This window comes from Streptacidiphilus sp. MAP5-3, assembly GCF_041262505.1.
Classification (GTDB): Bacteria; Actinomycetota; Actinomycetes; order Streptomycetales; family Streptomycetaceae; genus Streptacidiphilus.
On record NZ_JBGCCL010000005.1, the window covers coordinates 1 to 344,872 of the forward strand.

At 71.3% G+C, this 344,872-nt stretch carries 302 protein-coding genes, 1 tRNA gene, 1 rRNA gene, 5 pseudogenes and 3 riboswitches; of the genes and pseudogenes, 135 read left to right on the forward strand and 174 right to left on the reverse strand.

Annotated features, from left to right (window positions below; translation table 11 throughout):
- The 4 genes and pseudogenes from ABH928_RS10115 to ABH928_RS10130 all read left to right on the forward strand — a co-directional run.
- Nucleotides 1–312, forward strand: a pseudogene (locus tag ABH928_RS10115) (urease subunit alpha); the annotation flags it as partial.
- 62 nt (nt 313–374) lie between these two features.
- Nucleotides 375–1,439 (forward strand): agmatine/peptidylarginine deiminase, encoded by a 1,065-nt coding sequence (locus tag ABH928_RS10120; protein ID WP_370064441.1) that lies wholly within the window; start codon nt 375–377, stop codon nt 1,437–1,439.
- 2 nt (nt 1,440–1,441) lie between these two features.
- Nucleotides 1,442–2,068 (forward strand): TetR family transcriptional regulator C-terminal domain-containing protein, encoded by a 627-nt coding sequence (locus ABH928_RS10125; protein ID WP_370064443.1) that lies wholly within the window; start codon nt 1,442–1,444, stop codon nt 2,066–2,068.
- A gap of 127 nt (nt 2,069–2,195) precedes the next feature.
- Nucleotides 2,196–3,389, forward strand: a complete 1,194-nt coding sequence (locus ABH928_RS10130) for a DUF4328 domain-containing protein (protein WP_370064445.1) — start codon at nt 2,196–2,198, stop codon at nt 3,387–3,389.
- Between the two features lie 23 nt (nt 3,390–3,412).
- On the opposite strand, the gene ABH928_RS10135 is transcribed toward ABH928_RS10130, so the two are convergent.
- A complete protein-coding gene (locus tag ABH928_RS10135; protein WP_370064447.1) occupies nt 3,413–5,023 on the reverse strand; it encodes a hypothetical protein in 1,611 nt (536 codons plus the stop codon).
- A gap of 261 nt (nt 5,024–5,284) precedes the next feature.
- On the opposite strand from ABH928_RS10135, the gene ABH928_RS10140 reads away from it, so the two are divergent.
- Both ABH928_RS10140 and ABH928_RS10145 read left to right on the forward strand, forming a co-directional pair.
- Nucleotides 5,285–6,277: a helix-turn-helix domain-containing protein gene (locus ABH928_RS10140; RefSeq protein ID WP_370064449.1), complete on the forward strand. Its 993-nt coding sequence runs from the start codon at nt 5,285–5,287 to the stop codon at nt 6,275–6,277.
- A gap of 63 nt (nt 6,278–6,340) precedes the next feature.
- On the forward strand, nt 6,341–6,820 hold the full coding sequence (locus tag ABH928_RS10145) for a MarR family winged helix-turn-helix transcriptional regulator (RefSeq protein ID WP_370064451.1): 480 nt from the start codon (nt 6,341–6,343) through the stop codon (nt 6,818–6,820).
- A 52-nt stretch (nt 6,821–6,872) separates the two neighbouring features.
- On the opposite strand, the gene ABH928_RS10150 is transcribed toward ABH928_RS10145, so the two are convergent.
- The gene (locus tag ABH928_RS10150; protein ID WP_370064453.1) at nt 6,873–7,349 is read right to left on the reverse strand and encodes a methylated-DNA--[protein]-cysteine S-methyltransferase; all 477 of its coding nucleotides are present in this window, start codon (nt 7,347–7,349) and stop codon (nt 6,873–6,875) included.
- The gene (locus tag ABH928_RS10155) at nt 7,349–8,902 is read right to left on the reverse strand and encodes an AlkA N-terminal domain-containing protein (protein WP_370064998.1); all 1,554 of its coding nucleotides are present in this window, start codon (nt 8,900–8,902) and stop codon (nt 7,349–7,351) included. Before ABH928_RS10155 ends, ABH928_RS10150 begins: the two co-directional genes overlap by 1 nt.
- Nucleotides 8,903–9,138: 236 nt before the next feature.
- Here ABH928_RS10155 and ABH928_RS10160 point away from each other — a divergent pair, with 236 nt between their 5' ends.
- Complete coding sequence (locus tag ABH928_RS10160) at nt 9,139–9,606, forward strand: rhodanese-like domain-containing protein (RefSeq protein ID WP_370064454.1); 468 nt, start codon at nt 9,139–9,141, stop codon at nt 9,604–9,606.
- On the opposite strand, the gene rsgA is transcribed toward ABH928_RS10160, so the two are convergent.
- Both rsgA and ABH928_RS10170 read right to left on the reverse strand, forming a co-directional pair.
- The gene (rsgA, locus tag ABH928_RS10165; protein WP_370064455.1) at nt 9,569–10,723 is read right to left on the reverse strand and encodes a ribosome small subunit-dependent GTPase A; all 1,155 of its coding nucleotides are present in this window, start codon (nt 10,721–10,723) and stop codon (nt 9,569–9,571) included. The two genes, ABH928_RS10160 and rsgA, sit on opposite strands and share 38 nt — an antisense overlap.
- Before the next feature lie 172 nt (nt 10,724–10,895).
- Nucleotides 10,896–12,086 carry a YihY/virulence factor BrkB family protein gene (locus tag ABH928_RS10170; RefSeq protein ID WP_370064456.1) on the reverse strand — a complete coding sequence of 397 codons (1,191 nt, stop codon included), beginning with the start codon at nt 12,084–12,086 and terminating at the stop codon, nt 10,896–10,898.
- A 258-nt stretch (nt 12,087–12,344) separates the two neighbouring features.
- Between ABH928_RS10170 and ABH928_RS10175 the strand changes: the two genes are divergently transcribed.
- The 12 genes from ABH928_RS10175 to ABH928_RS10230 all read left to right on the forward strand — a co-directional run bounded on the left by ABH928_RS10175 (nt 12,345) and on the right by ABH928_RS10230 (nt 22,536).
- The gene (locus tag ABH928_RS10175; protein WP_332262522.1) at nt 12,345–12,428 is read left to right on the forward strand and encodes a putative leader peptide; all 84 of its coding nucleotides are present in this window, start codon (nt 12,345–12,347) and stop codon (nt 12,426–12,428) included.
- Nucleotides 12,429–12,606: 178 nt separating this feature from the next.
- The gene (locus tag ABH928_RS10180; RefSeq protein WP_370064458.1) at nt 12,607–14,298 is read left to right on the forward strand and encodes a nitrite/sulfite reductase; all 1,692 of its coding nucleotides are present in this window, start codon (nt 12,607–12,609) and stop codon (nt 14,296–14,298) included.
- A complete protein-coding gene (locus tag ABH928_RS10185; RefSeq protein ID WP_370064460.1) occupies nt 14,295–14,480 on the forward strand; it encodes a hypothetical protein in 186 nt (61 codons plus the stop codon). Before ABH928_RS10180 ends, ABH928_RS10185 begins: the two co-directional genes overlap by 4 nt.
- A complete protein-coding gene (locus ABH928_RS10190; RefSeq protein WP_370064462.1) occupies nt 14,464–15,192 on the forward strand; it encodes a phosphoadenylyl-sulfate reductase in 729 nt (242 codons plus the stop codon). The genes ABH928_RS10185 and ABH928_RS10190 overlap by 17 nt, the downstream gene beginning before the upstream one ends.
- A gap of 46 nt (nt 15,193–15,238) precedes the next feature.
- Entirely contained in the window at nt 15,239–15,823 is a 585-nt protein-coding gene (gene cysC, locus ABH928_RS10195) for an adenylyl-sulfate kinase (protein ID WP_370064464.1), read from the forward strand.
- Nucleotides 15,820–16,761, forward strand: a complete 942-nt coding sequence (gene cysD / locus ABH928_RS10200) for a sulfate adenylyltransferase subunit CysD (protein ID WP_370064466.1) — start codon at nt 15,820–15,822, stop codon at nt 16,759–16,761. The genes cysC and cysD overlap by 4 nt, the downstream gene beginning before the upstream one ends.
- Nucleotide 16,762: 1 nt before the next feature.
- A complete protein-coding gene (locus ABH928_RS10205; RefSeq protein ID WP_370064468.1) occupies nt 16,763–18,055 on the forward strand; it encodes a sulfate adenylyltransferase subunit 1 in 1,293 nt (430 codons plus the stop codon).
- Between the two features lie 225 nt (nt 18,056–18,280).
- Nucleotides 18,281–19,423 carry an aliphatic sulfonate ABC transporter substrate-binding protein gene (locus ABH928_RS10210; protein WP_370064470.1) on the forward strand — a complete coding sequence of 381 codons (1,143 nt, stop codon included), beginning with the start codon at nt 18,281–18,283 and terminating at the stop codon, nt 19,421–19,423.
- Nucleotides 19,424–19,577: 154 nt separating this feature from the next.
- On the forward strand, nt 19,578–20,378 hold the full coding sequence (locus ABH928_RS10215; protein ID WP_370064472.1) for an ABC transporter ATP-binding protein: 801 nt from the start codon (nt 19,578–19,580) through the stop codon (nt 20,376–20,378).
- Nucleotides 20,365–21,291: an ABC transporter permease gene (locus ABH928_RS10220; RefSeq protein WP_370064474.1), complete on the forward strand. Its 927-nt coding sequence runs from the start codon at nt 20,365–20,367 to the stop codon at nt 21,289–21,291. Before ABH928_RS10215 ends, ABH928_RS10220 begins: the two co-directional genes overlap by 14 nt.
- 4 nt (nt 21,292–21,295) lie before the next feature.
- The gene (locus tag ABH928_RS10225) at nt 21,296–22,072 is read left to right on the forward strand and encodes a sirohydrochlorin chelatase (protein WP_370064476.1); all 777 of its coding nucleotides are present in this window, start codon (nt 21,296–21,298) and stop codon (nt 22,070–22,072) included.
- A gap of 41 nt (nt 22,073–22,113) precedes the next feature.
- Nucleotides 22,114–22,536 (forward strand): hypothetical protein, encoded by a 423-nt coding sequence (locus tag ABH928_RS10230; RefSeq protein ID WP_370064478.1) that lies wholly within the window; start codon nt 22,114–22,116, stop codon nt 22,534–22,536.
- A gap of 88 nt (nt 22,537–22,624) precedes the next feature.
- Here ABH928_RS10230 and ABH928_RS10235 read toward each other — a convergent pair whose 3' ends face one another.
- From ABH928_RS10235 to ABH928_RS10245, 3 genes are all read right to left on the reverse strand, one after another.
- Entirely contained in the window at nt 22,625–24,811 is a 2,187-nt protein-coding gene (locus ABH928_RS10235) for an MMPL family transporter (protein ID WP_370064480.1), read from the reverse strand.
- A 302-nt stretch (nt 24,812–25,113) separates the two neighbouring features.
- Complete coding sequence (locus ABH928_RS10240; protein ID WP_370064482.1) at nt 25,114–25,836, reverse strand: exonuclease domain-containing protein; 723 nt, start codon at nt 25,834–25,836, stop codon at nt 25,114–25,116.
- 135 nt (nt 25,837–25,971) lie between these two features.
- The gene (locus ABH928_RS10245) at nt 25,972–27,228 is read right to left on the reverse strand and encodes an SAV2148 family HEPN domain-containing protein (protein ID WP_370065000.1); all 1,257 of its coding nucleotides are present in this window, start codon (nt 27,226–27,228) and stop codon (nt 25,972–25,974) included.
- A 521-nt stretch (nt 27,229–27,749) separates the two neighbouring features.
- On the opposite strand from ABH928_RS10245, the gene glgX reads away from it, so the two are divergent.
- The 4 genes from glgX (at nt 27,750) to ABH928_RS10265 (ending at nt 35,056) form a co-directional block, all read left to right on the forward strand.
- Nucleotides 27,750–29,873, forward strand: a complete 2,124-nt coding sequence (glgX, locus tag ABH928_RS10250; protein WP_370064484.1) for a glycogen debranching protein GlgX — start codon at nt 27,750–27,752, stop codon at nt 29,871–29,873.
- Nucleotides 29,874–29,988: 115 nt separating this feature from the next.
- On the forward strand, nt 29,989–32,442 hold the full coding sequence (gene treY / locus ABH928_RS10255; protein ID WP_370064486.1) for a malto-oligosyltrehalose synthase: 2,454 nt from the start codon (nt 29,989–29,991) through the stop codon (nt 32,440–32,442).
- Between the two features lie 87 nt (nt 32,443–32,529).
- A complete protein-coding gene (gene treZ, locus ABH928_RS10260; RefSeq protein WP_370064488.1) occupies nt 32,530–34,335 on the forward strand; it encodes a malto-oligosyltrehalose trehalohydrolase in 1,806 nt (601 codons plus the stop codon).
- Nucleotides 34,336–34,339: 4 nt separating this feature from the next.
- On the forward strand, nt 34,340–35,056 hold the full coding sequence (locus ABH928_RS10265; RefSeq protein ID WP_370064490.1) for a GNAT family N-acetyltransferase: 717 nt from the start codon (nt 34,340–34,342) through the stop codon (nt 35,054–35,056).
- 12 nt (nt 35,057–35,068) lie between these two features.
- Here the strand turns inward: ABH928_RS10265 and coaE are convergent, their stop codons facing one another.
- From coaE to rpsA, 3 genes are all read right to left on the reverse strand, one after another.
- Nucleotides 35,069–35,668 (reverse strand): dephospho-CoA kinase, encoded by a 600-nt coding sequence (gene coaE, locus ABH928_RS10270; protein ID WP_370064491.1) that lies wholly within the window; start codon nt 35,666–35,668, stop codon nt 35,069–35,071.
- Between the two features lie 45 nt (nt 35,669–35,713).
- Nucleotides 35,714–37,915 carry an MMPL family transporter gene (locus ABH928_RS10275; protein WP_370064492.1) on the reverse strand — a complete coding sequence of 734 codons (2,202 nt, stop codon included), beginning with the start codon at nt 37,913–37,915 and terminating at the stop codon, nt 35,714–35,716.
- A 266-nt stretch (nt 37,916–38,181) separates the two neighbouring features.
- Nucleotides 38,182–39,681 carry a 30S ribosomal protein S1 gene (rpsA, locus tag ABH928_RS10280; RefSeq protein ID WP_370064494.1) on the reverse strand — a complete coding sequence of 500 codons (1,500 nt, stop codon included), beginning with the start codon at nt 39,679–39,681 and terminating at the stop codon, nt 38,182–38,184.
- A 340-nt stretch (nt 39,682–40,021) separates the two neighbouring features.
- Between rpsA and ABH928_RS10285 the strand changes: the two genes are divergently transcribed.
- The gene (locus ABH928_RS10285; RefSeq protein WP_370064496.1) at nt 40,022–40,867 is read left to right on the forward strand and encodes a class I SAM-dependent methyltransferase; all 846 of its coding nucleotides are present in this window, start codon (nt 40,022–40,024) and stop codon (nt 40,865–40,867) included.
- Here ABH928_RS10285 and ABH928_RS10290 read toward each other — a convergent pair.
- The 3 genes from ABH928_RS10290 to polA all read right to left on the reverse strand — a co-directional run bounded on the left by ABH928_RS10290 (nt 40,790) and on the right by polA (nt 45,004).
- Nucleotides 40,790–41,845, reverse strand: a complete 1,056-nt coding sequence (locus ABH928_RS10290; RefSeq protein ID WP_370064498.1) for a DUF3068 domain-containing protein — start codon at nt 41,843–41,845, stop codon at nt 40,790–40,792. The two genes, ABH928_RS10285 and ABH928_RS10290, sit on opposite strands and share 78 nt — an antisense overlap.
- Before the next feature lie 45 nt (nt 41,846–41,890).
- The gene (locus ABH928_RS10295) at nt 41,891–42,025 is read right to left on the reverse strand and encodes an SPW_0924 family protein (protein WP_370064500.1); all 135 of its coding nucleotides are present in this window, start codon (nt 42,023–42,025) and stop codon (nt 41,891–41,893) included.
- Nucleotides 42,026–42,256: 231 nt separating this feature from the next.
- Nucleotides 42,257–45,004 (reverse strand): DNA polymerase I, encoded by a 2,748-nt coding sequence (gene polA / locus ABH928_RS10300; RefSeq protein WP_370064502.1) that lies wholly within the window; start codon nt 45,002–45,004, stop codon nt 42,257–42,259.
- 242 nt (nt 45,005–45,246) lie between these two features.
- Between polA and ABH928_RS10305 the strand changes: the two genes are divergently transcribed.
- The 7 genes from ABH928_RS10305 to ABH928_RS10335 all read left to right on the forward strand — a co-directional run bounded on the left by ABH928_RS10305 (nt 45,247) and on the right by ABH928_RS10335 (nt 52,377).
- Nucleotides 45,247–45,720: a PaaI family thioesterase gene (locus ABH928_RS10305; protein WP_370064504.1), complete on the forward strand. Its 474-nt coding sequence runs from the start codon at nt 45,247–45,249 to the stop codon at nt 45,718–45,720.
- 331 nt (nt 45,721–46,051) lie between these two features.
- A complete protein-coding gene (locus ABH928_RS10310; RefSeq protein WP_370064506.1) occupies nt 46,052–47,290 on the forward strand; it encodes a branched-chain amino acid ABC transporter substrate-binding protein in 1,239 nt (412 codons plus the stop codon).
- 80 nt (nt 47,291–47,370) lie between these two features.
- Nucleotides 47,371–48,297, forward strand: a complete 927-nt coding sequence (locus ABH928_RS10315) for a branched-chain amino acid ABC transporter permease (RefSeq protein WP_370064508.1) — start codon at nt 47,371–47,373, stop codon at nt 48,295–48,297.
- Between the two features lie 7 nt (nt 48,298–48,304).
- A complete protein-coding gene (locus ABH928_RS10320; RefSeq protein WP_370064510.1) occupies nt 48,305–50,272 on the forward strand; it encodes a branched-chain amino acid ABC transporter permease in 1,968 nt (655 codons plus the stop codon).
- Between the two features lie 5 nt (nt 50,273–50,277).
- Nucleotides 50,278–51,192 carry an ABC transporter ATP-binding protein gene (locus ABH928_RS10325; protein ID WP_370064512.1) on the forward strand — a complete coding sequence of 305 codons (915 nt, stop codon included), beginning with the start codon at nt 50,278–50,280 and terminating at the stop codon, nt 51,190–51,192.
- Nucleotides 51,189–51,905, forward strand: coding sequence for an ABC transporter ATP-binding protein (locus ABH928_RS10330; RefSeq protein ID WP_370064514.1), 717 nt, complete (start codon nt 51,189–51,191; stop codon nt 51,903–51,905). The genes ABH928_RS10325 and ABH928_RS10330 overlap by 4 nt, the downstream gene beginning before the upstream one ends.
- An 88-nt stretch (nt 51,906–51,993) precedes the next feature.
- Complete coding sequence (locus tag ABH928_RS10335) at nt 51,994–52,377, forward strand: nuclear transport factor 2 family protein (RefSeq protein WP_370064516.1); 384 nt, start codon at nt 51,994–51,996, stop codon at nt 52,375–52,377.
- 5 nt (nt 52,378–52,382) lie between these two features.
- Here ABH928_RS10335 and ABH928_RS10340 read toward each other — a convergent pair whose 3' ends face one another.
- A complete protein-coding gene (locus tag ABH928_RS10340; protein ID WP_370064518.1) occupies nt 52,383–53,051 on the reverse strand; it encodes an ANTAR domain-containing response regulator in 669 nt (222 codons plus the stop codon).
- A 94-nt stretch (nt 53,052–53,145) separates the two neighbouring features.
- Here ABH928_RS10340 and ABH928_RS10345 point away from each other — a divergent pair.
- The 3 genes from ABH928_RS10345 to ABH928_RS10355 all read left to right on the forward strand — a co-directional run bounded on the left by ABH928_RS10345 (nt 53,146) and on the right by ABH928_RS10355 (nt 55,945).
- Nucleotides 53,146–53,220: transfer RNA gene (locus tag ABH928_RS10345), tRNA-Leu, on the forward strand.
- A gap of 110 nt (nt 53,221–53,330) precedes the next feature.
- Nucleotides 53,331–54,068: a transcriptional regulator gene (locus tag ABH928_RS10350; RefSeq protein WP_370064520.1), complete on the forward strand. Its 738-nt coding sequence runs from the start codon at nt 53,331–53,333 to the stop codon at nt 54,066–54,068.
- 242 nt (nt 54,069–54,310) lie between these two features.
- Nucleotides 54,311–55,945 carry an APC family permease gene (locus ABH928_RS10355; protein ID WP_370064522.1) on the forward strand — a complete coding sequence of 545 codons (1,635 nt, stop codon included), beginning with the start codon at nt 54,311–54,313 and terminating at the stop codon, nt 55,943–55,945.
- 151 nt (nt 55,946–56,096) lie between these two features.
- Here ABH928_RS10355 and pyk read toward each other — a convergent pair whose 3' ends face one another.
- Complete coding sequence (pyk, locus tag ABH928_RS10360) at nt 56,097–57,545, reverse strand: pyruvate kinase (RefSeq protein WP_370064524.1); 1,449 nt, start codon at nt 57,543–57,545, stop codon at nt 56,097–56,099.
- A 196-nt stretch (nt 57,546–57,741) separates the two neighbouring features.
- Between pyk and ABH928_RS10365 the strand changes: the two genes are divergently transcribed.
- From ABH928_RS10365 to ABH928_RS10380, 4 genes are all read left to right on the forward strand, one after another.
- A complete protein-coding gene (locus tag ABH928_RS10365) occupies nt 57,742–58,950 on the forward strand; it encodes an EfeM/EfeO family lipoprotein (RefSeq protein ID WP_370064526.1) in 1,209 nt (402 codons plus the stop codon).
- Nucleotides 58,947–60,167 carry an iron uptake transporter deferrochelatase/peroxidase subunit gene (gene efeB, locus ABH928_RS10370; protein ID WP_370064528.1) on the forward strand — a complete coding sequence of 407 codons (1,221 nt, stop codon included), beginning with the start codon at nt 58,947–58,949 and terminating at the stop codon, nt 60,165–60,167. The genes ABH928_RS10365 and efeB overlap by 4 nt, the downstream gene beginning before the upstream one ends.
- 144 nt (nt 60,168–60,311) lie before the next feature.
- Nucleotides 60,312–62,183, forward strand: a complete 1,872-nt coding sequence (locus tag ABH928_RS10375) for a phospholipase C (protein WP_370064530.1) — start codon at nt 60,312–60,314, stop codon at nt 62,181–62,183.
- Nucleotides 62,184–62,379: 196 nt separating this feature from the next.
- Entirely contained in the window at nt 62,380–63,201 is an 822-nt protein-coding gene (locus ABH928_RS10380; protein WP_370064532.1) for a hypothetical protein, read from the forward strand.
- Between the two features lie 187 nt (nt 63,202–63,388).
- Here the strand turns inward: ABH928_RS10380 and ABH928_RS10385 are convergent, their stop codons facing one another.
- The 5 genes from ABH928_RS10385 to ABH928_RS10405 form a co-directional block, all read right to left on the reverse strand.
- Nucleotides 63,389–64,852: a glutamate synthase subunit beta gene (locus tag ABH928_RS10385; protein WP_370064534.1), complete on the reverse strand. Its 1,464-nt coding sequence runs from the start codon at nt 64,850–64,852 to the stop codon at nt 63,389–63,391.
- Nucleotides 64,845–69,392, reverse strand: a complete 4,548-nt coding sequence (gltB, locus tag ABH928_RS10390) for a glutamate synthase large subunit (RefSeq protein WP_370065002.1) — start codon at nt 69,390–69,392, stop codon at nt 64,845–64,847. The genes ABH928_RS10385 and gltB overlap by 8 nt, the downstream gene beginning before the upstream one ends.
- 482 nt (nt 69,393–69,874) lie before the next feature.
- Nucleotides 69,875–70,597, reverse strand: coding sequence for a VIT1/CCC1 transporter family protein (locus ABH928_RS10395; RefSeq protein ID WP_370064536.1), 723 nt, complete (start codon nt 70,595–70,597; stop codon nt 69,875–69,877).
- 109 nt (nt 70,598–70,706) lie between these two features.
- A complete protein-coding gene (locus tag ABH928_RS10400) occupies nt 70,707–71,402 on the reverse strand; it encodes an ABC transporter ATP-binding protein (RefSeq protein ID WP_370064538.1) in 696 nt (231 codons plus the stop codon).
- Between the two features lie 8 nt (nt 71,403–71,410).
- Complete coding sequence (locus ABH928_RS10405) at nt 71,411–72,484, reverse strand: ABC transporter permease (protein ID WP_370064540.1); 1,074 nt, start codon at nt 72,482–72,484, stop codon at nt 71,411–71,413.
- 170 nt (nt 72,485–72,654) lie between these two features.
- Between ABH928_RS10405 and ABH928_RS10410 the strand changes: the two genes are divergently transcribed.
- Both ABH928_RS10410 and ABH928_RS10415 read left to right on the forward strand, forming a co-directional pair.
- Nucleotides 72,655–73,896 (forward strand): sensor histidine kinase, encoded by a 1,242-nt coding sequence (locus ABH928_RS10410; RefSeq protein WP_370064542.1) that lies wholly within the window; start codon nt 72,655–72,657, stop codon nt 73,894–73,896.
- Between the two features lie 55 nt (nt 73,897–73,951).
- On the forward strand, nt 73,952–74,596 hold the full coding sequence (locus tag ABH928_RS10415) for a response regulator (protein ID WP_370064544.1): 645 nt from the start codon (nt 73,952–73,954) through the stop codon (nt 74,594–74,596).
- A 47-nt stretch (nt 74,597–74,643) separates the two neighbouring features.
- Here ABH928_RS10415 and ABH928_RS10420 read toward each other — a convergent pair whose 3' ends face one another.
- The 12 genes from ABH928_RS10420 to hisI all read right to left on the reverse strand — a co-directional run bounded on the left by ABH928_RS10420 (nt 74,644) and on the right by hisI (nt 84,254).
- Nucleotides 74,644–75,513, reverse strand: a complete 870-nt coding sequence (locus ABH928_RS10420) for a DsbA family protein (RefSeq protein WP_370064547.1) — start codon at nt 75,511–75,513, stop codon at nt 74,644–74,646.
- 60 nt (nt 75,514–75,573) lie between these two features.
- On the reverse strand, nt 75,574–76,089 hold the full coding sequence (locus tag ABH928_RS10425; RefSeq protein ID WP_370064549.1) for a MauE/DoxX family redox-associated membrane protein: 516 nt from the start codon (nt 76,087–76,089) through the stop codon (nt 75,574–75,576).
- A 75-nt stretch (nt 76,090–76,164) separates the two neighbouring features.
- Nucleotides 76,165–77,034 (reverse strand): DsbA family protein, encoded by an 870-nt coding sequence (locus ABH928_RS10430; protein WP_370064551.1) that lies wholly within the window; start codon nt 77,032–77,034, stop codon nt 76,165–76,167.
- Between the two features lie 257 nt (nt 77,035–77,291).
- Nucleotides 77,292–78,101: a tryptophan synthase subunit alpha gene (gene trpA, locus ABH928_RS10435; RefSeq protein ID WP_370064553.1), complete on the reverse strand. Its 810-nt coding sequence runs from the start codon at nt 78,099–78,101 to the stop codon at nt 77,292–77,294.
- Nucleotides 78,098–79,360 carry a tryptophan synthase subunit beta gene (trpB, locus tag ABH928_RS10440; protein WP_370064555.1) on the reverse strand — a complete coding sequence of 421 codons (1,263 nt, stop codon included), beginning with the start codon at nt 79,358–79,360 and terminating at the stop codon, nt 78,098–78,100. The genes trpA and trpB overlap by 4 nt, the downstream gene beginning before the upstream one ends.
- A 43-nt stretch (nt 79,361–79,403) precedes the next feature.
- Nucleotides 79,404–79,631: a tryptophan biosynthesis modulator TrpM gene (gene trpM / locus ABH928_RS10445; protein ID WP_370064557.1), complete on the reverse strand. Its 228-nt coding sequence runs from the start codon at nt 79,629–79,631 to the stop codon at nt 79,404–79,406.
- 86 nt (nt 79,632–79,717) lie between these two features.
- On the reverse strand, nt 79,718–80,524 hold the full coding sequence (trpC, locus tag ABH928_RS10450; protein WP_370064559.1) for an indole-3-glycerol phosphate synthase TrpC: 807 nt from the start codon (nt 80,522–80,524) through the stop codon (nt 79,718–79,720).
- A gap of 186 nt (nt 80,525–80,710) precedes the next feature.
- Entirely contained in the window at nt 80,711–81,160 is a 450-nt protein-coding gene (locus ABH928_RS10455; protein ID WP_370064561.1) for a DUF2752 domain-containing protein, read from the reverse strand.
- Between the two features lie 99 nt (nt 81,161–81,259).
- Nucleotides 81,260–81,520: an HGxxPAAW family protein gene (locus tag ABH928_RS10460; protein ID WP_370064563.1), complete on the reverse strand. Its 261-nt coding sequence runs from the start codon at nt 81,518–81,520 to the stop codon at nt 81,260–81,262.
- Nucleotides 81,521–81,591: 71 nt separating this feature from the next.
- Complete coding sequence (locus tag ABH928_RS10465) at nt 81,592–82,386, reverse strand: TIGR02234 family membrane protein (RefSeq protein WP_370064565.1); 795 nt, start codon at nt 82,384–82,386, stop codon at nt 81,592–81,594.
- Nucleotides 82,290–83,858 (reverse strand): anthranilate synthase component I, encoded by a 1,569-nt coding sequence (locus ABH928_RS10470; RefSeq protein ID WP_370064567.1) that lies wholly within the window; start codon nt 83,856–83,858, stop codon nt 82,290–82,292. The genes ABH928_RS10465 and ABH928_RS10470 overlap by 97 nt, the downstream gene beginning before the upstream one ends.
- A gap of 18 nt (nt 83,859–83,876) precedes the next feature.
- Nucleotides 83,877–84,254: a phosphoribosyl-AMP cyclohydrolase gene (gene hisI / locus ABH928_RS10475; protein WP_370064569.1), complete on the reverse strand. Its 378-nt coding sequence runs from the start codon at nt 84,252–84,254 to the stop codon at nt 83,877–83,879.
- A gap of 114 nt (nt 84,255–84,368) precedes the next feature.
- Between hisI and ABH928_RS10480 the strand changes: the two genes are divergently transcribed.
- Together ABH928_RS10480 and ABH928_RS10485 are read left to right on the forward strand one after the other, a co-directional pair.
- Nucleotides 84,369–84,935 (forward strand): hypothetical protein, encoded by a 567-nt coding sequence (locus ABH928_RS10480; protein ID WP_370064571.1) that lies wholly within the window; start codon nt 84,369–84,371, stop codon nt 84,933–84,935.
- 28 nt (nt 84,936–84,963) lie between these two features.
- A complete protein-coding gene (locus tag ABH928_RS10485; RefSeq protein ID WP_370064573.1) occupies nt 84,964–85,596 on the forward strand; it encodes a TIGR03085 family metal-binding protein in 633 nt (210 codons plus the stop codon).
- Here the strand turns inward: ABH928_RS10485 and ABH928_RS10490 are convergent.
- Nucleotides 85,571–86,767, reverse strand: coding sequence for a helix-turn-helix domain-containing protein (locus ABH928_RS10490; protein ID WP_370064575.1), 1,197 nt, complete (start codon nt 86,765–86,767; stop codon nt 85,571–85,573). The genes ABH928_RS10485 and ABH928_RS10490 overlap by 26 nt on opposite strands.
- 267 nt (nt 86,768–87,034) lie before the next feature.
- Here ABH928_RS10490 and ABH928_RS10495 point away from each other — a divergent pair, with 267 nt between their 5' ends.
- Nucleotides 87,035–87,967 (forward strand): esterase/lipase family protein, encoded by a 933-nt coding sequence (locus tag ABH928_RS10495; RefSeq protein ID WP_370064577.1) that lies wholly within the window; start codon nt 87,035–87,037, stop codon nt 87,965–87,967.
- Between the two features lie 3 nt (nt 87,968–87,970).
- Here the strand turns inward: ABH928_RS10495 and ABH928_RS10500 are convergent, their stop codons facing one another.
- The 9 genes from ABH928_RS10500 to hisD all read right to left on the reverse strand — a co-directional run bounded on the left by ABH928_RS10500 (nt 87,971) and on the right by hisD (nt 96,116).
- The gene (locus ABH928_RS10500; protein ID WP_370064579.1) at nt 87,971–90,229 is read right to left on the reverse strand and encodes an MMPL family transporter; all 2,259 of its coding nucleotides are present in this window, start codon (nt 90,227–90,229) and stop codon (nt 87,971–87,973) included.
- A 64-nt stretch (nt 90,230–90,293) separates the two neighbouring features.
- The gene (gene hisF, locus ABH928_RS10505) at nt 90,294–91,076 is read right to left on the reverse strand and encodes an imidazole glycerol phosphate synthase subunit HisF (protein WP_370064581.1); all 783 of its coding nucleotides are present in this window, start codon (nt 91,074–91,076) and stop codon (nt 90,294–90,296) included.
- Entirely contained in the window at nt 91,073–91,480 is a 408-nt protein-coding gene (locus ABH928_RS10510) for a RidA family protein (protein WP_370064583.1), read from the reverse strand. The genes hisF and ABH928_RS10510 overlap by 4 nt, the downstream gene beginning before the upstream one ends.
- Before the next feature lie 19 nt (nt 91,481–91,499).
- Nucleotides 91,500–92,228, reverse strand: a complete 729-nt coding sequence (priA, locus tag ABH928_RS10515; RefSeq protein ID WP_370064585.1) for a bifunctional 1-(5-phosphoribosyl)-5-((5-phosphoribosylamino)methylideneamino)imidazole-4-carboxamide isomerase/phosphoribosylanthranilate isomerase PriA — start codon at nt 92,226–92,228, stop codon at nt 91,500–91,502.
- Nucleotides 92,225–92,860, reverse strand: coding sequence for an imidazole glycerol phosphate synthase subunit HisH (gene hisH / locus ABH928_RS10520; RefSeq protein ID WP_370064587.1), 636 nt, complete (start codon nt 92,858–92,860; stop codon nt 92,225–92,227). Before hisH ends, priA begins: the two co-directional genes overlap by 4 nt.
- 31 nt (nt 92,861–92,891) lie before the next feature.
- Nucleotides 92,892–93,044, reverse strand: a complete 153-nt coding sequence (locus tag ABH928_RS10525) for a hypothetical protein (protein ID WP_370064589.1) — start codon at nt 93,042–93,044, stop codon at nt 92,892–92,894.
- Nucleotides 93,041–93,649 carry an imidazoleglycerol-phosphate dehydratase HisB gene (hisB, locus tag ABH928_RS10530; RefSeq protein WP_370064591.1) on the reverse strand — a complete coding sequence of 203 codons (609 nt, stop codon included), beginning with the start codon at nt 93,647–93,649 and terminating at the stop codon, nt 93,041–93,043. The genes ABH928_RS10525 and hisB overlap by 4 nt, the downstream gene beginning before the upstream one ends.
- 2 nt (nt 93,650–93,651) lie before the next feature.
- Complete coding sequence (locus ABH928_RS10535) at nt 93,652–94,800, reverse strand: histidinol-phosphate transaminase (protein ID WP_370065004.1); 1,149 nt, start codon at nt 94,798–94,800, stop codon at nt 93,652–93,654.
- 5 nt (nt 94,801–94,805) lie between these two features.
- Nucleotides 94,806–96,116, reverse strand: a complete 1,311-nt coding sequence (hisD, locus tag ABH928_RS10540; protein WP_370064593.1) for a histidinol dehydrogenase — start codon at nt 96,114–96,116, stop codon at nt 94,806–94,808.
- Nucleotides 96,117–96,480: 364 nt separating this feature from the next.
- Between hisD and ABH928_RS10545 the strand changes: the two genes are divergently transcribed.
- Both ABH928_RS10545 and ybaK read left to right on the forward strand, forming a co-directional pair.
- Nucleotides 96,481–97,191: an LON peptidase substrate-binding domain-containing protein gene (locus tag ABH928_RS10545; protein ID WP_370064595.1), complete on the forward strand. Its 711-nt coding sequence runs from the start codon at nt 96,481–96,483 to the stop codon at nt 97,189–97,191.
- A 47-nt stretch (nt 97,192–97,238) separates the two neighbouring features.
- Nucleotides 97,239–97,733, forward strand: coding sequence for a Cys-tRNA(Pro) deacylase (gene ybaK / locus ABH928_RS10550; RefSeq protein WP_370064597.1), 495 nt, complete (start codon nt 97,239–97,241; stop codon nt 97,731–97,733).
- 10 nt (nt 97,734–97,743) lie between these two features.
- On the opposite strand, the gene ABH928_RS10555 is transcribed toward ybaK, so the two are convergent.
- Entirely contained in the window at nt 97,744–98,502 is a 759-nt protein-coding gene (locus ABH928_RS10555; RefSeq protein ID WP_370064599.1) for a hypothetical protein, read from the reverse strand.
- 232 nt (nt 98,503–98,734) lie between these two features.
- Between ABH928_RS10555 and ABH928_RS10560 the strand changes: the two genes are divergently transcribed.
- The 4 genes from ABH928_RS10560 to ABH928_RS10575 all read left to right on the forward strand — a co-directional run bounded on the left by ABH928_RS10560 (nt 98,735) and on the right by ABH928_RS10575 (nt 102,582).
- Nucleotides 98,735–99,733, forward strand: a complete 999-nt coding sequence (locus ABH928_RS10560; protein WP_370064601.1) for an ABC transporter ATP-binding protein — start codon at nt 98,735–98,737, stop codon at nt 99,731–99,733.
- Between the two features lie 8 nt (nt 99,734–99,741).
- Nucleotides 99,742–100,560 (forward strand): ABC transporter permease, encoded by an 819-nt coding sequence (locus ABH928_RS10565; protein ID WP_370065006.1) that lies wholly within the window; start codon nt 99,742–99,744, stop codon nt 100,558–100,560.
- A 109-nt stretch (nt 100,561–100,669) separates the two neighbouring features.
- Nucleotides 100,670–101,329, forward strand: coding sequence for a hypothetical protein (locus ABH928_RS10570; protein WP_370064603.1), 660 nt, complete (start codon nt 100,670–100,672; stop codon nt 101,327–101,329).
- A 53-nt stretch (nt 101,330–101,382) separates the two neighbouring features.
- On the forward strand, nt 101,383–102,582 hold the full coding sequence (locus tag ABH928_RS10575; protein WP_370065008.1) for a M14 family zinc carboxypeptidase: 1,200 nt from the start codon (nt 101,383–101,385) through the stop codon (nt 102,580–102,582).
- A 92-nt stretch (nt 102,583–102,674) separates the two neighbouring features.
- Here the strand turns inward: ABH928_RS10575 and dnaE are convergent, their stop codons facing one another.
- Entirely contained in the window at nt 102,675–106,232 is a 3,558-nt protein-coding gene (gene dnaE / locus ABH928_RS10580) for a DNA polymerase III subunit alpha (protein WP_370064605.1), read from the reverse strand.
- Between the two features lie 151 nt (nt 106,233–106,383).
- Between dnaE and ABH928_RS10585 the strand changes: the two genes are divergently transcribed.
- Nucleotides 106,384–107,409 (forward strand): mechanosensitive ion channel family protein, encoded by a 1,026-nt coding sequence (locus ABH928_RS10585; RefSeq protein WP_370064607.1) that lies wholly within the window; start codon nt 106,384–106,386, stop codon nt 107,407–107,409.
- 324 nt (nt 107,410–107,733) lie between these two features.
- Here the strand turns inward: ABH928_RS10585 and ABH928_RS10590 are convergent, their stop codons facing one another.
- Nucleotides 107,734–108,696 carry a DMT family transporter gene (locus ABH928_RS10590; protein WP_370064610.1) on the reverse strand — a complete coding sequence of 321 codons (963 nt, stop codon included), beginning with the start codon at nt 108,694–108,696 and terminating at the stop codon, nt 107,734–107,736.
- 149 nt (nt 108,697–108,845) lie between these two features.
- Between ABH928_RS10590 and ABH928_RS10595 the strand changes: the two genes are divergently transcribed.
- Nucleotides 108,846–109,328: an Lrp/AsnC family transcriptional regulator gene (locus tag ABH928_RS10595; protein ID WP_370064612.1), complete on the forward strand. Its 483-nt coding sequence runs from the start codon at nt 108,846–108,848 to the stop codon at nt 109,326–109,328.
- A gap of 90 nt (nt 109,329–109,418) precedes the next feature.
- Here the strand turns inward: ABH928_RS10595 and ABH928_RS10600 are convergent, their stop codons facing one another.
- From ABH928_RS10600 to ABH928_RS10625, 6 genes are all read right to left on the reverse strand, one after another.
- Complete coding sequence (locus ABH928_RS10600) at nt 109,419–110,843, reverse strand: amino acid permease (protein WP_370064614.1); 1,425 nt, start codon at nt 110,841–110,843, stop codon at nt 109,419–109,421.
- A gap of 161 nt (nt 110,844–111,004) precedes the next feature.
- Nucleotides 111,005–112,594 carry a Na+/H+ antiporter gene (locus ABH928_RS10605; RefSeq protein WP_370064616.1) on the reverse strand — a complete coding sequence of 530 codons (1,590 nt, stop codon included), beginning with the start codon at nt 112,592–112,594 and terminating at the stop codon, nt 111,005–111,007.
- 4 nt (nt 112,595–112,598) lie between these two features.
- Nucleotides 112,599–113,024, reverse strand: a complete 426-nt coding sequence (locus ABH928_RS10610; protein WP_370065010.1) for a GNAT family N-acetyltransferase — start codon at nt 113,022–113,024, stop codon at nt 112,599–112,601.
- 43 nt (nt 113,025–113,067) lie between these two features.
- On the reverse strand, nt 113,068–114,006 hold the full coding sequence (locus tag ABH928_RS10615; RefSeq protein WP_370064618.1) for an RluA family pseudouridine synthase: 939 nt from the start codon (nt 114,004–114,006) through the stop codon (nt 113,068–113,070).
- 120 nt (nt 114,007–114,126) lie between these two features.
- Nucleotides 114,127–114,765 carry a signal peptidase II gene (lspA, locus tag ABH928_RS10620; protein ID WP_370065012.1) on the reverse strand — a complete coding sequence of 213 codons (639 nt, stop codon included), beginning with the start codon at nt 114,763–114,765 and terminating at the stop codon, nt 114,127–114,129.
- Nucleotides 114,766–114,928: 163 nt separating this feature from the next.
- Nucleotides 114,929–115,390 (reverse strand): TraR/DksA family transcriptional regulator, encoded by a 462-nt coding sequence (locus ABH928_RS10625; protein WP_370064620.1) that lies wholly within the window; start codon nt 115,388–115,390, stop codon nt 114,929–114,931.
- A 695-nt stretch (nt 115,391–116,085) separates the two neighbouring features.
- On the opposite strand from ABH928_RS10625, the gene ileS reads away from it, so the two are divergent.
- A complete protein-coding gene (ileS, locus tag ABH928_RS10630; RefSeq protein ID WP_370064622.1) occupies nt 116,086–119,223 on the forward strand; it encodes an isoleucine--tRNA ligase in 3,138 nt (1,045 codons plus the stop codon).
- Nucleotides 119,224–119,228: 5 nt separating this feature from the next.
- Nucleotides 119,229–119,762 (forward strand): HutD family protein, encoded by a 534-nt coding sequence (locus tag ABH928_RS10635; protein WP_370064624.1) that lies wholly within the window; start codon nt 119,229–119,231, stop codon nt 119,760–119,762.
- A gap of 99 nt (nt 119,763–119,861) precedes the next feature.
- Here the strand turns inward: ABH928_RS10635 and ABH928_RS10640 are convergent, their stop codons facing one another.
- From ABH928_RS10640 to rsmH, 16 genes are all read right to left on the reverse strand, one after another.
- Nucleotides 119,862–121,076, reverse strand: coding sequence for a DivIVA domain-containing protein (locus ABH928_RS10640; protein ID WP_370064626.1), 1,215 nt, complete (start codon nt 121,074–121,076; stop codon nt 119,862–119,864).
- 46 nt (nt 121,077–121,122) lie between these two features.
- Nucleotides 121,123–121,407, reverse strand: a complete 285-nt coding sequence (locus ABH928_RS10645; protein WP_196196143.1) for a YggT family protein — start codon at nt 121,405–121,407, stop codon at nt 121,123–121,125.
- 27 nt (nt 121,408–121,434) lie between these two features.
- A complete protein-coding gene (locus ABH928_RS10650; RefSeq protein ID WP_370064629.1) occupies nt 121,435–122,031 on the reverse strand; it encodes a cell division protein SepF in 597 nt (198 codons plus the stop codon).
- Nucleotides 122,032–122,161: 130 nt separating this feature from the next.
- Complete coding sequence (locus ABH928_RS10655; RefSeq protein ID WP_370065014.1) at nt 122,162–122,890, reverse strand: YggS family pyridoxal phosphate-dependent enzyme; 729 nt, start codon at nt 122,888–122,890, stop codon at nt 122,162–122,164.
- Between the two features lie 5 nt (nt 122,891–122,895).
- On the reverse strand, nt 122,896–123,648 hold the full coding sequence (locus ABH928_RS10660; protein WP_370064631.1) for a polyphenol oxidase family protein: 753 nt from the start codon (nt 123,646–123,648) through the stop codon (nt 122,896–122,898).
- 251 nt (nt 123,649–123,899) lie between these two features.
- Nucleotides 123,900–125,138: a cell division protein FtsZ gene (gene ftsZ / locus ABH928_RS10665; protein WP_370064633.1), complete on the reverse strand. Its 1,239-nt coding sequence runs from the start codon at nt 125,136–125,138 to the stop codon at nt 123,900–123,902.
- 294 nt (nt 125,139–125,432) lie between these two features.
- Nucleotides 125,433–126,215: a cell division protein FtsQ/DivIB gene (locus tag ABH928_RS10670; RefSeq protein ID WP_370064635.1), complete on the reverse strand. Its 783-nt coding sequence runs from the start codon at nt 126,213–126,215 to the stop codon at nt 125,433–125,435.
- Complete coding sequence (gene murG / locus ABH928_RS10675; protein WP_370064637.1) at nt 126,208–127,317, reverse strand: undecaprenyldiphospho-muramoylpentapeptide beta-N-acetylglucosaminyltransferase; 1,110 nt, start codon at nt 127,315–127,317, stop codon at nt 126,208–126,210. The genes ABH928_RS10670 and murG overlap by 8 nt, the downstream gene beginning before the upstream one ends.
- Nucleotides 127,318–127,323: 6 nt before the next feature.
- The gene (ftsW, locus tag ABH928_RS10680; RefSeq protein ID WP_370064639.1) at nt 127,324–128,598 is read right to left on the reverse strand and encodes a putative lipid II flippase FtsW; all 1,275 of its coding nucleotides are present in this window, start codon (nt 128,596–128,598) and stop codon (nt 127,324–127,326) included.
- A gap of 251 nt (nt 128,599–128,849) precedes the next feature.
- Complete coding sequence (gene murD / locus ABH928_RS10685) at nt 128,850–130,265, reverse strand: UDP-N-acetylmuramoyl-L-alanine--D-glutamate ligase (protein WP_370064641.1); 1,416 nt, start codon at nt 130,263–130,265, stop codon at nt 128,850–128,852.
- 38 nt (nt 130,266–130,303) lie between these two features.
- Nucleotides 130,304–131,365 carry a phospho-N-acetylmuramoyl-pentapeptide-transferase gene (mraY, locus tag ABH928_RS10690; RefSeq protein ID WP_370064643.1) on the reverse strand — a complete coding sequence of 354 codons (1,062 nt, stop codon included), beginning with the start codon at nt 131,363–131,365 and terminating at the stop codon, nt 130,304–130,306.
- On the reverse strand, nt 131,365–132,798 hold the full coding sequence (gene murF / locus ABH928_RS10695; RefSeq protein WP_370064646.1) for a UDP-N-acetylmuramoyl-tripeptide--D-alanyl-D-alanine ligase: 1,434 nt from the start codon (nt 132,796–132,798) through the stop codon (nt 131,365–131,367). Before murF ends, mraY begins: the two co-directional genes overlap by 1 nt.
- A gap of 7 nt (nt 132,799–132,805) precedes the next feature.
- The gene (locus ABH928_RS10700) at nt 132,806–134,455 is read right to left on the reverse strand and encodes a UDP-N-acetylmuramoyl-L-alanyl-D-glutamate--2,6-diaminopimelate ligase (RefSeq protein WP_370065016.1); all 1,650 of its coding nucleotides are present in this window, start codon (nt 134,453–134,455) and stop codon (nt 132,806–132,808) included.
- A 141-nt stretch (nt 134,456–134,596) separates the two neighbouring features.
- A complete protein-coding gene (locus ABH928_RS10705) occupies nt 134,597–136,753 on the reverse strand; it encodes a peptidoglycan D,D-transpeptidase FtsI family protein (RefSeq protein WP_370064648.1) in 2,157 nt (718 codons plus the stop codon).
- A gap of 15 nt (nt 136,754–136,768) precedes the next feature.
- Nucleotides 136,769–137,332: a hypothetical protein gene (locus tag ABH928_RS10710; RefSeq protein WP_370064650.1), complete on the reverse strand. Its 564-nt coding sequence runs from the start codon at nt 137,330–137,332 to the stop codon at nt 136,769–136,771.
- A gap of 52 nt (nt 137,333–137,384) precedes the next feature.
- Nucleotides 137,385–138,356, reverse strand: coding sequence for a 16S rRNA (cytosine(1402)-N(4))-methyltransferase RsmH (rsmH, locus tag ABH928_RS10715; protein ID WP_370064652.1), 972 nt, complete (start codon nt 138,354–138,356; stop codon nt 137,385–137,387).
- Nucleotides 138,357–138,949: 593 nt separating this feature from the next.
- Between rsmH and ABH928_RS10720 the strand changes: the two genes are divergently transcribed.
- Genes ABH928_RS10720 through ABH928_RS10730 form a run of 3 tightly spaced genes read left to right on the forward strand, consistent with a single transcriptional unit; the run spans nt 138,950 to nt 143,943 of the window.
- Nucleotides 138,950–139,963 (forward strand): AAA family ATPase, encoded by a 1,014-nt coding sequence (locus ABH928_RS10720; protein WP_370064657.1) that lies wholly within the window; start codon nt 138,950–138,952, stop codon nt 139,961–139,963.
- A 23-nt stretch (nt 139,964–139,986) separates the two neighbouring features.
- Nucleotides 139,987–141,546 carry a DUF58 domain-containing protein gene (locus tag ABH928_RS10725; RefSeq protein ID WP_370064659.1) on the forward strand — a complete coding sequence of 520 codons (1,560 nt, stop codon included), beginning with the start codon at nt 139,987–139,989 and terminating at the stop codon, nt 141,544–141,546.
- A gap of 33 nt (nt 141,547–141,579) precedes the next feature.
- The gene (locus ABH928_RS10730) at nt 141,580–143,943 is read left to right on the forward strand and encodes a DUF3488 and transglutaminase-like domain-containing protein (protein ID WP_370064661.1); all 2,364 of its coding nucleotides are present in this window, start codon (nt 141,580–141,582) and stop codon (nt 143,941–143,943) included.
- A 15-nt stretch (nt 143,944–143,958) separates the two neighbouring features.
- On the opposite strand, the gene ABH928_RS10735 is transcribed toward ABH928_RS10730, so the two are convergent.
- The 9 genes from ABH928_RS10735 to ABH928_RS10775 form a co-directional block, all read right to left on the reverse strand.
- Nucleotides 143,959–145,620, reverse strand: a complete 1,662-nt coding sequence (locus ABH928_RS10735; RefSeq protein ID WP_370064663.1) for an RICIN domain-containing protein — start codon at nt 145,618–145,620, stop codon at nt 143,959–143,961.
- Nucleotides 145,621–145,842: 222 nt separating this feature from the next.
- Nucleotides 145,843–146,241, reverse strand: coding sequence for a DUF3040 domain-containing protein (locus ABH928_RS10740; protein ID WP_370064665.1), 399 nt, complete (start codon nt 146,239–146,241; stop codon nt 145,843–145,845).
- A 264-nt stretch (nt 146,242–146,505) separates the two neighbouring features.
- Nucleotides 146,506–147,726 (reverse strand): DNA polymerase IV, encoded by a 1,221-nt coding sequence (gene dinB / locus ABH928_RS10745; protein WP_370064667.1) that lies wholly within the window; start codon nt 147,724–147,726, stop codon nt 146,506–146,508.
- Nucleotides 147,727–147,960: 234 nt separating this feature from the next.
- A complete protein-coding gene (locus ABH928_RS10750) occupies nt 147,961–148,692 on the reverse strand; it encodes a methyltransferase domain-containing protein (RefSeq protein WP_370064669.1) in 732 nt (243 codons plus the stop codon).
- 106 nt (nt 148,693–148,798) lie between these two features.
- The gene (locus ABH928_RS10755) at nt 148,799–152,329 is read right to left on the reverse strand and encodes a DNA polymerase III subunit alpha (protein WP_370064671.1); all 3,531 of its coding nucleotides are present in this window, start codon (nt 152,327–152,329) and stop codon (nt 148,799–148,801) included.
- Nucleotides 152,330–152,433: 104 nt separating this feature from the next.
- Entirely contained in the window at nt 152,434–152,931 is a 498-nt protein-coding gene (locus tag ABH928_RS10760; RefSeq protein WP_370065018.1) for an SAV_6107 family HEPN domain-containing protein, read from the reverse strand.
- A gap of 128 nt (nt 152,932–153,059) precedes the next feature.
- Nucleotides 153,060–153,401 carry a DUF6504 family protein gene (locus ABH928_RS10765; RefSeq protein WP_370064673.1) on the reverse strand — a complete coding sequence of 114 codons (342 nt, stop codon included), beginning with the start codon at nt 153,399–153,401 and terminating at the stop codon, nt 153,060–153,062.
- 225 nt (nt 153,402–153,626) lie between these two features.
- Nucleotides 153,627–154,325 carry a class I SAM-dependent methyltransferase gene (locus ABH928_RS10770; RefSeq protein WP_370064675.1) on the reverse strand — a complete coding sequence of 233 codons (699 nt, stop codon included), beginning with the start codon at nt 154,323–154,325 and terminating at the stop codon, nt 153,627–153,629.
- Nucleotides 154,219–154,929, reverse strand: a complete 711-nt coding sequence (locus ABH928_RS10775) for a YitT family protein (protein ID WP_370064677.1) — start codon at nt 154,927–154,929, stop codon at nt 154,219–154,221. Before ABH928_RS10775 ends, ABH928_RS10770 begins: the two co-directional genes overlap by 107 nt.
- A 137-nt stretch (nt 154,930–155,066) precedes the next feature.
- On the opposite strand from ABH928_RS10775, the gene ABH928_RS10780 reads away from it, so the two are divergent.
- On the forward strand, nt 155,067–156,605 hold the full coding sequence (locus tag ABH928_RS10780; RefSeq protein WP_370064679.1) for a PLP-dependent aminotransferase family protein: 1,539 nt from the start codon (nt 155,067–155,069) through the stop codon (nt 156,603–156,605).
- Nucleotides 156,606–157,056: 451 nt separating this feature from the next.
- Nucleotides 157,057–157,674, forward strand: coding sequence for a DUF4126 domain-containing protein (locus ABH928_RS10785; protein ID WP_370064681.1), 618 nt, complete (start codon nt 157,057–157,059; stop codon nt 157,672–157,674).
- Between the two features lie 146 nt (nt 157,675–157,820).
- Here ABH928_RS10785 and ABH928_RS10790 read toward each other — a convergent pair whose 3' ends face one another.
- Entirely contained in the window at nt 157,821–158,573 is a 753-nt protein-coding gene (locus ABH928_RS10790; RefSeq protein ID WP_370064683.1) for an SDR family NAD(P)-dependent oxidoreductase, read from the reverse strand.
- Nucleotides 158,574–158,851: 278 nt separating this feature from the next.
- Between ABH928_RS10790 and ABH928_RS10795 the strand changes: the two genes are divergently transcribed.
- Nucleotides 158,852–159,016 carry a hypothetical protein gene (locus tag ABH928_RS10795; protein ID WP_370064685.1) on the forward strand — a complete coding sequence of 55 codons (165 nt, stop codon included), beginning with the start codon at nt 158,852–158,854 and terminating at the stop codon, nt 159,014–159,016.
- A gap of 1 nt (nt 159,017) precedes the next feature.
- A complete protein-coding gene (locus tag ABH928_RS10800; protein WP_370064687.1) occupies nt 159,018–159,806 on the forward strand; it encodes a thioesterase II family protein in 789 nt (262 codons plus the stop codon).
- Nucleotides 159,807–159,855: 49 nt separating this feature from the next.
- On the opposite strand, the gene ABH928_RS10805 is transcribed toward ABH928_RS10800, so the two are convergent.
- A complete protein-coding gene (locus ABH928_RS10805; protein WP_370064689.1) occupies nt 159,856–161,244 on the reverse strand; it encodes an MFS transporter in 1,389 nt (462 codons plus the stop codon).
- On the opposite strand from ABH928_RS10805, the gene ABH928_RS10810 reads away from it, so the two are divergent.
- Nucleotides 161,225–161,551, forward strand: coding sequence for a hypothetical protein (locus ABH928_RS10810; protein ID WP_370064691.1), 327 nt, complete (start codon nt 161,225–161,227; stop codon nt 161,549–161,551). The genes ABH928_RS10805 and ABH928_RS10810 overlap by 20 nt on opposite strands.
- 27 nt (nt 161,552–161,578) lie before the next feature.
- Entirely contained in the window at nt 161,579–162,205 is a 627-nt protein-coding gene (locus ABH928_RS10815) for a TetR/AcrR family transcriptional regulator (RefSeq protein ID WP_370064693.1), read from the forward strand.
- Between the two features lies 1 nt (nt 162,206).
- On the opposite strand, the gene ABH928_RS10820 is transcribed toward ABH928_RS10815, so the two are convergent.
- Complete coding sequence (locus ABH928_RS10820) at nt 162,207–162,386, reverse strand: hypothetical protein (RefSeq protein WP_370064695.1); 180 nt, start codon at nt 162,384–162,386, stop codon at nt 162,207–162,209.
- An 85-nt stretch (nt 162,387–162,471) separates the two neighbouring features.
- On the opposite strand from ABH928_RS10820, the gene ABH928_RS10825 reads away from it, so the two are divergent.
- Nucleotides 162,472–163,932: a phytoene desaturase family protein gene (locus ABH928_RS10825; RefSeq protein WP_370064697.1), complete on the forward strand. Its 1,461-nt coding sequence runs from the start codon at nt 162,472–162,474 to the stop codon at nt 163,930–163,932.
- Nucleotides 163,933–163,970: 38 nt separating this feature from the next.
- Here ABH928_RS10825 and ABH928_RS10830 read toward each other — a convergent pair whose 3' ends face one another.
- Nucleotides 163,971–164,924 carry a hypothetical protein gene (locus tag ABH928_RS10830; protein ID WP_370064699.1) on the reverse strand — a complete coding sequence of 318 codons (954 nt, stop codon included), beginning with the start codon at nt 164,922–164,924 and terminating at the stop codon, nt 163,971–163,973.
- Between the two features lie 71 nt (nt 164,925–164,995).
- Entirely contained in the window at nt 164,996–165,913 is a 918-nt protein-coding gene (gene metF, locus ABH928_RS10835) for a methylenetetrahydrofolate reductase [NAD(P)H] (protein ID WP_370064701.1), read from the reverse strand.
- A 168-nt stretch (nt 165,914–166,081) separates the two neighbouring features.
- Here metF and ABH928_RS10840 point away from each other — a divergent pair, with 168 nt between their 5' ends.
- On the forward strand, nt 166,082–167,203 hold the full coding sequence (locus ABH928_RS10840; RefSeq protein ID WP_370064703.1) for a polyprenyl synthetase family protein: 1,122 nt from the start codon (nt 166,082–166,084) through the stop codon (nt 167,201–167,203).
- A 214-nt stretch (nt 167,204–167,417) separates the two neighbouring features.
- Here ABH928_RS10840 and thiE read toward each other — a convergent pair whose 3' ends face one another.
- From thiE to ABH928_RS10865, 5 genes are all read right to left on the reverse strand, one after another.
- Nucleotides 167,418–168,080 (reverse strand): thiamine phosphate synthase, encoded by a 663-nt coding sequence (thiE, locus tag ABH928_RS10845; protein ID WP_370064705.1) that lies wholly within the window; start codon nt 168,078–168,080, stop codon nt 167,418–167,420.
- Nucleotides 168,077–168,442 carry an Rv2175c family DNA-binding protein gene (locus ABH928_RS10850; protein WP_370064707.1) on the reverse strand — a complete coding sequence of 122 codons (366 nt, stop codon included), beginning with the start codon at nt 168,440–168,442 and terminating at the stop codon, nt 168,077–168,079. The genes thiE and ABH928_RS10850 overlap by 4 nt, the downstream gene beginning before the upstream one ends.
- 113 nt (nt 168,443–168,555) lie before the next feature.
- A complete protein-coding gene (locus ABH928_RS10855; protein ID WP_370064709.1) occupies nt 168,556–168,954 on the reverse strand; it encodes a RidA family protein in 399 nt (132 codons plus the stop codon).
- Complete coding sequence (locus ABH928_RS10860) at nt 168,951–169,727, reverse strand: SDR family NAD(P)-dependent oxidoreductase (protein ID WP_370064711.1); 777 nt, start codon at nt 169,725–169,727, stop codon at nt 168,951–168,953. The genes ABH928_RS10855 and ABH928_RS10860 overlap by 4 nt, the downstream gene beginning before the upstream one ends.
- Nucleotides 169,724–170,959 carry an acyl-CoA dehydrogenase family protein gene (locus ABH928_RS10865; protein WP_370064713.1) on the reverse strand — a complete coding sequence of 412 codons (1,236 nt, stop codon included), beginning with the start codon at nt 170,957–170,959 and terminating at the stop codon, nt 169,724–169,726. The genes ABH928_RS10860 and ABH928_RS10865 overlap by 4 nt, the downstream gene beginning before the upstream one ends.
- A 163-nt stretch (nt 170,960–171,122) precedes the next feature.
- On the opposite strand from ABH928_RS10865, the gene ABH928_RS10870 reads away from it, so the two are divergent.
- Nucleotides 171,123–172,745, forward strand: coding sequence for an AMP-binding protein (locus tag ABH928_RS10870; protein WP_370064715.1), 1,623 nt, complete (start codon nt 171,123–171,125; stop codon nt 172,743–172,745).
- Nucleotides 172,746–172,762: 17 nt separating this feature from the next.
- Entirely contained in the window at nt 172,763–173,608 is an 846-nt protein-coding gene (locus ABH928_RS10875; protein ID WP_370064717.1) for a PaaX family transcriptional regulator C-terminal domain-containing protein, read from the forward strand.
- A 129-nt stretch (nt 173,609–173,737) separates the two neighbouring features.
- Here the strand turns inward: ABH928_RS10875 and ABH928_RS10880 are convergent, their stop codons facing one another.
- Together ABH928_RS10880 and ABH928_RS10885 are read right to left on the reverse strand one after the other, a co-directional pair.
- Nucleotides 173,738–175,990, reverse strand: coding sequence for a bifunctional salicylyl-CoA 5-hydroxylase/oxidoreductase (locus tag ABH928_RS10880; protein ID WP_370064719.1), 2,253 nt, complete (start codon nt 175,988–175,990; stop codon nt 173,738–173,740).
- 78 nt (nt 175,991–176,068) lie between these two features.
- Entirely contained in the window at nt 176,069–176,899 is an 831-nt protein-coding gene (locus tag ABH928_RS10885) for an enoyl-CoA hydratase family protein (protein ID WP_370064721.1), read from the reverse strand.
- Nucleotides 176,900–177,090: 191 nt separating this feature from the next.
- Between ABH928_RS10885 and ABH928_RS10890 the strand changes: the two genes are divergently transcribed.
- Nucleotides 177,091–177,276, forward strand: coding sequence for a hypothetical protein (locus tag ABH928_RS10890; protein ID WP_370064723.1), 186 nt, complete (start codon nt 177,091–177,093; stop codon nt 177,274–177,276).
- A gap of 64 nt (nt 177,277–177,340) precedes the next feature.
- Here ABH928_RS10890 and ABH928_RS10895 read toward each other — a convergent pair whose 3' ends face one another.
- Nucleotides 177,341–178,510, reverse strand: coding sequence for an NAD(P)/FAD-dependent oxidoreductase (locus ABH928_RS10895; RefSeq protein WP_370064725.1), 1,170 nt, complete (start codon nt 178,508–178,510; stop codon nt 177,341–177,343).
- A 24-nt stretch (nt 178,511–178,534) separates the two neighbouring features.
- Nucleotides 178,535–178,646, forward strand: a riboswitch (TPP riboswitch).
- On the opposite strand from ABH928_RS10895, the gene thiO reads away from it, so the two are divergent.
- The 5 genes from thiO (at nt 178,641) to ABH928_RS10920 (ending at nt 183,637) form a co-directional block, all read left to right on the forward strand.
- Nucleotides 178,641–179,846 (forward strand): glycine oxidase ThiO, encoded by a 1,206-nt coding sequence (gene thiO / locus ABH928_RS10900; protein WP_370064727.1) that lies wholly within the window; start codon nt 178,641–178,643, stop codon nt 179,844–179,846. Its footprint overlaps the riboswitch before it by 6 nt.
- Entirely contained in the window at nt 179,843–180,073 is a 231-nt protein-coding gene (gene thiS / locus ABH928_RS10905) for a sulfur carrier protein ThiS (protein ID WP_370064729.1), read from the forward strand. The genes thiO and thiS overlap by 4 nt, the downstream gene beginning before the upstream one ends.
- Nucleotides 180,074–180,080: 7 nt before the next feature.
- Nucleotides 180,081–180,875: a thiazole synthase gene (locus tag ABH928_RS10910; protein WP_370064731.1), complete on the forward strand. Its 795-nt coding sequence runs from the start codon at nt 180,081–180,083 to the stop codon at nt 180,873–180,875.
- 112 nt (nt 180,876–180,987) lie between these two features.
- Complete coding sequence (pknB, locus tag ABH928_RS10915) at nt 180,988–182,955, forward strand: Stk1 family PASTA domain-containing Ser/Thr kinase (RefSeq protein WP_370064733.1); 1,968 nt, start codon at nt 180,988–180,990, stop codon at nt 182,953–182,955.
- Between the two features lie 58 nt (nt 182,956–183,013).
- On the forward strand, nt 183,014–183,637 hold the full coding sequence (locus ABH928_RS10920) for a GNAT family N-acetyltransferase (protein ID WP_370064735.1): 624 nt from the start codon (nt 183,014–183,016) through the stop codon (nt 183,635–183,637).
- Here the strand turns inward: ABH928_RS10920 and ABH928_RS10925 are convergent.
- Both ABH928_RS10925 and ABH928_RS10930 read right to left on the reverse strand, forming a co-directional pair.
- A complete protein-coding gene (locus ABH928_RS10925; RefSeq protein WP_370064737.1) occupies nt 183,630–184,193 on the reverse strand; it encodes a GNAT family N-acetyltransferase in 564 nt (187 codons plus the stop codon). The genes ABH928_RS10920 and ABH928_RS10925 overlap by 8 nt on opposite strands.
- A gap of 60 nt (nt 184,194–184,253) precedes the next feature.
- A complete protein-coding gene (locus ABH928_RS10930) occupies nt 184,254–184,889 on the reverse strand; it encodes a sulfite oxidase-like oxidoreductase (RefSeq protein WP_370064739.1) in 636 nt (211 codons plus the stop codon).
- Nucleotides 184,890–185,068: 179 nt separating this feature from the next.
- On the opposite strand from ABH928_RS10930, the gene bfr reads away from it, so the two are divergent.
- Entirely contained in the window at nt 185,069–185,548 is a 480-nt protein-coding gene (gene bfr / locus ABH928_RS10935; protein WP_370064741.1) for a bacterioferritin, read from the forward strand.
- Here bfr and ABH928_RS10940 read toward each other — a convergent pair.
- The gene (locus tag ABH928_RS10940) at nt 185,545–185,793 is read right to left on the reverse strand and encodes a bacterioferritin-associated ferredoxin (protein ID WP_370064743.1); all 249 of its coding nucleotides are present in this window, start codon (nt 185,791–185,793) and stop codon (nt 185,545–185,547) included. The two genes, bfr and ABH928_RS10940, sit on opposite strands and share 4 nt — an antisense overlap.
- 138 nt (nt 185,794–185,931) lie before the next feature.
- Nucleotides 185,932–187,281 (reverse strand): class II 3-deoxy-7-phosphoheptulonate synthase, encoded by a 1,350-nt coding sequence (locus ABH928_RS10945; protein ID WP_370064745.1) that lies wholly within the window; start codon nt 187,279–187,281, stop codon nt 185,932–185,934.
- A gap of 323 nt (nt 187,282–187,604) precedes the next feature.
- Here ABH928_RS10945 and ABH928_RS10950 point away from each other — a divergent pair, with 323 nt between their 5' ends.
- Nucleotides 187,605–189,599: an anthranilate synthase family protein gene (locus ABH928_RS10950; RefSeq protein WP_370064747.1), complete on the forward strand. Its 1,995-nt coding sequence runs from the start codon at nt 187,605–187,607 to the stop codon at nt 189,597–189,599.
- A gap of 72 nt (nt 189,600–189,671) precedes the next feature.
- Here ABH928_RS10950 and ABH928_RS10955 read toward each other — a convergent pair whose 3' ends face one another.
- Nucleotides 189,672–190,169 (reverse strand): MarR family winged helix-turn-helix transcriptional regulator, encoded by a 498-nt coding sequence (locus ABH928_RS10955; protein WP_370064749.1) that lies wholly within the window; start codon nt 190,167–190,169, stop codon nt 189,672–189,674.
- 159 nt (nt 190,170–190,328) lie between these two features.
- Here ABH928_RS10955 and ABH928_RS10960 point away from each other — a divergent pair, with 159 nt between their 5' ends.
- Nucleotides 190,329–190,880: a YceI family protein gene (locus tag ABH928_RS10960; RefSeq protein WP_370064751.1), complete on the forward strand. Its 552-nt coding sequence runs from the start codon at nt 190,329–190,331 to the stop codon at nt 190,878–190,880.
- Between the two features lie 55 nt (nt 190,881–190,935).
- On the opposite strand, the gene ABH928_RS10965 is transcribed toward ABH928_RS10960, so the two are convergent.
- From ABH928_RS10965 to ABH928_RS10975, 3 genes are all read right to left on the reverse strand, one after another.
- Complete coding sequence (locus tag ABH928_RS10965; protein WP_370065020.1) at nt 190,936–191,583, reverse strand: response regulator; 648 nt, start codon at nt 191,581–191,583, stop codon at nt 190,936–190,938.
- Nucleotides 191,584–191,600: 17 nt separating this feature from the next.
- Complete coding sequence (gene macS, locus ABH928_RS10970) at nt 191,601–192,875, reverse strand: MacS family sensor histidine kinase (protein ID WP_370064753.1); 1,275 nt, start codon at nt 192,873–192,875, stop codon at nt 191,601–191,603.
- Nucleotides 192,876–193,015: 140 nt separating this feature from the next.
- Nucleotides 193,016–193,786: a lysophospholipid acyltransferase family protein gene (locus tag ABH928_RS10975; protein WP_370065022.1), complete on the reverse strand. Its 771-nt coding sequence runs from the start codon at nt 193,784–193,786 to the stop codon at nt 193,016–193,018.
- 197 nt (nt 193,787–193,983) lie between these two features.
- Here ABH928_RS10975 and ABH928_RS10980 point away from each other — a divergent pair, with 197 nt between their 5' ends.
- Both ABH928_RS10980 and ABH928_RS10985 read left to right on the forward strand, forming a co-directional pair.
- Nucleotides 193,984–194,745 carry an alpha/beta hydrolase gene (locus tag ABH928_RS10980; protein ID WP_370064755.1) on the forward strand — a complete coding sequence of 254 codons (762 nt, stop codon included), beginning with the start codon at nt 193,984–193,986 and terminating at the stop codon, nt 194,743–194,745.
- 6 nt (nt 194,746–194,751) lie between these two features.
- Complete coding sequence (locus ABH928_RS10985; RefSeq protein WP_370064757.1) at nt 194,752–195,282, forward strand: hypothetical protein; 531 nt, start codon at nt 194,752–194,754, stop codon at nt 195,280–195,282.
- A 103-nt stretch (nt 195,283–195,385) separates the two neighbouring features.
- On the opposite strand, the gene ABH928_RS10990 is transcribed toward ABH928_RS10985, so the two are convergent.
- The 6 genes from ABH928_RS10990 to ABH928_RS11015 all read right to left on the reverse strand — a co-directional run bounded on the left by ABH928_RS10990 (nt 195,386) and on the right by ABH928_RS11015 (nt 200,487).
- Nucleotides 195,386–196,189 carry an endonuclease/exonuclease/phosphatase family protein gene (locus ABH928_RS10990; protein WP_370064759.1) on the reverse strand — a complete coding sequence of 268 codons (804 nt, stop codon included), beginning with the start codon at nt 196,187–196,189 and terminating at the stop codon, nt 195,386–195,388.
- Nucleotides 196,190–196,206: 17 nt separating this feature from the next.
- Nucleotides 196,207–197,148 carry an ROK family glucokinase gene (locus ABH928_RS10995; protein WP_370064762.1) on the reverse strand — a complete coding sequence of 314 codons (942 nt, stop codon included), beginning with the start codon at nt 197,146–197,148 and terminating at the stop codon, nt 196,207–196,209.
- A gap of 196 nt (nt 197,149–197,344) precedes the next feature.
- Nucleotides 197,345–197,878 (reverse strand): DUF5304 family protein, encoded by a 534-nt coding sequence (locus ABH928_RS11000; RefSeq protein WP_370064764.1) that lies wholly within the window; start codon nt 197,876–197,878, stop codon nt 197,345–197,347.
- Nucleotides 197,879–197,922: 44 nt separating this feature from the next.
- A complete protein-coding gene (locus ABH928_RS11005) occupies nt 197,923–199,134 on the reverse strand; it encodes an ArsA family ATPase (RefSeq protein ID WP_370064766.1) in 1,212 nt (403 codons plus the stop codon).
- Nucleotides 199,134–199,565 carry an SRPBCC family protein gene (locus tag ABH928_RS11010; RefSeq protein WP_370064768.1) on the reverse strand — a complete coding sequence of 144 codons (432 nt, stop codon included), beginning with the start codon at nt 199,563–199,565 and terminating at the stop codon, nt 199,134–199,136. The genes ABH928_RS11005 and ABH928_RS11010 overlap by 1 nt, the downstream gene beginning before the upstream one ends.
- 154 nt (nt 199,566–199,719) lie before the next feature.
- Entirely contained in the window at nt 199,720–200,487 is a 768-nt protein-coding gene (locus tag ABH928_RS11015) for a metallophosphoesterase (protein WP_370064770.1), read from the reverse strand.
- Between the two features lie 175 nt (nt 200,488–200,662).
- Here ABH928_RS11015 and ABH928_RS11020 point away from each other — a divergent pair, with 175 nt between their 5' ends.
- Nucleotides 200,663–202,462, forward strand: coding sequence for a long-chain fatty acid--CoA ligase (locus ABH928_RS11020; protein ID WP_370064772.1), 1,800 nt, complete (start codon nt 200,663–200,665; stop codon nt 202,460–202,462).
- Nucleotides 202,463–202,540: 78 nt separating this feature from the next.
- On the opposite strand, the gene ABH928_RS11025 is transcribed toward ABH928_RS11020, so the two are convergent.
- The 4 genes from ABH928_RS11025 to ABH928_RS11040 all read right to left on the reverse strand — a co-directional run bounded on the left by ABH928_RS11025 (nt 202,541) and on the right by ABH928_RS11040 (nt 205,378).
- Complete coding sequence (locus ABH928_RS11025) at nt 202,541–202,756, reverse strand: hypothetical protein (RefSeq protein WP_370064774.1); 216 nt, start codon at nt 202,754–202,756, stop codon at nt 202,541–202,543.
- Nucleotides 202,757–202,872: 116 nt separating this feature from the next.
- Complete coding sequence (locus tag ABH928_RS11030; RefSeq protein ID WP_370064776.1) at nt 202,873–203,595, reverse strand: hypothetical protein; 723 nt, start codon at nt 203,593–203,595, stop codon at nt 202,873–202,875.
- Nucleotides 203,592–204,092, reverse strand: a complete 501-nt coding sequence (locus ABH928_RS11035; RefSeq protein ID WP_370064778.1) for a SigE family RNA polymerase sigma factor — start codon at nt 204,090–204,092, stop codon at nt 203,592–203,594. The genes ABH928_RS11030 and ABH928_RS11035 overlap by 4 nt, the downstream gene beginning before the upstream one ends.
- Nucleotides 204,093–204,247: 155 nt before the next feature.
- Nucleotides 204,248–205,378, reverse strand: a complete 1,131-nt coding sequence (locus tag ABH928_RS11040; RefSeq protein ID WP_370064780.1) for a glycosyltransferase family 4 protein — start codon at nt 205,376–205,378, stop codon at nt 204,248–204,250.
- 47 nt (nt 205,379–205,425) lie between these two features.
- Between ABH928_RS11040 and ABH928_RS11045 the strand changes: the two genes are divergently transcribed.
- Entirely contained in the window at nt 205,426–206,742 is a 1,317-nt protein-coding gene (locus tag ABH928_RS11045) for a glycosyltransferase 87 family protein (RefSeq protein ID WP_370064782.1), read from the forward strand.
- Here ABH928_RS11045 and ABH928_RS11050 read toward each other — a convergent pair.
- From ABH928_RS11050 to ABH928_RS11075, 6 genes are all read right to left on the reverse strand, one after another.
- Nucleotides 206,732–208,063: a hypothetical protein gene (locus ABH928_RS11050; RefSeq protein WP_370064784.1), complete on the reverse strand. Its 1,332-nt coding sequence runs from the start codon at nt 208,061–208,063 to the stop codon at nt 206,732–206,734. The genes ABH928_RS11045 and ABH928_RS11050 overlap by 11 nt on opposite strands.
- Entirely contained in the window at nt 208,063–209,085 is a 1,023-nt protein-coding gene (locus ABH928_RS11055) for an NlpC/P60 family protein (protein ID WP_370064786.1), read from the reverse strand. Before ABH928_RS11055 ends, ABH928_RS11050 begins: the two co-directional genes overlap by 1 nt.
- A gap of 384 nt (nt 209,086–209,469) precedes the next feature.
- Nucleotides 209,470–210,534, reverse strand: coding sequence for an NlpC/P60 family protein (locus ABH928_RS11060; RefSeq protein ID WP_370064788.1), 1,065 nt, complete (start codon nt 210,532–210,534; stop codon nt 209,470–209,472).
- An 11-nt stretch (nt 210,535–210,545) separates the two neighbouring features.
- A riboswitch (cyclic di-AMP (ydaO/yuaA leader) is annotated at nt 210,546–210,702 on the reverse strand.
- 357 nt (nt 210,703–211,059) lie between these two features.
- The gene (locus ABH928_RS11065; protein WP_370064790.1) at nt 211,060–212,106 is read right to left on the reverse strand and encodes an NlpC/P60 family protein; all 1,047 of its coding nucleotides are present in this window, start codon (nt 212,104–212,106) and stop codon (nt 211,060–211,062) included.
- A 310-nt stretch (nt 212,107–212,416) separates the two neighbouring features.
- Complete coding sequence (locus ABH928_RS11070) at nt 212,417–213,793, reverse strand: NYN domain-containing protein (protein WP_370064792.1); 1,377 nt, start codon at nt 213,791–213,793, stop codon at nt 212,417–212,419.
- 131 nt (nt 213,794–213,924) lie between these two features.
- Nucleotides 213,925–214,194, reverse strand: a complete 270-nt coding sequence (locus ABH928_RS11075; RefSeq protein WP_370064794.1) for a hypothetical protein — start codon at nt 214,192–214,194, stop codon at nt 213,925–213,927.
- A 139-nt stretch (nt 214,195–214,333) separates the two neighbouring features.
- On the opposite strand from ABH928_RS11075, the gene ABH928_RS11080 reads away from it, so the two are divergent.
- Both ABH928_RS11080 and ABH928_RS11085 read left to right on the forward strand, forming a co-directional pair.
- Nucleotides 214,334–215,185 carry a rhomboid family intramembrane serine protease gene (locus ABH928_RS11080; protein ID WP_370064796.1) on the forward strand — a complete coding sequence of 284 codons (852 nt, stop codon included), beginning with the start codon at nt 214,334–214,336 and terminating at the stop codon, nt 215,183–215,185.
- Between the two features lie 37 nt (nt 215,186–215,222).
- Entirely contained in the window at nt 215,223–215,504 is a 282-nt protein-coding gene (locus ABH928_RS11085; protein WP_370064798.1) for an Lrp/AsnC family transcriptional regulator, read from the forward strand.
- A gap of 24 nt (nt 215,505–215,528) precedes the next feature.
- On the opposite strand, the gene ABH928_RS11090 is transcribed toward ABH928_RS11085, so the two are convergent.
- From ABH928_RS11090 to ABH928_RS11100, 3 genes are all read right to left on the reverse strand, one after another.
- On the reverse strand, nt 215,529–216,917 hold the full coding sequence (locus ABH928_RS11090) for an aminotransferase class V-fold PLP-dependent enzyme (RefSeq protein WP_370064800.1): 1,389 nt from the start codon (nt 216,915–216,917) through the stop codon (nt 215,529–215,531).
- A gap of 126 nt (nt 216,918–217,043) precedes the next feature.
- A riboswitch (SAM riboswitch) is annotated at nt 217,044–217,176 on the reverse strand.
- 127 nt (nt 217,177–217,303) lie between these two features.
- Entirely contained in the window at nt 217,304–218,383 is a 1,080-nt protein-coding gene (trpD, locus tag ABH928_RS11095) for an anthranilate phosphoribosyltransferase (protein WP_370064802.1), read from the reverse strand.
- A 170-nt stretch (nt 218,384–218,553) separates the two neighbouring features.
- Nucleotides 218,554–218,970: a hypothetical protein gene (locus ABH928_RS11100; RefSeq protein ID WP_370064804.1), complete on the reverse strand. Its 417-nt coding sequence runs from the start codon at nt 218,968–218,970 to the stop codon at nt 218,554–218,556.
- A 380-nt stretch (nt 218,971–219,350) separates the two neighbouring features.
- Here ABH928_RS11100 and ABH928_RS11105 point away from each other — a divergent pair, with 380 nt between their 5' ends.
- The 4 genes from ABH928_RS11105 to ABH928_RS11120 all read left to right on the forward strand — a co-directional run bounded on the left by ABH928_RS11105 (nt 219,351) and on the right by ABH928_RS11120 (nt 223,569).
- Nucleotides 219,351–219,971, forward strand: coding sequence for a heme-copper oxidase subunit III (locus tag ABH928_RS11105; protein WP_370064806.1), 621 nt, complete (start codon nt 219,351–219,353; stop codon nt 219,969–219,971).
- A gap of 69 nt (nt 219,972–220,040) precedes the next feature.
- A complete protein-coding gene (locus tag ABH928_RS11110) occupies nt 220,041–220,844 on the forward strand; it encodes a c-type cytochrome (RefSeq protein ID WP_370064808.1) in 804 nt (267 codons plus the stop codon).
- The gene (locus ABH928_RS11115; RefSeq protein WP_370064810.1) at nt 220,841–221,908 is read left to right on the forward strand and encodes a Rieske 2Fe-2S domain-containing protein; all 1,068 of its coding nucleotides are present in this window, start codon (nt 220,841–220,843) and stop codon (nt 221,906–221,908) included. Before ABH928_RS11110 ends, ABH928_RS11115 begins: the two co-directional genes overlap by 4 nt.
- Nucleotides 221,905–223,569, forward strand: coding sequence for a cytochrome bc complex cytochrome b subunit (locus tag ABH928_RS11120; protein WP_370064812.1), 1,665 nt, complete (start codon nt 221,905–221,907; stop codon nt 223,567–223,569). The genes ABH928_RS11115 and ABH928_RS11120 overlap by 4 nt, the downstream gene beginning before the upstream one ends.
- A gap of 116 nt (nt 223,570–223,685) precedes the next feature.
- Here ABH928_RS11120 and ABH928_RS11125 read toward each other — a convergent pair whose 3' ends face one another.
- From ABH928_RS11125 to ABH928_RS11145, 5 genes are all read right to left on the reverse strand, one after another.
- On the reverse strand, nt 223,686–225,641 hold the full coding sequence (locus tag ABH928_RS11125; protein ID WP_370064814.1) for an MFS transporter: 1,956 nt from the start codon (nt 225,639–225,641) through the stop codon (nt 223,686–223,688).
- A 97-nt stretch (nt 225,642–225,738) separates the two neighbouring features.
- Nucleotides 225,739–227,172, reverse strand: a complete 1,434-nt coding sequence (locus ABH928_RS11130) for an Ig-like domain-containing protein (RefSeq protein ID WP_370064816.1) — start codon at nt 227,170–227,172, stop codon at nt 225,739–225,741.
- 192 nt (nt 227,173–227,364) lie between these two features.
- The gene (locus ABH928_RS11135) at nt 227,365–227,763 is read right to left on the reverse strand and encodes a cytochrome c oxidase subunit 4 (protein WP_370064818.1); all 399 of its coding nucleotides are present in this window, start codon (nt 227,761–227,763) and stop codon (nt 227,365–227,367) included.
- Nucleotides 227,760–229,502, reverse strand: a complete 1,743-nt coding sequence (gene ctaD, locus ABH928_RS11140; protein ID WP_370064820.1) for a cytochrome c oxidase subunit I — start codon at nt 229,500–229,502, stop codon at nt 227,760–227,762. Before ctaD ends, ABH928_RS11135 begins: the two co-directional genes overlap by 4 nt.
- Nucleotides 229,499–230,371, reverse strand: coding sequence for a cytochrome c oxidase subunit II (locus ABH928_RS11145; RefSeq protein ID WP_370064822.1), 873 nt, complete (start codon nt 230,369–230,371; stop codon nt 229,499–229,501). The genes ctaD and ABH928_RS11145 overlap by 4 nt, the downstream gene beginning before the upstream one ends.
- 467 nt (nt 230,372–230,838) lie before the next feature.
- Here ABH928_RS11145 and ABH928_RS11150 point away from each other — a divergent pair, with 467 nt between their 5' ends.
- Nucleotides 230,839–232,275, forward strand: a complete 1,437-nt coding sequence (locus ABH928_RS11150) for a cysteine desulfurase/sulfurtransferase TusA family protein (protein ID WP_370064824.1) — start codon at nt 230,839–230,841, stop codon at nt 232,273–232,275.
- A 60-nt stretch (nt 232,276–232,335) separates the two neighbouring features.
- Here ABH928_RS11150 and ABH928_RS11155 read toward each other — a convergent pair whose 3' ends face one another.
- On the reverse strand, nt 232,336–233,310 hold the full coding sequence (locus ABH928_RS11155; protein ID WP_370064826.1) for a carbohydrate kinase family protein: 975 nt from the start codon (nt 233,308–233,310) through the stop codon (nt 232,336–232,338).
- Nucleotides 233,311–233,528: 218 nt separating this feature from the next.
- On the opposite strand from ABH928_RS11155, the gene ABH928_RS11160 reads away from it, so the two are divergent.
- Nucleotides 233,529–233,747, forward strand: coding sequence for a hypothetical protein (locus ABH928_RS11160; RefSeq protein ID WP_370064828.1), 219 nt, complete (start codon nt 233,529–233,531; stop codon nt 233,745–233,747).
- 133 nt (nt 233,748–233,880) lie between these two features.
- Nucleotides 233,881–234,420 carry a hypothetical protein gene (locus ABH928_RS11165; protein ID WP_370064830.1) on the forward strand — a complete coding sequence of 180 codons (540 nt, stop codon included), beginning with the start codon at nt 233,881–233,883 and terminating at the stop codon, nt 234,418–234,420.
- A gap of 79 nt (nt 234,421–234,499) precedes the next feature.
- On the opposite strand, the gene erpA is transcribed toward ABH928_RS11165, so the two are convergent.
- Nucleotides 234,500–234,853: an iron-sulfur cluster insertion protein ErpA gene (gene erpA / locus ABH928_RS11170; RefSeq protein WP_370064832.1), complete on the reverse strand. Its 354-nt coding sequence runs from the start codon at nt 234,851–234,853 to the stop codon at nt 234,500–234,502.
- A gap of 123 nt (nt 234,854–234,976) precedes the next feature.
- Here erpA and ABH928_RS11175 point away from each other — a divergent pair, with 123 nt between their 5' ends.
- Nucleotides 234,977–235,840, forward strand: coding sequence for a GNAT family N-acetyltransferase (locus ABH928_RS11175; protein ID WP_370064834.1), 864 nt, complete (start codon nt 234,977–234,979; stop codon nt 235,838–235,840).
- Between the two features lie 113 nt (nt 235,841–235,953).
- Here ABH928_RS11175 and ABH928_RS11180 read toward each other — a convergent pair whose 3' ends face one another.
- The 3 genes from ABH928_RS11180 to ABH928_RS11190 form a co-directional block, all read right to left on the reverse strand.
- Nucleotides 235,954–237,309, reverse strand: coding sequence for an aspartate aminotransferase family protein (locus tag ABH928_RS11180; protein WP_370064836.1), 1,356 nt, complete (start codon nt 237,307–237,309; stop codon nt 235,954–235,956).
- A 200-nt stretch (nt 237,310–237,509) separates the two neighbouring features.
- Nucleotides 237,510–237,974, reverse strand: coding sequence for an Lrp/AsnC family transcriptional regulator (locus tag ABH928_RS11185; RefSeq protein WP_370064838.1), 465 nt, complete (start codon nt 237,972–237,974; stop codon nt 237,510–237,512).
- 28 nt (nt 237,975–238,002) lie between these two features.
- Nucleotides 238,003–239,265, reverse strand: coding sequence for a low temperature requirement protein A (locus tag ABH928_RS11190; RefSeq protein WP_370064840.1), 1,263 nt, complete (start codon nt 239,263–239,265; stop codon nt 238,003–238,005).
- Nucleotides 239,266–239,520: 255 nt separating this feature from the next.
- On the opposite strand from ABH928_RS11190, the gene nadA reads away from it, so the two are divergent.
- Nucleotides 239,521–240,714, forward strand: a complete 1,194-nt coding sequence (nadA, locus tag ABH928_RS11195) for a quinolinate synthase NadA (protein ID WP_370064842.1) — start codon at nt 239,521–239,523, stop codon at nt 240,712–240,714.
- Between the two features lie 68 nt (nt 240,715–240,782).
- On the opposite strand, the gene ABH928_RS11200 is transcribed toward nadA, so the two are convergent.
- Nucleotides 240,783–241,061, reverse strand: coding sequence for a hypothetical protein (locus ABH928_RS11200; protein ID WP_370064844.1), 279 nt, complete (start codon nt 241,059–241,061; stop codon nt 240,783–240,785).
- Between the two features lie 11 nt (nt 241,062–241,072).
- Nucleotides 241,073–241,855 (reverse strand): PspA/IM30 family protein, encoded by a 783-nt coding sequence (locus ABH928_RS11205; protein WP_370064846.1) that lies wholly within the window; start codon nt 241,853–241,855, stop codon nt 241,073–241,075.
- Between the two features lie 205 nt (nt 241,856–242,060).
- Here ABH928_RS11205 and ABH928_RS11210 point away from each other — a divergent pair, with 205 nt between their 5' ends.
- The 3 genes from ABH928_RS11210 (at nt 242,061) to ABH928_RS11220 (ending at nt 244,670) form a co-directional block, all read left to right on the forward strand.
- On the forward strand, nt 242,061–242,675 hold the full coding sequence (locus ABH928_RS11210; RefSeq protein ID WP_370064848.1) for a DUF3043 domain-containing protein: 615 nt from the start codon (nt 242,061–242,063) through the stop codon (nt 242,673–242,675).
- A 71-nt stretch (nt 242,676–242,746) separates the two neighbouring features.
- Nucleotides 242,747–243,571: a class I SAM-dependent methyltransferase gene (locus ABH928_RS11215; RefSeq protein WP_370064850.1), complete on the forward strand. Its 825-nt coding sequence runs from the start codon at nt 242,747–242,749 to the stop codon at nt 243,569–243,571.
- A 94-nt stretch (nt 243,572–243,665) separates the two neighbouring features.
- The gene (locus ABH928_RS11220) at nt 243,666–244,670 is read left to right on the forward strand and encodes an aldo/keto reductase family protein (protein ID WP_370064852.1); all 1,005 of its coding nucleotides are present in this window, start codon (nt 243,666–243,668) and stop codon (nt 244,668–244,670) included.
- Between the two features lie 68 nt (nt 244,671–244,738).
- Here ABH928_RS11220 and ABH928_RS11225 read toward each other — a convergent pair whose 3' ends face one another.
- The gene (locus tag ABH928_RS11225) at nt 244,739–244,948 is read right to left on the reverse strand and encodes a hypothetical protein (RefSeq protein WP_370064854.1); all 210 of its coding nucleotides are present in this window, start codon (nt 244,946–244,948) and stop codon (nt 244,739–244,741) included.
- 157 nt (nt 244,949–245,105) lie between these two features.
- Here ABH928_RS11225 and cobU point away from each other — a divergent pair.
- The 7 genes and pseudogenes from cobU to ABH928_RS11260 all read left to right on the forward strand — a co-directional run.
- A pseudogene (gene cobU / locus ABH928_RS11230) lies at nt 245,106–245,681 on the forward strand (bifunctional adenosylcobinamide kinase/adenosylcobinamide-phosphate guanylyltransferase); the annotation flags it as partial.
- A 103-nt stretch (nt 245,682–245,784) separates the two neighbouring features.
- Nucleotides 245,785–246,888: a nicotinate-nucleotide--dimethylbenzimidazole phosphoribosyltransferase gene (gene cobT / locus ABH928_RS11235; protein WP_370064856.1), complete on the forward strand. Its 1,104-nt coding sequence runs from the start codon at nt 245,785–245,787 to the stop codon at nt 246,886–246,888.
- Between the two features lie 17 nt (nt 246,889–246,905).
- Nucleotides 246,906–247,718: an adenosylcobinamide-GDP ribazoletransferase gene (locus ABH928_RS11240; RefSeq protein WP_370064858.1), complete on the forward strand. Its 813-nt coding sequence runs from the start codon at nt 246,906–246,908 to the stop codon at nt 247,716–247,718.
- A gap of 135 nt (nt 247,719–247,853) precedes the next feature.
- Complete coding sequence (locus tag ABH928_RS11245; RefSeq protein WP_370064860.1) at nt 247,854–249,347, forward strand: leucyl aminopeptidase; 1,494 nt, start codon at nt 247,854–247,856, stop codon at nt 249,345–249,347.
- A gap of 373 nt (nt 249,348–249,720) precedes the next feature.
- A complete protein-coding gene (gene lpdA / locus ABH928_RS11250) occupies nt 249,721–251,127 on the forward strand; it encodes a dihydrolipoyl dehydrogenase (protein ID WP_370064862.1) in 1,407 nt (468 codons plus the stop codon).
- Nucleotides 251,128–251,181: 54 nt separating this feature from the next.
- Complete coding sequence (gene sucB, locus ABH928_RS11255; RefSeq protein ID WP_370064864.1) at nt 251,182–252,921, forward strand: 2-oxoglutarate dehydrogenase, E2 component, dihydrolipoamide succinyltransferase; 1,740 nt, start codon at nt 251,182–251,184, stop codon at nt 252,919–252,921.
- A 139-nt stretch (nt 252,922–253,060) separates the two neighbouring features.
- Nucleotides 253,061–253,573: a DUF4240 domain-containing protein gene (locus tag ABH928_RS11260; RefSeq protein WP_370065024.1), complete on the forward strand. Its 513-nt coding sequence runs from the start codon at nt 253,061–253,063 to the stop codon at nt 253,571–253,573.
- On the opposite strand, the gene ABH928_RS11265 is transcribed toward ABH928_RS11260, so the two are convergent.
- Together ABH928_RS11265 and ABH928_RS11270 are read right to left on the reverse strand one after the other, a co-directional pair.
- Nucleotides 253,527–254,522, reverse strand: a complete 996-nt coding sequence (locus ABH928_RS11265; RefSeq protein ID WP_370064866.1) for a carbohydrate kinase — start codon at nt 254,520–254,522, stop codon at nt 253,527–253,529. The genes ABH928_RS11260 and ABH928_RS11265 overlap by 47 nt on opposite strands.
- The gene (locus ABH928_RS11270) at nt 254,519–255,160 is read right to left on the reverse strand and encodes an N-acetyltransferase family protein (RefSeq protein ID WP_370064868.1); all 642 of its coding nucleotides are present in this window, start codon (nt 255,158–255,160) and stop codon (nt 254,519–254,521) included. The genes ABH928_RS11265 and ABH928_RS11270 overlap by 4 nt, the downstream gene beginning before the upstream one ends.
- Nucleotides 255,161–255,208: 48 nt before the next feature.
- On the opposite strand from ABH928_RS11270, the gene ABH928_RS11275 reads away from it, so the two are divergent.
- The 4 genes from ABH928_RS11275 (at nt 255,209) to ABH928_RS11290 (ending at nt 259,810) form a co-directional block, all read left to right on the forward strand.
- Nucleotides 255,209–256,108 carry a TIGR01777 family oxidoreductase gene (locus tag ABH928_RS11275; protein WP_370064870.1) on the forward strand — a complete coding sequence of 300 codons (900 nt, stop codon included), beginning with the start codon at nt 255,209–255,211 and terminating at the stop codon, nt 256,106–256,108.
- An 80-nt stretch (nt 256,109–256,188) separates the two neighbouring features.
- On the forward strand, nt 256,189–256,422 hold the full coding sequence (locus ABH928_RS11280; protein ID WP_370065042.1) for a hypothetical protein: 234 nt from the start codon (nt 256,189–256,191) through the stop codon (nt 256,420–256,422).
- Nucleotides 256,423–256,674: 252 nt separating this feature from the next.
- A complete protein-coding gene (locus tag ABH928_RS11285) occupies nt 256,675–257,769 on the forward strand; it encodes a uroporphyrinogen-III synthase (RefSeq protein WP_370064872.1) in 1,095 nt (364 codons plus the stop codon).
- 583 nt (nt 257,770–258,352) lie between these two features.
- Complete coding sequence (locus ABH928_RS11290) at nt 258,353–259,810, forward strand: FAD-dependent oxidoreductase (RefSeq protein ID WP_370064874.1); 1,458 nt, start codon at nt 258,353–258,355, stop codon at nt 259,808–259,810.
- 87 nt (nt 259,811–259,897) lie between these two features.
- On the opposite strand, the gene ABH928_RS11295 is transcribed toward ABH928_RS11290, so the two are convergent.
- On the reverse strand, nt 259,898–261,640 hold the full coding sequence (locus ABH928_RS11295; protein ID WP_370064876.1) for a collagen-like protein: 1,743 nt from the start codon (nt 261,638–261,640) through the stop codon (nt 259,898–259,900).
- A gap of 370 nt (nt 261,641–262,010) precedes the next feature.
- On the opposite strand from ABH928_RS11295, the gene ABH928_RS11300 reads away from it, so the two are divergent.
- The 3 genes from ABH928_RS11300 to ABH928_RS11310 all read left to right on the forward strand — a co-directional run bounded on the left by ABH928_RS11300 (nt 262,011) and on the right by ABH928_RS11310 (nt 266,303).
- Nucleotides 262,011–262,772, forward strand: a complete 762-nt coding sequence (locus ABH928_RS11300) for a 3-hydroxybutyrate dehydrogenase (RefSeq protein ID WP_370064878.1) — start codon at nt 262,011–262,013, stop codon at nt 262,770–262,772.
- Nucleotides 262,773–262,887: 115 nt separating this feature from the next.
- The gene (locus ABH928_RS11305) at nt 262,888–264,267 is read left to right on the forward strand and encodes an MFS transporter (protein WP_370064880.1); all 1,380 of its coding nucleotides are present in this window, start codon (nt 262,888–262,890) and stop codon (nt 264,265–264,267) included.
- Nucleotides 264,268–264,308: 41 nt separating this feature from the next.
- Entirely contained in the window at nt 264,309–266,303 is a 1,995-nt protein-coding gene (locus tag ABH928_RS11310) for a helix-turn-helix domain-containing protein (RefSeq protein ID WP_370065026.1), read from the forward strand.
- Nucleotides 266,304–266,323: 20 nt separating this feature from the next.
- Here ABH928_RS11310 and ABH928_RS11315 read toward each other — a convergent pair whose 3' ends face one another.
- Both ABH928_RS11315 and ABH928_RS11320 read right to left on the reverse strand, forming a co-directional pair.
- Nucleotides 266,324–266,902 (reverse strand): TetR family transcriptional regulator, encoded by a 579-nt coding sequence (locus ABH928_RS11315; protein WP_370064882.1) that lies wholly within the window; start codon nt 266,900–266,902, stop codon nt 266,324–266,326.
- A gap of 10 nt (nt 266,903–266,912) precedes the next feature.
- Entirely contained in the window at nt 266,913–267,947 is a 1,035-nt protein-coding gene (locus ABH928_RS11320) for an aldo/keto reductase (RefSeq protein WP_370064884.1), read from the reverse strand.
- Between the two features lie 176 nt (nt 267,948–268,123).
- Between ABH928_RS11320 and lipB the strand changes: the two genes are divergently transcribed.
- The 4 genes from lipB (at nt 268,124) to ABH928_RS11340 (ending at nt 271,215) form a co-directional block, all read left to right on the forward strand.
- On the forward strand, nt 268,124–268,936 hold the full coding sequence (gene lipB / locus ABH928_RS11325) for a lipoyl(octanoyl) transferase LipB (RefSeq protein ID WP_370065028.1): 813 nt from the start codon (nt 268,124–268,126) through the stop codon (nt 268,934–268,936).
- A 110-nt stretch (nt 268,937–269,046) separates the two neighbouring features.
- A complete protein-coding gene (gene lipA, locus ABH928_RS11330) occupies nt 269,047–270,000 on the forward strand; it encodes a lipoyl synthase (protein WP_370064886.1) in 954 nt (317 codons plus the stop codon).
- A 167-nt stretch (nt 270,001–270,167) separates the two neighbouring features.
- Nucleotides 270,168–270,338 (forward strand): hypothetical protein, encoded by a 171-nt coding sequence (locus tag ABH928_RS11335; protein ID WP_370064888.1) that lies wholly within the window; start codon nt 270,168–270,170, stop codon nt 270,336–270,338.
- Between the two features lie 184 nt (nt 270,339–270,522).
- Nucleotides 270,523–271,215 (forward strand): DUF4191 domain-containing protein, encoded by a 693-nt coding sequence (locus ABH928_RS11340; RefSeq protein ID WP_370064890.1) that lies wholly within the window; start codon nt 270,523–270,525, stop codon nt 271,213–271,215.
- 150 nt (nt 271,216–271,365) lie between these two features.
- Here ABH928_RS11340 and ABH928_RS11345 read toward each other — a convergent pair whose 3' ends face one another.
- Nucleotides 271,366–271,773 carry an RDD family protein gene (locus ABH928_RS11345; RefSeq protein WP_370065030.1) on the reverse strand — a complete coding sequence of 136 codons (408 nt, stop codon included), beginning with the start codon at nt 271,771–271,773 and terminating at the stop codon, nt 271,366–271,368.
- A 410-nt stretch (nt 271,774–272,183) separates the two neighbouring features.
- Here ABH928_RS11345 and glnA point away from each other — a divergent pair, with 410 nt between their 5' ends.
- Together glnA and ABH928_RS11355 are read left to right on the forward strand one after the other, a co-directional pair.
- Nucleotides 272,184–273,599, forward strand: a complete 1,416-nt coding sequence (gene glnA, locus ABH928_RS11350; RefSeq protein ID WP_370064892.1) for a type I glutamate--ammonia ligase — start codon at nt 272,184–272,186, stop codon at nt 273,597–273,599.
- Between the two features lie 124 nt (nt 273,600–273,723).
- Nucleotides 273,724–274,614 (forward strand): Fpg/Nei family DNA glycosylase, encoded by an 891-nt coding sequence (locus ABH928_RS11355; RefSeq protein WP_370064894.1) that lies wholly within the window; start codon nt 273,724–273,726, stop codon nt 274,612–274,614.
- A gap of 9 nt (nt 274,615–274,623) precedes the next feature.
- Here the strand turns inward: ABH928_RS11355 and ABH928_RS11360 are convergent, their stop codons facing one another.
- A complete protein-coding gene (locus ABH928_RS11360) occupies nt 274,624–275,430 on the reverse strand; it encodes a hypothetical protein (RefSeq protein WP_370064896.1) in 807 nt (268 codons plus the stop codon).
- Nucleotides 275,431–275,770: 340 nt separating this feature from the next.
- Nucleotides 275,771–276,529: a GntR family transcriptional regulator gene (locus ABH928_RS11365; protein ID WP_370065032.1), complete on the reverse strand. Its 759-nt coding sequence runs from the start codon at nt 276,527–276,529 to the stop codon at nt 275,771–275,773.
- A gap of 226 nt (nt 276,530–276,755) precedes the next feature.
- On the opposite strand from ABH928_RS11365, the gene ABH928_RS11370 reads away from it, so the two are divergent.
- Nucleotides 276,756–278,048, forward strand: coding sequence for a PP2C family protein-serine/threonine phosphatase (locus ABH928_RS11370; protein ID WP_370064898.1), 1,293 nt, complete (start codon nt 276,756–276,758; stop codon nt 278,046–278,048).
- A 682-nt stretch (nt 278,049–278,730) separates the two neighbouring features.
- On the opposite strand, the gene ABH928_RS11375 is transcribed toward ABH928_RS11370, so the two are convergent.
- Nucleotides 278,731–279,462, reverse strand: coding sequence for an SDR family NAD(P)-dependent oxidoreductase (locus ABH928_RS11375; RefSeq protein WP_370064900.1), 732 nt, complete (start codon nt 279,460–279,462; stop codon nt 278,731–278,733).
- A gap of 95 nt (nt 279,463–279,557) precedes the next feature.
- Here ABH928_RS11375 and ABH928_RS11380 point away from each other — a divergent pair, with 95 nt between their 5' ends.
- Nucleotides 279,558–280,409 carry a LysR family transcriptional regulator gene (locus tag ABH928_RS11380; protein ID WP_370064902.1) on the forward strand — a complete coding sequence of 284 codons (852 nt, stop codon included), beginning with the start codon at nt 279,558–279,560 and terminating at the stop codon, nt 280,407–280,409.
- 197 nt (nt 280,410–280,606) lie between these two features.
- Nucleotides 280,607–281,281: an alpha-ketoglutarate-dependent dioxygenase AlkB gene (locus ABH928_RS11385; protein WP_370064904.1), complete on the forward strand. Its 675-nt coding sequence runs from the start codon at nt 280,607–280,609 to the stop codon at nt 281,279–281,281.
- Between the two features lie 73 nt (nt 281,282–281,354).
- On the opposite strand, the gene ABH928_RS11390 is transcribed toward ABH928_RS11385, so the two are convergent.
- On the reverse strand, nt 281,355–282,560 hold the full coding sequence (locus ABH928_RS11390) for a DUF222 domain-containing protein (RefSeq protein WP_370064906.1): 1,206 nt from the start codon (nt 282,558–282,560) through the stop codon (nt 281,355–281,357).
- 400 nt (nt 282,561–282,960) lie between these two features.
- Entirely contained in the window at nt 282,961–283,221 is a 261-nt protein-coding gene (locus ABH928_RS11395; RefSeq protein ID WP_370064908.1) for a hypothetical protein, read from the reverse strand.
- Between the two features lie 283 nt (nt 283,222–283,504).
- Between ABH928_RS11395 and paaK the strand changes: the two genes are divergently transcribed.
- The 4 genes from paaK to ABH928_RS11415 all read left to right on the forward strand — a co-directional run bounded on the left by paaK (nt 283,505) and on the right by ABH928_RS11415 (nt 289,917).
- Nucleotides 283,505–284,848, forward strand: coding sequence for a phenylacetate--CoA ligase PaaK (gene paaK / locus ABH928_RS11400; RefSeq protein WP_370064910.1), 1,344 nt, complete (start codon nt 283,505–283,507; stop codon nt 284,846–284,848).
- A gap of 141 nt (nt 284,849–284,989) precedes the next feature.
- Entirely contained in the window at nt 284,990–286,234 is a 1,245-nt protein-coding gene (locus tag ABH928_RS11405; protein ID WP_370064912.1) for a CaiB/BaiF CoA transferase family protein, read from the forward strand.
- A 121-nt stretch (nt 286,235–286,355) separates the two neighbouring features.
- Entirely contained in the window at nt 286,356–287,579 is a 1,224-nt protein-coding gene (locus ABH928_RS11410) for an acetyl-CoA C-acetyltransferase (RefSeq protein WP_370064914.1), read from the forward strand.
- 70 nt (nt 287,580–287,649) lie between these two features.
- A complete protein-coding gene (locus ABH928_RS11415) occupies nt 287,650–289,917 on the forward strand; it encodes a 3-hydroxyacyl-CoA dehydrogenase NAD-binding domain-containing protein (RefSeq protein WP_370064916.1) in 2,268 nt (755 codons plus the stop codon).
- Nucleotides 289,918–289,981: 64 nt separating this feature from the next.
- Here ABH928_RS11415 and ABH928_RS11420 read toward each other — a convergent pair whose 3' ends face one another.
- The 3 genes from ABH928_RS11420 to ABH928_RS11430 all read right to left on the reverse strand — a co-directional run bounded on the left by ABH928_RS11420 (nt 289,982) and on the right by ABH928_RS11430 (nt 292,861).
- A complete protein-coding gene (locus tag ABH928_RS11420) occupies nt 289,982–291,226 on the reverse strand; it encodes a glycosyltransferase family 39 protein (protein WP_370064918.1) in 1,245 nt (414 codons plus the stop codon).
- A gap of 92 nt (nt 291,227–291,318) precedes the next feature.
- Nucleotides 291,319–291,975 carry a hypothetical protein gene (locus ABH928_RS11425; RefSeq protein WP_370064920.1) on the reverse strand — a complete coding sequence of 219 codons (657 nt, stop codon included), beginning with the start codon at nt 291,973–291,975 and terminating at the stop codon, nt 291,319–291,321.
- 64 nt (nt 291,976–292,039) lie between these two features.
- Nucleotides 292,040–292,861 (reverse strand): aquaporin, encoded by an 822-nt coding sequence (locus tag ABH928_RS11430; protein ID WP_370064922.1) that lies wholly within the window; start codon nt 292,859–292,861, stop codon nt 292,040–292,042.
- A gap of 344 nt (nt 292,862–293,205) precedes the next feature.
- On the opposite strand from ABH928_RS11430, the gene ABH928_RS11435 reads away from it, so the two are divergent.
- The 3 genes from ABH928_RS11435 to ABH928_RS11445 all read left to right on the forward strand — a co-directional run bounded on the left by ABH928_RS11435 (nt 293,206) and on the right by ABH928_RS11445 (nt 297,725).
- A complete protein-coding gene (locus ABH928_RS11435) occupies nt 293,206–294,561 on the forward strand; it encodes a mannosyltransferase family protein (protein ID WP_370064924.1) in 1,356 nt (451 codons plus the stop codon).
- Nucleotides 294,562–294,731: 170 nt separating this feature from the next.
- Entirely contained in the window at nt 294,732–295,574 is an 843-nt protein-coding gene (locus ABH928_RS11440) for an alpha/beta fold hydrolase (RefSeq protein ID WP_370064926.1), read from the forward strand.
- Nucleotides 295,575–295,754: 180 nt separating this feature from the next.
- The gene (locus ABH928_RS11445; protein WP_370064928.1) at nt 295,755–297,725 is read left to right on the forward strand and encodes a hypothetical protein; all 1,971 of its coding nucleotides are present in this window, start codon (nt 295,755–295,757) and stop codon (nt 297,723–297,725) included.
- A 28-nt stretch (nt 297,726–297,753) separates the two neighbouring features.
- Here ABH928_RS11445 and ABH928_RS11450 read toward each other — a convergent pair whose 3' ends face one another.
- Together ABH928_RS11450 and ABH928_RS11455 are read right to left on the reverse strand one after the other, a co-directional pair.
- On the reverse strand, nt 297,754–299,091 hold the full coding sequence (locus ABH928_RS11450; protein ID WP_370064930.1) for an ABC transporter substrate-binding protein: 1,338 nt from the start codon (nt 299,089–299,091) through the stop codon (nt 297,754–297,756).
- A gap of 9 nt (nt 299,092–299,100) precedes the next feature.
- Nucleotides 299,101–299,703, reverse strand: coding sequence for a hypothetical protein (locus tag ABH928_RS11455; protein ID WP_370064932.1), 603 nt, complete (start codon nt 299,701–299,703; stop codon nt 299,101–299,103).
- Between the two features lie 229 nt (nt 299,704–299,932).
- Here ABH928_RS11455 and ABH928_RS11460 point away from each other — a divergent pair, with 229 nt between their 5' ends.
- Genes ABH928_RS11460 through ABH928_RS11470 form a run of 3 tightly spaced genes read left to right on the forward strand, consistent with a single transcriptional unit; the run spans nt 299,933 to nt 303,984 of the window.
- A complete protein-coding gene (locus ABH928_RS11460; RefSeq protein WP_370064934.1) occupies nt 299,933–300,511 on the forward strand; it encodes a hypothetical protein in 579 nt (192 codons plus the stop codon).
- A 1-nt stretch (nt 300,512) separates the two neighbouring features.
- On the forward strand, nt 300,513–303,335 hold the full coding sequence (locus tag ABH928_RS11465) for an ATP-binding cassette domain-containing protein (RefSeq protein ID WP_370064936.1): 2,823 nt from the start codon (nt 300,513–300,515) through the stop codon (nt 303,333–303,335).
- Nucleotides 303,325–303,984, forward strand: coding sequence for an ATP-binding cassette domain-containing protein (locus ABH928_RS11470; protein ID WP_370064938.1), 660 nt, complete (start codon nt 303,325–303,327; stop codon nt 303,982–303,984). Before ABH928_RS11465 ends, ABH928_RS11470 begins: the two co-directional genes overlap by 11 nt.
- A gap of 43 nt (nt 303,985–304,027) precedes the next feature.
- On the opposite strand, the gene ABH928_RS11475 is transcribed toward ABH928_RS11470, so the two are convergent.
- On the reverse strand, nt 304,028–304,663 hold the full coding sequence (locus ABH928_RS11475; RefSeq protein WP_370064940.1) for a transglycosylase family protein: 636 nt from the start codon (nt 304,661–304,663) through the stop codon (nt 304,028–304,030).
- A gap of 181 nt (nt 304,664–304,844) precedes the next feature.
- On the reverse strand, nt 304,845–305,474 hold the full coding sequence (locus ABH928_RS11480; protein ID WP_370064942.1) for a transglycosylase family protein: 630 nt from the start codon (nt 305,472–305,474) through the stop codon (nt 304,845–304,847).
- A gap of 583 nt (nt 305,475–306,057) precedes the next feature.
- On the opposite strand from ABH928_RS11480, the gene ABH928_RS11485 reads away from it, so the two are divergent.
- Complete coding sequence (locus ABH928_RS11485) at nt 306,058–306,888, forward strand: hypothetical protein (RefSeq protein WP_370064944.1); 831 nt, start codon at nt 306,058–306,060, stop codon at nt 306,886–306,888.
- A gap of 172 nt (nt 306,889–307,060) precedes the next feature.
- Nucleotides 307,061–307,399 carry a hypothetical protein gene (locus ABH928_RS11490; protein ID WP_370064946.1) on the forward strand — a complete coding sequence of 113 codons (339 nt, stop codon included), beginning with the start codon at nt 307,061–307,063 and terminating at the stop codon, nt 307,397–307,399.
- A 51-nt stretch (nt 307,400–307,450) separates the two neighbouring features.
- Here the strand turns inward: ABH928_RS11490 and der are convergent, their stop codons facing one another.
- The 4 genes from der to ABH928_RS11510 all read right to left on the reverse strand — a co-directional run bounded on the left by der (nt 307,451) and on the right by ABH928_RS11510 (nt 312,283).
- Nucleotides 307,451–308,917 (reverse strand): ribosome biogenesis GTPase Der, encoded by a 1,467-nt coding sequence (gene der, locus ABH928_RS11495; RefSeq protein ID WP_370064948.1) that lies wholly within the window; start codon nt 308,915–308,917, stop codon nt 307,451–307,453.
- Between the two features lie 93 nt (nt 308,918–309,010).
- Nucleotides 309,011–309,709 (reverse strand): (d)CMP kinase, encoded by a 699-nt coding sequence (gene cmk / locus ABH928_RS11500; protein WP_370064950.1) that lies wholly within the window; start codon nt 309,707–309,709, stop codon nt 309,011–309,013.
- Nucleotides 309,710–309,821: 112 nt separating this feature from the next.
- Nucleotides 309,822–310,904: a prephenate dehydrogenase gene (locus tag ABH928_RS11505; protein WP_370064952.1), complete on the reverse strand. Its 1,083-nt coding sequence runs from the start codon at nt 310,902–310,904 to the stop codon at nt 309,822–309,824.
- A gap of 218 nt (nt 310,905–311,122) precedes the next feature.
- The gene (locus ABH928_RS11510; RefSeq protein WP_370064954.1) at nt 311,123–312,283 is read right to left on the reverse strand and encodes a M24 family metallopeptidase; all 1,161 of its coding nucleotides are present in this window, start codon (nt 312,281–312,283) and stop codon (nt 311,123–311,125) included.
- Between the two features lie 99 nt (nt 312,284–312,382).
- Between ABH928_RS11510 and ABH928_RS11515 the strand changes: the two genes are divergently transcribed.
- On the forward strand, nt 312,383–312,721 hold the full coding sequence (locus ABH928_RS11515; protein WP_370064956.1) for a DUF952 domain-containing protein: 339 nt from the start codon (nt 312,383–312,385) through the stop codon (nt 312,719–312,721).
- Nucleotides 312,722–312,884: 163 nt separating this feature from the next.
- A complete protein-coding gene (locus tag ABH928_RS11520; protein WP_370064958.1) occupies nt 312,885–315,038 on the forward strand; it encodes a hypothetical protein in 2,154 nt (717 codons plus the stop codon).
- A 60-nt stretch (nt 315,039–315,098) separates the two neighbouring features.
- Here the strand turns inward: ABH928_RS11520 and ABH928_RS11525 are convergent, their stop codons facing one another.
- The 11 genes from ABH928_RS11525 to ABH928_RS11575 all read right to left on the reverse strand — a co-directional run bounded on the left by ABH928_RS11525 (nt 315,099) and on the right by ABH928_RS11575 (nt 328,597).
- Complete coding sequence (locus tag ABH928_RS11525) at nt 315,099–316,607, reverse strand: MFS transporter (RefSeq protein ID WP_370064960.1); 1,509 nt, start codon at nt 316,605–316,607, stop codon at nt 315,099–315,101.
- A 142-nt stretch (nt 316,608–316,749) separates the two neighbouring features.
- Nucleotides 316,750–317,334 (reverse strand): TetR/AcrR family transcriptional regulator, encoded by a 585-nt coding sequence (locus ABH928_RS11530; RefSeq protein ID WP_370064962.1) that lies wholly within the window; start codon nt 317,332–317,334, stop codon nt 316,750–316,752.
- Between the two features lie 14 nt (nt 317,335–317,348).
- On the reverse strand, nt 317,349–318,419 hold the full coding sequence (locus tag ABH928_RS11535; protein WP_370064964.1) for a pseudouridine synthase: 1,071 nt from the start codon (nt 318,417–318,419) through the stop codon (nt 317,349–317,351).
- 95 nt (nt 318,420–318,514) lie between these two features.
- Entirely contained in the window at nt 318,515–319,093 is a 579-nt protein-coding gene (scpB, locus tag ABH928_RS11540) for an SMC-Scp complex subunit ScpB (RefSeq protein WP_370065034.1), read from the reverse strand.
- A 286-nt stretch (nt 319,094–319,379) separates the two neighbouring features.
- The gene (locus tag ABH928_RS11545) at nt 319,380–320,294 is read right to left on the reverse strand and encodes a ScpA family protein (protein ID WP_370064966.1); all 915 of its coding nucleotides are present in this window, start codon (nt 320,292–320,294) and stop codon (nt 319,380–319,382) included.
- A gap of 50 nt (nt 320,295–320,344) precedes the next feature.
- Complete coding sequence (locus ABH928_RS11550; RefSeq protein WP_370064968.1) at nt 320,345–320,947, reverse strand: hypothetical protein; 603 nt, start codon at nt 320,945–320,947, stop codon at nt 320,345–320,347.
- Nucleotides 320,932–321,906, reverse strand: a complete 975-nt coding sequence (locus ABH928_RS11555) for a ParA family protein (RefSeq protein ID WP_370065036.1) — start codon at nt 321,904–321,906, stop codon at nt 320,932–320,934. Before ABH928_RS11555 ends, ABH928_RS11550 begins: the two co-directional genes overlap by 16 nt.
- Before the next feature lie 515 nt (nt 321,907–322,421).
- Nucleotides 322,422–323,537 (reverse strand): alanine dehydrogenase, encoded by a 1,116-nt coding sequence (ald, locus tag ABH928_RS11560; protein ID WP_370064970.1) that lies wholly within the window; start codon nt 323,535–323,537, stop codon nt 322,422–322,424.
- A 298-nt stretch (nt 323,538–323,835) separates the two neighbouring features.
- Nucleotides 323,836–326,055, reverse strand: coding sequence for a tetratricopeptide repeat protein (locus tag ABH928_RS11565; protein ID WP_370064972.1), 2,220 nt, complete (start codon nt 326,053–326,055; stop codon nt 323,836–323,838).
- A gap of 153 nt (nt 326,056–326,208) precedes the next feature.
- Nucleotides 326,209–326,856: an NUDIX domain-containing protein gene (locus ABH928_RS11570; RefSeq protein WP_370064974.1), complete on the reverse strand. Its 648-nt coding sequence runs from the start codon at nt 326,854–326,856 to the stop codon at nt 326,209–326,211.
- A gap of 31 nt (nt 326,857–326,887) precedes the next feature.
- Nucleotides 326,888–328,597, reverse strand: a complete 1,710-nt coding sequence (locus ABH928_RS11575; RefSeq protein WP_370064976.1) for a CTP synthase — start codon at nt 328,595–328,597, stop codon at nt 326,888–326,890.
- A 554-nt stretch (nt 328,598–329,151) separates the two neighbouring features.
- Between ABH928_RS11575 and ABH928_RS11580 the strand changes: the two are divergent.
- The 3 genes and pseudogenes from ABH928_RS11580 to ABH928_RS11590 all read left to right on the forward strand — a co-directional run.
- Nucleotides 329,152–329,358: pseudogene (locus ABH928_RS11580) on the forward strand (trehalase-like domain-containing protein); the annotation flags it as partial.
- A 144-nt stretch (nt 329,359–329,502) separates the two neighbouring features.
- A pseudogene (locus ABH928_RS11585) lies at nt 329,503–331,143 on the forward strand (glycoside hydrolase family 15 protein); the annotation flags it as partial.
- 92 nt (nt 331,144–331,235) lie between these two features.
- On the forward strand, nt 331,236–331,892 hold the full coding sequence (locus ABH928_RS11590) for an HAD-IA family hydrolase (protein ID WP_370064978.1): 657 nt from the start codon (nt 331,236–331,238) through the stop codon (nt 331,890–331,892).
- A 45-nt stretch (nt 331,893–331,937) separates the two neighbouring features.
- Here ABH928_RS11590 and ABH928_RS11595 read toward each other — a convergent pair whose 3' ends face one another.
- The 7 genes from ABH928_RS11595 to ABH928_RS11625 form a co-directional block, all read right to left on the reverse strand.
- Nucleotides 331,938–332,351: a VOC family protein gene (locus tag ABH928_RS11595; RefSeq protein WP_370064980.1), complete on the reverse strand. Its 414-nt coding sequence runs from the start codon at nt 332,349–332,351 to the stop codon at nt 331,938–331,940.
- Nucleotides 332,352–332,427: 76 nt separating this feature from the next.
- Complete coding sequence (locus ABH928_RS11600) at nt 332,428–333,603, reverse strand: glycosyltransferase family 4 protein (RefSeq protein WP_370064982.1); 1,176 nt, start codon at nt 333,601–333,603, stop codon at nt 332,428–332,430.
- A 173-nt stretch (nt 333,604–333,776) separates the two neighbouring features.
- A complete protein-coding gene (gene recN, locus ABH928_RS11605) occupies nt 333,777–335,483 on the reverse strand; it encodes a DNA repair protein RecN (RefSeq protein WP_370065038.1) in 1,707 nt (568 codons plus the stop codon).
- 139 nt (nt 335,484–335,622) lie between these two features.
- A complete protein-coding gene (locus ABH928_RS11610; RefSeq protein WP_370064984.1) occupies nt 335,623–336,585 on the reverse strand; it encodes an NAD kinase in 963 nt (320 codons plus the stop codon).
- Between the two features lie 215 nt (nt 336,586–336,800).
- Entirely contained in the window at nt 336,801–337,607 is an 807-nt protein-coding gene (locus tag ABH928_RS11615; protein WP_370065040.1) for a TlyA family RNA methyltransferase, read from the reverse strand.
- Between the two features lie 32 nt (nt 337,608–337,639).
- Nucleotides 337,640–337,894, reverse strand: a complete 255-nt coding sequence (locus ABH928_RS11620; protein WP_370064986.1) for a hypothetical protein — start codon at nt 337,892–337,894, stop codon at nt 337,640–337,642.
- Entirely contained in the window at nt 337,887–338,624 is a 738-nt protein-coding gene (locus ABH928_RS11625; protein WP_370064988.1) for a hypothetical protein, read from the reverse strand. Before ABH928_RS11625 ends, ABH928_RS11620 begins: the two co-directional genes overlap by 8 nt.
- Nucleotides 338,625–338,783: 159 nt before the next feature.
- On the opposite strand from ABH928_RS11625, the gene ABH928_RS11630 reads away from it, so the two are divergent.
- A complete protein-coding gene (locus ABH928_RS11630) occupies nt 338,784–339,131 on the forward strand; it encodes an SCP2 sterol-binding domain-containing protein (RefSeq protein WP_370064990.1) in 348 nt (115 codons plus the stop codon).
- Nucleotides 339,132–339,159: 28 nt separating this feature from the next.
- Here ABH928_RS11630 and ABH928_RS11635 read toward each other — a convergent pair whose 3' ends face one another.
- Together ABH928_RS11635 and ABH928_RS11640 are read right to left on the reverse strand one after the other, a co-directional pair.
- Nucleotides 339,160–340,197 carry an HAD-IIA family hydrolase gene (locus tag ABH928_RS11635; RefSeq protein WP_370064992.1) on the reverse strand — a complete coding sequence of 346 codons (1,038 nt, stop codon included), beginning with the start codon at nt 340,195–340,197 and terminating at the stop codon, nt 339,160–339,162.
- A 76-nt stretch (nt 340,198–340,273) separates the two neighbouring features.
- Nucleotides 340,274–340,744: a tetratricopeptide repeat protein gene (locus ABH928_RS11640; protein ID WP_370064994.1), complete on the reverse strand. Its 471-nt coding sequence runs from the start codon at nt 340,742–340,744 to the stop codon at nt 340,274–340,276.
- 86 nt (nt 340,745–340,830) lie between these two features.
- Here ABH928_RS11640 and ABH928_RS11645 point away from each other — a divergent pair, with 86 nt between their 5' ends.
- Nucleotides 340,831–342,210, forward strand: coding sequence for a DUF1015 family protein (locus ABH928_RS11645; protein WP_370064996.1), 1,380 nt, complete (start codon nt 340,831–340,833; stop codon nt 342,208–342,210).
- Between the two features lie 319 nt (nt 342,211–342,529).
- On the opposite strand, the pseudogene ABH928_RS11650 reads toward ABH928_RS11645, so the two are convergent.
- Together ABH928_RS11650 and rrf are read right to left on the reverse strand one after the other, a co-directional pair.
- A pseudogene (locus ABH928_RS11650) lies at nt 342,530–343,372 on the reverse strand (hypothetical protein); the annotation flags it as partial.
- Between the two features lie 1,413 nt (nt 343,373–344,785).
- A 5S ribosomal RNA gene (gene rrf / locus ABH928_RS11655) occupies nt 344,786–344,872 on the reverse strand; the annotation flags it as partial.

Here is a 344,872-nt window from a genome sequence, read left to right on the forward strand (position 1 = left end):
AACGCCTCCACCGACCGCTGCGAACCCCTCGTCCTGGGCCCCCAGTTCGGCGCCCACGGCGCCACCGCCGCCGACATCTCCGTCGCCTTCGTCGCCGCAGCCGCCGTCACCAACGGCGACCAGATGCCCACCCGCCGCCGCCGCGTCCCCGTCAAGCACACCCGCGGCATCGGCCCCGCCGACATGCTCCGCAACCACCGCCTCGGCACCGTCGACGTCAACCCCACCACCGGCACCGTCACCCTCGACGGCAACCCCCTCCACAGCCACCCCGCCGACACCGTCACCCTCAGCCGCCTCTACTTCCTCTGAAGCAGAACAGCCTCCAGATCAGCACAGCCTCTGATCTCCCAGCGCATCAGGAGCCCACCCCCATGACGTCCAACCCCGCAGCGGCTGCCGCCGCGCAGACTCCCGCCGCCGCCGGTTTCGCCATGCCCGCCGAGTGGGCGCCGCACGACCGCACCTGGATGGCCTTCCCCACCTCCAACGAGACCTTCGTCGGCGACGAGCTCCACCTGGCCCGCCAGGCCTGGGCGAGCGTGGCCAACACGATCGTCCGCTACGAGCCGGTCACCCTGGTCGTCAACACCGGTGAGGCCGAGGCCGCGCGCGGCTACGTCTCCCCCGAGGTCGAGATCGTCGAGCGCCCGCTGGACGACGCGTGGATGCGCGACATCGGCCCGACCTTCCTGACGGACGGCAAGGGCACCCTGGCCGCCGCCGACTGGATCTTCAACGGCTGGGGCGCGCAGGAGTGGGCCAGCTGGGAGAACGACCAGCACGTCGCCGAGCACGTCGTCGAGCTGACGGGTGTTCAGCGGTTCGCCTCGCGGCTGATCAACGAGGGCGGCGGCATCCATGTCGACGGTGAGGGCACCGTGCTGCTCACCGACACCGTGCAGCTGGGCGAGGGCCGCAACAGCGACTGGACGCGCGAGCAGGTCGAGGCGGAGATCCACGCGTTCCTCGGCACCACCAAGGCGATCTGGGTGCCGCGCGGCCTGACCCGCGACTACCAGCGCTTCGGCACCCGCGGCCACATCGACATCGTCGCCGCCTTCCTGCGTCCGGGCACCGTGGTCGTCCACAGCCAGCCGGACCCGGCGCACCCGGACCACGAGGTCACCAAGGAGATCGCGGCGCTGCTGCGCGCCTCGACCGACGCCAAGGGCCGTCAGCTGGAGGTCATCGAGCTGCAGGCGCCGACCGTCCTCTTCGAGGAGGACGGCGAGCCGGTCGACTACTCCTACATCAACCACTACCTGTGCAACGGCGCCGTGGTGCTGTGCGCCTTCGACGACCCGCGTGACCAGGCGGCGGCCGAGGTCTTCGCCCGGATCTTCCCCGAGCGCAAGGTCGAGCTCGTCGACGCACGCGAGATCTTCGCCAACGGCGGTGGCATCCACTGCATCACCCAGCAGCAGCCCAAGGTCTGACGATGGCCACACGCAGGCCGGCCAGGCCCCGGGAGGAGGTGTTCGCCGCAGCCATGACGTCGATCGCCGCCCAGGGCCTGGCCGGGTTGACCATGGCCGGGCTCGGCAAGGAGCTCGGGATGAGCGGCGGTCACCTGCTCTACTACTTCGGCAGCAAGGACCAGTTGCTGCTGGAGACGCTGCGCTGGAGCGAGGCGCAGCTCGGCGAACGACGCGTCGCCGTGCTCGCCGTGCTCGCCGTGCTCGCCGAAGACGGCAACGCCGCCGAGCGCCTGCGTGACTTCTGCGCGCTCTACCTGCCGACCGGCCCGGGCGATCCGCGCTGGACGCTGTGGATCGAGGTCTGGGGCCGGTCCCAGGCGAGTGAGGAGATCCGGTCCGGTCAGGCGGAGATCGAGGCGGCCTGGCGGGCGGACCTGGTCGCGCTGCTGCGGGCGGGCGTGGACGCCGGTGAGTTCCGCGCGGTCGAACCGGACCGGTTCGCCGTGCTGTTGAGTGCGCTGCTGGACGGCTTCGGCACCTCGGTCGTCGTCGGCCTGCCCGGCACCGGCCGCACGGAGGCCCTGGAGCACGTCGACGCTTTCCTGCGGGACTCGCTGCTGCTGCCCGGAACAGCCGTTTCCGGCTGACCCGCCATGGTTCGTCCACGCACGGGGGCTTGACCCACACGCATGGACGAGGGTTGCCCGTGTCCAATACCATCAGCAGCCGCCAGCCGCGCGCAGCCGAGCGCGGATCGATCCAGGGGGAACTCCCGTGCTCTGCCCGACCTGTTCCGCCGCTAGCCTCGACTTCGCCGGTCGCTGCCCCAACTGCGGCTACATCGCGGGCCACACGCCCCAGTCCTACGGCGGCTACTTCGCGCAGCCCGCGCTCATCGCGCCGACCGCTCCCGTCGGGATCGGCATCGCGGCGCAGGTGTTGATAGTGATCAACGGGCTGCTCGCGCTGCTCGGCTTCGGGTTCAACATCTGGTCGTTCACGGTGGCCAAGACGGCCCTGGACACCAGCGGGGCCAACCTGTCCGCCCTCAACGCCGCGAACACGGCCTCGGCCGTGCTGGTCTTCCTGAGCGCCCTGGCCAACCTCGCGGCAGGCGTCCTCTTCATCATCTGGTTCTTCAAGTCGGCCAGGCTGTCGGAGATCCTGGCCCCGGGTCGGCAGGCGCTCAGCGCCGGATGGGCGATCGGCGGCTGGTTCGTCCCGCTCGCCTTCCTGGTGCTGCCCCGTCTCGTGGCCGGTGGCATCTGGCGCGCGGCCGTCCCGCTGCAGCAGGTCCCGACCATGCGCCGCCCGAACACCTACCTGGTGACGTGGTGGTGGCTAACCTTCTGCGTGGCGCAGGTGTTCTGGGTGGAGCGGGTCGGCTCCGCCACCTCGTGGGAGAACCCTGGGGCCTCGGTCGGCACCCTGGTTGTCGAGTTCGGATTCGTCGGGCTGGTCGACCTGTGCGCGATCGCGGCGACCGTGCTGGCCGTGGTGATGATCCGCAAGGTCACCTCGATGCAGCAGGTCCGGATCCTCCAGGGCCCCGGCATCGGCCACCCCTACGCCGCCCCGATGCAGGCGCCGTACGCCGCCTACGCGGAGTCGGGCATGCCCCCCGCGTACATCGCTCCGAAGGACGCCGCACGGCAGTACACGCCGGTCGTCCCGGCCCAGGCCGTGGCTCCGGTGCAGGCGCAGGCGCAGGCGCAGGCGCAGGCTGAGCCGGCGGTGGAGCTGACAAAGGAGCCTGCGCAGCCGCAGTCGCAGCCGGTATCGGCGCCGGAGCCGGAGCCGCAGCCGGTCCGCGTGGACCGTCCGACGACGCCGCTCGTCGCCCTGTCCAAGGACGCCGCAGAGCCGGACGTCCAGCCTCAGGACGCGGTCCCGCAGGACGCCGTCCCCGCTGACGACGCGCCCAAGAAGGACACCGCGACCGTGATGTTCCGCAAGCCCGAGGCCTGACCGGCGGTCAGCCTCAGTCGGACTCAGTCCTCCCAGACCGCCACGGCCGTGCGGTCCGCCGTGTGGCCCTGCGCGCGGGCCTGGAGCTGGCGGAGGAAGTCGACGCCGCCCGGCGCGTGCGGCTGCGACCAGTGCTCGGCCAGCAGCCCGGCGACCGCCGCCTCCGCGCGCAGCGGAGCGGCCAGGCCCTCGGAGCAGAGCAGCAGCACGTCACCGGGCTCCGGCACCACCGCGCGGAACCGGAACCGGTCCGGCTGTTCCACCGGCGCGCCCTCGACCTCCGCGTCGCCCACCCCGAGTCGACGCCCCGCGTAGGCGTCGTACCAGGCGTCGTCGCCGAGCAGCAGCAGCGCGCCGGGGCCGGTGCCGAAACCGGCGCGGAGCCGGTTGGTCGGGTCGAGCGGTGCGATCAACGCGTGCACCGCGCCGTCCGGGCCGAGCTCGCGTGCGGCGCGTGCCGTCAGTCGCTGGAGGCCGTACCGCAGTTGCTCCTGGGCGCCCTCGCGCAGGTCCGCCAGCAGGCCCGCGCGGCTGCGCCCGACGGCCGCCGCCAGCACGTGAGCGGCCTGCTGTGCGCCGCCCGAGCCACTGGAGACCACGGCCACCAGCAGTCCCCCGACGCCCTGACCGAAGCGCGCCACCAACAGCCGGTCCGTGCGCGGCAGCCCCAGCCCGCGGGCCTGCTCGCCACGGGCACTGGCCGCACGCAGCGTCACACTGCCGTGCCGGGCCAGCTCCAGGGCCGTGTCCGGGACCACCGCGCCGATTGCGTCCGGGTCTGCCTCGGGCAGCGAGTCCGGCTCGGGCAGCGCGGTCGTGCCAGGTCGGCTCCTCCCCCAGCGCGCGGCGATGCCGTCGGGCACGGTCGGCGTCGGGACGGTGGCGCGCTCGGGCTTCTTGGCCAACCGGATCGGCGTGGACGCCGACTGCGATGACGATCGGGACGCCGGCCCGGACGCCGACCGGGACGCCGAACCTGGCGCGGGCGACGCGGGGTTGACGGTCGGGTCAGCCTCGGGGTCGGCCTCCGGGCCGGGAGCCGCCAGCCGGGACGGGTCCGGCTCGGAGCGCGGCAGGGGTGGTCGGGGCGGCATCGGGGGTGCGGCGGTGGGCGGGGTCTCAGGCGCGCTGTCCGCGCCGGCCGCGCTGTCCACCGTACTGTCGGGCTCGGCGCGCGGCGCGATCACCCGTGGATCGGGGACGCGCGGCGGGGACGGACGCCGGTCGTTGGGCTCCTCCGTGAGGTACGCGTCGCGCACGTCGTATACGTCGCGGACCTCGTATGCGTCGTATACCTGGTGTGCATCGTGTGCCTGGCGTGCGTCGGGTGAGACGTCCGGGAGATCGGGGCCCTCGGGCAGGTCCGGCTGTTCGGGCACGTCCGGGATGTCCGGGACGTCACCGACGTCGGGCAGGTCCGGCGGAGTCGGGACGTCCGGCACCGGCGCGTCCTCGCCCGCGTCGCCCTCCTCGGCCGCGCCCATCGCGCCGAGCGCGGAGGCGAACCAGTCGTCGACCGACCCGGCGCGGGCCGTTTCCGGCGCGTCGGCGTCGCGTGCGTAGACGGCGGCCCACCAGGCGTCCTCCGCCTGAGCCGTGGGGCTCGGCGCGCCCTGGTCGCGTCGCTCGGTCATCCTGCCGCTCCCTCCGGTGCCAGAAGTGCCTCCGGGATCGAGGCCATTGTCCATGCGGGGGCCCGGATCCATGCGGGGAACCGACGAATCAGCCCACGTCCGGAGCAACCGAACGGAATATCCGGACAATCACCCGACCCGACTGCCATTCCGTTCGACCGCCTCTTCGCCTACCCCTCGACTACCGCGCACACGCTCGGAACAGGCATGATGATCACGTTGTGGCAGGGGGAGGAGAGGAAGGGACGAGGCGACCCACGCATGCTGGAACTCTTCGGGCTGAACGAGCGCGCCGAGCACGTCTACCGAGCGCTGCTGGCACTCGGTGCGGCCACCCCGGGCACGCTCGCCGAGCGGCTCGCACTCCCGCTGCCACTCGTCGAGAACGCGCTGGCCGGGCTGGAGTCCAACGGCCTCGCCGCCGTCTCCGCCGCCCTCGGTGACCACTATGTCGCCGCGCCGCCCACCATCGCGCTGGCGCCCGCGCTGTCCCAGCGCCGTCACGAACTGCACGAGGCCGAGCGGGCGGTGGAGTCACTCGCGGACGAGTACCGGCGCACCGGCGGCGCGGCCAACGGCGTGGCCGACCTGGTCGAGGTGGTCTCCGGCGTCTCAGCGGTCCGGCACCGCTTCGAGCAGATCCAACTCGGCGCCGCGGAGGAGCTCATGGCCCTGGTCACCGACGCCCCCGTCGCGGTGCGGCCGGAGGAGAACATGGTCGAGTCGGTGGCGGTCGCCCGCGGGGTGACCCACCGGACCGTGCTCTCCCGGGCCACGTTGGCGGAGGGCCAGGTCATGGAGCAGATGGCCCTGGCGCTCGGCCGGGGCCAACAGGTGCGCATCGCGGAGACCGTGCCCACCAAGCTGATCGTCGCGGACCGCGGCCTGGCCATGGTGCCGCTGCGCACGCTGGGATCGCCCGGCGAACCGGCGGCGCTGCTGGTCCGCGCTCCGGGGCTGCTGGAAGCACTGATCGGACTGTTCGAACTCTGCTGGCAGCAGGCGGTTCCGGTGCGGTTCTCCTCGGACGGCGAACTGCCCGTCGACGACGAGGGCGACCAGCCGGACCAGACGGATCTGCAGATCCTCTCGCTGCTGCTGGCCGGGCTGACCGACGCCAGCGTGGCCAAGCAGCTGGACCTGGGCCTGCGCACGGTCCAGCGCCGGGTGCAGCGGCTGATGGTGCTGACCGGCGTGACCACACGGATGCAGCTGGGCTGGCAGGCCTACGAGAAGGGCTGGGTAGCCCGGTAGTACTGGGTGGCTCGGTAGTACTGGGTGGCTCGTTTCGTCGGAGCCGCCCGTTAGGATCTCGCCATGCCAGAACCCGCCGATCCGAACGTCCTCGATCCCGGCCAGGTCCAGCGCCTCACCGATGCGGTCACTCGGCTGCGTCGTGCCCTGCGCAGCAGCATCCGCACCGAGTACCCATGGGAATCCCTGCCGATGGCGCAGGTCGAACTCCTGCAGACGCTGGCCATGGGGCCGTTGCGCGTGGGCGAACTGGCCGCGCGGCAACGGCTGGCGCCGAACACGGTGAGCGGGCTGGTCGGCAAGATGCTGGAGGCCGGCTTCGTCGACCGGCAGGCCGACCCGGGCGACCGCCGCACCGCACGGATCGCGCTGACGGAGGCCGGACACCGCCAACTCTCCGACTGGCAGCGCGCCCACGAGCGGCGCCTGGCCACGGCACTCGCCGCGATCGCCCCGGAGGACAGCGCGGCGGTACTGAGCGCGTTGGACGGGCTGGAACGGCTGGCGACGGCGCTCGGCGAGGGCCCGGAGGGTCCCGCGTAGCGCCGTTTCCAGTTCCGAAGGGCGCGAAGGTGCGAAGGTGCGAAGGCGCTTGCTACTGCTCCAACGCGAGCAACGCCTGCTTGGCTTCGAGTCCGGCCGCGAAGCCGGTCAACGAGCCGTCGCTGCCCACCACCCGGTGGCACGGACGCAGGATCAGCAACGGGTTGGCGCCCACCGCGCCCGCAACTGCCCGCACCGACGTCGGCGGAAGCCCGGCCGCCGCCGTCAACTCCTTGTAGGTGACCGTCGCGCCATAGGGGATGTCGTCGAGCGCCTGCCAGACGCGCTGCCGGAACTCGGTGCCGACGGGCGCCAATCGCAGGTCGAACTCCTTGCGCTCACCGGCGAAGTACTCGGTCAGCTGCGCCACCGCTGACGCCAGGTTCTCGGGGTCGGGAGTCCACGCGGGGTCGGGGCGGACGTCCTTGCCCTTCTGCGTCGGGGCGTAGAGGGAGGTCAGCCGTCCTTCGTCGTCGGCGGTCAGCTGCAGCACGCCGAGCGGGGAGTCCATGGTCGTGTAGCGGGTCATCACTTCGGGGTCCCTGTCTTCGTGTTGGTGCGGTTCGTGGGAGAGCGCTTCGCCTTGTTCCGGGCCTCGTACTGCGCCTCACTCGCCGCCGCCCAGAGGTGGTGGACGGCGTAGGAGCGCCACGGACGCCAGGCGTCCGGGTCGGCGTCCGCGACGGCGTCTCCGGCTCCGGCACCGGCTGCGTCGCCGCCGGCCGCCGCGCGCAGGCCGTGACGCACGCCGATGTCGGTGGGCAGGTACGCGTCCGGGTCGGCGAGGGCGCGCATCCGGATGTAGCTGACCGTCCACGGGCCGATGCCCGGGAGGGCGAGCAGTGCCGCGCCCGCCTCGTCACGGTCCACGCCCGGGTCGAGCCGGACGCTGCCGTCGGCTAGGGCCGCGCACAGGCCGCGCAGCGCGCGTTGGCGCGCGGCGGGCATCGCCAGATCGGCCGGGTCGGCCTCGGCCAGCGCGGCAGCGGTCGGAAAGAGCCTGGTCAGGCCGCCGCTGGCGGTCGGCAGCGGCGCGCCGTACCGCTCGGCCAGACGACCCGCGAGCGTACGTGCCGCCGCGACGGTGACCTGCTGTCCGAGGACCGCGCGCACCGCCAGTTCGTGCGGGTCGATGTGCCCCGGCGAACGCAGGCCCGGACGCTTGGCGACCAGCGGCGCGAGGTGGCGGTCCGCCCCGAGCACCTCGGCGACGGCGACCGGGTCGGCGTCCAGGTCGAACAGCGCGCGCAGGCGCTGCACGCCCGTGGTCAGGTCGCGCAGGCTGGTCAGCTGCAGCCGGGCGTCGAGCCAACCCTGCGGCCGGTCGGGCTCGTCCACCTCGGCGACGGCGGGGCCGCCGGGAAGCGCGAGCGTGCGCCGGTAGCTGCGGCCGTGCGGTCCGTGGGTGATCTCCTCGACGCCCGGCACCGCACGCAGCGCGAGGAAGTCGAAGACCGCCTCCGCGTCGAAGGGCTGACGGTGTGCCAGCCGCAGCGGTATCACGCCGCGCTCCGTGGTCCGTCGGCCCTGCCGTGCGCGCAGCTCCGTGGGGGTCATCGCGTAGACCTCGCGGATGGTGTCGTTGAACTGCCGCACGCTGGCGAACCCGGCCGCGAAGGCGACCTCGGTGGCCCCGAGGTCGGTCGTCTGCAGCAGCAGACGCGCGGTCTGGGCACGCTGGGTGCGGGCCAACGCCAGTGGACCGGCGCCGAGTTCGGCGTGCAGCTCGCGGGAGAGGTGCCGCTCGCTGTAGCCGAGGCGCGCCGCGAGTCCGGCGACGCCGTCGCGGTCGACGACGCCGTCACCGATCAGCCGCATCGCCCGGCCGACCAGGTCGGCGCGGAGGTTCCACTCCGGCGAGCCGGGGGCGATGTCCGGGCGGCAGCGGCGGCAGGCGCGGTATCCGGCGCCCTGGGCGGCGGCAGCGGTCGGGTAGAAGGTGATGTTCTCGCGTTTCGGCGTCCGGGCCGGGCAACTGGGGCGACAGTAGATACCGGTGGTCCGCACGGCCGTGTAGAACACGCCGTCGTGGCGGGCGTCCCTGCTGCTCACCGCCCGGTAGCAGGCCTCTTCTTCCATCATCACGCCTTCCAGTCTGCGGCATCGGCGGGGCTCGGACTGGCGGGAATCGGACATGGCAGTGACGCACGGACCTGCGCGGCTCCACGTGGCCTCGTCTGGCAGGATCTTGATGCTCGGCGGCGTTCTTGCCACTCGCCCGGATCTCGCCGTCCCGAAAGGATGAGGTCGTCGCAGTAAGCACAGCAAGCGCAGCCAGCGCGGCGAGCAAGCCGCTGGACCAGGAGATTGAGACGACGATGACCGACAGTGCCGTCCTGCGTGTCCCCGCCGCCGAGCCGGATGTCGCCGCCGCTCACTACGCCGCCCGGCTCGCCTTCGAGGCGGACGTCTCCGACGTGCACGCCGACCTGGAGGCCGGCGTGCCGGGGCTCGTCGTGATCGACTCCCGCAGCGACGAGGCCTGGGCGCAGGGACACATCCCCGGCGCGGTCCACCTGCCGACCGCCCGCATCGCCGAGCTGGCGCCGACCCTGGTGGACCGCTCGCTGACGGTCGTCACCTACTGCTGGGGCCCGGGCTGCAACGGGGCAACCCGGGCCGCGCTGGCCTTCGCCCGGCTCGGCTATCCGGTCAAGGAGATGATCGGCGGCTACGAGTACTGGGTCCGTGAGGGCTTCGACACGGAGACGGGCGCAGGCGAGCTCGTCCGCAACCAGGTCGACCCGCTCACCGCTCCGCGCTCGGGAATTGCCTGCGCCTGCTGACCCTTTCGCGCCGGTCACGGGCCTCCCGCGCCTCCTTGGCGAGCTTGCCGCGCTCCCGCCAGATCCGGGACAGCTCGGCGCGTGCCCGGGCGTCGGTGCGGGAGGCCATCCACCGGTTCTCGCGCAGCAGCTTGCGGTAGCTCTCCAGGCGTCGGTGACTCAGCTCGCCGTCGTCCAGGGCCTGTTGGACCGCGCAGCCGGGCTCGCCGAGATGGCCGCAGTCGGCGAAGCGGCATCCTCCGGCCAACTCGTCGATGTCGGCGAAGACCTGCTGCAGCCCGGCGGCGGCGTCCATCACGCCGACGCCGCGCAGGCCGGGGGTGTCGATCAGCACGCCGCCGCCGGGCAGCGGCAGCAGTTCGCGGGTCGTGGTGGTGTGTCGGCCCTTGCCGTCGACGCCGATCGCGCGGACGTCCATCGCGTCGACACCGGTCAGCGCGTTGGCCAGGGTCGACTTGCCGACACCGGACTGGCCGAGCAGCACCGTGGTGCCGCCCAGGCGGGCGGCCAGCTCAGCCGTGCCCGCGCCGGTGAGGGCGCTGACGACCAGCACCTCGACGCCGGGGGCGACGCGTGCCACGTCGTCCCTGATCTGTTCGGCGTCCGGTGCGGTGTCCGCCTTGGTCAGCACGACGAGCGGCACGGCGCCGCTCTCCCAGGCGAGGGTGAGGAACCGCTCGATCCGGCCGAGGTCGGGCTCGACGGCGAGCGAGACGGCGATCACGGCGGTGTCGACGTTGGCGGCCAGCACCTGGCCCTCGGAGCGCTTGGACGCGCCCGAGCGGATCACCGTGCTGCGGCGCGGCAGCAGGCAGCGCACCAGGTCGCCGACCGCGCCTTGGCCGTGGGCGACGACCGCCCAGTCGCCGGTGCAGACGATCCGGACCGGATCGCGCGGGGTGACCAGCGCGGTGTCGGCGCGGAGCACGCCCCGGGCGGTGATCACGTCGCAGAGCCCGCGGTCGACACGGGCGACACGACCCGGTAGCAGGCCGGGTTCGCCAGGAACGACAGCGTCGAACTCCGCCTGCCAGACGTCGTCCCAGCCGTAGCGGGCGAGGGGGTGGGCCTCAGCGGCGTATGGACGGGGCCGCGAGGAGGACTGAGAAGAGGACAAGACGAGAAGCCCTTCGAAGGGTGGGTGCGGTGATGAACTGCGGAGAGTGCGCGATGGTCATCAACGTCCTCACCTCCTCGGCTTGTTGTGGTCCTGCGCTGGTTGTGGTCCTGCGCTTCTGGTGCCGACGCTAGCGACGGCGTGGGTGCGGCGCCACCGATTTAGCCGCCGATCACTCGTTCGAGTCTTGCTGGTCGTCAAAGGGCGACGGGTAGCGGCGGCGCGGCTCGCTCTTGCTCTGGAGGCGGCGCTTGAGCGCGCTCGGGGGCAGGAAGTCCGCCCAGCGCTCCGGGTACTCGGCCGGCGCCTCGGGTTCGCCGCCCTCCTCGGGCGGAGGCGGCGGGTAGGCGGCGCGGTTGCGGGTGGCCGTGCGTCGCGCCTCGGCGCGCCGTATCACTTCGAGGGCCGCGTCCTCGCGGGCCTGCTCGGCGGCGGCGCGGGCCTGCTCGGTCTCGCGGGTCGGCCACATCTGGTCGATGGCGGCGTTCATGGCCGCGCCGATCAGCACCGCGAGGGCGGTGACGCCGATCCAGAGCAGCACCGCGATCGGCGCGGCCAGCGAGCTGTAGACGGTCGGGCCCTCGACCGAGTGGACCAGGTAGAGCCGGAGGAAGATGCTGCAGACGAAGAAGACGATCAGCGCGACTATCGCCCCGGGCACGTCCTCCTTCCACGCCGTCCGCACCGGCACCGCCACGTGGTAGAGCGTGGTCATGAAGCAGACGGAGAGCAGGATCGCGCCGGGCCAGTAGAGCGCGTGCACCACACCCGTCGTGGCCGGGAACCAACGCACCAGCTGGTCCGGCCCGGCGATCACCACCGGTCCGATGACCGTCCCCGCGATCAGCGCCACCACGTACAGGCCGAGCGAGAGCAGGCGGGTGTGCACGATTCCGCGTTGGTCCTCCAGCCCGTACATGATCGTGACGGTGTCGACAAAGACATAGAGCGCACGCGAGCCGGACCACAGTGCCAGCAGGAAGCCGATCGAGATCAGGTCCGGCCGCCCACCGCTGAAGACGCTGTGGAGCAACGGGAGCACCGTCTGGTGCACGGAGCTCGGGGCCAGGAAGGTCCCGGCGATGCGGAGGATGTCCGCCTCCAGCTTGGCGATCACGCTCTGGCTCAGGTAGCCGAGCGTGCCCGCGATGGAGAGCAGCAGCGGCGGCACCGACATCAGCGTGAAGAAGGCGACCTCGGCGGCGAGTCCGGTGACCCGGTACTCGATGCAGATCGTGGTGGTGTCCTTGATCAGCTTCCAGGCGATGGCACGATAGGAGGGACCGGAGCGTCGCCGTCCGGCACGCCGGTTGTCACGGGCCCGATGCCGTGCCTTGGGTGAGGATTCGCCTGCCGGTTGCACATGTCCAACCTATCGGCCCGAACGCCCCTGATCGGAGCGGTGCGGGTGCGCCATCCGCCTGGTCCGCCGCGACAGGGCCGATGAAAAGTCCACATGCTGGAACGATCCGTCTCGCAGATCGTCGATTCGGCACCCTCGAGGACAGATCGGCACCCCGGGGCCACCGTGCCCGGAGTCAAATCTCAGCTTTCAGGACATCCAAGTCCACATAATGGATAGTGGTGGACGCCAGAAAGATCGGCATGCGACGCTCTTGCCATGTCTGGTGCTGGAACTGCCTTGGTAGGTCGACTTCACGTCGACCTCGGTCGCATGTCCAGCGCCATCTGTCCGGTGACCTGACCACCCGCCGCACCACCGACGACAGCCCCGCCCGACGATCCGCCCGCCGCAGTGCGGAAGGCGTCGGCCCCGGCCTGGTCACCGCCGCTCCTCCACGCGAACCCGCAGGTGGAAGCCGCAGTGCCCCGGACCGGGAGACGCCCCAACAGGCCCGAACACACTGCCGAAGGACGCTTCCATGGCCACCACCCCCACGTCTTCGACGCCGCCCAAGCGCAAGGTGACCCGTCACCGCGGTGAGGGTCAGTGGGCGGCCGGTCACTTCACCCCGCTCAACGCCAACGAGCAGTTCAAGAAGGACGACGACAGTCTCAACGTCCGGACGCGTATCGAGACGATCTACGCGCACCGGGGCTTCGACTCGATCGACCCGGCCGACCTGCGCGGCCGGATGCGCTGGTGGGGCCTCTACACCCAGCGCCGTCAGGGCATCGACGGCGGCAAGACCGCCGTGCTCGAGCCGCACGAGCTGGACGACGAGTACTTCATGATGCGCGTCCGCATCGACGGCGGCCGGCTGACCGTGGCGCAGCTGCGCGCGATCGGCGAGGTCTCGCAGACCTACGCGCGCGGCACCGCGGACCTGACCGACCGCCAGAACATCCAGTTCCACTGGATCCGGATCGAGGACGTGCCGGAGATCTGGCGGATCCTCGAGGGCGTCGGGCTGTCCACGACCGAGGCGTGCGGCGACTGCCCGCGTGTGATCCTGGGCTCCCCGGTCGCGGGCATCGCCGCGGACGAGATCATCGACGGCACGCCGGCGCTGGAGGAGATCCACCGCCGCGTCATCGGCAACCCCGACTTCTCCAACCTGCCGCGCAAGTTCAAGAGCGCGATCTCGGGCTCGCCGCTGCTGGACGTGGTCCACGAGATCAACGACGTGGCCTTCGTCGGCGTCGAGCACCCCGAGCACGGCCCCGGCTTCGACCTGTGGGTCGGCGGCGGCCTCTCCACCAACCCCCGCCTCGGCGAACGCCTGGGCGCCTGGGTGCCGCTGGAGGACGTCGCGGACGTCTTCGTCGGCGTCATCTCGATCTTCCGCGACTACGGCTACCGCCGCCTGCGCACCCGCGCCCGGCTCAAGTTCCTGATGGCCGACTGGGGCCCCGAGAAGTTCCGCCAGGTGCTGGAGGACGAGTACCTGCACCGCGCGCTGGTCGACGGCCCGGCCCCGGCCGAGCCGGTCGGGCGCTGGCGCGACCACGTCGGCGTGCACCGGCAGAAGGACGGCAACTACTACGTCGGTTTCGCTCCGGTCGTCGGCCGGGTGGACGGCTCGCTGCTGACCAAGGTCGCCGACGTGGCCGCCCAGCACGGCTCGGACCGGCTCCGCACCACGACCGAGCAGAAGATGATCGTGCTGGACGTGGCCGAGGACCAGGTCGACTCCCTGGTCGCCGGGTTGGAGGCGCTGGGCCTGCAGGTCAAGCCGTCCAGCTTCCGGCGCGGGACGATGGCCTGCACCGGCATCGAGTTCTGCAAGCTCGCGATCGTCGAGACCAAGGACCGCGGCCGGACCCTGATCGAGGAGCTGGAGGCCCGGCTGCCGGAGTTCGACGAGCCGCTGACCATCAACATCAACGGCTGCCCGAACGCCTGCGCCCGGATCCAGGTCGGCGACATCGGCCTCAAGGGCCAGCTGGTCGTGGACGAGAACGGCGAGCAGGTCGAGGGCTACCAGGTGCACCTGGGCGGCGCGTTGGGCCTGGACGCCGGCTTCGGCCGCAAGGTCCGCGGCCTGAAGGTCACCAAGGACGGTCTGCCCGACTACATCGAGCGCGTCCTGCGCCGTTACCTGGACGACCGCCACGACGGCGAGCGGTTCGCGCAGTGGACCACGCGTGCCGGCGAGGAGCAGCTCTCATGAGTGAGCGTGCCGCACCGTTCTACTGCCCCTACTGCGGCGACGAGGACCTGCGCCCGAGCGAGACCGGCGGGCACGGTGCCTGGGAGTGCGCGTCCTGCCGACGTGCGTTCGCGCTGAAGTTCCTCGGGCTGCTGACCGCCCCGACCGCGACTGGGGGACGTCCTGATGACCACCGAGACTGAGCACACGCACTCTCCGTACTCCCCCGAGCAGTTGGAGGCCCTGGCCACCACTGCCGCCCGGGAGCTGGAGGACGCCTCCGCGCAGGAGATCCTGCGCTGGGCGGCCGAGACCTTCGGCAGGCGCCTCGCGGTGACCTCGTCGATGGAGGACGCAGTCGTCGCCCACCTGGGCTCGACCGCGCTGCCGGGCATCGACGTGGTCTTCCTGGACACCGGCTACCACTTCGCGGAGACCATCGGCACCCGTGACGCGGTGGCGGCGACGATGCCGGTCAACGTGATCACGCTGACGCCGCGTCAGACCGTGGCCGAGCAGGACGCGGAGTACGGCCCCCGGCTGCACGACCGCGACCCGGACCTCTGCTGCAAGCTGCGCAAGGTCGAGCCCCTGGGCCGCGGCCTGGCCGGCTACGACGCCTGGGCCACCGGGCTGCGCCGGGACGAGTCGCCGACGCGGGCCGACACCCCGGTGGTGGCCTACGACCCGAAGCGGCAGAAGGTCAAGATCGCCCCGATCGCCCGCTGGACGCAGGACGACGTGGACGCCTACGTGGCCGAGCACGGCATCCTGCTCAACCCGCTGCTCTTCGACGGCTACGCGTCGATCGGCTGCGCGCCGGAGTCCTGCACCCGCCGCGTGCTGGAGGGCGAGGACGCGCGCTCCGGCCGCTGGTCCGGCGCCGGCAAGACCGAGTGCGGCATCCACCTCTGACCGCTCGTCCGTTCTCCGACTGACCACCACCCTGGAGCAGAGCTTCATGACCACCACTGTTGACGCACCGGCGGCCGGCACGGCAGCCGCCGTGCCGGCGTGCGGCGCCACCGTGTGGCTGACCGGCCTGCCCAGCGCCGGGAAGACCACCATCGCGGCCGCGCTGGCCGAGCGGCTGCGTGCCGAGGGCCACCGGGTCGAGATCCTGGACGGCGACGAGATCCGCGAGTTCCTCTCGCGTGGCCTCGGGTTCAACCGCGAGGACCGGGACACCAACATCCAGCGGATCGGCTTCGTCGCCGAACTGCTCGCCTCCAACGGCGTGAAGGTGCTCGCCCCGGTGATCGCCCCCTACGCGGACTCCCGCGCCGCGGTCGCCGCCCGGCACGCCGCGCAGGGCACCTCGTACCTGGAGGTCCACGTGGCGACGCCGGTCGAGGTCTGCTCCGAGCGGGACGTCAAGGGCCTGTACGCCAAGCAGGCCGCCGGTGAGATCTCCGGACTGACCGGCGTGGACGACCCCTACGAGGCGCCCGCCGCCCCCGATCTGCGGATCGAGGCGCACACCCAGACGGTGGCCGAGTCCGCCGCCGCCCTGCACGCTCTGCTGACCGAGAGGGGACTGGCGTGACCACCGCTGTTTCGCTTGCCGCCGCTTCCACCCACGACTCCCCCTACGCGCTGTCGCACCTGGACGCGCTGGAGGCCGAGGCCGTCCACATCTTCCGTGAGGTGGCGGGCGAGTTCGAGAACCCGGTGATCCTCTTCTCCGGCGGCAAGGACTCGATCGTCATGCTCCACCTGGCGCTGAAGGCGTTCGCGCCGGCTTCGGTGCCGTTCGCACTGCTGCACGTGGACACCGGGCACAACTTCCCCGAGGTGCTCGACTACCGCGCCCGCACGGTGGCCGAGCACGGGCTGCGCCTGCACGTGGCCTCGGTGCAGGAGTTCATCGACAACGGCCGCCTGCGCGAGCGCCCGGACGGCACCCGCAACCCGCTGCAGACCGTGCCGCTGCTGGACGCCATCGAGTCCAGCCGCTTCGACGCGGTCTTCGGCGGCGGCCGACGTGATGAGGAGAAGGCCCGCGCCAAGGAGCGTGTCTTCTCGCTGCGTGACGAGTTCGGCGCCTGGGACCCGCGCCGTCAGCGCCCGGAGCTGTGGTCGCTCTACAACGGCCGCCACGCTCCCGGCGAGCACGTGCGCGTCTTCCCGCTGTCCAACTGGACCGAGCTGGACGTGTGGCAGTACATCGAGCGGGAGAAGATCGAGCTCCCCGCGATCTACTACGCCCACGAGCGCGAGGTGTTCCAGCGCAACGGCATGTGGCTCTCGCCCGGTGAGTGGGGCGGCGCCAAGGAGGGCGAGACCGTCGAGCGCCGTCTGGTCCGCTACCGCACGGTCGGCGACATGTCCTGCACCGGGGCCGTCGACTCCGACGCCGCCGACGTCGCCGCGGTGATCGAGGAGATCGCCGTCAGCCGTCTGACCGAGCGTGGCGCGACCCGCGCGGACGACAAGATGTCCGAGGCCGCCATGGAAGACCGCAAGCGCGAGGGGTACTTCTAGCATGACCAGCACCACTGACACCCAGGCGCCCCACGAGGTGGCGGCCGCCTCCCTGCTGCGTTTCGCCACCGCCGGTTCCGTGGACGACGGCAAGTCGACCCTGGTCGGCCGCCTGCTCCACGACTCCAAGTCGGTGCTGGCCGACCAGTTGGAGGCCGTCGAGCACGCCTCGCGCAAGCGCGGCCAGGAGGCCCCGGACCTGGCGCTGCTGACGGACGGTCTGCGGGCCGAGCGCGAGCAGGGCATCACCATCGACGTGGCGTACCGCTACTTCGCCACCCCCAAGCGGCGGTTCATCCTCGCCGACACCCCGGGGCACGTGCAGTACACGCGGAACATGGTCACCGGCGCGTCCACGGCCGAGCTGGCCGTGGTGCTGGTCGACGCCCGCAACGGCGTGGTCGAGCAGACCCGCCGCCACGCCGCGGTCGCCGCGCTGCTGCGCGTCCCGCACCTGGTGCTGGCCGTCAACAAGATGGACCTGGTCGACTACGCCGAGCCCGTCTTCGCCGCCGTCGCCGCCGAGTTCGGCGCGTACGCGGCCTCGCTGGGGATCGAGGACGTGACCGCGATCCCGATCAGCGCGCTGGCCGGGGACAACGTCGTCGAGCCGTCCGCCACCATGGACTGGTACGGCGGCCCGACGCTGCTGGAGCACCTGGAGACCGTGCCGGTCGGCACCGACCCCGACGGTGAGCCGGCCCGGTTCCCGGTCCAGTACGTGATCCGGCCGCAGTCCGCCGAGCACCCCGACTACCGCGGCTACGCGGGCCAGCTCGCCTCCGGCGTGCTCCGCACCGGCGACCAGGTCACCGTGCTGCCCGCCGGGCTGACCGCGACCGTGGCCGGGATCGACGTGCTCGGTGTGGAGAGCGACGTCGCCTGGGCGCCGCAGTCGGTGACGGTGCGGTTGGCCGAGGACATCGACATCTCGCGCGGCGACGTGATCGCCGCCGGTCCGGCCCCGGAGCCGACCCAGGACGTCGTCGCGACCGTGGCGCATCTCAACGAGCGTCCGCTGCGCGTCGGGGACCGGGTGCTGCTCAAGCACACCACCCGGACCGTCCGCGCGATCGTCAAGGACATCCCCTACGCGATCGCGGTGGACACTCTCGACGAGATCCCGAACCCGGGCAGCCTGGAGGTCAACGACCTGGGCCGCGTGGTGCTCCGCACCGCCGAGCCCATCGCCCTGGACGACTACCGCAGCAACCGCCGCACCGGCTCGTTCCTGCTGATCGACCAGGCGGACGGCACGACCCTCACGGCAGGCATGGCCGGAGAGGCGTTCTGACCCGATGAAGGGATTCCCCACGATGGGCGGCGAGGCGTTCTCCCGCATGGCGAAGGAAGGTGGCCGCGTCGGCAGCGGCGTGCTCGGGGCCGGTTGCGGTGCCCTCGGGCCGTGTCGACCGGCGGGTCGCTGACACGGGGCCTCCGCCCCGTCGTCGTACCCCGCCGCACGTGCCCCCGCGTTCCTTCCAGCCGGACCACCATCACCCTCGTGAGGACCTCTTCCATGTCGCAGCTGCGCTCCCGCTCCCCCCGCACCACCCGCATCAGACGTGCCGTCATAGCCGGCGTCGCCGTTGTCGCCGCATCCGGACTGCTGAGCGCGTGCGGCTACGGCTCCCAGGCCGCCTCGACCTCCGGCGGCGGCTCGGTCGTTCCGTCGTCCGGCAGCTCCGGTCCGGCGCTGTCGGCGTCGACCGTGCGGATCGGCTACTTCGCCAACCTGACCCACGCCACCCCCCTGATCGGGATCCAGGACGGGCAGTTCGCCAAGGACCTGGGCGGGACGAAGATCTCCACGCAGATCTTCAACGCCGGGCCGAGCGAGATCGAGGCGCTCAACTCCGGTGCCATCGACATCGCCTGGGTCGGCCCCTCGCCCGCGATCAACGGCTACGTCAAGTCCCACGGCGCCGCGCTGAAGATCGTCTCCGGTGCCACCTCGGGCGGCGCGGAGCTGGTGGTCAACCCGAAGACCGTCACCAGCGTGGCCGACCTCAAGGGCAAGAAGATCGCCACCCCTCAGGCCGGCAACACCCAGGACGTGGCGCTGTTCAACTACCTGGACACCCACGGCTACAAGGAAGACCCGAAGACCGGCGCCGGTGACGTCTCCGTCATCCGCACCGACAACTCGATCACCCCCTCCGCCTACGCCTCCGGCCAGATCGACGGCGCGTGGGTGCCCGAGCCCACCGCCTCCAAGCTGGTCTCCGAGGGCGCCAAGATCCTGATCGACGAGCGGACGCTGTGGCCGCAGGGCCAGTTCGTCTCGACCAACGTGGTGGTCTCGCAGTCCTTCCTCAAGGCCCACCCCGACGTGGTCAAGGCTGTGCTGAAGGCCTCGGTCGACACCAACGCCTGGATCCTGGCCAACCCGGCCAAGGCCCAGCAGGAGGCCAACACCGCGCTGACCGCGCTGACCGGCAAGGGCCTGAGTTCCAAGGTCCTCAAGGCGGCCTGGAGCGAGATGACCGTCACCAACGACCCTCTGGCCTCATCCCTGACCACCGAGGCCCAGCACGCGGTGACCGCAGGCTTCATCACCCAGCCCAACCTCTCCGGCATCTACGACCTGACCCTGCTCAACCAGGTCCTCTCCGCCGAGGGCAAGCCCGCCGTCTCCGCCGCCGGGCTCGGCGCCCAGTAACGGCGCCCACCATGCTCCGGGAGTCGCCCCACACCGCGTCGATGCCCAGTCAAGGCGGCGCGGGGCGGCTCTCGGCACAGCGACCGGGCCCACGACCGGCCCCACCCAAGACATCAAGCTTCCCGCCCCGCCGCACGAACCAGGAGGTGACCGCATGACCGCACTGCTGACCTCGACCTCCACGGAGGGCCAGACCGCCCCCGTGGTCGACACCGCCGTCCGGCTCGATCACGTCACCAAGTCCTTCGGCCGCGCCGCCGCGGCCCATGTCGTCCTGGACGACATCAGCCTGAACGTCGCCCCCGGCGAGTTCGTCTGCCTCCTCGGCGCCTCCGGCTGCGGCAAGTCCACCCTCCTCAATCTCGTCGCCGACCTCGACCAGCCCACCAGCGGCACCATCGACGTCCCCGCCGGACGCACCGCCCTGATGTTCCAGGAGCACGCGCTCTTCCCATGGCTGACGGCTGGTCAGAACATCGAGCTCGCCCTGCGCCTGCGCGGCGTCCCGCGCTCCGAGCGGCGGCCCGAGGCTCAGCGACTGCTGGAGCTCGTCCGCCTCGGCGGGGCCCACGGCAAGCGCATCCACGAACTCTCCGGCGGCATGCGCCAGCGCGTCGCCATGGCCCGCGCCCTCGCCCAGGACGCCAAGGTCCTGCTGATGGACGAGCCCTTCGCCGCCCTCGACGCGATCACCCGCGACGTCCTGCACGAGGAACTCGTCCAGATCTGGGAGGCCACGGGGATCTCCGTCCTCTTCGTCACCCACAACGTCCGCGAAGCCGTCCGCCTCGCCCAGCGCGTCGTGCTCCTCTCCTCCCGCCCCGGACGCATCGCCCAGGAGTGGGCCATCGACCTGCCCCAGCCGCGCCGCATCGAGTCGGCCGGCGTGGCCGACCTCGCGGTGGAGATCACCGACAAGCTCCGAGGGGAGATCCGCCGCCATGTCCAGCACTGACCTGAAGCCCGACGCCGAGCCGCGCACGGTCGCCGCAGGCACCACGACGGCTGGTTCCGACGTCGCCGACCTCGGCGCCGGACTCGACGCCCTGGAGACCCAGACCGCACAGCGCACCAGCGTCCGCGAGGTGCTGCTGGGCAAGGTGCTGCCCCCGGTCATTGCCGTCGTCCTCGTCCTGCTCCTGTGGCAGGGCGCCTACGCGGCCCACCTCAAGCGCCCCGACCTGCTGCCCAGCCCGCTGGACGTGTGGAACAGCCTCCACCAGCTGTGGCTCCAGGGCACGATCCTCTCGACCATCTGGACCTCGCTCTCCCGCGGGATCTTGGGGTTCCTGGTCTCCGTCGTCATCGGCACCCCCATCGGACTGCTCGTCGCCCGGGTCAAGCCCGTTCGCGCCGCCATCGGCCCGATCCTCTCCGGCCTGCAGTCCATCCCGTCCGTCGCCTGGGTGCCCGCCGCCGTCATCTGGTTCGGCCTCAGCAACGCCACCATCTACGCCGTCGTGCTGCTCGGCGCCGTCCCCTCCATCGCCAACGGCCTCGTCGCCGGAATCGACCAGGTCCAGCCGCTCTACCTGCGCGCCGGACGCACCCTCGGCGCCAGCGGCCTGCGCGGCGTCTGGCACGTGCTCCTGCCCGCCGCCCTGCCCGGCTACGTCGCCGGCCTCAAGCAGGGCTGGGCCTTCTCCTGGCGCTCCCTCATGGCGGCCGAGCTGATCGCCAGCTCCCCCGCCCTCGGCCTGGGCCTGGGCGCCCAGCTCGAGTTCGCCCGCGAGAACCTCGACATGCCCGGCGTTCTCGCCACCATCATTCTGATCCTCGTCGTCGGTATCGGCATCGAAATGCTCGTCTTCAACCCGATCGAGCGACACGTCCTCCGCTCCCGCGGTCTGCTGACCGCCCGGAGGTGACCTGATGCACGCCCGCCACGCCCGCCTGCTCCTGCTCGCCCACGGCAGCCGCGACCCGCGGCACGCCGCGACGATGGCCGCCCTCGCCGACCGGGCGCGCGCACTGCGCCCGGACGTCACCGTGCGGGTCGGCTATCTCGACCACTGCGCGCCGCGGATCCCGCGCGCGCTGGAGCAGTTGGCGCAGGAGGGCGAGGCGCCCGTGGTCGCGGTGCCGCTGCTGCTGGCCCGTGCGTACCACGCCAAGACCGACATCCCCGGAGTGCTGCGCGAGGCAGCCTCCCGGCTGCCCCGGCTGACCGTCCATCAGGCCGACGTCCTCGGCCCCTCCCCGCTGCTGCTGCGCGCACTGGAGCGCCGCCTGGCCGAGGCGGGCGTGCGTCCCGCCGCCGACACCGGCGTCATCCTCGCCGCGGCGGGCTCCTCCGATCCCGTCGCCAACGCTGCCACCCGCGCCCTCGCCGCCGCGTGGCAGCGCACCGCGGGCTGGGGCGGCGTCGCCGTCGCGCACGCCTCCGCCGCTCCCCCGCACCTGACCGACGCGGCCGAGGCGCTCCGCGCCCAGGGCCTGCGTCATCTCGCCGTGGCGCCCTACCTGTTGGCCCCCGGCCTGCTCCCCGACCGGATCACCGCCCAGGCTGCGACGGCGGGCATCACTGCCGTCGCAGCCCCACTCGGCGCGTCCCCCGACCTCGCCGAGCTTGTGGTCCAACGCTACGACGAGGCACTGACAACGGCCGCCCTCGCCCCGGTCGACCAGGCCCTGCCCCTCGGAGCCTGACCGCCTCCAAAGGACGCGCCCGCCCCTCTACAGTGGGCGGCATGCCATGGGGGGAACGCCCGCGCTGGGCGCGGTGGGTGTCGATCGTCTACGTGATCGGATTTGTCGAGGGTGCGGGCTCGCACCTCCACGACGTGATCGGCGGCGGGCTGCACGCCTACCAGGGCTGGCCGATGGCCAGCCAGATCCTCTTCTTTTCCCTGCTGCTCCTCGACCCGCTCGCCGCCGTGCTCGTGGCATGGGGCCGCCCGGCTGGACCGCTGCTCGGCGCGGCCGTCATGGTCGCCGACCTGACGGCCAACTACCAGGGCAACTGGGAGGAACTCATGAGCGAGCCGCTCGACTACCTCGGCGTGACCGGCCTGCTCCCGATCACGCTCTTCGGCCTCTTCGTCCTCGCCACGGCCGTTCCGCTGCGTCGGGCGTTCCGCAGCCAGCTCCGCCGCACGCTCCGCCCGGTATGACGCAGGAGGGGCCGCAGCCCTGCCCGGCTGCGGCCCCTCCTGCTGCTCTGTGACTCGGCGTCAGCCTGTCAGCCCGTCGCGGGCGACATCAACGGCGGCTCGGGTCCAGCTCGGTGACGTTGTCGCTGTCACCGCTCGTGACGGTCGAGCCCGCCACGATCCGGCTCTCGCCCTTGGCCTCGCGGCGGTCGGCGTGGCCCGGCCACCAGGCCGCGTGGCCGATGAGCGCGGTCAGCGACGGCGTGAAGAACATCGCCATCACGAACGCCGCGATCACGATACCGATACTGATGGAGAATCCCATCTCCGCGAAGAGCGAGTTCCCGGCCAGCATCATCGAGGCGAAGGTACCGGCGAGGATCGCACCGGCCGCGGCGACGGTCGGACCGGCGTGGCGCAGCGCCCGAGCAGCCGCCTCACGCGGTTCGCGGCCCTCACGGGCCTCCTCACGGAGCCGGGAGATCATCAGGATGTTGTAGTCGGTACCGATGGCGACCACGAACAGATAGATGAAGACCGGCAGCATGAACATCAGGCCACCCTGGTTGTCCAGGTGCTGGAAGACCAGGACCGTCGACCCGAGGGTGGCGGCGAAGCCGAGGCCGACCGAGGCCATCAGGTACCACGGCGCCACGACACTGCGCAGCATCAGGCCCAGGATCAGCATGATCAGCACGGCCGCCGTCGGGAAGACCACCGAGTAGTCGCGGTCGATCGCCTTCTGGATGTCGGCGTAGATCGCGGTGGTGCCGCCGACCAGGACCTTGGTGCCCGGCGGGGTGTCCGCATGGGCCGTGTCGCGGAGCTGGCCCACCGTGGAGATGGCCGTGCTGCTCTGCGGGTCGCTGCTCAGCACGACGCTGATGTCCGCGGTGGTGCCGCTCGGGTTGTACTTGGCCGGGGCGACCTGGCCGACTCCGGAGACCGAGGTGAGCTTCTCACCCAGTCCGGCGACCGCGGCCTTGTCCAGCGCGCCGCCGTTGGTGCTGGTGACGAAGACGTCGGTGGGCGTGGCCGCACCGGCGCTGTACGCCGTGGTGATGGTGTTCTGGACGACCATCGACTCCTCGGTCTTCGGCATCGAGCCGGAGGAGAAGTCGAAGCTCGCCGAGTAGCCCGTGGAGATCACGGCCAGACCGAGCATGATCATGCCGGAGACGGCGGTGACCAGCGCCGGGCGGCGCTTGACGGTGTTGCCGATCGCCGCGAAGCGCGAGCTCGTCGGCTCGACGCTCCACTTCTTCGACGGGGCGAAGAGCACCCGCGGCGGGATCCAGGAGAAGATCGCCGGAATCAGGGTCAGACCGGCGAGCAGCGTGACCGCGACGGAGATGGCCAGCGCCGGACCCATCTGCTTGAGGAAGGAGATGGAGGAGAGGCAGAGCGCGAGGAAGGCGATGATGACGGTGCCGGCGGCGGAGGCGATCGCCTCGCCGACGCGGGCCACCGCTGTGATCATGGCTTCCTTGTGGTCGTCACCCGCTCGTAGCCGCTCTCGGTACCGGAACATCAGGAAGAGGATGTAGTCCGTACCGACACCGAAGAGCACGACGATGAGGATGCCTGTCACCGACGAGTTCGACGTGAGGTTCAGCATCTTGGTGATGTCGGCGATCAGACCGTTGGCCGCGGTCAGCACCACACCGATCAGCATGATCGGCATGATCGCCATCAGCGGCGACCGGAATATCAGCAGCATCGCGATGATGATGATCCCGAAGGTGCCGAAGCTGATGATCGCCTGACCGGTCTTCGACGAGTTCGACTGGTCGAGGATCTGCGCCGCCGAACCGCCGACCTTGGCGTTCAGGTCGGTACCCGCGGTCAGCTGCTTGACGTCCGCGCGCAGCGCCGTGGCCGCGTCGGACATCTTCGTCTGGTCGGAGGTGTTGGTGCCGAGGTTGACCATCGCCAGGCCGTACTTGCCGTCCTTGGAGAACGGCATGCCGATGACGCCCTGGTTGAGCGGGATGTCCGTCTTGGTGGACAGCTCCTTGTTGACCTCGACGACCTTGGCCTTGTCCGCCGGGGTCAGCTGCCCGCCGTCGGTCCGCTGGTAGAGGATCTCCGCGCCCGGCGTGAACTGGTGCGGGAAGGCCGACTGCTGCAGTTCCATCGCCTGGATGGACTCGTAGCTCTTCGGCAGGAAGCTGCTCTCGTCACTGTTGGACTGCAGCGCCGGCGCGGAGGCCGCGATCGCGATCGCGGCGACCACCCAGGCGATGAGCGTCCAGAATGGGTGTCGGACGACCGTGCGTCCGATCCGGTGAAACATGTCGATTGCCCCTCCACGGCATGGATCACCACCACCCCCGGGTGAGGACGCGGGCAGCGCGATCTGGCCACCCGTACTTGTCGGGCGGCAGGTAAGTATCTGGCGGCATCCTAGAAAGTTACTAGCCGGGCGGCAAGTCGGGAGAGAAATCCCCGACCGGTCCCTGACGGCTTCTTTAGGTCTGCCGACCTCATCTTGCCTGGCCGGACCAGACTTCTACCTCGTCCCCCGGGTGGATCCGCCTCCTGCTCAGGGTGGAGATGCGCCCGCGAACCGACCCTGAGTCACCCCGGGGTCGGACCTCATTCCGCCGACGCGTCGGGCTGCCGCAGCGGCCAGGTGCCGTCGACGACGGCCTGCGGATCCTTGGAGCGGCGCAGCCAGGACTGCAGGCCCTCCGCCCAGTCCGCGTGCCAGCGGATCTGGGCGAGGTGCAGCTCGGCCGGGTCGACCGCGCCGACCCGGTCCGGATACCACTCCCCCAGGGCCAGCGCCACGCGGACAGCCGCCAGCGCGTCGCTGCCCGCCTCGTGCGCCTCGGCCAGCTCGACGCCGTAGAGGGCGCAGGCGTTCTCCAGCGAGCGTGAGCCCTTGCGGTACTTGTCCACCGCCCGGTCGACGGTGAGCGGGTCGAGCACCGGCCCGACCGCGCCGCCGAGCTGGCGCTCCAGCGAGGGCAGGTCGTACCGGCCCAGCTCGGCGGCGAGCAGGCTCAGATCAAACGGCGCGTTGTAGACAACGACAGGGACACCCTGCCGCAGGTACGAGACGAGTGCGGCCGCCACCTCGGCGACCACGTCTATCGCGGGGCGGCCCTCGGCGACCGCGCGCTCGGTGGTGATGCCGTGCACGGCCGTGGCCTCGGCGGGGATCGCGACGCCCGGGTCGGCCAACCACGCGCGCCGCCTGACCGGTTCACCGGCTTTGGCCTCGATCAGCGCGGCGGAGACGATCCGCGACCGACTCGGCTCGGTGCCGGTGGTCTCCAGATCGAAGCCGACCAGGGTGTCGTGCATCCAACTCATCAGGCGCGTCCTCTCGTCCCTTTGCCGGACCATCATCGCGTGCGGCACTGACAAGCCCGCGTCCAGGTCGGACGGTCAGGCGGGCTCGGGGCCGAGGACGGGCCGACGGGCGGGCGAGGGAACGGTCCAGGAGGTTCAGGAGACGGGCCGCGAGTCAGCCCAGACTCCCTCGAACTCCTCCTGGTAGATCTGGAACAGGCCCGGCTCCGGCGTCCGACCCGGCGTCAGCGGCGCGGAGGTGCCGCCGCGCAGTACCAGCACCGGCGACTCCATTCCGCGCGAGCGCCGCAGGTACGGCTGCACCACGCCCAGCCCGTCCGGGCCGTCGCCGTCCACCAGATAGGCCGAGGCACGCGGCATCTCGTCGTAGACGCGGATCTCGAACGCGCCGGCGTCCCGCAGCCGGGCCCGCACCCGGCGCACGTGCATGATGTTCATCTCCACCGCCTTGCCCAACTCGCCTCGCCCGAGGCCGAGTTCGCGTTCCCGGCGGCGCAGCGAGCTGCTGGCCGGGTTGAGGAAGAGCAGCCGCACCCGGCAGCCGGAGTCGGCGAGGCCGACCAGCCGCCGCCCGGTGAAGTTCTGGCAGAGCATGCTCAGGCCGATGCCGATGGCGTCCAGTCGCCGCGCCCCCGCCAGCAGGTCCTCGACCGGCAGATCGCGCTGGAGCCGGACCCGGTCCGCGTGGACACCGATGACGTCGGCGTAGCGGTCGCCGACCAGTTCCTCGACGGCGTCCACCGGGGCGCGCAGCGCGAGCGAGGCGGAGCCCTCGTGGAGACTGCCGTCGAGCAGCAGCAGCAGCCGGGCGGCGGCCCGTTCGGCCTGGGCCAGCACGTTCTCGGAGAGCGTGCGGTTGCGGGAGACGACGTGCCGGGCCACCTCGAGCTCGTCCAGGGCGACCTCGATCTCCCGGCGGTCGTTCAGGAAGGGCTCGAAGCAGGGCCAGTGCTGGACCATCAGCTCACGAAGCTGCGGCAGGGTGAGGAAGATCACGAGCGCGTCGTCGTCCGGGTCGAGCAGGTAGCCCTTGCGGCGGCTGACCTCGCGAACGGCGCCGGCCCGCTGGACCCACTCCTCGCCGGCCGGTCCGGCCGCGGCGATGACCCAGTCGTCACCGTGCGCGGGTTCGTAGACCGGGCGCAGCACCTCGGCGACCACCGAACGCAGCCGCTGTTCGACCAGGTTGAGCCAGACATAGGCACGCCCGGCGCGGCGCACCCGGACCCTGGCCTCCTCCCAGGCCGTCCCGGGCCAGGCCAACGACGGCTCCAGCGAGCCCGGTTGGTGCGGAACGGTGCGGCCGAGGCCGGTACGGGCGACTCGTTCGACGCCGGTGGGGGCGTCGCCCCGCGCCGCGCTCCCCGGGGAACCCCCGTCGGGGACCACCATTCCGGAGCTCACCGTCCGTCCCTATTCCACGTCATCCCTCTTGACCCGCCCGGCCGTTGGGGCGTGCGGTGCGGTGGCGCGCCCTGTCGGCCGCCCACACCGTACCGCGCCGGGCGGCCGGATGCGGACCGTCCGCGCGGGTCCGGACGATCAGCTGACGATCAAGGGTACTTCGCATCAGCAGGCAGGTGCAGCAGTTCGACGCCGGGCAGTTGCGCGCGTCGGCGGAACGTTCCTCCGCCCGCACCGGCCCCCGTGTCGTCCCCGTGCGGTCGCCGCTGGTCCACCCGGACGTAAGGATCCGAACAACCGACGGACATCAGCTGGGCAACCGTGGGACGCAGACACTCGTTCGGGCGAAGAACCGGCAAGTCGGTCATGGGAACCCGTGTGCTACGCCACGATGCACTGGGACATGACGACGAGTCGGGGCGGGCATCACCCCGGGAGAGCCTCGATTCCGGGGCGCTCCGGGGTGTACGCCGAGCCCCGCTCCGAGCAGACAGGATTGGTTGAGGACCATGCAAGTCTGGCCGGGCCAGCCGTACCCCCTGGGCGCCACCTACGACGGCGCGGGGACCAACTTCGCCGTGTTCTCCGAGGCGGCGGAGCGGATCGAGTTGTGCCTGCTCGGCGACGACGACTCCGAGACCTCGGTCGAGCTGCGCGAGACGGACGCGTTCGTCCGCCACGCCTTCCTGCCCGGCGTGCAGCCGGGCCAGCGCTACGGCTTCCGCGTACACGGGCCGTACGACCCCTCGCGCGGGGTGCGCTGCAACAGCGCCAAGCTGCTGCTCGACCCCTACGCCAAGGCCATGAGCGGCCGGATCGACTGGGACGAGTCCGTCTACGGCTACCACTTCGGCTCCCCCGACCGCCGTAACGACCTCGACTCCGCCCCGCACACGATGACCTCGGTCGTCGTGAATCCGTACTTCGACTGGGGCAACGACCGTCCGCCGCGCACCGACTACCACCGCACGGTCATCTACGAGGCCCATGTGAAGGGCCTCACCGAGCTCCACCCCGGCATCCCCGACGACATCCGGGGCACGTACGCGGGCATCGCGCACCCCGCCGTGATCGAGCACCTGGTCAAGCTCGGCATCACCGCGATCGAGCTGATGCCGGTGCACCAGTTCGTCGACGACCACCGGCTCAGCGACATGGGCCTGTCCAACTACTGGGGCTACAACACCATCGGCTTCTTCGCCCCGCACGGCTCCTACTCCTCGCTCGGCGACCGCGGCCAGCAGGTCCAGGAGTTCAAGTCGATGGTCAAGTCGCTGCACGCGGCCGGCATCGAGGTCATCCTCGACGTGGTCTACAACCACACCGCCGAGGGCAACCACCTGGGCCCCACCCTCGCCCTCCGCGGGCTGGACAACCCCTCCTACTACCGCCTGGCCGAGGACCGCCGGTACTACGAGGACACCACCGGCACGGGCAACAGCCTGCTGATGCGCAGCCCGCACGTGCTGCAGCTGATCATGGACTCGCTGCGGTACTGGGTCACCGAGATGCACGTCGACGGCTTCCGTTTCGATCTGGCGGCCACCCTGGCCCGCCAGTTCCACGAGGTGGACCGGCTCTCCTCCTTCTTCGACCTGGTCCAGCAGGACCCGATCGTCTCCCAGGCCAAACTGATCGCCGAGCCGTGGGACCTCGGCGAGGGCGGCTACCAGGTCGGCGGCTTCCCGCCGTTGTGGACGGAGTGGAACGGCCGCTACCGGGACACCGTGCGCGACCTCTGGCGCGGCGAGAACGCCACACTGGCCGAGTTCGGCTCACGGCTGACCGGTTCCTCCGACCTCTACCAGGACGACGGTCGCCGTCCCATCGCCAGCATCAACTTCGTCACCTGCCACGACGGTTTCACCCTGCGCGACCTGGTCTCCTACAACCAGAAGCACAACGCGGCCAACGGCGAGGACAACCGCGACGGCGAGTCCTTCAACCGCTCCTGGAACGGCGGCGTCGAGGGCGAGACGGACGACCCGACGGTGCTCGGCCTGCGCTCCCGGCAACAACGCAACTTCATCGCCACCCTGCTGCTGAGCCAGGGCGTGCCGATGCTGCTCCACGGCGACGAGTTCGGCCGCACCCAGGGGGGCAACAACAACGCCTACTGCCAGGACAACGAGATCTCCTGGGTGCGCTGGCCCCGGCTGGACGAGGAGAGCCCGGCCGGTCAACTGCTGGAGTTCACACGCCACATGGTATGGCTCCGGCGCGACCATCCGGTCTTCCGCCGACGACGGTTCTTCCACGGCCGCCCGGTCTCCGGCACCCACGACGAGCTCACCGACATCGCCTGGTTCACCAACGAGGGCGAAGAGATGACCGCCAGGGACTGGCGCGCGTCCTTCGCCAAGTCGCTGACGGTCTTCCTCAACGGCAACGCCATCTCCGAGCCCGACCGGCGCGGCGGCCGGATCACCGACGACTCGTTCCTGCTGCTCTTCAACGCCAGCCCACAACCGTTGGAGTTCGTGGTCCCGCTCAATCACGGCCAGGAGTGGCAACTCGTGGTGGACACCTCGCTGCCGTGGACGATCGCCCCGGGCACGGGTGCCAAGGTGCGGGCGGGTGAGACGCTGCGGCTGACCGACCGGTCGATGATGGTGCTCCAGCGTCCCGCCTGAGCGGGGCCGCGCCAGGGCACGCAGGGTACGGCGTGCGGCCGGCGGGCGCACGCCGGTTCGACCGATTGCCTCATCCGGGTCGTGACGGGGCTCGGCGTGGGGTAGGCGTGTGGGTATGACTCCTGCCGCACGCCGGGTCCCGACGGCCAGCTACCGTCTGCAGCTCCAGCCCGGCTTCGGCTTCGCGCAGGCCGCCGCCGCGGTGCCGTACCTGGCGGACCTCGGCGTCTCGCACCTCCACCTGTCGCCGATCCTGCAGGCGGTGCCGGGATCGCGGCACGGCTACGACGTCGTCGACCACTCCGCCGTCAGCGCCGACCACGGCGGCGAGGCCGGGCTACGGGCGCTGGCCGCGGCGGCGCGCGACCACGGCCTCGGCCTGCTCGCCGACATCGTGCCCAACCACATGGCCGTGCCCTCCCCGCTCCACCTCAACCGGCCGCTCTGGCACACGCTGCGTGAGGGTCCGGAGTCACCGTGGGCGCGCTGGTTCGACATCGACTGGGACGCGCAGCAGGGCCGGGTGCTGCTGCCGATCCTGGGCCACCGGCTGGGGGCCGTCGTGGCGGCCGGCGACCTGAAGATCGAGACGTCGGACGGCACGGGGAGTGCCGACGGGGCGGGCAGCCCGGAGGGCGCAAGTGGCGAGCCGGTGCTCCGGTACGGCGATCAGGTGTTCCCCGTGCGTCCGGGCACGGAGCACCTGCCGCTGCCGGAGTTGCTGCGTCACCAGTGGTACCGCCCCGCGTGGTGGCGGCTGGGCCGGACGGAACTCAACTACCGGCGTTTCTTCACGGTCACTGAGCTGATAGCCGTCCGCGTCGAGCTGCCCGAGGTCTTCGACGCCACCCACGAGCTGCTGCTCCGGCTCCATCGCGAGGGCGTGCTGGACGGCTTCCGGGTGGACCACCCGGACGGGCTGGCCGACCCGCGCGAGTATCTGCGTCGCCTGCGGGACGCGTCCGGCGGGGCGCATGTCGTGGTCGAGAAGATCCTGACCGGTGACGAGACGCTCCCCAGCGACTGGCCGTGCGCCGGTACCACCGGTTACGACGCGCTGCGGCGAATCGACGGGGTGCTGACGGACGGCGCGGGAGTGGTCCGGGCGCTGCGGCCACCGGCCGAGGTCGCCGCCGGAGCGGCACTGCGCGGCAAGGCCGAACTGGTCGCGCCGCAGGGCGAACTGGACGCGGAGGTCGCGCGGTTGGTCCGCGAGGTCGCCGCCGCCTGCGCCGACAAGCCCGACCTGCCCGACCGGTCCGACCATCCGTCCTGGGCCGTCCGCGAGGCATTGGCCGGGCTGCTCACCGCCTTCCCGCGCTACCGGCCCTACCCGGTCCCAGGCGAGCCGCTGCCCGTGTCGGACGCGCAGGCGCTGCTCTCGCCGCCGGACGAGGTGCTGCTCCCCGCCCCCTACGCCGCGACCGCCCGACTGATACGCGAGCTGCTGCTGGACCCCGACTCCCCCGCCTCGCTGCGTGCCCGGTTCGGCCAGACCTCGTCGGCCGTCGCCGCCAAGGGCGTCGAGGACACCGCCTACTACCGGCACCACCCGCTGCTCTCGCTCAACGAGGTCGGCGGCGCCCCCGCCCGACCCGGCGTCACCCCGGAGCAGTTCCACGCCTTCTGCGCGCGGATCGCCCGGGACTGGCCGCACACCATGACGGCGCTCTCCACCCACGACACCAAGCGCAGCGCCGACGCCCGCGCCCGGCTCGCGGTCCTCGCCGAGCTTCCGGAGGAGTGGGCGACCGAGCGCGCGGCCTGGTCCGCGCTGGCTCCCGACGGCGGCCTGCCCCACGACCGCGACGCCGAGGACCTGCTCTGGCAGACCGCCTTCGCCGCCTGGCCCGTGGACGGCGAACGGCTCACCGAGGTGATGCTCAAGTCGGTCCGCGAGGCCAAACTCCACACCACTTGGACCGACCCCGACCCGGCCTACGAGCGCGCCGTCACCGCACTCGCCCGCTCCGTGCCGGAGACTCCCGCGCTCGCGGCGCGGATCGAGGCCTTCGTCGCGCGTACCGCGCCGTACGCCCGGGCCAACACCCTGGGCGCGGCCCTGCTCCACCTGACCATGCCCGGCGCACCCGATCTCTACCAGGGCAGCGAGTTCCCGCTCTACACCCTGGTCGACCCGGACAACCGGGACGTGGTCGGCTTTCCGAACGACCCACGTCCAGAGCCGGGCACGCAGCCGGGTTCGTCCCCGCACCGGCGCTCGCACGGCCTGGCCGCCGAGAAGGCCGACCTCACCCGCACCGCCCTGCACGCGCACAGGCACCTGGACCTGCACCCCGCGCGGGGGGCCTCGTACACGCCGTGGCAGACGCCGAGCCCGCACGCGCTCGCGTTCCTGCGGGGCGACGCGACGCTGACCGTGGTGACCCGCCTCCCGCACGGGCTGGAACGGTCCGGCGGCTGGGGCCGCCAGACCCTCCCCCTTCCGCCCGGGACCTGGACCGAGGCGCTCACCGCCCGGACCGGCTTCTGGGGCGCGGTGGCCCTGGCGGAGCTGCTGGCCGAACTCCCGGTGGCACTGCTGGTCCGGACGGACCCCGCGACCTGACGCCGCCTGCGAACTGACCTGGCCGTATGGCGGAAGGCTCGCGGGGCCAGGCATGCACGCATCCCCGGCGCGGGTAGGAGGTCCGGTATGCCGTCCGAACCTGAAGTTGTCGCGGTGCCCCAGCCCCTCGTCACCCGCCCGCACCGCTTCGCGGTCTGGGCACCCGAGGCGCAACGGGTCGAGGTCGTCGTGGACGGCGCGTCACACCGGATGCGGCCGGATCCGGGGCGGGGCGGGTGGTGGCGGGCCGACGTGCCCACCGATCCGGCGGCCGGACGCTACGGCTTCCGCCTCGACGGCGGGCCGGTCCTGCCCGATCCCCGCTCGCCGCGTCAGCCCGACGGGCCGGACGGGTCGTCACAACTCGTCGACCACGCGGCGTTCCGGTGGCAGCACCCGTGGACCGGGCGCGGACTTGCCGGAGCCGTCCTCTACGAACTGCACATCGGCACCTTCACCCCGGAGCGGACCTTCGACGCCGCCGCCGAGCGGCTCGGTCACCTGGCCGACCTCGGGGTGACCCACGTCGAGCTGATGCCGGTCTGTCCCTTTCCCGGGCAGCACGGCTGGGGCTACGACGGCGTCGCGCCCTGGGCCGTCCACGAGCCCTACGGCGGACCTGAGGGGATGAAGCGCTTTGTCGATACTGCTCATGCCCACGGACTGGGTGTGGTGCTGGACGTGGTGCACAACCACCTCGGCCCGTCCGGCAACCACCTGCCCGCCTACGGCCCCTACTTCACCGACCGTCACCAGACACCCTGGGGCTCGGCGGTGAACCTGGACGCGCCCGGCTCGGACGAGGTGCGGGCGTACCTCGTCGGCAGCGCGCTGACCTGGCTGCGCGAGTACCGGCTCGACGGCCTCCGGCTGGACGCCGTGCACGCCTTGGTCGACACCCGCGCGCTGCCGTTCCTGGAGGAGCTGGCCGCTGCCGTCGACGAGCTGTCGCAGCAGGTGAGCCGACCGCTCTTCCTGATCGGCGAGTCCGACCTCAACGATCCCGGGCTGATCACCGCGCGGGCCGCCGGTGGCACCGGACTCGACGCCCAGTGGAGCGACGACTTCCACCACGCCCTGCACGCCGCACTGACCGGCGAGAGCCAGGGCTACTACGCGGACTTCGCCGCACGGCCGCTGGCCGCCCTCGCCAAGACACTGACCGCCGGCTACTTCCACGACGGCAGCTGGTCGAGCTTCCGCGGCCGCTCCCACGGCCGCCCGATCGACCCCGCCCGGACGCCGCTGCACCGGTTGCTCGGCTACACCCAGACGCACGACCAGATCGGCAACCGCGCCCAGGGCGACCGGCTCTCCGCCACCCTCCCGCCCGAGCGGCTGGCGGCCGGTGCGGCGCTGGCGCTGCTGTCGCCGTTCACACCGATGCTCTTCATGGGCGAGGAGTGGGGCGCGCGCACCCCCTGGCAGTACTTCACCGACCATCAGGACCCCGCCCTGGCCCGGGCGGTGCGCGAGGGCCGCCGCCGTGAGTTCGCCGCGCACGGCTGGAAGCCGGAGGAGATCCCCGACCCGCAGGCCACCTCGACCGTGCGTGCCTCCACCCTCGACTGGGACGAGCCGCAGCGCGGGCACCATGCCGAGTTGCTGGACTGGTACCGGCTGCTGCTGCGACTGCGCCCGCTGGCCTCCGGCGAGGTGCCGCAGGTGCGGTTCGACGAGGAGGAGGGCTGGCTGACGATGTGCCGGGGACCGCTCTCCCTCGGCGTCAACCTGTCCGACGAGGCACGCGAGCTGCCGCTTACGGACGGCACGCCGCTGGCCGCCTTCCCGGCTGGAACACGGCCCTCACCTGCGGTTCCGGCGGCCGCGACGGTGGTTTTCCACAGGCGGGCGAAAGGTGCTGGACTCGCCTCTCGGCCTTCGCAAGGATGAGCGCATGAAGACCGACGGCCGCAGCACTCCCAGCACCCCAGAGGTGACGCATGGTCAGCAGGCTGACCTGGCACGTCCCGGGGCGGAGGACGACGCGCCGCGCACCGACCGCCCGGCGGAGGTGATCGCGCTCGGCAACGGCCTGGAGCTGCGCCGTCGACGCCCTGCGCACGCCGCCGCGCTGAACGCGGCCATCCTGGCCAACCTCGACCACCTGCGTCCGTGGGTGCCCTGGGCCCACCAGGCCCCCACCCTCGCGGAGACCACGGCCAACTGCGAGCACGCCGTCGCCCAGTGGGAGACGGACACGGGCTACTCCTACGTGATCCAGCCGAGCGGAGATCCGGACACGGTCGTCGGCGGCTGCGGACTCCACGCCCGGGTCGGTGCGGGGGCGCTGGAGATCGGCTACTGGGTCGCCCGGCAGCTCACCGGCCAGGGCGTGGCGACCACGCTGGCGCGGAGCCTCACCGAGGAGGCGCTGACGCTGCCCGGCATCTCCCGGGCCGAGATACACGTCGACGAGGCCAACGCCGCCAGCTCGGCCGTGCCGCGCAAGCTGGGCTACCGGCTGGAGCGCGTCCGCGAACGCACACCCGAGTCCCCGGCCCAGTCCGGCCGGGTCGAGGTGTGGGTCCTCGGCGCTCCGGCTCCGGCCGGGCCCACTGGCCGCGGCTTCCCGGCCGCGGCAGCGGAGTCGCTCGGGCTCTTCGGCGTCTGAACCGGGTGGCCCCTATGCCGCGCCGCGGCCCTGGAGCTTCTGCCAGACGTCCGCCACCTGGGCGTCCAGCTGTTCCATCGGGCCGTCGTTGTCGATGACCAGGTCGGCCACGGCGAGCCGGGCCTCGCGGGCGGCCTGGGCGGCCATCCGGGCGCGGGCGTCCGTCTCGGTCATGCCGCGCACCTCGACCAGGCGGTGCAGCCGGGTCTCGTCGGAGGCGTCCACGACCACGACCACGTCGTAGAACGGAGCCAGACCGTTCTCGGCGAGCAGCGGCACGTCGTGGACCACGACGGCGTCCGGACCGGCAGCGGCCTCCAACTCGGCCGAACGGCGGCCGACCAGGGGGTGGACGACGGCGTTGAGCGCGGCGAGCCGGTCGGCGTCGGCGAACACGATCGCGCCGAGCTTGGGCCGGTCCAGGGTGCCGTCGGCGGTCAGGATCTCCGGCCCGAACTCGGCGACGACGGCAGCCAGTCCGGGCGTGCCCGGCTCCACGACCTCGCGCGCGATCAGATCCGCGTCCACCACGACCGCGCCGAGCGCGGCCAGCCGCCTCGACACCTCGCTCTTGCCGGCACCGATACCGCCGGTCAGCCCAACCTTCACCATGGGCAGCAACCTATCGGCAACTGCTGATGCCGCACTATCCCGGGCTCAGGCCGCCCGGCGCTCCGGGCCAACTGCAACGGCCGGTACGGACTCCGTTTCGGCCACCGCACCCGCCGGGGCGCCGGCCCGCTGCACCGGCAGCGCGCCCGAGGCGACCGGCAGCGGCGGGAGCGTGGCGTGCTCCTTGAACCCGAACCGGGCGTGCAGCCGGCGCAGCAGCGGTGGGGCCCACCAGTTGCCCTTGCCGAAGAGCGACATGGTGGCGGGCACCAGCAGCATCCGGACCAGCGTCGCGTCCACCAGCACGGCCACTGCCAGGGCCAGTCCGATCTCCTTGATGTCGAGCATCCGCCCGCTGGAGAAGCCGAGGAAGACGATCACCATCAACGCCGCGGCCGAGGTGATGATCCGCCCGCTGCGCTGGACGCCCAGCTCCACCGATCTGGAGCAGTTCTGCCCCTCGTCGTGCAGCTCCTTGATCCGCGAGAGGAGGAAGACCTCGTAGTCCATCGACAGGCCGAAGGAGAAGACGAAGACAAGGACCGGGATCCACGCCTCCAGACCGCCGGTCGGCGTGAACCCGAGCAGTCCGCTGAACCAGCCGTCCTGGAAGACCAGCGTCATCACGCCCAGCGCCGCGCCGAGCGAGAGGAGGTTCATCACCAGCGCCTTGATCGGCACCACCACGGACCCGGTCATCAGGAAGAGCAGCAGGAAGGTGGCCACCACGATCAGGCCGAGCGCCCATGGGCCGCGGGTGTCGATCTCGTGGTGGAAGTCGACCACGTCGGCCGCGTTGCCGGTCACCCAGGTCTGCATCCCGCCCCGGTCGGCGCGCAGCTCCTCGACCACGTGTTGAGCGGTCGCGCCCTGCGACGAGCCGTCGACGTGGACGCCGACCGCCGCCCAGCCGGGGCCGGACTCGTCGACCTGCGCCGAGCGCACGTCGGGCAGGGTGGCGACCTTGGCCGCGTAGTCCTTGGCGAGGCCCGGGTCGGCCTTCATGAAGACCGTGACGTCCGGGTCGGCCAACTGGGGGTAGTCGGCGGCGACGGCGTCGGCGACGTCTCGGCTGGAGAAGCTGGTGGGTAGCACCTGAGTGCTGAGGCTCTGGGCGTGGGCGCTGAAGAACGGCGCGGCGCACGCGATCAGCACCGCCGAGGTGGCCAGGGCCACCAGCAGCGCCTTGCGCTGCACCAGGCGGACGATCCGGGCGAACCTGCCGTCGTCACTGACACCGCGCTTGGGCGGTTTGATCTTCTTGCCCGCGAAGCCGAGCAGTGCGGGGACCAGGGTCAGCCCGGACAGGACGGTGATCACGACCACGCTGACACCGGCCGCCGCCACGGCCCGGAAGATCGGGCTGGTCAGCACGAAGAGACCCGAGAGCGCGACGGTCACCGTCAGCGCGGAGAAGGCGATGGTGCGCCCGGCCGTGGCGCTGGTGCGCTCGACGGCCGCCTCGATGGTCGCGCCCTTGCTGCGCTCCTCCCGGAACCGGTTGACCATCAGCAGCGCGTAGTCGATGGAGAGGCCCAGACCCAGCACTGTGGTGATCGGCAGCACGCTGGTGTCCATCGGCATGATCTGGGTGAAGCCCAGCAGCGCCAACAACGCGCCGGCGACGGAACCGATCGCTCCCAGCATCGGAAGCCCGGCGGCGATGAATCCGCCGAAGATCAGCACCATCACCACCAGGGTGACCGGCAGCGCGATCATCTCGCCGCTCTCGGTGTCCGACTTGGTCTGTTGCTGCACCTGCTGGTTCAGCACCTGATTGCCGCCGAGCTTGACGGTGGTCCCCGACTCGGTCCCGATGGCCTGGAGCCGCTCCGAGGCCTTGGTGACCGCGGCAGGGTTGCTCAGCTGGACGCTCAGGATCTGCGAGGAGCCGTCCTGTGCCCGGACGTCGCTGACCTGGGCGACGCCGGGCAGCGCGCGCAGGTCGTGCTCGGCGGAGGCGACGGCTGCCTGCACACCCGCGTCGGCGGGCGACTTGCCGGAGATGAACGCCTGGAGCGCGTCGCTGCTGGTGCCTCCCGCCTGGGAGAGCAGCGCGGCCCCTGTGGCGGACTCGGAGCCCGCTGCCTTGGCGGACGGCGCGGCGGCGTTGAACACCTTCGTGCCGAAGACCAGGCCCAGAACCACCAGCACGGCCCAGGCCAGCGCCACCCAACGACGGTGACGGAAGCTGAACCGGCCCACCGCGGCGAATGGTCCGCCGCAGCGCTTGGGGGTCTGGTGCATAAGGAGGCCTTGCTTCCGGTCCGGGGCAACTCTGTCCACGGTGACCGAGTTGCCCCATGATCGGTAGGGGCTTCCGCTATGGGCTCCGCCATAGTCATCAGCTCCGGATAAGCCGAAGACTAAGAAGGACCGAGAAGGACCAAGAAAGGCCGAGAAAGGCCGAGAAAGGCCGAGAAGCCTCTGAGAAACATAGAAAGAACCCCCGCCCGAGTGATCGGACGGGGGTTCTTCAGGCCCTAGGGACCTACAACCTCAGCGGCAGAGCCTCAGCTCTGGCCACCCGCGAGCTTCTCGCGCAGGGCGGCGAGGGCCTCGTCGGTCGCCAGGGCGCCCGAGGTCTCGTCGCTGCTCGAGGAGTACGAGCCACCGGAGACGGCGCCGCCGCCGGTCTCGGCAGGGGCACCCTCGCCCGCGGCCGCAGCCTCGGCGTCGGCCTCGCGGCTCTTGATGACCTGCGCCTGGTGCTGCTCGAAGCGCTGCTGCGCCTCGGCGTACTGGCGCTCCCACTCCTCGCGCTGCTTCTCGTAGCCGGGCAGCCAGTCGTTGGCCTCCGGGTCGAAGCCCTCGGGGTAGATGTAGTTGCCCTGGTCGTCGTAGGACGCGGCCATGCCGTACAGGGTCGGGTCGAACTCGACCGACGCCGGGTCGGCACCGAAGGACTCGTTGGCCTGCTTCAGCGAGAGGCTGATGCGACGACGCTCGAGGTCGATGTCGATGACCTTGACGAAGATCTCGTCGCCGACCTGGACGACCTGCTCCGGGATCTCCACGTGGCGCTCGGCCAGCTCGGAGATGTGGACCAGACCCTCGATGCCCTCGTCCACGCGGACGAACGCACCGAACGGAACCAGCTTGGTGACCTTACCCGGGACGACCTGACCGATCTGGTGGGTCCGGGCGAACTGCTGCCACGGGTCCTCCTGGGTCGCCTTCAGCGACAGGGAGACGCGCTCGCGGTCCATGTCAACGTCGAGAACCTCGACGGTGACCTCCTGGCCGACCTCGACAACCTCGGACGGGTGGTCGATGTGCTTCCAGGACAGCTCGGAAACGTGCACCAGGCCGTCGACGCCACCCAGGTCCACGAAGGCACCGAAGTTGACGATCGAGGAGACGACGCCAGAGCGCACCTGGCCCTTCTGCAGGGTGGTGAGGAAGGTCTGGCGGACCTCGCTCTGGGTCTGCTCCAGCCAGGCACGGCGGGACAGGACCACGTTGTTGCGGTTCTTGTCCAGCTCGATGATCTTGGCCTCGAGCTCCTTGCCGACGTACGGCTGAAGGTCGCGGACACGACGCATCTCGACGAGCGAGGCCGGGAGGAAGCCACGGAGGCCGATGTCCAGGATGAGACCACCCTTGACGACCTCGATGACGGTACCGGTGACGATGCCGTCCTCGTCCTTGATCTTCTCGATCGTGCCCCAGGCGCGCTCGTACTGGGCGCGCTTCTTGGACAGGATCAGACGACCCTCCTTGTCCTCCTTCTGGAGGACCAGGGCCTCGATGCTGTCGCCGACGGCGACGACCTCGTGCGGGTCGACATCGTGCTTGATGGACAGCTCGCGGGACGGGATGACGCCCTCGGTCTTGTAACCGATGTCGAGGAGCACCTCGTCACGGTCAACCTTCACGATGGTGCCTTCGACGATGTCACCATCGTTGAAGTACTTGATGGTCTCGTCGATCGCGGCGAGGAAGGCCTCGGCGTCGCCGATGTCGTTGACCGCAACCTGCGGAGTGGTGGGGGCCTCGGTGCTGCTCGTCATTAGGAAAGGGGCTCCGGTACGGACATGAAGTCGTAGGTACTACCACGCCGGGACCCGTGTCGCTCCACCAAGGACACCCAAACTGAACTCTCGTCACGTACATACGTACGTCCCAAGACATGTGGGGTCTTCAACAGATGCGAGCGCGACCTGCTACGTCCGAGGCGCGCAGGCCCGCAGCGCAACTTGTAGCATACGGGGACAGTCGTGGACGGTCAATGCGGATACCGCACCGTGGGAAAGGGCCCGGACGGAGTGATGTCTATCGCTCGAACGGGACCATTCGCAAGACCCACGGCGGCCTCGCTTGCTACGCCCCACAGATTACGCTATCGCCGACATGATCGATGACACCTTTGCCGAAGACATCCCCGGTGACGACGACGCGGAGGCGGTTCGCCGCGACTCGGACGGCGTCGAGAGCAGCCGGGCCAACCGTGGCTGGTGGGACCGCAACGCCGACGAGTACCAGGTCGAACACGGCGGGTTCCTCGGCGACGCCCGGTTCACCTGGTGCCCCGAGGGACTGGACGAGGCCGACGCGCACCTGCTCGGCGACCCGGCGCAGCTGCGCGGACAGCGGGTGCTGGAGATCGGCGCCGGCGCCGCCCAGTGCTCCCGCTGGCTGGCGGCCCAGGGCGCGCTTCCGGTCGCACTGGACCTCTCGTTCCGGCAGTTGCAGCACTCGCTGCGGATCGACGAGCAGCTCGAGCTGCCGCCGGTGCCGCTGGTCCAGGCGGACGCGGGCGTGCTTCCCTTCGCGGACGCCTCCTTCGACCTGGCCTGTTCGGCATACGGGGCGGTGCCCTTCGCCGCCGACACCGCGCAGCTGATGCGCGAGGTGCACCGCGTGGTGCGGCCCGGCGGACGCTGGGTCTTCTCGGTGACCCACCCGATCCGCTGGGCGTTCCCCGACGAGCCCGGCCCGGAGGGGCTGACGGCGGTGTCCTCGTACTTCGACCGGACCCCCTACGTCGAGCAGGACGAGGACGGGAGCGCTGTCTACGTCGAGCACCACCGGACCCTCGGCGACAGGGTGCGCGAGCTGGCGGCGGCCGGTTTCCGGCTGGTCGACCTGGTCGAGCCGGAGTGGCCGGAGGGGCTGACCTCAGAGTGGGGCGGGTGGAGCCCCCTGCGCGGACGGCACATCCCGGGGACCGCGATCTTCGTCTGCCTCCGCGACTGAAGCCGGGCCCTGGGACCCGCTGTTCCCGTCCGCCCGGCGACGGCGGTCGCGGCCCTCGACCACGAAGGCCAGCGCCAGCAGCCCGACGCCGAGCAGCGGCAGGCCCCAGGGCAGGTAGGTGCTGAGCATGAGCACCAGCGTCTGCTCGTTCTTCACCAGGGCCAGCGTGGCGGCCTGGTAGTCGGGGCGGATCTTCACGTCGCCCTGGAAGACCGTCACCGGCGCGTGGTGGGCCGACGCGGGGAAGCGCAGCTGCTCGTTGTGGATCTCCTCGCCGTTCACGGGTGCGCCGGTGACCGGGTCGACCCAGAACTTGCGGACCGTGGTGTACCAGCGCTGGTAGCCGAGGGCGGCGATCTGCGCGGGTGTGATGGCCACATTCGCCGGCATGGTCTTCGGGAAGGGGACCTGCGTCCACGGAATCGTCTGTTCGAAGTAGTAGACGGTCAACCCGCCTACCTTTTCGGTCCCCTTGTAGTGGATCGGCGCGGAGGTCCGGGTCTGCTCGTCGAAGTACTGGTAGTCGTGCGGCTGGGTGTTGAACGGGAACTTGTACTCGACGCCGATCCGGCTGACCGCGTCGCCTTCGATGCTCTCGCCGCAGCAGTGCACCGGGTCCTGCGTGCGCGGGTCGAAGGTGTACACCTCGGGGATGGCCGAGAGCCGCTTGCCGTCGCCGCCGAGGATGTAGGACAGGGTGTCCCAGACCACCACGCTCCGGCCGGTGCGCTTCTTCTCGGCCTGGGCCGCGGCGGCGTCGCCCTTGAGGGTCTGCACGATGGTCACCGTCTGGTGCGGCACCGAGGTCAGCGTCGCGTAGTCGATCAGCGTCGCGTCCTTCGCCTGCAGCACCACGACCTGGTACTGGTTGTCGGGTACGGCGACGACGCGCGGATAGACCCAGACCCGCATCATGACGCCGAGGACCGAGACGAAGGCCGCCAGCGCGACGAGCAGCAGACCGATACGGTGCCGCATCCTGGAACCACTCCTTCGCTGTCAGGGCGTCAGGCTGATGGGCCGTCAGGGGTGCGCCGGAGCGCTGGTCATCAGCGGTTTGGCCGTGGTCGGGCCGTTCTGGTCGGCCAACGGCACGGCGAGGAAGGCCACCACCAACGCGAGCACGGCTCCCACCACCGCCGCGATCAGCGCACGCATGCCCTGCTCCCTCCGCCGCTGTCCCGGGTATCCCGGACAGGAGCGCACCGTAGCGCCGCGCGCAGGAAATGAGAACAGGTTCTACCGGACCGGTGCGCTCGCCCACCCGGCCCACCCCTCCTTGCGAACCATCAACTCCCCACATTCACAAGGGTTTTGAAACGGCGCAGCGCGGCGGCCCCGACCGTGGGTCGGACGCCGCCGCGCTGCGCGGAAAGCCGCAGGGGCCCGTCAGTGACCCGCGTCCTCCCAGTTCGCGCCGACGCCGACGGAGACGTCCAGCGGGGCGCGGAGCGGGTACGCGCCCGCCATCTCGCGGCGGACCAGCTCCTCGACGCGCTGCCGCTCGCCGGGGGCGACGTCCAGCACGATTTCGTCGTGGACTTGGAGCAGCATCCGGGAGGCGAGCTCCGCCTCGCGCAGCGCGGCGTCGACCTTGAGCATGGCGATCTTGACGATGTCCGCAGCGGAGCCCTGGATCGGGGCGTTGAGCGCCATCCGCTCGGCCATCTCGCGGCGCTGCCGGTTGTCGCTGGTGAGGTCGGGCAGGTAGCGGCGGCGGCCGAGCAGGGTCTCGGTGTAGCCGGTGCCCCGGGCCTCCTCGACGACGCGCTGCAGGTAGTCGCGGACGCCGCCGAAGCGCTCGAAGTAGGTGTCCATCAGACGGCGCGCCTCGGCGGTCTCGATGTCGAGCTGCTGGGAGAGCCCGAAGGCGGAGAGACCGTACGCCAGGCCGTAGGACATCGCCTTGACCTTGCGGCGCATCTCCGCGTCGACTGCGCCCGGCGCGACGTCGAAGACGTAGGAGCCGACCGTGGTGTGCAGGTCCTCGCCGGAGGCGAAAGCGGCCAACAGGCCCTCGTCCTCGGAGAGATGGGCCATCACCCGGAGCTCGATCTGACTGTAGTCGGCGGTCAGCAGCGTCTCGAAGCCCTCGCCGACCACGAAGGCGCGGCGGATCATCCGGCCCTCCTCGGTGCGGACCGGGATGTTCTGCAGGTTCGGGTCGGTGGAGGAGAGGCGGCCGGTGGCGGCGACCATCTGGTTGAAGGTGGTGTGGATCCGGCCGTCCGCCGCGACGGTCTTGATCAGGCCCTCGACCGTGCTGCGCAGCCGGGTCTGGTCGCGGTGACGCAGCAGGATGACGGGCAGCTCGTGCTCGGTCTGACCGGCCAGCCAGGTGAGCGCGTCCGCGTCGGTGGTGTAGCCCGTCTTGATCTTCTTGGTCTTGGGCAGGCCCAGCTCGTTGAAGAGGATCTCCTGGAGCTGCTTCGGCGAGCCGAGGTTGAACTCGTGGCCGACCGCGTGGTGGGCCTCCTTGACCGCCTGCTGGACGGCCGCGCCGAACTGGATCTCCAGCTGGCCCAGCCACTCGCGGTCGGCGGAGATGCCGGTGCGCTCCATCCGGGCCAGCAGCTCGGCGACGGGGAGTTCGAGGTCGCGCATCAGGGTCAGGGCGTTGTCCTTGGCCAGGCGGGTCTCGAAGAGCTCGGCGAGGTCGAGCACCGTGCGGGCCTGGACCATCAGCAACTCCGCCGCCGCGGCCGCCTGGTCGTCCTCGGAGGCCTCGTCGCCGAAGGCCAGCTGGCCGCTGTCGGCGGCCGCGCTGGAGCCGAGCGTGCGGCCCAGGTACTCCTCGGCGAGGACGTCGAGACCGAAGGTGCGGCGGCCGGGCTTCTCCAGGTAGGCGGCCAGGGCGCTGTCCGCCTCGATGCCCGCGATCTGCCAGCCGTGCTCGGCGAAAGCGCGCTGGACCTGCTTGGCGACGTGCAACGCCTTGGGCCGGGTGGCGTCGGCCAGCCAGGCGGCGAAGGCCTGCTCATCGGTCTCGGCGAGCGAGGTCGGGTCCAGCCAGGCGGCCGGACCGTCAGGGACGGCGAGGCCGACGGCGGTGACGTGGCCCTCGCCCAACGACCAGGTGTAGTCGGCGGCGAGGCCGACCCGGCCCTCGGCCGCGTGCTCGGCCAGCCAGGCCGCGACCGAGCCGGGCTCGGTGAGCAGCGTGCCGTGGATGTCGACGCCGGGACCGGACGCAGCAGCGGCCTCGGCTGCGCCTGCGCCCGCGCCCGGGTCGGCGGCGAAGAGGCGGTCGCGCAGCTGCTGGTTGCGGAACTCCAGGGTGTCCAGCAGCAGCGTGGTGGCCGGGACGTCGTAGGGCTGCCGGGCCAGTTCGCCCACGCCGAGCGGCAGCTCGACGTCGCGGATCAGCTCGGTCAGCTCGCGGTTGAGCTTGACGTCGTCGAGACCGGCGCGGAGCTTCTCGCCGATCTTGCCCTTGACCTCCTCGGCGTGGGCGACCAGCTCGCCGAAGGAGCCGTACTGGTTGATCCACTTGGCGGCGGTCTTCTCGCCGACGCCGGGGATGCCGGGGAGGTTGTCCGACGGGTCGCCGCGCAGCGCGGCGAGGTCCGGGTACTGGGCGGGGGTGACGCCGTACTTCTCGAGGACCTTCTCGGGGGTGTAGCGGGTGAACTCGGAGACGCCCTTGGTCGGGTAGAGGACGGTGACGTTCTCGGTGACCAGTTGGAGCGAGTCGCGGTCGCCGGTGAGGATCAGCACCTCGTAGCCCTCGGCCCCGGCGGCGGTGGCCAGGGTGGCGATGATGTCGTCGGCCTCGTACTCGGGCGAGCGCAGATGCGGCACGTGCATCGCGTCGAGCAGCTCGGAGACCAGCTCGACCTGGCCGCGGAAGCCCTCCGGCGAGGCCGAGCGATTGGCCTTGTACTCGGGGTAGATGCCGGCCCGGAACGTCTTGCGGGAGACGTCGAAGGCGACCGCGAAGTGGGTGGGCGCCTCGTCGCGCAGGATGTTGGCCAGCATCGACGTGAAGCCGTAGACCGCGTTGGTCGACTGGCCCGTCACGGTGGAGAAGTTCTCCTCGGGCAGGGCGTAGAAGGCGCGGTACGCCATGGAGTGGCCGTCCATGAGCAGCAGCCGGCCCTTGGTGCCGCTGGTCCTGCTCGTCGTACTGCCTGCCATTGACTGCCACCCACCGCTCTGCCGACTGCCGTGCTTACGGGACGAAATCCTATGGCCCGCCACCGACAGTCGGCGCGGAGCGACAGGCCCGCGCACCGGCGGGCACACCAGCGGGCCCGCACCACGCCCGCTCCGACGGCGTCGTACGATCGCACCGGATCCCCCCGCAGGAGACCGGATCATTCCGGAACGCGGGGGTGGCATCCGAACGACATCGGCACGACGACGGCGTCAGGAGCAACATGTCCGACCAGACCCCCGCGAGCACCGAGCCCGGCATCAAGCTGAACGTGCCGCAGGACGTGATCGACCACTTCGCCAAGCTCGGCGTGACCGCGGACACCTTCTCCGGCGGCCACCTCGGCGAGAAGATGGGGATCCGGATCGTCGAGGCCTCGCCCGAGCGCGTGGTCGGCACCATGCCGGTGGAGGGCAACCAACAGCCGTACGGCCTGCTGCACGGCGGCGCGTCCGCCGCGCTGGCGGAGACCATCGGCTCGGTCGGCGCGATGCTGCACGCGGGCCCGGGTCGCTACGCGGTCGGCGTCGACCTCAACGCCACGCACCACCGCTCGGCCACCTCCGGCCTGGTCACCGGCGTGGCGACGGCGGTCTTCCGCGGCCGGACCGCGGCCACCTACGAGATCGCCATCACCGACGACCAGGGCCGCCGGATCACCAGCTGCCGCCTGACCTGCATGCTGCGCGACATCTGACCACACGTCAGATCAGCACGCCCCTCTCGATCGAGAGGGGCGTCCTTGTTTTTGACTGTCGCTCAACCCCCACTCGCCCTATCCTCTCCCGCAGCCCCCAATACCTTGCGGGATGTGACTTTTCGCATTTCTGGGGCAATAAGGGACCCCGCCGTACGAACCGCGAGTCTCAAATCTTCCTCAGGTCATAACAACAGGATCACATCGCATTCGTACTGCTCCCTGCCGGGTGGTACGGGGTCCTAAAGTCGCCGCCAGTCACCGCGCCGTCGGTACATCAAGGTCGGGGCCTTCGCGCGGTTCGACCCTCGCAACAGAGGAAAGGACTCACGTGCGCAACCGTTCCCTGCTCGCCCTCACCGCCATCGCGGCCACCGGCGCGCTCACCCTCACCGCCTGCGGCTCCCGTGCCGGTTCCGGTTCCACCGGCGGCTCCAGCAGCTCCACGGGCACCACCGTCACCATCGGGGTCGACGCCCCGCTGACCGGTCCACTGTCCGCGCTGGGCCTCGGCATCAAGGACTCTGTGGACCTGGCGGTCAACACCGCCAACAAGACCAACGAGGTCCCGGGCGTCACCTTCAAGATCGAGGCGGAGGACGACAAGGCCTCGCCGCAGCAGGGGCAGCAGAACGCCACCACCCTGGTCGCCGACAACAGCGTGGCCGGCGTCGTCGGCCCGCTCAACTCCGGTGTGGCCGTCTCGATGCAGAAGATCTTCGACGAGGCGAACCTGGTCGAGGTCTCCCCGGCCAACACCAATCCGTCGCTGACCCAGGGCCCGAACTGGCAGAGCGGCCAGAAGGCGCGCCAGTTCAAGTCCTACTTCCGCACCGCCACCACGGACGCGATCCAGGGCCCCTTCGCCGCGCAGTTCGCCTACAGCACCCTGGGCAAGAAGAAGGTCTTCCTGGTCGACAACAAGCTGACCTACGGCGTCGGCCTGGTCGCCACCTTCAAGGGCGAGTTCACCAAGCTCGGCGGCGCCGTCGTCGGCCAGGACCACGTCACCAGCGGCGCGAGCGACTTCTCCTCCACCGTGACCGCGATCAAGTCCTCCGGCGCCGACTTCGTCTACTTCGGCGGCGAGTACCCGGACGCGGCCCCGCTGACCAAGCAGCTCAGTGCGGCCGGCGTCAACATCCCGGTCATCGGCGGCGACGGCATGTACGACCCGACCTACATCAAGCTGGCCGGCGCCGCGGCCAACGGAGACTTCGCCACCTCCGTCGGCGCGCCGGTGGAGTCGCTGCCGTCCGCCGCCCAGTTCGTCGCCAACTACAAGGCCGCGGGCTACTCCGACCCGTACGCCGCGTACGGCGGCTACTCGTACGACTCCGCCTGGTCGATCATCGAGGCCGTCAAGGCCGTGGTGAAGAACAACGGCGGCAAGCTGCCGTCCAACCCGCGCCAGGCGATCGAGACGGCCATGTCCTCGGTCAACTTCGCCGGTGTCACCGGCCAGGTCTCCTTCGACCAGTACGGCGACGCCACCAACAAGCAGTTGACCGTCTACGGCGTCAAGAACGGCCAGTGGACCACCGTCAAGACCGGCACCTTCACCGGCTGACACACCGCACGTAGGCGGGGGCGCGGAACCGTTGCGCCCCCGCCTGTTCCATACCCACAGCAAAGCTACGGAGGCCTGCGGTGCACGAGTTGCCGCAAAACCTGGCCAACGGCCTGTTCCTCGGGGCCATGTACGGGCTCATCGCCGTCGGCTACACGATGGTCTACGGCATCATCCAACTGATCAACTTCGCCCACGGCGAGATCTTCATGACCGGCGCCTTCGGTGCGCTGGCCGTCTGGTCGCAGCTCAAGTCGGACATATCCATATGGCTCGCGCTGCCCTTGATGATTCTGGGAGCCGTGGTCACCTCCACGCTCGTCGCCGTCCTCGCCGAGCGCTTCGCCTACCGGCCGCTGCGCAACGCGCCCCGTCTCGCGCCGCTGATCACCGCGATCGGCCTCTCGATCTTCCTGCAGCAGCTGGTGTGGAGCTTCCCCGGCAACACCTCGGCCCGGCCGTTCCCCTCACTACCGGGCGGGCCCTACCACCTGGGGCCGATCACCTTCCAGCCCGCCGACATCTTCGTCCTGGTCGTGGCGGCGCTGTCCACGCTCTTCCTCGCCTACTTCGTGCGCTCCACCCGGACCGGGCGCGCCATGCAGGCCACCTCCCAGGACCCGGACACCGCACGGCTGATGGGCATCGACACCGACAAGGTGATCGTCATCGCCTTCATCCTCGGCGCCGTCTTCGCCGCCCTGGCCGGTGTCTCCAGCGGTCTGCGCTACGGCCAGATCGAGTTCAACATGGGCTTCCTCAACGGGCTGTTCGCCTTCACCGCAGCCGTCCTCGGCGGCATCGGGAACATCTACGGCGCGCTGCTCGGCGGCGTGGTGCTGGGCCTGGCCCAGACGCTGACCGCCGCCTACGTGCAGTACATCCCGGGCATGAGCCAGTTCGGCAGCCAGGACTGGTCCAACGTGTGGGCCTTCGTCATCCTCATCCTCGTCCTGATGTTCCGGCCCCAAGGCCTGCTGGGCGAGCGCGTCGCGGACAGGGCGTGAGCGCACCATGACCGACATCCAGACCATCCCCGCCTCCCCCGCCGAGCCCTCCGGCACCGCGTCGGACCCCGACCGGTCCGGGCTCTCCCCCGCGATCCCGATGCCCCAGGCCGTCGCCCACGGGCTCACCATCGGAGGCGGCGTGCTCACCGCCGTCTCCGCCTTCCTCTCCTGGACCTACAGTGCACAGTTCCCGGGCGACCTCACCGTCACCGGCTACCCCGGCGGACTGCAGTGGCTCACCTTCGCGGCCGGGCTGCTGACCACCGTGTTCGGGATCGCCTCGGCACTGCCCCGGCTGCGCGGGCTGACGCCCGGCAACGCCGCCGGAGCGGCGCTCCTTTCGGCCGTGGGCGGCCTCGCCGTCACCTGGTTCACCGTCAGCGCCATCGCCGTCGAGCTGCACGGACTGGTCAACCTGACCACCGGCGGCTGGATCGCCGGCGTCGCCAGCCTGCTCGCCCTGCTCGGCGGTCTGAGCCTGCCCCGCTCGGCCACCTCCGTCCGCTGCGCGCCGACCCGGCAGGAGTGGCTGCAGACCCTCTACGCGGGCGCCGGCCTGCTGGTCCTCGGCCTGCTGCTCAAGGCCGCAGGCAGCGGCGCGGCCGGCCTCACCATGGCCGGCAGCGGCGTCGTGTTCATGGTCCGCCTGGTCACCGTGGTGACCCGATACGTGGGCCCCACCCCGGAGTTGGGCAAGGGCAAGGCCCTGCCGCGCTGGGCCGACGTGCTGCTCATCGTGCTCGTGCTCGCCGTCGCCCTGGAGATCTTCGCCTACGGCGTCGACACGCCCTACTGGCAGCTGTTCGTCGGCTTCCTGACGGTGCTCTGCTTCGGCCTCTGGGCGTTCACCCAGGCCGGACTGGTCCGGCGCATCGGCGACGTCTTCGACCGCAACCGTGCCCTGGCCGCCGTCGGCGGCTTCGTCGCGGCAGGCGCGTTCGTCTTCGTCCAGCAGAGCGACGCGGACGCCACCCTCGGCGTCAACCTGCTGATCTTCGCCGCCACCGCGCTCGGGCTCAATGTCGTGGTCGGCCTCGCCGGTCTGCTCGACCTCGGGTACGTCGCCTTCCTCGGCGTCGGCGCGTACGCCGCCGCACTGGTGTCCGGCGCGGTCACCTCGTCCGTCCACGTCACCTTCCCGTTCTGGGCGGCGGCGCTGACCGGCGCGGCGGTCTCCGGGCTCTTCGGCGTGCTGCTCGGTGCGCCGACGCTGCGCGTCCGCGGCGACTACCTGGCCATCGTGACGCTCGGCTTCGGTGAGATCTTCCGGATCGTGGTGTCCAACCTCGACGGCGTCTCCGGCCCCAACGTCACCGGCGGGCCCAACGGCATCGTCAACATCCCGGACCTGAGCATCTTCGGCTTCAACCTCGGCAACCCGCACACCATCCTGGGCGCGACCATCGGCCGGTTCGCCAACTACTTCCTGCTGATGCTGATCATCATGGCCATCATCATGCTGATCTTCAGCCGCGCCGCCGACTCCCGGATCGGCCGGGCCTGGGTCGCCATCCGCGAGGACGAGACCGCCGCAACGGCCATGGGAATCAACGGATTCCGCTTCAAGCTGCTGGCCTTCGCACTCGGTGCGACCCTGGCCGGACTGGCCGGCAGCGTGATGGCCCACGTCAACTTCTCCGTGGTGCCCGACCCGTTCGTCTTCTCCGGACCGGTGCCGCCCAACTCCGCGTTCCTGCTCGCCGCCGTCGTCATCGGCGGCATGGGCACCGTCTCCGGCCCGATCGTCGGCGCGACGCTCTTCTACCTGCTCCAGGCCAAGTTGGCCTTCCTGCAGAGCAACGAGCTGCTGATCTTCGGCGTGGCGCTCATCGTCTTCATGCGCCTGCGGCCGGAGGGCATCATCGCCAGCCGCCGTCGCCAACTGGAGTTCCACGAGGCCGAGGAGACCGGCGAGGGCGCCGGCGCCGCAGGATCCGGTGGATCCGCCGAACTCAGCACCGCAGGGGCGTGAACAGCATGACCACCGACACCATCACCCCGGACCCCGGCAGCCCCGACGGCCCAGCCGTCCCCGCCACCGGCACCCCGCTGCTGGAGGCGACCGACGTCGTCATGCGCTTCGGCGGCCTCACCGCCGTCGGCGGCGTCGACCTCACCGTCAACACCGGCGAGATCATCGGCCTGATCGGCCCCAACGGCGCCGGCAAGACCACCTTCTTCAACTGCCTGACCGGTCTCTACGTCCCGACGGAGGGTCAGGTCCGGTACCAGGGAAAGGTGCTGCCGCCGACCCCGTACAAGGTCACCCAGGCCGGGATGGCCCGCACCTTCCAGAACATCCGGCTGTTCCACAACATGACGGTGCTGGAGAACGTCCTCGTCGGCCGCCACACGCGGACCAAGGAGGGCATCATCTCGGCCGTACTCCGCGGCCCCCGCTACCGCCGCGAGGAAGCCGAATCCCGCGCCAAAGCAATGGAATTGCTGGAGTTCGTCGGCCTGGCCGGCAAACGCGACCACCTCGCCCGCAACCTCCCCTACGGCGAGCAGCGCAAGCTGGAGATCGCCCGCGCCATGGCCAGCGACCCCGGCCTGCTGCTGCTGGACGAGCCCACGGCCGGCATGAACCCCCAGGAGACCCGCGCCACCGAGGAGTTGGTCTTCGCCATCCGCGACCGCGGCATGGCCGTACTGGTCATCGAGCACGACATGCGGTTCATCTTCAACCTGTGCGACCGCGTCGCCGTCCTGGTCCAGGGCAAGAAGCTGGTCGAGGGCGACGCGCAGACCGTCCAGAGCGACGAACGCGTCATCGCGGCGTACCTGGGCACGCCCTACGAGGGGGAAGCGACCGCCCCTCCCGCCGCCGAGACGAGCACGGAGAGCGCCGCGAGCACGGAGCGCACCGAGAGCACGGAGGAGGACCAGTGACCGCGCTGCTCGAGGTCGAGGACCTCCGCGTCGCCTACGGCAAGATCGAGGCGGTGAAGGGCATCTCCTTCACCATCGAGGCCGGGCAGGTCGTCTCACTGATCGGCACCAACGGCGCCGGCAAGAGCACCACGCTGCGCACCATCTCCGGGCTGCTCAAACCGGTCAGCGGAGAGATCCGCTTCGACGGCAAGCGGATCGACGGCATCGCGGCCAACAAGATCGTCGGGATGGGCCTGGCCCACTCCCCCGAGGGACGACGCATCTTCGCCCGCATGACGATCGAGGAGAACCTGCTGCTCGGCGCGTTCCTCCGACGCGACCAGGCCGGCATCCAGGCCGACATGGACCGGGCGTACGAGCGGTTCCCGATCCTCGGCGAACGCCGGAAGCAGGCGGCCGGAACCCTCTCCGGCGGCGAGCAGCAGATGCTGGCCATGGGCCGCGCACTCATGTCCCAACCGAAGCTGCTGATGCTCGACGAGCCGAGCATGGGCCTCTCGCCGATCATGATGCAGAAGATCATGTCCACCATCGCCGAACTGCGCGACCAGGGCACGACCATCCTGCTGGTCGAACAGAACGCCCAGGCCGCGCTCTCCCTGGCCGACCACGGCCACGTGATGGAGGTCGGCCGGATCTCCCTCTCCGGCACCGGCCAGGACCTGCTCACCGACGAGTCGGTCCGCAAGGCCTACCTCGGCGAGGACTGATCCGGTATCACCCGCAGGACACACGAGGGGCGATCCGCTTCGGCGGACCGCCCCTTCCCGCGTCGGCCTCCGACTAGGATCGGCCGCCATGGATCTTGCATACGCGCAGCGGTTCGCCGAGCAGTGGGCAGCGGACTGGAACTCCCGTGATCTGGAACGGATACTCAGCCACTACACCGACGACGTCGTCTTCGCCTCGCCCCGGATCGCGACGATCCTCGGCGACCCGTCCGGCCGCGTCGAGGGCAAGGCGGCGCTCCGCGCCTACTGGGCCGAAGGCCTGCGGCAACTGCCCAGCCTGCACTTCACCGTGGAGGACGTGCGCGCGTCCGTCGACACCGTGGTCATCAACTACCGCAACGAGCGCGGACAGGCCGTCGCCGAGGTGCTCACCTTCCGCAACGAGCAGGTCTGCCGCGGCTTCGGCGCCTACGGGCCGGAGCCGGTGACGGAGCCAACGCCGGAGCCCTGAGTCGCCTACTCCTGCTCGGCGGCCTGCTCCGACGGCTCCGGCGTCTTCTTCTTCGCGTCCTGGGCCGCGCCCTCTTCGATGACGGCCTCGGCGACAGCCTTCATCGTCATCCGGCGGTCCATCGAGGTCTTCTGGATCCAGCGGAATGCGGCCGGCTCGGCCAGACCGAACTTCGTCTGCAGCACGCTCTTGGCCCGGTCGACCAGCTTGCGCGTCTCCAGACGCTGGTTCAGGTCCTCGATCTCCAGCTCCAGCGCGCGCATCTCGCTGTAGCGGGACACGGCCATCTCGATCGCGGGGACCAGGTCGGACTTGTTGAACGGCTTGACGATGTAAGCCATCGCCCCAGCGTCCCGCGCCCGGTCGACCAGCTCGCGCTGGGAGAACGCGGTGAGCATCAGCGTCGGGGCGATCTGCTCGTTGTGGATCTGCTCGGCGGCCGAGAGGCCGTCCAGGACGGGCATCTTGACGTCCAGGATCACCAGGTCCGGCCGCAGCTCCTGCGCGAGCTTCACCGCCGCCTCGCCGTCACCGGCCTCGCCGACGACCGTGTAGCCCTCCTCCTCGAGCATCTCCTTGAGATCGAGGCGGATCAGTGCTTCGTCCTCCGCGATGACCACGCGGGTCGTCGTCGGGGGGACGTGCGGGTCCTGCTGCTCGTCGGCGGCGGTCACGATGCTCCTCTGAATGACGCGGGTGCGTGCACGAGCCTACCCGGACACGGTATGTTAGGTGTGCAGCGGGGGAGGCCCAGCCTTCGATCCGCAGGCCCCGGTAGCCCAATTGGCAGCAGGCGATGGATTCAAAACCCATACAGTGTCGGTTCGAGTCCGACCCGGGGCACTTTCTCCTTCATTTCCAAGGTCATGCGACCGGCGGGCGTTGATCACCTCAACGAGTGACTTCCCGACGACTTCTCCTCCACTCGCCCGGTGGTCGCTCAGGGTGACCCCATGTACGACGCCGCAACCCGCCTGCGCGCCCTGGAACTACTCGGATCCGGGCTGAGCCTGAATTCCGCGAGCCGCGCCACCGGAGTCTCCCGGTCGACCCTCCGGGAATGGCAGACGCACCCGGCGATCCCCCGGCGCGCGCACTGCCTCCGCGACGACGTCCCCCACCGGGCCTACTCCTACCTCCTCGGCCTCTATCTCGGCGACGGCTGCATCAGCCGCTCGAGGCGCGGCGTCCACGTCCTGCGCATCGCCTGCGCGAACTCCTGGCCAGGGCTGATCACAGCCTGCGAGGAGACCATGCGCGAGGTCGCTCCGGCGAGCGGCGTCTGCCGGGTGGCGTGTCAGGGATGCACCAGCGTCGTCAGCTACAGCAAGCACTGGCCGTGCCTCTTCCCCCAGGCAGGCCCGGGGCCGAAGCATCTGCGCCGGATCGAGCTCGCGCCCTGGCAGAGCGAGATCGTCGACGAGCATCCCTGGGAGCTGATCCGGGGGCTGGTGCACTCCGACGGGTGTCGGATCACGAACTGGACCACGCGCCGAGGCAAGCGCTACGAGTACCCGCGTTACTTCTTCACCAACGTCTCCGACGACATCCGGCGGATCTACACGGACGCCCTTGACAGGGTCGGCATAGAGTGGAAAGAGACGCGTCGCGGTTCGACCCCTTACAACATCTCGGTCGCCCGCCGGGAGTCCGTCCAACTCATGGACGTGCACGTCGGACCGAAGTTCTGACGATTCCCAAGTGATCCGGGCCATGACCTTGGCTTTCCAAGGCGTTACCGCCGGTTCATGCGGTGGACATAAGTGCTCATGAGGGTTGCTCAATTCTTCCTCAATTGTCTTGACCCCGCTGGGCTGGGGAAAAGATTGGCCATGCAGGCATCTATTCAGTAACGACGTCTATGCATGGTGAAAAACCAACCCTTAATGTTGGGCAACTCTCAAGCATCTGCTCCCCCACCGAGAGGCCCTGCATGAGCACCACGTCCCAAGCCCAGGCACCCACCACAGACCGCCGATCGCTCAAGCGTGAGGTCGGTCTGATCGGTCTGATGTGGGCGTCCGTCGGATCCATTATCGGATCTGGTTGGCTGTACGGCGCCAAGAACGCCGTCATGGTCGCCGGCCCTGCGGCCACTGTGTCCTGGATCATCGGCGCCATCGCGATCGTGCTACTCGCTCTCGTACACGCTGAGCTCGGCGGCATGTTCCCGGTCGCCGGCGGCACGGCCCGCTACCCGCACTACGCATTCGGCGGGATCGCCGGGATGTCGTTCGGCTGGTTCTCCTGGCTCCAGGCCGCGACCGTCGCGCCGATCGAGGTCGAGGCGATGATCGGCTATGCCGGTCACTGGTCCTGGGCCGCTGGCTTCCAGAACGCCAACGGCACCCTGACGACCTCCGGTTTCTTCGTCGCCGCCCTGCTGATGGCGGTCTTCGTCGCCGTCAACTTCCTCGGCGTGAAGGTGCTGGCGCACACCAACAGCGCTGCCACCTGGTGGAAGATCTTCATCCCGCTGGTGACGATCTTCGTGGTCGCCCTCACGCACTTCCACGCCAGCAACTTCACCTCGCACGGCTTCGCGCCGTTCGGCTCGAAGGGCGTCCTCGCCGCGATCAGCACCTCCGGCATCATCTTCGCCCTGCTCGGCTTCGAGCAGGCGATCCAGCTGGCCGGTGAGAGCAAGAACCCGAAGAAGGACATCCCGCGCGCGGTGCTCGGCTCGGTCGCCATCGGGTCCGCCATCTACGTGCTGCTCCAGGTCGCGTACATCGGCGCACTGCCGGGTGCCTCCTTCGCCCACGGCTGGGCGGACCTGGCGTACAAGGGCATCTCCGGCCCGTGGGCGGGTCTGGCAGGTCTGGTCGGTCTGGGCTGGCTCGCCGTGGTCCTCTACATCGACGCTGTGGTCTCCCCCGCCGGCACCGGCCTGATCTACACCACCTCCACCTCGCGCATCTCCTACGGCCTGAGCCGCAACGGCTACGCGCCGCAGCTGTTCGAGAAGACCGAGCGCCAGGGCGTGCCGTGGTTCGGTCTGATCATCTCCTTCATCGTCGGCGTGATCTGCTTCCTGCCGTTCCCGAGCTGGCAGGCACTGGTCTCCTTCATCACCTCGGCCTCGGTGCTGATGTACGCGGGTGCCCCGCTGGCCTACGGTGCGCTGCGCAAGCAGCTGCCCGAGCGTGAGCGTCCGTACCGCCTGCCGTTCGGTCAGGTCATCTCGCCGATCTCGTTCGTCGTCGCGACCCTGATCATCTACTGGAGCGGCTGGTCCACGCTGTGGCGTCTGGGCCTGGCGATCCTGCTGGGTTACGCGCTGCTCGGCTCCTATGCCTGGTACGCGTCGGCGAAGAACCTGCCGCAGGCGCCGAAGATGGACTGGAAGTCGGCGCAGTGGCTGCCGGTGTACCTGATCGGCGTCGGCATCGTGTCCTGGCAGGGCGGCTTCGGCGGCGCCGGTCACATCGGGCTCTGGTACGACATCGCGATCCTCACGGTCCTGTCGCTCGCGATCTACTACTGGGCGATCGCGACCTCGCTGAAGACCGCTGAGATCGAGCGGAACATCACGGACGTCGAGGTCGTCGACGAGGGTGGTCACTGACCCCGGGTCTCTGATCCCGGGTCACTGACCTTCACCCGCCGCTGAACGAGAGAGCCCGGCCGGAGCAACGTCGCTCCGGCCGGGCTCTCTCGTGTCCGGACCTACTGCGGACCTGCTGCGGGCCCGTTGCGGACCTGCTGCGACCTGCTGCTCAGCGGTTCCTGGGCGGGATCGGCAGGTCGTCCTGTCCGACGTGGTGGACGCGGACCAGGTTGGTGGAGCCGGCGAGACCGGGCGGGGAGCCGGCGGTGATGACGACGATGTCGCCGACCTCGCACCGGCCGATGGCCAGCAGCGCGGCGTCGACCTGGTCGATCATCTCGTCGGTGGTGTCCACGAACGGGCCCAGGAACGTCTCCACGCCCCAGGTCAGCGCGAGCCGGCTGCGCACCGAGGGCTCGTAGGTGAAGGCGAGCACCGGGATCGGCGAGCGGTAGCGGGACAGCCGTCGGGCGGTGTCGCCGGACTGGGTGAACGCCACCAGGTACTTGGCGTGCAGGAAGTCGCCGATCTCGGCCGCCGCGCGGGCGACCGCGCCGCCCTGGGTGCGCGGCTTGTGGGAGCCGGTCAGCGGCGGCAGCCCGGCGGCGAGGACCTCCTCCTCGGCCGCCTCGACGATCCGGCTCATGGTGCGGACCGTCTCGACGGGGTACTTGCCGACGCTGGTCTCGCCGGACAGCATCACCGCGTCGGCGCCGTCGAGGACGGCGTTGGCGACGTCGGACGCCTCGGCTCGGGTGGGCCGGGAGGCGTTGATCATCGAGTCGAGCATCTGGGTCGCCACGATGACCGGCTTGGCGTTGCGACGGCAGAGCTTGATGGCCCGCTTCTGCACCAGCGGGACCTGCTCCAGCGGCATCTCGACGCCGAGGTCGCCGCGGGCGACCATGACGGCGTCGAAGGCGTCGACGATCTCGGCGAGGTTCTCGACCGCCTGCGGCTTCTCCACCTTGGCGATGACGGGGACGAAGCGTCCCTCCTCGCTCATGATGCGGTGGACGTCCTTGATGTCGTCCGCGCTGCGGACGAAGGAGAGGGCGACCATGTCGGCGCCCAGACGGAGACCCCAGCGCAGGTCGGCGACGTCTTTGTCGCTCAGCGCGGGGACGGAGACGGCCACACCGGGAAGGTTGAGGCCCTTGTGGTCGGAGACCATGCCGCCCTCGACGACCGTGCAGTGCACGTTCTGGCCTTCGACGGAGGTGACTTCGAGGGTGACCCGGCCGTCGTCGACCAGGATCCGCTCGCCCGCGGTGACGTCGCCGCAGAGGCCCGCGTAGGTGGTGCCGCAGCGGTTGCGGTCCCCCTTGCAGTCGGCGGTGGTGATGGTGAACGCGTCGCCGCGTTCGAGCAGTACGGGTCCCTCGGCGAAGGTGGCGAGGCGGATCTTGGGGCCCTGCAGGTCGACCAGGATACCGACGCTGCGGCCGGTCTCGTCCGCGGCCTTGCGGACTCGGCGGTAGCGGTCCTCGTGCTCGGCGTGACTGCCGTGGCTGAGGTTGAAGCGGGCCACATCCATTCCGGCCTGGACCAGGGACTTGATCTGGTCGTAGCTGTCGGTGGCGGGGCCTAGCGTACAGACGATTTTTGCTCGGCGCATGCTACGAGCCTAGATCCTACCCAGGGGTAGCTTGGCGGCGCCGACGGGGCGTCAGATGGCTTTTCGCCGACCGAGGGTTGAACTTTCCGAAACGTACGCACGCGTGAACTGCAGGGGAACACTTCCTTTCCGGTTCCGGTCCCCCCTTTCGAACGCGCGCCCAGCATCCCTAGCATCGGCCGGGTGGAGCGCGATCGTGGAGCAAGGTAGTCGGGGCCGGTACCGGGCCGGGGTTGCGGTGGTGGCGACGGCGGTGGCGCTGGCCGGACTCGCGGCGTGGGAGCTGTCCGGGGGCGCGCAGGGTTCGGCGAGCGCCGGAGCGGCGAACAGCGCCCCGGCGGACTATCCGACGCTGCCGCACACGGCCGTGCAGATCTCACCGAGCGCCTGCGGCGCGGGCTGGACGCGGCCGACGGCCGGTCTGCAGGTGTTCGACGTGACGGACACCGGCGTGTCCCCCACCGACGTCGATCTGCTGGAGCCCGCCACGGGCGCGGTCGTCGCCGAGGTGGAGGGCCTGGCCCCGAACCGCTCGCGGCCGATGCTGGTCCGTCTCGCGCCCGGTGCGTACGCCTTCCGCTGCCTGCAGCAGGACGTCGACGCGGTGACCGGGCCGACCGTCGCCGTCAAGGGCCCGAAGGGCCCGGGCACTTCGTCGGAGTCGGGTACCGGCACACCGGCGGTGGTCCCGGTGACGCAGCAGGACCTGATCCCCGCCACGGTGGCGTACCAGCACTGGGTTGCCGGTCAACTCCCTTCCCTTGTCGGTGATGTGACGGCACTGGAGACGGCCGTCAGCTCAGGCGACCTGGCGGGCGCGCGGCAGCGCTGGCTGACGGCGCACCTCGACTACGAGCGCCTCGGCGCTGCCTACGGCGCGTTCGGCGACGTGGACGAGGAGATCAACGGCCCGCGTCAGGACAGCACCGGGTTCCACGCGCTCGAGTACGGCCTGTGGCACGGCGCGTCGGCGTCCAGCCTGGCGCCCGTGGCGGCCAAGCTCCGCTCCGACGTGCAGGGGCTCCAGACCTCGTGGGCGACGGTGCAGTTGGACCCGTTGGTGCTGGGTGTGCGGGCGCACGAGATCGTCGAGAACGCGATCGAGTTCGAGCTGAGCGGGCGCACCGACTACGGCAGCGACTCCAATCTGCAGACCGTGCAGGCGAATCTGGACGGGACGGCAGAAGTCCTTGCGCTGGTGCGCCCGTTGCTGACCAGCAGGGTAGACCTGCCGTCCATCGACGCGGCGATGGCCGCCGCCCGCTCCGAGTTGACCACGCTGGACGGCGCACCGCCGGCGTCGCTCTCGCAGCTGCAACGCGAGCGGCTGAACGCGGTGTTCGGGAATCTGGTGGAGCAACTCGCGCCGGTCGCAGCGGTGCTGGACGTGCGGAGGACGACATGAGCGCGACGTCGGGTGTGGGCCGGCGGTCCGTGCTGGCGGGAGCACTGGCGGCCGGTGCGGTCGCAGGCACGGTCGCCGCGGTGCGCAACGGCGCCTCGCCCACCACGCCTGCACCTGCGACCCAGGGCTTCCACGGCGTCCACCAGGCCGGGATCGTCACACCCAAGCGGCGCTGCTCCGCCTTCGTCGCCTTCGACGTCATGGCCGCCGACCGGTCCGGTCTTCTCGACCTGTTCGGCACCCTGACCGACCGGCTGCGGTTCCTGGTCACCGGCGGCGTCCCTGACCCGCTCGGGATCTCCGCGCCGCCGTCGGACTCCGGCGTGCTGGGCCCGACCGTCCCGGGCGGGACGCTGACGGCGCTGCTGGGCGCGGGGGCTTCGCTCTTCGACGACCGTTTCGGACTGGCCTCGGCCAAGCCGCTGCGGCTCTCGACCATGACGGCCTTCCCCGACGACGACCTCGACCCGACCCAGTGCGGCGGCGACCTGCTGCTGCAGTTGGAGGCCGACGACACCGACGTGCTGGCCAACGCGCTGCGCGACGTGGCCCGGCACACCCGGGGCGCGATGCAGGTGCGCTGGCGGATCGACGGCTTCGCCTCGCCGCCGCGACCGGTCGGCACGCCGCGCAACCTGATGGGCTTCCGCGACGGCACCGCCAACCCCGACGTCACCGACTCCCGGCTGATGGACCAGTTGCTCTGGGTCGGCGCGGGCCAGGGCGAACCCGCCTGGGCCACCGGCGGTTCCTACCTCGCCGTCCGACTGATCCGCATGCTGGTCGAGTTCTGGGACCGGGTGAGCCTGACCGAGCAGGAGCGGATGTTCGGCCGCCAGAAGGACTCCGGCGCGCCGCTGGACGGCCGGACCGAGACCGACGTACCGAACTTCGCCGCCGACCCGACCGGCGACGTGATCCCGATGGACGCGCACATCCGCCTGGCCAACCCGCGTACCGCGCCGACCGCAGACCAGCGGCTGCTGCGCCGCGGCTTCAACTACGACCGCGGCACGGACGCGAACGGCAACCTGGACATGGGCCTGGTGTTCTGTGCGTTCCAGCAGGATCTGGAGCGTCAGTTCGTCACCGTGCAGCGGAGGTTGGCCGGTGAGCCGCTGGTGGACTACATCCGTCCGTTCGGCGGCGGCTACTTCTTCGTCCTGCCGGGCGTACGGGACACGAACGACCGGTACGGGAGCGGGCTCCTGCCCTGAACCGGCCTGATCTACGCGCGCAGAGGCTAGGCTTTTCCTGCCGTTTACGAGGCCGTCATCTCCGCGCTCCGAGCCCGTCCTTCGCAGCGCGAATGATGCGGTCCGCAGCTTGACGATTGTTCAGGCCCTTTGGAGGGGAACGGGATGAGCGGTACGGCAGAGAGCACGAGCACGCGGCGCCGAGGCAGGCGCTGGGCCGCGCTGGTGGGGGCCGCGGCGCTGACCGTCGCCGCCGGGACCGCTCCTGCCTGGGCGGCTGCGGACCACGGCCACGGCGGCCAGGGCGGCGCGAGCCACGGCACGGTGCACACCACCACGCCGATCAAGCACCTGGTGGTGATCTTCGGAGAGAACGTCTCCTTCGACCACTACTTCGGCACCTACCCCAAGGCCGCGAACACGGACGGCACGCCGTTCACCGCCGCGCCGCACACCCCCAAGGCGAACACGCTGGTCACCTCGGGTCTGCTGAACAGCAACCCGAACCTCTACGCGCCGCAGCGCCTCAGCGGCAAGCAGGCGCTGACCTGCGACCAGAACCACAACTACACGCCGGAGCAGTACGCCGAAGACGGCGGCAAGATGGACAAGTTCGTCCAGTACACCTCCAAGGACACGTGCTCCGGCGGCCTCTACGGCGCGCCCGGCCTGGCCATGGACTACTACGACGGCAACACCGTCACGGCGATGTGGAACTACGCGCAGCACTACACGCTGAACGACAACTCGTTCGACGACGAGTACGGCCCGTCCTCGGTCGGCGCGCTGAACCTGATCTCGGGTCAGACCCACGGCGTCGTCTCGGTCACCGGCAACGGCAGCACCACCGACCCGACGCAGACGGCGACTCCGGACCCGTACACGGTCCACTCGCCCAACGCTCAGGGCGTCGGCACCGTCATCGGAGACCCGGACCCGGCGTACGACGACTGCGCCAACAACAACCACACCTCGAACTCCCCGCTGGCGGAGATGCAGGGCGGCAACGTCGGCGACCTGCTCAACTCCAAGCACGTGACCTGGGGTTGGTTCCAGGGTGGCTTCGCCCCGACCACGCCGTACAACGGGACCAGCGGCTACGCGGTCTGCGGCGCGACCCACACCAACGTGGGCGGCGCGACGGTGGCGGACTACAGCGCGCACCACGACCCGTTCGAGTACTACAAGTCGACCTCGAACCCGCACCACCTGGCTCCGGCCAGCGAGGCCGAGGTCGGCAACAACGGCCAGGCCAACCACCAGTACGACCTGAGCTACTTCGACGAGGCGCTGAAGGCGGGCAACCTGCCGGCCGTCAGCTTCCTCAAGGCCGGTGAGTACCAGGACGGGCACGCGGGCTACTCCGACCCGATCGACGAGCAGAACTTCCTGGTCAAGGAGATCAACGCGCTGCAGTCCTCGCCGGACTGGTCCTCGACCGCGGTGGTCCTCGCCTACGACGACTCCGACGGCTGGTACGACCACGTGTACCACGCGCCCACCAACGGCTCGACGGACACCACTGCGGCCTCGTCGACCACGACCACCGACACGGCGGCCTGCCAGGCCGGTCCGGCGGCAAAGAAGGGCTACCAGGACCGCTGCGGTGTGGGCCCGCGCCAGCCGCTGATGGTGATCTCGCCCTACGCGCGCACCAACCACGTCAGCCACACCTTCACCGACCAGTCCTCGATCACCAAGTTCATCGAGGACAACTGGAAGCTCGGCCGGATCGGCGACGGGTCCTTCGACGCCTCGGCGGGCTCGCTGAACTCCGCGTTCAACTTCGACTGCCCGAACAACGTGCGGGTGCTGCTCAACAGCAGCGGCTCGGTGGCCTCGGTGACGCCGATCCGCCACGGCGACGACAGCGACACCCCGATGGCGATCAACGCCTCCCCGACGGCGGCCAGCAGCTCGTCGGACAACGGCGCGACGATGCTGTCGATCAGCCTGGGCGCGGCGGCCGTCGTGGCCCTCGGCACCGGCACGGCGGTCTCCCGCCGCTCGCGCCGCAAGGCGCTGGGCCGCGCGTAAGCGCTGATGCGCTGATGTGCTGATGTGCTGACAACGCCTGAGGGTCGGATCCGCTGCGGCGGGTCCGGCCCTCGGGCTTTCCGTGCGGGAACCGGGGCCCGACGCGGCGCGTCCCACCGGCATGCGTCCCTCCCGGGCCCTCGCCCTAGCCGCCGTCCTGCTGTCCGCCGCTGCGGGCTGCGCGACGACCACAACCGTGCAGACTTCCTCGACGGCCGCGCCCAGGCAGGGCGCACCGACGGATCCGAACCCGTTCACCGTGCGCGCCGACACGTTGGCTTCCGCCTGGGACGGTTCACCGCTCCAGCAGACGTGGCAGAACGGCTACGTCCCCCAGGGCGACGGCGTCCGCGTCCCGTCCGACGCGTTCCACTCCCAGGCGGACAAGGCGGCCTTCGCGACAGGCAGGGTCCGCTTCGCGGTGCGACCGCCCATCGGTCCGGCGCAGCAGACCGTCCGCTTCGACCGGGGCACGACCCGAACGCTCCCTGGCCTGCAACCGGCGGACGCGCTGGGCGTCGCAGGTGGCGGCGGGCCGTGTCCCGCGTCGAGCTGCACGACCACGCTCACCGTGACCGCCGTCCGCGCGACCACGCTGCGCCTGCCCACGAGCCAGGGCATGGCGACCGTTCCGGCCTGGGCCTTGCGCATCGCCGGCTACCAGGGCGAGTTCACTGTGCCGGCGGTGCGGCCGGAGCCGGTGCCGAGCACGTCCAATCCGCCCCGGCTCAACGGCTACGAGGGAGCCGGCCTGATCAGGGTCTCCCCCGACGGCCGCACGCTCACCCTCGGCGTGGGCGCCGGCTGCGGCAAGCAGCCGCTGCCGAAGGGGCTGGTCTACGAGACCAAGGACGTCGTGGTGGTCGGCGCGACCGACGACCCGGCGCCGATTCCTCCCGGCACCGTCTGCGCCGCGAGCGCGACCGAACTCCCTGTCCCGGTGCACCTCAGCGATCCGCTGGACGGCCGCACGGTGCTCGACGTGGCCGACGGGATGCCCGAACTGCCCGTTCGCTGATCCCGGCCGACCCCGGCTGACCCCGGCTGAGCCCCGGGAACGAACAACGGCACCAGCCCCCCGAACTGGTCGGGGACAGGGGGCTGGTGCCGCCCAGCGCAATCAGCACTGTGTTCGCCGCGTGCGATCCGGCGCCGTTGCAGGCCACGCTGGCTGACCCGGCAGACGTCGTTGCGTCAGTGCGTCATTACACGGTCAACGGACGGTCCGTCGGGCGGATCGGGGCGGGCAGCGTGGAGGCGCTGCCCGAGAGGTAGGCATCGACCGCCTTGGCCGCGGAGCGGCCCTCGGCGATGGCCCAGACGATGAGCGACTGACCGCGGCCGGCGTCACCGGCGACGAACACGCCATCGACGTTGGTGGCGAAACGGTCGTCGCGGGCGACGTTACCACGCGCGTCCAGGTCGACGCCGAGCTGCTCCACCAGGCCGTTCTTCTGGTCCGTGCCGGTGAAGCCCATGGCCAGGGTGACCAGCTGCGCCGGGATGCTCCGCTCGCTGCCGGGGACCGGCTCGAACCGGCCCTCGCTGAACACGACCTCGACCAGGTGCAGCGCCTGGACGTTGCCGTCCTCATCGCCGCTGAAGTGGGTGGTGTTGACGGAGTAGATCCGTTCGCCGCCCTCCTGGTGCGCGGAGGTGACCTTGAAGACCATCGGCATGGTCGGCCACGGCTGCCCGGCCGGGCGGTCGTCGCCCGGACGCGGCATGATCTCCAGCTGGGTCACCGAGGCCGCGCCCTGGCGGTGCGCGGTGCCGACGCAGTCCGCGCCGGTGTCGCCGCCACCGATGACGACCACGTGCTTGCCCGCGGCGCTGATCGGCGAGTCGACGTAGTCGCCCTCCTGCACCTTGTTGGCCAGCGGCAGGAACTCCATGGCCTGGTAGATGCCGCGCAGTTCGCGACCGGGCACGTTCAGGTCGCGTGCCGTGGTGGCACCGGCCGCGACGACCACCGCGTCGAAGCGCTCGCGCAGCTGGCGTCCGGTGATGTCGACGCCCACCTCGACACCGGTGCGGAACCGGGTTCCCTCCGCGCGCATCTGCTCGACACGGCGGTTGACGTGGCGCTTCTCCATCTTGAACTCGGGAATGCCGTAGCGCAGCAGGCCGCCGATCCGGTCGGCGCGCTCGTACACCACCACGGTGTGCCCGGCCCGGGTGAGCTGCTGGGCGGTGGCCAGACCGGCCGGGCCCGAGCCGACGACCGCGACCGTCTTGCCGGAGAGCCGGTCCGGGACCTGCGGCGTGACGCCGCCGCGGTCCCAGGCCTTGTCGATGATGGTGACCTCGACGTTCTTGATGGTCACCGGGTCCTGGTTGATGCCGAGGACGCAGGCCGACTCGCACGGGGCCGGGCAGAGGCGACCGGTGAACTCCGGGAAGTTGTTGGTCGCGTGCAGGCGCTCGATGGCGCCGTTCCAGTCGTCCCGCCAGGCCAGGTCGTTCCACTCGGGGATCAGGTTCCCGAGCGGGCAGCCGTTGTGGCAGAACGGGATGCCGCAGTCCATGCAGCGTCCGGCCTGCTTGCTGATGATGGGCAGCAGCGAGCGCTCGACGTAGACCTCGTTCCAGTCCCGGACGCGCTCGGCGACCGGGCGGCTCTCGGCCAGCTGCTTGGGCGTGGTGAGGAAGCCCTTCGGGTCAGCCATTAGCCGCCTCCATCATCTTGCGGGTGGTCTCGGACTCGGAGAGTCCGTCTCGCTCGGCGGCGTCCTTGGCGGCGAGCACGGCCTTGTAGTCGGTGGGCATGATCTTGGAGAAGCGGGAGACGCCGCTGCCCCAGTCGGCGAGGAGCTCGGCCGCCACCGTGGAGCCGGTCTCCTCGTAGTGCTGCTGCACCGTCTCGCGCAGCCACTCGCGATCGGCCGCGTCGGGGGCCTCGATGCCCACCATGCCGCCGTTGACGTTGGCGGGGCGCAGGTCCATCACGTAGCCGATGCCGCCGGACATGCCGGCCGCCAGGTTGCGTCCGGTCTCGCCGAGGACGACCACGCGACCGCCGGTCATGTACTCCAGAGCGTGGTCGCCCACGCCCTCGACGACCAGCGTGGCGCCGGAGTTGCGGACCGCGAACCGCTCACCGGCCTTGCCGCGCAGGTGGATCCGGCCCGAGGTGGCGCCGTAGCCGATGGTGTTGCCCGCGATGACGTGGTTCTGCGCGTCGGCGCCGATCGCGGAGGCGTCCTTGGCCGGACGGACCACGACCACGCCGCCGGAGAGACCCTTGCCGACGTAGTCGTTGGCGTCGCCCTCCAGCCGCAGCGTGACGCCGCGCGGCACGAACGCGCCGAAGGACTGGCCGGCCGAGCCGCTGAGGGTGACGTCGATGGTGCCCTCGGGCAGACCCTCGCCGCGGTAACGCTTCGTCACCTCGTGGCCGAGCATGGTGCCGACGGTGCGGTTGACGTTGCGGACCGGCAGCTCGATCTTCACGGACTCGCCGTGTTCCAGCGCCTCCCGGGCCAGCTCGATCAGCTGGTTGTCCAGCGCCTTGTCCAGCCCGTGGTCCTGCACGGTGGTGGCGTGCAGCGCCGAGCCGGTGTCCGGGACGTGGAGCAGCGGGGCGATGTCCAGACCACTGGCCTTCCAGTGGTCGACCGCGTCGGTGGCGTCGATGAACTCGGCGTGGCCGACGGCCTCCTCGATGGAGCGGAAGCCCAGCTCGGCCAGGATCTCGCGGACCTCCTCGGCGATGAACTCGAAGAAGTTCACCACGAACTCCGGCTTGCCGCTGAAGCGTTCGCGCAGCACCGGGTTCTGCGTGGCGACGCCGACCGGGCAGGTGTCCAGGTGGCAGACGCGCATCATGATGCAGCCGGAGACCACCAGCGGGGCGGTGGCGAAGCCGAACTCCTCCGCGCCGAGCAGCGCGGCGATGACCACGTCGCGGCCGGTCTTGAGCTGACCGTCCGTCTGCACCACGATCCGGTCGCGCAGGCCGTTGAGCAGCAGCGTCTGCTGCGTCTCGGCCAGGCCGAGCTCCCAGGGGCCACCGGCGTGCTTGAGCGAGGTCAGCGGCGAGGCGCCGGTGCCGCCGTCGTGGCCGGAGACCAGCACGACATCGGCGTGGGCCTTGCTGACGCCCGCCGCGACCGTGCCGACGCCGACCTCGGAGACCAGCTTCACGTGGATGCGGGCCGCCGGGTTGGCGTTCTTGAGGTCGTGGATCAGCTGAGCCAGGTCCTCGATGGAGTAGATGTCGTGGTGCGGCGGCGGGGAGATCAGACCGACACCGGGGGTGCTGTGCCGGGTCTGGGCCACCCACGGGTAGACCTTGTGGCCGGGCAGCTGGCCGCCCTCACCGGGCTTGGCGCCCTGGGCCATCTTGATCTGGATGTCGTCCGCGTTGACCAGGTACTCGCTGGTGACGCCGAAGCGGCCGGAGGCGACCTGCTTGATCGCGGAGCGGCGCGCCGGGTCGTAGAGGCGGTCCGGGTCCTCGCCGCCCTCACCGGTGTTGGACTTGCCGCCCAGCTGGTTCATGGCGATGGCGAGCGTCTCGTGCGCCTCCAGGGAGATGGAGCCGTAGGACATCGCGCCGGTGGAGAACCGCTTGACGATGTCGGCGACGGACTCGACCTGCTCGATCGGGATCGGGGCACGGCCCTCGCCCGGCTCGAACTCGCTCGCGTCCTTGAACTTGAAGAGGCCGCGCAGCGTCATCAGCCGCTCGGACTGCTCGTTCACGCGCGAGGTGTACTGCTTGAAGATGTCGTACCGCTTGGTGCGGGTGGCGTGCTGCAGCCGGAAGACCGTGTCCGGGTCGAACAGGTGCGGCTCACCCTCGCGACGCCACTGGTACTCGCCGCCGATCTCCAGACGGCGGTGCGCGGCGGCGATGCCGGAGGCCGGGTAGGCCTGGGCGTGGCGGGCGGCGTTCTCCTTGGCGATCTCGTCCAGGCCGATGCCGCCGAGCTTGGTGGTGGTGCCCGTGAAGTAGGCGTCCACCAGGTCCTGGCCGAGGCCGATGGCCTCGAAGACCTGCGCGCCGCGGTAGGAGGCGACGGTGGAGATGCCCATCTTGGACATCACCTTGAGCACGCCCTTGCCCAGCGCCTTGATCAGGTTGCCGATCGCCTTCTCCGGCTCGATGCCGTCGATGAAGGTGCCCTGGGCGACCAGGTCCTCGACCGACTCCATGGCCAGGTAGGGGTTGACCGCGCCGGCGCCGTAGCCGATCAGCAGCGCCACGTGGTGCACCTCGCGCACGTCGCCGGCCTCGACGATCAGGCCGACGTGGGTGCGCTGCTTGGTGCGGATCAGGTGGTGGTGCACGGCCGCGGTGAGCAGCAGCGACGGGATCGGCGCGTGCTCGGCGTCGGAGTGGCGGTCCGAGAGCACGATCAGGCGCGCACCGTCGGCGATCGCCGCGTCGGCCTCGGCCGCTATCTCCGCCAGCCGGTCAGCCAGCGCCTCGCCGCCGCCGGAGACCCGGTAGAGGCCGGAGAGCGTGACGGCCTTGAGGCCGGGCAGGTCGCCGTCCGCGTTGATGTGGATCAGCTTGGCCAGCTCGTCGTTGTCGATGACCGGGAACGGCACCACGACGGAGCGGCAGGAGGCGGCCTCGGCCTGGAGCAGGTTGCCCTCGGGCCCCAGGTTGGAGCCGAGCGAGGTGACCAGCTCCTCGCGGATCGCGTCCAGCGGCGGGTTGGTGACCTGCGCGAACAGCTGCGAGAAGTAGTCGAAGAGCAGCCGCGGCTTGGAGCTGAGCGCGGCGATGGGCGAGTCGGTGCCCATCGATCCCAGCGCCTCACCGGCGGTCCGCGCCATCGGCGCGAGGATGACCCGCAGCTCCTCCTCGGTGTAGCCGAAGGTCTGCTGACGACGCGTCACCGACGCGTGGGTGTGCACGACGTGCTCGCGCTCGGGCAGCGCGTCCAGCTTGATCGAGCCCGCGTGCAGCCACTCCGCGTACGGGTGCTCGGCGGCCAGCTTGGACTTGATCTCCTCGTCGTCGACGATCCGACCCTCGGCCGTGTCGACCAGGAACATCTTGCCCGGCTGCAGCCGGCCCTTGCGGACCACCTGGTCCTGCGGGATGTCCAGCACGCCGACCTCGGAGGCCAGCACGACCAGGCCGTCGGTGGTGACCCAGTACCGCGCCGGACGCAGGCCGTTGCGGTCGAGCACGGCGCCCACCTGGGTGCCGTCGGAGAAGGTGACGCAGGCCGGGCCGTCCCAGGGCTCGATCAGGTTCGAGTGGAACTGGTAGAAGGCGCGGCGGGCCGGGTCCATGGTGGCGTGGTTCTGCCACGCCTCCGGGATCATCATCAGCACCGCGTGCGGCAGGGAGCGTCCGCCCAGGTGGAGCAGCTCCAGCACCTCGTCGAACGAGGCGGTGTCGGAGTGGCCCGGGGTGCAGATCGGGAAGATCCGGTCCAGACCCTGCCCGTTCGCGTTGGCCGGGATCAGGTCCGTGGCGAGCTGCGACTCGCGGGCGATCATCCAGTTGCGGTTGCCGTTGACGGTGTTGATCTCACCGTTGTGGGCGACGAACCGGTACGGGTGCGCCAGCGGCCAGCTCGGGAACGTGTTGGTGGAGAAGCGGCTGTGCACCAGGCAGAGCGCGGAGGCGTAGCTGCGGTCCGAGAGGTCCGGGAAGAACGGCTCCAGCTGCCCGGTGGTCAGCATGCCCTTGTAGACCAGGGTGCGCGCGGAGAGGGAGGGGAAGTAGACCCCTGCCTCGCGCTCGGCGCGCTTGCGCACCACAAATGCCACCCGGTCCAGCTCCAGGCCCGCCTTGGCGCCTTCGGCGTCGGCGACGAAGAGCTGGCGGAAGCGCGGCATGACCGAACGGGCGGTGGCGCCCAGCAGGTCCGGGCTGACCGGGACGTCACGCCAGCCGAGGACGGTCAGGCCCTCTTCGGACGCGATCGTCTCGATGGCCGAGACAGCCGCCGCGTCGGCGGCGTCGTCGTCCGGCAGGAACGAGATACCCACGGCGTAGCGGCCCTGGGCGGGCAGCTCGAACCCGAGCTCGGCGGACTTCTCGCGGAGGAACGCGTCCGGGATCTGGGTCAGGATGCCGGCGCCGTCGCCGGAGTCCGGTTCGGCGCCGGTGGCGCCGCGGTGTTCCAGATTGCGCAGGACGGTCAACGCCTGCTCGATGATGCGGTGCTCGGCGACTCCGCTCAGTGAGGCGACGAACCCGACGCCACAGGCGTCGTGCTCATTGCTCGGGTCGTACAGGCCCTGCTTGGCGGGGCGCGCATCCGCCAAGGCCGCGTAGGGGCGGGGGGCGGGGCGCGAAGACGCAGGCAGCATCGGCTCTCCCGTCGTCGGAATTCGGCATGGAGTCAATTCACATGCGCATCCGGGACGACGCTGGCCCTTAGCGTGTGCGGGTGGTGCAGGTTACATCTTGCCGGAGATTCCACTCAGTGGATTTTCAAGTCCACGATGTGGACTTACCGGCGGATCCAGGCCATGGGTGCGGCCTTTGGAAGAAGGAGGTTCCCGTCACGTCGCACACCCAGGGTCACGGGGTATTCGGACGTCCTCGCAAGTGTGCCCGATCGCTGGGCTCGCGAAACAGACCCTTCACGTGTTTGTCGCGTGTGAGTAAAACCACGCAGGGTGAGATCCGCAGAGCGGCAAGTTGCAAAACGTCTGGGGCGCGGGGCCCCGCTGGGCGCGGCTCTGCTGAGATGCGCTCCGCCGCGTGGGCGGCACTAGCCGATGTGTCCGCCGATGAGCTGTCCCAGCAGGAACGTCACTCCCGCCGCCGCGCCCCCGAGCGCCAACTGGCGGAACCCGCCGAACCACCACGTCCGCGCCGTGACCTTGCTGACCACCGCGCCGCAGAGGAACAGCCCGGCGATCGACAGGACCACCGCGGGCAGCAGCGACGTCGCGCCCAGCAGGTAGGGCAGCAGCGGCAGCAGCGCACCCAGCGCGAAGGAGATGAAGGACGAGACCGCCGCGAGCAGCGGCGACGGGAGGTCGTCGGGGTCGATGCCCAGCTCCTCGCGGGCGTGGACGTCGAGCGCGCGCTCGGGATCAGCGCTCAGCTGCTGGGCGACCTCGAAGGCAAGGTGCGGTTCGACGCCGCGGTCGACGTACAGCTGGGCCAGCTCGGCCAGCTCCTCCTGCGGGTTGCGCAGCAGCTCCAGGCGCTCGATCTCGAGCTCGGCCTGCACCAGCTCGCGCTGCGAGGCAACGGAGGTGTACTCGCCGGCCGCCATCGAGAACGCACCGGCGGCGAGGCCGGCCAGGCCGGTCAGCACCACCACGTTGTTGCTCGCGTGGCCGCCGACCACGCCGGACATGAGCGCGAAGTTCGACACCAGGCCGTCCATCGCACCGAACACCGCCGGGCGCAGCCAGCCACCGTTCACGTCGCGGTGGTCGTGCTTGTAGGCCTCTGCGGTCTCGGCTATGTCCTGGGCGCTCATGGGCATCATCGTGGTCACGTCGATGAAAGTAACGTGCTCGCGCGCTCATTTCCAGCAAGGCAGGACTGCCTAACCACGCCTCTGACCTGGGAAGTTAGGCCTTCCTTGCCTAAGCGCGCGGCACCCTTGCCGTCAGCTCGGCAAGCCGGCCGTCGGCCATCTCCAGAACCCGGTCGGCTGCGGCGAGTTGTGCCTTGTCGTGGGTGACCATCACCGTCGCCGTGCCGTGCTCGCGGGTGATCCGGGCCAACAGGGCGACGATCTGCTCGCCGCGCTCGTGGTCCAGCGCGGACGTCGGCTCGTCGACCAGCAGCACCGACGGCTCCGCGAAGAGCGCCCGCGCGATGTTGACGCGCTGGCGCTCGCCGCCGGAGAGCTGGTGCGGGCGGCGGTGCTGCTTGCCGTCGGTGAGGCCGACCGAGGCCAACAGCTCCTCGGCACGCGCCGCGACCGCCCGCGGCCTCCCGCCGCGCAGGTGGGCCACGGCCTGCAACTGCTCGACGGCGGTGAGCGAGGCGATCAGGTTGGACTGCTGGAAGACGATGCCGATCCGGTCCCGGCGCAGCGCGGTGCGCTGTCGTCCGTCCATCGCGGACGCGTCCTGCCCCGCGATCAGAACGCGTCCGCTGTCCGGCGTCAGCAGCGTCGCGCCGACGGCGAGCAGGCTGGACTTGCCGGAACCGGACGGGCCGACGACGGCGGCGAACTCCCCCGCGCCCACCTCAAGCGAGACGCGGTCCAACGCGGTGAGGCGACGGTCGCCGTCGGGGTAGGTGAGGACGATGTCGGACAGGACGAGACTCATCGGTCGGCTCATCGGTTGGCTCCCAGCGCGGTCAGCGGGTCGACGGAGGTGATGCGGCGCACGGCGAGGGCCGCACCGGCGAGGCCCAGCACGACCATGACGACGACGGGCACCGCGACCGTCGCCGCGCTGAGGGTGAACGGCATCCCGGTGCCGCCCAGCAGTGCTCCGCCGCCGAAGCCGATCACCGCTCCGGTGAGCGCGCCGCCCAGCAGCATCGCCAGCGCCTGTGCCAGGGCGTCGCGGACCAGGTAGGCGCTGGACGCGCCGACGGCCTTCAGTACCGCGATGTCGGCCCGGCGCTGCACCGTCCAGACGGTGAAGAACGCGCCGACCACCAGCGCGCTGACCGCGAAGAGGAACCCCTGGATCAGTTGCAGGCTGCCCTGCTCGGCGGAGAAGCCGTCGATGCCGGAGAGCGCGGCGCCGCGCGTCACCATGTCGGTGTTCTGCGCCTTGTCCAGCGCGGCGGTGTCGGCGGTGCCCGGGTCGACGGCGAGCGCGTTGGGCTGCTGCGCACCGGTCACCTGCTGCCAGGTGGCCTGGGGTGTCCAGACACTGGGGGCGTGGCCGTAGGAGCGGTCGTCGGTGATGCCGGAGACGGTGAGCGTCCGCCCACCCACGCCGACCTGGTCGCCGACCTTGATCCCGTCCGCCGACGCGACCTTCCGGCTCACCGCGACCTGTCCCGCCTCCGGGGCCACGCCCGAGGCCAGCGGCGGCGTCAGTCCCGCGGGCGCGCCGAGCACGCTCACCGCGGTCGCGCCGAAGCCGCCGGTCAGCCGGGACATGGCCACCCCGAGCGGCTGCACCGAGCCGATGCCGGGCGCCGACTCCCAGGCCCGCTGCTGGGCGGCACTGATGCCGCTGTTGCTGAACGACACCTCCGGCGTCGCGCCGCCGGGTGCGCCGAAGACGAGGTCGGTGGCGGGCAGTTGCGCGATCGCCGAGGAGGCGTCGGAGGCGAGGCCGCCGGTGAGTCCGTAGAGGAAGACCACCAGCGTGGTGATGAGCGTGACGACCGCGCCCATCAGGGCGAAGCGCCCCTTGGCGAAGCGGATGTCACGCAGGGCGACGAACACGGTGTGGACTCCTCGATGGTGCCGACTCGGCTTCCGGGTGTGGGCTTATGTACTCCACGCTCGCGTTTTCGACGCCGCTTTCCATCAGGGAGACGGTCGGTCCCGAATCAACCGAATGGTTGATGCCGGGGCCCGTCGTCCTGTCGGTGGTGGGACGTAGGGTCGACGGCATGAGCAGCACCGACGCGCGTCCCGCGCACCCCGACCAGCACGATCCGGCGCGGATGCCCGCGCTCCGGGTCATGCGGGTGGCGCTGCACGCGATGTTCTACGCGCTGCTCGTGGTCGGCTGTGTGGGCGGCGGGGTCGCCGCTTGGTCGTGGGGGGTCGCGCTCGGCGTCGCCTACGCGGTGGGCGGCCGGTTCGCGCGGCAGGGCGGCGGTGGCCCGGACGCGTCGCGGACGCCGATGCTGGTCTGGCTCGGCACGATCACCGTGCTCTGGGTCGCGCTGGCCGCGGTCTCGCCGTCGGCGGGGTACGTCGCCTTTCCGCTCTACTTCCTCTATCTGCACCTGCTGCCGCCCCGGTTGTCGCTGCCCGCCGTGCTGCTGGTGACGGGCGTGGTCATCGCCGCCCAGTCCGGCACGTCGGGCGGACTGACGGCGGCCAAGGTGATAGGCCCCTGCGCGGGCGCGGCCGTCGCGGTGCTGACCGCCTACGGCTACGCCGGGCTGTACAAGGAGAGCCGCAGACGCCAGGCGCTGATCGACGATCTCGTCCGCACCCGTGACGAGTTGGCCGCGACCCAACGTGAGGCCGGGCGGCTGGCCGAACGGCAGCGGCTGGCCCGCGAGATCCACGACACCCTGGCCCAGGGCCTCTCCAGCATCGTGCTGCTGGCGCGCTCGGCGGAGTCCGCGCTGCCGTCCGCGGCGGCCGACGGCCCCGCGGGCGAGCGGGTCCGCGAGATCGGCGCGACGGCGAGCGCCAACCTGGCCGAGGCACGCCGCTTTGTGGCCGCGCTGACCCCGCCGCCGCTTCAGGACGCGACGCTGGCGGAGGCGCTGCGCCGGGTCACCGCCGGGTTCGGCCCGACGCCCGAGGTCGCGTTCCATCTGGACGGCGAGCCGTATCCGCTGCCGGTCGAAGCCGAGGTCGCCCTGCTGCGGATGACCCAGGAGGCGTTGGCCAACGTCCGCCGCCACGCCCGTGCCCACCGTGCCGCGGTCACCCTGGCCTACCTGGACGACCAGGTCACCCTCGACGTCTTCGACGACGGCATCGGTTTCGCCGCCTCGGCCGTGCCTGACGCGACCGACGTGCGTCCGCGCTTCGGCCTGCACGGGATGCGGGAGCGGATCGCGGACTTGGGCGGCAGCCTCACCATCGAGTCCAGCCCGGGCGAGGGCACCGCCGTCGCCGTCGCGCTCCCGCTCACCGCGCTCGACGCTCCCCCGATACCGGCCCGCTGAGCCACGCGCTGCCCCCGACGTCCCGTTGCCGCCCCTGCCCTACCGGAGCCCTTTTGTGATCACCGTCCTGCTCGTCGACGACCACCCGGTCGTCCGCCGCGGCCTGCGGTCCATGCTGGACGAGTTGCCTGAGCTGGAGCCGGTGGGTGAGGCGGCCGACGGAGCCGAGGCACTGCGACTGCTGGAGCGGTTCGAGGCCGAGGGCAGTCCGCGCCCGGACGTGGTGCTGATGGACCTTCAGATGGGGTCCGGCATGCACGGCGTGGAGGCCACCCGCCGGATCACGTCCCTGCCGGACCCGCCGGCCGTGCTGATCCTCACCACCTACAGCACCGACGCCGACATCCTCTCCGCCGTCGAGGCCGGGGCCACCGGTTACCTGCTCAAGGACGCCCCGCCGGAGGAGCTCGCCGCAGCGCTGCGGGCGGCAGCCAAGGGGGACACGGTGCTGGCCCCGCCCGTCGCGGCGCGGCTGCTCGGCCGGGTCCGGTCCAAACGGCCGACGCTGTCACCGCGCGAGACGGAGATCCTGGAGCTGCTGGCCGAGGGGCTGGCCAACCGTCAGATCTCCAAGCGGCTCTTCATCAGCGAGGCCACCGTGAAGACGCACCTGGTCCACATCTACGACAAACTCGGCGTGGACAGCCGCACCGCCGCGATCGCCGCCGGAATGCAGTCGGGGCTGATCCGGCCCAGGTAGGTGAATCGGACCTGTGCCGGATCAGCCCCGCGTTGACTGATGCTTCGTCAGGAACCGCTCGGGCTCGGGGCGGCCGGGTTGTTGTGGGCGGTCGGCGAGGCCAGGGCCTGGGCGCTGGCGGCCGGGAGCGTGCCCAGCGGCTTGCCCTTGTTCGCCGCGTCCACCCAGGTGGTGAAGGCGGCGGGCGAGATCTGCTGGTTCTTGTAGCTCGGGTAGGCCGGGGTGCCGTTCAGCAACACGGTCGGCGTCGAGGTGTAGCCGGACTTGTTGAAGTCGGTCTCCACGGCGGTGACCCAACTGCCGTAGGCGTTGCCGTTGACGCAGGACTCGAAGCTGGGCGAGTCGAGCCCGGGGACCTGTTTGGCCAGACTGATCAGGATGGTCTTGTCGGCCCAGGCGTCGTTGGTCTCGTCCGGCTGGTTGGCGTAGAGGACGTCGTGGTAGTCGTGGAACTTGCCGGCGTTCTGCGCGCAGCCCAGCGCGTTGGCCGCGTTCTTCGACCCGGAGCCGTTGTCGTGGGTGTCGATGAACGACACCACGTGGTACTGGACCTGGATCTTGCCCTCGGCCAGCAGCTTGTTCATGGTCTGCTTCATGCCGGTCTCGAACTGCTCGCAGGCCGGGCAGCGCGGGTCCTCGTAGACGGTGACCGTCGAGGGCGCGTCGGTCGCGCCGACCGGGACCACCAGCCTGGTGTTCCCGATCGTGCCGCCGGGTGCCTGACTCGAGGCGTTGTAGCTGCTGGAGCGGCCGTTCTGGATCACGATCCCGATCGCGACCAGGACCACGATGACGGCCAGCACGGCGCCGATGATGCCGTACTGACGCTTCTTCCGGGCCTTGGCCTCCTGTTTGGCGCGTTCTTCCAGCATCTTGGCGCGGGCGCTGCGCTTGCTCTCGTCGTTCTTCTGACTCATCAGTTCGTCTGTCATCTGTCTGCTCGGTTCTGCGTCGTGCGCGGGGACGGGGCTGCCTGCTCAGCCGGCCAGCCAGGCGTCGAGGGAGAGGCGGCTCTTGGGACGCCAGACCAACCAGGCCACCAGCAGCAGGAATCCGCAGTCGCGGAGAATCTCCTGCCAGTACTCGGTCTGCGAGGCCGCTACCGCGCCGCCCCCGCCGAAGCACCCGCAGTCGATCGCGATCCCACGCGCCCAGACGGACGCGATGGAGGCGATGTAGACCAGCAACAGGACCCCGGAGATGACCGCGACGATCCGGGTGCCCAGTCCGACCACCAGCAGCAACGCCAGGGCCAGCTCCAGGAACGGCATGCCGTAACCGATCGGGTTGACCAGGGACTCCGGCAGGATCCGGTAGACCCGGACCGCCTGTGCCGCGGCCTCCGGATCGGAGATCTTGGCCAGTCCGGCCCAGGCCCAGACCACTGCCAACCCGAGTCGTACGACCGTGCTGATCCATGGCATCGCCCCGGCCCACCGCCCGTCCGGACCGGCGGTCCGGCCCGGCGTGTGGGCCGGCTGCTCTGTGATCACCGGTGCTCGCCTCCCTCTGACGCCCTCTTGGGCAATACGGACTAATCCTGCCGGATCAGGCGCAACCGGCTCGGATCATTGCTCGTGATTCGCTGCATTCTCGACAAATCGCTGCAGCGCGCCCGGATCGTTCAACAGCTCCGGGTGCGCCCACAGGTCGACCTCGGTACCGTCGAGCAGCATCGACGGAGTGCCGTGGTGCACACCTGACGTGTCGTAGAGGTGCTGTGCGGCGTCGACCCAGGGCTTCCAGTAGAGCGTGCGAACCTCGGCGTCGAACGCCGCACTGCGCAGCCCCGGCACCTGCGAGGCGATGTCGAGCAGCCGCACAGGGGTGAACCCGTCCACCTCCTCGGCGGGTTGGTTGACATAGAGCAGCGCGTGGAACAGCGGAAACCCGCCGTGGGCGAGCGCGGCGCGGGCGGCGTCCGCGGCGAGGACCGCACCGGGACCGGGCAGGCGTTCGTCGAGTGACGACTCGATCACGTAGTGGACAAGCAGCTGGTGATGCGCCATCAGCATCCGCAGCGTCGGCCCCTGGAGGTTCTCGAACGGGCCCGTGTTGTCGCAGCGGTAGTCCTCGAAGAGGGTGAGCTGGACGGGCGCGTCGGCGTAGCCGACGTCGATGCTGGTGCCGTCGTCGTCGAGGCGCGCCGGGAGCCCGAGCGCGACCGTACGGTCCGCGATGTCGCGAACGGCCTGGCCCGGCTGCGGCTTTGCCACCGGCTTTGCTACCGGCCTTGCCACCGGCTGGGGCTTGGGCTTCGCCGACGGCCTGCCGTGATGTGCGGTCGCATGGTGGTGGTGTCCGTGAGTGCCGCGATGGTGGGCGCGGGCCTGGGCGAGTGCGGAGTCGAGGTCTGCCTCGGCGACGAGCGCCGCGACCAGCACGACCGCTGCGACGGCGGCGCGGACCACCCTGGCGCGTTGAGGACTTGCTGCCACAGCGGAGCCTCCTTCTGACCAGACGGATCATGCTGATCACGTTTCTGATCACGTTCCTGATCTCATGTGACTGCTTCTGCACGTCACGTGCCGGATCATGAACGAGAATGAAGGCCACCCCGGGGCACGCCACGCGCCGTATCACCGGAACGAGTGAGGGCGCGGCAGCCCGTCACCGAGCTGCCGCGCCCTCCGCACGTCGATCCTGCGATCGTCCCGCACCGGGCCTACCGCTTGCCGACCTACCGCTTGCGGACCTACCGCTTGCGGACCCCCTGGGCCAGCTCCGCGGCGAGCTCGCGGACGGCCGCGTAGCCCACGTCCTCCGACGGAGCGTCAAGCATGCGCTGTACGAAGGCCGACCCGACGATCACGCCGTCCGCGAAGGCGGCCACCTCGGCCGCCTGCTCGGCGTTGGAGACGCCCAGGCCGACGCAGACCGGCAGGTCCGTCGTCCGGCGGGTGCGCTCGACCAGGTCCTCGGCCATCGCCCCGACCTGGGTACGGGTCCCGGTGACGCCCATGACCGCCGCCGCGTAGACGAAGCCGGTGCCCTTGGCCGTGATCAGCGCCAGGCGCTGATCCTGGCTGGACGGCGCGACGACGAAGACCGTCGCCAGCCCGTGCTCGGCCGCCGCCGCGAGCCACTCCTCCGCCTCCTCGACCGGCAGGTCCGGCAGGATGCAGCCGACCCCGCCCACCGCCGCCAGGTCGGCGGCGAAGCGGGCCTGACCGTAGCGGTCCACCGGGTTCCAGTAGGTCATCACCAGGATCGGCACGGTCGGGTTGGCCGTGGTGACCTCGCGGACCGTGGCCAGCACGTCCTTGATCCGGATGCCGTTGCGCAGCGCGATGTCGTCAGCGGTCTGGATGGTCGCGCCGTCCAGGACCGGGTCGCTGTGCGGCAGACCGATCTCGACCACGTCCGCGCCGCCGTCGATCAGCGCCTGCACGGCCTTGGCCGCGCCCGGGATGGTCGGGAAGCCGGCCGGGAGGTAGCCGATCAGCGCGGCCCGGTTCTCCTCCTTGGCGTTCGCCAGGGTGGTGGTCAGCAGGGCGTTCGTCACTTGGCACCGCCGGAGGTCGCGTCGGAGGTCGAGTCGGAGATCGACTCCAGGGTCGAGTCGTCGAGCAGGCCGAAGTACTGCGCAGCGGTGTGCATGTCCTTGTCGCCACGACCGGACAGGTTGACCAGGATCACCGCGTCCGGGCCCAACTCGCGGCCCAACTCCAGCGCCCCGGCGAGGGCGTGGGAGCTCTCGATGGCCGGGATGATGCCCTCGGTGCGCGAGAGCAGCCGCAGCGCGTTCATCGCGTCCGCGTCGGTGCACGGCCGGTACTCGGCACGGCCGGAGTCCTTGAGGAAGGCGTGCTCCGGGCCGACGCCGGGGTAGTCCAGACCGGCGGAGATCGAGTGGGACTCGATGGTCTGGCCGTCCTCGTCCTGCAGCACGTAGGTGCGCGAGCCGTGCAGCACGCCCGGGTCGCCCTTGGTCAGGGTGGCCGCGTGCTTGGGCGTCTCCACCCCCTCACCGGCCGCCTCGATGCCGATCAGCCGGACCCCGGCGTCGGGAATGAAGTCGTAGAACGCGCCCATCGCGTTGGACCCGCCGCCCACGCAGGCGACGACGGCGTCGGGCAGCCGCCCGGTCCGGTCCAGCACCTGCGCGCGCGCCTCCTGGCCGATGACCCGGTGGAAGTCACGGACCATCATCGGGAACGGGTGCGGCCCGGCGACCGTGCCGAAGAGGTAGTGGGTGTTGTCGACGTTGGCGACCCAGTCGCGGAAGGCCTCGTTGATCGCGTCCTTGAGCGTCCGGCTGCCGGACTTCACCGGCACGACCTCGGCGCCGAGCATCCGCATCCGGGCGACGTTCAGCGCCTGGCGCTGGGTGTCGACCTCGCCCATGTAGATGGTGCAGTCCATGCCGAAGAGCGCGGCGGCGGTGGCGGTGGCCACGCCGTGCTGACCGGCGCCGGTCTCGGCGATCAGGCGGGTCTTGCCCATCCGCCTGGTCAGCAGGGCCTGACCGAGGACGTTGTTGATCTTGTGCGAGCCGGTGTGGTTCAGGTCCTCGCGCTTGAGCAGGATGCGCGCGCCCCCGGCCTCCGCGGAGAAGCGGTGGACGTCGGTCAGCGGGCTCGGACGGCCGGTGTAGTCCTTGAGCAGGGTCGACAGCTCGGCGGCGAAGGCGGGATCGGCCTTGGCCTTCTCGTACTCGTCGGCCACCTGCTCCACGGCGGCGACGAGCGCCTCCGGGATGAAGCGTCCGCCGTACGCGCCGAAGTAGCCGCGCGCGTCGGGGACGGATGTCACGTCGGACATGGGTGTTCCCTTGTGAAGGTATGCGTGAAGATGAAGACGGGGGTCAACTGGGACGGCTGGCGTGGCGCGTGCGCTGCCATCGCCGCCCCGGAACCTGACCGGGCTCCGCACCGATCACATACCGAACCCGTCGCCCCAACACGCGCCTTGCCGGCGCACGACACCCACGCGGCTTGCAGCCGCGCTGCAGGCCGGCATAGCCGGGCTGATGGGGGGAACGGGAGGTCACGGGACGATCATATCTGTTCGCTCCCGCAGGCAGTTGCAACACCTCAGGGGCGCGGGGCTCTGCTTGATCAACTGCGCGCGCGACAAGCCACCCTGCGAGGTAGGGCCCCGACCTGACAGTCGGTGCAACTACCGCCCGTGCCGCAGCGCCGGGTGCGCGCCTGCCGCAACGAGGTCGGCGACCGCCGACTTGGGGTCCTTGCCCGTGACCAGCGACTCGCCGACGAGGACCGCGTCCGCGCCCTCGTTCGCGTAGGCGATCAGATCGTGGGGGCCGCGGACGCCCGACTCGGCGACCTTGAGGACGTTGGCCGGGATCGCGTGCGCCACCTGCGCAAAGGTGTTGCGGTCGACCTCGAGGGTCTTCAGGTTTCGCGCGTTGACGCCGATGATCCGCGCGCCGGCGTCGACCGCGCGGGCGACCTCCTCCTCGTCGTGGACCTCGACCAGCGGGGTCAGGCCGATCGACTCGGCGCGCTCGATCAGCGACACGAGGGCGGGCTGCTCCAGCGCGGCGACGATCAGCAGGGCCAGGTCGGCCCCGTACGCGCGGGCCTCCCACAGCTGGTAGGCGGTGACGATGAAGTCCTTGCGCAGGACGGCCGTGTCGACTGCCGCGCGGACCGCCTTGAGGTCGGCCAGGGAGCCGCCGAAGCGGCGCTGCTCGGTCAGCACGGAGATCGCGGCGGCACCGCCCGCCGCGTAGTCCGCGGCCAGCGCGGCCGGGTCGGCGATCGCGGCCAGCGCGCCCTTGGAGGGGCTGGAGCGCTTGACCTCACAGATGACGGCCACTCCCTCGCCGCCCAGTGCGGCCACGCCGTCCTTGGCCTCCGGGGCCTTCGCGGCCAGCTCCTTGAGCTCGTCCAGCGACACCTGCGACTGACGCTCGGCGAGGTCCTCACGGACACCGGCGATGATCTCGTCGAGCACGCTCACTCGGGCGCCCCTCTTCACTCGGGAATTCCTCGGATCGGACGTCACCGGTTCAGCTCGGCTTCCGACAACTGTCGGATTCCAGTGTTCGATGAACTGCGTCGATGGTATCCGTCCTGCCTGTTCAACCCCGCATCGAGCGCATCCCGGTCTCGCCAGACGGACACCGTCAACAGGCCTTTGACCTGCTCAGGGAGCAAGAAACGCGCCGGTGGGAAGGTTGCGCAGGACGGTGAAGACGAGGACGACGGCGAGCAGCGCGAGCGTCCCCGTACGGCCCAACCGGGGCTGTGGGCGCGCCAGTCCGCGCACCTCGCGGGAGGCCCAGAGCACCAGGCCGCCGAGCAGCGCGGCGCAGAAGGCGACGCCGAGCGCGTTGTCGTGGAGCGCGCCAGCGAGGTCGCCACGGGTCAGCGCGTGCACCGCGCGCAGGCCGCCGCAGCCGGGGCACCACCAGCCGGTGAGCCGCAGGAAGGGGCAGACCGGGTAGTGGCCGGGCTGGTTCGGGTCCACAGCGGCCACGTAGCCCGTGGCCGCAGCCGTGCCCCCGATCAGCGCCAAGGGCACGGCAAGCCTCCGGCCCAGTGACGGCAGTGAGGGTACTGACTGCGGCACGGGCGCGGAGGCCGAAGAAGTCATACACCGATTCTCACGCGGCGCGGGCGCCGGAACCCGTAGGGACCCGCCGCGCCTGTGGAACCGAGGAGTCGCTCGGACGAGTCGGACGAGTCAGACGGTTCAGACGGACGCGCCGTTGCTGACCGGCTCCCGCTTCACCATCGGGTCGACGATGCTCGCGTGCGTGCTCGGCTTCTTGCCGAAGCCCGCGGCGGACATCATCTTGCCGACCGGCGCACCGGCGGCGGCGATGACCAGGCCGATGGCGACCACGATCGGCGACGGGATGACCATCCCGAAGGCCGCAACGAAGAAACCCACAAATGAGACGCCGACTGCGGTCCAGGCGGCCGTGGTGGATCCGTGGGAGTTTGCCGACATTACTGCTCCTCGTTCATAGGACTCTCCCGCCCGGGAGAGTTCTCCTGGTCCATTGTCCCGTATCGCCCGGGTCAGCCTGCAGTGGGGTCCTCACCCCGGTCCAGAGCCTTCCAGAGGTCGGCCGGGGAGTGGGTCGGTTCCGCCGCGGGCGCGCGCTTCGGGCGGGCCGGTTCGGCACCTGCCGGGGCGTCGTAGCGTGCGGACATGCCCGGCCAGGCGGCGCCCTTGGCGACGGTCAGCAGACCGGCCAGCACCAGCAGCACCCCGCCGAGCACGGCGACCCACGGCCAGGCCGAGTCGGAGATCCCGGTGGCGCTGACGTTCGCCAGCCCTATCGCCCGGGCAGCCTTCGCGTCCAGCGCCGAGCTGCCCGAGTTCGCCATCGCCGCGACTGCGGTGTACGCCGCGCCCGCGCCCGCCAGGGCGACCAGCGCGCCGAGCACCGCCCGTGCCCTGCCCCGCACCGCGAAGACCGCGACCACCGAGGCCAGCCCGACCAGCGCCATCGCGCCGGGCAGGCCACTGACCTCGCCGCCGTCGGCGGTCACCGTCCGGGTCACACCCTGGGCCTGGACCTCGCCGGAGACCCAGCCCTGCCCTGCCGCGACCAGCAGCAGCGCCGCTCCGAGGACCGAGAGGAACAGCGTCACCGCGAGGCTGCGTCGGCTGCCGGACCGGGACGGGGCGGCGGCTGCCGGCCCTGAAGCTGCGGGGTCTGAAGCTGCCGAGTCTGAAGCTGATGGGTCTGAGGGGGCGGGCGCTTCGGGGTTCACCGCTCCAGTGTGCCCTGCGCCGCCGACGCGACCGGACGCAGGGTGGCCGCCGAGGCGACCGCGCGCAGCACCGCCGCCGCCTTGTTGCGGCACTCCGCGTCCTCGTTCTCGGGAACCGAGTCGGCCACGACCCCGGCCCCGGCCTGGACGTAGGCCTTGCCGTCCCGGATCAGCGCGGTGCGGATGGCGATGGCGGTGTCCGCGTCCCCCGCGAAGTCGAAGTAGCCGACGCAGCCGCCGTAGAGACCACGACGGGTCGGCTCCAGCTCCTCGATGATCTGCATGGCGCGCGGCTTGGGCGCGCCCGAGAGCGTCCCGGCCGGGAAGCAGGCGGTCAGCACGTCGAAGGCGCTCCGCTCCGGGGCGACCTTGCCGGTGACCGTGGAGACGATGTGCATGACGTGGCTGTAGCGCTCGATCGTCATGAAGTCGACGACCTCGACACTGCCCGGCGCGCAGACCCGGCCCAGGTCGTTGCGGCCCAGGTCGACCAGCATCAGGTGCTCGGCCCGCTCCTTCGGGTCGGCCAGCAGCTCGGCGGCGAGGTCCGCGTCGTGCTCGGGCGTCGTGCCGCGCGGGCGCGTGCCGGCGATCGGGTGCACCATCGCCTCGCCGTCCTCGACCTTGACCAGCGCCTCAGGGCTGGAGCCGACCACGTCGAACGGCAGGCCGCCGGGCTCGGCGGCGGCGAAGCGGAAGAGGTACATGTACGGGCTGGGGTTGGTGGTCCGCAGCACTCGGTAGACGTCCAGCGCGCTGGCCGGGCAGTCCACCTCGAACCGCTGCGAGGGCACCACCTGGAACGCCTCGCCCGCGCGGATCCGCTCCTTCACCGTCTCCACCGCCGCCCGGTACGGGGCGCCGCCGAACGGCGAGACCGCCTCGACGGAGCTGACCGGCGTCAGCGTCGCGGCCCCGACGTCGGCGGGGCGGCCGAAGTCGGCGGTCATCGCGTCGAGCCGGGCGACCGCGTCGGCGTAGGCGGCGTCGACGCCGGTCGGCTGGGCGTCGCGGTTGACCGCGTTGGCGATCAGCAGGACCGAGCCGTCCTTGTGGTCCAGGACGGCGAGATCGTCCGCGAAGAGCATGGTCAGCTCGGGCAGCCCGAGGTCGTCGGGCGTGAGGCTCGGCAGCTTCTCCAGCCGCCGGACGATGTCGTAGCCGAGGTAGCCGACCATGCCGCCGGTGAACGGCGGCAACTCCCCGCCCTGGTGCAGGTCGCGCGGCCCGCGCAGGGCCTCGATGGTCGCCCGCAGCACGACCAGCGGATCGCCCTCGGTCGGCACCCCGACGGGCGGCGTCCCGAGCCAGCGCGCGTTGCCGTCGGCGCCGACGGTGAGGGACGCGCTGCAGCGCACCCCGACGAACGAGTAACGCGACCAGGCGCGCCCCTGCTCCGCACTCTCCAGCAGGAAGGTGTTCGGCCGCTCCCCCGCGAGCTTGCGGTAGACGCCGACGGGCGTGTCCCCGTCGGCGAGCAGCCGCCGCGTCACCGGGATCACCCGGCGATCCACGGCGAGCTTGCGGAACGTGTCGAGATCGGGGGTGACGCTACCGCTGGTCATGCGTCGGAGCGTACCGGCTCACGCCGTGGCGACCGGCAGTTGACCGGCGTCGAAGCAGGTCCGGTCACCGGTGTGGCAGGCCGCGCCGTGCTGGTCGACCTTGACCAGGAGGGTGTCGCCGTCGCAGTCGATCGCCACGGACTTGACCACCTGCACGTGCCCGGAGGTGTCGCCCTTGACCCAGTACTCGGACCGGCTGCGGCTCCAGTAGGTGCAGCGTCCGGTGGTGAGGGTGCGATGCAGCGCCTCGTCGTCCATCCAGCCCATCATCAGCACTTCGCCCGTGTCGTACTGCTGAGCGATGGCGGGGACCAGCCCGTTCGCATCCCGCTTGAGCCGTACGGCAACGGCGGGATCGAGATCGGTGGTGTTCGGGACGGCAGGTGAGGCGGACATGGCTTCATTATCCGCGACGGGGAAGTCGCACTACCCCAGGGGCGTGCAGCTTCCCCGTTGCCCATGAGCGACGCACCCTGTCCAGCGCGCGGAGCGCCCGGCATTCTGTTCCCCATGACGCTCCTCGGGGGACCGCGCAGCGCGCGGATCAGGCTGGCCGCAGGCCTTCTCGCCGTGCTGGTCGTGGTCGCGATCGCGGTGACGCTGGCTCTGCAGGCCAAGCCGCCCAAAGCCCTCGCGCAGCCGAAGCCCGTGGCCACCCCCTCGCCCACGAAGGCGACGCCCACCCCGATACCCAGCCCGACGCCGTCGCTGCCGAACACCTTCGCCTACATCTCGCTCCAGCCCGGCGACTGCTTCGACTCCCCCGCCTTCACCCGCACGCTCTCGCTGCTCGCGAAGCGCCCCTGCACCGCTCCGCACGACGCGGAGGTCACCCAGCTGGCCACGCTGCCGTCCGGGTTGAGCTCCTACCCGGCGATCGTCAGCCGCGCGCTGACGCTCTGTGAGCCGATCGACGCCGCCGCCTACCGCAGGCAGTCCGGGGGGACCGCCCTCCAGTACTACGAGCTCTACCCGACCCTGGCCGACTACCAGGCGGGTCGACATACCGTCACCTGTGCGCTCTCCGGCGGGAGTTACCAAGGCGCGCGGAAACTCACCGCCCCCCTCGCGAACTGATCCGGGCCACCCGCCGTACCCTTGGGCCATGTCGAATCTGGGACGCCGTGAGCGCCTGCTGCTGGCTGATCTGCTGGAGAGCGTCGGCCCCGAGGCCCCGACGCTGTGCGAGGGGTGGAACACCGCGGACCTCGCCGCACACGTGGTCGTCCGGGAGCGACGGCCGGACGCCGCCGGCGGGATCCTGTTGAAGCCCCTGGCCGCGCGGCTGGAGCGGGTGCGGAGCGACTACGTGGCCAAGCCGTACGCCGAGCTGGTCGAGGCGATCCGGGTCGGGCCGCCCGCCTACTCGCCGTTCCGGCTGCCGGGCATGGAGGACGCCGGGAACACGATGGAGTTCTTCGTCCACAGCGAGGACGTGCGTCGCGCCCAACCCGACTGGTCGGCACGGGTGTTGGACGAGGAGCTGAGCGAGGCGCTGTGGAAGCGGATCAGCGGGATGGCGCGACTGAACGGACGTCGCTCCCCCGTCGGGCTGGTGCTGCGCCGTCCGGACGGACAGACCGCCGTGGCGAAGAAGGGCTCGCCCGTGGTGACCGTGACCGGTGAGCCGGGCGAGCTGGTGATGTTCGGCATGGGCCGTCAGGCGCACGCTCGCGTCGAGTTCGAGGGCGACGAGGAGGCCGTGGCCAAGGTCATGGGGGCGAAGTTCGGGATCTGAGCGCGATCTCCAGCTCGAACCGGGAGTCGGGGTCGGCCAGCGCCGGGCCGAACAGGCGCTGGACCTGGTGCAGGCGTTGCCGCGCGGTCTGCGGGTGGATCCCCAGTCGCGCGGCGACCTCCGGTGCGCTGCCCCGGTTCGTCTGCAGCCACGCCAGCAGCGTCTCGGCGAGGCGCTGGTACTGCTTGGGCGTCAGCCCTTCGAGCGGCTGCAGCCGCCGCGCCGTGATCAGCCGGATCAGCGGCTCGTCGGCGAGCAGCAGCAGGTCGGACAGGTGCGCGTCGCAGACGACCGGCGACCCGGTCTCCCTCGCCGTCTCCGTCGCCGCCCGCGTGTGCAGCGCCCGCGTGTGCAGCGCCCGCGCCCAGCGGAGCGAGTCCGCGGCCTGCTCGGGCGGCACGGTGGGGCCGATGACCGCGCGGCGGGTGGCCAGCAGCGCCTGGATCTGGGGGTCGCGCAGCTGGAGTGACGGCTCGGGCACGACCAGGAACGGTTCCGGGCCGTCGAGTTCGGCCAGGACCGCCTCCGGCAACCCGTGTCCTCGCGGCCCGGCCGACCTGCTCGGTCCGCCGCCCGGCGACGGCGGGTCCGATGCGAGCGCAACCGCACAGAGATGCCACGGCAGCGGCCAGTCGGCGAGCTCCGCCGCGGCCTCCAGGTGCTTCAGATCGCCACCACCCCGTGTCAGCAGGGCGAGCAACTGGGAACGGGCGCGGCCGAGTTCGCCCGCCTCGTCGACCTGGGCACGGGCGTAGCCGCGGACCGAGGCGGCGGCGAGTTCGTCGATGTGCGCGAAGATCGCCTCGGCCAGCACGACCAGCAGCTCGGTGCCCAGCCCGACCCGACGGGCGATCCGGGCGTAGCGGCGCCAGGCGACGCGCGCGCCCAGCCGGTAGGCGGCCTGCAACGCGTCCAGACTGCGGCCCTCGGCCAGCTCCCCACGGCCCAGCGCGCGGTACACGCGCATGCGTTCGGGGGTGTCGCGCCGGGCTCCCTCGATCAGGTCGGCGAATTCCGCGAGCGCGGTCTCGACACCGTGCTGGATTCCCGCACCGAATTTCCCGGAAAGCGGCCGGGAGAATTCGGGCACCTGTTGTCTGATCTCCCCGATGATTTCCGCCGCGATGGCCCGCTCTTCCTTGCGCAGTTCGGCGGCCAGCGATCTGGGCAATACACTCCACGGCTCGCTCAAGCCTGCTCCCTCCTACGCTACCGGCCAGTATGAGGCGATGTTACCGGCCGGTCAATAGGGATGCACCAGCATGTTCCACGAGGTTTCGTGAGCGTTTCAGCGCGGCCGGGCACGCGTTCGGGGCAGTTCCGCTCACGATTCGCCTCGCGCTGCCATTCTTCTTGACCACTCCTCCCGGATTTCCTAGCATCCTCGCCGAAATCCACCCGAAATTCTCGGACGAACGGGTCGAGGACGGAGACTCCCATGCGCAGAAGAACACTCGCGGTGGTCGTCGCGGCGGCCGGAATCACGGCTTTCGCAGCACAACCGGCGTCCGCCGCCTGGTATCCGGTGGACTACCACTTCAACATCGGTTTCGCGGCCGGCTTCTTCGCTCCCGGCAGCGCCCCGGCCGGAGCGAACGACTGGAGCTGCAAGCCCAGCGCCGCCCACCCGGACCCGGTGGTCCTGGTGCACGGGACGCTGGAGAACATGAACGACAACTGGGGCGGCGCCTCGCCGCTCCTCGTGGACGACGGCTACTGCGTCTTCGCCTTCGACTACGGCGGGCCGAGCGCGTCGTCGCCGATCCAGGGCACCGGTGCGATCGAGGACGGGGCCGCCCAGCTGTCGTCCTTCGTCGACCAGGTGCTGGGCGCCACCGGCGCGGCCAGGATCGACCTGGTCGGCCACTCCCAGGGCGGCATGATGCCGCGTTACTACATCAAGGACCTCGGCGGCGCGGCCAAGGTGGCCAAGCTGGTGGCGCTCTCGCCCTCCAACAACGGCACCACGCTGGACGGCATCACCCAACTCGCCCAACAGCTCAACGTGTTGGAGCCCGCCAACGGACTGCTGAGCGCGGCGTGCGCGTCCTGTGTCGAGCAGGAGGTCGGCTCGTCGTTCCTGACCGCGCTGAACGCGGGCGGCGAGACCGTGGCGGGGATCGACTACACCGTCATCGCCACCAAGGACGACGAGGTGGTCACCCCGTACACCAACGCCTTCCTGCCTGCCGCGCCGAACGTCACGGACATCACCGTCCAGGACCAGTGCGCGCTGGACCAGTCCGACCACCTGGAGATCGCCTACGACCCGGTGGCCCTGACGGACATGCTCAACGCCCTCGACCCGGCCCACCGGCAGCCGGTCCCGTGCGAGGTCGTGCTCCCGGTGACCGGACCCCTGGTCGGCTAGCGGCTAGGAGTCCTTCGAGGGCTTTTCGGTCGCCTGGTGGAGCGCCGCCTCACCCTCGGTGTCGAGGTGCGGCAGCAGCCGGTCCAGCCACCGGGGCACCCACCAGGCGTGCCGTCCGAGCAGCGTCATCACAGCCGGGACCAGAAGCAGCCGGACGACGGTGGCGTCCACCAGGACGCTGACGGCGAGGCCCAGGCCGAGCATCTTGACCACGATGCTGTCGCTCAGGATGAAGGCCGCGAAAACGCTGAACATGATCAGCGCCGCACAGGTGATCACCCGTGCGGTGATCTCCAGGCCGTAGGCGACGCTGTCCTCGGCTCGTTGGGTGCGCAACCACGCCTCGTGGACGCGGGAGAGCAGGAAGATCTCGTAGTCCATGCTGAGACCGAAGATGATGGCGAACATCATCATCGGCACGTAGCTCTCGATCGGCACCTTCCCGGCGACGCCCAGCGCGGTGCCGCCCCACCCCCACTGGAAGACCGCGACCACCACACCGTAGGAGGCGCCGATCGAGAACAGGTTCAGTACGGCCGCCTTGAGCGCGACCAGGATGCCTCGGAAGACCGCAAGGATGATCAGGAACGCCAGCGCGACCACGACCGCGATGATCAGCACCAGCCTGGAGCTGATGATCTCGGTGAAGTCCTGCTGGGCGGCGGTCACCCCGGTCACGTAGGTCTTGGCCGTCGTACCGGTGGCGCCCTGCGGCAGGGCGACGTCCTTGAGGTGGTTGAACAGGTGGGTGGTGGCGGCATCCTGCGGCCGCCCGGTCGAGATCGCCGTGCCGGTCAGGACGTTCCCGTTGCTGGTGGGCTGGAGCGGGCTGACGCTGGCCGCGTTCGGGACGCCGGTCAGCGCCTTCTGCATGTCGGCCGCGAGCGTGGACCGCTGACTCGACGGCACCGAGCTCTGGTCGATCACCAGGGTGAACGGCCCGTTGGCACCCGGCCCGAAGCCCTGGCTGATCAGGTCGAAGGCACGGCGGTCGGTGAAGGAGGTCGGGTCCGCGCCGTCGTCGATATGGTCGAGCCGGATCGAGAAGAGCGGGATCGCCAGGATCCCGAGCACCACCACGCCCGCCGCCAGGAACCACCACGGGCGGCGCTCGACGCGCTGGGCGTAGCGGTGCCAGAAGCCGTGCTGCTCCTCCTCGGGCTCCTCGGCCTTCGCCCCGGCGTCCTCTCCGGCCACCGGACCGCCCTCGGCCACGGGAGTCTTCAGACAGAACCGGTCGATCCGGGGCCCGATCAGCCCGGCCAGCGCCGGCACCAGGGTGAGTGCGCCGGCCACGGCGGTGATCACCGTGACCGCGGCCGCGATGCCGAGACGGCCGATGAAGCTGAGGCCCGACACGTACAGGCCGGCCAGGGCCACGATGACGGTGCAGCCCGAGACCAGGACCGCGCGCCCGCTCGTGGTGACGGCGACACCTGCCGCGACGTGGGGTTCCTCCCCGTCCATGATCAGCTGTCGGAAGCGGGTGATCAGGAACAGCGCGTAGTCGATGCCCACGCCGAGGCCGATCATGGTGGCCAGGGTCGGCGAGACGCTGGCGAAGTCGATGGCGGCCGCGAGCAGGCTGAGGCAGCTGAGCCCCACGATCACGCTGATCAGGGCCGTCACCAACGGCAGCCCGGCTGCGATCAGACTGCCGAAGCCGACGACCAGGACCACGATGGCCACCGCGAAGCCGATGGCCTCACTGGTCAGGTCCTTGGCATGAGGCCTGGCCGCCTCCCCCAGCGGTCCGCCGTACTCGACCTCCACTCCCGCCGAGCGCAGCGGCCCGACCGCGGCGTCGACGCCGTTCAGGTAGTCGCTGCCCAGCGCGGCGGGATTCTTGTCGAAGCGGACCGTGATGTACCCGATCGTGCCGTCCTTGGACAGCGCGCCGGTCTGGGTCGTGCCGCCGGAGGAGTTCGGCTGCGGCAGCGGGTTCTGCACGGACAGCACGTGGTCGAGGTGCTGCAACGAGGAGACGGCCTGGTTCACCTGGGTGGTGAAGTCCGTCAGCGGCTTCGCGTCGTGCATCACGATCGTCGCGCTGGTGCCGCCGATGCTCGGGGCGTTCGCCTGGAGGACGTTCGCACCCTTCTGCGACTGGCTGTCAGGGAGGTTGAAGTCGTCGGAATAGGTGCCGCCGATGGTGTTCTGCAGGCCGTGCAGCACGCCCAGGACCACCAGCCACATCACGATCACGACGATCGCGTGGCGAGCGCACCATTCACCGAGGCGTTGCAGGATGCCTTTCCGCACTCGTTCAGTATCAGAGCGTCACCAGCTGGTCCGGCAATCCGGGCGCGTCCGTTCGGAGTCCGCGTCAGAGCCGAACGGGGTGCCCGTCCTCATGCAGGGACTGCTTGACCTCCGCGATCGTCAGATCGCCGAAGTGGAAGACGCTGGCCGCCAGCACCGCGTCGGCTCCGGCCGTGACCGCCGGGGCGAAGTCGGCGAGCTTGCCCGCGCCGCCACTGGCGATGACCGGGACGGAGACGGCCTTGCGCACCGCGGTGATCATCTCCAGGTCGTAGCCGTCCTTGGTGCCGTCGGCGTCCATCGAGTTCAGCAGGATCTCGCCGGCACCGAGCTCGGCGGCCCGGGTCGCCCACTCGACGGCGTCGATGCCGGTGCCGGTGCGCCCGCCGTGCGTGGTGACCTCGAAGCCGGACGCCGTGGACCCGGCCTCGGTCCCTTCCGGAACCCGCCGCGCGTCCACGGACAGCACCAGCACCTGGCGGCCGAAGCGCTGCGCGATCTCGCGGATCAGCTCCGGCCGGGCGATGGCGGCGGTGTTGACGCCGACCTTGTCCGCGCCCGCGCGCAGCAGCTTGTCCACGTCGTCGACGGTGCGGACGCCGCCGCCGACCGTCAGCGGGATGAAGACCTGCTCCGCCGTGCGGCGCACGATGTCGTAGGTGGTCTCCCGGTCGCCCGAGGAGGCGGTGATGTCCAGGAACGTCAGTTCGTCGGCTCCCTGGGCGTCGTAGAGCTTGGCCAGCTCGACCGGGTCGCCCGCGTCGCGCAGGTTCTGGAAGTTGACGCCCTTGACCACCCGACCGGCGTCGACGTCCAGGCAGGGGATCACGCGGACCGCGAGGGTCATCTGGGAAGCTCCAAGTTCTTCTTGTAGGCGTCGACCTCGACCTCCACGGACATCCGCGAGTCGAGCAGCGCGTTGACGACGACCATCGTGCAGGCGGGACGGACCTCGGCGAGGATCTCGCGATGCGCCCGGCCGACCTCGTCGGTGTCACGCGCGTGGGTGACGTACAGGCGGGTGCGGACCACGTCCGCCTTGCCGAGGCCGAAGCGGGAGAGCGCGTCCAGGGCCACGCCGAAGGCGGCCACGGTCTGGTCGTAGGGGGATCCCTCGAACCGGACCGAGCCGTCGTCCCAGGCGGTGCAGCCCGAGACGAAGACGAAATCCCCTGCGGCGACGGCGCGTGCGAAGCCGTACTGCTCCTCCCAGGGGGAGTAACCGCCCACGTGCCGTCGATCCTGCGTCATCCCGCGACCTCCATCGGTGTCAGGACACTGCTGCGAGAGCCTCTTCGAGCGTGAACGCCTGCGCGTAGAGGGCCTTGCCCACGATGGCCCCCTCCACACCTTCGGGCACCAGCGTCGCGATGTCACGCAGGTCCTGCAGCGAGGACACGCCGCCGGAGGCGACGACGGCCCGGTCGGTGGCGGCGCAGACGTTGCGCAGCAGCTGGAGGTTGGGGCCGGTCAGCGTGCCGTCCTTGTCCACGTCGGTGACGACGTAGCGGGCGCAGCCCTCGGCGTCCAGGCGGGCCAGCGCCTCGTAGAGGTCGCCGCCCTCGCTGGTCCAGCCGCGGCCGCGCAGCGTGGTGCCGACCACGTCGAGGCCGACGGCGATCCTGTCGCCGTACTCCGCGATGACCTTGGCGACCCACTCCGGGGACTCCAGCGCGGCGGTGCCGAGGTTCACTCGGGCGCAGCCGGTGGCCAGCGCGGCGCGCAGCGACTCGTCGTCCCGGATGCCGCCGGAGAGCTCGACCTTGACGTCGAGTCGGCCGGTGACCTCGGCCAGCATCGCGCGGTTGTCGCCGGTGCCGAAGGCGGCGTCCAGGTCGACCAGGTGGATCCACTCGGCCCCGGCCTGCTGCCAGGCGAGCGCGGCGGCAAGCGGCTCTCCGTAGGAGGTCTCCGAGCCGGACGCGCCCTTGACCAGGCGGACCGCCTGGCCGTCGCGGACGTCGACAGCAGGGAGGAGGGTCAACTTGTTGGTGGTCACAGCGTGTCGATCCAGTTCTTGAGCAGGGCGGCGCCGGCGTCGCCGGACTTCTCGGGGTGGAACTGCGTGGCGGAGAGCGGGCCGTTCTCCACGGCGGCGACGAACGGCTCGCCGTGCTCGGCCCAGGTGACCAGCGGCGGGCGCAGCTGCTCGATCGGCGACAGCTCCCAGTGGCGCACGCCGTAGGAGTGCACGAAGTAGTACCGGGCCTCCGCCGGCAGGCCGGCGAAGAGCCGGGAGCTCTCGGCCGGCTTGACGGTGTTCCAGCCCATGTGCGGCACGACGGGCGCGCGCAGCGGCTCGACCGTGCCGGGCCACTCGTCGCAGCCCTCGGTCTCGATGCCGTGCTCGACGCCGCGGGCGAAGAGGATCTGCATCCCCACGCAGATCCCGAGCACCGGGCGGCCACCGGCCAGGCGGCGGCCGATGATCCGGTCCCCCTTGACGGCCCTGAGGCCGTCCATGCAGGCGGCGAAGGCACCCACACCGGGCACCAGCAGGCCGTCGGCGGCAAGGGCCTCGTCGAAGTCGGAGGTGATCACGGCGTCCGCGCCGACGCGCTCCAGGGCGCGCTGGGCGGAGCGGACGTTGCCGGAGCCGTAGTCGAGGACGACCACGCTCTTGGCGGTCATGGCAGGGGTCCCTTCCTGGTCAGATGCGCATTCAGATGCGCATGAAGCCTGCGGCCAGGCTCATGACGGCGCAGACGAGCAGCAGCACGATGACGCCCTTGGGAAGCTTCTGCTTCCAGAACGAGTAGGCGCCGCCGCCCAGGAACAGTCCGAGGAAGACGAGAAGAAACGAAACCGTGCTCACAACGCACCCTTGGTCGACGGGATGATGCCCGCCGCGCGGGGGTCCAGCTCGGACGCGTAGCGCAGTGCGCGCGCCAGCGCCTTGAACTGGGCCTCGACGATGTGGTGGGCGTTACGCCCATACGGTACGTGGACGTGGAGCGCGACCTGCGCCTGGGCCACGAAGGACTCCAGGATGTGCCGGGTCATGGTGGTGTCGTAGGAGCCGATCATGGGGGCCATGCCCTCGGGCTCGTGGTGCACCAGGTACGGACGGCCGGACAGGTCGACGGTGACCTGCGCAAGGGACTCGTCCAGCGGCACGGACGCGTCGGCGAAGCGGCGGATGCCGACCTTGTCGCCGAGCGCCTGGCGGAACGCGGCACCCAGCGCCAGCGAGGTGTCCTCGATGGTGTGGTGGGTGTCGATGTGCAGGTCGCCGTCGGTCTTCACGGTGAGGTCGAAGAAGCCGTGGCGGCCGAGCTGGTCGAGCATGTGGTCGTAGAAGCCGACGCCGGTTGCGATGTCGGTCTTACCGGAGCCGTCCAGGTCTATCTCGACCTTGACGGAGGTCTCCTTGGTGGTGCGCTCGACGCGGCCGATGCGGTGCTGGTCGCTGTGGGACATGGTTAGCGGTTCTCCAGAGAGGAGGCGCGCGCGGAGCGCGACGTTGAAAGGGTGGCGGCGGGGAGGGCTGCGCGGACGGCGTCGAGGAAGGCGTCGTTCTCGGCCGGGGTGCCCGCCGTGACCCGCAGCCGTCCGGGCACGCCGTTGTCGCGCACCAGCACGCCCTGATCCAGGATCGCCTGCCAGATGGCGTGGGTGTCCTCGAAGCGGCCGAACTGGACGAAGTTGGCGTCGGAGTCGGTGACCTCCAAGCCCATCGCGCGCAGTTCGGTGACGATGCGGTCCCGCTCGGCCTTGAGCCGGTCGACGTAGCCGAGCAGGACGTCGGTGAACTCCAGCGCGGCCAGCGCCGTCGCCTGGGTCACCGCGGAGAGGTGGTACGGGAGCCGGACCAGCTGGACCGCGTCGACCACGGCGGGTGCGGCGGCCAGGTAGCCGAGGCGCAGCCCGGCCGCGCCGAAGGCCTTGGACATGGTCCGGGTGACCACCAGCAGCGGACGGCCTTCGAGGAGCGGCAGCAGCGAGGGCCGGTGCGAGAACTCGACGTAGGCCTCGTCGACGATCACCAGCGTCGGCTTGACGGCCTGGGCGGCGTCGTAGAGCCGCTCCACCGTCTCGCGGGCGACAGCGGTGCCGGTCGGGTTGTTGGGCGAGCAGACGAAGAGCACATCCGGTCGGTCGGCGGCGAGCACCGCCTCGGCGGACACGACGTCGATGGTGAAGTCCGGGTTGCGCGGGCCCTCGATCCAGTCGGTGCCGGTGCCGCGCGAGATCAGGTCGTGCATCTGGTAGGTCGGCGCGAAACCGAGCGCGGTGCGCCCGGGGCCGCCGAAGGTCTGCAGCAGTTGCTGGATGATCTCGTTGGAGCCGTTGGCGGCCCACACCTGCTCGGTGCTGACGGTGTGTCCGGTGGAGGCGGACAGGTAGCCGGCCAGCGCGGTGCGCAGCTCGACGGCGTCGCGGTCCGGGTAGCGGTTGAGGTCGCGGGCGGCCCCGGCGACGCGCTCCGCGATCCGGGCGACCAGCGCGTCCGGGAGGGAGTACGGGTTCTCGTTGGTGTTGAGCAGCACGGGCACGTGCAACTGCGGTGCGCCGTAGGGGGACTTGCCCTTGAGCTCGTCGCGGATGGGCAGGTCGTCGATGTCCCTGATGTCACTCACTGATTGGGTACCGTCCAGTCGAAGCGGGCCCGGATCGCGTCACCGTGGCCCGGCAGGTCCTCTGCGTTGGCGAGCGTGACCACATGTCCGGCCACCTCGGCCAGCGCGTCGCGGTCGTAACTCACCACATGGATGCCACGCAGGAAGGACTGGACGGAGAGTCCCGAGGAGTGGCAGGCACATCCGCCGGTCGGCAGGACGTGGTTGGAACCGGCCGCGTAGTCGCCCAACGAGACGGGCGCGTACGGGCCGACGAAGACCGCGCCCGCGTTGACCACGCGTGCGGCGACCGCCTCGGCGTCGGCGGTCTGGATCTCCAGGTGCTCGGCGCCGTAGGCGTTGACCACCTCGAGGCCCTGCTGCAGGTCGCGGACCAGCACGATGCCGGACTGCGGGCCACCGAGCGCGGTGGTGATGCGCTCGCTGTGCTTGGTCGCCTCGACCTGTCCGGGCAGCTCGCGCTCGACGGCCTCGGCCAGCTCGATCGAGTCGGTCACCAGGATCGAGGCGGCCATCGGGTCGTGCTCGGCCTGGCTGATCAGGTCGGCGGCCACGTGGCGGGCGTCGGCGGTGGCGTCGGCGAGGACCACGATCTCCGTCGGCCCGGCCTCGGCATCGATGCCGATCCGGCCCTTGAGCAGGCGCTTGGCGGCGGCGACCCAGATGTTGCCCGGTCCGGTGACCAGGTTGACCGGACGGCACTCCCCCGCCCCGAAGGCGAACATCGCGATCGCCTGGGCGCCGCCGACGGCGTAGACCTCGTCCACACCGAGCAGCGCGCACGCCGCCAGGATGGTCGGGTGCGGCAGGCCCCCGAACTCCTTCTGCGGCGGGGAGGTCACAGCCAGCGAGCCGACGCCCGCCTCCTGGGCCGGGACGACGTTCATGACGACGGACGACGGGTAGACGGCCAGACCGCCCGGCACGTAGAGGCCGACGCGCTCGACCGGGACCCAGCGCTCGGTGACCGAGCCGCCGGGGACGACCTGGGTGGTGTGATCGGTGCGGCGCTGCTCGCGGTGGACCAGACGGGCGCGGCGGATCGACTCCTCCAGCGCGGCCCGGACGGCGGGGTCGAGCGTCGTAAGGGCGGCGGTGATGGCCGCCTTCGGGACGCGGATGTCGGTCAGTCGAACCCCGTCGAAACGCTCCGTGATCTCGATCAGCGCTTCGACGCCACGATGATGGACGTCCTCGCAGATCGGCCGCACCTTCGCCAGGGCGGCCTCGACGTCGAGCTCGGCGCGCGGCAGCAGGCCGCCGCGCGGGTCTTCGGTGGAGCCTCGGAGGTCGATTCGCGAAATCACGCTGTCAAGTCTAGAGAACGGAAGAAACGGACGTGCTCCCGTATCACTCTCTGATACCCGCGGTGAGACGGGCGGTGACCTTGTACGACGGGCCCCGGACCCGTTCGGCCGCGCCGGACTCGCTGCGGAGCCCCGGGCGCGTCAGCGTGGGAGAGGTTCCCGGGCCCACGGAGGGCGGCACAACCGACCGTGGGCCGGGACCCTGCGAGCGCCCGTACCGGAGAGCTGCCCCGAGCGCGACCCGGTACGGGCACCGCGAGGCCGCGCGCGACCGCCTGCGCATGGGTGCGCATCACTGCGCGGCGACGGGCTTCGATGCGCAGAGCTGCACGCCGACTCGGTAGTAGCCCGTAATCTTGCGCACGTGACGGAACGGCTGCCCCTCTTCCCGCTGGGTTCGGTGCTCTACCCAGGCCTGGTGCTCCCCCTGCACGTCTTCGAGGAGCGCTACCGGAGGCTGATGGCCGATCTGACGGCGGGACCGGAGCCGCACCGCTTCGGCGTCGTGGCGATCCGCGACGGGCGCGAGGTCGCCCCGACCGGTGCGGACGCCGTGTCTCCGGCCCTGGCGGGCCTCGGTCCCGACCCGCACCGGGCGCTGTTCGAGATGGGCTGCGTCGCCGAGATCGCGCAGTTGCAGCCGCACGCCGACGGCCGGTTCGAGCTGCTGGCGACGGGGACCACCCGTTTCCGCATCCTGTCCATCGACGCGACCGGCCCGTACCTGACCGCCGAGGTCGAGACGGTCGAGGAGCAGACCGGCCCGGAGGCGAAGGTGCTGGCCGCCGGCGTGGAGCGGGTCTTCCGCGCCTACCAGAAGCGCCTGGCGGGCGCGCGCGAGAGCAGCGTCTCCGGCGCGCAGGAGCTGCCGGACGACCCGACCGTCCTCTCCTACCTGGTCGCGGCCGCGTCCGTGCTGGACACCCACGACAAGCAGCAACTGCTGGCCGCCGAGACGGCGAGCGACCGGCTCCGCGCCGAACTGCGCCTGCTGCGCCGCGAGGCGGCGGTCCTGGCCAAGCTCCCCTCCCTCCCGGCGGTGGAGCTGACCCGGCAGGCCTTCAACCCGAACTGACGCCGGTTCAGGTGGGCGCACACAGATCCGACGCACCGAGGACGGGCATGGCGAAGAAGGCGAAGGGCGGTCAGGGCACCCCGGCGACGGTGGCCCTGGACCGGGCCGGTGTGACGTACTCGGTCCACGCCTACGCGCACGACCCGTCCGCCGACTCCTACGGCGGCGAGGCCGTCGAGGCCCTCGGCGTGTCGCCCGACCGGGTCTTCAAGACCCTGGTCGCGGAGGTCGACGACGCGCTGGTGGTGGGCGTCGTGCCGGTGGCCGGGCAGCTGGACCTCAAGGCGCTCGCCGCTGCCGTCGGCGGCAAGCGCGCGTCGATGGCCGACCCGGCCGCGGCCGAGCGCAGTAGCGGCTACGTCCGCGGCGGCATCTCGCCGCTCGGGCAGCGCAAGCCGCTGCGTACCGTCCTGGACGCGACCGCGCTGGACCACCCGACGGTCTTCGTCTCGGCCGGGCGCCGCGGCCTGGAGGTCGAGCTCCCGGCCCAGGCCCTCGCCGACCTCACCGGCGGGCTCTTCGCCCCGATCGGACGCGCCTGAAGGTCCGGGCTCAGGACACCGTGACCTGGACCGGCGACGTCGTCACCGGCTCCGACCAGTACTTGCCCTGGTAGACCCAGGCATAGGTGCCGGTGCCGGTGACCTTCACCGACGCGGACATGTAGCCCTGGCTGTCCGTTGTGGTCGTTTTCACGGTCTGCCACGTCGAGCCGCCCTGCGGCTTGAAGCAGAGCAAGACCGGCTGGCCGGTGTTGGGCACCCACAGCTGCGTCTGCCAGTCGGGCTGCTGCAACTGGCCCTCGATGTCGATCGGCTGGCCCGTGGTGGCGGTCGGCGGGACGCCGGTGATGACGGCCGAGGCGGACTTCCTGATGAAGAAGTCGCCCGCCGTGTCCGACTCGAAGTGGTCGCCGTCGTTGGCGTTGGCCGTGGCCTCCACGTGCCACTGACCTGCCATGTCGTCGAAGAGCTGCTGCTTGGTGATGTCGACCGAGACGGTCCCGGTGCAGACCGAGACCTCCTTGCTCTTCGCCACGCAGGTCGTCGACGAGGGCCGGAGCACGCCGTAGTTGCCGCCCCAGATCCCGATCTTGTCGACGGACTTGATCCCCGACTTGTCCTTCGCCGTGACCGCGAAGGTGAAGCTCGTCCGGTCCGTCGGTCCGAGCACCACCGGCTTCCCGCCGTTGACCTCGACGGAGACAATCCGAGTGTCCCCGCTGGTCTGCTTCTGCCCGATCGAGGGCAGCACTATCCCGCCCACCGCGAGCACTCCGGACACCACCAGGAGCACGGACCTTCTGCGCATCTTCCTCTTCCAAACAGCTCGACCGGCCCCCATTGTCCCCGAACGGGAGAAGGAACCGTCCACCCCTGCCGACATGACCGCCCGCCTCCGGCGTAGGCTTTCCGTCGGCCCGCATCACCAACCAAGCGCATCACCAACCAAGCGCAGCACCAGCCAAGCGCAGCGCCGGCCAACCGCAGCGCCAGCCGCAGCACAGAGAGACCCAGGGCCGTTGAGGGAGCACGTGAACACGGTGGCAACACCGCAGGCGACGCCGCTCGGCACGGCCACACCCTGCTGCTCGGTGCGGGACCTGGTGAAGACGTACCGGGTGGGCCGGGGCGCGAACGCCACCGAGGTCCGCGCCAATGCCGGGATCTCGCTGGAGATCCGCCGCGGCGAGGTCTTCGGCCTGCTGGGCCCCAACGGCGCGGGCAAGTCGACGCTGGTCCGCCAGCTCACCGGGCTGCTGCGCCCGGACTCCGGCTCCATCGAGATCCTCGGCCACGACATCGTGCGCCACCCCGACCGCGCCGCGCGCCTGCTCGCCTACCTCGGCCAGGAGTCGACCGCGCTCGACGAGCTGACCGTCCACCTGGCGATCGAGACCACCGCCCGGCTGCGCGGCCTGGGCAGCGCCGACGCCCGGCGGGCCACCGCCGACGTGATCGACGAACTGGCCCTCGGCCCGATCGCCACCCGTCCGCTGGCCAAGCTCTCCGGCGGCCAGCGCCGCCTCGCCTGCTTCGGCGCGGCGCTCGCCGGTGCGCGCCCGTTGCTGGTGCTGGACGAGCCGACCACCGGGATGGACCCGATCGCCCGCCGCGCCGTCTGGTCCGCCGTCGACCGGCGACGCGCCGCCGACGGCACCACGGTGCTGCTGGTCACCCACAACGTCATCGAGGCGGAGACAGTGCTCGACCGCGTCGCCGTGGTCGACGAAGGCCGGATCATCGCGTGCGACACCCCCGGCGGCCTCAAGGCGATGGTCGACGGCGACGTCCGGCTCGACCTGGTATGGCGCGACGAGGCCCCCGCCGACCTGCCCGTCGTCGCCGAGCTGTCCCGTCGGGCCGCCGTCAAGGGCCGCCGCTGGACCGTCCGTACCGACCCGGACGACGCCCGCGAGCTGGTCGCCCAGGTGACCGGCGGCCCGGCCTTCGCCGCGCTGGACGACTTCTCGCTCAGCACGCCCAGTCTCGAGGACGTCTACCTGCTGCTCGGCGGCCGACACGAGGGGTTCGAGAAGTGAGCGCCACCATCGTTCCCGAGGTCGCCGCGGCTGACACCGCCGTCGCGGGCCCCGCCGACACCGCGTTCCCGCTCGCGCCGCGCGCCTCCGCGCTGCCCGCGCTGAACGCGGTCTACCGGGCTCAGCTCTCGCGGGCCAAGGTGGCCCGGATCCCGCTGATGTTCGTGGCGACCTTCCAGTCGCTGGGCATCCTGATCATGATGCGCGGCGTCGTCGGCGCACACGACACCGAGGCCGCGCAGGACGTGGTGGCCGGGTCCGCGGTGCTCGTGGTCGCCTTCGTGGCGCTCAACCTGCTGTCGCAGTACTTCGGCAGGCTGCGCGCGACCGGCGGCCTGGACCACTACGCGACGCTCCCGGTCCCGGCCGCGTCGGTGGTGCTCGGAACGGCGGCGGCCTACGCGTCCTTCACCGTGCCCGGGACGGTGGTCACCGCAGCCGTCGGCTGCGCGATGTTCCAACTGCCCTGGGTGCACGTGTGGATCGTGCTGGCGGTGATCCCGCTGGCGGGCGCGGCGCTGGCCGGAGTCGGCGCGGCGTGCGGGCTGCTCGCCCCGAAGCAGGAGATCGCCACCCTGCTCGGCCAGCTCGGCATGTCCGCCGCGCTGCTGCTCGGCGTGCTGCCCGCGAGCCACCTGCCGGAGGCGATCCAGTGGCTGCGCGACCTGCTCCCCTCCACCTACGGCGTCGAGGCCCTCGCCCGGAGCTTCGCGGCACGTCCGGACTGGACGGCGGTCGTCGTCGACCTGGTCGTCTGCGGCCTGGTCGGGGTCCTCTCGCTGACCGTCTCCACCTGGGCCTACCGCAAGGCCGCGACCCGGGCGTGAGTCAGGGGCCCGTCCGCACGGCCCCGCCCGTCAAAGTCCTGTTCTCCGAGGGTCCGTTCTCCAAGGTCCCGTTCGCGCGACGGGCGAGCGGACGTGCGACCATGTCCCGGTGACCGCACCCAACGCCCCTGAGACGCCCCAGGGTCCCCACCCGCAGTCGGCCGGTCCGGTCGAACCGCCCACGCAGTGGACCCTGCCCGCCGAGCCGGCCAAGCCACCGCGCGAGATCAAGCGGGAGATCCTGATCGGCGTCGCCCTCGTGCTGGGCTCGGCCCTGGTCGGGCTGCTCTTCGGGCTGCTGTGGCACACCTTCGCCCCCAAGGTCCCGCTCTACTCCGACGGCAGCGCCGTCTACCTGCGCGACCCCGAGGGCGAGCAGCAGATCGCCGGGGACGGCACGTTCGCGATCATCGGGGCCTGCTTCGGCATCGCGGCCGGGGTGATCGCGTACCTGGTCACCCGGAAGCGCCACGGCGGGATCGGTGTGCCGATCGGGCTGACGCTGGGCGGGCTGGCGGCAAGTTGGATCGCCTGGCAACTGGGTATCCATCTCGACAGCAAGTCGATCATCGCTCTGGCCCAGTCCACCAAGATCGGCCAGAATTTCCCGCGCCCGCTGGCGCTGGGGGCGAAGTCCACCCTGGTGGTCTGGCCGATGGCGGCCCTGCTGACCCTGGTGGCCGCCACCTCCCTCTTCACGCCCCGTGACGGGCACCCCGAGGCGGAAGCGGCCGACAGCGCCCCCGCCCGCTCGCAGCCGGAGGAGTAACCGAAACGGACCGGTTCCCCAGCCTCGACGAGATCGGCAAGGCAGCACGCGACCTGGCGGCCCGGCATCCGGACCGCTGTCGCCTGCTCACCGTCGGACGGTCCCGCGCCGGTCAGCCGCTCGAACTCCTGACGGTCGGCGACGCGCCCCGGCGCGCTCTCGTCGTCGCCGGAGCGCATGCAAACGAATGCGTCGGCGGCGCCACCGTGCTGGAGCTGGCCCGACGCGTGCTCGCCGAACCCGCGGAGCAGGACGGGATCGGCTGGGACTTCCTGCTCTGCCTGGACCCCGACGGCGCCCGCCTGGTCGACTGCGCGGGACAGGAGCCGCAGGACCTGCTCACGCATCTCCGGGGCTTCTACCGCCCGGCGGGCGAGGAGCAGCCGGAGTGGGCACCGTCCGTCGGCGCGGCCCTGCCGGAGAGCGAGGCGCTGCTCCGCGTGATCGAGGAGCGGCACCCGTTCCTGCAGTGCTCCCTGCACGGCACGGACGTGGGCGGCACGTTCGTGCAGAGCACACGTCATCTGCCGGGCCTGGAGCGGACGCTGGCCGCGAGCGCGACGGAGTTCGGCATCCCCGTCGAGGACGGGCCGTACGACGCGTTCTACTGGCCCTCGCCCGCGCCCGGCGTCTTCGTCATGCCACCCGACAACCGGCGCACCCACACCCACGCCAGTTCCCGCGAGCTGGGCACCACGACCTGGCACGCGCCCACCCACTACGGCGGCGAGACGGTCATCGTCGAGGTCCCGCTGTGGACCAGCACGTGCCTCGCCGACACCACGCCCTGCCCTGACCCCGGCCCCGCGCTCACGGCCGCGGCCGACCGCCTGCGCGCCCGCGCGCACCTGCTCTCCGGGCTCCTGGCGCGGCTGCGGGATCGGGGCCCGCTGACGCGCGGCGCCCGCTCAGCGCTGGGCGCGTGCGCGCCGCTGGCGGACGAGTGGGATCCGCGCGTCTCCCTCCCGGGCAGCCCGGAGCTGCCGCCCGTGCTCAGCGGCGGACGCGTGGCGTCGCTCGAACTCTGGTCCCACCGCATCCCGCTGCGCGCGGCGGCGATGCTCCGCCGCTGCGCGGACGCGCCCTCGGACGCGGAGCTGCGCAACCGCCTCGACGGCCTCCTCCGCGCGTGGTGCGCGGAGTACGCGGCGCGGTTCGACCCGCGCTGGCTCCCGATCGACCGTCAGGTGGAGCACCAGCTCCGGTTGGTGCGGTCAGCAACGAGCCTGGCGGCAGCCGGACTCAGACGCTGACTTTCCGGAGCGAGGGAGATGGCACCGTCAGGGGCGAGAGGCAACTTCCCCGCCTGCTGCTCCGCCTGCTTCTCCGCCTGCCCAGGGCTCAGCTACACCGCTGCCCAGGCACCGGCCCCGAGCATGCCCTTGATGTCGCTCGCGAAGCCGTTGTCCGGGTCCACCAGGAAGCCCAGTTCGAAGAGCACGTTGCGGGTGTGACCCTCCATCATCAGGCGGACCGGGACGTCGCCGGGGTGCGCCTTCAGCGCGCGCTTCAGCTCTGCGATCAGCTGGGCGTTGATCTTCCGCTCGTGGATGCTGAGTTGGACCGGCGGCTTGCCGCCGTGCTCCGCCGAGGAGATGTCGAGCATCTGCATCTCCGAGCCGAAGATGCTCAGCGCGCCGTCCCGCTCGTTGAGCCGGCCCTTGACCGCGACGACGTTGTCCTCCACCAGCATCTCGCTGAGCAGCATGTACGTCTTCGGGAAGCACAGCACCTCGACCGAGCCGTCACGGTCGGCGAGCGTGATCAGCGCCCACGCGTTGCCCGCCTTGTTGATCCGGCGGTCCACCGACGTGATCAGGCCGGACAGCTTGACCTCGCCCTCGGTCCGGCCGGACCCCAGCAGCTCCGCGATCGACGTGTCGCGGTTGCGCGCGAGGATGTGCTCGGCGCCGTCCAGCGGGTGGCTGGAGACGTACAGGCCGAGCATCTCGCGCTCGGTCGAGAGCAGGTGCTTGCGCGGCCACTCCTTCTCGTCGAGGACGAAGTCCAGCCCGATGGTCGGGGTGTCGTTGCCGTCGTCGATCGCGCCGAAAAGGTCGTCCTGACCGATCGCCGCCTGCTTCTTGACGCCGATGACGGCGTCGATCGCGTTCTCCGCGACGGCGACCAGGCCCCGCCGGGTGTGGCTCAGCGAGTCGAAAGCACCGGCCTTGATCAGCGAGTCGACGGCGCGCTTGTTGCAGACCGGCAGTTCGACCTTGTCCAGGAAGTCCGCGAAGGTGACGTACTTGCCCTTGGTCTTCCGGGTCTCGACCAGTGAGTCGATGACGTTCTCACCGACGTTGCGGATGGCCTTGAGCCCGAAGCGGACGTCCTCGCCGACGGCGGTGAAGTCGGTGACGGACTCGTTGATGTCCGGCGAGAGCACGCGGATCCCCTGGGCGCGCGCGTCGGCCAGGTAGATCGCCATCTTGTCCTTGTCGTCGCCGACGGACGTGAGCAGCGCGGCCATGTACTCGGCCGGGTAGTTGGCCTTGAGGTATGCGGTCCAGTAGGAGACCAGCCCGTACGCGGCGGAGTGCGACTTGTTGAAGGCGTAGCCGGCGAACGGGACCAGCACGTCCCACACCGCCTGGATCGCCTCGTCCGAGTAGCCGCGCTCCTTGCAGCCCGCGTGGAAGGGGACGAACTCCTTCTCCAGGACCTCCTTCTTCTTCTTGCCCATGGCGCGGCGGAGCAGGTCGGCCTGTCCGAGGCTGTAGCCGGCCAGGGTCTGCGCGGCTCGCTGCACCTGCTCCTGATAGACGATCAGACCGTAGGTGGGGCCGAGGACGTCCTTGAGCGGCTCCTCCAACTCCGGGTGGATCGGGGTGATCTCCTGCTGGCCGTTCTTGCGCAGGGCGTAGTTGGTGTGCGAGTTCATGCCCATCGGGCCGGGCCGGTACAGCGCCGAGACGGCGGAGATGTCGGCGAACTCGGTGGGCTTCATCAGCCGCAGCAGCGCGCGCATGGGACCACCGTCGAGCTGGAACACTCCCAGGGTGTCGCCGCGCTGGAGCAGTTGGAAGGTGACCGGGTCGTCCAGCGGGATCTCGTCGCAGTCGACGTCGATGCCCCGGTTGGCCTTGACGATCTTGATGCAGTGATCAATGATGCCCAGGTTCCGCAGACCCAGGAAGTCCATCTTGATCAGGCCCATGCTTTCGCACGAGGGGTAGTCGAAGCCGGTGATGATCGTGCCGTCCTTGTCCCGCATGTGCAGCGGGATCAGGTCGAGCAGCGGGGTGGAGGAGAGGATCACGGCGCAGGCGTGCACACCGGTCGTGCGGATCAGGCCCTCGATGCCCATGCCGGTGTCGATGATCTTCTTGACGTCCGGCTCGTTGTCGTAGAGGGCGCGGATCTCGGTGCCCTCGTTGTAGCGCGAGTGCGAGGAGTCGAAGAGGTCCTTGAGCGGGATGCCCTTGCCCATCACGTCCGGCGGCATCGCCTTGGTGATCTTGTCGCCCATGGCGAAGGGGTAGCCGAGGATGCGCGAGGAGTCCTTGACGGCGGCCTTGGCCTTGATGGTGCCGAAGGTGTTGACCTGGGCGGTGTACGCGGCGCCGTACTTCTCGCTGACGTAGCGCACCATCTGGTCGCGCTGGCGGTCGTCGAAGTCGATGTCGACATCCGGCGGGTTGATGCGCTCGGGGTTGAGGAAGCGCTCGAACAGCAGATCGTGCTCGATCGGATCGAGCTGGGTGATGCCGGTGAGGTAGGCGATCATCGAGCCTGCGGCCGATCCACGACCCGGGCCGACGGGGATGCCGTTGTCGCGGGCGTGCTGGCAGATGTCCGCGACCACGAGGAAGTAGCTGGAGAAGCCCATCGGGTCGATGACGGACATCTCGAGCTCGATCCGGTCGAGCACGTCCTGGCCCGGGTTGTCGCCGAAGCGCCGCTGGAGGCCCTCACCGATCTTCTGGCGCAGGTAGCTGACCTGCGTCTCGCCCTCGGGCACGTCGAACTGCGGCATCCGGTCGACGAAGTCGAAGACCTCGTCGTACGGCTCGATCATCTCCTCGACCCGGAGAGTGTTGTCGCACGCCTCCGGCAGCTCGGCGAAGAGGGCGCGCATCTCCTCGGCAGTCTTGAGGTAGTAGCCGGAGCCGTTGAACTTGAAGCGGTTCGGGTCGTCCTTGTTCTTGCCGACGCCGATGCAGAGCAGGTTGTCGTGCGCGTCCGCCTGGTCGGCGGTGACGTAGTGCGAGTCGTTGGTGGCCAGCAGCGGGATGTCCAGCTCCTTGGCCAGACGGAGCAGGTCCAGGCGGACGTCGCGCTCGATGTCGAGCCCGTGGTCCATCAGCTCAAGGAAGTAGTTCTGCTTGCCGAAGATGTCCTGGTACGCGCCGGCGGCCTTGACGGCCTCCTCGTACTGGCCGAGCCGCAGCCGGGTCTGCACCTCGCCGGAGGGGCAGCCGGTGGTGGCGATGATGCCCTCGGCGTGCTGGGAGATCAGCTCGCGGTCCATGCGGGGCTTCATGTAGTAGCCCTCGATGGAGGCGAGGGAACTCAGCCGGAACAGGTTCCGCAGGCCGCGCACGTTCTTGGCCCACATCGTCATGTGGGTGTAGCGGCCACCGCCGGAGACGTCCTTGCCGCCCTCACCGCTGGAGTCGCCACCGGCCATCCGGCCGCCCTGCTGACCCCAGAAGGTCTGCTTCTTGTGGGTGCGACTGCCGGGCGCGACGTAGGCCTCGATGCCGATGATCGGCTTGACCGGGTGCTTCTTCGCGATCTGGAAGAACTCGTACGCACCGAACATGTTCCCGTGGTCGGACATCGCGATCGCGGGCATGCCCTGTCGCTCGACCTCGGCGAACATCCTGCCGTTCTTCGCGGCCCCGTCCAACATCGAGAACTCAGTGTGAACATGCAGATGAACGAAGCTGCCAGCCACTGTCGCAGGGCCCCCTCTGAGCGCAGTGATTACATGGGAACCATCGCAACCCTATGGACATCCAAGATCGAGTTCAAGCTGACGGAGTGTCGCCCGTCCAGCGTGTCAGACTGATCGAATTGTCCCATTTGCGACTCTGCCCCGAGGGACCATGGACCTGAAGGTGCTCAGCCAGCTGATCGCCGTGGCGCTGACCATCGGCCTCACCCTGCTCATCGGCTGGGTGGCCGACAAAGCGCTCCAGCGGATCGCCGCGCGCCACCCCGAGACGACCGTCTGGCCGATGCTGCGGCGCTGCCGCATCCCCCTGCAGTTCGTCGTCTGCCTCGGCCTGCTGCTCGCCAACGCGCCGCTCGCGCAGCTGTTCAAGACCTACGCCGCGGACGTGCGGCAAGGACTACTGCTCGCGCTGATCGCGTCGGTCGGCTGGCTGGTGAACCGCGTGCTGGCCGCCGTCCTGTCGGCGGTCTTCGCCCGATACCGCGAGGTCGCCGACGACCCCTCCCGGGTCCAGCGGGTCCGCACGCAGGTCAACCTGCTGCGCCGGGCGACCGGCGCGCTGGTGGGGCTGATCACGGTCGGCGCGATGCTGCTGACCTTCCCCGAGATGCGCGCCCTCGGCACCTCGCTGCTCGCCTCGGCGGGCGTGATCGGCATCGTCGCCGGAATCGCGGCGCAGAACACGTTGGGCAACTTCTTCTCCGGCCTGGTCATCGCCTTCGGCGACCTGGTCCGCATCGGCGACACCGTGGTGGTCGAGCAACAGCAGGGCACGGTCGAGGAGATCACCCTCGCCTACCTCGTGGTCCGCCTCTGGGACCAGCGGCGGCTGGTCGTCCCGGTCTCGTACTTCGTCAGTCGCCCGTTCGAGAACTGGACCCGCGCCGACCCGCACACCACCGGCTCGATCCTGCTCCACCTCGACCACACCACCCCGGTCCCGGAGTTGCGCGAGGAGTTCCGCAAGCTGCTGGTCGGCAGCAAGGAGTGGGACGGCCGCGACTGGGGGCTGGTCGTCTTCGACAGCACGCCGTCCACGATCGTGGTCCGCGCGACCATGACCGCGCGCAACCCCGACGACGCCTTCACCCTCAAGTGCCGCGCCCGCGAGGAACTGCTCGCCTGGCTCCGCGACAAGCACCCCGGTGCGCTCCCGCGCGTGCGCACGGGCCAGTAGCGGCGAGTGACAGCGACAACGCGCCGCGGACGGGCACACTTTCGGGTGAGACCTCCATCGACCACCTCGATCTGTCAGTGCCGGGCGTTAGGTTCCTTGCTGTACGAAGCAACGCACACGGGCCAACCGATCGGGGGGAAGGCATGGCGTTGATGACTGCCGCCTAACAACCGATTCAGGGTTTCCGCGCGGAACTGAGCGAAGGCAAGGGCACCCTGTTCACGAACCCGGAGCACGGCGACTACCAGACTGCCACCCGCGCGAGCTTCGGCAAGCCCATCGACCTGCCCGAGCCCCTCGGCTTCACGCTCGGGACGAAGCGCTTCATCTGACGGTCCGTCGGTTCGCGAGCATCACACCCGCCGCGACGAGCGCCGTGCCGACGAGGACGGGCAGGGTCAGCGGCTCGCCGAGCAGGGGGACGGCGGCTGCGGCCGTCAGGACGGGGCTGAGGCTGCCGACGGTGGTGCAGCGTTCGGGGCCGAGGCGGCGGATCGCGGTGGCGTAGAAGAGGCCGGAGCAGATGCCCGTGCCGATGCCCTGGACGAGCAGGAAGACGAGCACGTCGCGCGGGGCGGCGTGGGAGGCCTGGGTGAGCAGCGTGCTAGGCAGCACGCCGGCCAGGGCCAGCAGCGCGATGACAACGACGGTCGGGACGCAGAGCAGGCCCATCGACGCTACGGGGTCGAGCGAGATCTCCCGGAGCCCCACGGTGTAGACGGCCCAGAGCCCGCTGGCGAGCAGCAACAGGCCGACCCCGCCGAGGGTCTGGCCACCGCCGCCCACCAGGTCCGGCCCGACCAGGGCGAGTGCGCCCAGGCCGATGAGCGCAAGGCCCGCGCCCTGCAACCCGCGCGGGACTCGCCCGCTGCGGGCGGCCAGCGCGGCGACGAAGAGCGGGACCATGCCCGGCACCAGCGCGCCGACGAACGCCGCCGAGGTGAGCGCTCCACCGCAGGTCACCGCCAGATAGAACGGGACGCCGCCACCGAGGACGATCTTCGCGACGGGCGCCCAGCGCAGGCCCGCCGCCCGCGTGAACTGCGCGCGGCGACGCCACAACGCCGGCGCGAACACCAGCGCCGGGAGTCCGAAGCGGATCAGCGCCGCGTCCGCCGGTCGCAGCGTGGACGAGGCCAACGCCCGGTCGCTGAGCGCGAACGCGCTCCAGAGGCAGACCGTCGCCACCAACGCGGTGACGCCGAGCGGATCGGCCACCCGCCGCCCGGCGGGGCGCGGGGCCGAGGCATCGACAGTGGGGACGGCCGGGGTGGTGGTGAGAGACAAAACGGCACGACTCCACTGGATGCCGAAGCTATGGGAACATCGGCAATGCTATGGCGACAAGCGGGGCATGCGATTGCTAAAAATGTCTCCAGAGACCTGCCAAGAGGCAGAATCTGCTACAGGACCTGCCCCGAGGAGGCACGAACCCCATGGACACCGTCGACCGGGCGATCATCCGCGAGCTGCAACAGGACGGCCGCCTGACCAACCAGGAGCTCGCCGACCGCGTCCGGCTCTCCCCCTCCCCCTGCCTGCGCCGCGTGCGCCGGCTCGAGGAGTCGGGGGTGATCGAGGGCTACACGGCCCTGGTCGACCAGTCCGTCTTCGGCCTGCCGGTCACCGCCTTCGTCCGGATCCGGCTGGAACGCCACACCGCGGCGAGCGTCGAGGCCTTCGAGGAGCACGTCCAGCTGATCGACCACATCCAGGACTGCTACCTGATGGCGGGCAGCACCGACTACCTCCTCCGCATCGTCGTCGAGGACCTCCAGGCGTACGAACGCCTGGTCCGCACCCGCCTGCACGCGATCCCGGGCATCGCCTCCATCGAGTCCGAGTTCGCCTTCGGCAGCGTCAAGCACACCCGCGTCTTCCCGCAGCCGGTCCCCTCCCGCCCGGCGACGGCGGATTGAACCCGGAGGCCCTCCAACGCCGAAGCCCCGCCCCGGCCCTGGGCGAACCAGAGCGGACGGGACGGGGCTTCAGCAGGCGTTGACGGTGCGTCAGGCGCGGCGCCTGATCGCGTACCAGCCGATGGTGAGGGCCGCCGCGACCGGGATGATGAGGAGGACGGTCCAGCGGCCGACGCTGCCGCCCTGGGCGCCCATCTCGACGACCACGAAGACCAGGAAGGCGATCGTGACGATCTCGACCCAGGGCGAGCCGCCGAGGCGGTAGGACGGGCGTTGGGCGTGGCCCGCCTTGGCGCGGCGGACGAAGAGGGCGTGGCAGATCATGATCATGACCCAGGTGGAGATCACGCCCAGCGAGGCGATGTTGACCACGATGTCGAAGGCCTCGCCCGGCAGCCAGGCGTTGAGAACGACGCCGATCAGGGCGAAGCCCGCCGTGAAGAGAATGCCGCCGTAGGGGACCGCCCGAGCGCTCATCGTGCCGGTGAACTTGGGCGCGGAACCGGCAGCGGAGAGCGAGCGCAGGATGCGACCGGTGGAGTACAGACCGGAGTTGAGGCTGGACATCGCCGCCGTCAGCACGACCGCGTTCATGATGCCGCCGATGGCCGGGACGCCCATCTTGGAGAAGACCGTGACGAACGGGCTCTCGCCCGCGTGGTAGGCCGACCACGGCAGCAGCATCACCAGGAGCACCACCGAGCCCACATAGAAGAGCGCGATACGCCAGGTGATCGAGTTGATCGCCTTCGGCACCACCTTCGCCGGTTCGGCCGTCTCGCCGGCCGTGATGCCGACCATCTCGATGGCCGCGTAGGCGAAGACCACGCCCTGGAGCACGATGATCATCTGCGCCACACCGTGCGGAAACCAGCCGCCGTTGTCGCTGATCATGTGGAGACCGGGCGTCTGCCCGCCGATCTTGTGCTGCGTGGCCAACAGCACGATGCCCACGATCAGGAAGAGCACGATCGCCGCGACCTTGATGATCGCGAACCAGAACTCCATCTCGCCGAAGAGCCGCACCGAGATCAGATTGATCGAGACGACGACGGCCAACGCGATCAGGGCGAGCAGCCACTGGGGCACGGAGCTGAACGCGCCCCAGTAGTGCACGTAGAGCGCGACGGCGGTGATATCCGCCATACCGGTCGTCGCCCAGTTGAGCACGTACATCCAGCCGGCGACGTAGGCGCCCTTCTCGCCGAGGAACTCCCGCGCGTAGCTGACGAACGAGCCGGACGAGGGCCGGTACAGCACCAGCTCCCCCAGGGCGCGCACGACCAGGAAGGCGAAGACGCCCGCGATCGCGTAGGAGATCGCCAGGGACGGCCCGGCGATGGCCAGCCTGCCGCCCGCACCGAGGAAGAGGCCGGTGCCGATCGCGCCGCCGATGGCGATCATGCTGATATGACGCGGCGCCAGCGTCTTCGCATAACCGGTGTCGCCGGAGTCGTCCAGATCGATCGTGCCGTTCAGTTGCTGGACCGCCGGGGTGGTGGCTTCGTTGGTCACTTCGGTGCGGCCTTTCAAGGTGAGTTGCGGTTGTCCCGTCGCGGGCAGGCTGACGGGACTCAGGTGGTGCCAGGGGCAGGGTGGGTCAGTTCGGCTCCGGCGGGCTCAGCGGGACAGGCGGGACAGGCGGGTCGGGAAGGTCAAGTGGCTCTCGGGTGGGGTCAACGCTCGCTGCGCAGGTCGAGTTGGCGGATGACGCGGTCGACCAGCTCCGGGTCCGCGCCCGGTTCCATCCGGGCGACCTGCATCTCCTCGCGGGAGGCGGCGAGCATCTCGCCCTCGGCATGGCGGAGCGCCTTGACGACGCGGACCCGGCGCTTCCACCCCTCGCGCTGCTGGTCGTCGTAGATGTCGGGACGACTGCGTGCCAGGCGGTCGATCTGACGCTGCTTCAGCCGGTCGACCAGCTCCTCGGGCAGGTCCTCGGCCTGGGAGAGCTCCTTGAGCCGCATCAGTCCGGCGCGGCTGGCCCGGTACCAGAGGCGGCGCTCCTCGTGGTCCTCGGCGTCCTGGTCACGGCCCAGGCCGAGCCAACGGACCACCAGCGGCAGCGTCATGCCCTGGAAGAGCAGGGTGAAGATGACCACCGAGAAGGCGATGAAGACGATCTCGTTGCGCAGCGGGAACTCCTTCCCGCCGTGCACGGTGAACGGGACGGCCAGCGCCAGCGCGACCGAGGCCACCCCGCGCATGCCCGACCACCACAGCACCACCGACTCGCGCCAGCCGAGCGGAGCGGCGTCCTCGCGGCGGCCCATCCGTCGGTCCAGCCAGGCCGTGAACCAGGCCCCCGGCAGCAGCCAGATCAGCCGGACTCCGACCACGACCACGATGACCAGCGCCGCGTCGCCCAGCATCGAGGGCCAGCCGCTGCCGACCTCCTTCAGCACGCTGGACCACTCCAGCCCGATCAGCCCGAAGGCGATGCCGGAGATCAGCAGCTCGACCACGTCCCAGAAGGCCGAGCCGACAAGCCGGAAGCTGACGTCGTCCGCGCCGACCGCATGGTCGTTGATCCAGAGCGAGCAGACCAGCACCGCCAGCACGCCGGAGCCGTGCAGGCGGTCGGCCAACACGTAGGCCGCGAACGGCACCAGCATGCTGAGCGCCACCTGCAGCGTGGCGTCGCTGAGGAGCCCCATCGCCTTGCCGCTCAGCCAGCCGATGCCGATGCCGAAGACGACGGCGAGCACCGCCGAGAGCAGCAGCCGCCACACCGCCTCCGGCGTGGAGAACTCCCCGGAGACCACGGCCTCGATGGCCAGACCGTAGACGACCAGTGCGGTGACGTCGTTGAAGAGGCCCTCGGTCTCCAGAATGCCCATCAGCCGGCGCGGCAGTCCGACGCTCTGGGCGACCGCCCCGGCCGCGATCGGGTCAGGCGGGGAGATCAGCGCGCCGAGCGCGACCGCCGCGGCGACCGGCATCACCGGGGTGATGAAGTGCATGGCTGCCGCGACCGCCACTGTGGTGACCACCACAAGCGCGACCGCGAGCAGCAGGATGACCCGGTAGTTCTGCCGGAAGTAGCGCGTGGTGGAGCGCTGCGCCGCCGCATAGATGAGCGGTGGCAGCACCAACGGCAGGATCAGGTCGGGCTCCAGACTGACGTTCGGGACGAACGGCAGCACGGCCAGCACGAAGCCGATGATGGTCATCAGTACGGGCTGCGGGACCCGGATCCGCTCGGCGAGCGGGGTGGTGATGATGGCGCAGAGGAAGACCGTGAAGAGAAGGATCAGTTGCGCCACACGGCTATCTTGCCAGACGTTTCGTCATACTCCGGTGCGGAATGCCAGCATCCGGATACACGTCGCCAAAAGCGACATACCCGAGCTTCTCATAGAACCCGAGGGCAGCGACCTGTGCGTGCAACTCCAGCTCCACGCCCCCTCGCTCACGGCCCGCGTCCTCGATCGCGCGAACCAGCGCGGCACCCAGGCCGGTGCCGCGGACGCGCTTGCTGACCGCGAGCCGGCCCAACAGGACAACGCCGTCGCGGCCGGTCTCGGCCAGGGCCTCCGCGCCGTGGATCAGCCGTCCGGTGCCGACCGGTGTGCCGTCGGCGGTGCGCGCCAGCAGGTGGACGGAGGTGGCGTCGAGCTCGTCGTACTCCAGCTCGACGGGGACGTTCTGCTCCTCGACGAAGACCTCGAGGCGGACCGCGCGGACGTCGGCCATGTCGGCCTCGGTTGCTACGGTGATCACCACGTCCTCGTGTGTCTCAGCTCTCCGCACTGATGATCTCCAGGGCGTGGGCGAGGTCCGCCGGGTAGTCGCTGGTGAACTCGACCCACTCGCCGGTCCCCGGGTGCTCGAACCCGAGCGAGACCGCGTGCAGCCACTGGCGGGACAGGCCGAGGCGCTTGGCCAGGGTCGGGTCGGCGCCGTAGGTGATGTCGCCGACGCAGGGGTGCCGCAGCGCGGACATGTGCACCCGGATCTGGTGGGTGCGTCCGGTCTCCAGCTTGATGTCGAGCAGCGACGCGGCGCGGTAGGCCTCGATCAGGTCGTAGTGGGTGACCGAGGGCTTGCCGTCCGCGACCACGGCCCACTTCCAGTCGTGGCTGGGGTGGCGGTCGATCGGCGCGTCGATGGTGCCGGACATGGGGTCCGGGTGGCCCTGGACCAGGGCGTTGTAGCGCTTCTCCGGGACCCGGTCGCGGAACTGCTGCTTGAGCGAGGTGTAGGCGTGCTCGGACTTGGCGACGACCATCAGTCCGGAGGTGCCGACGTCGAGGCGGTGGACCACGCCCTGGCGCTCGGCCGCGCCGGAGGTGGAGATCCGGTAGCCGGCTCCGGCCAGACCGCCGATCACGGTGGGCCCGGTCCAGCCCGGGCTCGGGTGCGCGGCGACGCCGACGGGCTTGTCGACCAGGACGAAGTGCTCGTCGTCGTAGACGATCTTCATGTCGTCGATCTTCTCGGCCACGATCTGCACCGGCGCGGGCGGAGCGGGGATCTCGACCTCGAGCCAGGATCCTGCGGTCACGCGGTCGGACTTGCCGACGACCGCGCCGTCCATGGTGACCTTGCCCTCGGCGGCCAGCTCGGCAGCCTTGGTGCGGGAGAAGCCGAGCATCCGGGCGATGGCGGCGTCGACGCGCTCTCCTTCCAGGCCGTCGGGCACGGGCAGGGCGCGGATCTGGGGAACGGTGCTCACCGTAATGAGTATGCCGGACCGCGGACCGTGCCCCCGCCCGGCCGTGGACAGCGGCAGGGCGCTTCGTCGTTCCGGCTGCTTCGTTCCCGCTTCGTTCGGTCTCCATGTCGCTACATGGCGCTACTTGTCGCGCTGGACGCTGCCGTCCGGGTTGGTGCCCAGGAAGGAGAGCAGCACGACCAGGATTCCGCCGCAGACGATGGCCGAGTCGGCCAGGTTGAAGACGGCGAAGTGCTTGACCGAGATGAAGTCGACGACCTCGCCCCGGAAGAGACCCGGCGAGCGGAAGATCCGGTCGGTCAGGTTGCCGAAGGCCCCGCCCAGCAGGAGGCCGAGCGCGACGGCCCACGGCAGGCTGTAGAGCTTGCGGGCCAGACGGATGATCACCACGATGACGGTGGCCGCGATCAGGGTGAAGACGATGGTCATCGCCTGTCCCATGCCGAAGGCGGCACCGGCGTTCCGGATCACGTCGAGCTGCACCCAGTCGCCGATCAGCTGGATGGCGTTCTGGTGCTCCAGCTTGGCCACGACCAGCAGCTTGCTACCCAGGTCGAGCAGGTAGGCCAGCAGGGCGACCGCGAGCAGGATGCCGATCCGGCGCTTCCTGGGCTTCGCCGCCGCAACCGATTCGGCCGACTCGGCCGAATCGGTGGCCTCCGTGCTTTCGGACCCCGCAGCCTCGGACGCTGCAGCCTCGGACTCGACGGCTGCGGGAACGTCGGCCTCGGTGTTCTGGTGACCGTGGGTACTGATGATGCGCTCCGCGTGACCGTGATCCAGTGAGGCTTTCGCCGTCGAGGGTACGGCACTGAGCCGTCCAGACGTGGCACGGGCCGCGCCGGTTTTGCGCTGTCGGAGGCTGCCGGAAACCGTCGGAAGCCGTCCGAAACCGGCTCAGTACTCGGTACCGGCGTCGTGCTCAGTACCGGCGTTCCTGCTTCTGCTTGCACTCCACACAGAGCGTGGCGCGCGGGAAGGCCTGCACCCGGGCCTTGCCGATCGCCTTGCCGCAGGACTCGCAGAGCCCGAACGAGGCGCTGGCGATGCGCAGCAGCGCCCGCTCGGTCTGCGCCAGCATGTCCCGGGCGTTGGCGGCCAGGGACAGTTCGTGCTCGCGCGAGATGTTCTTGGTGCCCGCGTCCACCTGGTCGTCGCCCGCGCCGTCGCCGGAGTCGCGCATCAGGCCGCTGACAGCCTCCTCCGAGGTGGTGATCTCGGCGCGCAGCTCGGCCGCCTCGGCGTCGAGCTCCTTCTGCAGCTCGAGGACCTCCTCGGCGGTCCACGGGTCCTCTCCCGGGCGGACCGGGAGGGAGGCCGGGTCCAGACGAGCGCCTGTGGCCTGGTGGGTCCGGGCAGCAGCCGTGGTCTTGTTGCGCGTCACGATGCTCTCCCCCGGGTCGCCCACGGACACTCCGGCGCGGCGACGCGCGCCTGCTCCGCTCCTTGCCTTGTCCGCCATTCCCTCGACCCCTTCGTGCATGACTGGCCGGCTGTCTTGGTGCCGGAACGATAATGCGTGGCGAATGCCATCACAACGGGACATACCGGAGTTTGCCCCACCACTCGTCCGGCTGCACCAGCGGAACTCCGTCGTGCATCCCTGCTGCGCATCCCGCTGTGCAACTACTGAGACGAGTGGACGAAGGAAGTTGTGCCCAGAACGTGACCCGCTAATCGCCATGCGTGTTCGTTACCGGCGCGTCACTCTGTCGGGGGCGCACGCCCCGCCGCGCGGAATACGCGCGAAATCCCGGCTCCGATCCCTATAGACTGGGCTGCAGCAAGGCGTGGATGGGGACGAGTACCGCCGCACGCAGCCACGAGAGACCCGGGGACGGTGGAAGCCCGGGGGTGTGCGCAGCGGGAAGATCACCCCAGAGCCGCCGGAGGAAAGGCAGCACGTCATTCCGGGTGATGCCCGGGTGGTGACGCTCGCCGAGTAAAGCCGGCCGCTGACCCCAATGAGGGGGCCGCACGACGTCGGACGGCGTCCGGCGCGGCCAAGGAGGGTGGTACCGCGGGGCGCGCAGGCGTCTCGTCCCTCCGTCGGAGATCGACCGTTCCGCCGGAGGAAGCATGACCGCGCATTACCGCGCCGTACCCGCCCAAGTCGACCTGCCCGCGCTCGAGCACCAGATCCTCTCCTTCTGGCAGGACCACAAGATCTTCCAGCGGAGCCTGGAACAGTCCGAGGGCCGCCCGGAGTGGGTCTTCTACGAGGGCCCGCCGACCGCCAACGGCATGCCCGGCGCGCACCACATCGAGGCCCGCGTCTTCAAGGACGTCTTCCCGCGCTTCCGGACCATGAAGGGCTACCACGTCGCCCGCAAGGCCGGCTGGGACTGCCACGGCCTGCCCGTCGAGCTGGCCGTCGAGAAGGAGCTCGGCTTCTCCGGCAAGCAGGACATCGAGGCCTACGGCATCGCCGAGTTCAACGCCAAGTGCCGCGAGTCGGTGACCCGGCACACCGACGCCTTCACCCGACTGACCCAGCGCATGGGCTACTGGGTCGACCTGGACGACGCGTACCGCACCATGGACCCGGACTACATCCAGTCCGTGTGGTGGTCGCTGAAGCAGATCTTCGACAAGGGCCTGCTGGTGCAGGACTTCCGCGTCGCGCCGTGGTGCCCGCGCTGCGGCACCGGCCTCTCCGACCACGAGCTGGCCCAGGGCTACGAGACGGTCGTCGACCCCTCCGTCTACGTCCGCTTCCCGCTGACCGGCGGCCCGTTGGCAGGCAAGGCCTCGCTGCTGGTCTGGACGACGACGCCGTGGACGCTGGTCTCAAACGTCGCCGTCGCCGCCCACCCCGAGGTGACCTACGTCGTCGCCACCGACGGCAACGAGCGTGTCGTCGTCGCCGAGCCGCTGGTCGAGAAGTCGCTGGGCGAAGGCTGGACCACCACGGGCGAGCGCTTCACCGGCAAGGAGATGGAGCGCTGGACCTACCAGCGGCCGTTCTCCCTCGTGGACGTCGACGGTGAGGCGCACTTCGTCGTCAACGCCGAGTACGTCACCACCGAGGACGGCACGGGTCTGGTCCACCAGGCCCCGGCGTTCGGCGCCGACGACCTCGCGACCTGCCGCAACTACGGTCTGCCGATGGTCAATCCGGTCCGCGCCGACGGCACCTTCGAGGAGAGCGTGCCGCTGGTCGGCGGCGTCTTCTTCAAGAAGGCCGACGAGGCGCTGACCAAGGACCTCCAGGACCGCGGCCTGCTCTTCCGCCACGTCCCGTACGAGCACAGCTACCCGCACTGCTGGCGCTGCCACACCGCGCTGCTCTACTACGCGCAGCCGTCCTGGTACGTGCGCACCACCGCCGTCAAGGACGCCATGCTGCGCGAGAACGAGCGCACCAACTGGCACCCGGAGACGGTGAAGTACGGCCGCTTCGGCGACTGGCTCAACAACAACATCGACTGGGCGCTGAGCCGCAACCGCTACTGGGGCACCCCGCTGCCGATCTGGCGTTGCGTGGACGACCACCTCACCTGCGTCGGCTCGCTGGCCGAGCTCTCCGAGCTGACCGGCAGCGACCAGAGCGACCTCGACCCGCACCGTCCGTTCATCGACGACGTCACCTTCGCCTGCCCGACCTGCGCGAAGCAGGCCGTGCGCGTGCCCGAGGTCATCGACGCCTGGTACGACTCGGGCTCCATGCCGTTCGCGCAGTACGGCTACCCGCTGCAGAACAAGGAGTTGTTCGAGCAGCGCTACCCGGCACAGTTCATCTCCGAGGCCATCGACCAGACGCGCGGCTGGTTCTACACGCTGATGGCCGTCGGCACGCTGGTCTTCGACCGCTCCGCGTACGAGAACGTCGTCTGCCTGGGGCACATCCTGGCCGAGGACGGCCGCAAGATGTCCAAGCACCTGGGCAACATCCTGGAGCCCATCGAGCTGATGGACACCAACGGCGCGGACGCGGTGCGCTGGTTCATGGCCGCTGGTGGTTCCCCCTGGTCCGCGCGGCGCGTCGGGCACGGCACCATCCAGGAGGTCGTGCGCAAGACGCTGCTGACCTTCTGGAACACCGTCGCGTTCCAGGCCCTCTACGCCCGGACCGCCGGTTGGGCGCCTTCGGCCAACGACCCAGCTCCGGCCGACCGTCCGATGCTGGACCAGTGGGTGCTGAGCGAGCTCAACGCCCTGGTCCGCGATGTGGATGCGGCGCTGGAGGCCTACGACACCCAGCGGGCGGGCAAGTTGCTCTCCGCGTTCGTCGACGACCTCAGCAACTGGTACGTCCGCCGCGGCCGTCGCCGCTTCTGGCAGGGCGAGCCCGCCGCACTTGCCACGCTGCACGAGGCGCTGACGACGGTCACCCGGCTGATGGCCCCGCTGACCCCGTTCATCACCGAGCGGGTCTGGCAGGACCTGGTCGTCCCGGTCGTCCCCGACGCCCCGGAGTCCGTGCACCTGTCGACCTGGCCGGTCGCGGACGAGTCGTTGATCGACCCGGCGCTGTCGCGGCAGATGACGCTGGTCCGCCGCCTGGTCGAGCTCGGCCGCGCGACGCGCGCCGACTCCGGCGTCAAGACCCGCCAGCCGCTGTCGCGCGCGCTGGTCTCCGCGCAGGGTTACGAGGAACTGCCGGAGGAACTGCTCGCGCAGATCGCCGAAGAGCTCAACGTCACCACCCTGGAGTCGCTGGCCGAGGTCGGCGGTTCGCTGGTCGACACCACGGCGAAGGCCAACTTCCGTGCGCTGGGCAAGCGTTTCGGCAAGGGCGTCCAGGACGTCGCGAAGGCGGTGGCCGCGGCGGAGGCCGCCGCGCTCTCCACCGCGCTGCGCTCCACCGGCACCGCCTCGGTGGTCGTCGGCGAGGAGACCATCGAGCTCACGCCGGACGAGGTGATCATCACCGAGACCCCGCGCGAGGGCTGGGCCGTCGCCAACGAGTCCGGCGCGACCGTCGCGCTCGACCTGCACATCACCCCGGAGCTGCGGCTGGCAGGCGTCGCCCGCGACGCCATCCGCCAGGTCCAGGAGGCCCGCAAGAACAGCGGCCTGGAGGTCTCGGACCGGATCGTGCTCCGCTACCTCGCCTCGACGGACGAGTCGGCGGAGGCGCTGACCGCGCACGGCGCGCTGCTGGCGGACGAGGTCCTCGCCACCGACTTCGCCGCGGGCGAGCCGGACTGGGCGGACGCCTCGCCCTTCACCGACGAGGCGCTCGGCCTCACGTTCTGGCTGCGGAAGGCCTGACGGCCATGGCGGACATTCAGGTTCTGCGCGCGGCCGACCGCGTGGCCAGTCCCTGGAAGAACGGCGGCGGCGTGACCCGCGAGGTCGCGTCGTCGCCGTCGGGGACGGGCGGGTTCGACTGGCGCGTCAGCCTGGCCGACGTCGCGGACGGCGGCCCGTTCTCCACCTTCGAGGGCATCGACCGTGTCATCACGATCGTCCAGGGCGAGGGCATGGCCCTCACCGTCGACGGGGTCGAGACGATCGTCTCGGAGCGGTTCCAGCCGTTCCACTTCAGCGGCGACGCGAAGACCGACTGCCGTCTGCTGGGCGGCCCGCTCGTCGACTTCAACGTCATGACCCGCCGCGGCGCGGTCTCGGCGACCGTCACCTTCGTGACGGAGGAGACCGCACTGTCGGGAACGGTCCTCGTGGTTGCCTTCGATGGCAGTGCGACCTTCGGCGACATCCAACTCGGCCCTCTGGACGCGGCGTTGGTCACCAACAGCGCCACCGTCCTTGAAGTCGACGGTACGGCGGCCGTAGTCACCATTGCCTGAGGGGCGCGGGGAACCGCGCGGGGAACCGCGCGAGAAACCAAAGCAAAGGCCCCCGCACCGGTTTCCCGGTGCGGGGGCCTTGCGCTTGGCGGCGAGACTCTAGTTCTCGTCGTCCTGGTCGATCAGGAACCCGCGCATCGGCTGGGGAGCCTGCTGCAGCGGGGGCTGCGGGCGGACCGCGGCCATCGGCTGCGTCATCGCCGCCGGGGGCGTCGGCTGCGAAGCAGACGCACCGGCCGGCTGGAACGCGTTGCCGCCGAAGGACGGGCCCTGGTTCTGGCCGCCACCGAACGACTGGTTGCCGCCGAAGGTCTGGTTGCCGCCGAACGACGGGCCACCGGCGCTCATCGGCGAGGCGCCGACCGGGCTCATCGCGGGCTGGGACAGGGGAGCAGCCGGCGGGAGCGAGGCCGTGGCCGGAGTGCGCGGCGGCGCCAGGCTGTCGTCCGCCTGGGACTCCAGCTGACGGAGCTGCGTCTCCAGGTAGGACTTCAGGCGGGTGCGGTACTCACGCTCGAACGCACGCAGGTCCTCGACCTTGCGCTCCAGCGTGGCGCGCGCGGACTCCAGGGAGCCCATGGCGACGCGGTGCTTCTCCTGCGCGTCCCGCTCCAGGGCGTCGGCCTTGGCACGGGCGTCGCGCTCCAGACCCTCGGCGCGGCTGCGGGCCTCGCCGACGAGCTTGTTGGCCTCGGAACGGGCCTCGGCGATCGCCTGGTCGGCGGTCTGCTGGGCCAGGGCGAGGACGCGCGCAGCGGAGTCGTTGTTCTGCTGCTGCGGCATCATCTGCTGCATCTGCTGCGGCTGCTGCATCTGCTGCATCGGGGACAGACCGCCACCGATGGTGTGGCCGCCCATGGGGCCGCCCATCTGCGGGGCGGGCTGCAGCTGCGGGCCACCAGGGAGCTGCGGGGCACCCTGAAGCTGGGGCGCGCCGGGGAGCGCGGGCTGACCGCCCGGGAGCTGCGGCTGGCCGGGGTGGCCCATCCCCTGCTGCTGCATGTGCTGCGGCATGCCCTGGCCGGGGACCGGCGGGCCGGATATGGCGGCGGGAACGGGCGGGCCCGGGCGCTGCTGCTGCTGAGGATGCGGCGCATCCTGCTGCGGCAGCTCCTTGCGCTGGTTCTGGGCCTGCGCGGCAGCGCGGGTCGCGGCGGCCAACTTGGCGCGCAGGTCCTCGTTCTCGCGAAGGAGACGCGTCAGTTCGCCCTCGACCTCGTCGAGGAAGGCGTCGACCTCGTCCTCGTCATAGCCTTCGCGGAGGCGGACGGTCGTGAACTGCTTGTTCCGAACGTCCTCGGGGGTCAATGCCATTTCTTCACCTCAACGTGATCGTCGGACAGCCGGGCACCTGCGTAGGTCACAGCGCCCCCACGACCTGGATCAAAATCAACACAATGATGACCAGCAGCATGAAGGCAAGATCCAGGGCCATGCCCCCGATCCGTACCGGATGGATCCAGCGCCGCAGTAGTTTCAGCGGCGGGTCCGTGACGGTGTAGATGCTTTCGAGCAGGACGACCATGGCCCGTCCCGGCCGCCAGTCGCGAGCGAAGAACTGGACCCAGTCCATCACCATCCGCGCCAGGAGCAGGACGAAGAAACACATCAAAACGATGTACAGCACCTGCCATACAACGCTCACCGTGTCTCCCCTCGCCCGTCACGTCTGTCAGCTCTGGTTGAAGAACCCGCCCTCGGCGATCCGTGCCTTGTCCTCCGCCGTGACATCGACGTTAGCAGGAGACAGCAGGAACACCTTCTGCGTCACGCGCTCGATGCTGCCGTGAAGCCCGAAGACGAGTCCAGCCGCGAAGTCTACGAGGCGCTTGGCGTCCGTGTCGTCCATCTCCGTGAGATTCATGATCACAGGGGTGCTGTCACGGAAGTGTTCCCCGATGGTACGGGCCTCGTTGTAGGTTCGCGGGTGCAGCGTGGTGATGCGGTAAGGCTCCCGCTCGGAGGCAGTCTTGGACGTGATCACCGGGGCGCTCTTCTCCGCGAGTCGACGTTCGGGTGTGATGGACGCCACTGGCGCGATCCGAGGTTCGGGGGCCCGCATCGGGGCGACGACGGCCGAGGCCGCCACCGGCGCGGCAGCCGGAGCCGGAGCCGGAGCCGGACGGGGCACCTCCTCGGTGCGTCCGGTCCGCAGCGGCTCGGGCTCGGGACCGTAGTCGTCGTCGTCAGGGTCATAACCCTGGGCGTCGTAACCATCGTCCTCCACGAGACCGAGGTAGACCGCCATCTTGCGCATCGCGCCGGCCATACTCCTGTCCTCCGCTCTGTGGTGGATCGGCCCGGGGCGGTTCTACGATCCACGGTCTGCCCCCGTCATGCGAGGGAGATTCCTGATTGTCCGGATTTGTTCTTCCGGTCTGATCTTCTAACCGGTGACGTTACCGGAGCGTCGACCTCGCACCCAGCACCGCCGTCCCGACGCGCACGTGTGTCGCACCGGCAGCAATGGCCTCTTCCAAGTCTCCTGACATCCCGGCAGAGACCATCGTGGCAGCAGGATGGGCCTCCCGTACGCGGGATGCGATTTCCGCGAGACGCCGAAACGCGCCGTGTGCGTCGCCTGCGAACGGGCCGACCAGCGGGGCCACGGCCATCACACCGTCAAGTCGCAAGCCAGGAGCGGCTGCTACGGATTCGGCCAGGGTGTCGACCTCACTCGGTGGGACTCCGCCACGGTGGGCGCCCTCCGGAGTTTCCGATTCCAGACCCACCTGGATCAGACAACCGAGTTCAGAACGTCCGGATTTGACCACTTCTGCCGACAGCGCCTGGACAAGCCGGAGTCGATCCACGGAATGCACCCGGTCGGCGTAGCGGAGAACCGAACGGACTTTGTTGGTCTGCAATTGGCCGACGAAATGCCATTCAAGGGGTAGATCCCGACATTCCTCGGCTTTCGGCGCAGCGTCCTGATCGCGGTTCTCGGCCACGTCGGTGACGCCGAGTTCGGCGAGGAGCCGGGTGTCGGAGGCGGGGTAGGTCTTGGTGACGACGACCAACGTGACCTCGTCACGGGAACGCCCGGCGGCGGCGCAGGCCGCGGCGATACGGGCCTCCACGGCGGCGAGATTTGATCGGAGTTCAGCAAGTCGATCCGCAGATGTCAGATTTGTCACTTGTCGCCACCCGCCTTCGCGTCGGCATCCAGCCAGATGTAGCTCGCGAGCCGTCCGGTACGGGACGCCCGACGGTAGGAGAAGTGGTCCTCGGATTCGAGGGTGCAGATGTGCGGCACCTGACGCACCGTCACTTCCTGGCGCGCGAGCTGGGCGCGGACCCCCGCCGGAATGTCCAGCGCCGGGGTCCCCCAGCTGGTCTCCGCGTACGCCTCCGGCGTCCCCGCGGCGACCTCCGCGCGGAGCGAGTCCGGCACTTCGTAGCAGCGTCCGCAGATGCTCGGCCCGACGACGGCCTCGATCCGCTCCGCGCCGAGGTCGCGCATCAGCGCGACGACGGTGTCGGCGACGCCCTTGGCCAGCCCCGGCCGTCCGACGTGCCCGGCGCCGAGGACGCCGACGTGGGTGTCGGCGAGCAGGATCGGCGTGCAGTCCGCCGTGAGCACGGCGAGCGCGAGGCCTGGCTCGCGGGTGGCAACGGCGTCCACGGAAGGCGCCTCGCCGTCCGGCTGGCGACCGGTGGCGATGAAGCCTTCGGCGCCGTGGACCTGGTTCATCCAGACGACGCCGGCGGGGTCGATGCCCAGCGCCTCTGCGGCGAGCCTCCGGTTCTCCCGGACGGCGACGGGGTCGTCCCCGACGGCACCACCGAGATTCAGCTCGGCGTAGGGCTCAGGGCTCACCCCACCCCACCGGTCGGAGAACCCGACCCGCACACCATTTCCCAGGTCAATCCGCTGGCCGATCATGCGATCACCTTATGGCACACGGGAACGAAAACAGGGGCGCGGGGAACTGCGCGAGCAACCACCCTGTGCGGATGGCCCTGCTCGCTGAGCGACTCACCACACTGGGTGGCTTGTCGCGCAGTTCCCCGCACCCCTGAAAGTGCAACCACCTGCGGGAGCGAAAGAGCTGGCTTGTCGCGCCCACGCGGCGGAGTCGCAAACCAGCAGAGCCCCGCGCCCCTGAAAGTGCAACTACCTGCGGGAGCGAAGGCTCACTTCAGGAAGTCCGGCACGTCCAGCTCCTCCGCCGTCGTGTCGACGTACGGCGGGCGGGGCGGGGCCTGCTGCGGGACCGGGGGGATGGTCGGCTCGGGGGTCGGCCGGGGCGTGTCCTCCGCGCGGGGCACGCTGCCCAGCGTGTGCATGCTGCGACCGGTCGCGGTCGAGCCCGCCGCCGTGGAGCCGGAGACCCGGAACTCCGGGCCCGAGGAGGACGACGACGACGCCGGCCGGTCCGCGTTGCTCGTGCTGCGCACGACCGGCTCGCGGACGATCGGGGTCGGCTGGCCGCCGTCGAAACCGGCCGCGATGACCGTGACACGGACCTCGTCGCCGAGGGCGTCGTCGATGACCGCACCGAAGATGATGTTCGCCTCGGGGTGCGCCGCCTCGCTGACCAGCTGGGCGGACTCGTTGATCTCGAACAGGCCGAGGTCCGAGCCGCCGGAGATGGAGAGCAGCACGCCGCGCGCACCGTCGATGGACGCCTCCAGCAGCGGCGAGGAGATCGCCATCACCGCTGCGGCCTTCGCGCGGTCCTCGCCGCGCGCCGAGCCGATGCCCATCAGCGCGGAACCCGCGCCGCTCATCACCGACTTGACGTCGGCGAAGTCGAGGTTGATCAGACCCGGCGTGGTGATCAGGTCTGTGATGCCCTGGACACCGGAGAGCAGCACCTGGTCGGCCGAGCGGAACGCGTCCAGCACGCTCACCTGGCGGTCCGAGATGGACAGCAGGCGGTCGTTCGGGATCACGATCAGCGTGTCGACCTCCTCACGCAGCTGCGCGATGCCGTCCTCCGCCTGGTTGGCGCGACGGCGGCCCTCGAAGGTGAACGGGCGCGTCACGACACCGATGGTCAGTGCGCCGAGCGAACGGGCGATGTTGGCCACGACCGGTGCGCCACCCGTGCCGGTGCCGCCGCCCTCACCCGCCGTCACGAAGACCATGTCGGCCCCCTTGAGGACCTCCTCGATCTCCTCGCGGTGGTCCTCGGCGGCCTTGCGGCCGACCTCGGGGTTGGCTCCGGCGCCGAGGCCCCGGGTGAGCTCGCGGCCCACGTCCAGCTTCACGTCGGCGTCGCTCATCAGCAGGGCCTGGGCATCGGTGTTGATCGCGATGAACTCGACGCCCTTGAGCCCGACCTCGATCATCCGGTTGATGGCGTTCACGCCACCGCCGCCGATGCCGACGACCTTGATGACTGCGAGGTAGTTCTGGGGTGCTGCCACGTCGAAGGCCTCTCGCCTCGGATGTCCTGTACCGAAGGGGCGGTGCTCCCGACGCTCCCGACCCGAACCCTAAACATTAGGTTTAGAGTTAATGCTATGTCACTGCTGCATTATCCAGTGTCACTAGGACACTAGGTCTCCGAGCATGCCGGTTCAATGGACACGCCGAGCAACAACTTTTTTCTTGTGAGCCTATGTGATCAAAGGTCCGAGCGCGTACTCGGGGGTCACTAAGGGTCAGGGAGATCCCGACAGCCCGTCAAGACCCTCACTGCCCACCCGAGTTCCGGACGCTCAGGAACGCAGCGCCGGATCTGTCGGTGCGCTCACGTCGTATCCCTTGGACGCCTGCTTCATCAGGGCGTTGAGCACGACCGCCTTGCGCGCACTCTGGTCCGGACTTCCCCAGTAGACCGTGGCCCCGGAACTGAGGGTCAGTTCGATGTCGTCGTAGGAGTGGACGACAACCTGCTGCGTCTGCTCGGCGATCGGCGCGGGCAGCGACTTGGCGACCTCCACCGCGCCGGACACGAGGACCGCCTGCGGGAAGTCGGCCAGCGCGCCCCTGCCCGCGGCGCCGAGCGCGAGCTGGACCACCGGAACGCCCGGCAACGGCCTTGCCGTCGTGGCGAACTGCACGCCGTCGGCGTCCTCCAGTGTGTAGCCCCCGTCCGCGGCACGCACCGAGGCGACCGGCACGCGCTCGGTCACCACGATACGGACCGTGTGCGGCCAGGAGGTGGACACGTCCGCGTGGGCCACGCGCGGCAGCGCCTTCTCGATGCGCGACTCGATCGCGCCCGTGTCCACCTGCTCCAGCGGGCCGCCCAGCGGGACCTGGGCGGCCTGGAGTACCTGACCGTCCGTCACCACCCGGGTGCCGCTGACGCCGACCGTCCGCACGTCGAAGACCGAGGAGAACCAGACCAGCCAGACCACGCCGCCGAGCAGCGCGGCGACCAGCAGGCAGATCACCGCGATGCCGCGTCGCGACAGCCGCAGCTTCGGGAGAGGCGGTCGTTCGTCGCCGAACTCGCCCTCCCGCTCCTCCTCGGCCTCCAGCGCGCTGTCAGTCACGACGGCGGCCGCTCCCCCGGTGCGCGTCGACGGCCTCGTACACCATCTGGGCCAACAGCTGGTCCGCGTCACGGCGGCCGAACTCGGCGGCGGACTGGCTCATCTGCCACAGCCGCTGCGGGTCGGTGAGCACCGGCAGCAGCTGCTGCAGCACCCAGTCCGGGGTCAGCTCGGCGTCGTCGACGAGCAGGCCGCCGCCCGCGCGGACCACAGGCTGGGCGTTGAGCCGCTGCTCGCCGTTGCCGATCGGCAGCGGGACGAACGCGCCCGGCAGGCCGACGGCGGCCAGCTCGGCCACGGTCATCGCGCCGGCCCGGCAGAGCATCAGGTCGGCGGCGGCGTAGGCGAGATCCATCCGGTCCAGGTACGGCAGCACCCGGTAGGGCGGCATGCCCGGCTGCTCGACGACGGGCGGCAGCTCGTTCTTCGGGCCCACCGCGTGCAGGATCTGCACGCCGTACTGCTGCAGCCGCGGCGCGACGGTCTGGATCGTCTCGTTGAGCCGACGTGCGCCCTGCGAGCCGCCGGAGACCAGCAGCGTCGGCAGGTTCTGCTCCAGGCCGAAGTACTGCCGCGCCTGCGGACGGGCCAGGCCGCGGTCCAGGGTGGCGATGGTGTGCCGCAGCGGGATGCCGATGTAGCGAGCCTTCTGGAACTTGCTGTCCGGCGTGGCCACGGCGACGTAGTCGGTGTACCGGGAGCCGATCTTGTTGGCCACGCCGGGGCGGGCGTTGGCCTCGTGGATCACGATCGGCACGCCGCTGCGCTTGGCCGCGAAGTAGGCGGACATGGAGACGTAGCCGCCGAAGCCGACAACCACGTCCGCCTTGGTCCGGTCCAGCACGTCCTGCACCGCCTTGACGGTGTTGCGGAGGCGGCCCGGCAGGGTGATCAGGTCACCGGTGGGCTTGCGCGGAAGCGCGACCTTGGGGATCAGCGCGAGCTCGTAGCCGCGCTCCGGAACCAGCCTGGTCTCCAGGCCCTGCGAGGTGCCGAGTGCGGTGATGCCGACCGTCGGGTCGTTACGCCGCAGCGCGTCAGCCAACGCGAGTGCGGGCTCGATATGCCCGGCGGTGCCACCGCCGGCGAGTACGACATGCACCGAAATTCACCGCTCCTTGTGGGGTCGCCGGAGGAACCGACGCCGCGCCTGCTTGTTTCCCTTGCGCTTGCTCCGTGCGGCCAGGGCCGCCTTCGCAGCCGGCTCGCTGCGTGCGAAGCAGAGCAGCATGCCGACCGCGAACATGGTCGGCAGCAACGCGGAACCGCCATAGGAGAACATCGGGAGCGGGACGCCCGCGATGGGCAGTAGTCCCAGCACCGCACCAATGTTGATCACGGCCTGAGCCATGATCCAGGTGGTGGCGCCTCCCGCTGCGTACCTGATGAACGGGTCCCTCGTGCGTACGGCCACGCGGATACCCGCATACCCTAGTGCCGCGAAGAGAACGAGGACGGACACGGTCCCCGCCAGCCCGAGTTCTTCACCGGTCACCGCGAAGATGAAGTCGGTGTGCGGCTCCGGAAGTTGACCCCATTTTTCCACGCTGGCGCCCAGTCCGGTCCCGAACAGTCCGCCGGAGGCCAGCGCCCACACGCCGTGGACCGCCTGGAAGCAGGAGTCGGCCGGGCCGACCTGGGTGGCTCCGATGCAGGAGAGCCGGCTGAGCCGGTGCGGCACGGTGATGATGAGGGCCGCGCTGGCCAGCAGCGCGAGCAGCGAGGTGGCGCTGAACAGGCGCGTCGGCGCACCGGCCATCCACAGCAGGCCGAAGAGCAGGGCGCAGATGATCATGGCCGTGCCCATGTCGCCGCCCGCGAGGACGAGTGCGAGCAGCAGCAGTCCGACCGGGACGAGCGGGATCAGCAGGTGCTTCCACTCGTTGAGAGTCTTCATCTGCTGTTTACGAGTGAGCAGATCCGCCGCCCAGAGCACGAGCGCGAGCTTGGCGAACTCGGAGGGCTGGATCTGGAAGAAGCCGCCCAGCCGGATCCAGTTCCGGTTGCCGTTCACGGAGACGCCGATGCCCGGCACCATGACGGCGAAGAGCAGCACGATGACGAAGAGCAGCAGCGGGTAGGCCAGCGCCCGGATCGACTTCGTGGGCAGGCGGACGGCCAGGTACATCAGGCCCGCGCCTATCACGATGGAGATGAGCTGCTTCTTGAAGTAGTAGTCGAAGGGCAGCCCGTCCAGGCGCGCCTGGATCTGCGAGGCGGAGAACACCATCGTCAGACCGAGGATCAGAATCAGCGCGGAGGACCCGAGGATCAGGTAATACGGCGTCAACGGCCGCTCCAGGCCCCGCTTGAAGCGGTGCAGGGCGCGCTGCAGACTGCCGAACCGGCTGTAGGACCGGAAGGTGGCGACGGACGCCTCCACCGGCCCCTCCGTGACACCGGTCCGTGGCACTGCGGTGGTCCTCTCCCCTGGTCAATCAACGAGGACAGACCCTACCGGGTCGGAGCAGGGCAGACGCGTAAGGCACATGGGTGAGTTGCAAACGTCAGGGGCGCGGGGAACTGCGCGAGAAACCACCCTGTGTGGACGGCCCTGCACATTGAGGACCAACTGCCCTGGGTGGCTTGTCGCGCAGTTCCCCGCGCCCCCAGGTAGTGCAGCGTCCCTCTTGCCTAAAGTGCGTGCACCGCAGCTGCGAAGAGATCTCCCCGCTCGCCGTAGTTGGTGAACATGTCCATCGACGCGCACGCAGGTGCAAGCAGCACCGTGTCGCCGCTCTCGGCGAACCCCGCCGCCGCGCTGACGACGGCGTCCATCGCCGCCGCGCCGACCACCCCGTCGGGCAGTTCGAAGACCGGGACGTGCGGAGCGTGCTGCTCCAGGGCCTGCCGGATGACGGCGCGGTCCGCGCCCATCAACACCGCTGCCCGCAGCCGGGACGCGGCGACCGCCACGAGGTCGTCCATGTCCGCGCCCTTGGCGAGGCCGCCCGCGATCCAGACGACCGACTCGTACGCCGCCAGCGAGGCGGCCGCCGCGTGCGGGTTCGTGGCCTTGGAGTCGTCGACGTACGCGACGCCGTCCACCTCCGCGACAAAGGCGATCCGGTGCGCGTCCGGGCGGAAGGCCCGCAGGCCGTCACGGACCGCGCGCGGCTCGACCCCGTACGCCCGCGCCAGCGCGGCAGCCGCCAGCGCGTCGGCGATGTTGTGCGGGGCGCTCGGCTGGACGTCCTCGACGGAGGCCAGCTCGGCGGCCGCGTGCCGACGGTCGGGGATGAACGCGCGGTCGACCAGCAGGCCGTCGACGACGCCGAGTTGGGCCAGGGCCGGGGTGCCGAGGGTGAATCCGACGGCGCGGCAGCCCTCCTCGACCTCCGCCTCGCGCACCAGGTGCTCGGTCGCGGGGTCGGCGACGTTGTAGACGCAGGCGACGACGTTGCCCTCGTAGATCCGGCCCTTGTCGGCCGCGTAGGCCTCCATCGAGCCGTGCCAGTCGAGGTGGTCCGGGGCGATGTTGAGGACGACCGCCGAGTACGGGTGGACGCTGGGCGCCCAGTGCAGCTGGTAGCTGGAAAGCTCCACCGCCAGCACGTCGTACGGCTCCTCGGCCAGCACCGCGTCCAGCACGGAGACGCCGACGTTGCCGACGGCGGCCGTCCGCTTGCCCGCCGCGGTCAGGATCGAGGCGAGCATGCGCACGGTCGTCGTCTTGCCGTTAGTGCCGGTGATGGCGAGCCACGGCGCGGGCTCACCCGTGGCCGGGTGCGGACGGCGGAGCCGCCAGGCGAGTTCGACGTCGCCCCAGACCGGGATGTCCAGCTTCTCCGCCGCCTGGAAGAGCGGCGAGTAGGGCGGCCAGCCGGGGGCGGTGACGATCAGCTCGGTCTCGTCCGGGAGCGAGTCGCCGTCGCCGAGCCGGACGGTGACGCCCAGCTCGCGCAACTCCTCGGCCTGGGCCTGCTGACGTGGACCGTCGCCGCCGTCGACGACGGTGACCACCGCGCCGAGCCCGTGCAGCACCTTGGCCGCCGGTACGCCGGAGACACCCAGCCCCGCGACAGTGACCCTCAGCTTCTCCCAGTTCATCGCCCCACCACTCTCAGTCTCCCTCGATCAGGCCTCGGTCAGGAGGTGACCCAGCCAGCGTAGAAGAGGCCGAGGCCCACTGCGACGCACAGGCCCTGGATGATCCAGAAACGGACCACGATCAGGACTTCCGACCAGCCCTTCAGTTCGAAGTGGTGCTGGAGTGGCGCCATTTTGAACACGCGCCTGCCGGTGAGCCGGAACGAACTGACCTGGATGATCACGGAGAGGGTGATCAGCACGAAGAGGCCGCCGAGGATCGCCAGCAGCATCTCGGTGTGGGAGCAGATCGCCAGACCGGCCAGCGCGCCGCCGAGGGCCAGCGAGCCGGTGTCGCCCATGAAGATCTTGGCGGGCGAAGTGTTCCACCACAGGAAGCCGAAGCAGGCGCCCATCAGCGCGGCGGCGACCACGGCCAGGTCGAGCGGGTCGCGGACCTGGTAGCAGTTGGGGCCGGCGGTCGCAGCGGAACCGCAGGTCTGGCCGTACTCCCAGATGCCGATGAAGACGTAGGCGCCGAAGACCATCACCGAGGCGCCGGTCGCCAGACCGTCCAGGCCGTCTGTCAGGTTCACGCCGTTGGACATGGCGAGGATCATGAACAGCGCCCAGACGGCGAACAGCACCGGGCCGAGCGACCAGCCGAAGTCGGTCACGAAGGAGAGCTTGGTGGACGCCGGGGTGGTGCCCGCCGGGTCCGGGAAGCGCAGCGCGGCCACCGCGAAGACGATGCCGACGATCAGCTGTCCGGCCATCTTGGCCTTGGCCCGGAGGCCGAGCGAGCGCTGTTTGACGATCTTGATGTAGTCGTCGAGGAAGCCGACCAGGCCCATGCCCGCGAAGAGGAAGAGCACCAGCAGACCGGAGACGGTGAACTCGGTGCCCATGATCACGTGCGTCAGCACGTACGCGATCAGCGTCGCCAGGATGAAGGCGATACCGCCCATGGTGGGCGTACCGCGCTTGCTGTGGTGCGCCTGCGGGCCGTCGTCGCGGATCATCTGGCCGTAGCCGTGGCGGGCCAGGATCCGGATCAGGATCGGGGTGCCGACCAGCGAGAAGAACAGGCCGATCGCGGCTGCGAAGAGGATCGCCTTCATCAACGACCAGCCTCCCCCGCGCCGGCGGCCGACGCGTGCTGCGTCAGCAGGGCTGCGGCGACCCTCTCCAGACCGACCGAACGGGACGCCTTCACCAGGACCACGTCCCCCGGCCGGACCTGTTCACGCAGCAGCTCGATCGCGCTATCCGCGTCGGGCACCAGCACCGATTCCTCACCCCACGAACCTTCGTTCCTCGCGCCAAGCTCCATGCAGGCCGCCTCCCGGCCGCCCACCGCCACCAGCTGGGCGATGTTCAGCCGGACCGCGAGCCGGCCCACGGCATCGTGCTCGGTGAGGGAGTCCTCGCCGAGTTCCCGCATCTCCCCGAGGACCGCCCAGGTACGGCGTGCCTCGGGGCCTCTCCCGCCGATCGCGGCGAGCGCGCGCAGGGCGGCCCGCATCGAGTCGGGATTGGCGTTGTAGGCGTCGTTGATCACAGTGACGCCGTCCTGACGCTCCGTCAGCTCCATCCGCCACTTGGACAGGCTTCCGGCTCCGCTCAGCGCGGCGGCGATCTGCTCGACGTCCATGCCGCACTCGGTCGCGACCGCGGCGGCGGCGAGGGCGTTGCTCACGTGGTGCTCACCGTAGAGCCTCAGAGTCACCTGTGCGGAACCGGTGGGTGTGCTCAAGGTGAACGAGGCCCGCTGCAGCTCGTCGAAACGGACATCGCTCGCCCGCACGGTCGCGTCCGCCGCCTCGCCGTACCGGACGACGCGCGCCGCGGTCCGCGGGGCCATGCCCCGCACCATCGGGTCGTCGCCGTTCAGCACGGCCGTTCCCTCGGCGGGCAGCGACTCGACCAGCTCGCCCTTGGCCTCGGCGATGCCCTCGCGGCTGCCGAACTCGCCCAGGTGCGCGGTGCCGACGTTGATGACCAGGCCGATCCTCGGTCGGGTGATCCCGCAGAGCTCGGCGATGTGACCCTTGCCACGCGCGCCCATCTCCAGCACCAGGAACTCGGTGTCCTGCTCCGCCTTCAGCACGGTCAGCGGGAAGCCGATCTCGTTGTTGAAGGAGCCCTCGGTGTAGACGGTGCGGCCCTTGGTGCCGAGCACCTGGGCGATCAGGTCCTTGGTGCTGGTCTTGCCGGTCGATCCGGTGAGCGCGACGACGGTGGTGTCCGTCAGCCGCAGCGAGACGGCGTGGGCCAGCTTGGCCAGGGCGTCCTGCACGTCGTCGACGACGACGGCCGGGACGCCGACCGGGCGGGTGGCGAGCACGGCGGCCGCGCCCTGCTCCGTCACGGCGCGCTCGGCGAAGTCGTGTCCGTCGACGCGCTCGCCGGCCACCGCCACGAACAGCGCGCCGGGCAGGATCTGGCGCGAGTCGTGCACGACGGGGCCGGTCACCCGCGTCTGCGGGTCTGGCGTGTCGGCGAGCTTCCCTCCGGTGGCCTCGGCCACCTCCGCGAGGGTCAGGGGGATCACGTTGGCTCTACTCCTCGATGTCCCTGGCGGGGGTGTGAACGGTGCCGGCGGCTGCGCCGGCCTCGGTGATCGCGTCACGCAGCACGATCCGGTCGTCGAACGGCCGGACCTCCCCCTTCGCGTACTGACCGACCTCGTGGCCCTTGCCGGCCACCAGGATCGAGTCGCCCGCGTGCGCACGTGCGACCGCGGCGGCGATCGCCCGGGCCCGGTCCGGTTCGACCAGGACCGCGCCGCGCTCCGCCTCGGGCACCTCGACCGCACCGGCCAGCATCGCGTGGAGGATCGCCAGCGGGTCCTCCGTACGCGGGTTGTCGCTGGTCAGCACGGCGGTGTCGGCGTAACGGGCGGCGATGGCGCCCATCGGGCCGCGCTTGAACGGGTCCCGGTCACCGCCGCAGCCGACGACGACGTGGACCTGGCCCTTGGTGACCTCGCGCAGCGAGCGCAGCGCGCCCTCCAGGGCGTCCGGCTTGTGCGCGTAGTCGACCACAGCCAGGTACGGCTGTCCAGCCTCGACCTGCTCCATCCGGCCCGGCACGCCCGGCACCGAGGCGACCCCGGCGACGGCCGCCTCCAGCGGCAGTCCGGCGGTCACGGCGGCGGCGATGGCGGCCAGCGCGTTGGCGACGTTGAACGGGCCCGGCAGCGGCGAGGAGGCGTCGGCGGACTGTCCGTCCGGGCCGACGACGCGGAAGTGCGAGCCGGCGTGGCCCAGCTGGACCTGCTCGGCGCGCCAGTCGGCGCTCGGCTCGCCCTCCGCGGAGTAGGTCACCACGGGCACCTCGGCCTCGGCGGCCAGACGGCGGCCCCAGCGGTCGTCGATGTTGACGACGCCCAGCCGGGAGCGACGCGCGGTGAACAGCTGCGCCTTAGCCCGGTAGTAGTCGTCCATGTCCGGGTGGAAGTCGAGGTGCTCGGGCGTGAGGTTGTTGAAGACCGCGACGTCGTAGACGACGCCGTCGACCCGGCCGAAGACCAGGGCGTGGCTGGAGACCTCCATGGCGACGGCGTCCGCACCGGCCTCGCGCATCATCGCGAGCACCGCGTGCAGGTCGGTGGCCTCGGGGGTGGTCCGCTCGCTCTTGATCCGGGTCTCGCCGACGCGCATCTCGACGGTGCCGAGCAGACCGGGCGTGCGGCCGGCGCCCAGCAGCGCGCCTTCGATCAGATACGCCGTGGTGGTCTTGCCGCTGGTTCCGGTGACGCCGATGGTGAGCAGCTGCTCGGCGGCGTTGCCGTAGATCGCGGCGGCCAGCTCGCCGACCCGGGAGCGCGGCTGCGGCACGACCAGCAGCGTGACGCCGCAGTCGGCGGCGCGCTCGGCCCCGGCCTCGTCGGTGAGCACCGCGACCGCGCCCGCGGCGGCAGCCTGGGCGGCGAAGTCGGCGCCGTGGACGTGGGCGCCCGGAAGAGCGGCGTAGATGTCGCCCTGACGGACGGCACGGGAGTCGTGGGTGATGCCGGTCACCGCCACGGCTGCGGCGCCGTCGGCGGGTGCCCGGTCCGCGTCGTCCAGCCCGAGCAGCGCCCCTACCTGGGCAAGCGTGAGCCCGGTGGTGTTGCGGGGGCGGAGTGGGGACTGATCACGAGTTGGCACGGCGGTGAGGTTACCCGTACCTGTGCTCTCGGGGCCAAGTCGGGAGCTCGTCCGCATGTCCATGCCGCTGTCCGTGCCGTTCATGAGGGTATCGCCATCCTTCGTGTCGCCTGCCGGGACCCCCCACGTGTACATGCCGTCACCGTCACCGCTGCTGGCGGTGCTGCTGCTGTCACTCCTGTCGTCATGATCGGCCCCTCACCAGTTGACCGGGAGGTCGGCCGGGGCCCCGCCGGTCGGGGGCACGTCGAGCGTCTTCAGCGAGAACTCCATCACCTGCTTGAAGACCGGGCCGCACAGCTCGCCGCCGTAGTGGGCGCCGACCGGTCCCTGGATCACGCAGGAGACGGTGATCCGCGGCTTGTCGGCGGGCGCGAAGCCGATGAACGAGGCGGTGTAGCCGCTGTAGCCGTGGGCCGTGGCGCGGTTGGCGGTACCGGTCTTGCCCGCGACCAGGTAGCCGGGGATCTGCGCCATGGTGCCGGTCCCCTCCTCGCTGCCGACGACCGACTGCAGCATCTGCGCCACCGTCCTGGCGGTCTGCGTGCTGACCACCCGGGTGGTCGCGGGCGCGGGCGCCGGGGTGTACACACCGTCCGGTCCGGTGATGCCCTCGACCAGCGTCGGCGCGACCCGGACCCCGCCGTTGGCGATGGTCGAGTACACCGAGGTGGTCTGCAACGCGTTGACGGACAGGCCCTGGCCGAAGGGGATGGTGTACTGCTGCGACGCGTTCCACTGGCCCGGCGGCGGCAGGATGCCCGGGGACTCGCCGGGGAAGTTCAGTCCGCTCGGCTGGCCGATGCCGAACTTGGTCAGGTAGTCGTAGAGGACCTGGTTCGCCTGCGCCTGGGTGCTGCCCAGATGCTCGGCGGCCAGGATGGTCCCGATGTTGGAGCTCTGCGCCAGCACGCCGTTCAGCGTCAGCTGCTCGGTGCCGTGGGCGACGTCGTCGTGGAAGACCGTCCCGTCCCGGGGCAGTGCTCCCGGCACCGTCACATGGGTCTGCGGCGTCGCCACGTTCTGCTGGATCACGGCGGACATGGTCATCAGCTTGCTGACCGAGCCCGGCTCGTAGGCGTCGCTGAGGGCGGTGTTGCCGATGGCGTTCGGGTCGGCGTGGGCCAGGTCGTTGGGGTTGAAGGTCGGCGCGGTGGCCATGGCCAGGATCCGGCCGTTGGTGACGTCCTGGACGATGACGTAGCCGCCGAGCGCGTGCGAGGCGGCGACCTGGGCGGAGAGCTGCTGCTGCGCCTCCCACTGGATGTCGCTGTTCAGCGTCAGCTTGATGTTCGAGCCGGGGATCGCCGCGGTCTCGTGCTGCCCCTCGGCGGTCGGCACCTCGCGGCCGTTGGCCTGGGCGTAGACCTCGTTGCCGTCGGTGCCCCGCAGCTGCGACTGGAACTGCTCCTCCAGGCCGCCGGAGCCGACGCCCGCGGCGTTGACGAAGCCGATGACGTTGGCGGCGAGGTCGCCCTCCGGGTAGACGCGCTTGTCGTCGCGGGCGCGGAAGATCGACGCCAGCGGGTTGGCGCAGGCGTCGTCGACCCGGCCGCTGTCGCCGGCCTTCTGGGCCAGCAGGTTCTCGGTCAGGCAGTGCCCGGAGGAGGCGCTGTTCGCCAACTGGTTCGACAGGTTGGAGATCTGCGTCCAGACCTGCGGCGACTGCTGCTTGGCGATCAGCCGGTACATGTCCGTCGTGGGGTTCTTCGCCGTCAGCAGCGTCGTAAGCGTCGTCTGGTCCATGCCCAGGATCGGGGCGAGCAGCGCGGCGGCGGCCCGGGGGCCGTCGGTGGTGTGCAGCTGCTGGGGCGTGAGCATGGTCGGGTCGGCGGTGATGTCGTAGGCGGTGACGGTGGTCGCCAGGACGTTGCCGTTGCCGTCGGTGATGGCGCCGCGCTGCGCGGTCAGCGGGACGGTCACGTACCGGTTGGCCGAGGCCTCGGCCGCCAGCGCGGTCGAGTCGAGGAACTGGAGCTGGACCAGCCGGCCCAGGAAGAGCGCGAAGACCGTCCCGAGCGCGATCAGCAGGAACCGCAGCCGCTTGCGCGGCTCGCCCAGCTGCAGCGTCGCCGCCCCGGCGGGCCCGCGCGCACCGGCTCGCGGCACGGGCGGACGCGGGTGTCCGCCGCCGCTGCCGTTCCTGCTCCCGTTGGCGCTGTTGCCGCGGGAACCGGCCCCGGCCGCACGCGCCTTGGGGACTCCGCCGCTCCCGGCCGCCGGACGGCGGGCCTGGTCCGGACGGGACGGACGCGCCGGGCGCACGGGACGCGCGTCCCGGGAGGGACGCGGCGCGCGGTCGCGCGGGTCACGGTCGCGGGAGCTGCGGTCACGGTCGCGAGGAGGCTGAGGCATCGTCAGATCACTCCGTCAGTCGCCTGCGGGCGGGGTCGTGCGCGGGTGGGCGCTCGGCTTCGGCTTGACCGTTCCGGTGCCGGAGCCGGTCCCGGTGCTGTTCCTGGCCGCGTCGTGCGAGGTCGTCCGGGCGCCGCCGGACGGTGTGCCCGTACCGGACGGCTTGGCCGTGGCGGAAGCTGACGCGGGCGCAGAAGCCGGTGCGGACGGGGTCGGCGACGGGGTCGGTGACGGCGGCGGGCCGACCAGCGGGGCCGGAGAGCTGCCGAGGACCTGGCCGTTGTCCATCAGGAACGCGGGGTTGCTGCCGGGCACCATGCCGAGGCCGCGGGCGCGTGCGGCCAGCGCCTCCGGCGCGGACCACCCGTCGATCTGCTGCTGCAGCCCCTGCTGCTCGTTCTGCAGCGACGTGGTGTGCTGCTGGAGCTGGGAGAGCGTGAACGACCCCTGGCTGACGGCGGTGTTGAGCATCAACAGCGCGATCAGACCGCCCGACAGCAGCAGTATCACCAGCAGCGCGAACGGACCGCGCCCGGCGCGGACGCTCCGGGATCGCGCCGTTCCCCTCCCGACTGCCACCTGCACGCACTCCCTCGACGCACTCGACCCTCATCCGGCACGGCCGGTCCGTTCACGACCCGACGCGTTCCCGGATTCTCTCCGCCCCCCGCAGCCGCGCGGGCGTGGCGCGCCGGTTCTCCGCGATCTCTTCCTCGGTCGGCAGCTCCGCGCCTCGCGTCAGCAGCTTGAACCGGGGCTGGTACTCCTCCGGGACGACCGGCAGTCCGGGCGGCGCGTTGGTGGCCGCGGCCTCCGTGAAGAACCCCTTCACCAGGCGGTCCTCCAGCGAGTGGTACGAGAACACGGCGATCCGTCCGCCCACTGCCAAGGTGGCGAGCGCTCCCGGAATGGCACGCTCCAGCACGGTCAGCTCCCCGTTGACCTCGATCCGCAGGGCCTGGAAGGTGCGCTTGGCGGGGTTGCCGCCGGTCCGCCGCGTCGCCGCGGGGATCGAGTTGCGCACCAAATCCACCAGACGCGCGCTGTTGCTGAACGGTTCCTTCTCGCGCTCGCGCAGGACCGCCGAGGCGATCTTCCCGGCGAAGCGCTCCTCCCCGTACACCTTGAGGATCCGCGCCAACTCCCCGTGGGAGTAGGTGTTGAGGACCTCCGCCGCGCTGATCCCGACGGTCTGGTCCATCCGCATGTCCAGCGGCGCGTCCTGCGCGTAGGCGAAACCGCGGTCGGCCTCGTCCAACTGCATGCTGGAGACGCCGAGGTCGAAGAGCGCGCCGTGGATCTGCTCGATACCGAGCCGCTCCAGCACCTCGGGGATCTCGTCGTAGACGGCGTGCACCAGGGTGGCCCGGTCGCCGAAGGGGGCCAGCCGCTCGCCCGCCAGCCGGAGCGCGGCCGGGTCGCGGTCGGTGGCAACCAGCCGGACCTCGGGGAACTCGCGCAGCAGCGCCTCGCTGTGGCCGCCCAGGCCCAGCGTCGCGTCGACCACGACCGCGCCGGGGGCGCGCAGCGCCGGGGCCAGCATCTCGAGGGTGCGCCGCAGCATCACCGGGACGTGCTTCGCGTTGTCCGCGGCGGAGCTCATGACCTGCTTACCTCGGGCCTCTCTGCAAGTGGCCCGCGCCTACTGGTCCCCGCCCGCTCGCCCGCGAGGGAAGAGCCGTCTGGCGCCGGGGAAGGGGCGTCAGCGGGCAGCAACCACGTGCGGGTGTCGAGCGGGTGGAGGCCGGAAGGTACGGGCCCTGATCAACGTACGGAGCGTCCCGTCCGACACTCCCTCGACGTGGCGTCACTCTACTCCACGGCTCCCCCTGGTCAATCGAACGGCGCGGCCGACCCCCCGTCCGAGTGAACCCAGAAACCCCTGGTCAGGACCGCTGCCCCGGAAGGTCAGGGGCGCGCGCCACGCCGGAACACGCCCCCAGCGTCCGAGCGTGCCCGGCGCCCGGTCCGACGCGACCTGTCACGTGGCCCGTCGCGTGGCCCGCCCCGGACGTCCTCGGCGGGCCCGGCCACCCGATCTTTACGGCAAATCACCGCATGTCAGCCAGTCGAGTGACGTAAACGCCCGGCGCAGGGAACAATGCGTCTCAAGCGGGCCCGTGCCCCTGCCCCCGGCGGGGCAGGCGACGGCCCGTGCGGGGACACAAACGGGCGGACGGTACGAGGAGCAGCCGGGTGACGACCTTCGACGAACGCAGCGGTGTCGACCAGCAGGGACAGCCGTCGTCCGGCGCTGTGCTCGCCGAGCTCGACGCCGTGGTCGGCCGGATCCGGGCCTCCGTGGAGAGCGTCCTGGAGGGCAAGCCCGAGGCGGTCCAGCTGGCGCTGACGGTGCTGCTGGCCGAGGGCCACCTGCTGATCGAGGACGTGCCCGGCGTCGGCAAGACCATGCTGGCCAAGGCGCTCGCCCGATCGATCGACTGCACGGTCCGCCGGATCCAGTTCACCCCGGACCTGCTGCCCTCGGACATCACCGGCACCAGCATCTTCGAGCAGAACCGCCGCGAGTTCGAGTTCAAGCCCGGCGCGATCTTCGCCCAGATCGTGGTCGGCGACGAGATCAACCGCGCCTCGCCCAAGACCCAGTCGGCGCTGCTGGAGTCGATGGAGGAGCGTCAGGTCACCGTCGACGGCACCAGCTATCAGCTGCCCGCGCCGTTCATGGTGGTGGCCACCCAGAACCCGATCGAGATGGAGGGCACCTACCCCCTCCCCGAGGCCCAGCGCGACCGCTTCATGGCCCGGATCTCCCTCGGCTACCCCAGCCCCGACGCCGAGTTGAAGATGCTCGACGTCCACGGCGGCGTCTCGCCGCTGGCCGACCTGGAGCCCGTCGCGCACACCGACGACGTGCTCAAGCTGATCGGGATCGTCCGCGGGGTCCACGTGGCCGACGAGCTGCGCCGCTACGCCGTGGCCCTGGTCGGCTCCACCCGGACCAGCCCGGAGCTGCGCCTCGGCGCCTCGCCCCGGGCCACCCTGCACCTGCTGCGCGCCGCCCGCGCCGCCGCTGCACTCGACGGGCGCACCTACGTCATCCCCGACGACATCCAGCGGCTGGCCGTCCCGGTGCTGGCCCATCGGGTGCTGCCCACCGCCGAGACCCAGCTCGGCCGCCGCACGCCGGAGGACGTGGTCCAGGACCTCGTCCTGACGCAGCCGTTGCCGCAGTACACGCGGGGGCGCTGAGCGTGCCGACGGCCGGTTCCCCAGTGCCGAGAGGACCACGAGGGCCCGGAGGCCCGGGAGGCCCGGGAGGCCCGGAGAGCAGCGACCCCCAGCGGAAGGACACGGTCCGCCAGGCGCTCAGCGGGCTGACCACGCGTGGTCGCTCGTTCCTGGCCGCCGGGCTGACCGCGGTCCTCTGCGCCTACCTGCTGGGCGAGTTCGCGCTGATGCGGGTGGGCGTGCTGCTGGCCGTGCTGCCGCTGGTCAGCGTCGGCGCGCTGGTGCGCACCCGGTACCGGGTGGCCAGCGGACGGCGGCTGACGCCGTCGCGGATCCCGGCCGGGCAGGAGGCGCGGGTCCATCTGCGGGTCGACAACATCTCCCGGGTGCCGACCGGCCTGCTGCTGCTGGAGGACCGGGTCCCCTACGTGCTGGGGCCGCGTCCGCGCTTCGCGCTGGACCGGGTCGAGCCGCGCGGCTACCGCGAGGTCTCCTACCGGGTCCGCTCCGACCTGCGCGGACGCTATCCGCTCGGGCCGCTGCAGCTGCGGCTGGCCGACCCGTTCGGGCTGTGCGAGCTGTCCCGGGCGTTCACCTCCCACGACCTGCTGACCGTGGTCCCGCAGGTGCAGGCGCTGGCGCCGGTCAAGCTGACCGGCGAGTGGTCCGGCTTCGGCGACAGCCAGGCCCGCGCGGTCGCGCTGGCGGGCGAGGACGACGTGGTGCCGCGCGAGTACCGGCAGGGCGACGACCTGCGCCGGGTGCACTGGCGCTCCACCGCCAAGTACGGCGAGTTGATGGTCCGTCGCGAGGAGCAGCCGCTGCGGCACCACGCCACCGTGCTGCTGGACACCCGCCGGTCCGGGCATCGGGGTTCGGGCCCCGCCTCCTCCTTCGAGTGGGCGGTCAGCGCCGCCGCGTCGATCGCCCTCCACCTGCTGGAACGCGGCTACGAGGTGCGGTTGCTGACCGACACCGGCGAGGCGGTCTCCGCCGTCGGCGCGCTCAGCGCGGGCGGCAGCGCGGCCGAGGCCGCCGGGCTGATGCTGGACCATCTGGCGATGGTGGAGCTCTCCGAGAGCGACGACCTGACCTCCGCCGAGGAGGTGCTGCGCCTGGGCGGCGAGGGCCTGCTGGTGGCCGTCCTGGGCGGGATGGACGACGAGCAGTTGGCCGAGCTCTCCCGGCTGCGCCGCCGGGCCGGTTCAGCGATCGCGGTGCTGCTGGACCCGGACAGCTGGAGCCTGCTGCGGGGCCTGGGCAACGCCTCGGCCAACGGCAACGGCAACGGCCAGGGCCGCAACGGCTCGGGCGGCAACGGCATTCCGTCGAACGGCGCCGCCGCCAACGGCGCGCACCACGGCGCTGCGAGCCACGCCGGCGGCGTGCCGCGCGACAGCGCAGAACGGCGGCAGCGGCTGATGGGAGACGCGGGCTGGCGAGTGCTGCCCGCCCGCTCCGGCGACACGCTGCCCGAGCTGTGGCAGCTGCTGGGCCGTCCCGGCACGGGCTTCGGCGGCCGGGGCGTCAGCTCCGTGACGGCGAAGTCGGCAGCCGGCATCGTCCAGGGCGAGCCCACGCGCCGGGCCGACGGGGGTTCGTGACATGCGTGACATGCGTGACTTGGGAGTCGTGGGATGAACACGCGGACACGGATCGCGCTCACTGCGGCTGCGGCCACGGTGCTCACCGCGCTCTGCCTCTTCCCGCTGGTCCAGCCGACCAGTTGGCTGGTCGAGGCGACGGCGATGCTGCTGCTGGTCACCGGCGTCGGCGTGCTCACCCGCCGGTTCCCGCTGGCCCGCCCGCTCACCGTGCTGCTCCAACTGCTGGCCACGGTGCTGCTGCTGACGTTCTTCTTCGTCCGCGACACGGCGGTGTTCGGACTGCTGCCCGGTCCTGCGGCGTGGGGCGAGTTCGGCTCCGACCTGCAGTCCGGCTTCGACGACATGTCGCACTTCAGCACCCCGGCCCCGGACACGGTCGGGCTGCGACTGCTGCTCACCATCGCGGTGCTGGCGGTCGGCCTGCTCGTGGACGCGCTGGCGGTCACCTACCAACGGGTCGCCCTGGCCGGGCTGCCGCTGCTGGCCCTCTACGCCGTCGGCACCGGCATCCACCCGCACGGCGCCCTCTGGTTCTGGTTCCTGGCCGCCGCCTTCGGCTTCCTGATGCTGCTGCTGGCCGAGGGGCGGGACCGGGTCTCGCGCTGGGGGCGGATCTTCCACGGCGCCTCGGCCACCGGGAACGCCGACAGCACCAACCCGGTGAACGCCACCGGCTTCCGGATCGCCGCGCTGGCGGCGGTCGGCGCGCTGCTCGTCCCGGTGCTGCTGCCGTCCGTGGGCAGCGGCGTGGTCGCCGACCTCGGCGGTGGCAGCGGATCCGGCACCGGGAACGGCGTGATCACCGCCGTCGACCCGATGGCCTCGCTGGCGCAGAGCCTCAACCAGACCAACGCGGTCCCGGTGCTCTCCTACCGGACCACCGCCCAGGACCCCGCCGACCAGTACCTGCGCATCGTCGACCTGGACGTCTTCAACGGCGTCGCCTGGACCACCAGCACCCACCGCGCCGTCCCGCTGCCCGACCCGCTGGGCGTCCCCACCGAGCTCTCCGGCGGAATCCAGCAGCAGACGGTGGAGACGGAGGTGACCACCCAGCCCGGCTACGTCCAGCAGTGGCTGCCGATGCCGTACCCGGCGGTCAACCTCCAGGTGACGGGCGACTGGCGGTGGGAGCCCGAGGGCCGAACGGTTATCGGCGGCACCGACGCGCAGAACGCGGGCGGGCTCGACTACACCGTCACCAGCCTGTCGCTGCACCCCACCCAGGACCAGCTGCGCAACGCCGCGCCGCCGCCGGCGGACATCGCGCGCACCTACCTCACGCTGCCCAACAACCTGCCGGCCGTGGTCGGCCAGGACGCCCGCGCGGTCACCGCCGGCGCGCCCACCGCCCTCGACAAGGCGCTGGCGCTGCAGGACTGGTTCGCCCACTCCGGCGGCTTCACGTACAACACCAACGTCCCGGTCAACAACACCTCGAACGCGCTGGCCGACTTCCTCAAGAACAAGCAGGGCTTCTGCGTCCACTTCGCCTCCACCATGGCGGCGATGGCCCGGATCCTCGGCATCCCGGCGCGGGTCGCCGTCGGCTTCACCCCCGGCACCCAACAGGCCGACGGTTCCTGGCTGGTGACCACCAAGAACGCGCACGCCTGGCCGGAGCTGTACTTCACCGGCGTGGGCTGGCTGCGCTTCGAGCCGACGCCGTCCATCGGCTTCGAGCCGAGCTTCGGCTCCTCGACCACCGCGCCGGCTCCCGGCCCGTCGACCTCCGCGCAGCCCACCACCGGCGCCGGTCCGACGGCGGGCACGCACAACCAGGGCTGCCCGATCCAGGCGCGCCGCGAGGGCCTGTGCGCGGCTGCCGGCGCCACCGGCGGACCGGTCAGCACCGGCTCGTCGGCGGCCGGCTCGCTGCGGCTGGCGGTCTGGGCGCTGGCCGGACTTCTCCTGCTCCTGCTGCTGGTGCCGATGGTCTGGCGCTGGCGGGCCCGACGCACCCGGCTGGCCCGGGGGCCCGGCGGGCTGACCGAGCAGCAGGTGCTGGACGCCTGGCGCGAGTTGCTGGACACCGCCTGGGACCTCGGCATCCCCCCGGACCACGCGGAGACGCCCCGCCGCACGGCGGATCGGATCAGTGCCCTCGGCGAGCTGGGCCCCGAGCCGAGCGCGGCGGCGGGCCGACTCGCCCTCGCCACCGAGCAGGTGCTCTACGCGCCTGTGGTGACCGTGCCGCTCCAGCTCCGGCAGGACGTCCGCTCGGTCCGGGAGGGCCTCGCCGCCCGCGTCGACCGGCGCACCCGCCTGCGCGCGGTGCTGCTCCCGCCGTCCTCGTCCCGGCTCTACCGTGACCTGCCGCGCCGCGTCTCCGCCGAGGTACGGCGCAGGACCGCAGCCCTGTGGAACAGGCTGCGGCCCGGTGGCTCGCACTGAGCAGGTGACCGTTGATCAGCCGGCGGGCAGGTAGACGATGCCCAGCTTGTCCAGCTGCCAGAGCTGGGTGTCCGCGCCGGTGTCCGACTGGAGCGTGGTGATCGGGTTGCCGGAGCTGTCGACCGCGGCGCTGGTGCCGAGGGTCAGCACCATGTTCGTGGCGGCCGAGTCGGCGATCTTGTAGTAGCCGTTCCCAGCTGCCTCGAAGACCCAGTGCTGGTTGGCGTTGCCGGTGCAGCCCCACTGCTCCAGCTGCGTGCCCGCCGCCGTGCTGCCGCCGGTGGCGTCCAGGCACATGTTGCGGTTGCCGCTGAAGTCCAGCTCGTAGCTGCCACCGGACTTGATCTCGAAGACGAACGACTGGTTCAGCCCGCCGTCGGCGCCGTAGGTGATGGCCGGGCGGCCGTTGGTGGCGTCGCCGTAGCTGCCGCCGCCGGAGAAGTCGAGGACGTTGCCGCTCGCCTTGTTGGCCAACTGGAACCAGGACCCGTCCGTGGGCACGTCGTTGAACGACGCGTTGCCCGGTGTCAACGGCATGATCGTGGTGCCGTCCTGCGGGTCCAGGGTGCAGTAGGCCTCCGGCTGCGTCGGGTCGTCGTAGAAGTCCCCGAGGCAGGCGCCCTCGGCCTTGTAGCCGGCGACGCGCGGGTGGTAGGACTGCCGGACCTCGTCGGTGCAGAGGCCGAGCACGCCGATCGACTGGTCGCAGCCGTTGCGGGTCAGCTCGCTGGTGTCGATCACGTCACCGTTGATGTACTCGTACGGCGAGCTGGTCATCTCCGCGCAGACCTCGTGGCCGTAGGAGACCCGCCGCATGTCCAGGAACCGGACCCCGGGCACCGCCTCGGCGGCGGCCCGCTCGGTGTCGTCCAGCTGCGGGACCACCCAGTTGTGCGCCCAGGCGGCGTCCTCGGGGAAGCCGGGGCAGCCGTCGGCGACCTTGCCCGCATAGGAGTTGTCACGGATGTCCGGCGTGATCGGCGTGAAGTACGACTGCAGCACCAGCTGGTACGAGCCGTCCGCGTAACCGGCGTTGCGCATGGTCTGGCGGACGTCGGTGAGCGCCGCCTCGATCTTCGGCAGGTCCGCCTTGGCACGGGCGGTGATCGCCGCGCTGCCGATGGTCTGCCGGCAGCCCTGGGACTGCGGGACCGGGAAGTACGCGGTCAGGCAGCTGACGACGATGCCGGTGAAGTCGAAGTCGTCGTTGGCGCCGATGGTCACCACGACCATCTTGACGTCGTAGTTGGCGGCGCTCTGGGCCAGCTGGACGTCCTGCTTGGGCTCGCCGTAGTCGCCGCTGCCCGGGCCGGTGATCTTGGCCAGGGTCGGGTCGGAGGTCAGGTCCCCGGTCTGCGCCCCGGAGCAGGCAAGGTCGATCGGGGTGACGCCGGTGACGCCGGTGTCGAAGATCGTCGACTCGGCGTGCCGGTGACAGAAGTCCTTGGGACCGTCGGTGCCCGCCATGTAGCCGTCGTTGGTGTCGGTCCCGGCCCCTTCGCCGGATATCGCGCTGTCGCCCAGGGAGACGATGGCGGCGGGCTTGGCGGCCGGTCCGGCGGCCGCGGCGGCGGTCTGTGTGGTCGCGGTTCCGAGTGCGCCGACGAGGGCGGTGACGGCGAGTGCCGCGAGGGCGGCCCGGGGTTTGCGCAGGCCTGCTCTGACTGATCTGGTCACACAGTGCTCCTGAGGGTGGACGGGGAGTGCCCGATCGTCCCTCAGGGTAGGTACCCCCAGGTAACATAACAAGAGTGGTGCTCATGTTTTCTGCGGCGAACACAACAAAACCCTGCTGACCTGGTGATCTCTGCGCGCCAAACACGACGATGCGCCGCTCGGACACGACGAAGGGCCCCGACCCGAAGGTCGGGGCCCTGACGAAAGAGTGTTCTGCGCGGGTCAGAACCCGCCGCGCTGCTGCTCCTGACGTCGCTGCCAGCGCTGCTCCATCCGGTCGACCAGGCTGCCACCGCCGCCACGCTTACGGCGCACCGGCCGCCCGGTACGCGGGTCCACGGCCGCGAGCCGCGGAATGCGGCGCCATGCGGTGACCGCGAAGACGGCACCCGCCAGCATCAGCACAAAACCGACGACGCTCACCCACTGCTGGTGCACGAAGAGGCCACCCATCAACAGGCCCACGCCGACCACGAAGCCTGCGGCGGACGCGTAAACGGCGCGCCGGGTCCGCGTGCGCAAGCCACTACCCTCGAGCGCCGTCGCGAACTTCGGGTCCTCGGCGTACAGCGCTCGCTCCATCTGCTCAAGCAGTCGCTGCTCGTGCTCCGAGAGCGGCACGTCGTCCTCCTCCTCTGGCCGCCGACGGCGCAAGCGCGCCGACCGGAAGACCACCCCACCGCACGGCTCGGTTTCTCTTGATCCCGCTGTGTTGCGTGTATGCCCCGGGTGGGCGGCCGTCATGCTTGCTGCCTTTACCCGAATCATACGGTTCACCGTGGGTTTTTGGAGTGCCGTGCCGCATGTGCGGTACCTCTCTCCGGACAGGCCGGAACGCCTCGGTGTGCCCTGTGAACGGGCGACACCAGTGAGAAGTTTCCAGCCTCAGGAGCTCCTCTTTCCCGTGTCACTGCCCGGCTCCTTGCCCGTGTCCTTGCCCGTGTCCCTTCCTACCTCCCTCCCACCCTCCAGCAGACTCGCCGGACCGACCGAGGCCGTGCCGAACTTCGCCCGCACCCGGTCGACCGTCCGCTCCAGTTCGGACCAGCCGTGCTCGCGCTCCCCCAGCGCCATCTGCTGCGGCCGGGCCCCCTCGCCCAACCCCTCGACGCGCAACCCGATCAGCCGGATCCGGGCCCGAGCCAGACCCATCCCGTCGAAGACCTGGACCGCCGCGGCGTAGAGGTCGTGCGCCAGGTCCACCGGCTCAGGCAGGGTCCGCGAACGGGTGACCGTGCGCAGGTCGGCGAAGCGCACCTTGACGGTGACCGTCCGCCCCGCGACCCCGGCGGCCCGCAGCCGCGCGGCGGCGGACTCGGCGAGCCGCAGCAGCGTGGTCCGGATCAGCTCGTGCTCCGCCGAGACGTCGGCCGGGAAGGTCCGCTCCCCGCCCAGGCTCCGCTCGGCGCGCTGCGGTACCAACGGGCGCGGGTCCTCGCCCCGCGCGAACCGCGCCAACTGCTCGCCCGCGGCGGCGCCGACGATCCGCCGCAGCGTGTCCGGCGGCGTGGCCGCGAGGTCGGCGACGGTGGTCAGACCGAACCGACTCAGCGCGGCGGCGGTGCTCGGCCCCACCCCGGGCAGCCGCGTCGCGGGCAGCGGCAGCAGGAACCCCGGCACCTCGGCCGGCGTCACCAGCAGCAGTCCGTCGGGCTTGGCCGCGACGGAGGCCAGCTTGGCGATCAGCTTGTTCGGCCCGACCCCGACCGACAGCGCGAGGCGCTGCTCGTCCCACACCCGCTCCCGCAGCAGTTCCGCGAGGACCCGCGGTCGGAACGGCACCCCCGCGAGGTCGAGGTACGCCTCGTCGAGGGAGGCCTGCTCCACGCGACGGGAGAAGGAGGCGAGGACGGCCATGACATTGGCCGAGACGACGGCGTACTCGTCCATGTCCGGCGCGACCACGACCAACTCCGGACACATCCGCCTCGCGCGGACGACGGGCTGCCCCGACTCCACGCCCGAGGCTCGCGCCTCGTACGTCGCCGACATCACCACGCCGCGGGGACCCGTACCCCCAACCGCGACGGGCCTCCCGGCCAGGTCAGGACGACGACGCTGCTCGACCGCGGCGTAGAAGGCGTCCAGATCCGCGTGCAGAATCACCGCGAACCGCCAGTTACAACACTCAGGGGCGCGAGGCTCTGCGCGAGAAACCACCCAGCGCGGATGGCCCTGCTCGTTCGGTCCGCCACCTGCGTGGGTGGCTTGTCGCGCAGTTCCCCGCGCCCCTGGACAGTGCAACCACCCGCGGGAGCGTCAGTGACCCGTCGCACCCACGCGGCGCAGCCGCACATCGGCAGAGCCCCGCGCCACTGGACCGTGCAACTGACCCTTTGTTCAGCCCAGTTCCGCCAGAACGTGCAACTGCGTGGCCACCGCGTGGAACGACGGATCCGCCGAGGCCGCCTGCTCCAGAGCGAGGAGAGCGTCGAGCGCCCCCGGTTCCGTGTCGACCAGGACACCGGGCACCAGGTCCGCGAAGATGCGCACGCCGTGCACGGAGCGCACCCGCAGTCCCGCCCCGCGTGCCAGCGCATCCAGCTCGTCGCTGGTGAAGCGCCGGGCGTCCGGCTTCTCGACGCCTTCGAGCGTCGCCCGGGCCTCGGCGAAGTGGCCGGAGAGGGCGCGGGCCAGGACCGCGCCGTTGCGGTTGGCAGCAAGAAGGCTGACCAGACCGCCGTCGCGCAGCACCGCGGTGAGCTCGCGCAGCGACTCCGCCGGGTCGTCGACGAACTCGAGGACGCCGTGGCAGAGGACAGCGTCCATGCTGCCCGGCTCGACCTGCTGGGCCAGGGTGCTCGTGTCGCCCTGTATCGCCCGGACCTGGCCGGTGACCCCGGCCTCCGCCGCGCGGCGTTCGAGGGCGAAGAGGGCGTCGGGGCTGGGGTCGACGACGGTGACCCGGTGGCCGAGGCTGGCGACGGGCACGGCGAAGTTGCCGGTGCCGCCACCGGTGTCCAGGACGTCGAGGACCGGGCGGCCGAGCGACTCGGCCTTGCGGTCCAGCGCCGCGCGCAGGACCTCCCACACCACGGCGGTCCGAAGGGCGCTGCGGGGACGCGTGTACACGGTTGGGCTCCTCGGTTCGGCTGCGACGTCTCGGCGGTAGCGGCAGTGGTGGCGGCAGCCACGGCCGGACAGCCCCACCCTATTGCCTTGTGCCGCTGCTCGGCGCTCATCCCGGGCTCCCCGGGCTGGTGTGCCAGAGCTTGCGCGGGGCCTCCGCCGCGGGGACGCCCGGCGGCTTGAGGTCGGCGTAGGGGGACATCCGGAATCCGCTCGGGTGCAGCATCACCCGGCGCGGCGGTGCCGCCTCCGCTTCGGGGCGGGCGGCCAGCACTTCGCGGACCGCGTCCACGCCCGCCTCGCGCCACAGTTCGTGCAGGCCGGTCAGCTCCCAGGCGGCGGTCGCGGTGAGCGAGACACCGCGCGGGCCGGTGCGGCGGACCACGCCGCGGACCAGCAGCAGCCAGGAGTGGAAGACCGTGGACGCGTAGTGCTGCTGGGCGTCCTCGAACATGGCGAAGTCCAGCGGGCCGGTGGCGTCGTCGAGCGTGGCGAAGACGACCCGGACGCCGGTCCGCACCGGCGGGGTCTGGGTGGCCACCTTGACCCCGGCGATCAGGATCTCGCTGCGGTTGCGCTGCGTCAGCAGGTCGCGCGAGCGGACCGTGCCGAGCTCGTGGAGGAAGCGCAGGTACGGGCTGAGCAGATGGGCGCTGTGGTCCAGGCCGAGCGCCTCGATCTCGCCGTGGATCAGCTCGGAGTCGGTCGGCGCGGGCAGCGCGGTCGGCACGGCAGTGGGCTCCTCGCCGGAATTTCCCGCCAACGCGTCGGCCAGCTCCAGCTGGGACGGGCCAGGGCGGCGCGGGCCCTTGGGCTTGGGGTCGGTGGCCGCGTGCAGCAGCAGGTCACGCCGGGTCAGCCCGGGGTGGAGCGCGTCCAGCGCACCGGCCAGCACCAGGTTCTCCAGGGTCGGCTGTGAGGGCTCGGCGCGGCGACGGAAGTCGGCCAGGGAGGCGTAGGGCGCGCCCTCGCGCTCGCGGACGATCCGCTCCAGCTCGGCGTCGCTGATGCCCTTGACGTCGGCCAGCCCGATCCGCAACGCGTCACGGCTGCTGCCGCTGCCGTCCGGGCCGCGTTCGATCGTGTAGTCGACCACGGAGTCGTTGACGCTGGGCGGCAGCACGGTGACGCCGAACTGGCGGGCGTCGGTAAGGATCAGCCGCTTCGGGTACATGCCGGGGTCGTGGGTGAGCAACCCGGCGTAGAAGGCGGCCGGGTGATGGGCCTTCAGCCAGGCGGACTGGTAGGTGGGCAGCGCGAAGGCGCCCGCGTGCGCCTTGCAGAAGCCGAAGGAGGCGAAGGCCTTGAGGATCTCCCAGACCCGCTCGACGACCGGCCGCGGATAACCGCGGTGGTCGGCGGCCACGCAGAACCAGTCCCCCACCGCCTGCTGGCCCTTGATGCTGCCGAGCAGCCGCCGGGACTGGTCGGCGCGGTCCGGTGCGCAGCCGGTCATCTTCGCGATGATCCGGATCACCTGCTCGTGGAAGACCACCACGCCCTCGGTCTCGGCCAGGATCTCGCGCAGGTCGTCGTGGACGAAGACCGGATCGGCCCAGCCGTGGCGGGCGTTGAGGAAGGGGGTGACCATGTCGCTCTTGACCGGGCCGGGGCGGAACAGCGAGATGTCGATGATCAGGTCGCCGAAGGTCTCCGGCGCGAACTTGCCGATCAGCTCGCGCTGGCCGGGCGACTCGATCTGGAAGCAGCCGAGGGTGCGGGTGGAGCGGATCAGCTCGAAGGTGGCCGGGTCGTCCAGCGGGACGGCGTCCAGGTCGATCCGCTCGCCGTCCACCCGCACGGTTTCCTTCAGGGCGTGCGCCATCGCGGACTGCATCCGCACGCCGAGGACGTCCAGCTTGAGCAGGCCGATCGCCTCCACGTCGTCCTTGTCGAACTGGCTCATCGGGTAGCGCTGGGCGGAGAGTTCGACCGGCGTGCGGTCGCGCAGGGTGCGGTCGGAGAGCAGCACGCCGCTGGGGTGCAGGGCGATGTGGCGGGGCAGGCCGTCCAGCTTCTCGACGATGTCGAAGAGGACCGCGAAGATGCCCTCCTCCAGCCGGGAGTGCCGCAGTTCGGGCAGGTCGCGCAGGGCCGCGCGGGCGTCGCGGGCGCGGATGTGCGGGAAGGCCTTGGCCACCGCGTCGATCTCCTGCGGCGGCAGGCCGAGGGCCGCGCCCGCATCGCGGACGGCGTGGCGGACCCGGTAGGTCTCCAGCATCGCGACGCAGAGCGTCCGGTCGGAGCCGAAGCGGTCGAGGATCAGGTCGTAGACCTCGGTGCGGCGGGCGGACTCGACATCGAGGTCGATGTCGGGCAGCGAGGTGCGCTTGGCGGAGAGGAAACGCTCCATCAGCAGGCCGTGCGCCATCGGGTCGACGCCGGAGATGCCCAGCAGGTGGTTGACCAGGCTGCCCGCGCCCGAGCCACGGGCCGCGCAGCGGATACCGGCGGCGCGGGTCAGGTCGACGACCTCGGCGACGGTGAGGAAGTACGGCTCGTAGCCGAGGCCGTCGATCAGCGTGAGCTCGCTCTCCAGCCGGTCGGTGATCTTCTGGCTCGCCGCCCGGCCCGGGCTGCCGTAGCGGCGGGGGATGCCCGCCTCGCAGCGTTGCCGCAGCTCGCGGACCGCGCCCTCGCGGGTGGTGCCGAGGACGCCCGCCTCGGGCATGTGCATCGAGCCGAGGCCGATGTCGAGATGCGGGTCGAGCGCGCACAGCTCGGCGATCCGGCGGGTCTGCGCCAGCAGCGCACGCACCTCGGAGGCGGTCTCGCACAGGTCGTGGGCGAGGGCGGCCATCTCCGGGCCGGTCTTCAGATACCCCTCGGCGTTGACCCGGTCCCGGGAGCGCAGCTCCAGCGGGACCAGGCGGCGGGCGGCGTCCAGCACGTCCGCGACCGGGGCGTCCTCCGGAACCGGGTAGCGGACGGCGTTGCTCAGCACAGCGGGCACGCCCAACTCCCGTGCCAGGCGCAGCATCCGCTGCCCCGCCGCGCGGGAGGTGGGGTGGCCGGGCGGCGCGAGGTGGTGCACCACCTCGACCACGACAGCGTCCCCGCACGCCGCGCGCCAGCGCTGCAGCTCGGCCTTGGCCTCGGCGGTCCGCCCGGCCGCGGCGGCGCGGCCGACCACGGACTCCGGGCCGAGCAGCACGAACACGCCGTCCCCTGCGCGGGCCACCAGCTCGGGGCCGACCACCGGACGACCGCGACGCTCCATGTCGTCCCCGTGCGCGGTGCTGACGACCCGACAGAGCGCGGCCCACCCCGCCCGACGCCCACGGGCCAGCACCACGACCCGTGGCGGGCGCGCCGCGTCGGCGGCGGCCCGGTCCAGCTCGGCCCCGCCGGGGCCGGCGGTACGGCCGACGATCCGGGCGTCCGTGCGCATGCCCGTGCGCACGTCCGTACGCGGATCGGCGCAGGCCAGGTCGGCTCCGACGATCGGCCGTACGCCGTGCTCGACGCAGGCCTGGGCGAAGCGGACCGCACCGTAGAGGCCGTCCCGGTCGGTGAGCCCGAGCGCGCCCATGCCCAGCTCCGCCGCGCGCCGGGCCAGGGCAGCGGGCGTGGCGGTGCCGTAGCGCAGCGAGTAGCTGGAGGCCGTGTGCAGATGCACGAAGGAGTCCGTGGGGCTCATGTGCTGCGACTCCTCTGGCGTGTCAGGTGTGCAAAGGCGTTGTTGGCCCCTCCCGATCCCGCCGGTTGCGGCTCCCGGTCACCCGGGCATCCGGTGCACCGGTGTCACCCGGTGCGGGGCATTCCCTCCTCTTCTCCGATCCCCCGCAGGTACGGCTCCCGTGCGGCGGGGACCGCGCCGCGGGCGATCAACCGCTGCACCATCCGCAGGAAGAGCGCGGTGTTGCGGACCAGGTCGTCCGCGTCGCGGGCGCTGGCCGCCGAGGCGATCCCGGCCTCGGCGGCGGCCCGCTTGGGCGCGCCGGCGGCGTAGTAGAGCGCCCACTCCGCCAGCTCCGGCGCGACCTCGGGCAGGACCTCCCAGGCGCTGCGGATCCGCTTGCGCTTGCGCGCGTTCTCCTCCGGCCGCCCGCGCAGGGCGAGCACGGCCGCGGCGGCGCGCAGCGCGGCGAGATGCGCGAGGGCGTAGCGCTCCAACGGCCCCTGGAGCTCCCGTGCCTCCGCGAGCCCGCGCTGCGCCTGGGTCAGCAGATCCACCGCGGCGGGCGGAGCGCCCGCCCGGCGCAGCACCGGATGGACGTCCTCCGGCCGGTGGTAGGGCATGCCCGATCCCGTGGCGGAGCCGGGCAGTGGCAGCTGCAGCACCCGCGCTCGTGCGCTTTTCCCCCTGGTGCCGCTGAAGTCGGTGCCGTTGAAGTCTCTGGTGTCCCTCATGACGTACGCCCTCCCGTTCAGTCCGTCGTACTGGTGAGGGTCCAGCGGTCGGTGCTGCGGTCGAAGCTGAGGTCGTAGACGCCGAGAGCGAAGCAGCGGCCGGGGCTGGCCTCTACCCGCCACACCTCCCGCTCGGTCCGGTCCAGCGGCCGACCGGCCGCCATCCCGGCAGAGGCGGAAGCGGAAGCGGAGGAATGGCCAGAGGCAGAGGCCTTGCGGGCCTCCTCCCACCACGCGCCGCTCTCCTTCCAGTGCCCCAACACCTCGCGCACCGCGTACACCTTGTCGCGCCAGAGGAAGTGCGTGGGCAGCCCCGTACCGCCGCGCACCTCGACCAGGTCCGCACGCTTTCTGCTCACAGCGCTGCCTCCTTCGCCATCCATGTTCGAACTTTCGTTCGAACATCTCCAGAGTAACCCGCCGGACCGGAGCCACGTCAACGCCGAATCGCCCATGCGACCGACCACACGGCCCCTCCATTCGCCATGCTCCTCCGCACCACTGACAAAGCCGTGCGGGCGGCCACCCGAGGTGACCGCCCGCACGGCGGAGACAAGCGTCGTCGCTGGTCAGCGACGTGAGGATCAGTCCTTGACCGGGACCGCCCCGGCCCAGACGTGGTTCGGGGTGAGGTAGCCCACCAGGGCCAGCCCAGCCTCGGCGAGGACCTGTTCGAACGCGGCGTCCGGCAGGTGCCGGGTGCGGAAGAACTGGGTCCACTGCGCGTCGTCGTAGAGGTAGTCGACCTGGTTGGCCCGCAGCCCCGGGGCGATCTCCTCGGAGACGATCCGGATGGCCCCGGCGCCCTTCATCGGCGACTCGCGCGGCAGGTCGTCGTAGAAGCCCTCCCCCTCGCGCTGGATCAGGATCACGCCGCCGTCGGCGACGTGCCGACGACAGGTCGCCAGCAGTCCGGCGCGGACCTCGACGTCGCCGGTGTTGACCAGGAAGGAGCTGAGCAGCACCAGGTCGAAGCGCTCGTCGAGCTCCAGGTGTTCGATCGAGGCGTGCACCGTGCGCGCACCGCGCACGCGTTCCAGCATCTCCGCCGACTCGTCCACGGCCGTGACCGCGAAGCCCCGCGCGACCAGCGGATGCGTCACCCGGCCCACGCCGCAGCCCAGTTCCAGGATGCTGCCGCCCTCCGGCGTCCGGGAGGCGATGATGTCCGGCTCGTCACCCACGAGAAGCCGCTCGTACAGCTCCACCGCGCACCCGTCCGGGGTGATCGACCCCGGTCCCGTCCCCCGGTGTCCGTCCCGCGTCGTTCGTGTCGTTCGCATGAGGAACAGTCAACATCGGCAGGAAGAACTGCACCAGAGGTCCGATCGCCACGGCGTAGACGACCGTGCCGATCCCGACCTGCCCGCCCATCAGCAGGCCCACCACCAACACGGTCACCTCGATGCCGGTCCGCACCAGCCGGATCGACCGGCCGCTGCGCCGGACGTACCCGGTCATCAGCCCGTCCCGCGGGCCGGGACCGAACCGCGCGCCGATGTAGAGACCTCCGGCGAGCCCGTTGAGTACGACGCCCGCCGCCAGCACCGCAAGCCGCAGCGGAAGCCCGTGCAGTACGGGCAGCAACCGCAGGCCCTCGTCGACGGAGAGGCCGATGACGAAGACGTTGCTGACCGTGCCCAGCCCCGGCTTCTGCCGCAGCGGTATCCAGAGCAGCAGCACCACCGCCCCCACGATCATCGTGATCGTGCCGAACGAGAGCGGGACATGCCGGCTGACGCCCTGGTGGAACACGTCCCACGGGTCCAGCCCGAGCGAGGCCCTGATCTGCAACGCCATGCTGAAGCCGTAGAGCGCAAGGCCGACGTAGAGCTGGACGAGGCGGCGGGTCAGCAGCAAGGGGTCCCTCCTCGGGCACGTGTTCATCGGTTTCAACGGCTTCATCGGCGCTTGCGTCGGTCAGCGGCTGAAACGCGTCGGCGCTTGAAATTGGTCGGCCGTAGGACCACCCTGGAGCCTATTGGCCTGCCTTTCCATGGCCAATTTCAGAAAGGTGGCCTCTCGTGGCTCTCCCTCCGTCATCGCGCACCGCCATCGGCTCGACACGACTCGAACGCGCGCTGGGTGACTGGCAGCGGCCCGGCCACGGCCCCGCGTACCGGGCACTGGCCGGCGGCCTGCGCACGCTGGTGCTGGACGGGCAGGTACCGGTCGAGGCGCGACTGCCGGCGGAGCGGGAGCTCTCCACGGCGCTCGGCATCAGCCGGACCACGGTCACCGCCGCGTACGAGCTGCTGCGGGACGAGGGCTTCCTCGCCAGCCGCCGGGGCGCGGGCAGTTGGACCGCGCTGCCGCCCGGCCGGACGGTGCACGGCGCGGGCCTCTCGCCGCTCCCCGCCGATCTCGTCGACAGCGTGATCGACCTCGGCATCGCCGCGCCCTCCGCCCCAGAGCCGTTCCTCACCGAGGCGATGGCGGCGGCCCTGGCCGGGCTTCCCCGCTACACCGACACCCACGGCGACTTCCCGCTCGGAATCCACGTGCTGCGGCATGCCGTCGCCGACCGCTTCACCGCGCGCGGGCTGCCCACCGATCCCGAGCAGATCATGATCACCACGGGCGCCGCCGGTGGCTTCGCCCTGCTGCTGCGTCACCTGCTCGCCCCGGCCGAGCGGGTGGCCGTCGAGTCGCCCAGCTACGCCAACGCGCTGCAGGCGCTCCGCTTCGCGGGCAGCCGGGTGGTGCCGGTCGCACTGCAGCAGGACGGCAGCGACCACACAGACGCGGGCGGCTGGGACGTGGAGGGCTGGTCCCGCACCCTGTGCGACGCCGCGCCCCGGCTCGGCTACCTGATCCCCGACTTCCACAACCCGACCGGCATGCTGATGTCCGAGGACGAGCGCCGGGTCCTGGTGGCGACCGCCCGCCGCACCGGGACGACGCTGATCGCCGACGAGACCATGGCCGAACTGGCACTGGAGCCGGACCTGGTGATGCCGCCTCCGCTGGCCGCGTTCGACCCCGGCGGCGGCACCGTGATCACGCTCGGCTCGACCGGCAAGACCTTCTGGGGCGGCCTGCGGATCGGCTGGATCCGCGCCTCGCCCGACCTCGTCCGCCGGATCAGGGCGGACCGGGCCAGCCTGGACGTCAGCTCCCCGGTCCTGGAGCAGCTGGCCGTCGCGCACCTGCTCTCCCCGGAGGTGCTGCCGCAGGTCCTGGCCCACCAGCGCGGCCGGATCCGCGTCCAACGGGACGCGCTGGTCGCCGCGCTGCGCGCCGAGCTCCCCGAGTGGACCTTCCGCACCCCGCAGGGCGGGCTCTCCCTCTGGGTCCACACCCCGGACGGCGTCTCCGGCAGCGTGCTGGCGACGACGGCCGAGCGGTTCGGGGTCTGGGTCGGCTCGGGCCCGCGCTTCGGGGTGGACGGAGTGCTGGAGCGCTTCGTCCGGCTCCCCTACGCCCAGCCGGCCGACATCCTCGGCGAGGCGGTACACCGTCTCGCGGCGGCGACCGCGACCCTGACCGCGCCGCACCGCGCCGAACCGGGCCGCACCGAACCGGGCAGCATCGCCTGGACCGGCGAGATCGCCCTGCTCTGAAGGGTTCTGACGGAGCGTCGGAAAACTGGAAAGCGGCGTTCACATGCCGGCGGACTCTCGCTCGCCGGCGCATGAACGCCGCCTTTCCCCCGTTCCCCCCTGCTCCCCCCGGTTCCCCCCGTTCCCGGGGCTCCCCCGAACCCCAGGACACTCCCCCATCCCCTGTGCTCCCCCGGGCCCGGCACCTGCTCCGCCGCCCCGTGTCGGCGGTGCAGTGCCTGGCCCCCCGGTGGCCCGGGCTTTCCGCCCGGCCCTTCCCGGTGCCCACTACTTTGCCGTCGATGCAGGTCCGGAACCATCCGCGTCGGTACTCAACCCGTTCGGACGAGTGTCTGAGTAGAACTACTCAGAGATCATCGGTGCTTCCCCCAGGTCACGCGAGTAGTCGGGGGCCACTAGCCTTGTGCCCCGCGAATGACGCCGCGCCATCCACACAACGGGGGAAACATCCATGGGACTGCTGCCACTGATCTTCACCAGCGGCTGGGCCAGCGGTGTCAACGCCTACGCCGTGGTCCTGATCATGGGGCTGTTCGGCCGCTACGACCACGTGACCGTCGTGCCGCCGGGCCTGGAGCGGACCGACGTGCTGGTGATCGCGGGCGTCCTCTTCGTGATCGAGGCCGTCGCCGACAAGATCCCCTATGTGGACTCGGCCTGGGACGTCGTCCACACCGTGATCCGTCCCATCGCCGGAGGCGTCGTCGCGGCGCTGATCGCGGGCCACGCCCACGACTCGCTGACCACGCTCGGCGCCGCCGCGATCGGCGGCGGCACCGCGCTGGTCAGCCATCTGGTCAAAACCGGCGTGCGGATGGGCGTGAACACCTCCCCCGAGCCGTTCAGCAACATCGTGATCAGCATGGTCGAGGACCTGGCCGTCGCGGGACTGGTCGTCCTGGCGCTGTTCCACCCGGTCCCGGCCGCGATCATCGCCGGGGTGCTGCTGGCCGGGGGCGTGCTGCTGGTGCTGTTCACGATCTCGCGGATCCGCAAGTTCCTGCGCCGCCGCAAGGAGCGCCGCGCGGCGCGGGCGGGCCTGCGTCCGCAGCACGACCTCGTCGGCTGACCGTCCGTCAACCACGGCCCCGCAACTCCGCAGCAACTGGTCGCTGCAGGTCCCGCACGCGCCACACCGAGGGCGCCGATCCCCCGTCACCGGGATCGGCGCCCTCCGTCCGTTGACACCGTGTCGCATCACGGCGCCGAGCGATGTCAGACGATGTGGCGGCCGCCGTCCACGGTGAGCACGTCGCCCGTGGTGTAGCGCGCTTCGACCAGATAGTGGACGGCGCCGGCGACATCCTCGGGGGTGCCGACGCGGTGCAGCGGGGTGTTCGCCGTGATCCAGTCGCGGGAGGACTCCCAGACCTCGTCGGCGCCCTCGTACCAGGGGGTGTCGACCAGGCCGGGGGCGACGGCGTTGACGCGGATCTCGGGGCCGAGCTGGGAGGCCAGCAGGCGCGTCATGTGGTTCAGGGCCGCCTTGCTGACGGCGTAGGGGATGGAGCTGCCCAGGGCCCGGGTGGCGGAGACCGACGAGATGTTGACGATCGCTGCGGACCCGGCCTTGCGCAGGTGCGGGACAGCGGCGGTCGTCACCTGCCAGGCGCCGATCAGGTTGACGTCGAGGATCTCCCGCCAGGCCGCGGCATCGGGGGTGTCGAGGTCGTTCAGCGGGATGAACCGGGTGGTGCCGGCGTTGTTGACCAGGATGTCCAAGCGCCCGTAGGCGTCGACGGCGCTCTGCACGATCCGGCGGGCGTCGTCGGGATCGGCGACGTCTCCCTGGACATAGACAGCCTCGGGCAATTCGGACGCGAGAGCTCGGCCCGCCTCCTCGCTCCGGGTCGAATTGACCACGATTCGTATGCCCTCGTCAGCAAGCCGGCGAGCGATCGCCGCACCGATTCCCGAGGACGAACCAGTGATGAGGGCGACTCGACCCTGCTCCATTTCTGCCTCCATTTAAGCCGGTTGACATGCTCGACCGGTGGATCATACGGTACCACCAGTCGGAATCAAGCTTCCATGATACGGAATATTGCCCACTGCAATGGTGCAGATAGCGGCCTATGTCTGATTTGGTGCGTGTGCACCACGGCTGGGTGCTTCGCGCGAGAACCAGCCCCGACGCCCCTTCCCTCTGCCAGGGCTTTCGCGCGTCATCGCATTTTTGGGGGAAATTCATGTCGCGGACGCATTCCGATTCCTGGCCGCAATGCCCGGCGGGAATCCATCACCTCGTGGGCGAACGGGTACGGGAGACCCCTGACGCCCTCGCGGTCCGGGAGGCCCTCACCGGTCGTGAGCTCAGCTACCGGGAGCTCTGGGAGCTCGCGGGCGCGACCGCGACGCGTCTCGCCGCGCTGGGAATCGGCCCCGGTGCCGTCGCCCTCGACCTCGACTGAGGTGTCGACCTCCGCGCGCAGCCGCGCGGTCATCCGTCCCCGCCCCGTCGCCGACCCGGCCGTGCGGCTCTTCGTGCTGCACCACGCGGGCGGTTCGCATCTCGCGTACACCGGCTGGGTGCCGCACTTCCCGGAGGACTGGGACGTCTGCCTGGTCGAGGCCCCCGGTCGCGGCCCGGTCAGCGCGGTGCCGGCCAAGGTGAGTGCCGCCGACCTGGCCGCCTATCTCCTGGACCAGATCAGGCCCCTGCTCGACGCGCCGATCGCCCTGTTCGGGCACAGCATGGGCGCCCTGGCAGCCTACGAACTGACGATGCAGCTCGCGGAGCACGGCCTGGACGCCCCCGTATGGCTCGGGGTCTCGGCGTGCGAGTCCCCCTTCGCCACGCAGCCGCCCTTCGGGGGCTCCCCGCTGCACACCCGTCCGTCGGCCGAACTGCGCCGTGGCCTGGCCGCGATGGGCGGTCTGCCGCCCGCCATCCTGGCCGACGACGACGTGTGGGAGCTGTACGAGCCCCGGCTGCGCGCGGACTTCCACCTGGTCGAGACCTGGCGGCCACGCCCCGCGGGCCGGGCCAGGATCGCCGTGCCCTGCTCCCTTTTCGGAGGCGAGGACGACCACGTGGTCACCCGCGAGCAACTCCTCGCCTGGAGCGACGGCGCCGACGACCTGGTCGGGCAGCACTTCTACCCCGGAGCGCACTTCTACTGGGAGGACCAGACCGCTCTCGTCGCCGCTCAGATCGTGGAGGAGGTCGACACCGCCACGCCGGGGCTGCTGTCCTGGTGACGGCTGACCCGCCGCCGCCCGCAGGCCCCCGCCCGCAGCAGCCGGTCGCTCAGTCGAACACGACCGGCTGCTGCGGCACCTGGGCCTTTCCCGAGGGCCGGACCAGCTTCGGGGCGACCACGCCGGCCAGGACCACGAAGGCGACCAGCACCAGCGCCGCCGAGCAGGTCATCGCGATGGAGACGCCGTGGGCGAGCGTCGCGTGCGCACCGGCCGCTCCCGGGCCGCCGACAGGGTGCCGCAGCGCGGCGGTGAAGGCGGTGGTGCCGATGGCGGTGCCGACCGCGCCGCCCACCTGCTGCATGGTCTGCAGCGTGCCGGACGCCGCACCGGACTCCTCCGGCCGGACGCTGCCGAGGATGGTCACGCTCAGCGGGACCATGGTGAACCCGGCGCCGAAGCCGAACAGCAGCATCGAGGGCAGGATCCCCGAGGTGTACGCGGTGTGCGCGTTGATCCGGGTGAGCAGCGCCAGCCCCGAGAGCAGCAACAGCGGTGCGGCCAGCAGGAACGGACGTGCCCCCAGACGCGGCACCAGCCTCGGCGCGAGCCGGGCGCCGACGAAGATCGGCACGGCCAGCGGCAGGAACGCGAAGCCCGCCCTGATCGGCGAGAGGCCGAGGCCGTTCTGCAGGTACTGCGTGATGAAGAAGAACATCCCGAACATCGCCGCGGCGATCAGGCCCAACGCCGCATAGCCACCTGCCCGGACGCGGTCGGTCAGCAGCGAGAGCGGCAGCAGCGGCTGCGCGACCTTCCGCTCGACCAGGACGAACACGGTCAACAGCACCACGGCCGCGCCGAAGCAGCCGAGGGTCAACGGCGTGGTCCAGCCGCCCGTGGCGGCGCGGATGAAGCCGTAGACCAGCGAGACCATCCCACCGGTCGCGGCCAGCGCACCGCCCAGGTCGAGCCGTCCGCCGTGACGCGCCGGCTCCTGGATCACCCGGGGCGCAAGGAGGGTGACGACCAGTCCGAAGGGCACGTTGATGAACATGACCCAGCGCCAGGAGAACCAGGAGGTCAGCATTCCGCCCAGGATCAGTCCGACGGTCGCGCCGCCCGCCGACATCGCGGAGAAGAGCCCGATGGCACGGGCCCGCTCGTTCGGGTCCTGGAAGGTGCTGACGATCAGCGCCAGCGTGCTGGGCGCGGCCACCGCTGCGCCGACGCCCTGGGCCAGCCGGGAGGCGAGCAGTTCGGTCGGGTTGGTGGCGAGTCCGCCCAGCAGCGAGGCCAGCGTGAACAGCGCGATGCCGTAGGCGAGCAGCCGCCGCCTGCCGAAGATGTCACCGGCCCGGCCGCCGAGCAGCAGCAGTCCGCCGAAGGCCAGCAGGTAGATGTTCATCACCCAGCTGAGCCCGGACGAGGAGAAGCCGAGCGTGTGCTGGATGCCCGGCAGGGCTATGGAGACCACGGTGGCGTCGAGGATCACCATCAACTGGCAGGCCAGGATGACCGCCAGCGCGAGCCGGTGCCGTGAGTGCCCCGGTGGCGCGGACGCACCGCGCTCGGTTCGTTCTCTCCTTGGAGAGGTGATGACGCCCGTGGAGGACGGGGAGGACGAGGAAGAAACGGAAGACAACGACGAAGAAGACATGGAAGACCTGGAAGTCCTGGAAGTCCTGGAGAGAGTGTTCTCGGACATGGCTCCGCCCTGGGAGTGCATGGAGAATTGTTGGGAAACACAAACGGAGATATCCTCCGGTTTCAGGGACAACAATACGGAGACTCTCTCCGGTTAGCAAGTGGGATTGGGAGGGCTTGGGAGCATGGCCGCCGACACCGAGGCAAAGGGACCCGAAGCGCACGGCGCACGCGACCGCGGCGAGACGGCGCACGCCCGCCGTCCCATGCGCGCGGACGCCCGGCGCAACTACGAGCGACTGGTCGACGTCGCCACCGAGTCGTTCCTCGCCAACGGCGCCAACGCGTCACTGGACGACATCGCCAAGCGCGCCGGCGTCGGTCCCGGCACCCTCTACCGGCACTTCCCCACCCGCCAGGACCTCTTCAACGCGGTCGCCGCGCGCTGGACCGAGTCCGTCGCGGCGGAGGCGGAACCCCTGCTCGGCGCCGAGGACCCAGGGGCCGCGCTGCACACCTGGCTGGTCCGGATGATCGCCCAGATCGGCGAGTTCCGCGGCCTGGCCGCAGCGCTGCTGCTGACCGGCGACCGCAAGCACGAGACGGTCAACGTGCTGGGCGAGACGCTCGAACACCTGCTGGCACGGGCCCAGGCGAGCGGCCAGGTCCGCACGGACGTGGAGGGCCACGAGATCATGCAGCTGGCCAGCGGCATCAGCTACGCCTGCAGCACGGCCAAGACGATGAAGAAGCGCGCCAGCACTCCGGACCGCCTGGTCGGCCTGATCATGGACGGGCTGCGCGCGGAGTAGCTCAGCCCTCCTCGGTCGCCCCGTCCCGACGTCCCAGCGCGGCGACCGCTGCGGCCAGCGCCAGCGTCGCCTCCACCTGGGCCACCTGGACGTGGTACTCCCGGGTGTGGCTGAGGCTCGACGCACGCGACTCCGTCAGCGCACGGACGGCCAGTTCCTCGTGGTGCTCGAAGTCCGCCATGCCGCCGATCATAGGGCGATGATCACAGGGCGACCATCGAGGCCGTGACCGTCGCCCCGGTCCGCTGCCCTTAGGATCACTCCCCATGGCACGGATTGTCGTCATCGGCGCAGGAATGGGCGGAATGGCCGCCGCCGCACGGCTGGCGACCGTCGGCCACACCGTCGTCCTCTGCGAGGCGGCGCAGACACACGGCGGCATGGTCGGCAGCTTCGAGCGCGAGGGCTTCCGCTTCGACACCGGCCCGACCCTGCTCACCCTGCCCGCCGTCTACCGGGACCTGATGCTCAAGACCGGGCGTACCCGCCTGGAGGACGAGGTCGAGCTGCGCCCGGTCGACCCGGGCAGCGTGCACGTGCTGCCCGACGGCACCCGGCTCGCGCTCGCCAACGCCTCGCTCGCCAAGGTGGAGAGCGCCCTCACCACCGCCCTCGGCGACGGCGCGGGCACCCGGTGGGGCGGGATGCTGGAGCGCGGACGCGCGGTCTGGGAGGCGACGCGCCGCCCGCTGCTGGAGGAGCCGCTGCCGGACCACCCCGCCGCGCTCCACCGCGACCCGTACGTCCCCGAGCGGCGCGGCCTGCTGGCCCGTCCGCCGCGCAGCCTCGCCGACGTCGGCCGCCGCGAGCTGCGCGATCCCCGACTGACCGCGCTGCTGGACGAGTACGCGCTCCGCTCCGGCCTCGACCCGGAGCGCGCCCCGGCCGCGCTGACCTGGCTCCCCTACCTGGAGCAGAGCTTCGGCGTCTGGTACGTCACCGGCGGCATGCGCGCGCTCGCCGACGCCGTGCTGGAGCGCTGCCGCGCCCGCCGGGTCGACCTCCGCTTCGGCACCCCCGTACGGAAGGTGCTGGTCGAGAACAGTGCGGGCGGTGAGAAGGTGACCGGCGTCCTGCTGGCCGACGGGACCGAGCTGGAGGCGGACGTCGTCGTCGACAACCGGCCGCCGCAGGCCTCGACCGCCAGGAACCCGCGCCTGCCCGGACGGTTCACGCTGTTCCTCGCGCTCCGGGGCGCGCGACCGGCGGTCGCGCCGCACCGCACCGTCGTCCACGCGCCCGACCGCGCCGACGAACTCGACGCCCTCTTCGGCCCCGTCCCGCGCCGCTGCGACCGGCCCACGCTGCAGCTGCTACGACCGGACGACGCGACGCTCTCCCCTGCGGGCCACGAGACGGCGACGCTCACCGTGACCGTGCCGCCGCACGGCGCGCTGGACTGGTCCGACCCGCAGCGGGTCTCGGCCTACGCCGACGCCGTCCTCGCGCACGCGGTCGCATCCGTCCCGGAGGCGGCCGACCTCGCCGACCGCCTGCTCTGGCGTCACGCCCGCACCCCGGCCGACACGGCCGCGGAGACAGGCACGCCCGGCGGCTCCGTCCCGCCTCCGTCACTCCCCGGCGCGGGCGGCGCGTTCCTGGCGCCCGGCAACGCGGACAGGCGGGCGGGCCTGTTCCACGTCGGCGGAGCCAGCCACCCGGGCGGCGGACTGGCCCGCGTCGGCATGTCGGCGACGGTCGTCGCCGGTCTCGTCGGGACGCCCTGACCGGACGTCAACTCAGCCCGGGAGCTCAGCCCTGGAGCTCAGCCCTGGAGGTGCTCTTCGGGGTAGGGGTACGTGTAGTCCGGCTGCTGCGGGTAGGCACCCGGTTCGGCGGAGTACTCCGGGTACTGCTGAGCAGCCGGTTGTGGTGGGTACTGCGCGTAGGGGTCCGCCGTGTAGCCCGTGTAGTTCCCGTAGTCGGCGGGTTGCGCATACTCGCCGCTGCCCTGGGCGTACCCGCCGTACGGGTCGTACTGCGACTGCTCGTACTGCGGCTGCGCGGCCTGCTGCTGGCTGTAGTCGGGGTACGTCTGCTGCTGCTCGTACGAGCCGTACTGCGCGTAGGAGGCGTGGTCCGCTCCCGCGTACGTCTGCTGCTGCGTCGGATCCGCGGCGGTCGCGTACGCGTCGTACTGCGCGTACACCGGCGCGTGTTCGGGGGCGTACTCGGGCGTGTACTCCGCATAGGGGACCGACTGCTCGGGCGAGTACGCGTAGTACCCCTGCTGGTCCTGCGACAGCTCGTCGCCGGGGCCGAAGTAGACGCTGTCCTCGGCGGTCGCGATCACCGGCTCGGCGCCCATGCCGCCCGGGTCGCCGGTCGGCAGCGGTTCGACGTCCTCGATCGGGCCCACCTCGCCCACCACGACCCGCTCCGACGGCTCCGCACCGGCGTCGCCGCCCGCACCGCCACCGCCGAAGAGACGTCCGACGACCGGGACCCGCTCCGGCTGCACCAGCACCCAGTACGCCCCACCGCCCGCCTTGACCGCGCGCGAGGCCAGGAACTGCCCGGCGCCGAAGCCGAGCACGCCCACACCGATCAGCGGGAGCGAGCCACCGGCCACTCCGCCGACCAGTGCCAGGAATCCGAGCAGCGCGACGGCCCGCCAGGGCAGCGGCGCACGGCGCTGCAGCAGCAGCTCGCCCACCAACCACAGGGCGACCACCGCGAACGCGGCATACAACGCGGTCAGGCCCACGGCTTCTCCCACCGTCTCTCCCGCCCGGCGGACGGGTGGAGCCACCGTACCGGGTAAAGGTGAGACGAGCGTCAACAAACGAGTCAGGCGTGCGGGGTCAGGCCGAGGTTCTGGTAGATCTCAGAGGTCACGTTGGAGAAGTTCATCGTCATGAAATGCAGCCCCGGAGTGCCCTCGTCGAGCAGGCGGCGGCACATCTGGGTCGCGTAGTCGATCCCGATCGCCCGGACCGCCGCCGGGTCGTCCTCGTGCGCGAGCATCCGCTCGGCCAGCTGCGGCGGGAACCACGCGGTGCTCAGCGTCGGGATCCGACGGAGCGAGCGGACGCTGGTGACCGGCATGATCTCCGGAATGATCGGTACCTCGCATCCGGCCGCGGCGACCCGGTCCCGGAAGCGCAGGTAGAAGTCGACGTCGAAGAACATCTGGGTGAGCGCGTAGTCCGCGCCCGCGCGCACCTTGGCCACGAAGTGGCGGATGTCGTCGTCCCAGTTCTCCGACCGCGGATGCCGCTCGGGGAACGCGGCGACGCCGACGCAGAAGTCACCCGACTCCTTGATCAACTCGACCAGTTCGGACGCGTAGTCGACGCCCTGCGGGTGCGACACCCACTCGCCCAGCGGGTCGCCCGGCGGGTCGCCGCGCAGCGCAAGCACGTTGCGGACGCCCTGGTCCGCGTAGTGGCCGAGGATGTTGCGCAGCTCCGCCACGGTGTGCTCGACAGCGGTCAGGTGGGCCACCGGGGTCAGCGTGGTCTCGGCGGCGATGCGGCCGGTGATGTTGATCGTGCGGCCCCGGGTCGAGCCGCCCGCGCCGTAGGTGACGCAGACGAAGGTCGGCGACAGCGCCTCCAGCCTGCGGATCGCCTTCCACAGACCGGCCTCCGCCTCGAGCGTCCGCGGCGGCATGAACTCGAACGAGTAGGACTTGGCCCCGGACGCCAACAGGTCGCGGATGGAGACCGCGCGGTCGGGGCGGGTACTGGGGGTTCCGAGAGCCATACCCGTAGGTTATCCATCCTTTGGACAAGGAGTGGGACAGTTGTCCATCTGCTGGGACACCTGCGCGGACACCCAGGTGAGCGGGACGGACACGGTACGGACCCCGCTCGGACGTCCGGAGCCACCGGGGCGTTACGCTTTTGGTCCCCGTACCGCTCGGAGTCCTCGGTGTCAATCGCTTCGTCCGTCCCCTCGTCGGCGTCCGTCGGCAACCCTGTGGACGAGGAGTGGCTGCGGGAGCGGGTCGACCGGGCGCTCTGTGACTTCGTCGGCGACCAGGAGCGGACCCTGCTGGCGATCTCGCCGCAGCTCTCCCCCGTCTGCACCACCGTCCGCGACTTCGTCACCGGCGGCGGCAAGCGCCTGCGCGCCGCCTTCTGCTACTGGGGCTGGCGCGGCGCGGGCGGCTCACCGGACGAGCCGGGCGCGGTGGCCGCGGCGGCGGCCCTGGAGCTGCTCCAGGCCAGTGCCCTCGTCCACGACGACCTGATGGACCGCAGCGACACCCGCCGCGGCCTCCCCTCCGTCCACCGCCGCTTCGAGGCGCTGCACGACGCCGAGGGCTGGCGCGGCGACGCCGGGCAGTACGGCGGCGCGGCGGCGGTCCTGGTCGGCGACCTGCTGCTGGTCTGGTGCGACGCGCTCTTCGGCGACTGTGGACTGCCGCGGGACGCGGTGCGGCGCGCGAAGCCGCTCTTCGACCTGATGCGGACCGAGGTCATGGCGGGTCAGTACCTCGACATGCTCGAACCCGCCGCGGCCTGGACCGAGGCGACGCCGCCGGTGGAGCGGGCCCGCACGGTGATCCACTACAAGTCCGCGAAGTACACGGTGCAGCGCCCGCTCCAGATCGGCGGCCTGCTGGCGGACGCCCCGGCCGAGCTGGTCGCCGCGTACGCGGCGTTCGGCCTCCCGCTGGGCGAGGCGTTCCAGCTCCGCGACGACCTGCTCGGCGTCTACGGCGACCCGGCGGTCACCGGAAAGCCCGCCGGGGACGACCTCCGCGAGGGCAAGCGCACCCTGCTCATCGCCGAGGCGACCGCCGCGCTGGGCGCGGCGGACGCGCGCTTCCTCGACGACCACCTGGGCGCGCCCGGCCTCGACGCGGCCGACCTCGAACGCCTCCGCGACCTGGTCACCCGCTCCGGCGCGCCCGCGCGCGTGGAGGCGCGTATCGCCGCGCTCCGCGAGGACGCTCTCACGGCGCTCGAAGCGGCCCCGATCACCGAGCCGAAGGCTCGGGCTGTCCTCCACCACCTCGCCGAGGCGGCGACTGCGCGCAGGCACTAACCAGGGGCGCGAGGAACTGCGCGGGTCACCAACGCAGACATTGACCGTCCGCTCCCGCAGGTCGTTGCACTTGCCTCAGGGGCGCGGGGAACTGCGCGAGGAACCACCCTGTGCGAATGGCCCTGCTGATTCAGGGACCCACCACACGGGGTGGCTTGTCGCGCAGTTCCCCGCGCCCCTGACGTTTGCAACTCCCCCGTATGCCAAGGAGTCCTCAGTCGCGCTCGCGTTCGCGCACCCGCCGCGCCAGCGACTGCGCTGCCGCGAACGGGTCCGCGGACGCGGTGAGCGCTCGCACAACGACGATGCGGCGGGCGCCCGCGTCCAGGACCTGGTCGAGGGTGGACTCGTCGATGCCGCCGATGGCGAACCACGGACGGTCCGTGGTCTGCTTCGCCGCGTACTCGACCAGGCCGAGGCCCGGGGCGAAGCGGCCCGGCTTCGTCGGGGTGGGCCAGACCGGGCCGGTGCAGAAGTAGTCGATGCCGGGCTCGGTCAGCGCGGTGTCGACCTCCGACTCCGCGTGGCAGGAGCGGCCGATGACGATGTCGTCGCCGAGGATCTCGCGGGCGATCCGCACCGGGAGGTCGTCCTGGCCCAGGTGCAGCACGTCCGGGCGGACGCCGAAGGCGACGTCCGCGCGGTCGTTGACCGACAGCAGCCTGCCGTGCCGCTCGCACGCCGCCGCGAAGACCTCCAGGGCTTCCAGCTCCTGCTTCGCCTCCAGGCCCTTGTCGCGGAGCTGGACGATGTCGACGCCACCGGCCAGCACCGCGTCGAGGAACTCCGCCAGGTCGCCCTGCTCCCGCCGGGCGTCCGTGCAGAGGTAGAGCCGGGCGTCGGCCAGGGCTTCCCGTGCGGGACGAACCGCGCTCACAGAGCCATCGCCTGGGCCCGGCGCTTGACCTCCGTGCCGCGATTCTCGTTCAGGGCCTGGGCGGGGGTGCCGGGGAGGGTCGGGTCATCGGTGAAGAGCCACTCCAGGGCCTCCTCCTTGGTGAACCCGCAGTCCTTCAGCACCGTCAACGTGCCGACGATGCCCTTGACAGGCCCGTCCTCACCGACGAACGCGGCCGGGACCTGAAGGGCGTTGTTCTCGCCGCGGCGGACCGCCAGGAGCGTGCCGTCGGTGACCATGTTGCGGACCTTGGTGACCTCGATGCCCCACTTCTCCGAGATGTCGGGGAGGTAGAGCCAGGCCGGAATCAACGCGTCGATCTTCGGATCAATCTCACTCACGTCAACAGACTGCCATCTCCGCAGCCCGGAACGCACACCCAGGGCCTCGGGAATCGTCGCGTCCCGCCGCCTGCCGGCCTCCTGCCCGCCTCCTTCGGGGCCACCGCTGCCGCTCAGTCCAGCACGGCGATGCCCTCCAGCTCGACCAGAGCCGGGGCGTCCCAGAGGCGGAGGATCCCGATCAGCGCCATCGCCGGGTAGTCGCGCCCGGCGCGTGCCCGCCAGATGTGGCCGATCTCGGCGGCGTGCGTGCGGTACTCCTCCGGGTCGGTCGTGTAGACCGTCAGCCGGGCCAACTGCTCTGCTCTGCCACCCGCCGCCGTCAGCGCGGTGAGCAGGTTGGCGAGGGCCTGGTCGAACTGCTCGACGATGTCCTTGCCGACGATCGCGCCGTGCTCGTCCAGCGCGGTCTGGCCGGCCAGGAAGACCAGCGTGCCGCCGGTCGCCGTGACCGCGTGACTGAAGCCGCTGGCCGGGGCCAGCTCGGGCGGGTTGATCCGATGCAGCGTCATGACTGGACTCCTCCTCCGTCGACGGTGACTGCCTGGCCGTTGAGGGCCTCCTGCTCCAGCAGCAGCCGGACCACGGCGGCGACCTCCCCCGGGCGGATCAGCCGCCCGATCGGCTGCATCCGGGCCAGCGCGGCGCGGGCCTCGTCCTCGGTGCGGCCGGTGCGGGCGACGATCGCGGCGACCGTCGCGTCGGTCATGGGCGTGTCCACATAGCCGGGGCAGACGGCGTTGACGGTCACTCCGCTCCCGGCCAGCTCCGCCGCGGCCGAGCGGACCAGGCCCAGCACGCCGTGCTTGGCGGCGGTGTAGGCGGCGACGTAGGGGGCGCCCACCTTAGCCGCCGTCGAGGCGACCACCACGCCCCGTCCCCAGCCCGCCGCGCGCATCGGCGGCAACGCGCGGCGCAGGCAGCGGAACGGCGCGGTCAGGTTCAGCGCGAGCTGGGCCTCCCACAGCTCGTCCGTCGTCTCGGTCAGCTTCGCCGAGGCGCCCGCGCCGGCCGCGCAGACCAGCACCTCGGCCGGGCCCCACTCCGCCTCGACCCGTCCGAAGAGCTCGTCGGCCGCACCGGGCGCGGTCAGGTCGAGAGGGACGGTCAGCGCCGGGCCCGGCAGCGCCTTGGCCGCGTGCTCCAGCGCTTCCGCGTCACGTGCGGCCAGGACGACGCGGTGACCGGCGGCGGAGAGGTCGGCGGCGACGGCGGCGCCGATGCCCCGGCTGCCGCCGGTGACGACGCAGATCCGGCTGGTCCCACTGACCTGACTGACGCTCATGCGTAGAGCTCCCGGGCGATGATCGACAGCTGCACCTCGGACGCGCCCTCGTAGATCCGGGGTGCGCGGACCTCGCGGTAGAGCTGCTCCAGCAGGTGGCCGCGTTGCAGCGCCCGCGCGCCGTGGATCTGGACCGCCGAGTCGACGACGTACTGCGCCGCCTCAGTGGCGAACAGCTTGGCCATCGCGGCCCGACCGGTCGGCCCGGAAAGGCCGGTGACCCGCGCGCCGTCACCGCCCTCGTCGGCCTGCTGCGCGTCGTAGGCGCCGGCAGCGGAGAGGACCAGGAGGCGGGCGGCCTCGGTGCGGGTGGCCATCTCGGCGAGCCGGTGGCCGACGGCCTGCAGGTCGCGCAGCGGACCACCGAAGGCCTGGCGGCTGCCCGCATGGGCGACCGTCGCGTCCAGCGCTGCCTGGGCCATGCCGACGGCGAACGCGCCGACGCTGGGACGGAACAGGTCGAGCGTGCGCATGGCCACCCGGAAGCCGCGACCGACCTCGCCGAGCACGTCCTCCGGACCGACCGGGACACCGTCGAAGACAAGACGGCCGATCGGATGCGGCGAGATCATGTCCAGCCGCTCACCGGTCAGCCCCGGACGGTCCGCCGGGACCAGGAACGCCGTGACGCCACGCGCGCCCGACTGGGGGCCGGACTGCGGGCCGGTGCGGGCGAAGACGGTGTAGAAGTCGGCCTCGGGCGCGTTGGAGATCCAGCACTTCTCGCCACCCAGCAGCCAGCCGCCGGCCTCCTGCGGCTCGGCTGCCAGAGCCAGCGCGCCCGCGTCCGAACCCGCGCCCGGCTCGGAGAGCGCGAACGCGGCCACGGCCCGCCCGGCGGCGACCTCCGGCAGCCAGCGCGCGATCTGCGCCTCGGTGCCGCTCTGCAGCACCGGGTAGGCGCCGAGCCCCTGGAGCGCGAGGGCGGTCTCCGCCTCGGTGCAGACCTGTGCGAGCGACTCGCGCAGCAGGCACAGGTCCAACGCGGCGGCCTGCCGCAGGCCGCCGCCGTCCTCGGCGCCCTCGGCCGCTCCCGTCTGCCCGACGCCCGGGAAGAGCCGGGCCAACAGGCCGAGCCGTCCCATCTCCTCCAGCAGCGGGCGGTTCACGCCCCCCGCTTCGCCCGCGGCCGTGCCGTGCGCGAGCGGCAGCAGCCGCTCGGCGGCGACCGACCGCACCCAGCCGCAGAACTCACGCTGGCCCTTGTCCAGCGCGAACGCCGTCGTCGTCATCGCGCGCTCCCTCCTGACCGGGTCACCCCTCCCCCCATTCATATCGCGGATGGTTGACTGCCGTCACCAACGCGCTAGCCTGAATCCGGATCGAGCCACCTGGCCCACCCGGCCCATCCGGTCCCGGGACCTTCCGTCAGCCGGTGAGGGGGAACCACCCGCCATGCACCTGCTCCCCTCCGCGCACGTCGACACCTTCGCGCGCGACCATCTCCCGCCCACCGACGCGTGGCCGGAGCTCCGCTTCGACCTGCCGGAGCTGCACTATCCCGACCGGCTCAACTGCGGCGCGGAACTGCTCGACGCCACCGTCGCCGCGCTCGGCCCCGAGCGGCCCTGCCTGCGCACCGAGGACGGCGAGGTCTGGAGCTACGGTGAACTGCGCGTCCGGACCGACCGGATCGCCCGGGCCCTGACCGAGGACCTCGGCATCGTTCCCGGCAACCGGGTACTGCTCCGCGGCGCCACCACGCCCTGGCTGGTGGCCTGCTGGCTGGCCGTCATGAAGGCCGGCGCGGTCGCCGTCACCGTGCTGGCCGCGCAGCGTCGTACCGAGCTGGCGACGATGATCGAGATCGCCCAGGTCAGCCACGCGCTCTGCGACGCCCGCGTGTTGGAGGAGCTGGAGGCCGCAGGCCCGGACGGACTGCGGATCACCCCCTACGGCGGCGACGGCCCCGACGACCTGCTGACGCTCGCCGCCGCGCAGCCGGACGCGCCCTTCCCCGCCGTCGACACCTCCGCCGACGACGTCGCGCTGATCGCCTTCACCTCCGGCACCACCGGCCGCCCCAAGGGCTGCATGCACTTCCACCGCGACGTCCTGGCCATTGCCGACACCTTCTCCGCGCACGTGCTGCGGCCCGAGCCCGACGACGTGTTCGCCGGGACGCCGCCGCTCGGCTTCACCTTCGGGCTCGGTGGGCTGGTGATCTTCCCGATGCGGGTCGGGGCCTCCGCGCTGCTGCTGGAGCAGCCGTCGCCGAAGACGCTGCCCGCCGCGATCGAACGCCACCGGGTCAGCGTGCTCTTCACCGCCCCGACGGCCTACCGCGCGCTGCTGGAGGGAGCCGACCACACGGACCTCTCGTCGTTGCGCCGCTGCGTCTCCGCCGGGGAGAACCTGCCCGCCGCGACCTGGCGGGCCTGGTACGACCGGACCGGGCTGCCGCTGATCAACGGCATCGGCGCGACGGAGATGCTGCACATCTTCATCTCCGCCGCCGACGAGGACGCCCGACCCGGCGTCACCGGCGTGGCCGTGCCCGGCTTCCGCGCCCGCGTGGTCGACGCGGCGACCGGCGCGGAGGCGCCCGACGGCACCCCCGGCCTGCTGGCCGTCCAGGGCCCGACCGGCTGCCGCTACCTGGACGACCCGCGCCAGCACGCCTACGTCCACGACGGCTGGAACCTGACCGGCGACACCTACGTCCGCGACGCCGAGGGCCGGTTCCACTACCAGGCCCGCGCCGACGACATGATCATCTCGGCGGGCTACAACATCGCCGGTCCCGAGGTCGAGGAGGCGCTGCTGCGTCACCCGGACGTGCGGGAGGCGGCGGTCATCGGCGTCCCGGACGAGAAGCGCGGCCAGATAGTCACGGCCTTCGTGGTGCTGGCGGACGGCGTCCCCGCGGACGAGGGCACGGTGAAGACGTTGCAGGACTTCGTGAAGTCCACCATCAGTGCCTACAAGTACCCGCGCGCCGTCGAGTTCCGCGAGACGCTGCCGCGCACCCCCACCGGCAAGCTCCAGCGGTTCCGCCTGCGCGGACCGGATCTCTAGATCTCTAAAGTGACCGTATGACGACTGACGACGACACCGGGTCCGCGCGCGAGCACACGCCGGGCTCGCTGCTCGTCACCTTCTTCGGAGCGCACGGCCGCGACCTCGGCGGCTGGATCGCCGTCGGCGACCTGATCCGCCTGCTGGCCGCGGTGGGCGTGGACGCGCAGGCGGTGCGGTCCGCCGTGTCGCGGCTCAAGCGGCGGGGGTTCCTGACGCCGGAACCGCTGGGCGGCGTCGCCGGGTACGCGCTGTCGGAGTCAGCGAGCGAGCTGCTCGCCGACGGCGACCGCCGCATCTACGCGTCGCGGGGCTCACGGCTCGCGGACGGGTGGGTGCTGGCGCTGTTCTCCGTGCCGGAGAGCGAGCGCCAGAAGCGGCACCTGCTGCGCTCCCGGCTGGCCCGGCTGGGGTACGGAACGGCGGCGCCGGGGGTCTGGATCGCCCCTGCCCAGCTGTTCGAGGAGACCCGGCACGTGCTCACGCGACTGAAGCTCGCGGAGTACACGGACCTGTTCCGTGCCGAGCACCTGGCTTTCGAGCCGACGCGGGAGGCCGTCGCCCGCTGGTGGGACCTCCCCGCTCTGGCGCGGTGCCACGAGGAGTTCCTGGAGGTCCACGAGCCGGTGCTGACCCGGTGGAACCGCCGACGCGGACCGGTGTCCCTGCCGGAGGCATTCGCGGATCACCTGCGTGCGGTGGACAGTTGGCGGCGGCTGCCGTATCTGGATCCCGGTTTGCCGATGGAGTTGCTTCCGGCGGGGTGGCCGGGGCAGCGGGCGGCTCGGGTGTTCCAGGAGCTGGACGCAAGGTTGCGGGACGCGTCTCGGGACTTCGTTCGGGAGACGATCGGCAACAGCTGAGGCTGCACTACCTCAGGGGCGCGGGGAACTGCGCGACAAGCCACCCACCCGGGTAGAGCACCGAACGAGCGGGGCCATCCGCACAGAGTGGTTTCTCGCGCAGTTCCCCGGGCCCCCAGCGTGCTGCAACTACAGCCTCCGGCCGGTCTGCGGGCGCCTGCTGCCCGCGGCGTACTGGATCGGCCAGTCCACACCGGCGCCCGTCCACTCCTGCTCCGCCGCCGCGTGCAACGTCCACGCCGGGTCGTACAGGTGCGGGCGTCCGAGGGCGACCAGGTCCGCGCGGCCGGCGAGCAGCAGGGAGTTGACGTCGTCCCAGGACGACACCGCGCCCACGGCCAGCACCGGTACGCCGACCTGGTTGCGGATCGCGTCCGCGAACGGGGTCTGGTACGACCGCCCGTAGGCGGGCCGCTCCTCCGAGACGACCTGGCCGGTGGAGACGTCCATGGCATCCGCGCCGTGCTCGGCGAAGGCGCGGGCGATGGTGACCGCCTCGGTGACGTCGTTGCCGCCTGCCGCCCAGTCCGTGGCGGAGATGCGGACCGTCATCGGGCGGTCCTCCGGCCAGACCGCCCGCATCGCGTCGAAGACGCGCAGCGGCCAGCGCAGCCGGGCCTCGACCGAGCCACCGAACTCGTCACTCCTGCGGTTGGTCAACGGCGAGAGGAACGACGACAGCAGATAGCCGTGCGCGCAGTGGAGTTCGAGCAGGTCGAAACCCGCCTGCGCACCGCGCCGCGCCGAGTCGACAAAGCGACCGAGGATCTCGTCCAACTGATCGTGCGTCAACTCCGCAGGGACCTGGCTGACCCCCGTCCGGTACGGCAGTGCCGACGGGCCGACGACCGGCCAGGCCTTCTCCGGCTCCAGCGGGTCGTCCATGCCCTCCCACATCAGCCGGGTCGCGCCCTTGCGGCCCGCGTGGCCCAGCTGGAGGCCGATCGCCGCGCCGCTGCGGCCGTGGACGAAGTCGACGATCCGCGCCCAACCCGCCTGCTGCTCGTCGTTCCAGAGGCCGGTGCAGCCCAGCGTGATCCGGGCGTCCGGGGCGACGCAGACCATCTCCGTCATCACCAACCCGGCCCCGCCCAGCGCGCGCGAGCCCAGGTGGACCAGGTGGAAGTCGCCGGGGAGGCCGTCCTGCGCGGAGTACATGTCCATCGGCGAGACCACGACCCGGTTGCGCAGCGACAGCCCGCGCAGCCGGAACGGGGTGAACATCGGCGGGGTGCCCGCCTCGGCGAACTCGGCCTCCAACGAGGCGACATAGCCGGGGTCGCGGAGCCGGAGGTTGTCGTAGGTGATCCGGCGGCTGCGGGTGAGCAGGTTGAAACCCAGCTGCCAGTCGGGCTGGTCCAGGTACTGCTCCAGGTTCTCGAACCACTCCAGGCTGGCCTGCGCCGCACGCTGGGTGGACGCGACGACCGGTCGCCGCTCCGCCTCGTACGCGGCCAGCGCCTCCTGGACCGACCGGCCGTCCCGCGCGCCGTCGCGCAGGCTCGCGGCCAGCGCCAGGGCGTCCTCCATGGCGAGCTTGGTGCCGGAGCCGATGGAGAAGTGCGCGGTGTGCGCGGCGTCGCCGAGCAGCACGGTGTTGCCGTCGTGCCAGACTGCGTTGCGGACGGTGGTGAAGGCGATCCAGCGCGAGTCGTTGCCGCGCAGCGCGTGGCCCTGGAGCAGCTCGGCGAAGTGCTTCTCGCAGGCCGCGATGGACTCCTGCTCGTCCAGCGTGTCCAGCCCGGCCCGACGCCAGACGTCCTCGCGCATCTCGACGATGACAGTGCTGCCCTCGTCCGAGTACGGATAGCCGTGCAGCTGCATCACGCCGTGCTCGGTGCGCAGCACCTGGAACTGGAAGGCGTCGAAGACCAGGTCGGTGCCGAGCCAGATGTACCGGCAGTGCCGGGCGTCCAGCCGGGGGCGGAAGACCTCCTCGGCCGCCGTCCTGGTGCGGGAGCGGACGCCGTCGGCCGCGACGACCAGGTCGTGGCTGCGGGCGAGGTCGGCGGCGGGCGGGGCCTCGGTGCGGAAGCGCAGGTCGACGCCGAGGTCGCGGCAGCGCTGCTGGAGCACGTCGAGCAGGCGGCGACGGCTGGTCGCGGCGAAGCCGTGCCCGCCGGAGGTGACCACCTGGCCGCTGGGCAGGTGGACGTCGATGTCGTCCCAGCGGGCGAAGCCCGACGCCAGGTCGGCGTAGAGCGCCGGGTCGGCGTCCTCGATGCCGCCGAGGGTCTCGTCGGACAGGACGACGCCGAAGCCGAAGGTGTCGCCGGGGGCGTTGCGCTCCCAGACGGTCACCTCGTGCGCCGGGTCCTGCTGCTTGACCAACGACGCGAAGTAGAGCCCACCGGGCCCGCCCCCGATCACCGCGATCCGCACGGCCGCCTCCCTGCTCCTGCTTGTACTGCTCTTTTGTCCATCGTAACGAGAACGCTATGCGCTGTCAGCGGCCCCGCGTCAACGTCCCTGCCACTTGGGCGGGCGCTTGCCGGTGAACGCGGCGTGGAACTCGGCGTAGTCCGCGCTCTTCATCAGCAGCGCCTGGGTCATCGCCTCCAGCTCGACGGAGGCGGCCAGGCTCATGTCGAGCTCCTGGGTGAGCAGCGCCTTGGTCTGCGCCAGCGCGAAGGCGGGGCCCTCGGCCAGGCGTCGGGCCAGGGCACCTGCGGCGGCGTCCAGCTCCTCGTCGTCGACCAGCTCGCTGACCAGGCCGTACCGGTCGGCGGTGGCGGAGTCGATGGTGTCGCCGAGCATCAGCAGCTTGGTGGCGTGGCCGAGGCCGACCAGCCGGGGCAGCAGGTAGGCCGCGCCCATGTCCGCGCCCGCCAGGCCGACCTTGGTGAAGAGGAAGGCGAACCGGGCGGACCTGGCCACCACCCGGAAGTCGGCGGCCAGCGCCAGTACCGAGCCCGCGCCTGCGGCGATCCCGTGGACGGCGGCGACGATCGGCACCGGGCACTCGCGCATGGCGCGGACCACCTGGCCGGTCATCCGGGTGAAGTCGAGCAGCTCGTCGGGCCGCATCGCCAGGGTCGCGCCGATGATCTCGTTGACGTCACCGCCGGAGCAGAACGCGCGGCCCTCGCCGCGCAGCAGGATCGCCCGGGTGTCGCCGCGCTGCGGGATCTCGGCCAGCAGGTCACGCAGGTCCGCGTAGGACTCGAAGGTCAGCGCGTTGAGCTTGTCCGGGCGGTCGAGGGTGACGGTGAGCATGCCCGACTCGTCGCGGCTGAGCCGGAAGTGGCGCCACTCCTCGGTGAACGGGACGGATCCTCGGAACGGGCTCATCTGGGTGGCCTCCCCGTGAGGTGAATCGCTGCTGTGCGACGGTCGTCACGAACACGATATGACCACCCGGCGGCCACGGGGAACACCCCGTCCGCGCGGCCCGCCGCGGCCCGCGTGGACGGGTCGGGCATACTGCTGGTGACTGTGCACACGAAGGAAGTGCACGCAAAGGAGTTCGAGGAGCCCTGAGCATGCGTTATGCGCTGATCGCCGTGGTCCTGGCAGGCGTCTGCGTCCTGGAGTGGACCACCTCGCCGACGACGCTCGCCGCGCTGGCCGTCGTGCTGCCGACGCTGGCGCTGGCTCCGCTGGCATTGCTCGCCGGTCGCCCGCTGGGTGACGAGGACACCGCGCCGGGCAACCGCCGGGTGGTCTGACCCGCCTTCCCGTCTGATCCCGCCCGCGCTCCCCGCGCCCCCGCAGCGCCCGGCGCCCGGCGCCTCAGGCGACGGCGGACTTGAGCGGTACCGCCGGGTCCGCCACCCTGGCCAGATCGAGCACCGCGCCCGCGTCGATCAGCTTCCGGCCCTGCGCCAGATCGCGCGGGCGGTCCACCGCGAAGACCGCGACCAGTCGTCCGTCGCGCACCCACAGCACCGTGTCGTCGCCGCGCGAGATCTGTTCGTCGCCGCCGCTCCACACGCCGGCAACCTGCACCATCCGCCCGAACTGCTCGGACCAGAAGTACGGCACGGGGTTGTACAGGCTTTCGCCGCCGAGCACGTTGGCGGCCACCACGCGTGCGCCCTGCATGGCGTTGTCCCAGTGATGGACCGTCAGCCGCCGTCCGTAGCGCCGGGACGGGAACGAGACGCAGTCGCCGACAGCGAAGACGTCCGCCACACCACCGGCCCGCAGCCGCTCGTCCGCCGCGACCGCGCCGCGGTCGTCCAGGGCCACGCCGGAGCCGTCCAGCCAGCCGGTCTCCGGTCGGGCACCGATGCCGACCACGACCGCGTCGGCCTCGATCTCCTGGCCGTCGGTCAGGTGGAGTCCGCCCGGCAGGATGCCGCTCACGGCGGCGCCGGTCAGCAGGCGGACGCCCGCCTCCGCGTACCAGGCGCGGGTCCGCTCCCCCAGCTCGGTCGGCAGTGCGCCGGCCAGCGGGGAGGGCGCGGCCTCGACGACGGTGACCTCGCAGCCCAACTGCCGGGCGACGGTCGCCGCCTCCGCGCCGATCCAGCCCGCGCCGACGACGGCCACCCGCGCGCCCGGCCGGAGCGCGGCCTTGAGCGCGACCGCGTCGTCCTGGGTGCGCAGCAGGAAGGCGGACTCCGGCTGTCCCGGGAGTGAGATCGGGGCCGCGCCGGTGGCCAGCACCAGGCGGTCGTAGGAGAGGTCGCCCGTGTCGGTGCGCAGCAGGTGCGCGTCAGCGTCCAGGGAGAGCGCGCGGCGGCTCAGCGCCAGGTCGATGCCGAGGCCCGCGAAGTCCACCTCGAAGCGGGAGTCGGCGACCTTGCCCAGCAGCACGTCCTTGGAGAGCGGTGGACGGTCGTACGGCGGGTGCGGTTCAGCCCCCAGCAGGGTCAGCCGGTCGGTGTACCCCTGCGCGCGCAAGGCCACCGCGGTCTGCACGCCGGCCATCCCGGCCCCGACGATCACTACAGCCATTGCGCCACTGTATAGAGTGAAGCGTGAAGTAGACACGGGAGCCCGGAGCACCGGGCTGAGAGGGAGGCTGGGGCGCCTCCGACCGTCCGAACCTGATCCGGGTCATGCCGGCGAAGGGAGCGCAGGAACAATGACGCGCGAGCATGTCGATCGAACGTCCGACAGCAGCACCGACGTCCTGGTCGTCGGCGGCGGCATCATCGGGCTGGCCGTGGCCTGGCGGACGGCGCAGCGTGGCCTCTCCGTCACGGTGCTGGACCCCGATCCCGGTCACGGCGCGAACCAGGTCGCGGCGGGGATGCTGGCCCCGGTGACCGAGCTCCAGTACGGCGAGGAGCCGCTGCTCCGGCTCGGCATCGCGTCCAACACCCGCTACGCCGACTTCGTCGCCGAGCTGACCGAGGCCAGCGGCGGTCTCGACACCGGCTACCGCCGCTGCGGCACCCTGGCCGTCGCCCTCGACGCCGACGACCGCGCCGAGCTGCGCGAGGTGCACGCGTTCCAGCAGCGGCTGGGCCTCGCCACCGAGTGGCTGACCGGCCGCGAGTGCCGCCGGCTGGAGCCGATGCTCGCCCCCGACGTGCGCGGCGGGACGCTGGTCGCCGAGGACCACCAGGTCGACGGCCGCCGCCTCGGCGCGGCGCTGGTCGCCGCCTGCGAGCGCGCGGGCGTCACCCTGCACCGGTCCCGCGCGGCGAGGCTCACCGTGGCCGACAACCGCGCCGCCGGCGCGGTCGCCGAGGACGGCACCCGGATCTCCGCCGGGCGGACCGTCCTGGCCGCCGGGAGCTGGTCCGGCGAGCTGCCCGGTCTGCCGCCGGAGGCACGGCTGCCGGTGCGGCCGGTCAAGGGCCAGGTGCTGCGGCTGCGGATGGAGACCGTCCAGGGCCCGCTGCCGATGCCGTTCCTCTCTCGCAACGTCCGCGCCGTGGTCCGCGGCTGCCACATCTACGTCGTCCCGCGCGAGAACGGCGAACTCGTCCTCGGCGCGACCAGCGAGGAGCAGGGCTTCGACACCACCGTCACCGCGGGCGGCGTCCACGAGCTGCTGCGCGACGCCCGCGAACTGCTGCCCGGCATCACCGAGCTGCCGCTCGCCGAGACCAACGCCGGGCTGCGGCCCGGCACCCCCGACAACGCCCCGCTGCTCGGCCCGACCGCGCTGCCCGACCTGATCGCGGCGACCGGCCACTACCGCAACGGCGTGCTGCTGACCCCGGTCACCGGCGACGCGATCGCCACGCTGCTGACCACCGGCAGCCTGCCGCCCGAGGCCGCGCCCTTCACCCCCGAGCGCTTCGCCGCTCACCGCCCCGTGCTGGAGACCTCCCGATGACCGCCCCGCTTGGCGTGCCTGCTCAGATCCGACTCACCGTCAACGGCGAGCCCCGCGAGGTGGCGTCCGGGACGTCGCTCGCGGAGGTCGTGGCCCAGCTCAGCGCCGCGCCGAGCGGCGTGGCCGCCGCCGTCAACGAGGCCGTGGTGCCGCGCAGCGCCTGGGACGCGACGGCGCTGGCCGACGCCGACCGGGTCGAGATCCTCACCGCAGTCCAGGGAGGCTGACACCGTCATGGCTGACGACCTGCTCACCATCGCCGACCGTTCCTTCTCGTCCCGCCTGATCATGGGCACCGGCGGCGCGCCCAGCCTGGAGGTGCTGGAGAACGCCCTGCGCGTCTCCGGGACCGAGCTGACCACCGTGGCGATGCGCCGGATCAACCCGTCCGCGCGCGGCTCGGTGCTGGAGGTGCTGCAGCGCTGCGGCATCGACGTCCTGCCCAACACCGCCGGCTGCTTCACCGCCGGGGAGGCGGTGCTGACCGCCCGTCTGGCCCACGAGGCGCTGGGGACGAACTGGATCAAACTGGAAGTGGTCGCCGACGAGCGCACCCTGCTGCCCGACCCGGTCGAACTGCTGGACGCCGCCGAGACCCTGGTCGACGACGGCTTCGTGGTCCTCCCCTACACCAACGACGATCCGGTGCTGGCCCGCAAGCTGGAGGATGTCGGCTGCGCCGCCGTCATGCCGCTGGGTTCGCCGATCGGCTCGGGGCTGGGCATCCGCAACCCGCACAACTTCCAGCTGATCGTCGAGCAGGCGGGCGTCCCGGTGGTCCTGGACGCGGGCGCGGGCACCGCGTCGGACGCGGCGTTCGCCATGGAGCTGGGCTGCGCGGCTGTGATGCTGGCAACGGCGGTGACCCGGGCCCAGGAGCCCGCGCTGATGGCCGAGGCGATGCGTAAAGCGGTCGAATCCGGACGATTGGCGTACCGGGCGGGACGGATCCCGAAGCGGTTCCACGCCGAGGCGTCCTCCCCGATGGACGGCCGCGCCGCCTTCGACCCAGAGGCTCCCGCGTTCTGACCCGAGCACCCCGGACCGGTTCGTCACCGTAGTGTCCTCGGACTCTCACTTTTCAGCGACGGAGAGCTCGGCCGTGCGGAGCGGCACACCCCTGCCCCGTACACTCCGTGGGATGGACGCAACGCTGCAGGACCCCCTTCTCGGGCGCATGCTCGACGGCCGGTACCGGGTCGAGCAGCGCGTCGCCGTCGGCGGGATGGCCACCGTCTACCGGGGTGTGGACACCAGGCTCGACCGGGTCGTCGCCCTGAAGGTGATGCACCCGGGTTTCGCCGCCGACCCCGACTTCGTCCAGCGGTTCATCCGCGAGGCCAAGGCCGTCGCCCGGCTCTCCCACCCGAACGTCGTCGGCGTCTACGACCAGGGCGAGGACCACACGGCGATGCCGCCCGCGGTCTTCCTGGCGATGGAGTTCGTGCCCGGCTGGACCCTGCGCGACCTGCTGCGGGACCGCGGCGCGCTGAGCCCGCGCACCACGCTGGACATCCTGGAGCCCGTGCTGGCCGCGCTCGGCGCCGCGCACCGGGCCGGTCTGGTGCACCGCGACGTCAAGCCGGAGAACGTGCTGCTGACCGAGGACGGCCGGGTCAAGGTCGCCGACTTCGGCCTGGTCCGGGCCGTCAACGGCCAGACCGCGGCCACCACCCAGCAGGTGATGGGCACCGTCTCCTACCTCGCGCCCGAGCAGATCGAGCGCGGCGCTGCCGACCCGCGCACCGACGTCTACGCCTGCGGCGTGATGCTCTACGAGATGCTGACCGGCTCCAAGCCGCACACCGGCGAGAGCCCGATGCAGGTGATCTTCCAGCACCTGAGCGTCGACGTGCCGCCGCCGTCCGAGCTGGTCCCCGGCCTCGCGCCGCAGCTCGACGCCATAACGCAGGCGGCGACCGCGCGCGACGCGTCCGGTCGGCCCGCCGACGCGGTCGAGCTGCTGGCCGAACTCCAGCGGGTGCGCCGTGAGATGACGGCCGATCAGCTGGACGCCGAGCCTCTTGCCGCAACGCGACCGTCGGCGTCGGGGCCCTCGGCATCGGGGCCCGGGTCGGCCAGCACGCTGCTCCCGCCGCCGGTCGAGCGGACCTCGGTCATGGACCCGGCGATGCTGCAGCAGCTCCCGGCCGACCTGGTGATGCCGCGCCGCGAACGGCCCGAGCCGCCGCCAGTGGCGCTGACCCGCCGTCAGCGGGGCGTCCGCCGACCGCGCTGGGTGCTGCCCACCGGCGTGGTCGTGGTCCTCGCGCTGCTGGTGGCCGGGCTGACCTGGGCGCTCAACGGCGGCCTCTACACGCAGATGCCGAGCGTGCTGCGGGTGCCGCAGCCGCAGGCGGTGCAGACCCTGGAGCACGACGGTTTCACCGTCTCGCTCACCCAGGACTTCAGCGGCAGCGTCCCCAAGGGCACGGTGATCAGCACGAATCCGGGCCCCGGCACACGCGTCCGCAAGGACTCCGACGTGACCGTGGACGTCTCCAAGGGCCCGCAGCGGCCGACCGTCCCGTCGGTGGCGGGCAAGTCCGTAGCCGACGCGACGGCCGCGCTGCAGCAGGCGGGGCTGGCCGTCTCCGGTCAACAACAGCAGCAGACCAACTCGACCGTCCCGGCGGGCGCGGTGATCAGCACCAGCCCGGCGGCGGGCCAGCAGGTCGCGCCGCAGACCGTGGTCACCCTGGTCGTCAGCAGCGGCGCCCAGCCGGTGCCGCTGCCGGACGTGACCGGCGAGACGCTGGACCAGGCCACCTCGGACCTCCAGTCCGCCGGGTTCCAGGTCGCGCTGAACCCGACCCAGGTCTACTCCGACCAGCAGGCCGGCACGGTCGCCACGATGAACCCGCCCGCCGGTCAGGCCGCGCAGGGCGCGACCATCACGCTGACCATGTCCAAGGGACAGCAACAGGTGACTGTCCCGGACGTCACCGGGATGACCGAGAAGGACGCGACGAAGACGCTCAAGCAGGCCCGGTTCAAGGTCCGCTCGCTCGGCTTCACGCTCTTCGGCAGCCCGACCGTCCGCAGCGAGACGCCGGGCGGCAACAGCCAGGCCGCGCTGGGCAGCACCGTCACCATCTGGCTCTACTGATTTCCGTGATCTCTGTGATCTCTGTGATCCCCGTGATCCCTGCTTCGAGGAACGTGCCGTGACCGCAACCGAGGTGACCACCTGGCACCTGGCCCAGCCCTCCCCCGACGCGCTCCCCGCCACGCCGGTGCCCGCGCCGGAGGGGCTGGACCTGACGGTGGTCCGGGCCGAGCTGATCGGCCCGGAGTTCGCCCGGTTCCTCTACACCGCCGTCGGCGGGGCCTGGCACTGGACCGACCGCCTCGGCTGGGACTACCGGCGGTGGGCCGACTGGCTGGCCAAGGACGGCCTGGAGACGTGGGTGGCCTGGGTCTCCGGCACGCCCGCCGGTTACGTCCAGTTGGAGCCGCACCGGGAGGAGCGTGCGGGCGAGGTCGAGGTGGCCTACTTCGGTCTGCTGCCCGCCTTCATCGGCCGGGGCCTCGGCGGCCACCTGCTCGACGTCGGGCTGCGCCGCGCCTGGGACCTGGCGGACCGTCACCTCGCGCTGCCGCCCACCCGGCGCGTCACCGTCCACACCTGCTCCCTGGACGGCCCGGCGGCACTGGGCAACTACCGGGCCCGCGGCTTCGAACTGGTCCGCACCGAGACCACGGTGCAGCCGGTCGGCGCGGTGCCGGGCCCGTGGCCGGGCTCCGGCACCGCCGCCACCACCACTGCCGCTGCCACCCCGGTCAGCTGACGCCCCACCAGGGCTGCCGCTCGGCATCCGCGCGGACGATCCGCCAGACCACCTCGATCCGGCCCTCGTCCGGATGCCGGTCCACCTCGGTGAAACCGAGCCGCGCCGGGACCGCGCCGCTGGCGTGGTTCTCACTGTCGTGGTGGATCTCGACGCGGTCCGTCCCCACCAGCGCGAACGCCGCGGCGGCCTGCGCGGCGGCGGCCATGGTCACCAGACCCTGCCCGCTCCAGTCCTGGTGGATCCAGTACCCGATCTCGAACCCGCCCGGCCCGATCCGCCGCATCATCGACGTCGACCCGACGGGCAGGCTGTTCGGGCCGTCGCCCATGATGGCGTAGTTGTACGCCTCGCCCTTCGCCCAGCCCTGGTCCGCAGCGGTCAGGTACTCGACCACGCTCTCGCGCGAGTGGGTGGCCGCCCACGGCATCCACGGCTTCAGGCGCTCCTGCGCCTCCAGGCCGATCAGGGTCAGCCGCTCGATGTCGGCGTCGACGTTCCGCCACCGGCGGAGCACGACGCGGTCATGGCGCAGGATCTCAGCAGGGTGTTCCATGCGCCGATCCTTCCGGCGCGGCCAGGCGTGAGCAACTGGTTAGCGCCGCGTCTGCCGAGCTCAGAGCTCCGGACCGTCGCCGGGTCCCTCCTGGTAGGTGTAGCGCTGTTCGCGCCAGGGGTCGCCGAGGTTGTGGTAGCCGCGCTCCTCCCAGAAGCCGCGCCGGTCCGCGGTCATGTACTCCACCGCGCGAACCCACTTGGGCCCCTTCCACGCGTAGAGCTGCGGGACGACCAGCCGGACCGGGAAGCCGTGTTCGACGGTCAGCGGCTCGTCGTTGCGGTGGGTGGCGAACACCGACGTGGTCGCCGCGAAGTCGGCGAGCCGGAGGTTGGAGCTGAAGCCGTACTCGGCCCAGACCATGACGTGGGTGACACCGGGGGCGGGCGGGACCAGGTCGAGCAGCGTGGAGGTGGCGATGCCGCCCCAGCGGTTGTCCAGCATGGAGAACCGGGTCACGCAGTGGAAATCGGCCACGACCTCCGTGCGCGGCAGCGTGGTGAACTGCTCGAAGGTCCAACTGTGCTTGGCGCCGTCGGCAGTGGCCCCGAAGATCTGGAACTCCCACGTGGCCGGCTTGAAGCGGGGAATCGGGCCGTAGTGGAGCACCGGCCACCCACGCTGGAGCCGCTGCCCCGGGGGCAGTCCGTACTGGGCCTCCAACGCTGCGGCCTGCTCGTTTTCGGACTGACCCATGGCTCAATGGTGACAGATCCAGCCAGTGGCCCGTCCCGGAGGGTCGGCGCGGGCTCGGGGTGGGCTCGGCGTGGTGAGTGTGACCTTGCTGGATTCACGGGTGGCCGAGTGGAACCATGCCTCGAAACCGGAAGCAAACCGGACGAACCACCAGAGACAGCCAGAGAAAGGGCGCGGCCATGCAGGGCGACCCCGAGGTCATCGAGTTCCTCAACGAGCAGCTCACCGCCGAACTGACCGCCATCAACCAGTACTTCCTGCACTACAAGATGCAGGAGAACTTCGGCTGGACGAAGCTCGCCCGGTTCACCCGCTCGGAGTCCATCGACGAGATGAAGCACGCCGAGGTGCTGACCGACCGGATCCTCTTCCTGGATGGGCTGCCCAACTACCAGCGCCTCTTCCACCTGCGGATCGGCCAGACGGTCGGAGAGATGTTCGAGGCCGACCGGCAGATCGAGGTCGAGGCCATCGACCGGCTCCGGCGCGGGATCGTGGTGATGCGCGCCAAGGGCGACGTCACCTCGGCCAACATCTTCGAGGACATCCTTGCCGACGAGGAGCACCACATCGACTATCTGGACACCCAGCTGGAACTGCTGCAGAAGCTGGGCGAGCCGCTCTACCTCGCGCAGCTGATCGAGCAGCCGGAGAGCTAGGCCGCTTCAGCGGCCGGAGCCGCTGCGATGCCGGGAAGCGGCAGGCCCAGCCTGGCCGCGAGGCGGGCTGTCGGGCACGGGCGGGCACCCTCGTGGCCGAGCAGCGCCTGGATCCGGCGGACGCAGGAGCCGCAGTCGGTTCCCGCCTTGCACCCCTTGGCGACCTGGCGGGGCGTCTTCGCGCCCTGCGCGATCTCCTCGCGCACCCGGTCCTCGGTGACGCCGTGACACACGCACACGTACATCGCGGATCCTCCAGGGACGGGGGCTCGATCTCGCTCGTAATGAGCTAAGGCTTACCTTACCCAGAGCCCTCCCGCAACGAAAAGGCCCCCTCGGCCGAAACCGAGGGGGCGTACGTCACACAGGGGGAGATGAACGGCTCACTGCCCCCGGTACATCTCCGCGACCAGGAACGCCAGGTCCAGCGACTGGCTGCGGTTGAGGCGCGGGTCGCAGGCCGTCTCGTAGCGCTGGTGCAGGTCGTCGACGAAGACCTCGTCGCCGCCGCCGACGCACTCGGTCACGTCGTCGCCGGTCAGCTCGACGTGGATGCCGCCCGGGTGGGTGCCGAGCGCGCGGTGCACCTCGAAGAAGCCCTTGACCTCGTCGAGCACGTCGTCGAAGCGACGCGTCTTGTGGCCGGTCTCCGCCTCGAAGGTGTTGCCGTGCATCGGGTCGCAGATCCAGGCGACCTGCGCGCCGGACGCGGTGACCTTCTCGACCAGGTTGGGCAGCAGGTCGCGGACCTTGCCCGCGCCCATCCGGGTGATGAAGGAGAGCCGGCCGGGCTCGCGGTCCGGGTCGAGCCGGTCGATCAGCGTCAGCGCGTCGTCCACCGAGGTGGTCGGGCCGAGCTTGACGCCGAGCGGGTTGCGGATCTTGGACGCGAACTCGATGTGCGCGTGGTCCAGCTGCCGGGTGCGCTCGCCGATCCAGACCATGTGGCCGGAGACGTCGTACAGGTTGCCGGTACGCGAGTCGACCCGGGTCAGCGCCGACTCGTAGTCGAGCACCAGCGCCTCGTGCGAGGAGAAGAACTCGACCGTACGGAACTCCTCCGGGTCCACCCCGCAGGCGTTCATGAAGGCGAGCGCGTTGTCGATCTCCTTGGCCAGGCGCTCGTAGCGCTGGCCCGAGGGCGAGTTGCGCACGAAGTCCTGGTTCCAGGCGTGGACCTGGCGCAGGTCGGCGTAGCCACCGGTGGTGAACGCACGGACCAGGTTCAGTGTGGACGCGGAGGCGTGGTACATCCGCTTCAGCCGCTCCGGGTCCGGGATCCGGGACTCGGGGGTGAAGTCGAAGCCGTTGACGGAGTCGCCACGGTAGACCGGCAGGGTCACCCCGTCGCGGGTCTCGGTCGACTTCGAGCGCGGCTTGGAGTACTGGCCGGCGATCCGGCCGACCTTGACCACCGGCACGGAGGCGGCGTAGGTCAGCACGACGGCCATCTGCAGCAGCGTCTTGAGCTTGTTGCGGATGTGGTCGGCGGAGACGCCGTCGAAGGCCTCGGCGCAGTCGCCGCCCTGGAGCAGGAACGCCTCGCCGCGCGCAACGGCCCCGAGCCGGGCGCGCAGCTGGTCGCACTCGCCTGCGAAGACGAGCGGCGGATACGAGGTGAGGTCCGCAAGCACGTTGCGCAGAGCCTCGGAATCCGGCCATTCGGGCTGCTGCGCCGCGGGAAGGGACAGCCAGGAGAAGTCCTGGGCGTGGGTGTCAACGTTCACGGTCACGCAGCAAGGCTACGTGGTCACGCAGACGATCCGGGCGCGCTGCCCGATTACTGAGACACGTGGTGGACACAGGACGCGCGCAGGACGCGCGCACCGCGTCCCGCTCCCCGATCGCGGCCGGTGTCCGCTAGGCTCTCCCCCGTGAACACGCAGTCGCACACCTACTCCTGGTGGTGGACCGTCCCCGAGGCGGCCCACTAGCGCGCGTACCCACGCAGACTTCACGGCCGCCCCTCGGGGCGGCCGTTCCCGTCTCACGACGGACTGCGAGCAGCCTCCCCCGAGAGCGGTCCCCCGACCCGACTCCGGCAGGAAGGCCCCTCGTGACCGGCACCGATGCACCCGGCAACGCACCCGCCAGCTCACCCGCCAGCTCCCGGTCCGCCTCGCTGATCCGCAGGCTGACCGAGGGCGGCGAGCCGTTCGCCCTGCTCCACCGCCGCACGCCGCGGCTCGCGCCCCACACGGTCGAGCTGCTCCTCGGCGAGGTCGGCGACTACGACACGCTGGCCGGGCTGCCGCTGCCGGAGGGGGTGCCCGCGTCCGGGCGACCCGTCCACGACCTGCTGGCGCTGGTCCCCTACCGCCAGATCCGCGAGCGCGGCTTCGAGGCCCACGACGACGGCACCCCGCTGCGGGCGCTGCGCGTACGCGAGTCGTACGCCCTGCCGCTGGCAGAGGTGCGTGCGGCGCTGGCGGCACTGCCGGACCAGCGGGTCGAACTGCGCGACGGCGGCTTCGACGTGGACGACGCCGCCTACGCGGAGATCGTGCGCCGGGTGGTCGCCGACGAGATCGGCCGCGGCGAGGGCGCCAACTTCGTGATCCGCCGCGACTTCACCGGCACGCTCGACGGCTTCTCCCCCGGACTGGCGCTGACGCTGTTCCGACGGCTGCTGGAGCAGGAGCGCGGCGCGTACTGGACCTTCCTCGTGCACACGGGAGACAGGGTGCTGGTGGGCGCCAGCCCCGAGGTCCATGTGCGGCAGAACGCGGGGACGGTGGTGATGAACCCGATCTCCGGCACCTACCGCTATCCGGCCGAGGGCCCGTCGCTCGACTCGCTGCTGGCATTCCTGCACGACCCCAAGGAGCTCGAGGAGCTCACCATGGTCGTGGACGAGGAACTGAAGATGATGTGCACCGTAGGCGACCTGGGCGGCCAGGTGCTCGGGCCGCGCCTTACGGAGATGTCCCGGCTCGCGCACACCGAGTACGAGCTGCGCGGACGCACCTCGCTCGACGTGCGCGAGGTGCTGCGCGAGACCATGTTCGCGGCCACGGTGACCGGCAGCCCGGTGGAGAACGCGACGCGGGTGATCAGCCGTCACGAGCCCACCGGACGCGGCTACTACGCGGGGGCGTTGGCCCTGATCGGCCGGACCGCGCTCGGCGGCCAGACCCTGGACTCCCCGATCCTGATCCGCACCGCGGACATCGACCCCGCGACCGGCCGACTGGCCGTCCGGGTCGGCGCGACACTGGTCCGACGCTCGGACCCGGAGTCGGAGGTCGCCGAGACGCACGCCAAGGCAGCCGGCGTGCTGGCCGCGATCGGCGCGCTGCCGGCCCGTCCGCGACGGGCGGGCGCATCCGCGGCGTCCGTGACCGCGCCGCTGCTGGCGGAGAACCACCGGGTCCAGACGGCGCTGAACGCACGGCGGACCAACCTCTCGCCGTTCTGGCTGACCATGCAGACGCATGCCACTGACTCGGGTTCCGGGAGCCACGCCCTGGTCATCGACGGCGAGGACACCTTCACCTCGATGCTGGCCCACCTGCTGCGCTCCCTCGGCCACCGGGTCACCGTCCGCCGCTGGGACGTACCGGGGCTGGAGGAGGCGGTGGCCGCGCACGACGGACCACTGGTCCTCGGCCCGGGCCCCGGCGACCCGGCCGACGACGACCCGAAGATGAACGCGATGCGCGCGCTGGTCGCCCGACTGGTCGCCACCGGACGGCCGCAGGGCTTCCTCGCGGTCTGTCTCAGCCACCAACTCCTCTGCACGGCACTGGGCCTTTCCGTGCACCGGAAGGCGACGCCGTACCAGGGTGCGCAGGAGCGGATCGAGCTGTTCGGCCGGGAGCAGACGGTCGGCTTCTACAACACGTTCACCGCGCGCTGCGACGACGCCACGGCGGAGGCACTGGCCGCACGCGGCATCGAGGTGAGCCGCGACCCGCTGACCGGCGACGTCCACGCACTGCGCGGCCCCGGCTTCGCGGGCCTCCAGTTCCACCCGGAGTCGGTGCTGACACTGGACGGCGTCGGGATCGTCCGGGAGCTGACCGACGCACTGCGCCCGCTGTCCGCCTGAGCCGCGACCGGGCCCGGACCCGGGCCTGGACCCGAACCCGTCAACTGCGCGGACCCGCCGGCGGCAGAGCCGTCAGCGGCAGGGCCGCGGCGGGTTCGGGTCGAGGTCGCGCATCCGGTCGGCCAGGGCCGCGAACGCGTCCGGGCCCATGGGCGCGACCACGCGCTCCCGCAGCGCCGCCGCCAGGGCCAGGGCGGCGGCCATGGCCACCTCCTGGCCCTTCCCGGTGAGCACGGCGAGCACCACGCGTCGGTCGGTGGGCGACGGCTGACGGCTGATCAGGCCTGCCTCGCTGAGCCGATCGGCGACCTTGGTGGTGCCGGCGGTGGTGAAGTTCAGCGTCGCGGCGAGCTGGTTCATCGGTGCGGACTGCTCGGTCGTCGAGGTCAGCAGGTACCAGAGCACCTGGAACTCCGAGGGCGCTATGCCCGCCTGGCGGTCGACGTCCGCGAGCAGCTCGTCCGTGAGGCGCCGGAAGCCGGACTGGAGGGTGTTCCACTGGTCCAGCAGCCGGAGGTCCGCCTCGCCGGGGCAGCCCGAGTCGTGGTCCGGAACCTTCCGCTCCGCCATCGCCCGCATCCTCCCTCGTCAGCGACCTGCTCTTGCACAGATTAGCAACACTGGCTATCGTGCAACCAGTTATTGTCTAACTAGCTACTGAGTATCCAGCTATCCAATACTCGGCCAGGTATCCGGTGAGGCTAGCCATCCAGCGAAGGGACTGCTCCGATGCCCGCCACCACCCCCACCAGCGCAACGAATGCCGCCGCCGCCCTGAAGGCGTTGCCCGCCGGCACCTACCGACTGGAGCCCGGCACCTCCGAGATCCGGTTCCGCCACAAGACGATGTGGGGCCTGGTCACCGTCAAGGGCCAGTTCGCCGGCTTCTCCGGCGCGGGCGAGATACCCGCCGACGGCGCCGCCTCGGGCACGCTGACCATCGACGCGGCCTCGCTGGACACCAAGAACGCCAAGCGCGACGAGCACCTGCGCCACTCGGACTTCTTCGAGGTCGAGCGTCACCCGGAGCTGGTCTTCCGGGCCACCGAGGCCCGCCCGCAGGCGGACGGCACGGTGGCGGTCACCGGCACCCTCACCGTCCACGGGGTCACCGAACCGCTGGCGCTCACCGCCACCGTCACCGGCCACAGCCCGGACTCGGTCACCCTGACCGCACACACCGAGATCGACCGCGACCGATTCGGCCTGGGCTGGAACAAGGGCAACATGCTCAAGGGACTCACGTCGGTCGACGTCACCGTCACCTACAAGCACGCCTGAGGGTCATGAGCGCCTGAGGGTCAAGCGCGTCTGAGGGCCTCCCGCGAACGGGGGTTCACGCCTCCTCGTCGAGCCCCGCTTCGATCGCGTAGCGGACCAGCTCGACCCGGTTGTGCAACTGGAGCTTGCCGAGGGTGTTCTGGACATGGTTCTGGACCGTGCGCGGCGAGAGCACCAGCCGGTCGGCGATCTGCTTGTACGGCAGGCCCTTGGCCACCAGCCGCAGCACCTCCGTCTCCCGCTCCGTCAGTTTGGGGACGGCCGGGGCGGGCTTGCCTGCGGGCGCGGGCTCGGCGGCGAGGCGGCGGAACTCGCCCAGCACCAGCCCGGCCAGGCCGGGCGTGAAGACCGCGTCGCCCTGGGCGGTGCGGCGGACCGCCTCCAGCAGCTCCTCGCGACTGGCGGACTTCACCAGGTAGCCGGTCGCACCGGACTTGACCGCCTCCAGCACGTCGCCGTGCTCACCGCTGGCGGAGAGCACCAGGACGCGGGGCGCCACCTCGGACGCCATCAGCTGGCGGCAGACCTCGACGCCGGGGCGGTCCGGCAGGTTGAGGTCGAGCACCACCACGGCGGGCTGGACCGCCCGGCCGCGCTGCACCGCCTCGCGGGCGTCGCCCGCGGTGGCCACCACGTCGAAGCCCGCGTCCGCGAGATCGCGCGCGACGGCGTCACGCCACATCGGGTGGTCGTCGACCACCATGACCCGGATCGCCTCGGTCACCGCTTCGACTCCTGCCTGCTTCCGTTCCGTTGCCCCGGGGCCCGCTTGGGCACCCGCAGCTCGACCTCCGTGCCCTGGCCGGGGACCGAGAAGATCTCCGCCGTGCCGCCCAGATCGCGCAATCGGCCGCGGATCGACTGGGAGACCCCGAGCCGTCCCTCGCGCTCGGCCTCGCCCAGTCGCGCCGGTTCAAAACCTGGTCCCTCGTCCCGGACGCTGACGACGACGGCGTCCGGCTCGTCCTCGACCAGGATCCAGGCGAGCGCCTGCTCGCCCACGTGCTTGGTGACGTTGTCGAGCGCCGCGCCGACGGCCGCGCCCAGCTCTCCGGCCGCGTGCTCGGGCAGCAGCACCGGCGTGCCGGGCTGAGCCACGGTCACCCGGGGGCTGGTCAGCGGGGCCAGCAGCATGCGCAGGTCCTGCGGCACGTCCGGGTCGCCGGACGACGCGCCCGGCGCACCCGGGGTCGCGCGGCGGCGGTCCTGGAGCGGCACCGAGGCGCTCAGCGGGCCGGACGACGCGGCCGTCGCGGCGGCCGAGGCGGACGGCGAAGCGGTGATCGCAGGCATCGGGTTGTTGAGCCCCTGCGCGATCAGCAGCCGCAGCGCGCTCTCCTGCTCCCCGGCCAGCGCGGCGATCTCGCCGGCCTCGCCGCCGATCTCCGCGCCACGCCGCTTGACCAGCGCCAGCACCTGGAGCACACCGTCGTGGATGTCCCGGGCCAGCCGCTCCCGCTCGCGCGTCGCCGCCTGGATCTCCAGGGCGCGGGCCAGCGTCTCCTCGCTCTTGCGGGCCACCTCGACGACGAAGCCGATGGCCACGCAGGAGAGCATGAGCAGCACGATGTTGTGGACGTTGGACGAGGTCGGGCCGTTGGCCTCGATGATGTTCGCGATGCCGACCACCAGGCCGGCCACGGCCGCGGGGATCCAGCCGCCGTAGACGGCGAAGCCCAGCACCATCCCGGCGGCGCGGATGGTCGGCAGTGTCACGTCCCCGCCGACGACCCAGGCCCAGCCGTCGAAGACCCGGGTCAGCAGGATGCCTGCCACCACCAGCACGCCGTCCGTCAGCAGCCAGGGCCAGCCGCAGCGCTGCTTGGTGGAGAAGACCTTGACGGTGCCGAAGGTCCACACGGTCAGCACGAGGAGATAGAGCCACGCGCCGACCTGGTCGGTGTAGTGCTGCTCGTGCTCGGCGTAACGGCCTATGGCGTAGAGGAGGGTGAGGATCCGGAACGCGCCGATGGCGGTCCAGAGCGGCTGCTCCACGGAGAAGGATCCGCCGGCCGCCCCTGCCGCACCTCTCGTGCCGGCCGTCGCTGCCGTACCTGTCGTGCCTGCCGTCCCCGCCGTGTCTCCCGGCTTGCGGCCGAAGCCGGGACGTATGCCCCCGAGCACGCTGTCTCCCCCTACGACTCTTCCGTCTTGTCCTGCTTGTCCTGCTGGGTCTGCTTGTCCTGCTCGGTCTGCTTGTCGTGCTGGGCCGCCTGCTTGGCCTGCTTCTTCGCGTCCTGGAGCTGACGCTTGGCGGCGGTGGCGTAGATGTCCACGTACTCCTGGCCGGAGAGCCGCATGATCTCGTACATCACCTCGTCCGTGACCGAGCGCAGGATGAACCGGTCGTTCTCCATGCCGTGGTAGCGGGAGAAGTCCATCGGCCGGCCGATCCGGATCCCCGGACGGACGCCCAGCTTGGGCAGCACCTGGCCGGGCGGCTGCAGCTTCTCGGTGTCGATCATCGCGACCGGGATCACCGGCGCACCCGTCGCCAGCGCGATCCGGGCCACGCCACCGACCTTGCCGCGGTAGAGGCGACCGTCCGGAGAGCGGGTGCCCTCCGGGTAGACGCCGAAGAGCTCACCGCGCTTGACGACCTCGATCCCGCTGCGGATCGCGGCCTCGCCCGCACCGCGCGCGCCCGAGCGGTCGACCGGCAGCTGTCCGACGCCCTTGAAGAAGGCAGCCGTCAACTTGCCCTTGAGCCCCGTCCCGGTGAAGTACTCGGACTTGGCGATGAAGGTCACCCGGCGTCGCGGGATCATCGCGGGCAGGAAGAAGGAGTCGGAGAACGAGAGGTGGTTGCTGGCCAGAATGGCCGGGCCCTCCTCGGGGATGTTCTCCATCCCCTCGACCCACGGACGGAAGAAGATCTTCAACATCGGGGTGACGATCATCTTCATGAACCGGTAGAACAACCCTGGACCTCCATACTCACCTGACCACGGAGAACCTTAGTCGCGTTTGCGGAAAAGTCCCCCCTCGGCGGGCCACCCCCTGCCCGGAGCGGCGCCACGGGAACACAGGCGCTGTACGGCTGCGTTGCGGACATGGGACGATGACAGCTACTGCCGCGTAGGCCGTTTCGGAAGGACCACAGATGCCGCTGCTGCCCGGCGCCGAGCCGTACCGCCACCACGGCGGCCCGGTGGGAGTCCTGGTGTGCCATGGGTTCACCGGCTCACCCGTGTCGATGCGCCCCTGGGCCGAGCGCGCCGCCGCCGAGGGTTACAGCGTCTCGCTTCCGCTGCTCCCCGGGCACGGCACCCACTGGCGGGACCTCAACACCACGCGCTGGCAGGACTGGTACGCGACGGTCGAACGCGGCTACCTGGAGCTCGCCGAGGAGTGCGACCAGGTCTTCGTCTTCGGTCTCTCCATGGGCGGGCTGCTCGCCCTCCACCTGGCCGCCCAGCAGGGCGCCGGCGTCAGCGGACTCGTGCTGGTCAACCCGCTGGTCCGGATGCCCGGACAGACGCACGTGGCGCTGCCGGTGGCGCGCCACCTGGTGCCGAGCCTGCCCGGGATCACCAGCGACATCGCCAAGCCCGGTGTGGACGAGGGCGGTTACACCCGCACCCCGCTGCACGCCGCGTGGTCGATGAAGCAGCTGACGAAGATCGTCCAGGCCGAGCTCCCGACAGTCACCCAGCCGCTTCTGCTCTTCCGCAGCCCGCAGGACAACGTGGTGCCGCCGCCCAGCGGCAAGCTCCTGCTGGAACGGGTCGGCAGCACGGACCTGGAGGAACGGCTGCTGGAGCGCAGCTACCACGTCGCCACGCTGGACTACGACGCCGAGACGATCTTCGACGGCAGCGTCGACTTCGTCCGTCGGCTCACCGTCCCCGTCACGAAGGGCTGAGGCGCGATGGCGGAGGAGCGGGACGCGTCCGGTACCGACGGCAGCGAGGCGGGCCGGTCCGACGACGAGCTGTTCGCGGAGCTTGTGGCCGGGTTCGACGAGCCGGTGGCCCAGGAGGAGCGCAGCTGGCCGGAGTCGGAGGACCTCACCGAGAACGATCTGTCCGGTTTCACGCCGCAGCCGCGGCCCCGCCCGGTGATCGAGCCGGTGATCCGGGCGCTGCCGGTGGTCCCGGCGGTACCGCCGGTCGACCCGCGCGCCTGGAGCCCGGCGGAGGACCCGGACGAGGACCACTACGTCCCGCCGGACCCGCGCGACCTGCCCAAGGCGGAGGCGCCGACCCGGATGGCACTGCTGTCTTTGATCGGCGGCACCATCCTGGCGCTGCTGGGCGGCTTCGGCCAACTGCCGGGCATGGCCACCTTCCTGGGCGTGGCCTTCGCGGCGGGCGGCGTGGTGACGCTGGTCGCCCGGATGAAGGACTCGGAGGACGACGACCACGACCGCGACGACCCGAACCACGGCGCGGTGGTCTGAGCCGCCGTCAGGAAGGTTCTGGGGCAGTGAGGTTGGGGGGCAGTGAGGTTGCGGGGCAGGGACGTTCCGGGTCAGGGATGTCCCGGTGCGCGAACCTCCCGGCTCAGGACAGCCGCAGCGCGGCCACGACCGGGAGGTGGTCGGTGGCCAGCGCCAGGTCCTTGCCGCGCAGGCCGGGGAACCCCTCCCCTACCGCGCCGCAGCCGAGGACCTCGACCTCCGGCGTGGTGAAGACGGCGTCGATGCGCCGGGACGGGTCCGCGGACGGATAGCTGTACTCGTCCCCCCAGGGCCGCGTCGCCCAGCCGTCCTGCAGCCGGGAGCCGAGCAGCTCCCAACCGGGTTCGCCGGGCCGCTCGTTGACGTCACCGCCGACGATCGAGTGGGCGACGCCCCGTCGGTCGAGGTGGTCGAGGTGGTCGAGCAGCAGCCCACACTGGCGACGGCGCTCGTCGCGGTCCAGCGAGAGGTGACAGCTCGTCAGCGAGAAGGGCCGGGCCGAGCCGAGGCGGACCACGGTGGTCGCGAAGCCCCGCTGGTGCAGCCCGGGTGTGCGCGGCAGCAGCACGTCGTGGACGGAGAGCGGCAGGGCGCGCAGGCGGCCGAGCAGCAGCGGCCCTGCGGCGCTCTTGCCGCCGCCGAGCACCAGCAGTCCGGTCGACCGGGCCAGCCAACCCGCCTGCGGGCGGGGGAACCAGAAGCGCGGGGACTCCTGGAGGCAGACCAGGTCCGGCTCCAGCGCCCGCAGCACCCGGACCACAGCGGTGCGGTCGTCGCGCAGGGAGCGGATGTTCCAGCTCACCACCCGGACGATCTCCGAGCCGTCCGGCTGCGCTCCGGACGTCGGAAGCTCCCAGCTCCCGGTGGTCGGTGCGGACGGTACCGTCGGTGCGGTCGCTTCGGCCATGCACCGAGTCTGACGGCTCAGTCCTGACGGGCGAGGTCCGCCGCGCCGATGATGCCGGCGGCCGAGCCGATGGTGGCCAGCACGACCTCGGCACGCGGCCGGTGGACGCCCCCGATCAGGTACTTCTCGAAGGCCTTGGCGACCGGGTCGAGCAGCAGCCGACCGGAGTCGGAGACGCCGCCGCCGAGGACGAAGACCGCCGGGTCGAAGAGCGAGGCCAGATCGGACAGGCCCCGACCGAGCCAGTCGGCCAGCTCGTCGTAGACGTCGAGGGCCAGCGGGTCGCCCTCGTGCGCGGCCTGGGTGATCTGGCTGCCGGTGATGGTCTCGGCGACGCCCTCGTTCAGTTCGAGAAGCCGCTTGCCGCGCACCGGGTCGGCTGCCGCCGCCTCGCGGCCGTAGCGGCGCAGGGCACGGCCGGAGCCGTACTGCTCCCAGCAGCCCTTGGAGCCGCAGCCGCAGGGCAGGCCGTCGGGAACCATGTTGAGGTGGCCGATCTCGCCCGCGACACCGAAGCTGCCACGGTGCATCCGGCCGTCGATGACGATGCCGCCGCCGATGCCCGTGCCCACGGTCACCATCACCATGTCCGGGTGGCTGGCCGCCGCGCCGAAGCGGAACTCGCCCCAGGCCGCCGCGTTGGCGTCGTTCTCGATCACGGTGGGGAGGTGGACCAGGTCCTCGATCCGGGCCTTGAGCGGCTCGTTCTCCCAGGCGATGTTCGGGGCCATCAGCACCGTGGAGCGGTTCCGGTCGATGTAGCCGGGGGCGCCGACGCCGACGGCGGTGACGTCGTGCTCATGGCGCAGTTCCTTTACGGCGTCTGCGATCGCACCGACGGCCCACTGCGGATCGGCGGGCGTGGGCACGCGGGTGCGCGCCAGGATCGTCCCGTTCTCGTCCACGACACCGGCTGCGATCTTGGTGCCGCCGACATCCACGCCGATGGTCAGTCCCATGTGTCCCTCAGTCTTCGGTGGTTCCCCGCTGGGCGGTACCGTACCCGGCCACGGGGGCCGGGTACACACCTTTGCGTACATTAGCCGAAGACAGGTTGCGATGGTTGAGCCGGGCGGGTTCAGAAGTCGTAGGCACTGAGTCAGTCAGGTCCAGACCGCGGTCCAGACCAGTTCGGCCCAAAGCTCAGCCCAGGGCTCAGTCCAGGTCGATGTGCTCCGAGTCGCTCTTCTTCGGCGCGGACCAGCGGCGTTCGGAGGCTGAAACCGCCGCGCGGTAGGCCGCGATCAGCTCGCCGCCGGCCGCCAGCAGGTGACCGTAGACGGCGGGGCTCTTGCTGCGCAGCGGTGCGGCGAGGTTCTGCAGCACCTCCATCGGATCCGCGCCACCGCTGCTCACGGAGCTGACCTTGTCACCGACGGCGGAGGCGAACTTGCGCACCTCGTCGACCAACGGCCCGAGGTCGCCCGCGAAGGGGAACTCCGCCGCCGACTCCTTCTGCGCGCCGTCCGCCTTCTCGTCGACCTCGCCGTCGACCGGGACGGGCCCGTGTTCTGCGGTGCTGTCGGCGGCGCTGCTGTCGGCGGCGCTGCCGGGGACGGCCTCGACGTCCGGCTCGGCCCAGCTGTCGTCGCGCTCCTGGTCGGTCAGGTGCTGCTCGGCCACCGCCTCCGCCCACACATCCTCGATGTGACCGTTCTCAGCGGCGCTGCTGTCGTCGGCACTGGTCATCGTGCTGCTCCTTCGTGGGCGCGGCGATCCTTCTGCCTCCGACGCTACCCGAGCGAGGCGGGCCAGAGGGATGGGTCGGGTGCGAATCGCACGGTCAGCACACCGTCCCGCAGCGCCGCGCCCGCGACCGTGCAGCGGCGCAGCGCGGACGGCAGTAGCACCGCGCGGCGGTAACAGCCGACGCCGAGGGTGAGTTCGTCGCCGCGGCGGACCAGTTCCAGGTCGCCGCGCTCCCCACCGGGCAGCGGGATGTGCCAGACCAGGACGCGCTCGGGGGTGCCCAGCCGGTCCTCGACGCGCCAGTCGGCGGCCGCACGTGCGGGGGTGTCGGTCCAGGTCACCAGGGCGGCCGGCTCGGCCAGTTCGCCGAGGTCGACCCGCTCGGGCTCCCGCCCGAGGTCCGGCACGGAGTGGACGGGGACGTCCCAGGCGGCGCGCAGCAGGTCGAGCTCGCCGCTGTCACGGTCCACCGACGGGCGGTCCACCGAGGTGCGGTCCACCGGCACCCGGTTCACCAGCAGCGACTCCAGCGGCAGCTGATGCAGCGCCAACCCGGCGCGGGCGCGCAGCAGTTCGGCTCGCGCCCGGGGACCGGCGGGCGGCGCGGTGACCAGCCGGATGCCGGTTCCCGGCGCACGCAGCACCGCGCGGATGTCGGCCAGCTCGGCGGAGGCCCAGGCGCGCGCCTCGAAGAGCCACTGCGACGGCATCGGCACGCCCGCCAGCCCGGCCAGCACCGGCCGCAGCGCACGGGCCGCCTGACGCTCGTCGGGCAGCAGCCGGGCCAGGTAGGCGTCGAGCTGCTCGGGCAGCGCGAGCGCGGCGACCAGTTGCGCGACCGGCGGCGCGTCGACGACGACCAGGTCGAACGAGTCCGAACGCCCGTAGCTGCGCAGCAGGTCGAGCAGCGCCAGGTGGGACGCACCCGGCAGGGCGGTCAGCTCCTCGGGCTCCAACGGCTCGACGCCGAGCAGGTCGAAGAGTCCCTTGGCGCGCTCCAGCAGCCGCACTCCGGCCGCGCGGAACGCCGTCTGTTCGTCGAGCCGCAGCGCGAACAGGCCCGGCTCGAAGACGATCCGCAGCGGTTCGGGGCCGAGCCGGTGACCCAGCAGTCCGTCGACGGACCGGTGCGGGTCGTCCGCCGCGACGAGCAGCACCCGCTCGCCCGACTCGGCCGCCAGCGCGGCGGTGGCCGCCGCCAGCGTGCTGCGCCCGGCGCCTCCCGCGCCGCTGACCAGGACGAGCCGAGGCGCCATCAGCTCTCGACGCGCTTCTTCAGCCCGGCCAGCGCGCGGTCGATGATGACCTTCTCGGCCTTGCGCTTGATCATGCCCAGCATCGGGATCTTGACGTCGACCGCGAGCTGGTAGGTGACCTCGGTCTTGTCCCCCGTCGGCGTGAGCGTGTAGGAGCCGTCCAGCGACTTGAGCATCTGGCTCTTGACGAGGGTCCAGCTGACCTTGCGGTCGCCGTCCCAGGTGTAGGCGAGGGTGTGGTCGTCCTTGATCGCGCCCGCGTCCAGCAGCAGCCGGACCTCCTCGGCGCGGCCGTCGGTGCCCTGGCGGATGACCTCGATCTCCTTGACCTCGCCCGTCCACGCCGGATACGCCGCGAAGTCCGCGATCACCGCCATGACCTGGGCCGGGGTCGCCTCGATCGTGGTGCTCGACCTGGTGTGCTCCGCCATCGGATGGCCTCCGCCTCTCGCCCTGCTGCTGTCACGGCCGGTGTGTACATCCCGCCGATGAGAGGCTATCGCGTCCGGGCCCCTCTTCAGTTGTCGAGCACTGCCGGTTGCCGGGCACCGCCAGACGTCGCGCACGGTCAACCGCTGAGTACGGTCACACGTCGAGGACCCAGGGGCGTCCGGTCGCGTTGAAGTGGCCGACATTGACGCATTCGGTCCTGCCGATCCGCAGCCGTCGCCGCAACGGCTGGTGGACGTGACCGAAGAGCGCGTACGCGGGCTGCGTCTCGTGGATCGCCTGCAGCACCGCCTCGCTGCCGCGCTCGAAACGGCGGGCCACCACGTCGTAGGTCAGCTCCGGTACGGCGGGCGGGACATGGGTGCAGAGCACGTCGACCCGGCCGAGCGCGGCGACCTTGGCCGCGTACTCCTCCTCCGGGATCTCGAACGGCGTCCGCATCGGAGTCGGCAGACCGCCGCCGACGAAGCCGAAGCGCAGCCCACCGATCTCGGCGGTCTGCCCGTCCAGCACGGTGACCCCGTCGCGGGCGAACTCCGGCCAGAGGCCGGGCAGGTCGACGTTGCCGTAGGTGGCGTAGGTCGGGGCCGGGAAGGCGGCGAAGAGCTCGGCGTACTGACGGCGGACCGCCCCCTCGATCGCCGTGCGCCGGTCCATCCGCAGCCCGGACCAGAGCTCGGCGGAGAGCGCCCGCGCCTCCTCGAACCGGCGCTCGTTGCGCAGCCCGACCAGTCGCGTGGCGTTCTCCGCGCCGAAGAGGTCGGGGAAGATCCCGCGGGTGTGGTCCGCGTAGTCGAGGAAGAGGATCAGGTCCCCGAGGCACACCAGAGCGTCAGCGCCCTCCCCGGCGCGCGCCAGGGCCTCGCTGTTGCCGTGCACGTCACTGACCACATGGACCCGCATGACCACCACAGTAACCAGCCCCTAGGCTGGTCCGAGTGTGACCCTGGAAACATATTGGCTGGTACACCTATGCCGGAGTAACTACCTGCCAGTAACGTCCTGGCGTCCCTGCAGCGTCGCCGTGACAGCGCGCTGGGTTCCGCCCAGGTCAGCGCTTCGAGATCGAGGAGCAGCTTTGCGCGAGTTCAGCCTTCCGGCCCTCTACCAGGTGCCGAGTGGCGGCGACCTCACCGATCCGATCCACCGCAACGCGGCGCAGTATCGGGACCTGCCGCTGGTCGCCCGCAAGGACGACAGCGGCGCCTGGGAGGATCGCACCGCGGCCCAGTTCCTGTCCGAGGTACGGGCGGTGGCCAAGGGCCTGATCGCCTCCGGCGTCGGCCTCGGCGACCGGGTCGCGGTGATGTCGCGCACCCGCTACGAGTGGACACTGCTGGACTTCGCCATCTGGTGCGCGGGTGCGGTCACCGTGCCCGTCTACGAGACCTCCTCGGCCGAGCAGGTCGAGTGGATCCTCGGCAACTCCGGCGCGGTCGCCTGTATCGCCGAACTCCCCCGCCACGAGGCCGTGATCGGCGAGGTGCGGGACCGGCTGCGGGACCTGAAGCAGGTCTGGCAGCTGGAGGCCGGCGGTCTGACCGACCTGGTCCGGGCCGGTGTGGACGTCCCCGACGCCGCGATCGAGGAGCGCCGGGCCGCGCTCGGCCCCGACTCGGTGGCCACCATCGTCTACACCTCCGGCACCACCGGCCGTCCCAAGGGCTGCATGCTCACCCACGCCAACTTCATGGCGGAGCTGGGCAACATCACGACCCGGCTGCGGCCGCTCTTCCAGCCCGGCGAGTCCTCGGTCCTGCTGTTCCTGCCGCAGGCGCACGTGCTCGGCCGGATCGCGGAGATCGCTGCGGCGATGGCGCCGATCCGGATCGGCCACGTCCCGGACATCAAGGAGGTCACCGCGGAGCTGGCCTCGTTCCGGCCGACGTTGATCCTGGGCGTCCCGCGGGTCTTCGAGAAGGTCTACAACGCGGCCAGAGCGAAGGCACAGAGCGAGGGCAAGGGCAAGATCTTCGACCGCGCCGCGGAGACGGCGATCGCCTACAGCCGCGCCCTGGACACCCGTTCCGGCGCGAGCCTCGGCCTGAAGCTGCGTCACAAGATGTTCGACGCGCTGGTCTACAGCAAGCTCCGCAACGCGCTGGGCGGCCGGGCCACCCACGCCATCTCCGGCGGCGCCCCGCTGGGCGAGCGGCTGGGCCACTTCTACCGCGGCATCGGCTTCACCGTCCTGGAGGGCTACGGCCTGACCGAGACCTGCGCGGCCACCGCCTTCAACCCCCACGACGAGCCGCGCATCGGCACCGTCGGCCAGCCCCTGCCGGGCTCGGCCGCGCGCATCGCGGACGACGGCGAGATCCTGCTCAAGGGCCCGCAGATCTTCGCGGGCTACTGGGACAACCCGGAGGCCACCGCCGAGGCCCTGCACGACGGTTGGTTCGCCACCGGCGACATCGGCACGCTGGACGCCGACGGCTACCTCAGCATCACCGGCCGCAAGAAGGAGATCATCGTCACGGCCGGCGGCAAGAACGTCGCCCCCGCGGTGATCGAGGACCGCATCCGGGCCCACCCGATCATCGCCGAGTGCATGGTCGTCGGCGACCGCAGGCCGTTCATCGCGGCCCTGATCACCATCGACGAGGAGTTCTTCCCGGCCTGGAAGCAGCTGCACGGCAAGCCGGCGTCGGCGACGGTCTCCGAGCTGAAGGACGACGCGGACCTGCGCGAGGCGGTCCAGGCGGCGATCGACGACGGCAACGCCGCGGTGTCGCACGCGGAGGCGGTGAAGAAGTTCGCGATCCTGGACACGGTGCTGTCGGAGGACTCCGGGCACCTGACGCCGTCGATGAAGCTGAAGCGCGCCGTCGTGATGAAGGACTACGCCGCGGACGTCGAGGATCTGTACGCGCGGTAGTCCGGAAAAACCGAAAGGGCGTGGGGCTCGCTGGAATGCGAGCCCCGCGCCCTTTCAAGCTTTTGGGGTAAATCAGACTCAGTGGCTGGTCTGCACCGAGGTGAGGTGGGTCAGCGGCGAAAGCGGCAGCGCGGTGACCACGGACTCGACAGCACCGAGGACATTGCCGACACCCACGTGAACGCCGACACCCGCGACGCCGACGGAAATGTTGGCGAGACCACCGGCGACCTGGTCCAGCTCGCTGTCGGAGAGCTCGGCCGTCTCGATCTGCGACCCGGTGTTGTTGCGCATGATTCTCTCTTCTCTTCAGCAGTGCGGAACAGCCATGTGGAACCCGTTCCGCACTCTCTACGCGTCTCGACGGGCACTGGGTTACACCCCTCGAAGGAATTTCCGAGTGACGCCGGTCACACGTGGCCGGCAGCCACCTTGTCCAGCCGGACCACCAGCCCGGCGGCGTCCCGGCGGACGGCGAAGAGCTGGTCGGCACCCGTCGTCGGCGCCACGACGCCCGGCGCCAGGCCCCAGTTCTGCGTGGGGCCGCTGGGCACCAGCTGTCCCTGGACGCAGGCGACCGGGGTCGCCGAGAGCAGTGCACCGGGGGTGCTCAACGTCCGCAGCAGGACCAGGATTTCGCCCTGCGGGGCGGCAAGGCACGCAGCCGCTCCGGTCGGGGCCGACGACGTCGGGTGCGCGGTGGCCCGCGACGATGCGGTGGCCGTCGGGCTCGCGCTGACGGGAGACGAGGACGGAGCGGTCGCGGGCGCCGTCGCACCGTTCGGGGCGCCGGTGGCCGTCGGCGAGGCGGATGCCTGCGGAACGCCGGAGACGACGGGGGCCACGCTCGGCGCGGGCGCGCTGTGCTCCTGCGGGGTGGCGTGGCCGCCGCCGGCCAGGGCATACGCGGTGGCACCCGCCAGCAGCGCCCCGACAGCAGCCGCGGGCACCACGGCCAGTCGGGTGCGCCGACCGCGGCGCCCGGCCAACGCCCGCAGCCCCGCTCCGCTCAGCGGCGGAGGGCCGGCGGCGCTGTCGGCAAGCCGGTGCAACGCGCGGCGCAGGTCACCGTCGTGTGGGAGGTCACCGTCGTGTCGGAGGTGGTCGTCGTGTCGGAGGTCGTCGCCCATCATGCCTTCAGGTCCGTCAAGTCCGTGAGATCGCCGGTCAGATGCCGGGCGAGTGACGCGCGGGCGCGGGAGAGGCGGACCTTGACGGTACCCACCGGCGCACCCGTCTGTTCGGCGACCTCGACGACGGGGAGGTCGCAGAGGTAGTGCAGGACAACCACTCGGCGCTGCTCCTCGGGAATCTTGCGCAGCGCCTCCACCAGCGCGGCGTGCTCCGGCTCCGGTCCGGCCTGCGCCGCCGGGGTGCCGTGGCGGACCAGCGCGGACACGTAACTGCGCGCCCGCCGCCACCGGCTGACGGCGAGTCGCCAGGCCACCGTCCTGACCCAGGCCTCCGGCGCCCCGGAGGCGGACAGCTCGTCGCGCCGCTTCCAGGCGCGCACGTACGCCTCCTGGACGACGTCCTGCGCCTCGGCCAGATCCCCGGTCATCACGTACAGCTGGCCGACCAGCCGCGACCAGCTCGCGGCGTAGAACTCGTCGAACTCCTCAGGCGACAAGCGCTCCCGCTCCCTGGTTCGGCCGGCACGGGGAGACCAGCGGGAGTCCGCACATCAAGCAGAGGTCTGAGCATTTCACGAGACATCATCTGATCACAGGAGCGACAGCATCCGGATCGGCGATCGTGAAAATTCCGGGGAGATAAAGGACTGACTTAGAGCAGTCCCTCGAGCCGCTCCGCGAGCAAATCCCAGCGCCAGGCCTCCTCGACCCATTTCCGCCCCGCCGCTCCCATTCGCGCGCGCAATCCCTCGTCGCCCAGAAGAAGAATCAGCCGCTCCGCGAGAGCGTCCAGATCACGGCCCCCGACGACATATCCCGTCTCGCCCTCCTGCACCGCGTCCGGCGCACCGCCGCTGTCACCGGCGACGACCGGCAGCCCGGTCGCGGACGCCTCCAGATAGACGATGCCCAGGCCCTCGACGTCGAGCCCGCCCCGGCGGGTCCGGCACGGCATGGCGTAGACGTCGCCCGCGCCGTAGTGCGCGGGCAGCTCCTCCCAGGGGACCGCGCCGGTGAAGCGGACCGAGGCCGAGACGCCCGTCTCCGCCGCCAGTTTCGTCAGGTCCTCCCGGTACGGGCCGCCGCCCACGATCAGCAGGACCGCCTCGGGGAAAGCCTTCAGCACCCGGGGCCAGCTGCGGATCAGCGTGTCCTGGCCCTTGCGCCGGACCAGGCGCGAGACGCAGACGACCACCGGACGGTCCGCCAGCCCGAGCCGGGCACGGACCGCGTCGCCGCCCGAGGCGGGGTGGAAGGTCTTCTCGTCGACGCCCGGCGGCAGCTGGACCATCCGGGCCGCCGCCTGCGGGCCGACTGCCGACGCGATCCGGGAGCGGGTGTACTCGCCGAGGTAGGTGAGCGTATCGGTGCCCGCGCCGATCCGGCGCAGCAACTGGCGGGAGCCGGGGAGCTGCGCCCAGGCCGCCTCGTGGCCGTGGGTCATCCCGAGCAGTTTCGAAGCCCCCGCGCGACGCAGCGCCGGGGCCATCAGGCCGAGCGGCGCCGCCGCACCGAACCAGACGGACGAGCAACCGTGGGCGCGCAGCAGCTCCGCCGCCCGTCGGGTGACCCTCGGCGTCGGCAGCAGCATGGTGGTCCGGTCCCGGATCACCTCGAACGGCTGTTCCGCGTCGAACGCGCGCACCTCGGTCCCGTCGCGCCAGGTGGAGGCGTAGACCACGACCTGGTCGGCGGGAAGCCGGACGGCCATGTTGTGCACGAAGGTCTGGATGCCGCCCTGGCGCGGGGGAAAGTCGTTGGTGACGATGAGGGTCTTGTTCACGCGTGCGGTTCCTCGGTCCGGGGAGGGCTGATCCGTACGATAGGGCAATGCGTAAAAAGCCAGCTGACGGAGCCACCCCAGGACGGCACCGTCCCCAGTTCGACCCGACCGTCCCGTCCGCCTGGTGCGGGTGGGTGCTGGGACGTGCGCTGGTGGTCCTGCTGGTGCTCGGCGTCCTGAAAATACCGCACATGATGGACGTGACCAGCGACGTCAAGGTGATCTACCAGGGCTGGGCCGAGGTGCTGCGTTCCGGGACGTTTCCGATGGACGACGTCACCTGGCAGTATCCGCCGCTGGCCGCCCTCGTGATGCTGGCTCCGCTTGCGGTGCCCGCGTCCTACTTCGTCGGCTTCGTGGTGCTGATCGGCCTCTGCGACGCGCTCGGCCTGTGGCTGCTGCTGCGTCTCCGCCGCTCCGGGACCGAGCGGACCGATGGGACGTCCCGCAACAGGGCGGGCGTCTGGCTCTGGGTGGTGGTGCCGCCGCTGCTCGGGCCGACGCTGTACGCCCGGTTCGACCTGGTGGTCACCGTCGTGGCGATGGCCGCACTGGTCGCGCTGGTCCGGCGGCCGAAGCTGGCCGGGGTGCTGACCGCCGTCGGCGCGATGCTGAAGGTGTGGCCGGTGCTGCTGCTGATCGGCGCGGGTCGCGGACGGCGCTGGCGCAAGGTCGTGACGTCGTGCGCGCTGAGCGCGGCGCTGGTCGGCTTCCTCTTCCTGGTCTCCACGCACGGCGCGTTCTCCTTCCTCGGCTTCCAGGAGGGCCGGGGCATCGAGGTGGAGTCGCTGGGCGCCCTGCCGTTCCTGTTCGCCAGCGTCTTCCTGCACTGGCAGGGCACCGTGGCGATGAACTACGGCTCGCTCGAGGTGCTCGGCCCGCATGTGGCCACGATGAGCGGGGTGATGGTGGCGAGCTCGGTGATCGCCTTCGCCCTGCTCGCGCTGTGGCGGCTGCGCGTCCGGAACTGGACGCCCGCGACCGCCGCCGACGCGGGGCTGACCGCGGTGCTGCTCTTCGTGGTGACCAGCCGGGTGATCAGCCCGCAGTACCTGCTGTGGCTGGTCGGGCTGGCCGCCGTCTGCCTCACGCTGCGGGGCTCGGTGATGCGACCGGTGGCGTGGCTGGTGGCGGTGGCGGTGCCGGTGACCACGGTCGAGTTCCCGTTCATGTTCGGCCAGCTGACCGGCCGGACCGAGCTGGGCCTGGTGATCATAGGGACCCGCAACCTGCTGCTGCTCGCCGCGGCGGTGCTGGCCTTCGTCCGGCTCTGGCGGGCGACCGTCTCCAGCGCGTCGCCCGAACTGCCGCAGGTGCCGGACGCCGTGGAACGCGAGCGCGACGCCGAAGAGGTCAGCGCCTGAGCGCCGCCTCCACGTCCGCGCGCCACTGCGCGGTGAACGCGGCGGTGCCGACGCCCAGCGTCGAGTGGAGCGCGTCGTCCACCGCCGCGTCCTGCCCACCCCGGCCGCCGGTCGCGGCGACGGCGGCGTAGAGCGCGACCAGCTTGGCCTGTCCGTGGTGCAGCACGACGCTGCGGCAGGCGAACCAGGCCTTCTGGTACGCCTCCTGCAGGGCGGGTGCGGTGCCGGCGAAGTCGGCGTCGGCGGGCAGGGCCGCCAGCAGCCGGGCTGCAGCGCCCGAGCTGCCCGGGCCGCCGGAGGTCAGGGCGCTGCCGAGTTCGACGGCGATCTGCTGCGGGGTACGGCCGGTGCCGAGGTAGCCGGTCCAGTCCGCGACGCCCTCGGAGAGCCAGCGCGGCGTCCAGGTGACGGTCTCCGCGCGGGTGGCGACGTGCGTGGTCTCGTGGGTGGTGACGACCCGTCGGCCCAGAGCGCTGAGACCGTCCCAGGCGACCGGGTTGAGCGTGATCCGCTCGGTCCGGCCGAGTTCGGACGCACCCAGCTCGCCGGTGGTGACGGCGGCGATGTCGGCGAAGGCCGCCGGATCGGCGTCGAGCAGCGCACCGAACTGGTCGCTCGCCAGCGGGGCCAGCACGACGGTGCGCTGTCCCCACCTGGTCCCCCAGACGGCGCTGACGGCCGGGACCGCGCGGTCGGCCTCCGCGCCGATCGCGGCCAGGGTGGCCGGGTCGCGCAGTCCGAGGACCAGGCTGTACCGGCCGCGGACCGCCCGGACCGGGCCGAGGTCCCAGATCAGCACGGTGCCGCCGGGGTGGTCCCCGCCCTCGGTGCCGTCGGATGCCAGCAGCCAACGGCCGTCGGGCTGCCGCTCGAAGGTCAGGTACTGGGTCGCGGTCTCCAACTGCGCGTCGAAGCCCGCCAGCCGGTAGCCGAGCTCGACCGCCACGGCCACCCGCTCCCCCGCCCCGAGGACCGGCGACAGCGGGAACGCGTCGAGCGCGGTGACCCGGTAGCGCCAGTCGCCCAGCGGCACCTCGGCCAGGTTGGCGACCAGCGTGTACTGACGCCGCCTCAGGTCGGTCGCCACCGAACCGCCGCTCGCGACGGGGACGACGGTGGCCGCCAGTGCGGCGGCGTCGCGGGCCAGGACGGCGGCGGCCCGGCGGGCCAGCGTCTGCTCGACCTCGACCGCCCGCTGCTCACGCCGGTCGTCGGCGGCGTCCGCCCACGCCGCCCAGGCCGTCGCGCCGCCAGCCGCCGCCACCAGGGCCGCGCCGCTGACCAGCACCCGTCGGCGGGTGAGTCCTTGACCGGCCGCCATCAAGGGCGGACCACCGCGGCGATCGGCATGTCGCGCATGTTCTCGTAGCGGACCCGGGCGCCGGGGTACGGGGCGTGGATGACCATGCCGCTACCCGCGTACATGCCGACGTGGTGCATGTCCCCGAAGTAGATCACCAGGTCTCCCGGACGGATCTCCGACACCGGCACGCGTCGCCCGGCGAAGGCCTGCTCCTGCGACGTACGCGGCAGCGACACCCCGCCGTGCCGCCAGGCCCAGTACATCAGACCGGAGCAGTCGAACGCGCCAGGACCCGTCGCGCCGTAGACGTACGGGCTGCCGATCGCGCTCCGGGCCGCCGCCAGCGCCGCCGCGGCGGCGGAGTCGGCCGGGCCCTGGTCCGGAGGCAGTACCGAATCGGCTGCCTGGGCGGCGAGCTGGGCCGAGGCGTCCTCGGCCTGCTGCAGCTGGTCGCGCTGAGCCGCCGTCAGCGAGCCGAGCAGCGCCTGGGCGGCGCCCAGCCGGCGCTGCGCCTCGGCCTTGGTGGTGGAGATGGTCCGCCGCACCTGCTCCAGCTCGCTGTACTGGGCCAGCACCTCGGCCTTGCCCTGCTCGATCTCGCGCTCGACACCGCTCAGCTGGACCAGCTCGTCGGCGGTACCGGCGTCCACCTCGTCGAGCGAGGCGGCGCGGCTGAGGTAGTCGGCCGGATGGGCGCTGAACAGCAGCTGCATCACCGGGTCCATGCTGCCGCTCTGGTACTGCTCGGTGGCCACCTCGCCCAGCCGCGCCGCGAGCGCGTTGGCGCTCGCCTGCTCCTCGGCCAGCGTCTGCTGCAGCAGCGAGGCGCGGTGCTGCAGTCGGGCCGCCCGCTCCTGGGCGCTGTCGGCCTGCTGCCCGACCGACTCGGACTGCGCGTAGAGGGCGTCGACTTGCTGCTGCACCTCGTCCGGGGTGAGACTGCCGCTCGCGCCGGCTGTGCCGGCCCCGCCGGGGACGGGGTCGGCGTGCGCGCCGCCGGGGGCCGTGAGCATCGCGGCGGTCGCCGCAGCGACGGTCACCGCGGCTCGCGACAGCACTGACGGTCCGACGCGTCTGCCTCGTCGATGGGACGCCACCTGCTCGCTCTCCGCTCTCCGCTTGTCGAGGACCATCAGGTCCAGGGTTCTCCCGGATGATCTCCGGGACGGAACCGAGCGCTGACGTTAGCGATTCGGACAGAAGCAGTCCAAGCTCCCAAGAGCTGAAAAATCACATCGAATGCCGCTCAGGTGAACGAGTCTGCTGGTCGCCCCGAGGTTCCGCACCTGCCCAGGACACCGACCCACCACGAAGGAGGACACTCCCGTACGGCCGTCCGAGTGAGGCGGGGTGAGCCGGGGTGAACGCGAACGGGCCCCGCTCCGGATCGGAGCGGGGCCCGTGGCACGCGACATGAGCCGCGATCAGATGTGACGCATCGCGTAGATGCTGCCGACCGTGTCGATCGACTCGTAGCGGACGTCCGCGCCCGTGTGCGGGGCGTGCAGGATCATCCCGTTGCCCGCGTACATGCCGACGTGCGAGTCGTCGTTGAAGAAGACGAGGTCACCCACCTGCAGGTCGGCCGTGGAGCTGACCGCCGTGCCGGCGTCGATCTGGTCGTAGGTGGTGCGGCCGATGGAGACGCCCGCCTGCGCGTAGGCCCACTGCATCAGGCCGGAGCAGTCGAAGGAGCTCGGGCCGGTCGCGCCCCAGACGTAGGGCGAGCCGATACGGGTCTGCGCCGCGGCGAAGGCGGCGGCCTCCACCGAGTTGCCCGCCGTGGACGAGCCGAGGTTGACCGAGCCGCCGGAGCTGCCGGAGTTGGCCTTGGCGGCGGCGGCCTCCGCGGCCTGGTTGGCGGCGGCCTGCGCACGGGCAACGGCGGCCTGCTGGGCCGCGGTCATCGAGTTCAGCAGCGCCTGGGTCTGCGCGATCTTCTGCTGGACCTGCGACTTCTGCGCGGACAACTGCTTGTTGGTGGCCTGGATCTGCTGGAGCGCCTGCTCGGCCTGGGCCTTCTGGCCGCCCAGGGCCTGCTCGGCGGTCTTGAGCGCCTGGATCTGGCTCGCCTGGCTGTCCGTGACCTGGCCCAGCGAGGAGGCCTTGGTGAGGTAGTCCGTCGGGCTCGAGGAGAGGAGCAGCTGGACGGTCGGGTCGACGGCGCCGTCCGCGTACTGCTGGTTCGCGATCTCGCCGACCGACTCGAGCTTGGTGTTGACGTCCGCCTGCTGACGGGCGATCTGCTGCTGCAGAGTGTTGACCTTGCCCTGCTGCTGCTGGAGCTCCGACTGGGCCTGGTCGTACTTCTGGATCGCGGTGTCGGACTCGACGTTGAGCTGCTGGAGCTGGGCCTGAAGCTGGCTGATGGTCGGCTTCGGCGCTGCCTGCGCCGTCTGGGCCGAGACCGCCACCGCGGTGGCGGCGGCTGCCGTGAGAACGGTTATGCGGGTACGACTGGGGGACTTGGGACGACGATGGGACGCCACGAAGGCGACACTCCTTCTTCCTACGTCCGCCTACCGGGTGAGCTGACGGGTTCGGACCAGGAAGTAGGCCCTACGACGCTTCATCGGTCCGGATTCACACCGGCCGACCGGGCGCCGATTCACCCCGAGGAAGGTGGGTCCCCGGCTCCGACTCGACGGCTTCCCCAGTTGGGCCGCCCTGGGTGCCGGATGGCCCTGCCGCGTCGTCGAACTCGACGGTAACCGCCGCTGTCGCCCGGGATGGGCGAACGCCTGCGCGGAGGTTCGGCCCATGACCCTAGTGACCGAACCGTGATCAGTTCAAATCCTTGTCAGAAAAAACACGAGTCACTTACGACGACTCGTCACCCAGGGGACACAACGTAGCCACGCCATGACCAACGGCCATGACATGGGGGCCAATTCGGTCATTCGCCCGCAGGATGAGGCGATTTCGTGCGCATGACCTGTGAGTGGATTCACAGATCCGTCGGCGCGCCACATTCCGGCGCGTCAGCTGACGCACCGGAACACTGACAGACGAGATCACATGCGGCGGATCGCGACAATCGAGCCGAAGTAGGACAACGGCTGCACCGAGACGTCGTAGCCGTACTCCGGCGCGTTGAGCAGCATGCCGTTTCCGGCGTACAGGCCGACGTGGCCGCCCTGCTCCAGGACGATGATGTCGCCGGGCTGTGCGTCGGCCAGGCTCGCCACCGGCGAACCCACCGACTCGTCGGAGTAGGAGGAGTGCGGCAGCGAGACGCCCGCCTGGCCGTACGCCCACATGACCAGGCCCGAGCAGTCGAAGCCGGACGGGGTCGAACCACCCCACAGGTAGGGGGTCTTGCCGATCCACTGCTCGGCCGCCAGCATCGCGGTGCGCGCCGTGGAGGAGATGCCGCTCAGGTCGATGGTGCCGTTCCAGTTGCTGGTGGAGCCACCGCTACCGTAACCGCCGCCGTTATTGGCGTTGTTGACCGCGGCCTGCTCGGCGGCAGTCAGCGTGCTGAGGATCGACTGCGCGTGGGCCAGCTTGGCCAGCGCCTCCGACTTCGCCGCGCTCATCTGCGAGAGCAGCGCCTGCTCCTGGGCCAGCTCGGACGCGGCCTGGGTCTTCTCCCGGTTGAGCGTCTCCTCCTGGGCCACCAGCTGGGACAGCTCGGAGGTCTGGTTGGCGGTGAGCTCGTCCTGCGAGGTGGCCTGGTCCAGGAAGTGCTGCGGGTCCGAGGAGAGCAGCAGCTGCACGGTGGGGTCGATCTCGCCGGACGCGTACTGCGCGTTGGCGATCTGCCCGAGCTGGCCCAGCTCGTTGTTGATCTGCGCCTGCTGACGCGCGATCTCCTGCTGGATGACCGCCACCTTCTGCTGCAGGTTCTGCTGCTGCTGGTGGGCGTTGTCGTACTGCTCCGTCTTGACGGATGCGTCCTGGCGGTCTGCGTCCACCTGGGTCTGGGCGTCCTTGACCGAGACGGTCGGGGCAGCCTGGGCAGCGGTCTGGGCGGACAACGCCACCACGGTCGCCGCTGCCGCGGTCAGCACGGACACGCGGGCACGGCTGGTCTGCCTGGGACGACGATGATTGGCCACGACGGATGCAATCCCTTCACACGCGGACTCGTCCGCATGCACGACAGAGTGCACGGCTGAAACACGATGTTTGGAACACGAGTGCGGACGTTTGCGCGATGACAATAGTGATTGAGGAGGCCTCGTGTCTTCCCCGTGACCGGATCGGACGTCCGCTCTTAACAAAGCCTCAAGATCACGAAGCCGCCCACGCGCGTCGCGGACCGTCACAAAGCCCAGGTCAGAAGCGCTCATTGGCACTCCGCCACGCATCGCCCCCAAACAAGCACGCGCGCTGGGAAGTGGCGTTCGCAACATCCTCGCCACCCCGTCACGAGCGGATCAGCCGCCGCAGCAGCATCGTGGACGGGACCGGGCGTGCGCCCGATTTGCGCACTCCGTCCGCTACTTCACGGTCTGTCGAGACCACCACGACCGGTCGTCCCTCCGGTTCCGCGCGGACCAGACGGCGGATCAGCTCGTCGGCGGTCTCCCCGGTCCGGCTGAACAGCACCCGCACCCCGCGCGGCGGCGGCGCCATCGGGATCGGACCGTCCAGGTCCTGCCCGTCGAAGACGCAGGTGATCTCGGCACCGGTCTGCGCCGCCAGCAGGCCGAGCCCGCGCAGCAGCTGCTGACGCTGCCGGTCCAGCGCCATCCCGGGCCAGCCGGTCTTGGTGACGTTGTATCCGTCGACCAGCAGGTGGACCTGCGGCAACTGGAGCAGCTGCTCCAGCAGGGCGGGGTCGTCCCCCTCCAGCGCCCGGCGGGCCACGTCGTGCGGCGAGGCGGCAACCGGCGAGACCGCCTCGACCGAGTCGGCCGGACGGCCGCTCAGCGGCGCAAGGCCGAGCTCGCGTTGGAGGCCCTGGGCGCCCTGGACCACGGTGTCGAGCAGCAGCCGCAGCCGCATCTCCTCCGCCGAGCGCCCCTCGCGCGCCGCGCGCCGGGAGGCCTCCAGCGCCGTCTCCAGCTCGGCCACGCGGTGCTTGAGCCGGCGCACCTCGCTGTCCTGCGCCCCCCGCTCGGTGGCCCCGGTCGCGCGCAGCGCCTCCAGCTCGGCCACCGCCTTGCGGGTGGCGGCCTCGGCGCGCTTGGTGTCGGCGGCCAGCGAACGCAACTGACGGCGCAGGCTGTCGCCGTCCTTCCGGGCCACGTCCAGGTCGGCCTTGGCCCGCTCGGCTTCCGTACGGGCGGCGGCGCGCAGGGCGACGAGCTCGTCCTGGAGCTTCTCGGCCAGCCGGGCCGACTCCGCTGCGGCGCCCTCGTGTTCGGCGCGCTCGACCTCCTCGCCGACGCCCTCCACGATCCGGGTCCAGCCCGCGGTGCGCAGCAGGTACGCGGCGGCGGCCACGTCCTGCGGGTCGGCGGCGGCCGGGACGGTACCGGCCTCCAGCGCGGCGACCAGGTCCGGCTGGCCCTGCCGGAGCCGCTCGGCGATCCGGGAGCGGAACAGCGAGTCGGTCTCCAGTGCGGCGGCGATCGCGGTGGCCCCGCGCTTGACGCGGGCTTCGCGGGTGAACTTCCCGTAGGGACGCAGCCGGATCGGCAGGTCGCCCGCCGCGAGGCCGCCGAGCGCGTCGGCGGCGATGCCGACCACCCGGCGCCGCACGCCCTCCGGCAGCGGGCGCGCAAGCGCCTCGCCGCCCTCGGGCAGCGCGGGGTCACCGCCCTCCGCGGGCGTCGACGCCTGGTCTGGCTGCTCCACCTGATCCGCTCCGATCCGCTCCGGGGGACGTACCGCCCGGACCGCTATTCTCCCCGCCGACGCCCCCCGCCTGTCGCTCCGCCACGTCCGCCGTGTCCCCGGCCCGTCTCGGGGTCGCCCCCGACGGCGGACTACTTCTGACGTGCGGCCTGCTCGGCGGCCTCGGCCTCGGCGCCGGGGCGGTCCACCAGCTCGATCTGGTCGACGGCGTCGCACCAGCGGCAGCGCACCGACTCGACGGTCTCGCTGAGCACCTCGCGCTCCTCGACGGTGGGGTCCCCGGCCAGGTCCAGATGGACGAACTCGACGACCCGTGAGGAGCGGGTGACGTCGAAGCGGGTCAGGTTGCCGCACAGGGTGCAGCGCCAGCGGGTTCCCTCGGTGGGAAGCGGGACGGCCATGGCGAGATCCTCTCGTCGGCGGGCAGCGTCAGCGAGCTGTCCGGTAAACCCTATGGCCTGGGCGCTGCCCTCGGGCACGGTCCCCCACAGGCCTCCACGAACGGGTGTCAGATTCGTCCGGAGAAGGAATGCTTTGTCCATGGTGACCATGGCGACCCCGGCGGATCCGGCACCCCCGGCGGCTCCGACGACTGCTGACGGCGTTCCCCGGCCGGTGCCGTTCGTCCCGGTCGCGACCTACGGACTGATCGCGCTCTGCGTCCTGGTCTTCGTGGTCGGCCCGGTCTCCGGCCTCGACCCCCTCTACGGCTCGGGCACGCTCCGGGCCTGTGCCGAGACTGCGTACTACCACCGCTGGGGCGTGGTCCCGGCCGAGCTGCTCCACAACGCGGTGCTCCGACTGCACCTCTCACACCGGTGCCCGACCGACACCGGCCTGCCCAAGGTCCCGGCACTCTCGGTGCTCACCGCCATGTTCGTCCACGGCGGCTGGCTGCACCTGGCGGGCAACATGCTCTTCCTCTTCGTCTTCGGCGCGATGGTGGAGGAGCGGATCGGCCCGGTGGCCTTTCTCCTCTTCTATGTGGCACTCGGTTATCTGGCCACCTACGGCTACGCCCTCTTCGAGGCGGGCAGCCCGGGCGCGACGCAGACCCTGGTCGGTGCGTCGGGCGCGATCGCGGGCGTACTCGGGGCATACCTCTGTCTCTATCCCCGGGCACGGATCACCAGTCTGATCCCCTTGCTGCTCTTCCTGCCGCTCCGGTTCCCCGCCTGGCTGGTGCTGGGCTTCTGGTTCCTGGTGCAGTGGCTCTCCATCCGCGCCACCGACCCGTCCGTCCCGGGCGTAGCCTACGCCGCCCACCTGATCGGCTTCGCCGGCGGCTTCGCCTTCGCCTGGCTGCTGTGGCGTCGCGGCGGGCGGCGCAGCGGGCAGCGGGCAGCGGGGAGGGACGCGGTCGCGGGGTCGCGCGTCCGGCCGCAGCACTAGCATGTGAGAGCCCGCATCCCGCGCGACAGGAGACTCCGTGATCACCGCCATTGTCCTCATCAAGGCCAGCGTCGACCGGATCCCGGAGATCGCGGAGAGCATCGCGGCGCTGGACAACGTCACCGAGGTCTACTCGGTCACCGGCGGCTGGGACCTGATCGCCGTCGTGCGGGTGCGCGCGCACGAGGAGCTGGCCGACGTGATCCCCGGTCAGGTCAACAAGGTTCCGGGCGTCGCGCACACCGAGACGCACGTGGCGTTCCGCACCTACTCCTCCCACGACCTGGACGCGGCCTTCGCCATCGGGCTCGACGACTGAGCCGCGCCTCGTCTCCCGTACCGTTCAGCCGCGACGGGTGTCCGGCACGCAGCGACCGCCCTCGGTGCGGTAGGACCACTGCGCCCCGTCGGTCACCAACTCCCGTACGGCGTGCAGGAACCGGTCCACGTGCTCGACCGGCGTGCCGGCGCCGAAGCTGACCCGGATCGCGTTCAGACTGCGCTCCCCCGGCAGGGACGCCTCCGGCGCGCCGCACTGGGAGGGAGCGGCTTCCTCGCCCCCGAGAAGCGTCCGCACCAGCGGGTGCGCGCAGAACAGACCGTCGCGCACGCCGATCCCGTACTCGGCGGAGAGCGCGGCGGCGAAGTGCGAGCTGTTCCAGCCCTGCACCACGAAGGAGAGCACGCCCACGCGCGGGTGGTCCTCCCCGAAGAGCGTCAGCACCCGTACCTGCGGCACCTCCGCGAGGCCCGCCCGCAGCCGGTCGATCAGCTGCTGCTCGCGCTCCTGAAGCGCGTCGAACCCGATCTCGGTCAGCGCCCGGCAGGCCGAGGCGACGGCGTAGGCACCGATCACGTTCGGCGAGCCCGCCTCGTGCCGGGCCGGGCCCTGGTGCCACTCGACGGCGACGGAACCGTCCACCTCCCGCGCCACGGTACGGCTCGCGCCGCCGCCCGCGAGGTACGGCTGCGCGTCGTCGAGCCAGTCGGCACGTCCCGCCAACACCCCTGCGCCGAACGGCGCGTAGAGCTTGTGCCCGGAGAAGGCCACCCAGTCCACGTCCAGCTCGCGCACCGAGACCCGATGGTGCGGCGCCAACTGCGCGGCGTCCAGCACGATGCGCGCACCGTAGGCGTGCGCGGTGGCAGCCAGCTCCCGGACCGGCCAGATCTCCCCCGTCACGTTGGACGCGCCCGTGACGCACACCAGCTTCGGTCCCCCGCCTGCGGCGCGCAGCGCCTCGTCCAGCGCGGCCACGGCCTGCTCCGGCGAGCGCGGCGCGCGGAGGTAGGTGACCTCCAGGCCACGTCCCGGCCAGGGCAGCAGCGAGGCGTGGTGCTCGGTCTCGAAGGCGAAGACGCGGGTCCCGGCGGGCAGCGCGCCGGCCAGCAGGTTGAGCGAGTCGGTGGTGGCCCGGGTGAAGACGACCTGGTCGCCCTCACGCAGGTCGAGGAAGTCCGTGACCGTCGCCCGGCTCTGCTCGAACAGGTCCGTGGACAGCTGCGAGAGGTACCCCGCGCCCCGGTGGACGCTGCCGTAGTACGGCGCGTACGCGGCGACGTCGTCCCAGACCCGCTGGAGCGCGGGCGCGCTGGCGGCGTAGTCGAGCGCGGCGTAGGTGACCTTCTCGCCGGAGACCAGCGGGACCTCGACGTCCCGGCCGAGGACCTCGAGCGGAGCGCAAACAGTCACATGCTCAGAAATAGTGACATTACGGGCGACGACAGACATGGCGGTACCTCCGGAAGTTGCACATGGGTATGCGAACGAACCCCGGGCTACGGGGCAGGGAACGGAGAGTTGGAGGCGCTGAGAGCCTCTACCGCATTCGCTTCGACACGAGAACACTCCTCGGGAGATCCGCGCTTGCCTGGCGGCGTTCTCGCCACAGGCCTGGTCGTCACCCGGAGGCACCCCACCACGGTTGGAGGGTTGCCGGACAGCGAGCCGGGGCTTCAGCGGCTGACGCCGCGTGCTATCACTCGTGACCTGTCAGGGAGTATGGCAGATGTTCACTCCGTGGGCGAAGCGCGTTTCAGATAATGGGACGCTGCACTGTCCAGGGGCGCGGCGGAGCCGCACTTCAGCAGAGCCCCGCGCCCCTGGAGGTACCGCAACTACCCCTTCGAGGTCGCGTTGGCCCACTCGGCCAGCTTGCGCTCCGCCGCGCCCGAGTCGATCGACTCGGCGGTCCGCTCCATCGTGGAGCGCATCTGCTCCACGAACGGCGCGGTGGAACCGCCCTGCTCCAGCGCCACCAGCGCCGACGCGCTGTTCAGCACCACCGCGTCCCGGACGGGGCTCCGCTCGCCCGCCAGCACCCGTCGGGCGACCTCCGCGTTGAAGGACGCGTCCGCGCCGCGCAGCGCCTCGATCGGGGCCAGGGAGATGCCGACCTCACGCGGGTCGAAGACGAACTGCTCGACCTCGCCTTCCCTCACCCGCCACACGGTCGAGGTCGTGGTGATGGTCAGCTCGTCCAAGCCGTCGTCGCCGCGGAAGACCAGCGACGAGTTGCCCCGGCGCGCCAGCACGCCGGCGATCAGACCGGCCATGCGCCGGTCGAAGCAGCCGACCGCGTTCGCGCCCACCCGGGCCGGATTGGTCAGCGGGCCGAGCAGGTTGAAGAAGGTGGGGACGCGCAGCTCCGCGCGCGCCGTCGCGGCATGCCGCATGGAGGGGTGAAAGACCGGCGCCGGACAGTAGGTGATGCCCGTCTCCACCGCGACCTCCGCCACCCGACGCGGCGTCAGGGCGAGGTTGACGCCCAGCTTCTCCAGCACGTCCGTCGCGCCGCTCGCGCTGGACGCGGCCCGGTTGCCGTGCTTGGCGACCCGCGCGCCCGCGCCCGCCGCGACGATCGCGGACATGGTGGAGATGTTGACGGTCTTGGCCCGGTCGCCGCCGGTACCGACGATGTCGACGGCGGGGCCGGGGACCTCGATCACCGTGGCGTGCGCGTACATCGCCTCGACCAGACCGGTGATCTCCTCCACCGTCTCGCCCTTGGCGCGCATCGCGACCATGAAGCCGGCCACCTGGGCCGGGGTCGCCTCGCCGGAGAAGATCTGGTCCATCGCCCAGGCGGTGTCCGCCGCGGAGAGGTCCTCGCCCGACAACAGCGGCATCAGGACGTCCGGCCAGGTGCGCACCCGCGCGGGGTCGTCGCCGCCGAACGCAGGATTGGAGTGCACCATGGCTGTCGCCTCTCGAAGGCCGGGTTCTGATCTGCCAGACCGGCCCAGCCTATCGAGCGGCACACCCTGCAAGACGCAAGATCTCACGCGGCGAGACGTACGTTCTCAGCCTGGCCCGCAGCTCACCGCGTCGGCGCCTCAGCCCGTCAACGCCTCAGCTTGCCAGCGCCTCAGCTTGCCAGCGACGGACGGTGCCCGGGGCGTAGCAGCGCGCACGCCGTCTCCACCAGCGCGACCGGGTCGACCGGCGCCGGGACCGCCGCGTCGGCGTGGCTCCAGGTGGCGAGCCAGGAGTCCTGCGGACGGCCGATCAGCACCAGCACCGGCGGGCACTGGTAGATCTCCTCCTTCAGCTGGCGGCACAGGCCCATGCCGCCCAGCGGCACCGCCTCGCCGTCCAGCACCAGCAGGTCGACCCGCTTGGCGCCCTTGCTGTGCGCGTCCATCGCAGCCACGACCGCCGGCGCGGTGGCGCACTCGAAGTAGGCGAGCTCCGGCAGCTCCGCGTCCGGCCGCTTGCCGAGCGCCAGGCGCACCTGCTCACGGGTGTTCCGGTCGTCGCTGTAGACAAGGATGTTCAGTGCCATCGCTCGTACTCCCCCTCGGGTGTCATCGACGCGAGTGTGAATCGACGTGAGTGTGATCGGGGCCACTGCGGGGTGCTCGCTCCGGATGCTACTCGTGTCCCGCACGCCACAACACCGGGTGAACACAACACCGGGACAACGACGGTCTCCCCCGTAACGTGACGGCCGAGGCGTCGTCTTCCGCCGGACTCGGCCCGGACAGCCCCATCCCCTTCACTACTTCGAGGGACACCACGGCCCGTCGCGCAAGCGCGACACGCGCCGAATGGGCAGGCCATTCGAGGGAGAACAGGAAGATCGGCGAGGTCGGAGGGTACGTCACACCCCGGACACACCGAGGATGACCCCCCGGCGTTAGTGCGGAATAAGGGACCGACATAATGTCGGTCGTGGCGACAGCAACTGCAGTAGAAACCGGGCACGCACACGGTTCGGTCAACCGGCCGAACCTCACCAGCGTCGGAACCATCGTCTGGCTGAGTTCCGAGCTGATGTTCTTCGCGGCCCTCTTCGCGATGTACTTCACGCTTCGTTCGGTGACGGGTACCGCCTTCTGGCACTCGCAGAACCAGGCGTTGAACGTTCCCTTCTCCGCAACGAACACCACGATCCTGGTGCTCTCCTCGTTCACCTGCCAGATGGGTGTCTTCGCCGCCGAGCGCGGCGACGTGAAGAAGCTCCGGGCCTGGTTCATCGTGACCTTCATCATGGGCTCGATGTTCATCGGCGGTCAGATCTACGAGTACACGGAGCTGGTCAAGCACGACGGCCTTTCGCTGTCGTCCTCCCCCTACGGCTCGGTGTTCTACCTCACCACCGGCTTCCACGGGATGCACGTGACGGGTGGTCTGATCGCGTTCCTGCTGGTGCTCGGGCGCACCTATGCGGCCAAGCGCTTCACGCATGAGCAGGCGACCGCGGCCATCGTCGTGTCGTACTACTGGCACTTCGTCGACGTGGTCTGGATCGGCCTCTTCGCGACCATCTATCTGATCAAGTAGCAGGGCCGGACCGTCCTGACGGTCTACCGGACTCCAAGACGCTCCAGATCCTCACACCGGGGTTAATCCGTGAAAAAGCTCTCCGCACGACGGCGCCACCCGCTGGCAGCGCTCGTCGTCCTCATCTTCGCGCTGGCGTTCACCGGGGGGCTGTATGCCGCGCTCGCGCCGACGAGCAGCGCATCGGCCGACGCCAGCCAGTCCCTCCAGGTCGAGGAGGGCAAGCGGCTGTACCAGGTCGGCTGTGCCAGCTGCCACGGTCTGGAAGGACAAGGCACCAAGGACGGACCCTCCCTGGTGGGCGTCGGCCAGGCGGCCGTCGACTTCCAGGTCGGCACCGGCCGTATGCCCGCGCAGCAGCCCGGCCCCCAGGTGCCCGCGAAGAAGGTCATCTACAACCAGGCTCAGATCGACCAGCTCGCCGCTTTCGTCGGCACGCTGGGCGCGGGCCCGGCGATCCCCTCCGCCGACCAGTACACCGGTGGTGACGTCGCGGCAGGTGGCGAACTGTTCCGCACCAACTGCGCGCAGTGCCACAACTTCGCGGGCGCCGGTGGCGCACTGAGCGAGGGCAAGTACGCACCGCCGCTGGCGGGCGTCAGCGACAAGCACATCTACGAGGCCATGCTGACCGGCCCGCAGAACATGCCCCTCTTCCCTGACTCCACGATGCCGGAGCAGCAGAAGAAGGACATCGTCGCCTACGTCACCCACGCGACGAACAGCAACTCCAACCCGAGCTACGGCGGTATGACGCTGGGCTCCATCGGTCCGGTTTCCGAGGGTCTCTTCGGCTGGATCTTCGCGCTGGGCGCCCTGATCGGCGTGGCGATCTGGGTCGCTGCCCGCACCCCCAAGGCCAAGAAGTCATGACGAGCCAGGACAACATGTCTGAAGAACACCTGCCGGAGGCCTCGCACGGCCAGGGCGGCGAACCCGTCGTAGGACCTGACGGTTACTTCGCCGACCCGGGCCTGCCGCCCCACGAGCACCGCCGCACCGACATCGACGAGAAGGCCGCCCGCCGTGCGGAGCGCCAGGTCGCGATGTGGTTCATGCTGTCGATGGTGGCCACCGTGGCCTTCATCGCCAGCTATGTCATCTTCAAGCCGGGGCCGACGCACCACGTCTACATCTGGCCCATCGGCAACGTGGCCCCGCTGAACTTCGCCCTCGGCGTCTCGCTGGGCGTGTCGCTGTTCGCCATCGGCGCCGGCGCGGTCCACTGGGCCCGCACGCTGATGTCGGACGAGGAGCACATCTCCGAGCGTCACCCGATCGAGGCCACCCCGGCGGTCCGCGAGCAGGTCTTCTCGGACTTCCGCCAGGGCTCCAAGGAGTCGGGCTTCGGCCGTCGCAAGCTGATCCGCAACACGATGATCGGCGCCATGGCGATGGTCCCGCTCTCCGCGGTCGTGCTCTTCCGCGACCTGGGCCCGCTGCCGGAGAACAAGCTGGAGACCACCGGCTGGAAGGCCGGGATGCTCCTGAAGAACATGAACACCGGTGAACCGATCCAGGCCTCCGACGTCCAGGTCGGTTCGCTGACCTTCGCGATGCCGTCCGACCTCTCGGAGACGGACGACGACTTCCAGGAGCGCATCGCCAAGGACGCGCTGATGCTGGTTCGCATGCAGCCGTCCGACATCAAGGACAAGAAGTCGGCGTCCATGGGTTACCAGGGCGTGCTGGCCTTCTCCAAGATCTGCACCCACGTCGGTTGCCCGATCAGCCTCTACGAGCAGCAGACGCACCACGTCCTCTGCCCGTGCCACCAGTCGACGTTCGACCTGTCGGACGGCGCCCGCGTCATCTTCGGCCCGGCCGGTCACCCGCTGCCGCAGCTGCAGATCGGGATCGACACGACTGGCAACCTCGAGGCCCTCAACGGCTTCACCGCCCCCGTCGGCCCCGGCTTCTGGGAGCGCAGCGAATGAGTACCCACGCACACGAGGACTCCCACGTGGAGCAGATCGGCCACAGCGAGGCCGGCATCGAGCAGAAGCACCTCGGCGAGAAGGCTGCAGACTGGGCGGACGGCCGCCTCGGTATCTACAACCTGGCCAAGTCCAACCTGCGGAAGATCTTCCCGGACCACTGGTCCTTCATGCTCGGTGAGATCTGCCTCTACAGCTTCATCATCATCATCCTGACCGGCGTCTACCTGACGCTGTTCTTCCAGCCCAGCATGGCCGAGGTCGTCTACCACGGCTCGTACGTGCCGCTGCAGGGCATCAAGATGTCCGCGGCGTACGAGTCGGCGCTGGACATCAGCTTCGACGTGCGCGGCGGTCTGCTGATCCGTCAGATCCACCACTGGGCGGCGATCGTCTTTGTCGCGGCCATGCTGGTGCACATGATGCGCGTCTTCTTCACCGGCGCGTTCCGCAAGCCGCGTGAGATCAACTGGCTGTTCGGCTTCCTGCTGCTCTTCCTGGGCATGTTCGACGGCTTCATGGGCTACTCGCTCCCGGACGACCTGCTGTCCGGTACGGGTATCCGCTTCATGGAGGGCGCGATCCTGTCGGTGCCGATCGTCGGCTCCTACCTGGCGATGTTCCTGTACGGGGGTCAGTTCCCGGGCAACGACATCATCCCGCGCTTCTTCACGATCCACGTGCTGCTGATCCCGGGCATCATGCTGGGCCTGCTGGTGGCCCACCTGATCCTGGTCTTCTACCACAAGCACACCCAGTTCGCGGGCCCCGGCCGCACCGAGAAGAACGTCGTCGGCATGCCGCTGATGCCGGTCTACATGGCCAAGGCCGGTGGCTTCTTCTTCCTGGTCTTCGGTGTCATCGCGTTCGTCTCGGCGATCGCCTCGGTCAACCCGATCTGGGCGTACGGTCCCTACCGCCCCGACCAGGTGTCCACCGACGCCCAGCCGGACTGGTACATGGGCTTCTCCGAGGGCCTGATCCGCATCATGCCGGGCTGGGAGATCCGGGCCTGGGGTCACACCCTGGTGCTGGGCGTCTTCATCCCGCTCGTGGTCTTCGGTCTGATGTTCGTCGTCATCGCGCTCTACCCCTTCATCGAGGGTTGGATCACCGGTGACAAGCGCGAGCACCACATCCTCGACCGCCCGCGCAACGCCCCGGTCCGCACCGGTCTGGGCGTCGCGTGGATCGTGGAGTACATCATCCTGCTGGTCGGCGGCGGCAACGACCTGTTCGCCACCCACCTGCACCTGTCGATCGACTCGATCACCTGGGCCTGCCGCATCCTGTTCTTCGTCGGCCCGGTCATCGCGTTCATCGTGACGAAGCGTTGGTGCATGGGTCTGCAGCGCGCGGACCGGGACAAGATCCTGCACGGTCGCGAGACCGGCACGATCAAGCGCCTGCCCCACGGTGAGTTCATCGAGGTCCACGCGCAGCTGCCGCAGGACGAGCTGTTCCGCCTCACCGCCCACGAGCAGAACGCCCCGGCCGAGCTGCCCCCGGCGGTCGACGAGAACGGCGTCAAGCGCAAGGTCGGTCGCGTCGCCAAGCTCCGCGCGAAGCTCTCCGACGGCTACTTCGGCCCGCAGAGCCAGATCGCGAAGCCGACGGCCGAGGAGCACGCCGAGCTCACCAGCGGCCACGGCCACCACTAAGCGCGCAGCGCACCTGCAGTAAGCCGCCGCCACAGCGGTAGGGCCCCCTCCCGAAGTCGGGAGGGGGCCCTTGCTGTTGCCGCCACGAGCGGGCAGACCACCTCCGCACCGGGTGGTTACTCGCGCAGTTCCCCGCGCCCCTGAGGCACCTGCAACTCCAGGTCCGTTCCTATCCTCCGGATGAACCCCTCCCAGCGGGCGACGAACTCCGGGTCGTGGGGGGAGAGTCCGGTCGCCATCCGGGTGATCTGCGGCAGCAGCGCCGGGTAGCTCGCCAGGGCGAAGCAGAGCAGGCGGAAGAGGGCCGGGTCCAGCTCCGGGTCGATCAGACCCGCTTCCTGGCGGCGTGTCACCTCCGCAATCTGCGCGCGGATGACCGGCTCGCGCTCGTCCTCCTTCGGAATCGTGCGGTCCCCGTACGCCAGCGCCTCGCGTTGGAGGTACGCGAGCCAGGCCGTGTCGGCCGACTCGTGCTCGCGGTAGTGGAAGGCGAGGAACTCGCCCAGCCGTTCCGGTGCCTGCTCAGTGCGGGTGAGCCGCTGGCCGCGGACGCGGCTGAGCAACTCGTCGAAGAACGACTGGCCGACCCGGCCGCCGGTGGCGAGGAACATCGACCAGGCGAAGCCGCCCGCCCAGCCCGGAAGGCGCTCGATCAGCGCGTTCGCAGGCTGTCCCGGGCTGACCGGCAGCCGGTGGACCAGCAGGGCCGCGCCCAGCAGCAGCGCCGCGCTGATCGGCATCAGCTCGCCGAACGCCGTGGCGTACGCCGCGCCCGGCGGCTGCGTACCGACGAGGCTGAAGAAGAGCAGCCCGAAGAGCGCGACGCCCAGCACGTTCGCCGTCTGCATCGACGTCGTGACGATGCCCGACGCGCCGCCCGCGTCCTGCGGTGGCACGCCGGAGAGAATGGTGCCGACCAGCGGGCTCATGCCGAAACCCTGGCCGATGCCGGTCAGCAGCATGGTGGGTGCCAGTGACCAGACCGTCAGCGAGCTCCCGGCGACCGCCGCCGTCGCGGCCGTGCCGAACAGACCCAGCGCCGCCAGCACGTAGCCGGCGCCGAGGACGTGGCGCCCCAGCATCGGGACCAGTCGGGGCGCCACCAGCGAGGCGGCGAAGAACCCCACCGCGCTCGGCGTGTAGACCAGCGCCGACTTCAGCGGAGAGAAGCCGAGCCCCGTCTGCAGGTAGACGGCGAGGGTGAAGAGGAACCCCGCGTAGGACATCATGAACAGGATCGCGATCGGCACGCCGCCGGCGAATCCCCTGTTCCGGAAGAGGTCCAGCCGTACCAGCGGCTGCCCGCCACGGGACGCGACGCCGCGCTCGAACCGCAGGAAGACCCAGCCCACCGGCAGCGACGCGACCAGCAGCAGCACCAGCCAGAGCGGCCACCCCTCATCCCTGCCCAGCAACAGCGGCACGCTGACCAGCAGCAGCAGCGCCGTCACCAGGCCGGCGCCGCCGAGGTCCAGCCGCGTCCGCGACTCGCTCCGGTCGTCCGGCAGCCACACCACGGCGGCCACCGCCGCGAGGATCCCTACGGGTACATTGACCAGGAAGACCGGCCGCCAGGTCCACCCGAACAGGTTCAGCGCCAGCAGCGCGCCCCCGATCAGCTGACCGGCGATCGACGCGATCCCGATCACCGCGCCGAAGACGCCCAGCGCCCTGCCGCGTTCGGCGCCCGTGTAGGTGGTCTGGATGATGGCCAGCACCTGCGGGTAGAGCATCGCCCCGCCGACGCCCTGCAACACCCGGGCCAGCACCAGCACCGGGATGTCCGGTGCCGCCCCGCACAGTGCCGAGGCGGCCGTGAAGACCAGCAACCCCAGCACGAACATTCGTTTGCGGCCCAGGATGTCCCCGAGCCGCCCGCCCGTCACCAGCAGCGACGCATAGGCGATGGTGTATCCGGAGACCACCAGTTCCACCGCGCCGAACCCCGCGCCGAGTCCGGAACGGATGGACGGGATCGCCACATTGACGATGGCGACGTCCAGGATCGCCATGAACGTTCCGACCAGCACGATCGGCAGCGTCAACCGTCTGCCGAGTTCTCTGCCTGCCACGCACCCCTCCCTCGATCACTCCCCTGATCACGCAGCACCCCATTGTGGAGGGGGCGCTCCGTGTTCGCAGGAGTTTTCGAAGGAGGGGTGCGTGGCCTCAGGTGCCCGGCCGGAGGTAACCCGCCGTCAGCGCGCCTGCGCCGCCCTGCCGCGTCGCGTCACCGCCCGCTGCGCCGGAGCCCGAAACGGACGCCGTCGTCGACGCCGTGGTCGACGCCGTCGTGGACGCGGTGGTGGTGGAGGCCGTGGTGGAGGCCGTGGTCGTGGACGCCGTGGTCGTGGACGTCGAGGAGCTCGCCGCCGCGAGGTCCGCCGCCGTCACCGGCGCGGTGCGGACCGGGCCGCCGAGCGCGGTGCCCTGCTGCCACGCGGACCAGCTGAGGTTCCAGTCGCCGAAGCCGTTGCCGAACGGCTCCATCTGGTGGCCCGCGCTGTTGATCACCTGGACCAGGTCCCCCCGCCGGAAGGCGTTGTAGAACCACTCGGCGTTGCCGGTGCTCATGCCCGTGCAGCCGTGGCTGACGTTGGCGACGCCCTGGGAGCCGACCGACCAGGGCGCGGCGTGCACGAACTCGCCGCTCCAGGTGACCCGGGTGTCCCAGTAGACGTCCAGGTGGTAGGCGTTGGAGCTGTCCGCGGCGATGCCGACGGTCGAGGAGTTCATGAAGACCTCCTGCGACTGCTCCAGGACCACCTTGATGCCGTTGCGGGTGGAGAAGCCGGGCTTTCCGGTGGTCACCGGGATGCTGCGGATCTCCTGGCCGTTCTTGTAGACCGTCAGGTAGTCGCTGGCGGCGTCGGTGACCGCGAGCATCCGGTCCCCGGTGCGGAAGGCCACGGAGGCCGGAGCGCCCCCGTAGAGGCCGTTCTGGACGCGTGCGCCGCCGAGGTCGAAGGCGGCCGCGATCGTCGCGTGCACGGGCCAGTAGGACTGCGGACGGAAATGCAGCGTCTTGTCGTCCACCCAGTACCAGCCGCCGACCACCTGTGGCGTGGAACGCACGGTCAGCGCCCGCTCCACGATCTTCCGCGCGGCCGGGTCGTGCACCGGCGCGCTGAGCGCGACGGCGATGGGTTCCCCGACGCCGTACACCGCGTGGTCGCGCGGGGTCATCGTCGCGGTGAGCAGCGCGGAGGAGTTGAGGGTGGTGAAGTCCCGCTGGACGCTGCCGCGTCCGTCGCCGTTCGCGGCGGTCACGTGGACCGTGTAGTGCGTAGCGATCGCCAGCGGGCCGCTGGAGCGCCAGGAGCGGCCGTCCGCGGCCAGCGTGCCCGCCACATGGCGGCCGTTGTCGGCGACGACGGTGACGTCGGTCAGCCGGCCGCCGTTCCTCGCGGTGATGACGACGGGCAGGTTCGGGTCGACGCCCGTCCTGCCGTCGGCCGTCGGGGAGACCTGGACCAGCGTGGCCGCGTCCACCTGGGCCGGCGGCTCGACTCCTCCCCCGCTGCAGGCCGTCAGGACCAGCGGGGTCGCCAGCACCGCGCCGGTGAGCAGACTGCGCACCCATACCGACTTCGCGGACTTCATGCGGTACCACCCTCTTCCAGATTTCGACGCTCCGTCACATCGTAGGAAATCAGGACATTTTCCACCGCTCCGCTGACCCACCGGAGTGGTCCGGGTAACACGAAGGGCCGAACACTCCGCCCGAAGGCGGGGTGTTCGGCCCTTGCATCACGCTCTGCCGGACGAACCGTCAGCGGTGTTGCCCCACGTGGGTCACTGCGTCTGGTTCTCGCCGCGGTAGTACTCGAAGCTCCAACCCCAGATGCCCATGAGGATCACCGGCATGGCGAACATCATCAGCCACCAGCCGAAGATGACGCCCAGGAAGGCCAGCGTGCCGCCGAGGCCCAGGGCCAGCGGCTGCCAGCTGTGCGGGCTGAAGAAGCCCTGCACACCCGCGTCGTCCGAGACCTCGGCCTGCGGGTTGTCGCTCGCGCCCGTGTCCACGCGGTTGGCGGTGAACAGCAGATAGAAGGCGATGAACGAACCCAGACCGAAGGCCAGGAAGAGGCAGGTGGTACCGGTCGGGTCCTTGGACCAGATGCCGTACCAGATCGCCATGCCCAGAACGAAGACCGCGAAGCCGGCGAAGATCTTGCCCTGTTCCTTCATCGGTCACCCGCCTCCTTCTTCTCCAGTGCGGCCTGCAGATGGGCCGGCACCTCGCCGTGGTTCTCCAGGTAGTCCTGCGCCGCGATCTCCGGGTGGTGCAGGTCGAACGCCGGGGATTCCGAACGGATGCGGGGCAGCGTGAGGAAGTTGTGCCGCGGCGGCGGGCAGGAGGTCGCCCACTCGAGCGAGCGGCCGTAACCCCACGGGTCGTCGACCTCGACCTTCTTGCCGTACTTGGCGGTCTTCCAGACGTTGTAGAGGAACGGCAGGATCGACGCGCCCAGGATGAAGGAGCCGATGGTCGAGATCAGGTTCAGCGTGGTGAAGCCGTCGGTGGGCAGGTACGTCGCGTAACGACGCGGCATGCCCTCGGCGCCCAGCCAGTGCTGCACCAGGAAGGTGGTGTGGAAGCCGACGAACAGCATCCAGAAGCAGATCTTGCCCAGACGCTCGTCCAGCATCTTGCCGGTCATCTTGGGCCACCAGAAGTGGAAGCCCGCGAACATCGCGAAGACGACGGTGCCGAAGACCACGTAGTGGAAGTGGGCGACGACGAAGTACGAGTCCGAGACGTGGAAGTCGATCGGCGGGGAGGCGAGCAGAACACCCGTCAGACCACCGAAGACGAAGGTGACCAGGAAGCCGATGGTCCACAGCATCGGGGTCTCGAAGCTCAGCGAGCCCCGCCACATGGTGCCGATCCAGTTGAAGAACTTGACGCCGGTCGGAACGGCGATCAGGAACGTCATGAAGGAGAAGAACGGCAGCAGCACCGCGCCGGTGACGTACATGTGGTGGGCCCACACGGTCACGGACAGACCGGCGATCGCGATGGTGGCCGCGATCAGCGACTGGTAACCGAACATCGGCTTGCGCGAGAAGACCGGCACGACCTCGGAGATGATGCCGAAGAACGGCAGCGCGATGATGTACACCTCTGGGTGCCCGAAGAACCAGAACAAGTGTTGCCAGAGGATGGCACCACCGTTGGCCGGGTCGAAGACGTGCGCACCGAACTTGCGGTCGGCCTCCAGCGCCAGCAGCGCAGCGGCCAGGACCGGGAAGGCCAGCAGGACCAGGACAGCGGTCAGCAGGACGTTCCACACGAAGATCGGCATCCGGAACATGGTCATGCCCGGGGCACGCATGCAGAGGATGGTGGTGATGAAGTTCACCGAACCGAGGATGGTGCCGAAGCCCGAGAGCGCCAGACCCATGATCCACATGTCGCCGCCGACACCGGGGCTGTGGATCGCGTCGGAGAGCGGCGCGTAGGCGAACCAGCCGAAGTCGGCCGCACCCTGCGGGGTGAGGAAGCCGCCGACGGCGATCAGCGAGCCGAACAGGTACAGCCAGTAGGCGAACATGTTCAGTCGCGGGAACGCGACGTCAGGGGCGCCGATCTGGAGCGGCATGATCCAGTTCGTGAAGCCGGCGAAGAGCGGCGTCGCGAACATCAGCAGCATGATCGTGCCGTGCATGGTGAACGCCTGGTTGAACTGTTCGTTCGTCAGGACGCCGCCGTCCGGCTGTGCCAGCTGCGCACGCATCGTCAGCGCGAGGATGCCGCCGATCAGGAAGAACGCGAACGACGTCACCAGGTACAGGGTGCCGATCGTCTTGTGGTCCGTCGTCGTCATCCACTTGATGATCGACGTCCCGTGCTTCTGCCCCTTTGCCGGGCGCGCGGCGGTGGCGGTCCCCCCGCTGAGCCCATGGGGTTCATTGAGGATGGTCATTTCTGGAGGTTCCCTGCTCCCGTGGTGACGATGCCGGACGGAACGTTGCCGCCCTGGCCCTTGGCCCGCAGCTGAGCCAGGTGGGCCTGGTACTGGGCCGGCGTGACCACCTTGACGTTGAAGAGCATCTCCGAGTGGTCGACACCGCAGAGCTCGGTGCACTTGCCGCGGAAGGTGCCCAGCACGGTCGGGGTGACCTCGAACTTGTTCACGATGCCCGGGATGACGTCCATCTTCATGAGGAAGTCGATCGGCCAGAAGCCGTGGATGACGTCACGCGACGTCAGCTCGAACTCGGTGGTCTCACCGAGCGGCAGCCACAGCGTCGGCTCCTGACCCGGCGTGCCGACGTCGTAGGCGCCGGGACCGTTCGGGTTCGCAGCGGTCTGGTTGTGCGGGTCGACCGTGTAGTCGTAGTTGAACGCCCAGCTCCACTGGAACCCGACCACGTTGACGTGGTTCGTCGGGTTGTCGATCTTGAGCAGGTCCGTCTCGTCCCGCGCCGTGTAGTAGAAGAAGACCGACACCATGATCAGCGGGACCACGGTGAACAGTGCCTCGAGCGGCATGTTGTAGCGGAACTGCGGCGGCACCTCGACCTTGGTGCGGCTGCGCCGGTAGAAGAAGACCGCCCACAGGATCAGGCCCCAGACGAGCGCACCGACCGCCAGCGCGGCGATCCAGGAGCTCTGCCAGAGGAAGAGGACCGTGTGGCCCTGCTGGTCCCTGGGAGTGGGGAGGCCGAGCCGGGGCAGGTCACTGGACTGGCAGCCTGTGGCGGTGGCAAGGACGAGGCCCAGCGTCAGCGCTGAAAGCAGCTTCCGCCGCATCGAGCGCCGCGGCGAGCGGTCGGAGCCGTTGGGACTCACGTAGCGCCTTCCCGAAGTCTCGCCCGCTCACCAGCCGACCGAAGAGACACCGGAGAGCTCTCCGGGATTCCCGATGGCGTGGTCACGGGCAGGGTTTGGATGTTTATGCGGCCCAAACCCTACTCCAGGCGAATCGAAGGTTCGCGGGCAGGTCCCACTAACGCGCCGATCATGCCTCCGGATGGCCCCCGGACAGGCGGAATCGCAGGTCAGAGCGGTTTGCCCGGACCGGGCGGACAGCCCGGCGACACGCCGGGGGGCCGCCTTCTGACGCCTTATGAGCACGTAATACGATCAGGGGCGAACGGGAGCGGTGTCCCTTCTGCCGCTGGTACGGCGGTTGCCTGCACTGCGCCTGCTCCTGCGCCTCCTGCCCTGGCTGCTCTGTACCTGCTGTTGCGCCTGCCTGACGGTGTGCGCAGCACCGGCTGACACTCTGCCACCCGCGCGCTCGTTACGGTGGGACCGTGCCGAACTTTGATGTCGCGTCCACCGCGCCGTTGCACCCACTGGCCAGGCAGGCGCTGCTCTCCGCCCTGGACGAGGGATGGGCCGACCCGGCCCGGCTCTACCGCGACGCCCGGCACGCCCGGATGCTGCTGGACGCGGCCCGCGAGAGCGTCGCCGCCGATCTCGGCGTCCGTGCGGACGAGGTGAGTTTCACCGCTTCGGGTACGCAGGCGAACCATCTCGCCGTTCTCGGCCTCCTCTCCGGAAACCACCGGAAAGGACGTCACCTCGCACATTCCGCCGTCGAACATTCCTCCGTACTCCACGCGGCGGAACAACACGAGGCGGCCGGAGGCACCGTCAGCACCGTGCCGGTGGATATGACGGGACGGGTGAACCTGGACGCGCTGGCCGTCGCCGCCCGCGCCGAGGGGACCGCGCTCCTCTGCCTCCAGTCGGCCAACCACGAGGTCGGCACCGTCCAACCGGTCGCCGAGGCGGCACAGCTGTGCGCCGAGGCGGGCGTCCCGCTCTTCGTCGACGCCGCACAGTCGGCGGCCTGGGTACGGGTGGCCGGCGACTGGTCGGCGCTGGCCGCGTCCGCGCACAAGTGGGGCGGTCCGGCCGGGGTCGGCGTCCTCGCGGTGCGCAAGGGCGTCCGCTACCGCTCACCGCTTCCTGCGGACGAACGCGAGGGCGGCCGGGTACCCGGCTATGTCAACGTTCCCGCCGTTGTGGCCTCGGCCGTCGCGCTGCGTGCCGCCCGCCAGGAGGCGGCGGAGGCCGACGCCCGGCTGCGCCCGCTGATCACCCTGCTCCACGAGCGGGTACCCGCCCTGGTCCCGGACGTGTCGGTGCTCGGCGACCCGGCGCTCGGCGATCCGGCGCGACGGCTGCCGCACCTGCTCACCTTCTCCTGCCTGTACGTGGACGGAGAGTCCCTGCTGGGCGCACTCGACCGGGCCGGCTTCGCGGTCTCGTCCGGCTCCTCGTGCACGTCCAGCACCCTGACGCCCAGTCATGTCCTGGCCGCGATGGGGGCGTTGACCGAGGGCAACGTCCGGGTCTCGCTGGGCCGCGACGCGACCGCCGCGCAGGTGGAGGAGTTCCTCGCGGTGCTGCCCGGCGCGGTCGCCGAGGTCCGGGCCCAGCTGCTGGGCCCGGCCGCGGGCGGAACCGTGCCGACGCCGGGCGGAACCGGGCAGGTGACGGACGTGACCGTGGTGGACGCACTGGGCATGCTCTGCCCGGTCCCCGTCTCCGAATTGGCCAAGGCCTTCGAACAGGTGCCGCTGGGCGGCCGGGTGGCGCTGCTCGCCGACGACGAGGTCGCCGCGATCGACGTCCCGGCCTGGTGCCACCTGCGGGACCAGGAGTACGAGGGCCAGGCCCCGGCGGACCGGTACCAGCCGGGCGCCGAGGGCACGGCCTACCTGGTCCGCCGGGTCTCCTGACGCTCCACCTGCACAGGGGGCGCTCAGCCGAGTCAGGGGCTCAGCCGACGAGTTGGGGGCTCAGCCGAGGTGGGAGCGCAGCTCTGCCGCCGCCTCTTCCCCGTAGGCCACGGCGAACCGCTCAGCGAAGTGGCCGCGGCGCAGCTCGTACTCCTGGGTGCCCAGCGTCTCGATGACCAGTGTCGCCATCATCGCGCCGACCTGTGCGGCCCGCTCCAGCGAGATGCCCCAGGTGAGACCGGCCACGAAGCCGGCCCGGAAGGCGTCGCCGACACCGGTCGGGTCGACCTTGGCGTTCTCCTGCGGGCAGGAGACGAAGATCGGCGCCTCGCCCTTGCGGTCGATCCGCGCGCCCTTGGCCCCGAGCGTCGTGATCCGGACGCCGACCCGGTCCAGCACGTCCTCCTCGGACCAGCCGGTCTTGGACTCGATCAGGGCCTTCTCGTACTCGTTGGAGAAGAGGTAGGCGGCGCCGTCGACCAGGTTGCGGATGTCGTCGCCCTCCAGCCGGGCCAGCTGCTGCGAGGGGTCGGCGGCGAAGGCGTAGCCACGGGCGCGGCACTCCTCGGTGTGACGGACCATCGCCTCCGGGTCGTCCGCGCCGATCAGCACCAGGTCCAGGCCGCCCGCACGCTCGGCGATCGGCTGCAGCTCGATGTTGCGGGCCTCGCTCATCGCGCCGGTGTAGAAGGACGCGATCTGGTTGTGGTCCTGGTCGGTGGTGCAGACGAAGCGGGCGGTGTGCCGGGTCTCCGAGATGTGCACCGCACCGGTCTCGACGCCGTGCCGGTCCAGCCAGGAGCGGTACTCGGCGAAGTCGGCTCCGGCCGCGCCGACCAGCACCGGCTTCAGCCCGAGCAGGCCCATGCCGAAGCAGATGTTCGGCGCCACGCCGCCACGTCGCACGTCCAGGGTGTCCACCAGGAAGGAGAGCGACACCGTGTGCAGCTGCTCCGCGACGAACTGCTCGGCGAAGCGGCCGGGAAAGGTCATCAGGTGGTCGGTGGCGATCGAGCCGGTGACAGCAATACGCACGGCGGCGGACTCCTATGACTGCAAGGCGGGGCTGCGGTGAGTGCAGGCGTTCTACCGTACCGGCCTGCCTCCACCGGTGGGGCGGGTCCCGCCTCCGGGCTGTTCTTGCCGCGTCCGGGCGTTACCGCAGCGTAGGGGTGGAACCGCTCCGTGCGCGGTTCTAGTGTCGAACTGAGAGAGCGAGAGGCGGCAGCTCAGCCGCCGAGGAGGCCTTGATGATGCCCGACCGCAGCCCTGTGAGGATTCCGGCGCACCTGCGCGGCGACGCGGACCAGGACACGCTGGCGGCGCTGGTCGAGGGCGGACGTCGACTGGGCCTGTTCTGGCCGCTCCAGCCCGCCCCGAAGGAGTCGGCGACGTCGGTGCGCCACCCCGGCTTCAAGGTCAGCGCCCGCGAGGCGCGCAGGTTCGGCAGCATGTCGCCCTTCGGCGACTGAACAGACGCCAGAACAGGCGACTGATACAGGCGACTGATACAGGTACCTGCGCAAGCAGCCGGGCAGGGGAACCGCTTCTGTCACTCCCACGTCCCATGGTCGTTCAGCAAGGAACAGACCAGGAGGCCGAACCGTGGAGTTTCGCAGCAGTCCCCGCCCGCCCGGCGCCCGCCCGCGCCCGCGGGTCCGCGTCGCTCTGGCCGTCGTCGCCGCGGCGGGCGCCGTCGGCCTGACGGCCTGCGCCTCCGGAGCGGGCACCAGCTCGGTCACGGCGGGTTCCAGCGTGTCCGCCTCACCGTCGGTCAACCCCGGCGGCCCGGTGCGCACGCTCTCCCCCAGCCCGTCCGCCCCGCGCGCGCAGGTCGTCCCCGCCACCGGATACAGCGCGGCGGGCAACGACCTGACCGTCTACTTCGACGCGGGCACCTGCGACAAGTACGGCGCGAACGCCGACCAGTCGCAGCCGGGCAAGGTGCTGGTCCGCATCGTGATCACGCAGCGCGCGCCCGCCACCCAGATGTGCCCGCTGGTGATCACCCCGCAGCACGTCACCGTGGACCTGGGCCGCCCGCTCGACGGCCGCCGCGTCGTCGACGCCTCCGACAGCAAGGCGCTGGCGCAGGTCAGCACCATGCCGACCAGCAAGGTGACACACGGTCCGATGACGGGGTGAGGACCGCATACGTGGGGCCCCGGCCGTCATCGGCCGGGGCCCCACGGGACTGCATTCACTTCACCGGATTCGGCTCCGCTCAGCTGAAGGAGTCGCCGCAGGCGCAGGAGCCGGTCGCGTTCGGGTTGTCGATCGTGAAGCCCTGCTTCTCGATCGTGTCGACGAAGTCGACCGTGGCGCCGGTCAGGTAGGGGGCGCTCATGCGGTCGGTGACGACGCTGACGCCGCCGAAGTCGGCCACGACGTCGCCGTCGAGCGAACGCTCGTCGAAGAACAGCTGGTAGCGCAGGCCCGAGCAGCCGCCGGGCTGCACCGCGACGCGAAGCGCCAGGTCATCGCGGCCCTCCTGCTCCAGCAGGCTCTTGACCTTGGCGGCGGCGGTGTCGGTGAGGATGATCCCGCTCTCGACGCTGGTCTCGTCCTGGACGGTCATCTGCATACTCCCGGGTTTGACGACGTACTTCCACCGGCGAGAACCGGCGGCGCCCCGGATGTATTCCGGGTGAAGTCCTGAACCTCCATGCTCGCACACCCGGGCGCGCACGAGAATGCAGAGATGATCCTGCGACCCGTGCACGACTCCGCCGCCGACGCGAGCGCCGTCCGCTCGATCTACCGGGCCGCGTTCGCGGTCCCACCCCTCTCCGACCGGGAACGGGCGCGCGCCGACGTCCGCACCAGGCGGCTGGCCGCCGCGGACGAGGGCGGCTGCTGGTTCGCCGTGGACGACCGCGAGGGTGACGGCGATCCGCTGGGCGTGTCGCTGTCGCTGCGGCGCGAGGGCCTGTGGGGGCTGGCCCTCTTCGCGGTGCGTCCGGAGGCCCAGGGGAAGGGCGTCGGGCGGCTGCTGCTGGACCACGCGCTCGCGCACTCCGGAGGCTGTCTGCGCGGCATGATCGTCGCCTCCGACGACCCGCGCGCGGCGCGGCGCTACCACGCGGCGGGCTTCCGGCTGCACCCCACCATGGCGATGACCGGGACGGTCGACCGCACCGCGCTCCCCGAGACCGGCGGCGTACCCGTCCATCTGGGTGACGCGAACCACTTCGACCTGCTGGACTCGATCGACCGCCGCACGCGTGGCGCCGCGCACGGCGAGGACCACCTCGCGCTGCTGCGCACGAGCGACGAGTTGCTGGTCGCGGACACCCTGGCCGGTTCCGGGTACGCCTACCGGCTGGGCGGCCGGGTGATGATGCTGGCCGCGACCTCGCGCCGGGTCGCCACGGCGCTGCTGGTCGGGGCCCTGGCCCGGATACCGGAGTCCACGAGCGCCGAGATCCGCACCGTCACCGCGGAGCAGGACTGGGCGGTGGACGTCTCGCTGGCCGTCGGACTCTCCGTCAGCACCCGTGGCTACCTCGCCCTGCGCGGCATGAGGCCCCCGACGCCGTACCTGCCGTCGGGGGCCTACCTGTAGCGGTCCGGAAGGCCGGATCGGAGCGCCGTGCTCTCGGACCGCCGCGCTCTCAGACCGCCGTGCGCTCAGACCGCCGTGCCCTTAGACCCCCGTGCTCCCAGGCCGCCGTGTCCTCACACCATCGTGTCGAGGATCTCGCGGACCATGTCCATGGTCGTCCCCGGGTGCAGGAACGCGAACCGGGCCACGACCTCGCCCTCCCAGCCGGTCGGGGTGACGAAGCCGGTCTGCTCCGCCAGCAGCCGCTCGGACCAGGCGTAGTACTGCTCCGCCGTCCAGCCCTTGCGCCGGTAGACGATGCTGGAGAGCTCCGGCTCGCGGATGACCTCCAGGTCCGGGTACTCGGCGCGGATCAGCGCAGCGGTGTCGCGGGCCAGCGCGATGCCGGCCTCGATCGCCTCGCTGTAGGCCTCGGTGCCGTGGACCGCCAGCGAGAACCACAGCGGCAGGCCGCGGGCGCGCCGGGTCAGGTGGTACGCGTAGTCGGTCGGGTTCCACTCCTGGTCGTGCTCGCCGGTGTGGAGCACGTCCAGGTAGGACGCGTCCTGGGTGTGCACGGACTTGGCCAGGCGCGGGTCGCGGTAGATCAGCGCGGCGCAGTCGAACGGCGCGAAGAGCCACTTGTGCGGGTCCACCACGAACGAGTCCGCGTGCTCGATGCCGTTGTACTTCTCCCGCACCGACGGGGCGAAGAGCCCGGCGCCGCCGTAGGCGCCGTCGACGTGGAACCAGAGGCCGTGCTCGCGGGCGACCTCGGCGATGCCCGCCAGGTCGTCGACGATGCCCGCGTTGGTGGTGCCGGCCGTGCCGACGACGGCGATGATCGAGCCCGGGTCCCCGTCGGCCTCGATGGCCTTGCGCAGGGCCACGCCGGTCAGGCGGTGGTTCTCGGTCGGGACGACCAGCTTCTCGACGCCGATGATGTTGAGCGTGTTGGTGACCGAGGAGTGGGTCTGGTCGCTGACCGCGACCCGCAGCCGTGCGCCGATGCCCACGCCGAGCCGGCGGCGGGCCGAGTCCCTGGCCACGACCAGCGCGGACAGGTTGCCCGCGGAGCCGCCGGAGACGAAGCAGCCGCCTGCCGAGGCCGGCAGCCCGGCCCGGTCGGCGATCAGGCGCAGCACCTGGTTCTCGGCCGCGATCGCGCCCGCCGCCTCCAGCCACGAGATGCCCTGGAGCGAGGCGCAGGAGACGACCATGTCGAAGAGGAGCGCGGCCTTGGTCGGCGCGCACGGGATGAAGCTCAGGTAGCGCGGGCTGTCGGCGGAGATGACCGCACGGGACAGCTCGTGGTCGTAGAGCTTGAGGACGTCCGCAGGATCGTTTCCGCGCTCGCCCAGCAGGCCTTCGAGCGCCCCGGACAGCTTCTCGCCGTCGCCGGGGTGGTCCAGCGGGACCGGGTCGTACTGCAGACGCTCCCGCATGTAGTCGAAGACCAGGTCGACCATGCGGGCGTCGTACTGGTGCATTCGCTCAGGGTGGGCCACGGGACGGTCCTTTGGTGACGGGTGTGGGGGGCATTGCAACCCTAGGCAGCGCACCCCCCGCCGGGCATGTCGGAATCCGGCAGCCCACGCAGGCAACCGGCGTGATCACCACCCCCGGCGCGGGATTCCTGCGCACCCCCGTACAGCCGCGCGAGTTTCTGCCGTCCGCAAGCGCGCGAGGATCAGCCGATGAGCCGGCTCAGCACCACCGTGCTGCGGCTGCGCTGCACGCCCGGCTCGCGGCGGATCCGCTCGATCACGGCCTCCAGATGCCGCATGTCGGCGGCCCGCAGGTGGACCAGCGCGTCCGGGTCGCCGGTGACCGTCCAGGCCGCGACGACCTCGGGGAACTGCCGCAGGGAGGAGAGGATCTCCTCCGGCGGCGTGCGCTCGCGGCAGAAGACCTCGACGAAGGCCTCCGTGTGCCAGTCCAGCGCCGCGGGATCGAGCACCACGGTGAAGCCGCGCACCACGCCGCGCTCGCGCAGCCGGTCGATCCGGCGCTTGACGGCCGTCGCGGACAGGTTCACCAGCAGACCGATCTCGGCGTACGAGGCGCGCCCGTCACGCCCGAGCAGCTCCAGCAGCCGACGGTCGGTGTCGTCGAGCGCGGCGGAGGGGCTGATCGGCGGCTGCGGGGCTGGCACGCACCCAGCTTTTCACAGGGCGGACCGATCAGGCGTTCGCCGGGTCCCCCGCCCCCGTGCCGACAACCGCATCGCCGTCCTGCAGCCGGTGGAGCAGCAGTCCGACGGCGACCGCCACCGCGCAGACCAGCCCGGCCACCAGCACCGACGGGGAGAACAGCACCGCCACCCCGGCCACCGGCAGCACCCACAGCGCGATCCCGCGCTTGGTGTGCCGCGAGTGCAGCGCCCAGACCGTGATCAGGTAGACCGCGGCCGGGACGGTCACCCCGAACGTGGCCGCCTGCGCGGAGATGTGGACCTTGCCGACGGCGTGCTCGACCGCCACCTCGATGCCCGCCCCGATCGCCGCGGCCGAGAGGAAGACGAAGTAGTGCCCGTAGCCCCAGGTGAAGGCCACCCGGTTGGACCTCAGGTGCTCCTCGACCGAGCGGGCGAAGTAGATCCACCAGGCGGAGAAGCAGATCAGCAGTCCGCCGACGGCGATCGGCAGCAGTTCGTGGAACGCCTGGTGCTCGTCCACCGCCGACTGCACCGCGACGGTCGCCGCCGAGACCGACTCCCCCAGCACGATCAGCGTGAAGCAGCCGTAGCGCTCGGCGATGTGCCCAGGGTGCCAGGCCGTCTCGGCGACCCGCTCGGCCACCACCGGCACCGCCAGGTCGGCGACCAGCCCGGGCAGGAGAGCCCAGCTCTTGTCCCCGGCCGGAACGTACACCAGCCAGAGCACCCAGTACACCTGCACCAACGCGACACCGACCGCGTACCGCGCGGCGGTTCTCCGCTGCGGCCCGGCGTTGGAGGCAGCCGCCCGCAGCCACTGCGCGACCAGCGCCACACGCATCACCACGTAGCCGGTGACGGTCACCGAGAAGTCCGAGTCCGCGAAGGCACGCGGCACCCCGGCGGCCAGGATCAGCGCGCCCACGATGATCACGAAGGTGGCGATCCGGTAGGGCACGTCGTCGGTGTCGTAGGCGGAGGCGAACCAGGTGAAGTTCATCCAGGCCCACCAGATGGCGAAGAAGACGAAGAGGTATCCCGCGATCCCGTGCCGGACGTGTCCCTCCCCCAGCGCGCCGCCCAACTGCGCGCCCGCCTGGGCGACCGCGACGACGAAGCAGAGGTCGAAGAAGAGCTCCAGCGGCGTGGCGGCCCGGTGCTTCTCCTCCCGCCCGCGCGGACGCATCCGCCGCAGCGCTCCCGGCGCCGTCCCCGCTCCCGGCGCAGTCCCCGTTCCCGGCACCGTCCCCGATGTGTCGCCGACCCCCGCGCTCGGCTCCTCGCTCATCGCCGCGTACCCTCTCCTTCGCCACCCTGTGCGTCCGGTGTGTTCGAGCTGGTGCTTTTCTGCCGCTCTGTTCCCGCCAGACGATAAGGCAGGTCCGGGCCGCGCGACGGTAGCGCCGCAACGGCCACAGCGGGGTACGTCACATTGCCTCGGTGACCATCGCCACTGTGATCGGGGAGGGCTATCATAGATTGCGTCAGGTAGACGATAAGGCGGTCGGTCCCTCACCACCGCCGAACAGAAGGGCAGCAGCCCGTGACCACCACCACCGCGCCCGGGACGGGCGCCACCTTCGCCGAGCCCGGGGCGACTCCACTGGCGCTGCTGCTTCTCGGCCGCGAGGCCGACACCGGCAGCGAGCGCGGCGTCGACTGCCCCGGCGAGCTGCCCGCCGCCTCCGACCCCGACCTGGTCGCGCGTGCCGCCGCCGCCAAGGCCGCGCTCGGCGACAAGGTCTTCATCCTGGGCCACCACTACCAGCGCGACGAGGTCATCCAGTTCGCCGACGTGACCGGCGACTCCTTCAAGCTGGCCCGCGACGCGGCGGCCCGCCCCGAGGCCGAGTACATCGTCTTCTGCGGCGTGCACTTCATGGCCGAGTCCGCGGACATCCTCACCGCCGAGCGCCAGCAGGTCGTCCTGCCGGACCTGGCCGCCGGCTGCTCGATGGCCGACATGGCCACCGCCGAGCAGGTCGCCGAGTGCTGGGACCAGCTGGTCGACGCGGGCGTGGCCGACAGCGTGGTGCCGGTCGCGTACATGAACTCCTCGGCCGACATCAAGGCCTTCACCGGTCGCCACGGCGGGACGATCTGCACCTCGTCCAACGCCAAGCGCGCCCTGGAGTGGGCCTTCGAGCAGGGTGAGAAGGTGCTCTTCCTGCCGGACCAGCACCTGGGCCGCAACACCGCCGTGCGCGACATGGGCCTCTCGCTCACCGACTGCGTCGTCTACAACCCGCACAAGCCGAACGGCGGCCTGACCACCGAGCAGCTGCGCGCGGCCAAGATGATCCTCTGGCGGGGCCACTGCTCGGTCCACGGCCGGTTCAGCCTGGACTCGGTCAACGAGGTCCGCGAGCGGGTCCCTGGCGTGACCGTGCTGGTGCACCCCGAGTGCAAGCACGAGGTCGTCGAGGCGGCCGACATGGTCGGCTCGACCGAGTACATCATCAAGGCGCTGGACGCCGCCGAGCCCGGCACCAAGTGGGCCATCGGCACAGAGCTCAACCTGGTCCGCCGCCTGGCCAAGGCGCACCCGGACAAGGAGATCGTCTTCCTCGACCGGAGCGTCTGCTTCTGCAGCACGATGAACCGGATCGACCTGCCGCACCTGGTCTGGGCGCTGGAGTCGCTGGTCGACGGCCGGGTCCCGAACGTGATCACGGTCGACCCGGAGACGGAGAAGTTCGCCAAGGCCGCGCTGGACCAGATGCTGGCCCTGCCGTAGGCAGCAGCAGGCGCGGGCAGCACGAAGGGGCGTGAGGCTACGGCCTCACGCCCCTTCGTCGTGTGCAACTAACCGGGGATCAGCCCGTCGGGCTTGAGCAGCGCGCGGACCTCCTCCACCGTCGCGTCCGCGTACGGAAGCGTGGCGTCCGAGGCGCCCAGATAGTCCTGGGCCACCGGCTCACCGCCGGACCGGACCGCGGCCAGGAGCTCGTTCAGGCGGAGCCGGAACTCCTCCTCGTGGCCGCTGTCCAGCGACGCGAGAACCGCGTTGTCCAGCGCGTTGAGGTGGTCGACCAGGGAGTCGGGCACCTCGTACTGGCCCTCCGTCAGGATCCTTACGATCATGGCGGCTCTCCCTACTTGTCGAAGCGGGGCTGGTCCTGCGGGGTGGCGTCCTGCTGCCCCTGCTCGATCGCCGGGGTCGGCGTCGAACCACCGGTGAGCTCGGCCTTCATCCGGGCCAGCTCAAGCTCGACGTCACTGCCCGCGGACATGGCGTCCAGCTCGGCGGAGATGTCGTCCTTGCGCAGACCGCTGGGGTCGTCGAGCGCGCCGCTGGCAAGCAGCTCGTCGATCGCACCCGCACGGGCCTGCAGCTGGGCCGTCTTGTCCTCGGCCCGCTGGATCGCCAGGCCGACGTCGCCCATCTCCTCCGAGATGCCCGAGAACGACTCGGCGATCTGGGTCTGCGCCTGCGCGGCGCTGTACTGGGCCTTGATGGTCTCCTTCTTCGTACGGAAGGCGTCCACCTTGGCCTGCAGCCGCTGGGAGGCGAGCGTCAGCTTCTCCTCCTCGCCCTGCAGCTGCTGGTACTGGACCTCCAGGTCCTGCACCTGCTGCTGGATGCCGGAGCGGCGGGTCAGCGCCTCCCGGGCCAGGTCCTCACGACCCAGCGACAGCGCCTTGCGGCCCTGCTCCTCCAGCTTTGCGGACTGCTGCTGCAGCTGGGTGAGCTGCAGTTCCAGCCGCTTGCGGCTGGTCGCGACATCCGCCACCCCACGACGCACCTTCTGCAGCAGTTCGAGCTGCTTCTGGTACGAGTAGTCCAGCGTCTCGCGCGGATCCTCCGCACGATCCAAGGCCTTGTTCGCCTTGGCGCGGAAGATCATCCCCATCCGCTTCATGATTCCGTCGCTCATGGGCTTCGCGCGCCCCCTTCTCGGACCTGCCGGTTTCTCGTACCAAGCCTACGGGTCGCGCGGCCTTCACCGCAGCGGTCCGCGCTGCAACAAGACTGCTACAGCGAAAACAGTCCAGGCCTCATCCGTGGGGCTGATTGTTCCGGTGGGATCCACTACCCGGGGGGCTGGGGAATACACCCGTTCACCACGTACTCTTGCTGTTGTGTTCCGACGAAGCTCCCAGGATGCCCCCGCCGACGCCGTGACGCTCGACAAGAGCGACGACGCCGAGGCGGCAGAGGCGGACGTTCCCAGCGCCGAGGCCAAGAAGGGCCGCCCCACGCCCAAGCGCAGCGAGGCCGAGGCGAACCGCCGCGGCCGCGCCTACGTGCCGCCGGACCGCAAGGCCAGCGCGCGCAAGTCTCGCGAGGCCAACCGCAGCGACCGGGACAAGACCATGCTGGCGCTGCGCGGCGAGGCCGACGCCAAGTACCTCCCGGCCCGTGACCGCGGCCCGGTGCGCGCGTTCGTCCGCGACTACTTCGACTCGCGCTTCACGGTGCTGGAGTTCTTCCTGCCGTTCGCGGTCGTCTTCATGGTGCTGGCGTTCTTCCGCTCCCCCGCGGCCGTCGAGCTGATCTACGTCCTGTGGCTGGCGTTCCTGGTCGCCGTCGTGATCCAGATGCTGTGGCTGGCGACCCGGCTGCGCAAGGAGCTCGCCACCCGCTTCCCGGGCCAGAACACCAGGGGCGCCCTCGCCTACGGCCTCATGCGCTCGATGAACCTGCGCCGGATGCGTCTGCCCAAGCCGGCCGTCAAGCGCGGACAGAGGCCCTGACCGGACACCCGGGCTACCCCGGGTACTCCTACTCGCCGCTCGAGCCGCGTCCGGGAACGGACGACTCGACGATGGTGCTGCCCGCCCAACGGACCCTCCCGTCGGGCGGGCAGGCTGGTTTCACGCCGGGATCGGCCTCCTGGCTGGCCAAGCTCGGCGGGCTGCGCAACGTGGTCCGTCAGGAGCTGGTCACCCGCCAGCTGACCGAGCAGCTGCACGACCGGTTCGGCCCGGACGCCCGGCTGCGGGTACTGGACGCGGGCTGCGGCCAGGGCACCCAGCTGCTCCGCCTGGCCCGGGACGGCCACCAGGTCACCGGCCTGGACCCGGATCCCGGCACCCTCGCCGCCGCCCAGCAGGCGCTCACCCGGGAACCGCTCGCGGTCCAGGCCCGGGTACGGCTGCTGCAGGGCGAGGGCGGCGACTGCGGCCGATGGTTCGGCCCGGCCAGCTTCGACGTCGTGCTCTGCCACGGCGTGCTGATGTACCTGCCCGACCCGGAACCGCTGCTGGCCGCGCTGGCCCGGGTGCTGGCGCCCGGCGGGCTGCTGTCCGTGCTGGCCCGCAACGGCGACGCCCTGGCGCTCCGTCCCGGCCTGGCCGGGGACTGGGGAGCCGCTCTGGCCGCCTTCGACGACGACGCCTACACCAACCGCCTCGGCCTGCCGACCCGCGCCGACCGCCGTGCCGTGCTCGCCCGCACCCTGGCCGAGCTGGACGTCCCGGTGCAGGCCTGGTTCGGCGTCCGGGTCTTCACCGACCAGGCCGACGACGACGCGCCGCTGCCGTCCGGGCCGGAACTCTCCTTACTCCTCGACGCCGAGGACCGGGCCGGCCGCACCGACCCCTACCGCCGCGTCGCCGCCCTGCTGCACCTGGTGGGCATGCGGCCGTAGCGCTTCGATCCGGGGTCGGGTCATGGAGTCGGGGCCCCTGAGTTGGAGTCGGGGCCCCTGAGTTCGGGTCAGGCCATGGAGTTAAGGTCAGGCCATGGAGTTTCGTCACTTGGGCCGTAGCGGCCTGGTCATCAGCGAGATCGCCTACGGCAACTGGCTCACCCACGGCTCCCAGGTCGAGGAGGACGCGGCGACCGCCTGCGTCCACGCCGCCCTGGACGCGGGCATCACCACCTTCGACACCGCCGACGTCTACGCCGCCACCCGCGCCGAGGCCGTCCTCGGCCGCGCGCTCAAGGGGCAGCGCCGCGAGGGCCTGGAGGTCTTCACCAAGGTCTACTGGCCGACCGGTCCCGGCAAGAACGACCGCGGCCTGAGCCGCAAGCACATCATGGAGTCGATCGACGGCTCGCTGCGCCGTCTGCAGACCGACTACGTCGACCTCTACCAGGCCCACCGCTTCGACGTGGCGACGCCGCTGGAGGAGACCATGGTCGCCTTCGCCGACGTCGTCCACTCCGGCAAGGCCCACTACATCGGCGTCTCCGAGTGGACCGCCGACCAGATCCGCGCCGCCCACGGGCTCGCCCGCGAGCTGCGGATCCCGCTGGTCTCCTCGCAGCCGCAGTACTCCGCGCTGTGGCGGGTCATCGAGGCCGAGGTCGTCCCGACCTGCGAGGAGCTGGGCATCGGTCAGATCGTCTGGTCCCCCATCGCCCAGGGCGCGCTGACGGGCAAGTACCTGCCCGGCGCCGAGCCCCCGGCGGGCTCCCGCGCCACCGACGACAAGGGCGGCGCGAACATGATCTCCCGCTGGCTGCGGGACGACGTGCTGGAGCGGGTCCAGCTGCTCCAGCCGCTCGCCGCCGAGGCCGGTCTGACGCTGGCTCAGCTCGCGGTGGCCTGGGTGCTGCGGAACGCGAACGTCTCGGCGGCGATCGTCGGCGCCTCGCGTCCCGAGCAGGTCGCCGAGAACGTCAAGGCCGCGGGCGTGAAGCTGGACGCCGAGCTGGTCAAGCGGATGGACGAGATCCTCGCCCCGGTCGCGGAGTTCGACCCGGCGAAGACCCTCGAGAACTCCCCGCAGGCGCGCCCGTAACAAGCGCGAGGAGCCCGCCCCCGGCACGTGGCGAGGGCGGGCTCCCACACGTCAGTTCACTGCTCGCCTCACTGCTCGCCGGAGTGCAGGCTCATCGGGCCGTAGATCTTCCGGCTGTCCTCGAACAGCACGACCTGGTCGACACCGTCGGACAGCAGGTCCTTCCAGGACTCGCCGATCCAGGTCTCCGCGTCGCCCTGGGTGGGGAACTCCTCGGTCCCGTTCGGCGCGGTGACCGCGGACCCGTCGGTCTTCTCGAACCGCCACGTCCACACCATGCTGGGCTCCCTTCCGCACCTGATCACATCTCGGACAGGACAGTACCCAGAAAGTCGCTGCCGAGCCGTCGTGCCGCAGAATGACGCCGTGAGGATCTTCAAGGAGCGAACAGCCGACGGGGCCACACGGATCGGCATTGCCTGGGGGCAACGCGCGCACACGCTCCCGCCGCAGCGGACGCTGCTGCTGGGCGGCGCCCGCTCCGGCAAGTCCTCGCTCGCCGAGCGACTGCTGCTCGCCGACGGCCGTGACACGCCAGGCGGCGTCACCTACGTCGCCACCGCCGGACGCCGCGAGGGCGACGCCGAGTGGGCCGAGCGGATCGACCTGCACCGGGCCCGCCGCCCCGACCACTGGCGCACCGTCGAGACCTGCGAGCTGGCCCCGCTGCTCGCCGAACCCGCCCACGCCGGGTCGCTGCTGGTCGACTGCCTGGCACTCTGGCTGACCGACGCCATGGACCGGGTCGGCGCCTGGGACGACGCCACCTGGTACGCGACCGGCGAGAAGCAGCTGCGCGAGCGCACCGCCGAGCTGGTCGCCGCGCTGCGTGAGAGCCGCCGCCGGGTCGTCGCGGTCAGCAACGAGGTGGGCAGCGGCGTCGTCCCGGCCACCCCCTCCGGCCGCCGGTTCCGCGACGAGCTGGGCCGCCTCAACGCCGCGTTCGCCGCCGAGTGCGCGGACGTGCGGCTCGTGGTGGCGGGCCGCTCGCTGCCGCTGGCACGGGGCTGAAGGCGGGGACTGACCGGGCCTTCTCGCTGACGGGGCCGCCGCTGGTGACTGACTGGACCTTCGCACTGACGGCTCCGCCGCCAGTGACGGTAACGTTCCGCGCGTGAGCACCTTCGACCTCGACGAGTTCTCCGCGCAGGTGGCGCGCCCCGACGACGAGTACCGCCTGGCCGCGGAGCAGCGTTTCGACGCGCTGGACCTGCCGCACGGCGCGCTCGGCGAGCTGCAGGACCTGGCCGGCTGGCTGGCCGCGGTCCAGGCCCGCGTCCCGACGCGGCCGATCAGCCAGGCCAAGGTGCTGGTCTTCGCCGCCGACCACGGCATCGCCTCGCTCGGCGTCTCCGCCCTCCCGCCGGGCACCACCGCCCGCAGGGTCCGCGAGGTGCTGGACGGCACCGCGCCGGTCAGTGTGTTGGCCCGTCAGTTCGGCGCCCAGGTGCGCGTGGTGGACATGGCCGTCGACGCGGAGGAGGGCGTGTTCCCCGCGGAGGTGAGCCGCCACCGGATCCGGCGCGGCTCGGGCCGGATCGACGTCGAGAACGCGCTGACCCGCGAGGAGGCCGAGCGCGCCTTCGCCGTCGGCGTCGCGCTCGCCGACGAGGAGGCCGACTCCGGCACCGACCTGGTGGTCCTCGGCGACCTCGGCGTCGGCTCGACCACCGTCGCCTCGGTCCTGATCGGCGTGCTGTGCGGCACCGACGCCGCCGCCGTCACCGGTCGCGGCTCGGGCATCGACGACAGGGTGTGGATGGTCAAGTGCGCCGCCATCCGCGACTCGCTGCGCCGGGCGCGTCCGGTGCTGGCCGACCAGATCGACCTGCTGGCCGCCGTCGGCGGCGCGGACTTCGCGGCGATGGCGGGCTTCCTGCTGCAGTGCGCGATGCGGCGGGTCCCGGTGCTGCTGGACGGGGTGGTGTCCACCGCGTGCGCGCTGGTCGCGCAGCGGGTCGCGTTCCGCGCCCCGGAGTGGTGGCGTGCCGGGCAGCTCACCGGCGAACCCGCCCAGGCGAAGGCGTACGAGCGGATGAGCATCACGCCGCTCCAGCAGCAGCGGGTGGCCGCCGGTGGCGGCGCGGGCGCGCTGATGGCGCTGCCGCTGCTGCGCGGCGCCGCCGCGCTGCTGGCCGAACTGCCGCTGCCGGAGCCGGAGCCGGTTGCCAAGCCCGCCGAGGTTGCCGAGCCGGTCACCCCCGCCGACGAGGCCTGACCATCTTGTTCACGGCCTTGTTCACCGCCTTGTTCGACGCACTGCGCTTCTCCTTCGGCACGCTCTCCGTGCTGCCCGTCCGGGTCACCCGCTGGGACCGGCCCACGGCGGGGCGCGCGATACTCCTCGCCCCGCTGGTGGGGCTGGTGCTGGGCGGCGTCGCCGCCGCCCTGGCCACCGCACTGGCGTGGGCGCATGCCGGACCGTTGCTCGCCGCCGTCGCGGGCGTGTCCGTGCTCGCCGCGTCGACGCGCGGGCTGCATCTGGACGGCCTGGCCGACGTCGCGGACGGCCTGGGCAGCAACCGCCCGCCCGAGGCGGCGCTGAAGATCATGAAGGCCTCGGACATCGGGCCCTTCGGCGTGCTGGTGCTGCTGCTGACCCTGCTGGCCCAGGTCGCGGCGCTGGCCCGGTGCTTCGAACTCGGCCTGGCCGACGGCGCGTTCGGCGTGCTGCTCGCCGCGGTCACCGCCCGGACCGCGCTGCTGCGCGGCTGTCAGGTCGGCGTCCCGTCCGCGCGGCCCGACGGACTCGGCGCGATGGTGGCCGGGACCGTGCCGCGCCGACAGGGCGCCTCGGTGGCGGCGCTGACCCTCGTCGTGCTCGGACTGGTGGCCTACGGCATCGCCCGTACGGGTGACAACGGACTGCCGCTGGCGCTGGGCACGGGCCTCGCGGTGGTGGCCGGACTCGCCGTCGCCTCCCTGCTGCTGACGCACTGCGTGCGCCGTTTCGGTGGAATCACAGGAGATGTCCTGGGTGCGATGGTTGAGTCCGCTGCCACCGGCACGCTCATTGTGTGGGTGCTTTTCGCAGCTGCCACCCCGTAGCGGGGTGCTGTCTCGAAATTGGGGCCTCCTGGGCGGTCTCAGGGCCCACCATGCGGACTACCATGCCAGTGGCCGGTCCGTTTCCCACCCGTAGCGCACCGGACACTTATCTCCGACAGAACAGGACGCATTTCCGTGACTGCAGTGTCATTGAGCACCTCCACGGCCGCCGCGCTGCGCGCGGACGCCGTCGTCGTGGCCGTGGCGAAGGGCCCCAAGGGCCTCGTGCTGGCCCCCGGCGCCGAGGCGGTCGACGAGGCGTTCGAGGGCAGGCTCGCCGAGGTCCTCACCACCGTGGGCGCGACCGGTGCCGAGGGCGAGGCCGTCAAGGTCCCCGCGGCGGCCGGGATCAAGGCTCCGCTGGTGCTGGCCGTGGGCCTGGGCGAAGCCACCGACGGCTCCTACGACGCCGAGGCGCTGCGCGCCGCCGCCGGTGTCGCCGCCCGCACGCTGGCCGGCTCCAAGAAGGCCGCCTTCGCGCTTCCGGTCGCCGACGCGGACGCGGCGGGCGCGGTCGCACTCGGCGCGGTGCTCGGCACCTACGAGTACACCGCCACCCGTAACGTCGCCGCCGACGCCAAGGGCTCGCTGGGCGAGATCGCCATCGTCGGCACCAAGCGTGGCGACAAGGCGGTCAAGGCCGCCGTCGAGCGCGCCACGGTGCTGGGCGAGGAGATGAACCGCACCCGCGACCTGGTGAACCTGCCCCCGAACGACCTCTTCCCGAAGACCTTCGCCGAGCGGGTCGTCACGGCGGGCAAGGAGTACGGCCTCAAGGTCGAGGTGCTCGACGAGAAGGCGCTGACCAAGGGCGGCTTCGGCGGCATCCTCGGCGTCGGCATCGGCTCCGAGCACGGTCCGCGCCTGGTCAAGATCGCCTACACCCACCCGAAGGCCAAGACCTCGCTCGCCTTCGTCGGCAAGGGCATCACCTACGACTCGGGCGGCATCTCGCTCAAGCCGGCCGGCCACAACGAGACCATGAAGTGCGACATGGCCGGTGCCGGCGCCGTCTTCGGCGCCGTGGTGGCCGCGGCCCGTCTGGGCCTCCAGGTCAACGTCACCGGCTGGCTGGCGCTGGCCGAGAACATGCCGTCGGGCACGGCCACCCGCCCCGGCGACGTGCTGCGGATGTACGGCGGCAAGACCGTCGAGGTGCTCAACACCGACGCCGAGGGCCGCCTGGTACTCGCCGACGCCATCGTCCGCGCGGGCGAGGAGAAGCCGGACACCATCGTCGACGTGGCCACCCTGACCGGCGCGATGATGATGGCCCTGGGCAGCCGCACCTTCGGCATCATGGCCAACGACGACGAGCTGCGCGCGACCGTGCACACCCTGGCCGAGGCCGCGGGCGAGCCGGCCTGGCAGATGCCGCTCCCGGCGCACCTGCGCAAGGGCATGGACACCGGCGTGGCCGACCTCGCCAACATGGGCGAGCGGATGGGCGGCGGCCTGGTCGCCGGCCTCTTCCTCAAGGAGTTCGTCGCCGACGGCATCACCTGGGCCCACCTGGACATCGCCGGCCCGGCCTTCAACGAGGCCGCCCCCTTCGGCTACACGCCCAAGGGCGGGACCGCCACGGCCGTCCGCACCCTGGTCGCCCTGGCCGAGCACGCGGCAGGCTGATCACGCGGCCGACCAGCACGCAGTCGGCCATCACGCAGTCGGCTGATCACGCGCTATACCAGCCGGTAACCGGCGGTGGACCTCGCCCACACGTTCGCCATCAGCGAACACGGGCGGAGGTCCTCCGCCGGTCCGGCCGGGGCCCCGGGTGACCTGGGCCCCTTCCTCAGGCCGGAATTCCCCTACCGACCTGCGGAAACAGACATTTCCGAGCGAGCCGCCCGGTCCGCCGCACCTGATTCGCCCTGTCCACACCGTGGCCCGGTCCATCACCACCAGGCAACAAGTGCGAGGATGTATCTCCGGCACGACGGGTCTCCCCACAAGGGAGCACCACACCCGGCCGGCGATCGACCGGGAGCATCCGCACCCTTTGCATGGAGGACGTGACGTGGCGAACGACGCCAGCACCGTTTTCGACGTTGTCATTCTCGGAGGCGGAAGCGGCGGTTACGCCGCGGCGCTGCGAGCGGCCCAGCTGGGTCTGCAGGTCGCCCTGATCGAGAAGAACAAGCTGGGCGGCACCTGCCTGCACCAGGGCTGCATCCCGACCAAGGCGCTGCTCCACGCCGGCGAGGTTGCCGACCAGACCCGCGAGGCCGCGGGCTTCGGCGTCAAGGCCGTCTTCGAGGGCATCGACATCAACGCCGTGCACGCCTACAAGGACGGCGTCATCTCCGGCCTGTACAAGGGCCTGCAGGGCCTGGTCGCCAGCCGGAAGATCACCTACATCGAGGGCGAGGGCCGCCTCTCCTCCCCGACCTCGGTCGACGTCAACGGCCAGCGCGTGACCGGCCGCCACATCGTGCTGGCCACCGGCTCCGTGCCGAAGTCCCTGCCGGGCCTGGCCATCGACGGCAACCGGGTCATCTCCTCCGACCACGCGCTGACGCTGGACCGCGTGCCGAAGTCCGCCATCGTCCTCGGCGGCGGCGTGATCGGCGTCGAGTTCGCCTCGGTCTGGAAGTCCTTCGGCGCCGAGGTCACCATCATCGAGGCGCTGCCGCACCTGGCCCCGCTCGAGGACGAGAACTCCTCGAAGCTGCTGGAGCGCGCCTTCCGCAAGCGCGGCATCAAGTTCGAGCTGGGCGCCCGCTTCGCCGGGGTCGAGTACACCGAGACCGGTGTCCGCGCCTCGCTGGAGAACGGCAAGCAGGTCGAGGCCGAGATCATGCTCGTCGCCGTCGGCCGCGGCCCGGTCTCGTCCGGTCTCGGCTACGAGGAGGCCGGGGTCGCCATGGACCGCGGCTACGTCCTGGTCGACGAGTACTGCCAGACCAACGTGCCCACCATCTCCGCGGTCGGCGACCTGATCCCGACCCTGCAGCTGGCCCACGTCGGCTTCGCCGAGGGCATCCTGGTCGCCGAGCGCATCGCCGGCCAGAAGGTCGTCCCGATCGACTACGACGGCGTGCCGCGCGTGACCTACTGCAACCCCGAGGTCGCCTCCGTCGGCATCACCGAGGCCAAGGCCAAGGAGCTGTACGGCGACGACAAGGTCGTCACCGCCAAGTTCAACCTGGCCGGCAACGGCAAGAGCAAGATCCTCAAGACCGCCGGCGAGATCAAGCTGGTCCAGGTCAAGGACGGTGCCGTGGTCGGCGTCCACATGGTCGGCGAGCGCATGGGTGAGCAGGTCGGCGAGGCCCAGCTGATCTACAACTGGGAGGCCCTGCCCGCCGAGGTCGCGCAGCTGATCCACGCGCACCCGACCCAGAACGAGGCCCTCGGCGAGGCCCACCTCGCGCTGGCGGGCAAGCCGCTGCACAATCACGACTGACCTCCCCTCGCACACGCCAATCATCCGTACGCACCACAAGGAGCAACTGAAACCATGGCGGTCTCAGTAACACTGCCCGCACTCGGCGAGAGCGTGACCGAGGGCACCGTCACCCGTTGGCTCAAGGCCGAGGGCGAGCGCGTCGAGGTCGACGAGCCCCTGCTCGAGGTCTCCACCGACAAGGTCGACACCGAGATCCCGGCCCCCGCGTCCGGCATCCTGGCCTCGATCAAGGTCGGCGAGGACGAGACGGTCGAGGTCGGTTCCGAGCTGGCCATCATCGACGACGGCACCGGCGCCCCGGTCCCGGCGGCGGCCCCGGCCGCTGCCGCCCCCGTCGAGACCCCGGCCCCCGCGCCGGTCGCCGCCGCGCCCGCTCCGGCTGCCGCACCGGCCGGTGGCGCCACCGGCACCGACGTCACCCTGCCCGCCCTGGGCGAGTCGGTGACCGAGGGCACCGTCACCCGCTGGCTCAAGTCGGTCGGCGACACCATTGCCGTCGACGAGCCGCTGCTCGAGGTCTCCACCGACAAGGTCGACACCGAGATCCCGGCCCCGGTCGGCGGTGTGCTGCTGGAGATCCTGGTCGGCGAGGACGAGACCGCCGAGGTCGGCGCCCGTCTGGCCGTCATCGGCGCTCCGGGTGCCGCCCCGGCTCCGGCGGCCCCGGCCGCTCCGGCTGCTCCGGCCGCCGCCCCGGCCCCGGTCGCGCCTGCTGCCCCGGTGGCCCCGGCTCCGGTCGCGCCTGCTGCTCCGGTCGCCCCGGCTCCCGTCGCCGCTCCGGTTCCGGCTGCTGCCCCGGCCCCCGTCGCCCCGGCCGCGCCGGTCGCCGCCCCCGTCGCTGCCGCCCCGGCCGCCGCGGAGGCATCCGACGCCTACGTGACCCCGCTGGTCCGGAAGCTCGCCGCCGAGAACGGCATCGACCTGAACGCCGTCAAGGGCACCGGCGTCGGTGGCCGCATCCGTAAGCAGGACGTGCTGGCCGCCGCCGAGGCCGCCCGCGCCACCGTGGCTGCCCCCGCCGCCGCGACCGGTGCCCGCAAGGCCCCGACGACCATCGCCGCCGCGTCCCCGCTGCGTGGTCAGACCGTCAAGATGACCCGCATGCGCAAGGTCATCGCCGACAACATGGTCAAGGCGCTGCAGACCGCCGCGCAGCTGACCACGGTCGTCGAGGTCGACGTCACCAACATCATGCGTCTGCGCGAGCAGGCCAAGGGCGGCTTCGCCGCCCGTGAGGGTGTCAAGCTCTCGCCGATGCCGTTCTTCGTGAAGGCCGCCGCCGAGGCGCTCAAGGCGCACCCGGTCGTCAACGCCTCCATCAACGACGACGACACGATCACGTACCACGCGGTCGAGAACATCGGTATCGCCGTCGACACCGAGCGTGGCCTGATGGTCCCGGTCATCCACGACGCGGGCGACCTCAACATCGCCGGCATCGCCAAGAAGACCGCCGACCTGGCCGCCCGTACCCGCGACAGCAAGGTCAGCCCGGACGAGCTGTCCGGCGGCACCTTCACCGTCACCAACACGGGCTCGCGCGGCGCGCTGTTCGACACCCCGATCTTCACGCCGCCGCAGGTCGCGATCCTCGGCATCGGCGCGACGGTCAAGCGCCCGGTCGTCATGGAGACCGAGGAGCTGGGCACCACCATCGCCGTCCGCGACATGGTGTACCTGGCCCTCTCCTACGACCACCGGATCGTGGACGGCGCCGACGCCGCCCGCTTCCTGGGCACGCTCAAGGCCCGCCTCGAGGAGGGCGCGTTCGAGGGCGACCTCGGGCTGTGATCCCCTCGCCCTGAGACGTGTCACGGGTTGACACTCGTCACGGGCTTCGCGCCGTGGGCCCCGCTCCCCGTTCCGGGAGGCGGGGCCCACGGCGTTTCGCGTGCGGTCCGGGCTGCCGACCGCGATGCTGGTGGACGTGATGGACGAGACGGACTTCTGGCTCCTGATCGACGAGACCCGGGACGCGTCCCAGGGCGATCCCGTCGACCACGCCGACCTACTGGTCGAACGTCTGGTCGGGCTGACGCCCGACGAGGTGATCGACTTCGCCCGGCTCTTCGAGGCACGGATGGCCCGCGCGTGGCGCACCGACCTGTGGGGCGCCGCCGACCTGCTGCTGGGCGGCGCGGGCGAGGACGCCTTCGAGTTCTTCTGCGCCTGGCTGATCGGCCAGGGCCGCGAGGTCTTCGAGGGCGCGCTGGCCGACCCCGACGAGCTGGCCGACCTCCTCCCCGACTTCGACGAGGACGAGGACGGCGACGCCGAGGAGCTCGGCTACGCCGGTGACCGCGCCTACGAGCAGCTCACCGGCCTGCACATCCCCGATCTCGGCCGTCGCGCCAACGACCCGGTCGGCACCGACTTCGACTTCGACGACGCCCGGGTCATGGAGCAGCGCTATCCGCGCCTGTGGGAGCGGTACGGGGGCTGAGGGCAGGGCCGAGGGCGGCGTTGAGCCCACGCCGCAGTTCAGCCGCGTCCGGCGGGTTGGCGCCCGCCCGGGCGACGGTGATCGCGGCGGCCGTGGTCGCCAGCTCCAGCAGGGCGGTCAGCGTCGCCGTGTCGGGTTCCGTGACGTCGCAGGCGGCCAGCCCGTGCAGGACGGCCGCCATGAACGCGTCCCCCGCACCGACCGTGTCCACCACCGGCGTCGGTCGGGCTTCCACGGAAACCGCGCGCTCCCCCGCGTACGCCGCCGCGCCGGCTGCGCCGCGGGTGACGAGCACGAACTTCGCGCCCGCCGCCGACCAACGCGCCGCCACCTCCGCCTCGGTGGCGCCCGGGTAGAGCCACGCCAGGTCCTCGTCACTCGCCTTCACCACGTGCGCCGCCGCCACGCAGCGCTCGACGCGGGTCAGCGCCGCGTCCCGGTCGCCGATCAGCGTGGGCCGTACGTTCGGGTCGTAGCTGACCACGGCCCCGCGCTCGCGCAGGGCCCGGACCAGCGCCAGCGCGGCGTCCGCGCCCGGTTCCGCGACGGAGGCGATCGAGCCCAGGTGCACGTGGTGCGGCGGCTCGGGCAGGGCGGCCAGGAGCGTCTCCGGGTCGACGTGCCGCAACGTCCAGGCGATGTCGAAGGCGTACGAGGCCCGGCCCGCCTCGTCCAGCGAGACGATGGCTGACGGAGTGTCAATACCCTGCTGTCCGTCGTCGAGCAAGGTGACACCCGCCGAGGTGAGGTGGGCGCGGATCAGGTCGCCGAGCGAGTCCGCGCCGAGCTGGGTCAGCAGCGCGGGGCGGTGCCCGAGCCGGCCCAGCCCGTAGGCGACGTTGGCGGGACTGCCACCGGGATGCGCCACGTCCCGCCGCCCCGGGCTCCGGACGATGTCGGCGACGCTCTCGCCGATCACCAGAAATCTCGACCCCGGAAGAGCGCTCACAGCTCGATCCCCATCAGCACGTCGTCGACGTAGGCACCCGCCAACAGGAACTCACCCGGCTGGACCCCGGTCACGGTGAATCCGGCCTTCTCGTAGAGCGACCGGGCCACCGAGTTGCCGCCCAGGACCCGGAGCGTCACTCGCCGGGCGCCCTCCTCGCGGGCTTTCAGCAGGGCGGCGTCGAGCAGGCGGTGGCCGAGCCCGTGCCCGCGCGCCTCGGGCGCGACCAACAGCCCCTGGATCGCCCGGATATGCGCGTTGCTGGTCAGCGGCGTCGGCGGCAGCACCCGCACCCAGCCGACGATCCGGCCGTCCAGTTCGGCGACCAGCATGTGCTCCGGCTGATGCCGCTCGTCGCGGAACGCCGTGCTGTCCGGCAGCGGCGGGTCGGGACGCTCCGAGACCTCGGACTCCGGCGACCAGCAGCGGTACTCCAGCGCGTAGACCTCGTACCCGTCGGCCGCCACCGCCGGACGGAGGACGAGGCGGGCGGTGACGCGGCCGGTGTGAGCGTCACGGCCCTCCGCCCCGTGGTCAGCCGCGTGGCGAACTCCGCCGCCGGCCGCGCCACCTTCAGCCGCGTCGCCTTCAGCCACGTCGCTTTCAGCCGCGCCGCCTGCGAATTCTCCGGTTCCCATGGCGGGAGCCTACGCGGTCCTTACCGGCCCGCCTGATTGAATGTCGGCATGCGCATCGCGGTCACCGGCTCGACCGGGCTCATCGGCTCCGCACTGGTCCGCTCGCTGCTGGACGACGGACACGAGGTGGTCCGCATCGTCCGGCGGGAGCCGCAGGAGCGTGCCGACGGCAGCGTCGAGGTCCGCTGGAACCCTCCCCTGCGCGCCATCGACCGCACGGGCCTGATCGGCGTCGACGCGGCCGTCCATCTGGCCGGCGCCGGAGTCGGCGACCACCGCTGGACGGCCTCCTACAAGCGGAAGATCCACGACAGCCGGCTCCTCGGCACCGCGACGCTCGCCGACGCCCTGGCCGGGCTGCCGCAGCCGCCGCGTGTCCTGGTGTCCGGCTCCGCGGTCGGCTACTACGGCCAGACCGGGGACGCCGTCATCGACGAGTCCGCGCCGGCCGGCGGGGACTTCCTGGCCCGGGTCTGCGTCGGGTGGGAGGCGGCCACCGCGCCCGCCGCCGACGCCGGGATCCGGGTCGCCCACGCCCGCACCGGGCTGGTCGTCGGCAGCGGCGGCGGGGCGTTCGCCCGGCTGTTCCCGCTGTTCAAGCTGGGCCTCGGCGGACGGCTCGGCGACGGTCGGCAGTACTGGAGCTTCATCTCGCTGCGCGACGAGGTGGCGGCGTTGCGCCATCTGATCGACACCCAGGGCCTGTCCGGTCCGTTCAACCTGACCGCTCCGGTTCCGGTCACCAACGCCGAGGTGACCGCGGCGCTGGGCCGGGTGCTGCGCCGCCCCACCGTCTTCGCGGTGCCGGAGTTCGCCCTCAAGGCGGTGCTGGGCGACATGGCGGTCGAGGTGGTGGGCAGTCACCGCTGCGTCCCCACCCGGCTGTTGGACTCGGGCTTCCGGTTCGCGCACACCACCGTCGACCAGGCGATCCAGGCCGCGCTGTAGGTCGCCTCCTGTCAGATCCCGCGCAGCCGTCCCGCGCCCGGGCGCAGGTAGACCGCCCAGGTGACCGCGAAGCAGCCGGCGTGGCCGCGTCCACCGCGGTGCCGAACTGCTGCGGGAACTGCACCTGGAGCACCTGCGCGGAGGTGAAGCCGAATCCGATGAACGAGCAGAAGCTGCCGATGCAGAGCAGCGCCATGACCCCGGCTGTGCGGCTCGCGGACGACCTCGCGCAGCGCGCCACGCCGGCTCGTGCACTCGCGGGCGCAGCCGGCTACCGCCGCCTTGAGCTTGTGCGGGGAGCGCAACCCCGGTAGCGCAGCTCCAGTTCGATCGCCAGCCCGACCGAGCCTGGACGCCGTAGCGGCACCAGGTCTCCCCGGCACACGGGTTCGCTAACGCCGACGTGATGGCCGGGCAACCTCCCGGTAACGAGCCGGCCTGAGTCTGCGTTCATGGGCACTGCACCACCTGCTTCAGAACCATCGACTCGTTCGGAACCATCGCCTGCTCCTTCGGCGGCACCGTGTGCGTCTCCGGCGGCACCGTCTGCTGACGGCTTCGCCGGGATGGGTCCGCTGACCGGGTTCACCGTCGGCGTCACCGCCGCGCGCCGAGGCGACAAGCTGGTCGCGCTGCTGACGCGACGCGGTGCGCGGGTGGTGGAGGCCCCCGTCCTCCCGCTGGAGGACGACGTGGCACTGCGGCGCGCCACGGAGCAGTGCCTGACCGCGCCGTTGGACTACGTCGTCGCCACGACCGGCGTCGGCTGGCGCGGCTGGATGAGCGCCGCCGACGGCTGGGGACACGGTGCAGACCTGGCCGCCGCCTGCCGCGACGCGGTGGTGCTGACCCGCGGCCCGAAGGCGACCGAAGCGGTCCGGGCCAGCGGCTTGGACGAGGCCTGGTCCCCGACCACCGAGGTCACCGACGAGCTGCTGACCTGGCTGTTGGCCCGTCCCCTGGCCGGTCGCCGGATCGCGGTGCAGGAACACGGCCTGCCCCTCGACACGTTCGCCGCCGCACTGCGCGAGCGTGGCGCGGAGGTGGTCTCCGTCCCCGTCTACCGATGGGCCCCACCGGAGGACCCGGCCTCGGTCCGACGGCTCGTCGAGCAGACCGTCCGCCGCGAGATCCACGCCCTGACCTTCACCAGCGCCCCGGCGATCACCGCCTTCCTGGAAACCGCCGCGGCCGAGGGCCTGCGCGAGCTGACCCTGGAAGCGATGCGGGCGGACGTGCTCTCACTCTGCGTCGGCCCGGTCTGCGCCAGACCGCTGCTGGAGGCCGACCTGCCGGTGGTCTGGCCCGAGCGGGGCCGGCTCGGCGCGATGGTCCGCACCCTCACCGAGGTGCTGCCCGCCCGCAGTCGCCGGCACCTCAAGCTCGGCGGACGCGAACTGGTGCTGCAGGGCAGCGTGTTGCTGGTCGACGGCGAGAGCTACTGGCTCTCCCCCAAGGGCGCCGCCCTGCTGCGTACGCTCGCCGAACATCCCGGCTGGGTGCTCAGCCGCGCCGAACTGCTGCGCCGCGCCTGGGCCGACTCCGACGCCGACGAGCACGCGGTCGAGGCCGCCGTGGCCCGGCTGCGCGCCGCCCTCGGTCCGCACAGCGACCTGGTCCGCACCGTCCCCAAGCGCGGCTACCGCCTGGCGGTCGGATGAAGGCCGACGATGCACCGGCTGGTGACGCTCCGGCTGGTGACGCACCAGCTCGCGGCGCGGCGACTCGCGGCGTGGCTGCTCGTGGGGCGGCGACGCCCCTCGTCGTCACCCACGGCACCCGCGATCCGGAGGGCCTCGCCTCAACCGAGGCCCTGGTCGCCCGGGTCAGGGAGCTGCGGCCCGATCTCCCGTGGCGTGCTGCTACCTCGACCTGGTCGCCCCGTCACGGCCCGAGGCGCTTCTTCGCCCGGAAGGCCGCGCGATCCGGCGCATGGACCACGTCCGCCCCGTCGGGCCCACACGACGCGGTCGCCCAACTGGTCACGCTCCGCTACGAAGAGGCGCACAGCCACGCAACTGCTCGCGGTCGGACTGGTCGGGCCGGGGGCGTACGGGAGCACATCCGGGGCGCACGCTCACACCGGGGTACCGAGGGGCGCACAACTGCCCCGGTTCACTCACGGACCGTGACCGAAGCCTGACCGACCGCCATCGGTGCCGCAAACTCCCTTGTCTGAGTGGGTGCTTGACGGGGCATCACAGGGGGAAGCCCCGGAAGCCTGGCACCCGGAGGGAGCCGTCCGTGCCCGCAGCAGCAACCCCTACCCCCCTGTATCCGCGCCATCGCAGCGCCGACGTCGTGATCGTCGGAGCCGGTCTCGCAGGTCTCGTCGCAGCCGCCAGACTCAGCGCGCACGGACTGTCCGTGACCGTCCTGGAGGCCGCCGACAAGGTCGGCGGCCGCATGGCCGGGCAGGAGTACGACGGCTACCGGCTGGACCACGGCACGCACCTGCTCAACAGCGCCTACCCGGAGCTGCGCCGCGCCCTCGGCCTCTCCAACCCCGGCCTCTCCCACACCGGCCTCTCGGACCCGGGCCTCTCCGATCCAGGCCTGGCCAACCTCGGCCTCGCCGACCTCGAACCGGCCGACCTCGAACTGCGCCCACTCAGCCCCGATGTCATGGTCCACAGTGACGGACGGCGCTACCGCGTGGGCGCGCCCACCTCCGCCCGAGCCGCCTTCGGAGCGGCCCGCGCACCGATCGGCCGCCCCTGGGACCGTGCCCGCCTAAGCGCCAACCTGGCCCGCCTCGCCGCCACGCCGGTCGACCGGCTGCTGGCCCGCCCCGAACGCACCACCGCCGACGCGCTCCGCGAACGGGGCATCCCCGCCGCCACCGTCGACGGCTTCCTGCGCCCGCTGCTGACCGCCCTGCTCAGCGACCCGACCCTGGGCACCAGCTCCCGGGTCGCCGACCTGGTCCTGCGCGGCTACGCACGCGGAGGGCTCTGCCTACCCGCCCAGGGCGTCGGCGCGGTCCCGCTCGCCGTGGCCCAGCGGCTCCCGGCCGGCACCGTCCAACTGGGCGTGCGGGTCACCGCGATCGCCGCCAACGGCGTCGAGACCGAGCGCCACGGCCGATTCGCCTGCCGCGCCGTGGTGGTGGCCACCGACGCCCGGTCCGCCAGTGAGCTGCTCCCGGGCCTGCATCAGCCGTCGCACCGCCCGGTCACGACGTACTACCACGTCGCCGAGTCGTCACCGGTGGCCGAACCCGTCCTGCTCCTCGACGCCACGCCGGACGCGCTCGTCTCACACACCCTGGTGCTGAGCGACGTCGACCGCTCCTACGCTCCGAGCGGGGCGCTGGTCGCCTCCACCGTCCTCGGCAGGGCCGCCCTCAACGGCCGCGCCTCGGCGCCGGCCGAAGCCGCCGAAACTGAAGCCACCGAGACGGCCGAAGCTGCCGAACCCGCCGTCCGACGCTCCCTCGGCCGCCTCTACGACACCGACACCAGCGGCTGGCGGTTCCTGACCGTCCGGCACTTCGCCGACGCCCTCCCGGCCATGCCGCCGCCGCACGTGTTCGGCCGCCCGGTCCGGGTCCTCCGCGGGCTCTACGTCTGCGGCGACCATCGCGGCACCAGCACCGTCCAGGGCGCGCTGGTCTCCGGCCGCCGCGCCGCCGACGCACTCCTCCGCGACCTGGGCCTGCTGCACTCCCCGGCCGCCACGTCGGACGAGCTGGCGGCCTGACCCGTCGCCTGGCGGCCAGACACGTCCCGACCGTCAGACGTGCCCTGACCGGCAGACGTGCCCTGTCCGACGGGCATGTCCAGACCGTCAGGCGAGGCCTGCGGTGCGGGCCGCCTCCTCGAAGGCCCGCACCGACGGGTTGCCCCGGTAGGGCGCCAGCCTCCGGGCGAAGTCCCGCAGGTACTCCACCGCCCGGAGCGACCGCATCTCGGTCACCCCGCGCAGCGCCTCGGTCGCCGCCGCGCACGCCTCGTCCAACTCGCCCAGCCCCAGTCGGGACGTGGCCAGCACCACCCGGCAGAAGACCCGGCTGCGGGCGTAGGTCTGCGGGCGCAGCCGCAGCGAGCGTTCCGCATGCTGCGCGGCAGGCCGCCACTGCTGCAGGTCGCGGTAGCAGTGCGCGAACTCGTCCGCCAACTGTGCCTCGTCGAAGAACCGGGCCCAGCTGGGCAGTTCGTCGCTGCCGTGCGAGGCCTGCAGCGCGCGCTCGGCTCGCACCAGCGCCGCCGTGCAGGAACGGGCGTCGCCCAGCAGCCCGTGGCCGCGCGCCTCCGCCGCGTGCATCAAGGCCTGCACGGCGACCGGCGCCGTGCTACCCACACCCTGCTGGGCCACCCTGGCCAGCTGTACCGCCTCGCGGCCATGACCCAGGTAGACCGCCTGCCGACTCATCGTCACCAGGACGTAGCCGCCGTAGAGACGGTCGTTGGCGGCCTGGGCCAGGCGGAGCGACTGGACGAAGTAGCGCTGGGCGAGACCGTGCGCGCCGATGTCGTACGAGGTCCACCCGGCCAGCCGGGTCAGGTCGGCGACGGCGCCGAAGAGCGCCCGGCCGATGGCCTCGTTGTACCGGCCGCGCAGCATCGGCTCGGCCTCGCTCTCCAGGTACCGGATCAGCGCCTGCCGGGCGTGCCCCCCGCCGTAGGCGTTGTCCAGGGCCCGGAACAGGTCCCCCACGGCCCGCACCGCCGCCACGTCCCCGCGACTGACCCGCTGCAGCCCACGGGTCGCCCCCGCCGGTGCGGCGCGTGACGCGCTCGCAGCCTCCGCCCCGGCTGATCCGGCTGCTCCGGCCGCCGCTGTTCCTGACGCTGCTGCTGATGCGGCCGTCGAAGCGCGGCGGGCCTGCGTGGGGATGCCGGTGCGGCCGAGGTCCTGCGGCGTCTCGCGCGCGACGCGCTCGTCCGTCCGTCCGATCAGCCAGTCCCTGCTGGGCACCACCAACCCCGCTGGCGTGAAGGCGATCCGGCGCAGCTCGCTGTGGACCCCGGTGTCCTTGCGCCACATGCTGGCGACGATGTCGACCGCCTCGGCCGGGCTCTCGGCGAACTCCAGGCCCGCGTAGACCGGGGCGCAGGCGTCCAGCCCCAGGTCCTGCGCGGTCAGGCGACGCCCCAGCCGCCGGGTGAACACCTCGGCGATCAGCGCCGGGGTAGCCCCGCGCGGTTGCTGTCCGCGAAGCCAACGGGTCACCGAGGTCTTGTCGTAGCGCAGGTCCAGCCCGTGCTCGCTGCCGAGTTGGTCCACCCTCCTGGCCAACCCCGCGTGGGAGAACCCCGCCTCCTCGATCAAGGCAGCCAGCCGCTCGTTGTACTGCAGCCGATCGCTGTTCGCTCCGCCCTGGCCGGTGGCTCCGGCCTGGCTCGCACTCCCGGTCTGGCCTGGCGTCCCGGACTCTCCCGCGGCTCCGGACGGCCCGGCCTGGGAGGTTGCGCCGGCTGAGGTCGGGCCGGCCGCGGTGGACTCCGGCACCCGTGGAGCGCCGACGCGCAGGGCACGATCCGCGCGGGCGTCGAAGGTCGGTCGATCGGTGACAGGCCGTTGGGGCATGGGGCACACACCTTCCGGGTGCCCGCGCTGCGGAGCGCCGCGGGCTCCCTAGGGGAACGGCGTGAATGTAGCGAGCATTTGGGGCCCGTGGCCGGTTACGGCCGGACAATCGTCCGAACGGGTGAAGGGCATCCCTCCTGGCGGGGACGATGCGGCGCGTGAGGCGACGTATCGGTTTACCACTGAATCACCCCTGTGGGCGAAGGCGTCGCCTGAGGCGTTGCGTGAGGCGCTGTGTGAGCCGTTGCCCAAGTCGCCCCCAGAGGCGCTTCCTGACGTGCTGTGTGGTGTGCCACCCCACAGTCCGGCCCGACTCTGTAGCGCCGTCCCACATGGGAGCGCCCGCGTCCGCCGCCTACCGTCTCCGCCCATGGAGAGCACCCACAGCACCTTTCTGACCGGGCGGAAGGCCCTGGTCACCGGCGCGGCCGGCGGTATCGGCCGCGCCTGCGCACACGCCCTGGCCCAAGCCGGGGCCGGGGTGTACGTCGTGGACCGGGCCGCGGAGGCCGCGGAGGCAGTCGCCGCAGAGATCGGCGGGACCGCCCTGGTGGTCGACCTCGCCGACGCCGGGGCCGTGGACGCGCTCCCGGACGACGCGGACATCGTCGTCAACAACGCGGGCCTGCAACACGTCGCCCCGCTGCACGAGTTCCCGCCGGAACAGTTCGCCCTGATCCAGAAGATCATGGTCGAGGCGCCCTTCCGCATCCTCCGTCGGACCCTGCCGCACATGTACGCGACGGGTTGGGGACGGGTCGTCAACGTCTCCTCCGTCCACGGGCTGCGGGCCAGTGCCTTCAAGGCCGCCTACGTGACCGCGAAGCACGGTCTCGAAGGCCTCAGCAAGGTCGTCGCCCTGGAGGGCGCAGCGCACGGCGTCACCAGCAACTGCGTCAACCCCGGCTATGTGCGCACGGCGCTGGTGGAGGGTCAGATCGCCGACCAGGCACGCGCCCACGACATCCCCGAAGCCGAGGTCGTCGACCGGATCCTGCTCGATCGCACGGCGATCAAGCGCCTTATCGAACCCGAAGAGGTGGCCGCCTCGGTGCTCTGGCTCTGCTCCCCGGGTGCCGACTCCGTCACCGGTACCTCCCTCCCGATGGACGGCGGCTGGACCGCCCGCTGACAGTCCCGTGCCCCACCCCTCTCCCGCCCCGCAGGTTCTTGCCCCCCGTGTGTTCTTGCTCCCCCACAGGTTCTTGACCCCCACAGGTTCCCTCCGAACGGAAGGCCCCACCGCCGTGGCATCCGCATCCCCCGCTCCGAGAGCCCTCGCCAGAATCGTCGCCGCCAGCCTCGTCGGAACCACGATCGAGTGGTACGACTACTTCCTCTACGGCTCCGCTGCCGCGCTGGTCTTCGACAAGGTCTTCTTTCCGACCACCGACCCGCTCACTGGTACCCTGCTCTCCTTCCTGACCTACGCGATCGGCTTCGCCGCCCGGCCCGTCGGGGCCCTGGTCTTCGGTCACTACGGCGACCGGATCGGCCGGAAGAAGCTGCTGGTCATCAGCCTTCTGATGATGGGCGTGGCCAGCACCCTGATCGGCTGTGTCCCCGGATACGCCACCCTCGGCGTCACCGCGCCGATCCTGCTGACCCTGCTGCGGCTGATCCAGGGATTCGCCCTCGGCGGCGAGTGGGGCGGGGCCGTGCTGCTGGTCTCCGAGCACGGCGACGCACGACGCCGGGGCTTCTGGGCCTCGTGGCCCCAGGGCGGAGCTCCCCTCGGCAATCTGCTGGCGGTCGGCGTGCTCTCCCTGATGACCGCGTTGCAGAGCGACGCGTCCTTCGTCGCCTGGGGTTGGCGGATCCCGTTCCTGCTGTCCGCGCTGCTGGTCGGGATCGGTCTGTGGGTCCGACTCGGTGTCGAGGAGTCGCCGCTCTTCCAGGAGGCGCGCCGCCGGGCCGACGCCCGGGACGCGGCTGCCCGCGCCTCCGGTGGTCAGGCCGAACAGCCGCCGCTGATCGCGGTGGTGCGCCACCACTGGCGGGACATCCTCGTCGCGATGGGCGCCCGGATGGCGGAGAACATCACGTACTACGTGATCGTCACCTTCGTTCTCACCTACTGCGTCGACCACCTGGGCCTCGCCAAGCAGACGGCGCTCAATGCCGTCCTGATCGGCTCCGCGATCCAGTTCTGCCTGATACCGGTCTTCGGAGCGCTCTCGGACCGGGTCGGCCGCAAGCCGGTCTACCTGGTCGGGGCGATCGGTACCGGGCTGTGGGCCTGGGCCTTCTTCGCCCTGCTGGACACCCGGTCCTTCCCGGCTCTGGTGCTCGCGGTGACGGTCGGTCTGATCTTCCACAGCGCGATGTACGCACCCCAGGCGGCCTTCTTCGCCGAGCTGTTCGCCACCCGGATGCGGTTCTCCGGCGCCTCCATCGGCGCCCAGTTCGCCTCAGTCGCGGCGGGCGCGCCGGCTCCGCTGATCGCCGTGGCGCTGCTGCAGAGCTACCACAGCGGCTCACCGATCTCGCTCTACGTCACCCTCTCGGCCGTCGTCACGGTCATCGCCGTGCTCTGCGCCCGCGAGACCCGCGGCTCCGCGCTGGACGCCGAGGACGGGTCCGCCGACCAGCAGGCCGGCACGGCAGCGGTCCCCACCTCCTCGTGAGGTCGGCGGCCCTCGTGACACGAACCGTCGCTGCTGCCACGATGGCCCGCACCATGGACGACGAAGCCCGCACCGACCAGGCCGACAGCGATGTTGACGGCCAAGCCGGCACCATCGCCGACAACGACGCCGACGCCGACGCGCCCGCGACGGCCGAGCGACTGCTCCGGCTACTCGCCGACGGAGCGTCAGCGGAAGAGCTGGGGGCGGTCGGCGCGGGCTTGTCCGGGGCCGCCGCCCAGGCGCTTCGGGTACACCGCACCCTGGCCCAGCACCGCCGGCGCGAGGCCCAGCTCAGCGCGCTCTTCGACACTGCGACCGACCTGGCCGCCTCCCGGGACCTGGACGAGGTGCTCCAGGCCATCGTCCGGCGGGCGCGGCTGCTGCTCGGCACCGACCTCGCCTATCTCACCCTCCCGGACGAGGAGGCCGGCGACACCTACATGCGGGTGACCGACGGCTCCGTCTCGCCGCTCTTCCAGACTCTGCGCCTGGAGCTGGGCGAGGGCCTCGGCGGTCTGGTGGCCCAGACCGCGCGCCCCTACGCCACTCCCGACTACCCGACGGACAGCCGCTTCCACCACACCCGCAATATCGACGCCGGGGTGCTGGACGAGGGGCTGGTCGGCATCCTGGGTGTGCCCCTCCTGTTGGGGAAGCAGGTGATCGGCGTACTCTTCGCCGCCGACCGCAGTGCCCGTCCGTTCGCCCCGGACGAGGTCGCGCTGCTCTGCACCCTGGCCACCCACGCGGCGATCGCCATCGACACCGCACGTGCCCTGACCGACACCCGTGCGGCACTTGCCGACCTGGCCCAGGCCAACGCGGTGATCCGCGACCACTCCGCAGCCATGCAACGCGCCGAGGAGGCCCACGACCGACTCACCGACCTCGTCCTGCGCGGCGGCGAGATCACCGCTGTGGCCGAGGCGGTCTCCACCCTGCTCGGTGGCGGCATCACCGTCCTGGACCCACAGGGGCAGCCCCTGGTCGGCACCCCGGTGCCGCGCGGGAACGCCCGACAGGTGGCCGAGCACGTCGGCGAGTCCCGCGCCAGCGGTCGCGCCGTCAAGGCGGAGGATCGCTGGATCTGCGCGGTACTGGCCGGCCAGGAGTTGCTGGGCAGCCTGGTCCTGACGGACCGTCGAACCCTGGAGGACGCCGACCGGCGGTTGTTCGAGCGGGCCGGTGTGGTCACCGCGCTGCTCCTGCTGCTGCGCCGATCGGTCGCCGAGGCGGAGAACCGGGTCCGGGGCGAGTTGCTGACGGATCTGCTCGACAGTCCGCAGCGCGACCCGGCCGGGCTGATCCAGCGCGGTCTGCGGCTGGGCGTGGACCTCCGACAACCGCACCTGCTGCTGACCGCGCAGGCCTCCGCCCCCGGGACCGTCGCCCAGCTCCGCGGCAAACTGGCAAGCGCCGCAACCCAGTTGCTCTTCGGCAAGGGCGGAATCAGCGCCGAGCACGGGGACGTCGTGGTCCTCCTGGTTCCCGCCTCCACGTCCACGGCTGCTGAGTCGACGCCAGGCCCGCGGGCGCCGGGCGAGACAGCTTCCGCCGGGGCCTCAGCCGCAGCGGCCCAGCTCTCGCAGCTGACGTCCCTTCCCGTCACCGTCGGCGCGGCAGGCCCGGCCTGCGGGATCGCCGAGTTGGCCGCCGCCCATGCCGAGGCCGTGCGCACGCTCCGGGCACTCCGTGCCCTGGGCCGTGAGGGGGACGGCGCGTGTGCTGCGGACCTGGGCTTCCTGGGGGTGCTCCTCGGGGACGGTCACGACGTGGGCGGCTTCGTCCACGAGACCGTCGGACCGCTTCTGGCCTACGACGAGCGCCGGGGCACCGAGCTGGTGCGGACCCTCGACGCCTACTTCGCCTGCGGCGGCAGCCTCACCCGGGCGAAGGACGCGTTGCACGTGCATGTGAACACCGTGGTGCAACGTCTGGACCGCGTCGAGGCCCTCCTCGGCCGGGACTGGAACTCCCCCGATCGCGCCCTTGAGCTCCAACTCGCCCTGCGTCTCCATCTCCTGACACAGTGAAGCGCGACAGGCCTCGCCCCTTACATCAATCCCTTCAGCACCAACCCGACGACGGCGTCGAACTCGGTGTCGACGTCCGGCCGGGACCACTCCGGGGCATACCCCGGATCGTGGAAGTGCGCCGTGACCTGGAAGACGACGCGGCCCAGCATCTGTGCGTCGCCCTGGGCGAAGACGCCCTGCGTCTGCCCCTCGCGGATGATCCCGGCAAGCTGGTCCTCCAGCCCCGTCACATGCTCGGTGATCAGTGCGCTGTTCTCGCCCACCAGTACCTGATAGGTCTCGAAGAGCTCGGGATCGGCCAGTGCCTTCTCCTGCTTGGCGGCGAACAGCGCCGCCAGCCAGTGCCGCAGCCGTTCGCCCGGCTCCTCCTGGCCCGCCGCGATGCCGGGGAGGGCCGCATGGGCCCGGTCCAGCCAGCGCCGGGTGACCGCCTCCCGGAGTGCCGCCTTGCTGGGGAAGTGGCGGTAGACAGTGCCATGGCTGACCCCAAGAGCGCGGGCGACGTCCACCACAGTGGCCTTGGCCGGCCCGTAGCGACGCAGGACCTCCTCAGCGGTCTGGAGGATGTCCTCGGGGGTGAGTGCTGCCTCCGCCATGGGCCTGGGTTTACCTCTCGCTGTCCAGATGTGCCATCTGAGCAGCAACATACCTGTCCCCGGAGACCGCCCCCGCCGGAACAGCCTCCTCGATGGCGGCAAGGTCGGCGGCGTCGAGCGTGAGCCCCGCAGCGCCCAGGGCCTCCGTCAGCCGCTCCCGGCGACGGGCTCCGACCAGCGGAACGATGTCGTCACCCTGGGCCAACACCCAGGCGATGGCGATCTGCGCCACCGTGGCGTCCTTGGCACCGGCAACCGCCCGCAGCGCCTCGACCAGCTTGAGGTTGGCGTCCACGTTCCCCTCCTGGAAGCGTGGACTGACGCTGCGGAAATCCCCAGCGGCAAACGCCCGGTCGGCCTGCCAGTGACCGCTGATCAGGCCGCGGGAGAGGACCCCGTAGGCCGTGATGCCGATGCCGAGCTCCCGGGCCGTGGGAAGGATGGCGGCCTCGATACCCCGGGATATCAGGGAGTACTCGATCTGAAGATCCGTGATCGGGTGCACGGCGTGCGCCCGTCGTAGCGTCTCCGCTCCCACCTCGGAAAGCCCTATGTGCCGGACGTGGCCCGACTGGACCATCTCCGCGATGGCGCCGACCGTCTCCTCGATCGGAACCCGCGGGTCGAGCCGTGCCGGACGGTAGACGTCGACGTAGTCCGTGCCGAGGCGGCGCAATGTGTAGGCAAGAGCGGTCTTGACGGCGTTGGGGCTGGCGTCGTAACCGAGCCACTGGCCGTCGTAGCTGCGCTGGGCGCCGAACTTCACGCTGACGGCCACCTCGCCCCGGGCCCGACCGCTGCTGCGCAGGGCGTCCCGAATGAGCAGCTCGTTGTGGCCCATTCCGTAGAAGTCACCCGTGTCGATCAGGGTGACGCCGGCGTCGAGGGCGGCGTGGATCGTTGCCGTGGACTCGGCCTCGTCCGCCGGCCCGTAGAGGTCGGACATGCCCATCGCGCCGAGCCCGAGGGCCGAGACGGTGAGTGCGCTGCCCCTGCTGTCGCTGTCGGTGCTGTCGCTGCCGAGGGTGCGTTGTGTGAGTGCCATGGCTTGAGTATGCACAGATGCACTGACAGATTTCAATATCTGTCAGTCGTTCGTTTGAATGGGGCCCATATCCGGCGGGAACAGATCGAGCGGGTCGTACAGTTGCGAATGGCAGAACAAGAGAAGGTGAGGGGCGCCCGGTGAGCATCGACACGGCGAGCACCGACAAGTCGAGCATCGACACGGCGAGCGAGCTGCGGTTCGTGCGACTCGGCATCAGCGAGAACGGTCGCGACGAGAACGGTGCCGGTGCGGGCACGAAGGTCCCCTACCAGGAGGCGCTCGACGAGCAGTTGCGGCTGCACTCGCTCCGGGTGGCCGACGAGATCCCCGACACAGTGCTGCTGCTGGAGCATCCGCCCGTCTACACCGCCGGCCGCCGCACCCGCCCCGAGGACCGCCCGCTGGACGGCACGCCCGTCGTCGAGGTGACCCGCGGTGGCGAAATCACCTGGCACGGCCCCGGCCAGCTGATCGGCTACCCGATCATGAAGCTAGCCGAGCCCATGGACGTGGTGGCCTACGTCCGCCGCCTCGAGGAGGCGCTGGTCCGGGCCTGCGCCGAGTTCGGCGTGGGAACCAGTCGAGTGGAGGGCCGCAGCGGCGTCTGGGTGCTCGGCCAGGAGATATCGGGGGCCACGGTCGACGAGTCCCAGGTGGTCAACATCGGCGCCCTCACCCTCCGCATGGGGGCCAAGCTCGGCATCGACCCGCGGATGGCGGGCCCCGAGTACGCGCCCTCCAACGCCGGCCAGCGAGGCGACGACCGCAAGCTCGCCGCGATCGGAGTCCGGGTGGCCCGCAGCGTGACCATGCACGGTTTCGCCCTGAACTGCAATCCGGACATGACCTGGTTCGATCGCATCATTCCGTGCGGCATCCGCGACGCCGGAGTGAGCTCCCTGAGCACGGAGTTGAAGCGGGACGTCACGGTCTCCGAGGCACTGCCCGTCGTGGAGCGCCACTTCGCCGAAGTGTTCGGCAGCTGAGCTGAAGTGTTCGGCAGCTGAGGCGTCGGCTCGGTCCGACCGGAAAACGACCACCCCGTGCGGGCGTAACCTAGGGTCCGCACTGAATTTCGAAGATGAGGGAGCCGCACGTGTCCGCTGTCGCACCCGACGGCCGGAAGCTGCTGCGTCTGGAGGTCCGCAACAGCGAGACCCCCATCGAGCGCAAGCCCGAGTGGATCAAGACCCGCGCCAAGATGGGTCCGGAGTACACCGCACTGCAGTCGCTGGTGAAGCGCGAGGGCCTGCACACGGTCTGCCAGGAAGCCGGCTGTCCGAACATCTTCGAGTGCTGGGAGGACCGCGAGGCGACCTTCCTCATCGGCGGTGACCAGTGCACCCGGCGCTGTGATTTCTGCCAGATCGACACCGGCAAGCCCGCCGAGTTCGACCGGGACGAGCCCCGCCGCGTCGCCGAGTCCGTGCGCACCATGGACCTGAACTACGCGACCATCACCGGTGTCGCCCGTGACGACCTGGAGGACGGCGGCGCCTGGCTGTACGCCGAGACGGTCCGCCAGATCCACGCCGTCACGGCCGAGCGCGAGGCCGGTCGCACCGGTGTCGAGCTGCTGATCCCGGACTTCAACGCGGTCCCGGAGCAGCTGGCCGAGGTCTTCTCGTCCCAGCCCCAGGTGCTGGCGCACAACGTCGAGACGGTGCCGCGCATCTTCAAGCGGATCCGCCCGGGCTTCCGCTACGAGCGCTCCCTCAAGGTGATCACCGAGGCCCGCGCCTACGGCCTGGTCACCAAGTCCAACCTGATCCTGGGCATGGGCGAGACCCGCGAAGAGGTCAGCGAGGCCCTGCGCGACCTGCACGAGGCCGGCTGCGAGCTGATCACCATCACCCAGTACCTGCGCCCCTCTCCTCGGCACCACCCCGTCGAGCGCTGGGTCAAGCCGCACGAGTTCGTCGAGCTCCAGGCCGAGGCAGAGGAGATCGGTTTCGCGGGCGTCATGTCCGGCCCGCTGGTCCGCTCGTCCTACCGCGCCGGTCGCCTCTATCGCCAGGCCGTCGAACACCGCCAGGCCGTCGCGGGCTGAGCGGTCTGAAGTCGCCGGCCGAGTTCACAGGCTGTGGTCACAGGATGAGGGTGAGGCAGCCTGTGACCTCGGTCGCACAGGCTTCACGGGGGTTTGACCGACCGGTCATGGAGCGGTAACACAAAGTGGTGACGATGGCCTGGTAGCCGCAAGGGGAGATGGTCACCATGCAGTTTGCCCGGAGCCTCACCAACGCGCTGCGCATGGCCGAGTCGGTGTTCTTCGGCGGCGGTCAGCAGACAGCCAGGCGCAACGCCTGGGACGCCGTCTGTGAGAACCGCCGCCATGCCCGGGACCGCCAGGAGACCGAACGCGTCCTGCTCCGCGCCGTGCGCTGAAGCGAGCGCTGAGCTTTCGAGCATGCCCGGGCCTTTCGGGCATGCGCGGAGCCTTTCGGGGATGGGCCGACAGACCCTTGAGCGTGCGCTGAGTCGTGGCCGCCGGTCACGACTGGGACACGGGCAGTCCCACCCTGGCACCGGGCTTGGGCAACCGGGCATCCGGCCCCGTACCATGAACGTCATGGCGAGGCAGGAATCCACCAACGGCTCTGGACGGCTCTCACAGATCCGCCAGGCATACACCATGACCAAGCGGGTCGACCCGAAGATCGGTCTTATCGTCGCCGGCGTCGGGCTCGGCACCTTCGTGGTGCTCCTCGCCATCGGTTTCGCGATCGGCCACCCGGCCTACCTAGGCATCCTGGGCTTCGTGCTCGGCGTGCTCGCGGCGGTCATCATCTTCGGCCGCCGTGCCGAGAAGGCCGCGTTCGGCCAGCTCGAGGGCCAGCCCGGAGCGGCGGCCGCGGTACTCAACAACATCAAGCGCGGCTGGAACATCCAGCTGGTCGTCGCCGCCAACCGGAACCAGGACGCCGTGCACCGCGCGGTCGGCCGGGCCGGTGTGGTGCTGGTCGGCGAGGGCAACGTCAACCGGGTCCGCCCGATGATGGCCGCCGAGAAGCGCAAGATGAGCAAGGTCGTCGGGGACGCCCCGGTGATCGACGTCATCGTCGGCAACGACGAGGGCCAGATCCCGCTCAAGCGGCTCCAACTGCACCTGACCAAGCTGCCCAAGGCCATCTCCGGCGCGCAGGCCACCGAGATCAACGACCGTCTGCGGGCGATGGGCGACCTCATGACCAACGCCCCTGTCCCGAAGGGTCCGCTCCCCAAGGGCTCGCGGATGCCCAAGGGCGCCAGCAAGATGCGCTGAGCAGACACACCCACGGCACAACACACAAAGCCAAAGCCCCGGCCTCGTCCTCGCGGACACGGCCGGGGCTTCTTCATGTCTCAGGATTCATACCTCAGGCTTCGTGCCTCAGGCTTCGCACCTCAGCGCCTCAGACCCTCCCTTGAGGCCTCAGACCCGGACCTCGACAGTGTGGACGGCCTTGTCGTGGAGGCCTCGCCCGTCGCGGTCCCAGATCAGGGCAGGGACGGCGAGGACCAGCAGGAAGGTCCGCAGCGCGATCTGGCCGAGACCGGCGCGCCCGCCATTCAGGCTGACCACCCGCAGGCCGACCAGCTTCTTGCCCGGCGTGGACCCCGTCGCCCCCAGGGTCAGTACGCTGACCAGGAAGAACAGCAGGGTGACCCACATGCTGACCTTGTTCACATCCCGCCCCGCGATCAATGCGTAGGCGATCAGGTAGCAGAGCATCCAGTCGATGAGGACGGCGAGCAGTCGCCGCCCGGTACCGGCGATCGACCCGGGGCCCTCCTCCGGCAGGCCGAGGCGCTTGCCCCGGTATCCGAAGTCGGCGCCCATCTGCTCGGCGGCCGCCCGGGGGCCCTCGATCCAGCTGCCTATGGCTTTACGGCTCTCTTCCACGCGACAACATTAGCCCGGCCCCGAGCCACGCCCTGAATGCACCCCTCCCCCAGAAGTCGGCGCGCCCACCGCACCTCGTCGAGGCACCACCACACCCCGCCAAGGCAACCGAGACCGGTCTAGACCACCCTCCTGCGGGTGAACGCCTGGTCAACCCCGTGCCCGACAAGACGCCAGGAACGGCACCGGTTGCCAACTCGTTCACCTCATGCGGTTAACAACCGCGAAACATACGGGTCACGGCCGAGAAATGGCCCGTTCCTATGGTTTCCAGCACGGTATCGCCGGACGGGAACGGCGGTCCGCACCCAAAATCCCGGCACACCCGCCGGGGCCAAGGAGGATGGATGTTCAACAACGCCGACGAGGTGTCGCGCTACATCTCGGACAACGACGTCAAGTTCGTCGATGTCAGGTTCTGCGACCTGCCGGGCGTCATGCAGCACTTCACCGTGCCTGCTTCGGCGTTTGATCCGTCCGAGATGCTGATGTTCGACGGTTCCTCGATCCGCGGCTTCCAGGCGATCCACGAGTCCGACATGGGCCTGGTTCCGGACCTGAGCACGTCGCGACTGGACCCGTTCCGCAAGGACGCGACGCTCAACATCAACTTCTTCATCCACGACCCGATCACCGGCGAGCAGTACAGCCGCGACCCGCGCAACGTCGCCAAGAAGGCCGAGGCCTACCTCGCCTCCTCCGGCATCGCCGACACCGCGTACTTCGGCCCCGAGGCGGAGTTCTACGTCTTCGACGACGTCCGCTTCGAGACCAAGCAGAACCGCTCGTTCTACGAGATCGACTCCGAGGCCGGCGCCTGGAACACCGGCCGGGTCGAGGAGGGCGGCAACCGTGGTTACAAGGTCCGCTACAAGGGCGGCTACTTCCCGGCCCCTCCCGTCGACCACTTCGCCGACCTGCGCGCCGAGATGTCCCTGGAGCTGGCCGCCGCGGGCCTCCAGGTCGAGCGCCAGCACCACGAGGTCGGCACGGCCGGCCAGGCGGAGATCAACTACAAGTACAACACGCTCCTCGCCGCCGCCGACGACCTGATGCTGTTCAAGTACATCATCAAGAACGTCGCCTGGCGGAACGGCAAGACCGCGACCTTCATGCCCAAGCCGATCTTCGGCGACAACGGCTCCGGCATGCACTGCCACCAGTCGCTGTGGACGGACGGCTCGCCGCTCTTCTACGACGAGCAGGGCTACGCCGGTCTGTCGGACACCGCCCGCTACTACATCGGCGGCCTGCTCAAGCACGCCCCGTCGCTGCTGGCGTTCACCAACCCGACGGTCAACTCCTACCACCGCCTGGTCCCCGGCTTCGAGGCCCCGGTCAACCTGGTCTACTCGCAGCGCAACCGCTCGGCCGCGATCCGCATCCCGATCACGGGCGCCAACGCCAAGGCCAAGCGCATCGAGTTCCGCGCGCCGGACCCGTCCTCCAACCCCTACCTGGCCTTCTCCGCCATGCTGATGGCAGGCCTGGACGGCATCAAGAACAAGGTCGAGCCGCTCGAGCCGGTCGACAAGGACCTCTACGAGCTCGCTCCCGAGGACCACGCCGCGGTCCCGCAGGTCCCGTCCACGCTCCCGGCCGTCCTCGAGGCGCTGGAGCAGGACCACGAGTACCTGCTCTCCGGCGGTGTCTTCAGCCAGGACCTGATCGAGACCTGGGTCGACTACAAGCGCACGCACGAGGTCGCCCCGATTGCCCTGCGTCCGCACCCGCACGAGTTCGAGCTCTACTTCGACCTGTAAGAGCGGGCTGCCACTAAGCAACACATCGAGCCGGATCCGCGAGGGCGGGTCCGGCTCGACGCATGACCCGACGCGTGACTCAAGGCGTGAAGCGAGCGCGCCCACGCCGGGGCAGACTGGACGCATGCCCGAGCTGCCCGAGGTCGAGTCGTTGACGCAGTTCCTGGCCGAGCACCTGACCGGGCGCACGGTCGAGCGTGTCCATCCCGTCGCGGTGGCCGCACTGAAGACCTACGACCCGCCGCTGACCGCCCTGGTGGGACGCACGTTCGCCGACGCGACCAGGCACGGCAAGTTCCTGGATCTCGTCGCCGCGCCGGCTTCGTCCGAGGACCCGGAGGGGCAGGCGCTGCACCTCGTGGTGCATCTGGCCCGGGCCGGATGGGTGCGCTGGTACGACGCGCTGCCGACTGCGCCTCCGCGACCCGGCAAGGGACCGCTCGCGCTGAGGGTCGCGCTGGACGGAGGGTCCGGCTTCGACGTCACCGAGGCCGGTACGCAGAAGCACTTGGCCGTCTACCTGGTCCGCGACCCGCACGACGTGCCGGGGATCGCCCGACTCGGTCCCGACCCGCTCTCCCCCGACGTGACGGAGGAGCGCTTCGCGGAGCTGGTGCGCTCCGAGCGGCGGCAGATCAAGGGCGTCCTCCGCGACCAGGCGGTGCTGGCCGGGATCGGCAACGCGTACTCCGACGAGATCCTGCACGCCGCGCAGATGTCCCCGTTCAAGCCCGCGGCCAACCTCTCCGACGAGGAGGTCACCCGGCTCTACCAGGCGATGGCGACGACCCTTGCGGACGCCGTCGAGCGGGCCCACGGGCTCGCGCTCCGCGACCTCAAGGCCGAGAAGAAGAGCGGCCTCCGCGTCCACGGCCGCACCGGGGAACCCTGCCCGGTGTGTGGCGACACCATCCTCGAAGTGTCGTTCAGCGACTCGTCGCTGCAGTACTGCCCGACGTGCCAGACGGGTGGCAAGCCGTTGGCCGACCGCCGCATGTCCCGGCTGCTGAAGTAGACCGAGAACTCACGTACACCAGAAGAGGAACGGGCGGCAGGTCGAGGACGGCGAGGGCTTGGGGGTGGGCGACGGCTGGGTGCCTCCGGTTCCCGATCCGGTCGTGCCGCCCGCTGTCCCGTTGGCCGAACCGGTCCCGGTCGAGCTGGGCACCGCCGAGGCGGAGGCTGGCGCCGACGGATGCGGTTTGCCCGATGCGGAGGCGTGCGGTGAGGCGGACGGCGCGGAAGGCCGGGGCGCAGGAGCGTGGTGGACGCCGGTCTCGGTGGGGCTCGGGCCAGGATCAGGCGATGCGCTCGTCGAGGCCGTGGCGGCGCTGCTGACGGGACCAGGAGTCGGCGCCGCCCCCACCGGCGCCGCGCCGGACGAGACCACCCCGCCCACGATCGCCGTTCCCACCGCGACGATGGCCAGCGCGCCGACTCCCCCGATCACCACGACACCCCGACCATGCCGCCGCGCCTTACGGCGACCCTGTGCCCGTCGACCGCCCGACCGCGGGCCAGGCGCGGCGGCCGCCACGGCGGTCGGTTCGGCGGCCAGGTCGGTCGCCGGATCCGCCGGGCCGGGCTCCGCGTCCAGGTCCGCGGTCGGGACCATGTCAGAGCCCACGTGCGGACCCAGATCCTCGGACAGGTCGATCTCGGAGAAACCGTCCGACGATCCGTCAGGCAGCCCTTGGTAGGACGCCTCGTATGCGGGCTCGTACACCGGCTCGTAGGGCTGCGTGGGCAGCGGAGCGGTGGGCGGGGCGTACGACGGCTGGGTAAACGCCGGCGCGGCCATCGCGGGCGCGGTCATCACCGGTGCGGTCATGACCGGTGCAGGCATCACCGGTGCAGGCATGACGGGCGGAGCGGATCGCTGCGGGGGCACGGAAGAGCCGCGAAGGTCGCCGGCGGAGATGCCGCAACCGGCGCAGCAGAGGGCACCGTTGAGGTAACGGCGGCACGCTGGGCAGTAGTCCATGGATTCTTCCGTGCGGAAATTGCCGTGATCGGTACCGGCTGAGCCTAGAAGTGCCCTGGCAAAGTCGAACAGGTGCTCCATGTGAGACTTCTGCGGAGAATTGGTGCAGTTGAAAGCGGACTGCCCTACTACTAGGTAGTGGGCCCGTGGGTAGGGGCGCTATCCACGGCCATCGACACCGGGCGGCTCACTCCTCGCCGACGAGATGTGCCGTGAAGCTGAAGCGGTCGCCCCGGTAGAGGGCGCGCACGCACTCGACGGGCATGCCGTCGCCGTCCCGGGTCACCCGGTTCATCAGCAGCATCGGCAGGGCCGGGCTGGTCCCGATCAGTTGCACCTCGCGCGGCGAGGCGAGGACGGTCTCGATCCGCTCGTCGGCGTCGGCGAAGATCACGCCGGAGCCCCGGAGGAAGGCGTACAGCGAGGTGGTCGGGTCGAAGTCGTCGGCCAGTGCCGGGAATCGGGCCACCGAGAGGTAGGTGCTCTCCAGCCCTACGCGCTCGTCGTCCGCGAGCAACAACCGTTCGAGGTGCAGCACCGGCGCGCCGACCGCGATCCGCAACCCCGCCGCCAGTGCCGCATCCGCGGCGACCTGCTCGAACACGATCAGCTGACGCCCTGGACGGCGCCCCTGCCGGCGCACCCCCTCGGTATAGCTGGCCAAGGTCAGCGGCTGCACCAGCTTGGGCCCGGCCGCCACCGTGGACCGGCCGCTGCGCTGTACCCGTCCCTCCAGGCGCAGTTCCCGGATCGCCTGACGCACGGTCATCCGGGACACCCCGAACCGCTCGGCGAACTCACGCTCGGTGGGAAGCGGCGTCCCCTGACCCAGCTCGTCGAGGACCGCATCGATCTTCTGCTTGACCTGGAAGTACTTGGGCGGCTCCCCACGCTCCGGCACGCCCGCGCGGACAGCCGCCAGCGGTGCCGGGGACGCAGGGGAGATAAGGGCATGGGAGGCAGAGGAGCCAAGGGCGGCAGAGGGCTCGAGCGGGGGACTGCTCACACGCGGAGCCTAGTGCCTCGCCCGCCGACGCAGCACCGGGCCCGCGCCGGATCACCCGCCTGGTCAGGCGGCCGCGAGCGGTTGCGGAAGGGGCAGGGTTGGCGTGGCATGGAGACCCAGCATGGCAGGGAAGACCTGCGGAGGCGGGCGAGAGAGGAGCGGCGCCATGCGGCAGCGCGGGGTGTCCGGCGCCTCGGGCGGACGGTCGAGCCGACTGCTCCTGCTGCTCCCGCTCGCGCTGATGGCGCTGATCGCCGCCTCCGACATCGTCGCCCCCGCCGACATCCACCTGGGCCCGCTGCTCGTCGTGGCTCCGGCGATCACCGCCTCCTTCGCCGGCCCACGGGCAACTGCCGCCATCGGGGCGCTCGCCGTGGCCGCGCTGGTCAGCATCGGGATCGCCCGCGACGCCATCACCACCGAGAACCTGCAAGTGCAGATCGCCTCGCTCTTCGCCATCTCGGTCTTCATCGTCGTCTTCGTCCGGGTCCGCGAACGACGCTTCCGCGAACTCGAACGGGTGAGATCCGTCTCGGAGGCGGCGCAGCAAGTCCTGTTGCGCCCCCTCCCGACCCGCGCCGGACCGCTGCGGATCGCGTCCGCCTACCACGCCGCCACTGTCGACGCGCATGTCGGCGGTGACCTGTATGCCTCCGCTCGGACCCAGGAGGGCACCCGCCTGGTCATCGGCGACGTCCGCGGCAAGGGCCTGGAGACGCTGGGCGACGCCGCCGTGCTGCTGGGCGCGTTTCACGCCGCCGCACACCGCCAGGCCCCGCTCCCCGAGCTCGCCGCGTCACTCGAGGACAGCGTCAGTTGGGGCTTGGCGGAGCTCGCGCAGAGCCAGGCCCGGATCGACAGACGGACTGCCGCCGACAGCGGCAGCCATGGCGATGACGAGGAAAACGCAGACCCCGGCGGGGGTGCGAAAGCCTTCGCATACAGCGCCGACTACGGCTACGACGCCGATGACTCCGCCAGAGACGACGGCTCCGGCAGCGACTACGGCTACGAGGACGCGGAGGGCGACGTCGGCGAGCGGTTCGTGACCGCGGCGATTGTCGACATCTTCGACCAGCGTCCCCTGCTCCATCTCGTCAACTGCGGTCACCCGCCACCGCTGCTGCTGCACGGAGGCGGCGTGCGGCTGCTCGAAGTGGACGACAAGAGCCCGCCGCTCGGCCTGGGGCTGAACCTGCCGGGGCTGGGAAGGTTCAGCCAGACCGAGTTCCCCTTCGAACCGGGCGACGTGCTGCTGCTCTACACCGACGGACTGATCGAGGCCCGGGACAGCCACGGCCGGTTCTACCCGCTCCTCCCCCGGGTCCAGGCCCTGGCCGTCCACGCCGCCCAGAACCCTGACTCGCTGCTCCGTCTGCTCACCGACGACGTCCAGCGCCACGTGGGCGGCCCGCTGCAGGACGACACGGCGATGATCGCGATCCTGAGGCGGGCCTGATGGCACTCCGGATTCTGCAGCGCCCTGCAGTCCGGTAGTTGTGACCGAGCGCTTCAGTCGGCGGGTATCGCCCGCCGAAGCGCTCAGGCGCTGATGGTTTCCGCCGCAGCTCAGGCAGCGGGGCCGTCGGCTCGCGCGGAGCGATCGACCGTGGCGAGCCCAGGGGTTCGGGAAAGCAACCTCGGGGTCGGCCGGCGACGGTCCGTCGAGCAGCGGCTGCGGGATGCCCTTGAGCTGCTGGGCGAAGAAGGCCCCGAGGTAGGTTCGGGTGATGCCCATCGCGCGCACGGGGGGCGTCTGCCCGTTGGGGGTGGGAAGACCTACCTCGGCGCTGAGGACGGGCAGGTCGGTGAAACTGAAATGGACGGTACCGGCGACGGTCAGCCACCGCTTCCAGCCGTGCAGGCCGGCCCAGGTGTCTCCCCAACTGGCGTCCGAACCACCCACGTTGTGGTCGATCTGGGTGCCGATCATCAGGAATGGGCGGCGCCCGACGGCGGCGTCCGGAATGGGCTTGCTGAATGTACCGTCCAGGTTCGCTCCGGCTCGCACCCGCTTGTCGGTGGCCATGGTCCTGAGTGTGGCGTCGCCGCCCAGGAGTGTCCGGCCATGCCGATCCGGTTCGGGTCGATCAGGTGCGCGTACTTCTGGTCGGTGTTGTCGCGGGTCACCGCCGTGCACTTCACCAGGGCACGACGCCCGCGTCCTCGAAGAACTGGCCGGTCGGCCCGTCGTCGGGCAGCGTCGCGAGCTTGATGGCGATCGCCGCGCCCTGCTCAGGGGTGCGCACGCCACGGAAGCCGTTGAGGTCGGTGGCGACGTAGCCGGGGCAGCCGACGTTGATCAGGATGTTCGTGCCACTCAACTCCCGGGCGTACTGGAGGGTGACGGCGTTCAGGAACGTCTTCGAGGGGGCGTACGCCACGGCCACCGGACCCGCCGTCTGCTCGGCAGCGGTTCCCGACTGCCGGGTGAGGGAGCCGACGCTGCTGGACATGTTCACGATCCGCGGCGAGGCGGAGCGGCGCAGCAGCGGCAGCATCGCGTTGGTGACGCGGATGACGCCGATCACGTTGGTCTCCACGACCGTGCGGATGTTCGCGGGATCGACCTGAGTGGGCTCCTGCGGCATGCCGCCGGTGATGGCGGCATTGTTGACGAGCACGTCGAGGCGCCCGGCTTGCTCCTCGATCAGCCGTGCGGCGGCTGTCGCGCTCGCGTCGTCGGCCACGTCCAGCGGAACACCGAAGGCGTCCACTCCGGCCGCACGCAGTTGCTCCACCGCGACCTTGCGGCGCTGCTCGTCGCGGGCCCCGACGCCGACGCGCCAGCCAAGGGCGCCCAGGCCCGCGGCGATCTCGTAGCCGATGCCCTTGTTCGCGCCAGTGACCAGCGCAATCGTTCGTTCGCTCATGGGGACCATGCTGCTCTCGGCCCCCGGCGGAGGTCCAAGACCAATCGGGTGGGCGCCGATACCGTCCGGGTATTGATCAGGGGTAGCGTGGCCGCATGGAGACGCGGGAACTGCAGTATTTCGTCGCTGTCGCTGAAGAGCTGCACTTCGGACGCGCCGCGCAGCGCCTGGGAATCGCACAGCCGCCTCTGTCACGGGCGATCCAGAAGCTCGAACGCCGGCTCGGAACAGCGCTGCTGGACCGGACCAGCCGCACCGTCACGCTGACCGAGGCCGGCTCGGTCCTGCTGGTCGAGGGTCGGGCGGCCCTGGACGCGGTCGACGCCGCCGAGCGCCGGACGCGCCGCGCCGCCCTGTCCGCGACCGGCCGTCCCGGCCTCGTTCTGGTGACGAAAGCCAGCGCGTCCCGTGAACTGCTGGCGAAACTGCTCGACGCGTACGCCGCCGAACCCGGCGCAGTCCCCGTCGACGTCATCCTGTGCGGCCCGGCCGAGCAGGCACGACTCCTGCGCGAGGGCCGGGCCGACGTGGCGCTGCTGCACCGGCCGTTCGACTCGACGGCGGGGTTCCACACCGAGGAGCTCGGCACGGAGGGCCAGGTGGTGGTCCTGCCGGCCGGGCATCCGCTCACCGTCCGCGCCCAGGTGCACATGGCCGACATCACCGGCCTGCCGGGCCTGCCCCTGCCGCGCTGGCCCGACCCCGACGGCACCTACCCGCCCGGCCCCGGCCCGCTGGTCCGCGACCACGCACAGTTGCTGCAGCTCGTCGCGCTCGGCCGAGCCTGCGCGGTCTCACCGGAGTCGTGCCGAGCCCAACTGCACGGCGACCTCGCCGCCGTGCCCGTGCTGGACGCGCCAGCAGTCACCACCGTCATCGCCTGGCCCCCGCACAGCCGGTCCAGAGCCGTTGCCGACCTAGTCCGGACTGCGACACGTCTCCGATAGTTCCAACATGCCCGGCCAGGTTCCACCTATCGTGCCCCGACTCAGGGGTGGAGCGGACTGCTGAGCCCGGTCCCCGCCAACTCGAACGCTCAGTCGCCAACCGGAGCGCTCAGTCACAGTAGTGCGGTTCATGAAGTGCACCGCGCACGTGCACTCCTTATCGCTCACATGTTCGAATAAGGAGGTAGGCTCGTTCCATGGCCCTCCAGCACTCCGGCGACACGCCAACCTCCGCAGCACTGCAGGCCTCACTGTTCGACGAGGCGGAGGAGACGTGCCTGCGTCCCCTGCGTATGTCCTCTCCGACTCGGACGGACCTGGGCGCCGGCGCCTGGATCGACCTGCTGCCCGGCTGGCTCTCGGGAGCAGACGCACTGTTCGAACGGCTGACGACCCAGGTGCCGTGGCACGCGGAGCGCCGGAAGATGTACGAGCGGGTGGTCGACGTGCCACGCCTGCTCGCCTTCTACGACGAGGGCGACCGCCTGCCCGACCCGCTCCTCAGAGACGCTCGGGACATGCTGAGCGATCACTACACGGCGGAGCTCGGCGAGCACTTCGCCACGCTCGGCCTCTGCTACTACCGCGACGGGCGCGACAGCGTCGCCTGGCACGGCGACACCATCGGCCGAGGCCGGACAGAGGACACCATGGTGGCGATCCTGTCCGTTGGCGAGCCCCGGGCACTGCTGCTCCGCCCCCGCCCCGAGTACAACCTGAGCGGCACAACGGTTCGTCAGCTGCTGGGCCACGGCGACCTGATCGTGATGGGTGGCTCGTGCCAACGAACCTGGGAGCACGCCATCCCCAAGACCGCCCGCCCGGTGGGCCCACGCATCAGCATCCAGTTCCGCCCCCGCGGAGTGCGCTGAGCCCACGCGTGTGAGGGCGTGCCGATGGGCCGCTCCCGGCTGGGACAGCGGCTGGTCGGCGGGCGGGGGGTTGCTAGTCGCGGTGGGGGTAGCGGGTGTTGGGTGGGGGTGGGGTGTCGGGTGGTGGGACAGCTCGGGGTCGGCCGCTCTTCATCTGTAGTTCCCAGCCGGTGTGGTGGAGATCGGTGTGGTGTTCGTTGCAGAGCAGGGCGAGGTTGTCCAGCCCCGTCTCGCCACCGTCGGCCCAGTGGACCAGATGGTGCGCCTCGCACCAGGTGGGCGGCCGGTCGCAGCCGGGCCACACGCAGTGCCGGTCCCGGGCGATGACCGCGTCCCGCAGGTGCGCGGGAACAGTACGGGTAGCCCGGCCGATCGACAGCGGCTTGTCCTGACCCCGGGTGAGGATGACCCGGAGCTGGCAGTCACAGGACTCCTTCCGCGCCTGCCACGCCGGGAGCTGATAGCCACGCGTCGTGGTCGCCGCCGCCTTCGGGCGCAGCAGCCCCGACAACTCGTCGCCGTCCTCGGTGGCGAGGACCGGGTGGGTGGGGCAGGTGGTGCGCAGGGCGTCGAGGTCGGCGATCAGCGTCAGGTGCGGACGCTGCCCACCCGTGGTGGGCAGCTTGTCCGAACCCAGCGCGAGATCCGTGACAGATTCGAGGGCGTCGCCCATCCGCTCGGAATGCGTCCGGGTCTCGCCCTCGACGGGGGCGCCCATCGCCGCCTCCAGAGCCACCCGCAGCTTCTCCCCCGCCACCGGCGACAGCTCCCCCGACAGGACCCAGAACGGCCGGTCCGACGTCCCCGTGGCGGAGAGCTTGACCCAGGACTGGAACACCGCCGGAACGTCCCTCGCCTCGGCATCCTGCTCGGGGACGAGGTGGGCGTGGATCTGCTTCGCCGCCTGACGCACGTGGGCGAGGTGAAGCTTCGGGGTCTGCTCCACCATCAACACCTCCGCCTGATGACGGGCCGAGGTGTCCTCGATGGGGGCGAGCTCCTTCGCGAGGATCTCCACCTGGTCCGTGGAGAGGGAGCCCTCGGCCTGGGCCTGACGCACCGTCGGCAACTTGTCCAAGTCCCGCGCCAGATTCACCAACCGGTTCGCGTGGCCCTGCGCCATCTGCGCATGCGTCCGCAGGAAACCCTTCGTCGAACGACACCGCACCGCCGTCGCACCACCCACGCGATCGAACACCGCGAGACGGCGCAGCTTCTGCGCGTCCAACATCTCCGTCACACGCTCAAGCGCCAGGAACTGCTCCGCGAGGAAATCCACACCCGCACCCAGCAGCGCGTCATCACCCTCATCCGCAAGCGCCGTCAACAACTCCCGCGCACACCCCGGAAGAGTCCGCAGCGGATCCGCGAACCGCGCCTGACGCGAAGAGGAAGGAGTACCCGAGACGAACCGGGAACCCGCCGCATCCCGCGGCAGACCCAGCCAGTCATCACCAGCCGGAGAAGGAGAAGGAATTGAGGGGTTACGGGGATCCGAACCAGAAGACGAACCCTGGGACTCCGGGGACCCACCCCACCCATGGACGCCATCTCCGTCTTCACACCCGCCCCCGAACATCGAGGCGTCCATAGAACAATTATCAAGCCACAACCCCACCCAAGACCATGGCCCATCAGGACTATCTTCCGAACACGAACGAGTTAGTCATTCCGTTCGATTACTCGGATGCCAACGGCGGAACCTCGACACCGCCCTCGCGGGCCTCCCGGAGGGCTTCCTCCAGCTCGTCGAGGGCGCGAGAGACACCCACCGGATCCTTGATGGCCACCGCGGTCGCCAGCGCGGAGCGGGCGTCGGCAACCTGTCGAAGGAGGACCTCGGCCGACTTGCGGCCCGCCTCCCCCAGGTAGCCGGACTGATCGACCTGATCGAATCCAGCGACGTCCTCGACCTGGTCGAGCTGCTCGTTCCGGTCCACCGCGGCCTCCTCACAATGCACGCTGGAAGCCCCTCCCACAGCCACCTTCGCAGGGATTGAAGAATTCTTCAATTCACACTTCAACGGACCTCAATCTCAAGGCCAAGGCAGAGGTCAGGCGGAGGCCAGGCCGAGGTCATGTCGCCAGGGATCACAACCAGCCCAGCCGTGATCCTTGACAGCCGCCCGACCCGCGACGGACGATCAACCGAACATTCGGTTGGCAACCACATCCAGTCAGTGGATCCGTGGCGCGCCCGACTGGTAGGCAGGAGTTCCGCGCATGCCCGTCCCCACCTCGACTCCCCCGGCCGACCTGCTCGACGCCGGCGAGCGGCTCAGCCCGGAGGAGTTGCACGCGCACCAGCTCAGGCAACTGCGCTGGACTCTCCGTCACGCCTACGACAACGTCGAGCTCTACCGGCGCAAGTTCGACGCGGCCGGGGTGGCTCCGGACGACTGCCGCAGTCTGGCCGATCTGGCGCGGTTCCCGTTCACCACCAAAGCGGACCTGCGCGAGACGTACCCGTTCGGGATGTTCGCGGTGCCGATGGAGCGGGTGCGGCGGATCCATGCGTCCAGCGGCACCACAGGGCGGCCGACAGTGGTCGGGTACACGGACGGCGACCTGGACCTGTGGGCCGACGTGGTGGCCCGTTCGATCCGCGCGGCGGGCGGGCGGCCGGGGCACAAGGTGCACGTGTCGTACGGGTACGGGCTGTTCACCGGGGGGCTCGGCGCGCACTACGGCGCGGAACGGGCCGGGTGCACGGTGATCCCGGCGTCCGGCGGGATGACCGCGCGGCAGGTGCAGATCATCCAGGACTTCCGGCCCGAGATCATCATGGTCACGCCGTCCTACATGCTGACGCTGCTGGACGAGTTCGAGCGGCAGGGGGTCGACCCGCGCAGCACCTCACTCCAGGTCGGCATCTTCGGGGCGGAGCCGTGGACCGAGGAGATGCGGCGCGAGATCGAGGAACGGCTCGACATCCACGCCGTGGACATCTACGGGCTGTCGGAGGTGATCGGTCCGGGCGTGGCGAGCGAGTGCGTCGAGACCAAGGACGGGCTGCACATCTGGGAGGACCACTTCTTCCCCGAGGTGGTGGACCCGGTGACGGACGAGGTGCTCGACGCGGACGTGATGGCTGCGGGCGGCACCGGCGAGCTGGTCTTCACCTCACTCACCAAGGAGGCGCTGCCGATCATCCGCTACCGCACCCGTGACCTGACCCGGCTGCTGCCCGGCACAGCCCGGCCCGCGTTCCGTCGGATGGAGAAGGTGACCGGGCGCTCGGACGACATGATCATCCTGCGCGGGGTCAACGTCTTCCCGACCCAGATCGAGGAGGTCGTGCTGCGCACACCCACCGTCGCACCCCACTTCCAGCTGCGGCTGACCCGGAGCGGACGGCTGGACCGCATGGAGGTCCGGGTCGAGGCACGGCCCGACGCCACCACGTCGGAGCGCGACGCGGCGGCTGCGGAGATCGCGCGGGGGGTGAAGGACAGCGTCGGCATCAGCGTCGCGGTGACGGTCGTGGACCCGGAGACGTTGGAGCGGTCGGTCGGCAAGATCAAGCGCGTCTTCGACCTGCGCAGCCAGGACGACACCGGGAACTGAACGGCGCTGAACGGCACGAAGCGGCGCTGAACGGCGCGACTTCCGAGGTCCCGGCCCTGCCGCCTCTTGTTACTGGCGAGTTAACTCCCTAGCATCGGCTCTACGCAGTCATGTCGCCGCTCCCCGTTCTGTGGAGGCCCGATGCCCGAGTCCGCCGCGCCGATCCCCGACCCACCCGCCCAGGCGGGACCGCTCGCCGGTGTCCGGGTGGTGGAGCTGGCGGGGCTGGGGCCCGGGCCGTTCGCGGCGATGCTGCTGGCCGACCTCGGCGCGGACGTGGTGCGGGTGGACCGGCCCGGAGGCGCGCCGCTCGCCGGGGATCCGGCGCTGGACGTCACCAACCGGGGCAAGCGCAGCGTGGTCCTCGACCTCAAGTCGGCGGACGGAGTGGCGCAGGTGCTCGACCTGGTCGGGCGCGCGGACCTGCTGATCGAGGGGTACCGGCCGGGCGTGGCCGAACGCCTGGGCGTGGGACCGGCCGACTGCCTCGCCAGGAACCCCCGGCTCGTGTACGGCCGGATGACCGGCTGGGGGCAGGAGGGGCCGCTGGCCCAGGCTGCGGGGCACGACATCGGGTACATCGCCACTGCGGGCGTGCTCGGGCTGGTCGGCGCGGCGGACGGGCCGCCCGCGATCCCGGTCAACCTGGTGGGCGACTACGCGGGCGGCTCGCTCTACCTGGTCGTCGGCCTGCTGGCGGGGCTGCACCACGCCCGCGCGACGGGACAGGGACAGGTGGTGGACGCCGCCATCGTGGACGGCGCGGCCCATCTGACCACGGTGCTGTGGGGGTTCATGGCGGGCGGGCGCTGGCAGGACCGGCGTGGCGTCAACATCATCGACGGCGGTGCGCCCTTCTACGCCGTCTACGCGACCGCCGACGGTCGACACATGGCCGTGGGCGCGCTGGAACCGCAGTTCTACGCCGAGTTCGCCAAGCTGCTGGACCTGCCCGCCGACGCGCCGGGGCAGCGCGACTTCGGGCGCTGGGACGACTTGCGCACGCTGATCACCGAACGCTTCGCCACCCGGACGCTGGCCGAGTGGCAGCAGGTCTTCGAGGGGACGGACGCGTGCGTCGCGCCGGTGCTCAACCTGCACGAAGCCGCCGAGCACCCGCACCTGCAGGCGCGGGGCAGCTACGCCGTTCACGACGGAGTCCCCCAGCCCGCGCCCGCACCCCGCTTCTCGGGCACTCCGACCGCCGTACCCCGCCCTCCGGCGCTGCCGGACGCGGGACGCGCCTCGGTCGCCGCCGACTGGGACCTGCCCGCCCTGCTCGACGCCGAAGCGGAAGCGGAAGCGGACGTGGACGTGGACGTGGACGCCAACGCGGACGCGGACGCGGACGCCGAAGCCCCGCACGACCCTGACGCCAGGACGTGAGCCCCGGCTCCACGACCTCCGCGCACCCGAAGACCATCACCCCAAGACCATCACCCCAAACACCGTCCCACCCCAAAGACCATTCCACCCCTGACACTTCGCCAGAAAGCAGGCAGTCAGCGTGACCACCGGAACCCCCGAAGCATTCGTCTACGACGCGATCCGCACCCCGCGTGGCCGGGGGAAGGCGAGCGGGTCGCTGCACGGGACCAAGCCGATCGACCTCGTGGTCGGGCTGATCCACGAGATCCGGCGACGGTTCCCCGACCTCGACCCGGCGGCGATCGACGACGTCGTGCTCGGCGTGGTCAGCCCGCTCGGTGACCAGGGGTCGGACATCGCCAAGGTCGCCGCGATCGCCGCGGGGCTGCCGGACACGGTGGCCGGCGTCCAGGAGAACCGCTTCTGTGCCTCGGGCCTGGAGGCGGTCAACCTGGCTGCCGCCAAGGTCCGTTCGGGCTGGGAGGACCTGGTCCTGGCGGGCGGCGTGGAGTCGATGTCCCGGGTGAAGATGGGCAGCGACGGCGGCGCCTGGGCGATGGACCCGATGACCAGCTACGAGACCGGATTCGTGCCGCAGGGCGTGGGCGCGGACCTGATCGCCACCGTCGAGGGGTACTCGCGCACGGACGTCGACGCGTTCGCCGCCGAGTCCCAGGCCCGCGCGGCTGAGGCGCAGAAGGAGGGCCGGTTCGACCGCTCCGTCGTGCCGGTGCGCGACCGGAACGGCATCACCGTCCTCGACCGCGACGAGTTCATCCGCCCGGGCACCACCGTGGAGTCGCTGGCGGGCCTCAAGCCCTCCTTCGCGACCATTGGTGAGCTGGGCGGGTTCGACGCGGTGGCGCTGCAGAAGTACCACTGGATCGAGAAGATCGACCACGTGCACCACGCGGGCAACTCGTCCGGCATCGTGGACGGCGCGGCGCTGGTCGCGATCGGCAACGCCGAGGTGGGCGAGCGGTACGGGCTGACGCCGCGGGCGCGGATCGTCTCCGCGGCCGTCTCCGGGTCGGACCCGACGATCATGCTGACCGGCCCGGCCCCGGCGACCCGGAAGGCCCTGGCCAAGGCGGGTCTGACGGCCAAGGACATCGACCTGGTGGAGATCAACGAGGCCTTCGCCGCGGTGGCGCTGCGCTTCATCCGCGAGCTGGGCTTCGACCACGCGCAGGTCAACGTCAACGGCGGCGCGATCGCGCTGGGGCACCCGCTGGGTGCGACCGGGGCGATGCTGCTGGGCACCGTCCTGGACGAGTTGGAGCGGCGCGACCTGCGCCGCGGCCTGATCACCCTCTGCGTGGGTGGCGGCATGGGCATCGCGACCGTCATCGAGCGACTGTGACGGCCGGTTCGAAGCCGCACCGCCCCTCCCCCTCGCCGCACGCCGACCCCGCGCCTGGAGACCACAACCCATGAGCACCGAGAACACCGCGACCGAGCAGAACACCACCGCAGCCGAGCAGTCCACGGTCCGCTTCGACCAGGACGCCGACGGTGTCGTCACCCTCGTCCTGGACGACCCCAACCAGTCGGTCAACACCATGAACACGGCCTTCACGGCCGACTTCGTCGCCGTCGTCGCGCGGCTGACCGCGCTGCGCGACGCGGGTGAGCTGCGCGGCGTGATCGTCACGTCCGCCAAGAAGACCTTCTTCGCCGGTGGCGACCTGCGCATGCTGAGCGCCGTCCAGCCCGCCGACGCGCAGGAGTTCTTCGAGGGCTCGCTGGTCCTCAAGCGCGCCCTGCGCGGGCTGGAGACGCTGGGCGTTCCCGTCGTCGCCGCGATCAACGGGGCCGCGCTCGGCGGTGGCCTGGAGCTCGCGCTGGCCTGCCACCACCGGGTGGCCCTGGACGCGCCGCAGGTCAAGATCGGGCTGCCGGAGGTGACGCTGGGTCTGCTGCCGGGCGGTGGCGGTGTAGTGCGTACCGTGCGGCTGCTCGGGATCACCGACGCGCTGCTCAAGGTGCTGCTGCAGGGACAGCAGTACCGGCCCGCGCAGGCCCTGGAGCACGGGCTGGTCCACGAGTTGGCAGCCGACCGCGACGAACTGCTGGCCAAGGCACGGGCGTTCGTCGAGGCAAACCCGACCGCGCAGCAGCCGTGGGACGTCAAGGGCTACAAGATCCCCGGCGGCACGCCGAGTTCGCCCGCCTTCGCCGCCAACCTCCCCGCCTTCCCGGCCAACCTGAAGAAGCAGCTGAACGGCGCGCCCTACCCGGCGCCGCGCAACATCCTGGCCACCGCCGTCGAGTCGGCGCAGGTGGACATCGACACCGCCTTCACCATCGAGGCGCGCTACTTCACCGAGCTGGCGACCGGCCAGACCGCGAAGAACATGATCCAGGCGTTCTTCTTCGACCTCCAGGCCGTCAACTCGGGCGCCAACCGGCCCGCCGACGTCCCGGCCCGGAAGGTGACCAAGGTCGCGGTGCTGGGCGCGGGCATGATGGGCGCGGGGATCGCCTACTCCTGTGCCAGGGCGGGCATCCAGGTGGTGCTCAAGGACGTCAGCGCGGAGGCGGCCGAGCGGGGCAAGGACTACTCCCGCACCCTGCTCGCCAAGGCGCTGTCGCGCGGCCGGACCACCGAGGCCAAGCGGGACGCGCTGCTGGCCCTGATCACGCCGACCGGTGACGTGGCCGACCTGGCCGGCTGCGACGCGGTGATCGAGGCGGTCTTCGAGAACCCGGCGCTCAAGCACCAGGTCTTCGCCGAGATCCAGGACGTGGTCCTGCCCGACGCGCTGCTCTGCTCCAACACCTCGACGCTGCCGATCACGTCGCTGGCGGAGGGCGTCAAGCGGCGCGAGGACTTCATCGGGCTGCACTTCTTCTCGCCGGTGGACAAGATGCCGCTGGTCGAGATCATCAAGGGCGAGCAGACCGGCGACGAGGCGCTGGCCCGGGCGTTCGACCTGGTCCGGCAGATCAACAAGACCCCGATCGTGGTGAACGACTCGCGCGGCTTCTTCACCTCGCGGGTGATCGGGCAGTTCATCAACGAAGGCGTGGCGATGGTCGGCGAGGGCGTCGACCCGGCGTCGGTCGAGCAGGCGGCGGCGCAGGCCGGGTACCCGGCGAAGGTGCTGTCGCTGATGGACGAGCTGACGCTGACCCTGCCGCGCAAGATCCGCGAGGAGTCCCGGCTGGCGGCCGAGGCCGAGGGCCGTGCCTGGGCCCCGCACCCGGCGGACGTGGTGCTGGACCGGATGCTGGACGAGTTCGGCCGCACCGGACGCAGCGGCGGCGCGGGCTTCTACGACTACGTCGACGGCAAGCGGGCCGGGCTGTGGCCGGGGCTGCGCGAGCACTTCACCAAGCCCGGCAGCACCGGCTCCGAGGGACTGGAGGCATCCGGGCGAGCGGAGGCATCCGAGGGAGTGGGCGTCCCGTTCCGCGACATGCAGGAGCGGATGCTCTTCGCCGAGGCGCTGGACACCGTCCGCTGCCTGGAGGAGGGCGTGCTCACCTCGGTGGCGGACGCCAACATCGGCAGCATCCTGGGGATCGGCTTCCCAGGCTGGACCGGCGGCGTGCTGCAGTACGTCAACGGCTACGAGGGCGGTCTGGCCGGGTTCACGGCGCGCGCACGCGAATTGGCGGCGGCCTACGGCGAGCGGTTCGAGCCCCCGGCGCTGCTGGTCGAGATGGCCGGTCGCGGCGAGACGTTCACGGACTGAGCCGAGTTCAAGGACTGAGCCAAGAGCCGAGCGCAGGTCGGCGCGTCCGCCCCAGAACGCGAGTTCAGGCGGGCGCGCCGCCGTAGTACACCAGCGACACCCCGTACACGGCGGACGCGACCGCCGCCGTCGCCAGGAACGGCCAGGCGACGGCGCGCCGGTCGGCGAGCCACTGGGCCAAGGGGTAGAGCAGGGTGAAAGCCGGGAGCAGGAACCGGGCGATCGGCGGGTAGGGCGAGGCGTTGACGACGTCGACCAGGACCATGCCCGCCCCGAAGACCAACAGCGGCAGCGGCTGCCTGCGGTAGCCGCGCCGGCACAGGGCTGCCACGAGCAGCACCAGGTAGCCGATCCCGGTGAGCGCCTCCGGGAGTTTGCCGACGGCCCAGTGGCGGGCGCTCGCGTTGGAGCCGAAGAGGTCCGCGGTGAGCCGGGCGTACCAGTGCAGGGTGCTGCCGCCCCAGTCGAGGCCGGTGTTCCACGCGTCCTGGATGTGGAAGTAGGCGTCGAGCGAGTGCGCGGCCAGGCTCACATAGACCACGTAGCCGAGCCAGCCGAGCGGGGCGAGCACCACGGCCGCCGCCGGACGCCATCGTCCGTCCCGCAGGTGCAGCAGGCCGCGCAGGCCCGGCGGGCGATCGCGCCACAGACGTATCAGCGCGGTCAGCGCGACCGCCGCTATCAGCGCGGAGGCGCTCGGTCGGGTCAGCCCGGCCAGGGCGCAGAGCACCCCCGCGCTGACCCAGCGTTCCGCCAGCAGGGCGTAGAGGCTCCAGGCGCAGAGGGCGGTGAAGAGCGCCTCCGAGTAACCCATGGACTCCACCGCGGCCAGCGGCAGGACGCCCCAGAGCACGGCGGCGATGACGCCGACCCGACGGCTCCAGAGGCGGTCGGCGATGGCGAAGATCGCCCAGGCCGCCGCCAGGGAGGACACCCAGGAGACGGCGACCAGGGCGCCGGCCGTGTCGATCCCGGTGACCTCGCGAACCGCGCGGGCCAGGCCGGGGTAGAGCGGGAAGAAGGCGCGCGGCGAGTAGGGGATGCCGTGCGCGCCGATCGCGCCGTTGCTCCGGGAGTAGCCGTGGTCGACGATCAGGGCGTACCAACCGGCGTCCCAGAGCGTGCCGAGCCGGGCGATCGGGTCCTTGCCGTGGGCCCATCCGTACCCGAGGACCAGCACGATCCCGAGCCCGCGGACGGCCGCGAAGGCGACGAGCGCGGGCGCGGCGCGCCCCACGGTCCGGCGCAGCGCGGGTCCGCTGTCAGCGGGACGGGAGAGGGGTACGGGCCGGGCCCGGACGGAGGTCATACACGGCCAGCGTAGGGCGTGGTGTGAAGGTCTCGCCTGCTCAGCGGGCGGCCGGCGCTACCTTCGCACCACGCGCTGGGCGCCCGCCGCGATCACCGCTCGCGGGCCTCCGCGCGCCGGAGGGCGGCTCGGAGGGTGGTGCGGACCTCCGCCTCGGGGGTCTCGGGCACGCCGAGTTCGGCGGCGATGCGGCGGTGGGCGCCGGGGTCGGGGCGAGACCCCGATGCGGCCTCCGGGGTCCGCTGGGTGGGCAGCGGGGCCTGGCCCGCTCCGAGTGCGGCCCGCTCGATGCCGACCAACAGGTCGATCAGGCCGTGGTCGGCGTATCCGGCGGCACCGGCCCGGAGCCGGGTGCTGACGCTGCGGTAGAAGGCGCGGCCCGCCTGGCGGCGGAGTTGGTCGCGCAGGCGCGGCGGCACGGGCGCGAGGGCACGCTCCAGCGCGGGCCCGGTGGCCTGCCAGAGGAATCGCGCGGCACGGACCGACTCCTCGGCGGGGATGCCGTCGAGGGCGCGCCGGGCGCCGAGCAGTTCGACGCTGACCAGTGCGGCATCGGACACCTGGGGCTGCTCGCCACGCAGTCCGGCCGCGCACTCGCGCAGCACGTTCTCGACGTTGCGGCGGACCCTGGGCCAACGGCCGGTCGCGACCAGGGGGCTCTCGGCCTCGGCGAGCAACGCGGCGTAGGCGGCGATGACACCCGGCCGTTCCTCCTCGAACCGGCCGGCCGCCGCCTGATCCGCTGCCACCTGCCGCCCCCTTCACCGGACCTCGACCCACCGACGGTTCGATCCTAAGCGCAGCCCTCCAGCCCTACGCGCAGCCCTGGGCACAGCCCTCCGCGCGGCAGGACGGGGACGGGCGCAGAGGGTTGCCGGACCACCTGCCACAGGACGCGCAAGCGTCGGCCGCGATGTGCAGCGATGAATCCGGAGAGGCATCAGCAGACGCATCCGCAGACCCTTCCGGCGAAATCTCCGGCGACGCTTCCGGCGACCGGCGGAAGATCAGTGCGGCCACCACGCCGCCGAGCGCCGCTCCCATCAGCTGCGCGGCAAGGAAGGCGGGGAGTGACGCCGGAGCCAGGCCGGACGGGCCGCCGGTGAGCGAACGGGCCACGGTGACGGCGGGGTTGGCGAAGGCACCGGAGGAGGTGGACCAGATCCCGGCCGCGACGTAAGCGGCCACCGCCGACGGGATCATCCGGTCCCGGCCGGTGCGGTCGAGGCCCTGCACGACCAGGATCAGCCCGGCGGTGCCGACCACCTCCCCGAGCAGCGTCCCGGCCCCGCCCAGGCGCGCGCCGGTTGCGGCCAGCAGCGGCCTGCCGAACATCGCCTCGGCCAGCACCGCGCCGACGGCGGCACCGAGCAGCTGCGCGACGAGACGGACGACGCGGGCGCGCACGGAGAGACCTCGCACGGTGAGGGTGACCACCGGATTGAGGTGACCGCCGGAGACCGGGGCGAAGAGCAGGATCAGCACCCCGAGCGCACTGGAGGTCGCCAGCGAGGTCGCCAGGAGCACCGTGGCGGGATCACGACCGAGCGCGACCGCCTTGTCCGTCGACCCGACCACCACCGCCGCCAGCAGCGCCGTCCCCACCAGCTCCGCCCCGGCCCGACGCCATGCCACCCCACCGAACCCTGTCCCCATAAGGGGCAGAGAAGCGTCATTTCAACATTTTGTCAATTTTTACCCGAACTCACGCCGCCCGCATACCCGGCACAGGTCCGACATGCAACCAATGCGAGCCCGACACACGTCTGCCCCAAGGCAGGCGCGGCCCTGACACAGGTTGTGCGCAGGTCGTGCGCAGCTCCGCCACTCGAACGCAAAGCCGCACGTCGGCCCGCCTTCACTCCGAACCGGATCTCACCTCAATTTTCCGATCCGTACACATTGAGCTGACAGGATGACGTCATGCTCGGCTCCTCATGCCGACCGATCTTCGAGCCCTTCCCATCACCGAGGAAACCGTGAGCGTTCCGACCAGCGCGCCCGAGCAGCCCGAGCAGAAGGCAGGCCAGGCGCACGCGCCGACCTCCGGCCTCGCGATCCGCCTCCCGGTACGGACCCCGAGAGGGTGGCGCACCGGACTGGCCCTGGCGCTCCGGGCCGCCGAACCGGCACTGCTGCTCTTCATGGTGGCGCGCGCCGTCGGCATGTCGCTCATCATCTTCCTCAGCCCGGGCTCGGTGAGCTACGCACTGCGTCGGCTGGCCCTGCACTGGGACGCGTCCTGGTACCTGGACATAGCCCAGCACGGCTACGACCACGCGATACGTCCGATGCTGCCCGGCGCGACGATACAGACGACCAACCTGGCCTTCTTCCCGGTCTATCCGGCGATGATCAAGGTCACCCACACCGTGCTGCCCTTCCTGAGCTGGGGCACGGTCGGGGTGCTGACCGCCTCGGCGTGCGCGGTAGGCGCGGCCTGGGGCATCTTCGCGGCGACGTCGTTCCGCTACGGCGACAAGATCGGCACGATCGCCGCGCTGCTGTGGGGCGTGGCCCCGGTCGCCGCCGTCGAGACGGCGGGCTACAGCGAGTCGGCGTTCACCATGTTCTCCGCCTGGGCGCTCTACTGCGTGGTCTCCCGGCGCTGGATCGCGGCCGGGGTGCTGTCGGTCCTCGCGGGCCTGACCCGGCCGACCGGCGTCGCCGTCGCGGCGGCGGTGATGTGCGCGGCGGCCATGGAGATCTGGCTGCGCTACCAGGAGCGCCGCTCAGAGCAGGGACGCACCCGGCTCCTCCCCTGGCTGGACCGGCTCCCCTGGTTCGACGGCACCGACCTCGCCGCCGCCCCGGTCGCCGACGAGCCGCCGCTGTGGAAGCCGCTGGCGGCGATCCTGATGGCGCCCGTCGGCTGGGTCGGCTTCGTCGCCTGGACGGCGCTGCGCCTGCACAGCTGGAACGCCTACTTCCAGATACAGGCGGGCTGGCACTCCAAGTTCAACTTCGGCGCGTCGACCGCGCACGACATGCGGCTGCTCTTCACCTCGGCCAACCCGGTCGGCCTGTACTACCCGGTGGTAGCCGGGGTGCTGATCGCGGCGGCAGTGGTCTTCGTGACCTCACTGGCGCAGCGTCAGCCGCTGGCGTTCGTGATGTTCAGCTTCGTCATCATGGTGATCTCCTACGGCGACACCGCCTTCTTCTCCTCGCGGGCCCGGTTCCTGCTGCCGGCCTTCCCGCTGCTGATCCCGCTGGCGGCGGGGCTGGCCCGGGTGCGGACCAAGGCCACGCTCTACGCGGTCCTCGCGGCCTGCGCGATCTCGTCCGGGCTCTACGGCGCGTACATCCTGCTGTACTCGCCCAGCGCGCCCTGAGCCCCAGCACACCCTGAACCCTGCTGCACCCCGAGCCACACTGCACCCTGAACCCCATCGCTCCCTGAACCACAGATTCCACCCGGCAGCTCCTCTTCCGCGCACCCTCTTGTCGGCGAAGCTACTCTCCGGTAATTCTTACTGACACCAGGTCTAGTAAGGGAGTCGCCATGCCCGCCGAGATCGCGTACCAGCACGAAACACCGCACGGCCCGCGCACCGTCACCGTGCGGTACGAGCGCCGGGGCAGCGGTACCCCGCTGCTCCTGATGCACGGGATCGGCCACCACTGGCAGGCCTGGGAGCCGGTGCTCCCCGCGCTGGCCGAGCGGCACGACGTGATCGCGATCGACCTGCCCGGCTTCGGCGCGTCCGCGCCGCTTCCGGCCGGGGTCGCGTACGACCTGGAGTCGGTCGTGCCGGGCCTCGGCTCGCTCTGCGCCGCACTGGAGGTGGAGCGCCCGCACGTGGTCGGCAACTCGCTCGGCGGGCTGCTGGCGCTGGAGATGGGCCGACGTGGACTGGCGCGCTCGGTGACGGCGCTCTCGCCCGCCGGGTTCTGGACCCGGCCGGAGCAGGCCTACGCGTTCGGCGTGCTGCTCGGTATGCGCTTCGGCGCGCGGACCCTGCCCGCCCCGCTGGCCCGCCGGCTCGCCGAGAACCCGTCCACCCGCGGCCTGCTCGTCGGCTCGATCTACGCCCGCCCGAAGCTGCGCGCGCCCGAGGACGCACTGGCCGAGACCCGGGCGCTGCGCGGCGCGAAGGGCTTCGCCGCGACCCTCAAGGCGGGACGCGGCGTCGACTACCGCGTCGACGTCAGCGGTGTCCCGGTGACCATCGGCTGGGGCACCAAGGACCGGCTGCTGGTCCCCAGGCAGGCCGACCGCGCGGAGATCCGGCTGCCCAAGGCGAAGGTCGTCCGGCTGCCGGGCTGCGGCCACGTGCCGATGAACGACGACCCGGCGCTGGTCGCGGAGACCATCCTCGGCGCCGTCGCCGCCGCGGAGGCGTGACACGCGCCCCGGGCGCGCCCCCGTCCCGGATTCCGGACGACCTCACCCGATGGAGTGATACCAGCCCCCTCACTCGCCCGCCGAGAAAGCGCAGGTCAGCGGTGTCAATTCGGCCGCAGCCGGAGCATGCGGGCGCGGCCGGAGCTGCTGACGGCATGTCACGATGCGCTCGTGCCAGTGATGTCCCGAGATCCTGCGGCTCCTCTCGACGACGAGCCGGACGACGGCGCGGTACCTGTCTCCGCCGAGCCGCGCACCGAGCGCCTGCGCCGGGTCGGCCGCTGGGTGCTGGCCGGGCACAGCGCGCCGGAACTGCTGCGGCTGCCGCCTGCCCAGGTCAACCGGATGCTGACGGTGCTCGCCTGCGCGTCCATGCTGATCGGCGCGCGCGACATCTGGAACCGCACCATCGTCAACCAGCAGGTGCACGCCTTCGCGGTGATCCTGTACTTCGGCGCGATCCTGGTGATCGCCGTACTGGCGCTGAGCGTGCGGACCCGGCGGGTGATGACGCTGGTGGACGCGTTCATGCTGGCCGTCGCCGCGCTGCAGTGCGTCAACCGGTTCTACGTGGTCACCGCCGCGCAGCCGCCCGCGCCCGGGGTGGTGTCCAGTCATGTGTACTACGGCACCGACGAGGGCTCGCTGATCCACATGGCGGCCCGGACCCTGCTGCACCACGGCCGCATCTACGGGACCCAGTGGCCGCAGATCTTCTCGATGTTCCACGTCGGAACCACCCCGCTGATGAACGGCGGCGCGGCGACCGGCCTCGACTACCCGCCGCTGGGGCCGATCTTCACCGCGGTCCCGATGAAGCTGGGCCTGAGCCACCCGCCCGCCGGGCTGGCGGCGACGGCGATGCTGCTGCTGGCCTCGGTGGTGATGTTCCTGCTGCTGCCGGTCTCCTGGCGCCCGGTCGCGGTGATCGTCTGCTTCGGCTTCGGCTGGCTGCCCAACTATGCGCAGATGGGCTACCCGGGCTGCATGGAGCTGCCGTTCCTGCTGGTCACCGTGGCCTACTGGCACCGGACCGGGCGTGGCGGACGGCTCGGCCTGATCGGCGTCACCCAGGCCGTCTGCCTCGGGATCGCGGCCTGCCTGCACCAGCTGACCTGGTTCCTGACGCCGTTCCTGCTGATCGGGATGTTCATGATCCGGCGCGGCGAGATGCCCGCGCGGGACGCGGCACGGGTGGTGCTGCGCTACGCGGCGATCACCGCCGGGGTCTTCCTGGCGATCAACCTGCCGTTCATCCTGCAGGGCACGCACGCCTGGCTGCGCGGGGTGCTCACCCCGCTGACCCAGCAGGCGATCCCGGCCGGGCAGGGGCTGGTCGGGATCTCCTCGTTCTTCACCTCCGGCAGCGGTGGCCTGCATCTCTACAGCGTGGCCGGGCAGTTGCTCTGCCTGGCGATGATGGTGCTGCTGGTGCTCTTCCCGCGGCGGCTGGGACCGGCGGTGACCGTGATGCCGTGGCTGGTCTTCTACCTGTCGACCCGGTCGCAGCAGGACTACTTCGACCTGACCGTGCCGCTGTGGGTGATGGCCGCGGCGACGGTCTCCGCCGCCGACTTCGACCGCGCCTGGCACCCGCGCGCAGGCTGGCTCGGCTCGCGGGCGGTACGCGCCGCGCTGGTGCCGGTGCTGCTCGCGCCGACGGTGGTCACCATCTCGGCGGCCATGCTCACTCCCCCGCCGCTGCAGATGTCTGTGACCGCGATGAGCGGCAGCGACGGCGCCGGCGAACTCGCGCTGCTGGACCTGCTGCAGCGGGTGCAGGTGACGGTGACCAACACCAGCGACGAGGCGGTCACCCCGCACTTCGCCACCAGCACCGGGGCGACCATCTCGGACTACTGGAAGGTGCTCTCCGGCCCGGCCACGCTGCCGGCCCGCACCACCGCCGTGTACCGGCTCAAGGCCCCGTACGGCGGCGTGGACACCCCCGGCGTCAAGGGCAGGATCCTGCTGCGCGCGGTGACCCCGCAGCCGATGAGCATCTCCTCGGAGCTGATCGGCGTCGGGCCGGACCCGTCGACGCTGTCGCCGAAGCTCAAGAAGATCCTCTCATCGGGACTCGGCCTCGGCAGGCACAGCTCCGACAGCGTCGGCACCTCCTCGCCCGTCGAGGGGATCAACGGGCGCTGAGCCCGCCGCATCACAGCCTGACCGTCTCTCACGGCTTGTACGGCAGCGCGGGCACCTGGAAGCAGTTGGTGTTCATGTCCGGGACCTGGGTGGCCCAGCCGCCCTGGCCACCGTCGGCCGAGTCCTCCCAACGGGCCACGTTCAGGCAGGCCTTGGTGGGGCCGGTCGGCGGGTGGGCGCTCGGCACGAACGAGGCCGGGATCAGCAGACCGTGGGCGTCGTAGGGCTGCGGGCGCTGCATGTAGGCGTCGACGCAGGAGCGGGTCACGTCCGCGCCGCAGGAGGTGGCGGCGTCGGTGAACCACTGGGCGCCCGCCCAGCCCAGTAGCTCCCACTCGGACAACTGGCCCTGCTGGTCCGGGTAGTACTTCTGCATCGCCGCCCGGAACGCGGCGACCGCCGGGTACTGCGTGTCCTCGTAGTTGCGGGCGTCCGAGGTGGCCCACAGGACGTCGCGGCAGCCGGGCACGGAGGCGTAGTCGGAGCGGATCTCGTCGGACCAGTTCTGCTCGTTGGTCACCTTGGCCGTCACACTGACCCCCGCCGAGGCCATCGCCTGGCAGAGGCCGGTGTTGCCGCGCAGGTCCATCGCGTCGAGTAGGAGCTGGGCGTGGTCGGCCTTCATGCCGGCGGCGACGGCGGCGAAGTCAGGCAGGGCGAAGTCGACGGTCTCGTTGAGCACCGAGTAGCCCTCGGCCTTGAGTCCCTGGGTGAGCTGCGCGGCGTAGCGGAGGGAGTCGGACTGGTTGTAGGCGACGACCACGGCGCGGCTGAGGCCGAGCTTGGTCGTGAAGTACCGGTAGACCTCGGTGGTCTGGTAGAGCACGCCGTTCCAGCCGACCGTCCTGCCGTCGCGCGGTTCGTCGGTGCCGTAGATCTGATAGAGGTGCGGGTACTGGTCGTAGGCCGTGCCGATGGTGATGCCGCCGATGTCGGGGACACCCTGCGCGCTCACGTAGGGCGCGCCCGCGTACTCCAGCTCGGTCCCGGCGACCAGGGCGACCACGTGGTCCTGGTCGATCAGCTGGTGCACGCAGCTCTGGTTGCCGATGCCGGAGCCGCTGTCGTCGCACGGATAGACCTTGACCTGGCGGCCGTTGATCCCGCCGGCCGCGTTGAGCGCCTGGAAGAAGGCCTGGGCGCCGGTCGTCGGCCCGGAGAAGGTGTCGCCGCCCAGCGGGCTGCTGATCGAGGCGATGATGCCGACCGGGATCGGGGGCTGCGCCGTGCCCCCGGGGACGGCTGGCGCGGTGCCGCCGAAGTCCCGCAGCGGCACTCGGCTGCCGCACGCGGTCGCACACAGCAGGAGCAGCGCGAGGACGGCCGCCCGGACCCTCCTCGCGCGTGCGGAGCGCAGGACGCTCACCCGCTCACCTCAGGAGCAGCCGGGGATCGGCGAGGAGCCGGCCTTGAGTTGGAGCAACCCGCACAGGGTCGTGTCGGCGACCTTCCACACTCCGCCCTCTTCGACGGACTTGCCGGTGCTGTTGGGCAGGGCTTCGGCGCCGCTCAGGCAGACGTTGTAGGTGACCTCGGCGGTGGTGGCGCCGGTGAAGTCCACCTTGGTGACGCCGACCGTCGTCTGCGCCGCCTGCGGGTCCTTGCCGAAGGCCAGCAGCACCGGGGTGAACTTGACCCCGTTCTGCAACAGCGCGACCTTGGCGGTGTCGGAGGTCGACGGGTCGAAGAACTTGTTGTAGTTCGCGGCGACCTGCTGGGCGGCCGTCTTCACGTCGGCGGGTCCGCTGCCGGAGACCGTGTACGGCACCGAGCTGCCGCAGGCTGCGGCTGCGGCACTTCCACTGGGGCCGGCGGGCGCACTGCCGGCCGCGCCCGAAGTGGCCGACGCCGAGGGCGAGCCGGAGCCACTGCTGCCGCCACTGCTGCTGCAGGCCGCCGCGAGCAGCAGGACCGCCGCCGCGGTACCGGCCCGGAAGAGGACGGTCCTGGTTCGGCCCGTACCTCGTTCTGTGTCCACCAACCGCTCTGTGTCCATCAACCTTCACCGCCCTGTCCTGGGTTGCGAGAGAGTCGAGAGAGATGGGTGCGGAGATCTGACTTAGCATCAGCTCTGGATCCCCAAGCTAGCTCCCGGGCATCGTCAGGAACCCTCCCGTGCGGGTATTGATGAGGGAACGTGACCATTCGGCCCAGAGCCTGAGAGCCCGAGATCCCGAGAGAGGAACCCCATGATGCGGAGGTTCACGATGCGGGGCTTCACGGTTCGCGGTTTCACGGTGCGAGGGTTCACGGCGGGGTGGACGCAGTTGGGCTGGGTGCTGGGCGCGGCGGGCGCCCTGCTGTGCGTGCTCGGCTGGTACGGCATCTCCGGCGAGCGTTTCGCCGAGCGGCAGATCCCGTACCTCGCGTCGGCCACGGTTCCCGGCGCGGCGCTGATCGTCGCGGGCGCGGTCCTGCTGGCCCGGCCCGGGGCGGCCGAGGAGGAGGCGCGGCGCGATCGGATCGGTGAGGACGACCGGCTGCGCCGCCAGCTGGCCCTACTGTACGACCTGCTGGTCGAGGAGGCGACCCGGTCCCAGCAGGCCTCGGGCGGCGTTTCCGAGCCGGCCGTGACGCACCCCGGCAGCGCCGCCGAGCGGCTGGCGTACCTGCCGAACGGCCGCACGTACCACCGGGTCGGGTGCCTCCTGGTCGAGGGTCGCGGCGACGCGGTCCCGGTGACCCCGGCCGGGGCCCGCGAGCGCGGGCTGCGTCCGTGTCCGCTCTGCACGCCGGACCGGAACGCGGGTCCTGGCGACGCGGCTGACAGCGCGTCGGAGGCCTGACGTGCCCGCCGCTCAGCTGGTGCACGCGCAGTTGCTACACGCGCCGTTGCTGCACGCGCAGCTGGCGTCGCTGCCGCTGGACCTGGCGCAGGCCGGGCTCACCGTCGGGGCCGCCGCCGCGCTCTCCGGGATCGGGCTGGTGGTCTGCTACCGGGCGACCGGCGTGCTCAACCTGGCGCAGGGCGCGATCGCGATGATCACTGCCTATGCGGTGCGGCAGACCGTGGTGGTCTGGCACTGGCCCAAGGCCCTGGCCGTCGCGGTCTGCCTGCTGGTCTTCGCTCCCGCGATCGGCTGGACCCTGGACGCCCTCGTCTTCCGGCCGCTGCAACGGCGTGACGCGGGGCCGGTGGCGACGCTGGTGGCCTGCCTCGGCGTCTTCGTGCTGCTGGTCGGTGCGGCGTTCCTGCTGTGGGGGCCGACGCCGCTGAGCGACGCGCCGAGTCTGCTGCCGTCCACCCCGTGGGCGGTGCTGGCGGTGGTCGGCGTGCTGGCGGTCGGGGTGGCCGTGGTCGGCCGGTGGACGCCGTTCGGCACCCAGGTGCGGGCGGTCGTCGACAACCGGAGGCTGGCGGAGCTGGCCGGAGTGGACGCGGACCGGGTCTCCTCGGTCGGCTGGGCCTTCGGCGCGTTCACGGCCGGCGTGACCGGCGCGGTGCTGGCCCCCGGACTGCGGCTGGACCCGTACGGACTGCCGCTGCTGGTGATGGAGACGATGGCGGTCGCGGTGATCGCCCAGCTGCGCAGCCTGACCGTCGCGGTCGCCTCGGCACTGGCGCTGGGCGTGCTGCAGAGCGAGCTGACCCAGTTCCATCCGAGCGGCTGGGAGCAGTCGCTGCTGCAGGCGGTGGGGGCGAACCTGTTCGCGCTGGCGCTGCTGGTGGCGGTGCTGGTGCTGCCGTTGGACTTCACCGGCCGCGGGCGCGGGGGCGGGGGCGGCGAGGATCCGGAACGCCGCGCGTACCACCCGGTGCTGACCGGGCGTCCGATCGCGTCGGGTGGTGCTGCCGGATCGGGCCGGAACTCGGCGGTGCGGCTCGGCTGCGCGGTGTTGCTGCTGCTGCCGTTCGCGTTCCGCGCCGACGACCTGCGGTCGGCACTGCAGGTGCCCGCGCTGGCGCTGGTGCTGCTGTCGATCACGGTGGTGACCGGCTACGGCGGCCAGGTGTCGCTGGGCCAGGCCGGGTACGCGGGGCTGGGCGCGCTCTTCACCGGGCTGCTGGCGGGCGGGCGGGTGGCGGGGCTGCCCGCGTTCCCTCCTGTGGTGGCGCTGCTCTGCGCCGTGGTGCTGGCCGCGCCGCTCGGGCTGCTGGTCGGCTGGCCCGCGATCCGGCGGCGTGGGCTGGCCCTGGCGCTGACCACCTTCGCGGTGGGCACGGCGATCAGCCGCCTGGTCTTCCAGCAGCCCGCCGCGACCACGGGCGTCATGCTGGACCGGACCGGGATGCTGGGCCAGGACCGCTTCTTCTACGGGGTGGAGTTGGCCCTGCTGGCGGGCGCGCTGCTGCTGGTCCGGGCGCTGCGCCGGGGACGGCTCGGCCGGGCGCTGGGCGCGATGCGGGACCACGAGGCGGGCGCGGCGGCGGCCGGGGTGGACGTGCCACGGCTGAAGCTGCTGGCCTTCGTGCTGGGCGCGGCGCTGGCCGCGCTGGGCGGCGGACTGATGGGGCTGGGCGGGCAGGCCTTCGACCCGAACGCCTTCGACCCGGTGCTGGGCCTGATCTGGTTCGCCGCGGTGGTGGTCTTCGGCGCGGACAGCGCGGTCGGCGCGGTGCTGGCGGCGGCCACCCTGGTGGGTCTGGACGCGGGGACCGTCGCGGGCGTCTCGACGGCGGTCGTCGGAGCGCTGGCGCTGCTGCTCGGTCGGCTCCCGCCGGGCGGCCTGGCCGGGCTGACCCGCCTGCCGGGACGCGGGACCCGGGCCAGGGACGCCGCCCACCGCACGGCGGCGGAGCTGGGCGCGGAGCCGGTCCGGCTGACTCCGCTCGGACGGCGTCTGGCGGCGCGGATCACGCTGCCCGTGCAGGCGGCGACTCCCCCGGCGCCCGCGCCGACGGCTGCGCCCATGCCCGCGCCGGCGCCCGCGCCGACGGTGGCGCGGCGGGAGGGCGAGCGGCTGACCGCGCGCAACCTGACCAAGCGCTTCCAGGGCGTGACCGCCGTGGACGGGGTGACCCTGGCCGTGCCGCCGGGGCGGATCACCGCCCTGACCGGGCCCAACGGCGCGGGCAAGAGCACGCTCTTCGACTGCCTCAGCGGCGCGCAGCGCGCGGACTCCGGCCAGGTGCTGCTCGGCGGCAGGGACCTGACCCGGCTGCCCGAGCATGCCCGGGCCCGGCTCGGGCTGGCCCGGACCTTCCAGCAGATCGCCGTCTTCCCCGGGCTGACCGTGGCCGACAACCTGCGCGTCGGCGCGGAGCAGGCGGCCGGGCGCACCGCACGGGAGTCCGCCGCGGACGCCGACCGGCTGCTGAGCCTGCTCGGCCTCGCCGAGCTGCGCGACCAGGCCGCCGCCGAGCTGCCCACCGGGACGCTGCGGCTGGTCGAACTCGGCCGGGCGCTGGCGGCGCAGCCCGCCGTGCTGCTGCTGGACGAGCCGGGCGCGGGCCTGGACCGGCGCGAGACGGCGCTGCTGGTGGAGCTGCTCCGCTCGCTGGCCGAGGGCGGGCTGGCCCTGCTGCTGGTGGAGCACGACCGCGAGCTTGTCGACGAGCTGGCGTCCGGCGTGCACGTGATGCGGACCGGCCGGACCGAGTTCCACGCCCGGCCGGAGCATCGGTACGGGCCGGAGCATCGGGGCGGGGTGCTGCCGCATGGCGCTTGAGGTGGAGCTGCGGGCGGCCCGCGTCCGGTACGGGCCGCTGGAGGCGCTGCACGGGGTGGACCTGCCGGTCGCGGCCGGAGCGATGACGGTGCTGCTGGGCCGGAACGGCTCGGGCCGCAGCAGCGCCCTGCAGGCGCTGGCCGGGGTCGCGCCGCTGGCTGCGGGCAGCGTGCGCTGGTACGGCGGGTCGGAGCGGGCCCGGGACATCACCACGATGGACACCTTCCGCCGTTCCCGGCTCGGCATCGCCCTGCTCCCGGCGGAGCAGGGCGTCTTCCCCTCCCTGACCGTGGCGGAGAACCTGACGCTGCTCAGCGGCGCGGGGGTCCCGGCCGCGCTGGCGCTCTTCCCCGAGCTGGAGCCGCTGCTGTCCCGGACGGCAGGGACGCTGTCGGGCGGCGAGCAGCGGATGGTCGCACTCTCCCGGGTGCTGACCGGGCCGGGTCGGTTGCTGCTGCTCGACGAGCTCGGCCTGGGGCTGGCCGAGGAGGTCGTGGCGCGCGTCCACACCGCACTGATGGCGCTGGTGGCGGCGGGCCGGACGGTGGTCCTGGCGGAGCAGTCCCTCCCGGCCGCGCCCGCCGCGCCGGACCTCGTCTTCGAACTCCGGCGCGGCGCGGTGGTCGCGGCGTACGAGACGGCAGGTTAGGCCGCTCGTCGGCCGCTCGTCAGAACGCTGCTCGGGCAGCCGGTCAGGACGCGGGTGGCAGCAGACGGAGCACCGTCCCCGCGTCGAGCGCGTTCGGGTCGGGGCCGATGACGGCACGGTTGCGCGCGTACAGCGCGGGCCAGCCGCCGGCCAGGTGGAAACGCGAGGCGATGGACGCCAGCGAGTCACCGGCCCGGACCGTGTACGTGGCGGGCACCGTGCCGGACGGCGGCGTGGTGCTCGGCGGGGGTGTCGTGACCGGCGTGGGCGTGGTGCCGGGCGGGGGTGTGGTGCCGGGCGGGGGTGTGGTGACCGGCGGCCTGCCTCCGCCGGGCGGGCGGTGGCCGACGAGGCCGAGGCTGCGGGCGCAGTTGGGCCAGGCGTCCCAGCCCTGCCAGGCGAGGATCTTCTCGGCGGTGGCTATCTGCTCGATCCGGGCGGCCAGGTCGGGGCGGGACGCGTAGCGCAGTCCGCCGGACTCCCGCCAGGTCTCCAGGGAGATCTGGAGTCCGCCGTAGTAGCCGTTGCCGCTGTTGACGTGCCATCGGCTGTTGCTCTCGCACACGGCGAGCCGGTCCCACACCGTGGCGGGGACACGCGTCCCGGCCGACGCCGACTGCGGCAGCGCGCACAGGACGACAGCCGTCGTGGCCGTCAGACATCTTCCGACTATGCCCATGGCGGCTGACGCTACGTCGGTTTCCGTGCCGGTCAGATGATCTGATGATCTGCCACGCCGCAGCCTCACCCGGACAGCGCACCCCACCGGTGCCCGCGCCGGACAACGCCGACAGCGCGGCCGCCGTCCACGGGGGACGGAGGCCGCGCCGGTGTCGTCAGGCGCTGGGAGAGCCGGTGGCTCAGCCCAGGTTGAGGACCTGGCCCGGGAGGATCAGGTTCGGGTTGCCGCCGATGACGCTCTTGTTGGCGGCGAACAGGTTCTGCCAGGTGGTGCCGTGGGCGGACGCGATGGCGCTCAGCGTGTCACCGGACTTGACGGTGTAGCTGCCGGCCGAGGAGGAGCTGCTCTGCGCCGGGGCGGACTGCTGGACCGGGGCGGACTGCTGCGGCTGCTGAGCCGGGGCCGCCTGCTGCGCCGGAGCGGACTGCTGCGTGGAGGAGGTGTTGACGGAAGCCGGGGCGCCACCGGCGGTCAGGCCGGCCTGCGGGCCGCAGACGGGCCAGGCGCCCGGACCCTGGGAGGCCAGGACCTGCTCGGCGACGGCGATCTGCTGACCCTCGGTGGCCTGGTCGGCCTCGGAGGCGTACTGGGTGCCGCCGTAGGCCGCCCAGGTGCTCGGGGTGAACTGCAGGCCACCGTAGAAGCCGTTGCCCGTGTTGATGGACCAGTCGCCACCGGACTCGCACTGCGCGACGGCGTCCCAGGTGGAGACCGAAGCAGCAGACGCCGTGGTGGCGGTCAGCAGACCCGCCACCGGAGCGGCGACGAGCGTGGCGGCGACAACGGCGGTGCGGACACGGAAGTTCATGAAATGCCTTTCGACAGCCCCGGGCAGGGTCAGCGGGGGCCCGCACAGTCCGTCACGACGGCTCTGCGCTCGGCCGGCCCACGCCCTCGCTCCGACACTCGCCACCGACCTGTCTGTTGTTGCGGCGGCGGGCACCTCCCACGGCCCACGCCCGAAGGACGCAGGGGGAAAGTGCGGAGACGGGCGAACCCGGGCGGTGCTCGTTGCACCGACGCCAATGACGGTAGGAACTCCCCGGTCGTGGACTCAAACCTCGATGGAAAGTCCCTGTTCACACGGCCGTTACCGCTAGTAAGAATCTTGGAAATCTTTACCGGATGTCCGATTTGGGACTTTTGTCGAACCGTCAGCCGGACGGTTTCGTGACGCCCACCACAGGAACCGGGCCATCAGGCCGGGTGACCTCCCCCACATGGTCGACGGACGGTCACCCAACGGTGCGTCAGAGTGACCGAAATCGGTCGAGTTCGCGTCCGATTCGGGGTGGGGCCGTGACCCCGGGCACATCCGGTGCGTTTGTCATCACGGCCGTCATATCGGCTGGGGCCAGACGTCCCCGGCCCAGCGATTCGAGGAGTCATCCGTGCAGCGCATGATCGACGTCAGCGACGAGGTCCGTGCCGAGATCGGTGACGACGAGGCCGATCGTCTGCTCCAGGGGGTCACCGCCCCCGACCGCTACGACTGCACCTCCTGCCGGGCGCCGGGCGACGTCACCCTGGACCCGACCGCCACCGTGCTGTTCGTCGGCGAGGAGACAGCGGTTCTCGCCTTCGCCCACTCCCGGTGCATCCCGTCCCAGGTGGTCGAGGTGGCCGAGGAGCAGCTCCAGGGCGCCGTCCGCAGCATCAGTGCCACGGCCCCACCCGCCGCAGCCGTCCCCGCGCCTTCGGCGCCCTCCGCTCCGGCGGCTGCGTCCGGCCAGGTCGCACCGGCGGTCCTGGGGGTGACCTGCGGTCTGGTGCTCTGCAAGGGCGGGGAGTTCCCCGGAGTACCGCGGGCGGCGCTCGTGGTCGAGCCGACCGGGCCGATCGGGCGCCCCGGCACTGCGGTCGGCGAGGACGCCTTCGGTGAGCTGCTCATGGAGCACGGCTTCCAGCTCGTCCCGGACGTGGACCAGCCGCCCGGCCAGCTGCCCGGCTGGTCGGTGCTGATGGCGATGGGTCAACTCCACGCCGTGCTGCAGCCCTCCCCCGGCGGCGGCACCAACGCGTGGTGGCAGGCGCACCAGCCGCTCCAGGTGACCGACGCGTGGCGCTCGGCCGCCTCGCAGCAGGCACACGTGATGATGCTCGCCGCCCCGGCGGGCAGTATCGGCCGTCAGCCGCGCGAGGACCTGCTGCGCAGCGCCCTGGACAACGCGGCGCGGCGCGGTCTGCTGCTCGGCGCGGTGCTGCCGCTGGCCGGCACCTGAGTCAGGCACCGCAGCCGAGGCAGGCACCGCGCCTGAGGCAGACAGGCAGCAAGCAGGGGCGCGCGCAACCGTGCGCCCCTGCTTGCTGCCCTGACCAGCACAAACGGGCGGCCTGTCGATACTGACGGTGCCGTCCCCGCATCCAGAGCACGGCTGGGTCGTTGGCCATTACGTGCACACCTTCGACACCTTCCCCCCGCCCCGCCGCAGCCCCGGCGTCTGGACGCCTGCGGCCGAGGCCATGGCCGTTCCGATGCCGCCGAGCGTCCCGACCGCGATCCCGGCCATGCGGCCCGCCTTCGAGCGTGACGCCGGCCGGGAGACGCCGATCTACGACTCCCTCTACAGCGAGTTCCGCAGGCTCTTCCGCAGCCTGCCGGGCGACCGGAGCGGCGAGGAGCACTTCCGGCTCCCCTACTTCGCCGACTTCACCGCCCCGCAGAGCGCTCCGGTGCCGCCGGGCGCCGGGCGGCACCGGGGTTACCTCTCCCTGCCGCCCGGCTCCGCCTGATCCGGCCTGCCTGCAAGATCCGGCCTGCCTGATCCGTCCGCCCGACCGGGGCTACTTCTTCTTGCCGCGCTTCTCGCGCACGCGCACCGAGATGGAGATCGGGGTGCCGACGAAGCCGAACTCCTCGCGCAGCCGACGCTCGACGAAGCGGCGGTATCCGGCCTCGATGAAGCCGGAGGCGAAGAGCACGAAGCGCGGCGGCTTGGTGCCGGCCTGGGTGCCGAAGAGGATCCGGGGCTGCTTGCCGCCGCGCACCGGGTGCGGGTGGGCGGCGACCAGCTCGCCGAGGAAGGCGTTCAGACGGGCCGTCGGGACACGGGTCTCCCAGCCCTCCAGCGCGGCCTCGATCGCCGGGACCAGCTTCTCCATGTGGCGCCCGGTCAGGGCGGAGACATTGACCCGGGGCGCCCACTGGACCTGGACCAGGTCCTGCTCGATCTCGCGCTCGAGGTAGTAGCGGCGCTCGTCGTCCATCTGGTCCCACTTGTTGTAGGCGATGACGACGGCACGTCCGGCCTCGACGGCCATGGTGATGATCCGGGTGTCCTGCTCGGCCAGCGTCTCGCTGGCGTCGACCAGGACCACCGCGACCTCCGCCTTCTCCAGGGCGGCCGCGGTGCGCAGCGAGGCGTAGAAGTCGGCGCCGGCGGTCTGGTTGACGCGGCGGCGGATACCGGCGGTGTCGATGAACTTCCAGGTCTTGCCGCCGAGGGTGATCATCTCGTCGACCGGGTCACGGGTGGTGCCGGCCAGCTCGTTGACGACCACCCGGTCCTCGCCCGCGACCTTGTTGAGCAGGCTGGACTTGCCGACGTTCGGGCGGCCGATCAGCGCGACGCGACGCGGGCCGCCGAGGATAAGGTCGGCGGCGAAGGTCTGCGGCGGTGCCTCGGGCAGCTTCCCCAGGACGGCGTCGAGCAGGTCGCCGGAGCCACGGCCGTGGAGGGCCGAGACGGGGTAGGGCTCGCCGAGGCCGAGGTTCCACAGCGCGGCGGCGTCGGCCTCGGCGGACGGGCCGTCGACCTTGTTGGCGCAGAGCACCACCGGCTTGCCGGAGCGGCGGATCAGCTTGACCAGCGCCTCGTCGGTGTCGGTCGCGCCGACCTGGGCGTCGACGACGAAGAGCACGGCGTCGGAGTTCTCGATGCCCATCTCCGCCTGGGTGGCGACCAGGCCGTCCAGGCCCAGCGCGTCGATCTCCCAGCCGCCGGTGTCGACCAGCTTGAACCGGCGGCCGTTCCAGGTGGCCTCGTACTGGACCCGGTCGCGGGTGACGCCGGGACGGTCCTCGACGACCGCCTCGCGACGGCCGATGATCCGGTTGACCAGGGTGGACTTGCCAACGTTCGGGCGTCCGACGACGGCCAGCACCGGCAGCGGGACGTGCTCGTGGTCGTCGAGGTCGCCGAACTCGTCGAGATCGAAGCCCTCCTCGGCGGCCAGCTCCATGAACTCGGCGTACTCGGCGTTGTCCAGGTCGCCGTGTCCGGCGATGTGACCGGCGTTCTCCATACTCATCGGGCGGTGCCCACTCTCGTCTTCGGCTGTTTCAGGCGGTTCTGGGGGCTGACGCCCGGCACGCGTGGTTCGGTGTCCGGCGCGCGATCAGGCTCAGCCCAGGCGGGCGGCGACGCGCGCGTGCACCAGCCCGATGATGTGCGCGACGACCTGATCCGGGGTCATCTCGCTGGTGTCGACCTCGACGGCGTCGTCCGCCTTGCGCAGCGGCGCCGTGGCGCGGCTGGAGTCGGCCGTGTCACGGCGGTTGATGTCGGCCAGGATCGCGGCTATCCCGGTCAGGTCGGTGACGCCGAGCTGCGCGGCGCGACGGGCCGCCCGGGTCTCGGCGGAAGCGGTGAGGAAGACCTTGACGTCGGCGCGCGGGAAGACCACGGTCCCCATGTCCCGGCCCTCGGCGACGATCCCCCGCGCGGCATGCAGGGCGGAGCCGCGCTGCAGCTCGACCAGGCGGGTGCGCACCTCGGCGACGGCGCTGACCGCGCTGACGGCGGCGGTCACCGGCTGCTCCCGGATCGGGCCGGAGACGTCGACGCCGTCGACGGTGATGGTCGGGCCCGCGGCGTCCGTCCCCGAGACGATGACCGGCTTGCTGGAGGCCACCGCGACCGCTTCGGCGTCGTCCACGTCGACGCCGGCGTTGAGCAGCCAGTAGGTCATGGCCCGGTACATGGCGCCGGTGTCGAGGAAGCTGTAGCCCAGCTGCGCGGCAATCTCACGCGACACGGTCGACTTTCCGGTGCCTGCGGGGCCGTCGAGCACGACGACGACCGGGGCAGAGGAGTTGTCCACGGGGCGGCTTCCTTCGGAACGCAGGGGAGAGGTCTACGTAAAGGTTACCGTCGCCGGGCAGGCACGACCGCAGCGCTCGTTGCGGCCCCGCGGCAGCCCCCGCTTTCGGGCCCTACCGCAGGCTCCAGCCGCGCTCGCGCAGCGCCGTCATCAGGGTCGGGACCGCGCCCGGCGCCACGGCCAGCTTGACCAGACCGGCCTGCTGACCGGCGCTGTGCTCGATGGAGACGTCCTCGATGTTGACCCCGGCCCGGCCCGCGTCGGCGAAGAGGCGGGCCAACTCGCCCGGCTGGTCGCCGATCAGCACGGCGACGTCCTCGTAGCGGGTGGGCGGGGCGCCGTGCTTGCCGGGGATCCGGGCGCGGCCGACGTTGCCGCGACGCAGCACGTCGGCGACGGCCGCCGCGCCCTTGCCGCGCTTGGCGGCGTCGGCCGCCTCCATGGCACGCAGGCCGGAGACCGCGCCGCCGAGGTCGGCGGCGACCTCCTCCAGGATGTCGGCGACCACGCCGGCGTTGGCGCTGAGGATGTCGACCCAGAGCCGCGGGTCGGAGGCCGCGATCCGGGTGGTGTCGCGGATGCCGGGACCGGCCAGCCGCACCGCGTTGTCCGAGGCGTGCTCCAGCCGGGCCGCGACCAGCGAGGCGAGCAGTTGCGGGGTGTGCGAGACCAGCGCGACCGCGCGGTCGTGCGCGGCGGCGTCCATCACCACCGGGACGGCCCCGCAGAGCGCGACGAGCTCCAGCGCCGCGTTGAGCGTGTCGGTGTCGGTGTCCGGCATCGGCGTCAGCACCCAGGTGCGGCCGTCGAAGAGGTCGGCGCGGGCGGCCAGCGGGCCGTTGCGCTCGGCGCCGGCCATCGGGTGGCTGCCGATGTAGCTCCGGGTGTCGCAGCCGAGCGCCAGCACGTCCTGCCGCGGGCCCGCCTTGACGCTGGCCACGTCGGTGTAGTGGCGGGCCAGTCCCTCGCGCTGGGCGTCGGCCAGCACCTGGCCGACCCGGGCCGGGGGCACCGCGATGATCGCCAGGTCGACGGGGCCGTCCGGCGGCTCGATCGTCCCTGCGCCGAGCGAGGCGGCGGTGCGGGCGGCGTCGTGGTCCGCGTCGCGCAGGTGGACCGCCGTGCCGCGTTCGGTGAGCGCGAGCGCGGCGGAGGTGCCGATCAGTCCGGTGCCGATCACGACGGCGGTGCGCATCGGGAGTACGTCCTCGCGGAAGAGTGGAAGAAGAGGTGGCGGGGGTGCTGGGAACGTCCGGGTGCAGCGGCGGCCGATCGGGTCGGGGCGCAGTCCGACCCGATCGGCAAAGCCGCTGACGCCCACCGTAACCGCGCGGACACGCCAGGGACACGAGCGTCCGCAGGGCAAGACAGTTGCTGAGACAGTTGCTGCGGCAGCCGCGGGAGCCGGTGCTGCTATCCGGCGAGAATCCGCAGCTCGCGGCTGGTGAGGTTGAGCCGCTCGCCGCCGTCGGCGGTGCAGACGGCGATGTCCTCGATGCGCGCGCCGAACTCGCCGGGGAGGTAGATGCCGGGCTCGATGGAGAAGGCCATGCCGGGCTCCAGCGGGCGGGACGAACCCGCGACGATGTAGGGCTCCTCGTGCGTCTCCAGGCCGATGCCGTGGCCGGTGCGATGGATGAAGTAGTCGCCGTACCCGGCCTTGGCGATCAGGTCACGGCCGACGGCGTCCAGCGCCTCGGCGGTGACGCCGGGGCCGACCGCGTCGCACTGCTCCTTCTGCGCGGCCAGCAGCACCTCGTAGAGCGACTCGTAGCGCTCCGGCGGGCGGCCGACGCAGTAGTTGCGGGTGGAGTCGGAGCAGTAGCCGGAGGGCATGGTGCCGCCGATGTCGACGACGACCGGCTCGCCCTCGCGGATCACCCGGTCGGAGACCTCGGCGTGCGGGCTGGCCCCATTGGGGCCGGAGGCGACGATGACGAAGTCGACCCGGGCGTGACCGGCGGCGGTGATCGCGTCGGCGATGTCGCGGCCGACCTCGCGCTCGGTCCGGCCGGGACGGAGCCACTCCTCCATCGCCGAGTGGACCTTGTCGATCGCCTCGGCGGCCTCCAGCAGCGCGGCGACCTCGGCCGCGCTCTTGCGCATCCGCAGCTCACCGATGACCTGTCCGGCCAGCGCCTGCTCGGCGCCCGGCAGCGCGTCGCGGAAGGCGAGCACCTTCTCCGCGAACATGTGGTTGTCCAGGCCGACCCGGCCCAGCCCCCGCGGCAGCCGGGAGGCGACCAGAGCGTAGGGGTCCTCGGTCTCCCGCCAGGGAACGATCTCGATGTCGAGCGCGCCGACCGGCGAGGCCTCGGCGGCGGGCTGCTCCAGCAGCGGGACGACCAGGAACGGCGCGCCCTCGGCGGGCGCGACCAGGCAGGTGAGCCGCTCCAACGGCAGCGCCTCGTAGCCGGTGAGGTAGCGCAGGTCCGGTCCGGGCGAGACGAGCAGGGCGTCGAGTCCGGCCGCCCTGGCGGCCTCCTGGGCGCGGGCGACCCGGTCCGCGGGGTAGAGCGCGGGGTCGTGTCCCGAGGTGTGTGCGGAGGCGTCGTGTCCAGCATCGTGTGCCATGCCCCAAGTCCATCACGCCCCGCCCGCCTCCGCAGTGTTCCGGCCTGTCCCGCGGCACACCCCCTACTCGCCGTGCGGCTGTTGCGGTACAAAGTGGACATGCTCTTCCACCTGACGCCGCTCGACGCGTGGCTGGATCACCCGGACCGGCCCTACACGACGTCCTCGCTGGCGTTGGAGGGCTTCATCCACTGCTCCGCCGACGAGGAGCAGGCACTGGCCGTCGCCAACGCCCGCTTCGCCTCCGCCCGCGGCCCGCTGATGGTGCTGCTGATCGACGAGAACCGGCTGGACGCGCCGGTGCGCTGGGAGGAGGCGGCCGACGGCACGCTGTACCCGCACGTCTACGGGCCGGTCAACCGCGCCGCGGTCGCTGGGATGCTGGAGGCCGAGCGGGACTCCTCCGGCCGCTGGGCGCACCTGGCTCTGTGGAGCTGACGCGCAGGCCGGAGCATCACTGATTCTCCGTCAATTCACCTGCGGGCAACGCAGAGGCCCCGCAGGCCCCCTTTTATGTTCGCTGCTCCCGTGCCAGTGTGGTGCGTCACTTTCTACGCGCGTCATCGGGGAAACTCCGACCGATTCACGAAGAGGGAGCAGGATGCGCAAGAGCAAGGTGCTGGCCCTGGCACTGACCGCCGGGCTGGGATTCGGGGCCGCCGTCGCGGCCCCGGCGGTGGCGGCGCCGAGCGCGCCGCGGGCAGCGGCGAACCACGCGGAGTCCTCCTGTCAGCTGGACTCGGCACAGCCGGGCGTCAAGCACGTGATCTACCTGCAGTTCGACAACGTCCACTTCACCCGGGACAACCCCAACGTCCCCTCGGACCTGGAGCAGATGCCGCATCTGCTGAACTTCCTGGAATCCAACGGCGTGCTGGACGACAACCACCACACGCCGTTGATCGCCCACACCGGCGACGACATCCTGACCTCGCTGACCGGCCTCTACGGCAGCGACCACGGTCAGCCGGTGGCCAACTCGTACCGGTACTACAAGCCGGACGGCACCACCAACTCGGCGAGCACCTTCGCCTACTGGACCGACGGCGTGGCCGACAGCTCGGTCCCGACGCCGAGCGACTCCAGCTACACGATGGTCACCCAGAACGGCAAGAACACCCCCGCGCCGTGGGTTCCCTACACCCGTGCGGGCTGTGACGTCGGCGCGGTCTCCGCGGCGAACACCATCCTGGAGAACACCACCGTCGACATCAACAAGGTCTTCGGCGCCAACTCGCCCCAGGCGGCCGAGGCCAAGGCGAACCCGACCAAGGCCCAGGCGGACTACGTCGGCATCGGCGTCCACTGCGCCCAGGGTTCAACGCTCTGTGCGGGCGCGGGCGCCGCCGCCAGCCCGGACCTGCTGCCGGACGAGCCGGGCGGCTACCACGGCTACCAGGCGCTGTTCGGCGCCAAGTCGGTGGACCCGGCGATCACCGGCGGTTCGGCCGTGGTCGACTCGACCTCCGGAGCGCCCATCACCGACCCCAAGGGCAACCCGGGCTTCCCCGGCTTCGACAGCATGAGCGCGGCCAACACGCTCGGCTACGTGGCGCAGATGCAGGAGTCCGGCGTCCCGGTCACGTTCGCGTACATCTCCGACGCGCACGACAACCACGCCGCCCCGTACAACGCCTTCGGGCCGGGCGAGGCGGGCTACGTCGCGCAGCTCAAGAGCTACGACCAGGCCTTCGCCCAGTTCTTCAGCCGCCTGGACAAGGACGGGATCAACTCCCACAACACCGAGTTCGTGGTGACCTCCGACGAGAACGACCACTTCGTCGGCGGCGCGCCGAGCCCGGCGAACTGCGACGGCGTGCACGTCCCGTGCACCTACCAGCAGATCGGCGAGATCAACGCCAACGCGAGCGGCCTGCTGGCCACCCAGCAGGGCGTGACCACGCCGTACGGGATCCACGCGGACTCCGCGCCCAACTTCTACCTGAACGGCGACCCGGCGCAGAACGCCCCGGTGACCCGCTCGTTCGAACAGGCGTGGTCCAAGGTGACGGCGGTCAACCCGATCACCGGGAAGACCGACGTGATCAACAACTACGAGGCCGACCAGACGGAGATGAAACTGCTCCACATGGTCACCGGTGACCCGAAGCGAACGCCGACGTTCACCTCGTTCGCCAACCCGAACTACTTCGTCTACGCGGGCGCGGCCAACTGCAACTCCTCCTGCGTGGCGCTCGGTCCGGACTACGCCTGGAACCACGGCGACTTCTCGACCGACATCAACACCACCTGGCTCGGCCTGGTCGGTCCGGGCGTCAGGCACCTGGGCGTCACGAACAAGGTCTGGTCGGACCACACCGACATCCGGCCGACGATGCTGACGCTGACCGGCCTGCGGGACGACTACCGCAGCGACGGCGTGGTGCTGACGCCGTTCCTGACCGCCTCCGCGCTGCCGCGCTCGCTGCGGGGCGACCGAGGCGAGTACGCCGCGCTGGCCGCCGCGTACAAGCAGCTGGACGCGGGCGTGGGCCAGTTCGCCTCGGCGACGCTGGTCCTCTCCAACAAGGGCGTCTCCTCGTCCTCGGCCGGTGACGCGGTCTACCAGGCCGACGAGGCGAAGCTGGCCGCGCTGGGCGCCGCGCGCGACGCGCTCGCCTCGCAGATCGCCGGGCTGCTCGACCGCATGGCCTTCGGCCACGGCCGGGTCGGCGCGCTCGACAGCAGGAAGGCCGGCCCGCTGGTCCGGCAGGCCGACCTCCTGATCACGCAGGCCCGGAAGGCCGCCGCCTGATCAGCACCGCTCGTTCCTGAGTGAGCGAGGCCGCGCCCGTCCCGTCCACATGACGCACCGTCACATGTGGACGGCGACGGGCGCGTTCGCGTCCTGCTGGATCCTGCCGCGACGGTAGAGCAGCAGGCTGAGCACCAGCCCGACTGCGAAGAAGCCCGCCGACCACCAGTACGCGGTGGAGTAGCTGTGCAGCTGCGCCTTCGCCAGCAGCTCCGGCGTCGGCACGCCCTTGCCGACCAGGTAGTGCGTACCGGCGCTGGTGGCCAGGGTGTTGAGCAGCGCCGTACCGATCGAACCGCCGATCTGCTGCATGGTGTTGACCGCGGCCGAGGCCACGCCCGCGTCCTGCTCGCCGATCCGGTCGGTGGCCAGACTCATCGTCACCGGCATGATCAGGCCGAGACCGAAGCCCATCACCAGCAGCGGCGGCAGCACGGAGGTGGCGTAGGAGCTGTTCAGCCCGAGGCCGGTCAGCCAGACCATGGCGCCCGCGGCCAGTGCCATCCCGGTGGGGACGAGCGGCCTGGGCCCGATCCGCGGCAGCAGCCACAGGGTGGCCAACTGCGCGGCGACCATCAGCGCGCCGATCATCGGCAGGAAGCCGAGGCCGGTCTGCACCGGGCTGTAGTGCAGCGTCTCCTGCAGGTAGTAGGTCAGGAAGAGGAAGACGCCGAACATGCCCGCGCCGGTGATGGCGGTGGCCAGGAACGACGCGCCGCGGTTGCGGTCCAGCAGCACGCGCAGCGGCAGCAGCGGGTGCTCGGCGCGGGTCTGCCACCAGCCGAAGACCGCGATCAGCAGCACGCCGGCGACCAGGAACCCCCAGGTCTGCGGCGAACCCCAGCTGTGCGACTCGGCGTTGGAGAAGCCGTAGACCAGCCCGAAGAGCCCGGCGGAGACCAGCACCGTGCCGGGGATGTCCAGCTTGGGCCGCTCTGCGGGAGCGCCCTTGCGCAGGAAGGCGAGGCCTCCGGCGAGCGCGAGGGCCGCGAAGAAGAGGTTGACGAAGAGGGTCCAGCGCCAGTTCAGATGCTCCGTCAGCAGCCCGCCGAGCAGCAGGCCGATGCCGCCGCCCGCGCCCGCGATGGCGCCGTAGATGCCGAACGCCTTGGCGCGTTCCTTGGCGTCGGTGAAGGTGGTGTTCAGCAGTGAGAGCGCGGCGGGCGCGAGCAGCGCGCCGAAGAAGCCCTGCAGCGCGCGTCCGGAGACCAGCATGGTGAAGTCCCCGGCCGCACCGGCCAGCGCGGAGGCGGCGGCGAACCCGCCGACTCCGACCAGGAACACGATCTTGCGGCCGAAGAGGTCGGCAAGCCGGCCGCCGAGCAGCAGCAGGCTGCCGAAGGCGAGCGCGTAGGCGGTGACGATCCACTGCCGGTCGGCGTTGGAGAAGCCCAGCGCGTGCTGGGCCGAGGGCAGTGCGATGTTCACGATCGTGCCGTCCAGCACGACCATCAGCTGCGCGATCCCGACGACCGCCAGCACCCACCACCGCCGGCCGCCACCGGTGGCGGCAGCCGTACTGCCCTCCGCCGCGCGTGCGCGCGAGGCGGGTGTCTGCGTCTGCGACATGAGGACTCCGAACGAAACGGTTTCGTACTCTTCGCGGACAACACTACGCCCATCGAAACGAAGTCGTTTCGATGGGCGGGTGTGAGTCGTGTCTCAGCTTTCCCGGAGCCGCACCGGCTCAGCTGTTCAGCTGTTCAGCTGTTCAGCTGTTCAGCAGGGCGGGAAGCACGACGGCGTTGATGTAACGCTTCATGTACTCGGTGTCCGCGAACCGGTCGTCGAGGATCTTCCGGGCCGGGAGCGCGCCGACCAGCATGTGGCCGAGGAACTCCCCCGCCGCCGCGCCCTCGCGGAGCTCGCCGCGGGCGACGGCCCGCACCAGCATGTCGCGGAGCACCACCAGGACCGGCTCGACCAGCATCTCCCGCAGCGCCGCCCCGAGATCCGGATTCAGATGCACTGCGTGGCCGACCGCGCTCATGAAGACGGTGTCGTCCTCCAGGGCCATCCCCGCCTCCGCGAGCGCGTGCAGGTCACCTGCGAGCGAGCCGGTGTCCACGTCGTCCAGCAGCAGCGGGCGGGCGTGGCGCATCGCGGAGGCGACCAGCTGCGGCTTGCCCTTCCACTGCCGGTAGAGCGTGGCCTTGCTGACGTGGGCGCGGGACGCCACGGCGTCCATGGTCACCGAGTCGTAGCCGAGCTCCCTGACCAGGTCGATGACGTGCCGGTACAGCTCCGCCTCACGCTCGGCGCTCAGCCGCCCGCGTCCCGCCGCAGTCCCCGGCACCGTGGTCACCTGGGTCAGAGCCCCACAGCCTTCATCAGCTGGCCCACCTCGGGGTTGGTCAGGCGGCGCAGCCACCCGGACTTCTGGTCGCCCAGCGCGATCGGGCCGAACTGGGTGCGGACCAGCTTCTCGACCGGGAAGCCCGCCTCGGCCAGCATGCGGCGCACGATGTGCTTGCGGCCCTCGTGGAGGGTGACCTCGACCAGGTAGTTCTTGCCGACGTTCTGCACGACCTTGAAGCCGTCGGCACGGGCCCAGCCGTCCTCCAGCTCGATGCCCTTGGCCAGCTGCTTGCCCAGGTCGCGCGGGATCGGGCCCTGGATCGCGGCCAGGTACGTCTTCTGCACGCCGTACTTGGGGTGGGTGAGGCGGTGGGCCAGCTCGCCGTGGTTGGTGAGCAGGATGATGCCCTCGGTCTCGGTGTCCAGTCGGCCGACGTGGAACAGCCGCGTCTCGCGGTTGTTGACGTAGTCGCCCAGGCACTGGCGGCCGTCCGGGTCCTCCATCGTCGCGACGACGCCGGCCGGCTTGTTGAGCGCGAAGAACAGGTAGGACTGGGTGGCCACGGTGAGGCCGTCGACCTCGATCTTGTCCTTGTCCGGGTCGACCCGCTTGCCCTGCTCGCGGACGACCTTGCCGTTGACCATGACGCGGCCCTGGTCGATCAGCTCCTCGCAAGCGCGGCGGCTGCCCATGCCCGCGCGGGCCAGCACCTTCTGCAGGCGCTCGCCCTCGAGGTCGCTGGTCGCGCTCGGCTTGGACGGCCGCTCGTGGCGGGCGCGGACCGCGTCCTCGACGCGGGCCTGCAGCTCGCGCGGACGCGAGGCACCGGAGCCGGGGCCCTTCTTCGGGCGGATCTGCCCGACACCACCGCCGCTGCCCGTGCCCTCACGGCGCGGACCGCGCGGCTTGGCGTTCTCGCCGCCGCCCCACTCCGGGCGGTCGTAGCGGCGCTGCTCGGGGCGCGGCGTGCCGTTGCCGCTGCCGCCCGCGCCCTGGCCGCGACGCTGGCCCTGTCCCTGGCCGTCCCGTCCCCGGGAGCCCGAGCCGCCGCCGCTGCTGTTCCTGCTGTTACCGCTACGCATCAAATGCCCGCTGCCTGGTCTGTCCGTCGTCGTGTGTCTGTCGTCCGTACTGCACTACTCACTACTGCACTACTCACTGCTCGTCACTGCTCGGCTCACTGTTCAACTGCCAGCACCGCCTCGGCGATCGCGGAGCCCTCCTGCGAGTCCGCCTCCACGTCGTCGGCCTCGGGGAGGAAGGGGGCGAGCTCCGGCAGTTCGTCCAGGCCGCGCAGCCCCATCCGTTCCAGGAAGTAGTGAGTGGTCCGGTACAGGTACGCCCCAGTCTCCGGTTCCGTACCGGACTCCTCGACCAGACCTCTCTGTACCAGGGTACGCATGACGCCGTCACAGTTCACACCACGGACGGCGGAGACCCGGGAGCGGGAGACCGGCTGACGGTACGCGATGACCGCCAGCGTCTCCAGCGCGGCCTGGGTCAACCGGGCCTGCTGGCCGTCCAGCACGAACCGGTCCACGACCGGCGCGCAGACGGCGCGCGTGTAGAAACGCCAGCCCCCGGCGATGTGGCGGAGCTCAAAACCGCGCTGCTGCTCGGTGTACTCCTCGGCCAGCTCGGCCAGCGCCGTGGCGACCAGCTTCTTCGGCCGCTCCAGCACCTCGGCCAGCCGCACGGCGGTGATCGGCTCGTCGACGACCATGAGCACGGCCTCGAGCGCGGCCTTGAGCGGGATCTCGGGAGCAGGCTCCGCGGCAGGGGCGGGGTCGGGCTGGGATTCGGGCTCCGATTCGGGTTCGGGCCACAGGACGGGTTCCGGCTCGGGCTCGGGCTCCGGTTCGGGTTCGGGCCGCAGGACGGGTTCCCGCTGCGGGGGGAGTTCCGGTTGCGCCGCCGGTTCAGGCTCGGCATCGAGCTCGTCGAGGAAGACCGTCTCCAGCTGCTCGCCCGGGCGCAGCTGTCCGGGGAGGCCCAGGCGGCGGCGTGGGGCACCCGTCGCGTCGCTGCGGTCGTCCGCCATCTCAGAGCTCCTTCGTACGTTGTGTACGTGCCTGCGTGCCGTCCTCGGCCACCTCTGCCGGGGGCGCGTCGAACTCCTCGCCCAGGCCCTCCGCCACGGTGACGTCCTCGCCGTCCGCGACCTCGGCCACCCAGCGGACCAGCAGCTCCCCCAGCGCCTCCGGCTGGTCGAAGGCGAGCAGCTTCTCCCGGTACAGCTCCAGCAGCGCGAGGAAGCGGGCCACCACCGTCAGCACGTCGGGCGCGTCCGCCGTCAGCTCGCTGAACCGCGCCTCGCCGCGCTCCCGGAGCAGGGCGAGGACCAGCTCGGCCTGTTCCCGGACGCTGACCTTGGGCGTGTGGATGTGGTCGACGTAGACGACCGGCTTGGGCTTGGGCTCCATCGCCTTGGCGGCCAGCTTGGCGAAGGCGGTGAGGCCGATGGAGATGACCACCTCGGGCAGCAGCTCGGCGTGCTCCGGGTCCAGGCCGACCGTGCGCGGGCGGCGGGCGCCCTCCGCCTCCCAGCGCTCGGCGAAGAGGGCCGCGACGCGCTTGTAGGCGCGGTACTGCAGCAGCCGGGCGAAGAGCAGGTCGCGCGCCTCCAGCAGGGCGAGGTCCTCCTCGTCCTCCAGTTCGGCGACCGGGAGCAGCCGGGCCGCCTTGAGGTCGAGCAGGGTGGCCGCCACCACGAGGAACTCGCTGGCCTGGTCGAGGTCGAAGGAAGGCCCCATGGCCCGGATGTGGGCGATGAACTCGTCGGTCACCTTGGACAGCGAGACCTCGGTGACGTCCAGCTTGTGCTTGGCGATCAGGCTGAGCAGCAGGTCGAACGGGCCCTCGAAGTTCTCCAGCCGCACCAGGAAGCCACCGGCCGACTCCTCCTTCGGAGCTGGCTCGGGCGTCACTTCGGGCGAAGCCTCGGGCAGGGTGCGCATCGGGGCCTATGGTGCCCTGTCCCCACCTGCGGGGGCGAACGCCGCGCGGGTCAGCGACCGCGCAGCCGCCGTACCAGGATGCTGGCCTCGCCGCGCTGCTCCAGGTCGGCCAGGACCACGGCGACCGCCTCGCGGACGATCCGGCCCCGGTCCACCGCTAGTCCGTACTCGCCGCGCAGGGCCAGCCGGGCGTGTTCCAGGTCGAACAGCTCCTCGGCGGAGACGTAGACCGTGATCTTCTCCTCGTGGCGCTCGCGACCGCTCGGGCGGGGGCGCGGGCCGCGCGTCTTGCGGCGGGCGGTCGCCGGCTGGGTGATCGCGTCGGAGGCCGCCTGCGCGGCCTTGGTGGCCGCTCCGGCCTCGACCCGAGGGGGCGGGCCGGGGACGGCCCCGTGCTCGCCCGCCGGATCGGCGGGCTGCCCCTCGGGAGGCCTCGCCGCCGGCGGCGGTACCGCCGCCTGGGCCCCGGCAGGAGCCCCGGGCACCGCGGGGGCCACCGCCTGCCCGACAGGCGCGGAGGCAGGCGGGGCGGCGGGCGCGGAGGACGTCTCCTCGGAGGCGTCCGGTGCGCGCGGCGCGGGCGTGCTGAGTGCGGTCCCCCCGGTGGTCCGGAACAGTTCGTCCGCCCCCGGGAGACTCACTCGACGGGGCACCGTGCGAGCACCTCCCTGGCGAGCTGACGGTACGCGGCGGCCCCGACCGAGTTGGAGGCGTAGGTGGTGATCGGCTCACCGGCCACCGTCGTCTCCGGGAACCGGACCGTACGGCCGATGACGGTGTGGAAGACGTGCTCGCCGAACGCCTCGACGACGCGGGCCAGCACCTCGCGGCTGTGGACCGTACGCGAGTCGTACATGGTGGCCAGGATGCCGTCCAGGCGCAGGTCGGGGTTGAGCCGCTCGCAGACCTTCTCGATGGTCTCGGTCAGCAGGGCGACCCCGCGCAGCGCGAAGAACTCGCATTCCAGCGGCACGATGACGCTGTGAGCGGCCGTCAGCGCATTGACCGTCAGCAGACCGAGGGACGGCTGGCAGTCGATGATGACGTAGTCGTAGTCGTTCATCAGCGGCTTGAGCGCGCGGGCCAGCGCCGACTCCCGGGCCACCTCGCTGACCAGCTGCACCTCGGCGGCCGACAGGTCGATGTTGCTGGGGAGCAGGTCCATGCCGGGCACGGCCGTCTTGAGCAGCACCTCATCGGCCGTCAGACCCCGCTCCATCAGCAGGTTGTAGACGGTGAGGTCGAGCTCCATCGGGTTGACGCCGAGGCCGACCGACAGGGCGCCCTGCGGGTCGAAGTCGACGAGCAGCACCCGGCGGCCGTACTCGGCCAGCGCGGCGCCCAGGTTGATGGTCGAGGTCGTCTTGCCGACCCCGCCCTTCTGGTTGCACATCGCGACGATCCGGGCCGGACCGTGCTCGGTCAGCGGCGTGGGGATCGGGAAGTACGGCAGCGGCCTGCCCGTGGGGCCGACCCGCTCGCGGCGCTGGCGCGCGGCGTCGGGCGCTAGGGTCGCGGCGTACTCCGGATCCGGCTCGTACTCGGCATCAGGGTCGTAGAACTGACCGTCCGCCACGCCGTTGCGGTCCGTCTGGACCAGGCCGGGCTCGATGGGGACGTCCAGCGCGCTCGCATGGCGCAGCGCGTCGTGATCGGAAATCGGGTACTCCAGGCTCGGGTAACCGGGCTGCTGCTGACGTGCGTCGAAAGTGCGCGAGGCGCCGCTCTCGGGAGCAATTGTCGACTCATTCACAAGTCGTCTTACCTCCTTGGCGACCGCCGTAGTGTCGGTGCGGACATCGAGAGCTTGGGGCTCTGCCCCCTCCACTGGGCGGCATTCACCGCACCGCAGCCTAGCAACGACACAGTAGCGTCAACCAGCGCACCAGTGATGCACTAACCAACATGTCGATATGACAATTGCTGACCGCAGGTCCCAGGCACTGTACGAAACCGCTGTTCGGCCCACGGAGACACTGCTCTCCACCGCCGTTCACCCCTCTGCCGAGGGTGACATCAACTGGCGTGGGGTTGACAGAACGCCAGGAGGGCGCCGCACCAGCGTGCGACGCCCTCCTGGGCGGGTGACGAGCCGTCAGGCCGTCATCAGGTATGAACCGGAACGGCTCAGGCCAGGACGTCCGCCAGCTCGACGTGCGGCAGGCCGAAGGCCTCGGCGACCGCGGCGTAGGTGATCTGACCCTCGTGGGTGTTGAGACCCTTGGCCAGCGCGGCGTCGCGGCGGCAGGCCTCCTGCCAGCCGCGGTTGGCCAGCTCGAGGATGTAGGGCAGGGTCGCGTTGGTCAGCGCGTAGGTGGAGGTGTTGGGCACCGCACCCGGCATGTTGGCCACGCAGTAGAAGACCGAGTTGTGGACCGGGAAGGTCGGCTCGGCGTGGGTGGTCGGGTGCGAGTCCTCGAAGCAGCCGCCCTGGTCGATGGCGATGTCGACGAGCACGGAGCCCGGCTTCATGCGGGAGACCAGCTCGTTGGTGACCAGCTTCGGGGCCTTGGCGCCCGGGATCAGCACGGCGCCGATGACCAGGTCGGCCTCGAGGACGGCCTTCTCCAGCTCGAAGGAGTTGGAGGCGATCGCCTTGATCTTGTTGCCGAAGATCTTGTCGGCCTCGCGCAGCTTGTTGATGTCGCGGTCGAGCAGGGTCACGTCGTAACCCATGCCGATGGCGATGGTGGCCGCGTGCCAGCCGGAGACGCCACCGCCGATGACGACGGCCTTGGCCGGGTGGGTGCCGGGCACGCCACCGGGGAGCACGCCACGACCGCCGGTCGGACGCATCAGGTGGTAGGAGCCGACCTGCGGAGCCAGGCGGCCCGCGACCTCGGACATCGGGGCGAGCAGCGGCAGCGCGCCGTTGGCGAGCTGGACCGTCTCGTACGCGATGGCGGTGGTACCGGAGCCCAGCAGCGCGTCGGTGCACTCGCGGGAGGCGGCCAGGTGGAGGTAGGTGAAGAGCAACTGGCCCTTGCGGAGGCGGTGGTACTCCTCGGCGATGGGCTCCTTGACCTTCAGCAGGAGGTCGGCCGTGGCCCAGACCTCGTCGGCGGTGTCAAGAATCGTGGCACCGGCGGCCACGTACTCCTCGTTGGGGATCGAGGAGCCGGAACCGGCGTTGTTCTCGACGAACACCTCGTGCCCGTTGCGGACCAGCTCGTGCACGCCAGACGGCGTGATGGCCACGCGGTACTCGTGGTTCTTGACCTCGCGGGGGATGCCGACCTTCACGGCTAACACGTCCCTTGCACATGGGGGTTCCTCCCGACGACGGGAACGCCGCCGGAAGCCACACGCGGCGACATTGCCATGCGTGGCACTTCCGAGTGTATTTGAAGCCCCAGACATGCGTAAGCCTTCCAATCCGACCAAAAGTCTGGGATCTGTTGGCTGTTTCGTAGGCTTGCACTTCGGCCGAGCCGCCGAATCATAAGAAATGCGACAATCAGGACAATCAATCGAAACCGGATCGTTGTCCCGTCGGCGGCCACAGCGGGCGGACGCGACCGGGGCCGGTCCCGGTGGCGCACTAACGCGGACGGCCCACGCCCAGCGCGGCCGCCTGGTCCCGTTGGACCCGTGCGCCCGCCTGGTCACCCGCGCGGTCCAGGGCCTCGGCCATACGCAGCAGCACCAGCCCTTCGAGGCGTCCGCCGCCCGCGCGCCGGGCCGCCTCCAGCGCCTCGCGCTGGGTCCGCAGGGCAGCCTCGGTGCCACCGGAGAGCTCCTGCACCCGGGCCGCACCGAGGATCGCGGTGACCGCGGCGGCCTCGTCGTCGAGCTTGCGGTACAGCGCGACGGCGGCCCGGTACTCGCGCAACGCGTCCGCGTAGCGGCCCTGGGCGCTGTGGGTGGCGGCGAGGCGGCCGAGCAGCCGGGCCTCGTCGGCGCGCTCGCCGCGGTTGCGGCGCAGGGTCAGCGCGCGGCCGTAGAAGTCGACGGCGCGGACCAGATCTCCCGAGGCGCGGTAGGCACCGGCGGTGGCCTCCAGGATCCGGCCCACCGCGACCTGGTCCTGTGCCGCGCGGGCCGGACCGAGCGCGCTGCGGTAACGCTCCATGGCCCGGGCGTGCTCACCGGCGGCGGCGTGCAGGTCGCCCAGGTTGACCAGGGCCGCGGCCTGCCGCTGCGGCTGGGCGCCGCGCCGGGCCAGCTCCTGGACGGCCGAGTGCAGGGCGTACAGGTCGGTGGCGACCGAACGCCGGCGCGCCTCGCCCCACACCGGCAGTGCCCGGACCAGTGCGGTGGCCAGCCGGGTCACCAGCCCGTCCAGGCCGCCCGCGGCCATGCCGTCGGGGACGGCCAGCAGCAGCGTGGGCAGCTCCAGGTCCAGCCAGGCCCAGGCCTCGGCGGCGCTGCGGAACCGGAGCGGGACCGGCAGCGGCTCGGGCTCGGGCGTCCGGTCCGGCGCGAGCCGGTGGACGCACGCGCCCAGCAGCCGCACCTGCCGCTCCAGCCACCGGGCTCGGGACAGCTCGACGGCGGCGGGCTTGTCGTGGGCCTCGCGCAGCCCGGTCAACACCGGCCGCAGGCTCTCCGGCACCCGGAAGCGGCCCTGCGCCACCGCCTCCTCGTGCAGCAGTTGCTGAGCGGCGAGCGAGGCCAGCTGCGTGGCGGCGGCGTCCAGCGGGCAGCCGACCAGCGCCGCCGCGCCGCGCGCGTCCAGTACACCGCCGGGCACGACCGTGGCCAGGCGCAGCAGTTGCTGCGCGCTGCCGCTGAGCGCGCCGTGGACAAGGGCGAAGGTGCGCCGCAACGGGTCCTCGCTGCGCTGCGCGCCACGCGGCGGAGGCGGGGCTGCGGCGGGGACGCCGATGGTCGGCGCATAGGTCGGCATCGGCGGCACGGCCTGCCCCGGCAGGCCCAGCGCGGAGGGGTCCTTGGGCGGTGGATCCTCTGTGCGCGGGGTCTGCGGGCGGCTCTGTCGGCCGCCGCTGTACCCGGGGTCGGTGTACTGCGCGAAGGCCTCCGGGGCGACGTCCCGCAGTGCCTGGAGGGCGTCGGAGAGGGAGGCGCGCGGCCGGGTTGCCAGCCAGCCGCCGAGCAGCCGCAGCGCCCCGGCGTGGCAGGCCACCGTCTCCGCCATGACCTGCGCCGCGACCGGGTCGTTGACCACCCGGACGTCGCCCGCCATGGCGGCCAGCAGCTCCCGGGCGGCGGTGTAGTCCAGCCCGCCCAGCACGCAGGGTCGGGCGTCCGGCACGGAGCTCAACGGACCGGAGGTGGCGGCCAGCACCAGTGAGCCGGGGGCGGTGGGCAGCAGCGGCTGGATCTGCCCGCTGCTGGTGACGTCGTCGAGGACCAGCAGCACCTGCTGCTCGGCCAGATGCGCGCGGACCGCCTCGGCGGCGGCGGTCTCCGCCTCGTCCGGGGCCAGGGCGGCCGGACGCGGCAGGCCGAGCGCGTCGAGCAGCCGCCGCGCCGGGAACGGGTCGCGCAGCGAGAGACGGACGGCGACCGGGAACCCGTCGACGAGTTCGGCGGCCAGCCGCAGGGCGAGCGCGGTCCGCCCGGACCCCGGGCGTCCGGCCACGACCAGCACCCGCGCCGGTGCGGCGTTCTCCTCAGAACGGTCCGCACGGTCCGCGCTGCCCGCGCGCGCGGTGGCGCGCAGCCCGGGACGGCCGATCTCCTCGCGCAGCAGCGCCAGCTCGGCCCGCCGCCCGACGAACGGCCCGGGCGCGTCGATCATCCCCGAGGCGCGCAGCACCTCGCTGCCGGAGGCCGAAGCCGACTGTGCCACGGACACGAGCGCCGCTCCCGTCGGTCAGTTGACAGGGCCAGAAGGCTGGCCACTGACTTCTGACGCAGCGTAATTCACTCGGAGCACACGCAGGCACACCTTCACACCGGCGTGCGGAAGCACAGTCGAATATCGCTCAATCGGCTCAAATGCCCAGCATTAGAACGGGCGTGCGGGCCAGGGGGCCTCGGCGGGGCGGAGCGCGTCGATGCCGTCGCCCGCCAGGACCGCGGAGAGGGCCAGCGCGCCCGCGACGAGGGCGCCGTTGTGGAGTTCGCCCGCAAGGGTGCGGCTGACGACCTCGGTCAGCGGGAAGCGGGCGACCTGGAGGTCGAGCTCCTCGCCCTCGGCCTGGAAGCGCTCGCCGTCGGACTCGGCCAGGTCGCGGGCCAGGTAGACCCGGATCGCCTCGTCGGAGCCGCCGGAGGTCGGGTAGAGGTCGAGCAGCACCCGCCAGTCCCCCGCCTTGTGGTGCGCCTCCTCGTAGAGCTCCCGCTGCGCGGCGTGCAGCGGGTTCTCCCCGGGGATGTCGAGCAGACCGGCCGGCAGCTCCCAGAGCCGGTGCCGGACCGGGTGCCGGTACTGACGTACCAACAGCACCCGGCCCTGCTCGTCCAGGGCGATCACGGCGACCGCCCCGGGGTGCTTCATGTAGTCGCGCGTCGCGGCGCGGCCGTCCGGCATGACCACGTCGTCCGAGACGATGTCCCAGACCTTCCCTTCGAAGGCGGGCCGTTCGGCGACGACCTCCCACGAGTCGGGCGTGTCCACAAGGTCCTGCTGGACGGGCTGCTCCGCGGCGCTCACGACGTTCCTCCCCTGGCGGTTTCCGCCGACCTTACTCGGCGACCGGGGCAGCGGCCTTGTCCGACGCGGCGGCGGGCGCCACCTCGCCGTCCTGGACCCGGATCGCGGCGGCGACCAGCCCGGCGAAGAGCGGGTGCGGGCGGGTCGGGCGGGACTTGAGCTCCGGGTGCGCCTGGGTGGCGACCAGGTAGGGGTGCACCTCGCGCGGGTACTCGACGTACTCGACCAGGTCACCCTTGGGCGACAGACCGGAGAACTGCAGGCCGGTCTTCTCCAGCTCGGCGCGGTAGTTGTTGTTGACCTCGTAGCGGTGGCGGTGGCGCTCCTCGACGTACTGCTCGCCGCCGTAGACCTCGCGGACGATGGAGCCCTCGGCCAGCTTGGCCGGGTAGAGGCCCAGGCGCATGGTGCCACCCAGGTCGCCCTTGCCGTCGACAATCTCCAGCTGCTCGGCCATGGTCGAGATGACCGGGTGGCGGGCGGCGGAGTCGAACTCGGTGGAGTTGGCGTCGGCCAGGCCGGCCAGGTTGCGGGCCGCCTCGATGACCACGCACTGCAGGCCCAGGCAGAGACCCAGCAGCGGGGTGCCGTGCTGACGGGCGTAGGTGATAGCGCCGACCTTGCCGTCCACGCCGCGCTCGCCGAAGCCGCCGGGGATGCAGATCGCGTCGACGTCACCGAGCTGCGCGGCGGCGCCCTCGGGGGTCTCGCAGTCGACCGAGGTGACCCACTTGATCTCGACCTTGGCGGTGTTGGCGAAGCCGCCGTGGCGCAGCGCCTCGGTGACCGACAGGTAGGCGTCGGGCAGGTCGATGTACTTGCCGACCAGCGCGATCTTCACCTGACGGGTGGGCTCGTGGACGCGGCGCAGCAGGTCGTCCCACTGGGTCCAGTCCACGTCGCGGAAGGGCAGGTCGAGGCGGCGCACCACGTAGGCGTCCAGGCCCTCGGTGTGCAGCACCTTGGGGATGTCGTAGATCGACGGGGCGTCGATCGCGGCGACCACGGCCTCCTCGTCGACGTCGCACATCAGCGAGATCTTGCGCTTGATCGCCTGCGGGACCTCGCGGTCGGCGCGCAGCACGATGGCGTCGGGCTGGATGCCGATGCTGCGCAGCGCGGCGACCGAGTGCTGGGTCGGCTTCGTCTTCAGCTCGCCGGACGGGCCGATGTAGGGCAGCAGCGAGACGTGCACGAAGAAGACGTTGTCGCGGCCGACCTCGTGGCGGACCTGGCGGACGGCCTCCAGGAACGGCAGCGACTCGATGTCGCCGACGGTGCCGCCGACCTCGGTGATCACCACGTCGACGTCCTCGGTCGCCATCCGGCGGATCCGGGACTTGATCTCGTTGGTGATGTGCGGGATGACCTGGACCGTGTCGCCCAGGTACTCGCCGCGGCGCTCCTTGGCGATGACCGTCGAGTAGACCTGGCCGGTCGTCACGTTGGCCGAGCCGTGCAGGTTGGTGTCGAGGAAGCGCTCGTAGTGGCCGATGTCCAGGTCGGTCTCGGCGCCGTCGTCGGTGACGAAGACCTCGCCGTGCTGGAACGGGTTCATCGTGCCGGGGTCGACGTTCAGGTACGGGTCCAGCTTCTGCATGGTGACCCGCAGTCCTCGTGCCTTGAGCAGAGCTCCGAGGCTGGAGGCGGTCAGCCCCTTGCCGAGCGAGGAGGCAACGCCCCCGGTGACGAAGAGGTGCTTGGTCGTCGTGCCGGCCTTACCGGAATGGGGCTGTGCCAAGAGGGGGCTCCCGTGGTCGCGTCATCACCTGCACCGCTCTGCCGAGAGAGGCGGAGGGGGGTGGTGGATCGTGAGGGGTACGGAGCCTGAACCGTCGTGGGACGAGCCCGGCGTAGCCGGCTCAGTACCAATCCACGGGATACCAGGGTATCAGTGCCGCAGGCCGCCCGTGTTCCGACCGGCCGGAACCGGCGCGCCGGTCCGTACCATCGCAGCAGACGAGCAGGCTGCCCCGGAACGCCTCCGGGACATCGGAGCGCGGACCGGCACGCCGGTTCCGGATCGTGTCCCCAGCGACCCAAGATCCGTCGTATTCTGCACGGACACCGTCCGCTTCAGAAGCCCCATCCGCACCCCCCGCCGCACGGCGGGACTGGTGCTCCAACCTCCGCACCCCACGCGGCTTCTGTGACGCAGCGACGTTCAGCTCCACGCTCCCGGCTCGACACCCCCAGCTTGACCCCCCCAGCTCCACACTTCGGCTCCACCCCCACAGCCCCACACTCAGTCCCCGCACTCAGTCCTGCACCCTGCACCGCGAACTGGAGAACCACGTGGCCGCCCGCATCGAGGACTATGCGCTCATCGGCGACATGCAGACCGCAGCCCTGGTCAGCCGGGACGGCGCGGTCGACTGGCTCTGCCTGCCCCGCTTCGACTCGCCCGCCGTCTTCGCGGGCCTGCTCGGCACGGACGAGCACGGCTTCTGGCGCATCGGCCCGGCCGAGCCGGTGCCGGTCGCGGACGAGGAACAGGCGGAGGCGGTCGTCGCGGAGGCCGTCCCGGCCGAGGTGGCCGCGGCCCCGCAGGCGGCCGGTGTCGTACGGGCGGAGACCTTCGAGACCGTGCCTTTCGAGGACACGGGTGAGTTCCGGGTGCTGCCGCCGACGGCTGCTGCTCCGGCACCGCCTGCGGCGCGGCGCCGGTACCGGGGCGATTCGCTGGTGCTGGAGCAGGAGTGGGACATGCCAGGCGGCACGGTGCGGGTGATCGACTTCATGCCGCCGCGTGGCCTGCCCGAGCGGGGCGCGGTGCCGCAGATGATCCGGATCGTGGAGGGTGTGTCCGGGCAGGTGCGGATGCGCTCCGCCCTGCGGATGCGGTTCTCCTACGGGCGGGTGGTGCCGTGGGTGCACCGGGTCGAGGACGGCGAGCAGTCCCGGACGGTGGCGGTGGCGGGGCCGGACTCGGTGTGGCTGGACGGCGCGGCCGAGACCTACGGCCGGAACCTGACCACGTACGCGGACTTCACCGTCACCGAGGGCGAGCGGATCGCGTTCGCGCTGACCTGGCAGCCCTCCCACCTCGGCGCACCCGACCAGCCCGACCCCGAGGACGCGCTGGCGACCACCGAGGAGTTCTGGCGCGACTGGGTGGCCCAGTGCACCTACCAGGGCCCGTATCACGAGGCGGTGGTCCGCTCGCTGATCACCCTCAAGGCGCTGACCTACGCGCCCACCGGCGGCATCGTCGCCGCACCCACCACCTCCCTGCCGGAGGACATCGGCGGGGTGCGGAACTGGGACTACCGCTTCACCTGGCTCCGGGACGCCACGATCACCCTCTCCTCGCTGCTGCGCACCGGCTACCGCGACGAGGCCCGCGCCTGGCGCGAGTGGCTGCTGCGCGCGGTGGCCGGGGACCCGGAGAACCTGCAGATCATGTACGGCATCGCGGGCGAACGCGAGCTGTCGGAGACGACGCTGGACTGGCTGCCCGGCTACGAGCACTCCACCCCGGTCCGGATCGGGAACGGCGCCGCCGACCAGCTCCAGCTGGACGTGTACGGCGAGGTCGTCGAGGCGCTCCACCTCGCCCACATGACCGGCCTGGCCCGCAACGACCACGCCCACATGCTGCAGCTGCGGCTGATCTCCTGGCTTGAGCAGCACTGGAACGACCCGGACGAGGGCATCTGGGAGGTCCGCGGCCCGCGCCGCCACTTCGTCCACTCCAAGGTGATGGCCTGGGTCGCGGTCGACCGGACCGTCCGCATGTTCGAGCAGACCCCCAACGAGGGCCCGCTGGAGCGCTGGCGCGAACTGCGCGACACGATCCACGAGGACGTGTGCGAGCACGGCTACGACCCCGACCGGAACACCTTCACCCAGTCCTACGGCTCCAAGGAGCTGGACGCCTCCCTGCTGCTGATCCCCCAGGTCGGCTTCCTGCCCCCCGACGACAAGCGCGTCATCGGCACCATCGAGGCCATCCAGCGTGAGCTGATGACCCCCGACGGCTTCGTGCTGCGCTACCCGACCTCGGGCGGCGAGGAGGGCGTGGACGGCCTGCCCGGCGACGAGGGCGCCTTCCTGGCCTGCTCCTTCTGGCTCGCCGACGACCTCGCCATGATCGGCCGGGTCGCCGAGGCCAGAGAGCTCTTCGACAAGCTGCTCGCCATCCGCAACGACGTCGGCCTGCTGGCCGAGGAGTGGGACCCCCGCCTGCAACGCCAGGTCGGCAACTTCCCGCAGGCCTTCAGCCACGTCCCGCTGATCGACACCGCCCTGCGCCTCACCGCCTGCGGCGGGCTGCCGGGGCTGTAGGCGACGCCGAGCCGGAGGCACCGGGGGCGGCACCCCGCTTTTGTACACTGGAGGCACAAAACCTGCCGCCCCATCTCACCAGGGAGCCCCCCGTGGACCTGACCGCCCGTGCACTGCTGCTGGACATGGACGGCACCCTGGTCGACTCGGGGGCCGTGGTGATGCGCGTCTGGGGACGCTGGGCCGCCGCGCACGGCATCCCCCTGGAGCGGATCGAGGCGGTCGTCCACGGGCGTCAGGGCCACCAGAGCATGGCCATCCTGCTGCCCGACCGCCCGGCCGCGGAGAACCACGCCGACAACGCGCGCATGCTGGCCGCGGAGACCTCCGATGTCGACGGCATCGTCCCGATACCGGGCGCCCCCGCCTTCCTCGCCGCGCTGGCGGCCGGACCGGTCCCGCACGCCCTGGTCACCTCGGCGGACGTCGCCCTGTCGGACGCACGGATGAACGCGGCGGGCCTGCGCATGCCGCTGACGCGGGTCACCGCCGAGGACGTCAGCGCCAGCAAGCCCGACCCGGAGGGCTTCCTCAGGGGCGCGGCGCAGCTCGGCTTCGCGCCCGGGGACTGCGTGGTCTTCGAGGACTCCGAGGCGGGTGTCGCCGCCGGTCTGGCCGCGGGCATGCGCGTGGTCGGCATCGGCGCGGCGACCGCCCGCTACGGCGCGACCGTGTCGGTGGACTCGCTGGAGCAGGTCTTGGTGACGGCCGACCCTGACGGCACCGTCACGCTCAAGATCACGGGCTGAGCAGGCCTACCGAGCCTGCCCATCGAGCTGCCCACCGAGCAGTCCTCAACGATCGGTGCGGTCCTTCGGGACCTGCTGGACGATCCACCCGTTGCCGTCCGGGTCGCTGAAGGTCACGAAGGTGTTCCACGGGCCACCGTGGCCGGGGTTCTGACCGGTCTCGCCGAAGTGGAACACCTCGCTCGCGCCGACACCGCGCTCGACCAGCTGCGCCCGTGCCGCGTCGATGTCGGTGACGCAGAGCTGCAGTCCCTGGTAGCTGCCGGGCACGGCCCGGGTCAGGCCCTCACCGACCACGACCGAACAGCCGGACCCGGGCGGCGTGAGCTGGACGACCCGCATGGCCGGGCTCATCCGCCGGTCGGCGTCGACGTGGAAGCCGACCTGCTCGCTGTAGAAGACCTTGGCCCGGTCGACGTCCGCGACCGGGAGCACGACGACTTCGAGAGTCCAGTCCATGGCTCCACGATGGCAGCAGGACCCGGGCCGCACGACCCGGGCTCCTGACGGATCAGGCCGAGGTCAGCTCCCGTGGTCAGCTCTCCGTGGTCAGCTCGTCGTAGATGCTGAGCACCTGGGCCACCGTGTCCGCCTGGGTCGGCCAGGTCTCGGCCTGCTGCGGGCCGGCCTCGGCCAGCTCGACGCGGCGGGCCGGATCCGCCAGCAGCGAGGAGACCGCCGCCGCCAGCGCCGTCGCGTCGCCCGGCGGCACCAGCACCGCCGCGTCGCCGACCAGCTCGGGGAGACCGCCGACGGCGGTGGTGACCACCGGGACGCCCGCCCGCAGCGCCTCCTGGGCGACCATCGGCCGGGCCTCCCAGCGCGAGGAGATCACCACGACGTCGGCGGCGGCCAGCAGCTCCGCCACGTCCTCGCGGAAGCCGAGCAGCTTGGCGGGGAGCCGTTCCGACTTGATCCGCGCCTTGAGCGCGGGCTCGTCCGTGCCCTCGCCCGCAATGACGACCAGCGGCTGCGCCTGTGACGTGTCGTCACCACCCGCCCGCCAGCCGGAGGCGGCGTCGAGCAGCAGGTGGAAGTTCTTCTGCGGCGTCAGACGGCCGATCGCCAGCACGATCGGGCGGTCCCGGTATTCCTTGCCCGGCTTGCCGCCGAGCAGTTGACGCCGCGTCTCCTCCCGGCCAACGGTGGGCGGGGCCAACGGCGGCGCGACGACCGGGCCGAGCCGGGCGTCGGTCGCCCCCAGGTCACGGGCGCGGGCGACCAGGTCGGAGGAGGCGCCGAGCATCAGGTCGGCGGCACGCGCCACCCGGCGCTCCATCATCCGCAGCAGTCGCCGCTCCACGCCGGTCGCGAGGTTGGCCGAGTGGGAGGTGACCACCAGCGGCGTCTCCGCCCGGGCCCAGCCGCGGGCGGTACGCAGGGCCAGATCGGACAGCAGCGCGGCGCGCAGGCCGTGGGCGTGCACCAGCGAGGCGCGGGCGAAGGCCTTGCGCAGCTCACCGACGGCCGCGCTGTCGGTGCGTGGACCGGGCGTCGGAGTGATCTCCACGGCGTGGAAGCGCGCCCCGGCCCCGGAGAAGCCGAACAGCTTGTCCGTCTCCGCGGGCCCGCACACGGTCACCTCGACCCCGTGCGCGCTCAGGCCCTCGGCCAGCGAGCGCACGTGGGCGCCGATGCCGCCGGTGGTCCCGGCCAGCACCAGCACGGCCTTGAGCTCCTCGCTCGACACAGCTGGGGTGCTCTGCTCCACGATCAGCGCCGTCTCTCTTCCGTCGGTCAGTCGGTACTACGTCTCAGGCGTTGCGTCAGGTACTACGTCAGGTACTCAGCTACCGGGTCCCGTGCTACGTCAATGGTCCGCTACCCGAGCCGCCGTTCGGTGCATCACCATGGCAGTTCGGGCCGCGGTTGCCCAGGGCAGGGTCACCCCTCGCGGCCCGCCGTGCCGTTGCGCGCGGCGGCCAGCAGCTCCTCGGCGTGGGCGCGGCCCAGCTCGGAGTCCTCCAGACCAGCCAGCATCCGGGAGAGCTCACGTACCCGCTCCTCGTCGGTGAGGGTCTTCACGCCGCTGCGGGTCACCGTGCCGTCGACGGTCTTCTCCACCACCAGGTGCCGGTCGGCGAAAGCGGCCACCTGCGGCAGGTGGGTCACCACCACGACCTGCGAGGTCCTGGCCAGCTTGGCCAGGCGACGGCCGATCTCGACCGCGGCCTTGCCGCCGACGCCCGCGTCGACCTCGTCGAAGAGGTAGGTCGGCACCGGGTCCGCGCCCGCGAAGACCACCTCGACCGCCAGCATCACCCGGGAGAGCTCACCGCCCGAGGCGCCCTTGGCGATCGGACGCGGCGCAGCGCCCGGGTGCGGGGCGAGCAGGACCTCGACCTCGTCCACGCCGTAGGGCCCGAATTCCGCCGTACGGGTGAGACCGAAGCTCACCCGCGCGTGCGGCATGGCCAGCTCGGTCAGCTCGGCGGTGACCGCCTTGGCGAAGGTCTCCGCGGCGGCGTGCCGGGCGGCGCTCAGCTGCTCGGCGAGCTCGGAGACGGTCTGTGTCAGCGACTCGTGCTCCGCCTGGAGCCCCTCGATCCGCTCGTCGTCGCCGTCCAGCTCGACCAGTCGGGCGCCGGACTGCTCGTTCCAGGCCAGCACCCCGGCCAGCCCGCCCGCGGCGCTGCCGTACTTGCGGACCAGGTGCGCCAGCACCGCGCGCCGCTCCTCGACCGCGGCCAGCCGGGCCGGGTCCGCGTCCAGGTCCTCGGCGTAGCCGGCCAGCTCCTGGGCGATGTCGGCGAGCAGGTAGGAGACCTCGCCGACGCGGTCGGCCAGTGCGCCGAGACGCTCGTCGTGGGAGCGGACCGCGTCCAGGGCCCGCTTGGCCTGGGCCACCAGCAGGCTCGCGTCGACGACGTCCGGGTCGGCCGGGTCACCGGCCAGCGCGCCGTGGGCGAGGGTGGCGGCGGTGGAGAGCGCGTCGGCGTGGCCGAGGCGCTCCGACTCGGCGGCGAGTTCGACGTCCTCCTGCTCGCGCGGCTCGGCGGCGGCGATCTCGTCCAGGCCGAAGCGGAGCAGGTCCGCCTCCTGGGCGCGTTCACGGGCCCGCGTGGTCAGCTCGTCCAGCGTCGTCGCGACCGCGCGCAGGCGGCGGTAGGCCGACTGGTACGCGGCCAGCGGCTCGGCGACGGAGGCGCCCGCGTAGCGGTCCAACGCGCCGCGCTGACGGGCGGGCTGGAGCAGCCGCTGCTGGTCGGACTGGCCGTGCACGGCGAACAGGTCCTCGCCGAGCGTCTGCAGCAGGCTGACCGGAACCGTGCGCCCGCCCACATGCGCCCGTGAGCGGCCCTCCGCCGAAACGGTGCGGCTCAGCAGCAATGCTCCCTCGTCCAGCTCCGCACCGGCTTCCAACGCCCGTTCTGCGGCCGGGGACTCGGCCGGCAGCGCGACCCGTCCCTCGACCACGGCCCGCTCCGCACCGTTGCGTACCAGGGCGGCGTCCGCACGGCCACCGAGCAGCAGGCCGAGACTGGTCACCACCATGGTCTTACCCGCCCCGGTCTCACCGGTGACGACGTTGAAACCCGGCGCCAGTTCGACCACCGCATCGTCGATCACGCCCAGGGCTCGTATCCGCATCTCCTCCAGCACGACCCTGACGATACGAGGTTCGGACCCCTTCCCGCGACGAGCCACCCCTCCAGGGAGTGGTTCGCGCACGGGTACGACTGTTCGTAGGACGGCTCGTGCCATGGCTCCGGCGACGGCCCCGCGTCCGCTACGCGTCGTCCCCGGTTCCGCGCCAACCCGTAACCGGGAGCTGGAACTTGTGCACCAGCCGCTTGGAGAACGGGGCCCGGTGGAGGCGGGCCAGCAGCACCGGATTGTGGCCCTTGCGGACCTCCACCCGTGCGCCCGGCGGAAGTTCGAAGGTCCGGCGGCCGTCGCACCAGAGCACGCCGTTCGACGTCCGCGGCTGCACCTGCACCTCCAGCACCGAGTCCGGCGAGGTCACCAGCGGCCGGGCGAAGAGCGCATGCGCGCTGATCGGCACCATGAGCAGCGCCTCCACCTCCGGCCAGACCACCGGACCGCCCGCGGAGAAGGCGTAGGCGGTCGACCCGGTCGGCGTCGCGCAGACCACGCCGTCGCAGCCGAAGGACGACACCGGACGCCCGTCGACGCCGGTGATGACCTCGATCATCCGCTCCCGGGCGGCCTTCTCGACCGAGGCCTCGTTGAGCGCCCAGTCGGTGTGCACGACGTGGCCGTCCTCCCGGACCACCACGTCGATCGTCATCCGCTGCTCGACCTCGTAGTCCCTGGCGACCACCCGCGCGACCACCTTCTGCAGGTCGTCCCGCTCGGCCTCGGCCAGGAAGCCGACCCTGCCCAGGTTCACCCCGAGCATCGGCACCCCGAACTCGCGTGCCAGCTCCGCGCCGCGCAGCAGTGTTCCGTCGCCGCCGAGGACCAGGATCAGCTCGCAGCCCTCACCCGCCGCAGGCCCGGTCGGCACCGCCTCGACGCCCTCGGGGTAGCCCATGTCCGGGGCCTCGGCCGCGAGCACGCGGATCTTGACGCCCTCCTTGAGCAACCCCTCGACCAGGCACTCGACGCTCTGCAGCGCGGCCTCGCGGCCGGTGTGCGCAAGCAGGAAGACCGTCCGGTCGTCGGAGACCGTCCGGCGGTCGGGCACCCGCTCGTCGGGCAGGCGCTCGTCGGGCAGGCGGTCGGTCATGGGCTCCTCCAACGCCGCCGCCCGGACGTCCTCGACCGGACGGCGTCTCCCCCAGTGGCTGTTGTCCCCGATGACGCGTGTCAGGGGTGACTGTAGTCAGGGACGCTCCTGACCCTACCCGTTCGGACGGCATCCACCCCGGGGATTACCGCAGGTCTCACGCCGTTGCTACGTCCGCTGCCGCGTTGCCAGGTCCGCTGCTGCCTCCGCTGCTGCTACTTCGGTCCCTCGGCGACGGCGCGGGCGGCATCCGCCGGGTCGAGCGGCTCGGCGTCGCGCCGGAACCAGAGGAAGTACTCGACGTTGCCCGACGGCCCCGGCAGCGGGCTCGCGGTCACCGCCCGCACGCCGAGCCCCAGTTCGGCGCCCTGCGCGGCGACCTTCTCGATCATCTCCTGGCGCAGCTGCGGGCTGCGGACGACGCCGCCGCTGCCCAGCCGCTCCTTACCGACCTCGAACTGCGGCTTCACCATCAGCACCAGGTCGCCCTCGGGCGCGGTGACGGCCACCAGCGCGGGCAGCACCAGGCCGAGCGGGATGAAGGACAGGTCGCTGACGACCAGGTCGACCGGCTCCCCGCCGATCTGGTCGAGGGTGAGCTCGCGCACGTTGGTGCGGTCCATCACCACGACCCGGTCGTCGCTCTGCAGCGACCAGGCCAGCTGCCCGTAGCCGACATCCACCGCCAGCACCTGCTCCACCCCCGCGCGCAGCAGCACGTCGGTGAACCCGCCGGTGGACGCGCCGGCGTCCAGACAGCGGCGGCCCTCGACGGCCAGCCCCTGCGGGGTGAAGGCGGCCAGCGCGCCGGCGAGCTTGTGCCCGCCACGCGAGACGTAGTCCGGGTCGTTCTCGTCCTTGGCCACGACCACGGCGGCGGAGGTCTCCACCTGGGTCGCGGACTTGGTCGCCACCGTCCCCGCGATGGTCACCCGCCCTGCGGCGATCAGCTCGCTCGCGTGCTCACGCGACCGCGCCAGCTTGCGACGGACCAACTCGGCGTCCAGACGGCGTCGTGCCACTGCCACGTACGGTTCAGCTCCTGCCCAGTGCGTCAACCCAGTGCGTTCAACGGCGTGGGCGCCTGGCCCGGCCGTTCCTCCAACCCCGCGAGCGTATCCCGCAGCAGGTCGTGCACCTCCCCGTACACCCCGGCCCGCACCTCCGCGGGCACGTCCCCGATCGCGGCGAGCCGCGCGAGCGCGCCGTCGACGGCGGCGTGCCCGGTCTCCATGACCGGCGGGAGCGGGACGGGAGGCGGCGGCGCTGTGTCAGCCTCGGCTGCGGCGGTCGGGGCCGGTTCAGTCATCGGGGTTCTCGCGCTTGGGGGCGGCCTTGCGCGGCGTGGTCTGCTTCGCCGGGGCGGCCTTCTTGGCAGCCGTCTTCGTGGTGGCGCTCTTCTTCGCTGCGGTCTTCTTGGCTGCGGTCTTCTTGACCGCCGACGTCTTCTTCGTCGCAGCTGTCTTCGCCGGCGTGGTCTTGGCCGGGGCAGCCTTCTTCGCGGCGGCCGCCGTCTGTGTCGCCGGCTCCGACGTCTTCGCGGCGGCGCGGGGCCGCATCGCGGGGACGGCCGCCGCGCGGCGGGCCTTGGCTTCCTCGGCGGCCGCGGTGTCCTCGGGGCTCGGCTCGTCGACCGGGACCCGGACCGGCCGGGGCCGGGTCGTCCCGGTCGGACGGCGGACCTCCCTGCCGTTCGGCGCGGTGTCCTCCCGGACGGGTCCGGGCGTCGCCCCGAAGTCCGTCCCGAAGTCCGCCGCGAAGTCCGTGTCGGTGTCCGCCTCCGCCGTCGCCTCGGCGGTGGACGAGGCCTCACCCTGGAACTGGCGCAGCTGACGCTCCAGGAACTCCAGCACCACTCCCGCCTGGACCACGCCGTCGCTCAGCCGGTGCCACGCCCTCTCGCTCTCCGCGAGAGCCCGGCCGACGACCTCGTCGGCGAGCTCGCGGACCGGGTCCGGCAGCTTGGACCGCAACTCACCGGCCACGCCCGTCGCAACATCGGTGGCAATCTTCACGTAGTCGCGAACCATCGCACGCATCCCGCCCTCGTCCACAGGTCCCTCCAATGCCCTCGTCGCGCCTCGGAACCGACGCTACCGCCTTCACCGCCACCGCGTCGGCCCGGTACGGACGCGGCGCGGGTGCGGTGCTGCGATACGGTCGGTCGCAACAGGGGACGAGCAAGGAGCAGCGCCGGGATGGCCACCGCACTCGAATGCCGTGAGGCACTGACCACCTTCAGCGAGAACCTCGGCAAGGCCACCGGCAACGCCAAGGCCGCCGCCCAGCTCGACCGGTCCCTGAGCTGCTGGATCTCCGACCTGGACCTGACGTTCAGCGGGCAGCTGCGCGGCGTCCGGATCCAGGACCTCGTCGAGGCTCCGGGCAAGCCCCCCGCCAAGGCGCAGATCCGGCTGGCCATGAAGGGCGACGACCTGGTCTCCCTGGTGGCAGGTCAGTTGAACTTCGCCAAGGCGTGGGGTTCGGGTCGGCTCAAGCTGGAGGCGAGCATCCTCGACCTGCTCAAGCTGCGCTCCCTGCTCTGACCCGGCGGACGCCGAAGTCGGCAGCGACTCAGAGCCCGAGCTCGGCCAGCGCCTTCCGCCATTCCGGCACCGGACGGCCCGCGTCCGCCGCCGCCCAGGTGGCCGCGCAGAGGGCGCGCAGGCCCGCGTAGGGGTCGGTGCCGCGCTCGTCGCCGAAGCCCAGCCGTGCGGCCCCGTGCGCGTCCTCGCGCGGGGCAACCGTCCAGCCACCGCACTCGTACGCGCCGTCACCCGGCGAGGAGACCTCGGCCGGGACCGCGAGCAGCCCCCGCAGGTCCGCCGCCAGATAGGTCGGGCGGTACTTCGGCTCCGCCTCGGGCAGTTGCTCCGGCCGGGTCACGCCGGTGAAGACCAGCAGGCTGTCGACACCGCCGTTGAACGCGCCCTCGATGTCCGTGTCCAGCCGGTCGCCCACGACGAGCGGACGCTTCGCGCCGGTCCGGATGACGGTCTCCCGGTGCATCGGCGGCAGCGGCTTGCCCGCGACCTCCGGATCCACGCCGACCGCCGCGCGCACCGCCGCCACCAGCGTGCCGTTGCCGGGCGCCGTGCCGCGTGCCGTGGGGATGGTCAGGTCCGTGTTCGACGCCACCCACGGCAGGCCGCGCTGGACCGCGTAGGCGGCCTCGGCGAGCTGCGGCCAGCCCACCGTCGGGTCGTAGCCCTGGACCACCGCCGCGGGGTTCTCCTCCAGCGAGGTGACCGGCACCAGCCCGCGCTCGCGCAACGCCGCGCGCAGCCCCTCGCCGCCGACGACCAGCACCGCGGCACCCACCGGAACCATCGAAGCGACCAACCGCGCAGCCGCCTGCGCCGAGGTGATCACGTCTCCCGGTTCGGCCGGGACGCCCAGCTCGGTCAGATGCGCAGCGACCGCCTCCGGCGTGCGCGAGGCGTTGTTGGTGACGTACGCGAGGTGCATGCCCGCCGCGCGGGCCGCGTCCAGCGACTCCACGGCGTGCGGGACTGCGGCCGGTCCCGCGTAGACGACCCCGTCCAGGTCCAACAGCGCGGTGTCGTACGCCTCGTGGAGGGCCGACGTTCGAGTCTGGTGCTCGGCGGACATCGCGGGAGTCTCCCTGGGGTTCGGGATCGGGTCTTCGGGACTTGGGGACTTGGGGTCTTCGGGTCAGTGTTCGGGATCAGCGTTCGGGATCGACGCTGGGCCCGTGCCCGGGCTCGGCGTCGGGTTGCCGTGCACCTCCGACCGTACCGAAGCCACCGGCCCGCGCCTTCAGTGTGGCCCGGGTCTGGCGCAGCGCGGCCCGGTAGTGCTTGGCCTGCGGACGCATCGCCACGGCCAGCGCGAGGTGCTCGGCCGAGCTCTCGAAGTCGCCCAGCCGCGCCGCCGCCAGACCCCACCCGAACTGGGCGTAGTCGTCGGACGGGTCCGCCAGGGCCACCGCACGGAAGTTCTCCAGCGCCGCCTGGTAGGCACGCGCCTCGAACTGGGCCCGGGCCAGCGCCTCCCGGATCGCCCGGGACCCGGGCTCCGCCTCCAGCGCATGGCTGAGCAGTTGCACCGCCGCTCCCGCGTTGCCCTGCGCCAGCATGGCGCTCCCCCGCCGGAACCAGTCGTAGACCTCGCCGCCCGGCCGCCTGTCGTTGTTCATGCCGCCCCGTCCTCCCGTCTCCCGTCGCACCGCAGAACCAACCGCAGAACCAACTCGCGATCACCAACCCCGCACATCCGATTAACATGCCCAGAGTGAGAGCTGTCAGTGCCGACGACCCGAGTGAGTCCCGTTACGGCGACGCCGGACGGGTGGCCGCCTGCGGCCTGTCCCTCGCGCCCTTCCGGGGATTGCGCTACGACCCGACGAAAGTCAGCTCCCTTGCCGCGGTCACCTCCCCGCCCTACGACGTCGTCGACCCCGACGACCGGGTGCGGCTGGAGGACAGCGACCCGCACAACGTGGTCCGGCTGATCCTCCCCCGCCCCGAGCCCACGGCGGAGGACGGCTACCGTCACGCCGCGCGGCTGCTCGGCGACTGGCAGCGCGGCGGCATCCTCACCCCCGACCCCGAGCCCGCGCTCTACGTCTACGAGCAGTACACCGACGCCGAGGACGGCGGCCTGCTGCAACGCGGACTGATCGGCGCGCTGGCCGTCAGCGAGCCCAAGGCGGGCATGGTGCTGCCGCACGAGGACGTCATGCCGCGCCCCGTCGCCGACCGGGTCGGCCTGATGCGCACCACCAAGGCCAATCTGGAGCCGCTGCTGCTCACCTACCGCGGCGACGGTCGCGCGGCGGGCGTGGTGGAGCGGGCGGCGGCCCGCGAGCCGCTCATCGAGACCGTCACCAGCGACGGCACCCGGCACCGCCTCTGGGCGCTCACCGACCGGGCCGAGCTGGCCGCCGTCGCGGCCGACCTGGCGACCTGCCGAGCGCTGATCGCCGACGGCCACCACCGCTGGGCGATGTACCTGCGACTCCAGCGGGAGCACCGTCACCTCGCCCGCAGCCCCTGGGACCGGGGCATGGTGCTGCTGGTCGACACGGCCGAGTACCCGCTGCGGGTCCGCGCCATCCACCGCGTGCTGCAGCGACTGCCGTTGCGCAAGGCCCTGGCCCGGCTGCGGGCGGTCGGCGGCGACGCCTGGACGCTGGTCGACCTCGGCGACGCGCGCGAACCGGCGCTGAAGGCGCTGGCCGAGGCGGCGCGCAGCGGCGCAACGGGCACGGGCGCGCGGGGCGCCGGCGGCGCGTTCCTGCTGACCGGCGACGGCCGTCACCATCTGCTCACCGGCCCCGACGAGGCCACCCTGAACGCTGCGGTCCCGCGCAGCCTCCCGGAGGAGTACCGGCGCCTGGACGCGACCGTGCTCCACTCGGTGCTGCTGGAGCGCGTCTGGCAGGTGCCGGACGACCCCGAGCACATCGCCTACCTCCACGACACCGACGCCGCCGTCCGCGAGGCCGCCCGGCTCGGCGGCACGGCGGTGCTGCTGCACCCGGTCGAGGAGGGCGTCGTGCGCCGGCTCGCGGAGCAGGGCGTCACCATGCCGCGCAAGTCCACGTCGTTCGGCCCCAAGCCGGCCACGGGCCTGGTGCTGCGCAGCCTCCCGCTGGGCTGACCGGGCGTCAGTCACGGTGCCGACTCGGTGACGCCCCGATGACACGGGCGGTGACCCCGGAAGTGACCCCGACGTGACTAGGGTGGAAAGCAAAAAGGGCCTGACCGGAGCTCCTCCGGTCAGGCCCTTCTGCTGACGCTCCTACTGACGAACGGTCAGCTGCAGCCGCCGGTCAACGGCGGTCGTAGCCCTCTTCCTCGTCCTCGTCGTCATCGTCCTCGTAGTAGTCCTCGCCGGACCCCTCCGCGAACATGCCCTCGCCCTCGGCGGCGACCTCGTCGGCGTCGACCGCGTTGCCGATCTCGAAGATCTCGGTCTTCCCCGCGTCGCCCTCGGCCTCGGCCGCGTCCGCAGCCTCCGCGTCCGACGGGCCCAGGTCGCCGGTGATGTCGTCCGCGTCCGCGTCGTCGTCGGCACGGTCGGCCGCCTCGTCGGCGTCCTCCACCAGCGCGTCCGCGAGGGCCGCGTCGTCCCCGGCCTCGTCCTCGAGCGCGTCGATGAACTCGATGCCGTCCATCTTGGCCAGACGCTCGGCGGCGTCGGTGATGCCGCTCTGGTCCGCCTCCACCGCCTTGGCGAACCACTCGCGGGCCTCCGCCTCGCGGCCGACGGCCAGCAGCGCGTCCGCGTAGGCGTAGCGCAGGCGGGGGGTCCACGGCTGCACCGAGTTCGACGCCAGCTCGGGCGACTCCAGAGTCACCACGGCGGCCTCGTGCTGACCCATGTCCGCCCGGGCACCGGCCGCGACCAGGCGCATCTCGACCTGACCGGCCTTGTCCAGCTGCTTGACCTCGGGCGCACCGGCCATCTCCAGCGCACGCTCCGGACGGCCGAGACCACGCTCGCAGTCCGCCATCACCGGCCACAGGTCGGCCGAACCGGTCATCCGACGCGAGGCACGGAACTCGGTCAGCGCCTCCGAGTAACGCTCGGTCACGTAGGACGCGAACCCGGCCGCCTCACGGACGGCGGCGACGCGCGACGCGAGACGCAGCGCCACCCGGGAGTAGGCGTAGGCCTGCTCCGGCTCGGAGTCGAGCAGGCGGGCGACCATCACCAGGTTCTTGGCGACGTCGTCGGCCAGCGTCTTGGGGAGGCTCATCAGCTCCTGGCGGACGTCGGCGTCGATCTCCTGGCCGGTGACGTCCTCGTCGATCGGCATCCGACGCGTCGGCTCGCCCCGCTCCCCACCACGGTCGTCACGACGGGGGCCACGGTCGCCGTAGGACCCACGGTCCCGGTCACCGTAGGAACGACGCTCGCCGCCACCGTACGACGGACGGTCGCCACGGTCGTCGCGACGCGGGCCACGGTCGCCGTAGGACCCACGGTCGCGGTCACCATACGAAGGACGGGGACGGTCGCCGTAGGACGGACGGTCGCCACGGTCGTCACGACGCGGGCCACGGTCGCGGTCACCGGACGAAGGACGGTCACCGTAGGACGGACGCGGACGGTCCCCGTAGGAGGGACGGTCACCGCGGTCGTCACGACGGGGACCGCGGTCACGGTCGCCACCGAACGAACGACGCTCGCCACCGCCGTAGGACGGACGCTCGCCACGGTCGTCACGACGCGGGCCACGGTCGCGGTCACCGGACGAAGGACGGTCACCGTAGGACGGACGCGGACGGTCGCCATAGGAACGACGCTCGCCGCCACCGCCGTAGGACGGACGCTCGCCACGGTCGTCACGACGGGGGCCGCGGTCGCGGTCACCGTACGAGGGACGGTCGCCACGGTCATCCCGGCGCGGACCACGATCCCGGTCGCGGTCACCGTACGACGGGCGCGGACGGTCCCCGTACGACGGACGGTCGCCCCGGTCGCCACGGTCGTCGCGACGCGGGCCACGGTCGCCGTAGGACGGACGGTCGCCACGGTCGTCACGACGCGGGCCACGGTCGCGGTCACCGGACGAAGGACGGTCACCGTAGGACGGACGCGGACGGTCCCCGTAGGACGGGCGGTCGCCACGGTCGTCACGACGGGGACCGCGGTCACGGTCGCCACCGAACGAACGACGCTCGCCACCGCCGTAGGACGGACGCTCGCCACGGTCGTCACGACGCGGGCCACGGTCGCGGTCACCGGACGAAGGACGGTCACCGTAGGACGGACGCGGACGGTCGCCGTAGGACGGGCGGTCACCGCGGTCGTCACGACGGGGACCGCGGTCACGGTCCCCGTAGGAGGGACGACCGCCACGGTCGTCACGGCCGCCGCGGTCGTCACGGTCCCGGCCGGAACTGCCGCCCGGGCGGTCGTCGCGGCTGTAGCCCGGACGGTCGTCCCGACGGAAGCCACCACCCCGGGAGTCGCGCCGGCCCGCGCCGCCTGCGCCCTGCGGTCCATCGCCCGACCGGCGCTCCGGTCGTCCGTTGGGGGGGTATGCCATTGGGGTGACTCCTGTCTGGACTTCTCTGCTTCTCTACGGCACGCGCCCGATGCTCGGCCGGGCGACCCACGCCGTCACTCATTCTCCCGCACTCGGCAGGCAGCCGCTCACGGGAGCATCAAACGCAAAAAAAGCCGAGGCCCCAGCACTTCACTGGGGCCTCGGCTCTGAAAGATTGTTCGGCGGCGTCCTACTCTCCCACAGGGTCCCCCCTGCAGTACCATCGGCGCTGTGAGGCTTAGCTTCCGGGTTCGGAATGTAACC

What these genes read in the sequence shown, in the direction of transcription:
- ABH928_RS10120 (WP_370064441.1), top strand. Translation starts at nt 375, where the DNA reads ATGACGTCCAACCCCGCAGCGGCTGCCGCCGCGCAGACTCCCGCCGCC.
- ABH928_RS10125 (WP_370064443.1), top strand. Translation starts at nt 1,442, where the DNA reads ATGGCCACACGCAGGCCGGCCAGGCCCCGGGAGGAGGTGTTCGCCGCA.
- ABH928_RS10135 (WP_370064447.1), bottom strand. Translation starts at nt 5,023, where the DNA reads ATGACCGAGCGACGCGACCAGGGCGCGCCGAGCCCCACGGCTCAGGCG.
- ABH928_RS10140 (WP_370064449.1), top strand. Translation starts at nt 5,285, where the DNA reads ATGCTGGAACTCTTCGGGCTGAACGAGCGCGCCGAGCACGTCTACCGA.
- ABH928_RS10145 (WP_370064451.1), top strand. Translation starts at nt 6,341, where the DNA reads ATGCCAGAACCCGCCGATCCGAACGTCCTCGATCCCGGCCAGGTCCAG.
- ABH928_RS10150 (WP_370064453.1), bottom strand. Translation starts at nt 7,349, where the DNA reads ATGACCCGCTACACGACCATGGACTCCCCGCTCGGCGTGCTGCAGCTG.
- ABH928_RS10155 (WP_370064998.1), bottom strand. Translation starts at nt 8,902, where the DNA reads ATGATGGAAGAAGAGGCCTGCTACCGGGCGGTGAGCAGCAGGGACGCC.
- ABH928_RS10160 (WP_370064454.1), top strand. Translation starts at nt 9,139, where the DNA reads ATGACCGACAGTGCCGTCCTGCGTGTCCCCGCCGCCGAGCCGGATGTC.
- ABH928_RS10175 (WP_332262522.1), top strand. Translation starts at nt 12,345, where the DNA reads ATGTCTGGTGCTGGAACTGCCTTGGTAGGTCGACTTCACGTCGACCTC.
- ABH928_RS10180 (WP_370064458.1), top strand. Translation starts at nt 12,607, where the DNA reads ATGGCCACCACCCCCACGTCTTCGACGCCGCCCAAGCGCAAGGTGACC.
- ABH928_RS10185 (WP_370064460.1), top strand. Translation starts at nt 14,295, where the DNA reads ATGAGTGAGCGTGCCGCACCGTTCTACTGCCCCTACTGCGGCGACGAG.
- ABH928_RS10190 (WP_370064462.1), top strand. Translation starts at nt 14,464, where the DNA reads ATGACCACCGAGACTGAGCACACGCACTCTCCGTACTCCCCCGAGCAG.
- cysC (WP_370064464.1), top strand. Translation starts at nt 15,239, where the DNA reads ATGACCACCACTGTTGACGCACCGGCGGCCGGCACGGCAGCCGCCGTG.
- ABH928_RS10205 (WP_370064468.1), top strand. Translation starts at nt 16,763, where the DNA reads ATGACCAGCACCACTGACACCCAGGCGCCCCACGAGGTGGCGGCCGCC.
- ABH928_RS10210 (WP_370064470.1), top strand. Translation starts at nt 18,281, where the DNA reads ATGTCGCAGCTGCGCTCCCGCTCCCCCCGCACCACCCGCATCAGACGT.
- ABH928_RS10215 (WP_370064472.1), top strand. Translation starts at nt 19,578, where the DNA reads ATGACCGCACTGCTGACCTCGACCTCCACGGAGGGCCAGACCGCCCCC.
- ABH928_RS10220 (WP_370064474.1), top strand. Translation starts at nt 20,365, where the DNA reads ATGTCCAGCACTGACCTGAAGCCCGACGCCGAGCCGCGCACGGTCGCC.
- ABH928_RS10225 (WP_370064476.1), top strand. Translation starts at nt 21,296, where the DNA reads ATGCACGCCCGCCACGCCCGCCTGCTCCTGCTCGCCCACGGCAGCCGC.
- ABH928_RS10230 (WP_370064478.1), top strand. Translation starts at nt 22,114, where the DNA reads ATGCCATGGGGGGAACGCCCGCGCTGGGCGCGGTGGGTGTCGATCGTC.
- ABH928_RS10235 (WP_370064480.1), bottom strand. Translation starts at nt 24,811, where the DNA reads ATGTTTCACCGGATCGGACGCACGGTCGTCCGACACCCATTCTGGACG.
- ABH928_RS10240 (WP_370064482.1), bottom strand. Translation starts at nt 25,836, where the DNA reads ATGAGTTGGATGCACGACACCCTGGTCGGCTTCGATCTGGAGACCACC.
- ABH928_RS10245 (WP_370065000.1), bottom strand. Translation starts at nt 27,228, where the DNA reads ATGGTGGTCCCCGACGGGGGTTCCCCGGGGAGCGCGGCGCGGGGCGAC.
- glgX (WP_370064484.1), top strand. Translation starts at nt 27,750, where the DNA reads ATGCAAGTCTGGCCGGGCCAGCCGTACCCCCTGGGCGCCACCTACGAC.
- treY (WP_370064486.1), top strand. Translation starts at nt 29,989, where the DNA reads ATGACTCCTGCCGCACGCCGGGTCCCGACGGCCAGCTACCGTCTGCAG.
- treZ (WP_370064488.1), top strand. Translation starts at nt 32,530, where the DNA reads ATGCCGTCCGAACCTGAAGTTGTCGCGGTGCCCCAGCCCCTCGTCACC.
- ABH928_RS10265 (WP_370064490.1), top strand. Translation starts at nt 34,340, where the DNA reads ATGAAGACCGACGGCCGCAGCACTCCCAGCACCCCAGAGGTGACGCAT.
- coaE (WP_370064491.1), bottom strand. Translation starts at nt 35,668, where the DNA reads ATGGTGAAGGTTGGGCTGACCGGCGGTATCGGTGCCGGCAAGAGCGAG.
- ABH928_RS10275 (WP_370064492.1), bottom strand. Translation starts at nt 37,915, where the DNA reads ATGCACCAGACCCCCAAGCGCTGCGGCGGACCATTCGCCGCGGTGGGC.
- rpsA (WP_370064494.1), bottom strand. Translation starts at nt 39,681, where the DNA reads ATGACGAGCAGCACCGAGGCCCCCACCACTCCGCAGGTTGCGGTCAAC.
- ABH928_RS10285 (WP_370064496.1), top strand. Translation starts at nt 40,022, where the DNA reads ATGATCGATGACACCTTTGCCGAAGACATCCCCGGTGACGACGACGCG.
- ABH928_RS10290 (WP_370064498.1), bottom strand. Translation starts at nt 41,845, where the DNA reads ATGCGGCACCGTATCGGTCTGCTGCTCGTCGCGCTGGCGGCCTTCGTC.
- ABH928_RS10295 (WP_370064500.1), bottom strand. Translation starts at nt 42,025, where the DNA reads ATGCGTGCGCTGATCGCGGCGGTGGTGGGAGCCGTGCTCGCGTTGGTG.
- polA (WP_370064502.1), bottom strand. Translation starts at nt 45,004, where the DNA reads ATGGCAGGCAGTACGACGAGCAGGACCAGCGGCACCAAGGGCCGGCTG.
- ABH928_RS10305 (WP_370064504.1), top strand. Translation starts at nt 45,247, where the DNA reads ATGTCCGACCAGACCCCCGCGAGCACCGAGCCCGGCATCAAGCTGAAC.
- ABH928_RS10320 (WP_370064510.1), top strand. Translation starts at nt 48,305, where the DNA reads ATGACCGACATCCAGACCATCCCCGCCTCCCCCGCCGAGCCCTCCGGC.
- ABH928_RS10325 (WP_370064512.1), top strand. Translation starts at nt 50,278, where the DNA reads ATGACCACCGACACCATCACCCCGGACCCCGGCAGCCCCGACGGCCCA.
- ABH928_RS10335 (WP_370064516.1), top strand. Translation starts at nt 51,994, where the DNA reads ATGGATCTTGCATACGCGCAGCGGTTCGCCGAGCAGTGGGCAGCGGAC.
- ABH928_RS10350 (WP_370064520.1), top strand. Translation starts at nt 53,331, where the DNA reads ATGTACGACGCCGCAACCCGCCTGCGCGCCCTGGAACTACTCGGATCC.
- ABH928_RS10355 (WP_370064522.1), top strand. Translation starts at nt 54,311, where the DNA reads ATGAGCACCACGTCCCAAGCCCAGGCACCCACCACAGACCGCCGATCG.
- pyk (WP_370064524.1), bottom strand. Translation starts at nt 57,545, where the DNA reads ATGCGCCGAGCAAAAATCGTCTGTACGCTAGGCCCCGCCACCGACAGC.
- efeB (WP_370064528.1), top strand. Translation starts at nt 58,947, where the DNA reads ATGAGCGCGACGTCGGGTGTGGGCCGGCGGTCCGTGCTGGCGGGAGCA.
- ABH928_RS10375 (WP_370064530.1), top strand. Translation starts at nt 60,312, where the DNA reads ATGAGCGGTACGGCAGAGAGCACGAGCACGCGGCGCCGAGGCAGGCGC.
- ABH928_RS10385 (WP_370064534.1), bottom strand. Translation starts at nt 64,852, where the DNA reads ATGGCTGACCCGAAGGGCTTCCTCACCACGCCCAAGCAGCTGGCCGAG.
- ABH928_RS10395 (WP_370064536.1), bottom strand. Translation starts at nt 70,597, where the DNA reads ATGAGCGCCCAGGACATAGCCGAGACCGCAGAGGCCTACAAGCACGAC.
- ABH928_RS10400 (WP_370064538.1), bottom strand. Translation starts at nt 71,402, where the DNA reads ATGAGTCTCGTCCTGTCCGACATCGTCCTCACCTACCCCGACGGCGAC.
- ABH928_RS10410 (WP_370064542.1), top strand. Translation starts at nt 72,655, where the DNA reads ATGAGCAGCACCGACGCGCGTCCCGCGCACCCCGACCAGCACGATCCG.
- ABH928_RS10420 (WP_370064547.1), bottom strand. Translation starts at nt 75,513, where the DNA reads ATGAGTCAGAAGAACGACGAGAGCAAGCGCAGCGCCCGCGCCAAGATG.
- trpB (WP_370064555.1), bottom strand. Translation starts at nt 79,360, where the DNA reads ATGTCCGACGTGACATCCGTCCCCGACGCGCGCGGCTACTTCGGCGCG.
- ABH928_RS10455 (WP_370064561.1), bottom strand. Translation starts at nt 81,160, where the DNA reads ATGACTTCTTCGGCCTCCGCGCCCGTGCCGCAGTCAGTACCCTCACTG.
- ABH928_RS10460 (WP_370064563.1), bottom strand. Translation starts at nt 81,520, where the DNA reads ATGTCGGCAAACTCCCACGGATCCACCACGGCCGCCTGGACCGCAGTC.
- ABH928_RS10470 (WP_370064567.1), bottom strand. Translation starts at nt 83,858, where the DNA reads ATGACCAGCGGTAGCGTCACCCCCGATCTCGACACGTTCCGCAAGCTC.
- hisI (WP_370064569.1), bottom strand. Translation starts at nt 84,254, where the DNA reads ATGTCCGCCTCACCTGCCGTCCCGAACACCACCGATCTCGATCCCGCC.
- ABH928_RS10480 (WP_370064571.1), top strand. Translation starts at nt 84,369, where the DNA reads ATGACGCTCCTCGGGGGACCGCGCAGCGCGCGGATCAGGCTGGCCGCA.
- ABH928_RS10485 (WP_370064573.1), top strand. Translation starts at nt 84,964, where the DNA reads ATGTCGAATCTGGGACGCCGTGAGCGCCTGCTGCTGGCTGATCTGCTG.
- ABH928_RS10495 (WP_370064577.1), top strand. Translation starts at nt 87,035, where the DNA reads ATGCGCAGAAGAACACTCGCGGTGGTCGTCGCGGCGGCCGGAATCACG.
- hisF (WP_370064581.1), bottom strand. Translation starts at nt 91,076, where the DNA reads ATGACCCTCGCGGTCCGCGTGATCCCCTGCCTGGACGTCGACGCCGGT.
- ABH928_RS10510 (WP_370064583.1), bottom strand. Translation starts at nt 91,480, where the DNA reads ATGACGCAGGATCGACGGCACGTGGGCGGTTACTCCCCCTGGGAGGAG.
- hisH (WP_370064587.1), bottom strand. Translation starts at nt 92,860, where the DNA reads ATGACCGCCAAGAGCGTGGTCGTCCTCGACTACGGCTCCGGCAACGTC.
- hisB (WP_370064591.1), bottom strand. Translation starts at nt 93,649, where the DNA reads ATGTCCCACAGCGACCAGCACCGCATCGGCCGCGTCGAGCGCACCACC.
- ybaK (WP_370064597.1), top strand. Translation starts at nt 97,239, where the DNA reads ATGGCGAAGAAGGCGAAGGGCGGTCAGGGCACCCCGGCGACGGTGGCC.
- ABH928_RS10555 (WP_370064599.1), bottom strand. Translation starts at nt 98,502, where the DNA reads ATGCGCAGAAGGTCCGTGCTCCTGGTGGTGTCCGGAGTGCTCGCGGTG.
- ABH928_RS10585 (WP_370064607.1), top strand. Translation starts at nt 106,384, where the DNA reads ATGGACCTGAAGGTGCTCAGCCAGCTGATCGCCGTGGCGCTGACCATC.
- ABH928_RS10595 (WP_370064612.1), top strand. Translation starts at nt 108,846, where the DNA reads ATGGACACCGTCGACCGGGCGATCATCCGCGAGCTGCAACAGGACGGC.
- ABH928_RS10610 (WP_370065010.1), bottom strand. Translation starts at nt 113,024, where the DNA reads ATGGCCGACGTCCGCGCGGTCCGCCTCGAGGTCTTCGTCGAGGAGCAG.
- ileS (WP_370064622.1), top strand. Translation starts at nt 116,086, where the DNA reads ATGACCGCGCATTACCGCGCCGTACCCGCCCAAGTCGACCTGCCCGCG.
- ABH928_RS10635 (WP_370064624.1), top strand. Translation starts at nt 119,229, where the DNA reads ATGGCGGACATTCAGGTTCTGCGCGCGGCCGACCGCGTGGCCAGTCCC.
- ABH928_RS10640 (WP_370064626.1), bottom strand. Translation starts at nt 121,076, where the DNA reads ATGGCATTGACCCCCGAGGACGTTCGGAACAAGCAGTTCACGACCGTC.
- ABH928_RS10650 (WP_370064629.1), bottom strand. Translation starts at nt 122,031, where the DNA reads ATGGCCGGCGCGATGCGCAAGATGGCGGTCTACCTCGGTCTCGTGGAG.
- ABH928_RS10660 (WP_370064631.1), bottom strand. Translation starts at nt 123,648, where the DNA reads ATGATCGGCCAGCGGATTGACCTGGGAAATGGTGTGCGGGTCGGGTTC.
- murD (WP_370064641.1), bottom strand. Translation starts at nt 130,265, where the DNA reads ATGAACTGGGAGAAGCTGAGGGTCACTGTCGCGGGGCTGGGTGTCTCC.
- mraY (WP_370064643.1), bottom strand. Translation starts at nt 131,365, where the DNA reads ATGAAGGCGATCCTCTTCGCAGCCGCGATCGGCCTGTTCTTCTCGCTG.
- ABH928_RS10700 (WP_370065016.1), bottom strand. Translation starts at nt 134,455, where the DNA reads ATGCGGACGAGCTCCCGACTTGGCCCCGAGAGCACAGGTACGGGTAAC.
- ABH928_RS10705 (WP_370064648.1), bottom strand. Translation starts at nt 136,753, where the DNA reads ATGCCTCAGCCTCCTCGCGACCGTGACCGCAGCTCCCGCGACCGTGAC.
- rsmH (WP_370064652.1), bottom strand. Translation starts at nt 138,356, where the DNA reads ATGAGCTCCGCCGCGGACAACGCGAAGCACGTCCCGGTGATGCTGCGG.
- ABH928_RS10730 (WP_370064661.1), top strand. Translation starts at nt 141,580, where the DNA reads ATGAACACGCGGACACGGATCGCGCTCACTGCGGCTGCGGCCACGGTG.
- ABH928_RS10755 (WP_370064671.1), bottom strand. Translation starts at nt 152,329, where the DNA reads ATGAGCCCCACGGACTCCTTCGTGCATCTGCACACGGCCTCCAGCTAC.
- ABH928_RS10760 (WP_370065018.1), bottom strand. Translation starts at nt 152,931, where the DNA reads ATGCCCTACCACCGGCCGGAGGACGTCCATCCGGTGCTGCGCCGGGCG.
- ABH928_RS10770 (WP_370064675.1), bottom strand. Translation starts at nt 154,325, where the DNA reads ATGCGAACGACACGAACGACGCGGGACGGACACCGGGGGACGGGACCG.
- ABH928_RS10775 (WP_370064677.1), bottom strand. Translation starts at nt 154,929, where the DNA reads ATGAACACGTGCCCGAGGAGGGACCCCTTGCTGCTGACCCGCCGCCTC.
- ABH928_RS10785 (WP_370064681.1), top strand. Translation starts at nt 157,057, where the DNA reads ATGGGACTGCTGCCACTGATCTTCACCAGCGGCTGGGCCAGCGGTGTC.
- ABH928_RS10790 (WP_370064683.1), bottom strand. Translation starts at nt 158,573, where the DNA reads ATGGAGGCAGAAATGGAGCAGGGTCGAGTCGCCCTCATCACTGGTTCG.
- ABH928_RS10805 (WP_370064689.1), bottom strand. Translation starts at nt 161,244, where the DNA reads ATGGTGATCCTCGACGCCACCGTGGTCTCCATAGCCCTGCCGGGCATC.
- ABH928_RS10815 (WP_370064693.1), top strand. Translation starts at nt 161,579, where the DNA reads ATGGCCGCCGACACCGAGGCAAAGGGACCCGAAGCGCACGGCGCACGC.
- ABH928_RS10820 (WP_370064695.1), bottom strand. Translation starts at nt 162,386, where the DNA reads ATGGCGGACTTCGAGCACCACGAGGAACTGGCCGTCCGTGCGCTGACG.
- ABH928_RS10825 (WP_370064697.1), top strand. Translation starts at nt 162,472, where the DNA reads ATGGCACGGATTGTCGTCATCGGCGCAGGAATGGGCGGAATGGCCGCC.
- metF (WP_370064701.1), bottom strand. Translation starts at nt 165,913, where the DNA reads ATGGCTCTCGGAACCCCCAGTACCCGCCCCGACCGCGCGGTCTCCATC.
- ABH928_RS10855 (WP_370064709.1), bottom strand. Translation starts at nt 168,954, where the DNA reads ATGACGCTGCATCGGATCAACCCGCCCGAGCTGGCCCCGGCCAGCGGC.
- ABH928_RS10860 (WP_370064711.1), bottom strand. Translation starts at nt 169,727, where the DNA reads ATGAGCGTCAGTCAGGTCAGTGGGACCAGCCGGATCTGCGTCGTCACC.
- ABH928_RS10865 (WP_370064713.1), bottom strand. Translation starts at nt 170,959, where the DNA reads ATGACGACGACGGCGTTCGCGCTGGACAAGGGCCAGCGTGAGTTCTGC.
- ABH928_RS10870 (WP_370064715.1), top strand. Translation starts at nt 171,123, where the DNA reads ATGCACCTGCTCCCCTCCGCGCACGTCGACACCTTCGCGCGCGACCAT.
- ABH928_RS10875 (WP_370064717.1), top strand. Translation starts at nt 172,763, where the DNA reads ATGACGACTGACGACGACACCGGGTCCGCGCGCGAGCACACGCCGGGC.
- ABH928_RS10885 (WP_370064721.1), bottom strand. Translation starts at nt 176,899, where the DNA reads ATGAGCCCGTTCCGAGGATCCGTCCCGTTCACCGAGGAGTGGCGCCAC.
- ABH928_RS10890 (WP_370064723.1), top strand. Translation starts at nt 177,091, where the DNA reads ATGCGTTATGCGCTGATCGCCGTGGTCCTGGCAGGCGTCTGCGTCCTG.
- ABH928_RS10895 (WP_370064725.1), bottom strand. Translation starts at nt 178,510, where the DNA reads ATGGCTGTAGTGATCGTCGGGGCCGGGATGGCCGGCGTGCAGACCGCG.
- thiO (WP_370064727.1), top strand. Translation starts at nt 178,641, where the DNA reads ATGACGCGCGAGCATGTCGATCGAACGTCCGACAGCAGCACCGACGTC.
- thiS (WP_370064729.1), top strand. Translation starts at nt 179,843, where the DNA reads ATGACCGCCCCGCTTGGCGTGCCTGCTCAGATCCGACTCACCGTCAAC.
- ABH928_RS10910 (WP_370064731.1), top strand. Translation starts at nt 180,081, where the DNA reads ATGGCTGACGACCTGCTCACCATCGCCGACCGTTCCTTCTCGTCCCGC.
- pknB (WP_370064733.1), top strand. Translation starts at nt 180,988, where the DNA reads ATGGACGCAACGCTGCAGGACCCCCTTCTCGGGCGCATGCTCGACGGC.
- ABH928_RS10925 (WP_370064737.1), bottom strand. Translation starts at nt 184,193, where the DNA reads ATGGAACACCCTGCTGAGATCCTGCGCCATGACCGCGTCGTGCTCCGC.
- ABH928_RS10930 (WP_370064739.1), bottom strand. Translation starts at nt 184,889, where the DNA reads ATGGGTCAGTCCGAAAACGAGCAGGCCGCAGCGTTGGAGGCCCAGTAC.
- bfr (WP_370064741.1), top strand. Translation starts at nt 185,069, where the DNA reads ATGCAGGGCGACCCCGAGGTCATCGAGTTCCTCAACGAGCAGCTCACC.
- ABH928_RS10940 (WP_370064743.1), bottom strand. Translation starts at nt 185,793, where the DNA reads ATGTACGTGTGCGTGTGTCACGGCGTCACCGAGGACCGGGTGCGCGAG.
- ABH928_RS10955 (WP_370064749.1), bottom strand. Translation starts at nt 190,169, where the DNA reads ATGGCGGAGCGGAAGGTTCCGGACCACGACTCGGGCTGCCCCGGCGAG.
- ABH928_RS10960 (WP_370064751.1), top strand. Translation starts at nt 190,329, where the DNA reads ATGCCCGCCACCACCCCCACCAGCGCAACGAATGCCGCCGCCGCCCTG.
- ABH928_RS10965 (WP_370065020.1), bottom strand. Translation starts at nt 191,583, where the DNA reads ATGGTGGTCGACGACCACCCGATGTGGCGTGACGCCGTCGCGCGCGAT.
- ABH928_RS10975 (WP_370065022.1), bottom strand. Translation starts at nt 193,786, where the DNA reads ATGAAGATGATCGTCACCCCGATGTTGAAGATCTTCTTCCGTCCGTGG.
- ABH928_RS10980 (WP_370064755.1), top strand. Translation starts at nt 193,984, where the DNA reads ATGCCGCTGCTGCCCGGCGCCGAGCCGTACCGCCACCACGGCGGCCCG.
- ABH928_RS10985 (WP_370064757.1), top strand. Translation starts at nt 194,752, where the DNA reads ATGGCGGAGGAGCGGGACGCGTCCGGTACCGACGGCAGCGAGGCGGGC.
- ABH928_RS10990 (WP_370064759.1), bottom strand. Translation starts at nt 196,189, where the DNA reads ATGGCCGAAGCGACCGCACCGACGGTACCGTCCGCACCGACCACCGGG.
- ABH928_RS10995 (WP_370064762.1), bottom strand. Translation starts at nt 197,148, where the DNA reads ATGGGACTGACCATCGGCGTGGATGTCGGCGGCACCAAGATCGCAGCC.
- ABH928_RS11000 (WP_370064764.1), bottom strand. Translation starts at nt 197,878, where the DNA reads ATGACCAGTGCCGACGACAGCAGCGCCGCTGAGAACGGTCACATCGAG.
- ABH928_RS11005 (WP_370064766.1), bottom strand. Translation starts at nt 199,134, where the DNA reads ATGGCGCCTCGGCTCGTCCTGGTCAGCGGCGCGGGAGGCGCCGGGCGC.
- ABH928_RS11010 (WP_370064768.1), bottom strand. Translation starts at nt 199,565, where the DNA reads ATGGCGGAGCACACCAGGTCGAGCACCACGATCGAGGCGACCCCGGCC.
- ABH928_RS11015 (WP_370064770.1), bottom strand. Translation starts at nt 200,487, where the DNA reads ATGCGGGTCCATGTGGTCAGTGACGTGCACGGCAACAGCGAGGCCCTG.
- ABH928_RS11025 (WP_370064774.1), bottom strand. Translation starts at nt 202,756, where the DNA reads ATGCGCAACAACACCGGGTCGCAGATCGAGACGGCCGAGCTCTCCGAC.
- ABH928_RS11030 (WP_370064776.1), bottom strand. Translation starts at nt 203,595, where the DNA reads ATGATGGGCGACGACCTCCGACACGACGACCACCTCCGACACGACGGT.
- ABH928_RS11045 (WP_370064782.1), top strand. Translation starts at nt 205,426, where the DNA reads ATGCGTAAAAAGCCAGCTGACGGAGCCACCCCAGGACGGCACCGTCCC.
- ABH928_RS11050 (WP_370064784.1), bottom strand. Translation starts at nt 208,063, where the DNA reads ATGGCGGCCGGTCAAGGACTCACCCGCCGACGGGTGCTGGTCAGCGGC.
- ABH928_RS11075 (WP_370064794.1), bottom strand. Translation starts at nt 214,194, where the DNA reads ATGGCCGTCCCGCTTCCCACCGAGGGAACCCGCTGGCGCTGCACCCTG.
- ABH928_RS11080 (WP_370064796.1), top strand. Translation starts at nt 214,334, where the DNA reads ATGGTGACCATGGCGACCCCGGCGGATCCGGCACCCCCGGCGGCTCCG.
- ABH928_RS11090 (WP_370064800.1), bottom strand. Translation starts at nt 216,917, where the DNA reads ATGTCTGTCGTCGCCCGTAATGTCACTATTTCTGAGCATGTGACTGTT.
- trpD (WP_370064802.1), bottom strand. Translation starts at nt 218,383, where the DNA reads ATGGTGCACTCCAATCCTGCGTTCGGCGGCGACGACCCCGCGCGGGTG.
- ABH928_RS11100 (WP_370064804.1), bottom strand. Translation starts at nt 218,970, where the DNA reads ATGGCACTGAACATCCTTGTCTACAGCGACGACCGGAACACCCGTGAG.
- ABH928_RS11105 (WP_370064806.1), top strand. Translation starts at nt 219,351, where the DNA reads ATGTCGGTCGTGGCGACAGCAACTGCAGTAGAAACCGGGCACGCACAC.
- ABH928_RS11115 (WP_370064810.1), top strand. Translation starts at nt 220,841, where the DNA reads ATGACGAGCCAGGACAACATGTCTGAAGAACACCTGCCGGAGGCCTCG.
- ABH928_RS11120 (WP_370064812.1), top strand. Translation starts at nt 221,905, where the DNA reads ATGAGTACCCACGCACACGAGGACTCCCACGTGGAGCAGATCGGCCAC.
- ABH928_RS11130 (WP_370064816.1), bottom strand. Translation starts at nt 227,172, where the DNA reads ATGAAGTCCGCGAAGTCGGTATGGGTGCGCAGTCTGCTCACCGGCGCG.
- ABH928_RS11135 (WP_370064818.1), bottom strand. Translation starts at nt 227,763, where the DNA reads ATGAAGGAACAGGGCAAGATCTTCGCCGGCTTCGCGGTCTTCGTTCTG.
- ctaD (WP_370064820.1), bottom strand. Translation starts at nt 229,502, where the DNA reads ATGACCATCCTCAATGAACCCCATGGGCTCAGCGGGGGGACCGCCACC.
- ABH928_RS11160 (WP_370064828.1), top strand. Translation starts at nt 233,529, where the DNA reads ATGCCCGACCGCAGCCCTGTGAGGATTCCGGCGCACCTGCGCGGCGAC.
- erpA (WP_370064832.1), bottom strand. Translation starts at nt 234,853, where the DNA reads ATGACCGTCCAGGACGAGACCAGCGTCGAGAGCGGGATCATCCTCACC.
- ABH928_RS11175 (WP_370064834.1), top strand. Translation starts at nt 234,977, where the DNA reads ATGATCCTGCGACCCGTGCACGACTCCGCCGCCGACGCGAGCGCCGTC.
- ABH928_RS11180 (WP_370064836.1), bottom strand. Translation starts at nt 237,309, where the DNA reads ATGCACCAGTACGACGCCCGCATGGTCGACCTGGTCTTCGACTACATG.
- ABH928_RS11190 (WP_370064840.1), bottom strand. Translation starts at nt 239,265, where the DNA reads ATGAGCGAGGAGCCGAGCGCGGGGGTCGGCGACACATCGGGGACGGTG.
- ABH928_RS11200 (WP_370064844.1), bottom strand. Translation starts at nt 241,061, where the DNA reads ATGATCGTAAGGATCCTGACGGAGGGCCAGTACGAGGTGCCCGACTCC.
- ABH928_RS11205 (WP_370064846.1), bottom strand. Translation starts at nt 241,855, where the DNA reads ATGAGCGACGGAATCATGAAGCGGATGGGGATGATCTTCCGCGCCAAG.
- ABH928_RS11215 (WP_370064850.1), top strand. Translation starts at nt 242,747, where the DNA reads ATGGTGCTGCCCGCCCAACGGACCCTCCCGTCGGGCGGGCAGGCTGGT.
- ABH928_RS11220 (WP_370064852.1), top strand. Translation starts at nt 243,666, where the DNA reads ATGGAGTTTCGTCACTTGGGCCGTAGCGGCCTGGTCATCAGCGAGATC.
- ABH928_RS11225 (WP_370064854.1), bottom strand. Translation starts at nt 244,948, where the DNA reads ATGGTGTGGACGTGGCGGTTCGAGAAGACCGACGGGTCCGCGGTCACC.
- sucB (WP_370064864.1), top strand. Translation starts at nt 251,182, where the DNA reads ATGGCGGTCTCAGTAACACTGCCCGCACTCGGCGAGAGCGTGACCGAG.
- ABH928_RS11260 (WP_370065024.1), top strand. Translation starts at nt 253,061, where the DNA reads ATGGACGAGACGGACTTCTGGCTCCTGATCGACGAGACCCGGGACGCG.
- ABH928_RS11270 (WP_370064868.1), bottom strand. Translation starts at nt 255,160, where the DNA reads ATGGGAACCGGAGAATTCGCAGGCGGCGCGGCTGAAAGCGACGTGGCT.
- ABH928_RS11275 (WP_370064870.1), top strand. Translation starts at nt 255,209, where the DNA reads ATGCGCATCGCGGTCACCGGCTCGACCGGGCTCATCGGCTCCGCACTG.
- ABH928_RS11285 (WP_370064872.1), top strand. Translation starts at nt 256,675, where the DNA reads ATGGGTCCGCTGACCGGGTTCACCGTCGGCGTCACCGCCGCGCGCCGA.
- ABH928_RS11295 (WP_370064876.1), bottom strand. Translation starts at nt 261,640, where the DNA reads ATGCCCCAACGGCCTGTCACCGATCGACCGACCTTCGACGCCCGCGCG.
- ABH928_RS11300 (WP_370064878.1), top strand. Translation starts at nt 262,011, where the DNA reads ATGGAGAGCACCCACAGCACCTTTCTGACCGGGCGGAAGGCCCTGGTC.
- ABH928_RS11310 (WP_370065026.1), top strand. Translation starts at nt 264,309, where the DNA reads ATGGCCCGCACCATGGACGACGAAGCCCGCACCGACCAGGCCGACAGC.
- ABH928_RS11315 (WP_370064882.1), bottom strand. Translation starts at nt 266,902, where the DNA reads ATGGCGGAGGCAGCACTCACCCCCGAGGACATCCTCCAGACCGCTGAG.
- ABH928_RS11320 (WP_370064884.1), bottom strand. Translation starts at nt 267,947, where the DNA reads ATGGCACTCACACAACGCACCCTCGGCAGCGACAGCACCGACAGCGAC.
- ABH928_RS11335 (WP_370064888.1), top strand. Translation starts at nt 270,168, where the DNA reads ATGCAGTTTGCCCGGAGCCTCACCAACGCGCTGCGCATGGCCGAGTCG.
- ABH928_RS11340 (WP_370064890.1), top strand. Translation starts at nt 270,523, where the DNA reads ATGGCGAGGCAGGAATCCACCAACGGCTCTGGACGGCTCTCACAGATC.
- ABH928_RS11345 (WP_370065030.1), bottom strand. Translation starts at nt 271,773, where the DNA reads ATGGGCGCCGACTTCGGATACCGGGGCAAGCGCCTCGGCCTGCCGGAG.
- glnA (WP_370064892.1), top strand. Translation starts at nt 272,184, where the DNA reads ATGTTCAACAACGCCGACGAGGTGTCGCGCTACATCTCGGACAACGAC.
- ABH928_RS11355 (WP_370064894.1), top strand. Translation starts at nt 273,724, where the DNA reads ATGCCCGAGCTGCCCGAGGTCGAGTCGTTGACGCAGTTCCTGGCCGAG.
- ABH928_RS11360 (WP_370064896.1), bottom strand. Translation starts at nt 275,430, where the DNA reads ATGACCGCACCGGTGATGACCGCGCCCGCGATGGCCGCGCCGGCGTTT.
- ABH928_RS11370 (WP_370064898.1), top strand. Translation starts at nt 276,756, where the DNA reads ATGCGGCAGCGCGGGGTGTCCGGCGCCTCGGGCGGACGGTCGAGCCGA.
- ABH928_RS11375 (WP_370064900.1), bottom strand. Translation starts at nt 279,462, where the DNA reads ATGAGCGAACGAACGATTGCGCTGGTCACTGGCGCGAACAAGGGCATC.
- ABH928_RS11380 (WP_370064902.1), top strand. Translation starts at nt 279,558, where the DNA reads ATGGAGACGCGGGAACTGCAGTATTTCGTCGCTGTCGCTGAAGAGCTG.
- ABH928_RS11385 (WP_370064904.1), top strand. Translation starts at nt 280,607, where the DNA reads ATGGCCCTCCAGCACTCCGGCGACACGCCAACCTCCGCAGCACTGCAG.
- paaK (WP_370064910.1), top strand. Translation starts at nt 283,505, where the DNA reads ATGCCCGTCCCCACCTCGACTCCCCCGGCCGACCTGCTCGACGCCGGC.
- ABH928_RS11405 (WP_370064912.1), top strand. Translation starts at nt 284,990, where the DNA reads ATGCCCGAGTCCGCCGCGCCGATCCCCGACCCACCCGCCCAGGCGGGA.
- ABH928_RS11415 (WP_370064916.1), top strand. Translation starts at nt 287,650, where the DNA reads ATGAGCACCGAGAACACCGCGACCGAGCAGAACACCACCGCAGCCGAG.
- ABH928_RS11420 (WP_370064918.1), bottom strand. Translation starts at nt 291,226, where the DNA reads ATGACCTCCGTCCGGGCCCGGCCCGTACCCCTCTCCCGTCCCGCTGAC.
- ABH928_RS11440 (WP_370064926.1), top strand. Translation starts at nt 294,732, where the DNA reads ATGCCCGCCGAGATCGCGTACCAGCACGAAACACCGCACGGCCCGCGC.
- ABH928_RS11445 (WP_370064928.1), top strand. Translation starts at nt 295,755, where the DNA reads ATGTCCCGAGATCCTGCGGCTCCTCTCGACGACGAGCCGGACGACGGC.
- ABH928_RS11460 (WP_370064934.1), top strand. Translation starts at nt 299,933, where the DNA reads ATGCGGGGCTTCACGGTTCGCGGTTTCACGGTGCGAGGGTTCACGGCG.
- ABH928_RS11470 (WP_370064938.1), top strand. Translation starts at nt 303,325, where the DNA reads ATGGCGCTTGAGGTGGAGCTGCGGGCGGCCCGCGTCCGGTACGGGCCG.
- ABH928_RS11475 (WP_370064940.1), bottom strand. Translation starts at nt 304,663, where the DNA reads ATGGGCATAGTCGGAAGATGTCTGACGGCCACGACGGCTGTCGTCCTG.
- ABH928_RS11480 (WP_370064942.1), bottom strand. Translation starts at nt 305,474, where the DNA reads ATGAACTTCCGTGTCCGCACCGCCGTTGTCGCCGCCACGCTCGTCGCC.
- der (WP_370064948.1), bottom strand. Translation starts at nt 308,917, where the DNA reads ATGAGTATGGAGAACGCCGGTCACATCGCCGGACACGGCGACCTGGAC.
- ABH928_RS11505 (WP_370064952.1), bottom strand. Translation starts at nt 310,904, where the DNA reads ATGCGCACCGCCGTCGTGATCGGCACCGGACTGATCGGCACCTCCGCC.
- ABH928_RS11510 (WP_370064954.1), bottom strand. Translation starts at nt 312,283, where the DNA reads ATGGCACACGATGCTGGACACGACGCCTCCGCACACACCTCGGGACAC.
- ABH928_RS11515 (WP_370064956.1), top strand. Translation starts at nt 312,383, where the DNA reads ATGCTCTTCCACCTGACGCCGCTCGACGCGTGGCTGGATCACCCGGAC.
- ABH928_RS11520 (WP_370064958.1), top strand. Translation starts at nt 312,885, where the DNA reads ATGCGCAAGAGCAAGGTGCTGGCCCTGGCACTGACCGCCGGGCTGGGA.
- ABH928_RS11525 (WP_370064960.1), bottom strand. Translation starts at nt 316,607, where the DNA reads ATGTCGCAGACGCAGACACCCGCCTCGCGCGCACGCGCGGCGGAGGGC.
- ABH928_RS11535 (WP_370064964.1), bottom strand. Translation starts at nt 318,419, where the DNA reads ATGCGTAGCGGTAACAGCAGGAACAGCAGCGGCGGCGGCTCGGGCTCC.
- ABH928_RS11545 (WP_370064966.1), bottom strand. Translation starts at nt 320,294, where the DNA reads ATGCGCACCCTGCCCGAGGCTTCGCCCGAAGTGACGCCCGAGCCAGCT.
- ABH928_RS11595 (WP_370064980.1), bottom strand. Translation starts at nt 332,351, where the DNA reads ATGGACTGGACTCTCGAAGTCGTCGTGCTCCCGGTCGCGGACGTCGAC.
- recN (WP_370065038.1), bottom strand. Translation starts at nt 335,483, where the DNA reads ATGCGGATACGAGCCCTGGGCGTGATCGACGATGCGGTGGTCGAACTG.
- ABH928_RS11610 (WP_370064984.1), bottom strand. Translation starts at nt 336,585, where the DNA reads ATGACCGACCGCCTGCCCGACGAGCGCCTGCCCGACGAGCGGGTGCCC.
- ABH928_RS11620 (WP_370064986.1), bottom strand. Translation starts at nt 337,894, where the DNA reads ATGACTGAACCGGCCCCGACCGCCGCAGCCGAGGCTGACACAGCGCCG.
- ABH928_RS11625 (WP_370064988.1), bottom strand. Translation starts at nt 338,624, where the DNA reads ATGCGTGCGATGGTTCGCGACTACGTGAAGATTGCCACCGATGTTGCG.
- ABH928_RS11630 (WP_370064990.1), top strand. Translation starts at nt 338,784, where the DNA reads ATGGCCACCGCACTCGAATGCCGTGAGGCACTGACCACCTTCAGCGAG.
- ABH928_RS11635 (WP_370064992.1), bottom strand. Translation starts at nt 340,197, where the DNA reads ATGTCCGCCGAGCACCAGACTCGAACGTCGGCCCTCCACGAGGCGTAC.
- ABH928_RS11640 (WP_370064994.1), bottom strand. Translation starts at nt 340,744, where the DNA reads ATGAACAACGACAGGCGGCCGGGCGGCGAGGTCTACGACTGGTTCCGG.
- ABH928_RS11645 (WP_370064996.1), top strand. Translation starts at nt 340,831, where the DNA reads ATGCCCAGAGTGAGAGCTGTCAGTGCCGACGACCCGAGTGAGTCCCGT.